Source organism: Sphingobium yanoikuyae (assembly GCF_013001025.1).
Taxonomy (GTDB): Bacteria; Pseudomonadota; Alphaproteobacteria; order Sphingomonadales; family Sphingomonadaceae; genus Sphingobium; species Sphingobium yanoikuyae_A.
In genome coordinates this window covers 3308152-3769524 of the sequence record NZ_CP053021.1, presented here as the reverse complement: position 1 = coordinate 3769524, position 461373 = coordinate 3308152, and the positions used below count along the sequence as shown (strand labels likewise).

Annotated in this window: 394 protein-coding genes, 2 tRNA genes and 1 riboswitch (2 of these 397 cut by a window edge); of the genes, 195 read left to right on the top strand and 201 right to left on the bottom strand. The window is 65.7% G+C overall.

The window, feature by feature from the left end; genetic code table 11:
• The 5 genes from HH800_RS18075 to HH800_RS18055 form a co-directional block, all read left to right on the top strand.
• A protein-coding gene (locus HH800_RS18075) for a hypothetical protein (protein WP_169861932.1) crosses the window boundary here: on the top strand, positions 1–629 show its 3' portion. It extends 118 nt beyond the left edge of the window; the window shows 629 of its 747 coding nt (coding positions 119–747); its start codon lies off the left edge, out of view; its stop codon occupies positions 627–629.
• A 152-nt stretch (positions 630–781) separates the two neighbouring features.
• Positions 782–1147 carry a hypothetical protein gene (locus HH800_RS18070; protein ID WP_169861931.1) on the top strand — a complete coding sequence of 122 codons (366 nt, stop codon included), beginning with the start codon at positions 782–784 and terminating at the stop codon, positions 1145–1147.
• The gene (locus HH800_RS18065; RefSeq protein WP_235681918.1) at positions 1137–1388 is read left to right on the top strand and encodes a hypothetical protein; all 252 of its coding nucleotides are present in this window, start codon (positions 1137–1139) and stop codon (positions 1386–1388) included. Before HH800_RS18070 ends, HH800_RS18065 begins: the two co-directional genes overlap by 11 nt.
• 86 nt (positions 1389–1474) lie before the next feature.
• Positions 1475–2383 carry a LysR substrate-binding domain-containing protein gene (locus tag HH800_RS18060; RefSeq protein ID WP_026108940.1) on the top strand — a complete coding sequence of 303 codons (909 nt, stop codon included), beginning with the start codon at positions 1475–1477 and terminating at the stop codon, positions 2381–2383.
• 259 nt (positions 2384–2642) lie between these two features.
• Complete coding sequence (locus tag HH800_RS18055) at positions 2643–3662, top strand: fatty acid desaturase family protein (protein WP_169861930.1); 1020 nt, start codon at positions 2643–2645, stop codon at positions 3660–3662.
• Positions 3663–3680: 18 nt separating this feature from the next.
• Here the strand turns inward: HH800_RS18055 and HH800_RS18050 are convergent, their stop codons facing one another.
• Entirely contained in the window at positions 3681–4259 is a 579-nt protein-coding gene (locus HH800_RS18050; RefSeq protein ID WP_169861929.1) for an Lrp/AsnC family transcriptional regulator, read from the bottom strand.
• Here HH800_RS18050 and HH800_RS18045 point away from each other — a divergent pair.
• The 7 genes from HH800_RS18045 (at position 4258) to HH800_RS18015 (ending at position 9450) form a co-directional block, all read left to right on the top strand.
• A complete protein-coding gene (locus HH800_RS18045; protein WP_010339635.1) occupies positions 4258–5220 on the top strand; it encodes a DMT family transporter in 963 nt (320 codons plus the stop codon). The two genes, HH800_RS18050 and HH800_RS18045, sit on opposite strands and share 2 nt — an antisense overlap.
• Positions 5221–5264: 44 nt before the next feature.
• The gene (crcB, locus tag HH800_RS18040) at positions 5265–5651 is read left to right on the top strand and encodes a fluoride efflux transporter CrcB (protein WP_010339636.1); all 387 of its coding nucleotides are present in this window, start codon (positions 5265–5267) and stop codon (positions 5649–5651) included.
• Positions 5648–7012 carry an RluA family pseudouridine synthase gene (locus HH800_RS18035; protein ID WP_169861928.1) on the top strand — a complete coding sequence of 455 codons (1365 nt, stop codon included), beginning with the start codon at positions 5648–5650 and terminating at the stop codon, positions 7010–7012. Before crcB ends, HH800_RS18035 begins: the two co-directional genes overlap by 4 nt.
• Before the next feature lie 11 nt (positions 7013–7023).
• A complete protein-coding gene (locus HH800_RS18030) occupies positions 7024–7683 on the top strand; it encodes an HAD-IA family hydrolase (RefSeq protein ID WP_097384575.1) in 660 nt (219 codons plus the stop codon).
• A complete protein-coding gene (locus HH800_RS18025) occupies positions 7680–7934 on the top strand; it encodes a hypothetical protein (RefSeq protein ID WP_004208582.1) in 255 nt (84 codons plus the stop codon). The genes HH800_RS18030 and HH800_RS18025 overlap by 4 nt, the downstream gene beginning before the upstream one ends.
• On the top strand, positions 7931–8626 hold the full coding sequence (locus tag HH800_RS18020) for an ATP12 family chaperone protein (RefSeq protein ID WP_004208581.1): 696 nt from the start codon (positions 7931–7933) through the stop codon (positions 8624–8626). Before HH800_RS18025 ends, HH800_RS18020 begins: the two co-directional genes overlap by 4 nt.
• A gap of 98 nt (positions 8627–8724) precedes the next feature.
• The gene (locus HH800_RS18015; RefSeq protein ID WP_010339640.1) at positions 8725–9450 is read left to right on the top strand and encodes a hypothetical protein; all 726 of its coding nucleotides are present in this window, start codon (positions 8725–8727) and stop codon (positions 9448–9450) included.
• A gap of 45 nt (positions 9451–9495) precedes the next feature.
• Here HH800_RS18015 and HH800_RS18010 read toward each other — a convergent pair whose 3' ends face one another.
• From HH800_RS18010 to HH800_RS18000, 3 genes are read right to left on the bottom strand one after another with little or no spacing between them, the layout of a single operon-like run.
• Positions 9496–10179: a murein L,D-transpeptidase catalytic domain family protein gene (locus HH800_RS18010; protein WP_010339641.1), complete on the bottom strand. Its 684-nt coding sequence runs from the start codon at positions 10177–10179 to the stop codon at positions 9496–9498.
• A 52-nt stretch (positions 10180–10231) separates the two neighbouring features.
• Positions 10232–10552 (bottom strand): hypothetical protein, encoded by a 321-nt coding sequence (locus tag HH800_RS18005; RefSeq protein ID WP_169861927.1) that lies wholly within the window; start codon positions 10550–10552, stop codon positions 10232–10234.
• Positions 10553–10557: 5 nt separating this feature from the next.
• The gene (locus HH800_RS18000) at positions 10558–12018 is read right to left on the bottom strand and encodes a L,D-transpeptidase family protein (RefSeq protein ID WP_169861926.1); all 1461 of its coding nucleotides are present in this window, start codon (positions 12016–12018) and stop codon (positions 10558–10560) included.
• A 57-nt stretch (positions 12019–12075) separates the two neighbouring features.
• On the opposite strand from HH800_RS18000, the gene HH800_RS17995 reads away from it, so the two are divergent.
• On the top strand, positions 12076–12978 hold the full coding sequence (locus HH800_RS17995) for a histone deacetylase (protein ID WP_169861925.1): 903 nt from the start codon (positions 12076–12078) through the stop codon (positions 12976–12978).
• Here the strand turns inward: HH800_RS17995 and HH800_RS17990 are convergent.
• The 8 genes from HH800_RS17990 to hisB form a co-directional block, all read right to left on the bottom strand.
• Positions 12958–13536, bottom strand: a complete 579-nt coding sequence (locus HH800_RS17990) for a hypothetical protein (protein ID WP_004208574.1) — start codon at positions 13534–13536, stop codon at positions 12958–12960. The genes HH800_RS17995 and HH800_RS17990 overlap by 21 nt on opposite strands.
• 84 nt (positions 13537–13620) lie before the next feature.
• Positions 13621–13941 carry a phosphoribosyl-ATP diphosphatase gene (locus tag HH800_RS17985; RefSeq protein ID WP_169861924.1) on the bottom strand — a complete coding sequence of 107 codons (321 nt, stop codon included), beginning with the start codon at positions 13939–13941 and terminating at the stop codon, positions 13621–13623.
• 42 nt (positions 13942–13983) lie between these two features.
• A complete protein-coding gene (locus HH800_RS17980; RefSeq protein WP_136188176.1) occupies positions 13984–14232 on the bottom strand; it encodes a PEP-CTERM sorting domain-containing protein in 249 nt (82 codons plus the stop codon).
• Positions 14233–14409: 177 nt separating this feature from the next.
• Positions 14410–15174: an imidazole glycerol phosphate synthase subunit HisF gene (hisF, locus tag HH800_RS17975; RefSeq protein WP_169861923.1), complete on the bottom strand. Its 765-nt coding sequence runs from the start codon at positions 15172–15174 to the stop codon at positions 14410–14412.
• 120 nt (positions 15175–15294) lie between these two features.
• Entirely contained in the window at positions 15295–16032 is a 738-nt protein-coding gene (hisA, locus tag HH800_RS17970; protein ID WP_004208570.1) for a 1-(5-phosphoribosyl)-5-[(5-phosphoribosylamino)methylideneamino]imidazole-4-carboxamide isomerase, read from the bottom strand.
• A gap of 27 nt (positions 16033–16059) precedes the next feature.
• Positions 16060–16674, bottom strand: a complete 615-nt coding sequence (gene hisH / locus HH800_RS17965; protein ID WP_159367178.1) for an imidazole glycerol phosphate synthase subunit HisH — start codon at positions 16672–16674, stop codon at positions 16060–16062.
• Complete coding sequence (locus tag HH800_RS17960; protein WP_004208568.1) at positions 16671–16958, bottom strand: YciI family protein; 288 nt, start codon at positions 16956–16958, stop codon at positions 16671–16673. Before HH800_RS17960 ends, hisH begins: the two co-directional genes overlap by 4 nt.
• Before the next feature lie 28 nt (positions 16959–16986).
• A complete protein-coding gene (gene hisB / locus HH800_RS17955) occupies positions 16987–17574 on the bottom strand; it encodes an imidazoleglycerol-phosphate dehydratase HisB (protein WP_004208567.1) in 588 nt (195 codons plus the stop codon).
• 98 nt (positions 17575–17672) lie between these two features.
• On the opposite strand from hisB, the gene HH800_RS17950 reads away from it, so the two are divergent.
• The gene (locus HH800_RS17950; protein WP_169861922.1) at positions 17673–18149 is read left to right on the top strand and encodes an SspB family protein; all 477 of its coding nucleotides are present in this window, start codon (positions 17673–17675) and stop codon (positions 18147–18149) included.
• Between the two features lie 27 nt (positions 18150–18176).
• Here HH800_RS17950 and HH800_RS17945 read toward each other — a convergent pair whose 3' ends face one another.
• Positions 18177–18866, bottom strand: coding sequence for a hypothetical protein (locus HH800_RS17945; RefSeq protein ID WP_169861921.1), 690 nt, complete (start codon positions 18864–18866; stop codon positions 18177–18179).
• Between the two features lie 225 nt (positions 18867–19091).
• On the opposite strand from HH800_RS17945, the gene fumC reads away from it, so the two are divergent.
• Positions 19092–20477 (top strand): class II fumarate hydratase, encoded by a 1386-nt coding sequence (gene fumC / locus HH800_RS17940; protein ID WP_169861920.1) that lies wholly within the window; start codon positions 19092–19094, stop codon positions 20475–20477.
• A gap of 48 nt (positions 20478–20525) precedes the next feature.
• On the top strand, positions 20526–20882 hold the full coding sequence (locus HH800_RS17935; RefSeq protein ID WP_004208562.1) for a hypothetical protein: 357 nt from the start codon (positions 20526–20528) through the stop codon (positions 20880–20882).
• On the opposite strand, the gene HH800_RS17930 is transcribed toward HH800_RS17935, so the two are convergent.
• On the bottom strand, positions 20879–21430 hold the full coding sequence (locus HH800_RS17930; RefSeq protein ID WP_169861919.1) for a DUF2585 domain-containing protein: 552 nt from the start codon (positions 21428–21430) through the stop codon (positions 20879–20881). The two genes, HH800_RS17935 and HH800_RS17930, sit on opposite strands and share 4 nt — an antisense overlap.
• A gap of 75 nt (positions 21431–21505) precedes the next feature.
• Here HH800_RS17930 and gmk point away from each other — a divergent pair, with 75 nt between their 5' ends.
• A complete protein-coding gene (gene gmk / locus HH800_RS17925) occupies positions 21506–22171 on the top strand; it encodes a guanylate kinase (protein WP_004208560.1) in 666 nt (221 codons plus the stop codon).
• Positions 22172–22193: 22 nt separating this feature from the next.
• Here gmk and HH800_RS17920 read toward each other — a convergent pair whose 3' ends face one another.
• The 6 genes from HH800_RS17920 to HH800_RS17895 form a co-directional block, all read right to left on the bottom strand.
• Positions 22194–23270, bottom strand: a complete 1077-nt coding sequence (locus HH800_RS17920; protein ID WP_419248212.1) for a class I SAM-dependent methyltransferase — start codon at positions 23268–23270, stop codon at positions 22194–22196.
• On the bottom strand, positions 23260–24126 hold the full coding sequence (gene lgt, locus HH800_RS17915) for a prolipoprotein diacylglyceryl transferase (protein WP_004208558.1): 867 nt from the start codon (positions 24124–24126) through the stop codon (positions 23260–23262). Before lgt ends, HH800_RS17920 begins: the two co-directional genes overlap by 11 nt.
• A gap of 123 nt (positions 24127–24249) precedes the next feature.
• On the bottom strand, positions 24250–25008 hold the full coding sequence (locus tag HH800_RS17910) for a Crp/Fnr family transcriptional regulator (RefSeq protein WP_010339652.1): 759 nt from the start codon (positions 25006–25008) through the stop codon (positions 24250–24252).
• Positions 25009–25072: 64 nt separating this feature from the next.
• Positions 25073–25690 (bottom strand): response regulator FixJ, encoded by a 618-nt coding sequence (fixJ, locus tag HH800_RS17905; protein ID WP_017500116.1) that lies wholly within the window; start codon positions 25688–25690, stop codon positions 25073–25075.
• Positions 25687–26832, bottom strand: coding sequence for a sensor histidine kinase (locus tag HH800_RS17900; RefSeq protein WP_169861918.1), 1146 nt, complete (start codon positions 26830–26832; stop codon positions 25687–25689). The genes fixJ and HH800_RS17900 overlap by 4 nt, the downstream gene beginning before the upstream one ends.
• 20 nt (positions 26833–26852) lie before the next feature.
• On the bottom strand, positions 26853–27668 hold the full coding sequence (locus tag HH800_RS17895; RefSeq protein ID WP_010339655.1) for a universal stress protein: 816 nt from the start codon (positions 27666–27668) through the stop codon (positions 26853–26855).
• 160 nt (positions 27669–27828) lie between these two features.
• Here HH800_RS17895 and HH800_RS17890 point away from each other — a divergent pair, with 160 nt between their 5' ends.
• Positions 27829–28332, top strand: coding sequence for a GNAT family N-acetyltransferase (locus HH800_RS17890; RefSeq protein ID WP_010339656.1), 504 nt, complete (start codon positions 27829–27831; stop codon positions 28330–28332).
• Between the two features lie 80 nt (positions 28333–28412).
• Here the strand turns inward: HH800_RS17890 and HH800_RS17885 are convergent, their stop codons facing one another.
• Positions 28413–29084 (bottom strand): OmpW/AlkL family protein, encoded by a 672-nt coding sequence (locus HH800_RS17885; RefSeq protein WP_169861917.1) that lies wholly within the window; start codon positions 29082–29084, stop codon positions 28413–28415.
• A gap of 136 nt (positions 29085–29220) precedes the next feature.
• Here HH800_RS17885 and hemN point away from each other — a divergent pair, with 136 nt between their 5' ends.
• Entirely contained in the window at positions 29221–30528 is a 1308-nt protein-coding gene (gene hemN / locus HH800_RS17880) for an oxygen-independent coproporphyrinogen III oxidase (RefSeq protein WP_169863368.1), read from the top strand.
• 42 nt (positions 30529–30570) lie between these two features.
• Here hemN and HH800_RS17875 read toward each other — a convergent pair whose 3' ends face one another.
• Positions 30571–32535 (bottom strand): TonB-dependent receptor domain-containing protein, encoded by a 1965-nt coding sequence (locus HH800_RS17875; protein WP_169861916.1) that lies wholly within the window; start codon positions 32533–32535, stop codon positions 30571–30573.
• 192 nt (positions 32536–32727) lie between these two features.
• Complete coding sequence (locus tag HH800_RS17870; RefSeq protein WP_235681917.1) at positions 32728–33657, bottom strand: LysR family transcriptional regulator; 930 nt, start codon at positions 33655–33657, stop codon at positions 32728–32730.
• 323 nt (positions 33658–33980) lie between these two features.
• On the opposite strand from HH800_RS17870, the gene HH800_RS17865 reads away from it, so the two are divergent.
• Both HH800_RS17865 and HH800_RS17860 read left to right on the top strand, forming a co-directional pair.
• Positions 33981–36488, top strand: a complete 2508-nt coding sequence (locus HH800_RS17865; RefSeq protein WP_169861915.1) for a TonB-dependent receptor — start codon at positions 33981–33983, stop codon at positions 36486–36488.
• A gap of 92 nt (positions 36489–36580) precedes the next feature.
• The gene (locus tag HH800_RS17860) at positions 36581–36784 is read left to right on the top strand and encodes a hypothetical protein (protein ID WP_010339662.1); all 204 of its coding nucleotides are present in this window, start codon (positions 36581–36583) and stop codon (positions 36782–36784) included.
• On the opposite strand, the gene HH800_RS17855 is transcribed toward HH800_RS17860, so the two are convergent.
• Entirely contained in the window at positions 36781–39165 is a 2385-nt protein-coding gene (locus HH800_RS17855) for a glycoside hydrolase family 2 TIM barrel-domain containing protein (RefSeq protein WP_235681916.1), read from the bottom strand. The genes HH800_RS17860 and HH800_RS17855 overlap by 4 nt on opposite strands.
• Before the next feature lie 642 nt (positions 39166–39807).
• Positions 39808–40188 carry a copper resistance protein CopC gene (locus tag HH800_RS17850; protein ID WP_169861913.1) on the bottom strand — a complete coding sequence of 127 codons (381 nt, stop codon included), beginning with the start codon at positions 40186–40188 and terminating at the stop codon, positions 39808–39810.
• A 100-nt stretch (positions 40189–40288) separates the two neighbouring features.
• Between HH800_RS17850 and HH800_RS17845 the strand changes: the two genes are divergently transcribed.
• The 8 genes from HH800_RS17845 to HH800_RS17810 all read left to right on the top strand — a co-directional run bounded on the left by HH800_RS17845 (position 40289) and on the right by HH800_RS17810 (position 49255).
• Complete coding sequence (locus HH800_RS17845; RefSeq protein WP_169861912.1) at positions 40289–40591, top strand: hypothetical protein; 303 nt, start codon at positions 40289–40291, stop codon at positions 40589–40591.
• A 2-nt stretch (positions 40592–40593) separates the two neighbouring features.
• Complete coding sequence (locus tag HH800_RS17840; RefSeq protein WP_037521141.1) at positions 40594–41028, top strand: periplasmic heavy metal sensor; 435 nt, start codon at positions 40594–40596, stop codon at positions 41026–41028.
• The gene (locus tag HH800_RS17835; protein ID WP_169861911.1) at positions 41025–41600 is read left to right on the top strand and encodes an RNA polymerase sigma factor; all 576 of its coding nucleotides are present in this window, start codon (positions 41025–41027) and stop codon (positions 41598–41600) included. Before HH800_RS17840 ends, HH800_RS17835 begins: the two co-directional genes overlap by 4 nt.
• 6 nt (positions 41601–41606) lie before the next feature.
• The gene (locus HH800_RS17830) at positions 41607–43346 is read left to right on the top strand and encodes a copper resistance system multicopper oxidase (protein WP_169861910.1); all 1740 of its coding nucleotides are present in this window, start codon (positions 41607–41609) and stop codon (positions 43344–43346) included.
• Positions 43343–44218 carry a copper resistance protein B gene (locus tag HH800_RS17825; protein ID WP_169861909.1) on the top strand — a complete coding sequence of 292 codons (876 nt, stop codon included), beginning with the start codon at positions 43343–43345 and terminating at the stop codon, positions 44216–44218. The genes HH800_RS17830 and HH800_RS17825 overlap by 4 nt, the downstream gene beginning before the upstream one ends.
• Before the next feature lie 62 nt (positions 44219–44280).
• Positions 44281–44526: riboswitch (cobalamin riboswitch) on the top strand.
• A gap of 189 nt (positions 44527–44715) precedes the next feature.
• Entirely contained in the window at positions 44716–46704 is a 1989-nt protein-coding gene (locus HH800_RS17820) for a TonB-dependent receptor plug domain-containing protein (RefSeq protein WP_169861908.1), read from the top strand.
• A gap of 2 nt (positions 46705–46706) precedes the next feature.
• Positions 46707–48206 carry a peptidase gene (locus HH800_RS17815; RefSeq protein WP_169861907.1) on the top strand — a complete coding sequence of 500 codons (1500 nt, stop codon included), beginning with the start codon at positions 46707–46709 and terminating at the stop codon, positions 48204–48206.
• On the top strand, positions 48203–49255 hold the full coding sequence (locus tag HH800_RS17810) for a HoxN/HupN/NixA family nickel/cobalt transporter (RefSeq protein WP_169861906.1): 1053 nt from the start codon (positions 48203–48205) through the stop codon (positions 49253–49255). Before HH800_RS17815 ends, HH800_RS17810 begins: the two co-directional genes overlap by 4 nt.
• Before the next feature lie 91 nt (positions 49256–49346).
• On the opposite strand, the gene HH800_RS17805 is transcribed toward HH800_RS17810, so the two are convergent.
• Genes HH800_RS17805 through HH800_RS17790 form a run of 4 tightly spaced genes read right to left on the bottom strand, consistent with a single transcriptional unit; the run spans position 49347 to position 55921 of the window.
• Entirely contained in the window at positions 49347–50093 is a 747-nt protein-coding gene (locus tag HH800_RS17805; RefSeq protein ID WP_169861905.1) for an SDR family NAD(P)-dependent oxidoreductase, read from the bottom strand.
• A gap of 39 nt (positions 50094–50132) precedes the next feature.
• Positions 50133–51539, bottom strand: a complete 1407-nt coding sequence (locus tag HH800_RS17800; protein ID WP_169861904.1) for an efflux transporter outer membrane subunit — start codon at positions 51537–51539, stop codon at positions 50133–50135.
• Complete coding sequence (locus HH800_RS17795; protein ID WP_169861903.1) at positions 51529–52734, bottom strand: efflux RND transporter periplasmic adaptor subunit; 1206 nt, start codon at positions 52732–52734, stop codon at positions 51529–51531. The genes HH800_RS17800 and HH800_RS17795 overlap by 11 nt, the downstream gene beginning before the upstream one ends.
• Positions 52727–55921 carry an efflux RND transporter permease subunit gene (locus tag HH800_RS17790; RefSeq protein WP_169861902.1) on the bottom strand — a complete coding sequence of 1065 codons (3195 nt, stop codon included), beginning with the start codon at positions 55919–55921 and terminating at the stop codon, positions 52727–52729. The genes HH800_RS17795 and HH800_RS17790 overlap by 8 nt, the downstream gene beginning before the upstream one ends.
• A gap of 329 nt (positions 55922–56250) precedes the next feature.
• Here HH800_RS17790 and HH800_RS17785 point away from each other — a divergent pair, with 329 nt between their 5' ends.
• Positions 56251–57147: a LysR substrate-binding domain-containing protein gene (locus tag HH800_RS17785; RefSeq protein WP_169861901.1), complete on the top strand. Its 897-nt coding sequence runs from the start codon at positions 56251–56253 to the stop codon at positions 57145–57147.
• Positions 57148–57153: 6 nt separating this feature from the next.
• On the opposite strand, the gene HH800_RS17780 is transcribed toward HH800_RS17785, so the two are convergent.
• The 9 genes from HH800_RS17780 to HH800_RS17740 form a co-directional block, all read right to left on the bottom strand.
• A complete protein-coding gene (locus HH800_RS17780; RefSeq protein WP_169861900.1) occupies positions 57154–60357 on the bottom strand; it encodes an amidohydrolase family protein in 3204 nt (1067 codons plus the stop codon).
• 83 nt (positions 60358–60440) lie between these two features.
• The gene (locus HH800_RS17775; RefSeq protein ID WP_169861899.1) at positions 60441–62684 is read right to left on the bottom strand and encodes a TonB-dependent receptor; all 2244 of its coding nucleotides are present in this window, start codon (positions 62682–62684) and stop codon (positions 60441–60443) included.
• A 64-nt stretch (positions 62685–62748) separates the two neighbouring features.
• Positions 62749–64434, bottom strand: a complete 1686-nt coding sequence (locus HH800_RS17770) for an amidohydrolase (protein WP_169861898.1) — start codon at positions 64432–64434, stop codon at positions 62749–62751.
• On the bottom strand, positions 64431–65063 hold the full coding sequence (locus HH800_RS17765) for an FMN-binding negative transcriptional regulator (protein WP_169861897.1): 633 nt from the start codon (positions 65061–65063) through the stop codon (positions 64431–64433). Before HH800_RS17765 ends, HH800_RS17770 begins: the two co-directional genes overlap by 4 nt.
• A gap of 68 nt (positions 65064–65131) precedes the next feature.
• A complete protein-coding gene (locus HH800_RS17760; RefSeq protein WP_169861896.1) occupies positions 65132–66604 on the bottom strand; it encodes a PLP-dependent aminotransferase family protein in 1473 nt (490 codons plus the stop codon).
• 11 nt (positions 66605–66615) lie between these two features.
• Positions 66616–67488 carry an ROK family protein gene (locus HH800_RS17755; RefSeq protein ID WP_169861895.1) on the bottom strand — a complete coding sequence of 291 codons (873 nt, stop codon included), beginning with the start codon at positions 67486–67488 and terminating at the stop codon, positions 66616–66618.
• 4 nt (positions 67489–67492) lie between these two features.
• A complete protein-coding gene (locus HH800_RS17750; protein ID WP_169861894.1) occupies positions 67493–68617 on the bottom strand; it encodes a dipeptidase in 1125 nt (374 codons plus the stop codon).
• Positions 68614–69978, bottom strand: a complete 1365-nt coding sequence (locus HH800_RS17745; protein WP_169863367.1) for an amidohydrolase family protein — start codon at positions 69976–69978, stop codon at positions 68614–68616. Before HH800_RS17745 ends, HH800_RS17750 begins: the two co-directional genes overlap by 4 nt.
• Before the next feature lie 9 nt (positions 69979–69987).
• Positions 69988–72150, bottom strand: coding sequence for a penicillin acylase family protein (locus tag HH800_RS17740; RefSeq protein WP_169861893.1), 2163 nt, complete (start codon positions 72148–72150; stop codon positions 69988–69990).
• Positions 72151–72216: 66 nt separating this feature from the next.
• On the opposite strand from HH800_RS17740, the gene HH800_RS17735 reads away from it, so the two are divergent.
• The 7 genes from HH800_RS17735 (at position 72217) to HH800_RS17705 (ending at position 79738) form a co-directional block, all read left to right on the top strand.
• On the top strand, positions 72217–73494 hold the full coding sequence (locus tag HH800_RS17735; RefSeq protein WP_169861892.1) for a metal-dependent hydrolase family protein: 1278 nt from the start codon (positions 72217–72219) through the stop codon (positions 73492–73494).
• Positions 73491–74816 carry a peptide MFS transporter gene (locus HH800_RS17730; RefSeq protein ID WP_169861891.1) on the top strand — a complete coding sequence of 442 codons (1326 nt, stop codon included), beginning with the start codon at positions 73491–73493 and terminating at the stop codon, positions 74814–74816. Before HH800_RS17735 ends, HH800_RS17730 begins: the two co-directional genes overlap by 4 nt.
• A 96-nt stretch (positions 74817–74912) precedes the next feature.
• Complete coding sequence (locus HH800_RS17725) at positions 74913–77105, top strand: hypothetical protein (protein ID WP_235681915.1); 2193 nt, start codon at positions 74913–74915, stop codon at positions 77103–77105.
• Positions 77106–77342: 237 nt separating this feature from the next.
• On the top strand, positions 77343–77480 hold the full coding sequence (locus HH800_RS29120) for a hypothetical protein (RefSeq protein WP_235681914.1): 138 nt from the start codon (positions 77343–77345) through the stop codon (positions 77478–77480).
• Positions 77481–77586: 106 nt separating this feature from the next.
• Positions 77587–77856, top strand: coding sequence for a hypothetical protein (locus tag HH800_RS17715; protein WP_004208506.1), 270 nt, complete (start codon positions 77587–77589; stop codon positions 77854–77856).
• A 14-nt stretch (positions 77857–77870) separates the two neighbouring features.
• Positions 77871–79049, top strand: a complete 1179-nt coding sequence (locus tag HH800_RS17710) for a YcaO-like family protein (RefSeq protein WP_169861890.1) — start codon at positions 77871–77873, stop codon at positions 79047–79049.
• Positions 79046–79738: a TfuA-like protein gene (locus tag HH800_RS17705; RefSeq protein WP_169861889.1), complete on the top strand. Its 693-nt coding sequence runs from the start codon at positions 79046–79048 to the stop codon at positions 79736–79738. Before HH800_RS17710 ends, HH800_RS17705 begins: the two co-directional genes overlap by 4 nt.
• On the opposite strand, the gene HH800_RS17700 is transcribed toward HH800_RS17705, so the two are convergent.
• The 8 genes from HH800_RS17700 to araD1 all read right to left on the bottom strand — a co-directional run bounded on the left by HH800_RS17700 (position 79725) and on the right by araD1 (position 93194).
• Positions 79725–81749: a trifolitoxin synthesis, TfuA gene (locus HH800_RS17700; RefSeq protein WP_169861888.1), complete on the bottom strand. Its 2025-nt coding sequence runs from the start codon at positions 81747–81749 to the stop codon at positions 79725–79727. The two genes, HH800_RS17705 and HH800_RS17700, sit on opposite strands and share 14 nt — an antisense overlap.
• 117 nt (positions 81750–81866) lie before the next feature.
• Positions 81867–83882: an MGH1-like glycoside hydrolase domain-containing protein gene (locus HH800_RS17695; RefSeq protein ID WP_235681913.1), complete on the bottom strand. Its 2016-nt coding sequence runs from the start codon at positions 83880–83882 to the stop codon at positions 81867–81869.
• A gap of 130 nt (positions 83883–84012) precedes the next feature.
• Positions 84013–86817: a TonB-dependent receptor gene (locus tag HH800_RS17690; protein WP_169861886.1), complete on the bottom strand. Its 2805-nt coding sequence runs from the start codon at positions 86815–86817 to the stop codon at positions 84013–84015.
• A gap of 259 nt (positions 86818–87076) precedes the next feature.
• The gene (locus HH800_RS17685) at positions 87077–88522 is read right to left on the bottom strand and encodes a glycoside hydrolase family 43 protein (protein WP_169861885.1); all 1446 of its coding nucleotides are present in this window, start codon (positions 88520–88522) and stop codon (positions 87077–87079) included.
• A gap of 52 nt (positions 88523–88574) precedes the next feature.
• On the bottom strand, positions 88575–89603 hold the full coding sequence (locus HH800_RS17680; RefSeq protein WP_169861884.1) for an arabinan endo-1,5-alpha-L-arabinosidase: 1029 nt from the start codon (positions 89601–89603) through the stop codon (positions 88575–88577).
• An 82-nt stretch (positions 89604–89685) separates the two neighbouring features.
• The gene (locus tag HH800_RS17675; protein ID WP_169861883.1) at positions 89686–91251 is read right to left on the bottom strand and encodes an alpha-N-arabinofuranosidase; all 1566 of its coding nucleotides are present in this window, start codon (positions 91249–91251) and stop codon (positions 89686–89688) included.
• 19 nt (positions 91252–91270) lie between these two features.
• Complete coding sequence (locus tag HH800_RS17670; protein WP_169861882.1) at positions 91271–92197, bottom strand: Gfo/Idh/MocA family protein; 927 nt, start codon at positions 92195–92197, stop codon at positions 91271–91273.
• 4 nt (positions 92198–92201) lie between these two features.
• Positions 92202–93194 (bottom strand): AraD1 family protein, encoded by a 993-nt coding sequence (gene araD1, locus HH800_RS17665; RefSeq protein ID WP_169861881.1) that lies wholly within the window; start codon positions 93192–93194, stop codon positions 92202–92204.
• A gap of 231 nt (positions 93195–93425) precedes the next feature.
• Here araD1 and HH800_RS17660 point away from each other — a divergent pair, with 231 nt between their 5' ends.
• Complete coding sequence (locus HH800_RS17660) at positions 93426–94193, top strand: FadR/GntR family transcriptional regulator (RefSeq protein ID WP_010338088.1); 768 nt, start codon at positions 93426–93428, stop codon at positions 94191–94193.
• Between the two features lie 226 nt (positions 94194–94419).
• Here HH800_RS17660 and HH800_RS17655 read toward each other — a convergent pair whose 3' ends face one another.
• Complete coding sequence (locus tag HH800_RS17655; RefSeq protein WP_004208494.1) at positions 94420–95724, bottom strand: sugar MFS transporter; 1305 nt, start codon at positions 95722–95724, stop codon at positions 94420–94422.
• A gap of 125 nt (positions 95725–95849) precedes the next feature.
• Between HH800_RS17655 and HH800_RS17650 the strand changes: the two genes are divergently transcribed.
• On the top strand, positions 95850–96998 hold the full coding sequence (locus tag HH800_RS17650; protein ID WP_169861880.1) for an aldose epimerase family protein: 1149 nt from the start codon (positions 95850–95852) through the stop codon (positions 96996–96998).
• A gap of 1 nt (position 96999) precedes the next feature.
• The gene (locus tag HH800_RS17645) at positions 97000–97860 is read left to right on the top strand and encodes an SMP-30/gluconolactonase/LRE family protein (RefSeq protein WP_169861879.1); all 861 of its coding nucleotides are present in this window, start codon (positions 97000–97002) and stop codon (positions 97858–97860) included.
• A gap of 252 nt (positions 97861–98112) precedes the next feature.
• Here HH800_RS17645 and HH800_RS17640 read toward each other — a convergent pair whose 3' ends face one another.
• From HH800_RS17640 to HH800_RS17620, 5 genes are all read right to left on the bottom strand, one after another.
• Positions 98113–99513 carry a sensor histidine kinase gene (locus tag HH800_RS17640; RefSeq protein WP_169861878.1) on the bottom strand — a complete coding sequence of 467 codons (1401 nt, stop codon included), beginning with the start codon at positions 99511–99513 and terminating at the stop codon, positions 98113–98115.
• Positions 99506–100192, bottom strand: coding sequence for a response regulator transcription factor (locus HH800_RS17635; RefSeq protein WP_169861877.1), 687 nt, complete (start codon positions 100190–100192; stop codon positions 99506–99508). Before HH800_RS17635 ends, HH800_RS17640 begins: the two co-directional genes overlap by 8 nt.
• A gap of 12 nt (positions 100193–100204) precedes the next feature.
• Positions 100205–100609, bottom strand: a complete 405-nt coding sequence (locus HH800_RS17630; RefSeq protein ID WP_010338093.1) for a PDZ domain-containing protein — start codon at positions 100607–100609, stop codon at positions 100205–100207.
• A gap of 64 nt (positions 100610–100673) precedes the next feature.
• Entirely contained in the window at positions 100674–104003 is a 3330-nt protein-coding gene (locus tag HH800_RS17625) for a glycosyltransferase (protein WP_169861876.1), read from the bottom strand.
• A gap of 104 nt (positions 104004–104107) precedes the next feature.
• Positions 104108–104359 (bottom strand): hypothetical protein, encoded by a 252-nt coding sequence (locus HH800_RS17620; protein WP_010338096.1) that lies wholly within the window; start codon positions 104357–104359, stop codon positions 104108–104110.
• A gap of 227 nt (positions 104360–104586) precedes the next feature.
• Here HH800_RS17620 and HH800_RS17615 point away from each other — a divergent pair, with 227 nt between their 5' ends.
• Complete coding sequence (locus tag HH800_RS17615; RefSeq protein ID WP_169861875.1) at positions 104587–106485, top strand: potassium transporter Kup; 1899 nt, start codon at positions 104587–104589, stop codon at positions 106483–106485.
• A 69-nt stretch (positions 106486–106554) separates the two neighbouring features.
• On the opposite strand, the gene HH800_RS17610 is transcribed toward HH800_RS17615, so the two are convergent.
• Genes HH800_RS17610 through kdpF form a run of 6 tightly spaced genes read right to left on the bottom strand, consistent with a single transcriptional unit; the run spans position 106555 to position 114375 of the window.
• Positions 106555–107250, bottom strand: coding sequence for a response regulator transcription factor (locus tag HH800_RS17610; protein ID WP_169861874.1), 696 nt, complete (start codon positions 107248–107250; stop codon positions 106555–106557).
• On the bottom strand, positions 107247–109907 hold the full coding sequence (locus tag HH800_RS17605) for a sensor histidine kinase (RefSeq protein ID WP_169861873.1): 2661 nt from the start codon (positions 109905–109907) through the stop codon (positions 107247–107249). The genes HH800_RS17610 and HH800_RS17605 overlap by 4 nt, the downstream gene beginning before the upstream one ends.
• The gene (gene kdpC / locus HH800_RS17600) at positions 109904–110494 is read right to left on the bottom strand and encodes a potassium-transporting ATPase subunit KdpC (RefSeq protein ID WP_169861872.1); all 591 of its coding nucleotides are present in this window, start codon (positions 110492–110494) and stop codon (positions 109904–109906) included. The genes HH800_RS17605 and kdpC overlap by 4 nt, the downstream gene beginning before the upstream one ends.
• A 14-nt stretch (positions 110495–110508) precedes the next feature.
• Positions 110509–112557 (bottom strand): potassium-transporting ATPase subunit KdpB, encoded by a 2049-nt coding sequence (kdpB, locus tag HH800_RS17595; protein WP_169861871.1) that lies wholly within the window; start codon positions 112555–112557, stop codon positions 110509–110511.
• 12 nt (positions 112558–112569) lie between these two features.
• Entirely contained in the window at positions 112570–114273 is a 1704-nt protein-coding gene (kdpA, locus tag HH800_RS17590) for a potassium-transporting ATPase subunit KdpA (protein ID WP_169861870.1), read from the bottom strand.
• Positions 114274–114285: 12 nt separating this feature from the next.
• Positions 114286–114375 carry a K(+)-transporting ATPase subunit F gene (gene kdpF, locus HH800_RS17585; protein WP_004208480.1) on the bottom strand — a complete coding sequence of 30 codons (90 nt, stop codon included), beginning with the start codon at positions 114373–114375 and terminating at the stop codon, positions 114286–114288.
• A gap of 340 nt (positions 114376–114715) precedes the next feature.
• On the opposite strand from kdpF, the gene HH800_RS17580 reads away from it, so the two are divergent.
• Positions 114716–114883, top strand: coding sequence for a hypothetical protein (locus HH800_RS17580; RefSeq protein ID WP_164488896.1), 168 nt, complete (start codon positions 114716–114718; stop codon positions 114881–114883).
• 123 nt (positions 114884–115006) lie between these two features.
• Complete coding sequence (locus HH800_RS17575) at positions 115007–115600, top strand: nitroreductase family protein (RefSeq protein WP_037522043.1); 594 nt, start codon at positions 115007–115009, stop codon at positions 115598–115600.
• Between the two features lie 39 nt (positions 115601–115639).
• On the opposite strand, the gene HH800_RS17570 is transcribed toward HH800_RS17575, so the two are convergent.
• From HH800_RS17570 to hflK, 16 genes are all read right to left on the bottom strand, one after another.
• Positions 115640–117046: an efflux transporter outer membrane subunit gene (locus HH800_RS17570; RefSeq protein WP_169861869.1), complete on the bottom strand. Its 1407-nt coding sequence runs from the start codon at positions 117044–117046 to the stop codon at positions 115640–115642.
• 11 nt (positions 117047–117057) lie between these two features.
• The gene (locus tag HH800_RS17565) at positions 117058–120246 is read right to left on the bottom strand and encodes an efflux RND transporter permease subunit (protein WP_169861868.1); all 3189 of its coding nucleotides are present in this window, start codon (positions 120244–120246) and stop codon (positions 117058–117060) included.
• Positions 120247–120359: 113 nt separating this feature from the next.
• Positions 120360–121622 (bottom strand): efflux RND transporter periplasmic adaptor subunit, encoded by a 1263-nt coding sequence (locus tag HH800_RS17560; RefSeq protein WP_169861867.1) that lies wholly within the window; start codon positions 121620–121622, stop codon positions 120360–120362.
• Between the two features lie 3 nt (positions 121623–121625).
• Positions 121626–122039 (bottom strand): hypothetical protein, encoded by a 414-nt coding sequence (locus HH800_RS17555; protein WP_169861866.1) that lies wholly within the window; start codon positions 122037–122039, stop codon positions 121626–121628.
• A gap of 388 nt (positions 122040–122427) precedes the next feature.
• Positions 122428–123078 (bottom strand): TetR/AcrR family transcriptional regulator, encoded by a 651-nt coding sequence (locus tag HH800_RS17550; protein ID WP_010338107.1) that lies wholly within the window; start codon positions 123076–123078, stop codon positions 122428–122430.
• Between the two features lie 51 nt (positions 123079–123129).
• Positions 123130–123203: transfer RNA gene (locus tag HH800_RS17545), tRNA-Gln, on the bottom strand.
• A 243-nt stretch (positions 123204–123446) separates the two neighbouring features.
• Entirely contained in the window at positions 123447–127703 is a 4257-nt protein-coding gene (gene rpoC, locus HH800_RS17540) for a DNA-directed RNA polymerase subunit beta' (RefSeq protein WP_004208472.1), read from the bottom strand.
• A gap of 79 nt (positions 127704–127782) precedes the next feature.
• Positions 127783–131940: a DNA-directed RNA polymerase subunit beta gene (gene rpoB, locus HH800_RS17535; protein WP_169861865.1), complete on the bottom strand. Its 4158-nt coding sequence runs from the start codon at positions 131938–131940 to the stop codon at positions 127783–127785.
• A 306-nt stretch (positions 131941–132246) separates the two neighbouring features.
• Positions 132247–133590 carry an aminotransferase class V-fold PLP-dependent enzyme gene (locus HH800_RS17530; protein ID WP_169861864.1) on the bottom strand — a complete coding sequence of 448 codons (1344 nt, stop codon included), beginning with the start codon at positions 133588–133590 and terminating at the stop codon, positions 132247–132249.
• Between the two features lie 72 nt (positions 133591–133662).
• Positions 133663–135048: a cell wall hydrolase gene (locus HH800_RS17525; protein WP_169861863.1), complete on the bottom strand. Its 1386-nt coding sequence runs from the start codon at positions 135046–135048 to the stop codon at positions 133663–133665.
• Positions 135049–135067: 19 nt separating this feature from the next.
• Complete coding sequence (gene cysK / locus HH800_RS17520; protein WP_010338110.1) at positions 135068–135985, bottom strand: cysteine synthase A; 918 nt, start codon at positions 135983–135985, stop codon at positions 135068–135070.
• Positions 135982–137286, bottom strand: coding sequence for an MFS transporter (locus HH800_RS17515; RefSeq protein ID WP_037508247.1), 1305 nt, complete (start codon positions 137284–137286; stop codon positions 135982–135984). Before HH800_RS17515 ends, cysK begins: the two co-directional genes overlap by 4 nt.
• A gap of 71 nt (positions 137287–137357) precedes the next feature.
• The gene (locus HH800_RS17510; RefSeq protein WP_169861862.1) at positions 137358–138989 is read right to left on the bottom strand and encodes a helicase HerA-like domain-containing protein; all 1632 of its coding nucleotides are present in this window, start codon (positions 138987–138989) and stop codon (positions 137358–137360) included.
• A gap of 117 nt (positions 138990–139106) precedes the next feature.
• On the bottom strand, positions 139107–140615 hold the full coding sequence (locus HH800_RS17505; RefSeq protein WP_017500403.1) for a Do family serine endopeptidase: 1509 nt from the start codon (positions 140613–140615) through the stop codon (positions 139107–139109).
• Positions 140616–140743: 128 nt separating this feature from the next.
• Positions 140744–141583, bottom strand: coding sequence for a protease modulator HflC (hflC, locus tag HH800_RS17500; protein WP_004208464.1), 840 nt, complete (start codon positions 141581–141583; stop codon positions 140744–140746).
• On the bottom strand, positions 141580–142710 hold the full coding sequence (hflK, locus tag HH800_RS17495; RefSeq protein ID WP_169861861.1) for an FtsH protease activity modulator HflK: 1131 nt from the start codon (positions 142708–142710) through the stop codon (positions 141580–141582). The genes hflC and hflK overlap by 4 nt, the downstream gene beginning before the upstream one ends.
• Positions 142711–142783: 73 nt before the next feature.
• Between hflK and HH800_RS17490 the strand changes: the two genes are divergently transcribed.
• Positions 142784–143749 (top strand): Mrp/NBP35 family ATP-binding protein, encoded by a 966-nt coding sequence (locus HH800_RS17490; RefSeq protein WP_037508243.1) that lies wholly within the window; start codon positions 142784–142786, stop codon positions 143747–143749.
• Here HH800_RS17490 and HH800_RS17485 read toward each other — a convergent pair whose 3' ends face one another.
• Together HH800_RS17485 and HH800_RS17480 are read right to left on the bottom strand one after the other, a co-directional pair.
• On the bottom strand, positions 143750–144208 hold the full coding sequence (locus HH800_RS17485; RefSeq protein WP_169861860.1) for a GNAT family N-acetyltransferase: 459 nt from the start codon (positions 144206–144208) through the stop codon (positions 143750–143752).
• Positions 144209–144257: 49 nt separating this feature from the next.
• Positions 144258–144935: a hypothetical protein gene (locus tag HH800_RS17480; protein WP_169861859.1), complete on the bottom strand. Its 678-nt coding sequence runs from the start codon at positions 144933–144935 to the stop codon at positions 144258–144260.
• 163 nt (positions 144936–145098) lie between these two features.
• Here HH800_RS17480 and HH800_RS17475 point away from each other — a divergent pair, with 163 nt between their 5' ends.
• The 15 genes from HH800_RS17475 to HH800_RS17405 all read left to right on the top strand — a co-directional run bounded on the left by HH800_RS17475 (position 145099) and on the right by HH800_RS17405 (position 162838).
• Positions 145099–145533, top strand: coding sequence for a CoA-binding protein (locus HH800_RS17475; RefSeq protein ID WP_169861858.1), 435 nt, complete (start codon positions 145099–145101; stop codon positions 145531–145533).
• A gap of 39 nt (positions 145534–145572) precedes the next feature.
• On the top strand, positions 145573–147852 hold the full coding sequence (locus tag HH800_RS17470; protein WP_169861857.1) for a molybdopterin cofactor-binding domain-containing protein: 2280 nt from the start codon (positions 145573–145575) through the stop codon (positions 147850–147852).
• The gene (gene hemH / locus HH800_RS17465) at positions 147852–148859 is read left to right on the top strand and encodes a ferrochelatase (protein WP_169861856.1); all 1008 of its coding nucleotides are present in this window, start codon (positions 147852–147854) and stop codon (positions 148857–148859) included. The genes HH800_RS17470 and hemH overlap by 1 nt, the downstream gene beginning before the upstream one ends.
• Before the next feature lie 19 nt (positions 148860–148878).
• Entirely contained in the window at positions 148879–149601 is a 723-nt protein-coding gene (gene phbB, locus HH800_RS17460) for an acetoacetyl-CoA reductase (protein WP_004208456.1), read from the top strand.
• The gene (locus tag HH800_RS17455) at positions 149601–149891 is read left to right on the top strand and encodes a ribbon-helix-helix domain-containing protein (protein ID WP_004208455.1); all 291 of its coding nucleotides are present in this window, start codon (positions 149601–149603) and stop codon (positions 149889–149891) included. Before phbB ends, HH800_RS17455 begins: the two co-directional genes overlap by 1 nt.
• Positions 149892–150038: 147 nt before the next feature.
• A complete protein-coding gene (locus HH800_RS17450) occupies positions 150039–150806 on the top strand; it encodes an energy transducer TonB (protein ID WP_169861855.1) in 768 nt (255 codons plus the stop codon).
• Between the two features lie 83 nt (positions 150807–150889).
• Positions 150890–151573, top strand: coding sequence for a Fe2+-dependent dioxygenase (locus HH800_RS17445; protein WP_010335919.1), 684 nt, complete (start codon positions 150890–150892; stop codon positions 151571–151573).
• A 282-nt stretch (positions 151574–151855) separates the two neighbouring features.
• Complete coding sequence (locus HH800_RS17440) at positions 151856–153490, top strand: TldD/PmbA family protein (protein WP_169861854.1); 1635 nt, start codon at positions 151856–151858, stop codon at positions 153488–153490.
• 20 nt (positions 153491–153510) lie between these two features.
• The gene (locus HH800_RS17435; protein ID WP_169861853.1) at positions 153511–154845 is read left to right on the top strand and encodes a TldD/PmbA family protein; all 1335 of its coding nucleotides are present in this window, start codon (positions 153511–153513) and stop codon (positions 154843–154845) included.
• 172 nt (positions 154846–155017) lie between these two features.
• On the top strand, positions 155018–155713 hold the full coding sequence (locus HH800_RS17430) for a DUF4159 domain-containing protein (RefSeq protein WP_169861852.1): 696 nt from the start codon (positions 155018–155020) through the stop codon (positions 155711–155713).
• 168 nt (positions 155714–155881) lie between these two features.
• Positions 155882–156871 (top strand): AAA family ATPase, encoded by a 990-nt coding sequence (locus HH800_RS17425; protein ID WP_169861851.1) that lies wholly within the window; start codon positions 155882–155884, stop codon positions 156869–156871.
• Positions 156872–156886: 15 nt separating this feature from the next.
• A complete protein-coding gene (locus HH800_RS17420; protein WP_169861850.1) occupies positions 156887–157780 on the top strand; it encodes a DUF58 domain-containing protein in 894 nt (297 codons plus the stop codon).
• On the top strand, positions 157777–158940 hold the full coding sequence (locus HH800_RS17415; RefSeq protein ID WP_169861849.1) for a BatA domain-containing protein: 1164 nt from the start codon (positions 157777–157779) through the stop codon (positions 158938–158940). Before HH800_RS17420 ends, HH800_RS17415 begins: the two co-directional genes overlap by 4 nt.
• Positions 158937–161036, top strand: a complete 2100-nt coding sequence (locus HH800_RS17410; RefSeq protein WP_169861848.1) for a DUF4175 family protein — start codon at positions 158937–158939, stop codon at positions 161034–161036. Before HH800_RS17415 ends, HH800_RS17410 begins: the two co-directional genes overlap by 4 nt.
• Entirely contained in the window at positions 161033–162838 is a 1806-nt protein-coding gene (locus HH800_RS17405) for a carboxypeptidase regulatory-like domain-containing protein (protein ID WP_169861847.1), read from the top strand. Before HH800_RS17410 ends, HH800_RS17405 begins: the two co-directional genes overlap by 4 nt.
• On the opposite strand, the gene HH800_RS17400 is transcribed toward HH800_RS17405, so the two are convergent.
• Positions 162835–163728, bottom strand: a complete 894-nt coding sequence (locus HH800_RS17400; protein WP_169861846.1) for a LysR family transcriptional regulator — start codon at positions 163726–163728, stop codon at positions 162835–162837. The genes HH800_RS17405 and HH800_RS17400 overlap by 4 nt on opposite strands.
• A gap of 101 nt (positions 163729–163829) precedes the next feature.
• Here HH800_RS17400 and HH800_RS17395 point away from each other — a divergent pair, with 101 nt between their 5' ends.
• The 4 genes from HH800_RS17395 to mmsB all read left to right on the top strand — a co-directional run bounded on the left by HH800_RS17395 (position 163830) and on the right by mmsB (position 168583).
• Positions 163830–165326: a CoA-acylating methylmalonate-semialdehyde dehydrogenase gene (locus HH800_RS17395; protein ID WP_169861845.1), complete on the top strand. Its 1497-nt coding sequence runs from the start codon at positions 163830–163832 to the stop codon at positions 165324–165326.
• A 127-nt stretch (positions 165327–165453) separates the two neighbouring features.
• Positions 165454–166596 (top strand): acyl-CoA dehydrogenase family protein, encoded by a 1143-nt coding sequence (locus HH800_RS17390; RefSeq protein WP_169861844.1) that lies wholly within the window; start codon positions 165454–165456, stop codon positions 166594–166596.
• Positions 166597–166607: 11 nt separating this feature from the next.
• Positions 166608–167672, top strand: coding sequence for an enoyl-CoA hydratase/isomerase family protein (locus HH800_RS17385; protein WP_169861843.1), 1065 nt, complete (start codon positions 166608–166610; stop codon positions 167670–167672).
• A 23-nt stretch (positions 167673–167695) separates the two neighbouring features.
• A complete protein-coding gene (gene mmsB, locus HH800_RS17380) occupies positions 167696–168583 on the top strand; it encodes a 3-hydroxyisobutyrate dehydrogenase (protein ID WP_169861842.1) in 888 nt (295 codons plus the stop codon).
• Between the two features lie 46 nt (positions 168584–168629).
• Here the strand turns inward: mmsB and HH800_RS17375 are convergent, their stop codons facing one another.
• The 5 genes from HH800_RS17375 to ligK all read right to left on the bottom strand — a co-directional run bounded on the left by HH800_RS17375 (position 168630) and on the right by ligK (position 174115).
• A complete protein-coding gene (locus tag HH800_RS17375) occupies positions 168630–169262 on the bottom strand; it encodes a DUF4198 domain-containing protein (protein ID WP_169861841.1) in 633 nt (210 codons plus the stop codon).
• An 11-nt stretch (positions 169263–169273) separates the two neighbouring features.
• Entirely contained in the window at positions 169274–171343 is a 2070-nt protein-coding gene (locus HH800_RS17370) for a TonB-dependent siderophore receptor (protein ID WP_169861840.1), read from the bottom strand.
• A 156-nt stretch (positions 171344–171499) separates the two neighbouring features.
• Positions 171500–172387, bottom strand: coding sequence for an amidohydrolase family protein (locus tag HH800_RS17365; RefSeq protein WP_169861839.1), 888 nt, complete (start codon positions 172385–172387; stop codon positions 171500–171502).
• Entirely contained in the window at positions 172384–173448 is a 1065-nt protein-coding gene (locus HH800_RS17360; protein ID WP_235681911.1) for a 4-oxalomesaconate tautomerase, read from the bottom strand. The genes HH800_RS17365 and HH800_RS17360 overlap by 4 nt, the downstream gene beginning before the upstream one ends.
• A complete protein-coding gene (gene ligK, locus HH800_RS17355) occupies positions 173441–174115 on the bottom strand; it encodes a 4-carboxy-4-hydroxy-2-oxoadipate aldolase/oxaloacetate decarboxylase (protein WP_169861838.1) in 675 nt (224 codons plus the stop codon). The genes HH800_RS17360 and ligK overlap by 8 nt, the downstream gene beginning before the upstream one ends.
• Before the next feature lie 104 nt (positions 174116–174219).
• Between ligK and HH800_RS17350 the strand changes: the two genes are divergently transcribed.
• From HH800_RS17350 to HH800_RS17325, 6 genes are all read left to right on the top strand, one after another.
• Positions 174220–175371 carry a LysR substrate-binding domain-containing protein gene (locus HH800_RS17350; RefSeq protein ID WP_169861837.1) on the top strand — a complete coding sequence of 384 codons (1152 nt, stop codon included), beginning with the start codon at positions 174220–174222 and terminating at the stop codon, positions 175369–175371.
• Between the two features lie 64 nt (positions 175372–175435).
• Positions 175436–176332 (top strand): NAD(P)-dependent oxidoreductase, encoded by an 897-nt coding sequence (locus tag HH800_RS17345; RefSeq protein ID WP_169861836.1) that lies wholly within the window; start codon positions 175436–175438, stop codon positions 176330–176332.
• Positions 176329–177351, top strand: coding sequence for an amidohydrolase family protein (locus tag HH800_RS17340; protein WP_169861835.1), 1023 nt, complete (start codon positions 176329–176331; stop codon positions 177349–177351). The genes HH800_RS17345 and HH800_RS17340 overlap by 4 nt, the downstream gene beginning before the upstream one ends.
• Positions 177352–177435: 84 nt before the next feature.
• Positions 177436–177840 carry a protocatechuate 4,5-dioxygenase subunit alpha gene (gene ligA, locus HH800_RS17335; protein ID WP_169861834.1) on the top strand — a complete coding sequence of 135 codons (405 nt, stop codon included), beginning with the start codon at positions 177436–177438 and terminating at the stop codon, positions 177838–177840.
• The gene (locus tag HH800_RS17330; protein WP_037509214.1) at positions 177840–178688 is read left to right on the top strand and encodes a class III extradiol dioxygenase subunit beta; all 849 of its coding nucleotides are present in this window, start codon (positions 177840–177842) and stop codon (positions 178686–178688) included. The genes ligA and HH800_RS17330 overlap by 1 nt, the downstream gene beginning before the upstream one ends.
• A 159-nt stretch (positions 178689–178847) precedes the next feature.
• On the top strand, positions 178848–179789 hold the full coding sequence (locus tag HH800_RS17325) for a Gfo/Idh/MocA family oxidoreductase (RefSeq protein ID WP_169861833.1): 942 nt from the start codon (positions 178848–178850) through the stop codon (positions 179787–179789).
• A 63-nt stretch (positions 179790–179852) separates the two neighbouring features.
• Here the strand turns inward: HH800_RS17325 and HH800_RS17320 are convergent, their stop codons facing one another.
• From HH800_RS17320 to HH800_RS17245, 16 genes are all read right to left on the bottom strand, one after another.
• Positions 179853–180080, bottom strand: a complete 228-nt coding sequence (locus HH800_RS17320; protein WP_010338905.1) for a hypothetical protein — start codon at positions 180078–180080, stop codon at positions 179853–179855.
• On the bottom strand, positions 180070–180300 hold the full coding sequence (locus HH800_RS17315; protein ID WP_004208426.1) for a hypothetical protein: 231 nt from the start codon (positions 180298–180300) through the stop codon (positions 180070–180072). The genes HH800_RS17320 and HH800_RS17315 overlap by 11 nt, the downstream gene beginning before the upstream one ends.
• A gap of 61 nt (positions 180301–180361) precedes the next feature.
• Positions 180362–183691: a glycosyl hydrolase gene (locus HH800_RS17310; RefSeq protein WP_169861832.1), complete on the bottom strand. Its 3330-nt coding sequence runs from the start codon at positions 183689–183691 to the stop codon at positions 180362–180364.
• A gap of 18 nt (positions 183692–183709) precedes the next feature.
• The gene (locus HH800_RS17305) at positions 183710–184636 is read right to left on the bottom strand and encodes an alpha/beta hydrolase (RefSeq protein ID WP_235681910.1); all 927 of its coding nucleotides are present in this window, start codon (positions 184634–184636) and stop codon (positions 183710–183712) included.
• Positions 184636–185073 carry a hypothetical protein gene (locus HH800_RS17300; RefSeq protein WP_169861831.1) on the bottom strand — a complete coding sequence of 146 codons (438 nt, stop codon included), beginning with the start codon at positions 185071–185073 and terminating at the stop codon, positions 184636–184638. Before HH800_RS17300 ends, HH800_RS17305 begins: the two co-directional genes overlap by 1 nt.
• A gap of 3 nt (positions 185074–185076) precedes the next feature.
• Positions 185077–186381: a family 1 glycosylhydrolase gene (locus tag HH800_RS17295; RefSeq protein WP_169861830.1), complete on the bottom strand. Its 1305-nt coding sequence runs from the start codon at positions 186379–186381 to the stop codon at positions 185077–185079.
• A gap of 24 nt (positions 186382–186405) precedes the next feature.
• Positions 186406–187254, bottom strand: a complete 849-nt coding sequence (locus tag HH800_RS17290) for an alpha/beta hydrolase (RefSeq protein ID WP_169861829.1) — start codon at positions 187252–187254, stop codon at positions 186406–186408.
• A gap of 70 nt (positions 187255–187324) precedes the next feature.
• Positions 187325–189610, bottom strand: coding sequence for a TonB-dependent receptor (locus HH800_RS17285; RefSeq protein WP_169861828.1), 2286 nt, complete (start codon positions 189608–189610; stop codon positions 187325–187327).
• 35 nt (positions 189611–189645) lie between these two features.
• Positions 189646–190476 carry a fumarylacetoacetate hydrolase family protein gene (locus HH800_RS17280; protein WP_136188082.1) on the bottom strand — a complete coding sequence of 277 codons (831 nt, stop codon included), beginning with the start codon at positions 190474–190476 and terminating at the stop codon, positions 189646–189648.
• A complete protein-coding gene (locus HH800_RS17275) occupies positions 190476–191396 on the bottom strand; it encodes a VOC family protein (protein WP_169861827.1) in 921 nt (306 codons plus the stop codon). The genes HH800_RS17280 and HH800_RS17275 overlap by 1 nt, the downstream gene beginning before the upstream one ends.
• Positions 191393–191821: a GlcG/HbpS family heme-binding protein gene (locus tag HH800_RS17270; protein WP_017500687.1), complete on the bottom strand. Its 429-nt coding sequence runs from the start codon at positions 191819–191821 to the stop codon at positions 191393–191395. The genes HH800_RS17275 and HH800_RS17270 overlap by 4 nt, the downstream gene beginning before the upstream one ends.
• Positions 191818–193326, bottom strand: coding sequence for a bifunctional 3-(3-hydroxy-phenyl)propionate/3-hydroxycinnamic acid hydroxylase (locus HH800_RS17265; protein ID WP_169861826.1), 1509 nt, complete (start codon positions 193324–193326; stop codon positions 191818–191820). Before HH800_RS17265 ends, HH800_RS17270 begins: the two co-directional genes overlap by 4 nt.
• 16 nt (positions 193327–193342) lie before the next feature.
• A complete protein-coding gene (locus HH800_RS17260) occupies positions 193343–194578 on the bottom strand; it encodes an amidohydrolase family protein (protein ID WP_169861825.1) in 1236 nt (411 codons plus the stop codon).
• A gap of 80 nt (positions 194579–194658) precedes the next feature.
• Positions 194659–195555, bottom strand: a complete 897-nt coding sequence (locus HH800_RS17255) for a LysR family transcriptional regulator (RefSeq protein ID WP_010338918.1) — start codon at positions 195553–195555, stop codon at positions 194659–194661.
• Between the two features lie 42 nt (positions 195556–195597).
• Positions 195598–196206, bottom strand: a complete 609-nt coding sequence (locus HH800_RS17250) for a response regulator transcription factor (RefSeq protein ID WP_037509187.1) — start codon at positions 196204–196206, stop codon at positions 195598–195600.
• Positions 196199–197809 carry a sensor histidine kinase gene (locus HH800_RS17245; protein ID WP_169861824.1) on the bottom strand — a complete coding sequence of 537 codons (1611 nt, stop codon included), beginning with the start codon at positions 197807–197809 and terminating at the stop codon, positions 196199–196201. Before HH800_RS17245 ends, HH800_RS17250 begins: the two co-directional genes overlap by 8 nt.
• 226 nt (positions 197810–198035) lie before the next feature.
• On the opposite strand from HH800_RS17245, the gene HH800_RS17240 reads away from it, so the two are divergent.
• Genes HH800_RS17240 through HH800_RS17230 form a run of 3 tightly spaced genes read left to right on the top strand, consistent with a single transcriptional unit; the run spans position 198036 to position 201714 of the window.
• On the top strand, positions 198036–199124 hold the full coding sequence (locus tag HH800_RS17240; protein ID WP_169861823.1) for a flagellin: 1089 nt from the start codon (positions 198036–198038) through the stop codon (positions 199122–199124).
• 51 nt (positions 199125–199175) lie between these two features.
• Positions 199176–200105 carry a polysaccharide deacetylase family protein gene (locus tag HH800_RS17235; RefSeq protein WP_169861822.1) on the top strand — a complete coding sequence of 310 codons (930 nt, stop codon included), beginning with the start codon at positions 199176–199178 and terminating at the stop codon, positions 200103–200105.
• 49 nt (positions 200106–200154) lie between these two features.
• Positions 200155–201714 (top strand): right-handed parallel beta-helix repeat-containing protein, encoded by a 1560-nt coding sequence (locus HH800_RS17230; RefSeq protein ID WP_235681909.1) that lies wholly within the window; start codon positions 200155–200157, stop codon positions 201712–201714.
• Positions 201715–201764: 50 nt separating this feature from the next.
• Here HH800_RS17230 and HH800_RS17225 read toward each other — a convergent pair whose 3' ends face one another.
• The 3 genes from HH800_RS17225 to HH800_RS17215 are packed head-to-tail and all read right to left on the bottom strand — an operon-like array spanning position 201765 to position 206821.
• Complete coding sequence (locus HH800_RS17225) at positions 201765–202790, bottom strand: zinc-dependent alcohol dehydrogenase (protein WP_169861820.1); 1026 nt, start codon at positions 202788–202790, stop codon at positions 201765–201767.
• Positions 202791–202835: 45 nt separating this feature from the next.
• Complete coding sequence (locus HH800_RS17220) at positions 202836–205508, bottom strand: HAD-IC family P-type ATPase (protein ID WP_169861819.1); 2673 nt, start codon at positions 205506–205508, stop codon at positions 202836–202838.
• A 50-nt stretch (positions 205509–205558) separates the two neighbouring features.
• Positions 205559–206821, bottom strand: a complete 1263-nt coding sequence (locus HH800_RS17215; protein WP_169861818.1) for a phospholipase A — start codon at positions 206819–206821, stop codon at positions 205559–205561.
• A gap of 302 nt (positions 206822–207123) precedes the next feature.
• Between HH800_RS17215 and HH800_RS17210 the strand changes: the two genes are divergently transcribed.
• Genes HH800_RS17210 through HH800_RS17195 form a run of 4 tightly spaced genes read left to right on the top strand, consistent with a single transcriptional unit; the run spans position 207124 to position 213501 of the window.
• Positions 207124–208533 carry an efflux transporter outer membrane subunit gene (locus tag HH800_RS17210; RefSeq protein WP_169863363.1) on the top strand — a complete coding sequence of 470 codons (1410 nt, stop codon included), beginning with the start codon at positions 207124–207126 and terminating at the stop codon, positions 208531–208533.
• Positions 208530–209621, top strand: coding sequence for an HlyD family secretion protein (locus HH800_RS17205; protein ID WP_069335637.1), 1092 nt, complete (start codon positions 208530–208532; stop codon positions 209619–209621). The genes HH800_RS17210 and HH800_RS17205 overlap by 4 nt, the downstream gene beginning before the upstream one ends.
• Positions 209618–212368: a ribosome-associated ATPase/putative transporter RbbA gene (gene rbbA / locus HH800_RS17200; RefSeq protein ID WP_169861817.1), complete on the top strand. Its 2751-nt coding sequence runs from the start codon at positions 209618–209620 to the stop codon at positions 212366–212368. Before HH800_RS17205 ends, rbbA begins: the two co-directional genes overlap by 4 nt.
• A 5-nt stretch (positions 212369–212373) precedes the next feature.
• The gene (locus HH800_RS17195) at positions 212374–213501 is read left to right on the top strand and encodes an ABC transporter permease (RefSeq protein ID WP_169861816.1); all 1128 of its coding nucleotides are present in this window, start codon (positions 212374–212376) and stop codon (positions 213499–213501) included.
• 15 nt (positions 213502–213516) lie between these two features.
• On the opposite strand, the gene HH800_RS17190 is transcribed toward HH800_RS17195, so the two are convergent.
• Positions 213517–215169, bottom strand: a complete 1653-nt coding sequence (locus tag HH800_RS17190) for a hypothetical protein (protein ID WP_169861815.1) — start codon at positions 215167–215169, stop codon at positions 213517–213519.
• A gap of 237 nt (positions 215170–215406) precedes the next feature.
• On the opposite strand from HH800_RS17190, the gene HH800_RS17185 reads away from it, so the two are divergent.
• Positions 215407–216156, top strand: coding sequence for a LytTR family DNA-binding domain-containing protein (locus HH800_RS17185; protein ID WP_169863362.1), 750 nt, complete (start codon positions 215407–215409; stop codon positions 216154–216156).
• A gap of 367 nt (positions 216157–216523) precedes the next feature.
• Complete coding sequence (locus HH800_RS17180; RefSeq protein ID WP_169861814.1) at positions 216524–219313, top strand: TonB-dependent receptor; 2790 nt, start codon at positions 216524–216526, stop codon at positions 219311–219313.
• Between the two features lie 163 nt (positions 219314–219476).
• Here the strand turns inward: HH800_RS17180 and HH800_RS17175 are convergent, their stop codons facing one another.
• Positions 219477–219872: an endonuclease domain-containing protein gene (locus HH800_RS17175; protein ID WP_169861813.1), complete on the bottom strand. Its 396-nt coding sequence runs from the start codon at positions 219870–219872 to the stop codon at positions 219477–219479.
• A 76-nt stretch (positions 219873–219948) separates the two neighbouring features.
• The gene (locus HH800_RS17170) at positions 219949–220971 is read right to left on the bottom strand and encodes a LacI family DNA-binding transcriptional regulator (protein WP_069337408.1); all 1023 of its coding nucleotides are present in this window, start codon (positions 220969–220971) and stop codon (positions 219949–219951) included.
• Positions 220972–221129: 158 nt separating this feature from the next.
• On the opposite strand from HH800_RS17170, the gene HH800_RS17165 reads away from it, so the two are divergent.
• The 4 genes from HH800_RS17165 to HH800_RS17150 all read left to right on the top strand — a co-directional run bounded on the left by HH800_RS17165 (position 221130) and on the right by HH800_RS17150 (position 228406).
• A complete protein-coding gene (locus HH800_RS17165; protein ID WP_169861812.1) occupies positions 221130–222953 on the top strand; it encodes an alpha-amylase family glycosyl hydrolase in 1824 nt (607 codons plus the stop codon).
• Positions 222950–224551: an alpha-amylase family glycosyl hydrolase gene (locus HH800_RS17160; protein WP_169861811.1), complete on the top strand. Its 1602-nt coding sequence runs from the start codon at positions 222950–222952 to the stop codon at positions 224549–224551. The genes HH800_RS17165 and HH800_RS17160 overlap by 4 nt, the downstream gene beginning before the upstream one ends.
• A gap of 10 nt (positions 224552–224561) precedes the next feature.
• Entirely contained in the window at positions 224562–226619 is a 2058-nt protein-coding gene (locus tag HH800_RS17155) for a glycoside hydrolase family 97 protein (protein WP_169861810.1), read from the top strand.
• A 281-nt stretch (positions 226620–226900) separates the two neighbouring features.
• Positions 226901–228406 (top strand): MFS transporter, encoded by a 1506-nt coding sequence (locus HH800_RS17150; protein ID WP_169863361.1) that lies wholly within the window; start codon positions 226901–226903, stop codon positions 228404–228406.
• Between the two features lie 27 nt (positions 228407–228433).
• Here the strand turns inward: HH800_RS17150 and HH800_RS17145 are convergent, their stop codons facing one another.
• Both HH800_RS17145 and HH800_RS17140 read right to left on the bottom strand, forming a co-directional pair.
• Positions 228434–229486, bottom strand: a complete 1053-nt coding sequence (locus HH800_RS17145) for a Leu/Phe/Val dehydrogenase (protein ID WP_037509145.1) — start codon at positions 229484–229486, stop codon at positions 228434–228436.
• On the bottom strand, positions 229431–229628 hold the full coding sequence (locus HH800_RS17140) for a hypothetical protein (RefSeq protein WP_169861809.1): 198 nt from the start codon (positions 229626–229628) through the stop codon (positions 229431–229433). Before HH800_RS17140 ends, HH800_RS17145 begins: the two co-directional genes overlap by 56 nt.
• Between HH800_RS17140 and HH800_RS17135 the strand changes: the two genes are divergently transcribed.
• The gene (locus HH800_RS17135; protein ID WP_004208390.1) at positions 229611–230072 is read left to right on the top strand and encodes an Lrp/AsnC family transcriptional regulator; all 462 of its coding nucleotides are present in this window, start codon (positions 229611–229613) and stop codon (positions 230070–230072) included. The genes HH800_RS17140 and HH800_RS17135 overlap by 18 nt on opposite strands.
• Before the next feature lie 39 nt (positions 230073–230111).
• On the opposite strand, the gene HH800_RS17130 is transcribed toward HH800_RS17135, so the two are convergent.
• From HH800_RS17130 to HH800_RS17095, 8 genes are all read right to left on the bottom strand, one after another.
• Entirely contained in the window at positions 230112–231788 is a 1677-nt protein-coding gene (locus HH800_RS17130; RefSeq protein ID WP_169861808.1) for a M28 family metallopeptidase, read from the bottom strand.
• Between the two features lie 151 nt (positions 231789–231939).
• Positions 231940–233403, bottom strand: a complete 1464-nt coding sequence (locus HH800_RS17125; protein WP_169861807.1) for a GH1 family beta-glucosidase — start codon at positions 233401–233403, stop codon at positions 231940–231942.
• Between the two features lie 13 nt (positions 233404–233416).
• Complete coding sequence (locus HH800_RS17120) at positions 233417–235753, bottom strand: TIM-barrel domain-containing protein (protein ID WP_169861806.1); 2337 nt, start codon at positions 235751–235753, stop codon at positions 233417–233419.
• A gap of 23 nt (positions 235754–235776) precedes the next feature.
• Positions 235777–237402, bottom strand: coding sequence for an alpha-L-fucosidase (locus HH800_RS17115; protein ID WP_169861805.1), 1626 nt, complete (start codon positions 237400–237402; stop codon positions 235777–235779).
• Positions 237402–238208, bottom strand: coding sequence for an SGNH/GDSL hydrolase family protein (locus HH800_RS17110; protein WP_169863360.1), 807 nt, complete (start codon positions 238206–238208; stop codon positions 237402–237404). The genes HH800_RS17115 and HH800_RS17110 overlap by 1 nt, the downstream gene beginning before the upstream one ends.
• Positions 238209–238216: 8 nt before the next feature.
• Positions 238217–239011 (bottom strand): GDSL-type esterase/lipase family protein, encoded by a 795-nt coding sequence (locus HH800_RS17105; protein ID WP_169861804.1) that lies wholly within the window; start codon positions 239009–239011, stop codon positions 238217–238219.
• A complete protein-coding gene (locus HH800_RS17100; RefSeq protein WP_169861803.1) occupies positions 239008–239976 on the bottom strand; it encodes an alpha/beta hydrolase in 969 nt (322 codons plus the stop codon). The genes HH800_RS17105 and HH800_RS17100 overlap by 4 nt, the downstream gene beginning before the upstream one ends.
• Positions 239973–240764, bottom strand: a complete 792-nt coding sequence (locus HH800_RS17095; RefSeq protein ID WP_169861802.1) for an IclR family transcriptional regulator — start codon at positions 240762–240764, stop codon at positions 239973–239975. Before HH800_RS17095 ends, HH800_RS17100 begins: the two co-directional genes overlap by 4 nt.
• 254 nt (positions 240765–241018) lie before the next feature.
• Here HH800_RS17095 and HH800_RS17090 point away from each other — a divergent pair, with 254 nt between their 5' ends.
• The 9 genes from HH800_RS17090 (at position 241019) to HH800_RS17050 (ending at position 251103) form a co-directional block, all read left to right on the top strand.
• Entirely contained in the window at positions 241019–243751 is a 2733-nt protein-coding gene (locus tag HH800_RS17090; RefSeq protein WP_169861801.1) for a TonB-dependent receptor, read from the top strand.
• Positions 243752–243843: 92 nt separating this feature from the next.
• Positions 243844–245085, top strand: coding sequence for an L-fucose:H+ symporter permease (fucP, locus tag HH800_RS17085; RefSeq protein WP_169861800.1), 1242 nt, complete (start codon positions 243844–243846; stop codon positions 245083–245085).
• Positions 245082–245906 carry an amidohydrolase family protein gene (locus HH800_RS17080; RefSeq protein ID WP_169861799.1) on the top strand — a complete coding sequence of 275 codons (825 nt, stop codon included), beginning with the start codon at positions 245082–245084 and terminating at the stop codon, positions 245904–245906. Before fucP ends, HH800_RS17080 begins: the two co-directional genes overlap by 4 nt.
• Complete coding sequence (locus HH800_RS17075; protein WP_169861798.1) at positions 245903–246886, top strand: aldo/keto reductase; 984 nt, start codon at positions 245903–245905, stop codon at positions 246884–246886. The genes HH800_RS17080 and HH800_RS17075 overlap by 4 nt, the downstream gene beginning before the upstream one ends.
• Positions 246879–247187, top strand: coding sequence for a UxaA family hydrolase (locus HH800_RS17070; protein WP_037520171.1), 309 nt, complete (start codon positions 246879–246881; stop codon positions 247185–247187). The genes HH800_RS17075 and HH800_RS17070 overlap by 8 nt, the downstream gene beginning before the upstream one ends.
• Positions 247184–248386, top strand: a complete 1203-nt coding sequence (locus HH800_RS17065) for a UxaA family hydrolase (RefSeq protein WP_169861797.1) — start codon at positions 247184–247186, stop codon at positions 248384–248386. Before HH800_RS17070 ends, HH800_RS17065 begins: the two co-directional genes overlap by 4 nt.
• Entirely contained in the window at positions 248359–249126 is a 768-nt protein-coding gene (locus HH800_RS17060; RefSeq protein ID WP_169861796.1) for an SDR family oxidoreductase, read from the top strand. The genes HH800_RS17065 and HH800_RS17060 overlap by 28 nt, the downstream gene beginning before the upstream one ends.
• Entirely contained in the window at positions 249126–249470 is a 345-nt protein-coding gene (locus tag HH800_RS17055; RefSeq protein WP_125997480.1) for an L-rhamnose mutarotase, read from the top strand. The genes HH800_RS17060 and HH800_RS17055 overlap by 1 nt, the downstream gene beginning before the upstream one ends.
• Positions 249471–249483: 13 nt before the next feature.
• Positions 249484–251103, top strand: coding sequence for a DUF5597 domain-containing protein (locus HH800_RS17050; RefSeq protein ID WP_169861795.1), 1620 nt, complete (start codon positions 249484–249486; stop codon positions 251101–251103).
• A 450-nt stretch (positions 251104–251553) separates the two neighbouring features.
• On the opposite strand, the gene HH800_RS17045 is transcribed toward HH800_RS17050, so the two are convergent.
• Complete coding sequence (locus HH800_RS17045; protein ID WP_169861794.1) at positions 251554–252135, bottom strand: gluconokinase; 582 nt, start codon at positions 252133–252135, stop codon at positions 251554–251556.
• 154 nt (positions 252136–252289) lie between these two features.
• Here HH800_RS17045 and HH800_RS17040 point away from each other — a divergent pair, with 154 nt between their 5' ends.
• The 3 genes from HH800_RS17040 to HH800_RS17030 all read left to right on the top strand — a co-directional run bounded on the left by HH800_RS17040 (position 252290) and on the right by HH800_RS17030 (position 261539).
• Entirely contained in the window at positions 252290–255313 is a 3024-nt protein-coding gene (locus tag HH800_RS17040) for a glycosyl hydrolase family 28-related protein (protein WP_169861793.1), read from the top strand.
• A gap of 136 nt (positions 255314–255449) precedes the next feature.
• The gene (locus HH800_RS17035) at positions 255450–258419 is read left to right on the top strand and encodes a TonB-dependent receptor plug domain-containing protein (protein WP_169861792.1); all 2970 of its coding nucleotides are present in this window, start codon (positions 255450–255452) and stop codon (positions 258417–258419) included.
• A gap of 78 nt (positions 258420–258497) precedes the next feature.
• Complete coding sequence (locus HH800_RS17030) at positions 258498–261539, top strand: glycosyl hydrolase family 28-related protein (protein WP_169861791.1); 3042 nt, start codon at positions 258498–258500, stop codon at positions 261537–261539.
• A 4-nt stretch (positions 261540–261543) separates the two neighbouring features.
• Here HH800_RS17030 and HH800_RS17025 read toward each other — a convergent pair whose 3' ends face one another.
• Genes HH800_RS17025 through HH800_RS16995 form a run of 7 tightly spaced genes read right to left on the bottom strand, consistent with a single transcriptional unit; the run spans position 261544 to position 268047 of the window.
• Positions 261544–262884, bottom strand: a complete 1341-nt coding sequence (locus tag HH800_RS17025; RefSeq protein ID WP_169861790.1) for a DUF1552 domain-containing protein — start codon at positions 262882–262884, stop codon at positions 261544–261546.
• The gene (locus tag HH800_RS17020) at positions 262881–264599 is read right to left on the bottom strand and encodes a DUF1592 domain-containing protein (RefSeq protein ID WP_169861789.1); all 1719 of its coding nucleotides are present in this window, start codon (positions 264597–264599) and stop codon (positions 262881–262883) included. Before HH800_RS17020 ends, HH800_RS17025 begins: the two co-directional genes overlap by 4 nt.
• Positions 264596–265783, bottom strand: coding sequence for a hypothetical protein (locus HH800_RS17015; RefSeq protein ID WP_169861788.1), 1188 nt, complete (start codon positions 265781–265783; stop codon positions 264596–264598). Before HH800_RS17015 ends, HH800_RS17020 begins: the two co-directional genes overlap by 4 nt.
• 17 nt (positions 265784–265800) lie before the next feature.
• The gene (locus HH800_RS17010; RefSeq protein WP_169861787.1) at positions 265801–266592 is read right to left on the bottom strand and encodes a hypothetical protein; all 792 of its coding nucleotides are present in this window, start codon (positions 266590–266592) and stop codon (positions 265801–265803) included.
• A complete protein-coding gene (locus HH800_RS17005) occupies positions 266592–267056 on the bottom strand; it encodes a c-type cytochrome (protein WP_169861786.1) in 465 nt (154 codons plus the stop codon). Before HH800_RS17005 ends, HH800_RS17010 begins: the two co-directional genes overlap by 1 nt.
• A gap of 26 nt (positions 267057–267082) precedes the next feature.
• Positions 267083–267739, bottom strand: a complete 657-nt coding sequence (locus tag HH800_RS17000) for a cytochrome b/b6 domain-containing protein (RefSeq protein WP_169861785.1) — start codon at positions 267737–267739, stop codon at positions 267083–267085.
• Positions 267739–268047 (bottom strand): high-potential iron-sulfur protein, encoded by a 309-nt coding sequence (locus HH800_RS16995; protein WP_169861784.1) that lies wholly within the window; start codon positions 268045–268047, stop codon positions 267739–267741. The genes HH800_RS17000 and HH800_RS16995 overlap by 1 nt, the downstream gene beginning before the upstream one ends.
• 204 nt (positions 268048–268251) lie before the next feature.
• On the opposite strand from HH800_RS16995, the gene HH800_RS16990 reads away from it, so the two are divergent.
• Both HH800_RS16990 and HH800_RS16985 read left to right on the top strand, forming a co-directional pair.
• Positions 268252–268992 (top strand): response regulator, encoded by a 741-nt coding sequence (locus tag HH800_RS16990; RefSeq protein ID WP_004208361.1) that lies wholly within the window; start codon positions 268252–268254, stop codon positions 268990–268992.
• Positions 268989–270320 (top strand): sensor histidine kinase, encoded by a 1332-nt coding sequence (locus HH800_RS16985; RefSeq protein WP_169861783.1) that lies wholly within the window; start codon positions 268989–268991, stop codon positions 270318–270320. Before HH800_RS16990 ends, HH800_RS16985 begins: the two co-directional genes overlap by 4 nt.
• A gap of 99 nt (positions 270321–270419) precedes the next feature.
• Here the strand turns inward: HH800_RS16985 and HH800_RS16980 are convergent, their stop codons facing one another.
• On the bottom strand, positions 270420–271772 hold the full coding sequence (locus HH800_RS16980; protein ID WP_169861782.1) for an FAD/NAD(P)-binding protein: 1353 nt from the start codon (positions 271770–271772) through the stop codon (positions 270420–270422).
• A 208-nt stretch (positions 271773–271980) separates the two neighbouring features.
• On the opposite strand from HH800_RS16980, the gene adh reads away from it, so the two are divergent.
• From adh to argB, 7 genes are all read left to right on the top strand, one after another.
• Positions 271981–273501, top strand: a complete 1521-nt coding sequence (gene adh / locus HH800_RS16975) for an aldehyde dehydrogenase (protein ID WP_169863359.1) — start codon at positions 271981–271983, stop codon at positions 273499–273501.
• A 138-nt stretch (positions 273502–273639) separates the two neighbouring features.
• The gene (locus HH800_RS16970) at positions 273640–274032 is read left to right on the top strand and encodes a DUF779 domain-containing protein (RefSeq protein ID WP_169861781.1); all 393 of its coding nucleotides are present in this window, start codon (positions 273640–273642) and stop codon (positions 274030–274032) included.
• Positions 274022–275323, top strand: a complete 1302-nt coding sequence (locus HH800_RS16965; protein WP_169861780.1) for a DUF3422 domain-containing protein — start codon at positions 274022–274024, stop codon at positions 275321–275323. Before HH800_RS16970 ends, HH800_RS16965 begins: the two co-directional genes overlap by 11 nt.
• 42 nt (positions 275324–275365) lie before the next feature.
• Positions 275366–276517: an FIST N-terminal domain-containing protein gene (locus HH800_RS16960; protein WP_169861779.1), complete on the top strand. Its 1152-nt coding sequence runs from the start codon at positions 275366–275368 to the stop codon at positions 276515–276517.
• Positions 276514–278763 carry a NahK/ErcS family hybrid sensor histidine kinase/response regulator gene (locus HH800_RS16955; protein ID WP_169861778.1) on the top strand — a complete coding sequence of 750 codons (2250 nt, stop codon included), beginning with the start codon at positions 276514–276516 and terminating at the stop codon, positions 278761–278763. Before HH800_RS16960 ends, HH800_RS16955 begins: the two co-directional genes overlap by 4 nt.
• 66 nt (positions 278764–278829) lie before the next feature.
• On the top strand, positions 278830–279462 hold the full coding sequence (locus HH800_RS16950; protein WP_010338459.1) for a queuosine precursor transporter: 633 nt from the start codon (positions 278830–278832) through the stop codon (positions 279460–279462).
• A gap of 25 nt (positions 279463–279487) precedes the next feature.
• Positions 279488–280405 carry an acetylglutamate kinase gene (gene argB, locus HH800_RS16945; RefSeq protein ID WP_004208351.1) on the top strand — a complete coding sequence of 306 codons (918 nt, stop codon included), beginning with the start codon at positions 279488–279490 and terminating at the stop codon, positions 280403–280405.
• 8 nt (positions 280406–280413) lie between these two features.
• Here the strand turns inward: argB and HH800_RS16940 are convergent, their stop codons facing one another.
• A complete protein-coding gene (locus HH800_RS16940; RefSeq protein WP_010338457.1) occupies positions 280414–280935 on the bottom strand; it encodes a GNAT family N-acetyltransferase in 522 nt (173 codons plus the stop codon).
• A 160-nt stretch (positions 280936–281095) separates the two neighbouring features.
• Here HH800_RS16940 and HH800_RS16935 point away from each other — a divergent pair, with 160 nt between their 5' ends.
• Genes HH800_RS16935 through HH800_RS16915 form a run of 5 tightly spaced genes read left to right on the top strand, consistent with a single transcriptional unit; the run spans position 281096 to position 283857 of the window.
• The gene (locus HH800_RS16935; RefSeq protein WP_004208349.1) at positions 281096–281389 is read left to right on the top strand and encodes a YggT family protein; all 294 of its coding nucleotides are present in this window, start codon (positions 281096–281098) and stop codon (positions 281387–281389) included.
• Entirely contained in the window at positions 281386–281709 is a 324-nt protein-coding gene (locus tag HH800_RS16930) for a DUF167 family protein (RefSeq protein WP_029547849.1), read from the top strand. Before HH800_RS16935 ends, HH800_RS16930 begins: the two co-directional genes overlap by 4 nt.
• A complete protein-coding gene (gene folD / locus HH800_RS16925) occupies positions 281706–282599 on the top strand; it encodes a bifunctional methylenetetrahydrofolate dehydrogenase/methenyltetrahydrofolate cyclohydrolase FolD (protein ID WP_069337371.1) in 894 nt (297 codons plus the stop codon). Before HH800_RS16930 ends, folD begins: the two co-directional genes overlap by 4 nt.
• Positions 282596–283243, top strand: coding sequence for a hypothetical protein (locus HH800_RS16920; protein ID WP_169861777.1), 648 nt, complete (start codon positions 282596–282598; stop codon positions 283241–283243). Before folD ends, HH800_RS16920 begins: the two co-directional genes overlap by 4 nt.
• The gene (locus tag HH800_RS16915; RefSeq protein ID WP_004208345.1) at positions 283240–283857 is read left to right on the top strand and encodes a MarC family protein; all 618 of its coding nucleotides are present in this window, start codon (positions 283240–283242) and stop codon (positions 283855–283857) included. The genes HH800_RS16920 and HH800_RS16915 overlap by 4 nt, the downstream gene beginning before the upstream one ends.
• Before the next feature lie 157 nt (positions 283858–284014).
• On the opposite strand, the gene HH800_RS16910 is transcribed toward HH800_RS16915, so the two are convergent.
• The 4 genes from HH800_RS16910 to pedF all read right to left on the bottom strand — a co-directional run bounded on the left by HH800_RS16910 (position 284015) and on the right by pedF (position 287943).
• Entirely contained in the window at positions 284015–284782 is a 768-nt protein-coding gene (locus tag HH800_RS16910) for a response regulator (RefSeq protein ID WP_169861776.1), read from the bottom strand.
• 13 nt (positions 284783–284795) lie between these two features.
• Positions 284796–286550 carry a methanol/ethanol family PQQ-dependent dehydrogenase gene (locus HH800_RS16905; RefSeq protein WP_169861775.1) on the bottom strand — a complete coding sequence of 585 codons (1755 nt, stop codon included), beginning with the start codon at positions 286548–286550 and terminating at the stop codon, positions 284796–284798.
• 95 nt (positions 286551–286645) lie between these two features.
• Positions 286646–287509 carry a substrate-binding periplasmic protein gene (locus HH800_RS16900; protein WP_169861774.1) on the bottom strand — a complete coding sequence of 288 codons (864 nt, stop codon included), beginning with the start codon at positions 287507–287509 and terminating at the stop codon, positions 286646–286648.
• A 5-nt stretch (positions 287510–287514) separates the two neighbouring features.
• A complete protein-coding gene (gene pedF / locus HH800_RS16895) occupies positions 287515–287943 on the bottom strand; it encodes a cytochrome c-550 PedF (RefSeq protein ID WP_004208341.1) in 429 nt (142 codons plus the stop codon).
• Between the two features lie 167 nt (positions 287944–288110).
• On the opposite strand from pedF, the gene HH800_RS16890 reads away from it, so the two are divergent.
• The 5 genes from HH800_RS16890 to HH800_RS16870 all read left to right on the top strand — a co-directional run bounded on the left by HH800_RS16890 (position 288111) and on the right by HH800_RS16870 (position 297106).
• Entirely contained in the window at positions 288111–289073 is a 963-nt protein-coding gene (locus HH800_RS16890; protein ID WP_169861773.1) for a PQQ-dependent catabolism-associated beta-propeller protein, read from the top strand.
• A 120-nt stretch (positions 289074–289193) separates the two neighbouring features.
• On the top strand, positions 289194–290573 hold the full coding sequence (locus tag HH800_RS16885; protein ID WP_169861772.1) for a porin: 1380 nt from the start codon (positions 289194–289196) through the stop codon (positions 290571–290573).
• Between the two features lie 105 nt (positions 290574–290678).
• On the top strand, positions 290679–292718 hold the full coding sequence (locus HH800_RS16880) for a TonB-dependent receptor (protein WP_169861771.1): 2040 nt from the start codon (positions 290679–290681) through the stop codon (positions 292716–292718).
• Positions 292719–292729: 11 nt separating this feature from the next.
• Positions 292730–294688: an acetate--CoA ligase gene (gene acs, locus HH800_RS16875; protein WP_169861770.1), complete on the top strand. Its 1959-nt coding sequence runs from the start codon at positions 292730–292732 to the stop codon at positions 294686–294688.
• A gap of 84 nt (positions 294689–294772) precedes the next feature.
• On the top strand, positions 294773–297106 hold the full coding sequence (locus HH800_RS16870) for a TonB-dependent receptor (RefSeq protein ID WP_169861769.1): 2334 nt from the start codon (positions 294773–294775) through the stop codon (positions 297104–297106).
• 296 nt (positions 297107–297402) lie between these two features.
• Here the strand turns inward: HH800_RS16870 and HH800_RS16865 are convergent, their stop codons facing one another.
• From HH800_RS16865 to HH800_RS16835, 7 genes are all read right to left on the bottom strand, one after another.
• Entirely contained in the window at positions 297403–297915 is a 513-nt protein-coding gene (locus tag HH800_RS16865; protein ID WP_169861768.1) for a c-type cytochrome, read from the bottom strand.
• A gap of 12 nt (positions 297916–297927) precedes the next feature.
• Positions 297928–298473 carry a methylamine dehydrogenase light chain gene (locus tag HH800_RS16860; protein WP_004208334.1) on the bottom strand — a complete coding sequence of 182 codons (546 nt, stop codon included), beginning with the start codon at positions 298471–298473 and terminating at the stop codon, positions 297928–297930.
• Between the two features lie 26 nt (positions 298474–298499).
• The gene (locus tag HH800_RS16855; protein WP_010338488.1) at positions 298500–299102 is read right to left on the bottom strand and encodes a methylamine utilization protein MauD; all 603 of its coding nucleotides are present in this window, start codon (positions 299100–299102) and stop codon (positions 298500–298502) included.
• A gap of 7 nt (positions 299103–299109) precedes the next feature.
• Positions 299110–299643, bottom strand: coding sequence for a MauE/DoxX family redox-associated membrane protein (locus HH800_RS16850; RefSeq protein ID WP_136188029.1), 534 nt, complete (start codon positions 299641–299643; stop codon positions 299110–299112).
• A 2-nt stretch (positions 299644–299645) separates the two neighbouring features.
• The gene (locus HH800_RS16845) at positions 299646–300824 is read right to left on the bottom strand and encodes an amine dehydrogenase large subunit (protein ID WP_169861767.1); all 1179 of its coding nucleotides are present in this window, start codon (positions 300822–300824) and stop codon (positions 299646–299648) included.
• A 145-nt stretch (positions 300825–300969) separates the two neighbouring features.
• Positions 300970–302151 (bottom strand): MFS transporter, encoded by a 1182-nt coding sequence (locus HH800_RS16840; protein WP_169861766.1) that lies wholly within the window; start codon positions 302149–302151, stop codon positions 300970–300972.
• Between the two features lie 74 nt (positions 302152–302225).
• The gene (locus tag HH800_RS16835; protein ID WP_004208329.1) at positions 302226–302879 is read right to left on the bottom strand and encodes a TetR/AcrR family transcriptional regulator; all 654 of its coding nucleotides are present in this window, start codon (positions 302877–302879) and stop codon (positions 302226–302228) included.
• A 213-nt stretch (positions 302880–303092) separates the two neighbouring features.
• Here HH800_RS16835 and HH800_RS16830 point away from each other — a divergent pair, with 213 nt between their 5' ends.
• Positions 303093–303572, top strand: a complete 480-nt coding sequence (locus HH800_RS16830) for a c-type cytochrome (protein WP_159367032.1) — start codon at positions 303093–303095, stop codon at positions 303570–303572.
• Positions 303573–303676: 104 nt separating this feature from the next.
• Positions 303677–305548, top strand: a complete 1872-nt coding sequence (locus HH800_RS16825) for a bifunctional sugar phosphate isomerase/epimerase/4-hydroxyphenylpyruvate dioxygenase family protein (RefSeq protein WP_169861765.1) — start codon at positions 303677–303679, stop codon at positions 305546–305548.
• Positions 305549–305554: 6 nt separating this feature from the next.
• Here the strand turns inward: HH800_RS16825 and HH800_RS16820 are convergent, their stop codons facing one another.
• From HH800_RS16820 to HH800_RS16795, 6 genes are all read right to left on the bottom strand, one after another.
• On the bottom strand, positions 305555–306868 hold the full coding sequence (locus HH800_RS16820; protein ID WP_169861764.1) for a carbohydrate porin: 1314 nt from the start codon (positions 306866–306868) through the stop codon (positions 305555–305557).
• Complete coding sequence (locus HH800_RS16815) at positions 306865–307761, bottom strand: shikimate dehydrogenase (RefSeq protein ID WP_169861763.1); 897 nt, start codon at positions 307759–307761, stop codon at positions 306865–306867. Before HH800_RS16815 ends, HH800_RS16820 begins: the two co-directional genes overlap by 4 nt.
• A gap of 25 nt (positions 307762–307786) precedes the next feature.
• On the bottom strand, positions 307787–309142 hold the full coding sequence (locus HH800_RS16810) for an MFS transporter (RefSeq protein ID WP_169861762.1): 1356 nt from the start codon (positions 309140–309142) through the stop codon (positions 307787–307789).
• Between the two features lie 151 nt (positions 309143–309293).
• A complete protein-coding gene (locus HH800_RS16805; protein WP_004208323.1) occupies positions 309294–310199 on the bottom strand; it encodes a LysR family transcriptional regulator in 906 nt (301 codons plus the stop codon).
• A 158-nt stretch (positions 310200–310357) separates the two neighbouring features.
• Positions 310358–313051, bottom strand: coding sequence for a TonB-dependent receptor domain-containing protein (locus HH800_RS16800; RefSeq protein ID WP_169861761.1), 2694 nt, complete (start codon positions 313049–313051; stop codon positions 310358–310360).
• Positions 313052–313123: 72 nt separating this feature from the next.
• The gene (locus HH800_RS16795; RefSeq protein ID WP_169861760.1) at positions 313124–314758 is read right to left on the bottom strand and encodes a serine hydrolase domain-containing protein; all 1635 of its coding nucleotides are present in this window, start codon (positions 314756–314758) and stop codon (positions 313124–313126) included.
• A 279-nt stretch (positions 314759–315037) separates the two neighbouring features.
• Here HH800_RS16795 and HH800_RS16790 point away from each other — a divergent pair, with 279 nt between their 5' ends.
• From HH800_RS16790 to HH800_RS16780, 3 genes are all read left to right on the top strand, one after another.
• Positions 315038–315703: a response regulator transcription factor gene (locus tag HH800_RS16790; RefSeq protein ID WP_010338501.1), complete on the top strand. Its 666-nt coding sequence runs from the start codon at positions 315038–315040 to the stop codon at positions 315701–315703.
• Positions 315704–315730: 27 nt separating this feature from the next.
• Positions 315731–317221: an ATP-binding protein gene (locus tag HH800_RS16785; protein WP_169861759.1), complete on the top strand. Its 1491-nt coding sequence runs from the start codon at positions 315731–315733 to the stop codon at positions 317219–317221.
• 92 nt (positions 317222–317313) lie between these two features.
• The gene (locus tag HH800_RS16780) at positions 317314–318738 is read left to right on the top strand and encodes a CapA family protein (RefSeq protein ID WP_169861758.1); all 1425 of its coding nucleotides are present in this window, start codon (positions 317314–317316) and stop codon (positions 318736–318738) included.
• Positions 318739–318789: 51 nt separating this feature from the next.
• Here the strand turns inward: HH800_RS16780 and HH800_RS16775 are convergent, their stop codons facing one another.
• From HH800_RS16775 to HH800_RS16765, 3 genes are read right to left on the bottom strand one after another with little or no spacing between them, the layout of a single operon-like run.
• Positions 318790–322233, bottom strand: coding sequence for an SbcC/MukB-like Walker B domain-containing protein (locus HH800_RS16775; protein WP_169861757.1), 3444 nt, complete (start codon positions 322231–322233; stop codon positions 318790–318792).
• A complete protein-coding gene (locus tag HH800_RS16770) occupies positions 322230–322898 on the bottom strand; it encodes a DUF4194 domain-containing protein (RefSeq protein ID WP_169861756.1) in 669 nt (222 codons plus the stop codon). The genes HH800_RS16775 and HH800_RS16770 overlap by 4 nt, the downstream gene beginning before the upstream one ends.
• A complete protein-coding gene (locus HH800_RS16765) occupies positions 322888–324417 on the bottom strand; it encodes a Wadjet anti-phage system protein JetA family protein (protein WP_169861755.1) in 1530 nt (509 codons plus the stop codon). The genes HH800_RS16770 and HH800_RS16765 overlap by 11 nt, the downstream gene beginning before the upstream one ends.
• 513 nt (positions 324418–324930) lie before the next feature.
• Here HH800_RS16765 and HH800_RS16760 point away from each other — a divergent pair.
• The 3 genes from HH800_RS16760 to HH800_RS16750 are packed head-to-tail and all read left to right on the top strand — an operon-like array spanning position 324931 to position 329032.
• The gene (locus tag HH800_RS16760) at positions 324931–325251 is read left to right on the top strand and encodes a hypothetical protein (RefSeq protein WP_230588499.1); all 321 of its coding nucleotides are present in this window, start codon (positions 324931–324933) and stop codon (positions 325249–325251) included.
• On the top strand, positions 325248–328091 hold the full coding sequence (locus tag HH800_RS16755) for a response regulator (RefSeq protein ID WP_169861754.1): 2844 nt from the start codon (positions 325248–325250) through the stop codon (positions 328089–328091). The genes HH800_RS16760 and HH800_RS16755 overlap by 4 nt, the downstream gene beginning before the upstream one ends.
• Entirely contained in the window at positions 328088–329032 is a 945-nt protein-coding gene (locus HH800_RS16750; protein ID WP_169861753.1) for a diguanylate cyclase, read from the top strand. The genes HH800_RS16755 and HH800_RS16750 overlap by 4 nt, the downstream gene beginning before the upstream one ends.
• Positions 329033–329053: 21 nt before the next feature.
• Here the strand turns inward: HH800_RS16750 and HH800_RS16745 are convergent, their stop codons facing one another.
• The 6 genes from HH800_RS16745 to HH800_RS16720 all read right to left on the bottom strand — a co-directional run bounded on the left by HH800_RS16745 (position 329054) and on the right by HH800_RS16720 (position 334168).
• On the bottom strand, positions 329054–329548 hold the full coding sequence (locus HH800_RS16745; protein WP_169861752.1) for a spore coat U domain-containing protein: 495 nt from the start codon (positions 329546–329548) through the stop codon (positions 329054–329056).
• Between the two features lie 11 nt (positions 329549–329559).
• Positions 329560–331869, bottom strand: a complete 2310-nt coding sequence (locus tag HH800_RS16740) for a fimbria/pilus outer membrane usher protein (protein ID WP_235681905.1) — start codon at positions 331867–331869, stop codon at positions 329560–329562.
• Positions 331856–332599 carry a molecular chaperone gene (locus tag HH800_RS16735; protein ID WP_169861751.1) on the bottom strand — a complete coding sequence of 248 codons (744 nt, stop codon included), beginning with the start codon at positions 332597–332599 and terminating at the stop codon, positions 331856–331858. The genes HH800_RS16740 and HH800_RS16735 overlap by 14 nt, the downstream gene beginning before the upstream one ends.
• A gap of 21 nt (positions 332600–332620) precedes the next feature.
• A complete protein-coding gene (locus HH800_RS16730; protein ID WP_004208307.1) occupies positions 332621–333118 on the bottom strand; it encodes a spore coat U domain-containing protein in 498 nt (165 codons plus the stop codon).
• Between the two features lie 133 nt (positions 333119–333251).
• Entirely contained in the window at positions 333252–333524 is a 273-nt protein-coding gene (locus tag HH800_RS16725) for a hypothetical protein (protein ID WP_037490479.1), read from the bottom strand.
• 155 nt (positions 333525–333679) lie between these two features.
• Positions 333680–334168 (bottom strand): MarR family winged helix-turn-helix transcriptional regulator, encoded by a 489-nt coding sequence (locus HH800_RS16720; RefSeq protein WP_169861750.1) that lies wholly within the window; start codon positions 334166–334168, stop codon positions 333680–333682.
• Between the two features lie 264 nt (positions 334169–334432).
• Between HH800_RS16720 and ectA the strand changes: the two genes are divergently transcribed.
• The 8 genes from ectA (at position 334433) to HH800_RS16680 (ending at position 343055) form a co-directional block, all read left to right on the top strand.
• Entirely contained in the window at positions 334433–334924 is a 492-nt protein-coding gene (gene ectA / locus HH800_RS16715; RefSeq protein WP_080727264.1) for a diaminobutyrate acetyltransferase, read from the top strand.
• A gap of 15 nt (positions 334925–334939) precedes the next feature.
• A complete protein-coding gene (gene ectB, locus HH800_RS16710; RefSeq protein WP_169861749.1) occupies positions 334940–336250 on the top strand; it encodes a diaminobutyrate--2-oxoglutarate transaminase in 1311 nt (436 codons plus the stop codon).
• Positions 336251–336265: 15 nt separating this feature from the next.
• Positions 336266–336679 (top strand): ectoine synthase, encoded by a 414-nt coding sequence (locus HH800_RS16705; RefSeq protein WP_007712251.1) that lies wholly within the window; start codon positions 336266–336268, stop codon positions 336677–336679.
• Between the two features lie 176 nt (positions 336680–336855).
• Positions 336856–337776 carry an ectoine hydroxylase gene (thpD, locus tag HH800_RS16700; RefSeq protein WP_169861748.1) on the top strand — a complete coding sequence of 307 codons (921 nt, stop codon included), beginning with the start codon at positions 336856–336858 and terminating at the stop codon, positions 337774–337776.
• On the top strand, positions 337773–339215 hold the full coding sequence (locus HH800_RS16695; RefSeq protein WP_169861747.1) for an aspartate kinase: 1443 nt from the start codon (positions 337773–337775) through the stop codon (positions 339213–339215). Before thpD ends, HH800_RS16695 begins: the two co-directional genes overlap by 4 nt.
• Positions 339216–339235: 20 nt before the next feature.
• The gene (locus HH800_RS16690; RefSeq protein ID WP_169861746.1) at positions 339236–340471 is read left to right on the top strand and encodes an MFS transporter; all 1236 of its coding nucleotides are present in this window, start codon (positions 339236–339238) and stop codon (positions 340469–340471) included.
• On the top strand, positions 340468–341802 hold the full coding sequence (locus HH800_RS16685; RefSeq protein WP_169861745.1) for an MFS transporter: 1335 nt from the start codon (positions 340468–340470) through the stop codon (positions 341800–341802). Before HH800_RS16690 ends, HH800_RS16685 begins: the two co-directional genes overlap by 4 nt.
• Positions 341799–343055: a mechanosensitive ion channel family protein gene (locus HH800_RS16680; protein WP_169861744.1), complete on the top strand. Its 1257-nt coding sequence runs from the start codon at positions 341799–341801 to the stop codon at positions 343053–343055. The genes HH800_RS16685 and HH800_RS16680 overlap by 4 nt, the downstream gene beginning before the upstream one ends.
• 120 nt (positions 343056–343175) lie before the next feature.
• Here the strand turns inward: HH800_RS16680 and HH800_RS16675 are convergent, their stop codons facing one another.
• The gene (locus HH800_RS16675) at positions 343176–343904 is read right to left on the bottom strand and encodes a FadR/GntR family transcriptional regulator (protein ID WP_017498927.1); all 729 of its coding nucleotides are present in this window, start codon (positions 343902–343904) and stop codon (positions 343176–343178) included.
• A gap of 183 nt (positions 343905–344087) precedes the next feature.
• Between HH800_RS16675 and HH800_RS16670 the strand changes: the two genes are divergently transcribed.
• The 14 genes from HH800_RS16670 to HH800_RS16610 all read left to right on the top strand — a co-directional run bounded on the left by HH800_RS16670 (position 344088) and on the right by HH800_RS16610 (position 361829).
• Positions 344088–346772 (top strand): TonB-dependent receptor, encoded by a 2685-nt coding sequence (locus HH800_RS16670; protein ID WP_235681904.1) that lies wholly within the window; start codon positions 344088–344090, stop codon positions 346770–346772.
• A gap of 26 nt (positions 346773–346798) precedes the next feature.
• The gene (locus HH800_RS16665) at positions 346799–348481 is read left to right on the top strand and encodes a GH39 family glycosyl hydrolase (RefSeq protein ID WP_169861743.1); all 1683 of its coding nucleotides are present in this window, start codon (positions 346799–346801) and stop codon (positions 348479–348481) included.
• 1 nt (position 348482) lies between these two features.
• Positions 348483–349751: an MFS transporter gene (locus HH800_RS16660; protein WP_169861742.1), complete on the top strand. Its 1269-nt coding sequence runs from the start codon at positions 348483–348485 to the stop codon at positions 349749–349751.
• The gene (locus tag HH800_RS16655) at positions 349748–350926 is read left to right on the top strand and encodes an L-rhamnonate dehydratase (protein ID WP_069337329.1); all 1179 of its coding nucleotides are present in this window, start codon (positions 349748–349750) and stop codon (positions 350924–350926) included. Before HH800_RS16660 ends, HH800_RS16655 begins: the two co-directional genes overlap by 4 nt.
• Positions 350923–351795 carry an NAD(P)-dependent oxidoreductase gene (locus HH800_RS16650; RefSeq protein ID WP_169861741.1) on the top strand — a complete coding sequence of 291 codons (873 nt, stop codon included), beginning with the start codon at positions 350923–350925 and terminating at the stop codon, positions 351793–351795. Before HH800_RS16655 ends, HH800_RS16650 begins: the two co-directional genes overlap by 4 nt.
• A gap of 26 nt (positions 351796–351821) precedes the next feature.
• Positions 351822–353414: an alpha-N-arabinofuranosidase gene (locus HH800_RS16645; RefSeq protein ID WP_169861740.1), complete on the top strand. Its 1593-nt coding sequence runs from the start codon at positions 351822–351824 to the stop codon at positions 353412–353414.
• A 209-nt stretch (positions 353415–353623) separates the two neighbouring features.
• Positions 353624–354235: an ArdC-like ssDNA-binding domain-containing protein gene (locus tag HH800_RS29625; protein ID WP_419248211.1), complete on the top strand. Its 612-nt coding sequence runs from the start codon at positions 353624–353626 to the stop codon at positions 354233–354235.
• Positions 354181–354348: an ArdC-like ssDNA-binding domain-containing protein gene (locus tag HH800_RS29620; protein WP_419248230.1), complete on the top strand. Its 168-nt coding sequence runs from the start codon at positions 354181–354183 to the stop codon at positions 354346–354348. Before HH800_RS29625 ends, HH800_RS29620 begins: the two co-directional genes overlap by 55 nt.
• 18 nt (positions 354349–354366) lie before the next feature.
• Positions 354367–355044 carry a response regulator transcription factor gene (locus HH800_RS16635; RefSeq protein WP_026108710.1) on the top strand — a complete coding sequence of 226 codons (678 nt, stop codon included), beginning with the start codon at positions 354367–354369 and terminating at the stop codon, positions 355042–355044.
• Positions 355041–356060, top strand: a complete 1020-nt coding sequence (locus HH800_RS16630) for a sensor histidine kinase (RefSeq protein ID WP_169861739.1) — start codon at positions 355041–355043, stop codon at positions 356058–356060. The genes HH800_RS16635 and HH800_RS16630 overlap by 4 nt, the downstream gene beginning before the upstream one ends.
• A 56-nt stretch (positions 356061–356116) precedes the next feature.
• On the top strand, positions 356117–357217 hold the full coding sequence (locus HH800_RS16625) for an efflux RND transporter periplasmic adaptor subunit (protein WP_169861738.1): 1101 nt from the start codon (positions 356117–356119) through the stop codon (positions 357215–357217).
• Between the two features lie 6 nt (positions 357218–357223).
• Positions 357224–360295, top strand: coding sequence for an efflux RND transporter permease subunit (locus HH800_RS16620; RefSeq protein WP_169861737.1), 3072 nt, complete (start codon positions 357224–357226; stop codon positions 360293–360295).
• The gene (locus HH800_RS16615) at positions 360292–360591 is read left to right on the top strand and encodes a DUF3240 family protein (protein ID WP_037517534.1); all 300 of its coding nucleotides are present in this window, start codon (positions 360292–360294) and stop codon (positions 360589–360591) included. The genes HH800_RS16620 and HH800_RS16615 overlap by 4 nt, the downstream gene beginning before the upstream one ends.
• A complete protein-coding gene (locus HH800_RS16610) occupies positions 360588–361829 on the top strand; it encodes a TolC family protein (RefSeq protein ID WP_169861736.1) in 1242 nt (413 codons plus the stop codon). Before HH800_RS16615 ends, HH800_RS16610 begins: the two co-directional genes overlap by 4 nt.
• Positions 361830–361934: 105 nt before the next feature.
• Here HH800_RS16610 and HH800_RS16605 read toward each other — a convergent pair whose 3' ends face one another.
• Together HH800_RS16605 and HH800_RS16600 are read right to left on the bottom strand one after the other, a co-directional pair.
• Positions 361935–362270 (bottom strand): hypothetical protein, encoded by a 336-nt coding sequence (locus HH800_RS16605; RefSeq protein ID WP_169861735.1) that lies wholly within the window; start codon positions 362268–362270, stop codon positions 361935–361937.
• 200 nt (positions 362271–362470) lie between these two features.
• A complete protein-coding gene (locus HH800_RS16600) occupies positions 362471–362617 on the bottom strand; it encodes a hypothetical protein (protein ID WP_169861734.1) in 147 nt (48 codons plus the stop codon).
• 101 nt (positions 362618–362718) lie between these two features.
• Here HH800_RS16600 and HH800_RS16595 point away from each other — a divergent pair, with 101 nt between their 5' ends.
• A complete protein-coding gene (locus tag HH800_RS16595) occupies positions 362719–363387 on the top strand; it encodes a response regulator transcription factor (RefSeq protein WP_017498941.1) in 669 nt (222 codons plus the stop codon).
• A gap of 23 nt (positions 363388–363410) precedes the next feature.
• On the opposite strand, the gene HH800_RS16590 is transcribed toward HH800_RS16595, so the two are convergent.
• From HH800_RS16590 to HH800_RS16565, 6 genes are all read right to left on the bottom strand, one after another.
• On the bottom strand, positions 363411–363950 hold the full coding sequence (locus HH800_RS16590; protein ID WP_169861733.1) for a hypothetical protein: 540 nt from the start codon (positions 363948–363950) through the stop codon (positions 363411–363413).
• Between the two features lie 25 nt (positions 363951–363975).
• On the bottom strand, positions 363976–364560 hold the full coding sequence (locus HH800_RS16585; protein WP_169861732.1) for a hypothetical protein: 585 nt from the start codon (positions 364558–364560) through the stop codon (positions 363976–363978).
• Complete coding sequence (locus HH800_RS16580; protein ID WP_169861731.1) at positions 364557–366593, bottom strand: hypothetical protein; 2037 nt, start codon at positions 366591–366593, stop codon at positions 364557–364559. The genes HH800_RS16585 and HH800_RS16580 overlap by 4 nt, the downstream gene beginning before the upstream one ends.
• Before the next feature lie 195 nt (positions 366594–366788).
• Positions 366789–367811, bottom strand: a complete 1023-nt coding sequence (locus tag HH800_RS16575; RefSeq protein ID WP_169861730.1) for a hypothetical protein — start codon at positions 367809–367811, stop codon at positions 366789–366791.
• A gap of 28 nt (positions 367812–367839) precedes the next feature.
• On the bottom strand, positions 367840–368661 hold the full coding sequence (locus HH800_RS16570; RefSeq protein ID WP_169861729.1) for a hypothetical protein: 822 nt from the start codon (positions 368659–368661) through the stop codon (positions 367840–367842).
• A gap of 116 nt (positions 368662–368777) precedes the next feature.
• Entirely contained in the window at positions 368778–369101 is a 324-nt protein-coding gene (locus tag HH800_RS16565; protein WP_169861728.1) for a hypothetical protein, read from the bottom strand.
• A gap of 253 nt (positions 369102–369354) precedes the next feature.
• Here HH800_RS16565 and HH800_RS29500 point away from each other — a divergent pair, with 253 nt between their 5' ends.
• Positions 369355–369654, top strand: a complete 300-nt coding sequence (locus HH800_RS29500; protein ID WP_081260945.1) for a winged helix-turn-helix domain-containing protein — start codon at positions 369355–369357, stop codon at positions 369652–369654.
• Here HH800_RS29500 and HH800_RS29615 read toward each other — a convergent pair.
• The 3 genes from HH800_RS29615 to HH800_RS16550 all read right to left on the bottom strand — a co-directional run bounded on the left by HH800_RS29615 (position 369622) and on the right by HH800_RS16550 (position 370596).
• Positions 369622–370005: a phage integrase central domain-containing protein gene (locus tag HH800_RS29615; RefSeq protein WP_419248210.1), complete on the bottom strand. Its 384-nt coding sequence runs from the start codon at positions 370003–370005 to the stop codon at positions 369622–369624. The two genes, HH800_RS29500 and HH800_RS29615, sit on opposite strands and share 33 nt — an antisense overlap.
• A complete protein-coding gene (locus HH800_RS29110) occupies positions 369954–370373 on the bottom strand; it encodes an Arm DNA-binding domain-containing protein (protein ID WP_235681903.1) in 420 nt (139 codons plus the stop codon). The genes HH800_RS29615 and HH800_RS29110 overlap by 52 nt, the downstream gene beginning before the upstream one ends.
• Before the next feature lie 132 nt (positions 370374–370505).
• Positions 370506–370596 (bottom strand) — tRNA-Ser (locus tag HH800_RS16550).
• A 138-nt stretch (positions 370597–370734) separates the two neighbouring features.
• On the opposite strand from HH800_RS16550, the gene HH800_RS16545 reads away from it, so the two are divergent.
• Complete coding sequence (locus tag HH800_RS16545) at positions 370735–371637, top strand: peptidylprolyl isomerase (protein WP_169861727.1); 903 nt, start codon at positions 370735–370737, stop codon at positions 371635–371637.
• On the opposite strand, the gene HH800_RS16540 is transcribed toward HH800_RS16545, so the two are convergent.
• The gene (locus tag HH800_RS16540) at positions 371634–372101 is read right to left on the bottom strand and encodes an Lrp/AsnC family transcriptional regulator (protein WP_069338080.1); all 468 of its coding nucleotides are present in this window, start codon (positions 372099–372101) and stop codon (positions 371634–371636) included. The two genes, HH800_RS16545 and HH800_RS16540, sit on opposite strands and share 4 nt — an antisense overlap.
• 175 nt (positions 372102–372276) lie before the next feature.
• Between HH800_RS16540 and ald the strand changes: the two genes are divergently transcribed.
• The 6 genes from ald (at position 372277) to HH800_RS16510 (ending at position 377981) form a co-directional block, all read left to right on the top strand.
• On the top strand, positions 372277–373392 hold the full coding sequence (gene ald / locus HH800_RS16535) for an alanine dehydrogenase (RefSeq protein WP_017498976.1): 1116 nt from the start codon (positions 372277–372279) through the stop codon (positions 373390–373392).
• Positions 373393–373752: 360 nt separating this feature from the next.
• On the top strand, positions 373753–374583 hold the full coding sequence (locus tag HH800_RS16530) for a sulfite exporter TauE/SafE family protein (RefSeq protein WP_004208288.1): 831 nt from the start codon (positions 373753–373755) through the stop codon (positions 374581–374583).
• 230 nt (positions 374584–374813) lie between these two features.
• Complete coding sequence (locus tag HH800_RS16525) at positions 374814–375512, top strand: response regulator transcription factor (protein ID WP_010338308.1); 699 nt, start codon at positions 374814–374816, stop codon at positions 375510–375512.
• Complete coding sequence (locus HH800_RS16520; protein ID WP_169861726.1) at positions 375505–376857, top strand: HAMP domain-containing sensor histidine kinase; 1353 nt, start codon at positions 375505–375507, stop codon at positions 376855–376857. Before HH800_RS16525 ends, HH800_RS16520 begins: the two co-directional genes overlap by 8 nt.
• Entirely contained in the window at positions 376850–377413 is a 564-nt protein-coding gene (locus tag HH800_RS16515) for a hypothetical protein (protein ID WP_169861725.1), read from the top strand. The genes HH800_RS16520 and HH800_RS16515 overlap by 8 nt, the downstream gene beginning before the upstream one ends.
• 175 nt (positions 377414–377588) lie before the next feature.
• Positions 377589–377981, top strand: a complete 393-nt coding sequence (locus tag HH800_RS16510) for a hypothetical protein (protein ID WP_004208283.1) — start codon at positions 377589–377591, stop codon at positions 377979–377981.
• A gap of 63 nt (positions 377982–378044) precedes the next feature.
• Here the strand turns inward: HH800_RS16510 and HH800_RS16505 are convergent, their stop codons facing one another.
• Positions 378045–379478, bottom strand: coding sequence for a M20/M25/M40 family metallo-hydrolase (locus HH800_RS16505; protein WP_169861724.1), 1434 nt, complete (start codon positions 379476–379478; stop codon positions 378045–378047).
• 355 nt (positions 379479–379833) lie between these two features.
• Here HH800_RS16505 and HH800_RS16500 point away from each other — a divergent pair, with 355 nt between their 5' ends.
• Positions 379834–381885 (top strand): FUSC family protein, encoded by a 2052-nt coding sequence (locus tag HH800_RS16500; RefSeq protein WP_169861723.1) that lies wholly within the window; start codon positions 379834–379836, stop codon positions 381883–381885.
• Here the strand turns inward: HH800_RS16500 and HH800_RS16495 are convergent.
• The gene (locus HH800_RS16495; protein WP_169861722.1) at positions 381845–383074 is read right to left on the bottom strand and encodes a phospholipase D-like domain-containing protein; all 1230 of its coding nucleotides are present in this window, start codon (positions 383072–383074) and stop codon (positions 381845–381847) included. The two genes, HH800_RS16500 and HH800_RS16495, sit on opposite strands and share 41 nt — an antisense overlap.
• An 87-nt stretch (positions 383075–383161) precedes the next feature.
• Between HH800_RS16495 and rpoZ the strand changes: the two genes are divergently transcribed.
• The gene (gene rpoZ / locus HH800_RS16490) at positions 383162–383506 is read left to right on the top strand and encodes a DNA-directed RNA polymerase subunit omega (RefSeq protein ID WP_004208279.1); all 345 of its coding nucleotides are present in this window, start codon (positions 383162–383164) and stop codon (positions 383504–383506) included.
• A 91-nt stretch (positions 383507–383597) separates the two neighbouring features.
• Here rpoZ and HH800_RS16485 read toward each other — a convergent pair whose 3' ends face one another.
• Together HH800_RS16485 and ung are read right to left on the bottom strand one after the other, a co-directional pair.
• Positions 383598–384674 (bottom strand): ATP-grasp domain-containing protein, encoded by a 1077-nt coding sequence (locus HH800_RS16485; RefSeq protein WP_169861721.1) that lies wholly within the window; start codon positions 384672–384674, stop codon positions 383598–383600.
• Positions 384671–385363: a uracil-DNA glycosylase gene (gene ung / locus HH800_RS16480; RefSeq protein ID WP_125999789.1), complete on the bottom strand. Its 693-nt coding sequence runs from the start codon at positions 385361–385363 to the stop codon at positions 384671–384673. Before ung ends, HH800_RS16485 begins: the two co-directional genes overlap by 4 nt.
• A 96-nt stretch (positions 385364–385459) precedes the next feature.
• On the opposite strand from ung, the gene bla reads away from it, so the two are divergent.
• From bla to HH800_RS16465, 3 genes are read left to right on the top strand one after another with little or no spacing between them, the layout of a single operon-like run.
• Positions 385460–386527: a class A beta-lactamase gene (gene bla, locus HH800_RS16475; RefSeq protein WP_069338099.1), complete on the top strand. Its 1068-nt coding sequence runs from the start codon at positions 385460–385462 to the stop codon at positions 386525–386527.
• 31 nt (positions 386528–386558) lie between these two features.
• The gene (locus HH800_RS16470) at positions 386559–386924 is read left to right on the top strand and encodes a DUF962 domain-containing protein (protein ID WP_048939352.1); all 366 of its coding nucleotides are present in this window, start codon (positions 386559–386561) and stop codon (positions 386922–386924) included.
• Positions 386925–386977: 53 nt separating this feature from the next.
• A complete protein-coding gene (locus HH800_RS16465) occupies positions 386978–388048 on the top strand; it encodes a GNAT family N-acetyltransferase (RefSeq protein WP_169861720.1) in 1071 nt (356 codons plus the stop codon).
• Here HH800_RS16465 and HH800_RS16460 read toward each other — a convergent pair.
• Together HH800_RS16460 and HH800_RS16455 are read right to left on the bottom strand one after the other, a co-directional pair.
• Positions 388026–388898, bottom strand: a complete 873-nt coding sequence (locus HH800_RS16460) for a cupin-like domain-containing protein (protein ID WP_169861719.1) — start codon at positions 388896–388898, stop codon at positions 388026–388028. The genes HH800_RS16465 and HH800_RS16460 overlap by 23 nt on opposite strands.
• Positions 388895–390046, bottom strand: a complete 1152-nt coding sequence (locus HH800_RS16455; RefSeq protein WP_169861718.1) for a GNAT family N-acetyltransferase — start codon at positions 390044–390046, stop codon at positions 388895–388897. The genes HH800_RS16460 and HH800_RS16455 overlap by 4 nt, the downstream gene beginning before the upstream one ends.
• Positions 390047–390218: 172 nt before the next feature.
• Here HH800_RS16455 and HH800_RS16450 point away from each other — a divergent pair, with 172 nt between their 5' ends.
• The 5 genes from HH800_RS16450 (at position 390219) to HH800_RS16430 (ending at position 394881) form a co-directional block, all read left to right on the top strand.
• Positions 390219–391217, top strand: coding sequence for an NAD-dependent epimerase/dehydratase family protein (locus HH800_RS16450; RefSeq protein ID WP_169863356.1), 999 nt, complete (start codon positions 390219–390221; stop codon positions 391215–391217).
• A gap of 298 nt (positions 391218–391515) precedes the next feature.
• Complete coding sequence (locus tag HH800_RS16445) at positions 391516–392523, top strand: KpsF/GutQ family sugar-phosphate isomerase (protein WP_037507643.1); 1008 nt, start codon at positions 391516–391518, stop codon at positions 392521–392523.
• An 8-nt stretch (positions 392524–392531) separates the two neighbouring features.
• Positions 392532–393332 (top strand): 3-deoxy-manno-octulosonate cytidylyltransferase, encoded by an 801-nt coding sequence (gene kdsB / locus HH800_RS16440; protein WP_169863355.1) that lies wholly within the window; start codon positions 392532–392534, stop codon positions 393330–393332.
• Complete coding sequence (locus HH800_RS16435; protein ID WP_169861717.1) at positions 393329–393922, top strand: histidine phosphatase family protein; 594 nt, start codon at positions 393329–393331, stop codon at positions 393920–393922. Before kdsB ends, HH800_RS16435 begins: the two co-directional genes overlap by 4 nt.
• A 104-nt stretch (positions 393923–394026) precedes the next feature.
• Positions 394027–394881, top strand: a complete 855-nt coding sequence (locus tag HH800_RS16430; RefSeq protein ID WP_159366978.1) for a hypothetical protein — start codon at positions 394027–394029, stop codon at positions 394879–394881.
• A gap of 414 nt (positions 394882–395295) precedes the next feature.
• Here HH800_RS16430 and HH800_RS16425 read toward each other — a convergent pair whose 3' ends face one another.
• The 4 genes from HH800_RS16425 to HH800_RS16410 form a co-directional block, all read right to left on the bottom strand.
• Positions 395296–395916 (bottom strand): DUF3885 domain-containing protein, encoded by a 621-nt coding sequence (locus HH800_RS16425; RefSeq protein WP_169861716.1) that lies wholly within the window; start codon positions 395914–395916, stop codon positions 395296–395298.
• A 154-nt stretch (positions 395917–396070) separates the two neighbouring features.
• Positions 396071–396409, bottom strand: a complete 339-nt coding sequence (locus tag HH800_RS16420) for a hypothetical protein (protein WP_169861715.1) — start codon at positions 396407–396409, stop codon at positions 396071–396073.
• A complete protein-coding gene (locus HH800_RS16415) occupies positions 396406–397599 on the bottom strand; it encodes an aromatic ring-hydroxylating oxygenase subunit alpha (protein WP_235681902.1) in 1194 nt (397 codons plus the stop codon). The genes HH800_RS16420 and HH800_RS16415 overlap by 4 nt, the downstream gene beginning before the upstream one ends.
• A 108-nt stretch (positions 397600–397707) precedes the next feature.
• The gene (locus tag HH800_RS16410) at positions 397708–398298 is read right to left on the bottom strand and encodes a TetR/AcrR family transcriptional regulator (RefSeq protein WP_010337563.1); all 591 of its coding nucleotides are present in this window, start codon (positions 398296–398298) and stop codon (positions 397708–397710) included.
• Between the two features lie 99 nt (positions 398299–398397).
• Here HH800_RS16410 and def point away from each other — a divergent pair, with 99 nt between their 5' ends.
• Positions 398398–398928 (top strand): peptide deformylase, encoded by a 531-nt coding sequence (def, locus tag HH800_RS16405; RefSeq protein ID WP_004210855.1) that lies wholly within the window; start codon positions 398398–398400, stop codon positions 398926–398928.
• Positions 398929–399009: 81 nt separating this feature from the next.
• On the opposite strand, the gene HH800_RS16400 is transcribed toward def, so the two are convergent.
• The 9 genes from HH800_RS16400 to HH800_RS16360 form a co-directional block, all read right to left on the bottom strand.
• Positions 399010–400770, bottom strand: coding sequence for a hypothetical protein (locus tag HH800_RS16400; RefSeq protein ID WP_169861714.1), 1761 nt, complete (start codon positions 400768–400770; stop codon positions 399010–399012).
• Positions 400767–402473, bottom strand: coding sequence for an Hsp70 family protein (locus HH800_RS16395; RefSeq protein WP_169861713.1), 1707 nt, complete (start codon positions 402471–402473; stop codon positions 400767–400769). The genes HH800_RS16400 and HH800_RS16395 overlap by 4 nt, the downstream gene beginning before the upstream one ends.
• A gap of 159 nt (positions 402474–402632) precedes the next feature.
• Complete coding sequence (gene phoB, locus HH800_RS16390; RefSeq protein ID WP_004210860.1) at positions 402633–403331, bottom strand: phosphate regulon transcriptional regulator PhoB; 699 nt, start codon at positions 403329–403331, stop codon at positions 402633–402635.
• Between the two features lie 3 nt (positions 403332–403334).
• Complete coding sequence (gene phoU, locus HH800_RS16385; RefSeq protein ID WP_004210862.1) at positions 403335–404030, bottom strand: phosphate signaling complex protein PhoU; 696 nt, start codon at positions 404028–404030, stop codon at positions 403335–403337.
• A 108-nt stretch (positions 404031–404138) separates the two neighbouring features.
• On the bottom strand, positions 404139–404927 hold the full coding sequence (pstB, locus tag HH800_RS16380; protein ID WP_004210863.1) for a phosphate ABC transporter ATP-binding protein PstB: 789 nt from the start codon (positions 404925–404927) through the stop codon (positions 404139–404141).
• An 8-nt stretch (positions 404928–404935) separates the two neighbouring features.
• The gene (gene pstA, locus HH800_RS16375) at positions 404936–406177 is read right to left on the bottom strand and encodes a phosphate ABC transporter permease PstA (protein WP_169861712.1); all 1242 of its coding nucleotides are present in this window, start codon (positions 406175–406177) and stop codon (positions 404936–404938) included.
• Between the two features lie 124 nt (positions 406178–406301).
• Positions 406302–407696, bottom strand: a complete 1395-nt coding sequence (gene pstC, locus HH800_RS16370; RefSeq protein WP_004210867.1) for a phosphate ABC transporter permease subunit PstC — start codon at positions 407694–407696, stop codon at positions 406302–406304.
• Between the two features lie 7 nt (positions 407697–407703).
• Positions 407704–408759: a substrate-binding domain-containing protein gene (locus HH800_RS16365; RefSeq protein ID WP_017499005.1), complete on the bottom strand. Its 1056-nt coding sequence runs from the start codon at positions 408757–408759 to the stop codon at positions 407704–407706.
• Positions 408760–408902: 143 nt separating this feature from the next.
• Complete coding sequence (locus tag HH800_RS16360; protein ID WP_159365431.1) at positions 408903–410156, bottom strand: ATP-binding protein; 1254 nt, start codon at positions 410154–410156, stop codon at positions 408903–408905.
• 99 nt (positions 410157–410255) lie between these two features.
• Between HH800_RS16360 and HH800_RS16355 the strand changes: the two genes are divergently transcribed.
• The 5 genes from HH800_RS16355 (at position 410256) to HH800_RS16335 (ending at position 414169) form a co-directional block, all read left to right on the top strand.
• Positions 410256–410696, top strand: coding sequence for a hypothetical protein (locus tag HH800_RS16355; RefSeq protein WP_169861711.1), 441 nt, complete (start codon positions 410256–410258; stop codon positions 410694–410696).
• 97 nt (positions 410697–410793) lie between these two features.
• Entirely contained in the window at positions 410794–411972 is a 1179-nt protein-coding gene (locus HH800_RS16350) for a glycosyltransferase (RefSeq protein WP_169861710.1), read from the top strand.
• Between the two features lie 66 nt (positions 411973–412038).
• Positions 412039–412323: an HPr-rel-A system PqqD family peptide chaperone gene (locus HH800_RS16345; RefSeq protein WP_004210877.1), complete on the top strand. Its 285-nt coding sequence runs from the start codon at positions 412039–412041 to the stop codon at positions 412321–412323.
• Entirely contained in the window at positions 412320–413183 is an 864-nt protein-coding gene (locus HH800_RS16340) for an HprK-related kinase A (RefSeq protein WP_169861709.1), read from the top strand. Before HH800_RS16345 ends, HH800_RS16340 begins: the two co-directional genes overlap by 4 nt.
• A complete protein-coding gene (locus HH800_RS16335; RefSeq protein WP_169861708.1) occupies positions 413180–414169 on the top strand; it encodes a nucleotidyltransferase family protein in 990 nt (329 codons plus the stop codon). The genes HH800_RS16340 and HH800_RS16335 overlap by 4 nt, the downstream gene beginning before the upstream one ends.
• A gap of 62 nt (positions 414170–414231) precedes the next feature.
• Here HH800_RS16335 and HH800_RS16330 read toward each other — a convergent pair whose 3' ends face one another.
• Complete coding sequence (locus HH800_RS16330) at positions 414232–414825, bottom strand: TetR/AcrR family transcriptional regulator (protein ID WP_169861707.1); 594 nt, start codon at positions 414823–414825, stop codon at positions 414232–414234.
• 72 nt (positions 414826–414897) lie between these two features.
• Here HH800_RS16330 and bdcA point away from each other — a divergent pair, with 72 nt between their 5' ends.
• The 3 genes from bdcA (at position 414898) to HH800_RS16315 (ending at position 418043) form a co-directional block, all read left to right on the top strand.
• The gene (gene bdcA / locus HH800_RS16325) at positions 414898–415611 is read left to right on the top strand and encodes an SDR family oxidoreductase (RefSeq protein WP_099233386.1); all 714 of its coding nucleotides are present in this window, start codon (positions 414898–414900) and stop codon (positions 415609–415611) included.
• Positions 415612–415783: 172 nt separating this feature from the next.
• A complete protein-coding gene (gene chrA, locus HH800_RS16320; RefSeq protein WP_169861706.1) occupies positions 415784–416974 on the top strand; it encodes a chromate efflux transporter in 1191 nt (396 codons plus the stop codon).
• Positions 416975–417062: 88 nt separating this feature from the next.
• A complete protein-coding gene (locus tag HH800_RS16315; protein WP_169861705.1) occupies positions 417063–418043 on the top strand; it encodes a phosphatase PAP2 family protein in 981 nt (326 codons plus the stop codon).
• A 2-nt stretch (positions 418044–418045) separates the two neighbouring features.
• Here HH800_RS16315 and HH800_RS16310 read toward each other — a convergent pair whose 3' ends face one another.
• The 6 genes from HH800_RS16310 to HH800_RS16285 all read right to left on the bottom strand — a co-directional run bounded on the left by HH800_RS16310 (position 418046) and on the right by HH800_RS16285 (position 424512).
• Complete coding sequence (locus HH800_RS16310) at positions 418046–419422, bottom strand: amidohydrolase (RefSeq protein ID WP_169861704.1); 1377 nt, start codon at positions 419420–419422, stop codon at positions 418046–418048.
• A gap of 83 nt (positions 419423–419505) precedes the next feature.
• The gene (locus HH800_RS16305; RefSeq protein WP_169861703.1) at positions 419506–419802 is read right to left on the bottom strand and encodes a type II toxin-antitoxin system RelE/ParE family toxin; all 297 of its coding nucleotides are present in this window, start codon (positions 419800–419802) and stop codon (positions 419506–419508) included.
• On the bottom strand, positions 419799–420044 hold the full coding sequence (locus tag HH800_RS16300; protein ID WP_037517932.1) for a type II toxin-antitoxin system ParD family antitoxin: 246 nt from the start codon (positions 420042–420044) through the stop codon (positions 419799–419801). Before HH800_RS16300 ends, HH800_RS16305 begins: the two co-directional genes overlap by 4 nt.
• Before the next feature lie 68 nt (positions 420045–420112).
• A complete protein-coding gene (locus HH800_RS16295) occupies positions 420113–421627 on the bottom strand; it encodes a S10 family peptidase (protein ID WP_169861702.1) in 1515 nt (504 codons plus the stop codon).
• 66 nt (positions 421628–421693) lie between these two features.
• Positions 421694–422992 (bottom strand): MFS transporter, encoded by a 1299-nt coding sequence (locus HH800_RS16290; RefSeq protein ID WP_169861701.1) that lies wholly within the window; start codon positions 422990–422992, stop codon positions 421694–421696.
• A gap of 122 nt (positions 422993–423114) precedes the next feature.
• Entirely contained in the window at positions 423115–424512 is a 1398-nt protein-coding gene (locus HH800_RS16285) for a helix-turn-helix domain-containing protein (RefSeq protein ID WP_169861700.1), read from the bottom strand.
• Positions 424513–424659: 147 nt separating this feature from the next.
• Between HH800_RS16285 and HH800_RS16280 the strand changes: the two genes are divergently transcribed.
• On the top strand, positions 424660–426252 hold the full coding sequence (locus tag HH800_RS16280; RefSeq protein ID WP_169861699.1) for an isocitrate lyase: 1593 nt from the start codon (positions 424660–424662) through the stop codon (positions 426250–426252).
• A gap of 443 nt (positions 426253–426695) precedes the next feature.
• Here the strand turns inward: HH800_RS16280 and HH800_RS16275 are convergent, their stop codons facing one another.
• The 3 genes from HH800_RS16275 to HH800_RS16265 form a co-directional block, all read right to left on the bottom strand.
• Complete coding sequence (locus tag HH800_RS16275; protein ID WP_169861698.1) at positions 426696–428504, bottom strand: DUF885 domain-containing protein; 1809 nt, start codon at positions 428502–428504, stop codon at positions 426696–426698.
• Positions 428505–428847: 343 nt separating this feature from the next.
• On the bottom strand, positions 428848–429135 hold the full coding sequence (locus HH800_RS16270) for a LysR family transcriptional regulator (protein ID WP_169863353.1): 288 nt from the start codon (positions 429133–429135) through the stop codon (positions 428848–428850).
• Between the two features lie 165 nt (positions 429136–429300).
• On the bottom strand, positions 429301–429765 hold the full coding sequence (locus tag HH800_RS16265) for a hypothetical protein (RefSeq protein WP_169861697.1): 465 nt from the start codon (positions 429763–429765) through the stop codon (positions 429301–429303).
• Between the two features lie 645 nt (positions 429766–430410).
• Between HH800_RS16265 and HH800_RS16260 the strand changes: the two genes are divergently transcribed.
• From HH800_RS16260 to HH800_RS16225, 8 genes are all read left to right on the top strand, one after another.
• Positions 430411–431097: a glutathione S-transferase family protein gene (locus tag HH800_RS16260; RefSeq protein WP_169861696.1), complete on the top strand. Its 687-nt coding sequence runs from the start codon at positions 430411–430413 to the stop codon at positions 431095–431097.
• A 99-nt stretch (positions 431098–431196) separates the two neighbouring features.
• Entirely contained in the window at positions 431197–432648 is a 1452-nt protein-coding gene (leuC, locus tag HH800_RS16255; protein WP_169861695.1) for a 3-isopropylmalate dehydratase large subunit, read from the top strand.
• A 109-nt stretch (positions 432649–432757) separates the two neighbouring features.
• Positions 432758–433351, top strand: a complete 594-nt coding sequence (gene leuD, locus HH800_RS16250; RefSeq protein WP_004210902.1) for a 3-isopropylmalate dehydratase small subunit — start codon at positions 432758–432760, stop codon at positions 433349–433351.
• A 57-nt stretch (positions 433352–433408) separates the two neighbouring features.
• The gene (locus HH800_RS16245) at positions 433409–433732 is read left to right on the top strand and encodes a DUF1476 domain-containing protein (protein WP_004210904.1); all 324 of its coding nucleotides are present in this window, start codon (positions 433409–433411) and stop codon (positions 433730–433732) included.
• A gap of 13 nt (positions 433733–433745) precedes the next feature.
• The gene (locus HH800_RS16240; RefSeq protein WP_037510601.1) at positions 433746–433979 is read left to right on the top strand and encodes a BolA/IbaG family iron-sulfur metabolism protein; all 234 of its coding nucleotides are present in this window, start codon (positions 433746–433748) and stop codon (positions 433977–433979) included.
• 65 nt (positions 433980–434044) lie between these two features.
• Entirely contained in the window at positions 434045–434377 is a 333-nt protein-coding gene (gene grxD / locus HH800_RS16235) for a Grx4 family monothiol glutaredoxin (protein ID WP_004210908.1), read from the top strand.
• A 434-nt stretch (positions 434378–434811) separates the two neighbouring features.
• A complete protein-coding gene (locus tag HH800_RS16230; protein ID WP_004210924.1) occupies positions 434812–435180 on the top strand; it encodes a BlaI/MecI/CopY family transcriptional regulator in 369 nt (122 codons plus the stop codon).
• The gene (locus HH800_RS16225; RefSeq protein WP_169861694.1) at positions 435177–436775 is read left to right on the top strand and encodes a M56 family metallopeptidase; all 1599 of its coding nucleotides are present in this window, start codon (positions 435177–435179) and stop codon (positions 436773–436775) included. Before HH800_RS16230 ends, HH800_RS16225 begins: the two co-directional genes overlap by 4 nt.
• A 6-nt stretch (positions 436776–436781) precedes the next feature.
• On the opposite strand, the gene hemW is transcribed toward HH800_RS16225, so the two are convergent.
• Positions 436782–437957 (bottom strand): radical SAM family heme chaperone HemW, encoded by a 1176-nt coding sequence (hemW, locus tag HH800_RS16220; protein WP_169861693.1) that lies wholly within the window; start codon positions 437955–437957, stop codon positions 436782–436784.
• A 52-nt stretch (positions 437958–438009) separates the two neighbouring features.
• Here hemW and HH800_RS16215 point away from each other — a divergent pair, with 52 nt between their 5' ends.
• From HH800_RS16215 to HH800_RS16205, 3 genes are all read left to right on the top strand, one after another.
• Positions 438010–438585 carry a CAP domain-containing protein gene (locus HH800_RS16215; RefSeq protein WP_010337592.1) on the top strand — a complete coding sequence of 192 codons (576 nt, stop codon included), beginning with the start codon at positions 438010–438012 and terminating at the stop codon, positions 438583–438585.
• 121 nt (positions 438586–438706) lie between these two features.
• Complete coding sequence (locus tag HH800_RS16210; protein WP_169861692.1) at positions 438707–439432, top strand: hypothetical protein; 726 nt, start codon at positions 438707–438709, stop codon at positions 439430–439432.
• 134 nt (positions 439433–439566) lie between these two features.
• Positions 439567–440187 carry a CAP domain-containing protein gene (locus HH800_RS16205; RefSeq protein ID WP_169861691.1) on the top strand — a complete coding sequence of 207 codons (621 nt, stop codon included), beginning with the start codon at positions 439567–439569 and terminating at the stop codon, positions 440185–440187.
• A 27-nt stretch (positions 440188–440214) separates the two neighbouring features.
• On the opposite strand, the gene rdgB is transcribed toward HH800_RS16205, so the two are convergent.
• The gene (rdgB, locus tag HH800_RS16200; protein WP_169861690.1) at positions 440215–440844 is read right to left on the bottom strand and encodes an RdgB/HAM1 family non-canonical purine NTP pyrophosphatase; all 630 of its coding nucleotides are present in this window, start codon (positions 440842–440844) and stop codon (positions 440215–440217) included.
• A gap of 96 nt (positions 440845–440940) precedes the next feature.
• On the bottom strand, positions 440941–441657 hold the full coding sequence (rph, locus tag HH800_RS16195; RefSeq protein ID WP_004210935.1) for a ribonuclease PH: 717 nt from the start codon (positions 441655–441657) through the stop codon (positions 440941–440943).
• A 96-nt stretch (positions 441658–441753) separates the two neighbouring features.
• On the opposite strand from rph, the gene HH800_RS16190 reads away from it, so the two are divergent.
• The gene (locus HH800_RS16190; RefSeq protein WP_206379179.1) at positions 441754–442278 is read left to right on the top strand and encodes a DUF6438 domain-containing protein; all 525 of its coding nucleotides are present in this window, start codon (positions 441754–441756) and stop codon (positions 442276–442278) included.
• A 257-nt stretch (positions 442279–442535) separates the two neighbouring features.
• Here the strand turns inward: HH800_RS16190 and HH800_RS16185 are convergent, their stop codons facing one another.
• On the bottom strand, positions 442536–443033 hold the full coding sequence (locus HH800_RS16185) for a hypothetical protein (protein WP_169861689.1): 498 nt from the start codon (positions 443031–443033) through the stop codon (positions 442536–442538).
• Positions 443034–443264: 231 nt separating this feature from the next.
• Positions 443265–444542, bottom strand: a complete 1278-nt coding sequence (locus HH800_RS16180) for an AAA family ATPase (RefSeq protein ID WP_169861688.1) — start codon at positions 444540–444542, stop codon at positions 443265–443267.
• Positions 444543–444690: 148 nt separating this feature from the next.
• On the opposite strand from HH800_RS16180, the gene hrcA reads away from it, so the two are divergent.
• The 3 genes from hrcA to HH800_RS16165 all read left to right on the top strand — a co-directional run bounded on the left by hrcA (position 444691) and on the right by HH800_RS16165 (position 447623).
• Entirely contained in the window at positions 444691–445734 is a 1044-nt protein-coding gene (gene hrcA, locus HH800_RS16175) for a heat-inducible transcriptional repressor HrcA (protein WP_037510582.1), read from the top strand.
• Positions 445731–446294, top strand: coding sequence for a nucleotide exchange factor GrpE (gene grpE, locus HH800_RS16170; protein WP_169861687.1), 564 nt, complete (start codon positions 445731–445733; stop codon positions 446292–446294). Before hrcA ends, grpE begins: the two co-directional genes overlap by 4 nt.
• An 87-nt stretch (positions 446295–446381) precedes the next feature.
• A complete protein-coding gene (locus tag HH800_RS16165) occupies positions 446382–447623 on the top strand; it encodes a threonine synthase (RefSeq protein ID WP_169861686.1) in 1242 nt (413 codons plus the stop codon).
• Positions 447624–447661: 38 nt separating this feature from the next.
• On the opposite strand, the gene HH800_RS16160 is transcribed toward HH800_RS16165, so the two are convergent.
• Entirely contained in the window at positions 447662–449866 is a 2205-nt protein-coding gene (locus tag HH800_RS16160) for a TonB-dependent receptor (protein ID WP_419248209.1), read from the bottom strand.
• 265 nt (positions 449867–450131) lie between these two features.
• On the opposite strand from HH800_RS16160, the gene HH800_RS16155 reads away from it, so the two are divergent.
• Together HH800_RS16155 and HH800_RS16150 are read left to right on the top strand one after the other, a co-directional pair.
• Positions 450132–450758 (top strand): PadR family transcriptional regulator, encoded by a 627-nt coding sequence (locus HH800_RS16155; RefSeq protein WP_169861685.1) that lies wholly within the window; start codon positions 450132–450134, stop codon positions 450756–450758.
• A 4-nt stretch (positions 450759–450762) separates the two neighbouring features.
• The gene (locus HH800_RS16150; protein ID WP_004210943.1) at positions 450763–451041 is read left to right on the top strand and encodes a DUF2218 domain-containing protein; all 279 of its coding nucleotides are present in this window, start codon (positions 450763–450765) and stop codon (positions 451039–451041) included.
• Positions 451042–451269: 228 nt separating this feature from the next.
• On the opposite strand, the gene HH800_RS16145 is transcribed toward HH800_RS16150, so the two are convergent.
• Positions 451270–451761, bottom strand: coding sequence for a hypothetical protein (locus HH800_RS16145; RefSeq protein WP_169861684.1), 492 nt, complete (start codon positions 451759–451761; stop codon positions 451270–451272).
• A 17-nt stretch (positions 451762–451778) separates the two neighbouring features.
• On the bottom strand, positions 451779–452585 hold the full coding sequence (locus HH800_RS16140; protein WP_169861683.1) for a DUF4198 domain-containing protein: 807 nt from the start codon (positions 452583–452585) through the stop codon (positions 451779–451781).
• A 133-nt stretch (positions 452586–452718) separates the two neighbouring features.
• Here HH800_RS16140 and HH800_RS16135 point away from each other — a divergent pair, with 133 nt between their 5' ends.
• From HH800_RS16135 to HH800_RS16125, 3 genes are all read left to right on the top strand, one after another.
• Positions 452719–454812, top strand: coding sequence for a TonB-dependent receptor domain-containing protein (locus HH800_RS16135; protein ID WP_235681901.1), 2094 nt, complete (start codon positions 452719–452721; stop codon positions 454810–454812).
• Between the two features lie 4 nt (positions 454813–454816).
• Entirely contained in the window at positions 454817–455584 is a 768-nt protein-coding gene (locus HH800_RS16130) for an energy transducer TonB (protein ID WP_169861681.1), read from the top strand.
• Positions 455585–455908: 324 nt separating this feature from the next.
• Positions 455909–458080, top strand: a complete 2172-nt coding sequence (locus HH800_RS16125; protein WP_169861680.1) for a TonB-dependent siderophore receptor — start codon at positions 455909–455911, stop codon at positions 458078–458080.
• Between the two features lie 69 nt (positions 458081–458149).
• Here the strand turns inward: HH800_RS16125 and HH800_RS16120 are convergent, their stop codons facing one another.
• On the bottom strand, positions 458150–459976 hold the full coding sequence (locus tag HH800_RS16120; RefSeq protein WP_169861679.1) for a DUF885 domain-containing protein: 1827 nt from the start codon (positions 459974–459976) through the stop codon (positions 458150–458152).
• Between the two features lie 188 nt (positions 459977–460164).
• On the opposite strand from HH800_RS16120, the gene HH800_RS16115 reads away from it, so the two are divergent.
• Together HH800_RS16115 and HH800_RS16110 are read left to right on the top strand one after the other, a co-directional pair.
• Positions 460165–460632 carry a (2Fe-2S)-binding protein gene (locus HH800_RS16115; protein ID WP_004210954.1) on the top strand — a complete coding sequence of 156 codons (468 nt, stop codon included), beginning with the start codon at positions 460165–460167 and terminating at the stop codon, positions 460630–460632.
• Positions 460629–461373 carry the beginning of a xanthine dehydrogenase family protein molybdopterin-binding subunit gene (locus HH800_RS16110; protein WP_169861678.1) on the top strand. The gene runs 1439 nt beyond the window's last position, so only the first 745 of its 2184 coding nucleotides appear in the window; its start codon is at positions 460629–460631; its stop codon lies off the right edge, out of view. Before HH800_RS16115 ends, HH800_RS16110 begins: the two co-directional genes overlap by 4 nt.

The following is a 461373-nucleotide window of genomic DNA, read 5'->3' as shown; positions in this document are numbered from 1 at the left end:
CGGACCCGGCGGTCAAGGGCGCGTTGGCCGATGATATCGTCGTCGATCCCAATCTGGTCGGCCAGTCGAACCGCAATGCCGTGCGCAGCGCCGATCGTGCCGCCAATGGCGCGCTGCCGGTGCTGAGCGGCGACGCCGGCAAGGCGCAGGCGGAAGCGGCCAAGCTGGTCGGTGGCAAGCTGCTGTCCGCCCCGGCGCCGGTCAGCGGGCCGATCAAGAACAGTCCGATGACGCTGGGCGGGCTGGCGCGCGAACAGGCGCAACTGGGCGGCGGCGGCAATGCCGGCTGCGCCAAGAAGCTGGTCTATGGCATGCAATGGGCCAGCCGCATGCCCGATCCCTTCACCCTCTATCCCGGCGCGCAGCTGACCGAGGCGGCGGGTGCGGAGAAGGACGGCTGCACCCTGCGCGCGGCGAGCTTCGTGACGGCGGTGCCCAAGCAGGGCGTGATCGATTATTATTATACCCAGGCGCGCCGCGCCGGCTTCGATGCGGAACATCGCATCGTCGAGGGCGACAATGTGCTGGGCGGCACGCGCAAGGCCGATGGCAGCGCCTATTTTATCGTCTTCACCAATGCGCCGGGCGGCAAGACCGGCGTCGACATCATCGCCGATCACGGTCGATAAAAGGGGGGCATAAGGGCAAGGGGACATCGCCCCCCTTTGCTGAACTGGGGCGCGTTGTTTCCAAAACGGAAACGATCTGTCGTCCTTTTGCCGGCTACAAGCCCGACCCGTGCATCGCTACATCGCCTGCAACAACAGGTGGGATCAAGGCGATGCAACACTCCGTCTTCAACCGGGCCGATACGGCCAATGACAATGTCGGCGAACCCTTTGACGCGCAGGAGCGCCAGGTGCTCTGGCTGGCCGATAGCGATCCGGCCAGTTCGGTGCCTTCGATCCGCGCGCCGCTTGGCCGCTTGCGCAGCTTCCTGCGCGGCCCGGAACCGACCTACACCCTGGCCAATCCGCGGCTGGAAACGCTGCGCCAGAGCGCGATCATCCTGCGCACCGGCCGGTCGCTGACCGGCGAGGAGCTGGACGCGTTCGATGCGGCGGGCTTCTCGCGCGAGCAGCTCGACCTGCTGCGCGTGCTCTACATGACCGGGGATGCCCGGCGGGCGGTGGTCCGTGCGGCCTGATCCTTCCGGCAGCGCGTTGCGCCAGGAGCCGATGCAGGCGCTGGAGATGCTGCGCGCATTCCATCTGGCGCATCCGCGCGTCGTCACGCGGCTGGCGCTGTTCTTCCTGATCCTGTTGGTGGAGATCGTTTTGTTCAGCGGCATCAACGGCATGGTCGATGACCTGCTGGTCTCCTTCGTGGCGACGGTGGCGGCGTCGCTCTTGTTCCTGCCGATGATGGTCAGCGGCCAGGCGCGGTGATCGTGGATGCCGCGCCCGGCTGGCGCCAGCCGGGCGGAGCGTGTAGCACCGGTCCGACGCGGCAGGAGAGCGGACGGGACGGCGCCATGGATCTGGATGATTTGCGCAGCTTTGCCCAGGTCGTGCGCCATGGCGGCTTCAGCGCGGCGGAGCGTGCCACGGGCGAACGCAAGGCGAAGCTCAGTCGCCGGGTTGCGCGGCTGGAACAGGTGTTGGGCGTTCGCCTGATCGAGCGATCGACCCGCAATCTGCGCGTGACCGATGTCGGCCGCGAAATCTATCGCCAGTGCGAGACGATCGCCGAGGGGATCGACGCCACCCAGGCGATCGCTGCGCGTGCCCGGTCACAGATCAGCGGCAATCTGCGCATCGCCTGCCCGCCGGGGCTGGCCCGCTATCTGCGCACCGATGTCTTCGCCCGGTTCCTGCTGCTCTATCCCGACGTGCATCTGGAAATGCATATCAGCAGCCAGCGCATCGACCTGATCCAGGAACGGTTCGATGCCGCCTTTCGCGTGGATATCGACACCGTGCATGATCAGGCGCTGACGATGCATCAGCTGGGGCGGCTGGACCGCATCCTGGTGGCCGCGCCGGCGGTGGCAGCGCAGGCCGCGGCAACGACTATCGTCAGCCTTGCCGGCCTGCCGACGTTGAGCGTGGGCGAGCATGTCGAACATGATGAATGGCTGTTGATGAACGGGCAGGGGCGACAGCATGTCGTCGCCCATCATCCCCGCTTCTGCAGCAATGATTCAGCGACGGTGCGCGATGCGGCGGTGGCCGGACTGGGCGTGGCGCTGCTGTCGTCAGCAGCCTGTTCGGTCGAGCTGCAACAGGGGCGGCTGGTGCATGTCCTGCCCGACTGGCGGACCAGCGAGGGCATCGTCCATGTCCTCTTCACCGCGCGCACCGGCATGTCGCCGACCCTGCGCGCGTTCATCGACTATGTCGCGGAAAGCTTTCCGTCGCTGACGGGCGGCCCGCTGGCCTGAACGGCCTTCAGCGCAAGCCGGCTTCCTTGGTCAGGCTGTATAGCCCGCCGACGATCAGCCCGAGCGCCAGCATGTGCGCCGAAAATTCGAAAACAATATCAACCATAATCGATCCCCACCGATTGGAAGCGATCCTTCTGCGACCATGCGCCTAACAAGCCGTTAATGCTGATGGGAAAGAAGGGGCGTGCTTGACGCTGTTCTGCGCCGACCATAGCATTCCGTCCCGCGCAGGCATGGTGTTGGGAGGCATGTTTCCATGGAGGATATCGCCCAGGAACGTGGCCCCGGCTATCGTTACTCGCGGCGTGCCACCCTGCCGCTGATCCGGCAATTGTCGGTGGTGCCCAACTGGCGCAACGCGCTGCTGCTGGCGCTGCAATGGGCGGTGATGATCGCCGCCTGCACGATCGCGATCAGGATGGATCGATGGCCGGCCTATCTGATCGCCGGCATCATTATCGGCACGCGTATCCAGGTTCTGGCGGTGATGATGCATGAGGCCTGTCACGGGATGCTGTTCAGCAACCGGCGCATCAATGACCTGATCGGCGACCTGTTCGTTGCCTATCCGCTGGCGCTGAGTATCGATCTCTACCGTGTCGCCCATATGGTGCATCATCGCCATACCAACACGATGCGCGACTATGATTATCGGGTGCAGCGCAAGGATGCCGACCAGCATTTCCCGAAAAGCGGGCGCGCCATGGTCGTGCTGCTGCTGCGCAGCCTGTCCGGCCTGAACTATTATCGGGCGGCGCGGGCGGCGCGAATCTGGTCGCCCTTGTCCAATTTCCACAATCCGATGCGCTTCGGCTTCGATTTCCGGCTGGCGCTGCGCGTCCGCTACATCGTCTGGGCGGTACTGGTCTATGGCGCGATCCTTTGGTCGCCTTGGCGCTGGCAGATATTGGGGCTGTTCATGATTCCCCAGTTCATCTGGGCCAATGTGTTCAACCGGTTGCGGGCGATGGCGGAGCATAATGGCGTCACGGACGAGACGGAAATACGCGGCACGCGCACCGTTATCCCGACCCTGATCGACCGGATCCTGATCGGGCCGCTCAATGTCAGCTATCATCTGGAACATCATCTGTTCCCGTCGGTGCCCTGGCATAATCTGCGCCGCTTGCACCGGCATCTGATGGCGTCCGATCCGCGCTATGCGCGCGATGCGCATGTCACGCAGGGCTATTGGGGGGTGATCCGCGAACTGATGCCGCCGCCCGCGGTCAGTGGTCCCGATCGGCAGCAGGGTCCGGTCGAGGCGAATCCGTAAGCCGAAGGGGCGCACGGATCAGGGAATGACCAGTTCCATGCCCGCCTTCACCCGGTTGAGCGCCAGATAGCTGTGATAGCTGGCGACCGATTCATTTTCCGCGAACAGGCGGCGGGTGATCGCTTCGTAACTGCGCATGTCGGGCGCGACGATCAGCATGATGAAGCTGCGGCCGCCGGTGACATAATAGCATTGCTGCACTTCGGGCGCGTCGCGGAACAATTGCTTGGCCTTGTCGACGCGCGCCGCCTTTTCATCGACCAGATTGACCTCGACGATCGATGTGACGCCCAGGCCCACCTGATCAGGATCGACGATCGCGACATTGCGCACGATCACGCCGCTGCGCTCCATCGCGGCGATGCGGCGCTGCACGGCGGCGGTCGACAGGTTGACCGCCTCGGCAATCGCGCGCTGGGGCATGCGGGTGTCGCGCTGGATCAGGCGTAGAATCGCCCGGTCGAAATGGTCGATCTTGGTGGTCTGGCTCATGAAATGAGTAATTGTTGCATTTGACCGGTCAATCAAGAGCGCCTTTCTCATGTCGATGATGATATTTCCCGTCACCTGAATTTTCGACAGGCGGAATGCGAGCATGAACCAGTCACGAGCATCCGGCGCGATCCTGGCCGGCATCTTTTGCGGCATGGGGGCCGGGGCGCTCTGGGGCCTTGTATTCCTGGCGCCGGAGATCGTGCCCGGCTTCAGTCCGCTTGAACAGGCGATCGGCCGTTATCTGGCCTATGGGCTGATGTCCGTGCTGCTGGTTGCGCCGCGCTGGCGGGCGATCCGGCCGCTGCTGACGCCGCGCATATTGTGGGCGCTGGCCTGGCTCGCACTGGCGGGGAACCTCTTTTATTATGTGCTGCTGGTGAGCGCGGTGCAGATGGGGGGCATTGCCATGACCTCACTGGTGGTCGGCTTCCTGCCGGTGGCGGTGACCATCGTTGGCAGCCGGCAGGCCGGCGCGGTGTCGCTGCGGCATCTGGCGCCGTCGCTGCTGCTTTGTGTCGCGGGTGCGCTGTGCATCGGCTGGCAGGCGATCGTCATGCCGGGCGGGGGCGCGGTGGCGACGCGGATCATCGGCTTTGCCTGCGCGGTCGGGGCGCTGATTTCCTGGACCGCCTTTGCGATCGGCAATGCCCATTGGCTGCGGCGGATGGACGGTATCACGTCGCAGGACTGGAATTTCCTGATCGGCCTTGCCACCGGCGCGCAGGCGCTGCTGTTCCTGCCGTTGGTGCCGTGGCTGGGCAGTGGCACGCATGATGCGGCCGACTGGACCCGCTTTGCGGCTGTCGTGATCGCTGTCGCTCTGTTTGCCTCGATCGTCGGCAATGCGCTGTGGAATCGCATGACCCGGCTGCTGCCGCTGACCATGGTGGGACAGATGATCCTGTTCGAAACCGGCTTTGCCCTGCTCTATGGTTTCATCTGGGAAGCGCGGCTGCCGACGCCCTTGGAGGGCACGGCATTCGTGTTGGTGATCCTCTCGGTGCTGAGTTGCATCGCCGCCCATCGCCGTCCCGTCCCGGCAGAGGCCAGCATCGCCGCCTGAATGCGTCCTTTCCCCTTTGGCGGAATCGCGATAGGGCGACAATCATGACCAATATCTTCCTTGTTATGGGCGGCGGCGCGGTTGGCGCGGCGCTGCGCTATCTGCTGGGGCGGTTCGCCGGGCAGATGGCGCCCGGCGCGGCCTGGCCCTGGGGCACTTTTGCCGCCAATCTGATCGGCGGTTTCGCCATGGGGCTGCTTGCCGGATGGCTGGCGCGTGGCAGCACGGCGTCGGGCGAACCGATGCGGTTGCTGCTCGGCGTTGGCGTGCTGGGCGGTTTCACCACCTTTTCCTCCTTCAGCCTGGAGACGATGCTGATGATCGAGCGCGGCCAGATCGGCCTGGCGCTCGGCTATGCGCTCTTCTCGCTGGTCGGCGCTGTGGCCGCGCTGGCGCTGGGTCTTACGGTTATGCGGAGTGTTGCGGCATGAAGGGGCGTCCTCCCGGCAAATCCGGCGGTCCGGCACGGGGCGGCAAGCCCGGCGGTAGCAAGCCAGCAGGGCGCAGCGGCGCGCCCGGTCGCGCCCGTGGCGGCGCCAAGGCGGCAAGCGCGCGCAAGCAGGATGGCGATCGGCCGTTCAAGCCCGGCACCAAGCCAGGGGGCAAGCCCGCTGCCAAGCCCCGCACCAAGGCCCCCGTCGCCAAGGCGGCGGCACCGGCCCCGGCGGTCGCGGCCAAGCCCAATCCGGCCAAGGGCGTCAGCCTGGACGTGCGGCAATATCGGGTGCAGGCCGATGATGACGGCATCCGCCTCGATCGCTGGTTCCAGCGGCATTTGCCCGATGTCGGCTTCAACATCGTGTCGCGCTGGTCGCGTACCGGCCAGTTGCGTGTCGATGGCGCCCGCGCCGCGCCGGGCGATCGCATCGCCGAAGGTCAGATGATCCGCGTGCCGCCGGCCGAGCCCAAGGCGGCGGCGGCCGACAAGCCCAAGCGCGTCCGCGTCATCGACCTGACCGAGGACGAGATCGCCTATGTCCAGGACATGGTGATCCACCGCGACAAGCAGGCGATCGTCATCAACAAGCCGCCGGGCCTCGCCACCCAGGGCGGGACCAAGACCGACGAGCATGTCGACCGGCTGCTCGACGGGCTGATCTTCGACGCGGAATCCCGGCCCAAGCTGGTCCATCGCCTCGACAAGGATACGTCGGGCGCACTGCTGCTCGCCCGCTCCAGCCGTTCGGCCGCGCATTTCGCCAAGGCCTTTTCCAGCCGCACCGCGCGGAAAGTCTATTGGGCGATCGTCATCGGCGTGCCCAGCATCGACGATGGCATGATCGAACTGCCGATCACCAAGCAGCCGGGCACCGGCGGCGAGAAGATGCATGTGGACGAGGAAGAGGGCCTGCCCGCTCGCACCCGCTATCGCGTGATCGAGCGCGCCGGCAATCGTGCCGCCTGGGTCGAGTTGCAGCCCTATACCGGCCGCACCCACCAGTTGCGCGTCCATATGGCGGCGATCGGCCATCCGCTGGTCGGCGACGGCAAATATGGCGGCAAGGACAGTTTCCTGTCGGGATCGATCAGCCGCAAGATGCACCTCCATGCCCGCCGCATCCGCGTCGATCATCCCGATGGCGGCCGCATCGACATGAAGGCGGAACTGCCCGAACATTTCCTCAACAGCCTGATTGCGCTGGGCTTCGACCTGTCGCTGGGCGACATGCCGCTGGATGACGAGATCGACCGGACGCCGACCCGCGAGGACGAGAAGAAAGCGGCCCGCGCCCATGCCAAGCAGATCCGCAAGGGCAGGCGCGGCGAGCGGCGCGGTCGCGGCGAGAAATAAGGGGCGGGGGCATGAGCAACCGCCTTGCCGTCTTCGATTGCGACGGCACGCTGGTCGATAGCCAGCACAGCATCTGCACCGCGATGGCCCATGCCTTCGAGGGCGAGAAGCTGGTGCCGCCCGATCGGCTGGCGATCCTGTCGATCGTCGGCCTGTCGCTGCCTCATGCGATGGCGCGGCTGCTGCCCGATGCGGAGCCCGACTATCATCAGTTGCTAACCGATCGCTACAAGGCTGCCTTCCACGCCCTGCGCAGCGCCAATGCCGTGTCCGAACCGCTCTATCCCGGCATGGCTGAGCTGGTGCGGGCGCTGGACGGTGATGGCTGGCTGCTGGGCGTGGCCACCGGCAAGTCCGATCGCGGCCTCAACCTGTGTCTGGCCCATCATGATCTGGCCCATCATTTCGTGACCCTGCAGACCGCCGATCGCCACCCGTCCAAGCCGCACCCGTCGATGCTGCTGCAGGCGATGGCGGAGGCGGGCGCGGTGCCCGAAACCACGGTGATGATCGGCGATACCCATTTCGACATCGACATGGGGCTGGCCGCCGGTACCCGCGCGATCGGCGTCGGCTGGGGCTATCATGCGCCGGCCGAACTGGTGCAGGCCGGCGCCCATGCGGTGGCGATGGACAGCGATGAGTTGCGCCGCCATATCGACGCGCCATGAACGACATGCCTCCCATTCCGCCGGTCGACCCGGAGAAGATTGCGCGCCAGCGCCATTTCGCGCTTGGCCTGTTCCGCCTGTCGGGTGCCTTCCTCGTCATGTTCGGTTTCCTGGCGATCATGCAGCGCTTTTCCTGGGTACAGGGTGACAAGGCCAAGGCGTTCGGCCTGATCATGGTCGTCGCCGGCCTGTTCCAGTTCATCATCGTGCCGCGCCTGATGCTGGCCCTGTTCAAGCGGAGCCGCCCGTGAAGCGTTTCTACAAGGATGTGACGGTCGAGCCGGTCGAAGCCGGTTTCGCGATCCGGCTGGATGGCCGCCCGGTGCGCACGCCGGCCCGCGCTGAACTGGCGCTGCCCAATGCGGTGCTGGCAGAGGCGGTGGCGCAGGAATGGCGCGACCAGGGCGAGACGGTCGATCCCGCGACGATGGCCTTCACCGGCCTCGCCAATGCCGCGATCGACCATATCGCCGGCAACCGCGCGAAATTCGCGGCCGACATCGCCGAATATGGCGGCACCGACATGCTCTGCTATCGGGCCGAGGGGCCTGAGGCGTTCGTCGCGCGTCAGGCGGCGGCCTGGGATCCGCTGCTCGACTGGGCGCGCGCCCGCTACGACGTTGCCTTCGTCACCACCCAGGGCATCATCCATGTCGCCCAGCCCGACGCGACGCTGGAACGGCTGGCGGCGGCGGTGGACGGACTGGATCCCTTCACCCTGGCCGGCTTGTCGCGGCTGGTGACCTTGAGCGGCTCGCTGGTCTGCGGCCTGGCGGTGCTGGAAGAGGCGTTCGACGCAGATTCCGTATGGGAAGCGGCCGAGATCGACGAGCGCTGGCAGGCCGAACAATGGGGCGAGGATGCCGAAGCGCTGGCCCGTTCGGCGCGCCGCGCGGGCGAGTTTGCCGTGGGTCGAGCCTTTTGCGGGATGGCACGAGCCTAGGGGGCTGGGAACGGGACCGCTCGTTCGTTCATTCTTGTGTTGGCGGATGCCCTGACTGCATCCGCCACATTGGATCAACGACCAGGGAGACCCTGACCTTGCAGTCCCGCCTTTTGGTTCCTGCCTTTCTTGCCCTTTCCACCCTCGCCGCACCGGCCCTGGCACAGGATGCCCCGGCAGCCAGCGCTGCCCCCGCCGCCGGCCAGATGACCCCCGAACAGATCAACGCCTTCAACCAGGCGGTGACCGATTTCACCGCCGGCCAGACCGCGCTGCAGGCGGGCGACAATGCCACCGCCGCAACCAAATATGAGGCGGCGATGCCCGCCATCCGCACCGCGGTGGAGGTCGACCCGACCAAGATCGACAATGTCAATTTCCTCGCCAACGCGCTTTATGCCGATGCCGCTGCCCAGGGCGCGCTCGGCAAGATGGACAAGGTGATCGCGCTTTATGGCGAATCCCTGCCGCACTGGCGCAAGGTGGTGGAGGCCAAGCCCGCCGATGCCACCAGCCGCAACATCCTGGCCGGTATCCTGATCCAGCTGGGCAACCAGAAGCTGGGCGCGCAGGACAAGGCCGGCTCCGCGCCGCTCTATCAGGAAGCGCTGGGCCTGGCCCGCAAGTCGGCGGCGGCCAATGCGGCCGATCCGGTGACGAAGAATATCCTGCTGTCGGCGCTGATCGGCGCCAGCCAGGCGACCGATGATGCCGCGCTCAAGACCGAAGCGGCGACGATGAGCAAGGCGATGCTGGCCGACGGTTCGGTCGATGCGTCGAACAAGCCTGCCGCCCAGGCGCTGAGCGGCGTCAAGGCCGGCTGAGCATGAAGAGGCCTCGCCCGGCGGTCCGGGCGGGGCCTTTGCCGGTCAGGCTTCGACCATGCCGGTAATCTTGTTGGCATAGACCATACGGCCCGGCCCCAGCATGCCCAATACCTGCGGCACCATGTGGCGGGCGAGCGCGAAACAGCCCTCGCTACGGCCGCACTTGCCCCAGGCGGCGACATGGTCCTCGCTGACATAGTCGGCGCCATGGATGACGATGGCGCGCATTTCGGCATTGTTGTTCTGCGGATCGAGCCCAGCCAGCCGCATCGAACGGCCATGCTGGCCATCATAGACGGTCAGCGTCTTGTAGGCGCCCGACGAACTGGCGAGCGAATTGGGCTCGTTGGAAAAACTCTGCAGCCAGCCCGAATGGCCCGGATCGGACCCGCGGCCGTGCGATACCAGATAGCTGTTGGCCTGGCCACCGATCAGGTCGACGATATGGAAGCGAAATTCCTTCGACGGCGCATTGAAGTCGGCAATGGCGATGCGGTCGCGCAGGGTGAAGTCGCGCGCATGCTGGTCGAGCGCGGCCTTGGCCTCTTCCAGCAGCAGCGCATAGGGCTTGCGCGAAAAAATCGGTGCGGCCGATGGAGTCGCGGGAACCGGAGGACGGTTCGCGGGTTCAGGCGCTACCGGCAGTGCGGCCTTGCCAACACTATCGGTCAAAAACGAGAAGGCGAGTCCGCTTAAAGCGAACTTCGTGAATTTGCGGCGATCCATGTGCCGTCTATAACAAATCAACGCCCCCGCTCCAAGACGGGGGCGCCCTTCGTCACAGGCTGCTATTGCCCGCTTCGTCCGCTCCGTGGCTCCCCTCGCCGTTTTCGCGCAGGCGCGAGGTCATGCCACTGGCTTCGGCATCATCCAGAATCTGTTGCTGTTCCGACACGGACGGCGGCGGTGCCGGAGTCGGGGTAACGACATTTTCCGGCTCGGGCGGCAGCGCTTCCGGCTCGTTCACGATGACATTCTCGACCGGCGGTTCGACCAGATTATTGGTCGCCGGGGCTTCCTCTTCCTTCTTGCCGCAGGCGGCAAGCAGCAGCGCGCCCGACAGGGCGGCGAAGGTCAGGGGGCGGGCAAAATGGCGCATGGGGATCAGTCCTTGGCTGCGGGGGCGGTCGAATTGACCGCAGTGGGGTCGACGCGGCGGCTGGAGGCCTCGATCTTCTGGGCCAGCAGCTTGTCCCAATCATAGGGATCGGCGCGGAAGTTCATGGTGCCGTTGCTGCTGGCAAAGGCGGTCCAGTAGAGCAGATAGACCGCGACCTGCGAGGGCAGCGACACGCGCTGGGTCTTGTTGGTGTCGATCAGGCTCTGGATCTGGCCCGACAGGCTGGGATCGCTCGCCACCATGAGTTCGGCCAGCGATACCGGCTTTTCCAGGCGGATGCAGCCATGGCTGGCAAGCCGGTCATAGCTGGAGAATTTCCCGCGCGAAGGCGTGTCGTGCAGATAGACGGCGAAGGGATTGTTGAAATCGAACTTCAGCCGGCCGAGCGCGCTGTTGGGGCCGGCGGGCTGGACGATGCGCTCGCCGCCCTCGGGCGTCTTCACGATCTTGTAGCCCTGCTTGGCCAGGGTTGCGCGGCCCTTGGGGAACAGTTCCTTCCTGGCGATCGACATCGGCACGTTCCAGGGCGGATTGACCACGATGGAATGGATGTTCGACGACAGCATCGGTGTCTGGTTAGTCGGGCTGCCGGTGACGGCGCGCATCGATGTGACGGGTTCGTCGCCCTGGAACACGGTCAGCACGGCGGCGGCGATGTTCACCTGGACGCGGTTGACCGGCAATTCGCGCGGCATCCAGCGCCAGCGTTCCATATTGGCCATGATCGCGGCGATGCGATCATCCACCGACACGTTGAGCGCGGTCAGGGTGCGCGCGTCGAGCAGGCCGGTGGGGTTGAGGCCATAGCGGCGCTGCGCGCGTTGCAGCGCGGCGGTCAGCGGCTCGGTGCCGGTGACGCTCTTGTCCTCCAGTGCCAGGCGGGCGCGCACGACATCGGCCGAGGCGCCGGCCGACAGGCTGGGCCAGCCGCCGGTGTCACGGATCTTCTCATAGGTGGCGAGGCCCTTGCGCAGCCCGTCATAGCCCGAATAGGGCGGGGTCAGGCTGGCCGCCCATTGCGGCAACCGATCCTCGGCAATCGCCTTGGCGAGCGAGGGGCGCGGATCGAAGGCGGCGGGACGCAGCGCCCAGACCTCCAGGAAATCGGCGGTATCGACCCGGCCGGTGCTGAGCGCGCGGCCGCGATCCAGCAATGCGTTCAGCAATTGCTGGCCGTGCATCGGCGCGGTCGGCTTGCTGCGCGCCATCAGCCCTTCGGCCATGCCGCTCTTGAGCCATTCATTCGCCCAATCATCCTGCGCCTGCGACAGGGCGGGCAACGGCACGGGCGGGGGCATCACCGCCATCGGTGGGGGCAGCACGACCTGGCCGGCCGGCGGCGCGCTCTGGGTCGGTGTCACGGCCGGGGGCTGCGCGACGGCCGGGATGGCGGCGGTGGCCAGCAGGGGCAGGGCGAGGAAACGGATCAAATCGGGACGGTTCATGCTGGACCAGATAGCGCAAAGCGGCCATCTATCAAATCGCGATAGCGGGAAAAGATCATGCTGCACGTCGTTCACCATCCCGCCTATGTCTCCCCGGCCACAGACGGCCAGCAGGCGCGCTTCGACAAATATGGCCTGATGATGGACGTACTGGCCGACAGTGGCGCGCCGATGACCGTTCATGCGCCCGATCCGATGCCCGCGTTCTGGATCTCGGCGGTGCATGATCCCGCCTATGTCGAAGAGGTGCTGGCGCTCGCTGTGCCGCCCGAAAAGGAACGGCGGATCGGCTTTCCGGTAACCGAGCGGGTGATGCGCCGGGCGCTGCTGTCCCCCGGCGGCACCTGGCTGGCGGCGAAGCTGGCGCTGGTCCATGGCTATGCCGCCAATGCCGCCGGGGGCAGCCATCATGCGCTGGCCGACAGCGGCGCGGGCTATTGCGTGTTCAACGATCTGGCGATCGCGGCCAATCGGCTGATCGCGGAGGGGGATGCGAACCGCATCCTGATCCTCGACCTCGATGTGCATCAGGGCGATGGCACGGCGTCGCTGATGGCGGGGCGGGGCGATGTCTTCACCATGTCGATTCATGCGGAGAAGAATTTCCCGGTGCGCAAGGCGCGCTCGAGCCTGGATCTGGGCCTGGCCGACGATACCGGCGATGCGGACTATCTGGCGGCGCTGGGCGAGATGCTGCCGCGGGTGCTGGATGATTTCGCGCCGGACCTGATCCTGTATCAGGCCGGGGTGGACGGTCATGCGGATGATCGGCTGGGCCGGCTGGCGCTCAGCGACGAGGGGCTGGCCGCGCGTGACGGGCTGGTGATGCGCCAGGCGCTGGCGCGCGCCATTCCGGTCGCCAGTTGCATGGGTGGCGGCTATGGCCCGGACCGGATGGCGGTCGCGCGGCGCCATGCCGCCTGCATGCTGCGGATGGCGTCAGTGGAGCGTGCTGTCTGACGCGCTGGGCTTCGCGGCGCGCCCTTCCATCAGCTTCGCGGCGATCAGCCCGGCCACGCTCAGCGCGACCAGATCGCTCAGCGCCAGATAGAGGCTGTAGCCCCAGGGCGCATGGTTGAACACGGCCTGGCCGATATGCAGCCACAGCACCGTGGCGAGCGCGAACAGGATCGACACCCGCGCCCGGCTGTTGAAGTCGCCGGTGACGAAGCGCAGCGCCAGCGCGATCAGCACGCCGGTGGCCAGCGCCAGCAGCAGCCCGCCGATCAGGCTGGAGCCGTCCATCACCGGGAAGCCGCCATTATTGTAGAAGAGCATTGCCACCGGCCCCTTGCCATAAAGGATGGTGCCCTGCGCCGTGGCGGGATCGGGGATGACATAGACGCCGGTGCCGCTGCGGGCCAGCGCCTGCGCCATCGCGGCCTGCAGATTGGCGCTCGCCTGCGGATCGGCACGACTGAGCGCCAGCGCGCTCAGGGGCGTGCCCCAGAAAAGGAAGCCGATGATGAACATGGCGAAACCGCCAAGCAGTCCGCCCAGGATGGTCCGCAGCATCATGCCTTCACTCCCCGTTCCAACGCGCTCCGACAATGGAGGCTGATCTACAAACGCCGGGAAGGCAATGTCTTTCCGTGGAGCGGATCAATCCTTTGGACGGGCGCCCTTTTCGACCAGACCCGACAGGCCTTCACGCCGGTCCAGTTCGTTCAGCACATCGTCAAAGGGAATTCCGCAATCGGCCAGCAGCACCAGCAGGTGGAAGAGGAGGTCCGCGCTTTCGCCGACCAGTTCGGCCCGATTGTCGGCCATGGCGGCGATCACCGCCTCGACCGCTTCCTCGCCGACCTTCTGGGCGATCTTGCCCCGGCCGCGGGCGGTCAGCTTCGCCACATAGGATGCCGATGGATCGGCCTTCCGTCGCTCGGCGATGGTCTGTTCGAGGGTTTGAAGGGTCGCGCGCATGGGCTGCATCAAGCGTCCCGCGCGCGACCCGTCAAATGAATTTTACTTCTGCTTGCGGCGCGCGAAGAAGACGCGGCCGGCCAGGACGGCGGCGCCCATGCCGAACAGCGCCATCTGTTCGGGCTCAGGCACCGGGGTCGGCGTGCCGCCGCTGCTGCCACCCGACGAGGTGCCGCCGCCGCTGGAGCCGCCGCACTTGAACCAGCACCAGGTGGCGTTGGCCGGGGAAGGGATGGCGAGGCCCATCAGGCTGGCCGAACCCGCTACGAGAAGAAGTTTGCTGATCTGCATAAAAGTCACCCTGTTTCAAAATGGACAAATCGCTTCGAAACGACCCTGCGCCCTGTCTACGCAGTAACCGTGCCAATTTTGCCAAGTGACGTTTTTCTGCGGTTGGCGACCGATGGCCGCCAAAGGCCCCATATGGTTAATGTCAATTAACCCGACATTTTGGCGCTTTTCCGCGCTTTAATGGCCCCGAACGGGGATGCCGGCGCGGGCCAGGGCCTGATGCGCTTCAGCAATATTATGTTGACCGAAGTGAAATATCGAAGCGGCCAGCACCGCGCTGGCATGGCCTTCGACCACGCCCGCGACCAGATGGTCGAGCGTGCCGACGCCGCCGCTGGCGATCACCGGGATCGACACGGCATCGGCGATCATGCGGGTCAGCGCCAGGTCATAGCCCTGCTTGGTGCCATCGCCGTCCATCGAGGTGACGAGCAGTTCGCCTGCACCGAGTTCGGCCAGACGCAGCGCATGCTCCAGCGCGTCGATGCCGGTCGGCTTGCGGCCGCCATGGGTGAAGATTTCCCAGCGGCCCTCGCCCACCTTGCGGGCATCGACCGATCCGACGATGCACTGCGCGCCGAAGCGATCGGCGATGTCGGCCACCAGCTCGGGCCGGGCGACGGCGGCGCTGTTGACCGCCACCTTGTCCGCGCCCGCCAGCAGCAGGGCGCGGGCATCCTCCGCGCTGCGCACGCCGCCGCCGACGGTAACGGGCATGAAGCAGACTTCGGCGGTACGGCGCACTACGTCCAATATGGTGCCGCGCGCCTCATGGGTGGCGGTGATGTCGAGGAAGCAGAGTTCGTCGGCGGCGGCCGCGTCATAGAGCTTGGCCTGCTCCACCGGATCGCCGGCATCCTTGAGGTCGACGAAATTGACGCCCTTCACCACGCGGCCATTGGCAACGTCGAGGCAGGGAATGACGCGGGTGCGGACGGTCATGACAATTTTCCTTTTTCCGTTCGCCCTGAGCGAAGTCGAAGGGCTCGCCCGAACATAGTGAGGGCCTTCGCTCCGCTCAGGCCTGGGCTTCGACTTCGCTCAGCCCGAACGGTAATATGTTCAAGCTGCCGCCTGCGCGACCGCGAGCGCGGTCTTGAGGTCGAGACGGCCGTCATAGATGGCGCGGCCGGTGATGACGCCCTCGATCCCGTCATCGGCATGGAGGCTGAGGACGCGGATATCCGCGATCCCCGCAACGCCGCCGCTGGCGATCACCGGCATGTCGGTGGCGCGGGCGAGATCGACGGTCGCATCGATATTCACGCCCTTGAGCAGTCCGTCGCGGCCGACATCGGTGAAGAGCAGGCTGGCAACGCCGGCATCCTCGAACCGGCGGGCGAGGTCGATCACCGGCATGTCGCTCTTTTCCGCCCAGCCGTCGGTGGCGACGAAGCCGTCGCGCGCGTCGACCGCGACGACGATGCCGCCGGGGAAGTCGCGCGCCGCCGCCTTGACGAAGGCGGGGTCTTTCAGCGCAGCGGTGCCGATCACGATGCGCGATACGCCCAGGTCAAACCAGCGTTCGACCGATTCCCGATTGCGGATGCCACCGCCCAGCTGGACATGGCCGGGAAAGGCCTCGACGATGCGTTCGACCGCTTCGGCATTGACCGCATGGCCGGCAAAGCTGCCATCCAGATCGACGACATGGATATGCTGGGCGCCGGCTGCGGCAAAGATCAACGCCTGCGCGGCGGGATCGTCGCCATAGACGGTGGCGCGGTCCATGTCGCCCTCGGCCAGGCGGACGACCTGGCCGCCTTTGAGGTCGATGGCGGGGAAGACGATCAGGGACATGGGATCAACCTTTGCGCGAACGGGGCCTCAGGGCCGCCAGTCGAGAAAACGGGACAGGAAGGACAGGCCGTAGCGCTGGCTCTTTTCCGGGTGGAACTGGCAGCCGATGATGGTGTCGCGCGCGACGGCGGCGACCAGCGGCCCGCCATGGTCGGTGACGGCGGCGACATGGGCCGGGTCGGCGGCTTCATAATGATAGCTGTGCAGGAAATAGGCCTCGCCAGCCTCGATCAGGGGCGGCTGGCCGTTCAGCACCACATCATTCCAGCCCATATGCGGCACCTTGATCGAGGCATCGGTCGGTTCGATCAGGCGCACCGTGCCGGGAATCCAGCCCAGCCCCTCATGCCGGCCGAACTCCTCGCCGGCGTCGGCGAGCAACTGCATGCCGACGCAGACGCCAAGAAAGGGGATGCCGCGGCTGTTCACCGCCTCGTTCATCGCGTCGACCATGCCGGGGATCGCGACCAAGGCATCGCGGCAGGCGCGGAAGGCGCCGACGCCGGGCAGGACGATGCGGTCGGCCTTCGCCACGACATCGGCATCGGCGGTGATGGTCACATCATCGGCGCCCGCCTTGCGCAGGGCATTGTGGACCGAGTGGAGATTGCCCGCGCCATAGTCGATCAAGGCAATGGTCATGGCAGCAGCGTGTCCAGATTGACGCTGGCGGCACGCGCCGGGAGGAACTCGATCAGGTCGAAGGATGCCGCGCCGTTGACGACGAAGGGATCGGTCGCGGCCTTTGCCGCGATCTCGTCACGCTCGCCGCGCGCCAGCAGGATGCCGCCGGTGCGCGGTTCGCGCCGGCCGGCGAGCAGCAGCCAGCCATCGGCAATGCCCTGGTCCAGCCAGGCCCGATGATCAGCCAGATGGCCGTCCAGCACATCGATCGGCGCCGTATAGGTCAGCGAAATGATGAACATGGGGTCGGCCTTTCTATGGAAGTGATGCTTAGAGCATGCCCTTGGTCGAGGGGATGGCGTCGGCCTTGCGCGGGTCGATCTCCACCGCCTGGCGCAGCGCGCGGGCCAGGCCCTTGAATGCGCTTTCGACGATATGATGGTTGTTGCTGCCATAGAGCAGTTCGATGTGCAGCGTGATGCCGGCGGCCTGGGCCAGGCTGTGGAAGAAATGCTCCACCATCTCCGTGTCCCATTCGCCGATCTTGGTGACGGTGAAGGGCAGCTTGCACACCAGCCAGGGGCGGCCGGAAATGTCGAGCGCGACGCGGCTCAGCGTTTCGTCCATCGGCGAATAGACGCTGCCGTACCGGCTGATGCCGCGCTTGTCGCCCAGCGCCTTGGCCAGCGCCTCGCCGATCGCGATCGCCGTATCCTCGGTGGTGTGATGCTGGTCGACATGCAGGTCGCCGACGGTCTTGACGGTCATGTCGATCAGCGAGTGACGCGACAGCTGCTCGATCATATGGTCGAGGAAACCGATCCCGGTGGAGACGGTGTAAAGACCGGTGCCGTCGAGGTTGACGGTCACGTCGATCTGCGTTTCCGCAGTGTTGCGGTGAATCTCGGCCGTGCGCATGCGCGCCCTATAGCGCGTCGCGCGCGCCATGCAATCTGATGATGTACCTCTCGGGCGGGGGTTGACCGCCGCTTTCGCGTCGTTAGGACATATGCCCCATGAGTGAAGACCTGCCCGACAGCCTGATTCCCTATGACGAAATCGTGCAGGAGGCCCTGCGCGCGGTCGTCGGCCGCGTGCTGGGCGAAGTGCAGCAGACCGGCGGCCTGCCGGGCGCGCATCATTTCTACATCACGTTCAAGACCCATGCCGCCGGGGTGGATATCCCCAAGCATCTGTCGGAACGTTTCCCGGACGAGATGACCATCGTCCTCCAGAACAAGTTCTGGGATCTCAAGGTCAGCGACCGCCATTTCGAGGTCAGCCTGACCTTCAACCAGGTCGCGGCCCATCTGGTCATTCCCTTCAGCGCGATCACCGCCTTCGTCGATCCGGCTGTCAATTTCGCGCTGCAGTTCCAGGTTCAGGCCGACGAAGAGCCCGAGCCCCATGACATGGCCGAAAATGACGCGCCGCTGGTCACGAGCGAGGATGGCTCCAACGTCGTTACGGTGGATTTCGGCAAGAAGAAGTGAGCCCGGCGGCCGGGATCGGCCGCAGGCTCAAAATTCGTGGCGATAGGAGAAGCGCAGCTTCTGGCTCGTCCCGAAACTATTGTCGACATAGCTGATATTGGCGCCGACCGTGTCGCGACGCGTAAGATGGTAGGACAGGCCACCACCCAGTGCCACGCCCGAAAAATCATGGGTGCCTTTGGTCACATTGCCGCCCGCCATCGCGGTCAGCTTTGGCCCCAGCGGCCGCAGCAGAAACAGCCCGGCATAGCCGCTGTTGCTGCTGAGCGCGATCGGCAGGCCATCGCTCTGGTCGATATCGCTGACCGGGCCATGCCCATTGGTATAGGTATAGCCGAAGGGCACGAATATCTGCAATTTGCCGGTCTTCAGCCCGATTTGCGACAGGGGCACGAAGCCGCCGAGCGAATAGCGCGTCTGTTCCACCCCCGAATCGAAATGACTCTTGCCGGCTGAGAAGGTCAGGATCGCGACCGGGAGCAGATAGGATGCGCCGACCGACCAGAGGCCCGATTCCGACACGCGGGCATTGAATTTCAACTTGGGGCCGACCGCGACCGATCCGGACAGCGAAAATTCGTCGGAGGCGCGGGTGATGCCGACCTTGGTCGCGATCTTGGTGGGATCGTCGGATGATTTTTCTTCTTCTGCTGCGTGGACCGGAGCGGTCGTGGCGGCAAGGCAGAGGAGGAGGGCAAGGACGGGACGATCGGACATGCGGCTTTCCTCCTGTATGCCGCGCAGGATATCGGGGCGCGCGCGCCGATCAATTGCGGTAAACCCCGGTAAAGGCGCAGATCCTGCCGCTGCATGACGGCCTGCGGCCTGTCATGGGGATGGGCTGCGGGGATATGCGATATTCGCAAGTTTCGCCTTGGAATTTCCCGCCCCGGCCCTACATCGGAACCAGTTTTGCGATTGATTCTTAACTGGGAGTTCTGAATGTCCGCTACCCGCACCGAAACCGACAGCATTGGCGCCATCGAGGTGCCGGCCGACGCCTATTGGGGCGCCCAGACCCAGCGCAGCATCGAGAATTTCCCCTTCGGCGCGACCGAGCGGATGCCGATCGGCATCGTCCATGCGCAGGCGATCGTGAAGCAGGCGGCGGCGCGGGTGAATGCGAAACATGGCCTGGACGCGACGATCGTCGCGGGCATCGAGAATGCCGCGCAGCAGATCGTCTCCGGCGCGCTCGACGACCAGTTTCCGCTCGTCATCTGGCAGACCGGCAGCGGCACCCAGACCAACATGAACGTCAATGAGGTGATTGCCGGCTATGCCAATGAGCAGCTGGCCGGCACGCGCGGCGGCAAGAGCCCGGTCCATCCCAACGACCATGTCAACATGAGCCAGTCGTCGAACGACAGCTTCCCGACCGCGCTGCATGTCGCGACCGTGCTGGCGACCCGCGACAAGCTGATCCCGGCGCTGGAGAAGCTGACAGGCGCGCTGACCGCCAAGGCGGAAGGCTGGGGTCATATCGTCAAGATCGGCCGCACCCATACGCAGGATGCGACGCCGCTGACGCTGGGCCAGGAATTTTCCGGCTATGCCGCGCAGCTGGTCAGCAGCAAGGCGCGGATCGAAGGCGCATTGAACGGCAATATCCGCAAGCTGGCGATCGGCGGTACGGCGGTCGGCACCGGTCTCAACGCGCCCGATGGCTGGGCGGACGACATGACGGCGGCGATCAGCGACATTGCCGGCACCCCGTTCGAAAGCGCGCCCAACAAGTTCGAGCAGCTGGCCGCCAAGGATGGCCTCGTCTTCTTCTCCGGCGCGCTCAACACGCTGGCGGTGGCGCTGACCAAGATCGCCAACGACATCCGCTTCCTGGGCTCCGGCCCGCGCTCGGGCCTGGGCGAGCTGGACCTGCCCGCCAATGAGCCCGGCAGCTCGATCATGCCGGGCAAGGTCAACCCGACCCAGTGCGAATCGCTGACGATGGTGGCGGCGCAGGTGATCGGCAATCATCAGGCGGTGACCGTCGGCGGCATGCAGGGCCATTTCGAACTCAATGTCTTCATGCCGCTGATCGGCGCCAATGTGCTGCGCTCGATCCATCTGCTCAGCGTCGGCATGGAAAGCTTCGCCGACCGCTGCGTCGAAGGGATGCAGGCCAATGAGGGGCGGATCGCCGAACTGGTCGAGCGCTCGCTGATGCTGGTGACCGCGCTGGCACCTGAGATCGGCTATGACAATGCCGCGACCATCGCCAAGCATGCGCACAAGAAGGGGCTGACACTCAAGCAGGCCGGCCTCGAACTGGGGCTGGTCGATGAGCCGACCTTCGACCGGCTGGTGCGGCCGGAAAATATGGTCTGATCCAGATCAACTGGCGGAACCGGGGCGGGTGCGATACATTAATCCCCTATGAAGAAAACGCCCGCCCCGACCGCCGCAAAGCTTCCGTCCACCGCGACGCGCGTTCGCAAGTCGAGCCTGTTTCGCAAGGCGGCACGGCTCGGCGCGACGGTGGTGGCCGCACGGGTCGCCGCCGACACGGGCAAGAAGGGCGTGATCGGCCTGATCGCCGGAGCCGGGGCCAAGCGCCTCATCATGCGCTATCCGGTCGGCGCCATGGTCCTCACCGGCGCCTATCTAGCGGGCAAGCTCTATGAGGCCAAGCGCGAGGCGGACCGCAAGATGGCGACCAAGCTGCTGACCGATGCCAGCGCCAAGCCGATCCTGATCGACGAGGCACGGGCCGCCCGCAAGAAGGCGGGCTAGAGCGCAGCCTGCCAGGCCTTGATCGCGTCGATCGGCCAGGCGAGCATCAGGACATTGAGTATCAGATTGTCGCGGATCACCGCCAGTGCGAGCAATTCGAAACCGATCGCGACGATAATTGTCAGCCAGACGGGCGCGCGCGACGCGAACAGGAATCCCAAGGCCATCATGCCGATGTCGCTCATCGAATTGAGGATGGAATCGCCCGAATAGCCGAGCGCGATCGTCGCCGTGCGGTAACGGTCGATGATGATCGGCGAATTTTCAAGGATCTCCCACGCCGCCTCGATCGCCACCGCCACCGAAAGGCGGATGCCGAGCGGCCTGCGGCGCATCAGCAAATGGGTCGCGCCATAGAAGAGGAAGCCGTGGATGATGTGGCTGAGACTGTACCAGTCGGACAGATGCTGGCTGTTGCCGCTGTCGATCGGCCCATGCCATAGCGCGATCGTGCCGCAGGTGCAGATCGGTGGACGCCCCATCAGATAGAGGATCGCCGCTGCCCCCAGCGCGATCAGCAGGGCGAGGATAAAGCCCTGCTGTTTCATACCTTCACGCGATCGCGCCAAGCCTCTTCTCCCCCAACCTCTTGCAAAATGCCGTCCACGACGCCACTAGCGGCCATGGCCGACAACATTCCCACCGACACCCCCGATTTCAAGCGCCGCGGCGTTCTCTTTGTCCTGTCCTCGCCCTCGGGCGCCGGCAAGTCGACGATTGCACGCAAATTGCTGGCCTGCGAACCGGATCTGTCGATGTCGGTGTCGGCGACGACGCGGACGATCCGACCGGGCGAAGTCGATGGCAAGGATTATCATTTCGTCGACCTGGAAGAGTTTCGCCGCATGGCGAACGACCATGAATTCCTGGAATGGGCGCATGTCTTCGGCCAGCGCTATGGCACGCCGCGCGCGCCGGTCGAGGCGATGCTCAAGAGCGGCAAGGATGTGCTGTTCGACATCGACTGGCAGGGCGCGCAGCAGCTGCACCAGATTGCCGGTGGCGACGTGGTCCGCATCTTCATCCTGCCGCCCTCGATGGAGGAACTGGAAAAGCGTCTGCGTGGCCGCGCGACCGACAGCAATGAAGTGATCGAGGGCCGCATGGCGCGTGCCGCGGGCGAGATCGCCCACTGGGACGGCTATGACTATGTGCTGTGCAATGTCGACGTCGAGGAATGTTTCGAGCGCGTGCGCACCATCCTGCATGCCGAACGGATGAAGCGCAGCCGCCAGACCGGCCTCATTGGCTTCATCCGCCGCCTCAGCCGCTATCATCAGGAAGATTGAGATCTAGCGGTCAACTGGGCCGCTATTTCTCGAATCCTGCCGGGTCGGCCCAATCGGGGTGGACCCAGGCCATCACCTTGAACAATGTCCCCATCTCTGCCTCGTCAGTGAGGCGGTGGCGCTGCGCCTCCAGTTCGGCGGCGCGCTGCGGGCTGCCCTTGGCCAGCACGGACGCGCGCACGTCGATGCCCAGATGCTGGAGGAAATGACCCTGCGTCACCGCGCCATGGACGCGCAGCCCGGCCTGGCGCGCGACATTGGCCAGCATCGTGAAATCGACATGGGTGGTGAGGTCGCTCTCGCCCGGATCGGTGAAGGGATCGGTGAACTGGTGGTTCTTCACCGCCTGCAGCGTGTCGCCCAGGGCCGGGCCTTCATAGCCATAGTCGATGATGATCGCGACGCCGCCCTGGCGCGCGATCCGGCTGGCAAGAGCATAGCCCGCGGTGGCGCCGGCCTGCGCCACTTCGATGATCGCGCCTTCGGGCGCCTGCGCGGCGATCGGCGGCAGGCCCGATTCGATCCGGCGATAGCCCGGCACCGCCATGAAACGGCCCTCTTCCTCGCGCCGGATCACCACCCGCTCGCGCCATTCGTCGCCAACGCGGATCATCTGCCGCACGGGTAGGGCGTCGAAAAATTCATTGGCGACCACCAGCAGCGGCGACTGGTCGGGCAGGCTTTCCACGCTGTCATGATGGATAACATGGGGAATCTGGGCGCGCTGCCGCTCGCGCAGGGTCGGGCTGGTCTCGACGAAATGGATGCGCGAGGTGACGTCGGCCCCCTCCATCGCGCGCAGCGCATCGCCCGCCAGCGTGCCGCGACCCGGCCCCAGCTCGACATAGAGCGGATCGGCGCGCCGGCCCGATCGCAGCCAGACATCGGCCAGGCACAGGCCGATCAGTTCGCCGAACATCTGGCTGATTTCCGGGGCGGTGGTGAAGTCCCCCTCCAGCCCCAGCGGATCGCGCGTGCCATAATAATGCTGGTTCGCCTCGCCCATATAATGAGCGACGGAGATCGGCCCGCCGGCATCGATCTGGCGGGCCAGGCGCTCGGGCAGGCCCATCGCGCCGGGCAGGGCGTCAGCTGACACTGGCGCTGCCCGCGATCGGTTCCACGCGCACGCGCCGGCCCTTGGCGGTGACGATCAGGTAGAGGCCGCCCAGGATCATCGGCACGCACAGCCACTGGCCCATGTGCAGGCCGGTGCGGGCGGCGAATTCCATCAGCTGGGCATCGGCCTCGCGGAAATATTCGACGCCGAAGCGGAACACGCCATAGAAGAAGACGAACAGGCCGACCAGCATGCCCGGCTTGTAGCGTGCCTTGGTCTTCCAGAAGGCGAAGGCAAGGATGCAGAACAGGATGATGCCTTCGAAAAAGGCTTCGTAAAGCTGGCTCGGATGACGGGCGAAGGGGCCGCCGGTCGGGAAGATCATCGCCCAGGGCACGTCGGTTTCCTTGCCCCACAGTTCGCCATTCACGAAATTGGCGAGGCGGCCGAAGAACAGGCCGAAGGGCACCACGCAGGCGACATAGTCATGGATGCGCAGCCAGCTCAGCTTCTCCTTGCGCGCCATGTAGAGGATACCGAGCGATACGCCCGCCGCGCCGCCATGGAAGGACATGCCGCCATTCCACAGCTTGAAGATGTCCAGCGGATGCTGGAGGATTTCGGGCTGGTAGAAGAAGACATAGGCGAGCCGGCCGCCGATGATGATGCCCAGCGTCGCATAGAAGATCATGTCGTCGGCATGGCGCCGCGCCATCGGCGAACCGGGCTGGGCAATGAGCTTCAACAGATACCAGTAGCCGATCAGGATGCCGGCCAGATAGGCCAGGCTATACCATTTGAGCGTGAAGAAGCCCAGGTCCAGGGCGACGGGGCTGAGCCCCAGCTGGTCGAAGCGGATGGCGCTCGAAGCGGCGGCGACAAGGTCCAGGATCAAAATGGCATTCCCTCGGCAATCAGGCCTGCGGCCATAGAACAAGCGGCCGGCAAGATGAAGAGGGGCGATCCCGATTGCAGGATGATCGGGGCAAATAGGCCGGGCATGCCCGGAGCGGCGGGCTCAGGCCGCTTCGCTACAGTCCAGCAGCGCCGCGCGATCCCGGATTTCCACCATGCGGCGGCCGGGCAGGGCGATGATGCCGATGCGCTTGAGGTCGGTCAGTTGCCGGCTCACCGTCTCGATCGTCAGGCCCAGCACGTCGGCGATCTGCTGGCGCGACAGCGGCAGGTCGAACCGGTCGAGCGGGGGCTGGCCTTCGCGGGCCAGCCGGCGCGACATGTCGAGCAGGAAGGTCGCGATCTTCTCGCGCGCATTCTTGCGGCCGAGCAGCAGCATCCAGCTGCGCGCCCGGTCGAGATCGTCGAGCGTGCGTTGCAGCAGCCGATGCTCCAGCTCGGGATGCTCGCGGGCAAAGCCGTCAAAGGCGCCGCGGGTGAAGAGGCACAGGCGGGCGTCGGTGAGCGCCGTGACGCTGTGCGGCGTGCTGCGGCCGAAGGGGCGGCCGATGAAGTCGGACGGATAGACCACGCCGACAATCTGCTCGCGCCCGTCGCCGGTCGAGGCCGACAATTTGAGCGTGCCGTCGATCACATTGGCGACGATGGTGGCGTCGTCGCCTTCCCACATCACCGTCTGCCCCGCCGCGATCGTGACGCGCCGGCCCAGGCGATTGAGCGCGCCGCGCTCATCCTCTTCCAGCGTGGCGCAGATGGCGCGGTCGCGCACCTCGCAGCGCTGGCAGAAGCTGGCGTCGGAGCAGGGGGCAGGAACGGGCATGCCGCCGGGCAGGGTTTGCGCGAGATCAAAATGCATGTTCATGACCGCTGCTTGGCGCGGCGGCGGGGCGGGCACTATCCGTAAATCCCCTATAGGACTTTCTGTCCTATTCGAGCCCCGCCTGGAAGGCGATGCGCAGCGTTTCCGACAGGCTGTGGACCTGCAGCTTCTGCATCAGATTGGCGCGATGAATCTCCACCGTGCGCGGGCTGATGCCCAGGTCATAGGCGATCGTCTTGTTGGGCAGGCCGTCGACCAGGCCCTTGAGCACTTCGCGTTCCCGATCGGTCAGGATGTTGAGCCGGGCGCGGGCAGTCTCGCGCTGGCTGTTGCGGCCCTGGTCGGCGCTTGCCTGCGCGCAGGCGGCTTCGATCGCGGCGAGCAATGCCGCCTTCTCGAACGGCTTTTCGATGAAATCGGTGGCGCCGGCCTTCATCGCGGCGACCGCCATGCCGACATCGCCATGGCCGGTCATGATGATGACCGGCAGCATCATGCCGCGCGCGCGCAGTTCGCGCTGCACTTCCAGTCCATCAATGTCGGGCATGCGCACGTCCAGCAGCACGCAGCCGCCCTCCAGCGTCCCGACTTCCTTCAGGAATTCGGTGCCGCCCGAGAAGAGCCGCACTGAAAAGCCGCTGGTCTTGAGCATGAAGGAGAGCGACCGGCGGATCGCCTCGTCATCATCGACGACATGGATGGGCTGGTCGGTGGGCAGGCTCATGGCAGGCGGTCCGCAGAATCGAGAGTGAAGTGGAAGGCGACGCCGCCCCAGTGCGAGGTATCGGCCCAGATCCGTCCGCCATGCCCCTCGACGATGGTGCGGCTGATCGACAGGCCCACGCCCATGCCGGCGGGTTTGGTCGTGCTGAACGGGGTGAAGAGCGATCGCGCGACCGCCGGATCGAGGCCGGGGCCACTATCGGCGATGATGAGCTCGACCTGTCCGTCCTCGGCCGGCACCGCCGACAGGCGCAGGATGCGGCGGTTGCGGCCGTCCATCGCCTCGACCGCGTTGCGCACCAGGTTGATGATGACCTGCTGCACCTGCACGCGATTGGCGATCACCCGGCCGACGCGCGGGTCGACGACGATGTCCATGTCGATGCCCCGGCTGTCGATGCCGATGAAGGCCAGCGCGACCCCCTCGGCCAGCAGCGTGGCCGCCGGTTCGGCCTGGCGATCGGCTTCGCCGCGACGGATGAACTCCCGCAGCGACCGGATGATCTGGCCCGCGCGCATCGCCTGGCGCGCGGCTTCGTCCATCGCCTCTCCCAGCAAGTCGCGGTCGACCGGCGCATCGGTGCGCAGCAGGTCGCGGCCTGCCTCCATATAATTGGCGATCGCGGTCAGCGGCTGGTTCAGTTCATGCGCCAGCGCCGCAGCCAGCGTGCCCATCGCCGTGACGCGGGCGGCATGGCTCAGTTCAGCCTGCAGATCCTGCAGGCGGCGCTCGGCCTTCTGCCGATCGGTCAGGTCGCGCACGAAGCCGGTAAACAGCTTTTCGCCATGGTCCTGCACTTCGCCGACCGCCAGCTCGATCGGAAAGGTGGAACCATCGCGCCGGCGCGCGGTGGTCAGTCGGCCGATGCCGATGATCCGCTTCTCGCCGGTGTCATGATAATGTTGCAGGTAGGAATCATGGCGCTCGCGATCGGGCGAGGGCATCAGCATCGCGACATTGCGGCCCAGCACATCGGCCTCGGCATATTGGAACATGCGCTGGGCGGCCGGGCTGAACGAGACGATATGCCCGGTCGCGTCGATCACGATCAGCGCATCGGGCACCGTTGCCAGGATCGATCCCAGCAGAGCCTGTTCCCGGCTGGTCGCATTATCCTGCGGATCGCCATCGTTGAACGCCATGTCCGATCACTGACCGTAAATCAGTGCGCCAGCAAGAGCGGAACCCGTGTTTCGGCCAGAATATAGCGGGTTACGCCGCCAAAAATGGTTTCCCGCAGCCGGCTGTGGCCAAAGGCACCCATCACCATCCAGTCGATCGACAGTTCCTGGCAGGCATGGGACAGCGCTTCTTCCACGCTGCGATCCTTGCGCGGCCATTCGTGAATCTCGACCGCGATGCCGTGGCGCGAGAGATATTCGGCCGCGTCGGTCGGCGGGAAGTCGCGCTTCGACCGCTCGTCCACGGTGACGACATGGACCTCGCTCGCCACCCGCAACAGGGTGCGGCTCGCGGTCAGCGCCGACGCCGCCTCATGCGATCCGTCCCAGGCGACCATGGCCCGGCCGGTGCAGCGAAAGCCCTTGGCCATGCTCGGGATCGCCAGCACCGGGGCGCGGCTGTTGACCGCCAGGTCGGCGACGATCGGCGCCGGATCATCGGCCTGCCGGCGGCCCGGCGGCGGCAGGGAAACGAGCATCGCGTCGGCCAGGCGGCCGGTTTCCAGCAGGCCCTGGACCAGGTCGCCGCTGCGATAATGCCAGTCCCACGCCATGCCCTCGCGCCGCAGCCTTTCCTCCAGGGCGCGCCGCATTTCCTCGTCCTGACGGCGCACCGCATCGATCGCCTCGGGCACCAGATAGCCGCTGCCATAAAGATCGGCGGCGACCAGTTCGGGCAGCGGCGCGATCTGCAGACAACTGATATGGGCGCCGGTCGCGCGCGACAGGTCGAACGCGGCCTGCAGCCGGCTTTCCATGCCGTTGTCCGCGCGGATGTGCAGCAATATGGTCTTCATCGAACATGTCCCGACAAGAGGGCGCCGATGCAGCGCCGCATGATCGTCATCCTGACTAGTAGCCCGCTCGGCTCGTCTCTATCCGCAAATTTCCCTATTTCGATCGCCGATCCGATGGCACATTCGGGGGGCAACGATCATAGCAAGGGATGCCTTCTTCATGACCGACAAGGATATTCTGGAAACCCGCACCGGTATTCGCGTCCAGGTGCGTCCGGCGCAGGATGGCGATGCCAAGGCGCTGGCCCATTTCTTTTCGGCCGTGTCCGATGATGATCGCCGCTTCCGCTTCCTCAGCAGCGCGCCGGGCGTCAGCGCCGGGCAGATTCATGATCTGATCCATGGCGACCCCGACAATTGCGAGACCTTCCTGGCGACCGACGAGAAGGGGGCCATACTGGCCGCCGCGACCCTGGCCGCCGATCCCGACCGGACCCGCGCCGAAGTCGCGATTTCGGTGCGCGCCGACCATCGCGGCAAGGGCGTGGGCTGGAGCATGCTGCGCCACGCCACCGACCGCGCGCAGGAAATGGGCGTCGGTCTGCTCCAGGCGATCGAGAGCCGCGCCAATCATGCCGCGATCGAACTGGAGCGCGAACAGGGCTTTGTTGCGCGCAGCGTCGATGACGAGCCGTCGCTGCTGATCCTGGAAAAGCGTTTCTGATCGCATCGCTGGTGAAATGATGAAGGGGCCGGAGCGGCGATCCGCTCCGGCCCCTTCCTTCTGGTCCACCCCCCGGAGGATCAGAAGCGCATGCCGACGCCCACGCCGAACACGAAGGGATCGAGCGATACCTTGACGTTCTGGGTGCCGGCCGCGGCCGTGGTCAGCCGCACCTTGGTGTCGATGTCGATATATTTGACGTCGAGGTTGAGGAAGATCTTGTCGTTGAGGTCGATGTCGACGCCGACCTGGCCGGCCCAGCCGAAGCTGTCGGACATATGAACCTTGGTCTTGCCGACCGCATCCTCCAGCCCGCTCGACGCATCCTCGTTGTAGAACAGCGTATAATTGACGCCGGCACCGATATAGGGGCGGACATGGCCCTCGACGATCGGGTGATATTGCATCGTCAGCGTCGGCGGCAGCACCCAGGTGGAGGCCAGCTTGCCGATCCCGCCGGTGGTGCCGCTGCGGCCACTGGCGCTATGCTTGGTGGTCGCGGCGATCAGTTCGAAACCGATATGGTCGGTCGCCATGTAGGTGACGTCGACTTCGGGCGCGATGCCGTTGTTCACCGACACCTTCTCGCCAGGGAAGCCGGGCAGGATGCTGCCGCTCTTTTCGGTGGGGGCGACCATGATGCCGCGCACGCGCACCAGCACGTCGCCCTGCTTGGCCTGGGCCGGGGCAGCGACCAGCGCCGTGCCCATGGCGCCCATCGCGGCGACAATCATCATCTTTTTCAAGTGCATGTCTTTTCTCCATCCCTGATCGTGGGTCAGTGATGGCGCTCTGCTCCCGATCGGAGCGGCCTTCCTTGATGCGGCGCAATCGGCGATTTGATCCTGCGCAATGTTCGGCATCGGGCACCATGGCAGGCGGGACGCCATGTTCCGCTATCATCCCGACCTGCTCGCCGCGCCGGTGCCGCGCTACACCAGCTATCCGACCGCTGCCCAGTTCGGCGAGGATGTCGGCGCGGCCGACATGGCGCAGCGGCTGGACGCGATGTCGGCGGACGCGCGCCTGTCGCTCTATGTCCATATCCCCTATTGCCATGACATTTGCTGGTATTGCGGGTGTAATACCGGGGCGGCGACCCGGCCCCGCCGCCTGTCCGCCTATGTCGATGCGCTGGAGCGGGAAATGGCGCTGGTCTCGGCGCGGCTGGGCGGGCGTGGCCGCGTCACCCATGTCGCCTTTGGCGGCGGCAGTCCCAATTCCCTGCCGCTGATCGACTGGGTCCGGCTCAATCATCAGTTGCTGCTCTGCTTCGACGCCAGCGCGGCGGCGATGTCGGTGGAGCTGGACCCGCGCCGGATCGACCGGGCCTGGATCGACGCCATGGCCAAGGTTGGGGTGACCCGCGTCAATCTGGGGGTGCAGACCTTTGCCACCCATGTGCAGCAGCGGATCGGCCGGGTGCAGCCGGCCGAGACGGTGGCGATGGCCGTCGGCGCGCTGGCCCGTGCGCGCATCCAGGTGGGTTTCGACCTGATGTATGGCCTGCCGGGGCAGAGCGAGGCGGATCTGGCGCAGACCCTGGAGGACAGCATTCGCCTGTCCCCCTCGCGCATTGCGCTGTTCGGCTATGCCCATATGCCGCGCCTGCTGCCGCGCCAGCGGCGGATCGACGCGACCGAATTGCCGGGCGTCGAACAGCGCTTTGCGATGGCGAAGCTGGGCCATGCGATGCTGACGACGGCCGGCTATCAGGCGATCGGCTTTGATCATTTCGCGCTGCCCGACGATCCGCTCGCCGTGGCCGCCGCTGCCGGACGGCTGCGCCGCAATTTCCAGGGCTTTACCGAGGATGACAGCGATGCGCTGATCGGCATGGGCGCGAGCGCGATCAGCCAGTTTCCCGACCTGATCGTCCAGAATGAGAAGAATGCCGGCGCCTATCGTGAAGCGCTGTCGAATCATCGGCTGCCCGCCGCCCGTGGGGTGCGGCGCAGTGCCGACGACCAGCGGCGGGGCGCGTTGATCGAACGGCTGCTGTGCGACGGTCGGGCGGCCTGTGGCGACCTTGCCGAACCGGCGCTGCTCGACCGGTTCGAGCGGATCGGCCTGCTCCGGCGGGAGGGGGACGAGTTGCTGCTGCAACCCGGCGCGGCACCCTATGCCCGGTCCATCGCCGCCTGTTTCGATGCCTATCTGCGCCCGGCCGAAACGCGCTTCAGCGTCGCGGTCTGATCGCCGGCCCGGACCTCACCAGGCCGGCGATCGCACGTCGGATCAGAAGCGCACGCCCACGCCCATCCAGACACGGGCCGGGTCGATCAGATAGCCCGCCATGTCATAGTCGAGCCGCTTGTCGAGCAGGTTCTGCACCCCGGCATGGACGGTGAAGGCGGGCGTGATCTTGTAGGATGCGCCCATGTCCACCACCGTATAGTCGGGCGAGACGATATTATTGCCGCTGATCTGCGCCTCGGTCACGGCTTCCTCGCCGCGATAGACGGCGCGCACGAAGGCGGAGAAGCGCTTGTCCGGGCGCCAGTTGAGCGAGGCGCTGGCCTGCTGCTTGGGCGTGTCGTTGAGCGCCGCGCCGATATTGGCGCCGCTCAACTGTTCCGAATCCGTCAGCGTGCCGGTGGCGTTGAGCCGCAGCGTGTGGGTCAGCGGCACGTCGACCGAGACTTCGACGCCGCGTACCCGCGCTTTGTCGACATTGACATAGGTCGTGGGAGGACGGCCGATCGAGCTGAGCGGTTCATCGACACACCAGGCCCCCGCCACTTCGCAGGTCACGCGCGTGATCTTGTCGTTGAAGCGGGTGTCATAGGCAGTGACGCTGGCGTTGAAGCCATTCCGCGAGAAGAGCAGGGCAGCCTCGATCGTGCGGGAGGTTTCGGCTTCTAGGTCGGGATTGCCATAGATGGTGCCGCCACGGCTGGTCTGGCCCCAGTCGGGAATCGTCTGGCGCAGGCTCGGCGCGCGGAAGCCCTGCGAATAACCGCCCTTCAGCGTCAGGGACGGGGTGATGTTCCACACCGCATAGACGCGCGGGGTCCAGTGGACGCCATATTGTTCGTCATGGTCCATGCGGATGCCGCCGGTCAGCGCCAGCCCGTCGAGCAGCTTCAGCTCATTTTCGGCAAACAGCGCCCAGCTGGTACGGGTGGTGCCGGTGGTGGTCGATCCCGACAAGAGGTTGCCGGTCAGGTCGGACAGATCCTCATAGCGATAGAAACCGCCGACGGTCAGCGTGTTGGACGGCAGCGGGATGACCCACAGGCTCTGGCCGACGGTGTTCTTGATCCGCTTCTGCGCCTCGACATGTTCGGCATCCTCATATTGCAGATAGGATTCGGAACTGGCGAAGCCCCACTGGCCGCTATGGCTGATCGATGCGACCTTGCGCTTCTGGGTCTGGGTGGTTTCGGTGCCGAGCGGCGCGGTCGCCGACGTCTCGGTCGTCTCGCCGGTAACCTCGATCACCTTCTGCCGATAATAGCCGCCCTCCAGCAGGATCTGGTGGTTGGCGCTGAGGTTGAAGCCCAGCTTGCCGGCCAGGCTGTCATCATGCCGCTCGGGCGTGCCGCCGATTTCCGTGTCGCCCTCGCGCCGGTTCATAGATCCCTGCAGTTGCAGGCCGATGCCGTTGGTCACCGGGCCGGACAGATAGAAATTGCCGTCGGTATAATTGCCGAAATTGTCCGCCAGCTGCATCGTGCCGTTGACGCGCGCGCTGCCGCGCCAATGGTCGCTGATCCGGCGGGTGATGATGTTGACGACGCCGCCCATCGCGTCCGATCCGTAGAGCGAGGACATGGGGCCACGCACCACCTCGATCCGCTCGATCGCTTCGAGCGGCGGCAGCAGGCCACCTTCGCTGACATTGCCGCCATTGGTGCGGGATTCGCGCGACGACAGCCGCTTACCGTCGACCAGGATCAGCGTATATTGCGGCGCCATGCCGCGGATCGAGATGTCGCGGCTATTGCCTTCGCCCGGCGTGACGGTGACGCCGGGGATTTCCATCAGCGCATCGGTCACTTCGCGATAGGGCATGGCGTCCAGCGTCTCGCGGGTGATGACGCTGATCGAGGCCGGCGCGTCGCGGACCTCCTGTTCGCGGCCGGCGGCGGTGACGACGATCTGGTTGGAATCCTGGTCGGCCTCGGCCGCCAGCGCCTGCTGTGCGCTGGTCAGCGCGACAAGGGCCGCGGTCGCCCGCAGCAAATGGATGGATGGCATGGAAATCCCCTGTTCTGGCTAGACGGGCACCCGCCAGCCACCCGGCCGGACGGGTGCCGGAAATCAGTGGTGCGGGCCGGGCCCGATCGGTGGAACGAATATCATGGCGGGTTCATTTGCGATCGATTGTCAATTGCAAGTGGCCGTTGCCAGAAGCGCGGGGCGGCGCCAAATATCGATATCGGATAAGGCTTATGCGGCCTTGCTATGGGGCAGGGCTGCGTCGCTGCCGCAATGGTCGGCGAACATGTCGCACAGCCAGGCGATGGCCGGATCGCGATGCGACCGTTCGTTCCATAGCAGCCGATAGCCGAAGGTGCCGACCAGGTCCGGCGCGGGCAGGCAGGCCAGGTCATGGGTCCGGGCGATTGCCTCGGCCGCGCGCGTCGGCAGCGTCATCAGCGCGTCCGATCCCCGGATCATGTGCGGTGCCGCCTGGAAATAGGGCAGGCGGGCGATCACCCGCCGGCGCGGCGCCAGATCGCCCAGGCGCAGTTCGATCCGGTCGAAGCCGCTGTCGCTGACGACGAAGCTGATATGCGGGCAGGACAGGAAATCCTCGACCGACAGGGACCGGTCGGTCGGATGCGCCGCCAGCTTGTGATGGCGATCGACGACGCAGCTGAACGTTTCGGTGAACAGGAAACGCTCATAGGTCTGAGCCGGATCGGGATCGAGTCCGCTGATGATGAGGTCGATCTCGCCCGCGGTCAGCCGCGCCACCATGTCGCCGGTCAAAGGCACGATGTCGATCGCCGCCAATGGTGCCGCGCGGCCGATATGCGGCAGGGTCGGCGCGACCACGGCGGCGACGCCGAAATCGGTTGATGCGACGCGGAATCGGCGATCGAGCGTCGCTGGATCGAAACGGGGCGGCTCCAGCAGGCCGGCGGTTGTCGCCAGCCAGTCCTGCAAGGACGGCGCCAGTTCCTCGGCCCGCCGGGTCAGTTCCATGCCGCCGGCGGTCCGCACCAGCAGCGGATCGCCAAGCAGGCTGCGCAACTGCGCCAGCGACCGGCTGACCGATGGTTGGCTGACGCCCAGTTGCTGGGCGGTGCGCGTGACGCTTTTCGTGCGCAGCAACAGGCCCAGTATCACCAGGCTGTTGAGATCGAAATGCACGCCGCCAAGCAAGAGAGACCGGTCCGTTCCTTAAGGATAATGCGGACCATTCTTAACTTCAGGGGTGATCAGGGTCCAGTCCCGTTGCATTTCCGGACTGTTGCGCGGCGCGATCGGTGCCGATTGACAGGCCCCTTCCTCCGGATTTATGAAATAACCTGTATCACATCTTCGTCGATCAAAAGCCTGTGCGCCTGCAATCATTGTGTCCGGGACAACAGCTGCGACGATGATGAAAGGGATGGGCGCCGTCTGTGCGGCGCTCGACGCCGTGACGGTCGATCCAGCATATAAGGGCCGCGCGGTCTGGATGGGAGGATGCCATGACACGCCGTTTCCGGACGTTGCTTTTCTGCGCCTGCGCGACTCTGCCCACCCTGCCGATCGAGGCCCAGGCGCAGGATAAGGCTCAGGACAGGGCCAGCGTGACCCAGGACATCATCGTCACCGCTCGCCGGACCGAGGAACGGCTGCAGGACGTGCCGATCTCGATCACCGTGTTCAATCAGGAAGAACTGGCCAACCGCAATGTCGTCAATGCGCAGGATCTGGCCGCCTATACCCCCTCGCTGTCCGCCAATGGCAATTTCGGCAGCGAGAATAGCAGTTTCGCCATCCGCGGCTTTGCCCAGGATATCGGCACCGCGCCCTCGGTCGGCGTCTATTTCGCTGATGTGGTCGCGCCGCGCGGCGCCTCCAACGGCCTGCCTTCGGGCGATGGTGCCGGGCCGGGCGCCTTTTTCGACCTTCAGAATGTCCAGATATTGAAAGGACCGCAGGGCACCCTGTTCGGTCGCAACACCACCGGTGGCGCGATCCTGCTGGTGCCGCAGAAGCCGACCGACGAATTTTCCGGCTATGTCGAAGGATCGGTCGGCAATTATGACATGTGGCGCGGCCAGGCGGTGGTCAACGCGCCGCTCGGCGATCGCGCGCGGATGCGCATCGGCGTCGACCGGCAGAAGCGCGACGGCTATATGCGCAACGGCAGCGGCATCGGCCCCGATCGGTTCGGCGATGTCGATTATATCGCGCTGCGCGCCAGCCTGGTCGTCGATCTGACCCCCGATCTCGAAAACTACACCATCCTCTCTTACAGCGATTCCAGCAATAATGGCCCGATCCAGAAGCTGGTCGCGGCCGCGCCGGAGGGGCTGGGTCAGCTCGCCTATGGCCAGTTGCTGCGCCAGGGTAGCGGTTTCTATGACGTCATGCAGTCACTGGAGGATCCCTATTCCAGGACCGAGCAGTGGCAACTGATCAACACCACCAGCTGGCAGGCGAGCGACACGCTGACGGTCAAGAATATCGTCAGCTACGCCCAGTTGAAGCAGCGCATGAATGCGCCGCTGTTCGGCACCGATTTCGTCGTCGATTTCGCCGCGATCAATCCCTTCCTCGCCGCGCTGGGCAGCTATCATCTGCCCTTCACCACGGTGATGTCGATACCGGGCGGCTATACCGCCAACCAGTCGACCTTTACCGAGGAACTGCAAGTGCAGGGGCGCTCGGGCGATGGCCGGCTCAATTGGCAGGCGGGCGCCTATCTGGAGGTCAGCGAACCGCTGGGCATGAGCGGCAGCCAGTCGCCCTTCCTGGCGTCCTGCACCGATTCCGCCACCCTGCAATGCACCGATCCGATGGGCTTCCTGTCCAATCTTGATCCGACCATCCCGGATATCGCCAAGCCGATTCATGCCGGCACCGTCAATTACACGGCGGGGCGCACCAATTTCCACAATGTCGGCCTTTATGCGCAGGCGACCTATGCGCTGACCGATCAGCTGAAACTGACCGGTGGTTTCCGCTACACCTGGGATCATTCGCGCAATGTCAGCGACCAGCGCACCTATATCGTCGCCTATCCGCCGCAATATGGCGCCTTCAATCCGGCCGCACCCTATCGCTGCACCAATCCGCAGGCGGCGGCGACCAATTGCGTGTCGCATTATTACCAGTCGTCGGAAAAGCCGACCTGGCTGGTCGACCTGGATTACAACCCGACCCAGGACATATTGCTCTACGCCAAATATGCGCGCGGCTATCGCGCCGGCACGATCGTCCCCAATATCACCGCGCCGCTCAACATCGTCGAGCCGGAAAAGGTGGACAGCTATGAGCTGGGCCTCAAGACCAGCTTTGGCGGGGCGCTGCGCGGCACCTTCAACCTGGCCGGTTTCTATAATGATTTTTCCAACCAGCAATTGCAGGTCGGCTTCAATGCGCGGCCGCTGTCGGGGCAGGCGTCCACCGCCGCGCCGGTCAATGCCGGCAAGTCGGAGATATGGGGGCTGGAGGCCGATGCCTCGCTCACCCCGTTCCAGGGACTGGTGCTGACCGGCGGCTACAGCTATTTGCGCACCAAGATCAAATCGGTGCCCGATTTCTCCAGCTTCAACGACCCCAATTATATCCTGGCCGCGCCGTTCCAGCCCGGCGATCCCGAAGTGCTGTCGCCGCGCCACAAGGTCACGGTCAGCGGCACCTACACCCTGCCGCTGGACGAGGAGAAGATCGGCCGCATCTCCTTCGGCGCGACCTTCACCCATCGGTCATCGATGCTGGTCAACTATACCGACCGCACCAATCCCGATCCGTCGATCGCCGCGCTCAGCACGCTGGCGCCGCTCGATCTGCTGAACCTCAACGCCAGCTGGAACAATATCGCCGGCGCCCCCATCGACCTCAGCCTGTTCATGACCAATGTGACCAAGGAAAAATATTACAGCTTCATCGCCGGGCTGGGCTCGCCCAGCGTCAATTTCGAGACGGCGACGCTGGGCGAGCCGCAAATGTATGGCGCGCGCCTGCGCTTCCGCTTCGGCGGATAAACGGGCGCCGACGACCGCGAAAATTGATCCATGTCTAGGACGGCGCTTCCGGCGGCTGATAGGTTGCATGGCAATCAAGCGGAGTCGGTTCGATGGACGTGATCACGGATGCTGCCTATCTGTTTCGCCGGTCGCGCGACGAGACGCGCAAAGCCGACGAAGCCCGTGCGCGCGGCGACGCGGTGTGCGTGATTGCTGCGCACAATGAACTGGCGCTGCGCTACAAGGTTCGCGCCCTGTCGCTGTCCAGCGGCGCGGTCCCCTGCATCGACGCGACCGGGCGACGATCGGCCTAATCCTTCTCGCCCTGCAGGCTGATGCGGCCGGTTTTCAGCCCCGGCGCGCTGACCTGTAGCGTGATTGCGCCCGGCTTGCCGGTGCCGCGCAGGAAGGCGACCGCCTTGCCGCCCACCGCCGCCCGCTGTGGTGAGGAAAAGGCGGTATGGTCGGTGACGCTGCCATTGTCGAAGGCGACGACGCGGCCCGGCCCCGATACCGTCGCGCTCAGCAGCGGCGTGGCGCCGGGCACCAGCACGCCCTTCGCGTCCACCACCTCGGCCCGCACCGCGACGACATCGTCGAAACCGCCGCCGACCTCCTTGGCCTCCGGCACCAGCCGGATCGCGGCGGGGGCGCCAGCGCTGCGCAGCATGTCCTCCGCCACCTTTGCGCCGCCGCGATAGCCGACCGCGCGCAACTCGCCCGGCGCATAGTCGACGTCCCATGTGATCGCGCTGTCGTCCGCGTTGCGCGGCTTGCGCCCCAGCGACCGGCCGTTGAGGAACAGCTCGACCGCGTCGCTATTGCTATAGACCTCGACCTTTTCCTTGTGCGCGGCGCGATTGTCGGGCGACCAGTCGGCCAGCGCGCCCGGCCCCTTGGGCTGGGGCAGGGCGATGCCGACCATGGTCGGCATCTCGCTGATGTCGATCACTTCGGTCACGCGCCGGGCCAGCTTCACGACCGGTTTTTCCGACCACCAGCTCGCCCGTTCCCAGCCGATCGGCTTCACCCCGTCGACCCGGTCGACCAGACCGGACGGGTTGCTGATCGCCGGCCAGCCGGCCCGGTCCGCCTCGCCCAGATAGTCGACGCCGGTCCACAGGAACATGCCGGCATAGGCCGGGTCGTCCCGCACCACGAGCCAGCTTGACCGGTTCTTGCTGTTCTCCGTGCCGATGATCTTGCGGCTGGGCTTGTCGGCATGCGCCTTGGCCAGTTCATTCTCGCGATAATTCTGGCCCACCACGTCCAGCAGGTCGGCGGTGCCATTGTCATAATCATGGGTGGTGTTGGGGCGGAACAGCGCCATCGTCATCGGCCGGGTCGGATCCTCGGCATGGAAGATGTCCTGCAACCGGGTGATGATCGACTGCGCCACCAGCGGATAGGGCGTATCGTGAATCTCGTTGCCGATCGACCAGATGACGATGCTGGGATGGTTGCGATCGCGCCGCACGAAATCGCGCGCGTCGATCGACGACCAGTCGGTGAAATAGAGATGATAATCCTGCGGATTCTTCGCCACCGTCCACATGTCGAAGCCCTCGTTCATGACGATCAGGCCAAGCCGGTCGCACAGGTCGAGAAATTCGGGCGAGAAGGGATGATGGGCGGTGCGCACCGCATTGACGCCCAGCGCCATCAGCCCCTTGAGCCGGCGTTCATAGACGGCGAGCGGCACCGCCATGCCGAACGGCCCGCCATCGGCATGGATCGCCACGCCCTTCAGCTTGATGTTGCGGCCATTCAGCCAGAAACCGCTCGCCGCCTCGAATCTGGCATCACGAATGCCGAAGGGGACGCGTTCCTCATAGAGCAGCCGCCCGTCGGTCGCGCGGACGCGCAGCAGCGCCTGATGCATCGCCGGGTCGCCAATGTCCCAGCGGCGCGGATCGGCCAGGGTGCCGCTGACATCCATCTGGGTCGCGCGCCCGGCGGGCAGGCTGATGCTCTGGCCGGTGAAGGTCGCGAGGCTGCGGCCGTCCGGCCCCTCGATCACCGCCTCCAGCCGCGCCTCGACCGGGGCGCTGCCCTGGTTCATCACGCTGCTGCCGATGGCAAGGTCCGCGCTTTTCGCGTCCAGCTTTGCTACCCGCACCGTGCTGCCCCATGTTTCGGCATGGACGTCGCCCAGGGTGAGGATGCGGACATGGCGATAGATGCCGCCGCCCGCATACCAGCGCGAGGCGGGCTGGGCGGAGGTGTCGGCGCGTACCGCCAGCACATTCTCCTGCCCGGCGGGTTTCAGATGCTGGGTGACCTCGTAGCGGAAGCTGGCATAGCCGCTCGGCCGATGGCCGACATGCTGGCCGTTGATCCACACGCCCGACCGTTCCATCACCCCGTCGAATTCGACGAAGACGCGCTGGCCGGCGCTGGCGGGCGGCAGGGTGAAATGCTTGCGATACCAGGCGACGCCGGTGGGCAGGAATCCGCCCGATCCGGTCGCGGGCGCATGTTCGTCGAACGGTCCGGCGATCGCCCAGTCATGCGGCAGGTCGACCGGCTGCCAGCTTGCATCGGCAAAGCCGGGCTGCTCGGCGGTCGCGACATCGCCCTGATGGAAGCGCCAGCCCGCATCGAAATTCTGCGCGCCGGTCGGCTGGGCAAAGGTGGGGGCGGGCAGGGCGATCAATAGCGCCAGCGCCAGGCCGGCGGCACTCCGCCCGATCATCCTGCGCATCCGTGCGTTCCGTCCCGTCGCCATATCGGCCCCCTCTCCAGAATATGTCCACTATGTGGCGCTATGGCGCCCTATGTGGGTATATGGCTACAGGAGTGGCGGGCCGATGCCAAGCGGCTTTGCGGCTCCTGCGGGGGCGGCGGCGACGCGACAGTCAAATCTCCTACGAAGTTCACAGTGTCGTGCGCGGATTCGGACGAAATGCACCGCAAACGCCCCCATGCCGCGCCTGCCACGCGACGGCGACGCGTCGGTTGGGTCATGATGCGGGTCATCCCGACGCGTCGCCGAAGCGACAGTCGGGCGACAGCGAAGCGACAGATTTGCACCGCTGATGCGCGTGAACGCCGGGAGGCATGGAGGGGGCGGGGCCATCCCACAGGATAGATCAGAGAAGGGCCGAGTAGGAAAGCGGGTGACCGGAAGCGACCAGAAGCTGACGTTTCCTACTCCCCTCCCTTCCAGGGAGGGGCCGGGGGTGGGTGCGCCGCGTAGCGGCGGTCTACGGTCGATAGGGCAGAAGCTCGCTGCGCTCGCAACCCACCCCAACCCCTCCCTGGAAGGGAGGGGCTATGTCTTGTTTCCACCCATTTCGGACCTGAAGGGGCTGGTTGAGCCGGGTACTTGTCCTCCTCAGCGCACCTTGAAGCTATATGTGCCGCTGACCGGCTGATGATCGTTGCCCATCACTGTCCATTGAAGATCATAGCTGCCGGTCGGCAGGGCGCGGGGCAGGGTGATGACCAGGCCCTTGCCATCGGCGGCCACGGCGGTGGTGAAGCCCTTGATCGGCATCGGCGGATGATCGGCCATGCCCGGCATGCCGGTCATGGTGAGCGTGATGCTGCTATGATCGGCCTGGAGCGCCTCGGAAAAGCCCAGGGTCAGCCGGGTCGGCTTGGCGACGCTGGCATTGGCGGCGGGACTGGCCGCAACGAGCTGCGGCCTGGCGAAGGCGGCGCCGGGCAGGGCGGTGAGGGCAAAGGCTGCGGCGATCAGGGGCAGGCGGGGCATGGATGTCTCCGGAAAAATGCGCGTCTTGCAGGGGAATACGCATTGTCCTGTCGCATCCCTCACGCGCCGCGCTATTTTGTTCGAGGGATGGGTCGGCCGGATGCGTATCGTCAGGCAGGACATGAAGGACGGAACGATGGACGATCTGGATGACATGCTGGCCGGGCTGCGCGACGCGCCGGCGGCGGCGCGCTTCGACGGGCTGGAGGAGGCGGTGATGCAGGGGCTGGATCGCCGCCGCGAACGCAGCGTCGCGCGGCGCAGCCTGATGCTGGCCGGCGTGATGGCGATCGGCATCGGCTGGATCGGCAGCGCCGTGCCCGCGCAGCCGGCGCAGGCCGCGCCCGGCCCGCTGCTGATCGGCATGTCCGACTATGCGCCCTTCCGCCTGCTGGAGCGATAAGGATGGGCAAACGCTATTGGCTGGTGGCGCTGGTCGCCTTTGCCGCGGCGCTGGCCGCCGTGCTGGTTGCGCGCACCTGGCTCGCACCCGCGCCGCCGGTGGAGAATGAGGTTCATGCCCTGCTCCACGATCGGCTGACCCTGGATGCCGGCCAGAAGCAGCGCATCGCCGATCTGGAAGCCGCCTTCGCGCAGCGCAAGGCCGCGCTCGACGCGGAAATGCGCGCCGACAATCAGCGGCTGGCCGCCGCGATCGCCGCCGAACATGGCTATGGGCCGCGCGTCGCCCAGGCGGTCGACCGGTCGCACCAGGCGATGGGGGAATTGCAGAAGGAAACATTGAAGCACATCTTCGCGATGCGCGGCGTGCTGCGCCCCGATCAGGCCGCGCTGTTCGACGCGGCGGTGGTCAAGGCGCTGACCCAGCCTGTCGGGTGATAGCCGACGATCCTGATGATGCCACGCTGGCGGCGCAGGCGCTGGCCGGGCGGCAGGCCGCCTATGGCGCGCTGATGCGGCGGCACCGCGATGCCGTCTATCGGCTGGCGCGTGGCCATGTCGGCGATGCGGATGCGGCAATGGACATCGTGCAGGAAAGCTTCATCGCCGCCTTTACCTCGCTCGCCCGCTATGATGGGCGCCGGCCCTTTCGCGGCTGGATCGCGCGGATCACGATCAACAAATGCCATGACTGGGCGCGCCGCCGTGCCGTCCGTCGCTTCTTCAGCTTCGCCCGGCCGATCGAGGACGCCGCCCATGTCGCCGACGCGGGGCCCGATCCCGAGCAGGCGGCCCAGTCCCGCGCTGGCGTTGCCCGGATCGAGGCAGCGGTGGCGGCATTGCCGGTGGCGCTGCGCGAGGTGGTTTTGCTGCGCGGGATCGAGGGCATGAGCCAGGCCGAGGTCGCGCAGATATTGGGGGTGAGCGAAAAGGCGGTGGAAACCCGCCTTTACCGTGCCCGCCGGCAATTGCAGGAGATGTTGAGGGAAAGCGACGGCGCGCGCGTATAAGCCCGTATGACCGATCTGCCTTCCCTTCCTCTCGACCGCCGCAGCCTGATCCGGGGCGGCGCGGCGCTTGCACTGGCACAGGCCTTGCCCGGCTGGGCGGCCACCGGCACGCATGGCGCGGCGCAGGGCGCGCTGTCGGGCGAGACGATCGCGCTCAGCATCGGCGATGGGCATTTTGCGACCGGCGGCCGATCGGCCCATGCGATCAGCGTCAATGGCGGCACGCCGGCGCCGCTCATCCGCCTGCGCGAGGGGCAGAGTGTCAACATCGCCGTCACCAACCGGTTGAAGGAGGATAGCTCGATCCACTGGCATGGGCTGATCCTGCCCTTCCAGATGGACGGCGTGCCGGGCATCAGCTTCCCCGGCATCATGCTCGGCGAGACCTTCACCTATCGCTTTCCGGTGCGGCAGGCAGGCACCTACTGGTATCACAGCCATTCGGGCATGCAGGAGGCGATGGGCCTTTACGGGCCGATCATCATCGATCCCGCCGGCGTCGATCCGGTGGCCTATGACCGGGAGCATGTGATCCTGCTCGCCGACTGGAGCCCGGTTCATCCGCACAGGCTGCTGCAAAGGCTGAAGCAGATGGGCGGCTATTACAACATGCAGCGCCAGACGCTGGCCGGGCTGCTGGCGGGGAAGGATCAGGGGCTCAAGGACCGCATCGACTGGGGCGCGATGCGCATGGACCCGACCGATATTTCCGACGTCACCGGCGCCACCTACAGCTATCTGGTGAACGGCATGGGCACGGCCGAAAACTGGACCGGCCTGTTCGCGCCGGGCGAGAGGGTGCGGCTGCGCATCATCAACGCGTCGGCGATGACCAATTTCAATGTTCGCCTGCCCGGCCTGCCGATGACCGTCGTCCAGTGCGACGGGCAGGATGTCCAGCCGGTCGAGACCGACGAGTTCCAGATCGGCATTGCCGAAACCTATGATGTGATCGTCCAGCCCGGCGAGGCGAAGCCCTATGCCCTGATTGCCGAGGCGATCGACCGGTCGGGCCTGGTCCGCGCCACGCTGGCGCCGCAGGTCGGCATGGTCGCCCCCGTGCCGGCCCGGCGCGCCCGGCCGCTGCTGGGCATGAAGGACATGGGCATGGACATGGGCGGCATGGATATGGGCCATGGCGGCGTGATCGACCTCAGCCAGCCGGCCAATGACGCCATGAGCGGGCATAGCATGAAGATGCGCGACAAGTCGGTCGCGCCGGGCGTGAAAATGGGGCCGGGCGTCGCCACCCTGTCGCCGATGCCGGCCGATCGCACCGCTGACCGGCCGACGGGGCTGGAGGATGTCGACCATCGGGTGCTGACCTATGCCGATCTGCGGTCGCTGACGCCGAACACGGACCTGCGCACCCCGACCCGGTCGCTCGACATTCATCTGACCGCGAACATGGAACGATACATGTGGTCGTTCGACGGGGTGAAGCTGTCGGAAGGGGCGGAGCCGATCGCCTTCCGCCATATGGAACGGGTGCGCGTGACCCTGATCAACGACACGATGATGCCGCATCCCATCCATCTGCACGGCCATTTCTTCGAACTGGTGACCGGCGAGGCGGCGCATAATCCGCGCAAGCATACGGTGAATGTGCTGCCGGGCGGCAAGGTCAGCTTCGACCTTACCGCCGATGCGCTGGGTGACTGGGCGTTCCACTGCCATATGCTGATGCACATGCATGCCGGGATGATGCGGGTCGTGACGGTCCGCCATGGGGAGGACGCGGCATGAGGAGGGTCGCGCTTCTGATGCTCGCCGCCGCCGCGCCGGTGCAGGCCCAGACGATGGACCATAGCCAGATGGACCATAGCCAGATGGATCATGGGGCAATGGGTCATGAGATGCCGGCTGCCGACGCCGCCATCCCGCAAGGCACGCCGCCGACAGTGCCGACCGATCATGCCGCCGACGCGCTCTATGACCCCGCTGCCATGGCCCGCGCCCGCGCGGCGATGATCGCGGAAGGGGGCGGCATGACCTATTCGCAATGGATGCTCGATCGGCTGGAATATCGCGCCGGCAAGGGCGCTGATGGCTATGCCTGGGAGGGCGAAGGCTGGATCGGCGGCGACATCAACCGCTTCGCGGTCAAGAGCGAGGGTGAGGGGACGGTCGGCGGATCGCTCGAACGGGCCGAGGTGCAGGCGCTCTACAGCCGGGCGATCGACCCCTGGTTCAACCTGCAGGCGGGCGTGCGGCAGGATTTCGGCGAAGGGCCGGACCGCAGCTATGCGGTGATCGGCATCGACGGCCTGGCGCCTTACTGGTTCGAGGTCGGGGCCGAAGCCTTCCTGTCGACCAGGGGCGACGCCCATCTGCGGCTGGAGGCGAGCTATGACCAGCGCATCACCCAGCGGCTGATCCTGCAGCCCGCTGCCGAGTTCAATCTGGCGGCGCAGGCCGTGCCCGAACTGGGGATCGGCGCCGGCCCGTCCGATATCGAGCTGGGGCTGCGGCTGCGCTACGAGATCGCCCGCGAATTTGCGCCCTATGTCGGCGTCAATTGGGAACGCAAGCTGGGCGATACGGCCGATTATGCCCGTGCCGCCGGCGATAAGCCGTCGGCCACCAGCCTGGTGATCGGCCTGCGCGCCTGGTTCTGAGAGGCGCTTGCAGCCCGCCCGATATTCGATTATCGATCCCGCCGATCCCGCGCCGCACGGCATGGGATCATGATCGCGCCGGTGTCCCGAAAGGGGCTTAATAGGGAATGCGGTGCGGACGGGTGACTGTCCAAATCCGCAGCTGTCCCTGCAACTGTAAGCGGTGAGCGCGATGTACATGTGCGGACGGCAGAATGACCGATCCGCCAGCCACTGGGCCGGACGCTAAATCCTGCGAGGCCTGGGAAGGCCGTGCATCAAGCGATGACCCGTGAGCCAGGAGACCTGCCGGCGTCTGGTCGCTCTTGCCTTGGTCCAGGGGATGGCCGCGGCACGGTAACTTCCGTCTGAGCGACGAACGAGCGGCTGGGGCCGCTGCGACGACGCGCGTCGGTTGCCCTTGGGCGCCCGGCCGGCGCGTGTGTCGGACGTTCGCGCGCGTGCCGCTCGTGAAGGTTGCCCCCGCCCGTCGAACGCGGCGCCGGATGGGGGAATAAATGAAGTCCAATATCGTTTCACGGGCCGCGCTGGCCCTTTCGCTTGCCATCGCATCGCCGGCTCTGGCCGACGAAGGGGAAGGCGACAGCATCGTCGTCACCGGCACCAGCCTGGAAGAGACGCTGCCGCAGCAGCTGTCGCGCTATGGCCATGCCATCGAGATCGTCACCGACACGCAGATCCGCGATGCCGCCGCGATCGACACCGCCCGCGCGCTCGAAGCGGTGCCGGGCCTGTTCATCCGGTCGCAGTCCGGGCCGTTCAGCTATGTCGACATCGCGCTGCAGGGTTCGCGCACCAAGGATGTGCTGTGGACGATGGACGGCATCCGCCTCAACAACCGCCTCTATGGCGGCACGTCGCCCAACGACACCATGGCCGCCAGCATGATCGAGCGGATCGAGGTGCTGAAAGGGGGCGAAAGCCTGTTCTACGGCACCCAGGCCGCGGCCGGCGTGATCAATGTCGTCACCCGCGATTTCAGCGACGATCTGGGCGGCCAGGTCAATGCCAGCCTCGACAGCTTTGCCGGGACCAGCCTGGACGGCTATGTTCGCGGCGCGATCGGCCAGCATCGCTTCGTGGTCTGGGCCAATCGCAGCCAGTCGGACGGCTATCGTCCCTATGACGTGATGCAGCCCAGCGCGACCGATCGCGCGCGCGGCTATGATCTCTGGTCGGCGGGCATCAAATATCAATATGATATCGCGTCGGACCTGCGCCTGAACGCCCTCTACCAGCATACCAAGGCCGATCTCGACAATATCAGCGCGACGCGGACCAAGGAAAGCCGCAACGACCGCAATGAGGAAGTGGCCAGCCTGCGGCTCGACTATACCGGCGAGGATGGGGTGCAATTCTTCCTCAAGGGCTATTTCCACGACTGGAAGACCGCCTATGTCCAGATCCGAAACCCCGTGCCCGCCGGCCCGCCGCAGGTCATCTATCCGGCCGGCACCTTCTGGGGCTATCAGGATTATGGCGGCAGCGCGGTGGTGCAGCTCAACATGCTGCGCGGCATCGACACGCTGATCGGCTATGATTTCCAGAGCTTCAACGGCCGCGACGACGTCCTGCTGATCGCGCCGACCGATGAACAGGTCCATGCCGGCATCTTCCAGCTGCGCACCAATGACGAATTGTCGAGCAAGGCGCGGATCGCCGCGGGCCTGCGCTACAACAAGGCGAAGGGATCGGAAAAGACGATCTGGAACGTGTCGGGCCGCTATGATGTCAGCGACGCGCTGTTCGTGGAGGCCAATGGCGGCACCTCCTTCGTGCTGCCCGACGCCTCGCAGCTTTATGGCAATGATCCCTGTTGCGAGGTCGGCAACCCGAACCTGAAGCCCGAGGAGAGCCTGAACCTCAACGCCGCGCTGGGCGGCGCGCTGGCCGGCGGAGCGATCCGGTGGAAAGCGACCTATTTCAACCGGCGCATCACCGACCTGATCGACACGACCTATGATGATCCGGCCTTTCCCGACGGCACCTATATCAACGTTCGCGACAAGGTGCGGGCCAGGGGTGCCGAGCTGGAGCTGAACGCCGACCTGAGCGGCGGTTGGGGTCTGTCTGCCAGCTACACATATTCGCGTGTTCGCAATCAGGGCAGTTCGGTGCAGCGCGATCGCAACCCGGAACAATATGGCCGCGCCGCGATCGTCTATGCGCCGCAGACCGGCCGCTTCGGCGCCAATCTGTCGGCCAATTGGGTGGGCGATGTCTGGTCGACCGCATCGGGCTTTGGCCGGATGAACTATGGCAATTATGCCGTGGTCGATGCGGGCGCCCATCTGTGGCTGGACCAGGCGCGGCGCAACCGGTTCGGCATCAATGTCGAAAATCTGTTCGACCGGGATTATGCCACGACCGGCTACCGCTCGGCGGTCAGCGATGCGGGCGTATTGGACGGCAGCAACAGCCGCTTCCTCTATTTCTACCGGGGCGTGCCGCGCACGCTGCGGGTCAGCTATGGCCTGAGCTTCTGACCATGTTGCGGCCGGTCCTGCTGCTGCATCGCTGGCTGGGCATCCTCATCGGCGCCGTCATGACGCTGTGGTGCCTGTCCGGCTTCGTGATGCTTTATGTCGACTATCCGCGCCTGACACCGGCCGCGCAGCTTGGGGGGCTCACGCCCCTCACCCTGTCGGCCGGGCAAGCGGGCACACTGCCCGACACCATGATGCTGTCCGCCGCCCGGATCGAGATGATGGCGGGGCGGCCTGTATTGCGCGTGACGCCCGCGCTCGATCCGACGCGGACCATCCCGCAGATGCGGGTATCCGCCGGCACCCATGACTGGGCGTCGGGGAAACCGGTCGAGCAGGTCGATCCGCAAAATATCCACAGGATCGCGACCGAGTTCGGCCGCAACAGCGCCATTGCCGGCCCGCCGGAGCGGGTCGCCCGGACCGAGATGGACCAGTGGACGGTCCAGACCTTTCGCCGCAACGCGCCGCTCTATCGTGTCGATTATGCCGATGCGGCGGGCACGCAGGCCTATGTCTCGGGCAAGAGTGGGGAGGTGGTGCAGCTGACTACCCGCTTCCAGCGCTTCTGGGGCTGGCTCGGCGCGGTGCCGCACTGGCTCTATCCCACGATCCTGCGGCAGGATGGCGCGCTGTGGAGCCAGGTCGTCATCTGGACCTCGCTGATCGGCTGCTTCCTGACGATCACCGGCCTGTGGGTCGGCATCGCCCGGCTGCGCCGTCGCCGCGACGGCAGCATCGGATCGCCCTATCGCGGCCTGTGGTGGTGGCATCATATGGCCGGGCTGTTCTTCGGCATAGTGACGCTGACCTGGGTGGCGAGTGGGCTGCTGTCGATGAACCCCTGGGGCCTGCTGGACAGCGAGGCGATGATGATCCAGCGCCAGCGGCTGAACGGTGACTTCGCCTGGGGCGATGCGCGCCGGGCGATCGCGGCGCTGCCGGCCTTGCCGCAGGGAAGCGTCCGGCTGGAGGTGGTGCCCGTTGCCGGTGCCGTTCATCTGGTGGCGATCGATCGGGCGGGCAAGGCGCAGCGCTTCGACGCTGCCGGACGATCCGCTGCTTTGTCCGAAGCGGGCCTGCGCGCGGCGCTCCAGGATGGACCGTCGATCGGCTCGATCGTCCTGCTGCGGCAGGAAGACGCCTATTATTATGGCCATAAGGCCAGCGTCGCCCTGCCGGTGTGGCGCGTCATCCTGGCCGATGACCAGGCGACCCGCCTCTATGTCGATCCCGCGTCGGGCCGCCTGATCCGCGCCTTCGACCGCAATGGCCGCGCCTTCCGCTGGCTGCAGGACGGGCTGCACCGGCTCGACTTCCCGCTGCTGCGCACCCGTCCCTGGTGGGATCTGATCGTCCTGCCGCTGCTCGCCATGGTCACGCTCGTTTGCGGGACGGGGACATGGATGGGCCTTTCCAAGCTGCGGCGCGACCTGCGCCGTGTCCGCAATCGCCGGCGGCGCGCCTGCGCCGTGCGGCCCCTGATCGGAGAAACCGCATGACCGCCACCCCTTTGCAGGCGTCGCTTCGGCGACGCAGCGTGCCGCTGATCGCGGCGCTCGTCCTTGCCAATCTGGCCGTCTGGGGCTGGGCCTTCGCCCTGTTCGGCGACCGACCGGTGATGATGGGCACGGCCCTGCTCGCCTGGGGCCTTGGCCTGCGCCATGCGGTCGATGCCGATCATATCGCCGCGATCGACAATGTGACGCGCAAGCTGATGCAGGACGGGCAGCGGCCGCTGACCGTGGGCCTGTGGTTCGCGATCGGCCATAGCGCGATCGTGCTGATCGCCGCGCTGGGCCTCGCCTATGCGGTCAGTGCGCTGGCCGGGCTGGAGCGGTTCCGCGCTGCCGGCGGCGTGGTGGCGACGCTGATTTCCGCCACCTTCCTGTTCGCCATCGCGATCATGAACCTCGTGATCCTGCGCCAGGTCTGGGCGACCTTCCGCCGGGTGCAGGCGGGCGGCAGCTATGTCGAGGCGGATCTCGACATGTTGACCGGCGGGCGCGGGCCGCTATCGCGCCTGTTCCGTCCGGTCTTCCGCCTGATCTCGCGCCCCTGGCAGATGGCGCCGCTCGGCTTCCTCTTTGGCCTGGGCTTCGACACCGCGACCGAAGTGGCGATATTGGGCCTGTCCGCCGCGCAGGCGAGCGACGGTTTCGCGCTCGGCCCGGTGCTGGTCCTGCCCCTGCTGTTCGCGGCCGGCATGGCGCTGGTCGATACGGTCGACGGCATGCTGATGATGGGCGCCTATCAATGGGCGTTCGTGAAGCCGCTGCGCAAGCTCTACTATAATATCGTCATCACCGCTTTGTCGGCGGCGGTGGCGATCGGCATCGGCACGATCGAGACGCTGGCGCTGCTCGGCGACAAGCTGGGCCTCTCCGGCGGCATCTGGGATGTCGCCGCCACGCTGGGCGAGCATTTCAACGATCTGGGCTTCGCGATCATCGGCCTGTTCATCGCCTGCTGGATCGCCAGCGCGCTCTTCTATCGCTGGAAGGGCTATGACGCGATCGAACTGACCCCGGCGGGCGAGGTGCGGGCTTAACTCAAACCGTTCGCTTCGAGCCTGTCGAGAAGCCTATGCGCAGCGTTTCTCGACAAGCTCGAAACGAACGGGGGAGGAGTAGTGGTCCGGCTCAGCCTTCGCGCGCGACCTGGAAGCCGGCGAAGGACTGGCTCACCGGCATCAGTTCCAGCGTGTTGATGTTGAGATGCGCGGGCTGGTTCGCGACCCAGAGCAGGGTGGCGGCGATGTCATCCGCGGTCATCGGATTGGCATTGCCGTAAAGCGTGTCGGACGCCTGCTGGCTGCCGGTGCGGACCAGGGTGAATTCGGTCTCGACCATGCCCGGTTCGATCGAGGTGACGCGCACGCCGGTGCCGTGCAGGTCCGACCGCAGGCCGAGCGAAAATTGGCGCACGAACGCCTTGGTGCCGCCATAGACATTGCCGCCGGTGTAGGGATAGGTCGCCGCCACCGAGCTCAGATTGATGATCCCGCCCTTGCGCGCGACCAGACCGGGCAACAGCTTGTGGGTGACGGTGACGAGGCCGGTGATGTTGGTCTCGATCATCTGCTGCCACTGGGCGAGGTCGGCCGACTGGGCTGGCGCGGTGCCGAGCGCCAGGCCGGCATTGTTGACCAGCATGTCGATGCCACGAAAGCCTTCGGGCAGGCTGGCCAGCGCCGCGTCGATCGCGGCTTCGTCGCGCATGTCGAATATCAGCGGGCAGAAGGCGTCGCCGATTTCGGCGGCCAGCTTTTCCAGCCGATCGGCGCGGCGGCCGGTGCCGATCACCTGCCAGCCATCGGCGGCAAAGGCGCGGACGGCGGCTTCGCCAATGCCGGCGGTGGCGCCGGTGATGAGGACGGTCTTGGTCATGGGGCGCTCCTGTCTTTTGTCGTCAGCCCAATAGCGAGGTCAGGCTGCCCCGCCCAGCGCCTTCACCAGCGCGACGCTGGCGCGCATCCGCTGGGTCTGCGCGATCAGCACCGCGCGCTGGGCGTCGAGCGCATCGGTCTGGGCGGTCACCACCTCCAGATAGTCCGACGCGCCATCGCGATAGCGGGTCAGTGCCAGATCGCTGGTGCGCTGGGCGGCGTCGGCGGCGCTGCGCTGATGGCCGATCTGGTCGGACAGGTGATGATTGGCGGCAACCGCATCCTCGACCTGGCGGAAAGCGGTCAGCACCGTGTCGCGATAGCCGGCGGCCAGTTCCTCATATTCGGCGCGCGACATCTTCACCTGTGCGCGGCGCTTGCCGCCGTCGAACAGGTTGAGCAGCGCCGATGCCGGACCCAGGCCCCAGAAGCTGTTGGGCGCGCTGAACAGGTCGCCATGGGTGGTTTCCCAGCCGCCGGTCAGGCCCAGCGTCAGCGTCGGGAAGAATGCCGCCTTGGCGACGCCGATGCGCGCATTGGCGGCGAACATGCGCCGTTCGGCCGCCGCGATGTCGGGGCGACGCTCCAGCAGTTGCGAGGGGGCGCCGGTCGGCACGTCCGGCGCGGCAAGCGGCTGGGTGCGGGCGGCGATGCTGAAGTCCGACGCGATCGCGCCGACCAGTGCGGCGATCTCATGCTCGGTCGCGGCGCGTTCATTGGCGATGGCGGAGATGTCCGCCTTCGCATTGTCCAGCACCGTCTTGGCGCGATTGACGTCGATGCCCGACGACACGCCCCCCTTGTGGCGCCGGTCGGTCAGGTCATAGGCCTTGCCGAAGGCTTCGACCGTCTGGTGCAGCAACTCCGCCTGCGCATCCAGCCCGCGCAGCCGCGCATAGGCATCGGCGACGGCGGCCTGCAGGCTGAGCCGGGCGGAGGCGAGGTCGGCATTGCTGGCGTCGGCGTCGGCCCGCGCCGCCTTCACGCTGTTGCGGATGCGGCCCCACAGGTCGAGTTCATAGTCGAGGCTACCGCCCACCACATAGTCATTATAGGTGACGGCGCTGCCATTGCCCTGGAATCGGTTGCCCGACACGCGGCGGCGGCTGGCATCGGCGCCGGCACTGATCTGCGGGAACAGGTCGGCATTTTCCACCCGCGCGGCGGCGCGCGCCTGGTCATAGCGGGCCAGCGCGGCGGCCAGCGTGGGGCTGGCCTGCTCGGCGCGGGATTCCAGGTCATTGAGGACGGGATCGTTGAACGCCTCCCACCAGTTGCCGCGCGGCGTGGCGTCGGCCGGCTGGGCGGCGGTCCAGCCCGCCACTTCCTTATATTCGGCGGGGGCGCTGGTCTGGGGCGGCTGATAGGCCGGCGCCATCGAGCAACCGGCCAGCAAGACCGCCGCCAATGTCACGCCCGCGCCGCCGATCCGGCGGTCAGCGCGCATGCGTCGCGCCCTTTCCGCCGGCGGGCGCCGACGCCTGCACCTTCACCATGTCGCCGGTGCGGATCGCGTCCGGCGGGGTGTCGACGATCCGGTCATTGGGGCTGAGGCCACTGGCGATCTGCACCGTGGCGCCCTCGTCACGGGCGATGGCGACCGGCTTCATGGTGATGCGATTGTCAGCACCCACCACGGCGACGCTCGGGCCGTTGTTGCTGTAGAGGATCGCGCTGCCCGGCAGGGTCATGCCATTGCCCTGGCCGGCACCGACCTTGAAGCTGACCTGGGCGAAGGCGCCGGGCTTCAGCGCGCCGTCGGGATTTTCCGCCTGCAACTGCACCAGCACCGCGCCGGACTGCGCATCGACCGCGCCCGAGCTGCTGGTCAGCGTCGCGTTGAAGCTGCGGCCGGGATATTCGGGCAGGGTCAGGGTCGCGCCCATGCCCGGACGGACCGAAGCCGAATAGCCCTGTGGCACGCGGACATAGATGCGCATGCGATGGATGTCGGACACGGTGAACAAAGGCTGGGCGGCGGCATTGCCGGACACCACCAGCGCGCCGATTTGGGCCGATCGGCTGGTGACGACGCCGTCGAACGGCGCGGCGAGGCGGGTGAAGCCCTGCTGGGCCTTCAGCCGCTTGACGTTGGCGAGTGCCGCGTTGGAAAAGGCGGTGCGGGCGGCAAGATCGCCGGCCTTCTCATCGGCTTCCTGACGCGAGACGGCGTCCTGCGCTAGCATCGCGCTCCAGCGCTTCGAGGTGGTTTCGGCGAGGCGCTGGTTGGCGAGCGCGGTCTGATAATCGGCCTGCGCGGCGGCGACCTGCTGGTCGAGATCGGGCGCGTCGAGGATCGCGAGCGGCTGGCCTGCGCGCACCCGGTCGCCGATATCGGCCAGCCAGCGGCGGACATAGCCATTGGTGCGGGCATAGATGGCGGCGCTGTTATAGGCCTGCACATTGCCGGGCAGGACCAGGTCGTTGCCCTCGCCATTCATCGTTGGCTTCACGACCGCGACGGTCGGCACCGATGCGTCGGCGGCGGTTTCGCGCAGTTCGTTGGTGGCGCTGATGCGCGAAGCGACGCCCACGCCGACCACGGCGAGCGCGACCACCGCCGCGCCGATGCCGATCTTCTTCAGCGTGCCGCTGTCGGGGCCGGCCTGCTCGGGATTTTCGATGCTGTTATGGTCAGACATGGCTCGGCTGCATTTCCATGTTGTTGGCCTTCGCAGCCTTGCGGCTATGGACGAAGGCGAAGACGGTGGGGACGAAGAAGAGGGTGGCGATGGTGGCGCAGATCAGGCCGCCGACGACGGCGCGGCCCAGCGGGGCATTCTGTTCGCCGCCTTCGCCCAGGCCCAGGGCCATCGGGCCCATGCCGATGATCATGGCAAGCGCGGTCATCAACACCGGGCGGAAGCGGACCATGCCGGCTTCCAGCGCGGCCTTGGTCGCGTCCCCCAATTCGGCGAGCCGTTCGCGGGCGAAGCTGACGACCAGGATCGAGTTGGCCGTCGCCACGCCCATGCACATGATCGCGCCGGTCAGCGCCGGCACCGACAGGGTGGTGCCGGTCATGAACAGCATCCAGATGATGCCGGCCAGCGCCGCGGGCAGGGCGGTGATGATGACGAACGGATCGACCCAGCTCTGGAAGTTGACGACGATCAGCAGGTAGATGAGCACGATCGCGCCGGCGAGGCCGAAGCCAAGGCCCGAGAAGGCGGTGTTCATCGTCGCATATTGGCCGCGAATGGTGATGGTGGCGCCCTTGGGCTCCTCCGCCTTCAGCGACTTGATCGCCCGATCGATATCGCCCGCCACCGCGCCCAGGTCACGGCCCTGCGTGGTGGCGAAGATGTCGAGCACCGGCGCGATATTATAGTGCGACACGACCGGCACGGTGTTGGAGCGGACGATGGTGGCCAGGCCGCCCAGCGGCTGCACCGCACTGGCGCCCGCACCCGACACCGGGACGTTGGACAGGTCGCTCATCGACCCGACCAGATATTCAGGGGCCTGCGCGACGACCGGATATTGGACGCCATTCTGCGGGTTCACGAAGAAGACCGGCGCGGTCTGCGAGGTGCCGGCCAGCGAGCTGGCAAGGCTGGTGGTCACGTCACGTTCGGTCAGGCCATATTGGCCGACGCGCGAGCGATCGACATCGACGTCCAGCTGCGGCGCACGGCCGGGCTGCTGGATGCGGGCGTCGGCCAGGCCCGGAATGGTCGTGATCTTCGCGAGCAGCTTCTGCGCATAGGCGCGGTTCGCCTCCGCATCCTTGCCCGCGATCTGGATGTCGATCGGCGCGGGCGCGCCGAAGTTCAGGATCTGGCTGGTGATGTCGGCGGGCAGGAAGGCGAAGGTCGTGCCGGGGAAGCGGCGCGGCAGTTCACGGCGCAGCTGCGAGACGAACTCGTCGGTCGGACGATGCCCCTTGTTGAGCGCGATCAGCATGTCGCCGTCCTGCGGACCGATGGTGCCACTATTGTTGTAGACGGTGTTGATGGAGCTGACCGGCAGGCCGATATTGTCGGTGATCGATCCCAGCTGGTCGGCCGGGATGATCTTGCGCACTTCGCGTCCGATCTGGTCGAAGCGGGCGGCCGTATCCTCGATCCGGGCGCCGACCGGCACGCGGATATGCATGGCGATCTGGCCGGAATCGACCGAGGGGAAGAAGTTGCTGCCCAGGAACGGCAGCAGGCCGAAGGACAGCACCACCACGGCCATGAAGCCGATCAGGAAGGGCTTGCGGGCGCCCAGCGCGCGGTAAAGCATCCCGACATAGGAGGTGCGGACCTTCTCGAACCGATATTCAAAACCGCGCTGGAAACGGACGAGCGGGTTCCTGGACGTCGCGGTGCCGGCCAGATGCTCGTCCTCGTCACCGACATGGTGCGGTTTCAGCAGATACATCGCCATGGTCGGCACCAGCGTGCGCGACAGGATGAAGGACGCGATCATCGCGAACACCACCGACAGCGCCATCGGCACGAACAGGAAGCCGGCGACGCCGGGCAGGAAGAACATCGGCACGAACACGATGCAGATGCAGAGCAGCGAGACGAAGGCGGGCGTCACGATCTGTGCAGCGCCGTCCAGGATCGCCTCGATCACGCCCTTGCCCTGTTCCAGGTGCCAGTTGATATTCTCGATCGTTACCGTCGCGTCGTCGACCAGGATGCCGACCGCCAGCGCGAGGCCGCCCAGCGTCATGACGTTGAGGGTCTGGCCGAACATCGCCAGCGCCGCGATCGCCGCCAGGATGGCGAGCGGGATCGAGAGCGCGATGATGACGGTCGAGCGCCAGCTGCCCAGGAACAGCAGGATCATCAGCGAGGTGAGCGCGGCGGCGATCGCGCCTTCATGGATGACGCCCTCGACCGCGGCCTTCACGAACAGCGACTGGTCGCCGATCGGCAGGATCTTGAGTGTGTCGGGCAGGGTGGCCGAAATCTTCGGCAGCGCCTGCTTAACCCCGTCGACGATGGCGAGGGTGGAGGTGCTGCCATTTTTCAGCACGGTCAGCAGCGCCGAACGGCTGCCTTCCACATGGACGATATTCTGCTGCGGACCGGCGCCATCGCGGACATAGGCGACATCGCGCATATAGATGGTCGCGCCGTTCACCACCTTGACCGGCAGGTCGTTGAGCGCGGCGATCGATTCCGGCGCATTGTTCAGGCGGACGCTATATTGGGTCGCGCCGATCTTGACGAAGCCGGCCGGGTTGATCTGGTTCTGCGCGGCGATGGCGTTGCCGACATCCTGTGCCGACAGCCCCTTGGACTGGAGCGCCAGCGGGTTGAGGTCGATCTGCACCTGACGCTGCTTGCCGCCCGAGGGGAAAGGCATGGCGAGGCCGGGGATGGTCACCAGCTGCGGCCGGATCTGGTTCTGGCCCAGATCGAACAATTGCTGTTCCGACAGGCCCTTGCCGGACAAAGCGAGCTGCAGGATCGGCACCGTCGACGCGCTATAGTTCAGGATCAGCGGCGGGGTGACGCCCGGCGGCATCTGGCGTAGCACGGTTTGCGAGATCGACGTCACCTGCGCGGTGGCGGTGCGGATGTCGGCGCCGGGCTGGAAATAGATCTTGATGACGCCAATGCCCTGCAGCGACTGGCTTTCAATATGTTCGATGTCGTTGACCGTGGTGGTCAGCACGCGCTCATAAGGGCCGACGATGCGGCCCGACATGTCCTCGGGCGACAGGCCGGCATATTGGAAGGCGACCGCGATCACCGGGATGCGGATATTGGGGAACATGTCGACCGGGGTGCGTGCGGCGGACAGGATGCCCACGATCGCGATCAGGATCGCCATGACAATGAAGGTCAGCGGGCGATGCAGGGCAACCTTGACGATACCGATCATTCACGACTCCCGGCGCATCTCCCGGCGGAACGATGCCGGGGTGCGAAAATTTGGCGCCTCTCCAGAAGGAATGCCCTTATTTTACGGGTTCTGCGGCCGGGTTGCCAGAGCGGCATGGCGGCATGAGCCTATGAACGGCATTCATGAATGTGACGGCAATCCGCTGGTCGGCCGCGATATGACACGCGCAGCGGGATCGGGGGCGAATCCGCGCACAATGCCATGGGACGATGAGGACCACCGCCACATCCGCGATGGGCCATGCGCCCTTGGACATTCTGCGTCTAATATATAATATGGCATAATCGATATTTCTAACGAATGGATCAATGGATCTCCGCCATCTCCGCTATTTCCTGACTGTTGCCGAGGAAATGCATTTCGGCCGCGCCGCGCTGCGCCTGGGCATATCGCAACCGCCACTCAGCCAGCAGATCCGGGCGCTGGAGGAGGAACTGGGCGTGCGCCTGTTCGACCGCACCAGCCGCCGTGTCCGCCTGACCGAAGCGGGGCGGTTGTTCGAGCCGGAGGCGCGGGCGACATTGGTGCAGGCGGATCGCGCCAGCCAGACCGCGCGCCGGGCGCAGCGTGGCGAGATCGGCCATCTGGGGCTGGGCTTCACCGCGTCCGGCCCGTTCGTGCCGCAGATCGCCAGCGCCCTCTATCGCTTTCGCCAGACTTATCCGCAGGTCGAACTGATCCTGCGCGAACAGGGGCGCGACGAGCAGATCGAGAATGTGCGCAACCATCAGCTCGACATCGGCCTGGTGCGCGATTTCCTGCCGCCGGTGCTGCCCGAGGACATGGTGTCGCACTGCCTGTTGACCGAGGATATGCTGCTCGCATTGCGCGACGATCATCCGCTGGCACTGCGCAAAGAAGATCCCAGCATCACCGACCTCGCCGGCGAGCCGCTGGTCCTTTATGGCGCGCCCAATGGCGCGGGCTTTACCGAGCATTTCTTCGCCCAGTGCGAGGCGGCGGGCTTCGTGCCGCGGATCGCGCATGAGGCGCGCAGCCTGGCGACCTTGCTGGGCCTCGTCTCCGCCGGGTTCGGCCCGACCGTGATCGCGCGGTCGATGGCGCGGCTGCATGTGGACAATGTCGTCAACCGCCGCTTCACCTCGCCCGTCACCAGTTCGCTATGGATGATCCATCATCGCACTTTGTCGCCCCCGGCCGAGGCGTTCCGTACGACCGTGCTGGAGGACAGCCCGGCGCGCTGACATGACTCAGGGCGTCGGGGTGGCACCATCCTGCGCGAACCAGGGTCCGGCCAGCCTCGCGGGCGTCGGCCAGATTTCGTCCAGCGTCGCTGGATCATAGATCCGGCCATTTTTCATAACGGCGCCGATCTTCTGCGCATTGGCGATATCGGCCAGCGGATCGGCGTCCAGGATCAGCAGGTCGGCAAACTTGCCCGGCGCCAGGCTGCCGACATCATCGCTATGGCCGATCACCTCGGCCGACCCGATCGTCGCGGCCTTCAGCGCTTCCATCGGTGTCGCGCCGCCAGCGGCAAAGGCCTGCAACTCCCACTGATAGCCCAGCCCCTGAATCTCGCCATGGCTGCCAAGGCCAACCAGGCCGCCGGCGCGCTGGATCTGCACCGCGTCTGCCGCGATTTGCTGCCAGCTCTGCGCCTCGGGCGGCATCCAGTGGCGGTTGCGCAACTTGTCGCTGACGATCCCCGCCGGCACGAAATGGGTCCATTTCGCGTCGTCCTGCGGCCGCTTGTTGATGATGAAGTCGAACAGCGCCGGGGTGGTGCCATAGGCGACCAGGATGGTCGGCGTGTAGCTGGTGCGGCTCTGCGCGAACAGGCGGACGATATCCTCGCGCAGCGGCGACACCGGGATGCTGTGCTCATTGCCGGACAAGCCATCGATCGCGTGGGTCAGGTTCAGCACCATGTCGCTCGCGCCTTCGGTCGTGGGCATCATGCCCAGTTCCGCCGCTGCCTCGACCATGAACTGGCGCTGGGCCCGGTCGCCGATCATGTAGCTCTTGATGTTCCGGGTGCGATAATGGTCGCGATAACGGGTGAGGACGTCGACCGCATCCTGCTTGCTGTGGATTTCCGCATTCACGAACACGCCCGGCCCTGTCGACCAGGCGCGCGGCCCCCGCATCATGCCGGCATCGATCATGTCCTGATAGGCGAAGATGTCGGTGGTGAAGGGCTGCGGGTCGAGCGCCGACGTGACACCGAAGGCGAGATTGGCAGCAAAGTCCCAATGGCCGCGTTCCTGGATGCCGCGCCGTATCTCGAACCAATGGGCATGGGTGTCGACGAAGCCGGGGACGATATATTTGCCGCCGACATCGCGGATCGTCGCGCCCTGCGGCACGGCGACCGATCCGCTGGCGCCGACCGCGACGATACGATTGTCGGTGATGACGATGTCGGCATTGCGGATCACATCCTGCCCGCCCGCCATCGGCATGACGGTCGCGCCGCGCAGCACGACGCTGCCGCGGGGCACATCGCGCGGCAACTCGACCGGCAATGCGAAGCTCTGCGCCACCGCCTCGGCCGTGCCCGGCGCAGCAGACAGCGCCTGATCGGTCGGCAACCGGCGGAAGGTCGATCCGACCGACCAGGTGACGGTCGCGCCCCTGTCGGCCCAGTCGATGAAGTCGGCGCCGACCCGTGTCAGCTTGCGTCGCGCCACCGCCGGCGTGTCGAGATTGACGGTCGCCGGCTCGCCGCCATTGGCCGGCGGGATATCCACCAGATAGGCTTGGCTGAACGACTTGATGAGCGCGCGGCTGCCGTCCGGGCTGATCCGCACGTCCTCGACCGGCGCCGGGCCGGGGAAATATTGGCCCAGCCCATGGGCCAGCACGCGCAGCAGCGGCTGCGGATCGCCCCCCGCCAGCGGCACCGACGACAAGCCGCCGGCGCCATAGAAATAGAGGGTGTCACTTTCGCTGCCGAACTGCGGCTGGCGCGCGCCCATGGCATGGGTGATCAGCCGCGCCGCGCCGCCGCCGACGGGCATGTGGATGATGTCGGTCGGGCGCGCGGGATCGATCTCCGACGCGGTGCGCAGCCGGTCATATTGGTTCGCGCGCAACGCCACCACGCCCTTGCCGTCGGGGGTGAAGACCGGCTGGCTGTAAAAGGCCGGGATCTGCGTCAGCCGGCGCGGCGTGCCGCCCGTAGCCGGGATCGTCCAGACATGGCCGCCCTCCTTGGCGGTCCAGCTGACATAGGCGATGCTCTTGCCGTCGGGCGACCAGCTCGGCTGGAAGGCATCGGCCGCGACCAGCTGTCTGGGTGTCATGTTCGCTGTCAGCTTCTGGACATAGAGGCCGCCCAAAGCGGTGAAGGCGACGCTGCCGCCGTCGGGCGACTGGCGCGGCGCCTGCACCACGCGGACGCGAACCGGGCCGGTCTCTTCCGTCTGCCGCACACGAGTCAGCGGGCCGAGGCCCAGTTGCACCGGCGCGGTGAAGGGGATGTCGCTGATCTTGCCCGATGCAATGTCGAGCCGCCTGATCCCGCCGCCGACGCTCATCAACATCGCCTTGTCACCCGGCATGAAGCTGAAGCGCGGCAGCAGGTCGGCATAATAGCCGCCATCCTGGCCGTCCCGGTCGATCGGGAAGGCGATCCACCTGTCCTCGCCGGTCTCCAGATTGCGCAGGCGCAGTCCGTCCTTCTGACCCTGCCGGCTGGCATAGGCGAGCAGCTTGCCGTCATGCGACAGCGCCGGGCGCATCGCGCCCCCGGCCGACTGGATGATCGTCTCGTCCTGCCCGCTCTTGAGGTCGCGGCGCGCGATCGACCAGTTGGGCAGGTCATTCTCGGTCCAGGTATGGCCGCGCTTGGTCGCATAATAGAGATAGCGGCCATCGGGCGTCGCGACCGCGCCCATGGCGTTCATCTTCGCGTCCCAATTGTCGGGCGATCCCGCCTTGGTGATCTGGATGCCGCTGCCGCCATCGCGGTCATACATGAACAGCTCGAACGCCAGGATCGAATGGACCGTGCGCGAGACATAGACAGAGCGGCCATCGGGCGACCAGGCGGGCGAGGAATAGATGGCGAGCGACTGGTCCTGCGACAGCTGTTTGAGGCCGGTGCCATCGACATTGGCGATCCAGAGATTGGTGACGCCCGACCGGTCGGAGAGGAAAGCGAACTGCTTGCCGTCGGGCGAGAAGACCGGATTGCGCTCGAACGCCATGCCGGTCAGCAGCGGCCGCGCCGCGCCCCCGCCGGCGTCCAGCGCATAGATGTCGCCCAATAGGTCGAACAGGATCGTCTTGCCGTCCGGCGACATGTCGGGCTGCATCCAGGTCGCCTGATGCGCGTCATAGCGCAGCGTCCGGGTGGGCGTCAGGCTCAGCCCCTTGCTGTCCTGCGCCAGCGTGGGATGGGCACAAAGCAGGGACGCACCCAGCAGCAGGGAGGCAAGAGAACGCATTGCGGCCTTTCGGTCAGGGATTTGGGATGCAGATAAGGAACGGGGCCGCAACCTTGCGGATGCGGCCCCGTTCTTCAAGGCGTTTAGAGGCTCCAGTCGGCGCGCAGGCCGATGGTGCGTGGCCGGATGATCGAGCCCTGCGGCGTCGCGGCGTCGTTCGCGAACGGCGCGTTCAGCACGCCATATTTGTCGAACACATTGTTGGCGAAGGCCATCAGCCGGACCTTCTCGCCCAGGCTGACCGAGGCGCGCAGGTCGAACACGTTGAAGGCGCCACGGCGCGAGACATCGTCGAAGCTGGTCGGCGCCGACGACAGATAGCGATGCGCGATGTCGAAGCTGGGCGCGCCGGTCATATCGGCGAAGCTGAGCGTCAGATTATTGGCGATCGACCATTTGGACGAACCCGGCAGCGTCGTGCCCTTGGCATAGCCGCCCAGGCCGGCGACGTCGAACGGATAGGGCAGGAATTCGGTCAGCTCCGCATCCTGCCAGGTGACGTTGGTGGTGAAGTGGACGATCTTGTTGACATTCACCGTGCCGGAAAATTCCACACCGTTGACCCGCGCGCCACCGGCATTGACGACATAGGAATAATAGGAGGGCGCCGGGCCGAAGAGACGCGCCTGGATATTGTTCCAGTCGAGATGGAAGCCGGTCAGGTCGATGGCGAAGCGGCCGTCGGGTGTCTGCGCCTTCACGCCGATTTCGTAATTCTTGACCTTGTCGCTCTCATAGGCCTCCGGAATGCTGGGTAGCAGGCCGGCATTGGGGTTGATGCCGCCGACGCGATAGCCCTGCGAATAGGTGGCATAGACCATGACATCCTTCGAGGGACGCCAGGCGATCGTCGCCTTGGGCAGGAAGCCGTCTTCCTTCTGGTTGACGCTGCCGCTGCTGTCGGTCGGCGTATAGCCGCCTTCATAGCCGCCCAGCGCACCGGCCTGGTTCAACACGTCGGCCTTGGCGGTGGTGTCATAATAGCGACCGCCCAGCGTGATCTCGATCTGCTCCACCGGCTTGTAGGACAGTTCGCCGAACACGCCGAAATCCTCGTTCGTGCTCTTGGTGAAATAGCCATAGAGGCGGTCGCCCGGCGTCAGCTGCGCACCGGAATAGCCACCGAACAGGTCGGGATTGGCGTCGATATAGTCGGCGGCACCGGCCTGGAAGATCTGGTCATAGCTGTTCTTCTTGGCCTGCAAATAGCTGACGCCGACCAGCCATTTGAACGGACCGTCGCCGGCCGAGGCGAGGCGGGCCTCGACCGTCTTGATGAGCGCATCGGCCTCGCCCAGCGAATAGGCCGCACCATCGCCGGTGGTGACGCCGGTCACATAGGCATAGGGGTAGGAGAAGATGGTGGTGTTGGTCTTCTTGGTGATCGACCCCAGCACCGTCAGATTGGCGATGTCGCTGACTTCCTGGTCCAGCCGCAGGCTGTTCATCCAGAATTTCGTCTTCTGGGTTTCGGCGCGCGGCAGGTTGCGGACATAGGGGTTTGGCAGGTCGAGATAGGTCTGGTCGTCCAGCTTGCTGTCCTGCCAGCTCGACAGATAGGTGACCTTGGTCGTCTCGCCCAGATTGGCGACGATCGATCCGCGCAGGCCGCGGGTGCGATAATCGTTGGAGCCGTTCACGCCGATGCCGGGATTGTCGAGATAGCCCGCGTCCGACCGCTGCAGCGCGACCAGGCGCAGCGCCAGCTGATCGGCGACCAGCGGGATGTTGATCATCGCCTTGGCGGCATAGTTGAGTTCGCCCGAGGCATTCTTGGTGGTGCCGACCAGGCCCGATGCGGCGGCGTCGACCTTGGACGGATCGGCGACATTGGCGACATAGTTGACGAGGCCGCCCAGAGTGGACGAACCGAACAGCGTGCCCTGCGGACCGCGCAGCACTTCGACGCGCTGTAGGTCGAACGTGTCGACGTCGGGGATGCCGATCGGGAAGCCCGGCTCCACCACCGGCACTTCGTTGAGATAATAGCCGACCGTGGTCTGGCCCTGCTCATGATAGGTGGTGGCGGCAACGCCGCGGATCACGACTTCCGAAATGCCGGGCTGATAATCGTTGAACACCACGCCGGGCAGGCGGACGATATAGTCCGACAGGCTGTTGGCGTTCATCTTCTTGAGCTGCTCGCCGGTGACGGCGCTGATCGGCAGGGCGACCTGGCGAATATCCTCGTCGCGCTTGCCGGCGGTGACGATGATCGTCTCGCTGTCGCTGGCGGCCGGGGCCTGGGCAAGGGCGGTGCCGGACAGGATGGTCGCGGCCGCCATGGCGGTGAAACTCACAGTCTTGAGATGCGTCAGTCTGTTCATTGTCATTCCCCTTATGATGTGAGAACCGGCCTTGTTCCGGCCGGCTTTCTCCCTTGCTCTGTTGTTAGATGTCGCTCCCTTCGCCAAAGCGCTGGCGACCGCCGACGATCGTGCGCAACACCTTGGTCGCGCCGATCTTCGCCGGATCGATCGCGAACAGATCGGCGTCCAGCACCGCAAAATCGGCCAGCATGCCGGGCTTCAGCAGGCCCATCCGGTCATCGCTGAAACCGGCAAAGGCGTTGGTCGCGGTATAGGCGTGCAGCGCCTGGAGCATGCTGATCTTCTGTTCAGGCAACCAGCCGCCTGGGTTCGCGCCGTCGATCGTCTGGCGCAGCACGGCGGCGGCGACCCCGGTCAGCGGATCGAGCGGCGCCACCGGCCAGTCCGATCCGAAGGCGACCTTCGCCCCGGCATCGAGCAGCGACTTGAACGCATAGGTGCCCTTCAGCCGCTCGGCGCCGACGCGCTGGATCGCCCAGCGTCCGTCGTCGATCGCATGATAGGGCTGGACCGATGCGATGACCTGCTGCTGGGCGAAGCGCGGGATCGCGGCCGGCGCCAGATGCTGGGCATGTTCGATGCGGAAACGGCGGTCGCGCTTGCCATTTTTCGCGGCGGCGGCGGCAAAGATGTCCAGCGCCTCGTCATTCGCCTTGTCGCCGATGCCGTGGATGGTGATCTGCAGGCCCGCCGCGTCGGCATCATTGGTCCATTGCTGGACATCGGCGCGCTTGTGGATCGGGAAGCCGCTATTGTCGGGCGCGTCGTCATAGGGCTTGTAGAACATCGCCGTGCGCGACCCCAGCGACCCGTCATATTGCAGCTTGAGGCCACCCCAGCGCACCCAGTCGTCGCCGCGCCCTTCGGCCTCTATCAGCGCCTTGAGCTTCGCCCAGTCCTGCAACGGCACGAAGGAATAGAAGCGCATGTCGGTCTCGCCCCTGGCACGCAGGCGGCGCAGCGTGTCATGGGTGATCCAGTCCAGTTCGGTGGTGTGGACCTGCACCACGCCTTTGGACAGGCCATGGGCGATGCCCTGGCGCGCGGCATCCTCCTTGTCGGCGTCGGTCGGCGCGGGGATGGCGCGCTTGACCAGGTCCATCGCCGCATCCTTCAGGATGCCGGTCGGGTTGCCATCCTTGTCGCGCACGATCATGCCGCCGGCCACGTCGGGCGTGTTGCGATCGATCCCGGCCAGTTTCAGCGCCAGCGAATTGAGCGCCAGCATGTGCAGGTCCAGCCGCTGCACCGCGACCGGGGTATTGGGCGTCACCGGGTCCATCCAGCTGCGGTCGGGCAGTTCGCCGCCCCATAGTTCTGCGTCCCAGCTGCCGCCCTGCAACCATTGGCCGGGCTTCAGGCTCTTGGCCGCCTCGCCGACGATGCGGGCAAATTCCTGCGGGCTCTTCGCCTCGCGCAGATTGGGCTGGCTCAACAGATAGGAGCCGGTGAGGAAATGGGTGTGCGCGTCGGTGAAGCCGGGCATGACGAAGGCGCCGCCCAGATCGATGATGCGGGTTGTCTTGCCCGACTGCGCCTTGACCGCCGCCGCGCCGATCGCGGCGATGCGTCCACCGGCGATGCCGATCGCCGATCGCACCATCGGCATGCCTTCGCCGGTCCAGACCGTCGCGTTGACATAGGCGGTGTCGAGCACCTGTCCCTTCGCCCACAGGCTGCTGCTCAATGCCAGTCCGGCCAGGCCGGTTGCGCCCCCGGCCAGCATTTCGCGTCGGCTGAACATCATTGCTCTGCTCCCTCGCGGCTGGTTTCGTCCAGCCGGTCCTCATTGTAGATCTGCATCCAGTCGCGCAGCCCGCCGGGGGCCAGGCTGCCAACAATCTCGTTGATGCCCTGGCGGCTTTCGTCGCGGCCCAGCTTGAATCGGCCGTCGATCGCGCGGACATGGGCGCGAAAGCCGATGATATGCTTCATCATCGGTTCCAGCCGTGCGCCGGCATTATCGATATGCCAGGGGGCGACGCGGCCCGCCTCCATCCGGTCGGTCAGCGTCTCGATCGATTCGCGGGTGGCTTCCGGCAGAAGCTCGACATCGACGGTCAGCACCGCCATCGCATAGTTCCAGGTCGGCACCCATGTCGGGTTCGACTGCATCTCGGGCGAGATATAGGCTTGTGGCCCGTTCACCAGAACGGTGGCGCGGGGCGCCGTGCGCAGTTGCGCCACCTGCGGGTTGGACAGGGCAAAATGGCCCAGCAGCGACACCAGCGCACCGTCCGCGTCGCATTCGGCCAGCAGCGGCAGCGGCGTCGAGCCGAAGCCGGCCTCGCTATGGGAGACGATCCAGCAGAGCGGATGGTCGCCGATCAGGGTGACGATGTCGTCCGGGGAGCGGGGCGCATATTTCATATGCATGACACTGCGCCGGCATTGGACCCGCCCGAAACATCCAATTCAGGAAAGTGAAGGGGTCCAAGTAAGGATCAGGGTTCGGCGCAGCGGCGCAGCGCCTGCAACACCTCTTTTGCCTCTTCCTCGGTCAGGCTGGCAAAGCCGATGCGCAGCCCCCGCTCGGTCCCTTCCTCGGCCGCATAGCTGTGCGAGGAAGCAAAGCTGAGGCCGATCTCGGGTGCCCGCGCTTCCAGCCGGTCGAGCGCGGCCATGTCCTTGAACTGCAACCAGAAGGCGAGGCCGCCATCGGGCAGGCGATAGTCGATCAACCTGTCCATTTCGCTGTCAAGATTGCGGGCGAAGGCATCGCGCCGCCGGGCGTAGATCTGCGCCGTCTTGCGCACATGGCGGCGCACCTCGCCGCTCTCCAGCAGTTCGGCGGCGGACTCCTCCGTCACGGTATTGCCCATGCCGTCGATCAGCGAGATCTGATAGGCCAGCGCGTCGACGACCTTGGGCGCGGCAGCGATATAGCCGATGCGCAAAGCCGGCACGAGCAGCTTGGACATCGACCCGGCATAGATCACCCGCGCCGGGGCGTAGCTCGCCATCGGCAGCAGCGGCTGTGCGCCGAAGTGGAACTCATGGTCATAATCATCCTCGATGATCGCGAAGGCGAATTGCCGCGCCAGTTCCAGCAGGCGCAGCCGCCGTTCGGGCCGCATCGACACGGTGGTCGGAAACTGGTGATGCGGCGTCACGAAGATGGCGCGGACGCGATGCTTGCGGCAGGCGCGCTCGACATCGGCGACATCGACGCCATCCTCGTCCAGCCCGACCGTGACGATCTTGGCACCGCAGGCGCGGAAGGCGGCGACCGCCGGCTCATAGGTCAGCCGTTCGACCAGCACCGCGTCGCCCGGCCGGATCAGGATGCGCGCGGTCAGGAACACGCCCATCTGGCTGCCGCGGGTGATGCAGATATTTTCCGCGCCGACCATCAGCCCGCGCTGGCGCCGCAACATGCTGGCGATCTCCTGCCGCAGCCGTGGCGACCCGCGCGGATCGCGATAGTGGAGCGCATTGGCGCGCGAGGCCCCCTCCGCCGCCTTGCGATAGGCGCGGGCGAGGAGGTCAGCGGGAAACAGGCGTCCGTCGGCGACGCCCTCGTCCAGCTTGCGCCATTTGCCCGCCGGGATGGCGATCAGCCGGTCGGGTGCGGCCAGGAAGGGATATTCGGTTTCGTCCGGCTGGCGGGTGTCGGGGGCGATCGGCGGGGCAGGGGCATCGTCGCTGCTGGGCAGGGAGGTCGACACGATCGTGCCGCGCGTGCCTGCGCTCACCAGCCAGCCTTGCGCGATCAGTTCCTCATAGGCGGTGACAATGGTCTTGCGATTGACCTCCAGCGCGGCGGCCAGTTCTCGGCTGCTTGGCAGGAACTCGCCGGGCAACAGCCGGCCGCGCTCGATCTCGTGGATCAGCCCATGGGCGATCTGCATGTAGCGCGGACTGTCCGGCGCGATCCGCACCCGTTCCTTGAGCGGCAGGGTCCAGGGGCGCAGCATCCGCGTGGCGATCAGCGCCGCGATGCCGCCAGGGCCATGTCGGCAAGGGCGATCGTCCCGAGCGGCCCGGCGCGGTCGCCCAGTGCCGGGTGGGCGACATAGTCGTCCATCGATGCAATCGTCGCAGCCGCGCCATAGGCCGCCAGGCTGGCGGTCAGTCCATCGCGGATCATCGGCATCAACTGGGGCTGGCCCATGGCGACGCCACCACCGATCAGGATACGCTGGGGCAGGCTGGTCAGCGCGAGGTTATGGCACATCGCCGCCAGGGCATGGGCGACGAACGACCATTGCGGATCATCAGCGGACACGTCGCGCCCGCGCTGGCCGGTCCGGGCCTCGATCGCGGGACCATCGGCCAGTCCCTCCAGGCAATCGCGATGGAAGGGGCAATTGCCTGCAAAATCGTCGCCGGCGGCGCGCGGCACGCGCATATGCCCGGCCTCGCTATGGCCCAGTCCGCGCACCGGCATGCCGGACACGATGCTGCCCACGCCGATGCCGGTGCCGACCGTGACATAGGCCCAGCTGGTCAACCCCTGCGCCGCGCCCCATCGGCCCTCGGCCAGCGCCGCGCCATTGACATCGGTATCGACCATGAAGGGGCGTCCGGCCGCGAGGTGGGTGATGTCCGTCCCGCTCCAGCCCGGCTTGGGCGTGCTGACGATCGAGCCGAAACTGGCCGACGCCGGATCAAGATCAAGCGGTCCGAAGCTGCCAAGGCCCAGCGCGGCGAAATCCCATCCGGCCAAGGTCGCGGCCACCGCCGACAGGGTCTCGGCAGGCGTGGTGGTCGGAATTTCCACCTGCGCCCGGATATCGTCCGGCCCGGTGCCCAGGATGCAGATGCATTTGGTGCCGCCCAGTTCTACGCCTGCCAGCATCGGTTCATGCTCCCCAGATCGTCTCGGCATAGGTCAGGAAATTGCCGCCCAATATCTTCTCGATCCGGGCCGTCGAATAGCCTTTGACGCGCAGCAGGCCGACGAGCTTACGGAACTGGTCCGGGCCGCGCAGGTCGACGACGAAGGGATAGGTGTCGGGCCGTTCGCCCTTGGCGCTGATGCCAGCGGCCTGGCGCGCGGCGATTTCCTTGGCCAGCACCGCCTCATAGGCGTTGAGGTCGTCGATCTGCGTCACCGTGCCGTCGGTGCCGATGCCGACATGATCCTCGCCGCAGAGGTTCACCGCATGGTCGATATGGGCGACGACATGCTCGGCGCGGGCATGGCCGGACAGATCAAGGAAGGGCATGAAATAGATGCCGATGAAGCCGCCGCGATCGGCGACCAGCTTCAATTCCGCGTCGGTCTTGTTGCGGGGCAGGTTGGTGACCGCGCGGCAGCCGGTGTGATTGATCGAGATCGGCTGTTTGGAAATGCGTGCCGCCTCCAGGCAGGTCTGCTCTCCGCTATGCGACAGGTCGACCATCACCCGCTGCGCATTGCAGCGCGCCACCACCTCGCGGCCGAACGCGGTCAGGCCGCGATTGCCCGGCGCCATCGACCCGTCGCCCAGCTGGTTGGCGGGATTGTAGGTCAGCTGGAAGATGCGCACGCCCAGGTTTGCGAAAATGTCGACCCGGCTGGCATCCTGGCCCATCATCGCGCCATTCTGGAATCCGTAGATCAGGCCCACTTTCCCCTCCGTCTTGGCGCGGCTTATGTCGGCGGCGGTCAGGATCTTCATCAGGTCGCGGCTGTTGGCGCGCACCTGCGCATCGGTCTCGGCCACTTCGCGCACGCTCTGCTCGAACGGGTCTGCCGACCCGGAGACATAGCCGATGGTGATGTTGACGGCGGTGAGGCCCGACGCATGGGCTTCGGCCAGCACGCGCGGGCCGAACTGCGGAACGAGGGAATCTGCCGGCTGGTTGGGATCGCCGAGGCCACCGAGCGCATTGACGACGATCATGTCCTTGATCGGATCGGCGTCTACGCCCGCCGCGCGGGCACTGCCGGCGGCCAGCATAGCGGCCGATACCCCCATGAAATTGCGCCGATCCAGCCTCATTCGTCGTCCCCCATTTCTTCCTTCGTCACCGGCACATAGGCGTTGCGGGCATAGGCTTGGCCGCGCTTCACCACCGTCTCGATCGTCTGGATATTGGCGATGTCGGCGATTGGATCGCTTTTCAGCACCACGAAATTGGCGAGCTTGCCCGGTTCGATCGAGCCCATTTCCTTGCCCTGCCCGGCCGCCTGCGCGCCGACCAGCGTGGCCGACCGGATCACCTCGACCGGCGGCATGCCGACATTGCGGGCGAGGAAGAGCAGTTCTTCATGGACGGCGGGCCACTGGTCCTCGACCTCACCGACGAAATCGGTGCCGGTGGAGATGGGGACGCCCATCTTCCACGCCTGGCGGGTGAGGCGGGTGGTGAGGTCGCCAGTGCAGCGCAGCGGCTTCGCCTTGGGATCGGCCTTGCGCTTGGCCTCATATTTCACGAACAGCGCGCCGGTCGCGTCGAGGATCGTGCCCTGCTTCAACATTGCGCGGAACAGGTCGGCCATCACCGGGTCATCGTCGCCCGGCGCCAGCAGATTTTCATGCACCGGCGTCCGGTCCTCATACGCCGCCAGCATTACCGGCTCGCGCTGATAGGCGAGATAGCAGACATGGCTGATCGCGTCCGGCCCGGCGGCGATCACGTCAGCCGGGCGGGTAGGGAAGACCGAACTATGCGCCCAGACCAGCATATGCTGGCGATGGGCGGCGGCGGTCACGGCTTTGACCTGGCGCGGAGTGAGGTCGGCATAGACCTTGATCGCGCTGGCCGATGTGCCACGCGCCAGGGTGATGGCTTCCTTGAGATCGGTCTTGTCGTCGATCGCCTGCATCCAGGGCGCGGTGCCCGGCGTCACCCCCTGGCTGGCGGCGGCGACGCGCGGATCGGCAAAAAAGGGCCGGCCGGCCATGATCGCGGCATAATAGATGTCGGGCGCCGGAATTTCCGCCATCCGCGCCTCGCGCGCCAGTTCGCCGACCGAGCGCAGATCGTCGGCCATGTCGCGCACCGCCGTCACCCCGCCATAAAGATTGCGGCGCAGCATCGCCTTGGCCTGCACGGCATTGGGCGGGGTCGCCATATGGACATGGCTATCGATCAGGCCGGGGATGACATAGCGGCCGGCCAGATCGACCTGCTTCGCGCCGGCGACATCGGCGGCGGGCAGGCTGCCATGCGGTGCCAGCGCGATGATCCGGTCGCCGCGCACCAGCATGTCCTGATTGCCGCGCGGCGCGGCGCCGGTGCCGTCGATGATGGTGGCACCGCTATAGAGTATCGCCTCCTCGGCCGGCTTGGGCGGCTGGGCAAAGGCGGCGAAGGGCAGGGCGCAGGCGATCAGGGCGGCAAGGCGGGCGGTGTGCATCATCTATCCTTATTCGCCGGGCCGATAGGTGCGCACGGCATGGGCCTTGATGTCTTCGGGGTAGAAATAGACCGGGCGCAGATCGCCCTTGGCATAGAGGTCGACCTGATCGGCGAAATGGGCCGAGTGGGGATCGCCGCTCTCGCCGCCGGCGCTGACTGCGCGGGCGACGACCTTCGGCCCGAACTCGACCGCCGCGACGAAGCTGTTGCCCTTCGTGCCATAATAGCGCTTCGTCCCCGGATAGCGCGCCGCGCCGAAGGCGGCGAGCGATCCCCATTGCGACGAGGCAAACGGGATGGGCGTGCTGGGCTTGGCGTCGTCGAACGTCTGGACGATCGCGCCGTCATTGCGCTGGTAGCGGTTGATCTCGCCCCAGGGCACGGCGATGCTGCCGAAATCGGCGGTCAGCCGCTCGACCGCCTCGCGCAGCGCCGCCAGCTTCTGCGCGTCGGTCGCGCGGGTGGCCATATAGTCGATGGTGGACAGGCCCGCTTCCTTGGCGGCCGGGGCCACCGCCTTCCACAGCGCCTCGCCCCAGAAGACCGCGAGCGAGGTTTGGGTCGAGGTCAGGCTCCATTTATAGTCCCAGCCGCGCAGGCTCTGCACCGCATCGGCCAGCGCCGGATCAGGGGTCTTGTCCTGGGCCGCGATCAGGCCGGGCATTAGCCGGGCGAAGCCGGTCAGATAGGGATCATAGGCCGCGCCGATCAGGCTATCGAGGGTGAAATGCTCATTGGCCGACAGCACGATCTGCGCATGGGGGCCGCGCGGATTTTCGCCGGCCTGGTCCATGTAGCGGGGAAAGGCCTCGCGCTGGGGGCTGTCCGCGCCCGCCGCCGTCCAGGGCCAGTTATTGGTGTTCATCGCCCAGCCGCCCTTGGGGTTCACCGCCTGGGGCAGGCTGGACAGGTCATGCAGGCCGCGCCAGTCGGTCGCCGGATCGCTGCCGTCCACCGGTTTCGTATAGTCGAAGCGATCGTCGCGGATCGGCACGAATTGCGGGTGGAGATAGGCGATCTCGCCCTTGTCGTCGGCCAGCAGCGTGTTGTTGCTGCTGTTCGCCTTATTCTCCGCGACTTTGAGGAAGCTCGCATAATCGCTGGTCTTGGTGCGCAGATAGCTTTGTTCCAGCGCCGGCACCGGCTTGTTCATCAGCGCGAAGGCGATCCACTTGTCGCCTTCGGTCCGCACGATCGGGCCATGATGGGTGGAGTAGCCGGTGAAGGCGCGCTGGGCGAGCTTGCCGTCCGGCGTGCGGTAGGAAATGGCGATGGTCTTTTCGGTGACCGGCCGCAATTCCTTGCCATAGCGGTAGAAGAGGCGATCGCCTTGCGGCACGATCGTCTCGGCAAATTCGTCGACATTGTCGATGCCGCTCGACGTGTGCATCCAGCCGATATGGCGGTTGAAGCCCTGATAGATGAAGAACTGGCCCCAGGTGACCGCGCCATAGGCGTCCAGCCCCTCGTCGCTGCTCATCTGCAGTTCGGATCGGAAGAAGAAGCTGGTGTGCGGGTTGATCATCAACAGCGCATGGCCGCCTTCCGTCCGCGACGGCGCGATGGCAAAGCCGTTCGATCCCTGCGGCTCGCGATAGGCAAGGCCCTGTTCCAGCATGGTCAGCGCCACCGGCTTCTTCTCGTAAAAGGCCTGTAGCTGGGTCAGCGGCACCCGCTCGATATCGCCGCCGATGCTGCCTTCGGTGAAGCTCAGCGCCATCCAGGGTTCGAACCGGGTGATGACCCGCGGCTTCACCATCGGATGGGTCGAAAGATAATAATTCAGGCCATCGGCCCAGGCCTGCATCAGCTTCTTGAGCCAGGCCGGGCTGCGGGCATAGTCGGCCTGCAACCGGGCAGGATCGATGAACAGGCGCTGGCGCAGATCCTGCCAGATCGCCTTCTCGCCCTCGGCTTCGGCAAGGCGGCCCAAGTTGACCAGATAATTGGTCTCGATCCGATTGAAGTCGTCTTCCGCCTGGGCATAGACCATGCCGAACACGGCATCGGCGTCGGTCGCGCCATGGACATGGGCGATGCCCCACTGGTCGCGGGTGATGGTGACCTTGGCCGGCGAGAGCGCGGTCGGCGATTGGGCAAGGGCAGGGCAGGCGGCAAGAGCGACCAATGCCCCCGCAAGGGAGGTGGCGCGCGGCAGGAATTTCGTCATAGAGAGGGGGAGTAATGAAGGGGGCGGGGCGGCGCAAGCAGCCTCCCGTCAAGGGGGATGATATCGATGCACAGGCTTTTGATCCTGCTGGCCTTTCTGTTCGTCGCGCCGATGCCGGCGGGGGCGCAGGAGGCCGCGCCGGCGCTCTATCTGCTGCGCCCCGATGCCGTGTTCGACGGCGCGACGTCGCATCGCGGATGGGCGGTGCTGGTGCGCGGCAACCGGATCGAGGCGGCCGGACCGGGGATCGCGGTGCCGGCTGGGGCAAGGGTGATCGGCCTGCCCGGCAAGACCCTGCTCCCCGGCCTGATCGAGGGTCATTCGCACCTGTTCCTGCACCCCTATAACGAGACGAGCTGGGACGATCAGGTGCTGCACGAGCCGCTGGCGCTGCGCACGGTGCGAGCCACGGTGTCGGCGCGGGCGACGCTGATGGCGGGTTTCACCACCGTTCGCGATCTGGGCACCGAAGGGGCTGGCTATGCCGATGTCGGCCTCAAGCAGGCGATCGAGCAGGGTATCGTCGCCGGGCCGCGCATGCTGGTCGCGACCCGCGCGCTGGTGGCACCGGGCGCCTATGGCCCGCGCGGGTTCGAGCCGGGCGTCGTCGTGCCGCTGGGCGCGGAGGAAGCCGGCGGTCCCGATCTGGTGACGGCGGTGCGGCGACAGATCGCGGCCGGCGCCGATGTCGTGAAACTCTATGCCGACTATCGCTGGGGCAAGGGTGAGCCGAGCCGGCCGACCTTCACCCAGGCGGAAATGGCCGCAGCGGTGGAGGCGGCCCACAGCGCCGGGCGCAAGGTCGCGGCCCATGCCGCCACTGATGAGGGGATGCGCCGGGCGATCCTGGCCGGGGTCGACACGATCGAGCATGGCTATGAGGGCAGCGCCGCGACCTTCGCGTTGATGAAGGCGCATGGTGTCGGCTATTGCCCGACCCTGGCGGCGTCCGATGCCACCGCCCGCTATCGTGGCTGGACCGGGGCGGAACCGGCGCCGGCGGCGGTGACGCAGGCGCGCCAGGCGCTGGATCGCGCGCGGGCGGCGGGTGTCGCCATCTGCCTGGGCGGCGATGTCGGCGTGTTTGCCCATGGCGACAATGCCCGCGAGGCGGAACTGATGGCCGCCGCCGGCATGGCGCCCCGCGACGTGCTGGTCGCGGCGACCAGCGGCAATGCGGCACTGTTCGGTATCGCCGACCGGCTGGGCGCGGTGAAGCCGGGCCTGCTCGCCGATCTGGTCGCGGTCGAGGGCGATCCGACCCGCAGCATCGGCGCGCTGCGCCAGGTCGGCTTCGTGATGAAGGACGGCGTCATCTACAAGGGGCCGGGCGCGCAGCCATGAACCAGGGCGATCGCGCTTTTCTGGGCCATCCGCGGGGCCTCGCCTATCTGCTGTTCACCGAAGCGTGGGAGCGTTTCTCCTATTATGGCATGCAGTCGCTGCTGGCCCTCTATCTGGTCAAGCATCTGCTGCAGCCGGGACAGGCCGACGGCCTGCTTTTCTTCGATGCCTTTCGCCAGCTCTATGGCGGGCTCGACGGCCAGCCGCTCGCCTCCGCCATTGTCGGCACCTATTTTGCCAGCGTCTATGTGACGCCGATCCTGGGTGGGCTGGTCGCGGACCGGCTGCTGGGCCGGCATCACACGGTGCTGCTGGGCGCGTTGACGATGATGGCGGGCCATTTTCTGATGGCGGTCCAGGCCGCCTTCCTGCCCGCGCTGGCCTTGCTGGTGCTGGGCAGCGGCCTGTTCAAGGGCAATCTCGCCAGCCAGATCGGCACGCTCTATGGTCGTGACGATCCGCGCCGCGACGGCGCGTTCCAGCTTTATTATCTGGGCATCAATATCGGCCTGATCGCCGCGCCGCTGGTGATCGGCACGCTGGCTGAAACGCGCGGCTGGCATGTCGGCTTTGCCGTCGCCGGGGTTGGTATGGGGATCGCCACGATCATCTATCTCGCCGGACGCAGGCATCTGCCGGTTGACGATTATCGCCCCAGATCGAACGGGCGCGGGCGCATGACCGGGCAGGATCTGCGTGGCCTGCTGGGCATCGTCCTGCTGATCCCGCTGCTGGCGGTGACGCTGTTGCCCAACAATCAGATATTCAACGCCTATCTGATCTGGGGCGACGCGCATCTGGAACTGACGTTGGGCGGGCTGCGCGTGCCGACGAGCTGGCTCATCACCCTCGATGCAGGGCTGGGCCTGGCCATCCTTGCGGGCCTGCCTTTCGTCTATCGCCGCTATGCGCGCCACCGGCCCGAGCCCGGCGATTTTGCCAAGCTGACGATCGGGTCGCTCTTTGCGACCGGGGGCATGCTCTGCTTGGCACTCGGATCGGCGCTGGCGGGTGCGGACGGCAGAACGGGGCTTGGCTGGGCGATTGCCTTCCATCTGCTCAACGGCATCGGTTTTGCGCATATATTGCCGGTCAGCCTGGCGCTGTTCACCCGCGCCGCGCCGCCGCGTCAGGCCGGGCTGGCGATCGGCCTTTATTATCTCGTCTTCTTCCTGGGCAATATTCTGGTCGGCTGGGTGGGGGGCTTCTACGCCCGCATGCCAGCCACCACCTTCTGGCTGCTGCATGCCGGGATTGCGGCGGGATGTGGTGCGGTTTTCCTGATATTGACGTTACGGAAAGCGATTTTTCGGTCGGATTGACGCTTTTTTCACGTTCGACCGACGCCTGGCCTCACACTGGCCATGCCATTCCCGATCCTGCGAGCGCGGGCATCCGACGCGCGCCGACAGGAGGGCATGATGACTGCCGATTTCGATCCCGCCGATTTTGACGGCGACAGCGCGCTCGATACCGACATGGCCGGTTTCGATATCGATCCCAAGCTGCGGCCGGTGCGGCACCTGCCGCTGCTGGTGCAGGCCAGCGGCCGCTACAATTTCGTGCGCTCGCCGCGCTTCCCGATGCCGCGCGCGCTGCCCGGTGCGGTCGATCGCTTCGACGACGATATCAATGCGCTGACGCTCTATACGCGCGAGGAATTGCGGCTGGACGTCGATGGCCGCTATCCGCAGATGACGGTCAGCGGCACGCGCGCCGGCCCGCTGGGGCCGGTGGTCAGCTGGGTCGCGGCGCTGACCCGGACCGGGGCCAATCATTATAGCGGCCAGATCTGGTTCAAGGATGGCCAGGTCGGCGCCATCCCCCATACCCAGATCAGCCTGAAGGTGACGAAGAGCCTGCTCGCCGCCCAGCGCAAGGTGGAGGCGACCTTCAGCGGCGGCGGCGCAGCGAGCTTCGTGCGCACCTATATTTTCAGCTCTTCGAGCTTTCGTCCGGCCGAGTTCGAATATGACACGGTGGCCGGCGCGACCCGCGTGACGGAAATCGGCACGCACGATCACCCCAATCATCCCGCGACCATGGCCAGCGAGACGCTGAGCCTGGACAGTGTCTATCGGCGGGCGGGGTTCAACGTCAGCGACGCGCCCGGCAATGGCGCCATCCCGCTCGGTGCGGCTGGCGCCGACCAGCGCTGGACCGACCAGGAAATGCATGACGCGATGCAGATCTACTGGTCGCGCTTTGCCGACAAGCCGCAATGGTCGCTGTGGGTGCTGTTCGCCTCGCTCCATGTGCAGGGCAGCAGCCTGGGCGGTATCATGTTCGACGATATCGGGTCGAACCATCGCCAGGGGACGGCGATCTTCACCGACGCCTTCATCGCCCATCCGCCGGCAGGCGATGCCGATCCCGACGCCTGGGTGCGGCGAATGCGCTTCTGGACCGCCGCGCATGAGGTCGGCCATGCCTTCAACCTGGCGCATAGCTGGCAGAAGTCGCTGGGCACGCCCTGGATTCCGCTGGCCGATGATCCCGAAGCGCGCAGCTTCATGAACTATCCCTATGCGGTGGCGGGCGGCCAGGCGGCCTTCTTTGCCGATTTCGACTTCCGCTTTTCCGATTCCGAACTGCTGTTCATGCGCCATGGCCCCGAACGCTTTGTGCAGTTGGGCAATGCCGACTGGTTCGACCAGCATGGCTTCTCGCAGGTGGCGTTGGACCCCAATGAGGAGTTCGGCCTGACCCTGTCGGTCAATGCTCGTGACAATCGCCTGCCCTATCTGTTGCCGCCGGTGGTCGAGATGGCACTGGTCAACCGCAGCGGCCGGCCCAAGCTGGCATCGGCGGCGCGCCTGTCGGAACGGGCCGGCCTGACCCTGATCATCAGCAAGGATGGCCGGCCCGCGCGCCAATGGTCGCCCTATTCGCGCCATTGCGGCGAGAGCCTGGAAATCATTCTGGGTCAGGGTGAGGCGCTCTATGACAGCGTGCTGGTCGGCGCCGGCCGTAATGGCTGGGACATGGCCGAACCGGGCCGCTACACCATCCAGGCGATGCTGGTCGTCGATGGCCGGGCCGTCATTTCCAACCCGCTGGAGGTGAAGGTGGAGCCGCCCGAAAGCCGCGAGGAAGAGCGGTTGGCGCAGGATATCTTCACCCCGGAAGTCGGCCAGGTGCTGGCCGTCAACGGCACGCGCGGCGTCCAATCGGCAGTCGATGCGCTGCGAGCGGCCACGCGGATGCGTCAGCATCCGCTCGCACGCCAGGCGGCGATCGCGCTCGCCGGCCCGCTGGCCGACGAATATAAGCTGTTGCAGGTGGATGAGCGGGCACGGCCCGGTGAGACCCCTGCTGCGGCCGCCCGCCGCATCGAGGTTTATGACGCCGATCTCAAGGAAGCTCGCCACCTGCTGGCGATCGCGACCGAGGGCAGCGCTGATGCCGCCGTCAATGCCGTCGGCCATACCCGTTTCCTGCGCGAGGCGGGCAAGCTCGCTCGCGCGCTGGATGGCGGGGTTGCCCCGGCGCTGCGCCAGACGGGGCTGGGCTTCGACGCGGTGCGGGCGGGCGATGTCATCGGTGGCTTTAACCTCGGCCAGGACATGCAGCGCATGCTGGCCCTCAAGGCGAACGGCCTCAGTATCTGATCCATACAGGCGCGTCGCCTGTCCTGGCGGTGCGCCCCATCATTCCGAAAGGGGACCAACAATGTCGGAATTTCGCAAAATCACCATCGCACTCGAACAGGGATTCAAGGATGACAGCGTCCGTATCTCGATCGGCGACCGGCTGGTGCATTGGCTCGACCATGTGAAGACCCGCGCCAAGATCGGCGTCGCCCACACGCTGGAGCTCAGCTGCCGGCCGGCAATGATCCGGTGCAGGTGGAATTGCCGAGCAAGGATGTGCGCATCTCGATTGAGCCGGGGATGGGCGAGGCATGCTATTGGGGCGTGTCGGTCAGCCCGAACGGCAAGGCCATGTATGTGAAGCGCTCAGTCGAGCCCTTCGCTTATGTCTGATATGCTCCGTGCGGCGTTGATAGGGTTTTCCCTCATTGTCCTCGCCCTGCTTGTCATTACGGTCCCGCAACCTACTTTTGATCCATCACGAACTATGGGGGTATATATGGCTGAATCCTACGACACCGACGCCAATTATGTCATCAAGCTGACCGACCCGGCCGACCCGGCCAAGGTCGTTGGCTATGCCTTTGTCGAGCAGGTCCATTATCTGGCCGCCGACGATGACAGCGATGATGCCAAGGCGGCGATCGCCGGCGTGGCCGGCCTGTTCACCGACGGTCCGGTTCTGGACGCGGTCGCCCTGCCGGGACAGCAGCGCGCCACCCGCGCCTATTTTGCCGAGATTGGGTCGGGCAAGGCCGACTTCGCCTGAGGCCGATCGCGCCCATGAAGATGTTCCGGCGCGGGGCGCATCGCTCCCGCCGTCCTGCCGACACCCTCGCACGGATCGCGCCTGTGGCCCGTGCGCTGGGTGTCACGCGGCTTGCCGATGTGACCGGTCTGGATCGCATCGGCATCCCCGTATTCCAGGCGTTCCGTCCCCTGTCACTGTCGCTGTCCGTGTCGCAGGGCAAGGGCGCCACGCCTGATGCCGCGCGTGTCTCCGCGCTGATGGAAGCGATCGAACTGCATCATGCCGAAACCTGTCCCGCCAGCAGCTACAGTTGTGCCGATGCCGGCGAAGCCCGGCTCTGGAGCCAGATGGCGCGGGCTGACAAGCAGGGCGCATCCTTCGATCCGGCCCGACCGCGCGGCTGGGTCGAGGCGATCGACCTGCTGAGCGGCCGACCCATGCGGATACCCCATGGGCTGGTGACGATGGATTTCACCGTGCCGGCCGAACCCGATCTGTGGCCCAACAGCAATGGGCTGGCATCCGGCAACACCCCGGCCGAGGCGCGCTGTTCGGCGCTGTGCGAGCTGATCGAGCGCGAGGATCATGCACGCTGGCTGGAACAGGGGCTGCGCGCGCGCCGGGCAAGTGCGATCGATCTGAATAGCGTGACCGACCGGTTGGGTCGCAGCCTGATCGCACGGGTGCGGCGCGCGGGGCTGTCGCTGTCCTTGTGGGACATGACCGGTCCGATCGGCGCAGCGGTGATCGGCTGCGCGATCACTGAACGCGGTGCGGCCCGCAGCGTGCAATTGCCGCCGGCAATGGGGGCGGGATGCCATCCCGATGCCGGCGTCGCACTCGCTCGCGCCATTTGCGAGGCGGCGCAGACCCGTGCCGCGCTGATCGCCGGTGCGCGCGACGATATCGATCCGGCGCGCTATCGCGATGCCGGGCAGCAGCGGCAGGGCTTCCTGTTGGCGATGCTCGATTTCGCGCCGGCAACCCGACCCTGGTCGGCGGTGCCCTCCGTAGCCCATGACGGGGCGGAGGATGATCTGGCCTGGCTGCTCGATCGCTGTGCGAGGGTGGGGGCAGGGCCGGTCGCCTGTCATGACCTGACCCGGCCCGACCTCGGCATCGATGTGGTGAAGCTGCTGGTGCCGGCCTTTGGCGATCATGACCGGCCATCGCGCACAGGCACGATGCAAGCGGCGATGGAGCCGGCATGAGCCTGCATGCGATCGTCTTTGCCGGGCCGAGCCTGGGCGGTTCCACGATGGCCTTGCCCGATGGTGTCGCGTTGCGCGGGCCGGCGCGGCGCGGCGACATGCTGCGCGCCGCGATCGAACGACCGGCCGCGATTGGCTTGGTCGACGGACTGTTCGAAACCACGCCGTCGGTCTGGCACAAGGAAATCATCCAGGTGATGGCCGAGGGGATCGCCGTATATGGTGCGGCCAGCCTGGGCGCATTGCGTGCGGCGGAACTGGCGCCGTTCGGCATGGTGGGCATCGGCGCGATCGCGCAGGCTTACGGGACGGGGCAGATCGAGCGGGACGATGCGGTGATGGTCAGTCATGCGCCGGCAGAATTGGGCCATCGCGCGATGACGCTGGCGCTGGTCGATGCCGAACATGCGATCGCGCAAGTGGAGATGGCGGCAGGCGACCGTGCGCTGCTGCTGCGGCTGGCGCGGCGGATGAATTTCCGGGATCGCAGCTGGGCGCTGATCGGCGAGGCCTTCCGCCAGGCGACCGGGCGCGACCTGCCACCGATCGATCAGGGGCTTAGCCTCAAGCGCAAGGATGCGGAGCTGTTGCTGCGGACGATAGCGGGACCGGTGGTGGCGCCGCGTGTCGCGCCGCCGCCGCAAAGCTTTTTCCTGCGCAGCCTGCGCGCGGAGATCAGCGCGGCGTGATGCGCAATCCGGCCTGTTCCAGCCCGGTCAGGAACAGGCTGCGTTCGGCCGGACCCTGCAGCGGCAGGAACTGGATCATGGTGTCGACCAGATCGGCATCGCGGGCCGGGGTGTCGCCCTGCCACAGGCTGGCGAAACGCTGGCGCAGCTCGTCGATCACCGGCGCGGCCCGCTTTGCGCCGCCCAGCATGCCCAGATTGGCGCCCCGCACCGCCAGATAGTGGATCGATCGATTGCGGCCGATCTCGAACTGGGTTTCCGCCGCCTCATGCTCGCCAGACAGGGCGTAGAGCACCGCGAGATCGGAAAAATATTCGTCCGACGGGAAGGGATTCAGCTCGAAGGCGCGGGCGATCAGGCGCTGCGCTTCCTTCATCTCGCCCAGATGGACGAGGCCGAAGCCGATCTCGTTGATGCCATCGGCGTGAAAGGGCGTCAGGTTGAGCGCGGTCATGAAGCCCTGCATCGCCTGTTTCATGTCGCCGCGGCGCAAATAGCACCAGGCAAGGCGCGACTGCACGCCGCCATGGGTGGGTTCCAGCGCGACCGCACGGGTGCAGAGGTCGAAGGCGCGGGCGCGCAGCGGCGCAGCATCATGGCCCGCCATCAACTGCATGAAATCGGTGTTGTAGAGGCGCGCCAGTTGCAGATAGGCATTGGTCAGGCGCGGCTCCAGCAGGATCGCTCGCTCCAGCAGGTCGGCCCCTTCCTGCACCTCGACCAGGCTGGCGGCGGCCAATATCTTGGCGCGGGCGGTGAAATAGAGCGGATAGGCGTCCGACCCGCTGGGCACGCGTCCTTCCATCAGCTTGCCGACATCGCGTTCGACCACCGGCAGGATGGCGCCGGCGATCCGGGCGACCAGATCGTCGATCGCGGCGAGCAATTCGCCCTGGCGCACGGTCAACTGGCGCGTCCAGACCAGGAAGCCGCTGTCGATCCGGGTCATGCGCAGGTTGATGCGCCAGCCATCGCCGTCGGCGCGGACCGACCCGTCCAGCGCATAGCTGGCGATCGAGGCGGGCGCGGCCGCCTTCATCCGCTCGGCCGATGGCGCGTCGACCGACAGGATGCGCAGGTCGCGCATGCCGCCCAGGGCGGTCTGCAGATCGTCATGGCAGATGCTGGTGAGCAGGGCGCCGTCCGGGCCGCCATCGCCGATCAGGCTGAATGGGGCGATCACCAGGATCGGCGGCTCGGCATTGGCCTGCGGGATTGTGGCGATGGCGGGCGCGGCGGTCGCGCGCGGGGCGGCGGCGATGACCGATCCGACCGTCGTCAGTTCGCGCAGCAGCCTTTCGGTGTCGGGCGACACGCGGGCATCCAGATCGCGTTGCAGCCCGGTCTCCAACTGGCGGTAGCGGCGGTGGAGCGCGACATGGTCGCCGGCCTTCTGGTCAAGCGCCATGCCGAGCCGGGCGATCCGTTCATCGCCGGTGTCGAGCCGCTGCAACTGGGTCAGGATCGCACGGCGCAGGTCGAGCAGATCGTTTTGGCCATTGCGCTCGACGGCGTGCAGCACATCCTGGACGATGCGCTCGCGCCAGCGTTGCCGTTCGATCATCAGCCAGTCGTCGAAGCTGCGGTCCAGTCCCTCCAGCCCGTCCAGTATCGCGCTGCCCGCGCCATCCAGGATACGGGCCAGTCCGGCCAGGTCGTTGGCGGCGGCGCAGGCGAGTAACTCGCCGAGATCGCTGGAAAAGCCACCCTCTGCCAGATGCAGGTCACGCCGTTCGATATGGATGAGCGGGGCGGCCGGATGCGCACGCAGGTCGGTCAGCGCCTGGCGCAGGCTGGCGCGCGCCTGCACCTCGCCCCGGTCGCTCCACAACAGGCCGACCAGCCGGTCGCGGCTGGCGCGGCGGTCGGATTCCAGCGCGAGATGGGCGAGCAGGGCACAGGCCTTGCGGCTGCGCGGGCTGTGGTCGCGTCCGTCCGCCTCGTCGATCAGGCGGAAATCGCCGAGCAATCGAAAGCGAAACCGAAGCTCGCCAGCCGCTGTCACCATCATGCCCTTTATTGCTGGCGGCCTGCAGTGCCAGGCCGCCGATCGATCCGCCCTAACACAGCTTGCTGAACAGGGCGACGGTCCGTTTAGGCTGCGTCACGATCCAGGGCCATAGCCAATTCAGCGGTCGAACAGCTTGATCTCCGCCAGCCGGATCGCCTTGCCCTGGGGCTGGCGCATCAGCACCCGCCACTGGCGCGCGGCGCGGCCAGTAAAGCGCAGGTCGGTCACGCCGTTGGCGAGCGGCGCGCCCTTGGGCGTCGCGACATCGCGCCATTGGCCATCGACCATGGCCTGCAGGCGATAGGATTGCGGTACGGCAAACTGCTTGCCGTCGGCGAAGAAGGCGAGTTCGGCGCGGCCGATGGACACGGGTTTGCCCAGGTCAATGGCATACCATTGGTTGGCTTCTCCCGGCGCGGAGGACCAGCCATTGGGCAGTTCGGGGAAGAACCAGGTGCGGCCGTCGATCGCGTCATGGACATTTTCGGGGTCGCTGTTGCTCGACGCGCTGCCCATCGGGAACTGGCTGCGCACCAGTTGCACGGCGCGGTTGATCGGCCGGGCGACGGGCGCATTGGCGACGCGCGCCACCGGCAGCTCGATCCGGCCCAATGTTTCGCGCCGGGCGACTTCCTTGCCATCGATCTCGACCGAAAGCCCCTTGCCCCGGCCATAATGGTTGCCGTCCGCGTCCCAGGTCACGGCGATGCGATGGCCATGATAGGGTATGTCCTGCGCGCGGAACCAGGCCAGCGCCTGCGGATCGCCGGCATCGGGCAGCAGCGGGTTCACCTCCAGCACATCGTCGGCGCGCGGACGGATGCCGACCAGACCACCCAGGATCAGGTCATTATAGCCCGAATGGAAATAATGATGGCTGCGATCGAGGCCGACGATCGGCTTGCCGGTTTCGGGATGATAATCCTCTTCCAGGTCGAGCCGGTCGCCCTGATAATGGAGCGCGGTATATTGGCGCAGCAGGCGCATATAGTCGCTGCGGGTCACAGGGCCCTGCTGGGCATGATGATCGAGCAGATTGGCCATGGCGATCAGCACCTGGGTCGTCTGATAGGGCCAGATCGGGCCGTTCCACTGGCATTCGGGCGCGTCGCCCAGATAGCGATATTGCCGCATATGATATTCGTAATTCGCTTCGACCGTGCGCATGCCCGCCTTGCCGGCGAGCGAGGCGGGGTCGAGCAGATGCGCCCAGGCGCCGGCATATTTGGCGTCGTCCGGGACCAGATCGAACATCCAGGGGAGGTAGCCGACCAGCTCGCGATTGCGGATCGGATCCCAATATTGGACGTGCGGGTTCTTGCGGCTCTGATGCCGGTCGATGAAATGGCCGAGCTTTTCGCTCCACAGGTCGGCGAGGACATGGTCCTTCAGCGCCTGTGCCCGCGCCTCATATTCCTGCGCCATTTCGCTGTCGCCGGCCATGGTCGCCATCTTCGCCAGCGCGCGGGCATTGGCATACATGTAGCTGTTGACCGATGGGCGGAAGGCGTCGCCGCCGCGGAAGCCGTCCTTGCCGCCCGAGGCGTCGATCGAGGAGACGGTATATTCGGTCGCGTCGAGCAGCGGCTCGACGAAATAGAGCCCCTTGTCGAAGTCGAACTTCTCGTCCCACAGGCGGTAGATGTGGCGCATCACCGGCAGATGTTCGAGCACGCCCGCCTTGTCGCCGTCGATCAGGTACCGGCCCCAGACCGAGTCCGCCATATAGTCGGTGAAGTGGCGGTCATTGCCGCCGCGATACATGAAGCGGATATAATCGTCGGCAAAGCGCCGGTCGTTCAGCCAGCGCCCTTCGGCCAGGTGAAAACCGGTCGCGTCGTTGAGGCTGGCATAGGGATGGCGCTGCCAGTCGACATCGTCGAAAAATTCGGTGGTGATATACCCTTCTTCGCCCAGGTCGCGCTGATGCCCACGATAGAGCTGCCAGCGATAATAATAGACGGCGTCGATCTTCGGGTCGGCGGATTCGAAGAAGGGGATGCGATCCTGATACCAGGGCGCGTCATTGCCGAAGCGCTGCACCGCGATGGCATGGGTATCGAGGCCGACGAAGCGGGGAGAGGCGGCACCCATGCCGATCATGGCAGCCCCTGCCAGCAGAAGCATCCTCATCGCGTGCATCGTCCGTCTCCCTGTATCCTGAAACAAATATGGCGGCCGTTCCGGGGAGTTGGAGAGGGTTCCCGGAACGACCGCCATGAAAATGGGGCGCAGCGAGGAGACGCCGCGCCCCATCGGGCACTTATTTGAAGGTGTAGCGGACACCCAGCGCGAAGGTGCGCGACAACAGGGTGGTGCCCAGGTTGAACTGATCCGGGCCGCCGACATCTTCGAACTTATAGTAGGTCTGCTGCTTCGACTTGGTGAGGTTCACCGCGTCGAAGGTCACACCCAGGCGATCATTGACGTTCCAGGTGAGCTGGAGGTCCAGGCTTTCCTCGGGGTTGCGCCACACGCCGATCGGGTTGGCGAACAGGCGTGCCTCGTTGTTGGCGAGGAATTCCTTGCGCCAGATATAGGACAGGCGCGCGCCGATCGGGCCATTATCATAGGCCAGGGTGGCGTTGTAGCTGAGGTCAGACACGCCGAAGAAGGACGAGCTTGCTTGACCGGTCACTTCGCCGGCCGAATTGGTGAGCGGAATATTCTGCTTGGAGTCGAGGACCGTGACGCTGCCCACGAAGCCCAGACCCTTGAGCGGACCCGGCAGATAGCTGGGGAAGTAAGTCAGGCCCAGTTCCAGCCCCTTGAGCACGCCGTCCGACGCATTGACCGGGCGGGTGATGGCGAAATAGTCCGTCGCGCCGGCTTCGATGCCGTTGTTCGGGATATATTCCATGACCGTCAGCGGAACGACCAGGCCGCTGATCTCGCGGCGGAAGCCCGTCAGCGTGATCGCGCTGTTGCGTTCGAAATACCATTCCAGCGCCACGTCGAAATTCTTCGAATGGGTCGGCGCCAGATTGGCCGTGCCGGCGCTGCCGCTGCCATAGCCGACATTGGTGAGGTCACCGGTCAGGTTATAGTTCGGATTGATATCGCCGAAGTTGGGACGACGCAGCGTTTCGCCATAGTTGAAGCGCAGGCGCAGATTGTCGAAGATTTCGTAGCGGGCGGTGAAGCTGGGCAGCCACTTGTCCGAACCCGACGAAACGCCGGTATGGGCGCCACCATTATAGCGGTCGAAGAAGTTGTAGTCGGTATCGACCGTCACGTAGCGGACGCCTGCCTGCAGCTTGAGCGGACGGCCGAAGATCGAGACCTCGCCATCGGCCTGCACATACATGGCGATGGTGCTTTCATCGATGTCGAAGGTCTTCTGCAGCGACAGCTGGTCGGAGGTCGGCAGGCCATAGAGGCCACGCACCAGATCCGCATTGTCATGCAGCCAATAACCGTTGGCCAGCGTCCAGCTGGACGGCACGTCGGCGCGGCCCTGGTAGAAGTCCTTGTTGGTGAAGGCGGCGCCTTCGCCCAGGCCGGCCAGGGTGGTCGCCACCAGCGGTGCGCCACGATCCTGAGTGCGCACGGCGTTCGATGCCTTGCGCTGGTCGATGCGAATGCCGGCCTTCAGCTGGCGGATGAAGCCTTCGTCCCAGGTGTAATAGCCATCGAGCGTGCCGGTGATGGCGCTGCCCTTGTCGCGATTGGCATTGTCGTACATCTGCACGACGTTCCAGATGCTGGGATCGTTCAGCAGGCTGTCGTCGCTGAAGTGGTAGGACGGGATGCCACCACCGGCGTTGAAATCGACGTCGATCGAGCTGGCGACGCGGTCGGTGCGCATCGCGATGAAGGACGATTTTACCTTGCTGGTCTGGTAGGCGAGGTCGCCGACGATCTTGCCGCGATCGCCCAGATCCCACTTGCCGTTTAGGGCATAGACGAAGCTGTCGGTCTTCGACTTGTTGAAGTCGCCGCTGTTGAAGCCATAGACGTCGGCCACGCCGGTGCGCGACTTGACGATGTTGGTGCCTTCATAGGTTTCGACCGTGCCGGGGTTGCCCCACCAGTCGACGAAGCTGAACTGCAGGCTGTTGAAGGTTTCGCCGCGATAGCCGGCATAGAAGACTTCAGCGGTGTAGACCGAGCTGCTGTTCGGTGCCCACTGCAGGGCGACGTTGAAGGACGGGCGCTCGCGCTTGCCATAGAGGTCAGAGCTGAACACGGCGTCGCGCGACAGGAGATAGGGAACCTGCGCGCCGTTGATGTCGAGCGTCGAGCCGGTGGCGGTGGGCAGACCGCGGTCTAGGCCGGGCTGCCAGTTCACATTGTCCGGGCCGGGGAAGATGCGTTCCAGACGCGAGAAGCCGTTGCCGGCTTCGGCGGCGAACGGCACCAGCGCGCCGGCCGTGACGGTCTGGTCGCGATATTTGGTGCGGGTGTAGCTGCCGTTCACCAGAATGCCGATGTCGCCGATGCCGGTTTCCCAGCGATCGCTGACCAGCAGTGCGACGTTCGGATTATAGGTGTCGGCCTGCTCATTATAGATGCCGCGGGCCAGGCCCGAAATGGCGAAGCCGTCGAAATCGAACGGGCGACGGGTCTGGACGTCGACCTGGCCGGCAAGGCCGGTTTCGATCTGGTCAGCCGAGCGGGTCTTGTAGACGTCGACGCGGTTGACGAGGTTGGCGGAGATATCCTGCAGCGAGAAGGACTGGCCGGCGGCGGTGAAGATGTTGCGACCGTTGAGGGTGGTCAGCGCGTCGGGCAGGCCACGGATCGAGATGCCGGCCGCTTCGCCGCCGGCGCGGTTGGTGACCTGGATGCCGGTCACGCGCTGCAGCGCTTCAATGACGTTATTGTCCGGCAACTTGCCGACATCTTCCGAGACGATCGAGTCGACGATCTGGGTCGAGTTCTTGCGGACGTTCAGGGCACCGACGATCGATGCGCGCACGCCGGTGACGACGATGTCGGCGGATTCATCTGCCGGCGCGTCCTGCGCGATGGTCTGCGGAGCGGCGTCGGTCTGCGCGAAGGCGGCGCCCGACAGGGTCAGCGCGACAAGCGACGCAGAACAGAGTGCGATCGGCCGGATAGCCATTTTCAAGTCCTCCCCAAGGGGCTGGCCCGTTGCCATGCCCACGAATTACTCGGACTAATTATTTCCACATGCTGAGAAGCGCAAGTGAAATATTGGGTCGGGGTTGCGCTACGTGGCACCCATGTTGCAAATTTGCCGCAGCGATTCTGGCCCGGTTTTTCGGGTGTTTCAGGCCATAAAAGGCCGAAAGGCCATGGGCTTGCGCGGCTTTTGGCGGCGCGAGCCCATGGCCCTATTTGTCAGACTCGGCGAGTCGCGGTCAGTCGGCGTACCATTGCGTGCGCGGATCCTTGCTGCGCGCAAGGCCGATGCGGCCGTCGATCGCGGCGAGATGCTTGCCGGCGACGGCGATGGTCGCGAAGCGGACCGTTCCCTGGGCCGCATCCTCGAACCGGACGAACTGGCTGCGCAGCGCGAAATCGGCACTGCGATCATCCTTCATCAGGCTGACCGTGCCGTCCTTCGCCGCGACCAGATAATGGTCGGGCAGCAGGATGGGGGAGAGCATCACGCTCTTGGCGCCGGCGCGGCCGGGCGATTGGCGGAACTGGGTCTGGGCGAGCGCGGGATTGCCCGCGATCAGCTCCGTGCCCTGATGGGCCAGCAGCGCCTTGGGATCGGCAGCCGAGACGAACCGTTCGGGCATGGCGCCATTGCCCACGGGCACGCCGAAGTCCGGGGTGCCGTCGGCCTGGAAATAGAGGCGCTGGACGCGGGTATGGCGGTCCGGGTTGAACAGCGGGTCGCCCTGGATCGCCTCATAGTCGCGACCATGATAGACGAGGATGTCGCGGCCCTTCTCGTCCACGGTGAAGCTGTTGTGGCCGGGGCCATAGACGCTGGTTTCGGTGCAGGTCTTGAACACCGGCTGGGGTGACTTGGTCCAGCTCTTGGGATCAAGCAGGTCGGCATTCTCGTCCGCGGTCAGCATGCCCAGGCAATAGCGCGCGTCGGTGGCGCTGGCCGAATAGGTCATGAACAGGCGGCCATTGCGATGCAGGACGGCGGGGGCTTCGGCCACCTTGTAACCGCGCACTTCCCAGTCGAGGGTCGGCACCGTCAGGCGGGTCGCCTTGCCGGCCAGCTTCAGTGGCGATTCCAGCTTGGCGATGTAAAGGTTGCTGTTGGTGTTGATGCCCGGTTCCTTTTGGGCCCAGGCAAAATAGCGCACGCCCTTGTGGACGAAGCTGGTGGAATCGAGGTTGAAACTGTCCCAGGGGGCCTGGAATTCGCCCAGTACGCTCCATTTGCCGGTCATCGGATCGGCGCCGTCGCACACCACGGCATAGGTGCGGATGCGGAACACGTCGTCGCCACCGCCGCTCGGGCCGGCAGCGAAATACATATACCATTTGCCGTCGATCTGGTGGAGTTCGGGCGCCCAGATGAAGCCGGAGCGCGGGCCGCTTGCCTCATGGCGCCACAGCACCGCCTCCTCGGCGGTGGCAAGGCCGGCCAGCGTCTTGGAGCGGCGCAGCACCAGACGGTCATATTCGGGCACCGATCCGGTCATGTAATAATAGCCGTCATCGTGCAGGAAGACCTGCGCGTCGGCGCGCTGCTTGACCAGCGGATTGACCGGCACCGGGGCCGCAACTGCCGGAGCGGCGGCACCGGCGCGGGCGGCGATCGGCGCGGCCGACAAGGCGGCAGTGCTGGCGAGGAAGCCACGGCGGGACAGACGACGGGACAGGGCGAAATTCATTCTTCTCTCTCCTGATGCCGCGGCGGGACGCGGCGATAGTCAGACAATTGGATCAATAATCGGCAACGGGCCAGCCGTCAGCCCCCCAGCGCACCGGCGCAATGCGCAAGGTGGGGGCGCCGTTCGCCTGTTTGTCATAGGCATGGTAGACGACATAGTCCTTGCCATCGCGATCATGCAGCCAGCCGGCATGGCCGGGGCCGCGGAAACGCTGCTGTTCCTGCAGGTCGGCGCGCAGGAAGATGCTGCCGCCGCCTTCCATCAGTGGGCTGCCGTCCTTGCCCAGATAGGGGCCAGTGATCGCCTTCGAACGGCCGATCACGGTGTAATAAGTGCTGTTCACGCCCTTGCAGCAATAGTCATAGCTGACCATCAGCCAATAATAGCCGCCATGGTCGACGATGAAGGGCGCTTCCACCGGCGCCGGGCCGCCGGCGGGGGCGGGGCGACGTGCGATCGAATAGGGCTTGGCCTTGGGATCCTTGGGCTTGCCGGTCCTGGGATCCAGCTCGAACAGCTTGATGCCGGTCCAGAAGCTGCCGAGGCTCAGCCAGTGGCGACCATTGCGGTCGATGATGAAATTGGGATCGATGGCGTTATAATCATCCTCCCTGGTCGACATGACGACCAGCCCCTCGTCGCGCCAGCCGAAATTCTTCGCCTTGGGGTCCAGTGTCGGGCTGGTGGCAAGGCCGATGGCCGAGCGGTTCGAACCGAAGGTCGAAACCGAATAATAGAGGCGATAGCGGCCGTTCACATAGGAAATGTCGGGCGCCCACATGCCGTTGCTGCCGGGGATTGCCTGCTTGGCCCAGTCGGGCAGGGCGGTGAAGACAGGCTCGCCGGCGGTCCAGTGGACAAGGTCGGGCGAGGTTCGCGTCTCGATCAGCCGGTCGCCATGGCCGGTGCTGAAGACATGATAGGTGCTGCCTTCGCGGATGATGACCGGATCATGGGTGGGGACGAGGTCGCCGGTCAGGCGATCGTTGAGCGTGGTCGCGGGCTGCTCGGTCGGTGCCTGCGCGATCGCACTGCCGGCCAGCAGGGCGAGGCTTGCCAAGGTGATGATGGTCTGCCGCATCTGCCGGCCTCTCCCCAAATTATCGGAAACGAAAAATGGGCGGGCAGCCCCGAGGAGCCGCCCACCCAGTTGGCGAAAAGCCTTATTGCAGTTCGAGCACGACCACCGACTTGGGCGGCAGCGCGACGGTCAGCGTGCCGCCGCTGACCTGTGCGCCGGTGAAGGCGACGGGTTTGACGGTTTCGGGCGCGTCGAAACTGTTGTGCGAATTGATCGCCGACGCCGTCAGGATACGACCGGTGACGCTGCTGGCGCTCAGGCCATCGAGCTTCACGGTGACGGTGTTGGTCTGGTTCGGGTCGAGGTTCGACAGGCCGACATGGACCTTGCCGTCCTTGCCCTTGACCGCCGAGCCGCTGACCGCCGGCATCGTGTACTGATCCTTCGCATACCAGGGCGTCTGGATGTCGATCGGCAGCACGGTGGCGTCCTGCCAGGGCTTGTACATCTCGAAGACATGATAGGTGGGCGTCAGCACCATCTTCTTGCCGTCGGTCAGGATCATCGCCTGCAGCACGTTCACCATCTGCGCGATCGCGGTCATGCGGACGCGGTCGGCATGCTTGGCGAAGATGTCGAGATGGATCGAGGCGATCAGCGCGTCGCGCAGCGTGTTCTGCTGGCGCAGGAAGCCGGGATGCGTGCCCGGATCCTGGGCATACCAGCTGCCCCATTCGTCGACCGCCAGGAAGACGCGCTTCTTGGGATCATATTTGTCCATGATCGCGCTGTGCTTGGTGATCAGCTCGTCCATGTGCATCGCGCCGTTGAGCGCATCGGCCCAGCCATTTTCGTCGAAGTCGACGGCGGGGGCGCGCGGCGGCCAGCCACCGGCGGGATGGACATAATAATGGAGCGAGACGCCATCGAGCTTGTCGCCCGCGACGCGCATCATGGTTTCGGTCCAGTTATAGTCGTCGACATTGGCGCCGGCGGCGACCTTCATGATCTTGGTGCCGGCAGGCGCCTTGACGAAGGTGGCGTAGCGACGGGTTTCGTCGGCGGCGAATTCGGGGCGCATGTTGCCACCGCAACCCCACAGCTCGTTGCCGATGCCGAAATAGGGAACGGCCCAGGGTTCCTTATGGCCGTTCTTGGCGCGCAGTTCGGCAAGGCTGCCGGCGGGCGCGGTCATATATTCGACCCATTCGGCCATTTCCTGCGGCGTGCCATTGCCGACATTGCCGGCGATATAGGCTTCGGCGCCGACCTGGCGCAGCAGCTCGAAAAATTCGTGCGTGCCGACGGTGTTCGGTTCGGTCACGCCGCCCCAATGGGTGTTGACCTTGACCGGGCGGTCCTTCTTCGGGCCGATGCCTTCACGCCAGTGATATTCGTCGGCGAAGCAGCCGCCGGGCCAGCGGATCACCGGCACCGCCAGGTTGCGCAGTGCGGCGACGACGTCGTTGCGGAAACCGTTGGTGTTGGGGATGGACTTGTCGTTGCCGACCCACAGGCCGCCATAGATGCCATTGCCCAGATGCTCGGCAAACTGGGTGAAGACGCGCTTGTCATAGACGGCGCCGGGCTGGTCGGCGTGGATCGTCGCCGTGGTCGGCTTGCCGCCGGTCTGGGCGTGCGCGGCCGGGGCGAGCGCGGTGGCGCACAGCAGCAGCGCGGCCGTGGTACGGCGCAGGGCTTTCAACATTCCTCTCTCCTCTCGAATGTCAGTCGTGAAATGCGTCGGTGGTTTCCCGCTTGCCGCGCAGGAAGGCGTCGGCGACCAGGCGCAGCGGGTCGGTGTCGACATCGCTGCGGCCGCCGCGGATCAATGTGGCGAAGCGGCTGTAGAGGCCAGCATATTCGATGTCCTCGCCATGCTCGGTGCCGCTGGGCAGCGACAGCACGGCGCCGCCATGGCTGAGCTTCAAGGGGCCGGCATCTGTCTCGACGATGATGTCCCAGCTTTGCGGGCCGGTCTGGCGCCAGTCGAGATCCATGTGGATTTCGGCGCCGGCGGTGTCGCGGAACAGCATGTCGGCGGCGATCGGCGCTGCGCGGTTTTCCGGCAGCACCAGGGTCGCGTCCTTCAGGAAGAAGGGGCGCGGCAGGATATGGGTGGCGATCGACAGGGCGTTGATGCCGGGATCGAACACGCCCAAGCCGCCGGGCTGCCAGATCCAGGCCTGGCCCGGATGCCAGACGCGGACATCCTCACGCCAGATGATCGAAACCTTGTCGATCCGCCGTTCGGCGAGCCAGGCGCGGGCCGGAGCGACGCCGGCGGCAAAGCGCGAATGCCAGGCCGCGAACAGGCTGGCCCCGACCTTGTCGGCACGGGCGCTGAGCGCGGCCACTTCGGCCAGGGTCGCGCCGGGCGGCTTTTCCAGGAAGACATGGATGCCCTTGGCCAGGGCCTGCGCCGCCAGGTCGTAACGGACCTGGGGCGGGGTGCAGAGCGCGACCGCATCGACGGCCGGGCCCTGTTCCAGCAATTCGTCCAGGCTGGCATGGTGCGGCACGCCGTCCAGCCCGGCATCATGCGGGCTGACCGTCGCGGCAAGACTGAACGCGCTGTTCTCACGGATGGCGGGAACATGCTGGTCGCGTGCAATCTTGCCGATGCCGATGATCGCGATGCGGATCGGGTCCATCGCTTCAGAGCGCCTGTACGGTCACTTCGACAGGTTCGGCGCGCTTGAGCGCATTGCGCACCGGCAGGGTGAACGGCGCGGCGATGATTTCGAACACGTCGCCTTCCTGCGTCTGCACGCCGTCGCTGAAGGACAGGGTGGCGGTGCCGAAGAAATGGACATGGACGTCGCCGGGGCGGCGGAACAGGTCATATTTGAAATGATGATGTTCCAGATTGGCGAAGCTGTGCGACATATTGCCTTCGCCCGACAGGAACGGCTTTTCCCAGATGGTCTGGCCGTCGCGCAGGATGCGGCTGGTGCCCTCGATATGCTCGGGCGGGGTGCCGACCAGCAGTTCCGGGCCAAGCGAAGCCTGGCGGAGCTTGGAGTGGGCGAGCCACAGATAATTGTGGCGCTCGGTCACATGGTCGCTGAACTCGTTGGCGAGCGCGATGCCGAGGCGATAGGGCATGCCGTCGGGGCCGATGATGTAGATGCCGGCGATTTCCGGTTCCTCGCCGCCATCCTTGGCAAAGGCGGGCATGGTCAGCGGATCGGTCGGGCCGACGAGCTGCGAGCCGTCACCCTTGTAGAACCATTCGGGCTGCTGGCCGGTCTGGCCGGCGGCGGGCTTGCCGCCCTCCAGCCCTTCCAGGAACATGCGCATCGAATCGGTCTGCTTTTCGACGGCGGCCGCCTCGCGGTGCATCTTGTCGCGACCCTCGGCCGAGCCGAGATGGGTGAGGCCGGTGCCGGTCAGCTGGATATGGGCGCCATCCTCATGGTCGATCGGGGCGAGCAGTTCGCCGGCCTCGAAAGCGACACCGATGTTGACAGCATCACCCTTGCCCGCGGCGGCGACCGCTTCGGCCAGGCTGATCTTGCGGTCGATGGCATGCAGCGCGAGCGCGCGGATGCTGTCGAAACCGGGAACGAAATGGGCGGTGTCACCTTCGGCCGCGATCACGGACCGGACGCCGTTTTCGGCGCGGTGCTGCAACAGACGCAATGTCATGAAAAACTCTCCTCCCGCGCGCCGATCCGTGGCGCTGGTATTGGCTAGACAATCCCGCTTTGCGCCAAGCTGGCGCGCTGCCTGGAAAGGTCGGGCAATCAGCCGAATGGTGGCCGCCTTTTCCCTTTCCATCCCTTAATTACTCCGACATATTACAGGAAGATGGTAATGGCAATGATTGTCTTTTAAGAAGAGCCATGCCTGATGAGGGGCAGGCCGAGAGGAGCGTGAATGGAACAGGGGAAGCCGCCCGGAAATGGGGCAGGGGCGGACAATGGCGGAGGGGCGGCCAAGCCGACGCGCGGCCCCGGCCGCCGGCTGCATGGCGCGATCGCGCACAAGCTGGGCATGGCGATCTTGTCCGGCCAATATCAGCCCGGCGACACGCTGTCGGGCGAAGTCGCCTTTGCCGAGGAACTGGAAGTATCGCGCAGCGCCTATCGCGAGGCGATCCAGGTGCTGACCGCCAAGGGGCTGGTGGAAAGCCGGCCTAAGGCGGGCACCCGCGTGCTGCCGCGCAACCGCTGGAACCTGCTGGACCCCGAAGTGCTGGCCTGGGCCTTTGCCGGCGAACCCGACATCCAGTTCGTGCGCGACCTGTTCGAGCTGCGTGCCATCGTCGAGCCGGCAGCGGCGCGGCTGGCGGCGATGCGGCGCGACAAGGAGGATCTGCGCATCATGAAGGATGCGCTGACCGCGATGCGCCGCCATACGCTGGCGACCGAGGCAGGGCGCGCGGCCGACCGCGATTTCCACAATGCGATCCTGAACGCGACGCGCAATGATGCCTTGCTGACGCTGACTGCCAGTATCGGCGCTGCGGTCAACTGGACCACCCAGTTCAAGCAGCGCGCCCGTGCCCTGCCGCGCAACCCGATTCCCGACCATGTCCGCGTCTATGATGCGATCGCGGCCGGCGATCCGGTCGCGGCGGCTGAGGCGATGGGCGTGCTGGTCGACCTGGCGCTGGAGGACACGGCGAGCACGATGGGGCGCTGAGGCGTCTGACGAAAAATGCGCGGAAGAGCGCATTTTTAAGAGCGGTACCAGCCTTCAAACGAGGCGCGTGACTCGTTTGAACCCCACCCGGCCTCCCATCAGGATACCATGTCTGGGTGGCCGGGTGGGGGTGCGGGCCGGTGCGGTAGCTAACAAAACAACCTAAAGAAAAAGGCCGGGGTGGCGATCCACCCCGGCCTTTTCTGTTTGGGTCCAAGCCTGACGCTTAGTGCAGTTCCGGCTCTGGCAGCGCCTGCGTCGTCTTCGATCCCCACAGGGCGTAGAAGAGGACATAGAGTTCGCAGGCGGCGGTCAGCAGGAAGCTGGTCTGCAGGCCATAATGGTCGGCCATCCAGCCCTGCACCACGACCAGTGCGCCACCGGCAATCGCCATCACCAGCAGGCCCGAACCTTCTTCGGTCAGCGGGCCAAGGCCCTTGATGCCGAGGGTGAAGATGGTCGGGAACATGATCGAGTGGAACAGGCCGACCAGGATCAGCGACCACATGGCGACCGGGCCGGTGGTGAAGACGGTGACCATCATCACGATGAAGGCACCGACCGAGAAGGCGGCGAGGACATGGCCCGCGTCGAACTTCTGCATGATCGCCGAGCCGGCGAAGCGGCCGACCATCATGCCGCCCCACAGGAGCGACAGATAATTGCCGGCCTGTTCATGGGTCAGGTTGGCGATGGTGGGCTGGCTGACGAAATTGACGAACAGGTTGGCGACGCCGATTTCCGCGATCAGATAGATGAAGATCGCCGGGATGCCGAACACCAGGTTGCGGTGCGACCAGAGCGAATGCTTCTTGCGCTCTTCCTTGGCGAGGCGCGAGGTCGCGCTGCCCATGGCGGGCAGGGGGAAGCGGGCGATGACGAAGGCCAGCACCACCAGCACGATCGCGACCAGCACATAGGGCAGGATCACCGACTGGGCGTCGGCCAGGCGTTCGGCCTGGGTCAGGACGACTTCGCCCTGCGCCGTGCCGGCCTTCGACCGGCCGAGGATCAGATAGGCGCCGAACATCGGGGCCAGCATCGTGCCGGCCGAGTTCATCGCCTGCACCAGGTTAAGGCGCGACGAGGCGGTTTCCGGCTTGCCGACGACCGCGACATAGGGGTTGGCGGCGACCTGCAGCAGGGTGATGCCGCTGGCGATCACGAACAGCATGACCAGGGTCACGCCATAGGAGGGGATGGATGCGGCGACCGTCATACCCAGCGCGCCGGCGGCCATGATCAGCAGGCCGATCACCAGCGACTTCTGATAGCCGACCCGTTCGATCAGCTTGGCCGAGGGAATCGAGGCGACGAAATAGGCGATGAACCAGACCGATTCGATCAAGGTCGTCTGGGTATAGCTCAGCTCGAACACGCTGCGCAGATGCGGCAGCAGCGTGTTGTTGATGACGGTGATGAAGCCCCACATGAAGAAGAGGCTGGCCAGCAGCGCGAGCGCGGGCCCATAACGCGTGCCGGGGTTATGCGTTGCGACCGGCGCAGCGCCTGAGGAAATCGGTCCTGCCATTCATCCTTCTCCAGTGCAGTTCCACTAGCTGACGAGACCGATCTAGGGTTGCGTCCGCTTATTTTGTCGGAGTATATCCCCCGTAACCGCCCGTCAATGGGCGTAGGTTTCACGAGAGGAAGTCCATGCGAAAGGTCGTCGATTTGAAAACAGCGCTGTCATACGCACTGGCCCTGTCGCTCGCAAGCGGCACGGCGATGGCGGCGGATGCCAGCCGCGCCCCGGCCGGCAAGCTGGCCGACGGCACCGCGATCGAGACGATCACGCTGAGCAACAGCCATGGCGTGTCGGCCAAGATCCTGAGCTATGGCGCGACGCTCCAGTCGCTGTCCGGCCCGGACAAGGACGGCAAGAGCGCCGACGTGCTGCTGGGCTATGACGATCTGGGCGGCTATGTCGACCATCCCAACTTCTTCGGCGTGACCGTGGGCCGCTATGCCAACCGCATCGCCGGCGGCAAGTTCAGCCTTGATGGCAAGGCCTATCAGCTGCCGCTCAACGACAAGGTCAATTCGCTGCATGGCGGCGGCAAGGGCTTCGACAAGCAGGTGTGGAAGGTCGTGTCGGTCAAGAGCGGGCCGGTCGCGACGCTGGTGCTGTCGCTGGTCAGCCCCGATGGCGATTCGGGCTATCCCGGCAAGCTGGACGTCACCGTCACCTATACGCTGGACGAGAGCGGCAATCTGGGCATCGCGTTCGACGCGAAGACCGACAAGCCGACCATCGTCAACATGACCAACCATGCGATCTTCGACCTGGGCGGCGAAGGCTCGACCGACGGCGCGCTGGGCCATGTGCTGACGATTCCGGCCAAGGCCTATACCCCGGTCGATGCCAATCTGATCCCGACCGGCGAACTGAAGCCGGTGGACGGCGGCGTGTTCGACTTCCGCAATGGCCGCCGCGTCGCTGACGGCATCCGCGACGGCCATGATGCGCAGATCATCGCAGGCCGTGGCTATGACCATAATTTCGCGCTCGACAAGGGACTGACCAAGGCACCGGGCCTGGCCGCGCGTCTGGAAGATCCGGCATCGGGCCGCGTCCTCGAAGTGCTGACCACGGAACCGGGCGTGCAATTCTATACCGGCAATTTCCTGGACGGCACCTTCATCGGCAAGAACCAGCATGTGTATCGCATGGGTGACGGCATCGCGCTGGAGCCGCAGAAGTTCCCCGACTCGCCCAACCAGCCGAGCTTCGTTTCGGCGCGGGTCGATCCGGGCAAGCCCTATCATCATCAGATGGTCTATCGCCTGTCGGTGAAGCGCTGACATGACCGCCTGGCGCAAGATCGAACGCGGCGACATCCGCGACACGCTGGGGGAGGGGACGCTCTGGTCCGCCCGTGAAAATGCGGTCTATTGGGTCGATATCCTGGCCCCGGCGCTCAACCGGCTGTCGCTCGACGATGGCCAGGTGTCGCGCTGGGCCATGCCCGAACCGCTTGGCTGGGTGGCCGAGCGGGCGCAGGGCGGCTTCATCGGTGGTTTCCAGAGCGGCTTTGCCAGCTTCACGCTGGACCCGCTGGCGATCACGCCGATCCATGATCCCGAACCGCATCTGCCTGGCAATCGCATGAACGATGGCAAGGCGGACAAGGATGGCCGCATCTGGTGCGGCACGATGGACATGGCCGAAGGGCAGGATGTCGGCGCGCTCTATCGCCTTGATCGCGATGGTTCGGTCACGGAGATGGACGATGGCTATCGCGTGCCCAATGGCCCGGCCTTCTCGGCCTGTGGCGAATATCTCTATCATAGCGATACCGGCCGCCGGATCATGTATCGCTTCCGCCGCGGCCCGGACGGAACGATTCACGATCGCCAGCCCTTCATCACCTTCACCGAAGCCGATGGCCATCCTGACGGCATGACGGTGGATGCCGAAGGCTATTTGTGGGTGGCCCATTGGGGCGGTTCGCGGATCAGCCGCTTCTCGCCCGAGGGCAAGCTCGATCGGGCGATCGAACTGCCGGCGAAGCAAGTGACCAACATCACCTTCGCCGGTCCCGACCTCGACCGCATGTTCGTCAGCTCGGCCGCGATCGGCCTGCCCGAATTCGACTATGACGGCGCCTTTTTCGAGGTGGAATGCGGTGTGAAGGGCCTGCCGACCAATCTCTACGGCGGCTGATACAAGCCACCGACAGAAAATAAGCCGCCGGCCTGCAAGGGCTTGGCGGCTTTTTTCATGTCCTGCGACGAGCCGTGGCAAATCGCTGTTGCAACCCCTGCGGCTACGCGCTAATGCGCAGGACAACGTTGTCACTCCCCTCTCCAAAAGGGTGGCAATGCTTCATCCCGGTCGATGGCCGGCGACTGCACGCGCTACGCTGTCGGCCGGGATGTGCCTTTTCCTTGAAATCGCTGGAAAATCGGGCGCCGCTCAGGTGGGGCGACGCAGGCGCAATGTCGCGCGCAGGCCTGGGGCGGCATCGCCCAGCAGCAGCGCGCCATGATGCAGCCGCGCCACCGCTTCGACCAGCGACAGGCCCAGCCCCGATCCGGGCTTGGTGCGCGACGGGTCGAGTCGGCCGAAGCGTTTCATTGCCGCTTCATGCTGGTCGGCGGGAATGCCCGGCCCATTGTCGCTGACGCTGATGGTGAGCGCGTCGCCATCCATCGCGGCTTCAAGCGCGATACGATCGCCGCCCTCGGCATATTTCAGCGCATTCTCGATCAGATTGGCGATCGCCTGGCTCACCAGTTCGCGGTGGAGCGGGAAGGCGAGGCCGGCGGGCGCCGCGACATGGAGGGTGAAACCGCTATCCTCGATCAGCGGGCCATAGACTTCGGCCAGATCCTCCAGCAGTTCGGCGATCGCCGTGTCGCGCATCCGGTCGCTGCCGAAACCGGCCTCGGTGCGGCTGATGAGCAGGGCGGTGGAGAGCATCCCCTGCAGCGTCTGCGCCTCGCGATGGACCTTTTCCAGCGCGTCGAGCGCCTGGTCGTCGCGGGTCTGGGTGCTGGCCTGCTCCACCACCGAGAGCAGGCGGGTGACGGGGGATTTCAGATCATGGGCCAGGCCGTCGGTCATCATCCGCAACTGGCTGACCAGCGCGTCGATCCGCTCCAGCATGGCGTTGATCGACAGGCCCAGGCGATCGAAGGCGTCGCCGCTGCCGTCGGTGGCGACCCGGCGATGGAAGGCGCCGACCGCGACCGCATTGGCGGTGTCGGCGATCGCCGAAATCTGGCGTGTCAGCACCCGGCCGAGCAGGATGGCGATGATGAGGGTGAGCAGCAGGCTCATCAGGAAGGCGATGGTCAGCGCCTCCTCATAGATGCGGGTCAGTTGCAGGCTGTGGGACGTGACGATGCCGGCGAGCAGGCGGCCGCCATCGGGCAGGCGGGATGTGCTGACGCCGATCGGCTCGGGCTGTTCGCCGCCGATGCGATACAGCTCGATCGTGCGCCAGGGGGTATTGTCGGGAATCGTCGTCGGCCAGGCGCCCAGATTGCCCGCGACGATCCGGCCCTGCGCATCGGTCAGCAACAGCACGATGCGCTCGCTGCGCACCGTGGGCAGGCGTCGTTCGATATCCTGCCGCAGTCCGGCCGCCCCGCGCTCCCGCGCGACCCGCAGCAATTCGTCGCGCAGGTCATGGACGGCATCGCGGTCGGCGGCGACGACGGTGCGCTGGCTTGCCTGCTGCACGAACAACAGCACGCCGCCGGTGACCAGGAACTGGCAGAGGAAGGCGAGCCCGACGAAACGGCCGATGGTCGACCGGGCAAAGCCGCGCCAGCCGTCCGCAGCCCCGGCCCGCGCCTCCACCTCAGCCATCGAGGCCCAGGCGATAGCCCATGCCGCGTACCGTATGCAGCAGCGGCCGGTCCGATACGTCGTCCAGCTTGCGGCGCAGGCGGCTGATATGCACGTCGATAACATTGGTACCGGGGTCGAAATGATAGTCCCACACGCCTTCCAGCAACATGGTGCGGGTGACGACCTGGTCGGGGTGGCGCAGGAAGAATTCGAGCAGGCGAAATTCGCGCGGTTGCAGGTCAATCGCCTTGCCGGCGCGCTTCACCCGGCGGGCGAGCAGGTCCATGTCGAGATCGTCATAGCGCAGGCTGGTGACGACCGCGGCATTGCCGCCGGCCTTGCGCAACAGCAACTGTACCCGCGCCAGCAGTTCGGCAAAGGCGAAGGGCTTGGTCAGATAATCGTCGGAGCCGCTGGTCAGCCCCTCGACCCGATCCTCGGGCGTGCCGAGCGCGGACAGGAAGATGACCGGGGTTTCGATGCTGGCGGCACGCAGCGCCTTCAGCATCGCCATGCCGTCCATCGCCGGCATCATCCGGTCGAGGATGATCACGCCATAGCTGCCGTCGCTGGCGAGGAACAGGCCGTCGCGGCCATTATCGGCCTGATCGACGGTAAAGCCCGCCTCGGTCATGCCCTTGACGATATAGGCGGCGGTGGCGGCATCATCCTCCACCACCAGGATCTTGTGGCTCATGCGCGCGGCCCCCTAATCTGGCGAACGGTCGAGCGCTACCATGCGGACGGCATCCTGATGCCGCAAGCCCAATATGAGATGGGCGTTGCCATGCTGGCTGAGATAGGCATTGGCCTGGTCCAGCGAGGCGATCGGCGTGCCGTCGATACGGATGAGGTCGTCGCCCACGGCGATGCCGGCGCGGGCTGCCGGGCCGCTCGATTCCATGCTGGTGACGACCAGGCCCGTGCCGGCCGGCTCTGCATTTTCCAGCGTCAATCCGGGCAGCAATTGGGCGCTGGCGCCCGACACGCTGCCATGATCCTCCGCATCGCGGCGGACATGCAGGAAGAAGGCGCCGCTCATCAACGCCGCACACAGCGCCAGGCCGATCAGCAGGCGGCTGGTTGCGGTCTTGTCTATGCGCGGGGCCTCCATGTTCCTGGCCATGTCCTGAGCTGTCTTTGCGGGTAGAATGGGCGAGGCGGGGGTGCGTGTCATGTTACACTTTGTTCATGCCGGGGACCGCTGCAGCGGGTGTGACCGAGACGCGGCCCGACCGCTCCAGCTTGCCCCATCCCACGACCCAGCCGCCAATGGCCGATACGATCGCGCGGACCACCACCCAATACATGATCTGGCGATAAACGAAGCGCTGGGCGACCAGCAGATGGGCGGGGTAGCGCACCTTGTTGCCGTCGAGCCGATAGGCCATCCAGCCACAGGCGATGTCGATGCCGGTAAAGACCAGCCAGTAGAGCGCCATGGTCGCGACGTCGCCGCTGGTCTGGGCCCAGCCATGCTGCTGCACGCGCAGGATCGTCCCGGCGATCGACAGCAGCAGCGCCAGATCGATCAGCGGCGAGATGGCGGCGAAGACGATCTGGAACAGCCAGGCCTGCGGCATGCCCACCAGGGCAAGGCCTGTCGGCTTGCGGCTGCGCAGGATGGCGGCGTGCTTCCACAGGCATTGCAGCGTGCCGAAGGCCCAGCGATAGCGCTGCTTCGACAGCGCCTTGAAGCTTTCGGGCGCCTCGGTCCAGGCGATCGCCTCGGGATCGAAGGTGACGCGCCAGCCGGCGCGCTGGATTGCGATGGTCAGATCCTGATCCTCGGCCAGCGTGTCTTCGGGATAGCCGCCCACGGCGTCCAGTGCCGTCCGGCGCCAGGCACCGACGGCGCCGGGCACCACGGTCATGGCGTCGAAGCCGGCGAGCGCGCGCCGCTCCAGATTCTGCGCAGTAATGTATTCCAGCGCCTGCCAGCGGGTGACGAGATTGACCCGGTTGCCGACACGGGCGTCACCGGCCACCGCGCCGATCGCCGGATCGGCGAACCAGCGCGCCAGCCGCGCGATCGTCAGCGGCTCGAACTGGGTGTCGGCGTCGAGCGCGATCAATATCTCGCCGGTCGCCTCGGTGAGGGCGCGGTTGAGCGCCGCCGCCTTGCCGCCATTTTGCAGCGTGAGCAGCGTGACGCGCGGATCGTCGGCAAAGGCGCGGGCGACGATGGCGCTGGTTTCGTCCTTCGATCCGTCATCGGCGACGATCAGCTGTAGCGCGGGATAGTCGCTGGCCAGCACGCGGCGCACCGATGCTTCGATCACCCGCGCCTCATTATAGGCGGGGATAATGACCGAGACGGTCGGCTGATAGACGGGCGGGGCCGGGCGATCACGCCGGGTCTGAAACCAGGCGAGGAAGGTCATCAGCAGCGCGCGGGCAATGCCGAGCGAGATGGCGACATAGAAGATCCAACCGAGCAGGGCGGAGATGACGGCGAGCGTGATGAACATGCCGACATCGACGCGCACGGCGGTCAGGTCGCCGGCACGGACCGGCGGCATCGCCGCTTCGCGCGACAGACCGGCAAGGCGGGACACCGGTACGAAGCGATAGCCTTCCTTCTGCAGGGTGGTGATGATCTGCGGCAGGGCCGCGACCGTCTGTGACCGTTCGCCACCGCCATCATGCAGCAGGATGATATTCCCGGACCGGTCGGCATCGGCGGCATGGACCTGGTCGATCACCTGGCGGACGATCGTATCGGTGCCCGGCCGCTGCCAGTCATTGGGATCGACGTGCAGGCCGACGACGGTATAGCCGGCCTTCTGCGCGGCCAGCGCCGGCCCCAGTTCGTCCGCCGTGGTCGGTTCGGCGTCGCCGAAATAGGGTGCGCGGAACAGCTTCATGCTGCGCCCGGTATAGGCCTGGACCAGCCGCTGGGTGGCGTTGAGTTCCAGCCGGGTGCTCTCGTCCGACCAGGTGGCAAGGTTGGGATGGCTGTAGCTATGGTTGCCGATTTCGTCGCCGTCGGCGACGATCCGCTGCAACAGGCCGGGATGCTCCAGCGCATTCTCGCCGATGACGAAGAAGGTGCCGGGCACATGATGCTGTTCCAGCACCGACAGGATTTTCGGCGTCCAGGTCGCGTCCGGGCCATCGTCGAAGGTCAGCGCCAGCATCTTGGCCTGGGCGCCGCCGGTCCGCCGCACCTGATAGGGGGTGGGCAGGACATGATAGGTTTCGCGCAAGATCGTCCCCTGCGGGCCGAAGGCGATCGAGCGGCTGCCATCGGTTGGCGTCGCGGTGATGCGCAATATCTCGCCCGATCCCTCGACATCGGTGTCGAGCTTGCTCGCGACCTGGCGCAGGTCGGGCCGGCTGCCGTTGCGGAAGGCGGTGAGATCGGACCAGATGCCCGGATCCTCGCTGCCCAGCCGCCACAGCGCCACGCCCTGGATGCCCAGACGGCGCAGCGCCTGCAACTCGTTCCAGCTGGCGGCGGCATCAAGCATCCAGACCTGATGGCGATGGCCGTCATCATCATAGGCGAAGCCGGCATTGCCGCTGGCGGGATCGAAGCTGACCGGAGCGTCGCTGTCATGGGCGGCGAGCCAGGCCTCGTCGAGCGACAGGGCGTCGGCGCCGCCATCATGCCAGTCATAGCCATAGCTGCCGAGCGCAACGATGATGCGATCGCGGCCGATGCGGCGGCTGGCATCCTCGACCGCGCGGGCGAACCAGTCCTGCGCCGCGATCGGGCCGGGCGTGCCGCCCTGCCAGTGCTGGTCATAGGCCATGAAGATGACATGGTCGGCGATCTGGCCGAGGCGGGCGAGCGGCCATTCCTCGCCGGCGGGGGCGGTCACCGCCAGCTTGGCGCGGGCGGGCAGGTCGCTGCGCAACTGACGCAGGAAGTGGAGATAGGCGGGCAGCGCGCCGGACGGCAGCGATTCAAAGTCCATCACCAGCCCGGCATCATGATGCGCCGCGACCGAGGCGGCGAGCCGCTGGGCGAGCTGGCGGCTGGCGGCCGGATTGGCGAGCAGGCGGGCGGTGCCGGCGCCGTTCCAGCCATGGGCATCCAGATTCTGGACCATCGGCAGCAGCTTGGGCGGTCGGCCCATACTGGCGATCATCTGGTCGAGGCGCGGGTCGGCATGGAATCGGGGCGTGGGATCGTCGCCCGGCACGGTTACGAGGGCGGGCACGACCCAGTCGAGCTGGCCGACATGACGGCGCAGCGAGGCGATGCTGCTTTCGTCATCGGGGACATAGAAGCCGACATTGAGCGGACGGGCCTGTGCGACATGGCCGGGCCAGCGCGGCAGCCATTTGGACAGGTCATGGCGCAGCCGCGACATGCCGGTCAGATGCGCGGCGCGTGGCTGGGGCAAAGGCAGCGCCAGATCGCCTTCCGACGGGACGGCGATCAGCGTCGTCGCAAAGGCGATGGTGGCGGCGATGATGGCGCACAGCAGGGCGGCGAGGGCACGCCGCGCCCAGATGCCGCGCCGGCCGGTGGGATCGAAGAAAATGGGTCTGGTCATGGCCTGTGGTCCGCGCGTCGCTACTCCTCTGCGACGATGACGCGGCAATAGGCCGGCCCGGCTTCCCGCCGGATGATCCCATCATGAAATCTTGGTCATGAACCTTATCGCGCGGTCCAGCGATCGGCCAGGCGCACCGGCTTCCACAGGTCGGGCCCCATCAACAGCAGCGCCATCCCGCCGCTGGCACAAAGAAAGGCCAGCGCGGCGAGCGACAATTGGCCGATGGTGACCGCTGGATGGCCATGGGCGAGCGCAGCCAGGGCGCGCCCTTCGGGCCAGAGCGTGGCCAGCAAGGCGAGGCCGAGCAGGCGCAGGCCGATCTTCAAGGTCCAGCGGGGACGCCAATTATGCATCACGTGCCGCCTCCGTTGCGGCGGCATCGCAATTAAGCGGACGGGCATAGGGATGCGAGACAGGGAACCGGCAGATTGCGTAGGGATTTCATAGCATTTGAAGCAGCTGCGGGCCGCCTGGGCCGGAATCATATGCGAATCCTATGCCGGGGAGGGCAGACCCCTATGGTTTTCAAATGGCCTTTCATGGCATGGCGGCCCGATAGAAAGACGAAGGGCACTCATAGATGACTGAACAGGGGGATCCGGCCGCAGGCCAGGATCGCACGCCGCACGGCCGACCGGCTGCGCTTGCGCTCGGTGCGCTGGGCGTGGTGTTCGGCGACATCGGCACCTCGCCGCTCTATGCGCTCAAGGAAAGCTTCGTCGGCCATCACCCGCTGGCGGTCGATCCGCTGCATATCTATGGCGTCCTATCGCTGATCTTCTGGACGATGACGCTGATCGTCACCGTCAAATATGTGTTCATCGTTATGCGCGCCGACAATGATGGCGAAGGCGGCAGCATGGCGCTGCTGGCGCTGATCGGCCGGCGGCTGGGCGAGACACGCTGGACCCCGGCGATCGCGATGCTGGGGGTGCTGGCGACCGCGCTCTTCTATGGTGACGCGATCATCACGCCGGCCATTTCGGTGCTGTCGGCGGTCGAGGGCCTGACCATTGTGCAGGCGAGCCTGGCGGATATGGTGCTGCCGATCGCGATCGTCATCCTGATTGCGCTGTTCCTGATCCAGCGCTTCGGCACGGCGATGGTCGGCATGGCCTTTGGCCCGATCATGGCGATCTATTTCATCACGCTCGCCGCGCTCGGCATTGCCAATATCGTGCAGCACCCCGAAATCATCGGCATCGTCAATCCGCTCTGGGCGATTCGCTTCTTCGCGATCGACCCCAAGCTCGCCTTCCTGGCGCTCGGCTCGGTGGTGCTGGCGGTGACGGGGGCGGAGGCGCTCTATGCCGACATGGGCCATTTCGGGCGCAAGGCGATCAGCATCGCCTGGCTCTATGCCGCCTTTCCCTGCCTGATGCTCAACTATCTGGGGCAGGGGGCGCTGCTGCTCGACAATCCGGCGGCGGCGCAAAATCCCTTCTTCCTGATGGCGCCGGACTGGGCACGTCTGCCGCTGGTGATCCTAGCCACCATGGCGACGATCATCGCCAGCCAGGCGGTGATCTCGGGCGCCTTCTCCGTCACACAGCAGGCGGTGCAGCTGGGCTTCCTGCCGCGCCTGCGCATCCTGCACACCAGCGCCTCGGCGGCAGGACAGATCTATGTGCCGCTCATCAACTGGCTGCTGCTGATCTTCGTCATCCTGCTGGTGCTGGGCTTTGGCAACAGCAGCAATTTGGCGGCCGCCTATGGCATCGCAGTGACCGGCACGATGGTCATCACCGCCTGCATGCTGGGCGTGCTGACCTTCAGCGTATGGCGCTGGCCGCTGCCGGCGGCGGCGGGCGTCACCGGCCTGTTCCTGGTCATCGACGGCGCCTATTTCGCGTCGAACGTGACCAAGATCCCCGATGGCGGATGGTTCCCGCTGCTGGTTGCGGCAGTGGTGTTCACCGTGCTGACCACCTGGGCGACCGGGCGGCGGATCATGCGCCATTATCTGCGCGAAGGGGCGATGGAGCTGGACCTGTTCGTGCGATCGACGCTGGCCTCGCTCAAGCGCGTGCCGGGAACGGCGATCTTCCTCTCCTCCACCACCGACGGCGTGCCGCCGGCACTGCTGCACAATGTGAAGCATAACAAGGTGCTGCACGAACGGGTCATCATCCTGACCGTGCGCACCCAGGGCGTGCCGCATCTGCCGCTGCAGGGGCGCACGACGGTGGAGGATCATGGATCGGGCTTCTACCGGCTGATCCTGCGCCATGGCTTCATGGAGGATGTGGATATACCGGCGGCGATGAAGTCGGTCCACGACTGTGGCGGGCCGATCAGCGTCAAGGACACGAGCTATTTCCTCAGCCGCCAGACGCTGATTCCGTCGGAACGGCCGGGCATGGCGATGTGGCGCGAAAAGCTGTTCGCCTGGATGATCCGCAATGCCGAAAGCCCGATGGCCTTCTTCAACCTGCCGACCAACCGCGTGGTCGAGCTGGGGTCGCAGATCGAGATCTAGAGCCTGATCGTCTGAGGCGAAAGCGTTCCGCGCTTTCACCGATGGCGTGAATCAGGCTCTATTTTGATGTCAGTCCGCGCCCTGTTTCAGGCGGTAGCCGATCCCCAGTTCGTTGCTGATGATCTGGGGGCGCTGCGGGTCGGCCTCCAGCTTCTGGCGCAGGCCGCGCACCAGCACACGCAGATATTCGACATGATGGGCATGTTCGTTGGGCCAGACATGGTCCATGATCTGCTTGTGGGTGATGACCCGGCCGGGGAAGCGTGCCAGCTGCTCCAGTACGCCATATTCCTTGGGCGTCAGATGCACTTCGACCCCGCCCTTCGTGACGATATGGGCGACCAGATCGATGGTCAGGTCGCCGGCCGTCACCTTGGTCGATCCGCCGTCGCGCGTCATCCGGTTGCGCAGCGCCACCCGCACGCGGGCAAGCAGTTCGTCGGTGTCGAACGGCTTGGTCAGATAATCGTCGGCGCCCAGGTCCAGCGCGGCGACCTTCTCATCGGTGGCGTCGCGCGCCGACACGATGATGAGGGTCGTGTCGCTTTCCTTCTTGATGATCGGCACCAGTTCCAGCCCGTCGCGATCGGGCAGGCCCAGGTCCAGCAGGGTGATGTCGGGCCGCTCGCTGCGCAGCTTGTCCAGTGCCTCGCGCGCACTCTGCGCCTCGATCGTGGCATAGTCTGCGCGGGCGAGAGCGGCCTGGATCAGCCGGCGGATCTGCGGTTCGTCGTCGACGATCAGCAGGCTGTGGCGCGGCTTCATGCGATGTCCTTTTCCATGATGTCGGTGAGGATGAGGGATTGGGGAATATGCAGGGTGAAACAGGCGCCGGGCGGGTCGGTAACGGTGCGCGCCGATACGGTAAGCCCCATCGCCTCGGCAAAGGCCTTGACGATGGCGAGGCCAAGGCCGGTGCCGGTCTTTGACCGGTCGGAGCCTTCCAGCCGGGTGAAGGTGTCGAACACCCGCGCTTCCATGCCGGCGGGGATGCCCGGCCCCTGATCGATCACCGACAGGCTGATGGCGTCGGGTTCGCGCAGGCTACGCACGGTCACGGGCGTGCCGGGATCGCCATAGCGGCCGGCATTGTCGAGCAGGTTGATGAGGATGTGGTGCAGCAGCACCGGGTCGACCCGGACCAGCGGGATGTCGGGCGGGATCTGCACGTCGAGCTGGCGATCGGCCAGCGCGCTGCGGCTGTCATGGGCGGCGCTGGCGACCGCATCGAACAGGTCGGTCGCCTCCGCCCGCATCGGCAGTGCGCCGGCCTCCACCCGCGCCATGTCGAGCAGATTGGCGACGAAGCGGGACAGGCGCTGGGCCTCGCCATCCAGCGTATCGATCAGCTCGGGCGAGGGATGGGTGCGCAGCTCGCGCGTGGCCGAGATGATGGTGGTGAGCGGCGTCCGCAAATCATGGCTGACCGAGGAGAGCAGGGCGGAGCGCAGCCGGTCGCGCTCGCGAATCTGCCCGGCTTCGAGCATCGCTTCCTCCAGCGCCATGCGGTCGAGCGCGATCGCGGCCTGGTCGATCAGGCTCATCAGCAGCGGGAACTGATCGGATCGGACCGGTTCGCCAGCATCCTCGCGGGCCAGACCGATCACGGCCAGCACCGCGTCCTTGGCGGTCACCGGCAGGAACAGCCAGTCCGACGCGGTGAGGGTGGAGGAGCCGCGCCCGGCCGGCTCGCCATGTTCCATCGCCCAACGTGCGGCGGCGCGCTCGATCTCGTCCAGCCGGTCCTCGGGCGGATAGGCGGCGCGCAATTGCGGCCCTTCGTCCGACGGAATCATCAGTACGGTGCGGACGTCGAACAGCCGGGCGATCTCGGCGCAGATGGCGTGGCGGATTTCCTCCAGGCTGGGCGAGGCGGTGAGTTGGCGCGAGAAGCCGGCCAGCGTCGCATTCTGCCGGGCGCTGGATTGGGCCAGCACCGACTGGGCGTGCATCCGCGCGGCAAACTGGCTGGTCACCACCGCCACCCCCAGGAAGACGAGGATCGAAATGACATTTTCCGGATTGCTGACGGTCAGCGTTCCGGTCGGCGGCAGGAAGAAGAAATTATAGGCAAGGCTGGAGGCCAGGCCGGTGGCAAGGCCGGTGCGCAGGCCATGGCTGGCTGCGGCGAACATCACCGGCACCAGATAGAGAAGGGCGATATTGCCGAGGTCGATCACCTCCAGCACCAGCCGGCCGAGCAGGGTCATGCCGATCACCGCCAGCATCGACCAGACATAGCCGATCGGGTCGCCCCAATGGCCGCTGCTGGCGGTGCGCGGGCGCGGCGCGCTTTCCTCGCCGGGCATGACATGGACGGCGACCGGGCCGATGTCGCGCACCAGCCGGTCGACCACCGACCCATGGCGCAATTCGAACCACCAGCTGCGCGCCGACTTGCCGATCACGATCTGGGTCGCGCGCGCGTCGGCGGCGAAACTGCGCAGCCCGTCGGCGACGCTGGGGGCCGGGATGGACGCGGTTTCGGCGCCCAGGCGCGAGGCAAGGGCAAGCGTATCGGCCAGACGCTGCCGGTCCTCGTCGGACAGCTGCGGCCCGCGCGGCGTTTCGATATGGATGGCGGTCCAGGGCGCGCGGAGCGCATCGGCCAGCCGCTTGGCGGAGCGGACCAGGCCGGCGGCGCTGGGCTGTTCGCTCACCGCCACGATCACCCGTTCGCCGGCGGCGAAGCTGCCCGCCAGCGCATGGGCGCGGACATAGTCGAGCATCTGGGCATCGACCGCCTGGGCGGCGCGGCGCAGCGCCAGTTCGCGCAGTGCGGTCAGGTTCGACTTGGAAAAGAAATGGTTGAGGGCGCGGCTGGCTTCCTGCGGGATATAGACCTTGCCGTCCTTCAGCCGCTCGATCAGCTCGTCGGGCGGAATGTCCACCACTTCGATCTCGGCATGTTCCAGGATCGAATCGGGCACCGTTTCCCGCACGCGGACGCGGGTGAAGGAGGCGACGACGTCGTTGAGGCTTTCGACATGCTGGATGTTGATCGTCGAATAGACGTCGATGCCGGCGGCCAGCAGTTCCTCGACATCCTGATAGCGTTTGGGGTGGCGACTGCCCGGCGCATTGCTGTGCGCCAACTCGTCGACCAGCGCCAGCTGCGGATGGCGCGCCAGGATCGCGTCGATGTCCATCTCGCCCAGGCTGTGGCCCTGATGGTCGACGGTGCGGCGGGGGATGATCTCATGGCCATGGACCAGCGCTTCGGTCTCGCGCCGGCCATGGGTCTCCACCACGCCGACGACGACATCGACGCCTGCCTCGCGCCGCTGCCGTCCTTCGGTCAGCATCTCCCATGTCTTGCCCACCCCCGGCGCGGCGCCGAGAAAGACCTTCAGGCGGCCACGGCCTTCCTGCGCAGCTGCGCGCAGGAAGGCTTCTGGATCAGGGCGATGCTGTTCGTTCACTTGGTCCGTTTAGCGTCAATTGCATCCAGCCGTCGATTGAGATCGAACAGATTGACGCGGGGTTCGCCGATGAAGCCCAGCAGGGGCTGCTCGACGCTCTTTTCCACCAGGCTGCGGACGCGCGCCGCATCGATCCCGCGCGCGGCGGCGACGCGATCGACCTGATAAAAAGCTGCCTCGGGGCTGATATGGGGGTCAAGCCCCGAGGCAGAGGTGGTCACCAGATCGGACGGAACAAAACGACCAGGTGTAGCAGCTTGAAGAGTCTCGACGTCGGTCTTGACGCGGTCGGCCAGCGCCTGGCTGGTCGGACCATAGTTGGAGCCGGAGGAGGCAAGGCCGTCATAGCCCTTGCCCGCCGCCGACGGACGGCTGTGGAAATAGATGTCCGAGGTGAAGGCCTGACCGATGATGGTCGAGCCGACGACCTTGCCCTGGTCCTCGACCAGGCTGCCATTGGCCTGGGACGGGAACACCGCCTGGCCGATGCCGGTCAGCGCCAGCGGATAGGCAATGCCCAGCAGCAGGGCGAAGAGCAGCGTCATGGTCAGGGCCGGACGCAAAGCGGATTTGAAATCGGTAAACATGACTTTGTCCTTCCTCAGGCGAGGCCGAGGCCGTTGACGGCAAGGTCGATCAGCTTGATCCCGGCAAACGGCGCGATCAGGCCACCCAGGCCATAGATTGCGAGGTTGCGGGCCAGCAGCGGACCGGCGCCGATCGGGCGATAGGTCACGCCCTTGAGCGCCAGCGGCACCAGACAGGGAATGATCAGCGCGTTGAAGATGATCGCCGACAGGATCGCGCTTTCCGGCGTGGCCAGCCCCATGACGTTGAGGATGCCAAGGCCCGGATAGAGCGCCACGAACATGGCCGGGATGATCGCGAAATATTTGGCCACGTCATTGGCGACCGAGAAGGTCGTGAGCGCGCCGCGCGTCATCAGCAGCTGCTTGCCCAGACCCACCACCTCGATCAGCTTGGTCGGATCGCTGTCCAGGTCGACCATGTTGCCGGCTTCGCGGGCAGCCTGGGTCCCGGTGTTCATGGCGACGCCGACATCGGCCTGCGCCAGGGCAGGGGCGTCGTTGGTGCCGTCGCCGCACATCGCGACCAGGCGACCGCCTTGCTGTTCCTTGCGGATCAGGGCCAGCTTGTCTTCCGGCGTTGCCTGCGCCAGGAAGTCGTCGACCCCGGCCTCGGCCGCGATGCTGGCGGCGGTCAGCGGGTTGTCGCCGGTGATCATCACAGTGCGGATGCCCATCTGGCGCAGTTCGCCGAACCGTTCCCGGATGCCGGCCTTGACGATGTCCTTGAGGAAGATCGCGCCCAGCAGCTTGCCGTCCTTGGCCACCGCCAGCGGGGTGCCGCCGGCACGGGCGATCTCGTCGGTGATGCGGCGCAGTTCGTTGGCGACCGGGGTGGAACCCAGGCCCGGATTGGCCTTCAGCACCGAATCCACCGCCCCCTTCTGGATCGTCGATCCGTCGAGGATGACGCCGGAAATCCGGGTCTGGGCGGTGAAGGGAATGATCTCCGCATTGGCGGGCAGGGCGTCTACCGACTGGTTGAAGCCTTCGCGGGCCAGCAGCACGATCGAACGGCCCTCGGGCGTCTCGTCGGCCAGGCTGGCGAGCAGCGCGGCTTGTGCGAGCTGGGCCGGGGTGGCACCGCCAACCGGACGGAATTCGGTCGCCTGGCGATCACCCACGGTGATGGTGCCGGTCTTGTCCAGCAGCAGCACGTCGATGTCGCCCGCCGCCTCGACCGCGCGGCCCGACTTGGCGAGCACATTGAAGCGCACCAGACGGTCCATGCCGGCAATGCCGATCGCCGACAGAAGGGCGGCGATGGTGGTCGGGATCAGGGTAATCAGCAGCGCCGCCAGGATCGCCACCGGAATGGCGCCGCCGGCATAGCTGGCGAAGCTGGGGATGGTGCCGACCGCGATCAGGAAGATGATGGTCAGGCCGACCAGCAACAGGGTGAGGGCGATCTCGTTCGGCGTCTTCTGCCGCTCCGCACCCTCGACCAGCGCGATCATGCGATCGAGAAAGCCTTGGCCGGGATTGACGGTGACGCGGACGCGGATCTCGTCGGAAATGACGCGGGTGCCCGCCGTCACGGCCGAACGGTCGCCGCCCGCCTCGCGGATCACCGGCGCGGATTCGCCGGTAATGGCCGCTTCGTTGACGGAGGCGACGCCGGAGACGACTTCGCCATCGGACGGGATCAGATCGCCGGTCTGGACCAGCACTACGTCGCCCAGCTTCAGCGCGCTGGCGGCGACATTTTCATAGCTTTCGCCATGGCCCTTCAGCCGCTTGGCGGTCAGGTCCGCCTTGGTCGCGCGCAGCGAGGCGGCCTGCGCCTTGCCGCGGCCTTCTGCCAGCGCCTCGGCAAAGGTGCCGAAGAGGACCGTGAGCCAGAGCCAGATCACCAGTTGCAGCTTGAAGCCGACGGCCAGGCTGTCCTGCCCGACAAGGAGCAGGACGGTCAGCAGGACCGCGACGATCGCGGTGGTGAACATCACCGGGTTGCGGATCAGTTCCTTGGGATTGAGTTTGCGGAAGGCGTCTCGACAAGCCGGGACGATCAGGTCCGCCGTGAAGAGCGATTTTTGTTCGGATTTGTCAGAGGACCGGGCCATGGCATGGGATCCTTAGAAAAGCTGGCCACGGATCATCGCGAGATGATCGGCGATGGGGCCAAGGGCGAGGCTGGGCAGGAAGGTCAGGCCGCCCACGATCAGCACGATGCCGACCAGCAGACCGGTCCACAGCGCTCCGGTGGTGGGGAAGCTGCCGGCGGTTTCGGGCGTATATTTCTTCGCGGCCAGGCTGCCCGCGATGGCCAGCATGGGAATGATGATGAAGAAGCGGCCGATCCACATCGCGACGCCCAGCATCCCGTTATAGAAGGGGCTGTTGGCCGACAGGCCGGCAAAGGCCGAGCCATTGTTGCCGACGGCGCTGGTGAAGGCGTAGAGGATCTCGCTGAAGCCATGCGGTCCCTTGTTGAGCGGACCGGCCAGGCCCGCGTCGGTGACGCTGGCGATGGCGGTGAAGCCCAGGATGATCAAAGGCAGCACGGCAATGGCGAGCACGGCCAGCTTGACTTCGCGGCTCTCGATCTTCTTGCCGACATATTCCGGCGTGCGGCCGACCATCAGGCCCGCGACGAACACGGCCAGGATGGCAAACAGCAGGAAGCCGTAGATGCCTGCGCCGACGCCGCCGATCACGACTTCGCCCAGCTGGATGTTGAACAGCGGGATCATGCCACCCAGCGCGGTGAAGCTGTCATGCATGGCGTTGACCGCGCCGCAGCTTGCCGCCGTGGTGACGACCGAGAAAAGGGCGGAAGCGGCGATGCCGAAGCGGACTTCCTTGCCCTCCATATTGCCACCGGCAACGCCCAGATTGTGGAGCACCGGGTTGCCGGCTGCTTCCTGCCAATAGGTGACGGTGACGCCGGCGAGGAAGATCACCAGCATGGCGGCGAGGATCGCCCAGCCCTGGCGCGGATTGCCGACAGCCTTGCCGAAGGTCCAGGTCAGGCCAAAGCCGATCACGAAGATCGACAGCATCTGCACCAGATTGGTGAGCGCGGTCGGATTCTCGAAGGGATGGGCGCTGTTGGCGTTGAAGAAGCCGCCGCCATTGGTGCCCAGCATCTTGATCGCTTCCTGGCTGGCGACGGGGCCGAGCGCCAGGGTCTGCTTCACGCCTTCCAGCGTGGTCACGTCGACCGACCCGGCCAGCGTCTGCGGCACGCCGCTCGCGATCAGGAACAGGGCATAGACGATGCAGATCGGCAGCAGCAGATAGAGGGTCACGCGGGTGACGTCGGCCCAGAAATTGCCGATCGTCGATGCGCTGCGCCGGGCAAAGCCACGGAACAGGGCGAAAGCGAGGGCAATGCCGGTGGCGGCCGACAGGAAATTGTGGATGGTGAGGCCTAGCATTTGGGCCAGGTTCGACATGGTCGACTCGCCCGAATAGCTTTGCCAGTTGGTGTTGGTGGTGAAGCTGACCGCCGTGTTGAAGGCGAGGTCGCTGCTGGTGCCGGCAAAGCCTTGCGGGTTGAGCGGCAGCAGCCCCTGCAGGCGCAGCACCGCATAGGTGAAGAGCAGCAGCGCGACGTTGAAGATCAGCATGTGAACCGCGTAGCGGCGCCAGCTCTGCTCAGCGTCGGGATCAATCCCCGACAGTTTGTAGAAGCCCCGCTCGACCGGGCCGAACACAGCATGGAGCGGCGTGCGGCGGCCCTCATAAAGGGCGAACAGCCACAGGCCCATCGGCTTGGTGAGCGCCAGCAAGATGCCGACAAAGGCCGCGATCAGCAGCCATCCCTGGAAGGTCATGTGCGGCCCCCCTTAAAAGCGTTCAGGCCGTGCGAGCACGGCAACGAGATAGACGAGAAGCCCGGCGGCGGTGATCGCCGCGAGCCAGAGGTCGATGGTCATGGCATCCCTCCTTCAGGCGTCGCCGCACAGCCGGACATAGCCGAGGCTAGCCGCCGTGAGCGCCAGGATGATGCCGATCCACAAGAGATCCTGCATGGGGGTAACTCCCGCATCACGCCCGCCGCGGGAGGCGGACCGGGTCGTTAGCGAGCGCCCGATTAGGCCCCTCTTCCGTTTGAATGCGAGACGCGGGCCGGGGCGGCTGCATAGTATTTGCGTATGATTTTCCGAAGGGGCCGGGACGGATAGCTTTTCTACCGCGACGGCCAGCATTGCTTGGGGGACGATTCTCTATACCATCGGTAGATAAGCCGCCCGAGTCGGCAGAGAGGACGCACATATGGCCTATCAGGATCAGGACGGACCGTTGACGCGCCTGCGCGATCGGCTGGCGCAGGCCCTTTTCAGGGAGCCTGCCGTCGTGCTGTTCGAGCGCGATGCCGATGACCGTAGCGCGCCCATGTCGCGTAGCGATCGCGAACGCCAGCCGCAGGATGCCTGCGCCTGATCGGGGAAACCCTGTGTTTCCAGGGCGAAAGTCCAACGCCTCTTCGCAGCGGCGGAACATCCGCTAGATAGATTTCCAACAGCATGGCGCGCCGATCGCGTCATCGCCTTGAAGGAGATCCAGATGGCCACCAGCCCGCGCGAAGTTACCCGTCCCGTCGATCCGCTGATCCTGGAGCGCTGGTCGCCCCGCGCCTTTGACGGCTCCGCGATCCCCCAGGCAGATATCGATACGCTGTTCGATGCCGCCCGCTGGGCGCCCTCAGCGTTCAATTACCAGCCCTGGCGCTTCCTCTATGCCCATCGCGACAGCGCCGACTGGGCGCGCTTCCTCGACCTGCTCTTTCCGTTCAATCAGGGCTGGGTGCAGCATGCCGGCGCGCTGGTCTTCGTCATTTCCGACACGCTGATGGCCGCGCCGGGATCGGAAGATTACAAGCCCTCGCACAGCCACAGCTTCGATGCGGGTGCGGCCTGGGCGACGCTGGCGCTCCAAGCGACGCGGCTTGGCTATCATACCCATGCGATGACCGGCGTCGATTTCGACAAGGCGCGCGCCGAACTGGCGGTGCCGGAGCGTTTCCGGATCGAGGCGGCGATCGCGATCGGGCGGCAGGGTGACAAGGCCAGCCTGCCCGAAGCGCTGCAGGCGCGCGAGGCGCCGAGCGGCCGGCATGAGATCGAGACATTCGCCCATCAGGGCAACTTCATCGTCTGAAAAAAAGGGCGGCGTTTTGAAACGCCGCCCTTTTCTGTATCAGGTGGTAGTCCAGCCGCCGCCCAGGGCGCGGAACAGGTCCACCTGAGCAAAGGCGACGGCGCGATTGGCGGTTGCCAGGTCCGCGTCGGCCGATGCCTGGGTGCGCAGCGCGTCGAGCACGGTCAGGAAGTCGATCTGCCCCTCGCGCTGGCGCGCCAGGCTGATCCGCGCAGCACGTGCTGCCTCGTCCCGCGCCGACTGCAGCGTCGCGCGCCGTTCCAGCGCATTGGCGTAAGTGGACAGCGCCGTCTCGGTTTCCTCCAGCGCCTGCAGCACCGTGCCGTCAAAGGCGGCGAGCGAGGCGTCGCCATCCGCCTTGGCTGCCGCGATCTTCGCGCGATTGGCTTCCTGATTGGGGAAGGCCCAGCTGATCAACGGCCCCAGCAGGAAGTTGAGCGGCCCGGCGCCAAACAGATTGCCGCCGCCGACCGCCGTGGTGCCGATCGATCCGCCCAGCGTGATGCGCGGATAGAGATCGGCGGTGGCCACGCCGACCCGCGCCGTGTCGGCCGCCAGCCGCCGTTCGGCCGCGCGCACGTCCGGCCGCCGGGCGAGCAACGCCTGGCCATCGCCGACCGGGATCGGCTGTGTCACATTCGGTGTCACGGTCGCGTTCTGGACGGATGCGGGTAGCTCCTGCGGCGTGCGTCCGGTCAGCGTCGCCAACCGGAACAGCGCGGCATTGCGATCCGCGACCAGATTGGGGATCAGCGCCTGCTGCTGTTCGCGCAGGGTCGTCACGCGGATCACGTCCAGCCGGTCGGACCGGCCGGCGTCGAAGCGGGCGCTGGTGATGTGGATCGACTTGTCGAGCAGGTCGACCGTTTCCTTCGCGACGGCAAGCCGCTGGGCCGAGGCGGTGGCGTCGACATAGGCGCGCACCGTATCGGCGACCACGGCAACGCGGACCGCATCGGCATCGGCCTCAGCCGCGCCGACATCGCCGCGCGCGGCCTCTATGCTGCGCTTCACCCGGCCGAACAGGTCGACCTCATAGGCGACGTCCAGCCCCATATCGACGGTCCAGTTTTCCCGGTCCATGCCGGGCAGGGTCTGGGCCTGCGACACCCGGCCATAGGTCGGGGAGCCGCTGATATTGGTGCTGGGCAGCCGGTCGGAGCGGGCGCCGCGCAACTGGGCGCGGGCGCGTTCCAGCCGGGCGACGGCGACGCGGATGTCGGTATTGGCCTTCAGCGCATCGCCGACCAGTCCGTCGAGCAGCGGGTCATTATAGAGCCGCCACCAATGGTCGTCGGCGGCGCTCTGGGCGACCGCCGGGCTTGCCGCCCCGATGAAGGGGGCGGCGGCTGTCGTCGGGGTGGCGGGCGCCTTGTAATCCGGCCCGGCGGCGCAGGCCGTCAGCGCACTGGCGCCGAGCAACAGGGCAATCAGGTTCCTTGTCATGGCTTTTGTCCTCATTCGGCCGGCTGCAATGCCGCAGCATCGTCAGCCTCCGGGCGCCGGCGGCGGGCGAAACGATCGCCCAGCGCGCGGCACACGACATAGAAGGTGGGGGTGAAGAGCAGGCCGAAGGCCGTCACGCCGGTCATGCCGAAGAAGACTGCCGTGCCCAGCGCCTGGCGCAGTTCCGCACCGGCCCCGCTGGCGATCACCAGCGGCACTGCCCCCAGGATGAAGGCGAAGCTGGTCATCAGGATCGGGCGCAGACGGGTTTGCGCCGCCTGAACCGCGGCCTCGACCGGGCTCAGCCCCTGTTCCTCTTCCGCCTGCTTGGCGAATTCGACCACCAGGATGGCGTTCTTCGCGGCAAGGGCGATCAGCACGACCAGACCGATCTGCGTCAGGATATTATTATCCATCCCGCGCAGGTTCACGCCCAGCATGGCCGCGAACAGGCACATTGGCACGATCAGGATGATCGACAGCGGCAAGGTCAGGCTTTCATATTGCGCCGCCAGCACCAGGAAGACGAAGAAGACCGCCATGCCGAAGACGATGCCTGCGGTGTTGCCGGCACTGATCTGCTGATAGGCAACGCCGGTCCATTCGCTGGCATAGCCGGCAGGGGCGGCGTCGGCGAGCTTCTCCATCGTGCTCAGTGACTGGCCCGACGAATAGCCCGGCGCCGTGTCGCCATCGATTTCCACCGCGGGCAGCAAATTATAGCGAACCACGCGATAGGGGCCGGTCTTGTCGCGGAAGGTGGAGACCGAACCGATCGGCACCATCTGGCCGCTGTTCGACCGGGTCTTCAGGTTGGCGATGTCGGCCACGGTGCCGCGATGTTCGGCATCGGCCTGTGCGGTCACGCGATAGGTGCGGCCGAGCAGGTTGAAGTCGTTGACGAAGGCAGAGCCGAGATAGACCTGCATCGCTTCGAACACGCGTTCTGGCGGCACGCCCAGCAGATCGGCCTTGCGGCGATCGACATCCGCGAAGATGCGCGGGGTGCCGACGTCGAACAGGGTGTAGACCTGCGCCAGGCTGGGGCTCTGATTGGCCTTGCCGATCAGTTCGCCGGCGACCTTGTTGAGTTCCGCATAGCCGCGATCCTCCCGGTCCTCCAGCATCAGGCGATAGCCACCGGCCGAGCCGATGCCCTGGATCAGCGGCGGCGGCACCAGCAGGATGCGCGCCTTGTCATAGCCCGCAACCGCCTTGTTCGCCTGATCCATGATTCCGGCATAGGTGGCGCCTTCCGCCTTGCGTTCGGCAAAGCTCTTGAACGGGAAGTAGATCGCCGCGCTGTTGGGCGCCTGCGTCTGCGACGGGCCGTGGAAGCCGGCGAACATCACCGCGCCGCGCAGGCCCTTGATCGGCAGGATCTTCGCCGCGACCTCGCGCGTCACCTTGTCGGTGCGCTCCAGCGACGCGCCCGAAGGCAGCTGGACGACGGCCAGGAAATAACCCTGGTCCTGCGCCGGGATGAAGCCGCCGGGCGTTACCCAGAACAGGGCGATGGTGGCGGCGATCAGGCCGGCATAGGTCAGCAGCATCTTCTTGGGCCGGGCGACAAGGAAGCGGGTGAGGCGCGCATAGCCCGCGCTCATCCGATCAAAGCCCTGGTTGAAGCGATCCGCCGCCTTGGCCGCGACCTGGCGCCAGCGCGGCGCATTGTCGAGGTCATGGGCTCCATGTTTGGGCTTCAGCAGCAGGGCGGCTGCAGCCGGCGACAGGGTGAGCGAAAGGATCAGCGAGATGACCGTCGCGGTCGAGATGGTGACCGCGAACTGCTGGTAGAAGGCACCGGAAATGCCGGTGATGAACAAAGTCGGCACGAACACGGCGCACAGCACCAGCACGATCGCGATCAGCGCGGTCGACACTTCGTCCATCGACACGCGCGCCGCCTGCAGCGGGCTCATGCCATTTTCGATATTGCGTTCGACATTCTCGACCACGACGATCGCGTCATCGACGACGATGCCGATCGCCAGCACCAGGCCGAACAGCGACAGGTTATTGAGCGAGTATCCGACCGCAGCCAGCATCGTTGCCGTGCCGATCAGCGAGACCGGGATCGCGATGATCGGGATGACCGCCGCGCGCCAGTTCTGCAGGAAGATGAGGATGACGATGACGACGAGGATCACCGCTTCGAACAGCGTGTGATAGACGGCGTCGATCGACTGGCTGATGAATTCGGTGGGGTTGTAGATGATGCTATATTCCAGGCCCTTGGGGAAGCGCTTGGACAGTTGCTCCATCTCCGCCTTGACCTTCTCCGCCGCGTCGAGCGCGTTGGAGCCGGGGCGCTGCATCGTCGCGATGACGACCGTCGGCTTGTTGCTGAGATAGGTGTTGGTGCCATAATCCTGCGCGCCCAGCTCGACGCGGGCGACATCGCGCACGAGCACCTGGTGGCCATCGGCGTCGGAACGGATGACGATGTCGGAAAACTGATCGGGCGTGGTCAGGCGGCCCTGCATCTCGACGCCAAGCTGGAAGGCCTCGCCCCGGTCATAGGGTGGCTGGCCGATCGAACCGGCCGATACCTGGACATTCTGTGCGCGGAGCGCCGAGACGATCTCGCCGGCAGTCAGGTCCAGCGCGGCGGCACGATCGGGATCGATCCAGATGCGCATCGCATAATCGCGCGAACCGAACAGCTGCACGTCGCCCACGCCATCCAGACGAGCCAGTCTGTCGCGTACCTGGGTCAGGGCATAGTTGGAGATATAGTCGCGATCATAAGTGCCGTCGGGCGACTGCAAATTCACGACCATCAGGAATTCGGGCGTGGTCTTGCGCGTCACGACGCCCAGCCGCTGTACCTCTTCGGGCAGGCGGGGGATGGCGACGGCGACGCGGTTCTGCACCAGCACCTGCGCGGCATCCAGGTCGGTGCCGATCTTGAAGGTGACGGTGATGACGACCTTGCCGTCGCCCGTCGACTGGCTGCTCTGATAGAGCATGTCGTCGACGCCGTTGATTTCCTGTTCGATCGGCGCGGCCACGGTCGACGCGACCGTTTCGGCCGATGCGCCGGGATATTGGGCGGACACGGTGACCGTGGGCGGCACGATGTCGGGATATTGGGACACCGGCAGGCCGACGAAGGCGAGCGCACCGACCACGGTGATGACCACCGCGATGACGGCGGCAAAGATCGGCCGGTCGATGAAGAAACGGGAGAAACGCATCGGATAGTCCTTTGCGAAAGGCGAAAGGGATACCGCGCGATCCGGCTAGGCCGGATCACGGGCTTGGGATTTCGTTTGATCGACCCCACCCGTGTGAAGGGTGGGGTCTGTGCTTACCGGGCGAAGGTGGCCTGAGCGGCGACCGGGGCAGCGCTGTCGACCGGGGTGACCGGCGCCGGGGTCGGAGTGATCCGGGCCGGCTTCACCGCAACCTTGGCACCGGGCATCGCTGCCTGGAGATTGGTCACGACTACCCGGTCCCTGGGATCGAGGCCGCTGCGGATGATGCGCAGCCCGTCGACGATCGGGCCAAGCTCGACCGGCTTCACCGCGACGCTGTCATCCTTGTCCACCACCAGCACGGTCTTGCGTGCCTGGTCGGACTGGATCGCCTCGTCCGGGACCAGCAGGGCATTGGCCTTGCCGCCATTGGCCAGGCGCATATTGCCGAACAGGCCGGGGGTCAGGAAATTGCCCGGATTGTCGAAGACTGCGCGGATGCGGATCGTGCCCGACCGGGGATCGAGCCCATTGTCGGTGAAGTCGAGCCGGCCCTTGTGGTTATAGTCCGCCTCATCCTGCAATCGCACTTCCACCGCGCCGCCATTCTCCTTGTCGCGCTGCGACTTGAGGTAGAGCGCTTCGGACGCATCGAAGTTGAAGTAGATGGGGTCGAGCTTGTTGACAGTGGTCAGCAGCGACGCGGTGCTGCCTTCGCCGCCCGAAACCAGATTGCCGATGTCGACGCGGCGATCCGACACGCGGCCGGAAATCGGCGCACGCACCTGGGTGAACTCGACGTCCAGCGCCCGGCTGCGTTCGCGCGCCTGCGCGCCAGCCAATGCGGCCTGCGCCGCCTGCAGACGCGAGCGAAGCGAGTCCACTTCGCTGGCCGACACGGCTTCGTCGCCGGTCAGCCGCTGAACGCGACCATAGTCATTCTGGGCCAGCAGCAGCGCGCTTCGGGCCGAGGCGACGCTGGCCCGCGCTTCGGCCAGAGCGGCCTGGAACGGGCGCTGATCGATGGTGAAGAGCAACTGCCCCTGACGGACGAAGTCGCCGTCACGGAAGTGGATGGCGGTCACCGCGCCCGATACGCGGGGGCGGATCTCGACCGTCTGGCTGGGGGCGAAGCGGCCGACATAGTCATCCCACTGCGTCACGCCGCGGGCGAGCGGCGCGGAAACGCCGACCGCCGCCAGCGGGGCGGCCGCGGCCTGGGCCGACGGGCGGTCGACCAGCTTCCAGCCGATGCCGAACAAGGCGATGAGCGCGACGGCGGCGATGCCGCCATGCTTGCGCGACCATCGGCTTCCTGGTGGCGCGTGAATGTCCGACGCGGTGCCGTCGGCTGTGATCTTGGTGAACTGGTTCATGGATTAGCTCCGGGGGACGCGGGCGGTGCGACCCGCGCTGATGGTGGCGAGCAGCAATTCGAGCTGCGCGGTGGAAAATCCGGCCGCGCGGAAGGCGGCGAGGGCGGAAAGCGACACGGCATAGCCCTTGTGCCAGGCCTCGACGGCCAGGCGGCGCAGCGCTTCCAGCCGTTCGCTGGCCAGGGTTGGGCTATGTTCCTCGCCCCAGATCCACTTGCGCAGACGGGCGAAAGAACCGGGGCCGCGCAGCGAGCGCAAGCCGTCGGTGCGGGCGAGGTCGACGATCTGCCATTCCTGGGCGGAAAAGCTGGTCGCCTGGGCCTCGACACTGATGGCGGGCGCGGCTGGGGCGGGGCGGGCGGCGCCGACCGCCATCTGCGGACCGGCAAGTGCCTGGGCGAAATCAAGGAAAGCCATGGCCTGTTCCTTCCTGCTGTCTGAAGCGGGCACACGTCCGCGCGCGGAAAAGCGCGGATCGCGTCCCGAAATAAGCGCCCGAAGATGCGGGCATGCGTCCTTGCGGCGCGAACGGCACAAACCGTCGCGAAGAGGGCGCAAAGATGGTGAATCAGGAGGAACCCGTTACCGGGAAACCGCCCCTTTAGGTGACGCTATCGTCGACAGCGCCGATGGTGGAATTGCTGCATGATGACCTCCCTGGGCTACACACCCAGCATCATTGTGTACCGCATGGTATATATTAACGGGAGCTGTCCCGTCAACCGTCTTTTTGTACCGGGAGGTATTTTATTTGCAGTGCGGCAATTTCAAGGGGTGGGCGCGCGCAAAAGGGAAATAAATTCCGTTATTTGCTGGGCCACATGGTGAGGGTGGTGTCGATCAGCTGTTCCAGCCGATCGCGCGGCACACCGGCACCGGCCTGCACGGCCATGCCCTGGATCACGGTCGAGAGGTAACAGGCGAGCGCCTGGGGCTCGACTCCGGCGGGCAGGTCGCCCTCTGCCTGGGCGCGTTCGAACCGGTCGAGCAGGGCGCGGTCGGACGAGGCGCGACGGGCCAATACCTCATCGCGGATACATTCGGAATGGGCGGTGCCGCCGACCGAACTGATGACGCCCATGCATCCCTGGGGATCTTTGTTGCCGGTCTGGATCGCCAGCGATCCGCGCAGCATGCGCTCGGCCACGGCCTTAGCGGTCGGTGCCTCCAGCGACGACTTCACATAACAGAGCTTGTCGCGCTCATAGAGGTCGAGCGCCTTGCGGAACAGGGCCTCCTTGTTGCCGAAACAGGCATAGAGGCTGGGCTTGGTGATGCCCATCGCTTCGGTCAGTTCCGCCAGCGACGCGCCTTCATAGCCGCGCCGCCAGAAGACCTGAAGCGCAGCCGCCAGGGCTTCCTCGGGATCGAACTCCCGCGGGCGGCCCCTGCCACTCTGTGTTGCCGTGATTTCCATACCGACCGGTATATAGGGATGATGGCCGCCGACGTCCATAGGGCGCGCGACATCATTGCTGGTCAGCTCTTATCTGATGGGGGGAAGTGTTGGATGCCCGACAAGGATTCGAACCTTGATTGACGGAGTCAGAGTCCGCTCTCTTACCATTAGAGGATCGGGCATCATCAGCAGGGCTTGCCCCGCTTGGGAGGCCGCAGATAGGCGGGGATTCAGAGTCGGTCAAGCGCTTTATGCAGCCTTTCCGCAGTTTTTTGTCGATCATTCCGATCGCCGACCGGCTGCCTTCGCCGGACAAAGAAAAGCCCGCCGGATCATCGCTGATCCGGCGGGCAATATGTCGGTCTCTCTCAAAACCGGGCTGGGAGCCACTTCCGATGTAGGAAGCGGCTCCCGTCTTTTCAAAGTCAGTCCATGTCCTGCGTGGTGAAATCATCACCCTGCACGGCACCCAGCGGATCGTCGCCGATCGCTGCTTCCGGACCCTGGGCCAGTTCGGCCGCATGTTCCTCGGCCGCGCTCTTCGGCGCGATCAGGTCGACCTGGGCCGAAGCGCGCAGCGCGGCCCGCATCGCCGCGTCACGCGACGAGGCGGCAACGCGCAGGCGGTTCATGCCGGCACCGGTGCCCGCCGGGATGAGGCGGCCGACGATGACGTTTTCCTTCAGGCCAACCAGCGTGTCCTTCTTGCCCTGGACCGCCGCTTCGGTGAGGACGCGGGTGGTTTCCTGGAAGGATGCCGCCGAGATGAACGAACGGGTCTGCAGCGAGGCCTTGGTGATGCCGAGCAGCACCGGCTTGCCGGCAGCGGGGGCGAAGCCCGGCTGCAGCTTGCTGTTGATCTCGTCCATTTCCTCGCGGTCGACCTGCTCGCCTACCAGCAGGGTGGTGTCGCCGGACTCGATGATCTCGACCTTCTGCAGCATCTGACGAACGATCGTCTCGATGTGCTTGTCGTTGATCTTCACGCCCTGCAAGCGATAGACTTCCTGGATTTCGGCGACCAGATATTCGGCCAGCGGCTCGATGCCGAGCACTTCCAGAATGTCGTGCGGATCGGGCGAACCACCGATCAGGTTGTCGCCACGCTTCACATAGTCGCCTTCCTGAACGTCGATCACCTTGCTCTTGGGGATCAGATATTCGACCGGCTCGCCGCCATCCTCGGGATTGATGGCGATCTTGCGCTTCGCCTTATAGTCCTTGAGGAACTGCACGCGGCCCGAGACCTTGGCAATGATCGCATTGTCCTTGGGCTTGCGGGCTTCGAACAGCTCGGCAACGCGCGGCAGACCACCGGTGATGTCGCGGGTCTTGGCCGCTTCACGGCTGACACGCGCCAGCACGTCACCGGCCTGAACTTCCGCACCATCGTCGACCGACAGGGTCGCACCGACCGCCAGCATATAGCGGGCGGCTTCACCGCTATTGTCGTCCATCAGGGTCAGACGCGGACGCAGATCTTCCTTCGTCCGGGCGGCACCACGATGCTCGATGACAACGCGCTGTGCGATGCCGGTGGCTTCGTCGGTCTGTTCGGTCAGCGTCTTGTTGTCGATCAGGTCGACATACTTAACGATACCCGGCTTTTCCGTGATCACCGGCATGGTGAACGGATCCCACTCGGCGAAGCGATCGCCCTTCTTCACGGCATCGCCATCTGCGAACAGGATGGTGGCGCCATAAGGCAGGCGGTGCGTTTCGCGTTCGCGACCTTCGCTGTCGATGATCGCGACTTCGCCGTTACGGGCCAGCGACAGGCGGCGACCATTCTTGTCGGTGATGGTCGGCATGTCGCGCAGCTCGATCGTGCCGTCCGACAGGGCTTCCAGGTTCGACGTTTCGTTGAAGTTCGCCGCGCCGCCGATGTGGAAGGTACGCATGGTCAGCTGCGTGCCCGGTTCACCGATGGACTGCGCCGCGATGACGCCGACGGCTTCACCGATGTTCACCGGCGTACCACGGGCGAGGTCACGGCCGTAGCACTTGCCGCAAACGCCCATCCGGCTTTCGCAGATCAGCGGGCTGCGGATCTTCACGGCCTGCGTGCCGATCGCCTCGATCTGGGTGATCATGGCTTCGTCCAGCAGGGTGCCGATCGGGATGATGACGGTGCCATCCTTGCTGTCGACGATATCCTGCGCCGTGGTACGGCCCAGAATGCGTTCGCCCAGCGAGGCGATGACCGAACCACCCTGTACGATGGCCTTCATCTCCAGCGCCTTTTCGGTGCCGCAATCGTCCTCGACGATGGTGCAGTCCTGCGACACGTCGACCAGACGGCGGGTCAGGTAACCCGAGTTCGCCGTCTTGAGCGCGGTGTCGGCCAGACCCTTACGGGCACCGTGGGTCGAGTTGAAATATTCAAGAACGGTCAGGCCTTCCTTGAAGTTCGAGATGATCGGCGTTTCGATGATCTCGCCCGACGGCTTGGCCATCAGGCCGCGCATGCCGGCCAGCTGCTTCATCTGGGCCTGCGAACCACGGGCACCCGAATGCGCCATCATGTAGATCGAGTTGATCGGCGCCAGACGGCCGGTCTTGGGATCCTTGGGCTGGGCACGGATCTCGTCCATCATGGCGTTCGCGACTTGGTCGCCGCAACGGCTCCAGGCGTCGATCACCTTGTTGTACTTTTCCTGCTGCGTGATCAGACCGTCCTGATACTGCTGCTCATAATCCGCCACCAGTGCCTTGGTCTCGTCGACCATCGTCACCTTGCTGTCGGGGATGACCATGTCGTCCTTGCCGAAGCTGATGCCGGCCTGGAAAGCGTGGCGGAAGCCCAGCGACATGATGGCGTCGGCGAACAGCACCGTGTCCTTCTGGCCGGTGTGACGATAGACCTGGTCGATGACGTCACCGATTTCCTTCTTGGTCAGAAGGCGGTTGACGACGTCGAAGGGCACCTTGTGCGACTTGGGCAGGCATTCGCCCAGCAGCATGCGACCCGGCGTGGTCTCGAAGCGCTTCATATACTGCTGACCATTTTCGTCGGTCTGCGGCACGCGGCTGATGATCTTCGAGTGCAGGGTGACCGCCTTGGCATAGAGGGCCTGATGGACCTCCTGCATGTCGGACAGCAGCATGCCTTCGCCCGGCTCGCCTTCGCGTTCCATCGACAGGTAATAGATACCCAGGACCATGTCCTGCGAGGGAACGATGATCGGCTTGCCGTTGGCGGGCGACAGGATGTTGTTGGTCGACATCATCAGCACGCGCGCTTCCAGCTGGGCTTCCAGCGAGAGCGGAACGTGGACGGCCATCTGGTCACCGTCGAAGTCGGCGTTGAAGGCCGAGCAGACGAGCGGGTGCAGCTGGATCGCCTTGCCTTCGATCAGCACGGGCTCGAACGCCTGGATGCCGAGGCGGTGGAGCGTCGGCGCGCGGTTCAGCATGACCGGGTGCTCGCGAATGACTTCGTCGAGGATGTCCCAGACTTCCTTGCGCTCCTTTTCGACCCACTTCTTGGCCTGCTTCAGGGTCATGGACAGACCCTTGGCGTCGAGGCGGGCGTAGATGAAGGGCTTGAACAGTTCGAGCGCCATCTTCTTGGGCAGGCCGCACTGATGCAGCTTGAGTTCCGGACCGGTCACGATGACCGAACGGCCCGAATAGTCGACGCGCTTGCCGAGCAGGTTCTGACGGAAGCGGCCCTGCTTGCCCTTGAGCATGTCGGACAGCGACTTGAGCGGACGCTTGTTGGCACCGGTGATGACGCGACCGCGGCGGCCGTTATCGAACAGGGCGTCGACGGCTTCCTGCAGCATGCGCTTTTCGTTGCGGACGATGATGTCCGGCGCACGCAGCTCCATCAGGCGCTTCAGGCGGTTGTTGCGGTTGATGACGCGGCGATACAGATCGTTGAGATCCGAGGTCGCGAAGCGGCCACCGTCCAGCGGCACCAGCGGGCGCAGTTCCGGCGGGATGACCGGCACGACGTCCAGGATCATCCATTCGGGGCGGTTGCCCGATTCCAGGAAGCTCTCGACGACCTTCAGGCGCTTGATGATCTTCTTGGGCTTCAGTTCCGACTTGGTGACGGCCAGTTCGTCCAGCAGCGCCTGCTTCTCGCCTTCCAGGTCGAGATCCATCAGCATCTGCTTGACGGCTTCGGCGCCGATGCCGGCCGAGAAGGCGTCCTCGCCATATTCGTCCTGCGCGTCGAGCAGTTCGTCCTCGGTCAGAAGCTGATATTTCTCCAGCGGGGTCAGGCCCGGCTCGGTGACGATATAGCTTTCGAAATAGAGGACGCGCTCAAGCTGCTTGAGCTGCATGTCGAGCAGCAGGCCGATGCGCGAGGGCAGCGACTTCAGGAACCAGATGTGGGCAACCGGCGCGGCCAGTTCGATATGGCCCATGCGCTCGCGGCGGACCTTCGACACGGTCACTTCCACGCCGCACTTTTCGCAGACGATGCCCTTATACTTCATGCGCTTGTACTTGCCGCACAGGCACTCATAGTCCTTGATCGGACCAAAGATGCGGGCGCAGAACAGGCCGTCACGCTCGGGCTTGAACGTGCGATAGTTGATGGTTTCCGGCTTCTTGATTTCGCCAAAGGACCAGCTGCGGATGCGCTCCGGGGAGGCGAGGCCAATCTGGATCTGGTCGAAGGTTTCCGGCTTCTGGATCGGATTGGCGAAGTTCGTCAGTTCGTTCATATCTCAAGTCCCTCTAGAGGGTGTAATTTTCGGGCGAAGAAGGGGAGGGGGCGCTGCCGAAGCAGCGCCCGCGCATCCCTTATTCCGCCGCAGCCGCCATGCCGTCGTCGTCAATCTCGTCCATCGCGGCGAGTTCGACGTTGAGGCCCAGCGAACGCATTTCCTTGACCAGCACGTTGAAGCTTTCGGGAATGCCGGCCTCGAACGTGTCGTCGCCCTTGACGATCGCCTCATAGACCTTGGTGCGGCCGACCACGTCGTCCGACTTCACCGTCAGCATTTCCTGCAGCGTGTAGGCGGCGCCATAGGCCTGGAGCGCCCACACTTCCATTTCACCGAAGCGCTGGCCACCGAACTGCGCCTTACCGCCCAGCGGCTGCTGGGTGACGAGCGAGTAGGGGCCGATGGAACGCGCGTGGATCTTGTCGTCGACAAGGTGATGCAGCTTCAGGACATACTTGTAGCCAACGGTCACCTTGCGGTCGAACACGTCGCCGGTACGGCCATCGAACAGCGAAACCTGGCCGGATTCGTCCAGGCCCGCCAGCTTCAGCATCGCCGACACGTCGGATTCGACGGCACCGTCGAACACCGGCGTTGCCATCGGCACGCCTGCACGGACATTCTGCGCCAGCTCGACGATCTGCTCGGGGCTGCGCGCCTCGATTTCGGCGACATAATTGTCGCCATAGATCGTCTTGAGCAGTTCCTTCACCGCCTCGGGGGGGTGGCCCGCCTCGGGGTTCGGATTGGCTTCGCGCCATGCGTCCAGAGCCTGGCCGATCTGGGCGCCCAGGCCGCGTGCGGCCCAGCCCAGATGGGTTTCGAAGATCTGACCGACGTTCATGCGCGACGGCACGCCCAGCGGGTTCAGCACGAAGTCGACGGGGGTGCCGTCTTCCAGGAAGGGCATGTCTTCGGCCGGCAGGATGCGGCTGATGATACCCTTGTTACCGTGACGGCCGGCCATCTTGTCGCCCGGCTGCAGCTTGCGCTTCACCGCGACGAACACCTTGACCATCTTCAGCACGCCCGGGGGCAGTTCGTCGCCGCGCTGCAGCTTGTCGACGCGATCCTCGAACTTCTCGACGATCAGCTTCACCGCTTCGTCATACTGCGCCTTGACGGCTTCGATGCCGGTCTGACGGACATCGTCCTCGACCGCGAACTTCCACCATTCGTGACGCTCGACTTCGCCCAGCAGAGCCTCGTCGATCACAATGCCCTTCTTGACGCCCTTGGGGGCGGCAGTGGCGGTCTGGCCGATCAGCATTTCCTGCAGACGGTTGAAGGTCGCACGGTTGAGGATGCCGCGTTCGTCTTCACGGTCCTTGGCGAGACGGTCGATTTCCTCCCGCTCGATCGCCATGGCGCGTTCGTCCTTGTCGATGCCGTGACGGTTGAACACGCGGACTTCCACGACGGTACCGGCAACGCCCGGCGGCAGACGCAGCGAGGTGTCGCGCACGTCGCTTGCCTTCTCACCGAAGATCGCGCGGAGCAGCTTTTCTTCCGGGGTCATCGGCGATTCACCCTTGGGGGTGATCTTGCCGACCAGGATGTCGCCCGGCTCCACTTCGGCGCCGATGTAGACGATGCCTGCCTCGTCGAGGTTGCGCAGCGCTTCTTCACCGACGTTCGGGATGTCGCGGGTGATGTCTTCCGGACCCAGCTTGGTGTCGCGGGCCATGACCTCGAACTCCTCGATATGGATCGAGGTGAAGACGTCATCCTTCACGATCCGCTCGGAGATCAGGATGGAGTCTTCGTAGTTGTAGCCGTTCCAGGGCATGAACGCGACGAGCACGTTGCGGCCCAGCGCCAGCTCGCCGAACTCGGTCGACGGGCCGTCGGCGATGACGTCGCCGGCCTGCACCAGTTCGCCCACCTTCACCAGCGGACGCTGGTTAATGCAGGTGTCCTGGTTGGAGCGCTGGAACTTCTGCAGCGTATAGATGTCGACGCCCGACTGGCCGGGTTCGACATCGCCGGTGGCGCGGATCACGATACGGGTCGCGTCGACCTGGTCGATGATGCCGGCGCGCTTGGCGGCGATCGCCGCGCCCGAGTCACGGGCCACGGTGCCTTCCATGCCGGTGCCGACGAACGGCGCCTCGGCGCGGACCAGCGGCACCGCCTGACGCTGCATGTTCGATCCCATGAGCGCGCGGTTGGCGTCGTCATTTTCCAGGAACGGAATGAGCGAGGCCGCGACCGACACCAGCTGCTTGGGGCTGACGTCCATCAGGGTGATGTTGTCGCGCGGCGCCATCAGGAATTCGCCGGCTTCACGGGCGGAGATCAGGTCTTCCGCCAGCGTGCCATCGGCATTGGTTTCGGCGTTGGCCTGCGCGATCGTGTGCTTGGCTTCTTCCATCGCCGACAGATAGACGACGTCGTTGGTCACCTTGCCGTCGATCACCTTGCGGTACGGGGTTTCGATGAAGCCATATTTGTTGACGCGGCTGAAGGTGGCCAGCGAGTTGATCAGACCGATGTTCGGGCCTTCGGGCGTTTCAATCGGGCAGATACGGCCATAATGGGTCGGGTGAACGTCGCGAACTTCGAAGCCGGCGCGCTCACGGGTCAGACCACCCGGCCCAAGGGCCGACACGCGGCGCTTGTGGGTGACTTCCGACAGCGGGTTGGTCTGGTCCATGAACTGCGACAGCTGCGAGCTGCCGAAGAATTCACGCACCGCGGCCACGGCGGGCTTCGCGTTGATCAGGTCGTTCGGCATCACGGTCGACACGTCGACCGAGCTCATGCGCTCCTTGACCGCACGTTCCATGCGCAGCAGGCCGACGCGATACTGGTTCTCCAGCAGTTCGCCGACCGAGCGGACGCGACGGTTGCCGAGATTGTCGATATCGTCGATCTCGCCCTTGCCGTCCTTCAGGTTCACCAGTTCCTTGACGACCGCCAGGATGTCCTCGACGCGCAGGGTGGTGACGGTGTCCTCGGCATCCAGGTCGAGGCGCATGTTCATCTTCACGCGGCCGACCGCGGACAGGTCATAGCGTTCCGGATCGAAGAACAGGCCGGCGAACAGCGCTTCGGCGGTTTCCTTCGTCGGCGGCTCGCCGGGGCGCATGACGCGATAGATGTCGCTCAGGGCCTGGTCGCGCTCTTCGGCCTTGTCGGCCTTGAGCGTATTGCGGATCCAGGGGCCGGTGGTGACATGGTCGATGTCCAGCAGTTCCAGGCGGTCGATGCCCGCCTTGTCCAGCTTTTCGAGGTTTTCAGGCGACACTTCGTCGCCGGCCTCGATGTAGATTTCGCCGGTCTTCTCGTTGATCAGGTCATAGGCGCTGTAGCGGCCATAGACTTCCTCGGTCGGGATCAGCAGGGTGGCCAGGCCATCCTTCTCCGCCTTGTTGGCAGCGCGCGGGCTGATCTTGTGGCCGGCGGCGAACACGACTTCGCCCGACTTGGCGTCGACGATGTCGAACGCGGGCTTCAGGCCGCGCCAGGCTTCGGCGGTGTAGGGGATCTGCCAGCCGCCTTCGCCACGGACGAAGGTCACCTTGTTGTAGAACTGGCCCAGGATTTCCTCGGCGGTAAGGCCGAGCGCGTACAGCAGCGCGGTGACCGGCAGCTTGCGCTTGCGGTCGATACGCACGTTAACGATGTCCTTGGCGTCGAACTCGAAGTCGAGCCACGAACCACGGTACGGAATGACGCGGGCAGCGAACAGATACTTGCCCGACGAGTGGGTCTTGCCACGGTCATGGTCGAACAGGACGCCCGGCGAACGGTGCATCTGCGACACGATGACGCGCTCGGTGCCGTTGACGATGAAGGTGCCGTTCTGCGTCATGAGCGGCATGTCGCCCATGTACACGTCCTGCTCCTTGATATCGAGGACCGAACGGGTTTCGGTGTCGGCATCGACCTCGAACACGATCAGGCGCAGGGTGACGCGCATCGGCGCCGCATAGGTGATGCCACGCTGGCGGCATTCCTCGACGTCGAACTTCGGGTCTTCCAACTCATAATGGACGAAGTCCATTTCGGCGGTGCCGGCGAAGTCGCGGATCGGGAAGACGCTGCGCAGGGTCTTTTCCAGGCCCGAGACATAGCCGATCGCGGGGTTGGAACGGAGGAACTGTTCGTAGCTCTCCCTTTGAACTTCGATCAGGTTCGGCATCTGCACCACTTCGTGGATGTCGCCGAACACCTTGCGGATGCGCTTCTTAGCGCCGGTGTTGATCGTTGGGAGAGCCTTGGTCGCCATGCGGTTCCTGCCTGTCGTCTGTTCGTCGTGTTTTTCCGCATTGCAACGGAAATTCAGTCCGGATGCTCTGGAATCCGGGGTGATTCGCACCCCATATTCCACGCAAAAAAGTGCGGGCCGGGACTGTCCGATCCGCACTGTCAGCGTCTTGTTGCCCGCCAAACTCGCCCAATTCCGCCGGTTTCGTGCGCCATGCGAACCGGACCCCGAGCGATGAGGGGGACGGACCGTCCCATCCGGGGAGGACGGGAACGGACCGATTTCGAACCGCCCATATAGGAAAAGGGGGCGGCTTTGTGAAGGGGGTCAGGTGAAGAGATGCCGCTCCGCCCTGATCGCCGCGACCAATCGGTCCAGCTCGGCGCTGCTGTTGAACAGGGCGGGCGTCACGCGAAGCACTGGCCCGGATGCGAGCCCGGCCTTGGCCACCACCAGCAGGCGATATTTGTCGAGGAACAGCTTGGCCGCCTGTTTGGCGCCATCCGGGCCTTTCATGCCGGGCAGGCGGAAACCGGTGACGGCGCCGAAGCGGCCGGCCTCCTGTGGCACCAATATCTCCAATCCGGCGATGTCGCGGACCCGCTCGACCCAATAGTCGCGCAGCCGGACGAGATGACGATATTTCGCTTCCAGTCCGATCGCATCCTGCACCGCGATGGCGCGCGGGATGGTCAGGCGGGCGGCGAAGTCGACCGTGCCGGTCGGGATGCGCGCGCGAATATCCTCCGGCCCATGGATGCGGTTGCCGAGCCAGGGGGAAATGTCCTGCAGCCGGTCCTTGCGGATATAGATGCCGCCGGTGCCGAGCGGCGCGGCCAGCCATTTGTGCAGCGAGAAGCCGATGAAGTCGGCGCCGGTGTCCTCGACCGTGAAGGGCAGGTGGCCGACGGCCTGGGCGCTGTCCAGGATCACGTCGACGCCCCGTGCCTTGGCCATGGCGACGATCGCCTTGACCGGCGGCACCAGCCCGTTGCGGTTGGACAAATGGGTGAGCAGCAGCAGCTTCGCGCGCGGCGTTTCCTTCAATATCCTGTCATAGGCGGCCAGGATATTCGCTTCCGTATGCGGCTCGGGCAGGCTGAAGCGGACGATGCGGGCGCCCCGGCTCTGCTCCAGATAGTCGCAGGCAAATTGCATCTCGTCATAGTCGACATCGGCATAGATCACCGCGTCGCCGGCCTTGAGCAGCGCATAATTGGCGATCAGCGCATAGAGCGCCTCGGTGCCGCCGCCCGACAGCGCGATCTCCTCGGTCTGCGCGCCGAGCAGCTTTGCCACGGCCGCGCGCGACCGGTCCAGTTCGGCGTCGCGCGGATGACCGGGCGCGGCATTGCGCAGGAACAGCGAATTGTTGCGGTTCACCCATTGCGAATAGGCGCGATAGCTGGCCGCCACCGGCCGGGTCATCGCGCCATAATAGGCCGCGTCGAAGGTCGCGAAATCCCGCTCCACGTCATAGAGGGGCAGCAGTGCGCGCTGTGCCGCCTCGAAATCCGCCATGTCGCCGGTGAAGCGGAAGGGCGCCTCGTCGGGCCAGCCATCTGACGGTCCGGTCGTGGCCGCAACCGCGCCATCCAGCCCCAGGCTGACACCGAAAGTGACACCCAGCGCGCCGCCTGCCCGTCCGATAAAGCCCCGCCGCGTAACCATCTTGCCCCCGAAGAATGTCGTGATTTTATACCATAACGTAATCGCGCACGAAATCCGCCAGCAGCATCCGCATCAGGAGCCGGATGGCGTTGCGGGTGTCACCTTCGGTGTCACGATCGGCGGCGCGGTGGGTGGGGCCGGTGCAATCTTGACCGTCTCGAACCGCTCCTTTCGCCGCACCCCGTCCAGCGAAGGCAGGATCACGGCGGCTGGCGGCGGTGCTGGCGTGACAGTCGGCACGCGCTGCCGCATGCATTCGGCCTTGGTCGGGCGGGGGAACTGGCTGCAGTTCCACAGCGCGCGTTGCAATCCGTTGCCGACATAATGGATATAGGCGAAGCTCATCGCCTCAAGCTGGGCGTCGTTGAGCGGAAGGCCGGTCGGGACGGCGCCGCCGCGCCAGCCCATGATCCGGCATTCGGGCCGGCCGGCACAGAAGGTCTCGGCCAGCGCGGGCCAGCTTTCCGGCGGGCTGCTGCGATTGAGTTCGACCAGGAAGCTGCGCCCGCCCGGTGCGATCGCGATCAGCCGGACGCCGCCGATCGTCTTGCCCAGTGAGTCCGATCCGATGGCGCGTTCCGGCCTGGCGGCCAGCGCGGCGGCGGCTTCGGTCGCCAGGACCGGCGGCATGCCCGGCAGGCCGCTGCCCGGCAGGCCCTGATGCGCGGCGGACAGGCGGGCGATGCGGGCGATCAGCGGCTCGCCACCGGCTTCACCCAGGCGGAAGGCAGGCGGCGTGCCCCACCAGCCGCGCCACCGAAAGAACAGATGCGTGCCGACCGCTGTGATCTTGTCCAGACTGCCGCTCCAATAGGGCACGACCCAGTCGGTATGATAATGGGTGGCATAGCCGACCGCCTTGAACACCTTGCCGGCCAGCGCGCCGCGGGCAATCTCCCGCGCCCGTGCCCAGGCGCCGATGGATGGCGTGCGGGCCAGTGCGCCGTCGCAGGTGAAGGTGAACTGGCAACCGGTGGTCCGTTCCTGCCCCTGGAACACCACGCCGCAGACAGTCTTGGGGAAGGCCGGGTGGCGCACGCGGTTGAGCACGACCTGTGCCACCGCCTGCTCGCCGACAGCATCGTCGCCCGCTTCGTAAAGCTGGGCCGCCGCCAGGCAGTCCGTGGCGCGGGCAAGGTCTGTTTCCGATCCACGGAACAGGAACGGCCGGGCCGACGGATTGGGATCGCGGGAAAAGGGGATCTGGGCGTTGAGGTCGCGGGCCTGTTCGGGGCCGAGCGCGAAAATCGCGACGGGTTCGACGGCGGGCGGCGGCGTTGCCGGTCGGCGCTGGCGGGCGGCTGCAACAGCCGCCAGCCGGCGGCCCTGCGCCACCTCATCGCCAGCGCGCGGCCGGCTTTCCCAGCCGGCCACCGCCATGGGCAGACCGACGAACAGCAACAGCCATATCAGCCACATCGCGCGATGCGGCTGGTCAGGGAAAGTGTCGCCGGTCATGCCCTAGGCTTTGTGCCGTTTATTCGGGCAGGAAGTCGGGCACCGAGAGATAACGTTCGCCGGTGTCATAATTGAAGCCCAGAACGCGGCTGCCCGCGGGCAGTTCCTTCAGCTTCTGCGCGATCGCGGCGAGCGTGGCGCCCGACGAGATGCCGACCAGCATGCCTTCCTGGCTGGCGGCGCGACGGGCATAGTCCTTCGCATCGGCCGGATCGACCTGGATCACGCCGTCCAGGATCTGGGTGTGCAGGTTCGCCGGGATGAAACCGGCGCCAATGCCCTGGATCGGGTGCGGGCCGGGCTGGCCGCCGCTGATGACCGGCGACAGGGTCGGCTCAACCGCATAGACCTTAAGGTTCGGCCACTGCTTCTTCAGCACCTCGGCAGTGCCGGTGATATGGCCGCCCGTGCCCACGCCGCTGATCAGCACGTCGATCGGCGCGTCGGCGAAATCGGCGATGATTTCCTGCGCAGTGGTGCGGACATGGACGTCGATATTGGCGGGATTCTCGAACTGCTGCGGCATCCAGCTATCGGGCGTCTGCGACACCAGTTCCAGCGCCCGTTCGATCGCGCCCTTCATGCCCTTTTCACGCGGGGTCAGGTCGAAACTGGCACCATAGGCCAGCATCAGCCGGCGGCGTTCGATCGACATGCTTTCGGGCATGACCAGGATCAGCTTGTAACCCTTGACCGCGGCGACCATGGCCAGGCCCACGCCGGTATTGCCCGACGTCGGCTCGATGATCGTGCCGCCCGGCTTCAGGTCGCCCGATGCTTCGGCCGCCTCGATCATGGCCAGCGCGATGCGGTCCTTGATCGACCCGCCGGGGTTCGACCGTTCCGACTTGATCCACACTTCAGCGTCCCCGAACAGCCGGTTGACCCGGACATGGGGGGTATTGCCGATGGTATCGAGAATAGTGGCAGCTTTCATTGGGCCGTCTCCTGGCTGATGTCCGCCTCCCTTAAGTCGGGTGGGTCGAAAGTGCGTGCAAGGCGCAGTTCGGGAAAGAGCCGCGCCCAGAATATCGTGACGAGAATGGCGCCGACGCCACCCCCGATGACCGCAGCGATAGGCCCAACGAGCGCCGCAAGGAAGCCCGATTCCGCTTCGCCCAGTTCATTGGACGCGGATATGGTCAGTTGCGACAGGCTGGAAACGCGGCCGCGCATCGCATCGGGCGTGTGCAGCTGCACCAGCGACTGGCGCACGAACACCGACACCATGTCGGCGCCGCCCAGCACGATCAGCGCGGCGATCCCAGCCTCCACCGCAATGTCGCGCGGCAGGAAGGCGGTGCAGCCGAAGGCGATCGTGGCCAGGCCGAACAGGATGACCGCCGCCAGCATCTTGAGGCCGACCTGCGTCTTCATCGGCCGGAAGGAGAACCAGAGCGCTGTCAGCGCCGCGCCGATCCCCGGCGCGATCGCCAGATGGCCATAGCCGGTCGACCCGACATGCAGGATGTCGCGGGCATAGACGGGCAGCAGCGCGGTCGCACCGGCCAGCAATACCGCGAACAGGTCCAGCGTGATCGTCGCCAGCACCAGCCGGTTGCTCTTGAGGTAGGTGAAGCCGTCGATCATCTGGCGGATCGGATGGCGGCCCTGCTGGCGCGGCGGCTGGGGCACCGGCCCGATCATCATCATCGATATCAGGCCGACGCCGAACAAGGCCGCCGACAGCGCATAGGCGGCCCAGGGCTCGATCGCATAGGCATAGCCGCCCACCGCCTTGCCGAGGATGTCGCCGGTCTGCCAGGCGACCGACGACAGGGCGATGGCGGTCGGCAGCACGGCAGGCGGCACCAGATTGGGCGCCAATGCGCCATAGGCCGGCCCGTTGAAGGCGCGGGCGATGCCGACGATGACCGCGATGCCGAAGATCAGCGGCAGGCTGACCCAACCCTCATAGGTGGCGAAGGCCAGCACGGCTGCGGCGAGCATCAGCAGCGCCAGCGTCAGCCGGGTGATGATCCGCCGGTCAAAATGATCGGCCACCCAGCCAGTCACCGGCGTCAGGAAGAAGAGCGGTAGGAACTGCGCCAGGCCGATGAGGCCAAGCTGCGCCGATGCCGCGCCCGTGCTCATCGTCTCCCGCGCGACATTATAGGCCTGCCAGGCGAGCAGGATCATCATGCTGTACTGCGCCAGCGTGGCGCAGAAACGGCCGACCAGATAGGCGCGGAAATTGCCGAAATGGAGCGGGTGGGGTGCAGCAGCCGAGGAAGACATGGCCGCGCTCTAGCCTTATCCCGTGGCGGATAGCAACGGGCCGGACATAATCGACCGGCCCCTTTCCATCCTTATTTGAACAGACTGCCCAATATGCCGCGCACCAGCTGGCCGGCGATGCCACCGCCCGAGGATTTGCGGCTTGATCCGCCGAACACGGCACGGCCCAGTTCGTTGGCAACCTGGCGGCCGACCGAGGAGGCGGCGGAGCGGGTCGCCGACTGGACCGCCTTGTCGAAGCCGCTGGGCTTGGCTGCCTCGCGCGCGGCGGCGGCATCGCGCCGGGCCTGCTCCTTCAACTCCTGTTCGCGCTGCTTGGCCTCGACCTTGGCCTGGGCGGCAGCGGCCTTGTCGGCTTCGGCCTTGGCCTTGGCGGCCTGCGCGGCGGCAGCGGCGGCCTCGCCGCGCGCGGCCAGGATTTCCTCGGCGGATTCGCGGTCGACGGCGGTGTCATATTTGCCCTCGCAGGGCGAGATCGACTGGATGATCGCCCGCTCCTTGGCATCGACCGGGCCGAGGCGCGAGCGGGGCGGGGCGATCAGCGTGCGCTGGACCACGCCCGGCGCACCATCTTCCTGCAACAGCGATACCAAAGCTTCACCGGTCTTGAGTTCGGTGATCGCGGTTTCGATGTCGAGATCGGGGTTGATGCGGAAGGTGTCGGCCGCGGCCTTGATCGCCTTCTGGTCGCGCGGGGTGAAGGCGCGCAGCGCATGCTGGACCCGGTTGCCGAGCTGGCTGGCAATGGCTTCGGGAATGTCGATCGGGTTCTGGGTAACGAAATAAACGCCGACGCCTTTGGAACGGATCAGGCGCACGACCTGCTCGATCTTGTCCTGCAATGCCGCCGGCGCGTCGTCGAACAGCAGATGGGCCTCGTCGAAGAAGAAGACCAGCACCGGCTTTTCCGGATCGCCCACTTCGGGCAGCGTCTCGAACAATTCGCTCAGCAACCAGAGCAGGAAGGTGGCGTAGAGCTTCGGGCTCTGCATCAGCTTGTCGGCGGCGAGGATGTTCACATAACCGCGCCCCTTGTCGTCCACCTTCAGGAAGTCGTGGATGTCGAGCGCGGGCTCTCCGAAGAAATGGTCGCCGCCCTGGGTTTCGAGCTGGAGCAACTGGCGCTGGATCGCGCCGACGCTGGCCTTGGTCACATTGCCGAAACGGGCCGACAGCGTATCGGCATTTTCCGCGCAATAGGCGAGCATGGCCTGCAGATCGCCCAGGTCGAGCAGCAGCAGCCCTTCCTCATCGGCATATTTGAAGGCGATGTTGAGCACGCCTTCCTGCGTGTCGTTAAGGCCCATCAGCCGGGCCAGCAGCAGTGGCCCCATCTCGCTGACCGTGGTGCGGATCGCATGGCCCTGTTCGCCATAGAGGTCCCAGAAGATCGCGGGATTGTCGGCATAGCTGTAATCGGCGATGCCGATTTCCTTGGCGCGCGACACCAGCTTGTCGGCATTCTTGGCGGTCGGCGAACCGGCCATCGAAATGCCCGACAGGTCGCCCTTCACATCGGCCACGAACACCGGGACGCCGAGCGCCGAGAAGCTTTCGGCGATGCCCTGCAACGTCACCGTCTTGCCGGTGCCGGTGGCGCCGGCGATCAGGCCGTGGCGATTGGCCCGGCGCAGGTTCAGATATTGGGGGATGCCGCCGTCCTTTTCGGGCGCGCCCAGACCAAGGAAGATGCCGTCGCTCATGGGCTTATGCTCCTCAAAAACGGGTCGGGCCGCGCCCGCCGGACTGTCTGCTCCTTCTTAGAAGGGAGGCAGGCAATCCGGCAAGCGCGGCCCGTAACGATTGTCGCTTTCGCTGACTTACTTGTCGCGCAGGCGGATTGGCAGGAACAACGGCGCCTGGCCGCGACGCAGCACCTGCAGCAGGATGGCGTTGCGACCCTGGGCCGACACCGCCTTCACCTGTGCATCCAGATCCGCCTGGGTCAGCACCGGCCGGTTGTTGGCCGACAGGATCACGTCGCCGCGACGCAGGCCCTTGGCACCGGCATCGGTCGACCCGTCAACGGCAGTGATGACGATGCCGCGGGTGTCGCCGGCAACGCCCAGCTGGCGGGTGATGCTGGGGGTCAGCGGGATGGCGGAGATGCCCAGCGACTTCTGCGCTGCCTGGGTATCGCTGCCCTGGTCGCCCTGCTGGCTGAAATCATCATCCTGCTGCTGGGCGAAGTTATTGAGTTCGTCTTCGCTCGGGCGCTCGCCCACGACCGCGTTCAGGGTCATGCGCTGGCCGTTGCGCAGCAGCACGATCGGCACGCTCGACCCGATCTTGCTGTTGGCGACGATCGACGACAGATTCTGGTCCGGCGTCACTTCCTGACCGGCGACGCTGACGATCACGTCGCCCGCCTTGATGCCGGCCTTTTCGGCGCCTTTGCCAGGCTCGACGCCCTGCACGAACTCGCCGCGATTCTTCGCGAGGCCGAGCGAGTCCGCCATATCCTCGCCCAGCGGGCTGATCTGCACGCCCAGATAGCCGCGCTTGATGCTTTGGCCCTGGCGCAGCGTGTCGACAATCGGCGCTGCCTGTTCCGAGGGGATGGCGAAGCCGATGCCGACATTGCCGCCCGAAGGCGACAGGATCTGGCTGTTGATGCCGATCACGTTGCCGCGCATGTCGAACATCGGACCGCCGCTATTGCCCTGATTGATCGAGGCGTCGGTCTGGATGAACTTGTCATAGGTGCCGCCGGTGCCGCGATGCACGGCGGAGATGATGCCGGCGGTCACGGTGCCCGACAGGGCGAAGGGATTGCCGATCGCGACGACCCAGTCACCGACGCGCGCCTTGGTGCTGTCGCCGAACTTGACGAAGGGCAGGGGCTTCTTCGCGTCGATCTTCAGCACGGCAAGGTCGGTTGCGGGATCGCGGCCGACCAGCTTGGCGGGATATTCTTCCTTGTTGGTCATGGTGACCGTGATGCTGTCGACGCTAGCGCCTTCCGCACCGGCCGACACGACGTGATTGTTGGTCACGATATAGCCATCGGCCGAGATCAGGAAGCCCGAGCCAAGCGACTGGGCCTGACGGGTCTGCGGCTTGCCGCCGCCACCCTGGCCGAACAGGTCGCCAAAGGGCGTGCCGGCGAAGGGATTCTGCACGGTGACGCGCTGCTTGGTCGAGATGTTGACCACGGCCGGCTGCAGCTTTTCGACCATGTCGGCCAGGCTGGCGGGCGCGCCGGCGGGGGCAGCGGCCTGCAGGCCTTCATTCTGGGCGGTCTGCGCGCCGACATTGGAACTGGTCGTGACGGCGATGGCGGTGCCGCCGAGCAGCAGGGCGCCGGTGATGGCATAAGCGTAACGCACTCGTGACGGTCCTCTTCAGAAATTCGGGAGCGGGAAGGGCGGGACTCTCGGGGAGCCTTATCGATGCGCCGCCCTGCCTTAACCGATATTGAATGACACTGGTTCCGTAATGATCCTGAAACCTGCTGTTAGCGGCCCTGGAACTGCTTCAGGAACTCATTGTCCTTCGACAGCACCATCGTCGTGCCGCCCGCCCGATCCGGGGCGAAGGTATAACGATAGGCCTGCATGGCGCGATAAAAGTCATAGAAATTCGCGTCCTTGCCAAAGCTTTCCGCATAGATGCGGGCGGCATTGGCGTCGGCTTCGGCGCGAATGATCTGTGCCTGCTTCAGGCCCTGGGCGCGGATCGTCAGCGCTTCCTGCTGGCGCGCGGTGCGCATGCGGGTGAAGGCGCTTTCCAGCGGCGTGCCGTCGGGCAGGTCGGCGCGCTTGATCCGCACGTCGACGATCTCGGCGCCATATTGGCGCGCGACCCGGTCAAGCCCGGCCTCGATATTCTGCATCACCTGGCCGCGCTCGGGGCTGAGCAGCGCGGCGAAAGGCCGCTTGCCCAGTTCGTTGCGCAGTGCCGAGCCCAGGATCGGGCGCAGCGCGTCCGACACCTTTTCCTCGCTGCCGGCGGAAATATACATGCGCAGCGGATCGACGATGCGATAGCGGGCAAAGGCATCGACCTGCAGGCGCAGTTGGTCGGTCGAGAGCACCTGCTGGCGCTCCATCTCGACCGAGAGCACGCGCTTGTCGATCCAGACGATCTGGTCGAAGAAGGGCACGCGCAGGATGACGCCGGCGCCGGTCTTGCCGAAATCCTCGTTCGGGCGATAGCGGTTGATGATCTGCTTGGGCTCGCCGAAGCGGACGATCACGCCCTGTCGGGTTTCCGGCACGATGGTGACGGTGCTGCCGACCAGGATCAGCAGGATGATCGCGCCGATGGCGAGGGCGATGGGATTGCGCAAGCTCACTGGCCTTCCTCCGTCGCATTGGCAGCCGACTGGGGTGTGCCCTGGGCGCGCCGCTTGAGTTCGGGAAGGGGCAGGAAGGGGGTGACGTTGCCGCTTTCGACGATCGTCTTGTCGACGGTGGACAGGACACCCTCCATGGTTTCGTAATACATGCGCCGGCGGGTCACGTCGGGTGCCAGCCGATATTGTTCATAGACCTTGTCGAAGGCTGCGGCTTCGCCCTGCGCCTTGGCCGTGACCTGCTGTGCGGCGGCACGGGCCTCGTTCAGATAGGTCTGGGCGGTCTGCTGCGCGGCCGACACTTCCTTGAAGGCGTCGTTGACGGCAGCCGGCGGATCGGCCTGCTTGATCGCCACGCCCTGGACACGGATGCCCGACTTGTAGCCGTCGAGAATCTCCTGCATCCGCTGTTCGACCTGCTGCTCGATCTCGGTGCGACCCGCACCCAGCGCATCGTCCAGGCTGACGCTGGCGACCACCGAGCGCATCGCGCTTTCGGCGACTTCGCGGATCGATGCATCCGGGTCGGCCAGCTGGAACAGATAGAGTTCCGGATTGCGGATGTTCCAGCGCACCGAATAGGCCAGGTCGACGATATTCTGGTCGCCGGTCAGCACCAGATTTTCGCTCTCCGCGCTGGCCGAGCCGATGTCGATCGTGCGGATTTCCTCGACATCGACCGTGCGCACCGCCTCGAACGGGGCGGGCAGGGTCAGGCTGATGCCGGGCGAGAGGGTGCGGCTATATTTGCCGAGCAGGGTGACGACGCCGCGTTCCTGCGGGCCGACCCGGTGGAAACTGGTCAGCACCAGCCACAGGACGACGACAATGCCGACGGCAATCGGCCACAGCGCCCGGCCGTTCGCGCGCGGCGGCAGGCCACCGAAGCCGCCGCCCTGGCCAAAGCTTTCGCGGCTCTTGCGCAGCAATTCCTCGATCGCGGAAGGGGATTTTGCGCCGGCCGGCTTGCCGGGCTGGGTCCAGGGATTGCGCGGGCCATCACTGCCCCCGCCGGACCCGTTCTTGCCCGGTCCGTCATTGCCCTCAGGCCCGTCACCCTTGCCGCCCCAGGGACCCTGGGCCATGGCGCTCGCGATGCCGGGCATCCACCCGAATAATCTTCTCATGTCATCTCTATAGGAATGGCTGCACGCGAAAAACAGTGCCCTTAACGACGATTATTGCCTAGAGGCCCCAGTCATGACCGATATCGATGATTTTGCCGCCCGCCTGAAGACGCTGACCGATGGCCGTGCCAGCGCGCCGCGGGTGAAGGATGGCGTCATGACCCTGGCGCTCGACGTGGGCGGTCTGGCGCCCGAACGGCGCGATGCCGTGGCGGCCGCCATCCGCGAGGGCGGCCTGATGCTGCCGGGCGTCACCGACGTGCGCATTGCCATGACCGCCGAACGCCGCGCACCGCGCATCATCGCCGTGGCGTCGGGCAAGGGGGGGGTGGGCAAGTCGACCCTGTCGGCCAATCTCGCCATCGCTTTGTCGCGGTTGGGGCACAAGGTCGGTCTGGTTGATGCCGATATCTATGGCCCGTCGCAGGCGCGTCTGCTCGCCAGCGAGGACCAGAAGCCGCAGGCGCGCGAAAAGCGCCTGTTCCCGGTCGAAAGCCCGCTCGGCATTCCGATGCTGTCGATGGCGCATCTGGTCGATCCGGGCAAGGCGCTGGCCTGGCGCGGGCCGATGGTCGGCAATGCGCTGGGGCAGTTGATCGACGCCGACTGGGGCGACACCGACCTGCTGGTCATCGACCTGCCGCCGGGCACTGGCGACATCCAGCTGACCATGCTCCAGAAGCACAAGCCGGCCGGTGCCGTCATCGTCTCGACGCCGCAGGATCTGGCGCTGATGGATGCGACCCGCGCGATCAGCCTGTTCGAACAGGCGCAGGTGCCGATGATCGGCCTGGTCGAGAATATGGCCGGCTATGCCTGCCCGCATTGTGGCGAAGTGTCCGACCCGTTCGGCTGTGGTGGCGCGGAAGCAGCGGCGGGAGAGCTTGGCCTGTCCTTCATCGGCCGCATTCCGCTGGCGATCGACATTCGCAAGCGCTCCGACGCGGGTGATCCGCCGGCGGCTGGCGAAGGGCCGCATGCCGATGCCTTCCGCGCCGTCGCCGAAAAGGTCGCGGCCTGGCTGGCGAAGGCCGCCTGATCAGAGGCTGAGGTGCAGAAACTGGTTGAAGGCGCTCGCGCGATAATCGCCGAACGCCTCGCCATTGCCGAAGCCGTGCCGGCGATACAGCGTCAGCGCCGGATCGAAGGCGGGGCCGCTGCCGGTTTCCAGGCTGAGCCGGGTCATGCCGCGCTGCCGTGCCTGCCCGATGATATGGCGCAGCAGCGCTGCGGCCACGCCCCGGCGCAGATGATCGGGATGGGTGCGCATCGATTTGAGTTCGCCCTGGCCGCCGCCCAGATCGCGCAGCGCGGCGACGCCGGCGATGCTGTCGCCATCCCAGGCGGTCCAGACGCAAATGTCGGGCTGCTGCAATCCTGACAGGTCGAGCGCGAAGACGCTTTCTGGCGGCGATTCCGCCTGCATGCCGGCCAGATGGATGGCCAATAGCGCGCGGGTCGGTGCGCCGCTCAGATCGTCTTCGCGAATATCGAACATGGGCAGGGTCTAGCCGTGGCGCGTGCGGTGCGCCACGGCCAAGTCCGGCTTATTTGACGTTGATCTCCAGCGACGGGTCGACCATCGACCGACGCGGTGCTGGCCGGGCGGCCGGCAGCGGCGCAGCGCGGGGTGCGGGCGTATAGCTGGCGGGGATCGGTGCCGGCTGGCCCGGCATGGGCGCGGGGCGGCGCGGCGGCGCCAGCGCGATCTCATTCTGGGTGAAGGCCTGCAGTTCCCGGCCCGCCGGGATGATAGCCGTCTTGCCGGTGATGAAGCCCGCGAACACGCCGGCCGCGATCACGCCACCGATGGTTGCGGCGGTATTGCCTTCGCCCTCCTGGCGGAAGCTGCCCTTGATCGGGATGCGGCGCCCGGCGACTTCGATATAGCGCAGCTCGATATTCATCTTGCCCGACTTGCCGAAGGCGCCCTTGCCGGTCAGCCAGGTCACTTCGCCCACGGCGCGGGCGTTCATCGGGATGACGACATAGCCATCGACCATCACCGGGTCGGCGACCGACAGGTCGAACATCGACCCTTCCTTGGCGGTCTTGCTCGACAATTCGCTGTTCATGCGCAGCATGACGGCGGTGTTGGCGGGCAGGACCATGGCCGGACTGGCCTCGGGCGGCTGCATGACGGGCAGCGGCGCATCGGCCTGTGCCAGCAGCGGCTGGGCAGTCGCGGACATGATGGCAAGCGCGGTAATGACGACAGACTTCATCTCAGACCCCCTGAATGCGGCCCGTCCCCACCGGCCGGCGCGAATCGCGCATTGCCCGGCCTAGCTGGACGCTGCTTAGGAATTGGTTAGGAGCGGGGCGCGCCAGGCCCCTTGTTCGCGCCTTCGCCCTGCCCATATCGGGGATTAGAACAGGAGGACCGCCATGCCGCTCACCGCCGCGCAGGATATTGCCGATCTGCTCAACGAAACCCGGACGATCGCGCTGGTCGGTATTTCCGATCGCCCCGACCGGCCGAGCTATAGTGTGATGAAGACGCTGCAGGATCATGGCTATCGGGTGCTGCCGGTCAATCCGCAGATCGCCGGCGAACATGTCCATGGCGAATTTGTCTGGGATCGGCTGTCGGACATTGGCGTGCGGATCGACATGGTCGATATCTTCCGACGCAGCGAGGTCGCGGGCGAGGTGGTGGACCAGGCGATCGCCGCTGGCGCCAAGTCGGTCTGGATGCAATTGGGGGTGATCGATGCCGATGCCGCGGCGCGGGCCGAAGCGGCGGGCCTCAAGGTCGTGATGGACTATTGCCCGGCGATCGAGATCCGGCGGCTTGGCCTTGCGCCGATCGCGGCGGATTAGCCCTAGGCAGCACGGCCCCGCGCCTCTATCAGCAAGGCCATGGCGCGGGCACCGTTGAAACGACGCAAAGACAGAGGTTTGAGCGATAGAGGTGTGAGCCGTCGCACGCTGCTGATCGGTGGCGGTGCGGCAGCGGGACTGGTTCTGGCCTGGGCGGCCTGGCCGCGCAGCTATCGGCCCAATCTCAATGTCGGGCCGGGCGAACAGGTATTCGACGCCTTCCTCAAGATCGACCGGGCGGGGCAGGTGATCGCCATCGTGCCGCAGACCGAAATGGGGCAGGGGGTGTCCACCATCCTGCCGCAGATATTGGCGGACGAACTGGGCGCCGACTGGCGCACCGTCGCGGTGCAGAGCGCGCCGATCAGCCCGCTCTATGCCAACGGCCTGCTGGCGCGTGACTGGCTGGCGAGCGACTGGACCCGCGTGGCGGGCGATGCCGGCACCTGGGCAATCGACCAATATGCGACGCGCAGCGCGCTGATGCTGACCGGGGCGGGCACGTCGGTGCCGATGTTCCATGATGCCTATCGTAGGGCCGGTGCGGCGGCGCGCGTGCTGCTGTGCAAGGCGGCGGCGGCGCGCTGGGGCGTGCCCTGGGAAAGCTGCGACATCCAGAATGGCATCATCACCGACGGCGCGGAGCGCAAGCTGCGGCTGGGCGATGTGGTGGAGGATGCCGCCGGTTTCACCTTGCCCGACATCCTGCCCTATCGACAGGGCAATGACGGCCGGCTGACCGGGCAGGATCTGCCGCGGCTCGACACCCCGTCCAAGATCGACGGCAGCCATAATTTCGCCGCCGACATCCGCCTGCCCGACATGGTCTTCGCCTCGATCCGGCAGGGGCCGATCGGCGACGCCGTGCTGAAGGATGCGCGCGATGCCGAGGCGCAGAAGGTCACCGGCTTCCTGAAACTGGTCCGCACCGAGCGCTGGATCGCGGCGGTCGGCACCAACTGGTGGGCGGCGAACCGGGCGCTCGACCTGATCGATCCCAGCTTCACCCTGCGCGGCACGCCGGTCGACAGCGGCCGCATCGATGCTGCGCTGGAGGATGCCTTTTCCGGGGATGCCGGCCGGCGTCTCTATGTACAGGGCGACCTGCTGCCGGTGTTCGAGAAGGCGACGATCCTGGCCAGCGAATATCAGGTCGATCCCGGCCTGCATCTGGCGCTGGAGCCGATGTGCGCGACGGCGCGGGTGACGGAGGAGGGCGCCGAAGTCTGGATGGCGACGCAGGCGCCCGCGCTGGCCCGCGCCGCGATCGCCGATGCGCTCGGCCTGTCGGACAGCGCGGTGACGCTCTACCCGCTCCATGCCGGCGGCGCGACCGGACGGCATATGGATTGGGAGGCGGGCGTGCAGGCGGCGCTGATCGCGCGTGATGTTAGCCGCCCGGTGCAACTGCTCTGGTCGCGGCTGGAGGATGTGATCCAGGATCGGCCCGGCGCGCCGGCCCATGCCCGCATGGCGGCCAAGCTGGGCCGTGGTGGGATGGTCGAGGGGTGGCTGGCCAAGGTGGCGGCCCCCTGTGCCATGACCCAGACCTGGTCGCGCATCGCCCATGGCAAGCTGCCGCATGAGGCGGCCGCCGAAGCGGGCGACAAGGCGACCCGGCTGGCGGTGGCCGGCATGGTGCCGCCCTATGCCATTCCGAACTGGGCGGTGGATCATTATCCCGCTGACGTTGGCCTGCCGCTCGGCTTCATGCGCGGCAATGCGCATCTCCATGGCGCCTTTTTCACCGAATGCTTCCTGGATGAACTCGCCCATCTGGCGGGGATCGAGGCGATGTCCTTCCGCATCCAGATGCTGGGCGGCAATCCGCGCTTGGCGCATTGCCTGTCCACCGCCGCAGCCATGGGCGGCTGGCAGGGTGGCATTGCCGGCAGCGGTCAGGGGATCGCCGCGCATATGATGAACGGCGCCTATGCCGCCGTGATGGTCGAGGCGGGGATCGAGGGCAGCAAGCTCAGCGTCCGGCGGATGGTTGCGGCGGTGGATTGCGGCGATCAGGTCAATCCCGATATCGCGCGGCAGCAGATAGAAAGCGGGCTGATCCATGGCCTCGCGCTCGCCATGGGGGCGTCGGTGCCCTATGCCGGTGGCATGCCGACGCGCGCGATGCTGGGGCGGATGAACCTGCCGCGGCTGGGCGACATCGGAGAGATCAGCGTGGAACTGATCCGCAGCACGGCCGATCCGGCCGGCGTCACCGACCTTGGCGCGCCGCTCGCCGCGCCGGCGATCGCCAATGCGCTCTTCACCGTCACCGGGCAGCGATTCCGCAGTCTGCCAATCATGGGAAATGGCTGATGCCTGACAGCGAAATTGACACTCGAACGCCATCGCGCGTCGGCGTGTTGCTGATCAATCTCGGCACGCCCGACGCGCCCGATGCCAAATCGGTGCGCCGTTATCTGGCGGAATTCCTGTCCGACCCGCGCGTGGTGGAAATTCCGCAGATTATCTGGCAGCCGATCCTGCGCGGCGCGGTGCTGACGACGCGGCCGAAAAAGTCGGCCCATGCCTATCAGCAGGTGTGGATGCCCGGCGGATCGCCGCTGGCGGTCTATACCCGCGAGACGGCGGAGGCGTTGCAGCAGGCGATGGGGCCGGACCTGATCGTCGACTGGGCGATGCGCTATGGCAATCCGTCGATCGCCAGCCGGCTCCAGGCGATGATGGCGCAGGGTTGCGAGCGCATCCTTCTGGCGCCGCTCTATCCGCAATATTCCGGCGCGACCACCGCGACCGCGCTGGACAAGGCCTTTGCCGCGCTGGCCGACATGCGGCTGCAACCGGCGATCCGCACCCTGCCGCCTTATTATGCCGATCCCGACTATATCGCCGCGTTGAAGGCGTCGATCGACGGCCATCTGGCGCAGCTCGACTTCAGGCCCGACGCGCTGCTCGCCAGTTTCCATGGCATGCCGGAACGGACGCTGAAGCTGGGCGACCCCTATTATCACCAGTCGGTGGAGACGGTCCGGCTGCTCGATGCGGCGATGGACCTGCCCGTCCATATGAGCTTCCAGTCGCGTTTCGGCCGGGCCAAATGGCTGGAACCGGAGACAGAGGCGACGCTCACCAGATTGGTGAAGGAAGGTGTCCGGAACATTGCTGTCGTGACACCCGGATTTTCGGCAGATTGTCTGGAAACCCTAGAGGAAATCGGACTTCGCGCGAAAGAAGTTTTTTTAGCGGAAGGTGGCGAAAAATTTGCCTTTTTGCCCTGTCTAAACGCATCCCCCGAAGCTATCACCCTCTACCAGCGGCTGGTCGGCCGCGAGCTTTCAGGATGGGTGGACCAGAGGGTCTAGCACAGGAGAGGACAGGCGCATGTCGAGAGTAGCGATCGTGACCGGCGGAACCCGCGGTATCGGGGAAGCCATCAGCCTGGCACTCAAGGAAATGGGATATACGGTTGCCGCCAACTATGCCGGCAACGAGGAAAAGGCCAAGGCCTTCACCGACGCCACCGGCATTGCCAGCTTCAAATGGGACGTCGGCGATCATCAGGCCTGCCTGGATGGCTGCGCTGCGGTGGCGGAAGCGCTCGGCCCGGTCGACATCGTCGTCAACAATGCGGGCATCACCCGTGACGGCGTGCTCGCCAAGATGAGCTTCGACGACTGGAACGAAGTCATGCGCATCAACCTTGGCGGTTGCTTCAACATGGCCAAGGCGACCTTTGGCGGCATGCGCGAGCGCGGCTGGGGCCGGATCGTTAATATCGGTTCGATCAACGGCCAGGCCGGCCAATATGGCCAGGTCAACTATGCCGCCGCCAAGTCGGGCATCCACGGCTTCACCAAGGCGCTGGCGCAGGAAGGCGCCAAATATGGCGTCACCGTCAATGCGATCGCGCCCGGCTATATCGACACCGACATGGTCGCCGCCGTGCCGGCACCGGTGCTGGAAAAGATCGTCGCCAAGATCCCGGTCGGCCGTCTGGGCCAGGCGCATGAGATCGCGCGCGGCGTCGCCTTCTTCTGCAGCGACGAAGGCGGCTTCGTGACCGGCAGCACGCTGTCGATCAACGGCGGCCAGCACATGTATTGATGGCCAAGGGCGACGCTTCCGATGGCGCAGCCGCGTCCGGGGCGTCGCCCTTTGCCCCTCCGGTCAAGCGCAGCGTGACCATTGCCGGGCACCAGACCGCGATCAGCCTGGAGCCGATTTTCTGGCAGGCGCTGCGCGATGCCGCGGCCGAGGCCGAATTGCCGATCAATGCGCTGATCGCCCGCATCGACGTGACGCGGATGGCGGCCGACGATCCCCCCAATCTGGCCAGCGCGATCCGCTGCTGGCTCTTTGCCCGCGTCCGGACACAGGATTCGCCGCCGGGCTGAGCGTCTCCCGCCGCTTTCCCTTATTGCTATAGCGTTTCTTCCGCACTTCTGCGCCGGGGCGAAATAGGCTAGGGCGCTGCGAATGAAATTGATTCGCATTATGGTCCGCTGTATCGCGGACCGGGGCTGACGGACGGAGGACGGGCAATGCTGCAGGCGGCACAGGGCAGGGCGGAGGTCTATGCGACCGATTTCGCCGATGTCGGTGACGATCGTCCGATGCCCGTTGCCAGCGGGCGTGCCATCGCTGTTCCGGCCGAACGCTATGGCGCCCGGCGCGGTCCGAACCTGCCCGCCATTGCCGCCATCCTGGTCGTGCATGCGCTGCTGATCGGCGCGCTGATCCAGGTGCGCAATCATGTCGTCCGGGCCGAAGAGGCGAAGCTGACGGTGGTGAACCTGTCGCCACCCCCGCCACCGCCCGCCGCCGAAGCGCCCCCGCCGCCGCCATCCCAGCCGCAGGTCGTGGCGCCGCCGCCGATCGTCCAGACGCCGGTGCCGCCGGTGCAGATCGCCACCACGCCCGATCCGATCCCCGCGCCATCGCCGGTCGCCGTGTCGGCCCCGCCATCGCCGCCGGCCCCTGCCGCGCCGGTCATGGCTGCCGCGGCCCCTTCGGTCGTCCAGGCGGGCGATATCGGCGCGCAGATGGTGTCGGGCAAGCCGCCCCGCTATCCGATCGACAGCCGGCGCAAGCGCGAGCAGGGCACCGTCGTCCTGGTGCTGGTGGTCGGCACCGACGGCGGTGTCGAGAGCATCGGCATCGCCCGCAGCAGTGGTTTTGCGCGACTGGATGATGCCGCGCGCGATGCGGTGAAGCATTGGCGCTGGCGCCCGATCATCCGTGACGGTCAGGCCGTGCGGGTGAAGGGCGTGGTCGAAATCCCCTTCGTCATCCGCACCGACAAGGTCTGACAGACAGGGCCTGACAGACAGCGCCTCACCGGCGCGCCTCGCCCGACCGCAGGCCCAGGCCATCCCGCCCCGGAGTATCCTTCATGCTGATCGTCATTCCCGACCTGATCGATGCCGCCGGCGTCGCCCACATCCGCGCGCTGATCGATGCCGCGCAATGGGTCGATGGCAATGTCACCTCCGGCCATCAGTCGGCGCTGGCCAAGCGCAACCTGCAACTGCCCGAAAGCGCGCCGGAAGCGCGCCAGGCGGGACAGATGATCCTCGATGCGCTTGGGCGATCGCCCCTGTTCATCGCCGCCGCGCTGCCGCTCAAGATCTTTCCGCCTTTGTTCAACAGCTATGCCGGCGGGCAGGCGTTCGGCACCCATGTCGACAATGCCGTGCGCATCCAGGCCGGCACCGGCTTTCGCGTGCGATCCGACCTGTCGATCACCGTCTTCCTGGAGGAGCCGGAAAGCTATGAGGGCGGCGAACTGACGATCGAGACCAATTTCGGCGTGCAGCAGGTGAAGCTGCCGGCGGGGCAGGCGGTGCTCTATCCCTCCTCCTCGCTGCATCGGGTCGAACCGGTGACGCAGGGCCGGCGCGTCGCCAGCTTCTTCTGGATGCAGTCGATGATCCGCGACGATGCCGCGCGCCAGATGCTGTTCGATCTCGACAGTTCGATCCAGCAACTGGCGCTCGATCGCGGCCATGACGATGCGCAGGTGATCCGCCTGACCGGCGTCTATCATAATCTGCTGCGCCGCTGGGCCGACGCCTGAGCCTGCTGCCCGTTTTGACTATAGCTAACTGACTGGCAATTATAGCGAATCTATAGCCGTCACGCCGCGCGTACGGACGCTGGCTCGCCGCACATGTCGTTCGTCGGCGCTGGTTGCCCTTTGGTCGAAAGCCCGCATGTCACGCCCTGCCGTCCGGAAAAGCCGTTTGACCTCATCTGTCCGGCTCGCAATGATCCGCGCCATCCACGCGGGGGGTGCCAAGGGGGTGGCCTTCGCGACAAGACAGACCCGCGATCTGCGGGCATTCCAGTGGAGGCTATCTTGCATAGACGCGACTTCCTGGCCTTTGGCACCATGGGTGTCGGCGGGCTCGTCCTGCCGTCCTTTTTCGGCAAGGTCATTGCAGCAGAGGATCTCAGCAGCGCGCTCGACGTCGGCTTCAAGAAGGGGCTGGCCGACGCCGCGATGAACGCGGCCAAGAGCGCCGGTGCCAGCTATTGCGACGTGCGCGTTGGCCGCTATCTGCGCCAGTTCGTCATCACCCGCGAAAAGAATGTCGAGAATATCGTCAACACCGAATCCACCGGTGTCGGCATCCGCGTTCTGGCCAATGGCGCCTGGGGCTTTGCCGCCACCAATGAGCTGAGCAAGGAAGCGGTGGCCAAGGCCGCGCAGCAGGCGGTCGCCATCGCCAAGGCCAATGCGCCGCAGCAGAGCGCCCCGGTCCAGCTCGCCCCGGTCAAGGGCGCGGGCGAGGTCAGCTGGAAGACGCCGATCGTCAAGAACAGCATGGCCGTGCCGATCAAGGACAAGGTCGAGCTGCTGATGGGCGTGAACGCTGCCGCGATGGAGGCGGGCGCCGACTTCGTCAATTCGATCCTGTTCCTGGTCAATGAGCAGAAATATTTCGCCAGCACCGATGGCAGCTATATCGACCAGGATGTCCACCGCATCTGGGCGCCGATGACGGTCACCGCGGTCGACAAGACCAGCGGCAAGTTCCGCACGCGCGAGGGGCTATCCTCGCCGATGGGCCTGGGCTTTGAATATCTCGACGGCGCCGCCAGCGGCAAGACCGTGCTGCCCAATGGCGTCACCGTCTATGGCAACAGCTATGACATGAAGGAAGACGCGATCGCCGCCGCCAAGCAGGCGCGTGCGAAGCTCAAGGCGCCGTCGGTCAAGCCGGGCAAATATGACCTGGTGCTCGACCCGTCGCACACCTGGCTGACCATCCACGAGTCCGTCGGCCATCCGCTCGAGCTGGACCGCGTGCTGGGCTATGAAGCCAATTATGCTGGCACCAGCTTCGCCACCATGGACAAGCTGCAGGCCCATTTCCAATATGGCAGCGACAAGGTGAACATCGTCGCCGACAAGGTTCAGCCCGGCAGCCTGGGCGCCGTCGCCTATGATGACGAGGGCGTGAAGACCAAGAAATGGGATCTGATCCGCGACGGCAAGCTGGTCGGTTACCAGGCGATCCGTGACCAGGCCCATATCGAGGGCAAGAAGGAATCGGACGGCTGCGCCTATGCCGACAGCTGGTCCAATGTGCAGTTCCAGCGCATGGCCAATGTCAGCCTGGAACCGGGCAAGACCAAGCAGAGTGTCGCGGACATGATTTCCGGTGTCGAGGACGGCATCTACATCATTGGCGACGGCAGCTTCTCGATCGACCAGCAGCGCTACAACGCCCAGTTTGGCGGCCAGCTCTTCTACGAGATCAAGAACGGCAAGATCGGTCAGCAGATCGAGGATGTCGCTTACCAGATTCGCACCCCGGAATTCTGGAATGCCTGCGTCGGCGTCTGCGACCAGAGCGACTATCGCCTGGGTGGCTCCTTCTTCGACGGCAAGGGCCAGCCGGCCCAGGTCTCCGCCGTGTCGCACGGGTCTTCGACCGCGCGCTTCAACGGTATCAACGTCATCAACACCGCGCGTTCGCTCGGCTGATCGCTTAGGGAGACAAGAAAATGAGCATCCTTACCGAAGCGCAGGCCAAGGCCATCCTGACCAAGGTCGTCGCCCTGTCGAAGGCCGACGAGTGCACCGCGCAATTGACCGGCAAGATCCAGGGCAATATCCGTTTCGCCCGCAACGACGTGTCGACCGCGGGCCTCACCGACGATATCGAACTGGCGGTCCAGGTCGCCTATGGCAAGAAGGTCGGCACCGCCACCATCAACCAGTTCGACGACGCCTCGCTGGAACGCGTGGTGCGCCGGGCGGAAACGCTGGCCAATCTGGCCCCGGACAATCCGGAGTTCATGCCGGCGGTGGACAGCCAGGCCTATAAGGCCAGCCCGACCTTCGCCCAGTCGACCGCCGACATCACGCCCGAATATCGCGCCCAGGTGGCGTCGACCTCGATCACCGCCTGCAAGTCGCAGAAGCTGATCGCGGCCGGCTATCTGGAGGATAATCAGAGCTTCGTCGCAATCGCCAACAGCAAAGGCAATTTCGGCTATCAGCGCTCGACCATGCTGGATTATACCTGCACCGTCCGTACCGAGGATGGCCGGGGTTCCGGCTGGGTCGGCACCGACACGCAGGACGCCACCCGTTTCAAGGCGGACAGCGATATCCAGATCGCGATGCGCAAGGCATCGGCCTCCTCCGAGGCCAAGGCGCTGGAGCCGGGCAAATATACCGTGATCCTGGAACCGATGGCGGCCGCGGGCCTGATCGGCTTCATGTTCTACTTCTTCGGCGCGCGCGAGGCGGACGAGGGCCGCAGCTTCCTGTCGAAGAAGGGCGGCGGCAACAAGCTGGGCGAACAGGTGTTCGGGCCGCAGGTCAATTTCTACACCGACCCGTGGGATCCGGTCGCGCCCTGTCTGCCCTGGGACGATGATGGCCTCGCCCGCCAGCGCGTCGACATGGTCAAGGACGGTAAGGTCACGAACCTCAATTACAGCCGTTACTGGGCGAGCAAGCAGGGCAAGCCTGCGATCGGCCAGATGGGCAATATCCTGATGACCGGTGGCACCAAGACTACCGCCGATCTGGTCCGTTCGACCGAGCGCGGCGTGCTCGTCACCCGCACCTGGTATATCCGCATGGTCGATCCGCAGACCGTGCTGCTGACCGGCCTGACCCGCGACGGCACCTTCTATGTCGAAAACGGCCAGATCAAATATCCGATCAAGAATTTCCGGTTCAACGAGAGCCCGGTGATCATGCTCAACAATGTCGAAGAGCTGGGTCGCCCGGTCCGCGTGCCGCCGGACGAAGTGTCGATGAACATCGTCGTGCCGCCGATGAAGCTGCGCGACTTCACCTTCACCTCGCTCTCGGACGCGGTGTAAGATAGGAAGCAACCCATAATCCTCCCCTGTGAAGGGGAGGTGGCTGGCCGTAGGCCAGACGGAGGGGTGTCACCCCATCGATGGCGGGACACCCCTCCACCATTTGCTGCGCAAATGGTCCCCCTCCCCCAATGGGGGAGGATTATGCAGATTGGGCGTTCGATTAGCTTTGATGACACGCGGCGAGTTTCTTCGGTTGATGGCGGGCGGTCTGGCTGGCGCAATGCTGGCCCGTCCCCTTGCCGCCGCGGGAGGCTATGATTTCTGGTTCACGCGGCTGCGCTATGACTCGGGCGACTGGGATGTCGACCAGCGCATGCCGTCCAACCTCATCACCTCGCTGATCGATTATACGACGCTGCGGGTCGACCCGAAGGAGCATGTCATCGCCCTTTCGGACCCGAAGATGCTGACCGCGCCCTTCTGCTACATGGCGGGGCACAAGCTGGTCGAATTTTCGGAGGCCGAGCGGCGCAATTTCGAGCGCTATGTCCGCAATGGCGGCTTCGTCCTGGTGGATGATTGCAACCATGACATAGACGGGCTGTTCGCCCGCTCGTTCGAGGCGCAGATGGCCAAGATTTTTGGCCCCAAGGGCTTGAAGACGCTGCCCAAGACCCATCCGGTCTATCGCAGCTTCTTCAAGTTCGACGGGCCGCCCAATACCGCGCTGGAGCTGAACGGCTGGGGCGACGATCTGGTCCATGATTATCTCAAGGGCATAGAGGTCAATGGCCGCCTGGGCGTTCTCTACAGCAACAAGGATTATGGCTGCGAGTGGGACTATGACTGGCGCAACAAGCGCTTCCTGGCCGAGGATAATACCAAGTTCGCGGTCAATATCGTGATGTATGCGCTGTCATCTTGACGGCGGCGTCATCATTCCTCCCCTGTGAAGGGGAGGGGGACCGGCGAAGCCGGTGGAGGGGTGTGAAGCTATCGTGAGGGGGACACCCCTCCGTCAGGCCTGCGGCCTGCCACCTCCCCTTGCAGGGGAGGAATTTGGTGGCCGAAAGCCGACAATAAGGAAACAGGAATGACCGATATCAGCGAAGCGGAAATCCAGCAGAAACTGGCGCGCCTGGGCGAATTGCGCGCGGCGATCGGCCAGGCGATCGTGGGGCAGGGGGCAGTGGTCGAACAGTTGCTGATCGGCCTGCTCGCTGGCGGCCATTGCCTGCTCGAAGGGGTGCCGGGCCTCGGCAAGACGTTGCTGGTCCGCTCGCTCGGCGAAGCGCTCAAGCTCGACTTCCGCCGGGTACAGTTCACGCCTGATCTGATGCCCAGCGACATTCTCGGCACCGAATTGCTGGAGGAGGATCATGGCACCGGCCATCGCAGCTTCCGCTTCCAGAAGGGGCCGGTCTTCACCAACCTGCTGCTGGCCGACGAACTCAACCGCACCCCGCCCAAGACGCAGGCGGCGCTGCTGGAGGCGATGCAGGAGCGGACCGTCAGCTATGGCGGCACCACCTATCAGCTGCCATCGCCCTTCTTCGTGCTGGCGACGCAAAATCCGCTGGAACAGGCCGGCACCTATCCGTTGCCTGAGGCGCAGCTCGATCGTTTCCTCCTCCATATCCGGGTCGATTATCCGACCGAGCAGGAAGAGCATGACATTCTCGCCCAGACCACCGGGGCCAAGCCGGGCGCGGTGCCGGCGGTGATGCAGGGCGAGGAGGTTCTGGCGCTGCAGAAACTGGTGCGCGACGTGCATTTTGGCGAGGATCTGCTGCGCTGGGTGACGCGGATCGTGCGGGCGAGCCGTCCGGGCGAGGGTGCGCCGGAGGAAATCCGCAAATATGTGAAATGGGGCGCCGGCCCGCGCGCCGGCCAGTCGCTGATCCTGGCGGCCAAGGCGCGGGCGCTGCTGCAGGGCCGTCTGGCGGCGACGCGCGAGGATATCGTTGCGCTGGCCGGGCCAGTGATGCGCCACCGCCTGCTGCTGTCCTTCGCCGCCGAGGCGGAGGGGAAGAGTGCCGACGATGTCGTCGCCGCGCTCGTCCGCGCCGTGCCGCTCGGCTGATCCGGACACGACGCCATGGCCGATTTCATCCCCCCAGATGTGCGCAGCCGGCTGAAAAGCCTGCGCCTGCTCACGCGCCGGGCGGTGGGATCGCATGGCCTCGGCCTCCATCACAGCCACAGCCGGGGGGCGGGCCTCGAATTTGCGCAATATCGCGCCTATGAGCCGGGCGACGAACTGCGCCAGATCGACTGGAAGCTCTATGCCCGGTCGGACAAATTCTTCGTCCGCGAGGCGGAACGGGAAAGCCCGGTCGCGGTCTGGATCGTGATGGATGCCAGCGCGTCGATGGCGCAGACCGATGCGATCCGGCCCGATTATAGCCGGCTCGACGCGGCCAAGGGGATCGCCGCCAGTATCGCCGAATTGGCGATGCAGCAGGGCGATCGCTTCGGCTGGATGGCGCTGTCCGACACCGGGCTGCGGCTGTTGCCGCCCGCGACCGGCCTGCGCCAGCGCGACCGGCTGCTGCTCGACATGCTGCCGCTGCAGGCGGAAGGAGGCTTTGCCGCCGAAGCGCAATTGGGACCGCTCTGGGAGCGGATCGGCGCGCATGATCTGGTGATTTTGCTCAGCGATTGTTTTGAGCCGGGCGCGATCGATCTGGTCGAGAAGCTGTCAGCCGCCGGGCGCGAGGTTCTGGTGATCGAGATGCTGACCGTGGGTGAACGGGATTTCCCGTTCGACGGCGGCTATCGCTTCCGCGACCCGGAAACCGGCGAGGAACTGCTGGGCGACGGCGCCGCGCTGCGCGCCGAATTTCTGCGCCGTTTCGGCGAGGCGCGCGCGGAGTTGCATGCCCGGCTGGATGCGGTCGGCATCCGCCGCGCGACCCATGTGCTGGACGAGCCGATCGACCTGCCGCTGCGCCGCCTGTTCGGCGCCCATGACGCGGCCGAATATTCATGACGCCCGCCTTGCTGCTCCCCGCCGCGCTGGCCGGCCTGCTGGCGCTGCTGATCCCGCTCGCGATCCATATCGCGCGGCGCAGCGAGCAGTTGCCGACTGATTTCGCCGCGCTGCGCTGGCTGCGGCAGAAGCCCAAGCCCCGGTCCCGCCTGCGTTTCGACGAATGGCTGTTGCTCGCCCTGCGCCTCGCTTTGCTGGCGCTGGTCGTGCTGTGGCTCGCCCATCCGGTGCTGTTCGGCGCGGCGAGCAAGCTGCCCTATGTCGCGCTGACGCCCGGCGTCGATCCGGCGGCGGTGGATGACAAGGCGCTGGCCGAGGGCAGGGCACATTGGCTGGCGCCCCGCTATCCCCGTGTCGAACCGGGCAAGCCGCTTGCTACCGACGCCATCCCGCTCGCCAGTCTGGTGCGCCAGCTGGACGCGGAACTGCCATCGGGTGCGCCGCTCACCATCATCGTGCCGCAGACCATCCAGGGCGCCGATGCGGAGCGGCCCCGCCTGTCGCGCAAGGTCGACTGGCGCATCGTCCCCGGCGCGATGCCGGCGGGCAAGCCGGTGCCAGTGAAGCTGCCGTCGATCGCCATCCGCGCCGACGCGGGCCATGCTGCCGGGCTGCGGTACCTCAATGCTGCTGCACTTGCCTGGCAACCCGCAGGCAAGTCGGCCGATGTCGACAGCGGCGCGCTCAACGCCCCACTGCCGCCGTCGGACAAGATCTTGTTCTGGATGAGCGCGGGCAGTCTGCCCGAAGCGCTGCAACGCTGGATCACGCAGGGCGGGCAGGCGATCGTCGCGTCGGACGCCTTGTTGCCACAGGGCGCGGCTCCCGCGCCCCTATGGCAGGATGATCTTGCCCGGCCGCTGGTGGAGGTCATGCCGATCGGCAAGGGCCGGTTGCTCCATTTCACCCGCCCGTTGCAGCCCGCGCAGATGCCACAATTGCTGGAGGCGGATTTCCCCGCCCACCTGCGCGCGCTGATCCAGCCGCCGAGCGTTGCACCACAGCGTGCCGAGGCCGCCGCCTATGCGCCGCTCACCGGTGGACGTGCCTACCCGCAGCCGCCAGCCGAGCTGCGCCCCTGGCTGGCTCTGCTGATCGCGGCGCTGCTGCTGGTTGAACGCTGGTTCGCCACCCGCCGCAAGCGGGCGATCGCGCCATGAGTGCCGACGCCTTGCTCTCCACCTGGCTGACGCCCAGTCGCCGGCGCGCGCGGTTCGACACGCTGCTGCTCGGTCTGCCGGTTCTGCTGCTGGCGAGCGCGCTGGTCTGGCGCTTCGCCGGACTGGTGCCGGCCGCAATCCTGTTGCTGCTCGGCGCTGGCCTGCTTGGCGCCCTCATCGTCCGTCGCGCCCAGCGCTTCGATCAGCGCTGGCTGGTCTGCCGCCTCGACGCCAGCCGCGCCGATCTGGAGGATAGCAGCGGGCTGCTCTTCGCCGATCCGCAGGGCTTGGGGCCGCTGCAACGGCTGCAGCGCAGCCGGCTCGATCAGCGGTTGGGGCAGGGCATGCCGGACGAACTAGCGCCGGACTGGTCGCGCCGCATGATTATCGCACTCTGGGCCGTGGCTTTGCTCGGCATCGCCGCTCTCCTGCTCTGGCCCCGTGGCAGCGACAAACCCGTCGTGCTGGCGCCCGCCGCCGAGGGCATAGCCGCAAGGCCCGGCATTCCGCGCCTTGTCGCCCAGAATCTGCGCATCATCCCGCCCGCCTACACCGGCCTGCCGCTGCGCGACGAGGCGAAGCTCGATGCGCGCGCGCCGCTCGGGTCACGGCTCGAATGGACCTTCCGCTTCGATCCGCAGGCAAGCGCGCCGGCGCTGCTGCCGCTGGGCGGGGCGGGCATTGCGCTGCGCCGCGATGGCGATCACTGGATTGCCAGCCGCACGCTCGATGCCTCCTTCCTCTACCGCGTCGATCCGGCATCCGGGCGCGGGCCGCTGCCGCCGCTGCACCGGATCGACGGCGTGGCCGATGCGCCGCCGCAGGTGAAGCTGATCGCGCCGGTCGCCAGCCTCAATATGGTGGCGCCGGGCCAGCGTAGCTGGACGCCCGTCTTCGCCGCGACCGACGATTATGGCGTCGCCGCCACCGCCCGGCTGCGCATCACCCTGGCGATCGGCGAGGGCGAGAATATCCGCTTCACCGAGCGCGAGATCGCCGTGTCCGGCACCGGCCCGGCGCGCGACCGGCGCTTCGCCCCGCGCCTCGATTTCGGTGCGCTCGGCTTTTCGGCTGGTGGCGACATGGTGGTGCAGATCATCGTGCGCGACAATCGCGCACCGTCGCCGCAGGAGGTGCGCGGCCCCAGCGTCATCCTGCGCTGGCCCGCAGCCAAGGCACCCGAAAGCGGCGGCCTGCAGGGCATGGTCAACACCACCTTGCCGGCCTATTTCCGCAGCCAGCGCCAGATCATCATCGATGCCGAGGCGCTGCTGAAGCGCAAGCGCAGCCTGCCGGCCGACAAATATCTCTCGCAATCCAACGGTATCGGCAACGACCAGAAAATCCTGCGCGGCCGCTACAGCCAGTTTCTGGGTGGCGAGAGCGAAGGCGAGCCCAAATTGCCGACGGCCGATGCGGATGGCCATAGCGAGGGTGACGGCCATGATCATGGTCCGCCGGTCGCGACCCCCAATGTCTTTGGCGAGAAGGAGGATGTGCTCGCCGAGTTCGGTCATCCGCACGATGAATCGCCCGCCTCCAGCCTGGATCCGGAAACCCGCGCGATCCTGAAACAGGCGGTCGATGAAATGTGGCAGTCGGAAATGCAGTTGAAGCAGGGGCGACCCGACCTGGCCTTGCCCTTCGCCTACAAGGCGCTGCGCTTCATCAAGGAAGTGCAGCAGGCGACCCGCATCTTCCTGTCGCGCGTCGGCCCGGAATTGCCGCCGATCGATCCTGCCCGCCGCATGACCGGCAAGCGCGAGGGGATTGCCGGTCATTTCGAGCCGCTGGTTGCGGTCGAGGGTGATGATGGCCCGGCCGCCGCCGCCTGGCGCGGGTTGGCCCAGGGACTGGTGTCGCTCGGCGCGCTGGAGGGCTGGGCGCGGGCCAATGCCACGCGCCTGCCCGATCCGCTGGCATTGAGCGGCGCGATCGACGCCGTGCGGCGCGATCCGGGCTGCGCTTCCTGTCGCGACAAGCTGCGCGCGCAATTGTGGATGGCGATGGAGCGGCCGCAGGGCGGCGTGGCGCGGTGGCGCCCGGCCGACGCTGCCGGCGCCCGCTATCTTGGCGCGATCGGGGGACGGCCATGAGCGCGCAGATCATCACCGCGCTGCTCCTCGGCGTCGCCGTGCTGGTCGGCTGGGCAAGGCTCCTGCTGTGGCAGCGTTCAGCCGGCGATCTGGGCGCACGGCCCTTGCGCCTCGCGGCCCTGCTGTTGCTCCAGCCGCTTGTCGCGCTACTCCTCTATTTCGGCCTGTTCCCGCCCGCGTTGCCGGTTGCGGGCGGCACGTTGACCGTCGCGACCCAGGGCAGTGCGCGCTTCGCCTCCGCCGGCAAGGGCGCGCATCTGGTCGCGCTGCCCGAAGCGCCGGACATGGCGGGCGCGCAGGCAGTGCCGGATCTGGCGACCGCGCTGCGCCGCTATCCCGACACGCGCCGCCTCGTCATCCTGGGGCAGGGCCTCGTCGCCCGCGACCGCGATGCGGCTAAGGGGCTCGCGATCGATTATACGCCGCCGGCCGCCGCCGCAGGACTGATCGCGCTAGCCCGGCCTGACCGGATCGCGCCGGGCGCAACCTTCGCCGTCGGCGGACAGGTGGCCGGCCTGCCCAAGGCGCAGGTCGAACTGCTCGATCCCGCCGGGCGGGTCACCGATGCCGCTCCGGTGGATGCCGATGGCCGCTTCAACCTGACCGGCACCGCGCGCGCCGCCGGCACCGCCGAATTCACCCTGCGCCTGCGCCACGCCGATGGCGGGCTGGTCGAACAGGCCGTGGTGCCATTGCTGGTCGAGGGCGATGCCGCGCCGCGCCTTCTGATCCTCGCCGGGGCGCCGGGGCCGGAGGTCAAATATCTGCGCCGTTGGGCGACCGATGCCGGCTATGCCGTCACCGTCAACATGAGCGCGGGCGGCGGCATTGCGCTGGGCGACGCACCGGTGACGATCAACGCCGCCAGCCTGCGCCGCTATGACCTGCTGGTCGCCGACGATCGCGCCTGGTCCGGCCTGGGTGGCGGACGCGGCGCGGTGCTGGAAGCGGTGCGCGGCGGCATGGGCCTGCTGCTACGCGGCAGCGGCCCGGCCGACGGCGCGCTGCGCGGCCAGTGGCGCGCGCTGGGTTTCGATCTGTCTGGTGGCAATGGCGTCGCGCCGATCGCCCTGCCTGCGCCGCTGGCCGCCGATCGCGCCCGCACCCGTGCCGGCATTGGCAGCGCCGACCTCCCCGCCGACCTCAATATCGGCGACGATATTTTGCCCGAAGCGACCCGCATGGATGGCGTCCCGGCCGGCGGCGACGCGGTTCCGCTGGTGCAGGACGCTGCCGGCACGTCGCTGGCCGCCTGGCGCGCGCTGGGCGCGGGCCGGGTCGCGGTCTGGACCGGGCTCGACAGTTTCGGCCTGGTGCTGAGCGGCCGGGGCGATCTTTATGGCGACTGGTGGGGGCGGATGATGGCCGCCATCGTGCGCCCGACACCGGGGGCTGGTCCCGCCTTCACCGGCCTGGCCTGGGTGGGCGAACGGATCAGCCTGTGCGGCCTGAAGCCCGGTGCGCGTGTCGATGGCGCGCCCTTGGCGATCGATCCCTCGACCGGCGATTGCGCCGCCTGGTGGCCTGATCGCGCAGGTTGGCACCAATTGCGCTGGACGGATGGCGCATCCGCAGCCTTCTACATCTATCCCGCCAATGCCCTGCCAGCCCTGCGCATCGCGCAGATGCATCAGGCCATGACACTGCTACAGGGCGCCGATCAGAAGAGCGATTTTGCCACTGCCGGGCGCGCCGTTCCCGGCCCGTCCTGGCCCTGGTTCATCGGCTGGCTGATCGCCAGCGCCCTGCTCTGGTGGTTCGAGCGGTCCCGGATCGGCCGCACGGCGATCCCGCAGTCCTAACCCACGCCCAGCATCACCGGTCGCAGGCGCTCGCTGGTCGCCACCAGCCAGCCGACAAACTGATCGATCCGGGCAATGCCGCGCAGGTCGCGGGGCACCACCAGCCAGAAGCTGCGCTGGATATCGACCGCCTCGGGCAGCACGCGGACCAGCCCCGGCATGGCGTCGCCAATGAAGCAGGGCAATATGCCGCAGCCCGCGCCGCTGGCGATGATCTCCGCCTGGGCATTGATGCTGCTCGACCGGATCGCCGGTTCCAGCCGGGCATCGACCTCCGCCAGATAGCGCAGTTCGGGCGCGTAGATCTGGTCGGGGACATAGCCGACCAGCACATGGCGCAGCAGGTCGCCTTTGGCCTTCAACGGCGGTGCACCCTCCAGATAAGCGGGTGTGGCATAGAGGCCGAGATGATAGTCGGTCAGCTTGCGGGTGATCAGCGGGCCGGTCTTGGGCCGGGCCAGCATCACCGCAATATCCGCCTCGCGCCGCGAGGGGTTGAGGAAGCCGCTCGACGCCACCAGGTCGATCTCGATCCGGGGATGATCTGCGGTGAAGCTGCGCAGATGCGGCGCGATCACCCGGCTGCCAAAGCCCTCCGATGCGCTCAGGCGGATCGTCCCGGCCATCTGCGTGCCCGCCGCGCTGCCGCTCCGCTGCACGCCGAGCGCCGCCGCCTCCATCCGCTCGGCCTGTTCCAGCAGGCGGGTGCCATGGTCGGTCAGCACATGGCCGGCCGGCGTATGCTCGAACAGGCGTTGCTCCAGCGCCTGCTCCAGCCGCTTGATCCGCCGCGATATGGTGGTGGCGTCCATCCTGGTCATCGCCGCCGCCGCGCTCAGCCGCTCGGTGCGCGCCACCGCCAGGAACAGGCGCAGATCGTCCCAGTTCATCGGTGCGGCATTTTTGCAGGGGTGATATGCATATCCGTCAGCTTGCCTGCATTTCTGATATCCTGCAAGGCGGGGTGAAACTATATTGGAGAGGATGGGCCATGCGTATCATCGATCATGTCATCAGCGGTCATTCGGCAGGTGGCGGCGGCCGCACCAGCGACGTCTTCGACCCCAATAACGGCGGCGTGCAGGCGCAGCTGCGCCTCGGCACCCAGGCCGACCTGGACGCCGCCATGGCTGCCGCGCTTGCCGCCCAGCCGGCCTGGGCCGCGACCAACCCGCAACGCCGCGCCCGTGTCATGTTCGCGTTCAAGACGCTGGTCGAACAGAATATGGACGAACTCGCCCATCTGCTCAGTTCCGAACATGGCAAGGTGATTGCCGACTCAAAGGGGGACATCCAGCGCGGGCTGGAGGTGATCGAGTTCGCCTGCGGCATTCCCCATCTGCTCAAGGGCGAATATACCCAGGGCGCCGGTCCCGGCATCGACGTATACTCGATGCGCCAACCGCTCGGCGTGGTCGCCGGCATCACCCCGTTCAATTTCCCGGCGATGATCCCGATGTGGATGTTCGGCGTCGCCATCGCCTGCGGCAATGCCTTCATCCTCAAGCCCAGCGAGCGCGACCCCAGCGTGCCTGTGCGCCTGGCCGAACTGATGCGTGAGGCGGGCTTGCCCGACGGCGTGCTGCAGGTCGTCCATGGCGACAAGGAAATGGTCGATGCGATCCTCGACCATCCCGAGATCAGGGCGGTCAGCTTCGTCGGCTCGTCCGACATTGCCCATTATGTCTATCGCCGCGGCGTCGAGGCGGGCAAGCGCGTCCAGGCGATGGGCGGCGCCAAGAATCATGGCATCGTCATGCCCGACGCCGATCTCGACCAGGTGGTGAATGACCTGGCCGGCGCGGCCTTCGGCTCGGCCGGCGAGCGCTGCATGGCGCTGCCGGTGGTGGTGCCGGTGGGCGAGGCGACGGCGATCGCGTTGCGCGAGAAGCTGATCCCGGCGATCGACGCGCTGCGGGTCGGCGTCTCGACCGATGCCGCCGCCCATTATGGCCCGGTCGTCACCGCCGCGCACAAGGCGAAGATCGAGAGCTATATCCAGATGGGCGTCGATGAAGGCGCCGAACTGGTCGTCGACGGCCGCGGCTTCGCGCTGCAGGGCCATGAACAGGGCTTCTTCGTCGGCCCGACCCTGTTCGACCGGGTGACGCCGCAGATGCGTAGCTATCAGGAGGAGATTTTTGGCCCTGTGCTCCAGATGGTGCGCGCCGACAGCTTCGAGGACGCGCTGCGCCTGCCGAGCGACCACCAATATGGCAATGGCGTCGCCATCTTCACCCGCAACGGCCATGCCGCGCGCGAATTTGCCGCGCGGGTCAATGTCGGCATGGTCGGCATCAACGTGCCGATCCCGGTGCCGGTCGCCTATCACACGTTCGGCGGCTGGAAGCGCAGCGCCTTTGGCGACACCAACCAGCATGGCATGGAAGGCGTGAAATTCTTCACCAAGGTCAAGACCGTCACCCAGCGCTGGCCCGATGGCGGCGCGACCGGCGACAGCGCCTTCGTCATCCCGACCATGGGGTGAGGGGAAGCGGGGAGGCGATGATGCCTCCCCGGACAGGACGCGGCAGGTTGACGCTGCATATCCCCGTCGCGCTAATGGGTGTCGGATCAAGTCCGGCATGACAAGTTGAAAGAATGAGACAAGCCCCATGACCCAGTTTGACCTCACCGACGAGCAGCGCGCCGTGCAGGAACTGGCGCAGCGCTTCACCGCCGATGCGATCACGCCCCATGCGGCCAAGTGGGACGAGGAGCATCATTTCCCCCGCGACACCATCCGCCAGGCCGCCGAACTGGGCTTTGGCGCCATCTATGTCTCGGAAGAGAGCGGCGGCATCGGTCTTGGCCGGCTTGAATCCGCGCTCATCATGGAAGCGATGGCCTATGGCTGCCCCTCCACCTCGGCCTTCATCTCGATCCACAATATGGCCGCCTGGATGATCGACCGCTTCGGCGACGATGCGGTGAAGCAGCGCTATCTCCCGTCGCTCGTCAGCTGCGAGACGATCGCTTCCTATTGCCTCACCGAACCGTCCGCCGGCTCCGATGCGGCGTCACTGCGCACCCGCGCGGTGCGGGATGGCGACCATTATGTCGTCACCGGTTCCAAGGCGTTCATTTCGGGCGGCGGCGAAAATGACATCTATGTCGTGATGGTCCGCACCGGCGAGGATGGCCCCAAGGGCATCAGCTGCCTGGTGATCGAAAAGGACATGGAAGGCGTCAGCTTCGGCGCGCAGGAACGCAAGCTTGGCTGGCATTCGCAGCCCACCGCTCAGGTCAATTTCGACGGCGTCCGCGTGCCGGTCGCCAACCGGGTCGGTGCGGAAGGTCAGGGCTTCGCCATCGCCATGGCCGGGCTTGACGGCGGCCGGCTCAATATCGGCGCCTGCTCGCTCGGTGGCGCCCAGCGCGCGCTGGACGAGGCGGTTGGTTATACCCGCGAGCGGCGCCAGTTCGATCGCGCGATCGCCGATTTCCAGAATACCCAATTCACCCTGGCAGACATGGAGACCGAGCTTCAGGCTGCCCGCGCGCTGCTCTATCTCGCCGCCGCCAAGGTAAGCGAGGGCGCACCCGACAAGACCAAATTCGCCGCCATGGCCAAGCGCTTTGCGACCGATACCGGATCGGCCGTGGCCGACCGTGCGCTGCAGCTGCATGGCGGCTATGGCTATTTGATGGATTATCCGGTCGAACGCATCTGGCGCGACCTGCGGGTCCACCGCATCCTGGAGGGCACGAACGAGATCATGCGCATGATCACCGCCCGCGAACTGCTCAAGGCCTGAAGGGGATGACCATGACCGACGATGTGCTGATTGCGGTGGAAGGCGGCGTCGGTCGCCTGCGGCTGAACCGGCCCAAGGCGATCCATGCGCTGACCCGCGCCATGTGCGCAACCATGACCGACGCGCTGCTCGCCTGGCAGGATGATGTGGCGATCCGCGCGGTGATGATCGATCATGCCGAAGGACGCGGCTTCTGCGCCGGCGGCGACATCCGCCTGATCGCGGAGAGCGCTGCGGGTGACAATCTCGCCGCGCGTGATTTCTTCGCGACCGAATATCGCCTGAACCATCTGCTCTTCACCTATGGGAAACCGGTGATCGCCTTCATGGACGGCATCACCATGGGCGGCGGCGTCGGCATCGCCCAGCCGGCGCGCTATCGCGTCGCGACCGAACGCACCGTCTATGCCATGCCGGAAACCGGCATCGGCCTGTTCCCCGATGTCGGCGGCGGCTGGTATCTTTCCCGCCTGCCGGGCCGGTCGGGCCGCTATCTCGCCGTCACCGGCGCGCGCATCGACGGCGCGGACGCGATCGCGCTCGGCCTTGCCACCGACTATCTGCCCAGCGACCGGCTGGAGGAGGCGAAGGCGGCGATCATCGCCGACCCGTCCGATATCGGCGCGGTGCTGGCGCGCTTCGCCGTCACCCCGCCCGACAGCCATTTCGCCGCCCGCCTGCCGGACATCGACCGGCTGTTCGCCAGCGACCGGCTGGAGGATATCTATGCCGCGCTGCGCGCCGACGGATCGGACTGGGCGCAGGCGCAACTTGCCGCGCTCGACACCAAATCGCCCCAGACGATGAAGGTCGCGCTGCGGCAACTGGCGCAGGCCAGCCGCCTGACCCGCTTCGTCGACAATATGGCGATGGAATATGATCTCGCCTGCCGCATCATCGCCCGGCCCGACATTGTCGAAGGCGTGCGCGCGCTGATCGTCGACAAGGACAACCAGCCGCGCTGGAACCCGCCGGCGGTGGAGGCGGTCACCGACCAGCTGGTCGACGCGATCTTCGCGCCCCTGCCCGAAGGCGAGCGCTGGACCCCGCTGCCCCAGGCGGCGGTCGACGCCTGATAGAATAAAAGGAGAGGATGGACATGAGCAGCATCGGCTTCATCGGCCTGGGCAATATGGGCGGCGGCATGGCCGCCAATCTGGTGAAGGCGGGCCACGCTGTCACCGCCTTCGACCTGTCCGAAGCCGCGCTGGCCCGCGCCGAGGCGGCCGGTTGCACCCGCGCGGCGTCTGCCGCGGGAGCGGTGAAAGGTGTCAACATCGTTGTCACCATGCTGCCCGCCGGCAAGCATGTCCGCGCCGTCTATGGCGAGCAATTGCTGGGCGCGGTCGCGCCGGACACGCTGCTGATCGACTGCTCGACCATCGACGTCGCTTCGGCCCGCGCCGTCATCGAACAGGCGGCCGAGCGCGGTCTTGCCATGGTCGATGCGCCGGTGTCGGGCGGCATCGCCGCGGCCAATGGCGGCACGCTCACCTTCATGGTCGGTGGCGAGGGTGCCGCCTTCGCCCGCGCCGAACCGATCTTGCAGGCGATGGGCAAGGCGGTGATCCATGCCGGCGCGGCGGGCGCGGGGCAGGCGGCGAAGATCGTCAACAACATGCTGCTCGGCGCAACCATGGTCGCCACCTGCGAGGCCTTCGCCCTCGCCGAAAAACTGGGTCTCGATCTCCAGACCTTCTTCGACATTTCGTCCAAGGCATCGGGGCAGAGCTGGTCGATGACCAGCTATTGCCCGGTGCCCGGCGTCGGCCCGGAAACGCCGGCCGACCGCGACTATGAGGGCGGCTTTGCCAATGCGCTGATGCTCAAGGATCTGAAGCTCGCGGTGGAGGCCGCCCATGGCGTCGACGCCAGCGTGCCGATGGGCGCGGCGGCGGAATCGCTCTATCAGGCGCTCGTCAACACCGGCGCCGGGGCCAAGGATTTCTCGTCCATGATCCGCTTCCTCAAGGGGGCGGCGGCCTGACCTTGAAGGTCGGGACGGCGCGGGCCATCGGCCCGCGCCATCGCGCTCAATTATTGACGAAGGTCAGCGTGGCGATGTTGTAGAGTGTCGCCACCTTGGCGCCGCGCAGGCTGAGGTCGCCCTTTTCCTCCTGCGTCGCGGTCAGGATATAGCAGCCCTTTTCCTTGATCGGCAGGGTCACGCGGCCCTGGGCGTCGGTGACGAAGCCCTTCGACCATTTGTCGGGCGAGATCGCGGTCACCTTGACCCCGGCGAGCGGCTTGCCGTCGCGGACCAGCGTGAAGCTGTTGGCGCCCGCAGCGGTCGGCACGATTTCCAGCGGCATCCCGGCCTTGGCCTCGCTGCGGCCGGCGCGCGCATAATAGATCACGCCTTCCTTCTTGCCTTCCTCGCCCCAGGGCTCGAACACGCTGTCGTCGATCACGCGCACGTCGCCGGCGGGCACGGCGACTTCGATATAGCCGGCCTTGCGCACCTGCGCGGCGGAGGATGCGGGCACCAGCTTGGGCGCCTTCAGCTTCTCGAACTCGGGATCGCCACCCTCGGGCAGCGGGTCGCCCGGTTCGCCCAGATAGATGCGCGCCGGGCCGGCGCCGTCACGCTCGACCCACACTTCATGCGCCTGCGCCATTGCGGGCAGGCAGGCGATCGCCAGCAGCGCACTAGTCCATTTCAGCATAGTCTCTCTCCTCAGAAACGGAAGCCGACCGTGCCCATGACGTTGCGCGGCGCGCCCATGAAGCAGTCGCCACGCGCCAGGCAGGACGCGTAATATTTCTTGTTGAGCAGGTTGGTCGCATTGAGCGCGAAGCGCCAGTCCTGCCAGGTGATTTCCGCCAGCGCGTCGACGGTGGTGCGCGACGGCGTGACGATCGACCAGATCGCGCTGGTCGACACGCTCTTGCCGCTATAGACGACGCCGCCGCCCAGGCGCAGCTGCGCCTCGTCGGCCAGGCCGAAGGTCTTGGTGGACCAGAGCGACGCAGTGTGGCGCGGCATATAGTCGAGGCTGGTGTTGGTTTCCGACTTCAGCTTCGAATAGCCATAATTGGCCAGCAGTTCGAAATTGCCGGGCAGGGTATGGCTCGCCTCGATCTCGAAGCCCTTGGTGTTGAGCACGCCCGATTGTTCGGTGCCGCCCGCTGCGAGATAGAGGACGCGGTTGCGCTCCTTGATCTTGAACACGGTGGCGGTGACCAGGGTGCTGGGGGCGGGCTGCCACTTCACGCCGGCTTCATATTGGGTGCCGGTCTGCGGCTTGTAGGCATCGCCATAGCTGCCATCGCCATTGTCGATCCGGCCGGCGACCGGCAGGAAGCTTTCGGTGTAGCTGAAGAAGGGCGAGATGCCGGCGCCGATTTCGCCGATGATGCCGGCGCGGAAGGTGGTGGCATTGTCCTTCTGGCCCGAAGAACCGGTCACGCGATCGCGGCGGGCGCCCAGCACGACCGATACCCGGTCATAGAAGCGGATCTGGTCCTGGACGTAGACGCCCAGCTGCTTCTGGCTGTCGCTGGTGAAGGGGCCAGTCGGATCATAGGTCGCCAGCGCATCATAATCGATGTCGTAAAGGTCGACCAGTTCATAGCCGCCGGCATAACGCTTGGACACCTTGTTCCAGCTATAGTCGATGCCGACCAGCAGCTTGTGCTCGATATTGGCGCCGGTGTTGAAATTGAACTGGACGTTGTTGTCGGTCGAAAAGACGTTCATCCGCGCGTCGCTGGCATCGGCCGTCAGCGCGATGGTGCGCCCGTCGGTGCCATAGACCGAGAAGGGATCCTGCGGGTTGGTATAGCTGTCGGCATAATGGGTGTTATATTCCAGGTCGCTGTCGATATAGCGCGCCTTGAGGCTCAGCTTCACATTGTCGGAGAAGCGGTGGGTGATCGAGCCGCCACCCTGCAGCGACCGGCCATCATAGCGATCCCAGCCGGCCTTGCCGACGAAGGTGTAGCGATCCAGCTGCTCGCCCGCGACATTGTTGGGCATGAAGGTGCCGACGATCGGCAGGAACTGCGATGTCGAACCGGTGTCATCCTCCTGATAGAGGCCGGTCAGCACGATGTCGGTATCGGGCGTCGGCTGCCAGCGGATCGAGGGCGCGAACATCACGCGGTCGTCGGGGACATGGTCGACATAGGTGTCGGCGTTGCGGACGCGGCCGACGAAGCGCACTGCCAGATTGTCGGCCAGCGCGACATTGACGTCGCCCATCGCCTCCTTGCGGTCATAGCTGCCATAGACGAGGTTGAGCTCGCCGCGCGTGGTGAAATCGGGCGTCTTGCTGACCAGGTTGACCAGGCCGCCGATCGACCCTTGGCCGAACAGCACCGATGCCGGGCCGCGCAGGATTTCCACGCGCGAGAAATTATAGGGGTCCGACGTGATCGACGCATAATAGCTGAAGATGTCGCGCATGCCGTCGCGGAACTGCAGCGCGTCCAGGCCACGCACGTTGAAGCCGTCGACACGGGTATCGCGGCCATAGGGGTTGGCCAGCACGCCGGCGGCATATTTCACCGTGTCGCTGATGCTGATCGCACCCTGCGACAGATATTGTTCGGACGTGATGACCTTGATCGGCTGGGGCAGTTCGACCAGCGCGGTGTCGGTCTTGGACCCGGTGGTTGCGGCGGTGACAACGATGCTGTCTTCGTCAGTGCGGGGGGCGTCCGCAGCGGCCGCCTCTGCCGACCAGGCGGTGCCATGGCACAGCGCGATCAGGGCCGCGCCGCTCAATGCGATGAACTTCTTCATATGGGATCCCCCGTGACTCGTTTATGGGGCGCCCATAGCGATATTGATATTCGTTCGCAATTCTGTTGACTTGCATTTGCGAAAGGCATGTTGCGCAAATGCAACCGGCCGCCCCAGCCGGAGCGGCCGTGTGCTGATTGGAAACCGGCTGTGCCCTTATAATTCCTCGGGCCAGTAGAGCCGCATGGGGTTGTCGATCAGCAGCTTGCGCTGCAATTCCACCGTCGGGGCGATGCGCGGGATCATGTCGACCAGATGGCCGTCGTCGGGGACCGCATCCTGCATGTTCGGGTGCGGCCAGTCGGTGCCCCACAGCACGCGGTCCTGATAGTCGGCGACCAGCGGCGCGACCGCATCGGCAAAGGCGTTCCACGGATCGCCTGTCGGATCGAGCCGGTCGGGGCAGGTCGCCTTGAACCAGATGTCGTCGCGGCTGTCGAGGAAGGCGCGGAACGCCTTCAGGTCGGCGCCATCCGGCCCCTGGGTCACGTCCGGGCGGCCCATATGGTCGATCACCAGCGGCACCGGGATCGCGTCCATGAAGGGGCGCAGTTCCTCGAGGATGTCGGCCTCGAAATAGATGACGACATGCCAGCCCTTGGGCAGGCGCTTGGCCACTTCGAGGAACTTGTCCTTGGGCGCGTCATCGACCAGGCGCTTGAGGAAATTGAAGCGGATGCCACGCATCCCGCCCTCATGCAGGGCGGCGAGATCGGCCTCCGAAATGGCCGGATCGACCACGGCGACGCCGCGCGCCTTGCCGTTCGATTTGGCGATGGCGTCCAGCGTCGCGGCATTGTCGGTGCCGTGGCAGCTTGCCTGGACGATAACATTGCGGGCGAACCCCAGATGATCGCGCAGCGCGAACAGCATGTCCGGGCCGGCATCCTCCGGCAGATATTTCGCCTTCGCGCTGAACGGGAACTCCGCCATCGGACCGAACACATGGCAATGGGCGTCGATCGCGCCGGCCGGCGGGGTGTAGCGCGGTTTGGACGGATTGCCGTGCCAGCTGATGATGCGGCCAAGTTCAGGGGCGGTCATGCGAAAATCTCTCCATCCATCAGCTTGCGCGCGGTGCGCAGCATGGCGGCGCTGGTGACCGCGCCACTCTCGTCCAGTTCCATGACACAGGTCGTCTCGCCGGTGGGATGCTCGACCGACAGTGTCTTGCGATTGCCGTCGGGGATCGACGCGACTTCGGCCGCGGGCGATCCGTCGATCAGGCAGGCGGTGGCGACGCTGACCGCGCCGAGCACGCCGATCGAGGCATGGGCGCGGTGCGGGATGAAGCTGCGCACCGTGACCGCGCCGCCATCGCGCGGCGGGGCGACCAGCATCATCTTGGGGACCGACTTTTCCTTGACGTCGCCCAGGTTCATCCGTTCGCCGACAGCCAATCGGATCGCCTCGATCCGGGCCTTGAGCGCTACGTCCTTGTCCAGCGTGTCGCGGTCTTCATAACCGGTGATGCCGACATCCTGCGCCTTCATGACGACGCAGGGCATGCCATTGTCGATCAGGGTGACGCGCACGCCCTCGACCTCGTCAAAGGCATTGCCGGTCGGCAGCAGCGCGCCGCAGGAGGAGCCGGCGGTATCGCGAAACTCCAGCGGGATCGGCGCGGCGCTGCCGGGCACGCCATCGATCCTGGCCTCGCCATCATAGCGGACCGTGCCGCCGGGCGTCTGCACCGTGGCGATTGCGATCTGTCCGGTATTTTCCATGAAGATGGCGACGCGGGTCTCGCCGTCCTGCGCGGCGACAAGGGCACGCTCGATCGCGAAGGGGCCGATGCCAGCGAGGATATTGCCGCAATTCTGCGCGTCGCTGACGATCGCCTGATCGACGAAGACCTGGAGGAAGAGATAGTCGACATCGACGCCCTCCCGATCGGATTTCTTCACCACCGCGACCTTGCTGGTCAGCGGATCGGCGCCGCCCATGCCATCGATCTGGCGCGGATCGGGCGATCCCATGGCCCGCAGCAGGAAGGCGTCGCGCGCGGCGCTGTCGGCGGGCAGGTCTTCCGAAAGGAAATAGCCGCCCTTGGACGTGCCGCCGCGCATCCACATGACGCGGGCGCTGGTCGGGACGTCACACATATTTGAGGCCCATTTCCTGCAGGCGCGGGCGCATATTGTAGATGTCGAGGCCCAGTTCCCCGGCGGCCAGGCGGACGCGCTTGGCTTCCTCGACGGCTTCGCGGGCCTGCGCCTTTTCCAGCACGGCGGCGGCGTCGGCGCGCGGCACAATGCACACGCCATCATCGTCGGCGATGATCACGTCGCCCGGATTGACCAGCGCATTGGCGCACACGACCGGGATATTGACCGATCCCAGCGTGCCCTTGATCGTGCCCTGGGCGTGGACCGCCTTGGACCAGACCGGGAAGTTCATTTGGCTAAGGTCGCGCACGTCGCGGACGCCCGCGTCGATGATGAGGCCACGGCAGCCGCGTGCCTGGGCGGAGGTGGCGAGCAGGTCGCCGAAATAGCCGTCGGTGCAGGGGCTGGTCGGGGCGAGCAGCAATATGTCGCCTTCCTTCAACTGTTCGATCGCGACATGGACCATCCAGTTGTCGCCCGGCGGCGCGGAGATCGTCACCGCGCTGCCGGCGATGCGGGCGCCCGGATAGATGGGGCGCATATAGGGGGCGAGCAGGCCCTTGCGGCCCTGGGCTTCATGGACGGTGGCGACGCCCGCCTTGGCGAGGCCATCGATGACGGCGAGGTCCGCCCGTTCGATATTCTGGACGACAATGCCGGACATCAAGCCTTCTCCTAGCGCATAAGTTGACAGCGATGTGGACAGGTGCAGCGCGATGCTCAAATCCGAACTGGAACCAGTGCATAAATTTTTGCTAAGTGTTGGACATGAACCCCGACCAGTTCAATATCCGACATCTGGCCGCGATGGCGGCCGTGGTGGAGCTTGGCAGCGTCAGCCTGGCGGCGCGCGCGGTCAATCTGACCCAGCCGGCGGTGACCCAGGGGATTGCCAAGCTGGAGGCGCAACTGGGCCTGCCGCTGTTCGCGCGCCAGCCCGGCGGCATGGTCGCGCTGGAGCCGGCGGAGCGGCTGAAGCCCCGGATCGATGCGGCGCTGCGGCTGATCGGCAGCAACCGCGTGACGGCGGCGCAGGTGCGCGCCTTCGTCGCCCTGGCGCGCGGCGGCAGCTATGCCTCGGCGGCGGTGGCGACCGGCGTGGCCGAACCCTCGCTGCACCGGGCGGTCGGCGATCTGGGGCTGGCGCTGGGGCAAAGGCTGGTCGACCGGCGCGGGCGCGGCGTGATGCTCACCAGGGCCGGGACGGTGCTGGCGCAGCGGCTGCGGCTGGCGCTGGCGGAATTGCGGCAGGGGCTGGAGGATCTGGCCGACCTGCGCGGGCAGGAGGGCGGGCGCATCCTGGTCGGCGCCATGCCGCTGTCGCGCGCGCGCCTGATCCCCGATGCGATCGCCCGGTTCCGCGCCGATTTTCCGCTGGTCGACATCAGCGTGCATGAAGGATCGCATGCTGAACTGGTCGGCCCGCTGCGCGATGGCGAAATCGACATGATGGTCGGCGCGCTGCGCGATCCGGCGATGGCGCTGGACCTGACGCAACGGCCCCTGTTCGAGGATCGGCCGACCATCCTGGCGCGGCGCGGCCATGCGCTGGCGGTGGGCTGGGACGCTGATGCGCTGCGCCGCTATCCCTGGATATTGCCGCCGGAGGGCACGCCGCTGCGGCAATTGTGGCAGGCGATGTTCGCGGCGCTGGGCGGCGATCTGCCGGCGGTGCCGATCGAATGCGGATCGGTGATGACGATCCGGCAATTGCTGGTCGGCGGCGAGTATCTGACCTTGCTGTCGCACGATCAGCTGGCGCTGGAGCTGGAGGCGGGGCTGCTGATCGATATCGGCCCGGCACCCGGCGCGATCAGCCGGACCATCGGCCTCACCACGCGGGCCGACTGGCGCCCGACCCGGTTGCAGCAGCAGTTCATGGCCGCGATCGATCAGGCTGCGGCACATATGAATTCGTAAAATCTTATACTGGTCCAGCGGATTCGATTGGCGGCATCTGACATGATCCGTCATCCAACCCGACATGGAGCAGGAAATCGGTCTGATCGGATTTGGCGAGGCAGGGTCCACCTTTGCGATGGCGGGGGACTGGATCGACGCGGCCCGCGTCTATGATATCCAGACGGATGCCGGCGCCACCCGCGATGCGATGCTGGCACGCTGTGCCAGGGCCGGTGTCCGGGCCGTGCCGACGCTGGCCGATGCCGTCGCGCCCGTCACCTTCATCCTGTCGCTCGTCACCGCCGACCAGGCGCTCGCCGTGGCGCAGGCCGCCGCCGCCCATATCGCGCCCGGCGCGCTCTATTGCGATCTCAACAGCGTCGCGCCGCAGACCAAGCAGGCGGCGGCCCGCGCGATCGAGGCGGCCGGTGGCCATTATGTCGATGTCGCCGTCATGGCGCCGGTCGATCCGGCCCGGCTGAACGTGCCGCTGCTGGTCAGCGGTGGCCATGCCGATGCGGCGCGGGCAGGGCTGGCCCGGCTGGGCTTCACCAATATCCGCGTCGTCGGCGAAGCCGTCGGTCGGGCGTCGGCGATCAAGATGATCCGGTCGGTGATGGTCAAGGGGCTGGAGGCGCTGACCGCCGAATGCATGCTGGCGGCCGATGCGGCGGGCGTGCTGGACGAGGTGATCGGATCGCTCGACGCCAGCGAGAAACCGCGTCCCTGGGACATCCGCGCCGACTATAATCTCGACCGCATGATGGTCCACGGGCTGCGCCGCGCAGCCGAGATGGAGGAGGTGGTCAAGACGCTCGATGGCCTTGGCACCGGTTCCGCGATGACGCGCGGCACGGTCGAGCGCCAGCAGACGATCGGCACGCTGGGCCTCAAGACGCCGCCCGAAGGGCTGGGCGCCAAGATCGACAGCATCATCCAAGCAAAAGCAGAACAGACAGGAAAGGCCGACGCGGCATGACCATGATTATCGACTGCCACGGCCATTATACCGTGCTGCCCAAGGGGCATGACGCCTGGCGCGAGGAGCAGAAGGCGGCGTTCAAGGCGGGCGTGCCTGCCCCCGCCTATCCCGACATCAGCGATGCCGAAATCCGCGAGACGATCGAGGCGAACCAGCTGCGCCTGATCAAGGAACGCGGCGCGGACCTCACCATCTTCTCGCCGCGCGCGTCGGCCATGGCCCCCCATGTCGGCGACGCGGCGGTGGCGAAGGAATGGGCGATGCGCTGCAACGACCTGATCGCGCGCGTCGTCGGCCTGTTCCCCGAAACCTTCGTCGGCGTGTGCATGCTGCCCCAGTCGCCCAAGGCGGACATGGCGAACAGCATTGCCGAGCTGGAACGCTGCGTCGACATGGGCTTCATCGGCTGCAACCTCAATCCCGATCCGGGCGGCGGCCATTTCCAGCATCCGCCGCTGACCGACAAATATTGGTATCCCTTCTACGAGAAGATGGTCGAGCTGGACGTGCCGGCGATGATCCATGTGTCGGGCAGCTGCAATCCGGCGATGCACGCGACCGGCGGCTATTATATCGCCGCCGATACCATCGCCTTCATGCAGTTGCTGGAGGGCGACCTGTTCAGGGACTTCCCGACCCTCAAGTTCATCATCCCGCATGGCGGCGGCGCGGTGCCCTATCATTGGGGCCGCTATCGCGGTCTGGCCGACATGTTGAAGAAGCCCGACCTGTCGACCCATCTGATGAACAACATCTTCTTCGACACCTGCGTCTATCATCAGCCGGGCGTCGACCTGCTGGCCGACGTGATCGACAACAAGAATATCCTGTTCGGGTCGGAAATGGTCGGCGCGGTGCGCGGCATCGATCCCACCACCGGCCATTATTTCGACGATACCAAGCGCTATGTCGATGCGCTGGACATCAGCGAGGGCGCGCGTGCCGCGATCTTCGAGGGCAATGCCCGCCGGGTCTTCCCCCGGCTCGACGCGCAATTGAAGGCGCGCGGCCTGTAACCCTATCCCCGCGGAGGGGCGCGTTCATCCCCCGGTCCTTTGTTGGAAGGAAGGGCCGGGGGATGGATGCCAAGAGAGGATGAGATGAGCATCGATATCCACGAATATCTCGCCGAGTTCAACGATATCCCCGGCACCCGCGTCTATACGGCGGCGCGGGCGCGTCAGGGCTATTGGATGAACCAGTTCGCGATGAGCCTGATGAAGGCGGAAAACCGCGTCCGCTGGCTGGCCGGCGAGCGCGCCTATATCGACGAATGGCCGATGACCGAGGCGCAGAAACAGGCGATCCTGGACCGCGACTATAATCGCTGCCTGGACCTGGGCGGGAACATCTATTTCCTCGCCAAGGTGTTCTCGACCGACGGCCTCAGCTTCCTGCAGGCGGTCGGCACCATGACCGGAATGAGCCCGGAAGACTATCAGGCGATGATGATCGCCGGCGGCCGCTCGCCTCAGGGCGTCCGCTCCATCAAGGAGAAACGCTGATGGCCCGCATCACTGCCGGCGTCGCCACCAGCCATGTGCCCGCCATCGGCGCTGCCATGGACCTCAAGAAGACCGCCGAGCCTTATTGGCAGCCTTTGTTCGCCGGCTATGACTGGTCGCGGCAATGGATCGCGCAGGAAAAGCCCGATGTCGTGATCCTGGTCTATAATGACCATGCCTCCGCCTTCGACATGAAGATCATCCCGACCTTCGCGATCGGCTGTGGCGAACGCTACAAGCCGGCCGACGAGGGCTGGGGGCCGCGCCCGGTGCCCGACGTGATCGGCGAGCCGGACCTGGCCTGGCACATCGCCCAGAGCCTGATCCTCGACGAATTCGACATGACCATCATCAACGAGATGGATGTCGACCATGGCCTGACCGTGCCGTTGAGCCTGATGTTCGGCCAGCCCGACGCCTGGCCATGCCGGGTGATCCCGGTGGCGGTCAATGTCGTCACCTATCCGCCGCCGTCGGGCAATCGCTGCTGGCGGCTGGGCGAGGCGATCGCCCGCGCGGTCGACAGCTTCCCCGAGGATCTCAACGTGCAGATCTGGGGCACGGGCGGCATGAGCCACCAGCTTCAGGGCCCGCGCGCCGGCCTCATCAATGCCGAGTGGGATAATCGCTTCCTCGACCTGATGAGCCAGAGCGACGATGGCGAGGCGCTGCGTGCGATCGAGCATATCGAATATCTGCGCGAGACCGGGTCCGAAGGGATCGAGATGGTCATGTGGCTGATCATGCGCGGGGCGCTGGGCGACAAGGTCCGGCCGCTGCACCGCCATTATCATGTTCCCGCTTCCAACACCGCGGTCGGGCACCTGGTGCTCGAACCGACGGACTGAATTTCGGTTCGCACTGCTGCCTCCCCTCCCTTCCAGGGAGGGGCCGGGGGTGGGTGCGAGCGTAGCGAGCCTCCTTCGGAGGCACCCACCCTTGAATAGAGACAGGTGTCTCTATTCAACCCTCCCTTCCAGGGAGGGGCTTTAGATGGAGAAAATTCCATGCGTATTGCCCTCGCCGGTGCCGGCGCCTTTGGCGAAAAGCATCTTGATGGCCTCAAGAATGTCGACGGCGTCACCGTCACCTCGATCATCGGCCGCGAACTGGAGACGACGAAGAAGGTCGCCGAGAAATATGGCATCGGCCATGTGACCACCGACCTCAACGAGACGCTGGCGCGTGACGATGTCGACGCGGTGATCCTGTGTACGCCGACCCAGATGCACGCGGAACAGGCGATCGCCTGCATGAATGCGGGCAAGCATGTCGAGGTGGAAATCCCGCTCGCCGACAGCTGGGCCGATGCGCAGGCGGTGCTGGCCAAGCAGAAGGAAACCGGCCTTGTCTGCATGGTCGGCCATACCCGCCGCTTCAACCCGTCGCACCAGTTCGTCCACAACCGCATCCAGGCGGGCGAGTTCAACGTCCAGCAGATGGACGTGCAGACCTATTTCTTCCGCCGTAAGAACATCAATGCCAAGGGCGAGCCGCGGTCGTGGACCGACCATCTTCTGTGGCATCACGCCGCGCATACGGTCGACCTGTTCGCCTATCAGGCGGGCAGGATCGTCGCCGCCCATGCGATGCAGGGGCCGATCCATCCGGAACTGGGCATCGCCATGGACATGTCGATCCAATTGAAGAGCGAGACTGGCGCCATCTGCACCCTGTCGCTGAGCTTCAACAATGACGGGCCGCTTGGCACCTTCTTCCGCTATATCGGCGACACCGACACCTATATCGCTCGCTACGACGATCTGGTGAACGGCAAGGAAGAGCCGATCGACCTGGCCGGCGTCGCCATCTCGAACAATGGCATCGAGTTGCAGGACCGCGAGTTCATCAGCGCCATCCGCGAGGGCCGCGAGCCCAACAGCTCGGTCGCCAAGGTGTTCGACTGCTATCGCGTGCTGGGCGAACTGGAAACGCAGCTCGCCGGCTGATCGAAATCCCTTCGGGGTCGCAAGGGGGCGTGGATGGCGATAAGCCGTCCGCGCCCCTTTTTGTTAGCGATCAATCAGCGGATGGCGCAGATGCAGATCGTCGAGCAGTGTCTCGATCACCGATATCTCGCCCGCCGTGCCGCTCGGCGTGAAGGCCCAGTTGCAATGGGGATGGGTGGCGCGGCTGTAGATTCGGACCGGACCGATCGCCTTGCGCCAATGATGCTTGCTCTTGCCATGGGCGATCACCAGCCGCGCGATCATCATGTCGATCAGCCGGTCAGACGTCATCGTCCCACCCTTCGATCCCGTCCGCATCGCGATTGCCCGACCAGCTGACCGGGCTGTCCAGATAGGCTTCCAGCTCGCGCCAGTGCCGGTCCCAGCCGGGGCCGCGCCGCGCTTCGGGCACCTGCCGCTCGACCAGCCAGCGGGCGCGGGCCACGGGATTGCCCGCCGGGGCGCGCAGCCGGTCGAGGATGGCGCGGATGCTCTGCTGATCGTCGGTCATGATGACCGCCTGATAGGCGGCGACTTTCCCGCGTTCAAGCGAGCATCCGCGCGGCCCCTGCTTATTGTTCCGCCGACAGCGTGACCGGCCCGATCAGGCTCGACGGACGCAGCGGCGCATCGGGGCGATAAGTGGGGGCGGCGGTGAAGGTGATCTTGTCCGCGCCGGGCTGCTGGTCGCCGATCAGGCGGTTGACCCACAGGTTCGCGACCTTCACCTCGATCGCGTTGCGGCCCGGCTTCACCAGCCTGCCGACGTCCAGCCGATAGGGGGCGAACCAGCTTGTGCCCGCGACCTGGCCATTGACCCGCACCTCCGCGACATCGCCGACGCTGCCCAGATCAAGCCACAGCGGCGCACCGGGCCTGGCGCCCTTGGGCAGCGTAAAGCTGCTGGCATAGGTCGCCTCGCCGGAGAAATAGCGCACGCCCGGATCGCTGCTCTTGTCGAGCGCCGTCAGCGTCGGCATCGCAATCTCGGCTGGCGCGCCGCGACCCGGCTGGAAGCGCACGGTCCAGGGCTGCGCCAGGGTGGCGACCTGCTTTACGGCCGCCGGCGCGATCGTCCGGCTGGGGGTCTGCGCCGGCTTGCGGAACAGGATGAAGAAGGCATCCTCCGGCCCGACATCGAGCGGGACGACCGTGTCACTGCCCTCGGTCCGGTAGGATAGCGGCGCGGCGCTGCCGTCGATCGCGCGCCAGATTTCCGGCTGGCGGCCGGTGACACGGAAGCGCGCTTCGACATGTTCGGCCTGGGCCTTGCCATTGGTCACATAATAGAGGTCGCCATCGGGCAAAGCGCGGTGGAGAAAGCGATAGGCGCCGGCATCGCCGCTGCCGGTCACGCGGAAATCGGCGCCGACGCCCGTGCCGGCGAGCGCGGCGTCGACATCGGTGCTGGCGATCACCTTGCCCTTGCCGACCGGCTGGCCGCTCCACAGTTTCGCCACCAGCGCGCGGAAGGCGGCGGGATCATCCTGCAGGCCGGGCGCGCGGTCGGGTGCCGTGCCGATCAGGGTGGCGCCAGCCTCGACCAGCGCGGCGATGCGCTGCAGCGTGGCGAGGGTCATCACCTTGCTCGATCCGCCCAGATACAGTGCCTCGTAGCGGGCCTTGCCGGCGATCAGGTCGCCATTCTGCACTGACGCCTTGGTCGCCAAAATCTCGGCATTGACGAAGTCATAGGCATAATCGCTGGGCAGGTCGGCCGGCACGCCATGCTCGAACAGCGCGGTGATCGGCGCATCCTCGCCATAGAAATAGGCGATGTCGGCATGGTCGCGGCCCTGCTGCAACAGGAAGCCGGTGCGCGCCATATAGTCGACCCAGGGCTTGGCCATATTGGCCCAGCTTTCGTGGCGGTTGAAATATTGGCCGAAGATCATGAGGCTGAGGCCCGGCACCTTGTCATCCACCGGCTGGTGGACGGAGGTGTGGACGATCGGCCGGTTGACGCCGGACACGAATTCCAGGTCGATCACGCGCTTGAGGTCCGCCGGGGCAAAGGCCCAGGGCGCGAAGGCCGAGGTCATGCTTTCGGCCGACACGATATTCTGGCCATAGATATGGGCGACCGACGCCGCGCCCTTCATGTCGCCGATCAGCGTCGGGCGCGGCGCGCTGCCGCGGTTGAAGGTCCACATCGCCGCCATCGGCACGTCGGTATGCGCGCGCATGGCAAGGTCGTCGCCCAGCACCGGCCGGCCATTTTCCAGCGCCTCGCCATAGACGGTCAGGCCATGCTCATGCGCGACCTTGGCCACCGTGCCATAATGGGCGTCGGCCAGCAGGTCGGCCAGGGTCTGGCGATAATCATGCAGGAAGGCGTCGCTGCGCGCCGCCGATCCCACCACCGCGCCGGTCAGCGTCGGCAGGAAGGGGACCGGATCATATCCGCGCCGCGCCTTGAACTCCTCCACCATGCGCGGCGTCCAGTTGGACGCGCCCACCTCGATACTGTCGGTCAGCAGCGCGCTGATGCCCTTCTTGCCGATCCAGTCGGCGCCGACCGCATCGCGATACATGGCGAGATAGGTTTCGAGATAGCGGCGCACGGCGGCCGCATCATATTTGTCGACCTCCAGCCCGGTGGCTTCGGGCGTGGCGGGGTGGTTGGTCTTGCCGGTCAGCGACCAGCCCATGCGGACGATGCGCCAGCGCGTTCCCCTGGGCGCGGTCCAGTCGAGCGTGCCGTCGGGGCGCAGCCGGTCGGTCAGGTCGATAACCCTGGCCGGATCGATCGCCGGCGCATCGGCCGGACCCATATCCAAACGGTTATAATCGGGGGCGATGGCATAGCCGGCCTTCGCTTCAAACTGGTCGATCCGCGCCTCGGCCGACAGGCGCAGGTCGCCAATGCCCAGGGTCGGGCTGGCCGGGCGGCCGAACACGTCGATCATCACCGCGCCGGGTGCGCCATCGCCCAGGCCCGGCGACTTGGCGGCATCATTGGGCGACAGGACCAGCCGGAAGCGCTGCGCCGTGACGGGCGCAAAGCTGGTGGTGGAGGCGACTTCGGTCAGCGAGAAGCGGCCGAGCGGCTGCCAGCCCTGCGCCGTTTCCGCCTCGATCGTCGGGCGATAGGCGGGATCACCGAAGGGCGGCCGGGCATGGGGCACGAACAGGCTGGCCGATCGCACCGTGACGGGCTTGCCATAGTCGAGGATCAGTGTGCCGGGATGCGCCGCACCGCCCTTGGCCATCTGGGCCACGGTTTCCAGATCGCTATCGCCCAGCGCGGCGGCGCCCGCGATCGGCTGGCCATTGGCGTCAAGGATGCGGGGCGTCGGCAAGGGTGCCGCTGCAATCGGATAGGCCAGCACCCGCGCCTCGCCATAGGCGCGCGGCTGGTCCGTTATCTCCGCGTCGCCCGCCAGCGGATCGCTGAACTTCGCGCTCTGGAAGGCGCCGGTCACATTGGACGGGGTGGGCAGGGCGCCCTTGACCCGCTGGCCGCCCTCGACCTCGGTCAGCGCCCAGACCAGCTTCTTCATCGCATCCTGCGGCTTGACCCAGGGGCCGCCGGTCTCGCTCCAGCCCGGCGACGCCGCGATGGCGAATTCCAGCCCCTTGGCATCGGCGGTCTGGACGGCGTGGCGGAAGGCGTCCTTCCAGCCGTCGGTCATGTAGACCAGCCGTTCCTTGACGATCTGCGGCGTCTGCAGATTGGCGTCGAAATTCTGCACCCCGCCAATGCCGATGCGCGCCAGCCAGTCGAGATCCTTTTCGATCCCGTCCTTGGTCACATTGCCGTTCAGCCAGTGCCACCACACGCGCGGCCGGGCCGACTGGGGCGGATTGTTGAAGCCGTCGGCCAGGTCGTCGGCCTGGGCGGGCATGGCGAGCGAGGCGCAGGTGAGCAGGGCGGCGAGGCGCAGGGCTTTACGGGTCATGGGCTATCCTTGAGACAATCAGCGGGCGGCGAGCAGGCCGCGCATATCCATCCAGGCGAGGAATTCGGGCAGCAGCAGCGCGGTTGTGGTGCCGGGGCGACCGGCGCCAAAGCCATGATCGCCCCGCTCATAGGCGTGCAGCTCGACCGGCCGCTTTGCTTGGCGCCAGGCTTCGACGATGGCGAAGCCCTGACCCTTGAACAGGCCGTCATCCATGGCGATGGCGTTGAACATCGGCGGCGCATCGGCCGGGACGGCGGGCGCCAGCATCGGGCCGTAAATATAGCCGATGAAGGCGGGGCGCTGGGCGGGCTTTCCCTCCAGCACGGCGTTCAGGGTGGTCATCGCGCCAGCGGAAAAGCCGATCATGCCGACCCGGGCGGGATCGACATGGAAGCGGGCTGCATCGGCGCGGACCATGTCCAATGCCTTGAGCGCATCCTGGGTGGCGCGCGGTTCCTTCACCTCGGCCTGTGCGCCGGGCTTTGCGGCATCGGCGAAACGCTGGCCCATGACACCCAGAAAGGTCCGGTCGTCGCGGGGCGTTTCATTCAGCCGATATTTGAGGACGAAGGCGGCCACGCCATGATCGGCCAGCCAGCGCGCGACGTCGCTGCCCTCACCGGTCATCGACAGCGAGAGGAAGGCGCCACCCGGAGCGACGATCACCGCCGCGCCGGTCGCCTTGGCCGGATCGGGCAGATAGGGGGTGATGGTCGGCCGCACGACATTGCGGACCATGATATTGTCGATGCTGTTGGCGCCGATCTGGACATGCATGGTCGACCATTGTTCGTCAGCGCCCTTGGCCGGGGCGGGCTGATCAGGCCAGAGCGGGATGGCATCGGCCTGATCGACCGGGGCGACCGGCGCCATCCGGACATCCTGCGCGGCGGCGGACGTGGCCGCCAGCAGCGCCAGCAGCGCGATCGTCGATCGGATCATCAGGCCATCCTTCTCATTATCTTTTTCAGTACCAGGGTCGTGATCGCGGCGCCGAGCAGGCCGCCATAGAGCAGCTTGAGCACGAGCGCCGCGCCCCAGGCGATCGACGCATCGCCCCCGGCCTGTGCCAGCGCCGCGAGCGCGCCGCCGAGCACCGCCCCGACGAGGGCGCAGCCCAGCGCCCGCAAGATAATCGTCCGGACCGGAACGGCCAGCGCCAACCGCTTGCGGACGAGCAGGGCGGGCACCAGCGCGCTCATCAAAGCGACGGCGATGCTCTGCGGCACGAAGTCGATCGCCAGCGCGTCGGGCGCTGCCCAGCTGAGCGGCCGGACGGCCAGGCCGAAGATCCCCAGGAAGAAGGCGATGCTGAGCACGGCATTGATGGCGAAGCCGATGGCGGCTTCGCGCCCGAGCGACAGGGACGGCGTGGCCATCGATCAGAGCGCGTTGCGGCGAGCGATTGCGCCATAGACGGCGGCGCTGGGCTTGGCCGTGCGGGCGAAGGTCACCGGATCGACGCTGTGCAGGCCGAATTTGGGCTTGTAGCCGAAGATCCATTCGAAATTGTCGAGCAGCGACCAGTGGCAATAGCCCAGCACCGGCACGCCATCGTCGATCGCGGCCTTGAGCCCCGCCAGCGCTTCGGGAATGAACTTCGCGCGAACCGCATCATCGTCGCTGCCCACGCCATGTTCGGACACCAGGATCGGCACGCCGGTCGCTTCATGGGCAAAGCGGACCGCGCCGCCAAGCGAGGGCGCCCAGACTTCGGTGCCGGACCAGTTGACGGCCGATCCCTTGGGCGCGTGCAGGCGGCCCTTGTCGCCCCACAGGGCGCGCTCATAATTCTGGACGCCGATGAAATCGTCGCCCTTCGCGATCTCCAGCCAGTTGCCGTAAAGCTGCTTGCGCATGGCGTCGCGCACCGAATGGGCGCCGACCGCCTGATCGTCCATCAGCGCCAGCGAGAAGCCGACCGGCAGATCGCCGCGCACCGCCTTGATCGCCGCCTTGCCGGCCTTGTGCGCCGCTTCGAGGCCGGTCTGGAGCGCGGGCAGATCGTCGAAGCCAGCGACATTGACACAGACATATTTGGGCACGCCCAGCCGCTTGGCGGCGGTTTCCAGCGTCAGTTTCTGGATGTCCCACACCTGCGGCGGCAGCATGGGCTTCAGGAGCAGCAGGATATTGGGTTCGTTGAGGGTGATGGCGCTGGCGATGCCCTGGCCCAGCGCGCGCATCGCCTTGTCGCAATAGCGGGCGAAAAGCTGCGCGCTTTCCGGGTTGGTCCAGCCGCCCTGCGCGCTGAACCAGCGCGGCGCGGTGAAATGGCTGAAGGTGACGATCGGGGCCAGGCCGCGGGCATGGCAGCCGTCGATCACCGCCTTGTAATGATCGAGCATCGCCTGGGAGAAGAGGCCCTTTTCCGGCTCGATCCGTGCCCATTCGATGCCGAAGCGATAGGCGTTGAGGCCCATATTCTTGACCAGATCAAGGTCGGTTTCCCACAGCGCGAAGCTGTTGCAGGCGTCGCCCGAAGGCTGGGCAAAGACGGTCGGCTGCTGATTCTCCACGAACCACAAGTCGCTGGCGATATTATTGCCCTCGACCTGATGCGGTGCGGTGGCAGCGCCCCAGTAGAAGCTCTTGGGGAAATTGGGGTTGGCGCTCTTGCGCGCGGCGATGGCAGGGGCGGCCATCAGCGCGGCGCCGGTAGCCAGAAGGGTGCGGCGATCCAGCATGTTCCGTCTCTCCTATTATAATTGTCAGGCAGTGGTTTCGCGCACGAAGGCGCAGATTTCTTGCAACAGCCGCCGATCGGCGGTGCCCAGATGCATGGCCATGGAATAATGATTATGGCCCGATTGGATGAAGGCGCGCGGCATGGCGCCATGGCGCACCAGCCGGTCCTGCAACAGGCTCAGGAACTCGGCCTGGAAGCGGGGCGGGTCGAACTCGGCGCAGGCGATCAGCAGCGGCAGGTCGGTCGAAGCAATGGCTTCCAGCGGCATGCGGTTCGGGTAGAGCGAAGCCTCGCCATAATAGAGCATGTCGCGTTGATCGAGCGGGGTATAGCCATAGAGACCCGACAGCAGCACGGCGGCGCGAACGGCGTCCGATCCGGCCAGTTTCAGATAGCCCGCAACATGGACGGCGCCGGCCGACGTGCCCATCAGGACGATGCGATCGGCATCTCCACCATGTTCGGCGGCATGATCCTTGAGCCAGGCGACGACGGCCGCGACATCTTCCGCCCCGGCCGGCCAGCCATGGTCGGGGGCGAGGCGATAATTGATGACGACGCCCAGGAAACCGGCCTCCGCCGCCATCCGTCCGACATTGGCATTGGGCCAGGCGTCGGCGCTGCCCTTGTCGCCTTTCAGGAAACCGCCGCCATGGACGAAGACCAGAATGGGGGCAGGGGCATCACCCTTGGGGGCATAGAGGTCGAGCCGGTGGCGGGTGTCCGGGCCATAGGCGATGTCCGCCTGCGTCATTGGCACCGCCGCCGCCAGCGCCGCCTGCTCGGCATCGAACAGCGCCCGGCACTGGCCGAGTATGTCCGGTCCCAGATCGGTGCCCAGTGCGGCGATGGCGTCCCTGATCGGCTTCATATGTCCCCTCTGGCCAGAAGGATTAGGAAAAAAGACGGGACGCCACCAGCGGCGCCCCGCCCCAGGAGGATCAGAATTTCGCGTCCAGGCTGATGCCGATCTGGCGGAAGGACTGCGGACCATAGATGGCGCCGATATTCTGCTCGCCCTGGTCGGTGGTGTAGGGGAAGTCGCTCTGCATCAGCGAAGGCTCATGCACGTTGAACAGGTTGCGACCGAAGATCGCGACGCTGTAGCGATCATCATCGGTGCGCAGGCCGATGCGGCCGCCGACCAGCCAGTGCGAACGGAAGGTGGTTTCGTCGTTCGAATTGGCTTCGTAGCGCACCTTTGACTTCCACACCGTGTCCGCAGCCAGGAAGCCCTTCAGGCGGCTCGTGACCGGCGCTTCATATTCGCCCGACAAAGTGAACTTGTACTTGGGCGCATAGGCGAGCTGGCTGCCGCCGATATTGGTGCCATCGGTGCCGATGAAGCCGCCCGGATAGGTCGCCTTGGCATAGATGAAGCCGGTGTTGAGCGACAGGCCATCGAAGACCTTGCCGAAGAAGTTGATTTCCGCGCCGCGCGACTGCACGCCGTTGATGTTGGTCTGGACGCAGGAAATGACCGCGGTGCTGTCCACCGTGCACTGCTGCGCCTGGAAATTCTTGATCTTGCTGTAGAAGACATTGAGGTCTGCGACCCAGCCGCCGAACAACGTGCTCTTGAGGCCCAGTTCATAGGCGGTCGGGATTTCCGGCTGCACGACGAAGGGCTTGGCCGGCGCCGAGGGGATGGCGATCTGCCCGCCCTTGAACCCGCGCGAGGCAGTCGCATAGACCATGGTGTCATTGGCCAGGTCATATTGTGCGCCCAGGCGCCAGGAGAATTTCTGGACGTCCAGCACCGTGCGGCTGAACGGATCGGCCGGGGTGAAATAGTCGTAGCGGTCCATCGACAGCCGGTCGGTGGTGTAGCGGCCGCCGGCGATCAGCCGCAGCGCCGGAGACAGGTGGAAGGTGCCCTGGCCGAATACGGCGAGCGATTCATCCTGGATGTCGATGTCGGCGCCGGGGTTGCGCACGATAGGAATGACGAGGCCGGGGAAGGGTACGACCGACACGGCCAGCGTTTCGGGATCGCGGGTCTGCTTCTGGTTCGAATAGAAGACGCCAGCGGTATATTCGAGGAACTGGTCGGCAGGCGAGCTGACCCGCAACTCCTGGGTGAAGAGGCTCAGGCGCCGGTTGGTCGGGCCATTGGCGACCTGCAATTCCAGCGGATCGCCACGGAACACGTTGGTCGCCGCACCATAGCCGGTCTCGTTCGACTTGCGATAGGCGGTGATGGAGGTGAGGGTGAAGGGATCGGCCTCATAATCGACCTGCAGCGATCCGCCATAATTTTCGGTATGGCCCACATAGCTGTCGTCGCTGCAATAGTCGCGATTGCCCTCGCCCGGCGTCACGCCGCAGCTGGCAAGCCGGGCGGTGATGCCGGTGGTGTCGGCCAGCAGGCCACCCAGCGCCGTGCCCGGACCGCTGGTCTTGACGAAGGTGAAGAAGTCGCCGCCATTCTCGATCCGGCTCTTGGTGTAGTCGCCGATGACATTGACGGTCAGGCGATCGGTCGGCTCCCACAGGAAGCGGCCGCGAATGCCGTAGCGATCGGTATCATTATAGTCGCCGGTGCTGGCATTGCGGTTCGGCCCCTGGCGGAAATTGGCGACGCCCGACAGGCGGATCGCGGCGTTGGTGGCCAGCGGGATGTTGACCATGCCCTGCACGATCTGGTTGCCGAACTTCGACCCCAGCGTGCCGGCGTCGGACAATTCGGTGCGGACGCGGGCGGCAAAGCCGGTCGGATCGGGCGCATTGGTGGTGATGTTGATGACGCCGGCCGATGTGGTGAGGCCGAACAACGTGCCCTGTGGTCCCTTCAGCACTTCGATCCGGCTGACGTCGAACAGGTCGGAGATATTGGCATTGCCCTGGCTCACCTGGTCGACGACCACGCCGACCGATGCGACGGCGCCGGCCGAGAAGGTCTGGGTGCCGATGCCGCGGATCGACCCGCCGCCGCCGGTATTCTGGCCCGGCGCCTGCTGGATTTCCAGGCTTGGCGCGATGCGGTTGAGGTCGTTCATCGTGTTGACCTGCTGCCGTTCCAGCTGGGCGGCATTGGCCACGGTGATGGAGATCGGCACCTCGGTCACCTTTTCCGCCTTGCGCTGGGCGGTGACGATGATGTCCGAATTGTCCGCCGGCTGTGCCGCCTGTTCGGGCGCGGGCGCGTCCTGTGCAAAGGCCGGCGCGGCGATCGCGATGGCGCTCGCGCTGGCGAGGGCCGCAATGGTGATGTGGATGTTACGCATGGTCTGTCCTCCCCCGGTATGCGGGTTGATGATTGTTATTGTTCGTCGATGATGCGGTTGCTGAGCGTGCCGATGGTGCCGATGGTCACTTCGACCTTGTCACCGGCCTTCATGTAGAGCGGCGGGGTGCGCTTATCGCCGACGCCGCCGGGCGTGCCGGTGGCGATCACGTCGCCGGGGCTCAACGGCGTGAAGGCGGTGACATATTCGATGACCGTGGGAATATCCCAGATCATGTCGCTGACCGGCTGGTCCTGCACCAGTTCGCCATTGAGGCGGGTCTGGACGCGCAGCGCGGCAAGATCGTCAATCTCTTCGGGCGTCACCAGCGCCGGGCCGAAGCCGCCGGTGCCGGGAAAGGTCTTGCCCGGCGTGAACTGGATATTGTGGCGCTGCCAGTCGCGCGCGCTGCCATCGTTGAAGGCGGCGTAGCCGGCGACATAGTCCCAGGCGTCGGCGGCCGCGACCTTGTGCGCGGGCTTGCCGATCACCAGCGCCAGTTCGCCTTCATAGTCGAAGCGTTCGGTCACGGCCGGCTTCACCATCGGCTGGCCGTCGGCGATCAGGCTGTCGGCATAGCGCACGAAGATCGCTGGATGCGCCTTCTGCTCGCGGCCGGTTTCCTTGACATGCTCGGCATAGTTGAGGCCGACGCACAGGATCTTGGCGGGGTCGGGGATCACCGGCAGCAGCACGACATCGGCGGCGGCATAGGATGCGCCATCGGCCAGGCCCGACAGGCTGCCGTCGGTCAGCGCGGCCTTCAGGCTGGGCGCCGCATCGGTCGCCAGCTCGACGATCGTCTCGCCCTCGATCCGGCCGAAGCTGGGGGTGCCGTCGGGACGGCGGAAACTGACATAGCGCATCAGGCTTGTTCCTCGTTGATCAGGTCTTGCGGTTGGATCAGGGGCTGGGCGTCCCAGTCGCGGCGATGGCGGAATTTCTCCTCGGCGGCGCGCAGGCCGGCGAAGTCCTTGTCGGACATGCCCCACTGGTCGATCCGGCCCTCGGGCCAGGTCCAGTCCTCCGGCGCGCCGGCCTGATAATCCTCGGCCACCTTTTCCACGGCGGTCGAAAATTCGATCACCGGGCCAAAGGGGGCGATGAAATAGGCAAAGACATTGGCGCCCGGACCATGGCGACCCGGCCCCCAGGCGGGGACCATGTCATGGTCGCGCAACCGGCCGATGCCGCGCATCACTGCGTCCATGTCCGCCATTTCGAAGGCGATATGGTTGAGCGAGGGGAAGCCGGCGCGGGCGAAGGCGGTCGAATGATGCGAGTCATTGCAGCGCACGAACACCATGCCCTTGGTCCGGTCCGAGACGCGAAAGCCCAGCGCCTGCTCGACCAGATGGCCGGTTGCCTCCGCGTCGGCGCTGTTGAAGACGACATGGGTCAGCTTCACCGGCAGGTCGGCGCCCGCGATCGGTGCGACTTCCTCGGAATCGACCAGGAAGCGCAGCAATTCGCCCTCGGCCAGTTCGACGATGATGCCATGGCCGCCGCCCAAATCTTCCGACACAGTCGGCGTCGCGGGCAGGCCGGCGGCGGTGACGCTGCGCTTCAGCTGCTCCAACCGGTCGGCGGTGCAGACGAAGGTCGTCGAGCGGACATAGGCGTCCGCCGATTCCGTCAGCGCCACGAGATAGGGATAGCTGCCCGATCCGCGCAGATAATGGGTCTCGCCCTCTTGCGCCGCCGGGGCCATGCCCCAGATGTCGGTCAGGAAGGCGGCGGCCTCACCCGCATGGGGCAGCGCCAGTTCGATGCTGCGCAGCTTCATTTTCTGTCTCCGTGGAAAAGTCCGGCGGCGTCAATGCCGGCGATGGCGCAGGCCTCGTCGCACTCGCCGGTATCGCCGCTGATGCCGACCGCGCCGACCAGCGCGCCGTCCGCATCGCGGATCAGTACGCCGCCCGGCGAAAAGGCCATCTGGCCGGTGGCGGCGGCTATGCTCTGGAAAAAGACAGGGTTGGACGCGGCGCGGGTGGCCAGCACCCGCGTATCCGCGCCCATCCCCAGCGCACCCGAGGCTTTGGCCTTCGCGATGTCGAAACGGAACAGGCTGGCGCCATCTTCGCGGGCGAAGGCGACCGGATGGGCGCCGGCATCCAATATGATGACGGCCAGCGGCTGGGCGCCATCGGCGCGCGCCTTGGCGAGCGCGGCGTCGATGATGGCACGGGCCTGCGCGAGCGAGAGGGTCATGCGGCAATCTCCTGCCGGGCGGTGCCGGCGATCAGCGCGTCGCGCCGGGCGATCAGCTCTGCGGGCGCGCCAGTGCCGAAGACATAATGGTCGGGGCGGACCAGCACCGCCTCGGCGCCGCGCGCGTCGAGCCAGTCGGCGACATGACCGTCATCGCCCAGGTCCGCCACATCGACGACGGCTACGTCACCGCCGACAACCGGCTGGCGGGTGAACAGGCGCCAGCCATCGCCGGTCACATCGTCCAGCAGCCGGTCGCCGACGCGCGGCTGGATGAAGCGTTCGCCCGCGCCCGGCGTTCCGGTGGCGATGATGCCGGTGGCGATGGCGGGGATCAGGTCGGCGGCCGTGCCGCTCTGGGCGCCCTTGGCCGCTTCGCGCAGCTGATGGTCGCGCGCGGTGGCGGCGTCGGGGTCGAGCACGCAGATATAGCGACCCGCGCCCACGGCGGCGGAGATGACGGCGCGGACATGGGGATCGCGCTCTGGCTGATAGCTGTCGAGCAGCGTTTCGGGCGCCTTGCCCGCCAGCACCAGCTCCAGCTTCCAGGCCAGGTTCGCGGCATCGCGCAGGCCATGGCACATGCCCTGGCCGAAAAAGGGCGGCGTCTGGTGCGCGGCATCGCCGGCCAGGAAGACGCCGCCCTGCCGCCACCGCTCGGCGATCAGGCCATGGAAACGATAGGTGGCGGCGCGCACCACCTGGTGCGGCACGCCGTCGAGATAAGGGGCTACCAGCGCGGCCACGGCGTCTGGCTGCATCATCGCCTGGTCGTCTTCGCCGGGCAGCAGCATGAATTCCCAGCGGCGATGATTGCCGCGCCCCGGCACGATGGTGGCCGGGCGCTTGGGATCGCACATCATCACCGACAATTTCTGCAGGTCGGCCGCTTGCGGCACGCCCCACAGGTCGGGGAAGCGGACCGGGCCATCGACCTCGGCATCGACCACCAGCCAGGGTTCCTCGAAATCGAGATCATCCAGGCCGATGTCGAGCGCCTTGCGCACCGCGCTGCGGGCGCCGTCGCAGGCGACGACATAGCGGGCGCGGACCTGCTCCTCGCCGGCGTCCGACCGCAGCGTCAGCGTGACGCCGTCCTCGTCCTGCGCCAGCGCCTCGAACGCGGTGCCCAGCGACAGCTCGACATTGGGATAGACGTCCAGCGCATCGCGCAGATGGTCTTCCAGTTCGGGCTGGTAGAAGAAATAATCGTTGGACCAGCTGAAGGGGCGGGGGCGGCCGACCGTGCCCATATAGCGGATCACGCCATGATCGGCGCCGACGTGCAGATGGCCTTCGGTATCGCGCATGTCCGGGGCGACCCGGTCGATGACGCCGGCCGACTGGAACAGGCGCATCATCTCATGGTCCAGATGGACCGCGCGGGGCAGGGGATAGGGGTTGGCCTCGCGCTCGATCACCAGGACCGAGACGCCCGCCTTCCCAAGTAAATTGGCCGCAAAGGCCCCCACCGGCCCGCAGCCGATGATCGCAACATCGAACATGAAAGCGTCTTTCCGGTCAGACCGTCAGGGGCTCGGGCACGGGGGATTTGTGCATCCGCCCACCCAGCATGATCATCTTGATATTGGCCGCATCCTGCAGCAGGCGGACGTCCGTGGTCGGATCACCCTCGACCAGCAGCAGGTCGGCGAGATAGCCCGGCTTCACCTGGCCGACGGGCTGATCCATCAGCTCGCCGCCCAGCATGGTGGCGGCATGCAGCGCCTCGGCCGGGGTGAAGCCATAATAGGTGACGAAATGTTCCAGGTCGCGGGCGTTGCGGCCATGGGGGTTGAAGGGGAAGCCATAGTCGCCGCCGGGCAGGACGCGCACGCCGCGCGCCTTCAATTTGGGCACCAATGTCTTTTCCAGTTCCAGCCGCTCGGCCGCGCTCGCCTTCATCGACGCCATATTGATATGGGGCGGCGGATTGGCCTCCAGCGCGGCGACCGATACGCCGGGACCGGGGGCGTAGAAGATGGCGTCCTTCTTCGCCGCCATGGCATCGACCGCCGCGTCATCGGCGAAGGAGCAATGATAGAGGATGCGGGCGCCGGCTTCGAGCGCCAGGTTGATAGCGCGCGGGCTATAGGCATGGGTGGCGATCCACAGGCCCGCGTCCTTCGCCGCCTCGCCGGCCGCGATCATCTCTTCGTCGGTATAGAGAATGTCCTGCGACGATCCGGGCTTGAGCGCATCTTCGCCCGAAATCACCAGCTTGAGCGACTTGACGCCCTCCGCCGCGCAATAGGCGACGAAGGCGCGCATCGCTTCGGGCCCCCGCCCGTTGAACACATCGCCGGTTTCGACCCCTTCCTCGCCTTCCGGGCTGCGCTCCAGCGTGGAGGGCACCAGGCGCGGGCCGGGGGTTTCGCCGGCCGCGATGGCGCGGGCCAGTTCCGGTTCGATCTGGTCGCCCAGCGCGCCGGCCGAATAGAGGCTGGTATAGCCATGGTCGAGCAGCACGCGGGCATTGCGCCAGGCGGCGACCTTCAGCTCCTCGGGCGGCAGGATGAACTGATGATAGATTTTCTCGACCGAGCTGCCCCAGGTCAGATGGGTATGGGCGTCGACCATGCCGGGCATCAGCGTCGCGCCCTGGCCGTCGATCACCATGTCGGCCTGCGCCACGTCGATCGCGGCTTCGTCGCGCAGAATGTCTGCGATGCGATCGCCCTCGATCATGACCGCGCCGGGGAAGGGCGCACTGCCGGTCCCGTCGAAAATCGCAATATTGCGGATCAGCTGCCGCACGAGGGCTCTCCCGAAGTCTCTTGTTGAATGCCCTTATGCGCCGAATTTATACGCAAGAATAATAATGATTTTTGGGAACGTCATAGCTTGGAGCTATGGATCATGATGTCCAGCAGCGCCTCGCCCAGCCGCGACAGGCGCGCGTCCTTCAGCTTTCGGATGCCGATGCTGCGCTGGAATGTCGCTTCGCGGATCGCGATCGCGCGCAGCACGCCGATCGACAGTTCGGCCGCCGCCACCTTCATCGGCAGGATGGTCAGCCGGCTGCTGTTCCGCACCATCGCTTTGGTCGTCAGCAGGGAGTCGCAGCGGATCACATCCTGTGGCACCGGCACGCCGGCCGCCATGAACAGCGCGTCGATCTGCCGGCGAAAGGCGCCGCGCGCCTCCGGCAGCACCCAGCGCTTGGCCATCATGTCGCGCAGCGAGACCTCGGCGGGCAGATGATCGTTGCGACGGCCCACGACTAGCGCGAACGGATCCTGCGCGAAGGTGATTTCCTCGATCCCCTCGGGCGGCTCCTCCAGCCCCGTGGTGACGAAGGCCAGCTCGATCTCGCCCCGGTGCAGCATGTCGGCCAGGTCATGGTCGGGCCGCTCTACCGCATGCAGCGCGAAATGGCCCATCTTGTCCTCCAGCCGGCGTACTGCGTCGGGCAGCAGGCTGACCAGCGCACCCGGCGTGCCGCCGACGCGCAGCGGGCCGGTCACGCCCGCGCGCGCCAGCCGCAATTCCTCTTCCGCGCCGCTGATCAGGCTGTCGACCGCCTCCGCCCGGCGCAGCAGCACTTCGCCCTCCGGCGTCAGGCTGATGCCGCTGCGCGACCGGGCGAACAGGGCCGCGCCGACCGACTGTTCCAGTTGCGCGATCGCATTGGACACCGATGGCTGGGAGATGTTGAGCAGCCGCGCGCCGCCGCTGATCGAGTTGGCACGGCAGACGGCGAGGAAGGTGCGAAGCGCGCGGGGATCGATCATCGGCCTAGATAGCCCGACCATCGCCGCGCACAACAAGACAATCTAGCCGTCGGTGCCGCTCGCCTCCCGCACCAGGGCGATCAGGGCGGCGGGACTGCTGGCCCCGGTCTTGGCGACGATCGCGGCGCGATGATCCTCGATCGTCTTGGGGCTCAGCGACAGGGCGGCGGCGACCATCTTGTTGCTCATCCCCTGGGCCAGGCAGTGCAGCACCTCGCGCTCGCGCGGGGTCAGCGGCGCCAGCCGGGCCAGCGCCCCGCGCCGCTGCCGGCTCCAGCGTGCGCCCTCCGCCACGGCGGCCAGCAGCCGGCCTTCGTCGATCGGCTTTTCCAGATAGTCGAGGCCGCCATAGCGGCGTACCGAATCCACCGCGCTGCTGGTGGTCGGCCAGGCGGTCATGAAGATGATCGCCACCGCCGGATCCTGCGCCCGCATCCGCTCGGCAAAGGCAAAGCCGTCCATGTCCGCCATCATCACGTCGGTGACCAGGCAATGGGCCGGCTCGTCGGCCTGGGCGCGCAGCATCGCGCGGGGCGTGTCGAACGCCTGGGTGCGATAGCCGTGCCGGCCCAGCAGCCGCGCTACCGCCCGGCCCAGATCATGATCGTCATCGACAACATGGATGATGGCGGGATCGGCCGGGTCAGTCATGGCTGGGCTCCGTGCGGGGCAGGGACAGGCTGGCGCGCGCCCGGCCCTGCGCGATGTCGCGGGTCAGCGTGCCGCCATGGGCGTCGGCGATGGCGCGCGCCACCGGCAGGCCGATGCCCATGCCGCCATAGTCGGGGGTGGGGGAAGGGACCGGGTTGGCGACATGGATCGTCACCTGATCGGCCCGGCTTTCCACGGCGATCTCGATGGTCGATCCGGGCGCCGCCAGCATCGCGTTGCGCAGTAGGTTGAGCAATATCTGGGTCAGTTCGATCTCATGCCCGGTGACCAGCAACCGCGCATCCATCGGCGGCAGGCTGATGGTGCAGCCCAGGCTGCGCGCCTCGCCGCCGACCATGCCGGCACAGTCGCGCAGCATCTGGCCGACGATGATCGGCGATGGTTCGTCGACCGCGCGCCCGCCAAAGCTGCGCAGCCGTCGCACCATGTCGGCCAGCAAAGCCGCCTTGCGATCGACCAGCTCGATGCTCTCGCGCATCTCCGCCAGGTCGGGCTGCGGATCGCGCGACAGGGCGGACAGATGCCGGGTCTCGATCGCCAGCGTCGACAGCGGCTGGCTGATCTCGTGAATGATCGCCACCGACATGGCGCGCAGCGTCTTCAGCCGTTCGGCCTGGAACAGGATGCGGTCGCGCCGGGCGATATCCTCGCGGGCGCGGATCTGCGCCTCGGCAAAGCTGCCGGCCAGATAGGTGGCGATCGCCATCGCGGCGAGGCCCATGTGCAGCGCGAAGCGGGTGGCGCTAGCCGACAATGGTGCCGACCAGGGCAGGATGATCGCGGCCGACAGGATGATCGCGATCCACGCGCCCAGCCGGCCGCAGCGCAGCCCCACCCAGATCGCGCCGATCAGCACCGGCGTGACCGCGATCTGCGGCTCGACCCGCGCCAGCCCCCAGGCGAGCAGCCAGGCAAAGACGAAGACGGCGGCCGCCTCGACCGCGCGGCCGCGCCCGATCTGCATCAGCCGCCGCGCCTCCTCATTGCGCGTGCCGATCCACAGCAGGGGCGGCGCGACCAGCAGCACGCCCAGCAGGTCGCCGACCAGGAAGGCGGCGATGGTGGTGGCGACCGGCTGGCTGGGCAGGGTGCCCGACACGCCAGGCCACAGCCATTCCCAGAAGCCGGCGGTGAAGGACACCAGCGTCGGCGCCAGCACCGCGGCCAGGCCGAAGGGCATCGGCGCGATCGCCAGTTCCGACCGGCTGCGCCGCTCGATGAAGCGCACCAGCGCGATCATCAGGCCATAGGCGGCGGGCGCGCGCGCCACCCCGCCCAGCTGGTTGAGAAATTCGGGACCGCCCCACACGATCGTGCCGGTCAGCAACTGGATCACGCATTCCTCGACGATCAGGACCGGCGTGAAGCGCGCGCCGATCCGCCACAGCAGCGCCAGCCGCACGCCGGCGGCGGGATACCAGAGGCTGAAGAAATGGGCGCCGCCCCACGGGCTGGCCGCCATATGCGCCAGCTTGAACGCGAAGGGATAGGCCAGCAGCAGCGCCACCAGCCGCCAGTCGATGGCGCGTGCCTCCAGGCGAAAAGGGCGCGGCCGGGCGCTCAGGGGGGACAGGGTGGCCATGGCCCTGTCCTAGCCCGGATCACCCGCCTGCCAAGCCGGGAAATTCCCTGCCGTTTCAATCTTATCCGGGAATTAACCGGATAGGCCGGGCGCTGTGACGCGGCCATCACGGGGACGACCGTTTGGGGGCAACGCCTTTCGGTTGCCGGGCGGCGCATTGCGACCCGTGTCGCCCGGCCCCACAGACGCCGGCATCTTCCTGCCTGGCATGGATGGAGGACATCCCATGAGCGTGATCGGAACCAACAGCGCGGCGCTGCGCGCGCAGCGGGCGATCGAGGCGGCCACCAAGGCCCAGGGCCAGGCAAGCGAGAAATTGTCGACCGGCAAGCGGATCAATTCGGCCAAGGATGATGCGGCCGGCATGGCCATCGCCCAGACCATGACCAGCCAGTTGCGCGGCATGGAAGTGGCCAAGCGCAACGCCGCCGACGCCATATCGCTGACCCAGACCGCCGAAGGCATATTGGGCGAGGTCCAGAACAGCCTGCAGCGGATGCGCGAATTGACGCTCCAGGCGGCCAATGGCGTCAACCGGCCGGAGGATCGCGCCGCGCTCCAGACCGAAATGGACCAGACTGTCGCCCATATCAACGCGCTGCTGCAGAACAGCGAGTTCAACGGCGTGAACCTGTTTTCCAACACCGCGCAGGGTGTCGCAGCCCGCGATTATAATGCGGATGGCGATCTGCTCGATATCCACGGCCCCTACAATTATCGCAACGAACTCGACCACAGTGCCGGCAGCACCGTCATCAATGTCCAGGCGGGCGCCAATGCGACGGACAATGTCGCCATCACCCTGCCGACCCTGCGCAGCAACAGCGACGATTTCACCCTGCTGGGCACCGACCTGTCGGTTGGTGGCACGATGCGCTTCGTGGGAATCAGCAATATCGACCTGACCCTGGACTATGATGTCGGTGTGGCTGCTGTGGAGCGCACCAATGATCTTGGTGGATTTGGCTGGATGGACCCGGAAGGCTATGTCGCCTTCACCGATTCCGACTATAAATCCTACGCCCAGATCGGCGTGACCGCGCAGCAAGGGCTGGCGGTGATCGATGCGGCGCTGGCGCAGATTTCGACCGCCCGCGTCAATCTGGGCGCGGCGCAGAGCCGGCTGGAATCTATCTCCAGCCAGCTCGACACCAATATCGTCAACCTCACCGACGCCCGCTCGCGGATCGAGGATGCGGACTTCTCCACCGAATCCACCGCCCTCGCCAAGAGCCAGATCCTGTCGCAGGCGGCGACGGCGATGCTGGCCCAGGCCAATGCCCGGCAACAGGATGTGCTGAAACTGCTCGAATGATCCGCGCGGCCCGGCTAGGACCGCTGCGGACATTCAGCGGGAGAGGCCGAGATGATCAAGCGGGCCATGGCCCTTTGCCTGCTGCTGGGCAGCGCAGCGGCGGCACAGGCGGGCGATCCGCCCCGGTTCGATGTCGCGATCACGGTCGATGATCTGCCTGCCCATGGCCAGCTGCCGCCCGGCACGACCCGCGCCGATATCGCCCGCCGCTTCCTGGCGACGTTGAAGGCGCATCATGTCACGGAGGCCTATGGTTTCGTCAACGCGCGCGGCCTGGCGGACGATCCGGCGTCGGACGCGGTGCTGACGCTCTGGCGCCAGGCGGGCTATCCGCTCGCCAACCACAGCTACAGCCATTTGAATCTCGACGGCGCGCCCTCGCTCGACGCCTGGCAGGCGGATGTGATCGCGGGCGAGCCGGCGCTGGAACGGCATATGGGGAAAGGGGACTGGCACTGGCTGCGTTTCCCCAACCTGTCGAGCGGCAAGGATGCGACCCGCCATGACGGCGCCGCCGCCTTTCTGAAACAGCGCGGCTATCGCATCGCCAGCGTCAGCCTGGCTTTCGAGGACTGGGATTATAGCGACGCCTATGCCCGCTGCCGCGCGCAGGGCGACGATCGCATGATCGCGGCGATGAAGCGCCATTATCTGGCCGTGGTCGATCAGGCGATCGCGCGGGCAAAGGCCAATGCGCAGCGCGTCCATGGCCGCCCGATCCCGCATGTGCTGCTGCTCCATGTCGGCGCCTGGACCGCCGACACCCTGCCCGATGTCATGGCCCGGCTCGACGCCGCCGGCGCGCGCTATATTCCGCTGGCACAGGCGGAGGCCGACCCGGCCTATGCCCAGGCCGAAGCCCTGCCGGGCGGCGGCGGCATCATCGAACGGGTGGCGCAGGCGCAGGGCATCGCTCTCCCCGCCGATAGCGCGCCGGCACCCGGAATCGACCTGCGCCAGGCCTGCCGTACCCCCGGCTGAGGCGACTTCACCTTGCATTCAGCGCGCGACCGATAGAATGGCGCGCAATATGATCATGGGTAAAAGCCGGCATGGCCGGGCGCTGACAATCTTCCTGCCTTTCCTGGTCCTGACCGCGGGTGCGACATCCGCGGCGCAGGCGACGACCTATTATGTCAACAGCGCCACCGGCAATGATCGCGCCGCCGGCACCACCGCCGACCAGCCCTGGCGCAGTCTGGCGCGGGTGCGCGACTATCCGCTGATGCCGGGCGATCAGGTGCTGCTGATGGCCGGATCGCGCTGGCAGGAGCCGCTCACCATCACCCGATCGGGCCGCTCCGGCGCGCCGATCAGCGTCGCCGCCTTCGGCGCCGGCGCACGGCCGCGCATCGACGCCGGCGGTGTCTCGCCCCATGGCGTGGGCGTCATCAACGCCGAATATGTCAGCGTCAGCGGGCTGGAAGTCACGAACGACAATCCCGCCCCGGCCCAGCGTTTCGGCGTGCTGGTCTCGGCGGTCGACCGGGGCGTGACGCGCGGCATCCGCATCAGCGACATGTATATCCACGACGTGCGCGGCGTGAATGATCGCAAGGATAATGGCGGCATCGTCTTCAGCGCGACCGGCAAGAAGCTGCCGACCCGCTTTCAGGATCTGGTGATCGAACGCAATATCGTCTGGAAGGTCGACCGGTCCGGCATTGCCGGCATCGCCGACCGGATCAGCGCCAAGGACTGGTTCCCCAGCGAAAAGATCGTGATCCGCGACAATCTGGTCGAGGATATTGGCGGCGACGGCATCGTCCCGCGCGGCACCGACGGCGCCCTGATCGAACATAATATCGTGCGCTATGCCGGTGCCCGAGCACCCGGCTATAATGCCGGCATCTGGCAGTGGAGCACCGACAACAGTCTGATCCAGCTCAACGAGGCCGCCTATACCCGCACCCGCTATGACGGGCAGGGCTTTGACAGCGACTTCAATTCGCGTCGCACGACATTGCTCTACAATTACAGCCACGACAATGCCGGCGGCTTCCTGCTGATCTGTTCGCCCGGCCGCAACGACAAGGATAATCTGGGCAATCGCGGCACCGTCGCGCGCTACAATGTCAGCCGCAACGACGCGCTGCGCATCTTCCAGCTCGCCGGCAATGTCTCCGACGTGCTGGTGGAAAAGAATGTGATCCATGTCGGCAAGGGCATGGATGTGCAGATGGTGGTGGCGACCAACTGGGATGGCTGGGCGCAGGATGTCCGCATCGTCGAAAATGACTTCAAGGTCGCCGGCACCGCCCGCTATGGCAGCGAAAGCGGCCGGTCAGGCCCCGATTACCTGATCAAGGCGGGCTTCGCCCCGGCCCAATTTATCCGCTTCCGCGACAATCGCTACTGGGGCAGCCATGTCGACCTGCCGGCCGAGGCGGCGGGCGACGTGATCCCGCCCTATCTCGATCAGCCCGCCGACTGGCAGGTGCCGGTGTTCGACCCGGCCAGGGCAGAGGGCTTTCCCGAATTCATGGCCCGGCACCGCGCCTGGATGCTGGCCATGCTGCAACGCGAACTGGGCCAGGCGGTGCAGCCGCGCCAGCCGCGCCGCATCTCCATCTTCGAAGCGCGCCGATGACCGGCGGCGCGGGCGGCATGCACCGCCCGCGCCCGGCCATCACCCGCCCGTTACAGGGTGAGCGAGATGCGCCCGTCCACCTTGCCGGCGCGCAATTCGTCCAGCACGGCGTTCACATCATCGAACGGCCGGGGCGTCACATGCGCCTTCACCTTGCCCTCGACCGCGAAGGCGATCGCTTCGGCCAGGTCGCGCCGGGTGCCGACGATCGACCCGCGCACGGTCACGCGCTTGAGCACCACGTCGAAGATCGGCGTCGGGAAATCGCCCGGCGGCAGGCCGACCAGGCTCACGGTTGCGCGCCGGCGGGTACAGGCGATCGCCTGGGCAAAGGCGGGGGGCGACACCGCCGTCACCAGCACGCCATGGGCGCCGCCGCCGGTCGCATTCTGCACTTCCGCCACGACATTGTCGGCCCGCGCATCCAGCGCCAGGTCCGCGCCCAGCGACCGGGCCAGCTCCAGCTTGCTCTCGCCAATGTCCAGCGCCACGACATGCAGGCCCATCGCCTTGGCATATTGCACGGCGACATGACCCAGCCCGCCGACGCCGGAAATGGTCACCCATTCGCCCGGCTTCGCCTCGGTTTCCTTCAGCCCCTTGTAAACGGTGACGCCCGCGCACAGGATCGGCGCCATCGTCACGAAATCGACAGTGTCGGGCAGGCGGCCGGCAAAGGGCGCGCTGGCGATCGCATATTCGGCATAGGTGCCGTTGACGCTATAGCCGGTATTATGCTGCCGCTCGCACAGCGTTTCCCAGCCGGTCTCGCAATATTCGCAGGCGCGGCAGGCATCGTGCAGCCAGGGGATGCCGACGGCGTCGCCTTCCTTCAGGTCGGTGACACCCGCACCCAGCGCCACGACATGGCCCACGCCTTCATGGCCGGGGATCAGCGGCAGGGTCGGCTTCACCGGCCAGTCGCCATCGATTGCGTGCAGATCGGTATGGCATACGCCACTGGCGACGATCTTCACCAGCACCTCGCCAGGCCCCGGCTCGGGTATCGCTATCTCCTCGATCGTCAGCGGCGCCTTGAACGTCCTGGCAATCGCGGCTCGCATGGTCGTCGGCATGATTTCCTCCTTCTTCTGCGGCTGTTGGACTGTGGATAATGGCGGTCAGATATCCTCGAACCAGGCGAGCCGATGGGCGGCCAGCTTTTCGAGTTCCAATACGGCGAACATCGCCGCGCCCAGACCGATGATCATCAGCCCGTCGGTCAGCGACAGCGGCCGGCTGTCGAAAATATCGTGCATGAACGGCGCATAGGTGAAGAGCAGCTGGGCGATCACCACCGCCACGATCGCCGCCAGCACGATCGGCGTGCCCATCGCGCCGCGCAGCGTCAGCGATCGCATGTGCAGGAAGCGCACATTGAACAGATAGAATATCTCGCCCACGATCAGCATGTTGACCACCATGGTCCGGGCGGTGTCGATGTCGTGGCCGACATGCTGGGCATAGAAGAATATCCCCAGCGCCATCGCCCCCATCAGCACCGATACCAGCATGATGCGCCACAGCAGGAAGGGGGAAAGCAGCGGCGCACCGGCGGCACGCGGCCGCCGCTCCATCGTCCCCGGTTCGGTCGGCTCGAACGCCAGCACCAGCCCCAGCGTCACCGTCAGCACCAGATTGATCCACAATATCTGCGTCGCCGTCATCGGCAGGGCAAAGCCGGCGATGATCGCGATCACCACCGCCAGCGTCTCGCCGCCATTGGTCGGCAAGGTCCAGCTGATGACCTTGCGGATATTGTCATAGACGGTGCGCCCTTCGCGCACGGCCGCCACGATCGACGCGAAATTATCGTCCAGCAGCACCATCTCGGCCGCCTCCTTGGCGGCCTCCGTGCCCTTGATCCCCATCGCCGTGCCGACATCGGCCTGTTTGAGCGACGGCGCGTCGTTGACGCCGTCGCCGGTCATGGCGACGACCAGCCCGTGCGACTGGAGCGCGCGGACGATGCGCAGCTTGTGCTCGGGGGAGGAGCGGGCGAACACATCGACATCGCGCACCCGCGCCGCCAGCGCAGCATCGTCCAGCGCCTCGACCTCGGCGCCGCTCATCGCCTGGGGATCATCGTCCAGCGCCAGTTGGCGTGCGATGGCGATGGCGGTGCCGACATGGTCGCCGGTGATCATCTTGACCGCGATGCCGGCCGACCGGCACTGGGCGATCGCCTGCCGCGCCTCGTCGCGTGGCGGATCGATGAAGCCCATCAGCCCCAGCAGCTCGACCCCGCTCTTCAGATCGTCGAAGCCGATCCGGTCGGGCGCTCCGGCGATCCGCTTGACGGCAAAGCCCAGCAGGCGTTCGCCCCGGTCGGCGGCGGCCGACAGCCGCGCGTCCCAGGCGGCGGCATCCGCGCCGGTCATCGCCAGCACCGCTTCGGGCGCGCCCTTGATGAAGATGGCGCTGCTGCCATCGAGCGCGCGATGCAGCGTCGCCATGAAGCGATAGGCGGCGTCGAACGGGATTTCGTCGATCCGCGGCCATTCGCCGCGCACATGGTCGGCGCTCAGCCCCGCCTTCATCGCCAGCGCGACCAATGCCCCCTCCATCGGGTCGCCCTGCACGGTCCAGCCGTCATCCGCTTGGCGTAGCAGGGCATCGTTACACAACAGGCCGCAGCGCAGGATTGGCGCGGCATCGGCCAGCCCCTCCGCATCGTCGCCGCCGCCAGCGACGCTGATGGCGCCCGTCGGCGCATAGCCCGATCCGCTGACATGCAGGTCGCCGCCCGGCAGCAGCAGATGGCGCACGGTCATCTCGTTGCGGGTCAGCGTGCCGGTCTTGTCGGTGCAGATCACCGACGTGGCACCCAGCGTCTCGACCGCCGGCAGGCGCCGGATCACCGCCTGGCGCGCGGCCATGCGCTGCACGCCGATCGCCAGCGTGATGGTGATGACGGCGGGCAGTCCTTCCGGCACCACGCCGACCGACAGGGCGACGATCGCGATCAGCGCATCGATCCAGTGGAAGCCGCGCGCCAGCACCGCGAACAGGAACAGGACGACCGCGCCGGCCAGCACCGACCAGGTCATCAGCCGGGCGAAATCATCGATCTGCCGCACCAGCGGCGTCTTGCTGACCTCGACCGCCTTCAGCATGCCGCTGATCCGGCCGATCTGGGTGTGGCTGCCGGTCTCGACCACCAGCCCGGTCGCCTGACCGGCGGCGACCAGAGTGCCGGAAAAGGCCATGTTGCTCTGGTCGGCGATGCCGGCGTCGGCGGCAATCAGCGTCTGATGCTTTTCCGCCGCGACCGATTCGCCGGTCAGCGCCGCCTCGTCGATCAGCAGGCCGCGGGCGCGCAGCAGCCGGATGTCGGCCGGCACCCGGTCACCTGCTTCCAGCAGCACGATGTCACCCGGCACCAGTTCCGGCACCGCCACGACGCGCCGTTCGCCGCTGCGCAGCACCATGGCATGCGGCGCGATCATGTCCTGGATCGCACCCAGCGCCTCTTCGGCCTTGCCCTCCTGGATGAAGCCGACGACCGCGTTCACCAGCACCACGGCCAGGATCACGGCGGCATCGATGCCGTGATTCAGCAGCAGCGCGATCAGCGCCGCACCCAGCAGGAAATAGATCAGCACGCTGTTGAAATGCGCCAGGAATCGCAGCAGCGGATGCTGGCGCGGCGCTTCGGGCAGGGCATTGGGGCCATAGCGCCGCAGCCGGGCCTCGGCATCGCGCTGGTCCAGCCCGGTCGCTTCGACGGACAGCGTTGCCAGCGCCTCTTCGGGCGGCAGCGCATGCCAGGCAACGGGCGGGGCAGAGGACATCGGCTTCCCTTTCAGTCGCGTCGAGCGGCCGGGGGCAAGCCACCCGGCGGTCAGCGCACCAGCGCGAAGCCGATCCGCAATCTTGTTATGGAACGATTATAGTCCAACAGGTTCTCGCCATATCCGGCAAATCCCTGAGCGAACAAATAGAGATCGGGGCCACCGCCCAGCAGGCGCGGCAGCGGATAGGACAGGTCGGCGTTGATTGCGCCCTTGCCCGATCCGAAATTGAACCGGCTGTTGGTCGACAGGCGCAGCCCATCATCATCGCCGACCTGCAGGAACAGGCCGGCATGGCCGCGATAGCGGACGATATCGGGATTGTCGGACTTGTCGCCGACATAGAAGGTCAGGCGCGGTGCCACCAGCAGCCGCCGTTCCTCGCCCAGCGAGAAGGCCGCCATCGGCGCGACATAGACGCTGTTGATGCTGCGCGACGCATCGCCGTCCCGGCCGTTGGATTCGTGCCGAAGCCCGCCCTGCAGCGCCAGCGACATGCCGTTCTTCAGCATCCGGGTCGGCGTCACATAGATGATCTCTGGCTGATAATCGATGTTGCGGAAGGGCATGGAATTGGCGCCCAGATCCCAGAACATGCGCTGGGTATAGGCGAAATGCAGGCCGTCCCGCCAGGAACTGGGCAAATGCGCGGCATCGCGCGATCCGAACAACCGATATTCGAAGCTCAACTGCAACCGGGCATCGGTATTGGTGCCGGGGCCATAGACCGCATAGATCGGCTCATAGGGCGCCAGATTGCCGATGAAGGCATTGCCGGCGCTGCGATCGGCCGGCGGCGCGACCGGCGGCGGCACCGGGGTTCCGGGCGGCGGCGGCGGCGGTGGGACAGGCACCGGCGAAGCGGCCGCCATCCGCGAGGCAGCCGCGCCATGCAGCGCAACCTGCGGCGAATTCCAGGCCGGGATCGACAGCAACGCGCCCTCGGCCATGTCGCTTGCGGCCAGTTGATAGCGCGCCTGGGCAAAGCCGCCCGGCGCAATCTCCACCGTCTCCGGCACGCCCGGCGCCCGGCGCAGCCACAGCCGGCGCGCGGCGCCATCCTGTTCCACCCGCGCCTCGACCCGGTCGGGCAGCGGCATGGCGGCGGGTGCCGTGCCCATGTTGAGGAAGCGCAGTTCCACGCTCGCCATATTCTGGTCATCGGGCAGGGCGATCCGCCCTATCAGGGTTTCTACGGGTTCCCCGGCCAGGGCGCTTGTCGCAAAAGAAGGCGACAGGACAGCCAGCAGCCATGCCAGGCTCGACCAGGGGGCGGGCAAGTGTCGTGGTTGCGCGCGGCGGTTGCGGATCATCCTGCGTCCCTTGTCGCGTTGCGCCCCTCGCAACGGCGCGAGCGGTCAGGTCAGGTGCGATTGACGATACTGGTTGTGGTAGATAAACACAAATATATTAAAGGCATAAGTTATTAGTGAGTCCTTGTGATGTTCTGAAGCATCATGTCTCACAAAATCGAGAATAGATGAAGTCGGTCGATGCTATATCGATTGAATAGGGGTCCATGTTGCTCGAAAAGGGGTGCTTGGTGTCGCTTGGCAATTCCGATTTTGCGATAGGTCATGGCGTGAAGGGGAGGGTTATCCCTGAGGCCTTGACGATGCTTCTGGCTCTTTCCCTGACCGGTTGTTCCTTTGCGCCCGATTATGTTCAGCCATCCCTGCCGGTGCCCGACAGCTATGCCGTGGCGACGCCGGCCGGGGCTTCGCTGGCCGGGCGCGACTGGGAGCAGGTTTTTCCCGATCCCGAATTGCGCAGGCTGGTCGCCCAGGCGCTGGCCAATAATCGCGACATTCGCATCGCCGCCGCCCGCGTGGCGCAGGCGCGCGGCGCCTGGCGGATCGAGGGTGCCTCGCTCTATCCTCAGCTCGATGCGGTGGCGACGGGCACGCGCGGTCAGGCCTTCTACAGCCTGCCGGTGATCGGCGACCAGATCGTCGACGTGAAATCGATCACCGCCCAACTCAGCGCCAGCTGGGAAATCGATTTCTGGGGCCGGCTGCGCAATCTGAAGGAGGCCGCCCGCGAACAGTTTCTGGCGTCGGAGGAATCTCGCCGCGCGGTCGCGACCGACCTGATCGCGCAGGTTGCGCTCGGCTATCTGCTGGAGCGCGAATATGAGGAGCGCGCCGCCCTTACCCAGCAGTCGATCACCACCCGGCAGGAAACGCTGCGCATCATGCGCCGCCGCTATGAGGTGGGGTCGGGGTCGAAGCTGGACCTGGCCCAGTCCCAGGTGCTGCTGGCGCAGGCGGACACCACCATGCATGTGCTGAACCTCGACCGCGCGGTCAATCGCAATGCGCTGGCGCTGCTGGTCGGCCAGCCGGTGGAGATTGCGCCCGGATCGCTGCGGCTGGCCGGGCCGGGCGGCGATTATCAGGTGCCCGCCGGCCTGCCGGCCGAACTGCTCACCAACCGGCCGGACATCGTTGCCGCCGAGCATCAGCTGCGCGCGGCCAATGCTAATATCGGTGCCGCCCGCGCCGCCTTCTTCCCCAATATCAGCCTGACCGGCGCCTATGGCACGACCAGCCCGGATCTGGACGGGCTGTTCGGCGGCAATAGCGAGGTGTGGAGCTTTTCGCCGATGATCCGTCTGCCCCTGTTCAACGCCGGCCGGCTGAAGGGCAATTTGGACGTGGCGCAGGCGCGCCGGGATGAGGCCGTCGCTACCTATGAAAAGACGATCCAGTCCGCCTTTCGCGATGTGTCTGACGCGCTGGTCCGGCGGCGCCAGATCGCCCTGCAGATCGGCACCACGCGCCAACTGGTCGATGCCCAGCGGGAACGGGCGCGCCTCGCCCAACTACGCTTCGACAATGGCCGCTCCACCTATCTCGAAGTGCTCGATGCCCAGCGCGACCTGTTCGATGCGGAACAGGCGCTGGTCCAGCTTCGCCGGGGGGAACTCTCCAGCATCGTCAGCCTCTATGCTGCCCTCGGTGGTGGCTTTGTTGTCAATCGCGGCATCGCGGCCGCCCCGTCCGGGAACCAGGGGGAACCATGAGCATGAACAAGCGCTGGATCGTCAGGGGCCTGATCATCGCGGCGGTGGCCGGCATTGCCTTCCTGCTCTGGACGTTGCTGAAGCCGGCCGGCCTGCCCGAAGGCATTGTCGGCGGCAACGGCCGGCTGGAAGCGACAGAAATCGACGTCGCCTCCAAATCCGCCGGGCGGATCAAGGATATCGTCGCGGATGAGGGGCAACTGGTGAAGGCCGGCGAGATCGTCGCCCATATGGATGTCGATGTACTGGACGCACAGCGGACCGAGGCCGTCGCGCAACTGGCAGAGGCGCAGAATGCCGTCCTCGTCGCCCAGACCCAGGTCGCCCAGCGCGAGAGCGAGAAGGCCGCGGCCCAGGCCGTGGTGCGCCAGCGCATCGCCGAACTCAACGCCTCGCGCAAGCGCCTCGCCCGGTCCGAAACCCTGGCCCGCGAAGGCGCGACCGCAGTGCAGGAACGCGATGACGACGCCGCCCAGACCGAAGGCGCCGCCGCCGCCGTAGAGGCGGCCCGTGCCCAGCTTGCCTCGGCCGAGGTCGCCATCACCAATGCCCGCAACCAGGTGATCGGATCGCGATCCCGCGTGGAGGCCGGCCGTGCCACCATCCAGCGGATCGAGGCGGACATCAACGACAGCAGCCTGCGCGCGCCACGCGACGGCCGCGTCCAGTATCGCGTCGCCCAGCCCGGCGAGGTGGTGACGGCCGGTGGCCGGGTGCTGAGCCTGGTCGACCTGTCCGACGTGACGATCAGCTTCTTCCTGCCCGCTACCGCCGCCGGCCGTGTCGCCATCGGCAGCGAGGCGCGGATCGTGCTCGATGCCATTCCCGACTATCCGATCCCGGCGCGGATCAGCTTCGTCGCCGACGTCGCCCAGTTCACGCCCAAGACGGTCGAAACCCAGAGCGAGCGCGAGAAAATGATGTTCCGGGTCAAGGCCCGGATCGATCCGGCGCTGCTGCGCAAGCATATCGCCCAGGTGAAGACCGGCCTGCCCGGCATGGCCTATGTCCGGATCAATCCGGGCGTTGCCTGGCCCGCCTCGCTCGCGGTCCGCGCCCTTCCCGAAGGATCGCGGGCGGTCCAGTGAACCAGCCCGCCCCCATCGGCGCGCCAACGGTCGATCCGGTCGTCCGCCTGTCCGGCGTCCGCCTCCATTATGGCAAGACGCAGGCGCTGCGCGGCATCGATCTCGACATACCGGGTGGGCGGATGATCGGCCTGATCGGCCCCGATGGCGTGGGCAAGTCCAGCCTGCTCTCCCTCGTCGCCGGCGCCCATGTCATCCGGGATGGCGATGTCCATGTGCTGGGCGGGGACATGCGCGACAAGCGCCATCGCAGCGATGTCTGCCCGCGCATCGCCTATATGCCGCAGGGGCTGGGCAAGAATCTCTATCCCACCCTGTCGGTCGAGGAGAATCTGCAGTTTTTCGGCCGCCTGTTCGGCCATGACGGGGCGGAGCGGCGAAGGCGGATCGATGCGCTCACCCGCGCCACCGGCCTCGACCCATTCCTTGCCAGGCCGGCGGGCAAGCTGTCGGGCGGCATGAAGCAGAAGCTCGGCCTGTGCTGTGCGCTGATCCATGATCCCGACCTGTTGATCCTGGACGAGCCGACCACCGGCGTCGATCCGCTGGCCCGCGCCCAATTCTGGGATCTCATCAACGACATCCGCCAGACCCAGGCGCAGATGAGCGTCATCGTCGCCACCGCTTACATGGATGAGGCGCAGCGTTTCGACTGGCTGGTGGCGATGGATGACGGGCAGATCCTCGACACCGGCACCCCGGCTGAGATTTTCGCGCGCACCGGCACCAGTTCGCTGGAGGAGGCCTTCATCGCGCTGCTGCCCGAGGAGAAGAAGCGCGGCCATGAGCCGGTCATCATCCCGCCGCTCGAAGCCAGCGAGGATGACATCGCGATCGAGGCGCAGGGCCTGACCATGCGCTTTGGCGATTTCACCGCGGTCGATCATGTCAGCTTCCGCATTCGCCGGGGCGAGATATTCGGTTTCCTGGGGTCCAATGGCTGCGGCAAGTCGACCACCATGAAGATGCTGACCGGCCTCTTGCCCGCGACCGAGGGCAAGGCCTGGCTGTTCGGCAATGCAGTGGACCCGGACGACATGTCTACGCGCAAGCGGGTCGGCTATATGAGCCAGGCCTTCTCGCTCTACACCGAACTCACCGTCCGCCAGAATCTGGAATTTCACGCCCATCTCTTCCATGTCGCGCGCGAGGATATTCCCGCCCGCGTCGCGGAAATGGCCGATCGGTTCGATCTTGGTCCGGTGATGGAGGAACTGCCCGACAGCCTGCCGCTCGGCATCCGCCAGCGCCTCAGCCTTGCGGTGGCGATGGTCCACAAGCCGGAACTGCTGATCCTGGACGAGCCGACCTCCGGCGTCGATCCGGTGGCGCGCGACGGCTTCTGGCGATTGCTGGCGGAGCTGTCGCGCCGCGACAAGGTGACGATCTTCATCTCCACCCATTTCATGAACGAAGCGATGCGCTGCGATCGCATGTCGATGATGCATGCGGGCCATGTGCTGGACAGCGATGCGCCCGCGCGCCTGATCGAGAAGCGCGGCGCGCCCGATCTGGAACAGGCCTTCATCGGCTATCTGGTCGATGCCGGCGGCGACACCCGCCCGCCCGACGAGGAAAGCGCGCTCAAGGACATGGCGCAGGCGGAACATGGCACGATAAGGCGCGGCTTCAGCCCGCAACGCGCGCTCACCTATGCCTGGCGCGAGATGCTGGAACTGCAGCGCGATCCGGTCCGTGCGACGCTCGCGCTGATCGGTTCGCTGATCCTGATGCTGGTGATCGGCTTCGGCATGACCACCGACATCAACGAGCTGAACTATGCCGTGCTGGACCGCGACAACAGCATCCTCAGCCAGAATTATGCGCTCGACATTTCCGGCTCCTCCTATTTCGTCGAACATGCGCCGATCCGCGATTATGATGATCTCGACCGGCGCATGAAGGATGGCGAACTGGCGCTGGTGATCGAGATTCCGCCGGGCTTCGGCCGGGATATCACGGCCGGGCGGCAGGTCACGGTCGGCGCCTGGTTCGACGGCGCCAATCCACAGCGCGCCGAAACGGTGCAGGGCTATATCCAGGGGCTGCACCAGCATTGGCTGAGCCAGCAGGCGGCCGCGCGCGGCAGCGCGGTCGGCAGCAGCTTCTCGATCGAGAACCGCTATCGCTACAATCCCGATGTGCAGAGCCTGCCGGCGATGGTGCCGATCGTCATCCCGCTGCTGCTGCTCATGCTGCCGGCGATGCTGACCGCGCTGGCGGTGGTGCGCGAAAAGGAGATCGGATCGATCATCAACCTTTATGTGACGCCGGTCAGCCGCAGCGAATTCCTGCTCGGCAAGCAGCTTCCCTATGTCGTGCTGGCGCTTGTCAACTTCCTGCTGATGGTGCTGATGGCGATCTTCATCTTCGGCGTGCCGGTGAAGGGCAGCTTCCCGACCCTGCTGCTGGCCGCCGCCATCTATTGCGTCACCGCGACCGGCATGGGCCTGCTCGCCTCGGCCGTGACGCGCAGCCAGATCGCCGCGATGTTCCTGGCGATGATCGGCACGATGATCCCGGCCACCACCTATGGCGGTATGACCGACCCCGTCTCCTCGATGGAGGGCAGCGCGCGGATCATCGGCGACATCTATCCCGGCAGCCACATGTTCACCATCAGCCGCGGCGTCTTTGCCAAGGCGCTGGGCTTTTCGGACCTGGCCGGCTCCTTCCTGCCGCTCGCCATTTCCGCGCCGCTGATCGTCGGCATCGCGATCATGCTGCTCAAGAAGCAGGAGGCCTGACGCCCATGCTTGCGACGATTTCCAACATCTACCGGCTGGGCGTGAAGGAGCTGTGGAGCCTGTGGCGCGACCCGATCATGCTGGTGCTAATCCTGTTCGTCTTCACCGTCTCCATCTATACCTCGGCCAATTCCAAGCCGGAAACGCTGCACAATGCAGCCATCGCAATCGTCGATGAGGATGAATCGCCCCTGTCGCAGCGGATCGTCGCCGCTTTCTATCCGCCGCAATTCACGCTGCCCCGGATGATTGCGCCGGCGCAGATCGATCCGGGCATGGACGCGGGCGACTTCACCTTCGTCCTCCACATACCCCATGGCTTCCAGCGCGACGTGCTGGCCGGCCGGACGGCGGAAATCCAGCTCAACACCGACGCCACGCGCATGAGCCAGGCATTTTCGGGCAGCAGCTATGTGCAGCAGATCGCGACCGCCGAAGTGAATGAATTCGTCAACCGCTATCGCGCCAATAGCGTGCCAAAGGTCGACCTGGCGGTGCGGGGGCGCTTCAACCCGACGCTCAACCATACATGGTTCGGTGCGCTGGCGCAGATCATCAACCAGATCGCGATGCTGTCGATCATCCTCACCGGCGCGGCGCTGATCCGCGAGCGGGAACATGGCACGATCGAGCATCTGCTGGTGATGCCGGTCACCCCGTTCGAGATCATGCTGTCAAAGGTTTGGTCGATGGGGCTGGTCGTGCTACTCGCCTCGTCCCTGTCGATCAACCTGGTGGTGCAGGGGCTGATGCACGTGCCCGTCGCCGGATCGCTGGCGCTCTTCTTCGCGGGCGCTGCGCTGGTGCTGTTTTCCACAACCTCGATGGGCATTTTCCTCGCGACGCTGGCGCGCAACATGCCGCAATTCGGCATGCTGATGATCCTTGTCCTGCTGCCGCTGCAGATGCTGTCGGGCGGCACCACCCCGCGCGAATCCATGCCCAAGCTGGTGCAGGATGTGATGCTGTTCGCGCCGACCACCCATTTCGTCGAACTGGGTCAGGCGATCCTGTTCCGGGGCGCCGGCATTGGCGTCGTCTGGCCGCAATTCGCCGCCACCGCCGCGATCGGCATCGCCTTCTTCCTGATCGCACTCACTCGCTTCCGCCGGACGATCAGCGCCATGGCCTGATCGTCCGGCGGCTCTTCATGGCGCCAGCCGGTCCACGCTCAGGCGCCGGCCGCCATATTCGGCAAAGCCCCGGCTGCGCGGCTGGCCATCGGCTTGGGGCGTGAAGTCGATCGCGGCGGGCTTGGGGCCGCCCAGCGGTCCGAACGCCATCTGCAGCTTCATGATGCCGGGGCGGGGACCGGTCAGGCGGATGTCCGCTTCGTAGCTGGACTGGCCGCGCATGTTGATCTGCGTCGTCTCGCGCCCGCTATAGACCTGCTTTCCGTCGTCGCTGAAATCGACATAGATTTTCTCGATGGCGCCGCTCGTGCGCCGATATTGGATATGGCCTGACCGCCGGCCATAGACCTTCACGTCGATATTCTGGCTCTTGCCCGCCAGCGCCGGCAGGGTGGACAGGTCGGTATCGCCATAGGGCAAGCTGTCGGGCACGGCGCGTGGGGCGACCGCCGGCCCGGCCTTGTATCCGGGCAGGGTGACGATCTGGACCCGCTTGGTCTCGCTGCCGCGCAGCCCCTCGATCCAGGTCGCCCGGCGGCTGTCGGGATGCCAGGACATGGGCGAATGAAATACCCAGTCGACCTGGCTGCTGAGGTTCGCGCCCTGATACCCCACCTCGCGCTGCGACCGGGCGATGTCGATCAGCGCCGGCCCGACATTGCCCGGCCGCGCCGTGCGCACGCCGGTGACGGCATAGGTATAGGCGAACATGCTCAGCCCCATGTTCAGGCTGTCGGGATAGGGGCGGGGCATCAGCCCCAATATCGCCGGGTCGGTCTGCGAAAAGCGGGTGGTCATCACCATGCCCAGCCGCTCGTCGGGCGAGAAGATCGTCGTTTCGGTATAGCCCGGCGTGTCGGTGATCGGCGTCACCTTGCCGCTCGCCAGGTCCATCACCACCGAATCGGGCAGGTCGCGCTTCACCGCGCCGACCAGCGACAGGGCGCTGCCGCCATGGACGAATTGCTTCACCTCGCCGCCACGGATCGGCGACGGGATGACGCCATCGGCATGGGCGGGATCGGGGCGGAAGGGATCGCTGCTGCTGATGATCTGCGGCCGGGTGACGACATAGCCGTCCGGGCCGCGCGTCAGTTCGCCGGTCAGCACCGCGGCGGAGTAATTGGCGAGCAAGGTCGTCCAGGCGATATGGCGATTGTCCGGCGCCACCACCATTTCCGACCAGCGATGCCAGATATGCGCGCCATCGGCCACCTGCGGCGGATAGGTGACGGGCACCAGTTGCGCCTGCGTGCAATCGTCCAGGCTGGTCGGGCATTCGATCACGAAATCGCCCAGGAAGATGCGCTTATTGTCGGCAAACACCATGTAGCGGATGCCATTATCCTTCGGCCGGGCGGGAATCGTCCCGCTGAAGATCGGGCGGATATGGCTGCCATCATCGTCCATGATCGCGAGGTTGATCTGCCGCGGATCGCTCTCGCCCGGCTTGGCATAGGTCAGCAATATCCGGCCCGACGGCGTGTAGGTGGCGCTTTGCGGCCGCATGTCGGCGGGCAATGGCAGGGTGCGGATCACCGGCTGGCCGAACAGCGCGCCTTGCGCCCCAGGCCGGGCCAGGGTCGGCCCGCCATCCAGCGCCAGTCCGCCGATCAGGATGGGCAGCATCGCCAAGATGGGCAGCCGGCGGGAAGGGGGCTTGGTCACCAAATTCTCTCCTCGTTTCGGCCTTGGCCCAGGGGCACGGGGCGGCCGTCCGCTCTGCTGATGGCACCTGCCCGCCGGCCGGCAAGCGCCAATCCGTTACGCGGAAAGAGGGCTTGCCAATGCCCCGCAAAACCGGGCATTTTCCAGTCGGCGCTTCGCGAACGGGCAGGGCGAAAAGCGGGGCGGAGAGGGGAATAGCCGATTTTCAACCGACGCATCTTGCTGGAGCTGTGGGCGATGCTGCTGCTGGCCGGCATCATCGGCTTCATGGGGCCGTTCGGCACCTATATGCGCGACGGGCTGCCGGGGCGGATCGGCCATTGGTGGCTGCTGCTGATGGGGGCCTATATCCTTGTCCGGCCGGCGATCTGGCTGCTGCGCGGCTTGGCGCGGCGGATCGACCTTTCGGTGTCGATCACCGTCTTTTCCGGCGTGTCGCTCTGCGTCGTGCCGCTGGCCTTCCTCTGGCGCAATGTCGGCCGCACCGCCTTTCGCGACCTAGACGGCTTTACCGGCCTGCTGCCCTTTTCCTTCCTCTGCGCGCTCACCGTGCTGGTCGTCACCCACTGGGCCGAACAGACCGACCGGCGGCTGGCTCGGCGCCACGCTGCGCCGTCGCCCGCCGATGCCCCACTTCCCGAATACGCCGCCACAACATCCCCCACCGAACCCGCCCTGCGCCATCGCCTATCGGCCGGCTTTGCCGGGCCGATCCTGGCGCTGCAGAGCGAGGATCATTATGTCCGCGTCCATGGCGCGGGCGGCAGCGAATTGCTGCTGATGCGGCTGCGCGACGCGATTGCGGAGATGGAGGGGGTGGCCGGCGCGCAGGTGCATCGCAGCTGGTGGATCGCCCATCGCGCCATCCTGCGCTGTGATCCCGCCGGGCGCAGCTGGCTCATCACCCTGGATGGCGGGCTCAGCGTCCCCGTCGCGCGCGATTCGGTCGCCCGGCTGCAACGCGCCGGCTTCCTGCCCGCGTCCTGACCCGCATCCTGCCCCGCTCTGGCGGGCAAAAGAAAACCCCGCCGGAGCAAGCTCGACGACGGGGCCAGGTTCAGGGAGGTGTCACTCCAAAGGGGGGAAGAGTGACAGGACCAATCTAGGAAAGTGCGCGTCCCTTTCAAGCATCGGCCGCATATTTTTGTCGGCGGCCGCGCCCATGCCATCGGCCCTATCGCACGGCTGAACCCGCTATTTCGGCCATTTCCGCTACGGTAACCGGGCATGTCGTGAATATGGCTGAATACGTATGCTGGAATCTGTGCAGAGGGTCGGGGGCGGCGCTATTTGAACCAGACCGACACATGTCGGCAAGAAACGCTCAAGATGCGTCCTGGGGAGGATCACTGTCATGCATCAATTCCGTCATACCGTCCTGCGCGCTGCGCTGCTGGCAGGGGCTTCCTTCTCGTTCGCCGCGGTCGCCCATGCGCAGACCGACGCCGAAACCGCGACGCCCGCCGCACCCGCCGCCGGCGAATCCGAAGGCATCGTCGTCACCGGCATCCGCGCCTCGCTCGCCTCCGCCGCCAAGGTGAAGCGCGATTCCGTGCTGATCGTCGATTCCATCTCGGCCGAAGATGTCGGCAAGCTGCCCGACGTGTCGATCGCGGACTCGCTCGCCCGCCTGCCCGGCGTCACCGCCCAGCGCCTCGAAGGCCGCGACCAGCGCCTGTCGATCCGCGGCCTTGGCCCGGACTTCTCGACCACCCTGCTCAATGGCCGCGAACAGGTCACCGTCGGCGACAATCGCGGCGTCGAATATGATCAGTATCCCTCGGAATTCTTCCAGAACGTCAATGTCTACAAGAGCGCCGACGCCGCGCTGATCGCCGCCGGCATCTCCGGTACGGTCGACCTGCGCATGCTGCGTCCGCTCGACAAGAATGACCGCATCCTCGCCGTGTCGCTGCGCGGCCAGATGAATGGCATGGACAAGCTCAATCCCGATGGCGAACGCTATGGCTATCGCGCCTCGGCCACCTATGTCGATCAGTTTGCCGACGACACGCTGGGCCTGTCGCTGGGCTTCGCCGCCTCGCAGACCCCGTCGCAGAATGAGCGTTTCAACGCCTGGGGTTATCCCACCGATGCCGACGGCAATCTGATCATCGGCGGCGCCAAGCCCTATGTGCAGTCGAACCTGCTCAAGCGCTATGGCATGGTCGGCACGCTGGAATGGCAGCCGAGCGACAATTTCCACTCGACCTTCGACGTGCTCGCCTCGCATTTCGAGGAAGAACAGCGCCTGCGCGGCATCGAATTCCCGCTCGTCTGGGGCACGGACGTCGGCGTCAGCGACGTGACCGTCGAAAATGGCTTCGTCACCGGCGCCACCTTCTCCAACGTCTATGGCGTCCAGCGCAACGACTATAACAAGCGCAAGGCCGACACCATTTCGCTCGGCTGGAACAACGACATCCGCCTGAACGATCGACTCAAGCTCAATGTCGATGCCAGCTGGTCGCGCGCCAAGCGCACCGACTTCCTGCTCGAAACCTATTCGGGCACCGGCTATCTGCGGTCGGGCGTGTCCGACACGGTGCGCGTCGAGCGCCAGTCGAACGGCCTGTTCAGCATCGTGCCGACGCTCGACTATACCGACACCAACGTCATCAGCCTGACCGACCCCAATGGCTGGGGCTATAACGGCACCACCGCCGTCGTGCAGGCGGGCTTCCTCAACCGGCCCAAGTTCATCGACGACATGAAGTCGTTCCGCGCCAACCTGGTCGGCGACATTTCGGGCAGCATCTTCAGCAATTGGGAAGTCGGCGGCAATTACAGCCGGCGCAAGAAGACCAGCGCCTATACCAGCTATTTCCTCTGCCCCACCGGCGGCACGGATTGCACCATCGCCAACGGCACGCCCGGCTCGGCCCCGGTGCCGCAGGAGGCACTGCTCGGCAAGAATGTCTCGCTCGACTATCTGGGCGTGCCGGCGATGCTGACGCTCGATCCGCTCTATCTCTACAACAACACGCTCGACGCCGTGTTCGACAATCGCCCCTCGTCGCTGGTGCGCGACAATGTCGTGAAGGAAGATGTCTTCACCGGCTATGCCAAGATGACGCTGGACGGCGATCTGGGCGGCAAGCCGCTCAAGGGCGCGATCGGCGTGCAGGTGATCCACACCCGCCAGGCGTCGACCGGCACCATCTCCAACTTCTCCAACGGCGTCGTCACCGTCGTCCCGGCCTCGGGCAGGGAAAGTTTCACCAATTTCCTGCCCAGCGCGCAGTTCTCGGTCGAGCTGGAACCCGGCTTCTTTGTGAAGATGGGCGCGGCTCAGACCATGGTGCGTCCGCGCATGGACCAGGAACGGATCAACCAGGAATATAATTTCAACCTGGCCAATGTCGGCCTCGGCTCCGACCCGCAGTACAGCCCGTTCAGCTCGAACGGCGGCAACATCGCGCTGCGTCCCTATCAGTCGACCAATATCGACCTGTCGATCGAGAAATATTTTCCGGGCGGCGGCTATGTCTCGCTCGCGGGCTATTTCAAGAATCTGACCGACTTCGTCGATCCCAACAACAATATCGCCTATGATTTCTCGGACGTGCTGGCCTCGCTGCCTGCCGACATCCGCAACCAGATCATCGCCGACGGCAGCTATATCGGCCTGCTGAAGGCCCCGGCCAACACCGGCAAGGGCACGATCATGGGTGCGGAAGGCACCGTCTCGCTGCCGTTCAAGGTGTTCAGCGAAACGCTTGATGGCTTCGGCATCTTCGCCAGCGGTTCCTACACCCACAGCGAAGTCAAATATGGCAGCAACCCGACCGATGTCGTCACCCTGCCGGGCCTGTCCAAATGGGTCGCCAGCGGCACCGCTTATTATGAAAAGAGCGGTTTCCAGGCGCGCGTCTCCTATCGCTATCGCTCCTCCTTCCTGGGCGAAGTCGCCGGCCTCTCGGCCGCGCCGACCTTCCGCACCGCCAAGGCAGAGGGCATTCTCGACGCGCAGATCGGCTATGAATTCCAGTCGGGGCCGCTCACCGGCCTGTCGATCCTGCTCCAGGGCAAGAACCTCACCGACCAGCCCTTCGTCACCTATCAGAATGGCGATAAGCGCCAGGTCATCGACTATCAGCGCTACGGCCGCGATTATTATCTGGGCCTGACCTATAAGTTCTGATCGGCCTGCGGCCGATCGGGCAAATTCTGACCGGCCTTTGCGCCGGTCGGGCAAGTTCTGAAATTCCTCCCCGGATTGCCCGACTGCACGCGGGTAATTCCCCTCCCCGGACCGCCACCCCTTAGAGGGGAGGGCGGTCCGTTTTTCTTTGGGGGGAGGGAGATCAAGTCTTTCGTCTCCCCTCCCTTCCAGGGAGGGGTTGGGGGTGGGTGCCGCCGAGGCACTCGGCGGCCCTGTTCAAGATAGCCTCCACCACACCATCCGGATTCTCGATCACGTCGCCATTCCAGAAGCGCAACACCGTCCAGCCCTGTTCCCTTAGAAACAGGGAGCGACGTTCGTCATAGGCCTGCGCATCCAGATGCTGGCTCCCGTCGAACTCGATCGCCAGTTTCGCCGAACGGCATGCCAGATCGACAATATAGGGGCCGATGACCAACTGCCTCGTGAAGCGCGGGCGATAGCGGGATATGCGCAACCGGATCATCCGCTCCGCATCGGTCTGGCCGTTGCGCAGCGCGCGGGCATTGGCCGTCAGATGTTCAGGAACGCGGCGCATGAGGCCAAGCTAGCAAGGCTCGCTCCGCTCGCCTACCCACCCCCAACCCCTCCCTGAGAGGGAGGGGAGGAAAATTCTAAGCCGTCATCCGCGTGATCAGCCGGGGCGCCAGCAAGGTCGGCGTGACCGGCTTGCGGTCGATCTGGCCGATCAGCGCGTCGACCAGCACTTCGCCCGCGTGCAGATAATCCTGCGCCACGGTGGTCAGCGGCTGCCGTGTCAGGCTGGCGGCCGGGATATCGTCGAAGCCGATCAGGGCGACGTCGCCGGGCACCGACAGCCCATGTTCGTCCAGCGCCCGCATCGCGCCGATCGCGATCAGGTCGGACCCGGCAAAGATCGCGTCGAACGTCACGCCGCGCGCGATCAGGCGGCTCGCCGCCTCATAACCCGACTGCTCGGTCGACAGCGCGTCGACATGCAGGCCGGGGTCGACCGCATGGCCGGCCTCGCGCAGCACGTCGGACAGGCCGGCATAGCGGTCGCGAAATTCGGGATAATGGCTCGAGGCGTCACCCAGAAAGGCGATCCGGCTGCATCCGCGCGCGATCAGATGGGCGCCCGCGTCGCGCCCGCCGCGCCGATTGTCGCAGCCGATCGTCATCCCCAGCGCATGCTGGTCGACCGACCCCCAGCGCACGAAATGCGTGCCCTGCGCCACCAGCTGCTCCAGCCGGGTGCGATAGATTTCATAGTCGCCATAGCCCAGCAGGATGATGCCGTCGGCCTTGCGGCTATCCTCATAATCGACATGCCAGTCGGTCGACAGCTGCTGGAAACTGGTCAGCAAATCATAGCCGCGCTTGGCGCAGGTCTGCAGGATCGGCCCCAGCATCGACAGGAAGAAGGGATTGATCCAGCTTTCGTCGGGCAGCAGATCCTCGAAGAACAAAAGCGCCAGCGTATTGCTCTTGCCCCGCCGCAGCGAGGATGCATTCTTGTCCACCGTATAGTTGAGCTGCCGGGCGATCGCCTCGACCCGCAGCCGCGTCGCCTCGCTCACCGTCTTGTCGCCGCGCAGCGCGCGCGACACGGTCGGCTGGGACACGCCGGCCAGCGTGGCGATGTCGAAGGATGTCACTTTGTCGTTGGCGGCCATGGCGCGACCCTACGCCAGCGAGTCTCCATTGGGAATAGAAGGGTTTGAAACCGGTCTGAATACGTATGCCGCTCCCTTGGCCCGCCCTGTCCCCGCCGACTAAGAAGGGGCCAAGCCGCGGCAATCGGGCACAAGCGGCAATGGGAGGGATGAAGGCCATGCGCGGACGAACGGCAATGCTGCTGGCTGCGCTCTGCGCGCTTCCCGCTCCGGCGATGGCACAGGATGACGGCTTTCGCGCCCGCCTGCCCGAAGATGAAGTCATTTATTTCGTCCTGCCCGACCGGTTCGACAATGCCGACCCCGCCAATGACAAGGGCGGCCTCAAGGGCGACCGGCTCCAGACCGGCTATGATCCCGCGTCCAAGGGCTTCTACCATGGCGGCGACATCCAGGGGCTGATCCGCCGGCTCGACTATATTCAGGGGCTGGGCGCCACCGCCATCTGGGTCGGCCCGATCTTCCGCAACAAGCCGGTGCAGGGCCCCAAGGGCCAGGAAAGCGCCGGCTATCACGGCTACTGGATCACCGATTTCGAGCATGTCGATCCGCATTTCGGCACCGACGCGGATTTCGCTGCGCTGGTGAAGGCCGCCCATGGCCGGGGGATGAAAGTCTATATGGACATCATCGCCAACCATACGGCTGACGTGATCCAATATCGCGAATGCGCCGACAGCCTCTGCACCTATCGGTCGCGCGCGGACTATCCCTATCAGCGGCGCGGCGGCGTGGCCGGCGCGGCGATCAATCCCGGCTTCACCGGCGATGCCGATCACAGCGACGCCAATTTCGCGAAACTTACCGATCCCGCCTACGCCTACACCCCCTTCGTGCCCAAGGGCGAGCAGGCGGTGAAGAACCCGGCCTGGCTCAACGATGTGCGCTATTATCATAATCGCGGCGAGACGACCTATTCGGGCGAGAGCGCGACCATGGGTGATTTTGCCGGGCTCGACGACCTGATGACCGAACATCCGCGCGTGATCGCCGGCATGATCGACATTTTCGGCGGCTGGATCGACCGCTTCGGCATTGACGGCTTCCGCATCGACACCGCCCGGCATGTCGATCCGCATTTCTGGCAGCAGTTCGTCCCCGCCATGCAGGCGCGGGCCAAGGCGCGTGGCATCCCCAATTTCCATGTCTTTGGCGAAGTCTATGTCGAGACGGTCGATGCCGGCCCGCTCGCCTGGCACACCCGCGAAGGTGGCTTCCCCGCCGTGCTCGACTTCGCCTTTCGCCAGGCCGCACTGGAAACCGTCGCGGGCAAGGCGGCGACCGCCACTTGGGAACGCATGCTGACCGGCGACGCCCTCTATCAGGGGGGCGCTGCCACCGCGCGCCAGTTGCCGACCTTCGTCAGCAATCATGACGCCGGCCGTTTCGCCACCTTCGTCCGCCGCGCCTTCCCGCAGGCCGGCGAGGATGAGGTGCTGCGCCGGGTGATGCTCGCCAACGCCATGCTGCTGACGCTGCGCGGCGTGCCGACCATCTATTATGGTGATGAACAGGGTTTTGTCGGCGATGGCGGCGATCAGGACGCGCGCGAGGATATGTTCGGCAGCCAGGTGGCGAGCTATAACGATAATCGCCTGCTCGGCAGCACTGCCACCACCGCCACCGCGCGCTTCGACCCCGCCCATCCGCTCTATCGCGAGATTGCGGCGCTCGCCCGCCTGCGCACCGGCCATGCCGCGCTGCGCCGGGGCAGCGAGACGATCCGGGCGCGCGGCGACGAGCCGGGCCTGTTCGCTGTCTCCCGCTTCGATCCCGACACGGGCGCTGAATATCTGATCGCCTTCAACACATCGACCGCGCCGATCAGGGCGCAGGTCCAGGTGGATACCGCCTCCACCGCCTTCGATACCCTTGCCGGCGCGGCCTGTGCCCCGCGCGCGTCCGCGCCCGGCAGCCTCGCCCTCGACCTTCCTCCCCTTGGCTACAGCGTCTGCGCTGTACGGAGCGCTAATCCGCAATGACCGACGCACTGACTCCCTGGTGGCGCGGCGCCACCATCTACCAGATCTACCCGCGCAGCTTCGCCGACTCCAATGGCGACGGCATCGGCGATCTGGCCGGCATCACCGCCCATCTTCCCTATGTCGCCTCGCTCGGCGTCGACGCCATCTGGCTCTCGCCCTTCTTCAAGAGCCCGATGCGCGACTTCGGCTATGACGTGTCCGATTATTGCGATGTCGATCCGATCTTCGGCACGCTCGCCGATTTCGACGCGCTGATCGCCCGCGCCCATGATCTGGGCCTGCGCATCATCGTCGATCAGGTCTGGGCCCATACCTCCGACGAACATCCCTGGTTCATCGAAAGCCGCTCCAGCCGCCAGAACGACCATGCCGACTGGTATGTCTGGGCCGATGCCAAGCCCGACGGCACGCCGCCCAACAACTGGCAGTCGGTATTTGGCGGCCCGGCCTGGACCTGGGACGCGCGCCGCGGCCAGTACTATATGCACAATTTCCTGAAGGAGCAGCCGCAGATCAACCTGCACAATGGAAAGGTGCAGGCGGCGGTGCTGGATATCGTGCGCTTCTGGCTCGACCGCGGCGTCGACGGCTTCCGCATCGATGCGATCAACCATTCGATGCCCGACCCGCAACTGCGCGACAATCCGCCCGCGCCCGAAGACGGCCGTATCCGCACGCGTCCCTATGATTTCCAGATCAAGCGCTACAGCCAGAGCCACCCGGACATTCCGCTGTTCCTGGAAAAGGTGCGGTCGGTGTTCGACGAATATCCCGATCGCTTCACCGTCGCCGAAGTCGGCGGGGATGACAGCGATGCGGAGATGAAGGCCTTCACCCAGGGCGATCATCGCCTCAACACCGCCTATGGCTTCGACTTCCTCTACGCCCCCAAATTGACCGCGCCGTTCCTGAAAGACGCGCTGTCGCGCTGGCCGGCGGAGCAGGGGATTGGCTGGCCCAGCTGGGCGTTCGAGAATCATGATGCGCCGCGCGCCGTCTCGCGCTGGGCCGGCGACATCGACGCCCATGCCTATTGCCGGATGAAGATGCTGCTGCTCGCCTGCCTGCGCGGCAATATCTTCCTCTATTATGGCGAGGAACTGGGCCTGCCGCAGGTCGATATCGCGTTCGAGGATCTACAGGATCCCGAAGCGATCGCCAACTGGCCGCTGACCCTGTCGCGCGACGGCGCCCGCACGCCCATGCCCTGGACCGGCGCGGCCCCGTGGCTCGGCTTCTCCGATGCTAGGCCCTGGCTGCCGGTGGGGGAGGCGCATCGCCCGCTCGCCGTCGATGCGCAGGAAGCCGACCCCGCCTCACTGCTCCACTGGACGCGCGAGGTGCTGGCCCTGCGCAACGCCACCCCGGCGCTGCGCAGCGGCACGATCACCTTTCTCGATACGCCGGACGATCTGCTCGCTTTCGAACGGATGCAGGACGGGCAGCAGCGCCTCTGCGTCTTCAACCTCGGCACCAGCCCCGTCGCCTGGCGCCCGGCCGATGCGGACCGCTGGCAGGTCGAACTGTCGACCGGCCGCATCGCCGACTGGAATTTCGCCCCCGCATCCGGCCTCGTCGCCGCCTTCCAAGTTTAAGGACGTTCCCATGACGCGACTGACCGCGCTCACCTTGCCTCTCATCGCCCTGGCGCTCGCGCCTACCGCCGCGCGCGCCGATGTGGTGGCCAGGGCATCCTCACCCGACGGCCATATCACCCTCACCATCAGCCTCGATGGCGAGGGGCGCCCCAGCTATGCCGTGCAGCGCAACGGCAAGCCGCTGATCGCCGATTCCCGCCTCGGCTTCCTGTTCACCGACGCCCCCAAGATCGAACGCAACCTGACGCTGGCCGATGCCAAGCAGACCAGCAGCGACACCAGCTGGACCCAGCCCTGGGGTGAATGGACCACCATCCGCGACCATCATAATGAGCTGAAGCTCAGTTTCCGCGAGAAGGGCGATCTCCAGCGCGAAATGGACGTGACCTTCCGCCTGTTCGATGACGGCGTCGCCTTCCGCTACAGCCTGCCCGACCAGGCCAATCTCCATCACGCCAACATTGCCGAGGAACTGACCCAGTTCGCCTTCGCGCAGGGCGGCACGGCCTGGTGGAAGCCCGCTTATGAGTGGAATCGCGAGGAATATCTCTACAACCGCACCCCGCTCGACGCGGTCGGCACCGCTCAGACGGTGATGACGGTCAAGCTCGCCGACGGCACCCATGTCGCCCTGCATGAGGCCGCGCTGGTCGATTATGCCGGCATGAATCTCGCCCGTGCCGAGGGCAACACGTTCCGCGCCGATCTGACACCGGGGGCGGGCGCGCCCAAGGTGTCGCGCGACGCCGGCTTCTCCACCCCCTGGCGCACCATCGCCGTCGCCGACGATGCCGCCGGCCTCTACATGAACCACATGATCCTGAACTTGAACGAGCCGAACAAGCTCGGCGACGTTTCAAGCTGGATCAAGCCGGGCAAGTTCGTCGGCGTCTGGTGGAACATGATCAAGGGCGAATGGAGCTGGGCGCGCGGTCCCAAACATGGCGCCACCACCGCCAATGTCCGCCGCTATATCGATTTCGCCGCTGCCAGCGGCATCCCCGCCGTGCTGGTCGAGGGCTGGAATGTCGGCTGGGACGGCAACTGGTTCGGCAACGGCAATGAAATGAACTTCTCGCAGCCGACCGAGGATTTCGACGCTGACGGCCTTGCCGCCTATGCGAAATCCAAGGGCGTCACCCTGATCGGCCATCATGAAACCGGCGGTTCGGCCAGCCATTATGACGGCCAGCTCGACAGCGCCTTCAAATGGGCGGCCGACCATGGCGAGCAGGTGGTGAAGACCGGCTATGTCACCGACGCCGGCCAGATCGAGCGGGTCGACGCCGATGGCGCGAAGCATCGCGAATGGCATGAAGGCCAGTGGATGGTGAACCATTATCTGCGCGTCGTGCAGACCGCCGCCAAATATCATGTCAGCATCGACAGCCATGAACCGGTCAAGGACACGGGCCTCCGCCGCACCTATCCCAACTGGGTCGCGCGCGAAGGCGGCCGGGGCATGGAATATAATGCCTGGGTCGGCGGCAAGAACCCGCCCGAGCATGAGGCGAACCTGGTCTTCACCCAGTTGCTGGGCGGCCCGATGGACTTCACCCCCGGCGTGCTCAGCCTGTCGGGTTCGGAAGGCAGCACCATCCACTCGACCATCGCCAAGCAGCTCGCCCTCTATGTCGTCCTCTATTCGCCGGTGGTGATGGCGGCCGACACGCCGGAAAATTACGCCAAATATCCCGGCCCCTTCCAGTTCATCAAGGATGTGCCGACCGACTGGTCCGACACCCGCGCCCTGAATGGCGAGGTTGGCGACTATGTCACCATCGCGCGCAAGGGGAAGGGCAGCGACGACTGGTATCTGGGCGCGGTCGGCGATGAACAGGCGCGCTCGTCCAAGGTCACGCTCGACTTCCTCGATGCCGGCCGCAGCTACACCGCCGAAATCTACCGCGACGGCCCCGGCGCCGACTATCGCACCGAGGCACGCCACGCGATCGTGATCGAAAAGAAGCAGGTGAAGAAGGGCGATGTCCTCAGCCTCGACCTGGCGCCGGGTGGCGGCCAGGCGATCCGCTTCGTCGCCAGCGGCGGCAAGCGCAAGCGGTGAAGGCTGACGCCTCTTCTGTTCCTACCGTCATCCCGGACTTGATCCGGGATCCATTCAGCGCTCGCTCGCAGGTGTCGCGCCGAATGGATCCTGACTTTCGTCAGGATGACGCAGGATCGAAGGGGGCGATCAACAGCCCCCGGCTGTCCTATTCCGCCTGCGCTTGATAGGCTGCGTGACCGCATGCACGCAGACTTTCCGATAGGATCAGGCGCTCGCAACTTAATGTCAAAATGTGCGGGAAATGTGCGAAGTTAAGGCGAAGGATGGGGATGGCCGGGATGAATGAGATGGGGCTGGAAACGGGCGCGACGACGTCCGATGGCCGGCCGCGCCAGGGCTTCTGGGGGCTGTGGAATATCAGCTTCGGCTTCTTCGGCATCCAGATCGGCTTCGCGCTGCAGAACGCCAACATGTCGCGCATCTTCCAGTCGCTGGGGGAAAATCTCGACAATCTCGCCTTGCTGTGGATCGCTGCGCCGCTGACCGGCCTGCTGGTCCAGCCGGTGATCGGCCATTATAGCGATCGCACCTGGTGCCGCCTCGGCCGCCGTCGGCCCTATTTCTTCGCCGGTGCGCTGTTCGCGGCACTCGCTTTGTTCGGCATGCCCAATGCGCCCGGCCTGATGGCCGCCGCGCTGATGCTCTGGATTCTCGACGCCTCGCTCAACGTCTCGATGGAGCCGTTCCGCGCCTTTGTCGGCGACATGCTGGCGAAGGAACAGCATATGGCCGGCTATGCGATCCAGACCGCCTTCATCGGCACCGGCGCGGTGATCGGCTCCTCCACCCCCTGGCTGCTCGACCAGATGGGCGTCTCCAATGTCGCGCCCGCCGGCATGATCCCCGACACGGTGCGCATCAGCTTCTATATCGGTGGCGCTGCGCTGTTCCTCGCCGTGCTCTGGACCGTGCTCACCACCCGCGAATATTCGCCCGAGCAGATGGCCCGCTTTGCCCAGGCCAGCGAAGCGGCAAACCGGGAGGAGGCGCCGCCGGTCCCCGCCGGTGGTCCGCTCTGGATCGTCGCTGGCCTTGCCATCATCGCCGCCGTTTGGGGCTGGGCGCTGGAAAAGGAGCTGTATCTGCTGGGCGGGCTGCTTGCGGCCTATGGCATCGCCCGCATCGTCGCGCGTGGCCTCCATGCGCAGGGGCGGACCGACAATCTGCTCAGCCATGTGGTCGGCAATTTCGCGACCATGCCGGCGATGATGAAGAAGCTGGCGCTGGTCCAGTTCTTCACCTGGTCGGCGCTGTTCATCATGTGGATCTATACCACGCCGGTGGTCGCCCAATATGTCTTCGGATCGGCCGACCCGACCAGCGCGGCCTATAATGAAGGGGGCAATTGGGTCGGCATTCTGTTTGCCACCTATAATGGCGTCGCTGCCTTCGCCGCGCCCTTCCTGCTCCAGCCGCTCGCCCGCCGCATCGGCCAGGCCCGGACCCATGCGCTGGCGCTCACGCTTGGCGCGCTCGGCTTCCTGTCCTTCCTGGTCCTGCGCGATGCACAGGCGCTGCTACTGTCGGAAGTGGCGATCGGCATCGCCTGGGCCTCGACCCTTGCCATGCCCTATGCGATGCTCGCCTCCAGCGTGCCGCAGACCAAGCTCGGCATCTATATGGGGCTGTTCAACGCCTTCGTTGTCATCCCGCAATTGCTGGTGGCGACGGTGATGGGCACGATCATGCGCCATTTCTTCCCGACCGAACCGATCTGGACCATGGCCTTTGCCGGCGCCGTCATGCTGCTGGCGGCGCTTGCCACCCTGCGCTGCCGGGACTGACCGACAGCGCAGAGGGGGAGTTTGCAATCACGCCGCCTGGCGTTCGGCCTCGCCGATGATGGCCTCGGCCATTTCGTCGGCGACCAGTGCGGGGGAGCGCTCCTCGCGCTTGGCCTGGTCAAGTATCTGGGCGACCCGGCCGCCGATCTGGTCGACGCGGGCAGCAACGCTGGCGCGGTCCTCGCCCAGATATTCGGCCGACACGCTGATGATGCCGCCGGCATTGGCGACATAGTCGGGCACATAGACGATGCCGCGCGACCGCAGCAGCTCCGCCACATCGGGCGTCGCCAGCTGGTTGTTGGCTGCGCCGCAGACCAGGCGCGCCTGCATCGCCGCCACACTCTGCGGATCCAGAGCGCCGCCCAGGGCGCAGGGGGCAAAGATGTCCGCCTCGACCGCGGCGATGTCGGCCACGTCCACCACATTCGCGTTCAGCACGGCGGCCAGCGTGTTGCGGCGGCGCGGATCGATGTCGGCGATCACCAGTCGGGCGCCGGCATCGGCCAGGCGACGGCACAGCGCCGCGCCGACATTGCCGGTGCCCTGCACCGCGACCGTCAGGTCGGACAGTTCTGCGCCCAGAGACTGGCGCGCGGCCGCCTGCATCGCCTCGAACACGCCCAGCGCGGTCCAGGGCGACGGATCGCCACCGGCCGCGCCCTCGGCTACGTCCAGCCCGGCAACATGACGGGTCTGGCTGGCGACCGCCTGCATGTCGGCGACGCTGGTGCCGACATCCTCGGCCGTGACATAGGTGCCACCCAGTTCCTCGACCGCGCGGCCGAACGCCTGGAACAGCGCGACCCGGTCGAACTCGCCTTCGGGCCGGCGCAGCACCGCCTTGGCGCCGCCGAAGGGCAGGCCGGCCATGGCATTCTTGTAGCTCATGCCCTCGGCCAGGCGGCAGGCATCGTCCAGCGCCGCGCCGATGTCGGCATAATGCCAGAAGCGGCAGCCACCGGCGCCCGGCCCGATCGCGGTGCTGTGGATGGCAATCACGCCGTCCAGCCCGCTGGCGGGATCAAGCAGCCGCACCGACTGCATCGGCGGGTTCAGGCGGGCAGGACGGGAAACCATATTCTTCTCCTCGGGATGATGCCGCCTTATCGCCGGTCGCCAGAGAAGAATCTTGCCTGATTTGAAGCCCGATACCGCCAATATGAGGATGAATTATCCCGTCATCGACGATATGTAGGAAAATATGATCGAACTCGACCATTTCGAGCGGAAGATTCTCCGCGAATTGCAGCGCGATGCCAGCCAGACCACGGCGGAGATCGCGGACAAGGTCGGGCTGACCCCGTCGCCCTGCTGGCGCCGCATCGACCGGCTGGAAAAGGAAGGGCTGATCCGCAAGCGGGTGGCCTTGCTCGACCGGCGCAAGGTCGGCCTCAATGCCCAGGTCTTCGCCCAGGTAAAGCTCAACGCCCATGGCCGCGCCAATCTGGACGAATTCAGCGCCGCGATCGGCGGCTTTCCCGAAGTGCTGGAGGCGTTCGTGCTGCTCGGCACGATGGATTTCATGCTGCGCATCGTGGCCAAGGATATCGAGGCCTATGAACGCTTCTTCTTCGAACGGCTGAGCAAGCTGCCCGGCGTCCAGGAAATCAACTCGACGGTCGCCCTGTCGGAAATCAAGTCGACCCACGAACTGCCGATATGACATGGCGGCCGGTAGGCACCGGCCGCCACGCCTCACATCTTACTTGCGCTGCGCCTGGCTGGCGTCGCGGGCCGCACGGAATTCGCTGTCGCTCGACCAGTTGGGCCAGTCATGGCCGTCGGCCACGCGGCGACCGACATTGTAGAGCAGGGTCATGTCGCCTTCCCAGCTGCTGGTGTTCCAGCTGTCGTCATACTGGTCGGCCGGCTGGTGATAGCGATCGCGGGTATAGATATCGCCCAGTTCCTTGCCGCGCGCCGCGCCGCCATTCACCAGTTCGCGGCCCGGATTGAACGAGATGGCAGGCACGCCGCGCTTGGCCATCGGGAAATGATCGGACCGGTAGAAGCTGCCCGCTTCGGGGCGCGCATCCGGCGTGTAATGGCGGCCCAGCTTCTCGCCTTCCTGCGTCAGTAGGGTCAGCAGGTCCAGTTTCGCCGCGCCGGAGATGGAGAAGTTGACCGTCTTCTCGGCGGCGAAGGGGCCGTCCATGTTGATGACGCCGGCCGTGGTCGCCAGCGGGCGCAACGGATTGTCGGCATAATATTCCGACCCCAGCAGGCCCTTCTCCTCGGCCGTCACCGCCAGGAACAGCACGCTGCGCTCGGGCTTGGGGCCCTTGGCATAGGCGCGGGCCAGTTCCAGCAGGGCGGCGGTGCCCGACGCATTGTCGCGCGCGCCATTATAGATGGTGTCGCCCTTCGCGTCCGGCGCGCCGATACCCAGATGGTCCCAGTGCGCCGAATAGATGACGGTCTCGTCGGGATATTTGCTGCCCGGTAGGATGCCCGCGACATTGTGCGAGGTGATGATTTCCGACTTCACCGCATAGTCGGCGCTCATCGTTGCCTTCAGCGCTATGGGCTTGAAGTCCTTCTTGCGCGCGGCCGCCTTGGCTGCCTCGAAATCGACGCCCGACGCGGCCAGCAGCTTGGCCGCCAGATCCTTCTGGATCCAGCCTTCCATCTGGGTGTGCGCGCTCTTGGGATCGGCGCGGACGATGTCGAACATGGTGTTGGTGTTGCTGTTCTTGACCGTCGCCCAGCCATAGGAGGCCGGCTCGCTTTCATGCACCACCAGCACGCCGGCCGCGCCCTGGCGCGCGGCTTCTTCGTACTTGTAGGTCCAGCGGCCATAATAGGTCATCAGCTTGCCGCCGAAATCGCCTTCGCCGCCCTCGAAATCGGGGTCGTTGACCAGCACGACCATGATCTTGCCTTTAAGGTCCACGCCCTTGAAATCGTCCCAGCCGCGTTCGGGCGCTTTCACGCCATAGCCGACGAAGACCAGCGGCAGGTTGGCGAACTTGACCGCCGACTGGCCGGTCTCGGCCGCGCGCACGGCGATTTCCGTGCCCTGGGTCAGCGGCTGGGCCGCGCCGCCCACGGTCATCGACAGGCTGGGCGTGCCGGTGATGTTCGACATGCGCAGCGGCACGTCCTGGAACCATGTGCCCTTGTCGCCGGCGGGCTTCAGCCCGGCCGCCGCCATCTGCTTGGCGATATAGTCGATCGTCTTGGTTTCGGCGCGGGTCGCCGGGCCACGGCCTTCAAACTCGTCGCTGGCCAGGATCTTGATGTCGTTGACGATGCGCGCGACGTCGAACTGCGGCGCGGTCGTGGCCGCCACGGCCAGGGCGGAAGCGGACAGCAGCCCGGCACAGGCCAGCGTCCGCCAGGCGGCGCGGGAGGCACGGGACAGCGGCGACATCGTCATGGGTAACTCCTTATCTCTCTTGAACATTACGCGGCGCGAGTCAGCGGCCGGCAATGCGAGGGGATAATGCCCATGCGACGCCATATGTCGATATGGCGTGGAATTTTAGGTCGCCGCCGCCATCCGCAAGGGGATGGCGGCGGCGCTAGGGTCACACCAGCTTGTTGGTGCGCACCAGTTCGCGATACCAGTCGGCGCTGAGCTTGGGCGTGCGCTTCTGGGTCTTGAAGTCGACATGGTGGATGCCGAACAGCTTGGTATAGCCGTCTTCCCACTCGAAATTGTCCATCAGGCTCCAGACGAAATAGCCCTTCACCGGAATGCCCTCGCGGGTCGCGCGCTGCAGGTGGGTGAGGTAATTGCGCAGATACATGACGCGGTCGGTGTCATAGACCTTGCCGTCTTCGGCCACCTTGTCGTCCGCCGAGCAGCCATTTTCGGAAATGTAGAGGCCCTTGGGCTTCCAGTTCTCGCTGATCGCGCGCATCCCCCAATAGATGACCTCGGGCGTGACATAGAGCCAGGGGGAGGGCATGCGCGGCGCCTGGCCCGGATGGGGCAGGATCTTGTAGCCCGACGGCGCACTGTCGTCGGCGCGGACGGTGTTGCCGGTATAGACATTGACCGACAGGAAATCGATCGGCGCGCCGATCAGCTTCATGTCGCCTTCCTTGACCACCGGCGCATCCTTGCCCTGCGCAGTCAGGTAGCTGTCGATATAGCGACCTTCCATGATCGCGGTCAGGAACATGGCGTTCTCTTCGCGCACGGCCTTCTTCACCGCCTCGATATGCTCGGGCGTCTCAATCGCGGGGACATAGATGTTGGGATTGTCGGCAATGCCGACCTGCGTGCCCGACTTGGTCGCGGCGCGGATCGCCTGTACGCCCAGGCCATGGGCCAGCACGCCATGGTGGCGCACCTGATTGACTTCCTTCATCGGCAGCTTCAGGCCCGGCGCCTTGCCGCCGGTCATGTAGCTGAGATCGGTGAAGCAGCGCAGTTCGTTGACCGTCATGAAGTGATTGACGCGGTCGCCCAGCTTGCCGGCGGTATAGCCGGCATAGTCGGCGAAAGCATAGCTGGTGTCGCGATTCTGCCAGCCGCCCGGCAGGGCATGGGGCAGATCCCAGTGGAACATGGTGACATGCGGGGTGATGCCCGCCGCCAGCAGCCCGTCGACCAGACGGTTATAATAGTCCAGCCCCTTGGCATTGGGCTTGCCCCGGCCATTGGGGAAGATGCGCGACCAGGCGATCGAGAAGCGATAGGCCTTGACGCCCAGCGCCTTCAGCAGAGCGATATCGTCCTGATAGCGGTTATAGCTGTCGCAGGCGACGTCGCCGGTGTCGCCATTGGCGACCTTGCCGGGCGTGTGGGAAAACACGTCCCAGTTGGTCTGGCCGCGGCCATCGGCGTTCACGGCGCCCTCGATCTGATAGGATGCGGTGGCACAGCCCCACAGGAAGTCGGAGGGGAAGGCGAGGCTGCCCTGCGGCGCGCCGGCGGCCGCGGCTGCGGCCTGCGCGTTCGCACTGCTGCTGCCGGCCAGGCCCGCGCCCAGCGCGGCGGCACCCAGGCCCAGGCCCAGTTCGCGGCGATTGATACCCGTCATCTTCTTTGTCTCCTTATTGACCGACGATCTGCACCAGGCCGCTGATGGCCTGGCCGGTGGGCAGCTTCGTTTTGCTCGTCAGCGTCTTTGCCTTGTCGTCCCAGACCAGCTCGGCCTTCATGCCGCCCTTGCGATAGGCATTGGTCGTGCCGTCATCGTCATAAAGGGTGAAGCGCGCGTCGGCACCCGGATAAACCCGGATGCTTTCCAAGGCCTGCTTCTCGGCCGTGCTCTTCACCTGCACGCCCATCGGCACGATAGAACCGGCCTTCACGAACAGCGGCATGCGGTTGATCGGCGCATCCACCTCGATCGTCTGGCCGCCCTCATATTTCTGGTTGGTCCAATAATCATACCAGGCGGTGCCGGCGGGCAGATAGACCGACCGCTTGGTCTGGCCCTGCTTGGTCACCGGGGCGACCAGGAAGGCGGGGCCGAACATATATTGGTCGCCGATGTCCGACACCTTGGGATCGTTTGGGAAGTCCATGAACAGGCCGCGCATGAACGGCGCGCCGGTGTCATAGGTGTGGCGGCCCAGCGCATAGATATAGGGGATCAGCGTGTAGCGCAGGCGCAGCCAGTCGGCCAGGATCGGCTCGGCCGCCTTGCCATAGGTCCACAATTCCGTGTCCGGGCGCTGGCCATGGATGCGCAGCGTCGGCGTGAACACGCTATATTGGAACCAGCGCACGAACAGTTCGGGATAATCGGTATAGTCCGCACCCGCCGCCGTCATGCCGGCCGGATCGAGCAGCACCGGATGCTGCGCCTTCGGGCCGCTCGGCCACTGCCAGCCGCCAATGTCGCTACCCCAATAGGCCAGGCCCGACGCAGTGAAGTTGAGGCCGGCGGGCACCTGCCGGTCGAGCGCTTCCCAGGTCGACTTGATGTCCGACGACCAGAACAGGCCGCCATTGCGCTGCGAGCCCAGATAGGCGGCGCGCGCCAGGATCATGTTGCGGAAATTGGGGCGGTCGCGCTCCGAGCCTTCGGCCACGCCCGACGTATGCACCAGCGGGAACAGGTTATGATAGCGGTCGCCCGAACCGATCGAGTAGAAATAGCCGTCCGGCACCAGATCCGGCTCGGTCTCGTCCAGCCAGAACCAGTCGAAGCCCTGGCTCGCGATATTGTCGCGCAGCTTGCCCCAGAACCATTCCCGCGCTTGCGGATTGGTGCTGTCGATCAGCGCGCCGGCCCGGTCGGACCGCATCGGCAGGCCGTCGACCGGATTGCCGTCCTTGTCCTTCAGGAACCAGCCCTTGGACTTGAGGAACTCGAAATAGCGGCCTTCGCGCTCGAACCGCGGCCACACGCTGATAATCGACCGCATGCCCATGGCATTGAGCTGGTCGTTCATCCCCTTGGGGTCGGGATAATAGGTGCGGTCGATGTCGAGCTGGCCCATGCGGGTCCAGTAGAACCAGTCGAGCACCATGATATCGAGCGGCAGATTGCGCTGGCGATAGCCATTGGCGACGTCGAGCAGTTCCTTCTGGCTTTCGTAGCGCGCCTTGCTCTGGATCAGGCCGAAACCGGCCTTGGGCGGCAGCGGCGTCGCGCCGGTCAGCTTGGCATAGCCGGCATAGAGGTCATCGGTCGTCTTGCCGGTGATGACGAAGAAGGAGACGCGCTCGCCGACCTGGCTCTGGAAGCGGGTCGAATTGTGCAGGCCCGGCCACACCAAAGTGCGCGCCGGATTGTCCCAGACGATGCCATAGCCCTTGTTGGTGACCAGGAAGGGGACGCAGACGGTCTCGCCGGCCGGCGCGTCATAGCTGTGCGAACAGTCGATCTGCTTGCCGCGCAGATTCATATAGCCTTCCTGGTTCTGGCCCAGGCCGTAATAATGCTCGTCCAGCGGCGCGTCGAAGCTGGCGCCGACCTTGAAGGTCTTCTCGCCATTGACGGTCACGGGCGCCATTTCCCAGCCGGTCATCTTGGTGAGGACGGTGCCGCTGGCATCCTTCACCGACAGGCTGACCGGCGGCAGGGCCGGGGCGAAATAGCGCTGCATCTGGGTCGGCGCGCCGGGCCAGGGCTGGGCATCGATCGTCAGCGAAATCGCCGAGGAGGTGAAGATGTCGCCGCTCGCGTCGCTGCTATGGGTCCAGCCGCTGGCATCGGCCTTGGCATTGGGGCCTTCGCCCGGTGCCGCCTGCGCCAGGTCGGGGTCCATCGCGATGGTGACGCGCACGATATTGGGGGCATAGGGTTCGATCGCGACCCGGCTGCCATTGCGGTCCAGCAGCGCCATCGGCGCGGCCAGCGCCGGTGCGGCGATGGCGATGCAGGATGCACCCAATGCGATCCCCGCCAGTCTTGCCTTGAAGCCCTTTGCGATCATCCCAGTCATTCCCTGTACTTGCATTAAACCAGACCCCGGCCGTCGATGCGGACGGCGGGGACGAAATCGATGCCGTGCGGCATGGTGAAGTGGAGGCCCGCGCCATCCTGACGGAAGGCAAGCTGGCCGCCACCGAGCAGCGTCACCCGCTCGATTGTGCCAGTCCCTTGGCCGCGCGCCAGTGAGCGGATGGTCGTAGATCCGGCGGGCTTGCCCAGGAACAGCGCATAGAGCGCGCCCTTGTTGGTGGTGAAGCGGATGTCCTGCGCGGTGAAGGGCTTGGCCTTCTCCTCATTCTGCATACCCACGATCGCCTGGGTCGGCCCTTCGCCATAGCGCTTCCACGGCCGTGAACCGAAGATCGCCTCGCCGCCATGCACCATCCATCCGGCCATCGCGTCCAGGATCTTCTCCGCCTCGCTGTCGATGGAGCCGTCGCCGGGCTGCGGGATGGACAGCATCAGATTGCCGTTCTTCGACACGACATCGGCCAGCCGCTGGATTACCTGCTCGGCGCTCTTGTAGCTTTTGTCGGTCAGCCGGGCGATATTGTAGAACCAGTCGCCGATGCAGGTATCGGTCTGCCAGGGCTCGTCCCAGATATGGTCGGTATAGCCACGCTCGACATCCTGGACGATGCCGAACCGGGCATAGGGCTTCAACTGCTTGCCGGTCATGACCACGTCGATCTTGCCGTGCCATTCGATCGAGCGGTTATAATAGTCCGCCGCCGCTTCCAGCCCCACGGGGCCGAAGGGCAGTTCATGATCGTCCATATAGACCATGTCGGGCTTGTATTTCGCCACCAGGTCGGTCTGGCGCAGCAGCCAGCGGGTGACATAGGCCGGATCATCCTTCGGCCCGGTCTCGATCCACTGGCCGTTATTGGCGTCGTGCCACTTGTCCATCGCCTCGATCGTGTCGATGCCGTCGGGCAGCACGGCATGGCCGCCGGTGTAAAGTTCGCGCGGGTCGAGCCCATCCCACCATTGGCCCTTGCCGTCTTCCTTGCGCAGCCGGAACGCGTCATAGCGCACGCCCTTCTGCGGGCCGACCGGATCATAGCCATAAGCGGGCTGATACCAGTGCCAGGCATGGGCGGCATGGTTCGACACGCCGAATTTCAGGCCGGCCTTGCGCGCGGCCTGTTCCCAGATGCCGACAATATCCTTCTTCGGCCCGACGCGCAGGCTGTTCCAGGCATGATAGCGGCTGTCATAACAATCGAGATTGTCGTGATGGCAGGCCAGCGCCATGAAATATTTGGCGCCGGCCTTCTGATATTTGGCCATCAGCGCATCGGGATCCCACTTGTCGGCGGTCCACAGATTCTGGATGTCCTTCATCCCCGCGACCGACGGATGGCCGTAGGTCTTGAGGTGATGTTCGTACATCGGGTGGCCCTGCATATACATGAAGCGGCCATACCAGTCGCCCTGCGCCGGCACCGATTGCGGCCCCCAGTGCGACCACATGCCCAGCTTCGCATCGCGGAACCAGTCGGGATAGCGGTAATTGCTGACCAGCGAGGGCCAGCTTGCCTGCACCGGGCCCTTGGCGGTGCCCATCGGGCTGGCGGCGCGGGCAGCATTGGCAAGGCCCAGCGCGGCGGCGCCCGCCAAAAAGGATCGGCGTCCGAAATCCTGCATCACTTGGCTCCTAATGTCTTGGCGATCGCGGCCTCGGCCAGCGGGCGCATGATGGCATAGCCCTCCCTGGTCGGATGGACGCCGTCGCTCGACAGGCCCGGCTTCATCGCGCCATCGGGCTGCGCCATCGCCTTGTGATAGTCGACGAAGGTGAAGCCATTGGCGCGGGCATAGTCGGCCAGCCACTTGTTGATCGCGGCGACCTGCGGCGCGGGCGTCATGCCGGGGCTCCAGGGAAAGGCGGCGGCGGGTGGGACGGAGGCGATGATGACCTTGATGCCGTGCGCGCGGGCGAGATCGGCCATGGTCTGGATATTGCCCAGCACCGTCTCCATCGTCGCCGCGCCGGTATTGCCGGCGATGTCGTTGGTCATCGCCATGATGTGGACCGCCTGCGGCTTCAGCGCGATCACGTCATTGCGGAAGCGCACCAGCATTTGCTGCGTCGTCTGGCCGCTGATGCCGCGATCGACCAGCCCGTTCTGGAACATGGTCGGGTCCAGGTTGATCCAGTTGTCGGTGATGGAATCGCCCATGAAGACGACCCGCACTTTCTGGCCCTCGATCGCCTTGTTGGCGGCGGCATAGCGGCACAGCTGCCCGAAATCGCGGGTCAGCATGTGCAGGTTCCACAGTTTCCAGCCGGCCTCGTCGCTCGGCTTCTCGTGGGTGGGGCAGGGATCGGCGACGATGCCGACCGGATCATTGGCATGCGGATCGCCCGGCACCTTGGTTTCGGCGAGGGCCGGCATGGCCAGCGCCATCGCGCAGGCGGCGGCGAGAAGGGGGGCGGTGAAACGCAGCATCGTCGTCCTCATTTCCTTGTTCCTAGCGCCTGCGCGATCGCCCTGGCGGCGATTGGCGCCATCACGGCATAGCCATTGTTCAGCGGATGGACGCCGTCCTGGGTATAGGCGGCGGCTATCAGGCCATTCTGGTCGACCATCGCGGCATGATAATCGGCAAAGACATGGCCATGCTGCGCGCAATAGGCACGCAGCCACTGGTTGAGCGCGACCAGTTCGGCCGGCTTGCGCTCCGCCACGACATCCTTCGCCGCATCCGTGTAGTTGTTGACCGGCAGGATCGATCCGAACACGACCTTGATATGATGGGCGGTGGCGATGTCGGCCATCGCTTCCCAGTTGGCCTCGATCTGTTTGGGTGTTTCCTGTTGCAGGAAGCCCTGGACATCATTGATGCCGGACAGGATCACCACGACCTTCGGCTTCAGCGCCACGACATCCTGATGGAAGCGCAGCAGCATCTGCGCCGTCACCTGGCTGCCGATGCCGCGATTGACATAGGGCTCGCCGGGGAAGCTGGCCGCCAGGTTCCAGCGATCGGTGATGGAATCGCCCAGAAACACGACGCGCTGCTCGCCAGGTTTCGGCGCGGGCAGCGCGGCATTGGCCGGGGCGTAAAGATAGCGTTCGCCAAAATCCTGCATCAGGCTGGGCACCAGTTTCGCGCGGAACGGGCCAAGCCATGGCCCCCAATCCTTGTCCGCGACGGTGCGGCGTTCGGGCGAGCTTTGATAGGAGTCCGGTGCCGCGGACGCAGCGCTTGCGACAAGCGCGAGCAGGCCTATCGACAGCGCTGTCTTCATTGCGCCAGCAATCCCTGCTTGGCGGCGAATGTCATGAACAGGCCGGGCCAGGCCGACGCCTGCATCGTCCTGGGCAGGCGCGTGCCGAAACCATGGCCGCCATCCTCGAAAATATGGAGCGCGACCGGACGCCTGGCGGCTTCCATCGCCTGGAACAGGGCGATGCTGTTGGCCGGCGGCACCAGCCCGTCGTCGCTGGCATGGACCAGGAAGATGGGCGACGTACCGCCGTCCACCCGCATCTCCACCGACCGGGCGCGGCGCATGTCGGCGCTGGCGCCCTCACCCAGCAGCATGTCGCGCGACCCGCCATGGGTGAAGGGCGCGTCGAGGCTGACCACCGGATAGATGAGGCCGGCGACATCGGGGCGCGCGCTTTCGCGATCGGCGGCATCGACCGGGGCATAGACGCGCTCGCTATGGCGCGTCGCCAGCGATCCCGCCAGATGGCCGCCGGCCGAGAAGCCGAGCACGCCGACACGGCTCTTGTCGACAGCGAAATTGACAGCCAGCGCGCGGATCAGCCGCATCGCGCGCTGGGCATCCTGCAACGGCACATCCTGCCGCTGCGCCCAGCCTTCGCCGGGCAGGCGATAGAGCAGGATGAAGGCGGTGATGCCCCGTTCGTTGAGCCAGGCGGCCTGGCTTGTCCCCTCATTGTCGTAGGACAGGAAGCCATAGCCGCCGCCCGGCACTACCAGCATCGCCGCGCCATTGGGGCGGGCAGGGCGGCGCACGACCAGCACCGGCCGGGCGATCCCCGTCACCCAGCGATCGGGCTTGGCCGGGTCTTTCGACTGGTCGTCGATCTTGCGGACGATCTGCGCGCCCGTGTCGCCGGGCGGCGGTCCGGACCATAGTTCGATCACCTCGTCGGCCGTCGTCGTCTGCGCGGCGGCAAGGCCGGGCAGGGCGGCAAGGCCGGCGGCGGCGATCAGCGCGCTGCGGCGATCCAGCAGGGTCATTGCTCTTCCTCCATGGCGGTGGCGCGGGACGGCGCATCCTTGATCGGCGACATGGCTGCGCCGATCGCCTGCGCGGCGCCGCGCACCAGATCATTGCACTGCTCGATGCTCGCCCGGTTGGCGGCGCCGTCGACGAAGGGCATGGTCAGCGATGCGCGGGCGATCCCGCCGACCAGGATCGGTGCGGACAGGTCGGTGATGCCGGTCAGCATCGGGCTGGGAGACACCGCGCCGCCCGCCGCGACGGCGGCGTCCAGCCGCGCGACCAGGTCGCCTTCCTCGAACTGCGGATCGCTGGCCCGGATGTCCTTCAGCATCGCCTCGCGATTTTCGGGCGACTGGAAGGCGAGCAGGATGCGGCCGGAATTGGAACGGTGCAGCGGCCGGCGATAGCCCACGCGCACGGCAAAGCCCGACAGGCCCGGCGCCTCGATCGCGATGATGACGACCATTTCCGCGCCCGACACCACCGCCATATGACAGCTTTGCCCGGCCTGCCGCGCCAGTTCCTGCATCACCGGCAGGGCGGTGGAGGCAAGGTCGCGAATCGGCGGCTGGCTCATGCCCAGGGTGAACAGCCGGTTGGTCAGGCGATAGCCATCCTCGGCGCGGGCGATATAGCCATGTTCCTCCAGCACCTGGAGCATGCGGAAAATCTCGCTGACCGACCGGCCAAGCGCGGCAGATATGTCGGACATGATCAGCGGCTCGCTGGAACCGGCCAGAAGCTCCAGAATTTCCAGCCCTTTCTTCAGGGCCGGCGCTTGGTAGCGCGCCTTGCCTTCCATCCCGATCCCCTCACCAATCGGGCGCTATCTCGCCTTTGGTAGCGCCATCATCTGTTGGTCCTTCCCTACACACCATCTACAGGTGAAATCAATTTTTATATTTCACAAATTGGAAACGGAGAGTAATAGGGCGCCGCGTTGGTATCGCTCCCAATAGGGAAATATCACGGCAGGGGAATATGTTTTTGCCGCGGCATCGCGGCGCCGAATCGATCAGTGCTCCGACCAGGGGCCAGGGGAGAGGAAGGGACCAAATGTTCAAGAATTTTAACGTGCCGTCGCGTGCGGAATTGCTCGCCGGTATCTCGCTCGCCAGCGTCATGCTGGGGTGCAGCGTGCAGGCGCACGCCCAGGATGTGGCTGCGGAACAGTCGAGCGATGCTCCTGCGTCCGAAGATGGCATCGTTGTCACCGGTGTCCGCGCCAGCCTTTCCAGCGCCCAGTCGATCAAGCGCAACAGCGACGTGATCGTCGACTCGATCGTCGCCGAAGACATTGGCAAGCTGCCCGACCGGAACGTCGCCGAAGCGCTGCAGCGCATCCCCGGTATCCAGGTGCAGCGCCAATATGGCGAAGGCAGCTCGGTCGCGATCCGCGGCCTGACCCAGGTCCGCACCGAACTCAACGGCCGCGACATCTTCACCGCCTCGGGCGCCAACCAACTGAGCCTGGAAGACATTCCGTCCGAACTGCTGGCCGGCATCGACGTCTACAAGAACCCGTCGGCCGACCTGATCGAGGACCAGCTGTCGGGCACGATCAACTTCCGCACCCGCAAGCCGTTCGACTTTGACGGTCTGAAGGTCGCCGCCACCGCGACCCAGAGCTATTTCGACCTGACCGACAAGTTCAAGCCTTCGGCCTCGTTGATGGTCAGCGACCGCTGGGACACCGGCATCGGTGAAATCGGTATCCTCGCCAGCGTCTCGTTCCAGAAGACCGCCTTCCGTCAGGACACCATCTCGACTGAGCCCTTCTACACGCTTGATCAGTCGGTTGATGCGAACGGTAATCCCGTTTCGCCGGTCGATTATGCGACCGCCGTCCAACTCGGTCGTCTTGGCCAGACCACGACCCTGCCGCACGGCACTGGTATCGGCGAAGTCTATGGCGATCGTCGTCGCCTCGGCACCGATGTCGCGCTGCAGTGGCGTCCCAGCGACACGCTGGAACTGACCGCCGAAGTCTTCCGTTCGGATTACAAGTTCCGTTACGACGATTACAGCTTCTTCGCCTATAGCGGCGACGTCGCGATTACGCCTCAGCCGGGCGCGGCCTTCACCTATGCCGACAATGGCGATTTCCAGAGCGGCACCTTCATCAACGTGCCGATCGGCAACAACACCAGCTCCCAGACCCGTCATTCGATCACGACGGACTATTCGCTGAACCTGAAGTGGAAGCCGGTCGACAATCTGACGATCACCGCCGACGGCCAATATGTCGATGCCAAGACCAAGAATCTGCGCTCGATCTTCGGCCTCAATGGCACCGCCGATACGCTGTATCAGGATATTTCGGGCTCGGTCCCGGTCGTGAACATCGGTTCGGAAACCGGCCTCACCAACCCGGCGACCTACACCAGCGCCTTCTATCTCGATAACCTCAATGAATCGAAGGCGTCGGACAAGACCGCGCGCCTCGACGCCGAATATCGCTTCGATGCCGGCATCCTGTCGTCGATCAAGGCCGGCTTCCGCTATGCCGACCGCAAGAACCGCACGATCGACACCGGCTATCGCTATACCGGCCTGTCGGGCATCCCCAGCGAACTGGAAACGGTTGACCTGGGCGACTTCTTCCGCGGCGACGCCGACCTGTTCGGCAACATCATCGCCTTCAACCGCGGCATCATCCGCAACTATCAGAACACGCTCGACACGCTGGGCATTGCCAGCGCGCCGGCCTATACCCAGAGCGGCACCAACCAGCAGCGGCAGAAGACCTTCACCGGCTATGCCACCGCCTTCTTCAAGGCCGATCCGGTCGACGGCAATATCGGCGTCCGCGTGATCCGCACCAATCTCGACGTGTCGGGCTTTTATCAGCAGACCACGATCATCCAGAATCCGGATGGCACCGAAACCAACGGCCCGACCGTGTTCAACCCGATTGCGGTGTCGGATGACTATACCTCGGTCCTGCCGAGCCTGAACCTGCGCGTCCACCTGACCGATAATCTGCAGCTGCGTTTCGCGGCCGCGAAGAATATTTCGCGCCCCAGCTTCACCCAGCTTGCTCCCAGCCTGACAATCACCGAGCCGGGTAGTGCGCAGCAAAATCAGATTCACACGGCCAGCGGCGGCAACCCGTATCTGAAGCCGATGAAGTCGGACAATCTGGACGCGACGCTGGAATGGTATTTCTCGCGGACCGGCTCGCTGACCGCGGCGGCCTTCTACAAGAATATCAAGAACTACATCCAGACTGCGGTCGCCAACCGTGAAGTGACTTTCGACAACGGCAACACCTACACTTACGAAGTGACGTCCTATGGCAATGTCGCCAAGGGCAAGGTGAAGGGCTTTGAACTGGCCTATCAGCAGTTCTTCGACTTCCTGCCCGGTCCGTTCGACGGCCTCGGCATGCAGGCGAACTTCACCTATGTGGACTCGCAGGCACCGTCGCCCGCCACCAGCGGCCCCGTCACCAACGTTCCGCTCGAACTGCTGTCGAAATATAATTACAATATCGTCGGCATCTACGAGAAGGGCGGCCTGTCGGCCCGCGTCGCCTATAACTGGCGCAGCAAATATGTCGTGACCACGGCGGGCAACGGCACCGGCAGCCTGCCGGTGTTCAACAAGCCCTTCGGTCAGCTCGACGCGTCGATCAGCTATAATGTGACGCCGCAGTTCGCGGTGGCGCTGGACGGCACCAACCTGACCAACACCCGTCGTGCGACCTATTTCGGCATCGACAGCCGTCCGCGTGACGTGGTGGTCAATGACCGTCGCATCAGCCTGACGGCCCGGATCACCTACTGATCCGCATGGGAGGCGTATAACCTCCCCCGACTGCGCAGGCCCGATCCCAACAGGGACGGGCCTGCCATGTTCGCCAATAGAGAGGATGGGTGATGCAGGCAGATGCCAGGGTAGACAGACAGGAAGATAGCGGCGCCACAAAGATGGCGGTCATGCTGACGATCGGCCTCTTCTTCCTCTGGGGCCTTGCCAATAATCTCAACGACGTGCTGATCGCCCATTTCCGGCACGCCTTCGCCCTTTCGGACTTTGCCTCGGGCCTGGTCCAGTCGGCCTTCTATCTGGGCTATTTCTGCTTCGCCATTCCCGCCGCGCTGACGGCGCAGCGTTTCGGCTACAAGGCGACGGTGATCCTGGGCCTGCTGCTGTTCGCGCTTGGCGCATTGCTGTTCCTGCCGGCCTCCGCCGCGGTCAGCTATCCCTTCTTCCTGTTCGCCCTGTTCGTGATCGCCAGTGGCCTCGCTTTCCTCGAAACCGCCGCCAATCCGATGGTCGCGGTGCTGGGAGATGCCGCCGGCGCCGCCCGCCGCCTCAACCTTGCCCAGGCGTTCAATCCGCTCGGCTCGATCACCGGCGTGGCGCTGGGCGCGACGCTGATCCTGTCCGATGCGCCGGCACAGGGCGCCGCTGCTGCCGCGGCCGTGCGCCTGCCCTATCTGCTGATCGCGCTGGTCGTGCTGGCCTGGGCGGCTCTGCTCGCGCGCACATCCTTCCCGAAGGCGGCAGTGGAGGGCCATGCCGGCGCTACCTCGCCGCTGGCCGGCTATCGCCAGTTGCTGCGTCGCCCCCGCTATCTGGCCGGGGTCGCCGCCCAATTCTTCTATGTCGGTGCGCAGGTCGGCATCTGGAGCTATCTCATCCGCTATGCGCAGGCCGCGCTGCCGGGCATCACCGCCCAGCATGCCGCCTGGCTGCTGACCCTGTCGCTCGGCCTGTTCATGGCCGGCCGCTTTGCCGGTGCGGCGCTGCTCTCCCGCTTCGATGGCGCGCGGCTGATGCGGCTGTTCGCGCTCGTCAATCTCGGCCTCGCATTGGTCGGGTGCGTCTGGCTCGGCCTGCCCGGCGTCGTCGCGCTGGTGGCCGCCAGCTTCTTCATGTCGATCATGTATCCGACCATCTTCGTCCTCTCGCTCGACGGGCTCGGCCCGCTGACCAAGCCGGGCGCGTCGATGATCGTCATGGCCATCATTGGTGGCGCTGTGCTGACCGCGCTCATGGGCCTGATTTCCGACATGGCCGGCACGATCAACGCCGCAATGCTGGTGCCCGCGCTCTGCTTCCTGCTGGTCGCGGCCTATGCCCATCGCATGCGCGGCAAGGGCGGGGCGGCATGATCGACGCCCATGTCCATCTCTGGCAGCTTGGCTGCAACGATTGCAGCTGGCCCGGCGAAGACCTGCCGGCGATCCATCGCGACTATGGGCTGGATGATCTGCTCGTGCAGCTCGATGCCAACAAGGTCGATGCCGCGATCCTGGTGCAGAGCCAGGAATCGGATGCCGACACCCATTGGCTGCTGTCACTCGCCGCCGAAACCGATCGCATCGCCGGCGTCATCGGCTGGGTTGACCTCACCGGCGATGTCGCCGCCCGCGTCGCCGCGCTGCAGGTCGCCGGGCCACTGGTCGGCATCCGCCCGATGATGCAGGGCCGCGCGTCCGACTGTTTCGACGATCCGGCACTGGCGCCTGGCTTCGCGGCGCTGGCCCGCGAAGGGCTGGTGCTCGACGCACTGGTGCGGCCGCAGCATCTCGCCTCGCTCGCCCGGCTGGCCCGGCGCCAGCCCGACCTCAGCATCATAATCGATCACGCTGCCAAGCCGCTTGTCGGCGACGCGATCCCGGCGGACTGGCGCGCCGCCATGGCCGATCTCGCCGCCTGCCCCAATGTCGCCTGCAAGCTGTCGGGCCTGCTGACAGAGCTGGCGCCGGGGGTAGGGGAGGGCGCCGCCGCTCCCTTCATCGCCGAACTGGTTGCCCTGTTCGGCCCGGATCGCCTGCTCTGGGGCAGCGACTGGCCGGTGCTGACCCTCGCGTCCGATTATGCCGACTGGCTCGACCTCGCCCGCGCCTCGGTGCCGGTGGCGGCCCATCGCGCCGTCTTCGCCGACAATGCCGCCCGCCTCTATCGCGTCACGCAGGGAGCCGCCGCATGATCGATTTCCCCAACCTGGGCATGGGCACTGCGCCCATCAGCAATCTCTATCGCGTGGTCAGCGATGCGGAAGCGTGCGCGACCCTCGACGCCGCCTTCGCCGCCGGCATAAGCTATTTCGACACCGCCCCCCATTATGGCTTTGGCCTTGCCGAACGGCGGCTGGGCGCGGCGCTCGCCGACCATGACCCGCAGGGCAGCGCGCGGGTCTCGACCAAGGTCGGCCGTCTGCTGCGGCCCACCGACGCGCAAGGCGAACGCCATGGCTTCGTCGACGCCGACCCGTTCGAGCCGCATTTCGACTATGGCCATGACGCCGTGCTGCGCTCCTTCGAAAGCAGCCAGAAGCGCCTGCGCCGCGATCGCATCGACCTGCTGCTCGCCCATGATATCGGCCGCCTGACCCATGGCGACGCGCATGATGATCATCTTGCCGCCTTTCTCGACGGCGGCTATCGGGCGATGCGCGACCTCAAAGACGCCGGCGCGATCGGCGCGATCGGCATCGGCGTGAACGAGGTCGCGATCTGCCACGAACTGCTCGACCGGGTGGAACTGGACGCCATCCTGATCGCCGGCCGCTACACATTGCTCGATCGCGGCGCGGAGGAACTGCTCGACCGCTGCGCCAGCGCCGATGTGCGGGTCATCGTCGGCGGCCCCTATAATAGCGGCATCCTCGCCCGCGATCTCAGTGGCCCGCTCCATTTCGACTATGCCGCCCCGGACCCGGCGATCCTCGCCCGCGCCCAGGCCATGGCGGCGCTCTGCCGCGATGCCGGCGTCGCGCTGCCCGCCGCTGCGCTGCAATTTCCGCTGCGCCACCCGCAGGTCATGGCCGTGATCCCCGGCCTGGTCGGCGCGGATCAGGTCCATGACACGATCGCCCGCCTGGGCGCCTCCATCCCCGACACGCTCTGGCCGGCGCTCGACGCCGCCGCCCGTGCCCATCCTCTTGCCAAGGCCCACAGCCATGCTTGAACATGACAGCCGCCTCATCCTGCTGCACCCCGACGACAATGTGCTGATCTGCGTCAGCGCGATCGAGGCGGGCGATATCCTGCCCGTCGCCGGCGGCACCATCCCCGCGCGCGAGGGCATCGCGATCGGCCACAAGATCGCCCGTGTGGCGCTGGCGCAGGGGGACAAGGTCATCAAATATGGCGCGCCGATCGGCTCGATGACTGCGCCGGTCGCGGCTGGCCAATGGGTCCATATGCACAATATGAAGAGCGATTATATCAGCAGCCACACCCGCACCGCGCTGGAGCAGGGCGCATGATCCAGGGCTGGCTCCGATCCGACGGGCGCAAGGGCATTCGCAATGTCGTCGCCGTCGCCTATCTGGTCGAATGTGCGCATCATGTCGCGCGCCGCATCGTCGACAAGGCGGATGATCCCGATGTCCAACTGATCGGCTTCCCCGGCTGCTATCCCAATGCCTATGCCGCCAAGGTGATGGAGGCGATCGCCACCCATCCCAATGTCGGCGGCCTCGTCATCGTTTCGCTCGGCTGCGAAAGCTTCAACCGCGAGAAGCTGCGCGCCGTCGTGGAAGCGAGCGGCCGCCCGGCCGAACTGCTGGTGATCCAGGAAAAGGGCGGCACCGCCGCCACCATCGCCGCCGGTCTGGAAGCGGTTGATCGGGTGCGGGCGCAGATCGCATCTGTCGAGCGCGTGCCGATGGGCGTCGAGGAACTGGTCGTCGCCACCATCTGCGGCGGGTCGGACGGCACCAGCGGCATCACCGCCAATCCGGCGGTTGGCCGCGCTTTCGACCGGCTGGTGACGGAAGGGGCGGCCTGCATCTTCGAGGAGACCGGCGAACTGGTCGGCTGCGAGAAGATCATGGCCGACCGCGCCGCCACGCCCGAACTCGCCGCCGCGATCGAGGCCTGCGTGCAGAAGGCGGAGGCCTATTATACCGTCATGGGCTTTGGCAGCTTCGCGCCGGGCAATGCCGAAGGCGGCCTCACCACCCAGGAGGAAAAATCCATGGGCGCCTACAGCAAGTCGGGCAGCTCGCGGATCGACGGCATATTGAAGCCGGGCGATATCCCCCCGATGGGCGGCCTCTATCTGCTCGACGTCGTGCCCGATGGCGAGCCGCGCTTCGGCTTCCCCAACATCTCCGACAATGCCGAGATCGTGGAGCTGATCGCCTGTGGCGCGCATGTCACCCTGTTCACCACCGGGCGCGGATCGGTGGTCGGATCGGCGATCTCGCCGGTCATCAAGATCTGCGCCAATCCCGAAACCGGCCGCCGCTTGGCCGCCGACATGGACGTCAATGCCGGCCGCATCCTGGAGGGGGAAGCGACCCTCGATCAGGTCGGCCAGGAAATCTATGATGCCATCCTCGCCGTCGCGGCGGGCGAGCGCAGCCTTTCCGAACAACTGGGCCATCAGGAGTTTATTTTGACCTACAAGGCTTTCGATCCCATCGGTCCCGAATGTCTGCCGATGGTGGCGCGCGCATGAGCGCCTCGCGCAACGGCCGCCTCGCCGGCAAGACCGCGCTCATCACCGCCGCTGCCCGCGGCATCGGCCGTGCCTCGGTCGAGCGTTTCGTGGCGGAGGGCGCCCGCGTCTTCGCCACCGACCGCGATCTCGATGCGCTTGACGGGCTGGAGGGCTGCGAGCGCCTTGCCCTCGACGTCACTGACGGCGCCGCCGTGCGCGCGCTGGCCGCTGACATCGGCCCGATCGACATCCTCGCTAACATTGCCGGCGTCGTCCATGCCGGCAATATCCTCGAATGCAGCCAGTCCGACTGGGACTTTGCCGTCGCGCTCAACATGACCGCCCAATATCACACCATTTCGGCCTTCCTGCCGGGCATGGTGGAAAAGGGCGCGGGCGCGATCGTCAACATGTCCTCCATCGCCAGCTCGGTGAAGGGCATCCCCAACCGCTTCGCCTATGGCGCGACCAAGGCGGGCGTGATCGGCCTGACCAAGGCGGTCGCCGCCGATTTCGTCGGGCAGGGCATTCGCTGCAACTGCATCTGCCCCGGCACCGTGGACACGCCTTCGCTGCAACAGCGGCTGCACGACACCGGCGATTATGAAGCCGCCCAGACCGCCTTCGTCGCGCGCCAGCCGATGGGACGCCTCGGCAAGGCGGAGGAGATTGCCGGCCTGGTCCTCTATCTCGCCAGCGACGATGCCGCCTTCACCACCGGCGCGGTCCATGTGATCGACGGCGGCTGGGTGATGTGATGCGTCATGTGTTGCTGATCGACCTGGCCGACGATGCGGCCGCCATCGCCCAATATGAGGCTTGGCATGCGTCCGGCGCACTGCCGCCGGACATCGGCGCCAGCATCCGTGCCGCCGATGTCCGGGCGATGGATATCTATCGCAGCGGCAACCGGCTGGTCATGCTGATGGAGACCGGCCCGGATTTCGACCCGGCGGCCAAGGCGGCGGCCGACGCCGCCGATCCGGCGGTGCAGGCCTGGGAAGCGCAGATGGACGGCGTCCAGCGGCCGTTGCCCTGGTCCGTCCCCGGCGCCAAATGGACCGCCGCCACCCGCATATTTTCCCTAGACGAACAGCCCTGAGAGACCCGATCTGATGCGCAATCTTCTTCCCCTGCTCACGGGCGCCATGCTGCTCGCCACCCCCGCGCTCGCCCAGAATGGCAGCCAAGTGCCGCATATCGAGAGCAAGAATGGCCGCCACGCCCTGATCGTCGATGGCGCGCCCTTCCTGATGCTGGGTGGCCAGGTCAATAACAGCAGCAATTATGCCGCCCCCCTGAAGCAGGTCTGGGACCGGCTCGACAGCATCCATGCCAATACGGTGGAAGTGCCGGTCGCCTGGGAGCAGCTTGAGCCCAAGGAAGGCGAGTTCGACTATAGCTTCGTCCAGACCCTGCTCGACGAGGCGCGCGCCCATGACAAGCGCATCGTCCTCCTCTGGTTCGGCGCCTGGAAGAATACCGGCCTTGCCTATACCCCCGACTGGGTGAAGCTCGACAATCGCCGCTTCCCGCGCATGAAGACCGCCGATGGCAAGGATCATGGCGTGCTTTCGCCCCATGGCGCGGCCACGCTGGCGGCGGACAAGCGCGCCTTTTTGAAGCTCATGACCTATGTGCGCGATCATGATGCGCAGAATACGGTCATCATGGTGCAGCCCGAAAATGAGGTCGGCAGCTACCAGAATCCCCGCGACTTCAGCGCCACCGCGCAGAAACTGTTCGACGGCCCGGTCCCGGCCGAACTGACCCGTGCGCTCAAGAAGCCTGCGGGCAGCTGGAAGAGCGTGTTCGGCGACACCGCCGACCGCACTTTCAACAGCTGGTACACCGCCCGCTATATCGAGGAACTGGCCAAGGCCGGCAAGGCGATCAAGCCGCTGCCCATGTATGTGAACGCCTCGCTGACCGATCCCTATAAGCCGGTCGATCCGATGACCGTGTCGAGCGGCGGTCCGCAGGGCGACGTGATCGACATCTGGAAGGCTGCGGCCCCCTCGCTCGATCTCGCCGCGCCCGACATTTATGACCGGGGCAGCCGCAACGTCTTCAAGCATCTCGACCTCTATACCCGGCCCGACAACGCGCTGATGGTGCCGGAAATCGGCAATGCCGCCGAATATGCCCGCTATTTCTGGTCGGCGCTGGGGCGCGGCGCGATCGGCTTCGCGCCCTTCGGCATGGATGATGCCGACTATTTCAACTATCCGCTCGGCGCCAAGAGCTTCGACGATGCGACCATCCACGCCTTCGCCTCGAAATTCGGCGTACTCGGCGCGGCCATGCGTCCCTGGGCGAAGATTGCCTTCGCCCACCCGACCTGGGGCGCGGCGCGGCCGGACGACGGCACGCCGCTCAGCACCACCATGGGCGACTGGACGGTGACGGCCAGCTTTGGCCAGTGGCAGTTCGGCCAGCGCGAATGGTTCCCCAATGCCGACACCCCGGCCTGGGACAAGGCGATGGTCGGCGGCATGGTCGTGGCGCAGCTTTCGGCCAATGAATTTCTCTTCACCGGCGATCATGTCCGCGTTCAGTTCGGCGCGCGCGAAGGCGCCCCGGCCAACGGCATGATCGTCAAGGTCGAGGAAGGCCATTTCGAGGGCGACAACTGGGTCTTCGACCGCGTCTGGAACGGCGACCAGACTGATTATGGCCTCAACATCATCGACAAGCCGGTCTGGCTCAAGGTGACGATGGGCCGCTATCGCTAAGCCGCACGCGACCCAATTCCTCCCCAAGCTTGCTTGGGGAGGGGGACCGCCGCAGGCGGTGGAGGGGCACAAGCCCAATAGCGCAGCACTAATAGGCTCCTGCCCCTCCGTCAGCGCTTCGCGCTGCCACCTCCCCGTTCCGGGGAGGAATGTCCGACATTGGTCGCCTGCGCTCGTCTGGCGGCGCTTTCCTATTCGGTCTTTCTCTGATCTATCCTGCCGGATGGAACAGGCCATTCTTCCGCCATCACGCCTTTCGCCGGTTCGTTATTCGGCGTCGCGCGCGCCGCCCGGCGCCGGTCCGACTGTCGCCTTGCTGTCGCTTCACTGTCGCCTGACTGTCGCGTCAAAGGAGCGTCAGTGTCGCGTCCCTGTCGCTTCGTCGGCGCGTGACAGGCGCATTACGCCCATTTTCGGCCCGCCATTGCTGGCTATCGACACTATGAACTTTCAACTGTCGCGTCGGTGTGACCCTATCCCAGCCAGGCCAGATCCCAGCCAGGTCAGGGCCCGGTCGCGCAGCTCGGTCGCCGGGACATTGGTGGTCAGGATCATCGCCCCTTCCTCGGGCAGCGGCGGTTCCAGCGTGGCGAGCTGGCTGTCGAGCAGGCTGGCGGGCATATAATGGCCCGGCCGGTTGCCCAGCCGCGCCAGCAGTTCGTCGCGGTCATTGTCGAGCAGGATGAAATGCACCGGCACGCCGATCGCCGCGCGCAGCCGGTCGCGATAGGTGCGCTTCAATGCGGAGCAGGCCGCCACCGCCACGCCCTGCGCCGCCACCGTGCCCGCGATCGCCGCGCCCAGCCGGTCGAGCCAGGGCCAGCGATCATCGTCGGTCAGCGCCTGCCCGCCGCGCATCTTCTCCACCGCCGCCGCCGAATGATAGATGTCGCCCTCCAGGAACGGGCAGTCCAGCGCCTGCGCCAGCATCGCGCCCAGCGTCGACTTGCCACAGCCGCTCACCCCCATGACGATGACGGCGCGTCCCACGGCTTTGGGCGAAATGGGGGCAGGGTCGGCGAAAATCGGCAAGCGGGCGTCCTTGGTCGCTGGGGCAGGGGGATCGGTCTTCCCGCTATAAGGCCGCGTCACCCCACAGGAAAACTACGACCTTTGTCGCAAGTGCCAAGCCGCGACCGCTCCCCTAGCCATGCACCATCTATAAAAATGAGGATGGGAGGCGGACATGATCGGACGCAGCATGATCGCGGCTTTGCTGGCGGCAACAAGCATCGGGGTACCGGCCTTTGCCGCGACGACCTCGGTCTTCCCGGTCGCGCCGGCCGAGCCCCATGCGGTGACGGTGAAGGCGGTCGGCGATGGCCGTGCCGATGACAGCGCCGCGATCCAGCAGGCGCTCGACCAGGCCCGCGACGCGACCGGCCATGGCATCGTCTTCCTGCCGTCGGGCACCTATCGCATCACCCGCTCGCTGATCGTGCCGGCGGGCGTGCGCGTCTATGGCGTCGGCCCGACCCGGCCGGTGCTGTTGCTCGGTGCCAACACGCCGGGCTTTCAGCAGGGCGTGTCGACCATGGTGATCTTCGCTGGCGGCGATCAATATCAGGTTGGCAAGGTGCCGGTCCCGGTGCCGACGGTCGTGCCCCGCGACAAGATCGTTCGCGACGCCAATTCGGGCACCTTCTATTCGTCGATGAGCAATGTCGATATCGAGATCGGCGCGGGCAATCCGGCCGCCGCTGGCGTGCGCTTCCGCATGGCCCAGCATGCCTTCCTCAGCCATATGGAATTCCGCCTCGGCACCGCCTTCGCCGGCGTCTATCAGGCCGGCAACGTGATCGAGAATGTCCATTTTCAGGGCGGTCGCTATGGCATCGTCACCGAAAAGACCTCGCCCGCCTGGCAGTTCACCCTGCTGGACTCCAGCTTCGACGGCCAGCGCGACGCCGCCATCCGCGAGCATGAGGTCGACCTTACCCTCGTCAATGTCGCGATCAAGAACACGCCGGTCGGGATCGAGATCGACCGGGGCTACAGCGACAGCCTCTGGGGCAAGGATGTCCGGTTCGAAAATGTGTCCAGGGCCGGGGTCGTCATCTCGAACGAGAAGAATGTCTTCACCCAGGTCGGCTTCGATAATGCGCTGGCGGTCAACAGCCCGGTCTTCGCCCGCTTCCGCGACAGCGGCAGGACGATCGACGGCAAGGGCAAGACCTATAAGGTCGCCAATTTCTCCTATGGCCTCGCCGTCCCGGCACTCGGCCACACGGGCGATTATGCCACCACCGCCGACATCCAGCCGCTCTCCGCCATGCCGGCGCCCCGCGCGTCCGCGATCCGCGACCTGCCGCCGATGGAGCAGTGGGTCAATGTCCGCACCCTGGGCGCAGTCGGCGACGGCAAGGCGGACGACACCGCCGCCCTGCAAAAGGCGATCGACGCCAACCGCATCCTCTATTTCCCGACCGGCTTCTACAAGGTGACGGACAGGCTGACCCTGCGCCCGGACAGTATCCTGATCGGCCTGCACCCGGCTATCACCCAGCTCTTCATTCCCGACAATAACCCCAAACATGCCGGCCTCGGCGCCGTCCTGCCGATCCTCGAAAGCCGCAAGGGCGGCGACAATATCCTCTCCGGCCTCGGCCTCTTCACCGGCCGGGTGAACCCGCGCGCCTCCGCCCTGCTCTGGCGATCGGGCGAACAGAGCCTGGTCGAGGACGTCAAGATAATGGGCGGTGGCGGCACGCCCACTGCCGATGGCAAGATGCTCGGCACGCTGCGCGTCAACACCGGCGATCCGGTCACCGACAGCCGGCTCGACGCCCAATATCCCAGCATCTGGGTGACGGACGGCGGCGGCGGCACCTTCGCTGACGTGTGGAGCCCCAACAGCTTTGCCCAGGCGGGCTTCTACATCACCGACACCGATACGCCCGGCCATGTCTATGAAATGTCGGTCGAACATCATGCCCGCAACGAGATTGTGCTCGACAATGTGCGCAACTGGGAGTTCCTGGCGCCCCAGACCGAGCAGGAAGTGGATGACGGCCCCGACGCCATCTCGCTCGATATCCGCAACTCCAGCAACCTGCTGTTCGCCAACTATCATGGCTATCGCGTCACCCGGACCTATGCGCCGGAAAAGAGCGCGGTGAAGATCACCAACTCCGGCAATATCCGCTTCCGCAACGTCCATGTGAATGGCGAGAGCGGCTATGCCACCTGCGACGATGAAGGCTGCGGCACCTTCCTGCGCGCCAGCAAATATCCGTTCGACAATGCGATCGAGGATGTCAGCCGCAAGCTGCTGGTGCGCGAGCGCGAGTTTGCCGCGCTGGATATCGGCCCGGCCGGCAGCGCGGTCCCTGCGGTCGCGCCTTCGGGCACGAAGGTCGAGAAGCTGGAGGATGGCTTCTGGTCGATCTCCGGCGCGGCTGTGGACGCGCAAGGGCAGCTCTATTTCATCGACCGCCGCTTCCAGCGCATCCACCGCTGGAGCGAGGGCAAGGGGCTGGAGATCGTTCGCGACCATGCGCTCGATCCGGTCAATCTGGCCATCGACGCTTCGGGTCATGTCATGGTCCTGTCCTCGCTCGGCGCGAAGGGGGGCGCCTATTCGTTCGACCCCGCCGGTCCAAAGGACGCGCTGACGCTGATCCAGCCGACCCCGGTGCGCAGCTCTGGCGCGGCCAAGACGCTGCTGCCGGTCAACTGGTGGAATAATGGCGAGTTTCGCGACCAGCTCGACCCCAAGACCTACGAGTTCACGACGCTGGCCGAAATGTTCGCCCGTGACGTCGGCACGCCCAAGGCCAAGGAATATGTCTCACCCGACGGCAGCCTGTCCCTGCCGGCCTTCCGCGTCTGGCAGCAGGGGCCGATCGATCATACCGGCTGGCGCTGGTCCGATGGCCTCAACGCCAATGGCTTCGTCTCCGGCAAGATCGGGGATCGGCTGTTCGTCACCAACGGGTCGGAGAATATCACCTATAGCGGCACGGTGGGGCCGGGCGGCACGCTGACCGGCCTCAAACCCTTCGCCAATCGCGGTGGCGAGAGCGTCGCGGTGGACGGGCAGGGCAGGGTATTCGTCGCCAATGGCCAGATCTTCGTCTACGGCCCCGACGGCAAGGAATCTGGCCGCATCGACGTGCCCGACCGGCCGCTCCAGATCCTGTTCGGCGGCCCCGACAAGCGCACGCTTTTCATCCTGACGCACCACGCGCTTTACGCCGCAAAGCCCTGAAAAAGCGACGGTTCACCGCCGCCTACGACCTATGTCGTAAGTGCGGTGGCGACCGCTCGGGATTAATACTCACACAATAGCCCGCCATGGGCGCGCCGACGCCGGGAGGGCGCCTGGTGACAAGAGGGGAAGAGGAATGAACGTGCAGATCGCAATCCATCGGCATATGGCGGGCGTCAGCCTGGCCGCCGTCGCCATCATGGCGCTGGCCGGCACCGCCCAGGCGCAGACCGAACCGGCGGCCGAACCCGCGCCGCAGGCCCAGACGAGCGATGCGCCGGCCGCACAGAGCGCCGACATCATCGTCACCGGATCGCGCATCACCACCAGCGGCTTCAATGCGCCGACGCCCACCACCGTCATCGGTGAGGAGCAGATCGCCAACAACGCCCAGCCCAACATCTTCAACACCATCGCCCAGCTGCCCTCGCTCCAGGGCTCGACCGGCGCCGCCACCGGCACCTTCTCCACGTCCAGCGGCCAGCAGGGCCTCAGCTCCTTCTCGCTGCGTGGCCTGGGCGCGATCCGCACCCTGACCCTGCTCGACGGCCAGCGCGTCGTTGGCGCCAATGTCACCGGCGTGCCCGACATTTCCATGTTCCCGCAGCTGCTGGTGAAGCGCGTCGACGTCGTCACCGGCGGTGCCTCGGCCTCCTACGGCTCGGACGCGGTCGGCGGCGTGGTCAACTTCATCACCGACACTCATTTCGAAGGCTTCAAGGGCAATATCCTGGGCAGCATCACCAAATATGGCGATGACGAAACCGCGCTGGTCCAGGCCGCCTATGGCAAATCCTTCATGGACGATCGTCTGCATGTCGTGGTCAGCGGCGAATATGACCATGAAGGCGGCGTGGGCGCCGGCGACTTCGGCACCGATCTCGCGGGCAGCCGCAACTGGTATCGCGCCACCACGCTGATGAACACCGGCCAGACCAACAATGGCCTGCCGCAATATAATTACCGCGATTATGCCCAGCCCTATCAATATGCCCGCTACGGCCTGATCAACAATGGCCCGCTGCAGGGCATCGCCTTCGACCAGAATGGCAATCCCTATCAGTTCAACTATGGCTCGAACGGCACGCCGACCGGCACCGGCGCGGTCACCAACTGCTATCGCGGCAACAGCTTCTGCGAGGGCGGCGACCTGTCGGGCGCACCCGGCTCGGGCGCCTCGCTCAAATCCTCGCTGGAACGCATCAACGGCTATGGCCGGATCGGCTATGATTTCGCCGACAACAACGAAGCCTATGTCACGGTCAATGTCGCGCAGGTGAAGACCAACAACCAGCCTAGCCCCGGCTATGGCCGCGCCAACCTGACCGTCCAATGTTCCAACCCCTATCTGCCCCAGTCGGTGCGTGACCAGTGCGCCACCGCCGGCATCACCTCCTTCGGCTTCGGTTCGTCCAACGCCGCCTTCCCCGATCCGCAGGTCTATACCGATCGCAAGCAATATCGCTTCGTCGCCGGTGCCAAGGGCAAGTTCGGCGCGGCCGGCACCGACTGGAATTATGACGCCTATTATGAGCATGGCATCACCATCTCGGACATCCGGGTGAAGGATATCGTGCTGCAGAACCGCTATGCTGCGGCGGCCAATGCGATCACCCTCAACGGCGCGATCGTCTGCGCCGATCCGGCCGCCCGCGCGCTCGGTTGCCAGCCGATCAACATCTTCGGTGGCTTCACCCCCTCGGCCGCCGCGCTCGCCTATGTCGCGCCGCATGACAATGGCCCGTTCCAGCACACCAAGCTGACCCAGGACGTCGCGAGCCTCAACTTCTCGGGCAATCCGGTGGAATTGTGGGCAGGCCCGCTCTCGGTCGCCTTCGGCGCCGAATATCGCCGCGAATTCTACCGTGTGAATGCCGATCCCTATGGCGCGGGCGTGTCCGATCTCAGCCCGAACAGCGCCGATTATCCCGCCGACCCGCTGCTCAATGGCGCACAGGGCAGCAACTGGGCAGCCGGCAACTACAAGAACGGTCGCGGCAAATATGAAGTCTATGAAGGCTTCGTGGAAATCGACATGCCGCTGTTCGACAGCGAAGCGGTCGGCCGCGCCAACCTGAACGCAGCGGGCCGTGGCACCCATTACAGCACATCGGGCACGGTCTGGGCTTGGAAGGTCGGCGGTACCTGGGACACGCCACTCGACGGCATCCGCCTGCGCGCCGTCACCTCGCGCGACGTCCGGGCACCCAACCTGTCGGAACTGTTCGCTGCGCCGACCGTCACGACCCTGCCGAACTTCAGCGATCCCTTCCAGGGCGCAGCGGTTCAGGCATTCCAGAACACCATCGGCAACCCCAATCTGAAGCCCGAAATCGCCCGCAACACCGAAATCGGTATCGTGCTGGCGCGCCCCTCCTGGCTGCCGGGCCTCAGCCTGTCATTCGACTATTATGACATCAAGCTGAAGGGCGTCGTCTCCAGCCTGTCGGCGCAGCAGATCGTCCAGTTCTGCTATGATGGCAATCAGGCCTTCTGTGGCGGCTTCAGCCTCGACAATGCCAATCCCAGCCTCAACTATATCAATGTCCAGCCGTTCAACCTTGCCTCCTGGCGGACCAGCGGCTTCGATATCGAGGCGAGCTATCAGTGGCAGCAACCGCTCGGCCTGCCGGGCAACTTCACCGTCCGCGCGCTCGGCACCCATATCCGCAAGTTCATTGTGGAGGCGGGCATTGCCGGTGTCGATCCGGTCGATCAGGCCGGCGCCAACAACGGCAACACCCCCGACTGGAAATGGCTGGCGGTGCAGACCTATGACAGCGGCAAATTCAGCCTGACGGTGCAGGAACGCTGGATCAGCGACGGCACCTTCGGCAACCAATATGTCGTCTGCCAGTCGTCCTGCCCGACCTCGACCGCGAACCACCCGACCATCGACTATAACAAGATGAAGGGGGCCTTCTATGTCGACATCGGCGCCACCTTCAAGTTCAGCGACCGTGTGTCCCTCTATGGCAAGGTCGACAATCTGTTCGACAAGGATCCGGTTGCCTCGCCCCAGACCAACACCGGTCTCGATATCAACCCGGCGCTCTACGACACGCTGGGCCGCATCTATCGCGCCGGTGTCCGCTTCAATTTCTGATAAAACATAACATCTCTCCCCCCAAACTTGTCCCGGTCCTGCACGGCCGGGACATCTTCTTTTTACGGAGCCTGGCTGATGTATCGTGGCGGATTGAGCGGAGCTTGTGTGTCGATGCTGCTATGTCTGATGGCGGCGCAGCCGGCTTTCGCGTCTCCGTCCGTCTACACCGCCATGCCCGACGATGCGCGCGCCGTGACGGTGAAGGGCGTGGGCGATGGCCGCGCCGATGATAGCGCCGCGATCCAGCAGGCGCTCGACGCAGCCGCCGCGACGCCCGGCGGCGGCATCGTCTTCCTGCCCCAGGGCACCTACCGCATCAGCCGTACCCTGTTCCTGTGGCCCGGCGTGCGCATCTTCGGCATCGGCGCGCAGCGCCCGGTGATCCTGCTCGGCGCCAACACGCCCGGTTTCCAGCGCGGCGTCGCCCATATGCTGATCTTCACCGGCGGCAAGCGTCAGACGGACAAGGAAAGCTGGCCCGCCGCCTTCCCCCCGGCCGGCAGCGTGCCGTTCGACAAGACAATTGCCGACGCCAATCCGGGCACCTTCTATTCCGCGCTCGGCAATATCGATTTCCGCATCATGGACGGTAATCCGGCGGCGACCGCGATCCGCTTCCATTCCGCCCAGCACAGCTTCGTCAGCCATGTCGATTTCGACATCGGTTCGGGCCTCGCCGGCCTCTACCATGTCGCCAACGAGGCGGAGGATCTGCACTTCAAGGGCGGCCGCTATGGCATCCTGGCGGAAAAGACCTCGCCTGCCTGGCCCTTCGCCCTGGTCGATGCGACGTTCGAGGGACAGCGCGACGCCGCCATTCGCGAGCATGAGGCCGGGCTGACCCTGCTCAATGTCGCCTTCCGCAATGTGCCGGTCGGGATCGAGATTGACCGGGGCTATGGCGACTGGCTCTGGGGCCAGGATGTCCGCTTCGAAAATGTTTCGAAGGCTGGCGTCATCATCTCCAACGAGAAGAATGTCTATACCCAGGTCGGCTTCCAGAATGTGCTGGCCGCCAACACCCCGACCTTCGCCCGCTTCCGCGAAAGCGGCCGGACGGTGGCGGGGCAGGGGAAGGCTTACAAGGTCTCCTCCTTCACCCATGGCCTGACTCTGCCGGGCCTTGGCCGGATCGGCGACTATAAGACCGACATGCAGGCGCAGCCGATCGCCAGCCTGCCCGCACCCGGCGCGCCCGCCATTCGCCCGCTGCCGCCCGTCGCCGAATGGGTGAATGTCCGCACATTGGGGGCGAAGGGCGACAATAGCACGGACGACACCGCCGCGCTGCAGAAGGCGATCGACAGCCACCGCGTCGTCTACTTCCCCGCCGGTTTCTACAAGGTGAGCGACACGCTGCGGCTGCGCGCCGACACGGTGCTGATCGGCCTGCACCCCAGCCTGACCCAGATCGTCCTGCCCGATGGCACGCCTGCCTTCCAGGGCGTCGGTGCGCCCAAGGCGCTCATTGAAAGCGCGCAGGGCGGCGACGCGATCGTCGCCGGTCTGGCGCTCGACACCAATGGCGCCAATCCGCGCGCGACCGGCTTGCTATGGAAGGCCGGCGCCAACTCCATGGTCAACGACGTCAAGTTCCAGGGCGGCCATGGCACCGATGCCTTCGATGGCAGCCGGCGCAATCCCTATAACAACAACGCCACCGCCGATCCCGACGCATCGCGCCGCTGGGCCGGCCAATATGCCAGCCTCTGGGTGACGCAGGGGGGCGGGGGCACCTTCGCTAATATCTGGAGCCCCAGCACCTTCGGCCATCCGGGCATTTTGATCTCCGATACGGACACGCCGGGCCGGTTGATCCAGGCCTCGGTCGAACATCATGTCCGCACCGAAATCGGCCTCAACCGCGTCGCCAACTGGGAATTGCTGGCGCCCCAGACCGAGGGGGAGGCGGGTGAGAGCGGCGATGCCGTCGCGCTCGAAATCCGCGACTCCCGCAACATTCTGGTCGCCAATTTCCACGGCTATCGCGTCACCCGCACGCGCAAGCCTGCGCCGACCGCCGTGTCTCTCTACAATTCGCACGACATCCGCTTCCGCAATGTCCATGTGAACGCGGAAAGCGGGGTCGGCACCTGCGACGAAAATGGCTGCGGCACCTTCCTGCGCCTCACCAAATATCCGTTCGAAAACGCCATTCAGGATATCACCCATGGCCTGGAAGTGCGCGAACGCGAGTTCGCCGTGCTGGACGTGCCGGCGAAGCCCGACCCGGTCGCCCCCTCGACCTTCGGCGGCGCCAGCGTGGAGAAACTCGCTGACGGTTTCTACGGGTTGGGCGGTGGCGCGGTGGACGCACAGGGCCGGCTCTATTTCGTCGACCGCTTCTTCCAGCGCATCTGGCGCTGGTCCGACGCGGGCCGGCTGGAGATGATCCGCGACGCCGCGCTCGATCCGGTGAACCTGACCATCGACAAGTCGGGCAATCTGCTCGTCCTTTCCTCCTATGGCCGCAACGGCACCGTCTATAGCGTCACCCCCGGCGCGCCGGACGCGCAGGTCAGCGTCATCCCGGCGACGCCTGCGGGGCAGGGCAGCGCATCCACGATCTTCCCGGTCAACTGGTGGGTGAATGGCGAGTTCAGGGACCAGATCGATCCCAAGACCTATCAGTTCACCGCGCTTGCCGACATGTTCGCCCGCGACGCCGCGCAGTCCAATGCCCAAGCCTATGTCTCACCCGATGGCAGCATCGCCCTGCCAGCCTGGCGCGTCTTTGCCCAGGGACCGGTCGACCATCGCGGCCTGCGCTTTTCCCACACGCTCGACAGCTATGGCTTCGTTCAGGGCAAGCCGAGCCAGCGCATCTATGTCACCAACGGATCGGAAAACCGCACCTACAGCGCACTAGTCTCCGGCAACGGCACGCTGACCGACCTCAAGCCCTTCGCCGATCGTGGCGGGGAGGGCGTGGTCAGCGACGCGCAGGGCCGGGTCTATGTCGCCAATGGCCAGGTCTTCGTTTATGCGCCCGACGGTAAGCCGATCGGTCGGATCGATGTGCCCGAACGGCCGCTACAGCTGCTGTTCGGCGGCCCGGACGGCAAGACCCTGTTCATGCTGTCGCACCACGGCCTTTACGCGGCGCGGGTGGAATAGGGGATCAAACTATCAGTCCGGGGATGATCTTGTTCGTCTCCAGACTGCCCGTGCCCCAACGGTCGACCGGCACGCCCATCGCCTGTTGCAGGGTCAGGCCGACCCGGCTGACCGGCGATCCGTCGCCGGTGATATATTGGCCGGTATGGATGCGTCCGCCGGCCGATCCGGCCGTCATCATCGGGATATTGTCGATGGTGTGGAATTTGGCGAACTCGGTCTCGCTATGGGCAAAGACCAGGCTGTTATCCAGCAGGGTGCGGTCGCCCTCCTTCACCGCGTCCATCGCCTTGATGAAATAGGTCCAGGCCTCCATGCACTTGTCGACATAGAAGGTGACTTCGGGTTGATAGCCCAGCCGGTTATCCAGCACCTCCTCATGGGTCAGCTGATGATGGGTGATAGTGCTGCCCACCCGCGTCAGCGACGACGCGCCATTGTTGAAGTTCATGTTGAACAGGCGGACATTGTCGCAGGCCATCGCCATCACCAGCAGATCGGTCATGATCTCGTGATTGCGCATGACATTCTCGATCTCGGCATTGACGGGCAGGTCGGGCACCTTGGGCGGGACGATACAGGCCTGCATCGGCGCCGGCTTGGTCAGTTGCACGTCGAGCTGGTTTTCCAGCTGCCGCAGCGAGGTGAAATATTGGTCGAGCCGCTGCCTGTCGGCCGCGCCCAGCCGCGCCTCCAGCGCCTGGCGCTGGTCGGACACGCCGGACAGGACGCTGCGCCGCGCCATCACTGCCGGATCGGGGGTGAAGGTCGCGCTGTTGGGATCATGGAAGCCGGCGCCGAACAGCCTTGTATAAAGGGCGGCGGGTGATACTTCCGCCGGGTTGAGATTGCCATTGCCGCGCCCCGACAGCGAATTGCGCGGATCGCCGGTCGCCGACAGCTCGATCGAGCGGAAGCGGGTGCGGGTGCCGATCACATCGCCGATCGACACGTCGAAGGATGGCCCCGGCAGGCCTCGGTCTGAATCGATCGCCATGCCGGTGCGGATACCGATGCCGCCGCTGATGTGCGGCAGGTTGGGCTTGCCGTCGAGCGGCAGGGTGAAATCGCCCAGGATATTGACCTTGTGCTTGAGCGCCTCGATCGAGGCGAGTTCGACCTTCAGCTCATAATCCTTGCCGGCGGCGCTGGGGAACCAGCGCGGCGGATTGACGCCCAGCCCCCAGAACCAGGTGCCGAAACGGATCGGCATCGGCGCGCCGGTCGCCGCCATGGCGGTGCCGTTGCCGTCGAGGAAGATGTCGAGCAGCGGCAGGCCGACGGCCACGGCCATGCCGTTGACCATGCCGCGCAGGGCGGTGCGACGATCGAGGGTGAAGCTCATGGGCGGTCTCCTTCACGGATATGCGGGCTGGTCATCATCGCGACCTGCGGCTTGGCCAGCGGCGGGGTGCTGACGCGATAGGCATCGGCCATGGTCGCGACCCGCAGGAACAGCGCCTGGATGCGATAGCCGTCGGCGGCGAAGCCCTGTTCCAGTGCCATCGCGGTCGCCTCCTCATCCTCCGGCATGCGCCCGGTCGCATATTGGAAGGCGCGGCCGGCGACGCACTCGGTGGTCGACTTGCTCGCCGCCAGCGCCTGGCCCAGGCCGACATTGCCCTGGAAGGCGGTGCCCTCGAACACGCCCGCCGTGTCGATCGGCGCGTCATTCTCGGTCCGGCGGAAGGCGCCGATGCCGTCGAACCGCTCCAGCGGCAGGCCCAGCGGGTCGGTGATCTTGTGGCAGGCGGCACAGACCGGATCGCTATTATGGGCGTTCAGGCGAATGCGCGCGGTCGGCATCGCCTTGTTGCCGACATCCTGAACGGCGGTGAAATTGACGTTGCCCGGCGGATTGGGCACCGGCTGACACAGCAGCAGTTCGCGGATCGCCCGGCCGCGCAGGGTCGGCGAACTGCGCCCCGAATGGGAATAGAGCGCCAGGAAACCGGCCTGGCCCAGCAGCCCGGCGCGATCGTCGCCATCGGCAAATTCATAGGGCACCCAGCCCTGCATGCTGGACACCTTGGCCTGATAGAGCGGCCCCAGCGCCCGGTTGATGAAGGTTCGCCGGGTGGTGAACAGGTCGCGATAGTCGCCCTGCCGCGTCACCAGCTGGTCGACGATCATGCGCAGCATCTGTTCGGACAGGGCCGACGCAACATCGGGGTTGAAGCGGGGATAGACGATCTGGTCCTTGGCCATTTCGTCGAACTTCTCGAACAGCAGCATGTCGGCGAAGAAGGCGCGCACGCCATCCTCCAGCCGGGGCGAACGCACCATCTTCTGCGCGATCGCCGCGAGCTGGGCCGGATCGGTCAGCTTGCCCTCGTCGGCCGCGCGCAGCAGTGCTTCATTGGGCGTCGTGTTCCACAGCAGATAGCTCAGCCGCGCGGCGCGGGCATGATTATCAAGCCGCAGGCTGCCGGGCGCCTCCGGGTCGGGCTCCGCGCTCTCGATGATGTAGAGGAACTGCGGCGACACCAGCATGGCGGCGAGCGCCAGCTGCATCCCGTCATAGAAGCCCTGGCCATCGCCAGCGCCCTTGCCCGCCATCATGACGAAGGCGCCGATCTCTTCCTGCGTCATCGGCCGGCGAAACAGGTAGCGGCCGATCGGCATCAGCGTCCGTGCGGCGCAATCGGCGTCGGGCGCGGCCGCGTCGCGCGGGGCGCAGGGCATGAACTGGGCGCGGCGATCCGGCGCGAAGACCTGCGCGGCGATATTGCGCGCCATCGCGTCGAACTGTTCCAGCCCGGCGGGCGAGATGGTCGATGCGCTGGCGCCGGTCGCGATCAACTCATGCACCGGCCGCACGATCGGCTCGAACCGGCCGGCGACCTTGATGTCGGGGCCGAAGATATCGGCGATGCTGTTGCGATATTGCGCTTCGGTCAGGCGGCGCATTCCCGCCACCTGGCCCAGCGGCGTCTTCAAGGGCGCGAAGCTAGCGTCGGGCGTGGCGGCGGTCTGCGGCGCCTTCTCCACCGTGCAGGCGCTCAGCAGCAACCCGGCGAGCAGCGCCCAGCGCGCCCTGTGGCGAAACGGCCGGCTCATCGCTGCGCCACCTTGGCCTGGGGCAGGCGGTCGGTGACGAAGGCGGGCACGGCCCAGGCCTCCATGCCGCTCGAAATACGGCGACACTGGCCGGTCGCCGGATCGCGATTGCCATCGGCCATCGCCTTCAACGCCGCATACATGGCGGCGCAGTCATAGCCCGCCGTGGTCGCCGCGCCCTCGCCACCGACCGAGGCGCTGGCCATCACGTTCCAGATCGGCTGATAGCCGCCGACAATGCCCCTGATCGATCCGTCCGGCTGGAAGGTGAAGCGCAGCCGCGCCTTGGTGAAATCATATTCGTTGCGCCGGCCACGAATGTCCCGCTCCGATCCCTGGCCCCAATTCTGCTTCAGGCGGATGTGGGCCGGTTCGGTCGTCAGTACGCCGTTGACGATCCGCCCTTTCAGCACATTGCGATGGGCGGCATTGGCGGTGACGCTGTAGCTGGCGCCGGGGATGAAATTCTGGCGCGAATCCACCACCGCCCGATCTTCGGTATTGGCGTAGATCACCGTCACCTCGGGATCATTTTCCAGACTGTCGACGCCGGTCAGCAGCAGCACCTGGCTATGTTCGCCGCTCACCAGAAACTGGGTCAGGCCCTTGACGATATCGCCGCCCGTGCCGTCGACCCCGCGCCAGGTCCGCACGCAGCCCATTGCCCGCCACATCTGGTTGTCGACGCCCGGTTCGCCCGCAGGCCCGGTAAAATTGGCATGGCCGCAGCTGTCGCCCGCCGCCGCGCCACCCGCATCATCGTCCAGGTTCAGCCCCTGCGCGACCTTGCCCTGCACCATGCGCTGGGGCGGCCGGTCGAACTTGTCGGGATGGGTGCAGATGTTGATATTGTCGGGACCAAAGGCATAGCCGGTCCAGCGCGCGGTCAGTTCCTTCTCGTTCGCCTTTTCCAGCAGTCGCGTCTGCTCGCCCGCCGGCTGGGTCTGGAGATAATTTTCGCGCAGAGTGGCGGCCAGGCCCTGCGGGCAATCCTCCTTGCCCTGATAGATGGCGGGCGCGAAATGGCTGACGACGAAGCCCATCTCGCCATTGGCCGGCGGCGCGGGCAGTGCTGCGGGTTTCGCGGGGGCATCGCCCTGCGCTGACACAGATGCCGAAACCGACGCCGCGAGTGGCAGCGCGCCCAGCAGCAGGATCAGTTTGCGATGATTCTGCACGATCATCCTCTCCTTGCGAAATGTCATGGGATCAGCGGTTCGGCCTCGGCGGGAATGTCCGCCGGGGCGTCGCCCGCGATGGTGAAGACCGGCCGGTCGCGATAGGCCCATTGGGCGCGGTCGCCATCGGGCCGCACGGTCCAGGCGCCCATGCCCCGTCGCGCCATGCCCGCCGGAAAGACGCGCCAGTCGGCGCAGGCCGTGCCACAAGCCTTGCCCTTATGCGTCACCAGCAAATTGCCCTGGCCATCGACCAGCAGATAGCGCCCGTCCACCAGCCGCGCCGTCACATCGGCCGGCGCGTCGATTTTGGGCGCGGCGGGCACATATTTCAGGCTGTTCCAGACCAGCCCATCCTCGCCCTCATGCCCGATCGTGCCGGGCCGTTCGCCGGCACGGGTGAAGACCAGATTGACCCGCTTATAGACCCATTGCGGCCCGCTCGGTCCCTGCATCGCGATCCAGTCGGCGCCGTCCTGCTTCAGCCGGGGCGCCTTGCGATCGCCGCCGAACTCGGGCGGTGCGGGCACGATCTCCGCCTTGGCGGGCGCGGCCAGCGGCGTCCATTGCGTCAGACAATCGCCCGAACACCAGAGCGGCTGATGCCCGGTCCGCCCGGTCACGGCGCGCATGTCCATGCCATAGAGGGTGCGGCCATGGGCATCGACATAGACGCTTTGGTCACCGATCTTGCGGACGCTGACCCCCGCCGGCAGCGACTCGCCGCTCGCGGCCTCGGGTGGCAGGTCGGCGGCTTGTGCCCAGAGCGCGGCCGGCTGCACCAGCCACAGGATCGCGGCCGCCCGGCGCCACATCAGCGCTTCTCCTCGACGCGGAAGCTGCGATGGCAGGTGCCACAGCTTTGCCCCAGCGTCTTGGCCGCAACCCGCATCTTCGCCACGTCGCCGCTCGCCGCCACGGTGGCGAAGCTGTTGGCCTGTGCGGTAAAGCCGTCCTGCGCCGCCTTGAATGCGGCCGGCTGGCTCCAGATTTCCGGCTTGGCCGCCGTCTTGACGCCGGGCTTCGGGCCGCTGCCGGCCGGGAACCAGCCCTGCTGCTGGCGCGCATAGTCGCGGATCTGCCGCGCCGAAATCTGTATCACATAGGTTTGCGGCGTGGGCGATTTCAGCTCGTCATTGATGTTCTTGAACGCCGCGCCGACCTCGCGGAAACCCGCGATCCGGGTGGCGACGATATCGCCGGGCGCGGCCGCCAGCGGTGCCGCGCAGAGCAGTGCCAGCATCGCGATCGACCGCTTCATACGGGCTGTATCGTGCATCCTCATCCTCGTCCCTTTCATGTCTGTCACAGCATCGGATCGGCAAAGACCCACCAGGCGAGGCTGCCCGCCAGCAGGATCGCGACGGCGAAGGCGACAGGCGACGCGCGCCGCACCGCCACCGGCTCACCGGTCACTTTCGCCCGGCCGCTGACCATCGGCCCGATCAGGTTGCGCCGTCGCACCAGCAGGTAGAACAGCACCGCCAGGACATGCAGGCCGATCAGCATCTGCAGGATGGTGAAGCTGATGCCGTGAATCTCGGAGGCGAGCCGGCCCTGATCGAAATCGACCAGATGCGACAGCGGCCCGGATTCGATGCCGTCGATATCGACCGCGAACAGGCCGGTGCCGACCTGCACCGACAGCGCCAGCAGCATCGCCACCACGCTCCAGCCGCCCAGCGGATTATGGCCCGGCGCCGCGGGCGCACGGCCGGTCAGATAGGTGAAGATCGCGCGCGGCCCGCGCAGGAACTGGGCAAAGCGCGCCGGCCCGGACCCGATCAGGCCCCAGATCAGGCGAAAGGCGATCAGGAACAGCACGGCCTGACCCGACAGGCGATGCCAGTCCATGTGATAGGTTTCCGCGCTCCACCAGGAAAAGCCGATCAGGCCGACCAGCGCCCAGTGAAACAGGCGGATCGGCAGATCCCAGACATATTGGCGCGCGGGGTTCGCCATCAGCTCTTCTTCGCCCAGCTGTCGCACACGCCTTCGACCGGTACGATGCCACCGCTCAGCAGCGCGCATTTGCCGCAGCCCGGCTGGGCGGCGGTGAAGAAGGCGCACAGGCCGCAGCGCTTAGTCGCATCGCTCGACGTGCGAAAGCCCAGCGACTTGCGCATGCTCTTCTGCGCGGCGGACAGGCTGGCGGGATCGACGCACTCGGCGGCATTGGCCATGCTCGCAATCCCCAGCGGCACGCAGGCGATCAGGCCCAGCGCCGATCGGCGGCTCCAGTGACGGACATGATGATGGCTTGCCGCCATGCGGCCCACTCCTCTTCCCTGCCGGCCCGGTTGCTCCGGTCCTCTTGTGCGATCCTTCTAGCAGGGGGGCGGCGGATTAATTTGTCAGCGCCGACAAAATCGGCGCAGAATGCAGGCGCTTATTCCGCCCTTTGTGTCGAGCCTGACAAAATCCGGCGCGGGCCGGCGGCTAGAAGGGGCGGAATGGGAAGAGGAGAGGTAAGGGTGACAGCGAAGCTGACAGGCGACAGCGCGCCGGGCGACACGCATATCCTGATCGTCGATGACGATCCGTCGCTGCGCGCGCTCGTCCGCGCTTTCCTGATGCAGGAAGGTTATGTCGTCAGCGAAGCGGCCGATGGCCCGGCGATGCGCGCCATCCTCGCCCATCAGCCGGTCGACATCATCGTCCTCGACGTCATGATGCCGGGCGAGGACGGGCTGTCGATCGCCCGTTCGCTGGCGGGACAGCAGGATGCCGGCATCATCATGGTGTCGGCGCTGGGGACGGAGGGCGACCGGATCACCGGCCTGGAAATGGGCGCCGACGATTATCTGCCAAAGCCGCTGTCGCCGCGCGAACTGCTCGCCCGCATCCGTGCGCTGCAGCGCCGCCGTCGCCCGGTCGCCGACACCCGCCAGCCGGTGCTGGCCCATTATCATTTCGAAGGGTGGCAGCTCGATCCGGTGCGCCGGGTGCTGCGTGATCCCGCCGGCATCATCATCAGCCTGTCGGAGGGGGAGTTCGCCCTGCTGCTCGCCTTCATCGAGCATCCCCAACAGATATTGAACCGGGACGCGCTGGTCGAACTGGCGCGGGGCGAGGATGCCGATGTGTTCGACCGGGCGATCGACACCCAGGTCAGCCGCTTGCGCCGCAAGCTCGGCACCCGCGCGCGTGGCGAACTGATCCACACGGTGCGATCCGAAGGCTATATCTTCCAGGCGCCGGTGCAGCGCGGATGAAGGCGGGTTTCCTGCGCTGGGCCAATTCGATCCACGCCCATCTGCTGGCGCTGGCCCTGGTCGTGATCCTGACGCTGACCGCCTTCAGCCTCACCCTGCTGCTCTATTTCATTCCGCCCGAACGGGTGCCGCTGTCGGTCTATGAGATTGCCCGCATCGTCCATGGCCAGCCCCTGCTGCGCGACGAGCCGGTGGTGCATGAGGTGCGGCAGGCCGCCGCGCCGCCGGCATCGATCGACCCGGCCGATCGGCTGATCGCCGCGCTGCTGGCCCGACGCCTTGCTCTGCCTGCGGCCGATGCGCGCATCCGCCTCGACCCCGGCGATCGCGAGCGCATCGGCCAGTTCGTGGCGGAGATGCAGCTTTATGGCCCCGATGGGGTCGCCGACCCCTTCATCCTGGGCACCTTCACCGCCGCGATCCGCCAGCCCGACGGTGAGTGGCGGATGATCACGCGGGAAGCGCGGGGCGGGCGGTCGCTCTGGCGGCTGCTCGGCCAATATGCCTTCCTCGTCGGCATCCTGCTGGTGGTGCCGCTCAGCCTCTGGTTCAGCGCGCGACTGACCCGCCCGATCCGCGCTTTCGCGGCCTCGGCCGAGCGGATGGGCGCAGGGCAGGAGGAGCAGCCGATCCCGCTGGACGGGCCGAGCGAGATCCGGCTGGCGGCGCAATCGATCAACGAGATGCAGGCGCGCATCGCCCGCTATGTGCGCGAACGCACCTCGGTCGTCGGGGCGATCGCCCATGATCTGCGCACGCCGCTGTCGCGCCTCCATTTCCACCTCACCGCCGCGCCCGCGCCGGTGCGGATCGCGGCCGAGGAGGAAATCCGCCAGATGGAGGCGCTGATCGGCACGACGCTGGATTTCGTCGACAATGAAAACCGCCCCCGCCTCAAGGAGCCGCTCGACCTTGGCCTGCTGGTCGAGGGGCTGGTCGACGATTTCGCCGACATGGGCCGCGACGTGACCCTGACGGGCGCGGAGCCTGTCATCATCGCGGGTGACATGATCCTGCTCAAGCGGCTGTTCACCAACCTGATCGACAATGCGATCAAATATGGCGATCGCGCGCGGGTGCGGGTGATGCGCGAAGAGGGGCGGGCGATCGTCACGATCGAGGATGACGGGCCGGGCATGGAACAGGCCGATATCGCCCGCGCCTTCGAGCCATTTTATCGCGGCGAACCCTCGCGCAATCGCAGCACCGGCGGCGTCGGCCTCGGCCTGTCGATCGTCCAGTCGGCGGCGCAGGCGCATCAGGGCCAGGTGTCGCTGGCGCGCGCGCCCGATGGCGGGCTGCGCGCGCAGGTTGAGCTGCCGGTTTAGAGCGTTTTCTAATCAGGTGGAATCACCTGATGACTCGGAAAACGCGTTAAACCAAAAACTTAGAGCAACCGATCTGACGCAGTCGGATCGGAATTTGCTCTAAAGCCCTTCCGCCTCCACCCATTGCGCGCCGGTCAGCGCGCGCGCCATGTCCCAGCTATGGCGGCGGATATCGGGCACGGCGACGATTTCCCAATGGGCGCCGCGCGTCATCGGCCCGACCACCAGCAGCCGTTCCTGCGCGCTGCCGTCGCGTGCGATGGCATGGCCCTGCCGGTTGGTGTCGATACCGATCGCCAGCGCATCCGGTCGGATCGCGCCGCGATCCGCCAGCCGGCGCAGCAGCACGTCGTCGGCCCGGCCAAGGTCGGCCAGCGGGCCGGTGCAATTGACCACCCGCGCCACCCGGATCTCCTGCACCTGTTCGCCGCCGCGCGGCCGCCATTGCACGATCAGTCCCTGGTCGGCGTCCTGCGCGCCGATGATCCGGCCCGCCGCGATCCGCAGCCGCCCGCTTGCCTGCATCGCGGCGATTCGTTCGGCCACCTGCGGCGCGATGCGGTGGCGATGCACGTCCCAATAGGGCCGGGCGTGGCGCAGGAAGCGCGCCCGTTCGACCGGGGAGGCCGCCCGCCATATATCCTGGGTGAAGGGGCGCAGCTCATCGACCGCGCGGCGCCAGCCGACCGCATCGGCCCGCTGGCGGATGGTGCGGACCAGCCCGGCGCAATGGGCGGCCGGCCGTTCGCGCAGGGCGGGGAAGGGCATGGCCGGCGCATGGCTGTGCGGCACCAGCCCGCGCCGCGACAGCGCCAGGATCGATCCGCGAAAACCCGCGCTGTCCAGCGTCTGCGCGCAATCCACCGCGGTCAGGCCCGTGCCCAATAGCAGTATCTTGTCGCTCGGCGTCAGCCCCTCGGCAATGTCCGCGCCCCAGGGTTCGGACACATAGAGCGGGGGCGCCTTGTCTCGAAATGGCGGCAGGTCATGCGGCGGCAGATTGCCCGGCGCCAGCGCCACCGCATCGGCCGCCAGCGTCTTGCCCGACGCCAGTTCGACGACACAGCCATCGCCGGTCATGCGGATGTCGACCGCCGCGTCATCGATCACGTCCAGCCGGTCGCCCGCCTCGGCGCGGGTCTTGTCCAGCAGCGCGGAAAGATAGCGGCCATAGGTCGCCCGTGTCGCGAAGCTGGCGTCCGATCCGCCACTCGTCTCCGCCAGCCATTGCGCGAAATGGCCCGGCTGGTCGGGAAAGGCGCTCATGTTGCCGGCGCGGACATTGAGGATATGGTCGGGCAAGGCGCTGCCGAACGCGACACCCTTGCCCAGCCGTTCGGGCCGCCGCTCGACCAATGTCACCCGCATCGTCCCGTAGCGCAGCAGGTTGATCGCCAGCAGCGTGCCGCTGAACCCGCCACCGACGATGACCAGGTGGGAAACTTGGAACATGGGGGAAATCTCTCCGGGCAGGGAAGGGGCCTGCCAGATAGAGCAGCCCGTCGGGGCGCTGTCGAGGGGGCGGCACAGGTCGCGTCTCATGCCCGCCTCGTCCCGCAGACGGGGCGATCCGACCGAAGGTCCAATTGCACCGGCGGCCTGCTTTGCCATCTTCTGAAGGCTGAAAGACGATCACAAAATCGACCCAGGAGACAAGATGATGCTGCAACAGGCGCTGGATAAATTCGCCGGCCAGACCCTGATCCGCGACCGCTACGACAATTATATCGGCGGCCAGTGGACGGCACCGGCCAAGGGCCAGTATTTCGACAATATCTCGCCGGTCACCGGTCAGGTCGTGTGCCAGGTCGCGCGCGGCACGGCGGAGGATATCGAGGCCGCGCTCGACGCCGCCCATGCCGCCAAGGACGCCTGGGGCAAGATGTCGTCGACCGAGCGGTCGAACATCCTGCTCAAGATGGCCGATCGCATGGAGGCCAATCTCGACCTCATCGCGCTGGCCGAGACGATCGACAATGGCAAGCCGATCCGCGAAACCACCCATGCCGACATTCCGCTCGCCATCGATCATTTCCGCTATTTCGCCGGCTGCGCCCGCGCCCAGGAAGGATCGATCAGCGAGATCGACCATGACACCATCGCCTATCATTTCCACGAGCCGTTGGGCGTCGTCGGCCAGATCATTCCCTGGAACTTCCCGATCCTGATGGCGGTGTGGAAGCTGGCGCCCGCGCTCGCCGCCGGCAACTGCATCGTGCTCAAGCCCGCCGAGCAGACGCCGATGTCGGTGCTGGTCCTGGCCGAGATCATCGGCGACCTGCTGCCGCCCGGCGTGCTCAACATCGTCAACGGCTTCGGCGTGGAAGCGGGCAAGCCGCTGGCGTCGAACAAGCGGATCAGCAAGATCGCCTTCACCGGCGAGACCACGACCGGCCGCCTGATCATGCAATATGCCTCGGAAAACCTGATCCCCGTCACGCTGGAACTGGGCGGCAAGTCGCCCAACATCTTCTTCGAGGATGTGATGGATGCGGACGATGATTATTTCGACAAATGCCTCGAAGGCTTCGCCATGTTCGCGCTCAACCAGGGCGAGGTCTGCACCTGTCCCAGCCGCGCGCTGATCCAGGAATCGATCTACGAAAAGTTCATCGAGCGGGCGATCGCGCGGGTAAAGGCGATCAAGCAGGGCAGCCCGCTCGATCCCTCGACGATGATCGGCGCCCAGGCGTCGAACGACCAGCTCGAAAAGATCCTCTCCTACATCGCGATCGGCAAGGAAGAGGGCGCACAAGTGCTGACCGGCGGCGATCGCGCCACCCATGACGGCGAACTGGCCGATGGCTTCTATGTGACGCCCACCGTGCTCAAGGGCCATAACAGGATGCGCATTTTCCAGGAGGAGATTTTCGGCCCGGTGCTGGCCGTCACCACCTTCAAGGACGAGGCGGAGGCGCTCGCCATCGCCAATGACACGCTCTACGGCCTGGGCGCGGGCGTGTGGACCCGCGACGGCGCCCGTGCCTATCGCATGGGTCGGGGCATCCAGGCCGGTCGCGTCTGGACCAACTGCTATCATGCCTATCCGGCCCATGCGGCCTTTGGCGGCTACAAGCAGTCGGGCATCGGCCGCGAAAATCACAAGATGATGCTCGACCATTATCAGCAGACCAAGAATCTGCTGGTCAGCTACAGCCCCAAGGCGCTGGGCTTCTTCTGACGGATCCACAGCGGAGCGCCCCTTCTCTCTCCTTTCTTGGCGCTCCGCACCTTTGGCGGGCATCCTCCCCCGGATGCCCGCCAGCTTTGGTTCTGCCAGTTTTGCCAATGGCGGTTTTGGTTCTGAAGGATCGGATCGATGGCCGATTGTCCTGCCCGCATTCTCGCCACGCCAGCGGCCGACGCGTTGATCGCGCGCCTGACCGACCAGCATGGCCCACTGATGTTCCACCAGTCGGGCGGCTGCTGCGACGGTTCCGCGCCGATGTGCTTCCCGCGCGGTGAGTTCAAAGTCGGCCCGCAGGATGTGCTGCTGGGCCATGTCGCGGGTGATGTGCCGGTGTGGATCGGCGCGGCCCAGTTCGAATATTGGCGCCATACCCAGGTGACGATCGACGTGGTGCCGGGGCGGGGCGCCGGCATGTCGCTCGAAAGCCCGGAGGGGCAGCGCTTCATCGTTCGCTCGCGCGTCTTCACCGATGCGGAGGCGGATTTGCTGGAAGCCGCTGGAGAGCTGGCGCGTGGTGGCTGAGCGGCGCTTCACCGAACATGCGCTACGCCCGCAGGTGGTGGGCGAGATGCAGTTGCGCCGCGAGCCTGCGCTGACGGTCCCGGCGCGGATGATCCAGCTTGTCCGCCTGCTCGACGCAGACGCGCGCACGGCGGAACTGGCGGCCGTGCCCGCCATGCCGGGCGATCTGCGTCCGGGGCATGACAGCCGCCATCGCGAAACCCGGCTGGGCGCCGATATCCATCTCCACTGGGAACAGCATAGCGAGGCCAGCACGGTCACCCTGGTGCGCGGCGGCAGCGACCCGGTCGGCTGGGATTTTCCCGACGCGGCCGACGCGCGTGCCGCTATCGCCTGGGCCGAATATCTGCCGGGTGCGGTGATCCGCGCCGTGCGGCTGGCGATCGTGGCGGATGAGGGCGCCGCCGCGGAACTGGTGGCCAGTGCCGGGTTCCCGGCGGGCCAGCTCGTCACCTGTCATGTCGGCGGCGGCGCGCGCATCTGGACCGATTTCCGCATCCATGATGATGGCTATGGCCGGATGGTGGTGGCCGCCAATGGCCTGCTGCCCGGCGATCTTGCCCGCTGCGTCCAGCGGCTGCAGGAGCTGGGCAATTATCGCAATCTGGCGCTGCTTGGCCTGCCGCCCGCGCGCACGGCCTGGGCCGATCTCGACTGGCTGGAACAGGCGCTGGAGCAGGTCGGCCGGGCGCTGGCCGCCGGCGAGGTGCGCGACGATGTGCTGCTGGGGCGACTGATCCAGTTGTCCGCCGACATATTGTCGATCGACAGCGGCTGCGCCTATCGGATGAGCGCGACCGCCGCCTATGGCCGGATCGTCGCCAGTCGCCTCGCCGAACTGGACGTCGTGCCGATCGCCGGTCATCGCTCGCTCGCCGACTTCACCGAAAGGCGGCTCTGGCCCGCCGTGCGTACCTGCGGGGCGCTGACCGATCGGCTGGCGCTGCTCAACGGCCGCGCGGCGCAGTTCACCGCCCTGCTGCGCACCCGGATCGAAACCCATATCGAGAACCAGAATGGCCGCCTGCTCGCCTCGATGGACCGCAGCGCGCGGATGCAACTCCAGCTCCAGCAACTGGTCGAGGGGCTGTCGACGGTTGCCGTCAGCTATTATGCGCTCGGCCTGCTCTCCTATCCGCTCAAGGCGGTGGAAAAACACTGGCCGCGCCTGTCCGCGACGCTGCTGCTGGGCCTTGCCATGCCATTCGTCGCATTGCTGGTCTTCCGCCTGATCCACGGCGCCAAAAGCCGGCTTGTTTCGCGTGACAGGCCAGCGGAACCCGCTACATGATAATGCCCCAAAGCATAAGAAAATGGGCGATGGGGAGAGACAATGGCGACAGGCGCAGGGGTAAGGGCAGGGATAGGATTTGCGTCCTCCCATGCCGACGATCCGTTCGAGGCGATGACGGATCTGGTGAATCAACTGGGAACGGAGCCGCTCGCCGGTGCCGTGATCTTCTGTTCCCAGCATTATGACCGGGACAGCCTGGCGCGGGCGATCAATCTGCATAGCGAATGCACCACCGTGATCGGCTGCACCAGCTCGGGCGAACTGACCGATGCGGGCTATGATCATGACAGCCTGACCGTGATCGGCTTTCCCGCTGCCGATTTCTGCATGACCTCCCATTGCTTCGACGACATCGACAATTTCGATCCCGTCGCCGCGCGCGAAATCGTGCGGACGCTGGCGGCGCAGGCGGAACGGGACAGCCGCCGGCTGGGCGGGCTGGTCAACCATGTCGCGCTGTTCCTGGTCGACGGCCTTTCGCACCGGGAGGAATTGCTGACCATGACGATCCAGGATGCGCTGGGCGACATTCCGCTGATCGGCGGATCGTCCGGCGACGATCTCGCCTTCCGCCAGACCGCGATCTTCGATGGCGGCCGCTTCCATGCCCGCGCCGCCGTGGTGGCGATTCTCTCCTCGACCCGGCCGATGCACGTCTTCAAGGCGCAGCATTATCAGCCCGGCGCCGCCAAGATGGTGATTACCGGCGCGATCCCGCACGAACGTATCGTGACGGAGATCAATGCAGAGCCGGCCGCGGCCGAATATCTGCGCTTGGCCGGCCATGCCGGCGAGGAACTGGGCATGGAATTTTTCGCGGCGCATCCGCCGATGGTCCGGGCCGGCGGCGAATATCATGTCCGCTCGATCCAGAGCGCCAATGCAGATGGCAGCCTGACCTTCTATTGCGCGATCGACGAGGGGATCGTCCTCAACATCGGTGAGCCGGTCGATCGGATCGCCGGCATGCGCCAGCTCTTCTCCGACCTGCACGCCCGCGTGGGCGAGGTGGACCGGATCATCGCCTTCGACTGCGTGCTCAACCGCATCGATGCCGAGCAGCGCCAGATTTCGCGCGATGTCTCTGCCCTCTATGCCGGTAACCGGGTCATTGGCTTCAACACCTATGGCGAGCAATATCATGCGTTGCACGTCAACCAGACCTTCAGCGGATTGGCGATCGGCCGATGAGCGAGCTGCGCACCGCCCTTGAAACCGACGCGGAGCTGGATGCCCTGCGCGAGGAGGTGCGCAAGCTGCGCAAGATCAACGGCGCGCTGATGGACCGGGTGGAACGCTCGACCGACATGTCGGCCAACGCCTTCTCCATGTTCGAAACCGCCATCTCGCTCGAAGCCAAGGTGCGCGACCGGACGCTCCAGCTGGAGGATGCGCTGGGCCGCCTCGCCAAGGCCAATGCCGATCTGGCCGAGGCCCATGCCGATGCGGACGCGGCGCAGGTGCGCCTGCGCGATGCGATCGAATCGATCAACGAAGGCTTCGTGCTGTTCGATGCCGAAGACCGGCTGATCCTCTACAATGAAGCCTATCTCGGCTTCTGGCCGCAGGTCGCCGAGCGGCTGGACCAGAATCTGACCTTCCACGACATCGCCCGCATCGCCGCCCATAGTCAGGGGCCGGCCGGGGCACAGGTCGCGCCCGATCGTTGGGTGTCGGATCGCCTGGCCAAGCACGGCATTGCCGATGGCGGCCAGGTGCAGCGGCTGGCCGATGGCCGCTGGATACAGATCAACGAACTGCGCACCAGCGAAGGCGGCATCGTCGGCATCTATACCGACATTACCGAGGCGAAGGCGGAGGATGCCCGCGCCCGTGCCCGCGAACTGGCCGAACGCAACGTCGTGCTGCAATCCACGCTCGACAATCTGTCGGAGGGGGTCTGCGTGTTCGACGGCAGTGGACAGCTGGCCGCCTGGAACGACGCGCTGCGCCGGTTGCTCGCTTTGCCGGAAAATTTCGCTGGCGCGCTTGGCAGCCATGCCGAATTGCAGCGCTGGTGCCGCGAGACGCTGGCGATGGACGATCAGGGCTGTCTCGACTGGCGCGGCGGCGGCGCGGACCAGCAGGCGATGGTCTGCCTCTGCACCGCCGGGGAACGGCATTTCGAATTGCGCAGCAACGCCATGGCCGATGGCGGCCAGGTGTTCGGCTTCACCGACGTCACCGACATGCTGCGCGCCCAGGCCAGCCTTCAGGAAACGGCCGAGACGCTGGAACGGCGCGTGTCGGAACGCACCGGCGAACTGGTCGACCTCAACCGCAAGCTGGAAGGGGAAGTGGCCGAGCGCCGCGCGATCGAGGCGGCGCTGATCGATGCCAAGATCGTTGCGGAAAAGGCGAACCTGTCCAAGACCCGCTTCCTCGCCGCCGCCAGCCATGATCTGCTCCAGCCGCTTAATGCCGCGCGGCTGTTCGTCGCGGCGCTGGGCGATCGGCGGCTGGCGCTGCCGACCCGCGCACTGGTCAACCAGACCTCGACCGCGCTCGACTCGGTCGAGGATCTGCTGGAGGCGCTGCTGGAAATCTCGCGCCTGGATGCCGGCGCGATCCAGCCGGAAATCGGCCCGTTCCGTATCGACCGGCTGCTCCAGACGCTGAATGTCGAATTCGCCCCCATGGCCCGATCGGCCGGCCTGGCCTTCCGGATCGAGGCGCAGCCGCTCTGGGTCGAAACCGACCTGCGCCTGCTGCGCCGCATCCTCCAGAATTTCATCTCCAACGCCATCCGCTACACGCCGCGCGGCACGGTTTCGGTCGCCTGCATCCAGCATGACGACCGGGTGGAGATCAGCGTGACCGACAGTGGCCCCGGCATCGCGCCCGAGCAACAGGCGCTGATCTTCGAGGAATTTCGCCGGCTCGACACCCGCAGCCAGGGCAAGGGGCTGGGCCTCGCCATCGTCAAGCGGGCCAGCGACATGCTCGGCCACCCCATCAGCCTGCGCTCGCAGCCGGGGCAGGGGGCGACCTTCGCCATCGCCCTCCCCATCGGCCAGCCCCAGCGGGAGGAGGATGGCGACACTGGCCAGCCGACCCGCGACCGGTCGATGCGCGACCTGTCGGTGCTGGTGGTCGACAATGAAAAGCAGATCCAGTCGGGCATGCGCACCCTGCTAACCGGCTGGGGATGCAGCGTCGTCACCGCCGACGGCTATGACCAGGCGGCTGCCCTGTTCGCCGATGGCCGCCGGCCCGACATCATCCTGGTCGACTATCATCTCAAGGACGGGGAGACTGGCGACACGGTCATCACCCGCCTGCACGATCATTTCGCCGTCCGCATCCCCGCCGTCATGATCTCGGCCGATCGCGGCGAACCGCTCAAGACCCAGCTCGCCGCCGCCAACATTCCCCTGCTCAACAAGCCGGTAAAGCCCGCCCAGCTGCGCGCGCTGCTGCGGACCATGCTGGCCTGAAAGGGGATGGGGCAGGGCATGCCGCGCCATCTTCCCCCGCAGGCCGAATCCCGGTAAGGGCTGGCGATGACTTCATCGCCCGCGCCGCTGACCCGCTCCCTCTTCGTCTTTTCCATCCTTTATGGCGGCATGGTCTGCATGGCCGGCGTGCTGGGGGTGAAACAGGTCGCCCTGGGGCCGCTCGCGGTGGAGGCCGGCATCTTCGCCTTCCTGCTGCTGGTCATCATTTCCAGCGCCGTGTCGGAACTGCACGGGCAAAAGACCGCGACCGCGCTGGTGCGCCTGGGCTTCGTGCCGCTGCTGGTGTCGGCCGCGTTGATCCATATCGTCATTGCCCTGCCGCATGATCCGGGCATGTATCCGCCTGCCGTCGATGCCTTCCCGATCGTCGTGGGACAGGGATCGCGCATGATGCTGGCGGGCCTCATTTCCTATGGCACGTCGCAGACGCTCAACGTCTTCATCTTCTCGCGACTGGCCGGCGGCGAGGGCCGTCTGGTCTGGCTGCGCGGCATGGTGGCCAGCGTCGTGTCGCAGATCGTCGATACCCTGCTGTTCATCACCATCTCCTTCTATGGCGAGCGGCCGATCATGGACCTGATGGTCGGGCAGATGATTACCAAGGTGCTGCTGTCGATCATCCTGGTGCCGCCGCTCATCTCGGCCGCGGTCGCATTGGGCCGTCGCCTCGATCGATAACTTGCCGTAGCGCGCATATGGGCTTATGCGCGCGCGCATGACCAGCAACTACGCCCCCGATCCCGCGCTCCTCGCGAAGGCCGAAACCCTTGTCGAGGCGCTGCCCTATATGCAGCGCTATGCGGGCAAGACCTTCGTCGTGAAATATGGCGGCCACGCCATGGGCGATCCGGAGGCGGCACGCGACTTCGCCGAGGACGTCGTCCTGATGAAGGCGGTCGGCATCAATGTCGTCGTCGTCCATGGCGGCGGGCCGCAGATCGGCGCGATGCTCAAGAAGCTGGGCGTCGAATCGCAGTTCGTGAACGGCCTGCGCGTCACCGACAAGGAAACCGCCCAGATCGCCGAAATGGTGCTGGCCGGCTCCATCAACAAGGAAATCGTCGGCTGGATCAGCGGCGCGGGTGGCCGTGCGGTCGGCATCTCGGGCAAGGATGGCGGCCTCGTCCTGTGCGAGAAGGTCGGCCACAGCCGCGCGCCCGATCCCAATTCGGGCATTGAGCGCCATGTCGACCTGGGCTTTGTCGGCGATCCGGTCTCGGTCGATCGTCGCATCCTCGACACGCTGACCCAGGACGGCATCATTCCGGTGGTCGCGCCCGTGGGCATCGGCGCCGATGGCCATACCTATAATGTCAATGCCGACACCATGGCCGGCGCGATCGCCGCCGAGCTGCAGGCGTCGCGCTTCTTCCTGCTGACCGACGTGCCGGGCGTGCTCAACAAGGACAAGGAATTGCTGACCGATCTCGATCCGGCGGCGATCCATGCGTTGCAGGTCGACGGCACCATCACCGGCGGCATGATCCCGAAGCTGGAAACCTGCGTCAAGGCGGTCGAGAGCGGCGTCGATGCCGCCGTCATCCTGGACGGCCGGGTGCCGCATGCGATGCTGCTGGAAATCTTCACCGATCGCGGTGCGGGCACGCTGATCCGCAAATAAGCGCCGATTTATCGGATCAGGATTGCCGGATCAGCCCAGTAGATGCGCTTTTCCGGCAGGGTCCGGCCGTCCGGGCCGGGCTTGTCCCAATCCTCGACCTCGACCCCGCCGCGCGAGGCGTAGAAGCCGCGCGCGGCCTGGTTGTCGCTGTAGCACCACAGAAACAGGCCGGTCTGCGGCCAGCCCTCGATCGCCCATTCCGCCCCGCGCGCCAGCAATGCCGTGCCAAGGCCCGTGCCGCGCGCGGCGGGCAGGGCGTGGAGATTGTCGACCAGCGTGCCCCAGCGATCATCGGCCCCGCCGATGATGCAGGTGAAGCCCATCGGCTGCCCGTCCCGTTCGGCGATGATGATGCGCTGGCCCGGCGCCGGATGTTCGAGCCGCTGCGTCCAGGTGGCCAGCCGTTCCGCCTCGATCCCGCCGGCCAGATAGGCCGGGTCCATGATATGGGCATAGGCGATGCGCCAGCTGTCCACATGCATGGCGGCGATCAGCGGGGCGTCGGCGGGGGAAGCGTCACGAAAATCCATGGCTCCGCTATAGCGCGACAGGCTGGTCCTGCTACCCCTTCCTGCTGAGCAGGCTTTTGCAGAACTATGGCGTCCTTTGGTGGAATAAGGGACTGTCTCGACTTGTGGCCGGCCCCATGCCTCGGCTAGAGCGAGCGCCAACCGCTCTTTCGGAGACCGCATGGCCTACGCCCTCTATCAGACCATCGTCATCCTGCTCGACGTGCTGTGGTGGATCATCATCATCCAGGCCGTCATGAGCTGGCTGATCGCCTTCAACGTCGTCAACATGGGCAGCGATTTCGTGCGCACCGTGATGGTCGCGCTCGATCGGATGACGGCGCCCATCTATAATCCGATCCGCCGGGTCATGCCCGACCTCGGCGCGCTCGACCTGACGCCGATGGTCGTCCTGCTGGGCATTCTCATTATCCGCCAGGCGATCCTGCCGCCGCTCTTCTCCAGCCTGATGTGACCGGGTGGCGCCGGGACGGGGATGACCTCATTCTGGCGGTCCGCCTGACGCCCGGCGCCACGCGCGAGGATGTCGGCGGGCGCTGGACCGACGAACATGGCGCGCACTGGCTGTCCGCCCGCGTGCGCGCCGTGCCGGAAAAGGGAAAGGCCAATGCGGCGCTGATCGCGCTGCTGGCCAAGCGGCTGGATTGGCCCAGGGGCGCGATTTTGCTGGAATCGGGTGATACCAACCGGCTAAAGCGATTGCGGATACAGGGCGGGGCGCAGGCGTTGGACCGGCTGACCGCCATCATCGAGACATGGATAGACGCGACATGACGATCGGCAAGATTATCGACGGCAAGGCTTTTGCGGCCGGACTGCGGGACAAGGTGGCCGATGGCGTCGCCGCCTTCGTGGAACAGACGGGCCGCAAGCCGGGCCTGGCCGTGGTGCTGGTGGGCGAAGATCCCGCGAGCAGCGTCTATGTCCGCAACAAGGGCAAGATGACGGTCGCCGCCGGCATGGAAAGCCTGGAGTTCAAGCGCCCCGACAGCATCGGCGAAGATGATCTGCTCGACCTGATCGAGGAACTGAACCATGACGACCGGGTCGACGGCATCCTGGTCCAGCTGCCGCTGCCCAAGCATATCGACGAGGCGGCGGTGATCGCCGCGATCGACCCGGCCAAGGATGTCGACGGCTTCCATGTCGTAAATACGGGGCGCCTCGCCACGGGACAGGACGCGCTGGTGCCCTGCACGCCGCTGGGCTGTATCATGCTGCTGAAGGATGAACTGGGCGACCTGTCGGGCATGGAGGCGGTCGTGGTCGGTCGTTCCAACATCGTCGGCAAGCCGATGGCGGCGCTGCTGCTGGCCGAAAATTGCACCGTCACCATCGCCCATAGCCGCACCCGCGACATCGCCAGCATCGTTCACCGCGCCGACATCGTGGTTGCCGCTGTCGGCCGCGCCGAAATGGTGAAGGGCGAATGGATCAAGCCGGGCGCGACGGTGATCGACGTCGGCATCAACCGCGTGGTCGATACCGAAGATGGCAAGGGCCGGATCGTCGGCGACGTCGCCACGGCCGAAGCGCTGTCGCATGTCCGTGCCATCACCCCGGTCCCCGGCGGCGTCGGGCCGATGACGATCGCGGTGCTGCTGCGCAACACGCTGGTCGCCGCCCATGCGCGCGCGGGCCTCGCCAAGCCGGAGGGGCTGTGAAGGGGCGCGGCGCGCTCCTCGCCCTCAGCCTGGTGATGCTGATCGCGGCCAAGCCGCCGATGCGTTACCAGCCCGATCCCAGCTCGGTGATCGCGGCCGAAATCGCCTTCAACCGGCTTGCCCAGCAAAAGGGACAATGGACCGCCTTTCGCGAGACGGCGGCGGACGACGCCGTGATGTTCGTGCCGCAGCGGGTGGTGGCGAAGGACTGGCTGAAAAAGCAGGCGGACCCGCCGGCCTCGGTCAGCTGGTCTCCCTCGATCGTCTATGTCTCCTGCGACGGCCTGCTCGCCGCCAGCACCGGCAACTGGAAACGGCCGGACGGATCGGTCGGCTATTTCACCACCCTGTGGCGGCGCGACAAGAAGGGCCGCTGGCAGTGGATCCTCGATCATGGCGATCGTCTGGCGACCGAACGGGACGCGCCGGAATTTCTGACCGGCAAGGTTGCGACCTGCAAGCGCGGTGCGCGGCCCGAAGGTCCGCCCCCGGCAAAGGGGGAGGCGCCGCCGGTGCCGCAGGATGACAGCCTGATCTGGTCCGCCGATGTCGCGGCCGACGGCAGCCGCCGGGTCACCGTCCGCATGTGGAACGGGACCGGCTATGATGTGGTGATCGACGACAAGGTGGGGGCGCCGTCATGATGGAATTGTTCATATCCGCTTTCGTCACCCTGTTCGTGGTGATCGATCCGCCGGGCTGCGCCCCCATCTATGCCAGCCTGACCAGCGGGGCGAGCATCGCCCAGCGCCGGTCGATGGCGATCCGCGCGGTCGGCATTGCCGCCGCCATTCTGCTGGTCTTCGCCCTGTGGGGCAAGCAGCTGCTGGGCGTGCTCGGCATCGAACTGGACAGTTTCCGCATTGCCGGCGGCATCATGCTGTTCATGATCGCGATGGACATGGTGTTCGAAAAGCGCACCCAGCGGCGCGAGGATCGGGCGCAGAAGATCGCCGAGACGCCGGAGGTGGAGGATGTCTCCGTCTTCCCGATGGCGATGCCGATGATCGCCGGGCCGGGCTCGATCGCCACCGTCATGCTGCTGATGTCGCGTGCCGATGGCATGGTCGACCGGCTGGTCGTGCTGGTGGCGGTGGCGGTGACTCTGGTGCTGATGCTGGGTGCCTTGCTGGCGGCCGGGCCGTTGATGGCGATCTTGGGCACCAAGATCGAGGCGGTGATTACCCGCCTGCTCGGCGTGCTGCTCGCCGCGCTCGCGGCGCAGTTCGTGATCGACGGGCTGAAGGCCAGCTTCTGACCCGTCCCTTCCTGTCCTACAGCCCCTGTTCCATGCTAGTCGGGAACAGGGGACGATAGGGATGGGGAGCGCAACATGATTTCCAACATCGGCATCAAAATGTCGAAATGTGCGGGAAATATGCGAAGTTAAGCGCGGGATTTCCTATTTTCCGTGGTCAGTTGTCGCCGTCGAAATGGACCCGGTTGGCCAGGATCACCGCCTGCGTCCGGCTGAAGACGTTGAGCTTCTGCAGGATCGCGGACACATGCGCCTTGACCGTGGTCATCGACACGCTGAGGTCATGGGCGATCTGCTTGTTCAGCCGGCCATGGACCAGATGCGTCAGCACGATCCGCTGCTGCGGCGTCAGGCTGCCGATCCGGGTCAGGATATCCGCCTCCTCGGCACTTTCCTGCGGCGCCTCGTCGATCGCGTCGGGCATGTAGATTTCGCCGGACACCACCCGGTGCAGCGCATCGACGATCGCGCTGCGCTTCATCGACTTGGGGATGAAGCCGGCGGCGCCGGCGCCCAGCGCCTCGCGCACGATCGCCCGGTCGAACGCGCCCGACACCATCACCACCGGCAGGATCGGGTGGCGGCTGCGCAGCAGTTTCAGGCCATCGAGCCGCTTCACGTCGGGAATATTGAGGTCGAGCAGCACCAGGTCGAAATTGGACTGTTTCTCCAGCGTCGCCAGCGCTTCCTCCAGGCTGGCCGCCTCGAAAATCTCGCACCCGTCGAAACTGACGGCGATCACGCTGCGCAGCCCGTCGCGCACCAGCGGGTGGTCGTCGACGATCAGCACCCTTTCCATCATCGCGTCATTATCTTCGACCTGCATGTCCGCCCCCTGGCCATGATGATGGATCATAGGCGGGGGCGCGGAAAATTGCCCGCGATTTCCGCCGTGCATATGCTGTCCGCGCCCCATGACGATCATCGTCCTCGCCTCCTTATTTGGCCAGCTTGAACACCCAGAGCGAACCGCCCTGATTGATGTCCTTGAAGGACTTGGCCACTTCGCCGCCCCACAGCGGCACCGCGCCGCCCCAGCCGGACATGACGGCGACATATTGTTCGCCATCCTGTTCCCAGGTGACCGGCGATCCGACCACGCCCGACCCGGTCTGGAACTTCCACAATTCCTTGCCGGTCTTGGCGTCGAAGGCCTTCAGATAGCCTTCGGGCGTGCCGGTGAAGACCAGGTTGCCGGCGGTCGACAGCACGCCGCCCCACAGCGGCGCCTTGTTCTTATATTCCCAGACGATCTTGCCGGTCTTGGGGTCCATCGCCCGCAGTGCGCCGATATGATCCTCGGCGATCGGCTTGATGGTGAAGCCCGCGCCCAGATAGGCGGCGCCCTTCTTGTAGGCGATCGGCTCGTTCCAGATGTCCATGCCCCAGTCGTTGGACGGGATGTAGAACAGGCCGGTGTCCTTGCTATAGGCCATCGGCATCCAGTTCTTGCCGCCCAGGAAGCTGGGTGAGGAGAAGACGGTGCTGCCCTTCTCGGTCGCGCTCGGCGCACCGGGGCGACCGGCCGGGATCACGATCGGCTTGCCATTCTTGTCATAGCCGCTGGCCCAGGTCGTCTGCATGACGAAGCGGTTGGCGCTGACGAACTTGCCGTTGGTCCGGTCGAGCACGAAGAAATAGCCGTTGCGGTCCGCCTTGGCGCCCAGCTTCATCGGCTTGCCGTTGATCGTCGCGTCGAACGGGATGAACTCGTTGACCCCGTCGAAATCCCAGCCGTCATGCGGGGTGGTCTGGAAATGCCATTTGATCACGCCGGTTTCGGGATCGATCGCCAGCGTGGACGCGGTGTAGAGATTGTCGCCGGGCCGCAAATGGCTGTTCCAGGGGGCCGGGTTGCCGGTGCCGAAATAGAGAAGATTGGTTTCCGGATCATAGGTGCCACCCAGCCAGGTCGCGCCGCCGCCGGTCTTGTAGAGATCGCCCTGCCAGGTCGCGTTGAGCTTGCCGGTGATGCCATTATCCTTGCCGCGCAAGGTGCCCATGTTTCCTTCGATCACCGGGCGGTGCCAGATCAGCTCGCCGGTATCCACGTCGCGGGCCTCGACCGCGCCGACGATGCCGAACTCGCCGCCCGAATTGCCGGTGATGACCATGCCCTTGACGATCAGCGGCGCGGCGGTCGCGCTGTAGCCGGCCTTGTAGTCGGCAATCTGCTTGTTCCACACCACCTTGCCGGTATGGCGATTGAGCGCCACCAGCCGCGCGTCGAGCGTGGCGAAGATGATCTTGTCGCCATGGATCGCCGCGCCGCGATTGACGACGTCGCAGCAGGGCATGATGTCGTCGGGCAGGCGGGCATTATATTCCCATTTCTCCTCGCCGGTGCGGGAGTCGAAGGCATAGAGCCGCGAATAGGAACCGGTGACATAGATGGTGCCATCATAGACTAGAGGCTGAGCCTCCTGGCCACGCTGCTTCTCGCCACCCAGTGACGAAGCGAAGGCGGGCACCAGCTTGCTGACGGTGTCGGTGTTGATCTGGTTGAGCGTGCTGAAACGCTGCGCCTGCGGTCCCATGCCATAGGTCAGCACGTCGCCGGTCGATGCGGCATCGTTCATCAGGTCGGCATCGGTCGGCCCGCCTGCCGCATCGGCCGCCAGCAGTGGCGCGGCCCCGGCCACCAGCGCGATCGCGGCTGCCCCCAGGAACGAACGCGTGAAACGTCCCGTCATAGTCATCCTCCCTTGTTTTCCGGCGTGATCAACGCCGTCGATGCAGCACCTTATGGGGCACGGCGGCCGTGCCAATTGGACCTTGGGTCGCCCGGTCAGCCCGCCGCGACGGCCGGCGCATAGGCGACGCCATGGCGTTCGAAGATCGCCTTGAGCGCACCCGATTGCGTCATGTCGGCCAGGATGGTCTCGACCGCATCGCCCAGGTTCCGGCTATTCTCCTTCACCGCCATGCCGATGTCCCATCCGGCCGAGGTGAAGGCGGGCAGGGGGCTGGTGCGGCGGACGATGTTGGTGGCGCCGCTGTCGTGTAGCACCGCCTCGATCTGCGCCCGGCTGGCGAGCGCGCCATCGGCACGGCCATCGGTCAGCGCGGTGACGGCTTCCGTCCCGCCGGGGAAATGGACGACATCCTTGGCCAATATGCCGCCGAATGTGCCGATCAGGTAGAAATCGGGAATGGAGTCGATCTCGACCGCCAGCCGCTTGCCGCGATATTGGGTCGGCGGCGCGTTGACGTCGATCTCGCCCTTCACCGCCGCAAACTGGAAGCTCTCGCGATAATAAGGCGCGATGATCGCGACCTGATCATTGCGTGCGGCGAAAGTCCGGTCGAACGGCACGTGCAGCATGATGTCGGCCGGCTGGAAGCCCAAAAGGCCGCCCTTCCACACCCCGTTGCGCAGGTCGTCGTCGGCGCTTTCGTCCGCGACCAGTTCGGCAATGTCGGCGCGCACGCCCAGCCCCTTGGCCAGCGCCTGGGCCAGATCGACGTCGATCCCGGTCAGCTTGCCGTCCTTGCGCCAGGACCAGGGGCGGTTGTCCTTATAGACTGCGACCCGAAGGACACCCAATTCCCTGACCTTGCCGAGCGGCGCGGCCTTTGCCGCCTGACCGCCCGAAATATAGCCAACCAGCGCGGCGGCCGCCGCGCTGCTCAAGAAGGCGCGGCGATCCATCGCGATCACTCCTGATGCTTGGTTTCGAGCCAGGCGCGGATCGCCCATCCAGCCTTCTGTCCCAGCACGTCGCCGAAGGGCGGCATATAGACCTTGCCGTCATGGCTGGAGCCATGCTGGTAACGCTGGATGAACCATTCATCGCCGCTGTCGCCGACTTCCAGATAGCGCAGGTCCGGCGCGATGCCGCCGCTTTCCGCGTCCAGCCCGTGGCAGCGTGCGCAATTCTGGCCATAGGCGGATTCGCCGATCTTCGCCGCCGTGGCATTGCCGCGATAAGGATTGTGCTGAACCCAGTCGGCGCCGATTTCCGGCAGGGCCGATGTGTCGACCGCCTGCGGCGTGACATTGCCATGCGCCATCAGTGCCGATGTGATCGATGCGCCCGCCAGGCAGGCCGCGCCGAACAATGCGATCCGTCCGTAATTCCTCATCCCAAACCCTCGTCTGTGCCGCGTGCCTGTGCTGGCCGCATGTCGTCCCTGTCGCTGACGACTGTAGGGGAGGGCGGGGACGGCCCCCATTGGCCATTGGTACAATCCCGCCGCGACGGACCGGGGGCTAATCGGCTATTGAGCCAAAAGAACGAGAGGATGCGGGCATGATGAAGGGCGTGATTGCGGGGCTTGCGCTGGCGGTGGCGATCCCGTCCGTCCGGGCCGAGACGCTCTATGTCTCCAACGAACGCGGCAACAGCATCAGCGTCATCGATGCCGCCACGATGCAGACGGTCGCGACCTGGCCGGTGGGCGGCCGGCCGCGCGGCATCACCGTGACGAAGGACGGCAAATATATCCTGCTCTGCGCCAGCAACGACCATGCGGTGCAGATGATCGACCGCGCGACCGGCAAGGTCATCGCCGACCTACCTTCGGGGCAGGATCCCGAGCAATTCTTCCTGTCGCGCGATGGCCGGACCTTGTTCGTCGCCAATGAGGATAATGCCGCGCTGACCGCGATCGACCTCGACAGCCGCAAGGTCGCCTTCCAGGTCGATGTCGGCAAGGAGCCCGAGGGCGTGGCGCAAAGCCCCGACGGCAAATGGGTGGTGGTGACATCGGAGGATGACGGTGTCGTCAACTGGATCGACCTGTCGACCAAGACGATGGTCGATGCGACCGAGACGGATCAGCGCCCGCGCCATGTGGAATTTACCGCCGATGGCAAGGAGCTGTGGATCGCGGCGGAGATGGGCGGCACGGTGCAGATTGCCGATCCGGCCACGCGCAAGATCGTCGATACGCTGCATTTCGCCATTCCCGGCGTGCAGGATTATCAGCTATTGCCCTGCGGCATACGCTTCACGCCGGACGGCAAGACGGCGGTCGTGGCGCTCGGCCGCGCCAACCATGTCGCGCTGGTCGATGTCGCCACCCGCAAGGTCCGCGCCTATGTGCCGGTCGGCAAGCGGGTCTGGCATGTCGCGGTCAGCGCGGACGGCGCGCGCGCTTTTGCGGCCAATGGCCTTTCGGACAATGTCTCGGTGATCGATCTGGCCGCCGGCAAGGTCGTCGGCACGATCGCGGTCGGCGCCGGGCCGTGGGGCATCGCCGTCGCGCCCTGACCAAAAGTATAGCGAGGTGCGCGGGGGGAGGACGAGAACCAAAGTCCAATTTCGGCCGCCATCGCCGCCGCCCACTCTTCCCGACAGCCGGCACGACCGGCGCACAAGAGGGAGGATGAGATGGCACGGGGAACATTCCTCGGCAGCGCCGCCATGGCGTTGCTGTTCGTCGCAGGGGCAACGCCGGCGAGCGCCGGCACGACGAGCGAACTGCTGAAAAGGCTGCATGAAAAGGGGATCCTCACCGACGAGGAATATGCCCAGCTGGCAAAGGAAGACGCCGCCGCGCCGGCTGCTGCCGCTGCGCCCGCCGCGTCGGACGGGAAGCCCGTGGTGCGCGTCGCCGACAGCGGCGTCGGGTTTGAGGTGGGCGATGTCACGGTCAAGATTTCCGGATCGGTCAATGGTTTCTACACCCATGAAAATGGCCAAGCGGCGGGGCCGAATACCGATGTCGTCGGCGGCGTGGTGCCGGTGGGCGGCAATAGTTCGGCGATCCGCAACGGCCTGCTGCCCGGCTATCTCAAGTTCGACGTCACGACCAACCAGGGCGGCTGGGACGTCGGCGCCCATTTCGGCATGTATCCCGGCATCAACAGCGCGGATTATTCGGTCGGTGGTGGCGCCAATGCCGGCGGCCGGCCGGTGGCGCTGCAGACCGCCGGCATCGATTTCCGCCAGACCTACATGACCATCGGCCGATCGGGGCTGGGCGAGTTCAAGCTGGGTCGCGACATCGGCCTGTTCGGCTCGGAAGGCATATTGAACGACATCACTTTGCTGTCGGTCGGGGCGAGCGGCGGCAATGTCGCGCCGTCCAACACTTCGCTCGGCCGCATCGGTATCGGCTATATCTACACGGACTTCCAGCCGCAGATCACGTATACCTCGCCCAGCCTGTCGGGCTTCCAGGTCTCGGTCGGTGTCTTCCAGCCGCTCGAATCGCTGACGGGACCGGGCGAAAGCAACAAGTCGCCCGGTTTCCAAGGCAAGATCGTCTATGATGGCAAGTTCGGCGACTTCTCGGCCCGCGCCTGGCTGTCGGGGATTACCCAACGGCATAATCGCGTCGACGGCATTTCCTATACCGGCAGCGGTTTCGATACCGGTGCCAAGATCGGCTACGGCCCAATCGTCCTCACTGGCTATTATTATAATGGCTCGGGGCTGGGCACGACGGCGCTCAACCTGTTCGACACCGATGCCGCCGGCAACAAGCGCGACAGCGACGGCTTCTATCTTCAGGGGCTGGCGACCTTCGGCAAATTCTCGGTCGGCGGCAGCTATGGCGAGAGCAATCTCCATTATGCCAATGCCGCCGATGCGCTCGCCAACCCGACGCTTATCCGCAAGAATAGCAGCTGGGTGGGGCAGGGCCGTTATGGCCTGACCAGCTGGGTGACGCTGATCGGCGAATATATCCACAGCACGTCCAAGGCGCATAATGGCAATGAAGCGGAGGGCGACACGATCGCCGCCGGCGCCATCCTCTTCTTCTGAGCGGAAGGCAGGAGCATCGGCCCAAAGGCCAATGTCCCGGCAAGGGGCGGCATCCTATCGAAGGGATGCCGCCCCTTCGCATGACGGGACGGCAGGGGAGGATATATGCGCAGAACAAAATGGCTCGCGCTTGGCATGGCAATGGCGCCTTTCGCGGCGCAGGCGGAAGCACCCGATGACGCTGGCGAAGCGATGGCCGCCGCGTCGATCGTGGTGACGGGCACGGGGCTGAGTCTGCCGCCGGGGACGCCGGCCTATCGGTCGGTGGTGATCGACCGGGATCGGCTTGAGGATGCGGCGTCGGGGCGGATCGAGAGCGTGCTGGCCGATGTCGCGGGCTTCCAGCAGTTCCGCCGCTCCGACAGCCGCGCGTCCAATCCCTCGAACCAGGGCGCCACCCTGCGCGCGCTGGGCGGCAATGCGTCGAGCCGGACCCTGGTGCTGCTCGATGGCGTGCCGGTCGCCGATCCCTTCTTTGGCTATATACCCTTCTCGGCTTTGGTGCCCGATCGGCTGGCGCTGGTCCGGGTGACGCGCGGCGGGGGCAGCGGCGCCTTCGGCGCGGGCGCGGTCGCCGGCACGATCGAACTGGCCAGCGCCACCCGCGACCAGATGCCGGTGTTTGGCGCCAGCGCCTTCTATGGCAGCAGGGACGCGACCGAGCTGTCCGCCAGCATCGCGCCCGACATGGGCAGCGGCTATGTCTCGCTCTCGGGCCGCTGGGACCGGGGTGACGGCTTCCAGACCACGCCCCGTGACCAGCGCGTCGCCGCCACCGTGCCAGCCGCCTATGACAGCTGGTCGACCAATTTGCGCGCGGTAGCGCCGATCGACGCGACATCGGAACTCCAGTTTCGTGGCACCCTGTTCCAGGATAATCGCACGCTGCGCTTTGCCGGCGCCGACAGCATGAGCCAGGGCCAGGATGCCAGCATCCGCTATATCAGCCGCGGCCGCTGGCAGGTCGATGCGCTCGCCTATCTCCAGGCGCGCAATTTCTCGAACATCGTCATCTCTTCCACCAGCTTCCGCAAGTCGCTCGACCAGCGCAACACCCCCTCGACCGGGATCGGCGGCAAGATCGAGCTGCGCCCGCCGGTCGGCGAGGATCATGTGCTGCGCATCGGTATGGACACCCGCTTTGCCACCGGCGACATGTATGAGGACGCCTATAATGCGGGCCTCGCCACCAACCCGCTGACAGCGCGCCGCCATGCCGGTGGCGACCAGATCACCAGCGGCATCTTTGCCGAGGATGACTGGAGCCCCGATGTCTTTGGCGGCAAGCTTGTCCTGACCGGGGGCGTGCGCGCCGATCGCTGGTCGATCCGCAACGGCTTCTACAGGGCGGTCAGTGCGGCCGGCCTGGTGACGCAGGACAGTAGCTATGCCAATCGCTCCGACTGGGAATTTTCCGGCCGGGCCGGCGCGCTCTACCATCTCAGCGATGCGGTGGCGCTGCGCGGGGCGGCCTATAGCGGCTTCCGCCTGCCCACGCTCAATGAGCTGTATCGCCCCTTCGTCGTCTTCCCGATCACCACCCAGGCCAATGCGGCCTTGAAGCCCGAGAAGCTCAAGGGCGTGGAAGGGGGCATCGACCTCAACCCAGCATCGGGCGTGCAGCTGTCCGCCACCCTCTTCTACAACCGGCTCGACGATGCGATCGCGAACGTCACCATCGATAGTGTCACCCGCAAGCGCCAGAATGTGAACGCGATCGTGGCCAAGGGCGTGGAACTGACCGCCAGCGCGCAACTGCCGGCCAATTTCTCGCTGCTCGCTTCCTATGCCTATAGTCACAGCAAGGTCGATGCGCCGGGCATGGCGTTCGATGGCTTCGCGCCGGCGCAGGTGCCGCGCCACTCGGCCAGCGCGACGCTGGCCTGGGCGCCCAAGGCCGGACCGGAGCTTTCGGCGACGCTGCGCTACACGGCCAAGCAATATGAGGATGATCTGCAGAGCGATGTGCTGCCCGATGCGCTGACGCTCGACGCCATCGCCCGGCTGCCGATCGGCCATGGCATCAGCCTGGTCGCGCGCGGCGAGAATCTGTTCGACGAGGATGTCGTCACCCGCAATGCCGGCGGATCCATCGACCTGGGTACGCCCAGGACGCTCTGGATCGGCGTGCGGTTCGGCCAATGAAGGGAGCCATCATGTCCGAAGACCTGTTTCCGATACCTGCCGACTGGGCGGCCCATGCCCGCATGAATCAGACGGCGCGCGCCGCCGATTATCGCCGGTCGCTTGATGACGGTGATGCCTATTGGCTGGAGCAGGCGCAGCGGCTGGACTGGATCACGCCGCCGACCCGCGCGTCGGAAAGCAGCTTCGACGAAGCGGATTTCGGCATCCAGTGGTTCGCCGACGGCACGCTCAACGTGTCGGCCAATTGTCTCGACCGGCATTTGGCCGAGCGGGGCGCCGTTACCGCGATCCTCTGGGAACCCGATGATCCGTCTGAAGCGCCGCGCAGCCTGACCTATCGCGAACTCCATGCCGAGGTCTGCCGCTTCGCCAATGTGCTCAAGGACGCTGGCGCGCGGCGGGGCGACCGCATCACCATCTATATGCCTATGATCCCGGAGGCGGCGGTTGCGCTGCTCGCCTGCGCCCGGATCGGCGCGATCCACAGCGTCGTGTTTGGCGGCTTTTCGCCCGAGGCGCTGGCAGGCCGCATCACCGATTGCGATTCCAGCATCGTCGTCACCGCCGACGAGGGACGACGCGGCGGCAAGCGCGTGCCGCTCAAGGCGAATGTCGACGCGGCGCTGGCACTCGACCATTGCACCAGCGTGCGCCGCGTATTGGTGGTTCGCGCGACCGGCGGGGCGGTAGCGATGCAGCCGGGCCGCGACAGCTGGTATGACGAGGCGATGGCCGGCGTCGCGCCCGATTGCCTGGCCGAGGTGATGAAGGCGGAAGACCCGCTGTTCCTGCTCTACACCTCCGGCTCCACCGGCAAGCCCAAGGGCGTGGTCCATTCGAGCGGCGGTTATCTGCTCTGGGCGAGCCTCACCCATGCGCTTTGCTTCGATTATCGGCCCGGCGACGTCTGGTGGTGCGCGGCCGATGTCGGCTGGGTCACGGGGCACAGCTATATCGTCTATGGCCCGCTGGCCAATGGCGCGACGACGCTGATGTATGAAGGGCTACCGAGCTGGCCGACGCCCAGCCGCATCTGGGAGGTAGTCGACCGGCATCAGGTCCACACCCTCTTCACCGCGCCGACCGTACTGCGCGCGCTGATGAAGGAGGGCGACCATCATGTCGCGAAGACCAGCCGCGCGTCGCTCAAATTGCTGGGCAGCGTCGGCGAGCCGATCAATCCGGAGGCCTGGCGCTGGTATCATGGCGTTGCGGGCGAGGGGCGCTGCCCGATCATCGACACCTGGTGGCAGACCGAGACCGGCGGTGCGATGATCGCGCCGATGCCGGGCGCCACGGAACTGAAGCCCGGCAGTGCGACCTTCCCCATGCCCGGCGTCGAGGCGCAGATCGTCGATGGCGACGGCGTGGTGCAGGATGGCGCGAGCGAGGGCAATCTGGTGATCGCCCGGTCCTGGCCCGGCCAGATGCGCACCGTCTGGAACGATCATGAGCGCTTCTTCCAGACCTATTTCACCACTTTTTCCGGGAAATATACCACCGGCGACGGCGCACGGCGGGACGAGGACGGCTATTACTGGATCACGGGCCGGGTCGACGATGTCATCAACGTGTCGGGCCATCGCATGGGCACGGCCGAGGTCGAGAGCGCGCTGGTGCTGCATGCGACCGTGGCGGAGGCGGCGGTGGTCGGCATGCCGCACGACATCAAGGGGCAGGGCATCTATGCCTATGTCACGCTGAATGTCGGCGAGGAGCCGAGCGAGGATTTGCGCCGGACCCTCACCCAATGGGTGCGCAGCGAGATCGGCCCGATCGCCACGCCCGACGTGATCCAGTTCGCGCCGGGCCTGCCCAAGACTCGATCGGGCAAGATCATGCGCCGCATCTTGCGCAAGATCGCCGAGGGGGAGGTGTCGGCACAGGCGCTGGGCGATGTCAGCACGCTGGCCGATCCCAGCGTGGTCGCGGACCTGGTGCGCAGCCGCGCCGGGGTTGCCGCCTGATTTTCGCATGCGACCCAAGGTATAATGGAGGCGATGGCCAGCCCTCCCTAGCGTCCTTTTCATAAACAGAGATGGGAGAGGAATATGCGGGGCAGGGGCTGGCTTTACGCGGGTCTGGCAGGCGCGGCGCTGATACCGGCGCTGGCATGGGCGGAAGAGCCCGATGCTGGCCCGGCCCAGACGATCATCGTCACCGCGCCGGGCGGGGCGATCGATGTCGATGATGCGCTGTCCATTTCCCGCCGGGATATCGGCATCGGCGGCACGCCCGACCTGCTCGGCGCACTGACCCGCAATGTCGCCGGCATCACCCTGCAGGACGCGCAGAATAACCCCTGGCAGCCCAATCTTCTCTATCGCGGCTTCGTCGCCTCGCCGCTGCAGGGGCAGGCGCAGGGGCTGGCCGTCTATATGGATGGTGCCCGCTTCAACCAGCCGTTCGGCGATACCGTCCAGTTCGACCTGATCCCCGAGGCAGCGATCCGCAAGCTGAGCCTGCTCGATGCCAGCCCGGTCTATGGCCTCAATGCGCTGGGCGGTGCGATCCTGCTGGAGACGAAAGACGGACGCAGCGATCCGGGGCTGGAGGCGAGCGCGACCGGCGGCCGTTTCGGCTATGCGGAGGCGAGCATCGCCGGCGGCTTTGCGCGCGGCAATTTCATTGCCTTCGGGGCGTTTCAATATAGCCATGACGATGGCTGGCGCGATCATAGCCCGTCGCATCTCTATAATGGCTATGCCGACCTGGGCTTCGATACCGAGAAGGGCGGGCTGCACATGAAGCTGGTCGGGGCAAAGACCGACCTGACCGGCAATGGCGTGTCGCCGGTCGAACTGCTGGCAGCGGACCGGCGCGCCGTCTTCACCTGGCCCGACAATAGCCGCAGCAGCTATGGCCGGATCAGCTTGCACCCCTGGGTCGCGCTGTCCGATACCACCCGGATCGAAGGGACGCTCTATGCCCAGCGGCTGACCCTGCGTACCGTCAATGGCGATGCCGCCGATATCGAGGGGTGCGAGGATGAGGATGACGCCGGGCTGCTCTGCCTGGAGACGGTGGGTGGCGATGATGACGGAGACGAGGCGCAGGCGGTCCTGACCGACGCGAACGGCAACGCCATTGCCGACAGCCTCGGCGGCGAAAGCTATGGCGTGCTCAACCGGGGGCGGACGCGGACCAATGCGATGGGCGCGCTGGTGCAGTTGATCGATGATCGCGCGCTGATGGGCGGCACCAATCATTTTGCGATCGGCATGAGTTACGACACGAGCCGCACCCGGTTCGACACATCGACCGAACTGGGCGCGATGACGGACGAGCGCAGCGTCGAGGGGCTGGGGTCGATCATCGTCCAGCCGGACGGCGCGATCGCGCCGGTCGGGCTGGTCGCACACACCGATTATTGGGGTGTCTTCGTGCAGGACCGGCTGCCGCTGGCGCCGGGGCTGACGGCGGAACTGGGGCTGCGCTGGAACCATGCGCGGATCGAACTGGTCGACCAGATCGGCACGGCGCTGAACGGGCGGCACAATTTCCAGCGGCTCAATCCCGGCGCGGAACTGGACTATCGGGTTTCGGACGGGCTGTCGCTGCGCGCCGGCTATGCCGAGACCAACCGCGCGCCGACCCCGGCCGAACTGTCCTGCGCCGACGAGAATGCGCCGTGCAGCCTGACCAATTTCTTCATCGCCGATCCGCCGCTCAAGCAGGTGGTGGCGAAAAGCTGGGAGGCGGGTGGTTCGGGCCGCTTCGCCGTCGGGGGATGGACCGCCGACTGGCTGGTTTCCGCCTATCGCACCGGCAATCATGACGACATCCAATATATCGCGTCGGACATTCGCGGTCGGGCCTATTTCCAGAATATCGGCAAGACCCGGCGCCAGGGTGTCGAGGCGTCGGTCAAGGCGGCGCGGGGCGGTTTCAGTGCGGGCCTCAGCTATGCCTTCACCGATGCGACCTATCGCAGCGCGCTGACACTGAGCAGCCCGGCCAATCCGGAGGTGAATGACGACGGCACGATCGACGTTCGTGAGGGCGATCGCCTGCCCGGTATCCCGCGCCATAGTGCGACTTTGAGCCTGGACTATGCCGGCACCTTGGGCGGTCAGCGCCGTTGGTCGATCGGCGGCGACCTGATCGCACGGTCGGGCCAATATCTGGTCGGTGACGAGGCCAACCAGAATGCAGAAGTGCCCGGCTATCTGATCGCCAATATCCGCGCCGGCATCGACATCATCCCCGGCGTCACCCTGTTCGGCGAGGTTCGCAACCTGTTCGATCGCCATTATGCGACCTTCGGCACCTTTACCGAGGTGGATGAGATCGAACTGGACGAGGCGCCGGGGGCGAGCGACCCTAGGGCCTATGGCGCGGGTGCGCCGCGCCGCTGGTATGCCGGGGTGAAAGCAAAATTCTGAAGCATGGCGGCGCCCGCGATCGGGCGCGCGTCTGCCGAAGTTCACAGTGTAAACGGCCTATTGGGGCCATTTGCACCTGTCGCGCACCTGCGACGCGTCGGTAACGCGCCTGTGCCGCGCCGGGGGTGGCGGGGGGAGGGGCATTGACGCGCGTCGCCCTCGCCCCTGTCGCGCGCCTGTGACGCGACAGCCGCGCGCCACATAGGCGCCTGCCACGCGCCGGGCGGCCGGGTTGGGCGAGGGGGAGCAGCCTCTGTCGCATCGCGAGGGATAGATCAGAAAAGCGGCGCGTTACGTCACTGGTTGGTCGACGGAAACATTTGCCGCAGGGACGCGGGCGCATGGCATTTGCGGATCGCGGTTTCGACATGGCGGGCGCGTTCGGCGGTCAGCGAGGCGGCGGACAAGGCGAAGCGTCGTTCATGCGCGACCTCTTCTGCGGTGAAGGGCGTGCTGCCCTGCGGCACGCTGCTGCCGCCCAGGCCGAAGACGACGAAGTTCATCATGTCGGCGAGCTGCTGATTATCCTTGATCCGGCTGAGCGCGACATTGGGCAGGCGGATGAGATAGGCGCGGGTTTCCGGCGTGCAGAGGAACCAGCCGACCCGGCCGCGCAGTTCGGGCAAGGCCGCAGGCGCGGCGCTGCCCTGCACCCCGTGGCAGCCGCCGCAATTTTCGACATAATCGGACCGGGCGAGATCGGGATCGGTGATCGCGCTGGGCAACAGCCCCATCGGCGGCAGGGCGGCGCGGCCGATGCCGACCGCGCCGAGCAGCGCCAGCGATCCGATCAGCAGCGCGTGCCGCATGCCCTGCCGGCCTCAGCTGGCCGCGCCGACCAGCACGGCGGTCGAACAATGATATTCCATGCTGCTGGTGCCGAAGCACCAGATCACGTCATTGTTGAGCTGGGGCATGTAGAGCTGGGTCTCGCGGTCGGTATTGTCGCAGCCGCACTGGCCGCAGGCGGGCTTGCCGCAACAGTCGCGATAGGCGATCAGATAGGCCTTGCCGTCGTCCGGGTTGATGCAGGTGCCGACCCAGGAGACGGGCGAGGGCTCCGAACCCGCCGGGCAGCTATGGATGCCGCCGCCGCAGCAGGTGCAGAGTGCGCCGTCGATCGCGCAATAGCGCCAATAGTCGCACTTGGTCTCGTCCTTGCTCTGCGCAGTGCGGGCGAAGGCGGTCTTGGCCTCGGGCGAGCGGTCGGGCTTGGCCGCTTCGGCGCGGCTGACCGGCAGCAGCGGGAAGGCGGGCGCAGCGACCAGGGCGGCCCCCAGGCGCGAGAGCATCGAGCGGCGGGATGTCCCCCCGGCGAGGCGTCGCAGCAGCTTTTCCCCCATGGCGTCGGCGTCGAACTTCTTCATGTCACGGACCCCCTTTGAACTTGCGATCAGGCCGCCTGCGCTTTGAGCGAGCCGATATAATCCTGCACCGTGGCGATCCCCATTTCATGGGCGACGACCAGGCTTTCGAGATGCTCGCGGCTGTTGACCAGTCCCTTGGACAGGATGGTGCCCTCGGCATCGAGCAGCACGGCGAAGGGCAGCTTGGCGACGCCATAGGCCTGGCCCGCTTCCGGCCCGTTGACGAAGGCATAGGCCTCCAGCCCGTGCTGGGCGATCATCGCGCGCTGGGCGGCGACATCATCGTCGCCCACGAAGGTCAGCGCGACCCGCTCGTCCCGCGCGAAGGACTTGGCCATCGGGATGATATTCTTGCACAGCGGGCATTGGGCGGAGACGAACATCAAGAGGCGCAGCGCCGTGCCATGGGCATGGCCGCCGATCGTGACGGGCGCGCCGTCGATGGTGCGGGTATCGATCTTGACGATGGCGTCGCCCACCGCTGGGCCGCCGCTGGTGGCGAGCGCGCCGGCGGGCGCGACGCGGATATGCAGCACGCCGACCTGCCGCGCGACCGCCAGCAGGGCGATACCGAGCGCGAAGATTGCGACCCAGGACAGGATCTGCGCGATGATGAGCGAGGTCAGCATAGGTCTTCTATCTCCGGTAGGCGGCGGCGGGCGTGGCGATCAGCGCCAGGATGGCGCCGAGCAGATGGAAGGCGAGGAACAGGGCGATGCCGCCAGCGGCCGCGGTGGCAATGTCCAGCGCGGACAGCGGCGGGGCGGGCAGCAGGCGCGGCGCGACCAGCGCGACCAGCAGCAGGTTGCGGATCACCAGTGGCCAGCCGATCGGATGGCGCAGTTGGGAACGTCCGCAACCGCAATCGATATGGCTGCGCCCGCGCGCGATGTTGATCGCCATCGCCCCGGCAAAGAGGCTAAGCAGCAGCATGGCGAGCAGCACCGGCACCGGGGCAAGACCGGCGATCAGCGTGGCGCCGATGGCGATCTCCGCCAGCGGCAGCAGGATCGCGGCGGGCGCGACCAGCGCGGGCGGCAGCAGCCGGTAATTGGCGATCACGCCGGGCAGCAGGATGCGGTGGCGCAGCTTCGATACGCCCGCCTGCAACAGGATGAGGCCGATCCCGATGGCAGCCGCCAGCGCGGCGATCGCCAAGCCCTGTGCCATGGTCAGGACGGGTCCGCGACCGTGATGGTGCTGCCGCCGGCCTTCTCTATCTTGTGCTTTTCTTCCCAGGTGGCGAGGTCGATGACAAGGGCGGTGCCCTTTTCGCCGTCCATGATGAGCAGCGGCTTGTCGGACTGGGTGACCTCGATATTGTTCATCGGCTCTTCCAGCGGGCGGCGCTTCACCACCTTCTGCGTGGCGAGATCGACTTCCCACACTTCCGTGCCGGACGCCTTGTGCGACCAATATTCGCCCATGTGCATCAGCACGAACAGATGGCCGGTGGCGCGGTGCAGCGCCATCGGCTGGCGCCCGCCGGGATACCAGTTCAGCTCCAGCGGCTTGGTTTCGCCGGGACGAATACCGGCGGCGGCCTGGATCGAGAAGGGGGCGGAGATGGTCGGCGCCGGGCCGAGCTTCGCGGTCCAGATCTGGCCGGTGTAGCTGAGGAACGTCGTTTCCTTCTTCTTCCGGTCATAGGTGAAATTGTCGAAGATCGGATCGTCGGTGGCCGAAAAGAAGGGGGTGCTATGGGTGATATCGGCCTTGCTGCCGGTCAGCTTCACGGTGGCGAGCGACCCGTCGGCGCACAGCGCGGAAAAGCCGACGCCCGGATTGGGCATCATGCTGGCGCAGCCGGGCACTTCGACATTGGCGACGAACTTGCGCTTCACCAGATCGACGATGTTCACCGAGGAGGCGGGGCTGAGATTATAGACGAAGCCGGTCTTGCCATCGTCGCTGATGATGAAGTTGTTCTTGCGCGATCCGATCAGGATGCGGTCGGGAATGGTGATTTCGGTGACCAGCTTCAGCTCGCGCGTGTCATAGACCGACACCATGTCCTGCCGCGTGCCGCGATCGCCCTTCGACCAGATGGTTTCGGCGACATAATAATATTGGCCGGCCGGATCGATCGCCATGTCTGCGAGGCGCCGGGTTTCAACCATGCCCACCATCTTGCCGCTGTCGCCGTCGAAGATGCTGGTGCCCGGCATGTCCCATCCGCCGTCGACGAAGAACCAGTTGGGCTTGGGCGGTTCCATCGTCACGACATCGGACGTTTCCGGTTCCAGCGCGGCCGTGGTGTCGGCGGGCGCGGCTTGCGCGGTGATGGCTGCGCACAGGGCGAAACCCATGGCGGTAGCGGCGAAAAATCCCCTGACGGCGGCGCTCGACATCTGGCGTGATCCCCCTTGATCGGTGCGGCGGCGCTGGACTCATTTGGTCCGCGTTTCGCCGCTGGAATGAAGGCTGGACAAGTGTCAAGGATTGGTCAAGAGGGTGGAGAGGCTTCCCGCAAAATATTTTTGCGCCGCAGCAAAGCTAAGCGATAATCTCGTGCACGCCCTCGATCCGGGGCAGGCGCAGCCTGTCGGGTGCGGTTGCCACCAGCAACGCGAAACAGCCGCCGGTAAGGGCGACCAGCGCGCCATCGACCAGCCCCTGCTGCCCCAACCCGTCGGACAGCAGCGATCCCGCCACCGGCCCGGCGATCATGCCCAGGCTGTGAACGCAGGCGACGAAGCGGCGGAACAGCGGGCTGCCGCCACCCGCTGCCGTGGCAAGGCCGGAAAAGCGGATGATGGTGGCGGTCGACCCGATATTGAGCAGGCCGATCGCCAGGATGAACAGGGTCGGTGCGCCGGGGCGGGTGAGGGCGAGCGGGGCGAGCAGGCAGAAGGCGCACATCAGGCCGGTCAGCGGCAGCGGCACGATGCTCTGTTCGCGCATCAGCGCGATCGCAGTCAGCGCGCCGATCACCGACCCGATCGCCACGGCTTCGCCGATCACGCTGTCGTCGATGCCAGCGGCCAGCGCCAGCGCGCCGGAAAAGCTCCAGATCATCATGGTGGCGGCGATGAAGCAGAACAGGGCGACGGCCAGTGCCCAGGCGCGCGGCGGGGTAGGGGCGCGTTCATTGGCGTCGCCGGTGGGCGTCTGCGCCGGATCGGCGGCCGGCATCAGCAGGCTGAGCAGCAGCACGCCGATCGGCGCGAGCGCCAGCAGGCGCAGCGCAGCGGCCGGCCCGGCGCTGTCGCCGATCGCCGGGAGCACCAGCGCGACCAGGGTGGACAGCAGCAACTGGACCAGGAAGACGGCGGCATAGGCGCCGGTCGGGCGCTGCGAGGCGGCGGCGCTCATCGCATGGGTATAGGCGACGCCCATGCCGACGCCGAACAGACCGCGCGCGACGACCAGCGTTGCCAGCTCGTCGAGCGCCGGGGTTATGAGGCTGGCTGCCAGCGCTATCAGCGCGGCGAAGGCCGGCGCGCCGGCCGGCAGATGCGCACCGCCGCGCCAGACCAGGATCGCGCCGATCGCCATGCCGCCCTGGGTCGCGCCGACGATCCAGCCATGGTCGGACGGATCAAGGCCGGTGGCGGCGGTCAGCAGGGTCAGGAAGACGGGATCGATGCCGGGTTGCAGCAGCGCGAGCGCGGCGGCGGCGATGCAGGCGATGGTCCGGTCCGGTGCCCATCCGGGCAATATACGGCTTTGCGTCATGATGGCCCCCACAGCATGAACAGGCGCCGGTGGCGCCCCTGCCGTTCAGACCATCTCTCCCCCTTGGGGCGGCGTCAGGCCGCTTCTGTCATCAGCCCTGCAAGATCGCGCGAAGTCACCGTCTTGGCAAGATGCACGAACGACATTGCCGCCAGTGCGGTAAAGACCGGCATCTTGGCCGCCCAGGGCTTCTGATGCCCCAGGAACGGCGTCGATCCTTCCATCGATGCGCTGATGAACAGGGCGACGCTATGCACCTCGTCCGGGGACAGGGCCGGATTGATCTGCGCCACATATTCGCCGATCACCTCATGCACCTTGCTGTAGAACAGGCGCACCCGGTCGGCGACGAACTCGCTCTGGTTGGCGAGCGCCCAGAGTTCGGTGAACAAATGGGTGGTGCGCTTGGTCTGGATATCCTCCAGGCACAGGATGATGACCAGCTTCAGCCGTTCCTCGGCGGTGAGGCCGGGCTTGCGCACCATCTCCTCCAGCAGCTTATCATAGGATTCCAGCATCTCGTCCAGCATCACCTGGATCAGCATTTCCTTGCGCGGGAAATGATAGCTGACATTGCCGACCTTCATGTCGCAGCGTGCGGCGATGCGGCGCAGCGTGAAGGCATCGGCACCCTCGTCGATCAGCACGTCCAGCGCTGCCTTGAGGATCTGGTCCACCGTTTCGGACCCACGGGCATAGATGCCGGGCCGTGAGGGAGCGAGTATCATATCACATCTGCCTTGGCGGCCCTCCTACCACGGCGCGGCGCGGTTCGCCACCCTTTGCGCATCGCTCGCAACAGCGGGCTTGACGAATATTTGAAGACTGTCCAGTATTCGCTCATCCACATAATCTTGGGAAGAGGCGTGAAATCCGGTGCGGCACCCTGGCGGGGGCGGCTTCCGGGGCAAACGTCCATATGTGCGGGGACATTTCAGGCGATGATTCAGGGTATCAAGCGCGTCACTTTCTCTCTGCTGGCGGTTGCGGCGGCTGGTTTGCCGGGGGCGGCACAGGCGACCGGTCCGCAGACCTTCGCCAACCGCTGCTCCATGTGCCATCAGCCCTCGGGCGCTGGCCTGCCGGGCCAGTTCCCGCGCCTCAATGGCCGGGTGGCGCAGATCGCGACCAGTCCGGAAGGGCGGCGTTATCTCGCCATGGTGCTGCTCTATGGCATCTATGGCCCGATCACCGTGGACGACAAGAAAATCACCGGCCTGATGCCCGGCATGGGCACCATGTCCGATCAGGATATTGCCGATGTGCTGAATCATGCCGTGTCGCTCAAGAAGGCGGCCAAGCCCGCCGCGCCCTTCACCGCGGCGGAGGTCGCCAAGGTGCGCGCCGGCGGCAAGCAGACCGCGGCGCAGGTCGCGGCCGAACGCGGCCGTCTGGCGGGCAAGGGACTGATCCCGTCCTGATCCCGGCGGCCATCCTATAACTCGATGCTATGGGATAGTCGGTCTTGAGCGGTTAAATGGCGGTGCCGGGCTGTGGGATAAGGGGGCTTCAAGGAGATCCCCCAATGTCCAACGCCATCGCCACCGTCTCGCTGCGCGGCACGCTTGAAGAGAAATTGCGCGCCGCTGCCGCGGCCGGCTTTGCCGGGGTCGAGATATTCGAGAATGACCTGATCGGGTCGGAACTGGCGCCGCGGGACGTGCGGCGCATGCTGGACGATCTGGGCCTTGCCTGCATGCTCTACCAGCCCTTCCGCGATTTCGAGGGGATGCCGGGCGCGCTGCGCCAGCGCGCCTTCGACCGGGCCGAGCGCAAGTTCGACTTGATGGGCGAACTTAGCACCGATCGCATCCTTGTCTGTTCCAACTGTTCGCCCGCCTCGCTGGGTGAGCGGGAACGGATCGTCGACGATTTCCGGGACCTTGGCGAGCGGGCGGCCAGGCGCGGCATATTGGTGGGCTATGAGGCGCTGGCCTGGGGCCGGCATGTGTTCGATCATCGCGATGTCTGGTCGATCGTCGAGCAGGTCGACCATCCCCATATCGGCATCATCCTCGACAGCTTCCATTCGCTGTCGCGCAAGATTCCGAGCGAGAGCATCCGCGATATCCGTGGCGACAAGATCGTCTTCGTCCAACTCGCCGATGCGCCGCTGCTCGACATGGACCTGCTCTATTGGAGCCGCCATTTCCGCAACCTGCCGGGTCAGGGCGGGCTGGATGTCGCCGGCTTCGTCGCGGAGATATTGGCCACCGGCTATGACGGGCCGTTGTCGCTGGAAATCTTCAACGACCGGTTCCGATCCAATGCGGCGACGCTGGTGGCGGAGGACGGGCATCGTTCGCTCGACTATGTGCGCGACGCGGCGCTGCGGCAGTTGGGGCGCCCGTCGACCATGCCCGCGCCGGAGCCGGTGCTGGGCGCCGAATTCGTGGAATTCACCGCCGCCAGCGCCGATTCCGCGCGGCTGGGTCGCACGCTGGCGACACTGGGCTTCAGTCTTGCCGGCGAGCATCGCCAGAAGAAGGTGACGCGATGGCGCCAGGACGGCGTCAATCTGGTCGTCAATGCCGAGCCCAAGGGCTTTGCCAGCGCCTATCGTGCGGCGCATGGATCGTCCATCTGCGCGATCGGCGTGCGGGTGAAGGACAAGGTGGCAGTGCAGGCGCGCGCGGCGGGGCTGGGGATCAAGGCCTATAGCGCGGAAGGCCGCCCCGGCCGGATGGCGATGCCGGCGCTGCGCGGGGTCGGCGGCAGCCTGGTCTATCTGATCGACGATAATGAGGTCGAAGGGCTGTGGGCGCGCGAGTTCCAGGCGATCGAGGCAGCGCCCGATGCGCCGGTCCATGCCCATGGCTTCGATCATCTCGCCGCCGTCGTTCATAATGACGAGTTCCTGTCCTGGCAGCTGTACTGGCGTGCCCTGTTCGGGCTGGAGGCCAAGGCGGCGCAGGATGTGATCGATCCGTCGGGACTGGTGCATAGCCAGGCCTTGCAGGCGCCCGACGGTGCCTTCCGCGTGACGCTCAATGCGTCGGACGCGCGCGAGACGCTGTCGTCCCGCTTCCTCGACCAGGGGATTGGCGGCGGCTATCAGCATGTGGCGCTGGCGACCGACGATATTTTCGCGACCGCGCAGGCATTGTGGGATGAGGGCGCGGCGGTGCTGACCATCCCGGCCAATTATTATGCCGACATCGCCGCCCGCTTCGGCTTTGACGATGTGCTGGTGGCGCGGATGCAGGCGCTGGGCATCCTCTATGACGAGGACGCCGATGGGCACGGCTTCTGGCAGCTCTACAGCCGCGCCTTCGACAAGCTGTTCTTCTTCGAGTTCGTCCAGCGCGATAGTGGCTATACGGGCTATGGCGCACCCAATGCCGGCGTGCGGCTGGCCGCACAGAACCGGTTCCGCGACGAGAATCCGGTCGATTGAGCGGGATCAGAGGATCAGCTTGATTGTCATGCCGGCCACCACCGCATCGGGATAGCGGCTCGTCGCCCCGACGCGGTGGATATATTGGAGGTTGGGGCGCAGCAGCAATGCGCGGGTCGCCTGCCAGCCATAGAAGATTTCGCCGCTCGCTTCCCAGCGCTGCGGATCGACATCCTGTCCCAGCATCTGCTGGTCGCGCTGCCGATCGGCGATGCGCGGATTGACCCTGGCATAGACGAGGCCGAGGCCGAAATTGTCCCTGGGCCGATTGTCCCACAGGCCGCGCGCGACGAAGCCGCCGCTCAGGAACAGGGGCACGCGCGCGGTCGCCCGGTCGGACAGGGTCATGGTGCCGAACAGCGACAGGCCGCGTTCGCCGGGGCCGAAGCGGACGATCATCTTTGCCGCCATGGCCCAGGCGCTCCACCGTTCGCGCCGGGTGGCCGGGGCGAGGGCGGACAGGGCGTAGGAATCGCCATTGGCGTCGGCATAGACATCGGGCTTGTCGGTCGTGTCGATCAGGCCGCCGAGCCGGACCAGGCCGGGCAATTGCCCCCCGCCCTGGCCCGACTTCCAGCCCAGTTCGACCGGCAGGACGACACTGTCGAAGCGTGGCGCCAGTTGCCAGCCATTACCGGTCTGGGCACGGATGCTGTTCACTTCGAAGGCGGCGACGCTGATGCTCAGCCCATGGCCGATGTCCTGTTGGGCGCGGATGCCCCAGCGCGGGATCGGGAAGCCGGAAAAGCCGCTATTGTAGAAGAGCGTGGTCGGGCGCGGGCAGAAGGCGAAATTCTGGAACTGGCAGCCCGAGGGCAAGGTCGCGAAATCGTCGCCCGTATGATAGAGGCCGATCTTGAGCGCGGTCCTGCCGCCGTTCAACTGCTGCTCATAGCTGAGTTCCGCCGGTCGCAGATCCTGCCCGCCGCCGAACAGTTCCTGCACCTCGAACAGATTGCCGATGCGGGTGGCGGTCAGATCCTGCCCCTTGCGATGGATGATCGTCGCGATGATCTTCCCGCCGGCAAGGCCGAATGCCTTGCCGGTATCGACGACCGCCGATGCCAGCAATTGCTGGGTATAGGCCGCGCCCTGGTCGCGCCCGCCGCTGATCGAGGCGGCGCTTTCGGAGACATAAGAGAAGGTGAGGTTGACGCCGCTGTCCTTGAGCCGCGTGCGCCAGCCGGCCTGGGGCGCGGCCGGCGGCGGGGGTGGGGGTGTCTGCGGTCCGGCGGGCGGCCCCTGCAATTGCGGGGCGGGTTTCACCACTTCGGCGACCGCAACCGGCAGGACGATGGCGGGCGGGCTGTCGGCGATCATTGGGCGACAGCCGCATCGGTCGCGTGGGCGAAGTCCGCCAGCATGCGCTCGCTGTCCGGCGCGACGCCTGTGAACAGGGCGAAGGCATGGGCCGCCTGCATCACCGCCATGCCGCCGCCGGTCAATATGGCGCAGCCCTTCGCCTGCGCCGCAACCAGCAACGGGGTGTGCAGCGGGAAATAGATGATGTCCGACACCCATTGATCGGGCGTCAGCAGATCGGGATCGAAGGGCAGGCCGGGATGGCTGAGCATGCCGATCGGGGAGGTCTGGACCACGCCATCGGCGTCCGCGATGGCATCGGCCGCATGGGCCATGGCCTGCACCCGCGCCGCCGGGAAGAGCGCGCCAAGCCGATCGGCCAGCGCCGCCGCGCGCTCCTGTACCGGATCGACGATCGCAAGATGCGTCGCGCCAAGGTCGAGATGGGCATAGCCGACCGCTGCCGCCGCGCCGCCCGCACCGATCATCGCGATCCGGCCGCGCGGGCGATCGGCAAGGCCGGCGAGGAAATGGGCGCGATAGCCCGACCAGTCCGTATTGTCGCCATGGGCCTGGCCGTTGCGGAACAATATGGTGTTGACCGCGCCCAATGCCCGAGCCGCGTCGGACAGGCCGTCGAGCAAGGGGATGACCGCCTGCTTGAAGGGATGGGTGACGTTGATCCCGTCAAAGCCCATCGCGCCCAGCATCGGCAGCAGGCGGGGCAGGTCGTCCGCGCCATAGCCCATCCGATCGGCATCGAGGATGCGGTAGACGAGGGTGAGGCCGAGCGCCTTTGCCTCCGTCTCGTGCATCTGCGGGCTGCGCGATCCGGCGATCCCCTGGCCGATCAGGCCGCAGAGAATGGACGCGCGGGGGCGATCCGCGACGGGCGCGGGGGACTGGAACATGGCATTATCCTTGGAAGAGGGGCGGTCAGTCGGCCTTGGGCAGGCGGATCATCGCGGCGCAGATGCCCGCGATGACGGCCGGCACCGCGAAGACACCGAAGATGACAGGCAGCGAGACTTTCGCCGCGAGCAGGAAGCCGCCCAGCATCGGCCCGATCACCGCGCCGATCCGGCCGACGCCCATGGCCCAGCCGATGCCGGTGCCGCGTGCTTCGGGCGGATAGAGGCTGGCGGCGAGCGGGTAGCAGCCGTTGAAGCCGCCCTGGACGAAGACGCCGATCAGGAAGGCGGTGGCGAGCGTCGCGACCAGCGGCATGGCGACCGATCCGAACAGGACCAGCGTGACGGCGGCGGCCGACATATAGCTCAGGATCAGGCGGCGCAGGTCGAAATGGGTGCCGGCGATGCCGATCAGGGTCACGCCGACAAAGGCGCCGATATTGTAGATGGCGCCGGCATAGATGGCGTCCTTGGCCGGCAGGCCGGCCTCGACCGCCAGCTTGGGAATCCAGCTGATGACGAAATAGAGCGTCATGAAGCCCGAGATGGTGGCCATCCACAGCAGGATGGTGCCGGTCGCGCGGCCGTCGGTCAGCAGGCCGCGCACGCCGGCCTTGTTGGCTTCATGCACCTTCCTGGCGGGCAGCGTATCGACCGCCGGCTGGCCCATCGAGCGGAGCAGGCGGTTGGCCTTTTCCAGCGCGCCCTTGGGCTGGCGGGTCAGCAGAAAGTCGATGCTTTCGGGCAGCAGCAGCCAGACGAAGGGCAGGGACAGGGTGCAGAGGATTGCCGCGCCCAGCAGCATCGCCTGCCAGCCGTAAATGGGCAGCAGGTTGGCGACGACGAAGCCGGTGATGGTGGCGCCGACCGGATAACCGGCCTGGAGGAAGCCGACCGCGAAGGTGCGATGCCGGGGCGGGGCATATTCGGCGGTCAGCGCCGCCATGCTGGCCAGCACCGTGCCGATGCCGATGCCGACGATGAAGCGGCTGACGATCAGTTCGCCGATATTGGCGGCCATGGCCGAGCCGAACATGGCGCCGGCCATCATCACCAGCGACGCGAGGATCAGCTTGCGGCGGCCGAACCTGTCGGCCATCGGCGCGATCAGCAGGCCGCCGGCGGCCATGCCGGCCAGCCCGGCGCTGAACACCACGCCCAGCCGTTCGGGCGTCACCTGCCAGTCGGTCGACAGGGCGGGGGCGATATAGGACAGGATCAGCACGTCCATGCCGTCGAGCATGTTGAGGATGAAGCAGATGGCGACGACCAGTATCTGGCGCGCCGTCCATAGGCTGTCCGACGCGACAGGCGCAGCCTGGCCGTCAACGGTCACATAGGGCCGCACGGACACGCTGCCGGTGGCGGAATAGCTGGCCATTTCGAATAATGCCTTTCATCCTCTCGCGGCGCCCTGCGCCCTTGCCTTGCTTGTCCGGTGGCCTGTCGGCTTCTATTCTGCGGATGGCTATGCCTCATCCATTCAATAGGTAATTTCCACCGCTCCAGATGCGCTTCGCTATATCGCTATGTTATGGCTTTGGCGGGCGCGGCAGGGCGAGCATCGCACTGCGGGCAATCTCCTCGAAGGTTTCGCCGATGATGGCGCGCGGCGATTCCATATTGCGGTTGATATAGACCGGAAGCACGCCGGGGTCTTCAAATTCCAGGAAGCGGACGGTGTCGGCATGGGGCTGCATCGCGGTGAAGCTGTCGACCAGCGCCACGCCCATGCCGTTCGCGACGAAGGCGACCGCGGTTTCGGCGAAGCGTATATAGGTGGAAACGTCCGGCTCCTGCCCGGCGCGGGCGAACATGTCGGCGATGATCCGGCCATGGGGCGTGTCGGGGCGGAAGGATTGCAGTTGCGCGCCGGCAAGGTCGGCCACGCCGATCCGGCCGCGATCCGCCAGCGGATGATGGCTGGGCACGGCGCAGACCATGCGCCCGGCGCCGATCCGGCTTGACAGGATGTTGGGATGGTCGATCGGAAAGACGGTCAGCGCATATTCGCCGCGCTGGAGCGCGAGATAATCGATCGCCTGCTCGACCGAGAGAATGTCGAACTGGATGGTGAGGCCGGGATAATTGGCGCTGAGGCGGGCCAGCATCTGGGGCAGGATCGAATGGCCGAGCGAGGGCGATGCGCCGACGCGAAAGGTCTTGTCCTCCCCCTTGGCCAGGCGGCGGATGACATGGGCGAGGTCGTCGAAGCCCTTGTAGATGCGTTCGATCTCCTCGAACAGCACGCCCGCTTCCTGGGTCGGCACCAGTCGGCCGCGGGTGCGGTCGAACAGGCGGAACTGCAGCCGGTCTTCCATATGGCCGAGCATCCGGCTGAGGCCGGGCTGGGACGTGCCGAGCATCCGCGCGGCGCCGCTGACCGTCTTGGTAATCATGACGGCGCGGAAAATTTCTATCTGTCGAACCGTGAGCATCGAACGTTCATGATCCTGCACCGGATGGATAGCGCGTGCTAGCCCAGCGGGGCGGCGCATGAAAGCCTGCCGCGTGCGTGCCGGTCGTTCGAAGGCGGGTTTTCAATGTGCGCGGGCAGAGGGCAAGGGGTTGCCCGCGCACATCGATCAGCCAGGGATCAGAAGCGAACCTTGGCACCGACCGTCATGTAACGGCCGATCGTGTCATAGTGGATCGCGCCATAGGTGGTCAGCGGCGGATCGCGGTCGAACAGGTTGTTGACGTTGGCGAACAGGGTGAACTTGTCGACATTCACCTGGGCACCGAGGTCGACATAGACGCGGGCGGCGATGTCGTTATTGGCGATGTCCAGCGCATGGTTGAACTTGCCGCCGCCGACATAGCGGACGCGGGCGTCGACCGAGACGTCCTGGCTGCTGTAGTTGATCGACCCGGTGGCGCGCCAGTGCGGCGTGCCGAAGCTGACATTGTCGCCCACGTCACCGGCACGGTCGACGCTGGTCATGCCGTCGTTGATCAGCACCTTGTCGACATAGGTGGCAAGGCCGCGGAAGCGCATCGTGCCGCCCAGGCCGCCGCTCACCTTGCTCAGCGGCAGGGTGTAGCTGGCCTCGATATCCACGCCGGCGGTTTTGTATTCGGCCAGGTTGATATAGGTGGTGTAGATGGTGGTCGGGGCACCGGCAGTGTCACGCACGATCTGGCTGCACAGGTCGGTATTGCCGTTGGCGCAACCGCTGATGACGTCCTGCGCGCCCAGCGAGGTGATCGCGTCCTTGAGCTTGATGTTGTAATAGTCGACCGACAGGTTGAAGCCCGGCAGGAAGGTCGGCGTGAACACCGCGCCGGCGGTCAGCGTGCTGCCGATTTCGGGCTTCAGATTCGCATTGCCGCCGCCATAGCGGGTGATCGAGTAGGTGCTGCCATTTTCCGCGACCGTGGTGAAGCTGGTCGTGGTGGTGGTGTAGAGTTCCGCCAGGCTGCCCGAGCGGATGTCACGCGAACGCGACACGCGCAGCAGCAGATTGTCGAAGATACGATCGGTCACGCCCAGCTTCCACGACCAGATGCCGCCGCTGGTGCTGTAGCGGCTGTAGCGGGCCGCGCCGTTGACATCGAGCTTGCTGAACGGCTGGTCGAGTAGCGGGATGGCGACTTCGCCGAACGCTTCCTGGACGTTGAACCCGCCGTCGAGCGGCGAGAAGTTGAAGCGGCTGAAGCCCTTGGCGGCCGAGGTGGCATCGAGGCTGTTGGTGACCTGCTCTTCCCAGCGGGCTTCCGCACCGAAGGCGACCGAAACCGGGCCGGCCCAGGTGGAGAAGGGGTCGCCGCGCAGGCTGGCGCCGGCGCTGTCGAGCTTGGTGGTGTAGACGACGCGGGCGACATTGCCGAACACATAGTCGATCGCGTCCTGGCTGGCGGCGCCGGTGCCCAGGATGTTGAGCGGGCGGCAGGCGGTCGTCGGATCGGTGAGCGCCGTGCGGCAGACGATATTGCCGCTGCTGTCGGTCACGGCATCCAGCGCGGCGGTCAGGTTCGCGCCGGTGATCTGGTTGTCATAGCTCTGCATGTTGCGGTTTTCGCCATGGCTGTAATAGGCCGAATAGCGCCATTTGCCGTCCGCGAAGCTGCCATCGACGCCGATCGCGCCTTCCACATTCTGGCGATAATAGCCGAAGGTGCGATAGCCATAATCCTCGAAGAAGCGGCCGACCTTGATGCTGGTCTCGCCGGCGGCGGCGAGCTGATCGCGGATCGACTGCGACAGATAGGGATTGCTGGCCGACAGGGTGTAGGTGCCGTTTTCCGCGTAGAAGGGATATTTGGCCCAGATGCGGCTGTAGCTGCCGTCCGCCCAGAAGGTGGCGTCGCCAACCTCGAAGCTGGCGCGGGCATAGCTGTTGACGCGCTGATAGGGGTTGGTCAGCGCATATTCGTCATTGGTGGCCACGCCTTCGCCGCCGACCATGGTCGAGCCGCTGATCTGGCTGCCGTACTGGAAGGCGCGCAGCGTGCCGTCCGAATTGAAGGTCTGGCCCTTGAGCGTGCCCGAGGTGATCAGGCCGCCCAGGCTGGTGGTCGAGCTGTTGACGTCGCGCACCAGGATATAGTCATGGTCGCCCGTGGTCGGCGAGAAGAGGTTGGCGCTGCCGACATTCTTGCGCGAATTGCGGTCGAGAATACCCTCGTCATTCTGATATTCGGCGCCGATCATGAAGTGGCCGCGACCGTCGGCGAAATGGGTGCCGAAGGTGCCGTCGAAGCTGTAGCGATAGCCGTCGCCACGCGACGACACGCCGTTCTGCGCGCCGATGGTCAGGCCTTCCAGATCATTGTCCAGCATGATGTTGACGACGCCGCCGATCGCGCCCGAGCCCCAGGCTGCGCTGGCGCCGCCGGTGACGATCTCGACCCGCTTCACCAGGCCCTGCGGCACGGTGTTGAGGTCCGACGAGCCGGTGAAGCGGCGGTTGTTGAGCAGGGTCAGGGTGCGGGTGACGCCGAGGCCACGAAGGTCCATCGCCGAGGAGGAGGAGTTGGTGTTGGCTACGGTGCTGGCCGGCGACTGGGTCGCGCGGAACTGCGGCAGGTCGTTCAGCACCTGCGCGATGCTGGGGCGGGCGCCCTGGCGCAGTTCGCTCTCGCCCACGACGGTGGTCGGGGTCGGCGCGTCGAAGCCCTTGCGGTCGATGCGCGAACCGGTGACGACGATCGAACCGGCGTCATCGTCGGCGGCGGGCGTGCTGTCCTGTGCCATGGCGACCTGCGCCGTGGCGAGCGACAGGACCAGGGCGGCCCCGGCGCTGCCCGCCATCAGCAGGCGGCGAAATCCAGTGTCTTCAATACGCATTTCCAATAGTCCCCTTTTGCTCTTGCTTTGTTGTGGCCGCGACCCGAGCGGCTCTTGTGTGATGGCTGAAAATCAGTCGGCGACGCGGCGGAAGGCGACGTCGTAGGCACGCCCTTCGCCAAAGCGCAGCGCGGTGACCGCGCCCGATGCGTCGCGTTCGAACTTGACGGTGATGCGGCCGGCGCCCGGCGCGGCCTCGCCGGTGAAGACGTCGGCATAGGCGGGGCTGAGCGGCGTGTTGTACCAGCGCGGGCCGCTATAGGTCAGCGTGTCGCCCTGCTGCTTGAAGCTGAGGCAGGCGAAGGTGTCGACGCCGCAGAAGCGGCCGACATAGGGCTTGGCGTCGAAGGCGGTGACGGCATCGACCTTGCGATAGGCGATCTTCTCGCCCTCGCGATGTTCCAGCGTCAGACCAGTCTTGCTAAAGGCGAAGATATCCTCGCGCTGCGCCCAGCGGCCCGGACCCACCGGCGTCAGCACCCGGCCGTCGGCGCGCAGATTGCCCTTGTCGTCGCTGTCGAAGCGGACCGGGAAGCCGGTCATGCCGTCGGCATAGGTGCCCGACGGCAGCGGCCCCTTGGGGGTATAGGTCTTGGCCTTGTAGGCGGGCAGGAAGATGTCGGCGACATCGCGGCCCAGCATCGGCGTGTCGGCATTGCCGGTATTGCAGAGCAGCGATACGGCGAGCTTCTGCTGCGGATAGCGGGCCATCCAGGCGCGATATCCGCCGGTCGAACCGCTGTGGCTGACTTCCTGCTGGCCATGATGGTCGAGATTCACGAGCGCCAGCGCATAGGCGATCGGCGTGCCGTCATTGAGCTTGGTCGGCGTCTGCATTTCGGCGGTGAAGCCGGTGCCGAACGTGTCGGCGTCGAGCGCCGCCTGCCACTTCACCAGGTCGCCGACCGTGGTCAGCAGGCCGCCATTGCCATAGGCGTCCTCGATCACCTGGTCGTTGCGATAGACGCCATCGTCAAATTCATAGGCGCCGGTGCGGCCCGGCACGACATCGCCATGGTCGTCGCGCCAGCGTGTGTGGGTCATGCCTAGCGGCTTGAAGATATGATCCTGGGTGAAGTCGGCGAGCGACTGGCCGCTGACCCGCGCGACGATGATGGCGAGCAGGTTATAGTTGCTGTTGCTGTAGAGATAATGGCTGCCGGGCGCGAAGTTCAGTTCCTTCTGGCGCGCGACGATGTTCAGCATGTCCTGATTGTCGGCGGTGCGGCTGTTGCGCGGCCAGCCCTCGATCGCGGCGACCGAACCCCAGTCGCGCAGGCCGCTGGTGTGGTGCAGCAGGTGGCGGATCGTAACCGGGGTGCCGTAATCGGGCATTTCCGGCACGACCTTGCGGATATCATCGTCCAGAGACAGCTTGCCATCGTGTGCAAGCATCAGGGTCGCGGCGGCGGTGAACTGCTTGGAGTCCGATCCGGCCTCGAAGATGCTGTCCGGGGTGAGGGCGACGCCCAGTTCCAGGCTGGCCATGCCATAGGCGCGGGTGGCGATCGCCTGGCCATCGCGCGAGACGGCGACGGCGCAGCCGGGGGCGGTCTTGCTGTTCCAGCGCGCAAACAGCGCGTCGAGGCGGGCGAGCGACGCGGCATCAGCCGGGGCCGGGCTGGCCGATTGCGCCATGGCGGCAGCGGGCAGTGCCGCAGCCATGCAGATGAGCGCCCCCGCGAGCGAGGACCGAACGGTCGTCATATCTATTTTTCCCTTGTGCGCCCGAAGCGCTCTTGCCGCGCTGCGATCTGTTTTTTCCGGCGGCGCGTACGGCGGAAAATCCGTCGTCGTCCGTCTTTCCTGGCGAGTCCTAACCGGAGTCGCTGTCACGAACCTGACACAGAGAGGGGTGAGGCGGCCGATCTTGCAATCAACGGCAAGATAAGGGCTTTTTATTTGGTATTTGCATTCCTGCTGCGGATGCGTATCGCAATTTAATGTCGATCGAGGGTGCCTGCCGGGATCGGTAGGAGTGCTGTAATGCGTTTGTTGCTGGTGGAAGATGATGAGCGTCTGGCGCGGGGGATCATGGCCTCGCTGGAAGGCGCGGGCTTTGCCGTCGACATATTGACCAGCGGCGAGGATGCGCTGCGGCTGGCCGATCAGGAACCCTATAGCGCAATCATCCTGGACCTGGGCCTGCCCGATCTGGACGGCCTGGAAGTGCTCAGCCGGCTGCGCGCGCGCGGCGCGCGGACGCCGATCATCATCCTGACCGCACGCGACATGATCGACGACCGGATCAATGGTCTGGATCGCGGGGCCGACGATTATATGGCCAAGCCGTTCGACCCGCGCGAACTGGAATCGCGGGTTCGCGCGCTGGTGCGGCGCAGCCAGGGCACGCTCGATCCGGTGCTGCGCATCGGCACGCTGACCTTCGACCGGTCCAGCCGCACCGTCTATCTGGAAGGCAGCATGATCGACCTGCGCCGACGCGAACTGGCGGTGCTGGAAACGCTGATGGGCCGGCCGGGCAAGGTGGTGGCCAAGGAAAGGCTGTCGGCCGAAGTGTTCAACTTCGACGATGCCGTCACGCCCAATGCTCTGGAGGTCTATGTCGGCCGCCTGCGCCGCAAGTTGCAGCCGTCAGGCCCGTCGATCCGCACGATCCGCGGTCTGGGCTATATGATCGAAGCGGCCTGAGCGCCGGACTGATCGACAGCCACACATATGCGCAGATTGTCTTCCTCGCTGCGGCTGCGCCTGACCGGCGCGGTGATGATGCCGCTGACGGCGCTGGTGCTGGTCTTTTCCGTCATCACCGCATTGGTCAATCACAATACCGAGGCGGACACGGTCGACCGCGTGCTGGTTGGGTCGGTCCGCACGCTCAGCCTGGCCTATAACAGCCCGCCGGCCGACCAGAAGCGGCTGGTGCCGCTGGTCATCCACCTGCTCCAGCGTCGCGCCCGGCCGGTGGTCCATTACAGCGTCTATCGTGGCGACAGGCTGGTCGCCGGCGATCCCAGCCTGAAGCCGCCTGCCGACTATCGCGCGGACTGGGACGGCGTGACCGATCGCCATCCGCCCGCGACCTTCAAGAATGCCTATCGCAAGACGCCGCTGGTGCGCGGCTATCTCGATCCGGCGGACGCCCATTATGTCACCCAGGCGGCCTATCTGCGCAGCGGCACGCTGCACGGCAAGCCGGTGCGGATCGCGACCGAGATGCGCCGCGCCTATGGCGATGACAGGCTGATCGCGATCCAGATTGCCGACTATCTGGATGATCGGTCCGCCTATGAACGACTGTTCCTGCGCCAGGTACTGCTGGTCGGCGTCGCGGTGCTGCTGGTCACCGGGCTGCTCTTCTGGTGGGCGATCCGCTGGGGGCTGCGGCCGCTGTCGGACCTGACGGGGCAGGTGGAGGCCGCCCGGCGCGAGGCGTCGCCGGCTTTCCGCATGGAAATGGCGGACGCCACGCCGGTCGAGATCAAGCCGTTCGTCGCGGCCTTCAACGGGCTGATGGCGCGGCTGGAGCGGGCGACCAATTCGCTGCGGCAGTTCACCTCCAACGCCTCGCACCAGATGCGCACGCCACTCGCCGTGGCGCGGGTCCATCTCGACGTGCTCGATCGCTATGGCGCGGCCTCGCCACAGGGCAAGGCAGCGTTGCAGGACATTCCCCACGCCATCGACAGCCTGGAGCAATTGCTGCGCCAGCTGATCGCGCTCGCCCGCAGCGAGGAGGATGGCGACATGCGCATGGGGCCGTTCGATCTGTCCGAGGTTGCCGCGGACGTGATTGCCGATCGCGCTGCCCAGGCGCCGGCCGATATCGAGATCGGCTATGACAAGGCGATGGTCGGTCCGGCCATGGCAGTCGGCCAGCCGGGGCTGGCGGCGGAGCTGATCGGCAATCTGCTCGACAATGCGATCCGCTACAACCGGCCGGGCGGTACAGTGACCGTCCATCTCTATCGCCGCGAGGGGCAGGCGATGGTCGATATCGACGATGATGGTCCGGGCATTCCCGAGGCGCAGCGCGAAAAGGTGTGGGACCGTTTCTACCGCATGCCGGGCAACAGCGCGACGCCGGGCACTGGCCTTGGCCTGCCGATCGCCCGCGCGCTCGCCGACCGGATGGGCGCGCAGATCAGCCTGGCCGACGGACGGACCGGCCGAGGGTTGTGCGTCACCATCGCGTTTCGCGCCGAATAGGCTCGCCGAACAGAAAAGCCTGTCCCGGCGACAGGTTCATGTCAGCCCGACCGGCTATCCCCGACACAAAGTTACAAAGGGGAAGTCCGTTGATGCTGTCCAAGATTCTTCGCCGCCGCGCGGTGCGCAGCCTGTCGCTGGCCGGCGCCGCGCTGATGCTGACCGCGCCGATCGCGGCCCATGCCGAGGAAGAGGAAAGCGGCGGCCAGCTGTCGACTAGCCGCGTGCCGACCAGCCCGATCGCCGGCGATTTCAGCTTCGCGGCGGTGGGCGACCTCATCTATCTGCGTCCAATGCTGGCGACGATCGAGCAGCAGTCGCCCGACATGCTGCGCATCCTGCGCGGCGCGGACGTGACCTTCGGCAATTTCGAGACGACCGCGCTCGACCTCAAGACCTTCAAGGGCTCGCCGCAGGCGGAGTCGGGCGGCACCTGGATGCTGGCCGATCCCGCCGTCCCGGCCGATGTGGCGAAGATGGGCATCGACATTGTTGGCCATGCCAACAACCACGCCACCGACTGGGGCGTGGAGGGGCTGTATGATACGCTGGCGCTGCTCGACGGCGCGCATATCGTCCATGCCGGCACCGGCCGTTCGATGACCGCGGCCCGCGCGCCGGCCTATTATGACGGGCCGCATGGCCGCGTCGGGCTGGTGTCGGCCACCACCAGCTTCACGCCGATGTCGCCGGCCTCCGATCCACTGGGCCAGGTGCCCGGCCGTGGCGGCGCCAACACCATCCGCAGCGTCGAGGTCGGCCTGGTGTCCGATACCGACCTGGCGACGATCGCCCGGCTGGCGGGCACCAAGGCGGGGGCGCCGGTCAAGATGAAGGGCCGCGAATATCGGGCGACGACAACCCCGACCGCGCCGATGACGATCGAATATGATCTCAATGCCAGGGATATCGCCGCCAACATGCTGGCCGTGCGCCAGGCTAAGCAGAATGGCAATTTCGCCGTCTTCTCGCTGCACAATCACGAGCCTGGCAATGCCAGCCAGACGCCCGCCAATTTCGCCCAGGGTCTGGCCCATCAGGCGATCGATGCCGGCGCGGACGCCTATGTCGGCCATGGCCCGCACCAGCTGCGCGGGATCGAGATCTACAAGGGCAAGCCGATCTTCTATTCGCTCGGCAACTTCGCGATGATGAACAACAGCCTGGATGACCTGCCGGCCGACATGTACGACCAGTTCGGCATCACGCCGGGCAGCGTGACCGCGCCCGAACTGCTGCAGGCGCGCGGCGCGAAGGAATTTGGCGATCCCAACCTCTATGAAACGGTGATCGCGGTGAGCCATTACAAGGATGGCCAGCTGAGTGAAATCCGCCTCTATCCCGTCGACCTGGGCGTCAACGCGACGGGCGCGGGCAAGGGCGTGCCGCACCTGGCCGATGCCACCGTGGGCGCGCGCATCCTGGAACGGCTGCAGCGCCTGTCCGCGCCCTTCGGCACGAAGATCGAGACGGTCAAGGGCGTGGGCGTGATCCGCGTGGCAGCTTCGCGCCCCTGATCTAATGGCGGCTTCAGGGGCGCGGGACGGTGCCCCTGAAGCCGGCCTTTCCTATTCCGCGCTGTCCAGCGCGAAGAGGTCGAGCCGTTCGGCCAGCGCGGCATCGTCGAGATGCTGCGGGTTGGCGGCGCGCATCTGGGTGCGGGCGTGGGGCTTGATGCGGACGGCTTCGGCGCTGGCATTGTCGCCATGGCGGAACACGTCGATCACGCTGTCGAGATTTTCATAGACGACCGCGCGCTTTTCCGATGGCGCAGCGATCACCACCTGCAGCCCGATATCGTCGTAAAATTCGAGCAGGGTGCGCTGGTTGGGGCCGTCCATCTTGCTGAACGCCTCGTCGAACACGGCAAGGCCCAGGCCCAGCTCCGCCCGCTCATATTGCCGGCGCGCGCCATGATAGATGCTGGCCAGCGCCGCGCCGATCACCACATAATAGGGCACCTGCCGCTCTGCGCCGCTCGCCGTGCCCTTGCGCTTGTCATAGCTGGTGGTGCGCCCCTTGTTCACATCCTCCATGCGCAGGTCGAAGGTGAAATAGTTGCGGTAATCCTGATAGGCTGAGAAATCGAGGGACTCGTCGCTCAGCAGGCGTTCGACCTCCGCCAGTGCCTGGGCATGTTCGGCGTCGCGCGGGGCGGCCCGGCCAAAGAGGGCGTCGAAGGTCAGTTCGTCATGCTCGCTCTCACGCGCCAGCCGGTGGAGCGCGGCAAACTCCTCCTTGGGACGGGCATGGAGCGTGTAGATCTCGCCATGGAGCGGCCGCATCCGCAGCGCGCGGGTGAGGTTGTCCAGCTCCGAACGCAGATCGTTGAAGCGGGCGTTCAGCTCATGGATGAAGGCGGTGCGGAACAGCTGGCCGATCTGCTCGGCGGCTTCGTCGGCCTGGCGCCGATACTGGATCAGCTCATTTTCCTCCAGCGCCGCGATATTGGCGGCGAGCCAGGGCTTCACCTCGGCCGCGATCGCGCCGGGCAGGGCAATGGGGGCGCTATTGTCGAAATCGGCGCGGTAATGGCCCAGCGTCTCGCGAATTTCGCCCTGCAACGCCTGATAGGCGTCGCGGGCCTCGTCCGCGCGCTTCATCATCTCCTGCACCAGTCGGGGCAGGGGGCGTCCGCGCTGCTGGCGATAGGCCTCGCGCAGGATCGAGAGGCTGGCCGATGAGCGCACTCGATCCTTGAACAGGGCGCGCCGCGAGCGCAGGCAGAGCCAGGAGCCGGGCTGGGCATCGCCCGCATCCAGCCGCCGCTGGATTTCGATCCTGGCCTGGCCAAGCTGGCCGCGCCGGCCGATCAGTTCTTCCTTTTCCTCGGTAGCGCTGCGCAGTTGCAGCTTCACCTTGTCCAGATTGTGCTGGATCGCCGGATCGACCGTCATCGCGATCTTGTCGATCCGGTGCTGCAATTCGGTGCGGCTTTCCTCATGCTCGTCGATCGCGGCGACCAGCAGGTCGAGCCGGTCGGCCGGATCGACATCGGCCATCAGCGGCAGCAGCTTGCGATGAATATCATCGTGGAACCGCTCGGTTTCGGCATGGACGGTGATCAGCGCCTGCCGATCCTCGATCCGGGCAAGCAGTTCGGCCTCCATCAGCGGGGCTGCGGCCCGGCCGATCTTGAGATCACGGGTGCGCAGCACCTCGACCACGATGCCGCTATTATAGGCGCCATCGCGCATGATTGCGCGGCCGCCCGTCAGCAATTCCGCCTGGGTACCGGCGAGCCGCACCTGGCCGGTGCGGAAGCGCAGGAAGGCGATCGCCAGCGGATCGTCGCTGGCAAAGACGGTGGCGAGGGAATCAGTGTCGAAGCCGGGCGGCTGTTCGGCGAGGCGACGGCTGTTGATGACCCGGCATCCGCGGAAGCCGTCGCGGTTGGCGCGCACGATCTCGACCGCGCGGGACGCATGTTCGGGATCGACCAGAATCGCCTCTCGGTCGCGCCCAAGCAGGGCCTCGGCCGCTTCGCGCCATTGTGGATCGACGATTTCGGCCACCTGGCAGAGCGTGCGCGGACGCATATTCTCTCGCTCCAGCGCGGCCATCAGGCGGATGGTGCGATCGTCCAGGCTCACCTGGCCGGCGCGCGCCTTGTCGCGGCGCGCGACCAGATCGGCCAGCTCGTCCTGCAGGCCGCGCCGCTGGGCGATCGCCTGGTCGCGCCGTTCCTGGATCTTGGCGACGCTATCGATGGCGCTGCGGCGGGCGGTGGCGATCAGTTCCTCCATCGCCAACGGATCGCGCGGCCATGTCGGCGGCTCCAGCCCGTCGCTCTGCTGCCGCAGGGCCTCCAGCGCCTGGAACAGGGCGCCGAGCTTCAGGGGCGCGAGCCGCTCGCGATGGTCGAGCAGGCTGGCGCCGAGCGCGGCCGCGCGGAAGCGGGCTTCGAGCCGTTGCACCACGCCGGTGCGGGCCAGGTCCACGGCCTTGAGTTCGCTGGCGACCACGGCCCGCTTGCCGGCGGCGCCTTCCGCGACGGACTGGGCGAGCAGGCTGTCCTGCCGATCGCCCAGTGCCGCAATCTCCGCATCGCAGCGGCCGATATCCTGCTGGATGTCGTCCAGTTCCGCCAGCGTGTCGCGCCGTTCGCGTAGATTGGCGATCAGCGCGGCACCCGCCTCGATCATGGCGGCGAGGCGGGCGGTGCCACGGGCGACATCCTCCCGTTCCAGCAAGGTGACGAAGCGCGACACGAGTTCGGCCAGCGCCCGCAGCGCGTCGAGCCGCCGTTCCAGCTCATGCACATCCTTCTGGATGTCGCGATAGCGCTGGATGCCCTCGCGCAGTTCGCCGATGTCGATGTCGTTCCGGGCGAGCAGGAAATTATGCACGAAGCCCTCGACCGAGCGCATATCCTCGAACGACAGGGCCATGACGAAGGCGCGGATGAAGCGATCCGGATCGCTGTGGCGCCGGCCAGTGAACAGCTGGCGCATATATTCGCGGATATGGTTGCGCGGGCCGTCGGGGCGAATGAGCTGGGTGCCGGCCGCTGCGCAGGCCTGCTCCAGCCGTTCGCGCACCAGGCTCCAGGGCGCCGAGCGCTGCTGCCCGCCATCCAGATGCTCGATCAGCAGGTCGGTATCCACTCGCACGCCGGGCGCGATATAGCGGCCGACCACCTGTGCATCCTCGATCGCGGACGCCTCGACGCACAGGCCCACGCTCACCGGTGGGCGCATGCCGTCGGGGTCGTCGAACGTCAGCACGATGTGGGTGACGGATTCCTGGCGCAGAAATTCATGTTCGTTGAGCTGGCCGAGGCAATAGCCGCGCAGCGTGCGTTCCGACTTGCGGCTGCCGGTTTCGCCGGCGGAACGATTGAACTGATACCAGCGCCGCGAACCGCCGGTCATCACCGCCTGGATGAGGTCGATCAGCGTCGATTTGCCGGATCGGTTCTGGCCCAGCACGGCGGTGTCGCCGCCGACGGCCAGGTCCTCGCGACCGAACAGATGCCATTGCACCAGTGCGATATGGGCAAGCTGCATCATGCGACCTCCTCCTCGTCGGCGTCATCCAGGTCGATGACGGGCTCCTCCGTCTCGCTTTCATGATAGTCGCCGCCGGCCAGTAACTGTTCGAGATGGGCCATGAACTCCTCGCCCGCGACGGTGGCGATCAGCGCGCGGATGGTGATCGGCATGTCCTCCAGCTCTTCGTCGATGTCGCCCATATGGATGATCGCCCGGCGGTCGAGCGCGGTGACCAGTGCCTTGAACTCGTTGATGCCCAGCGTCGCGCGGCGGGCACGGGCGACCATGTCCTGATAGGCGTCATAGGCGGCGTTGAGCGTCACCATCACGCTGCCATAGCGTTCGACATCGCCTTCCTGGATGCCTTCTTCCCACAATCGGCGGAACAGCAGCAGCACCAGCGTCTCGTCGATCCGCATGCGCGGATGGCCGATCTGTTCGGTGTCGGGCAGGATGCCGGCCCAGCCCTCGCTTTCGCGCACCACCAGCCGGTAGCCGGCGACTTCGAAATAATCCGCCACCAGTCGCTCGACATCGGGGCGGAGCAGGACTTCGAGCAGCGCCGATGAGCCGCGATCCTGCACATGCAGGAACTGATGGCGCAGCAGTTGGCTGATCGCCTGGGTCACGCGGTGCATCCGGCGCGGATCGCGCGCCTCCAGGGTCTGAAATTCACTGAGCATCTTGTATCTCTGGGGTCACGGCATCGCCGATGCGCGAGACGGTGAAGCCCGCGCAGTGCAGCCAGTCATTGTCGATGGTCGATCCGGTATCGACCGAGAAGCGGAAATGGGGCGCCAGATGGTTGGCGATGGCATTGCCCCGGCCGTCGGCATCGGCGGCCAGCACGGACAGGCGCAGGGCTTCGAGCGTGAGGAAATCATCGACCGTCTCGATCGCGAAGCTGCTGGCCTCGCCCGATCCGAAGGGCGCCACGCGCCGTTCGAGGAAGCGGCTGACCTGTTCGGGCGTGACGGCAAGGCGGGCCAGATAGTCCCGGTCCAGCCGCTTGCGCCATTCGCGCAGGGGATCGGGCGGCGGCAGGACCAGCAGGCCGCCCGAAACCGTCGAACGATAGGTGCGCGGCCGGGCGAGCAGGGCGGGGGACCAGTAGGACCGGCGCGGCTCCAGCAGGCCGGACATGGACGGCGCCATATCCTGCCCATCCGTGCGCGCGAGCAGCCTGTCGAGTTGCAGCAGCATCGGCTCGCTGCGCTGGAGTAAGCTGTTGCCGCGGCGTCCGGCATAGCGAACGGTGTTGCGCAGCCGCGTCTCCAGCCGGCTGCGATGCTGCTGGATGCGCTCGAAAGCCTCCTCTATCTGGTCGAACACGCGCCGCACCTTGTGCAGGTCGTCATAGACCAGATCGCGGGCGGCGGACGGATCGGGCGCCAGCCGGGCCTCATGATAGGCTTCGGCGATGGCGGCGACGTCGGCGATCGAATCCTCGATCGCGTCGAGCGCGGTGAAGATGCGATGGCGGAAGCGATAGGGGTGGGAGGTGGTCGAGATGGCCGCATAATCCTGCAGCAACAGCTTCTCGACGAAATCCTCGAAATAATGGCGCAGCCGGCGGCCGACGCTGTCGCTTTCCACCACCCGCTTGTCGATGTCGCGCAGCGCGCTCAGCACGCTGCGCAGATAGCGGCCGAAGCTGGCGGCATCGCGCGCCGCCTTGTGCAGGCCGGGCGCATTTTCCCGTGCATTGCGCTGCAGCGCTTCCAGCTCGTTCTTCACCTGGATGACAAGGCCGCCAAGCTGGTCGGACAGGCCTTCGCGCAGGCTGCAGAGAAATTCGGCCAGGCGCATGGCGCCGGCGGGCATGTCGACCGTGACCTTCAGGCCATAGCGGCTTTCCTCGATCCAGCCGGTAGCCTGAAGCCGGTTGTAGATATGCCGGGCGCGCATCATCGCCGCGCTGGTCGCCTGCGCGTCGGCGGCTTCCAGCTTGCGCCGGCGCACGCGGCGGCCCGGCCGCGCGGCCAGCTTGTCCAGCACCACCGGGCTTTCATCCTCGCGCCACAGCTCCGCATTGTCGCCCAGCAGCGTATAGATCAGCTGGACGACCTCACCCTGGGTCGGGAAATGCAGGTCGGAACGGTAGAAGCCCTCATAGAGGCCGATCAGCACGCGCTCGTAGAGAAAGCGGTTCGACCCGGCGAACAGCGCGAAGATATCGGAATGGAGCTGGCCGAACAGCATCAGGCGACACCATGCGCCGCCAGGCGGGACGCGCGATCGGGTGCGGTCGCGGCGATGGAGTCATCGCCGGTGCGCTGATGGTCGGACAGGGACGGATGACGGGCAGGCTGGCGCATTGTCCTCGACGATGCCGGAGAAGCGCCTCCAAGGGCCGGGCGCAGCGTTGCGCACGACCATAGACAGGGGCTCGTCCGGCAAAAATATGGGTTCGGCCGGCGCAGATGCCATGTTCGGGCGAGCCGGGCAAGCCGATGCCGGAATTGCAGAAAAGAGCGCGCGATTGACGTATAACTTGTAAATTGCGCCGCCAATCCAAGCCCGTTTTCTGTAATTTCATATGTAAATATTGGCCATGTCGAGAAAGGCAGGCGATCATTTTGCGAACAGAACAGGCAAAGGCCTCTTAACCATTGTAAAATGCTTCCATGGCCTAATAATGCGATGGATGAGGCAGGGTTGCTCAAGGGTTTGAACCGTCCCGCGCGCGCGGGCAGCATGGACGCGTCCTGCGCCATGTCCGCCTATTTGCCTGCGGCTTTGCTGTTGCTGGCGGGGCTGGTCGGGCTGGCCGCCGCCTGGATCATGAGCGGCAGCGGCTCGGGACGCTATCTGGTGATCGCGCCCTGGGGCGCGTCGCGGGCCGAGGCGATCAACCTGGTGCGGGCGGCCGACGGGGGGCTGGTTGGCATGGGACGCCTGTCCAACATCATCATTGCCGGGTCGAACCGGCCGGATTTCGCGGCGGCGTTGCGCAGGGCGGGGGCCTGGGGCGTGATCGCGACGCCGTCGCGGATCGAATGCGGCGAACCATTGCCGGGGGGGCAGGCATCATGATTATCGAGCTGGACAAGCTGCGTTTCCATTTCGGTCGCTTCCTCGTGCCGCTCTTCTGGGCGCATGTGCCGTTGCTGGCGACGGTGGCCCTGCTCACGGGCCATTCGCCGATCGCGGCGGCGCTGGGCGGCACATTGCTGGCGGGGGCCTATCATCTGACCTGGTGGCGCCAGGGGATCGCCCCTGCAACCCGTTATCTGTCCGCCGTCGCACTGATGGGCGAGCCGGCGATCCTGCTGTTCCTGCTGCGCGGCCATGCCTGGCAGATGGACATGCACATGTATTTCTTCGCCATGCTGGCGCTGACCATCGCCTGGTGCGACAAGCGCGCCATCCTGGCGGCGGCGACGGCGACGGCGCTGCATCATCTGCTGCTGCTCTATCTTCTGCCCTATGCGGTGTTTCCGGGGCAGGGCAATCTGGAACGGGTGCTGCTGCATGCCGGCATCGTCGCCTTCCAGACGGCGGTGCTGGTCTGGCTGAGCGACAAGCTGGTCGAGAGTTTCCAGCGCAACCAGAAGATGGGCGAGGAGATATTGGCCAAGAACCAGGCGCTGGAGGCGCGGACCCGCGAGGCGGAGGAGGCCAATCGCGCGAAGAGCCTGTTCCTGGCCAATATGAGCCATGAAATCCGCACGCCGATGAACGCCATATTGGGTTTCTGCCATCTGGTCGCCCGGACCGACCTCGACCCCAAGCAGCAGGATTATATCGGCAAGATCAACCAGGCCGGCGTATCGTTGCTGCGGCTGATCAACGACATCCTCGATTTCTCGAAGAATGAAGCGGGCAAGCTGACGTTGGAGGCGCATCCCTTCACCCTGCGCAGCGCGATCGAGAACCAGATCCAGCTGGTCGCGGCCAATGCCGAGGCGAAGCAGGTCAGGGTCGTCTCGCGGGTCGATGCCGATGTGCCCGAGCGGCTGATCGGCGACGAAATGCGCTTCTGCCAGGTGGTGCTCAACCTGATGAGCAATGCCGTCAAATTTTCCGAGGAAGGCACCGTCACCATCGGCCTGTCGGCGACCGAGCAGAATGGCCGGGTGCGGCTGAAGCTGACGGTGCGCGACACCGGCATCGGCATGACGCCCGAGCAGCAGAAATCGCTGTTCCATTCCTTCACCCAGGCGGACAGTTCGACCACGCGGCGGTTCGGTGGCACCGGCCTTGGCCTTGCCATCTGTCGCCAGATCGTCGAGCAGATGGGCGGCGACATCGCGGTCGAGAGCGCACCCGGCGAAGGTAGCAGCTTCATCTGCCACATGCTGATGGATGCGGACGACCGGGCGATGGGGCTGGAAATGCCGATGTCGGCGCATGTCCGCCGGCTGCGCGTGCTGGCCGCCGACGACAATCCGGCGTCGCGCCAGATCATCCATGACGTCTTTGCCGGCTGGGGCATGGCGGTGGATCTGGTGGCGTCGGGTGGCGAGGCGATCGCCGCGATCGAACATGCCGACGAACGGGGCGAGCCCTATGACCTGGCCCTGCTCGACTGGAAGATGCCCGGCCTGGACGGGATGGAGACGGTCGATGCGCTGCGCGCCAGGGCGCTGCGCCATCCCCAGCCTAAGGCGCTCATCATCACCGCCTATGGCGCCGACGATCTGTTGCAGGGCGTCGATACCGACAAGGTTGCCGCCTTCCTGACCAAGCCGGTCGTGCCCAAGATATTGCTGGATACGATCACCGAGATTTTCGCCGAGGAACATGCGCCCGTCGTCCATGTCGCCGCGCCGGCCACGCCCGCTTTGCCGATGGTGGCCGAAGCGCTGCGCGGGCTGCGCGTGCTGCTGGTCGAGGATAATGAGATCAACCGCGAGATTGCGGCCGAACTGCTGGACGATGCCGGGTTGAAGGTGGATTTCGCGGAAAATGGCCGCATCGCCTGCGACATGGTGCGCGAGAAGGGGGCGGGTTATGCCGCCGTGCTGATGGACGTGCAGATGCCCGAAATGGATGGCATCAGCGCGACCCGGATCATCCGCGAACAGTGGAGCGCCGAGGATCTGCCGATCATCGCCATGACGGCCCATGCCTATGAGGAGGAAAAGCAGCGCTGCAAGGCCGCGGGCATGAACGATCATATCGCCAAGCCGGTCGAGCCGCCGGTGCTGGTCAGGGTGCTGGATCGCTGGCTGAAGGCGGGGCGAGTGACCACACAAGTGGCGCCGGCAGTGGCACCGCCGGTCGCCAGTTCGTCGCTGCCCGATCGGCTGCCGCCCTTCGACCTGCCCGCCGCACTGGCGCGGGTCAATGGCAAGACCGGACTGCTGCGCAAGCTGATCGTCACCTTCGGTGACAGCTATGACCATGTCGGCCGGGATTTGCGGGCGCATTTGGCGGCAGGGTTGCTGCCCGATGCACGCCGCCTGGCCCATAGCCTGAAGGGAGTCGCGGGTTCGCTCGAACTGGCTGATGTCCAGCAGATCGCGTCGGACATCGAACGGATGCTGGCGGCGGGCGAAACCGGGCCGGCGCTGGCCGCGATCGTTGATCTGGAGGTAGCGATAGCACCGGCCATTACCGCCGCGCGCAGCCTGACGGGGGGCGCAGAGGCATCGGACGTCGCGATCGTCACCGTCCAGGATGATGGCGCGATCGAACAGGCGCGCACCGAATTGCGCGGGCTGCTCGCGCGCCGGAGCCTGAGCGCCCGCGCCGGGTTCGAGCGGCTGGCCCAGGCGATGGGGCTGACGGCCGATCAGCGCGCGGGCCATCCGGTTCAGCGGGCGCTGGAGCAACTGGATTATGAAACCGCCCTCGCGCTGATCGATGCCGATGCGCCGGGCGCGGGCACAGCAGGCCGGTCGATCGATCCGGCAGGAGCGACATCATGAGCAAGGCCACCATCCTGATCGTCGATGACGAGATTTCGAACATCGAAATCATGAACGCCGTGCTGGAGGATGATTATGAGATCTGCTTCGCCACGTCGGGCCGGCAGGCGCTGGACATTGCGCGCACGGTGCAGCCCGACCTGATCCTGCTGGATGTGCTGATGCCGGGCATCGACGGGTTCGAAGTCTGTCGCCAGATCAAGGCGGACATCATGCTGGTCGACATACCGATCATCTTCACCACCGGGCTTGGCGATACGGAGGATGAGATGCGCGGCCTGTCGCTGGGCGCGATCGACTATGTGACCAAGCCCATCCAGCCGGCGATATTGCGCGCGCGGGTGGGCAACCATGTCGAACTCAAGCGCCTGCGCGATCAGCTCGCGACGCTGGCCGTCACCGATGCGCTGACGGGCTTGAGCAATCGTCGCCACATGGAACGGTCGCTGCAGGCGGAAAGCGCGCGCCTGACCCGGACCGGGGAATGGATGTCGGTCATCATGCTCGACATCGATTTCTTCAAGCAGTTCAACGACACCTATGGACATCCCGCCGGGGATCGCTGCATCGCGATGGTCGGTGCCGCACTGACCCGCGCGGTCAAGCGCGCGACCGACCTGCCGGCGCGCTATGGCGGCGAGGAGTTTGCCTGCATCCTGCCCGGCGCGGACCCCCAGGGGGCTGAACTGGTCGCGCAGGAAATCCGGCTGCAGATCCAGTCGCTCAACATTCCCCATGCCCAGTCGCAGGTCAGCCCCTTCATCACCGTCAGCATCGGCGTCGCCAGTGCCCGCTGCCATGCCGACCTGCCCGCCGAACTGTGGATGGCGGAAGCCGATCGCCAGCTTTACGCCAGCAAGCAGCGCGGCCGCGATTGCATCACGACCATCCAGTTCGACGCGCAGACCTGCCATGGTTATTCCCTGGCAGCCAATGAATAGGCGCTGTTCAGAGACGCCTGATCAGAAGATGACCGTGACCAGTATCGTGTCCGAATAGCTGCCCGGCGGGACATTCTGCCCGGCCGGGATACGGCCATAGACGGTCGTGGTCTGGTCTAGGTTCAGCAGTGCGATGAAATTGCTGGTCACCGTCTGCGATCCGCCGGTCCCATCGCCCCAGACCTGGTTGCGCGCATTGCTGGTGTAGAGATTATAGGCGAGCGTCGAGCCGCCGCTGGTCAGGACGCGCGGCGCATAGGTGGACGATGTCCCCTTGCTCAGCTGGATCGTGTAGCTGCCGCCCAGCGCGACCACCAGCGAGCAGCGCACGCGCACCGTTCCCGATGAATCATTATCCCCGCTGGCGATCGGGTTGTAATTGCCGAAGCTCAGGCCGCTTGCCGATACGGTGCAGGTGCAAAGGGCCAGGGGATCACACGCCGCCTGCGCGGGGGCCGCCATGAACAGGGCGGTCAGCGCGACCGCAACGGCGTAGAGGGCATGGCCAGTGCGCATCCTCATCCTCCTTATTGCACGCATGTCAGCGGCCCGATCACTGGTAGCATTTCGTCCGGCACGGCGTCGACCCGAACATGGCAGAGGCCGTGTGCCGTATCGACGGTCAGCATCATGCCGGGGTGAAGGCTACGGATGAAGACGGCACCATCATTGCCGACAAAGGATTTTTCATCTTCCGCGGTGACGCTGGCGCCGATTTCGGCCGGCGCGCCGTCCGGCATGACGATGCGCAATGTCGCCGGATGCTCCCGGACCGCGACGAAACGCGCGCTGACGGCACCCCGGTAGCGCGGCACCACCCTGATCTGGTCATTGGGCATCCGGATGTCGATCGGCACGTCCGCCGCCGCGATGCTGAGGCGATTGACTTCATAGGGGCGCAGGTCGGGAATGACGGCCATGCCACGGGCGTCGGTCCGCGCGACCAGTCGGTTTTCCTGATAGATGCGCACATCGGCCTGGCCGGGCACGCGCACCACGGCAAAGCCGCTTTCCACCCGGCGGGTCGGGAACAGCGCGCCATCGGCCAGTAACAGCCCGCCCTGGCCGGTGACACGCCAGCCGGTTTGTCCGCCGGCACGGTCCACCTGCGCGGCCATCTCCGCCGCATTGCCGCGCCACAGAATCTCGCCCTGTTGCTGCGCATTGCTGCCGGTCGAAATCGCCGCCCGATAGCCCCAGCCGCCGCTTTGCGGCGGGGTGCTGCGCATTTCCGCCCGCACGCCACCCCGGTCTGCCTGGAGATAGGCGCTGCTGCGCGGGCCGAAGGGGATGGTCAGGTTGAAGCCGATGCTGTTTTCATGGCCGCTTTCCGAAAAATGGCTGCGGATCACGTAGGCGCTGACAAAGGCCTTGTCGCGCAGGGACAGGCTGTAATTGCCCGACAGGACGCGGGCGGACTGGCTGTCGGCATAGGTCAGGCTGGTATAGGATGCGCCGATCGTGCCCATAGTGCCCAGGCTCCATCCGGCAGAGCCCTGCACCTGTTCCACGATCCGTTCGCTGTCGCGCTCCACGCCGATTTCGCGATAGCGGTTCGACGCCCGCTGGTAACTGAGAGCGACGTTCCAGGTCGGCGCGTTGCGGGCGAAGGCCGCCCGATACAACAGGCCCTCACCGGCCTGGCTCGTCGATCCCGCTGCGGCCAGGCTGATCTCGCCGATCGGAACGATGATCATGTTGACGCCGCCGCCGGCCATGGTGACGTCGGCGCTGGCTTCGGCCCGTCCCTCGATCGTCAGCCGGTCGGTCAGGCCGCGGCGATAGGTGCCGGCCAGGAAGGGATTGTCATAGCCGAAGCTGCGCAGCCCATAGCCGCGCCGTTCGGCTCCTGCCTCCATAGACCAGGACGCCAGGCCCGCGCGGAGCAGGCGGGAACTCACATAATAGCTCGACGTGACGCGCCGCTCCACGCCCAGCGGATCGCGGATGACCAGCGTCACCTGGCCGGCGCCCGTGACCAGCGGCACCTGATTGATGGAAAATGGCCCCTGACCGACGTCGGTCTGGAAGCGTTGGGTGCCGTTCACCAGCAGCTCCACGTTCGACGGCACGGCGGCGCTGCCGGCAAGGGACGGGGTCGGAAAGGTCAGGAGGCTTGACTGCAGGGCGAACTCGGTGCCGAAGCGCACGCCGCCAAAGCGGATCTGCCGCGTCCAGTCGCGCGCGTCCGTCACGCCATCGCCGATGACGAGGCGCGTCAGGTTGATCGGATCGTCACGCAGATAATAGCTGTCCAGCCGGGTCGCCCGGCCATAGACCGTGCCGTTGCCCAGCAGCATGCTGTTCGACACCACGCCCCAGTCATCGGACAGCCCGGCCTCTACAAAGGCGCCCAGGCGCGCCTTGCCGGCATATTCGGCAGAAATGTCATAGTTGAGGAAGGCGGCGAGCATATTGTCGCTGGGCGCGGCGACGGTGCTGGCGGGCGCAACGCTGGTCGCTTCGAAGGCTTCGGGCGACACCGTCAGCAACAGGGCCTGGTTGGGCTCGTCGAAGGCGGCCGCGACGCCGCCGAGCGCGGATAGCGCGACAAAGGCGTCGCCATCGATCATCATTGCCGTGCCGGTCGGCGGGCGCATCCGCCAGGCGGCCAGATCCTTCACGCGCACCAGGAATGTGCCGGCGCGCTGCGCAAGCAGATAGTCGCCTGGCAACAGCCGGCCGTTGAGCGTGACCGAGGCCAGCATCATTGTGGGCGCCGTCGCGTCTGCCGTCGTCGCAACCGCGCCTGTCGTCGGCGCGCTGTCCTGCGCGCTGGCAATGCCGCAACTGGCCACGACGCAGGGCAGGACAAGAAGGGTGCTAGCGCGTCCCACCGGCATGGGATGCCGACTGGAGGACGAGCTCCGCGGTCAGGCTGCGCTGGCCGGTGGCCGCCTCCAGCGTCAGCTTCTCTCCGCCGCCCACCGGTCGTTGCATGTCGAACAGGAAGCTGCGTGTCGCGCCGGGAAGGATGTAGATCGATTCCTGCCTCGTCGCCAATGCGGTGCCGTCGGCCCGCTTCAGGTCAAGGCGATTGAGGTGAACATGCGCGCTGCCTTCATTGCGTGCGGTCAGCGTGAGCTGCCGGTCACTGGTGGCGGTTAGCTGCCACGCCAGGGATGCCTGCGCACCGGGCGCGGTCACGAAGATGGGGATGCTGACGCGCAGCAATGTGCGGATCTCGCCAGCGGCGGTCGGGCGATCGGTCGGGATCTCCTCGAGGAAGACGCGATAGCTTTTCTCGGTCGGTGAGGCGGCCGTGCGCAGGCCGAAGCGCGCAATCTGCTGCCCGCCTGCGGCTATTTCGAACAGCGGCGGATTGGCCAGGATGTCGCGTGTTTCCTCGAACAGATCCTGCCCATTATCCTGCCGCCATGACACGACCCGCACCTGCATGCGGGCCGGCGCATCGCCGCTATTTTCGATCGTCATCGTCTCGACCGGGGTCTTGTCGTCAAGCGCGACCAGGACCGGATATATTTTCAGCGTCGCGGCCCAGGCGGTGGTTGGCTGTGCCAGGGCGAGCAGGGCCGCTGCCGCGCATCGTGCGAACATCTTGGGCATGGCCGCCTCGCTCCGGATCGATCAATAGACGACGTTGACGGTGATGGTGTCGCTATAGGAACCGATCGGGACATTCTGGCCGGCCGTGATCCGGCCATAGACGGTCAGGGCATTGGTGCCGACCGGCGCCGTCGCGGCGGCGGTGTCGGTAGCAGGCGTGTTGCCCCAGTTGGTCGTGTGCGCCGAATCCTGATACAGCGCATAGCTCAGCAGATTGCTTCCGCTCGACATCTTGCGCGTGGTCACGGTCGCCCCCGATGCCGTGCCCGCGGTCAGGCCGACCGTGTAGGTGGTGCCGACCGTGCAGAGAACCGACAGGGTGGAGGTGGCGTCGGTCGGCCCGGTTGCGGTCGGGTCATAATTGCCGAACGCCAGCGCCGTGGCCGACACGACGCAGGCCTTGATCACGGTTGCGGTAACCGGGAAGGTCGTGGTGGTGGTGGCTGCCTGGGCCGTGCCTGCAAGACCCGTCAGCAGGGCCGCGGCTGCGAGGGATGCGGCCAGTTTGAAACGAAACATGTGTCCTCCAACACCTCAAGCTTTGATGGAGGGAGTATCGTCAATGTCGGTTAATAACGCGCTTTTGGGCAAAAGACGGCTTTACCAATATTTTGCGTAAATCGCGTTCGTCGCAAGATAACGGAGCGGTCCGTCAGAATTCATAGGACAGGATGTCGTCCTGCCGGCTGTGATCCATATTGCCGCTGCGAAGGGAGGCGACTGTTCCGTTGTCGCTGGACGATTTCACCATGCGATAATGATATTGTCCGCAATTTCCAGCAGCCTGGTCGCTGGAAATGCGGCAGGGCTGCACGACCACCGCGCCGACCAGCAGCGAGCCATGCGCGGCCTGCTGCGCAGGCGCAGCAGTGCCGATGGCCATCGATCCTGCAATCAGGAGGGTGCGGCCGGAATGGCGCAACATGCAAATAACTCCGTTCATCGCGCCCTCCTAACGGATCGAAGCGGCAACTGACAGCGATTCCTGACTGGCGGCCGAAGGGCAGACGATGCGTGGAATAGGGAATCTATGCATAGTCCATGAAGGGGGAGACGCTGACGGCGGAGCGCAGTGGGGCGTCAAAGCGGCTCGGACCGGTCGATCCGGCCGCTGTCGAGCAGCGGTGCGGCGTCGATCGAATCTGCGTCCATCAGCATCGCCAGCCTTTCCGTCGCGGCAAGGATCATGGCCTGTTCCCAAGTGGGAAGGGCGTCGAAGCGATCGGTAAAGCGCTTCTGCAGCGGGTCGGGGGCGTCGGCCAGGGCATCACGGCCGGCGGGCAGCAGGGTCAGGTGAATCTGGCGCTTGTCGCGTTCGCCGCGCTGGCGCTGGACGAAGCCGAGCGCGACCAGTCGGTCGACGATCGCGGTGATCGTCGCCTGGCTGAATTGCAGCGCCTGCGCCACGGCGGACGGGGTGACGGACAGGCGCGTGTCGATTTCCCGCAGCACCAGCAATTGCGAAGGCGTGAGCCCGGTCGTCGTCGCCAGCTGACGGCTGCCGATTTCGGTCGCGCGCAGGACGCGGCGCAGCGCGCGCAGGGTCAGGGAGGCAATTTCGGAATCCATGGGAAGGCGCATAGCGCGAAGTCCCGCAAAGCGCCAACGGGGCCAAAAGTTCCTCATCATATACTTCATCATATGAAATATAATTTCGGCTTTGGGGTTGAAGATGACGCCGATGATCGGCATATAACCGCCCGTCTCGCCGGAGAATCTGCTTCTCCGAGTAAAATATAATTCGGGAGATGAACAATCTTCGATTCCCAAGCTACAGCGGCTGCTTCGCCGCCACGGGCTTCTGCGCGCTCTCGATCGGGCGAGGGGCAGGACATCGTCTTACGCAAGCCCGTAGCCACGGACGGGCCGGCCATCAGCGGATTGATCGCGGCCTGTCCGCCGCTTGATCCCAATTCGGCCTATTGCAACCTGCTGCAATGCACGGACTTTGCCGACAGCTGTATCGTCGCCGAGCGCGGCGGTGGGGTGGTCGGCTGGGTATCGGGCTATCGCCCGCCGGCAGCGCCCGACAATTTCTTCGTCTGGCAGGTCGCGGTTTCCTCCGCCGCGCGCGGCCAGCGCCTTGCCGGGCGCATGATCGAGGCGCTGCTGGCCCGGCCCGAGCAGGCCGGCGTCACCCATCTGACGACGACCATCACCGACGATAATCGCGCCTCCTGGGCCCTGTTCCAGGGGCTGGCGCGGCGGTGGGGCGTTCGGATCGAAAAGACCGCCCGCTTTGAAGAACAGGCCCATTTTGCCGGCGCCCACGCCACCGAATGGCAGGCGCGCATCGGCCCGCTGCCGACCCTGGCACAGATTTGAGAGAGATTGAAAACCATGACCGTCACGACCCAGCCCAAACCCACCAGTGCCATGCCCGACACGGCCATTTATGAGCGGCGCGAGTCCGCCGTGCGCAGCTATGCCCGCGCCATGCCGCGCCAGTTCAACCGCGCGGAAGGCGTGTGGATGCACGACAATCAGGGCGGCCGCTATCTCGACTTCCTGTCGGGCTGCTCCACGCTCAACTATGGCCACAATCACCCGGTCCTGAAGGCCGCGCTGGTCGACTATATCGCCGGCGACGGCATCACCCATGGCCTCGACCTGCACACCGATGCCAAGGCCGACTTCCTTGCCACGCTGGAGGATGTGATCCTGCGTCCCCGCGGGCTTGATTATCGCGCCATGTTCACCGGGCCGACCGGCACCAATGCAGTCGAGGCCGCGATCAAGCTGGCGCGCAAGATCACCGGTCGCGAACTGGTGATCGCCTTCACCAACGGCTTTCACGGCATGACGCTGGGCGCGCTCGCCTGCACCGGCAATGCCGCCAAGCGCGGCGGCGCGGGCGTGCCGCTGAGCCATGTCGCCCATGAACCCTATGACGGCTATCATGGTCCCAATGTCGATACCGCCGACCTGCTGGAACGGCGCCTGTCCGATCCGTCGAGCGGCCTCGACGCGCCGGCCGCCATCCTGGTGGAAACGGTGCAGGGGGAAGGCGGCCTCAATGCCGCCTCGCCGCAATGGCTGCGCCGGATCGCCGAGATCGCCAGGCGCCATGGCGCGCTGATGATCGTCGACGACATCCAGGCCGGCTGTGGCCGTACCGGCAATTTTTTCAGCTTCGAAGGCATGGGCTTCACCCCCGACATCGTCACCATGGCGAAGTCGCTGTCGGGCATGGGCCTGCCCTTCGCGCTCACCCTGTTCCGTCCGGAACTGGATCAATGGGCGCCGGGCGAACATAATGGCACCTTCCGGGGCAATAACCATGCCTTCGTCACCGCCACCGCCGCGCTGCGCCATTTCTGGGGCGATGCGCAGTTCGAACAGGATATCGCCCGTCGCGGCGCGCTGCTGGAACGGCGGCTGGACGCGATGGCGGCCGAACATGGCCTGTCGACGCGCGGCCGCGGCATGATGCGCGGCATCGACGTCGGATCGGGCGAAGTCGCTCAGACCATCACCGCCGCCTGCTTTGCGCAGGGGCTCATCATCGAAACCAGCGGCGCGCATGACGAGATCGTCAAGATACTGGCGCCCCTCGTGATCGAGGACGCCGTGCTGTCGGCCGGGCTCGACATTCTCGAGGAGAACATCCGGTCCGCGCTGACCGTCACCTATGGCGTCGCCGCAGAATAAGAGGAGATTTCAGACATGATCGTTCGCAAGCTTCAGGACATCCGCAAGTCCGACCGCAATGTGAAGTCCAAGGGCTGGGAAAGTGCCCGCCTTCTGCTGAAGGACGACAATATGGGTTTTTCCTTCCACGTCACCACCATGTACGCGGGCGAGGAATTGCACATGCACTACCAGAACCATCTGGAGGCGGTGCTGGTGCTCAAGGGCACGGGCACGATCGAGGATCTGGGCACCGGCATCACCCATCAACTGGCGCCCGGCGTCATGTATGCGCTCAATGCCCATGACCAGCATATCGTGCGGCCGGAAACCGATATATTGTGCGCCTGCACCTTCAATCCGCCGGTCACCGGCAAGGAAGTGCATGACGAGAATGGCGCCTATCCCGCCGATACCAGCGCCGCGCGCGAACCTGCGCTGGCCGACTGATGCGTGACGCTCCAGCATTTTCAAAGCAGATGGCCAGATCTGCTGACTCGGAAAATGCGGACAACAACAAAAATTGGAGCTTGATCCGATTCAGTATGAACGGATCAAGCTCTGGCTTGGGGCCTGCCCGAGCCAGCCACGCCTTTATTACCTTAGATTGAAAAAGGGGGAGTCCCATGAAAGACCTCTACCCGTCCCGCCATGCCGACATGGCGGAATTCCTGCCGCGCCACGATCCGGTCGTCCATGCCGACTGGAGCGCCGGCGCGCCGATCAGCCGCGACCAGGCGGATGCCTTCGAGCGCGACGGCTATCTGGTGCTGGAAGACATTTTCTCCGACGCGGAAGTCGCCTTCCTCCAGCACGAGGCCCGCAAGCTGCTGGCTGATCCTGATGCGCTGGAAGCCGAAACGGTCATCACTGAACCGGGCGGCAAGGAAGTCCGTTCTATCTTCCGCATCCATGCCCAGAGCCGGGTGATCGAGCGGCTGGCGGCGGACAGCCGCCTGGCCGGCGTGGCCCGCTTCCTGCTGGGTGACGATGTCTATATCCACCAGTCGCGGCTCAATTATAAGCCCGGTTTCCAGGGCAAGGAATTCTACTGGCACAGCGATTTCGAGACCTGGCATGTGGAGGATGGCATGCCGCGCATGCGCGCGCTGTCCATGTCGGTGCTGCTGGCCGAAAACACGCCGCATAACGGCCCGCTGATGCTGATCCCCGGATCGCATCGCCAGTATCTGACCTGCGTCGGCGAGACGCCGGAAGACCATTATCGCCAGTCGCTCAAGCGCCAGGAATATGGCGTCCCCGACGAGGATAGCCTGGCCGAACTGGCGCACCATCATGGCATTGTCGCGCCGACCGGCAAGCCCGGATCGGTGGTGATCTTCGACTGCAACATCATGCACGGGTCGAATGGCAACATCACGCCTTTCCCGCGCGCCAATGCCTTCCTGGTCTATAATGCGGTGTCCAACCGGCTGGAGGCGCCCTTTGGTGTCGACCGGCCGCGCCCTGCGTTCATCGCCGCGCGCGGCGAACCGCCGGTTATCACGCCGATCAGCGGCCCCCTGATGCAGGAGGCGCTGGCATGAGCAGCCTGCATAGCGTCGAGAAGATCGGCGGCACGTCCATGGCCGCGACCGCGACATTGTTCGACAATGTGCTGATCGCCGGCCGCAAGGGCGCAGACCTCTATCATCGCATCTTCGTCGTGTCGGCCTATGCCGGCATGACCGACCTGCTGCTGGAGCACAAGAAAAGCGGCGAACCGGGTGTCTATGCCCGCTTCGTGGCGGACGAGGATGCGGACGGCTGGCGCCAGGCGATGGAGGCGGTGCGCCGCGCCATGCAGGAGCGCAATGCGACGATGTTCGTCCGCGCCGACCGGCTGGCGGAGGCCAATGCCTTTGTCGACATGCGGATCGATGCGGTCGCCGCCTGCCTTGACGATCTGGCGCGGCTGCGCAGCCATGGTCGCTTCTGCGTCAAGGAACAGCTGGTGACGGTGCGCGAACTGCTGGCGGGTCTCGGCGAAGCGCATAGCGCGCATTCGACCGCGCTGCTGCTGCGCGACCGGGGCGTCAATGCGCAGTTTGTCGACCTGACCCTGTGGGACCAGCAGGACATGCGCGAGCTGGACGACCGGATCGGCCAGGCGTTCGCGCCGATCGACCTTTCCACCACCCTGCCGATCGTCACCGGCTATGCCGGATGCAGCGAGGGCATGGTGCGCCTCTATGCCCGTGGCTATTCGGAAATGACCTTTTCGCGCATTGCCGTACTGACCAAGGCGCGCGAGGCGATCATCCACAAGGAGTTCCATCTGTCGAGTGCGGACCCGCGCCTGGTCGGCACGGACAAGGCGCGCAAGATCGGCCGGACCAATTATGACGTGGCGGACCAGCTTGCCAATCTGGGGATGGAGGCGATCCATCCCGGCGCGGGCAGGGGGCTGCGCCAGACCGACATTCCGCTGCGGGTGCGCAACACGTTCGATCGGGAAGATGGCGGGACGCTGATCTGCGGCGCCTATGTGTCCGACACGCCGCGCGTCGAGATCGTCACCGGCGTGCGCCAAGCGCAGGCGCTCCAGTTCTTCGAGCAGGATATGGTCGGCGTGAAGGGCTATGACGCGGCGATATTGGACGCGCTGGCCCGCCATGGCGCCTGGATCGTCAGCAAGGCGTCGAACGCCAACACCATCACCCATTATCTGTCCGCCGATGCGGCGACGGTGAAGCGGGTGATCGCGGATTTGCAGGCGCGCTATCCTGACGCTGCCATATCGGCCCAGCCGGTGGCGATCGTGTCGGTCATCGGCAGCGACATCGCGCGGCCGGGGCTGGTGCCCGATGCCCTTCGGGCGCTGGCCGATGCCCATGTGCCGATCGTCGCGATGCAGCACCAGATCCGCAATGTCGACGTCCAGTTCATCGTCGATGTCGATCATTATGAAACCGCCGTGGGCGCGCTGCACCGTGCCCTGGTGGAGGACGGGGAGGAACCGGCGGAGGATCGGCGCGCGGCCTGATCCGCCCCCGGTCATCCCCCATGTTCGCCGCGATCCACCCCGTCCGTAGCCTGCTGCTCGCCATCTTCATGCTGATGGCGGGCAGCGGCTTCCTGTCCACGCTGATCGGCCTGCGGCTGGAGCGGGCAGGGGCCGGCACGATGGCGATCGGTGCGGTCGCCACCGCCTATTTCGGTGGGCTTGTGGTGGGTGCGTTGCGGGCCGGGGCGATCGTGCGACAGGTGGGGCATATCCGCGCCTTTGCCGCCTTCGTCTCGCTGCTGTCGGCCAGCACATTGGCCTATGCGCTGGTCCAATATCCGCTCTTCTGGGCCTGCCTGCGCCTGATCGACGGCATCTGCGTCGCGGGCGTGTTCATCTGCCTCGAAAGCTGGCTCAACGACCGGGCGGAGGCGGAAACGCGCGGCAGCGTGCTCGCCGCCTATATGGTCGCCCTCTATTCGGGGCAGGCGGTCGGGCAATTGCTGCTGGGCGCCAGCGGCGCCTTGCCGGCGGTGCCATTCCAGATCGCCTCCATCCTCATTTCCCTGGCCATCATCCCGCTGTGCCTGACGCGCAGCTGCGCACCCGCGCCGGTCGATGCGCAGGCCTTCACCATCCGCGCGCTTTATGCCGCGTCACCGCTCGGCACGGTCGGCTCGGTCGCGACCGGGCTGATGCTGGGCGCCTTCTATGGCATGGCGGCGGTGCATGTGCGCCGGCTGGGGCTGGATCTTGGCGCGACCGCCAGCTTCATGATGATCGTCATCCTGGGCGGCGTCGCGCTGCAATGGCCGCTGGGGCGCCTGTCGGACCGGCTCGACCGGCGTCGGGTGATCGTCGGCTGCTTTGCCGCGACGCTGGCGGTCTGCACGGCGCTGGCGATGCTGGTGTCGGGCGGCCCGCTGCTGCTGGCGCTTGGCGGCCTGTTCGGCGGCCTCAGTTTCGCCCTCTATCCGCTCTGCGTCGCCCATTGCAACGACCGGCTGCTGGCGACCGAGCGGGTTGCGGCGAGCGGGCGGCTGGTGCTGCTCTATTCGGTCGGCGCGGCGATCGGCCCGCTCGGCGCTGCCCTGCTGATGAGCCTGGCGCCGACGAGCGGCCTCTTTCTCTTCATTGCCCTGTGTGCCGGCGCGACGCTGGCCTTCGGCCTCTGGCGCCAGACGGCGACCCCGCCCGTGCCGGTGCCCGACCAGCAGGACTTCCAGATCGTGCCGCGGACCACGCCGGTGGCTTCGCTGCTCGATCCCAATACCGTAGACGGACTGACCGAATGACCGCTTCCGCCGTTCCTGCCAGCCCTGCTGCCCCGGTGCAGGCCGACAAGGCCACCTTGCGCCGGGCCATCGCCGCGTCGGCGCTGGGCAATGCCACCGAATGGTTCGACTATGGCATCTATGCCTATGGCGTGACCTATATTTCTGCCGCGCTCTTTCCCGGCGAGGTGGACGATGCCATTCTGTTCGCGCTGGCGACCTTCGCCATTTCCTTCCTCGTCCGGCCATTGGGTGGCCTGTTCTGGGGACCGCTGGGTGACCGGCTGGGGCGCAAGTCGGTGCTGGCGCTGACCATCCTGCTGATGTCGGGCGCGACGCTGGCCGTCGGCCTCATCCCTTCCTATGCGCAGATTGGCTGGGCCGCGCCCGCGCTGCTCATCATCCTGCGCATGGTGCAGGGCTTTTCCACTGGCGGCGAATATGGCGGGGCCGCGACCTTCATGGCCGAATATGCGCCGGACGACCGACGCGGCTTCTATGGTAGCTTCCTGGAGTTCGGCACGCTCGCCGGCTTCTCCTTCGGTGCGGCGCTGATGCTGGGCTTTTCGCTGCTGCTGGGGGACGCGGTCATGCATGCCTGGGGCTGGCGCATTCCCTTCCTGGTGGCCGCGCCCATGGGCCTCATCGGCATGTATCTGCGATCGAGGATGGAGGACACGCCGGTCTTCCGCGAGCAGGCGGCCGAAGGCAGCGGATCGCCGTCCCTTTCCCGGCTGCTGCGTGATCATAAGCGGCCGATGCTGGTCGTGGGCGGGCTGGTCGTGGCGCTCAACGTCGTCAATTACACGCTGCTCAGCTACATGCCGACCTATTTGCAGCGCCGCATCGGCCTGTCCCCGGACGAGGCTCTGGTGGTGCCGATCATCGGCATGCTCTTCATGATGCTCTTCCTGCCGATCGCCGGCCATATGTCCGATCGGGTGGGCCGGCGGCCGATGTGGCGGCTGTCGCTCATTGGCCTGCTGGTCGCGGTGGTCCCGCTCTACATGCTGATGGCGACGGGCCTGGCCGGCGCGATCATCGGCTTTGTCCTGCTCGGCCTGCTCTATGTGCCACAACTGGCGACGATTTCGGCGACCTTCCCGGCGCTGTTCCCCACCATCGCACGCTTCGCCGGCTTCGCGATCGCCTATAATCTGTCGACCTCGCTGTTCGGCGGCACGGCGCCGGCGATCGGCAGCGCGCTGATCGGCGCGACCGGCAATGAACTCATGCCCGCCTTCTACATGATGGCGGCCTGCATCATCGGCCTGATTGCGCTCCGCTTCATGCCGGAAACGGCAGGCCGGTCGCTCCACGACGATCCGTTCGGACGGGAGCGCGCCGCATGATCAGTCAGCTCTATATCGCGTCGGACAGCCTCCAGATCCTGACCCGCGGCTATGTCGAGAACGTCTGGTTGCAGGCCGTGACGGGATTGCTGCTGCTCGGCGCATTCGCCTGGGCAGCCAACTGGGTGGCCAAGCGCATCGTCCTGACGCTGTTGCTGCGGCTGATCGATCATCTGCCGTTCCGGGTCGAGGCCGCGCATATTGGTGCCGTCGTCGCGCGCCTGTCGAACATCGTGCCGGCGCTTATCATCCAGTCGGGCGTCGCCGCCGTCCCGCATCTGCCGGTCAGGCTCGCCGGATTCATCGCCAGCCTGAGCACCGCCTTCATCATCCTGACGCTGGCCATCGCCTTGAGCGGCCTGCTGACGCTCGGCAACGACCTGTATCAGCGCCGCCCCGATGCCGCGAACCGGCCGATCAAGGGCTATGTGCAGGTAGCCAAGCTGCTGGTCTATGGCGCGGCGAGCATCCTGATGATCGCGGCGCTGATGGACCAGTCGCCCTTGCTGCTATTGTCGGGGCTGGGGGCGATGGCGGCCGTGCTGATGCTGGTGTTCAAGGACACGATCCTGTCGCTGGTCGCATCCGTCCAGATCGGCTCCAACGACATGATCCGGGTGGGCGACTGGATCGAGATGCCGCAGCTCGACGCCAATGGCGACGTGATCGACATCGCGCTGCACACGGTGAAGGTCCAGAATTTCGATCGCACCATCACCACCATCCCGACGCACAGGCTGATCAGCGAGAGTTTTCGCAACTGGCGCGGGATGCAGGAATCGGGCGGCCGCCGGATCATGCGGGCGCTGGTGATCGACCAGAACAGCGTCGGGTTTCTCGATGAGGCAGGGTTGGCGGCGGTCGCGCGCTTCGGCCTGCTCCGGACCTATCTGCACGACAAGCAGGATGATCTCTCGCGCTGGAATGGGGATCATGCGGCGGGCAACAGGCTGGATGGCCGGCGGCTGACCAACATCGGCACCTTTCGCGCCTATGTGCTGGCCTATCTGCGCGTGCATCCGAATATCCGCCCCGACCAGACCCTGCTGGTGCGCCAACTGGCGCCCAGCGAACATGGACTGCCGCTGGAAATCTACGCCTTCGCCAACAGCATCGTCTGGGCCGAATATGAAGGCATACAGGCCGATATTTTCGACCATCTGATCGCGATCCTGCCCGAATTCGGGCTGCGCCTGTTCCAGCGGCCCGCGGGAAGCGATCTGGGCCAGCTCATGTCGGGCACCCGGATATAGAAGGGGCTGGGCGCACTCGAAGCGCAAGCGTTGTGTCAGGTGGGGTGAACGGCGCGGGTTTTTCCGTTCGGTCTGCTGCCGGATACTGCAGTATCTGGTATGAGAAATAGTTTTTCTCGTTCACAGCATGCCGGCATCGCTCGATGCATTGCCGATCAGCAGCAGCATTTTCGAACGTGCATCCTCACCGTCTCCTCGCATGATCGCGTCGAAAACGGCGTCATGGTCGGGCATCGGATCGCGCGACTCCTGGCGCTCATCGCGAGCAAAGCGCGTGGTCCAGGCAACTACCGCCGTGACCGATGTCGCGAGCGTGATGAGGGACTCATTGCGGGTTGCGAGCAGGATCTGGCGGTGAAAATTCTGGTCGGCTGCGCGTCCCTCCATCGTCTGGAGTCCGCAGCGCCGCATTTCCTCGAGCGCATGCCCCATGCGTGAAATGTCCTGCGTATCACGGCGCAGCGCTGCAAACTGGGCCGCGGCCGGCTCCACCACGATACGCAATTCGAAGATGTCGCGGAGAAACTCGGGCGTGGGGCCGGCTTCGAACATCCATGCAAGAACGTCCAGGTCCAGCATGTTCCAGCGAAGCCGGTCGTTGATGCGCGTGCCGCTCTTCGTCCGGCTATGGACCAGCCCCTTGGCTGACAGGACGCGGACCGCCTCACGATAGGCGGTCCGCGAGATGCCCTGTTCGGCGCTATAGCGCTCCTCGCCTGGCAATATGTCTCCCGGCTGATAGCGGCCGCCCACGATGGCGATGCCCAGGTCATGCGCGATCCTGTCGTGCACGGCGCGCTGGGGCTGGCTGGCGGGGCGGGACAGTGGGTGCTCATCTGCTTGCGTCATAGGTTCTCGTCCGATTTGCGGCTGCGATCGTCAAGCCTGATCCGACATTTGCCAGAACTGGTATGAGGAAAAATGGAGAATTTTCGACATATCCCTACTACTCCGTCAAAATATCGCTTGAAACCACCTTTAATTCGCATAATCTAGTATGAGAAATAAAAATGACTCGGAGGGATTGCTGTGATGAAAGGCGCTATGAAGCTGTCCATCTCATTGGTCGCGTTGCTGGCGGCGCAAGGGGCCATGGCACAGGTTGGTGCGGAGGCGAGCGGGACGGGCGTGAGCGATGTCGACATCATCGTCACCGGCATGCGAGCCAGCCTTTCGTCGGCGCAAAACATCAAGCGCAATGCGCAGCAGTTGGTGGATTCTGTCGTTGCCGAGGATATCGGCAAGCTACCCGACAACAATGTGGTCGAGGCGCTTCAGCGCGTGCCCGGCATCCAGGTTTCGCCCCGCGCGCGCGGCGAATCCGCGACCGTGCTGATCCGTGGCCTTCCCGACGTCGTGACATTGGTCAACGGCCGCAACATCTTCAGTACCACCGGCCGTTCCCTGTCGCTGGCCGATGTGCCGGCAGACCTGGTTGCCGGCGTCGACGTCTACAAATCGCGTTCCGCCGATCAACTGGAAGGCGGCATTGCCGGGCTCATCAACGTGCGCACCCGCCGGCCCTTCGACTTCAAGGGGCTGGAAGTCGCGCTGGCCGGACGCGAAGTCTATAGCGAGCAGCCCGATACGATCGATCCCTATGCCAGCGCGCTCATCAGCAATCGCTGGTCGACCGGCATCGGCGAGATTGGCGCATTGGTGAGCGTCTCCTACCACAAGACCCGCTATCGCGACTTCACGGTCTATAGCGGCGGATATTTCGGCTATAATCTCGACAATAGCCGCGCGCCCTACACCCCGGGCGTCCCGCTCGACCCGCGCGGTAACGGCGCAAATGACCCTGCCGTGTTTCGGACCGACGTTATCGGTGCCTTCGACCGGATCGGCACCCGGACCCGCCCGGCCGTCAATGCCACGCTGCAATGGGCGCCGGATGATCGCCTGACCATTCATGCCGACGGCCTTTTCTACGGCTATCGCGAACGCGGCAACGGCAATCAGAATTTCACGTCGATGAATGGCACATTGCGCTCGCCGCTCGCATTCGTGGGCGATACCAAGCTGGTAGAATCGCTCAGCATCAGCGGCGGGCGTGTCGCCAATTTCGGCACGGCCTACCGAAACAAGGCGGATCGCTGGCAAGGGGCGATCGGTGCGGATTGGGAGGTCAACGACTGGAAGGCCGCGACGGAACTGTCCTACACAAGGTCTAAGGCCACCGACGTCGGCAATAATCTGGACGTCGACTTCATCGCGTCCCGCACCGATGCCGTCTTCAATGATGGATCGGGCACCCCCTATTTCTCCCTACCCAATGACGACATTGCCGATCCGGACCGCTATTATCTGTCTCGCCTGTCCACCACGCGCACGATCGGCGACGGCAGGGAATGGGCCTGGCGGGGCGATCTCTCCTACCGCGCACCTTTCCTGATCTTTTCCGGGCTGGATACGGGCCTTCGGCTCAGCCAGCGCGATGCGCAGTCGGACAGTTTCACCCAGACCGTGAATTGTGGTCCGGCGGTTGCGGTCAAATGCTATGCTGTCAAGGCGGCCAGCCTGCCGGGGCTGATGACGGTGACACCTGGCGGATTCGATACGGGAACCGGCAAGTTCGTGGAGCAATGGGCAACGCCGGGCACCGACTATCTGCTGAACAATATCGGATCGCTACGGCAATTATTCGGTCTCGCGCCCGGTGATCCGGCTTTCCAGGATACCCAGCACTTCGACATCAAGGAGAAAAACCAGGCCGGCTATGGCCAGGCCAATATCGAGGTCGGGCAACTGGACGGGCAGGTCGGCGTGCGCGTGATCCGCACCGACATCACATCCAATGCCTTCTTGGTTCTGCGCGGCGCCACCTCACCCGTCACGATCCGGAACAAGAGCACGGATGTGTTGCCCAGCCTGGCGCTGCGCTACAAGCTGAAGGACAATCTCTTCCTGCGCTTCGCTGCCAGCAAGACGATCACGCGCCCGAGCTTCGCACAGCTCAATCCGGCGCTCACTTTGACGCCACCGGTACCCGGTCAGCAACCGTTCGGCCGGGGAACGAGCGGCAACGCCGATCTGAAACCGATCCGCTCCGACAATTACGACCTGTCGCTCGAATGGTATATCGACCGTTCCAACTCGATCACCGCCACGATCTTCCGTCGCGACGTCAAGGGCTTCATCCAGTCGGTTACCAGCAATTTCGACATCGATTATCTGGGCGACGACAATGGCGTCTATCAGATCACCCGCCCGGAAAATTCCGGTTCGGGACGCCTGCAGGGAATCGAGGGCGGCTTCACCTTCTTCCCCAAGGGACTGCCGCAATGGCTGGACGGCATCGGCATCAGTGCCAACGGCACCTATATCGATGGCAACAACAAGGCGCTCTCGCCGCTGCCTGGCGTTACCGGCTATATGGACATCCCCTTCCAGAATGTGTCCAAATATTCCGGTACCGCCACGCTCATCTATGAGAAGGGAGGCTTTTCCGGTCGCGCCTCCTATGTCTGGCGCGACAAATATAATGCTGGCCTGCATTTTACTGGGGTCAATCCCAATTTCATTACCAACGGTGCGATCAGCAATCTGGACCTGTCTTTGTCCTACGAGATCAATCCCCAGTTCACGGTCGTATTCGACGCGACCAACATTCTGAAAAATCTCTATCAAACCTCTTTCAACGACCCCAGTCTCTATCCGCGCGACACGGTTCTTTACACGCGCACCTTTGCCCTTGGTTTCCGGGCAAAGCTTTGAACAAGCCCATATCGAGAGGATGTTCCATGACCATTTCCCGAGTGATCGCCTCCCTGTCGGTGCTGCTGGCGCTGCCGCAACTGGCCCATGGCCAGACAGTGCCGGCGCGGCAGGTCGCGATCAGCGTGGACGCGGCCAAGCCAGCAGGCAAGCTGCCGCCCATCTGGCGCTTCTTCGGCGCGGACGAGCCCAATTATGCGACCATGAAGGACGGCCGGAAATTGCTGGTCGAACTGGGCGAACTGAAGAAGGGCGAGGTCTATTTCCGTGCCCATAACCTGTTGAGCAGCGGCGATGGTACCGCCGCCTTCAAATGGGGCAGCAGCAACGCCTATACCGAAACCAGGGACGGCAAACCCGTCTATGACTGGAAAGTTGTCGACGGCATCATCGACACCTATCTGGCTCGCGGCGTCCGACCTTATCTCCAGATCGGCTTCATGCCCGAAGCCATGTCATCTGCGCCGGCCGGCACACCCTATCAGCATAGCTGGCGGCCCGGGTTCGACTACAAGCTGATCGCGACCGGCTGGACCTATCCCCCCAAGGATTACGAAAAATGGGGGGAACTGGTCTACCAGTGGACGCTCCACAATATCGAGAAATACGGCAAGGCCGAGGTCGAGAAATGGTATTTCGAGGTCTGGAACGAGCCGAACTCGCCCTTCTACTGGACCGCTTCGCCGGAGGAATTCTACAAGCTTCATGACTATGCGATCGGCGCGGTGCGTCGGGCGCTGCCGACCGCGCGGGTCGGCGGTCCGGACGTCGCGGGCGCTGGCGGCGCTTTCATGGACGGCTTCCTGATGCATGTGTCGTCCGGCAAGAATTATGTGACCGGCCAGACCGGGACGCCCACCGATTTCCTGTCCTTCCATGCCAAGGGCCGACCGGAATTTGTCGACGGGCATGTCCGCATGGGGATCGCGACCCATTTGCGGGAAACGGATCGCGGCTTTACCAAGGTACTGTCGATCCCGTCGCTGGCCGGGAAGCCGGTGGTAATCGGCGAAAGCGATCCTGAAGGTTGCGCTGCCTGTCCAGGACCGCAGAACGACTATCGCAACGGCACCATGTATTCGAGCTATACCGCCGCCAGCTTTGCGCGCATCTGGGAATTGGCGGAACGGAGAAAGGTCAATCTGGAAGGCGTCCTGTCCTGGTCGTTCGAGTTCGAGGATCAGCCCTGGTTTGCGGGCTATCGGCAGCTTTCCACTAACGGCGTTGATCTGCCGGTTCTCAATGTCTTCCGCATGTTCGCCCAACTCGGGGAGACCAGGCTGACGACCGTCAACAGCGCACAGATCCCGCTCGATCAGGCGATGACGAAGGGGATTCAGGGCGACGCCGACATCGGATCGATCGCCACCCGCACAGCGGACGGCAAGGTCGCCTTGCTACTCTGGCATTATCATGACGATGATGTCGCCGGGCCGGATGCGCAGCTGAAGATCGGCTTGAAGGGACTGAAGGCTGCGCCGTCCTCGGCGACGCTGTGGCGAGTGGATGGCGATCATGCCAATGCCTTTGCCGCCTGGAAGAAGATGGGCTCGCCCCAGTCGCCCGATCAGGATCAATATGCGCAGTTGGAGGCCGCGTCGGTCATGAAGGCGGAGACGGTCGCTGTCGCCGGCCCGCGTGGCGCGGCCAGCATCGCTCTTGCGCTTCCGCGCCAGGGCGTCGCCTTGCTGATCCTGGACGCGCAATAGGATGGCCGTTGTGGCCGCATCGGGGCCGTACCGGGAACGCTGGGCGATTGCGGCGATGATCACCGTCGCCATCGCCATCTCCTACCTTGATCGCCAGACGCTTCCCTGGGCGATCAAATATATCGAAGCCGACATTTCCATTGGAAACCAGACCAAGGCCTTTCTCGATTCCGCCTTCCTCGCCACCTACGGCCTCATGTATCTGGGTGGCGGCTGGCTGCTGGATCGGGTGGGAACGCGGTGTGGCTTTCTGGCGATCATGATCTTCTGGTCGCTTGCCTGCGCCAGCCATGGCGTGGCCGGTGGCATCGCTGCGCTGGTCGTCAGCCGCCTGCTACTGGGCATAGGGGAGGGCGGCGGCTTCCCCGCCGCCACCCGCGCCATTGCCGAATGGTTTCCGCCTGAACGCCGCGCGGCCGCCATGGGCCTCGTCAATGCCGGGACGGCAGTGGGCGCCGTCGTCGCACCGCCCTTGATCGCGGGCATTCTGGCCTACGGGCACTGGTTCGATCTGGCGAGCTGGCGGTGGGTTTTCTTCATTACCGGCGGGTTCGGCCTCGCCTGGGCGCTCTGGTGGTTCCTGACCTATCGCACGCCCGCCGGGGACGTCGTCTCCGCAGGCGAGAACGCCGGACTGGCGCCGACCGTGGCCATGCTCCTTGCCCGCCGTGAAGTGCGTGGCCTTGTCGGCGCCAAGTTCCTGAGCGACGGCGCCTGGTATTTCTACCTCTTCTGGCTGCCCAAATATCTCTTCGAGGCGCATGGCTTCGACCTGAAACAGGCGGCGACCATCGGCTGGATTCCCTATGCGGCATCGGGTGTCGGCAGTCTGTGCGGTGGCTGGCTCTCCAGCCGCCTTCTTTCCGCCGGCCGTTCGGTCGATGCCGCCCGCAAGATCGCCCTGGGCCTGAGCGCCGCCTGCATGCCCTGGGTCATGCTGGCGCCCGCGACTGCCTCGGTGGCAGCGGTCATTGGCATCTTCAGCCTCGCGTTCTTCGGGCAGCAAAGCTGGTCGACCCTCGTCATGACCCTGCCGACCGACCTTGCGCCGCGCAGCGCCCTGGGACGTCTTGCCGGGCTGGTCGGCCTTGGTGGCGCCTTTGGTGGCATCGTGATGGGGCAGGCGGCTGGCTGGGCACTCGACGCCGGGCTTGGCTACGCGCCGGTGCTGACCGTTGCTGCCACCCTGCACCTGATCGCCTTCGCGCTGATCTGCCGCTCCATCCCCCGCATTTCGCCTCTCAGCTTTACTCGAAAGGTCGTCCCTTGAAAATCACCGAAATCCGCACCCGCGTCGTCCAGTGGGAAGGCGAAACCGTCCCGCTGCCGCCGCACTTCTGCACCAATCCCATGGATATGGTGTCGCCAATGCTGTCGCCCGAAACCATGGGTACCTTCACCTTCCATGGCTGGCTGATTGTCGAAATCTTCACCGACCAGGGGCTGGTCGGGATCGGCAATGCCGCGCTCGCGCCGCTTGTGACCAAGCAACTGATCGACCAGTATCTTGCCCCCTTGTTGATCGGCCAGGATCCGTGGGACAGCGAGTTTCTGTGGCAGCATATGTATCGCAAGACCATGGCATTCGGGCGCAAGGGCGTAGCGCTGGTTGCGATTTCCGCGCTCGACATCGCGATCTGGGATCTGATGGGCAAGGCTGCGAAACAGCCCGTCTTCCGCCTGCTGGGCGGCCGGACCAAGGCGAAGATCCCGGTCTATGCCAGCCGCCTCTACTCGATCCCGCTCGACGAGCTGGCGCAGGAAGCCGCCAATTACAAGGCGCAGGGCTACAAGGCGATGAAGCTGCGTTTCGGCTGGGGGCCGATCGACGGGGCGGAGGGCATGGCACGCAATGTCGAACTGATCCGCACCGTGCGCGAAACGGTGGGTGACGAAATCGACATCATGGCGGACGCCTATATGGGCTGGAGCCTCGACTATGCGAAGCGCATGATGCGCCTCATCGAACCCTTCAACCTGCGCTGGCTGGAGGAGGCGATCATTCCCGACGATATCAACGGCTATCATGAACTGCGCCGGTTCGGCACGACGCCGATCGCGGCGGGCGAGCATGAATTTACCAGCTATGGCTTCCGCCAGATGATCGAGGCGAAATCGCTCGACTATTTCCAGTTCGACACCAACCGCGTCGGCGGCATCACCGCCGCGCGAAAGATACAGGCGCTCGCCGAAGCCTATTCCATCCCCGTCGTCCCTCATGCCGGCCAGATGCACAATTATCATGTGGTGATGGCGAGCCTCAACAGCCCCATCGCCGAATATTTCCCGATGGTCGATGTGGAGGTGGGCAACGAGCTCTTCTGGTACATCTTCAAGGGCGAGCCCCAGGCAGTCGATGGCCATATCGATCTTGACGATAATCTTCCGGGCCTGGGACTCGAAATTGACGAGGCCGCGCTCGCGCGTTTCAAGGTGATCGGATGATGAAGATGAAAGTGGCGGTACTTGGTCTGGGCATCATGGGATCGGGCATGGCGCGCCAGTTGCTGTCGGCCGGTTTCGACGTGACGGTGTGGAACCGTAGTGCCGATAAGGCGGCAATATTGGGGGAGGCTGGCGCCCATATCGCCGCCTCGCCGGCGGAGGCGGCGACAGATGCCGACATCGTCATCGCCATGCTGGCGAATGACGACGGGTCTAAGATGGTCTGGACCGGAGCGGATGGCGCGCTCGCCGCGATGAAGGCGGGCGCGATCGCGATCGAATCCAGCACGCTGACCGGCGATTGGGTATTCGGTCTGGCGCGCGAAGCCGTCGCCCGGGGCATAGGTTTCCTGGAAGCGCCCGTTACCGGCAGTCGCGATCAGGCGGCGCAGGGTACGCTCCGCTTCCTCGTCGGCGGCGACGCGGATGCGATCGAAGCCGCTCGCCCAGCCTTTGATGCCATGGGCGGGGCGCTTGTCCATCTCGGCCCCGTCGGCAGCGCCGCTACGGTCAAGCTTGCCAATAATTACCTGTGCGGCGTGCAGGCGGCCAGCTTGGCAGAAGCCATCGCCTTGTTCGAGAAGCATGGACTGGACGTCGAGCAGGCGATGTCCATTCTCTTCGACGGTGCCCCCGCCAGTCCGATGGTGAAGGGCGTGGGCCGACGGATGCTCGATCGCGATTATGCCCCGCATTTCCTGGTGCCGCTGATGGCAAAGGATCTGGGATATGCTGCGCAGGCGTTGGCCGATGTCGGCATCACCTCTGCTATCGCCCAGGCCGCACGGCAGCGCTTCGTCGAGGCCGACTCTGCCGGGGAAGGACATCGCGACATCGCCGCGATCGTGGAGCCGCTCAGAAACGCGTGAAACGTGCCGGATTGGGAGAGGACGGAATGATCAAGCGCTCCATATTGTCCATCGGGTTGCTGGCGACGGCGATCATGACGCCGCATGCATCAGTAATGGCGCAGGAAAGTCCGGCAGCCGCCACGATCCTGAACGTGTCGGCGACGCTTCATGCCGACCAGCCCGGTGCGACAATAGATCGTAGGATATTCAGTCAATTTGCCGAACATCTGGGTTATGGCATTTATGGTGGCATCTGGGTCGGTCCGGAAGCGAAAATCCCGAACACGCGGGGCTATCGCAATGATGTGGTCGCCGCCCTGAAGCATTTGAACGTGCCGCTGGTGCGTTGGCCGGGCGGCTGCTTTGCCGATGAATATCATTGGCGCGAGGGGATCGGCCCGCGTGGCAAGCGTCCGGTCAAGATCAACACCCATTGGGGCGGCGTCGCGGAACCCAATAGCTTTGGCACGCATGAGTTCATGGATTTCGCCGAACTGATCGGCGCGGAAGCCTATGTGTCGGGCAATGTCGGCAATGGATCACCGGCGGAAATGGCGGAGTGGGTCGAATATATGACCGCGCCGGCCGGTACGCTGGCGCAGGAACGCGCGAAGAACGGCCGCAAGGAGCCCTGGAAACTTCCGATGTTCGGTATCGGCAACGAACTGTGGGGATGCGGCGGTAACATGCGCGCCGAATATGCGGCTGACGTCACACGCCGTTACGCGACCTTCGTGAAAGCACCGCGTGGCACGAAGATCCTCAAGATCGCGAGCGGGGCGAACAGCCGCGATTATGATTGGACCGACGTGATGATGCGCGTCGCCGGCAAGTCGATCGACGGTATCGGCCTGCATTATTACACGCACCCCACGCGCGGCAAGGTGAAGGGATCGGCGACCCAGTTCACCGAAACGGACTATGCCCGCACGCTTGCTAGCACCCTGGTCATGGAGGAACTGCTGGAAAAGCATGGCGCGATCATGGACAGATATGATCCCGAAAAGCGCGTCAACCTGGCGGTGGACGAATGGGGCATCTGGACCGATGTTGAACCCGGCACCAATCCCGGATTCCTCTATCAGCAGAATAGTATGCGGGATGCGATCATCGCCGCGCTCAACATCAACCTGTTCGCCCGCCATGCCGACCGGGTGCGCATGACCAACATCGCCCAGATGGTGAATGTGCTCCAGGCCATGATCCTGACCCGCGACGACAAGATGGTGCTGACGCCCACCTATCATGTGTTCGACATGTACAAGCCCTTCCAGGATGCGACCTTCCTGCCCTTGGAATTGGCATCCCCCTGGTACAGCAGGGATCAATGGGCGATGCCTGCGCTCAGCGCAGCGGCGGTGCGCGACAGCGCAGGCATTGTGCATATCGCCCTTACCAACACCGACCCCAATCGACCGATGACAGTGACCGCGAAACTGGAGGGGGTAACCGCCTCTATGGTCGAGGGGCGTATCCTGACCGCGCCGAGTGTCCAGTCGCACAATGATTTCGGATCGCCCGATGTGGTGAGGCCTGTCCCGTTCAGTGGCGCGACCCTCTCGCAAGGCGCTCTGACCGTGACATTGCCCGAGCACAGTGTGGTGATGCTCACGCTGGGGCAGGTCACGCGCAATTGATGTCGCCATGTCCTTTACGGTTATTGCATATTTATCAAAAATTCACTGATTGTATTGGTGGAGTGGTGGAATTAATAGCCGAGAAAAAATCGGTTAAAATCAAATATAATATTTCAGATATATTCAACTGCAGTCACGACAATTTACACGTACATCTCTGACAATCATAAAATTAAAATGTTTTAAAACTCTGAATTTATCTTTCTGTAATGTTCATGAGGTGCGTGAAAATATTTGAAGCCTGTCATATTTTTCTGTCGATGGGATCTTTATTTTTGGCGTCTCCGCCTCTGGCGGACCACGCCCTATGGCGCCCTGGCGCCTTCGAGACGGCTTTGCCTAACTCGTCCCATATAGGTCGGTCGCTGACGCATTGCAGCCTTTTGGGCTGCTGGCTGCTGGCTGCTGCCAGCGCGGCTGCACCGGCTCCTTCTCTTGCGTTGCGGCCCTGCGGGTGCAGCCCGCCTTATGGGCACGGGCCTGCCGTGCGGCTCCTTGCCGCCCATCCCCGCCATTCCGGCGGCCGGTGCTGGAGAGGCAGGAGAAAGGACATGGGTACGGGTAATGGATCGCTCTATGACGATGTGACGCAGCATATCATCGCACAGCTGGAAGAGGGACGGCTGCCATGGGTGCAGCCCTGGGACACGAGCCTCACTGTCATAGGGCTTCTCCGCAATGCGGCAACGGGCCGCTGCTATTCAGGCATCAATATCCTGATCCTGTTGGACCGTCTGTCGAGCGGGGCTATGGCGCGCAGAGCTGGATCGCCTATCGGCAGGCGCAGGCGCTGGGCGGCAATGTCCGCAAGGGCGAGGTAGGGACCAGCGTCTGCTATGCCGACCGTTTCACGCCGAAGGATGAGCAGGAGAAGGCGGCGAGGGCCAAGAAACTTGGCGACTTCCAGAGAAATCTGTTGATCCACCATGGATGAAACGGGATGAGACTCATCATGCGTCTCTTGCTGATTGAGGACAATAGTCGACTGGCCGGATTGCTGATTGCCGGCCTCGAGCGGCGGGGGTTCCATTGCGACCATGCCGAAACGCTGATCATTGCGACAGAGGCCGTCGCAGCGGAAGTTCATGATGTACTGATCGTCGATCGCGGCCTGCCTGATGGCGACGGCATTGCCTGGCTGCGCGACATCAGGCGGCAGGGGCATATGCAGCCGGCCCTGATCCTGACGGCGCGCGACGCGCTGGAGGATCGGATCACCGGCCTCGATGCCGGCGCCGACGATTATGTGGTGAAGCCCGCCGAGGTGGACGAGATCGCCGCCCGCATCCGCGCGCTGATGCGCCGGCCGGGGCCACGTGCGCAGACCGAATTGCGCTTCGGTCCGCTGCTGGTCGATTCGGCGCGGCGCATGACGCTGTGCGCGGGGCAGGCGATCGACCTGTCCCGCCGCGAGACCGATCTGCTGGAACTGCTGCTGCGCCAGGCCGGCGCCGTGGTCCGGCGCGAAAGCATCGAAAGCGCGCTCTATTCCTTTGCCGAGCCGGTCACCCCCAATGCGGTCGAGGCCACGGTGTCGCGCCTGCGCCGCAAGCTGGAGGAGGCTGGCGCGCGCGGCATGCTCCATACCGTGCGCGGCGTCGGCTATATGCTGCGGGAGCCGGCGGCATGAGCCAGCGTCGCTCGATCGCCCGTCGGCTCTTCATCGGCCTCTCGATCGTCGGCTTCATCGGCACCACGCTGCTGCTCGTCTTCATCATCAACGAGCATCGGCAAAGCTTCACCGCGCTGGGCGACCCGGCGGCCGCCCGCCATGCCTTTCGCGAATTGTTCGAGCATGTGATCCTGCCGATCCTGGTGCTGATCATCCCGATGGGCATGGCCAGCCTGATGGTGATCCGAAAGGCGCTGGCGCCGCTGGGGGAGGCGGTCGCCCAGTTGCAGGTGGCCGAACGTCATCAGCGCGGCGTGCTGATCGATCATGCCGCCTTTCCGACCGAGGCCGTGCCCTTCGCCCAGGCGGTCAATCGCCTGCTCGGCCAGCTTGACCAGGCGGCGCGCGATCATGAGGCGTTCGCCGCCGATGTCGCGCATGAACTGCGCACGCCGCTCGCTGTGCTGGCGTTGGAACTGGACGGGCTCGACCATCCCGACGCCCCCCGCCTGCGGGCCGAGGTGATCGCGATGCGCCGGCTGATCGACCAGTTGATGCTGCTCGCGCGGGTCGAGGCGCAGAGCGTGGCCCAGTCGATCCGCGACAGCGTCCGGCTGGAGGATGTGAGTGCCGACATCGTCAGCCTGATGGCGCCCGGCGCGATTGCGGCCGACAAGAGCCTGTCGCTGACCCGCGTCGGCGATGTCACGCCGATCATAGGGCAGCGTGAGACGGTCGCGGCGGCGCTGCGCAACCTTGTCGAAAATGCGCTGCGGGTGACGCCGCCCGGTGGCGCCGTCACCGTGATCGCCGGTCCGGGGTCCCGGCTGCGGGTGAAGGATGGCGGCGCTGGGCTGACACCCGAGCGGCTGGCCGAACTGGTCCAGCGCCATCGCCGCGCGGATCATGCCAGCAGCGAAGGCGCCGGGCTGGGGCTGGCGATCGTCGCCCGCATCATGGCCGCGCATGGCGGCACCCTTTCCAGCACGGCCGATGCACAGGAACTGGTGCTGGATTTCGCGCCACCGCGTTGATCGTCCGAAACCCCCTCGTCAGGGTCTCGTCAGTTTGATCCCATAGGGCTGGGGCCATGGTCCCGCTATTCCGATTCGTGCGCTTGCCCGGTGCTCTCGCCCTCCTGACGCTTGCCGCCTGTTCGGGGGAGCAGGCCGCGCCCGCCAATGACAGTGCTGCGGCGCAACCGGCGGACGGATCGATCCCGCTGACCGCGGACAATATCGCCCGGCTCGGTCTGAAATTCGGCGCGGCCGTCGCTGCCACCGAAGCGCCGATCGCGGTCGTGCCCGCCCTGATCGCGCCGCCGCCCAACGCCCGTGTCGCGGTCGCTGCCACCTTCCCCGGCGTCGTCACCCGCATCCTGGTGGTCGAGGGTGAGGAGGTGCGGCGCGGCCAGCCGCTGGCGATCGTCTCCAGTCGCGATGTCCTGTCCATGGGCGCGGACCTCAATCGCGCGAGCGCAAGGCTGGGCGTCGCGCAATCGAGCGCCAGCCGCCTGTCGCAACTGGAGCGCGAAGGCATCATCGCCGGCGCTCGCGCGGACGAGGCCCGCGCCGTGCTGGGTGAAGCTCGTGCCGACGTGTCGGAAAAGAGCCGCATCCTGACGATGGTGAACGGATCGGGCGCCAGCGGCACCTACACGCTGACCGCGCCGATCGCCGGCCGCGTGACCAGCGCCGCGATCCATGCCGGCAGCGTCGTCGATGGCACCACCGCCCCCTATGTGATCGATGCGGCCGGCCAATATGAAGCACAGGCGCAATTGCCCGAGCGGCTGGCGGGGCAGGTGAAGCCCGGCATGGCCGTGGCGCTGGGCGATGATCTGCGCGGCACGGTGACCGCTGTCGGATCGACCATCGATCCCGCCACCCGGTCGGTGACGTTGAAGGCCAGGCTGCCGGCTGGCCCCGGTGCCATGGCCGGCCGCGCCACCAGCCTGTCGATCTTCGGACCGGCGCCGGCCGGAGCCGCCATGGTGCCCGCCGCCGCCGTCACGACACTACCCGGCGGTGACACGCTGTTCGTGCGCACCCGCGCCGGTGTCATTGCGCGCGCGGTCAAGGCTGGCGGCAAGGATGGCAATCATGTCCTTATCCTGTCCGGCGTGAAGCCGGGCGAGCAGGTCGTCGTCGCCGGCACCAGCGCGCTCAAGCCGCTGGCGATGGACGAGTAAGGCCGGATGCTCAAATCGCTCGCCGCCTGGGCGCTGTCCTATCGCCTGATCGTCATCGCGCTCGCCCTGCTGACCGCCGGGCTGGGCGCCTGGGCCTTCGTCAACCTGCCTGTCGATGCCTATCCCAACATCGCCCAGACCCAGGTGAAGGTGATCCTCAAGGCCCCCGGCATGACACCGGAGGAGGTGGAAAGCCGCGTCATCACCCCGATCGAGATGGAGATGCTGGGCATTCCGGGGCAGGCGATCCTGCGTTCCTCGGCCAAATATGCGATCGCCGACATCACCATCGATTTCGTCGATGGCACCGACATCTACTGGGCGCGCCAACAGGTCGCCGAACGCCTGTCGGGCGTGATGGGCGATCTGCCGCCAGCGGTATCGGGCGGCATGGCGCCGATCTCGACCCCCTTGTCCGATATCTTCATGTTCACGATCGAAGGGCCTTTGAGCCTGGAGGAAAAGCGCACCCTGCTCGACTGGACGATCCGACCGGCGCTGCGCACCGTGCCGGGCGTCGCCGACGTCAATGCGCTGGGCGGCTATGTCCGCACCTTCGAAGTGCGCCCCGATCCGATCGCGCTCGCCAGCGCGGGCCTCGGCATCGCCGATCTTCAGGAAGCGATCGAGCGCGGCAACCGCAATGACGGCGCCGGTCGCCTGTCGCAGGGTGAGGAATCGCTGATCGTCCGGGCCGTCGGCGCGATCCGGTCGGAGGCGGACCTCCAGTCGATGGTGATCGCCACCCGCAATGGCCGCATCGTCCGCATGGGCGATGTCGCGACCGTCGGCACCGGCAGCCTGACCCGCTATGGCGCCGTTACCGCCAACGGCAAGGGCGAAGCGGTGCAGGGGCTGGTGATCGCGCTGCGCGGTGCCGATGCCCGCGCCGTGGTCGATGGCGTCAAGGCGCGCGTCGCCGAACTGGAAAAGACCCTGCCACAGGGCACGAAGATCGCCGTCTTCTATGACCGATCCGACCTGATCGGCCGCGCCGTCGGCACGGTCGAAAAGGCGCTGATCGAGGCGACCATATTGGTCATCATCCTGCTGATCCTGTTCCTGGGCGACTGGCGCGCGGCGGCGATCGTGGCCGCCACTTTGCCGATGTCGGCACTCGTCACCTTCCTCATGATGCGCGGCATGGGCCTGTCGGCCAACCTCATGAGCCTTGGCGGTCTGGCCATCGCCATCGGCATGCTGGTCGACGGCGCGGTCGTGGTGGTCGAAAATATCGTCGAACGGCTCAATCATGCGAAGGATGACGGCCCGCCGCGACTGCACCATGTCTATCGCGCCACCAGCGAAGTCGTGGTGCCGGTGTCGGCCGGCATCGTCATCATCGCGCTCGTCTTCCTGCCCCTGCTCTCGCTCGAAGGGCTGGAGGGCAAGCTGTTCGCCCCGGTCGCGCTCACCATCATCTTCGCGCTGGCGGGATCGCTGCTGATCGCGCTCACGCTGGTCCCGGTGCTCGCCTCGCTCGGCCTCAAGGCCGGTCATCATGGCGAACCCTGGATCATGCGCAAGCTGACGCCGCGCTATCGGGCGCTGCTCGACGGTGCCTTTGGCCGCAAACGGCTGGTCTATGGCCTGGCCTCGCTCGGCCTGGCGCTGGCGGGCCTGGCCTATGGGGCGGTCGGCAAGACCTTCATGCCGTCGATGGATGAAGGCTCGGTGATCGTCCAGACCGCCAAGCTGCCGACCATCAATCTCGACCAGTCGGTGCTGGGCGACACGGCGGTGCAGCGGTCGCTGATGAAGGATGTGCCCGAAATCGCTCAGATCATCGCCCGCGTCGGCACCGACGAGATCGGTCTCGATCCGATGAGCCCGAACGAGACCGACAGTTTCGTGGTGCTGAAACCCCAGCAAGAATGGCGCGGCGACAAGGCATTCGTCGTCGATGAAATCCGCAAGTCGCTCGATCGGCTGCCCGGTATCGAGCCGACCTTCACTCAGCCGATCGAGATGCGCGTGTCGGAAATGCTGACCGGATCGCGCGGCGACCTTGCCGTCAAGATTTTCGGCCCGGACCTCGCCACCCTGTCGAACCTTGCCGGACAGGTGCAGAAGATATTGTCGAAGACGCGCGGCGCTTCGGAGGTGATGACCGTCGCCAACGATCATGTCGACTATCTCCAGCTCGATATCGATCGCGCCGCCGCCGGCCGTTTCGGCATGCCGATCGACCAGATGCAGGACACGCTGCGTGCCCAGATCGAGGGCGTGCATGCCGGCGTCGTCGCCGACGGGCAAAAGCGCGTACCGATCCTGGTCAAGGGCGACGAGACGATCCGCAGCGACGCGACCCGCTTTGCCGACCTGCCGCTGCGCACGCCCGACGGCACCGTCGCGCGGGTCAGCGACATGGCGCGGGTCGAACGCACCGAGGGGCCGGTCAAGCTCGACCATGAAAATGGCTCGCGCTACGCGCTGGTCCAGGCCTTCGTCTCGGGCCGCGATCTGGTCGGCTATGTCGATGAGGCGCGCGCCACCGTCGATCGCGAGATCAAGATGCCGGCCGGCTATCGCATGGTCTGGGGCGGCCAGTTCGAAAATCAGCAGCGCGCCTCCGCCCGGCTGATGCTGGTCATCCCGGCCGCGCTGCTGCTGATCCTGCTGGTGCTGCTCATGACCCTGCGCTCGATGCGCGCGTCGCTGCTGATCCTCGCCAACATTCCCTTCGCCATGGTCGGCGGCATCATCTCGCTCTGGGTATCGGGCCAATATCTCTCCGTGCCCGCGTCGGTCGGTTTCATCGCGCTGCTCGGCATCGCGGTGCTGAACGGCCTCGTTCTCGTCGCCTATTTCCGCCAGTTGCGCGAAGAAGGGCAGAGCATGGCCCAGGCCGTGCGACTCGGCGCCGAACGCCGGCTGCGCCCGGTGCTGATGACCGCCAGCATCACGGCCTTCGGCCTTGTCCCGCTGATGTTCGCGACCGGGCCAGGGTCGGAAATCCAGAAGCCGCTCGCCATCGTGGTGATCGGCGGACTGGTCAGTTCGACCCTGCTCACCCTCATCCTCCTGCCCATCCTGTTCGAGCGCTTCGGTGAAGGCGCCACGGAAGCCCGATCATGACCGACATGTTGCTGACCTTCTATTGCGCCGCGATCGACCGCGACGGCGTGGCCGACGCGCTGCGCGGCCACACCCAGGCGCCGCTCCATCTGCGCGACGAGCAGGTGCTGGGCCGCGATTTCGCCGATGCCGGCGCGGGCGAGCAGGTGCGCGGCACACTGCGCCGGGCGGCGATCGACCTGATCGTGGCGGCGGACGATGTCGCCCCGCTGGTCGCCGCCGTCACCGATGCGCGGCGGGGCCATCCGGTCCGCTGGCACGCCTGCCCGGTCGCGGCACGGGGGCGCATCGCATGATCCGTGCGCTTCTCCTGTCGGCCACCGCCCTCATTACCACGCCGGCTTTCGCCCAGCGCACCGACCTGCCGCCCGAACCCTTGGTGGTCGAAGCGCTTGATAGCCATCCCGCCGTGGCTGCGGCACAAGCGCGCGTGCGCTCGGCCGAGGCCGGCGCCGCCATGCTCCGCCGGGGTGCCCATGAATTTACCTTCCAGGGCACGGTCTCCCGCCGCTCGGCCGAGGGGGAGGGCGATTATGGCGAATATGACGTCAACCTCACCCGCCCGTTCCGCCTGCCCGGCAAGGCGTCGCTGGATCGCAAGGCCGGCGAACTCGGCGTCGAGGTGGCGCATAACCTGATGGAGGATGTGCGGCATCAGACCGCGCTCGCCTTTTCCGATCTCTGGCATGACTGGCTGGTCGCCAGTGCCCAGCATCGCACCGACCTCGATTCCGCTGCCAGCCTGACGCAGGACATGGCGGCCGTGCGCCGCCGTGCCCAGTTGCGTGACGCGTCGCTACTGGACGTCGACCAGGCTGAAGCCGCGCTGGCTCAGGCGCAAGCGCAGGCCGCGACCTCCCGCGCGGCGCGGGATGAGGCGCGGGTTAAGCTCGCCGCCGGCTTCCCCGGCCTCGCTCTGCCTGAAGAGGCGCCCTTGCTTGCCGATCCGGCCATGCCCGCCACGGCGCTGGAGGATCTGCGCAATCTGGTGATCGAGCGCAGCCATGAAATTCGCGCGTCGGAGCGGGAGGCGCAGCGGCTGGCCATGGTCGCCCGCCGCGCCTCGGCCGATCGCATCGCCGATCCTTCATTCGGCGTGCGCGTCTTCAGCGAACGGGGCGGGCTGGAGAAGGGCGTCGGTCTGGTCGGCTCGATTCCGCTGGGCGGTGGCTATCGCCGCGCCGCTCATGACCAGGCGACCGCAGACGCCAGCGCGGCCGAACTGGAACTGACCCGCGTGCGGCGGGAGATAGAGGCGACCGCCGCCGCCGACCTCAGCAATGTCCGCGCCCGCGAAGCGGTCTGGCGCAGCATGGAAAGCGCTGCCGCCAGCGCCGCCGCCGCCGCGACCCGGACGAAGCGGGGCTATGAACTGGGCCAGATCGACCTCGCCGATACGCTGCTCGCCCGCCGTCAGGCGAACGAGGCGCGCCGCCAGGAAATCGATGCCCGCGCCACCCTGCTGCGCGCCATCCTGCGCATCCAGATCGACGCGCATGAGGTCTGGACCTCGCAGGAAGGGCATGAGGACTAAAGTCTACAATGGGCGCGAATCTGCCATCGACGACTGGTTGCGCAATCCCATGTTCTGGACGGTCTAGGATTTCGGCAAGAGGCAGAAGGCATCGTCATCATAACGTCATCGCTGCGCACCGTAGCCGGCCCGCCGCTCCTCCCCTGTGGAGCGGCCCTCCCTGAATTCTGGTCCCGCCGCGGAGATCTTTCCGGTGGGGTCACTTTTATCTGCATCTGATAGGTTTTGGACCAGCGAATAATGGCGAACGATGGGACATTCTGCTCGGTCTGGTTCTGAGTGCAAAAATAGAAAACCGGACATTTGGATCGCATGTATGTGCTCACCACATCCGCCAACATTCCAGACATTTCGGGCCGGAATTGAGCCACCTGTTAGCTGCCTTCTGTTCATGATAACCTGATGCCGCTGGGACGAGCCTTCGATGGCTTCGTCGAGCATGCCGAGCGGGTCTCACCGACCTGCCTGGTACCGGCAAGAACCACATCGCTACGGCTCTACTCCCATAGCTGCCAACGGGAGCAGACGGACAATCGCTCCCATGGGAACCACTCGCGCCAACAGCCCTTATCGCCCAATCAACCCATTTATGAGCTCACGGCCCAATCTGCATGACGAGCGGGCTTGTTGATCGCCGGTGTTCAGAAACGCTCGGGGACTTTGCCGATCGTCGGCGAATTGACCCGGAATTTTTCCCCGATTTCTGCTTCTCGCGACGGATTGAGTTGATTTCGCGCCCGAACAGAGCGGTCGATATCGCGGAACCGGCGCTGAAGGTGTAGCTTCATGGCAAGCGACGAGGGCAATCGGTCGCAAAATTCATACAGCCCTGCGCAAATGCGACGACCACTGACGGGTGAGTTTGAGTTTGCTTATGCGTGGGGTGTATATGCGGGTGGTGATTGCCAGCGAAATTCGACTGCTTGGCGAATGCGTCGCTCATTCCTTGATGACGCGCGATTCGGCGCTCGATGTCTTGCTGACGGGTACGATTGCGGATCTGAGCGACCTCATGGCGCGCGGCCTGCGGTTCGATGTTGCCATTCTGGATCTGACGCAGGGCGTGGATCTCGACGCCGTGCGCGCCTTTCATCGTCGCTATCCCGATCTGGCGTTGCTCGCGCTCGGTCTGGAGGAGCAGGAGCAGGCCGTAGTGGCGCATGGCAGTGCCGGCTTTGGCTGCTACGTGCGCCGGGAGGACGGGATCGAGCGGCTGTACGCCACGGTGCGCGATGCGATTGCAGGACGAATGACCTGCTCGCCGGAAATTGCCGGCTCGATCATGCGCGCCCTGTTTCGCGCTCCCGGATCGGCTAGCGCGGACCCGGGCCATGGCAGGAACGCGACGCTGACCACCCGCGAGGAGGAGGTCGCAAGGCATGTCGCCGATGCGCTGTCTAACAAGGAGATCGCGCTGCTGCTCGACCTGAGCGAGTCCACCGTCAAGCATCACGTTCATTCTATCCTTAGCAAGCTGGAATTGCCCACGCGCCGGCAGTTGATGCGGCGGACGCGGATGTTCGACATGGTGACCGAGCCGACCCGTGCGTCGAGCTGAGGCCGACTTCGCAATCCACTGACTTAGCTTTTCTCGCCGCTCTTGCTCGCCCGCCGCCGAAAATCCTCGCGCAGTGCCGCCAGGCGATCGGGGAAGGCGGCGAGCTTGTCTTCCACGTCGACCCCAGCGGCGTTCAGCCGCTTCTGAACGTCAGACAGATTGCTTTGCGCGGTCCGGAGCTTCTCCGGGTCGCCGGACAGCGAGCCGAGAATTGCGCCGGGCAGCGCTTTGGCGAGGGCCAGAAGTGCAGGCAGGGCGTCGGCCGTGACGGCACTGCCCGGGGCGATCGGCGTATCGCGGGCCGCCTTGAGCGCGGCGCGAGTGCGGCCGATCTTGCGGTCGATGCGCTGGCGGATGTCGGAGAGCGCGGCCCCGAATTCCTGTTTCGCCCATTCATGGGCCTGGGCTTCGGTGACTTCGAAGCGGGCGAGGCACGATTCGCTGCAGTGCGCCTCGCCTCCGTCAAAGCGCGTGATGCGGTAGCATCCATTGCGCAAGGGCGCATCGGTGGGGATGATGAAGTGACGCTGGTCCTCCTCGTTGCGCCAGAGAATGTCGTTCATCTCTCCTACCACAGCGCATCTCCCTTCACTCTCGCGCCGCGAGGTTGCGGACGATCTGTTCCTGTTTGTCGGTGTCGCTAGTCTGCCAGCCAATGACGCCCAAATGATCGGCGGCTGCGATGACATAGTCACGGGGCGTGAGGTTCATCCGGATCGGCTGGCGGTTCTTGAAATGCACGCATTTCAGGCCAGCTACACCGTCATCCAGTCGGATCGCAGTGTAGCTGTCGGGCGTGACGCTGTCCAAGCGGCGCCATTCGGTCAGGCACTGGCCCATGCTCCTGTCCTGTTCGTCGTCGCGCTGGAATAGTTCCGGCAAGGAGGCGAGGGCGATCACGCCCTCGACAACGCCCGCGTCCGCGTCGCAACTCCAACGAAAGTCGAACCCGCCTGTGGCCGTATAGAGTTCGATCAGATCGGCCGGCAACATGTAGCCGCTGTCGTCAGTTTCCTCCCGAACGATGTCCTGCCAGTCGCGTATCTCATCCGATGGCATCACGCGGAAATCCTCGAATGTGACATGGAAGGAGGAACGCTGCGCCATTTCTTCGGCCATCGTCCGGATGTCGGTCAGCGCCTCATGCAGGCGTTTGTCAGCAGCTTTCGTCATTTTGGCCACTTCGCCTTTTTCTCGGTGATCAGCAGCAGAACGGCGGCGACTCCTTCGCTCAGCTTGTCATCCGGATTGCCGCCTTTCGTTTTGTAGAATGCGGTCATCCTTGCGGTGAACGTTCCGAGGTCGGTGAAGGCTCCGCGTAGGTCGCGTTCCTCGTCCATCGCCATTGCGAACCGGATTGGCATCCGTGTATTGTCCCCAGTGCGCATGGGTGTGGTGTTCCATGGGTCGCCCGGGCCGTGCAGCTTTTCAGATAGGAGGTGCGCGGCGACCCATTGCGGGTTTCTCCCCGCAACGAGCGGCCAGCCACGTAGCTTGCCTCTCGGTTTGCTGCCGCTGCTGCCGTCTTTGCTGAGCGGTCGCGCCGTGACGGTCGTGGCCTGCCCTGATCCGCCATGAATCTTGGTTTCGGGCATTGGGATATCGTCAATCGCGATCTCGATGATCTGGAGTTCCGGCCAGAGCTTCTCCTGCCAGTCCTCGGTCTGCTGGTCCTTGGCCTTCACATCGTCGGGCTTGGCGTCGTTCTTCGCGATCGCCGCCTTGGTGGCCTTGGTGGCCTTGGTGGCCTTGGCGGCCTGCTCGGTCGCGTCGAGCTTCTGGCGCGCGCTTTTGATCGCATCGGACGCCCGCTTCTGGCGGTCTTCGATATCCTCCTTCGATCCCGGCCCCTTCGAGAGGTTGATCGCCTTGTTCTCATATTTTGTGAGCTTCGCGCGCACCGGCCCCTTTTGTCCGCTCGCCATCATCACTTCGACGCCGCCAGTTGTCTCGGCTATCCACATTTCGTGGTTTTCGTGCGGGCCGGCCCAGTGGGCGACCTCGCCAATCTTGCCGTCAAAGTCTTTTTTGTCGTCGTCCTTCTTATCCTTGTCCTTCTTCCCCCCGATCCCGAGGGCCGCCAGCAGCGCCTTGCCCTTCTCGATCAGCCAGTCGAACGCCTTCTCGATGATGCCGAGTATCCATTTCTGGAAGCTCTTGATCTGCTTGGCGACCGCCTTGGGCAGGTCGCCAAAGCCGAGATAGTCCGCGATGAAGCCTAACACCGGCGCGACCAGCATCGCCAGTCCCTTCTCCACGGCATTGGCGAAGCCCGCGACATTGCCCGCGATGATGTCCGCCAGACCGTTCACGATCGTCTCGATAAGCGTGAAGATGCGCGCGGCGTTCTCGAAAAGACGATGCAACGCCAGACCGCGATGGTCGGCACCGAAGCGCAGATGCGCGAACAGGCGGGGACGCAGGCCCGCGCCGCCTTCACCAGCGCCAAGGAGGATGTGCAAGGCCTTCTCAAAGACCTTGTTCCCAACGCCATGAACAAGTGGGAGGCGGCGAAGACCGACCTCACCACTACTTTCAAAGCGGACCTCAAGGGCGTCGCCGATCAGGTCAAGAAGCGCCATGAAAGCACGCTCGCCGCGATCGCGGACTATTTCACCGGCCTGCCCGACTGGGCGACCGAGGGCTATGACCGGGCGGAGAAGAACTTCGCCGACGGCGTCATCAAGAAACTGCGCGAAATCTCGACCGAAGTCGACGCGATCATCAAGGCGTGCGAGGCGCGCATCAAGCAGGCGCGCGACGAGATCGCGGTCATCTTCAACTCCCTGCCCGCCTCGCTCAAGGAGTGGGCGACCAAGGAACAGGCCGGCTTCGACACCCAGCTCGACAAGCTGGGGCAGGAAGTCCACCAGACCCGCGACGCATTCAACAAGGATCTGGGCCAGCGCGCGGCGCAGGCAGTGGACGAGGTGCGCGCCGAGATCGCTGAACTGCGCAAGAAGGCGGGCGGCCTCGTCGGGCGCATCGTGGACGCCGTCAAACGCTTCGTCGACGATCCCGTCAAGTTCATCATCGAGGGGCTGCTGGAACTGCTCGGCATTTCCCCGCCCGCCTTCTGGGCGGTGGTCGCGAAGATCAAGAAGGTGGCGCGCGACATCATCGACGACCCGGTGAACTTCGCCAACAACCTCCTGAAGGGCATCGGCCAGGGCTTCAGCCAGTTCTTCGACAATTTCCCCACTCACATGATCAAGGGCTTCCTCGGCTGGCTGCTGGGCGACCTCAAGGACGTGCAGGTTCCCAAGGACTTCTCGCTTAAGAGCGTCATCACCTTCTTCCTCCAGATCATGGGCATCACCTGGCCCAATATCCGCAAGATCATCGCCAAGAAGATCGGCGAAAAGAATGTCGCGCTGATCGAGCAGGTCTGGTCGCTCGTCTCAATGCTCATCGACAAGGGGCCGGAAGGCATTTTCGAGATGATCCGGGAGAAACTCGACCCGCAGTCGATCCTCGATCAGGTGATCCAGATGGCGGTCGACTATATGGTGACGGCCATCGTGAAGGCGGTGGCCGCGCGCCTGATCCTGCTGTTCAACCCGGCGGGCGCGATCCTTCAGGCGATCGAAGCGATCTACAAGGTGCTGAAATGGGTTGCCGACCGTGCCGGCGCGATGCGCGGTGAGGGCGGCCAGCGCCCGCATCTGAAGCGCGCCCATATCCTCATTGGCCTTGGCGAGCGCTTCCTTCTGCTGCGCGACGATCTTGGCGGGATCTTCCTTCGCTGTCTGGTCCAGCTCGCCCTGCGCCTCGCGCGCCTCTGCGACCGGGCCGGACTGGACGAGCGCGGCCGCTGGCTTGTTCATGCCGGCGTCGTCGACCTTTTTGCGCGCTTCCTCTGCGTCCTTGTCGAGCGAAAGCTTGTCGGCGCCCACTGCATCGGGAACGGCTGCTTTTGCGGCGGGCGCGGCTGCGGGGGCGGCGGCGGGCTGTGGGGCGAGGGGCGGCGCGGGCGTGCCCGGCGCCGGCTCGGGCGGCTTGTCCAGCGGGCTGTAATTGTCGGTGACCTTCTTGCTTTGCGTCTCGACCGTGGAGTTGAGCGTCGCGCCCGCCGCCATTGCCTCCTTGGCGGGTTCGGCCTTGTCCAGCGCGTCCTCGTCGGGCGGGCGGGCCTCCCGCGCCTTGCCGGATGCGCCGTCGGCGTCCTTCTTTGTCTTTGCGGCATGCGACCCTTTGCCTTGCGGAGCTTGATCATTGGATGCGTGGCGAGAGGGGGCGCCGGGCGTGGCGGCCGGCGCCTTGCCGCTACCCGAGCGCGATGCGATCAGCTTGCCGACGGCTGCGGCGCCGATCCGACTTTGCAACAGGGCCGCCTGCGACAGCGGAACCTGCGCGGCCTTTGGCGGCGCCTTCGCCGGCGTCGGCGGAGGCAGCGTCTTGGCGGGCTTGCGGACTGGCTCCACGCCGCGTCTCCCCTGTCGCCCGTGGACGTCAGGACGAGATGGGGTCGGGGATCAGCGCCGGGCGGACGAAGCGGCGCACGCCCTTGTGGCGCACCTGCCAGCCATTCTGGCCGTCATTTTCCACCCAGCGTACCTCCGCGAGCAGGACGCAGCAACCGCAGGAACAGGAGGAGCCGCAGCCGCAATCCTTCGGACAGGCGGGATCATAATTGTGCTTGTCGTAACAGTCTGTCACGCGGTCGGGCAGGGTGTCGATCTCGATATCGCCGCTGCCGAACTCCTCTTCGCTCCCGCCTTCCTCGTCGCCATGCTGATTGCTGAAATCCATGCAGCCGCAGGCGCAGGTCGGCGGATCGAAAGTCACCGAGATTTCGGTGTTGAGGCGCGCCCGCGTCGCCTGCGTGCGGTCGTCCAGGGAGTCGTCGCAGACGGTGGGGCGGGGGCGGCACTTGCCGTCCTTCGCGCAGGCCAGCACCCAGAATTGGGTGAACCGCGGCGCGCCATTGGTTCCGGCGGGTGAGAGGACGCCGTCGCGCTCCTCCAGCTTGATCACAGCCGAACCGGGCAGATGCAGCGGATCGCCGCAGCCGTCAAGCGCAAGGCCGGGGTTGACGGTGACGATGAGGCCGCAATTCTCCCTGATCGACACTGTAAGGCCGCACAGCACGCCGCAGCCGAACAGGGTGCGGAACAGCAGCCGGTTCAACTCGCGGGTATAGTCCACCGCGGCCGTCAGGTCGCTGTCCTGCAGGATGAGGCCGGGAGCGTAGAGCGGTCGTTCGAGGCTGCCGGGAACGATGGTCGCCAGCCGGTGGTCGCCGCCGCCGTGGCAGTTGCAGTCATGGGTCATTTCAAGCCTCCTGCGCTGGCGGCGTGGCCGCTCGCTGCGATGGGTCGTCCTGCTTCTTCACGTCCGGCGGACCTGCCGGCACATTGTCCTTGTCTCCGCCATCGGCCTCTCCGCCGTCAGGCTCCTCCGGCGACGGTTCGACGACGAAGCTGCTGAGGAAACGGCCGCCGGGCGCGCAGTCGTCGCTGGGGACGTAGCATGTGAACGTCGCTACGGGCCGCACGGATGGCCGACGCGATCGCCGGAATGGCGGTTTCCTGCCCGATGATGAGGATTACGGCGATCTCGGGCTGCTCCCAGATCATGACGACGGCCTGCTCCACGCTGACGGGGGCCTCGCTCGCCAGGGTGACATTGGGATCGAGCGCAAGTCGTTGCCCGATAGCGTCGAACGGATCTTGCGGCCCATCTTTCACGAGAAGAATGTTGCAGGTCTCCAAGAGCGCGGCCTCCCTGGTCAAGGCTGTCAGGGTAGCGCTCCGGTGCCCAGACGATATGGCTCACGACGGATCAGACCATTCCGGCCCATCCTGCATGGCTGGGCCTCCATCGAAAGGATCAGGACGTAGGCTTGAGGGATGGATCGAAGACAGACCTTTTGGTTCAGAAAAGGTCTGTCCACTGCCTTGCGAGGATCAGCTTGCAGACCGTCAAGACGCTGCTCGCCCGGCTCGTTAACAAGGGCGTTCGCCCATGAGGTGGAGGGGCGGCGCTATCTCTATCGGTCCCTGGTGGCGCGAGGCCTATGTCGCGGGAGAATCCCGGCTGGTCGAAACCCATATGAGCCGACTGCGCACCAAGTTGAACGAGGGTGGACGTGGGGATGCGATCCGCACGGTCCGGGGATCGGGCTATATGGTGTTGAGTAGCGGCACGGCGCAGGGGATCATCGAAGGCGACTATGTCCGCCGGATGCCGGTCGTTGAACGGGCAGCGAGTTCGACCGGATATCGACCATCCTCAACCAGATGCTCGGCCGGCCTTCGACGATGATGGTCGCGGTCTGACAGTGGACCTGCAGGCGGTAGAGGTGCGGGGCGATGCGCAATCGCTCAAGCACCCAGTCGCCAATCTGCTGGAAAACATCCTGGCCCATGCCGGTAAAGGCATGGCTGCGAAATGCCCTTCTTGCTTGGGTTGTCGCGGCAGCCCCTTGGTGATCGCGCGCATGGGTGCTTTAGTCTGGCGATAGTCCGACGCATATGTCCAATGGAGAACAGTGCCGATCCGTTGCCGGACCCGTCGCGCCGTCTCGGGCTTGGCGAGCCTGATATCCGCCAGCGCGTTGCGGATCATGGGCCCTGTAATCTCATTGGCCCGCACATGGCCGATGTGCGGGAACACATAGGCCTCGAGCGTCTGGAGCCACAGTTTCTCGTGCTTCTGGTTCCGCCTGTCTTGCTGTGCGCCGCGATCACCTTGGCAGCCGCCTGGCGAAATGTGGGGATGCCCTGTGCCTTGCGCCGCTCGAAGATTGGATCCAGCCCTAGCTCCACCCAGGTTCGGATTTCTCGCGCCCGCTCCCGAGCGGTTGCCAGCGAGACTTTCGACGCGCTCCCCAAACCAAAATCGCCTCGATTCCCATCCTTCTGCGCCCGGCACATCCAGCTTTTCCCGCCGCCGGGCTTGATGAAGAGGAACAGGCCATCGCCGTCGCCGAGCCGCCCAGACCGTGTTGCTGCTTTCACAGCGGTTGCTGAAAGCTTTCCCATGCCACCAAATCTCCCACATTTCCAATCGGCCACCGGTGGACTGGCAGGGATGGACGTGGACGAGAATCGGACTGAAAGCCGCAGAAAGCTGGGCTTTTCTGATTCGGACCGGATATGAAAGGACAAGGATGATGGCGGAGCGGGAGGGATTCGAACCCTCGATACGCTTTTGACGTATACTCACTTTCCAGGCGAGCGCCTTCGACCACTCGGCCACCGCTCCGCAGGAACCCCATCGTCGCTGTAAGCGGCGTGAATCGGGTTCATATTCCATCGCACTGGAGGCGGCTCCCTATCGCGCGACAACGCACTAGGCAAGGGGATGCTTTACTTTCTTGCGCAGCAATTGTTTGATCGCGCCATGACCCTTCGCCGCCGTGCCGCGCTGCTCGCGCCCTTCATCGCCATCCTGCCCCTTGCCGCTGCCGATGCGGCCGATCCGCCGGCCACGCCCAGCGCAGTCGTGGCGCAGGCGCCGGCCAGTGCCTGGCGCACCGTCCCGGCGCAGGATCTGCTGGTGATGACGATCGAGGGCGGCAAGCGCGTGCTGATCCAGCTGGCGCCGCAATTCGGTCCGCGCCATGTCGCCAATATCCGCGCGCTCGCCACCGCCCATTGGTGGGACGGCACGAGCATCAACCGGGTGCAGGACAATTATGTCGTCCAATGGGGCGACGCGACCGAGAAGAAGCCGCTGCCCGCCGGTCTCGCGCCGACCAGTCCGGCCGACTATGTCCAGCCGCTTGGAGGCATGAAGGCGAAGCTGACGCCGCTGCCCTATCCCGATCCCTATGCGCGCGCGACAGGCTTCATCGATGGCTGGCCGGTGGCGATCGACGGGGACACCGCCTGGCTGCCGCACTGCTATGGCATGATCGGCGTCGGCCGCAACATGTCGCCCGACGCCGGCACGGGCGCGGAACTCTATACCGTGATCGGCCAGGCGCCGCGCCAGCTCGATCGCAACATCGCCGTCGTCGGCCGCGTCGTCGAGGGGATGACGGCGCTCACCAGCCTGCCGCGCGGCAGTGGTGAGTTGGGCTTCTATACCGATGCCGAGCGCAAGCTGCCGATCGTCTCGGTGCGGCTGGCAAGCGATCTGCCGCAAGCGGAGCAACCGCATGTCCAGGTGATGGATACCGGCTCGGCTAGCTTCGCCGACTATCTGCGGCTGCGCGCCAACCGGAAGGATGATTTCTACGACCGGCCGGCGGGTGGCGTCGATCTGTGCAATGCGCCGGTGCCGGTGCGATTGGCGCCTTAAAGAGGAAGATCGCGCAGCCGATAGCCGCGCCAGTCGCGGATGCGGCGGATGGCGAAGCTGGTGCGGATCGCCGACACGCCGGGCAGACGGGCGAGGCAGTCGCGATGGACCGCGTCGAAGCCCTTGAGGTCGGCGGCGGCGACCCGCAGAAGATAGTCGGCCTGGCCCGCCATCAGATGGCATTCCAATATTTCCGGGAAGCCGGCGACCGCGGTCTCGAACCGTTCCATCGCCTCGCGGCTCTGGCTGGTCAGCGAAATCTCGACAAAGGCCTGGAGCGTCAGGCCCAGCGCCGCCGGATCGAGCCGGGCGGCATAGCCCTCGATCATGCCGGCATCTTCCAGCGCGCGGATGCGGCGATGGCAGGCGGAGGAGGAGAGGCCGATCTGCTCGCCCAGCTCGTTCATCGACCGGCGGGAATCGCTCTGCAGCGCCTCCAGCAACGCGATGTCGAACCGATCCATGCAATGTCATCCCGATGAAATAAGATTTCGCGATATATCATCCTGCATGCGGGCGATCGCAAGCGCAAATCAGGGAACAATCGTCACCCGCTTGGCGATATGATGGGGCCACAACCGGCGGGGCTGCGTTGTCCTTTCAGGATGGGCCATCCCGCCGCAAAATGGAGAGCGTCTCATGATCGTCGGCACCGTCAAGGAAATCAAGAATCACGAATATCGCGTCGGCCTGACCCCCGAGAGCGTCCATGAACTGACGGCCCATGGCCATGAGGTTCTGGTCGAGACCGGTGCGGGCGAAGGCATCGGCGCGCATGACGCGCTCTATGAGCGGGCCGGCGCCACCATCATCGCGACGGCCGCCGAAGTGTTCGCGCGCGCCGAGATGATCGTCAAGGTGAAGGAGCCCCAGGCCGTCGAGCGCGCGATGCTGCGCCCCGGCCAGATCCTCTACACCTATCTCCACCTCGCGCCCGATCCGGAGCAGACCCGCGACCTGATCGCCTCGGGTGCGACCTGCATCGCCTATGAAACCGTGACCGACGCCAGCGGCGGCCTGCCGCTGCTGAAGCCCATGAGCCAGGTCGCTGGCCGCATGTCGATCCAGGCCGGTGCCACAGCCCTTGAAAAGGCGCATGGCGGCCGCGGCGTGCTGCTGGGCGGCGTGCCGGGCGTGCTGCCGGCCAAGGTCGTCGTGATCGGCGGCGGCGTCGTCGGCTTCAATGCGGCGCAGATGGCGGCCGGCCTTGGCGCCGACGTCACCATTCTCGACCGCAATCCCGAAGTGCTCGAAAAGCTGGGCATGTATTTCGAGGCGCGCGCCAAGACCCGTTTCTCGAACCGCGCGAACCTGGCCGAATGCGTGGCCGAGGCGGATCTCGTGATCGGCGCAGTGCTGATTCCGGGCGCCGCCGCGCCCAAGCTGGTCAGCGCCGACATGCTCAAGACCATGAAGAAGGGCGCGGTGCTGGTCGACGTCGCAATCGACCAGGGCGGCTGCTTCGAAACCAGCCATGCCACCACCCATGCCGACCCGACCTACATCATCGACGGCATCGTCCATTATTGCGTCGCCAACATGCCCGGCGCGGTCGCCCGCACCAGCACCTATGCGCTCAATAACGTGACCCTGCCGCATGCGCTGCGCATCGCCGAACTGGGCTGGAAGGACGCGCTGCGCCGCGATCCGCACCTGCTCGCGGGCCTCAATGTCTGGGACGGCAAGGTTACCTACAAGGCCGTCGCCGACGATCTGGGCCTGCCCTACACCCCGGCGGAAGACGCGATCGCCTGATCGCGCCGCCCCCTGTTTCCCGGCGTCCCCGACAGGCGCCGGGCAAAAGGACGCCAGCCCTCCCTTGCGGGGCTGGCGTCCTTTTATTTTGCGCCGTTTTTCGTCTGGCCCGACGTCGCGTCGCCGGGCTTTGTTTCCCGATTGTCAAATAAACGCCATGGATTCTCTTGCGGGTTCCAAGATCTCGTTCGTCTAGTCGGGCAGGGGGACATGACCACATGCCCCCCATGCATCCTGGTTCCGCCGAAGAGAGGCATGGTTTAACATCATGGTCGATTTCCCCACATTCGCCGCCTTGATCCAAAAAGGCGATCGCTCCATCATGCGCGCAGGTCGCGCACTGCAGAAAGGGGCGTGCTGATGTCCGGTGATATCATGACCTGGCTCGTGCCGCTGGTTGCCATGCTGGCCGCCGGCCTGCTCGCCGGCTTTGCCGCCGGCATCTTCGGCATCGGCGGTGGCTTCGTCGTTGTGCCGGCGCTGCTGGTCGTGCTGCCGCTGCTGGGCGGGACGAAGGACGGCATCGCCCATGTCGCGATCGGTACGTCGGCGGCGACGATCATCCTGACCTCCATCCGATCGCTGCTGGCGCATTCCAAGCGCGGCGCGGTGGAGTTCGACGTCCTCAAGACATGGGCGCCCTGGATCATACTGGGCTGCGGCGCGGGCGTCGTGCTGGCGGGCCATGTCGATGGCCGCACGCTCAAGATGATCTTTGGCGCAGGCGTTATCCTGATGTCGCTCAACTTCCTGATCCCGGTGCTGAACGGCAAGGTGATCAGCGACCAGATGCCGTCGGGGCTGGCGCGCATCGGCATTGCAGGCGGGCTGGGCACCTTTTCCTCGCTGCTGGGCATCGGCGGCGGCACCATTGCCATCATGACGATGACGCTGTGCGGCCGCACCATCCACCGCGCCATCGCCACCGCATCGGGCATCGGCACGCTGATCGCCATCCCGACCACCATCGGCTTCGCCATCATCGGCTTTCGCGAAGGCGGCCTGCCCTGGGGTTCGCTGGGCTATATCAACATCCCCGCGACGATAGCGATCGCATCGATGTCGATGCTGACCGCGCCGCTGGGCGTGGCCGCCGCCCATAGCCTGCCCGCCGGGCCGCTGAAGAAGATTTTCGGCGTCTATCTGCTGATCATCGGTGCGCTGATGCTGCGCGCGGGGCTCAAGATCTGATAATGATCTGATAATCTGGCTGTTTGAGAAAGTCAGTACCAGCCCGCTCCCCCGCCCAACCACCCGACAGGATGACACTGGATCGGGTGGTTGGGCGGGGGGGCGGGCTGGTACCGTACCGAAAAATCGCTCTTTCGCGATTTTTCAAACAGGCTCTTAACGGCCGCCAGTGACCGCCTTAACAGGCTTTGTCACTGGCGGCCGTTCGCGCTATCTGACAGGCGGTGAAGATGGCGCAAACCGACCCGATTTCCGTGCTGCTGGTGGAAGATGACCCGGCGGCCCGCGCCAATATTGCCGAAATCCTCGTCCGCGCCGGCATGGTCGTCGATCTGGCGGAGGATGGCGCGGAGGGGCTCAAGCGCGCGGCATCGGGCCGCTATCATGTCATCATCCTCGATCGCACCCTGCCGCATCTTTCGGGCATCGATGTGGTGACGCGCATGCGCGTCGCCGGGATCGAGGCGCCGGTGCTGATGCTGTCCGCGCTCGGCCGCAGCGAGCATCGGGTCGAGGGGCTGGAAAGCGGCGTCGATGACTATATGGCCAAGCCCTTCGAGCCGGACGAACTGGTCGCCCGCGTGCGCGCTTTGTGGCGCCGGGCCGGGCGGTTGCAGCAGGATTCGGTGCTGCTGTTCGGCGATCTGGAATGCCATGTGAAGGCGCGCACGGCCCATCGCGGCGGCCGTCATGTGCCGCTGTCGCCCAAGGAATTTGCGCTGTTCCGCTACCTCATGGAACATGCCGGCGAAGTGGTCACGCGCGAGATGCTGCTGCGCCATGTGTGGAAACTCAGCTTCGATCCCCAGACCAATGTCGTCGACGTCAATGTCGGCCGCCTGCGCCGCAAGCTGGAGGAAGGGTTCGATAGCGCCGTGCTGGAGACGGTCTGGGGCACCGGCTATCGGTTGATCGCTGCCCATGGCTAGGTTCGGCCTGCTGCGCTCGGTCTTCGGCCGGGTCACGCTGTCGGCCCTGCTGGTCAGCCTGGCGTCCACGCTGGTGCTGTTCCTGGTGGTCGAACGGATCGTCGAGACTGACGGGCGCGTGATGCTGGGGCGAGAGGTCGATACCGATCTGGCGGGCCTGGCGGACATCTATGTCAGCAGCGGCGAGGCGGAACTGAGGGCGCGCATCGCCGATCGGCTGGCGATGGAGCGCGGCGACAGCGAAAAGGCCTATTATCTGCTCGCCGATGCGGCCGGGCGCCGGGTGGCGGGCAATATCGATCACTGGCCCGCCCTGGCGTCCGAAGTGTCCGAGGCCCGGCTGATCCGCCTGCCGGGCGGCGACCGCATGTTTGCGCGGGCGACGCTGCTTGGTCCCGACACCCGGCTGATCGTCGGGCGCAGCAATGTTCGGGCGCGGGCGCTGCAGACCCGGCTCGCCATCGCCTTTGCCATTGCCGGGGCCATCGTCGCCCTGCTCAGCCTTGCCGCCGGCCATTTCGCGGCACGCCGTCTGCGCCGCCGGGTCGAACGGATCAACCATGTCTTCGACGCGGTGCGCGCCGGCGATATCGGTGCGCGCGCACGCGCCACCGGGGCGAGCGACGAACTGGCCGAACTGGCCGCCAACACCAATGCGATGCTGGATCAGGTGCAGCGGTTGATGGAGGCCCAGCGCTCCGTGTCGGATCAGACCGCGCACGAGATCCGCACCCCGCTGATGCATCTCGACACGCGTATCCTGAAAGCGATGGAGCGGACCGATGATGAGGGGCTGTTGCGCACCCTCGGCCGGTCGCGCGACGAGATACGCAGCGTCGTGCGCTTGCTCGATTCCCTGCTCGACATTGCCGGCACCCAGGCGCTGCGCGGCGATCGCCGGGGCCTGGCCGATGTCGACCTCAGCGAGATCGCCGACAATCTGGCGGACCTTTATGGCGCCAGTGCGGAGGATCTGGGCATCGCCTTCCATGCGATGGTGGCGCCGGGCATATCCTTCCGCGCCGATCCGATGCAGATCACCCGGCTCTTGTCCAACCTGCTCGACAATGCCTTCAAATATGTGCCGCGCGGCGGCAGCGTGCTGCTCAGCCTGGCGCCGGGGCCGCTGATCATTGTCCAGGATAATGGCCGGGGCATCCCGGCCGACGCGCGCGAACTGGTCTTCGACCGCTATGTCCGGCTCGATCCCTCACCCGGCAGCGGCCATGGTCTGGGGCTGGCGCTCGCCCGCGCGATCGCCGAACGCCATGGCCTGACCATCCATGTCGAGGATGCCGCGCCCGGCGCCCGCTTCGTGGTGCAGCCGGAGATGGCGGATGATTAGGCTCTTCCTGCCCCTGCTGATGCTGGGCGTCGGCCCGGTCGCGGTGGTCGAGGAGCCGATGCCGACCGATGCGCTGATGCGCACCCTGGCGGAGGGGGATCTGGCGCAGGCGCGCGGCGATCAAGCCGCACTCGCGGCGGCGGCCGACACTCTCAAGCTGCTCGGCGCGCGCCCGGCCGAGGGGCAGGATGACCTGTCCACCCTCTGGTCGCAGCAGGCGCAGGCCGGCGGCGCGGTCCATGCCGGACCGGTCTATCGCGGCCGGGCGCTCGGCCCAGCCTATCGCCGCGGGTCTCTGGCGGCCGGCGGGCGGGTGACGCTGCGCCAGCTGTTCCTTGCCGGCCAGCGCGCGCAGATTTCGGTGGCACGCGCCACCGGCATCGCCGCCTCCCTGTCGATCCGGGTGCGCAATGCCGATGGCGGCACGCTCTGCGCCAAGCCGGTGGCCGCGCCGCAGGCCGATTGCGCCTGGCTGCCGCTGTTCACCGAACGCTATGCGATCGAGATAGAAAATGGCGGCAGCGCGCCGGCGACCTTCTATCTGGTGATCCGCTGATCTGATCCCAATCACCTGAAAACAGGGCGGAAAAGCCAGATATTAGGCCTTTTTGGGCGCTGCGGCCCACCGCCGCCGCGCCTCGCTTCGTCCATTCTGCACATCCGTTCAGGCGCAAAATGCCGGTCCCGGTGCGTTATTGCCGCAGGTTCGATGAGGAAAGAGGAGAAACGTCATGAACCGTTCGATGCTTCTGACCGCCATCGCCATGGTCGGCATGACCCCGATCGCCGCCATGGCCCAGCCCCAGGCGCGCGGCCCGGCTCCGGGTGAAGGCCCGGTGAGCTATGAGGAACAACTGGCGTCGGTCGAGGACCAGCTTGTCTATGAAGCGCCGATCGCCGGCGTGGAGAATAATTACTGGTTCAATTACCAGACCGACCTGGCCGAGGCGCGCAAGGAACTGACCAAGGATCTGCGCCATTCCAGCGATGCGGAGGATAATCGCGACGCCTGGGAGGAATATCGCACCGAACTGGCCGATGCCCGTGGCGACTATGCCAAGGAAATGGCCGAGAAGGGCTATCCGGTCGGCGAAGTCCGGGTGTTGGGCAGCAGCGGCCGCTGATCCGCGCGGCGCTGGCCCAAGTAAAAAGGGCTGGTCCGGTCATCCGGGCCAGCCCTTTGCGCATTACTGCGTATAGGCCTTGGTCAGGCGGTAGAGGAAGGCGCGGCCGTCGAGCAGCGACTTCACCCGGATGCGCTCATTGAGGCCATGGACCCCCTGGCCATCGGGATCGGCGAACATGCCCGACACGCCATAGGTGGGGATGCCCGCTGCATTGGTGAAGCGCCCGTCGGTCGCCCCGGTGGCAAGCCGCGGGATCACCGGCACGCCCGGCCACATCTCCTTGGTCAGCGTCTCGATCGGCGCCATGATCTGCGGCGTCAGCTGCGGCGCCGACGATTTGGGCTGCGGCGGATCGGCCAGCGTCACCTTGACCTTCTCGTCGCCGCCGACCTGCGCCAGCTTCGCGCGCACGGCCTCGACATCCTCGCCCGGAATGATGCGGCAATTGACGTTCGCGGTCACTGACTGGGGCTGGGCATTGGGGGCATGGCCGCCATTGATCAGCGTCGGGATGCAGGTGGTGCGCAGGGTCGCGTTCCAGCTTGGATTGGCGGCCGAGATCGCGGCATAGTCCGCCTCGGTCGCCTTGCCCGCGCCGACCGCCGCCATCGGCTGCGACAGCTTGGGATAGAGCGGCGCCGACGCGCCGAAATAGGCCTTGGCCGCCGGGGTCAGGTTCACCGGGAAATCATAGGCGTTCACATTGGCCAGCGCCTGCGCCATCCAGCCGATCGCGTTGAAATGCGGTTCCTGGCGCGAACTGTGGCCGCCCGGCGCGGTCGCGGTGAAGGTGAAGTCCTGATAGACCTTCTCGCCCGCCTGCACGCCATGGCTGACCGGCTTGCCATTTTCGTCCAGCGACCCGCCGCCGCCTTCATTGAGCGCCCATCCGGCCGCCATCGCATCGGGCTTGTTCTTCAGCAGATATTCGACGCCGTTCAGCGCCTTCTCCGTCTCCTCGCCACAGGTCAGCGCCATCTTGATCGTGCGCTTGGGCTTGTAGCCTTCCTGCTTGAAGCGGATCATGGCGTCGGCGAAGCTCGCCGCCATCGCCTTGTCGTCCGACGTGCCCCGGCCATAGAAATAGCCGCCTTCCTCGATCAGGGTGAAGGGATCGCGGGTCCAGTCGGCGCGCTTGGCCGCGACCACGTCGATATGGGCGAGCAGCAGCAGCGCGGGCAGCTTGGCATCGGAACCGCGCAGCACGGCGGTCAGATTGCCTTCCTTGGGATGAGCGGGATCGACCACGACATTGAGGTCGCCATCGGCATAGCCCGCCGCCTTCAGCCGCGTCGCAATCTGTTCGGCGGCGAGCGTGCAGCTGCCATTGGGCCAGCTCGAATCGGTCTCCACCAGTTCCTTGTAGAGGGTGCGGAAGGCGGCCTCGCCGGCGCGGGCCTGCGTATCGGCCGCGGTGGCGGCGTGCAGCGGGCTCAGGCTGGCGGCCAGCAGCGCGGCGGCGGGCAAGGCGGCAACTAAGCGACGGGATGGCATGGGGCGATGTCCTTGTTCTGATTGTGCGACGCTTGGAAATGCGTCTCCCTGGCTCGGCTGGGCGGCGCGACTGTGCAGAAAGCCGGGGGCGGCGGCAAGGGGATGATTGATGCCCGCTGGCCCTGTTTGGTTGTGCATATCATGCACAATGACTGTGCCTTGGGATCATATTGTTTCGCCGCATGGACAGGCGCATAGAGGGTTTGCCTGAAGCTCCAGCAATGCGCGCCCGATCCGGCGTGGCGGGCCGACGCGTCCGGCTTTCATTCCCCCGACCGGCGTCGCCGCCCTGCCTGGCCCCGCCCGATGATGCTGGATGTGCCGCGTGACGCCTGCCTTGCCTCAAGCGCGCTGGATGGCCGATCGCTACGGCGGCCATGACGCGCTGTTCACGCTCAAGGCCTTTCTCGCGGCGATGCTGGCCTATTATATCGCGCTGCGGATCGGGCTGGACCGGCCCTATTGGGCGATCATTACCGCCTATATCGTTGCCCAGCCGCTCGCCGGCGCGGTGTCGTCGAAGGCGATGTTCCGCCTGCTCGGCACCGTCATCGGCGCGGGCGTGGCAATCCTGCTGGTGCCATTGCTCGGCAATGCCCCCGAACTTCTCTCGCTCGCGCTGGCGCTGTGGCTCGGGCTCTGCACCTTTGTCGCGCTGCTCGACCGGACGCCGCGCGCCTATACCTTCCTGCTGGCGGGCTATACCGCCGGCATCGTCGCCTTCCCGGCGGTCGAGGCGCAGGCGACGATCTTCACGGCGGCCAGCCTGCGCGCCCAGGAAATCGGCATCGGCATCGCCTCGGCCACGCTGGTCCACAGCCTCGTCTTCCCGCGCACCGTGTCGGCTCGCCTCCAGGCGCGGATCGACGCGATCATGATCGACGCCGAACGCTGGTCGCGCGATTCCCTGAGGGTCGACCATGGCGATGCGATCGTGACCCGCGACCGCCGGCAATTGGCGACCGACATCCACGAACTGCACCAGCTTGCCACCCATTTGCCATTCGAAAGCAGCGCGCTGCGGCTGAAGGCCGGGGTGCTGCGCGCGCTGGAGACGCAGCTTTGCCTGCTGCTGCCGCTGGCCAGCGCGGTCGAGGATCGCTGTCGCCAGTTGCAGCGGGCCGATGCCTTGCCACCGGCCGTCCATGTCCTGCTGGACGATGTCGTCGCCTGGCTGGGCGCGCCGGACGGGAAGGGGGGCTCGCCTGAAGCGCTGCGCGCCCGCGCCCGTGCCTGCGAGCCCGATTGCCGCTTGCCCTTCGCCTGGCACGCGGCATTGCAGCTCAGCATGCTCGACCGGCTGGCCGAATTGGTCGCCGTCCATGCCATCTGCCGCGAGTTGCAGGCGGCGATGGGGGGCGATCGCATCCCTCTGTCACCGCCTGCGCGGGAAGCGATCCGCAACGCCCGCCGCCGCGTCCTGCACCGCGATTATGGCCTGGCGCTGCGCGGCGCGCTGGCGACCAGCCTCACCGTGCTGATCGGCTGCCTGCTCTGGATCCTGTCGGCCTGGCCGGCCGGGGCAGGGGCGGTCGTCATTGCCAGCATCATCTGCGCCCTGTTCAGCAATATGGACGATCCCGCGCCCGCCGCCTGGAAAGTGTGGCAGGGCACCTGCTGCGCGGTGCTGGTGGCCGCGCCCTATGCCTTTGCCATCCTGCCGCGCGTGTCCGACTTCCCGGTGCTGGTCGCGGTGCTGGCGCCGGCCTTCCTGCTGGTCGGTGCGATGATGGTGCGGCGGCGGCTGGCGGCGATGGCGATCGGCATGATCCTCTCGCTGCCCGGCCTGATGGGCCTCGACGGCTATTATACCGGGCAGTTCGACAGTTTCGCCAATGCCGCCATCGCCCAGATGCTGGGCGCCTTGCTCGCGGTCTGGGCGCTCAAGATGGTCCGCACCGTGGGCGCCGAACAATCCGCGCTGCGCCTGCTCCGGGCGGGCTGGCGCGATCTTGCCCTGCGCACCGATCCGCGCCAGCAGCCCGACACGGTCAAATGGATCAACACCATGCTCGACCGTATCGGCCTGCTGACCCCGCGCCTTGCCGAACTGGGCAGCGACACCACCGCGCCTTTGCTCGATATCCTGCGCGACACGCGCGTCGGCATGTCGCTCGACGATCTCCACCGCTTCCGGGTGCGCGCCCATGCCCGCGACGACCGGCTGCTCGACGTCGTGCTGGGGCGGGTGCGCCAGCATTTCGATAGGCTTGGCGCCAGGGGGCAGGGCGACCCCGATCCTGCGCTGGTGCGGGCCATCGACACGGCGCTCGCCACCATCGGCCGGCACGGCGCGGTCGATGATCGGCGGCTGGCGCTGCTGGCGCTCACCAGCCTGCGCCGCAACATCGCGCCCGATGTTCCGCTCAGTCTGCGTCGGGATCGCGAAAATTCAGCCGCCGTGTGACGGTATAGTCCAGCACGCCGACCAGCAGATAGCTGATCCACTGCTTGATCAGCGTCAGGCCGGTGCGGCTGGCGCGATAGGTCTCCAACGAAATCTGCCGGCTCTCGCGTGTCCGCTGGGTGATGAAGCCGCGCATCGCCTCGGCGAAGCCGGCATCCTCCACCCGCAGCATCAGCTCCAGGTTGAGGAACAGGCTGCGCATGTCGAAATTGGCCGATCCGATATAGACCGCATCGTCGATCACGATCAGCTTCATGTGCAGCTTGCAGGGCTGATATTCATATATCTCGACCCCGCGTCGCAGCAGCGGACCATAGAGCAGCCGTGCCGCCGCGATCGTCGCGCCATTGTCCGACAGGGCCGGCAGGATCAGGCGCGCGCCCTTGCGCCGGGCGGCGCGGGCGATCCGCTTCATCATGCCCCGGCCGGGCGAGAAATAGGCCTCGACCATGTCCAGTCGCTGCGCCCGGTCCATGTCATGCTTCACCACCTGCGCCCAGGGGCTCAGCCGCCGGGTCGGCCCGCCGATCAGCCAGCGGAACGGATCGGCCGGATCATGGTGCAGCGATGGGTGCCAGTGCCGCACCATCGCCCGCAGGGTGCGGAACCTTTGCCCCTTGCTCGTGACCCAGCGCCATAGCTGGCCATACCAGCGCGCCATCGCCTCGGCCTGCGGCCCTTCCAGCAGCAGGCCCAGGTCGCGCCAGCAATCGTCGGCGGGAATGCCGAAATAGCCATCCTCGACATTGAAGCCGCCGATCATCAACCTTTTGTCGTCGGCCAGGGCGATCTTCTGATGATTGCGGATCAGGTAGCGGGTCGACCGGCGCGTCCCGAACCGGCCGAAATGGGCGCCCGCCGCGATCAGCGGGGCGAACAGGCTGTCGGGCGTATCGGACGATCCGAAGCCGTCGATCATCAGCGTCACGGCCACGCCGCGTGCCCGCGCCGCCACCAGCCGCTCGCAGATCAGCCGGCCGCTGCCATCGTCGGCGAAGATATAATAATAGAGTTTCAGGCTCGTGCGCGCGCCGTCGATCAGTCTGACCAGCGCATCGCGCAGCGCCGCGCCTTCTTCGATGACGGTCAGTCGGTTGCCGTTCAGCGTGACGCTGATCGGGCTGGTCGGGGCTTGCTGTTGTCGCGACGCCATGGCCCCTTCATGCGCCGCTTTGCCGCGGCGCGCCATGGCTTTATGGGCTTTTCATTGACTCGACAGGCCGCCACTGCTAGGCGCCAAGTTCAAGATTCCCTATTGATTTTTCAGGAGGCCCGATTGGCCCGCGTCACCGTCGAAGATTGCGTCGACAAGGTTACCAACCGTTTCGATCTCGTCCTGCTCGCCGCCCAGCGCGCGCGTGAAATTTCCGGTGGCGCCGAGCTGACGCTTGAGCGTGACCGCGACAAGAATCCGGTCGTCGCCCTGCGCGAAATCGCCGAGGAAACCATTCTGCCCGCCGACCTGCATGATTCGGTCGTTGCGTCGCTGCAGAAGGTCCAGATTGACGACGACGATACGCCCGATGAAATCGGTTCGATCGCCCAGTCGGCGGAGGCCCTGCGCCTGACCGCTGCGGCTCCGCCGCGCAACCAGAATATCGGCGGCGATTACGACGGCTGATTTTTCCACTTTCCGGTTTGGAGAGGGAAGGGGTCCGGCCCGCGCAAGTGGGACCGGGCCTCAATGATTCTGGGCACTGGATTTAGGGGCGTTATTTCCAGGCCGTCGCCAGCATCGCGTCGAGCATCTGGGCATAGGACCAGCCATCGGCCCGCGCGGCGATCGCCGACAGGCAATCCTGGTCCGCGCGGCCCGGCCGGCCCGCACCGGTCATGTTCGGCTTCATGTTGAGGTCGAACAGCTTGAACTGGCCGCTGGCATCGGCGCGGCAGTCGATGCGGATCACCGCGCGCGATTCCACCAGCCCCGCTGCCTTCACACAGGCTTCCAGCATCGCCAGCACCGGGGCTTCTTCCATCCGCTCCGGGCCGATCGCGACGCTGTTCTGCGTCACCGCGACATCGCCATTATAGGGGGCGACACCGTCCTTCTGGTCGAAACGCAGCACCGGGCGCAGGGCGCAATGGCCGCTCCCCGTGGTGCCGGGCGGGCGCGGCGCAGCGGGCAGCAGGACGGTGATGGTCATTTCCTCGCCGTCCAGAAATTCCTCGACCATCAGCAGCGTGCCGAACTTGCCTTCGTCGATCAGGCTGCGGGCCGCGGCGTTCAGCGCGTCACCATCGCGCACCAGCGTCACGCCCTGGCTGCCGCGCCCACGCACCGGCTTCACGATCAGCGGGAAGGGGATGGCCAGATCGGCCAGCACCTGCCCGACATCGGCCAGTGCATGCACGCCTTCGCTCGGCCGATCAGCCAGCAAAAAGCCGCGCGCCACCGGCAAGCCGGCCTGTTCCAGCATCCGATTGGTGGCGAACTTGTCGTCATATTTCTGCGTGGCGGCCGGGGTCTGGCCGACGATCGCGACCTGGCCCATCACGGCCTCGATCGGATGCCCCTCGAACAGCACGCTATTGGCCCAGATCGTGTCGGCGCCTGCCGCGATCGCGGCTGCTATGCCGTCGGCCGTGTCGGGGAACACCCATTGCATCGCCTGCGCCGGATCGGGCGTGGGCACCGGCGTTACCACCGTGCGGCCTAGGCCCTTCAATGCAAAGCCGATATCGGCCCCACCGTCGGAATAGCCGCCGGGCTTGGCATCCTTGCGCAGCCCGTCGATCACCGGCGGCGGCAGCGCCTGGTAGAGCAGGGCGACCGCCGGGCCGCTCATGCCACCGGCTCCGGCAGGCGCCAGTCGATCGCGCCGCGCCCCTTGGCCTCCAGAAAGTCATTGGCCTGCGAGAAATGGCGGCAGCCCAGAAAGCCGTTATGCGCAGACAGCGGCGATGGATGGGCGGCCTTCAGCACCAGATGGCGCCCGGAATCGACGAAGCCGGCCTTGCGCTGGGCATAGGCGCCCCACAGCAGGAACACGACCGGCTCCTCCTTCTGCGCCACCAGCCGGACGATCGCGTCGGTGAACGTCTCCCAGCCCTTGCCCTGGTGCGACGCTGCGCGGCCCATCTCGACCGTCAGCACGCTGTTGAGCAACAGCACGCCCTGCCGCGCCCAATGCTCCAGAAAGCCGTGCCGCGCGCGGGGCAGGCCAAGGTCGCTCTCCAGCTCCTTGTAGATATTGACCAGCGATGGCGGCGTCCGCACGCCGGGCTGGACCGAAAAGCACAGGCCATGCGCCTGGCCCTCGCCATGATAGGGGTCTTGCCCCAGCACCACCACCTTCACCTGGTCCAGCGGCGTCAGGTCCAGCGCCCGGAAATATTCATTCCCCTTGGGGAAGATGCGCTTGCCCGCCGCCTTTTCCGCTTCGATGAACTGTTTCAGGCCCTGCATATGGGGGCTGGCGAACTGGTCGCGCAGCGGCGCGCGCCAGCTTTCGTGCAGCTTGATGGTGTCGTTCATGGCCGGCGTGATGAACCCCCGGCATGCCTGCGTCAACCGCGGGAAAAGCCGATCAAATATCTTGCCACCCGACCCATGATGGGCGACAGACGGGCCATGCCGTCTCTCCGTCAAATTGGCGCCAGCTGCGCCGCCCTTGGCCTGTTCTTTGCGCCCTTGCCGAGCGCCGATGCCTTCGGTCCGCCGCCCCGGCCACAGGTGCTGCTGACGGCGGAGGCGCATCTTCTGGCCGAATTTGATCGCTTCGCCGCTTTGTCGGACGGCACGGTCGGCGTCGCGGTGCAGGATCTGCAGACCGGTGAGGTCCAGTCGCGCAATGGCGACACGCTGTTCCCCATGGCCAGCGCCTACAAGGTCGCGGTCGCGGGCCGTATCCTCTCGCTGGTCGATGCCGGCAGCCTCAAGCTCGACGACCGGCTCGCGCTCGATCCCGCGCTGGCGAGCGAGGGCGGCATCGCCTGGATGTTCTCGCGCCCCGGCGCGACCCTGCCGGTCAGCCAGTTGCTCGACCTCATGCTGACGCGCAGCGACAATAATGCGACCGACGTGCTGGTCGCCCGCGCCGGCGGGCCGAAGGCGGTCAGCGATTTCGTCGCCGGCCTCGGCATCCATGGCCTGCGCGTCGACAGCGATACCGCGCATCTTCTCTACCGCGCCATGGGTATCAATCCCCAGTCCGGCACCTTCCAGCAGAATGCCGGCGCCGCCCGCCGCGCCGATCCGATGATCCAGCGGCGCGACGTGCGCGACCTGCCGAACATGGACTTCATGCTCGATCCGCGCGACACGGCGACACCGCTGGCGATGAACCAGCTTCTGGTCGCCTATGAATCGGGCAAGGCATTGAAGCCGGAAAGCACGCAACTGCTCTTCACCATCATGGGCCATTGCCAGACCGGCAAACTGCGCCTGTCGGGCATGTTGCCGCCCGGCACCCCGGTCGCGCACAAGACCGGGTCGCTCAACGGCGTCGGCAATGATGTCGGCATCATCGGCCTGCCCGATGGCCGCCGCTTCGCCATCACCGTCTTCGTGATGAAGGACAGCCGGGGCCATGTCTCGCGCGACCAGATCATGGCCCAGGCGGCCCGCGCGGCCTATGATTATTTCCTCTTTGCGCCCAAGCGGCGCGTGGCGCTTAACAAGTTGAACGTCCACGTATAAAAGATGGGGCATAACAGAGAGGATGCCCCTTATGACCCAGATCACCCGGTTCCGGGACTTCTGGCCCTATTATCTGCAGGAACATGCCCGGCCCGCGACGCGCGCCATGCATTATGCCGGGACCAGCCTGGTGGTTGGCATCGCGGCCACGGCGGCCATTACGGGTCGATGGTGGCTGGCCGCAGCCCTGCCGGTCGCCGGCTATGGCTTCGCCTGGGTCAGCCATATGCTGATCGAGCGCAATCGCCCGGCCACCTTCCGCTATCCACTCTGGTCGCTGCGCGCCGATTTCGTGATGCTTCAGCGCTTTCTGACCGGCCATATGCGCCGCGATCTGGTCCGTGCCGGCATCCGCGCCGACGGCACGGTCGATCCGCAGCGCCGCATTCGAGTGTGATCCACAGCACACCCGCTTGATTCCCGCCGCCGCTCTGTCACAAGAGGGGCGCGATGGGGCTCACCGCGACATTCTCCCTGCCGACCGACCGGTCGGCGCTGGCCGCCCGCTGGCAGGCGCTGGAGGCGCGCAGCGATGCGTCCTTCTTCCTGCGCTGGACCTGGGTGGGGGCCTGGCTCGACAGCTATGGCGTGCGGCCCGAACTGCTCGCCGTTACCGACGATGCTGGACAGGATGTCGCGCTGGCGCTGGTCGGCCATGCGATGCGCCCGCGCCTGCTCGGCCCGGTGGCGACGCTCAGCCTCAACCAGTCGGGCGATCCGGTGATCGACCGGCCCTATGTCGAATATAATGGCCTGCTCGCCGCGCGCGGGCAGGAGGTGGCGGCCGTCGCTGCGGCGATCGACGCCATCGCCCGGCGCCGTGACTGGCGTGTGTTGCGGCTGAGCGGCATCGTCCCGGATTCGCCGCTGCTTGGCCTGCCGTCCCGGCGAAAATTGCGGGTCGATTCCTCGCCCGTCTATCAGGTCGATCTCGACGCCGTGCGTGCCGCCGACGGCGACTATCTTTCGCTGCTCAGCAGCAATACGCGCAGCCAGATTCGCCGCGCGATGAAGGATCATGGCGGGCCGTTGCCCGATGTCGCGGTCGGCACGCTGGATGACATCGCCCCCTGGCTGGACGAGATGGCCGCGCTCAACATGGGGCGCCATGCCGACAATGCCTGGGACGATCAGGGCTTTCGCCAGTTCGTCGCCACCATCGCGGCGCGGGGCCTGCCCTCGGGCGCGGTCGAAATGCTGCGCTTTGCCGATGCCGGCGGCGTGGTCGGCCTGCTGGTCAATTTCGTGCAGGACGGGCAGGCGATGAACTATCAGTCCGCCTTTGCCCAGCCGCGCACCGCCAAGGACAAGCCGGGCCTGCTCTGTCACGCCGCTGCCGTCGGCCATTATGCCACGCAGGATTTCCGGCTCTATTCGCTGCTCGCCGGCAAGGATCGCTACAAGCAGAGCCTCTCGACCCGCGAGGAGGCGCTGGAATGGTGGCATGTCGAGCGTTTCAGTCCCCGGCTGGAGGCCGAGGCACTGGCGCGCAGAATCCTTAAACGCCCAGCTTCCGCATGACGCGATAGACGAAGCGGCGAATGCCCTGTTGCTCGGGGCGTTCGCTCACCGCGCCGGTCGGCAAGCCACGCTTGCGCAGCAGGGCGTTGAAACTGTGCAGTTCGCCTTCCGCCACGCTGCGGTCGGACCGCCAGGTGATCGACAGGCTGATCGACACGGCCGGGCCATTTTCCACGAAATGCGGTGCCTTGACCGGCACATGCACGGCCTCGCCGGGGGCAAGCGGGAAGGGGGTGCCGCGCGCCTTGAACCCGTCCTGCCAGATCAGGTTGCGATGGCCGCCATTGTGAAATTCCTCGCTCTTGCGCGCCGGCACCAGTTCCTCGTCGCGCGCCGGGAACACGGTCATCACCTTGGTCCCCATGATCTGCAGCAGGATATTATGCTCCGGGTCCATGTGGAACGGGGTGACGCTGCCGGGGGAGGTCAGGAAGATGAACGCCTCGCGGTGCAGCATCGGCCCGGTGCTGCGCGCGACGATTGGCTCCAGCTCCGCCAGCGCCGCGTCCAGCAACGCGCCATAGGCCGGGTCGCGCTCGACATTCTTGAGCACCGCCCAGCTGCCATTGCTCTCGATCGTGCGGATCGTCTCGCCCAGGCTCAGCCCGTTGGACGGCGTATCCTCCGGCCGCACGCCCAGCGGCAGCTTGCCCAGATTATATTCGACCGCGCTCGCCGGCATCCGCTCGGCCAGCGCCGCCAGCGCATCCAGCGTCAGCAGCGCATGCCCGACCAATTGATGCGTCAGCTTCGTCGGCTGGTCGGGATAGGCGGCGGCAAAGGTGGCGCGCGCGCTGTCCGAAAAATGCGGCGCGTCGGTGGCCGGCGCCATCGGGCTATGCACGGTCATTCCTGTCCTTTCATGCGGCTGGCGATCCGTTCGACCCCGCCGGCCAATGCAAAGGCCGCTGCCCGGCGCAGGCGCGTCGCGCCCTTGCCCTGCAGGGCGATACGATATTGGACGATGCTGCGGCGCTCGGCCCACAGGCTGTCGATCATCGGATGATCGGCGGCGGCGCAACTGTCCATCCAGCCGATCGCCGAGTCATCCTGCACCGCGTGCAGATTGGCGATCTCGATCAGCACGCCGGGCGAAAAGCGCCCCATCTCCTCGTCAAAGGCGATCTTGAAGGAAAAGGCGCCGTCGCCATGGCGGAAATTGACCAGCATCGCGATCGCCCGGCCATCCAGGTCGATGCGCAGGAAATGCAGCCGTCCCGCCGCAAAGGCCGCGGCGCAGGCGGCGCGAAAGAAGGCGATGTCATCGGGCCTGCTCGCCAGTGCGCTGCCCTCGCGGCCCTTCCACCCGGACGCCTCCAGCGCCAGGAAGTCGCCACACCAGCGCGGCAGGTCGGCGCCATCGTCCAGCAATCGCTGCTCGACCGTCCCCAATTCCGCCAGTCGCTTCTGCAGACGGCGGATTTCCTTGCGCTTCTTGGCGCGGACATGGGTTTCCCAATAGGCGTCGGCCGACAGGTCGGATCGCAGCATCGCCCGGTCATGGCGATGCACCTCGCGCCGGCCGCGCCCTTGTTCGACGCACAGTGCTTCCAGCGCGGCGGCATTGGCGCCGGCCGCATCCAGTGCGCGCAGATGCAGGAAATGGGGCGCCCATTCCGCCGCGTCCAGCTGCGCCAGCAGGCTGCGCCACGCTGCCATCTCCTGGCCGCGCCGGATCAGCGGCGCGCCGAAGAAACAATGGTCGTGCATCCAGTTGGCGACGCAGCCGATCGGCAAGCGGCCATGGCGCGCCTGCACCGTCACCGGCAACAGGCCGATCAGTTCGCCATCCGCCTGCGCCTCGATCAGGCGCACGTCTCCATGGCCGGTCGGGCCATTGCCGGCCAGATGGTCGATCGCCGCTGCCAGCAGGTCGGGCGCGTAGAAGGCATTGGGTTCGGCCGCACCCTCCGCCAGCGCCGCCCAGCGCGCGCGCGGGTCCGTCAGCGCCAGGCTGTCGGATGCAAAGGGGGGAGATGGGTGCGCTGCCATGTCCATCGCCTCGCCTTAGCCGGGAAAGATTAGGGAATGCCTAAGTATTCCGCCGCATGGAAGCCTGTATCGAACGGCTTATGAGGGAAAGGGCTTTACATCGCGCGTCGGATTGTCTGTGAACCGCCATGGCTCTGGCGGCGACGCGCCTGTCGGCCCGATCAAGGAGGATGACGCTTTGACGATCCTGGTAACCGGCGCGGCCGGCTTCATCGGCATGGCGGTGGCCGACCGGCTGCTGGCCGACGGGCGCGCCGTGATCGGCATCGACAATCTCAACGACTATTATCAGGTCTCGCTCAAGCGCGATCGGATCGCGGCGCTCGAACAGCGCCATGGCAAGCTGTTCACCTTCGCCGAACTGGACTTTGCCGACATGCCGGCACTTCAGGCGCTGCTCGCCGATCATCCGATCGAGGCGATCGTCCATCTCGGCGCACAGGCCGGCGTGCGCTATTCGCTGATCAATCCCCATGCCTATGTCCAGTCCAACCTGGCCGGCCATGTGAACATGCTCGAACTGGCGCGGGAACGGCGGGTGCGTCATCTGGTCTATGCCTCTTCCTCGTCCGTCTATGGCGGCAACGAGAGCTTGCCCTTCCGGGTGGAGGATCGCACCGATCATCCGGTCTCCCTCTATGCCGCGACCAAGCGGGCGGACGAGCTGATGAGCGAGACCTATGCCCATCTGTTCCGCGTGCCGATGACGGGGCTGCGCTTCTTCACCGTCTATGGTCCCTGGGGCCGGCCCGACATGGCGATGTGGATCTTCACCCAGAAGATCCTCGCCGGCGAACCGATCCCGGTCTTCAACCATGGCCGGATGCAGCGCGACTTCACCTATATCGACGATATCGTCGCCGGGGTGATCGGCTGCCTTGATTCCCCGCCGGGCGATGACGGCGCGCTCAAGGCGGGCGGCAGCCGGGCGCCGCATCGGCTCTACAATATCGGCAATAATCGGCCCGAGGAACTGATGCACCTGATCGCCGTGCTGGAGGAGGCTGTGGGGCGCAAGGCGCAGCTGGACTTCCAGCCGATGCAGCCGGGCGACGTGCCGGCGACCTTCGCCGACATCAGTGCGATTGCCCAGGATATCGGCTTTGCGCCCACCACCGGGATCGAGTCGGGCGTGCCCCGATTCGTCAACTGGTATCGCGACTATCATCGACTGTGAGTGTTGGAACATATGTCGAGTTGTCGAAAAGTTCCTCGGCTTGTCGATGATTTAGCTCATTTCGTCTTGTATTTCTGCCCCATTTCCCCTGCCTTCCGACTTCAGTGCCCCTTGCCGCACTTGCGAAATGGATTGCCATAAGTGCCTGAAACGGCGTAGACAGTTGCAGGGTGCTGATTGCGAAATCGGCCTGGGGTCGCGGAACAAGGGATGGACGCTGCGCTGGCAAGGCGCATCGACACCGCGGGCGTCAGCCGGAGCATGTCGGCGGCGATACGCGGAAAAAAGGGCAAGAAGCGTGTCGACAGTTTCGAAGATCGTTCCTTTCGGCTCGGGTGCGCATATTGTGGAGACGGCGTGCAGCAGTCTCGCCCTGGCAGCCAGGGGGCTCAATACACTCGAAGCCAAATTTTCCGACCGGGAATTTTCCGCCGCCTTCCTGCGGCTCGTCGGTATCATCATCAATGTCCGGGGACGGGTGATCGTCACCGGCATCGGCAAGAGCGGCATCGTCGCGCGCAAGATGACGGCGACGCTCACCTCCACTGGCACGCCGGCGCTGTTCCTGCATCCGGCCGATGCCGGCCATGGCGATCTGGGCATGGTGACGCCGGACGATGTCGTGCTGATGCTGTCCCATTCGGGTGAATCCACCGAACTCGGGCCGATCATCCATTATTGCAAGCGCTTCGGCGTCCCGCTGCTGGCGATGACGGCGCAGGCGCAGAGCACCGTGGCCGAGGCTGCCGATGTCTGCATGCTGATGCCGGCGGTGCGCGAAGCCTGCCCCAATATGCTGGCGCCCACCACATCGACCACCTTGCAGATGGCCTTTGGTGACGCACTGGCGATGTCGCTGATGGAAATGCGCGGCTTTTCGGCCGACGATTTCTACAAATTCCACCCCAATGGCCGTCTTGGGGCGCAGCTCGTCAAGGTGCGCGAACTGATGTCGGCGGGCAGCGACGTGCCGCGGGTGTGCGAGGATTCCTCGCTGCTCGACGCCACGATCGAGATGACCCGTGCGCGCCTTGGCGGCACGGCCATCGTCGACCAGCGTGGCCAGCTGATCGGCGCCTTCACCGATGGCGATCTGCGCCGGGCCGTGACCGGCAAGCAGAATCTGACCGATGCGGTCGGCCGTTTCATGACCGTGACGCCGCAGTCGATCGGTCCTGACGAACTGGCGTCGGAAGCGCTGCGCATCATGCACGATCGCAACATCACCCTGCTGTTCGTGTGCGAGGATGGCGATCTGGTCGGCGCGCTTCACATGCATGATCTGCTGCACGCCGGGGTCGCCTGACCATATTGGTGGTCATTCCGGCGCGGGCGGGGTCGTCCCGCCTGCCGCGCAAGCCGCTACGCCTCATTGCGGGGCGCAGCCTGCTGCATCGCACGATCGCCATGGCGCGCGCGGCGATCGGCGCGCGCGCCGGCGTCGCTCTGGTCGTCGCCACCGATGATGACGAGATTGCGGCCCATGCGCAGGCCGCCGGCTGCGACGCGGTGATGACCGACAGCGCGATCGCCACCGGCTCCGGCCGCGCTCTCGCCGCCGCCCGCGCGCAGGCCACCCAGCCCGACTTCGTCGTCAATCTCCAGGGGGATTCGCCCTTCCAGCCCAAGGGAGCGCTGGGCGCGGTGATCGAGGCGCTGGATGCCGGCGCGCAGGTCGCGACCCCGGTGATCGGGCTCGACTGGGCCGCGCTCGATGCGCTGCGCGAGCATAAGCAACGCTCGCCCTTCAGCGGCACGACCTGCGCCCGCGGTGCGGATGGCCGGGCGCTCTGGTTTTCCAAGACGATCATTCCCGCCATCCGCGATGAGGACAGGCTGCGTGCCGCCGGTCCCATATCCCCCGTCTGGCGCCATGTCGGCCTTTATGGCTATGCCTATGATGCGCTCGCCCGGTTTGAGGCATCGCCGCCCACGGCGCTCGAAAATCTGGAAGGGCTGGAGCAGTTGCGGCTGCTGGAACTGGGCATCGATATCATGACCGTCCCGGTCGATCCGCCTGTTTTCGACAGCAGCGGCATCGATACCGAGGCCGACATCCAGCGGGTCGAGGCGCTGATTGCCGCCCATGGAGATCCGACGCCGGCCCTGTCATGAGCCGGCGCATCTTCGTCATCCGCCACGGCAACACCTTCGCCTCCAGCGCCGATGCGCGCCGGGTCGGGGCCGGCACCGACATTCCACTGGTCGACAGCGGCATGGCCCAGGCCCAGCGTCTCGCCAGCTATTTCGCGGCCCGGTCGCTCGGCGCCGTGCGTCTCTACAGCGGCCCGTTGCTGCGCGCGCGCCAGACCGCGGCGCCGATCGCGGCCGCGCTCGACCATCCGGTCGACGCCATCCTGCCCTGGCTCGACGAGATCGACCATGGCCCGGACGAGGGGCAGCCGGAGGCGACCGTCGTGGCGCGTCTAGGCGAAGCGGTGATCGCCGCCTGGGACCGGGACGGGATCGTGCCCGATGGCTGGACCGTCGACGCCCCCGCGCGCATCGCTGCCTGGCGCACCTGGTTCGCCGCAGAAGGGGAGGGGGCGGAATTGCTGGTCACCAGCAACGGCGCCGCCCGCTTCGCCCTGCTGGCGCTGAGCCTCGCCCATGGCCAGCTCAAGCTGCGCACCGGGGCCTTTGGCGAACTGGTCGTCGATGCGCCGGGCCAGGTGCGGCTGCTGCGCTGGGACGAGCGCCCCTAGGGATTATTCCCGGCCGATCTCCGCAAAGCCCGCGATTGGCCCCCGCTCTCGTTCGGGCCATTCTGTCCCCGCGCAGAATGTTCGAAAGGGGAAGGCGCTTGGCCATGCAGACCGGATATCATCGCAAGATCGCCTGGCTCGCAGGCCTGGTCGCCATGGCGCCGCTGCCGGCGATCGCGCAGGATGCGGGATCGTCGGCAGCGCCTGCCATCACCTCCGGGCCACCGCCGGCGGGCGGCAGCGACCAGGATCTGGCGCTGCAATTGTCCAACCCGGTCGCCTCGCTGATCAGCGTGCCGTTCCAGGAAAATCTCGACTTCGGTGCCGGGGATGATGGCATCAAGTCGACGCTCAACATCCAGCCGGTGGTGCCGATCAGCGTGGGCAAGGACTGGAACATGATCGTGCGCACCATCGTGCCGGTCGTCGCGCAGAATAGCTATCAGGGACCTGGCACGGATGCCTTCGGCCTTGGCGATATCACCCAGAGCTTCTTCTTCTCGCCCAAGGAGAATAAGGGCATCATCTGGGGCGTGGGGCCCGCCATCCTTTATCCCTCGGCAACCGATCGCTATCTGGGCGGGGACAAATGGGGCGCCGGCCCGACCGTCGTGCTGCTCAAGCAGATGGGCCAGAACACGGTCGGTTTCCTCGGCAACCATATCTGGTCGATCGCCGGCAAGGATGACCGTTCCGACGTCAGCGCCAGCTTCATGCAGCCCTTCTTCAGCCACACCACGTCCCACGCCACCACCTATGGCATCAACGCCGAAGCGGCCTATGACTGGAAGGGCAAGGACTGGCTGGTGCCGGTGAACCTTACCGTCACGCAACTGACCAAGGTCGGCGACCAGGCGGTGCAGGTGGGCCTTGGCGGCAAATATTATGCCGTCTCGCCCGACGGCGGCCCCGAATGGGGCATCCGCATGATCTTCACCCTGCTGTTCCCGAAGAAATAGCGGTTTCGCAGTCACGCAGCCGAAGGTCAGCGTCCCTGAAGCGGAGCAACCAACATCCGGAGCCATGGGGCGACAGCCCCGGATATCGGGCGGCTGCGACGCGATGCCAGCTAAATGGCCAGGATGGGTGGTTTCCCGCCATTCCCCTCCCGCAAGCGGGAGGGGCAGCGAGACTTGCGCGCGCAGCGCGTTAGTCGCAGCGGGGTGGGCTTTCGCGATGTCCAGCCCACCCCCTACCCCCCTCCCACCTGCGGGAGGGGGAACAGGCCCGCTTCTGGTCGAGCAACTTTCCTACCCAAGAGCGGACCGACCGCTATCGGGCAGGCCCGGTGGCGATCGACGGGATGAGCGACGCTCAAGGGTGGTTTGCGGACTGTCAGCTTTGGAGGGGCGCGGCGTCAAAAGCAGGCATGATTAAAACAAAATGCCCATTCGCTCCCGATCATAGTCGAGAAGCCATCCATCGAAGGCCGAATACGTATCGCGCAGTTTTGCCGCATCGTCAGCCATTACGTCCATTCCCCGATCATCATAGGCATGGAGCATGATCGAATTAACGGGATCGATCAAAAAAGTCACAACGGGGGCGTTTGGATAGATCGGCATTTCACTAGCAATCGCGTGCCAGAGAATGGTATCACGAGCAGTCTTATTATCGCTCATTTCGTAGCTGCGAACTGTCCACAAATCCACTTCATTGCTATCGGAATCTAGATAAAGTGGGGTGCTCCACTCGTCAATTTGAGCGGCGTTAAAACCAGTATATTTTAGCGCCTCAAAGCCATTCTCTATTTCGGCATTCCCGAGAGCGTTCGGCTCTTGTCCGTTCCAAGCAACCAGACCAACGCAACTCTGACGGAATAGCTTGTCGGCTATTGTTGAAGATCGATGAAGTGCTTGGAGAAAACGAGGAACTGGCTGGCTGATGTTATCGAACTCCTCGCCGCCAAGCTCAAAACGCAACCGCACATCATCCGGGCCTAACCGAGGTGCCCAAAGTCTTGACCATATATTTTCTATGCCAGAATTTGCCATGACGCTCGTTATCAGGATCGACCCGGATGGCGCAATGTCAGCTTACGGGTTCGCCAAACGCCGAACTAACCGGCAACAACGGTCGTCAGCGGTCAAAACCCGATCCTCGTAATTGCTTTGCTGCGCTTGGAATGACGGGGCGGGCCTGCGTCTCTCAGGCGCCTGCCGGGGTCCGGGTAATGTGCATATGCTGGCGCTGGCGGGCGTGGGCGGGTTCCTGGTCGCCCAATATCTCTTCGGTCAGCGAGACATGGGCGAGGGTCAGCATCATGTCCATCAGCCTTTGCTCGGCCGGCGGCAGGGCGTCGATCGGGTAGCGGTCGAGATGGGCGAGGGCGGCGTCGAGCAGGGGCGCGGCCGCCGCGAAGAAGGCGGTGCGGTCGGCGGGGGCGGCATCGCCGCGCCGGGCGGCGCGGGCGATCGATCCGTCGATCGCCCAGCGATCGGCAAAGGGGGCGAGCGCATCGAAACCAGTGGGGAGGAGCGTGGTCATGCCATTGCCTCCGCCCGCGAGACGGGCCGGGGCGCAGTGCCGGCCAGGTCGGCACGATAGGCCTGCACCCGTTCGTCGACGGCGGTGAAGAGGTGGCGGCACAGCGCCTCCTGCGCCTGGAAATGGATATGTTTGAGCGCGCCGCTGTTGAGGCCGCGCTGCCCCGCCTCGATCACGTCGCGATCCTCGGCATGGATGTCGCGCGCGCTGGCCATCGCATATTCGCGGGCATAGCGGCGGCTGGCGCAGTCATCCTCGCCCTTCCAATAGAGGCGGATCACGCCGCGCGAGCGGCGGGCGTCGATCGGCCAGACGGTGTGAGAGAAGGGCTGGGCCGGCGATCCGAGGATGAAGAAATTGGGAAAGAGCGCGAGATAGTCGCGGCTGTGCGGGCCGGCGGTGCCGTCGGCCATGGCGAAGCGGGCGGCGCGGCCGAAGGATTGCGCCTGCACCGGCTGGGGCGCGGGATCGGGATTGGTCCAGATCGTCTGGGTGCGGTGGGGGCCATGAAAGCCCATCTTCACCGGATAGCCGAACGGATTATCCTCCCCCACTGCCGGTGCGCCGGAGCGGGGATGGATGAAACGGAGATGGTAATTTTCCTGGAAATTGTCGTAGGTCAGCTTCCAGTTGGCGTCGATCTCATAGACATATTCGGAGAAGGTGGTGGCCTGCGCCGCCGGGAAGCCGTCGAGCATGGTCGCATAGGGGCCAAGATCATCGCGCAGGCCTTTGTCCGGCGTGCCGAGATGGACGAAGATCAGCCCGCCGCAGATGTCGAGCGCGACGCGGGGCAGGGCGCAGTCGGCCTTGTCGACGAAGAAACGATCGAAATCGGGGGCGGCGAGCAGCGCGCCATCGGTGCCGAACGACCAGCGATGATAGGGGCAGGAGAAAGTCCCGCGCCTGCCGCTTTCCTCCTCGACCAGCTGGGTGCCGCGATGGGTGCAGACATTGTGGAAGGCGCGAATCTCGCCATCGCGGCCGCGCACGATCAGCAGCGACACATTGAGTGCCTCGATCTCGCGGCGGATGAAGCTGCCGCTGTCGGGCAGTTCGCAGACATGGCCGATCTGCAACCAGGCGCGGCGGAACACCGCTTCCCGTTCCAGCTCGAACCAGGCCGGATCATGATAGGGGGCGGCGGGGATCGGCGCGGTGCCGAGCCAGGCCAGACTGTCGTCGCTCATGCCCTGAAAGCCGGGCCGTTCGCCGTGCATCATCGCTCTCCGCTGTCTATCTTTTCGACAGCATGAGCGGGTCAATCTAAATTTGCAACATGATTGTTGTAAATTCCGTCAGTCGTCGGCGATGCCATCCCGGCGCAGCACCCGCTGCTGTTCCTGGCGGAAGCGGGCGATGGTGGCTTCGGTGTCGAGATCGGGGGCGACGCGATGGCGAAAGACGCGCGGGCCGATCAGCGCGCTGGTGAGCAGCATCACGCAATAGACTTCGGCGTCGATCGGCTCGTCGGGGAAGGCGGCGGCAAGGCTGGTGCCGATGCCCGATACCAGGGCGTCCCAATGCGGATAGCTGGCGCGGATGTCGCCGGGTGCGATGAAATCCTCGATCCACAGCGACATGATGGCGGGATTGTCGAGCACGAAGCGGGTGACATAGTCGATCCGCGCCTGGCGCGGCAGTTCCGGGCGGAAGGCGGCGACGATCTGCTGCGAGGACCAGAGCTTCACCGCCGCGACTAGGGCGTCACGATCGGTGAAATGATAATAGATGGTGGTGCGGTTGACCCCGGCGGCGCGGGCGAGGGCGGACAGGGACAGCGCATCGATGCCGCGATCGGCGATCAGCCCGACCGCCAGCTCGATCAGCATCTGGTGGGTATCCTCGAAGGATTTATAGCGGCGCTGCTGTGCGGTTTCGTCGGTCACGCCCCTTCGCCTAGACCCCGCCGGGCGGGGCGGCAAGCGGTGCGTGGGCCAGCGCCCGTCTCGCTTGAAATTTTCCCCCGTTCCGCCTATGTTTTCGCCATGGCCATTCTTCCGATCCTTGAGGCGCCCGATCCGCGCCTGCGTACCATTTCGACCCCCGTAGAGGCGATCGACGACGATCTGCAGCGTCTGATCGACGACATGTTCGAAACCATGTATGACGCGCCGGGCATCGGCCTGGCCGCGATCCAGGTGGGTGTGCCCAAGCGCATCCTGGTGATGGATCTGCAGGAACCGGAATCGGATGAGGAAGGCGCGCCGCCGGTCAAGAAGCCGATGGTGTTCATCAATCCGGAAATCCTGAAGGAATCGGACGAGCAGTCGGTCTATAATGAAGGCTGTCTGTCGGTGCCCGACCAGTTTGCCGAGGTGGAGCGCCCGGCGGTGATCCGCGCGAGCTGGATGGACCGCGATGGCCGCATTCATGAGGAGCAGCTGGAAGGGCTGCTCGCCACCTGCCTGCAGCATGAGATGGACCATCTCGAAGGCGTGCTGTTCATCGACCATCTGTCGCGCCTGAAGCGCGACATGCTGCTCAAGAAGCTGAACAAGGCCCGCCGCGCGGCCTGATCGCGGCTTGACCGCTGGCTGATGGACAAGAAGCGTCCTGCCGCAAGGCGGGGCGCTTCTTTCCTATGTGCGATCGCTGGTTCAAATGTGCGGCAACAGGGCGGCGCGGGTGGCCTTGTTTGCATCCAGCGCGGCATCCAGCAGGGCGATGTGGGTCAGGCACTGTTCCCGATCCTTGCCCTTGTTCTGGAAGGCGGCGCTGACCTGATCGAGCGACAGGCCGGACTGGTCGATCACGCGCTGCACGATCTGGCCGGGGATGGAGAAGCTGCCGCCCGGCGGCGGAAGCACCGGATTGTCGGGCATGGCGATGACCAGATCGGCGACCTGCGCCCGCGCGGGATCCCGCAGATCGGCCGGGATCAGCTCGGGATCGGCAAAGGCGCCATGCTTGGCCGCCTCGGCGCAGGCGTGCCAATGATCGCCCTTGAGCGCGCGTTCTTCCTTCAGCCGCTGGCGCTGCATCGCGATCAGGCTGTCGCCGCCCTTCTGCCGCGCGAGCAGGGCATAGCGATTGCGGATGATGCCGGTCATCGCCTCGACATAGCGGGCGCGGGTCCACCCCATGCCCATGCCGGCGCGCCAGTTGCTGGCGAAGAGCGCATGGACGAGCGGCGCCTGGGCATTGAGCAGGTCGAGCGGGATATCCTTGCCGAAGGCGGCGCGTACCGCCGCCTGCATGTCGGCCGCGACATCGCCCAGACCGCCGGGTACGCGCGGGGCGGTGGCGACGGGGATGTCGCTGGCGCTCGGCAGGCTGGGCATGGGCGATCCATTGTCCTGACAGCGCGCCATGGCACCGAGTAACTGCAGCAGGACGACGCCGAACAGGATGCGACCGCCGAAGGATGCGATCGCTCGGCCCGTGCGTTCCTCGCGCAGGGCAATGCGATGCCAATCCAGCCGTTGCTCCAGTTCGGGATAGTCACGGCGGATCGTCGTTATCAGTTCGTCGACCTTGGCGCCCTGCCACCATAGGGCCCAGCTCTGCCCCGGCCGGGTCGGCTTGGCCAATTGCTGCCAGGCGCGATGGAGCGGGTGGCCTTTCTGCTGCACCTGCTGGGCGAAGCGGTCGGAGGCGAGGCGCCGGTTGATGAAATCGACTGCCGGTGGCGCGTCGATCTGGCCGTCCAGCGCCTCCCAGCCGAACAGGCGCGCGGCCGGGGCGAGCAGCGGCTGGGCGCGGGGCCAGGAGCCGGCCAATATGTTGGCAAGCCAGTCGTCGACGCGGGCATGCAGGTCGATCGCGCCCTGCTGCGCTTCGGCATGGATCCGCTTGATCAGGGTGGTGCCGTTGACGATGTCCGCCGGATGCATCGGTCGATCCTGCGACTCCGCGTCCGGATCGGGATAGAGCAGGGCATGGAGCGCATGGTCGGCGCGGCTTAGATCCTGGATCTCTGCGCGCGTCACCGTCGGCACGATCAGCGCGTCGGCCCCGTCGGGCAGGGGCAGGGCGATCGCATCGCCTGCATCCGCGGCGATCCGGCAATCCGGCGCGATGGGTGGCATGCGCCAATCCGGGGGCGGCGTTGCGGGCACGATCGACAAAGGGGCGGATGCGGTATCGCATGTGGCCGGAAGGGAGCCACTGAAGGCCACGTCCGGCGACGGGACGATGACTTCCATCCCGTCGATCATGATGCCGGGGGGCGGCGCATCGGCCACCTCGCCCGATGCCAGCATCAGGGCCTGGTCGCGAGCGTCGCGCAGCGCGGCAAAGCCATCCCGGTCCTGGTCCGGATCGATGGCGCGCAGCCGGGCGGCATAGGCACGGCGGATCGCCTTGCTGTCCGCCGTCGCCTCTATCCCCAGCAATTGCCAGGCGGTCGAAGGGCTCACAGCCCATAATCCTTTTCGACCAGGTCCAGATTCTGGAGCAGGAGCCTGCGCTCCTCGGTGATCAGCCGGCTGTCCTGGGTTTCCAGCACCGACTGGAACTGGGTGATCCAGCGACCAATGGCTTCGCGCCGCTCGCCGATGAAGGATTCGTATCCTTTGCGCGCGCGGGCGAGCGCCGCGACATTTTCCATCGCCTCGCGCGGGTGGAATTTGAGTGCGGCGAGGCGCGCCCGGCTTTCGGCCAGGTCGCGTTCGGCGCGCTGCTCGCTTTCGTCGACGATCACCAGATTGCGGCTCTGGCCCGTTTCCGGCACCACGACGTCGACCTCCAGCAGGCCGCTGCTGTCATAGCTGAATCGACAATCGACCAGTATCTCGCCGGCCGGGCGTGGCGGCACCGGGATGCTGATCGACCCCAGCAGCACGTTGGAGGAGACTTCGCGCGCCTCACCCTGATAGATGCCGAATTCGATGTAGCGCTGATTGTCGGACACGGTGCGATAGGTTTCGACGCGGCTGACCGGGATGGCGGTGTTGCGTTCGATGATCGGCGAGAAGAGGCCATGATGGAAATGGCCGCGCGCGTCGCGCTCCGAATGGTTGACGCCTAGGGTGAAGGGGCAGACGTCGGTCAGCCGGATCTCGTCGAGGGCGGCATCCCTGGCCAGCAACCCGGCCTGCACCGCTGCGCCGAGCGCCACGGCATGATCGGGATGGACCGTGCTGTTGGGGAAGCGGCCGAACATGCGGGTGATGGCACGGCGGACGATGGGCATGCGCGTTGCCCCGCCGACCAGCACCACTTCGCTGAGGGCGCGGACGTCGATGTTGGAATCCCGCAAGGAGCGCAGCACCGGATCGCGCAGCCGGGTAAGGAGGCCCTGGGCCTGTTCCTCCAGCGCGCGGGTGGTGATGCGGGTGCTGCGCTGGTCGTCGCCGATGACCAGCGTGAAGTCAGCTTCATCGGCGAGGGACAGGGCCTGTTTCGTGGCTTCGGCCGCGACCTGCAGGCGGGCCTCCAGTCGCTGCGGATCCTTGTCGTCCAGCGGCGTTTCGGCCTCCAGCGCGGCGCGGGCCAGTGCGATGATCGCGCTGTTGAAATCGTCGCCACCCAGATGATTGTCGCCCGATGAGGCGCGCACTTCGATGATGCCGTCGAACATCTCGACGATCGACACGTCGAAGGTTCCACCGCCCAGATCGAAGACCAGAAAGGGTTCATGCTCGTCGCGATCGTGGACGCCAAAGGCCAGCGCCGCCGCCGTCGGTTCGTTGATCAGGCGCCGCACGGTCAGGCCCGCCAGTTCGCCCGCGCGCCGCGTGGCCTTGCGCTGACGATCGTTGAAATAGGCCGGCACCGTGATCACCGCTTCGGTGATGGGTTCGCCGCAAAATGCCTCCGCATCGGCCTTGAGCGAGCGCAGGATGCAGGCGGACAATTCTTCGGGTGAGTAGCTGTGACCACTCATCGTGGCGCGGCGTTCCGTGCCCATATAGCGTTTGAAGCTGGCGACGGTCCCGTCCGGGTCGGTGGTCAGCCGATCGCGTCCGGCGCGGCCGACATGGATCATGCCCATATTGTCCACGCTGACGATCGACGGTGTCAGCAGGTCGCCCAGCGCATTGGGCACAAGCTGTGCTGCGCCATCCTTCCAGATAGCGGCGGCGCTATTGGTCGTTCCAAGATCGATACCGAGAATCATGATTTCCCCCCGGCCGGCACCTTATGCAAGGCGGTGGCGAAATCCACAGGGCTTTGTTCCGGGAAGATAAAATGCCGTCCACGAGCATGCGCCAAAGAAAAACCTCCCCAGGCAATGTGCCGGGGAGGTTTTTTCTTGTCCGCATGTGCGGGGCGACGATCAGTTCAGGCCGTCGGTGTCCAACGCATAGCCGGCCGAGCGGACGGTGCGGATGATGTCGTGGCGGCCATCGACATTGATCGCCTTGCGCAGGCGGCGGATATGGACGTCGACGGTACGCAGTTCGATGTCGCTGTCCTGGCCCCAGACGCTGTCGAGCAGGCGTTCGCGCGAGAAGACCCAGCCGGGATGCTCCAGGAAATGCTTCAGGAGACGGAATTCGGTGGGGCCGAGCGGGATGACCTGGCCGCCGCGCCGGACCTTGTGGCCAACCGTGTCCATCTCGACATCGGCGAAGGTCAGCGTCTCGCCGGCCAGCGCCGGGCGGACGCGGCGCAGCACCGCGCCGACGCGGGCGACCAGCTCGCGGGGCGAGAAGGGCTTGGTGACATAATCGTCGGCGCCGGTTTCCAGGCCGCGGACGCGATCCTCTTCCTCGCCGCGCGCGGTCAGCATGATGATCGGCACATTGGCGGTGCCGTTCATGCGGCGCAGGCGACGGCAGACCTCGATCCCCGACAGGCTTTCGACCATCCAGTCGAGCAGGACGATGTCGGGCGTGTTTTCCTGCGCCATCAGCAGCGCTTCCTCGCCATCGACGGTATGGGCGACCTCGAAATCCTCACGCTTGAAATGCCAGATGAGCAGTTCGGCGAGCGCCGCGTCATCCTCCACCAACAGCATCTTCGCCCGCGCCATGCCTCAATTCTCCTGCTGCTGGGTGCCGCCGCGTTCGCGTTCGGGCAGGGTCTGGCCCGTTGCGGCATAATAGACCATTTCCGCGACATTGGTCGCATGGTCGCCGATGCGTTCGATATTCTTGGCGATGAACAGCAGGTGCGCGCACTCGCTGATCGTCTTGGGATTTTCGACCATATAGGTCACCAGGGTGCGGAACACGCTGTCGTAGAAATCGTCGACCACCTGGTCGCGCTCCACCACCGCCAGCGCCAGTTCGGCGTCGCGCGCGGCGAAGGCGTTGAGCACGTCATGCACCATCTCGGCCGCGACCTGGCCCATGGAGGGCAGCAGCGACACCGGTTCCAGCTTATGCTGGTTGGCGGCGATCAGCGGCACGCGCTTGGCGATATTCTTGGCATAGTCGCCGATCCGCTCGACCACGCTGACGATCTTCAAGGCGGCGATCACGTCGCGCAGGTCGTTGGCCATGGGCGCGCGCAGGGCGATGATCTGCACCACCAGCTTCTCGACTTCCGCTTCCAGCGCGTCGATGCGCTTGTCGTCGGCGACGACTTCGGCGGCGAGGCGCTGGTCCTGGCGCTGGAGCGCCAGCATCGCATTCTCGATCGCCGCTTCGGCGCGACCGCCCATTTCGGCGATCAGGCCGCGCAGCCGGTCGATTTCCTCATCAAATGCCTTGATCGTATGTTCAGCCATGTTTCTTCTCTCCGCAGGCATCGATCCTGCAGGGATCGATGCCGGAATCTCAAGTGGCGCGCTTTCCAAGCCGCCAGATGCAAGCATCTGGCTCGAAAGCGCGCGGGATCAGCCGTAGCGCCCGGTGATATAGTCCTTGGTCCGCTCCTGGCGCGGGTTGGTGAAGATGTCGCTCGTCACGCCATATTCGACCAGTTCGCCCAGGTGGAAGAAGGCGGTGCGCTGCGACACGCGCGCGGCCTGCTGCATGTTGTGGGTGACGATGACGATGCCATAGCGGCCGCGCAGTTCGTGGATCAGTTCCTCGATCTTGGCGGTGGCGATCGGGTCGAGCGCCGAGCAGGGTTCGTCCATCAGGATGACTTCGGGTTCGACCGCGATGGCGCGGCCGATGCACAGACGCTGCTGCTGACCGCCCGACAAAGCGGTGCCGCTGTCATTGAGGCGATCCTTGACCTCGTCCCACAGGCCGGCGCGACGCAGCGACTTTTCGACGATCACGTCCATGTCCGCCTTGCCCGCGGCGAGGCCGTGGATGCGGGGGCCATAGGCGATATTTTCGTAGATCGACTTGGGGAAGGGGTTGGGCTTCTGGAACACCATGCCGACCCGCGCGCGCAACTGCACCACGTCCATCGAGGGGGCGTAGATATCTTCGCCGTCGAGCGTGATCGTGCCTTCGACCCGCGCCGAGGCGACGGTGTCGTTCATGCGGTTCAAGGTCCGCAGGAAGGTCGACTTGCCGCAGCCCGACGGGCCGATGAAGGCGGTGACATGGTCCATGTCGACATCGATCGACACGCCCTTGATCGCCTGTTTCTCGCCATAGAAGACCTTGACGTCACGGGCCGTCATCTTCGGATTGGCCACGGCCAGGCTTTGCTGTTCTTCGGTCATGGGTGTGATTACCACCGTTTTTCAAACTTGTTGCGCAGGTAGATGGCGAGGCCGTTCATCGCGAGCAGGAAGGCCAGCAGGACGATGATGGCGGCCGAGGTCTTTTCGACGAAGCCCTTCGAGACTTCATCGGACCAGAGGAAGATCTGCACCGGCAGGACGGTGGCCGGATCGACAATGCCGCCGGGCGGCGTGGCGATGAAGGCCCGCATGCCGATCATCAGCAGCGGCGCGGTTTCGCCGAGCGCGCGGGCCATGCCGATGATCGTGCCGGTGAGGATGCCGGGCAGGGCCAGCGGCAGAACATGCTGGAACACGACCTGGACCGGCGAGGCGCCGATGCCGAGCGCGGCGTCGCGGATGCTGGGCGGCACCGACTTGATCGCGTTGCGGCCGGCGATGACGATGACCGGCATGGTCATCAGCGCCAGGGTCATGCCGCCGACCAGCGCGGCCGAACGGGGGAGGTGCAGCAGATTGAGGAAGATCGACAGGCCGAGCAGGCCGAAGATGATCGAGGGCACGGCCGCCAGATTGTTGATCGACACCTCGATGATGTCGGTCCACCAGCTCTTGCGGGCATATTCCTCCAGATAGAGCGCCGTGGCGACGCCGATCGGGAAGCTGAGCACCAGCGTCACCAACATGGTCAGCAGCGACCCCTTGAACGCGCCCCAGATGCCGACTTGGGTCGGATCGGTGCCGTCGCTGGCGGTCAGGAAGCCCCAGTTGATGCCGGTGGCGAGCAGGCCGGCCTGACGCAGGCGCGCGACCTGCGCCTCGGCTTCGGGCGATCCCTTGCTCTTGGCGGCGAGGTCGATCGCGGTTGCGGCGGGCACGTCGATCGTTTCGGTACGGCCCAGGATCTTGGGATCGGCCTTGATCGCGTCGCGGATGGCAATCCAGGCGCTGGGCGAGATCATCGCGTCGGCATCCTTGCCCAATGCCTTCTGCGCGACGGCGCTGGTCACCATCGGCAGATTGGCGTTGGCCAGTGCCTCGTCGGTGATGTTGGCCGGATCGAGCAGCAGCGGCGAGGCCAGGAAATCGACCTTGAGGGCGATTTCCGTGCGGGTGAAACCGCGCATGCCATTGCCGACCATGGTGAAGAGCAGGAAGGCGAGGAAGGCGGCGCTGAGCAGCACGGCGGCCATGCCGGCGGCCTTGAAGCGGCGCTCGGCGGCATAGCGCCGGGCGATCCGTTTGCGCATGGCGTCCGACTTCCAGTCGGTGGGGTTCTTGGCACTCATCGTTTCATTCCCCGTTCGCCCTGAGCGAAGTCGAAGGGCAGGGCTGAGCGTAGCGAAGCCACTTCGCTTCGCTCAGTGATGGGCTTCGACAGGCTCAGCCCGAACGGATTTTGGATAGCCGGGCTCATTCGTAAGCCTCGCGATATTTCTTCACGACCCGCAGGGCCACGATGTTGAGCAGCAGGGTGACGATGAACAGCACCAGGCCGAGCGCGAAGGCGGCAAGCGTCTTGGCGCTGTCAAATTCCTGGTCGCCGGTCAGCAACTGGACGATCTGGGTCGTCACCGTGGTCACGCTGGCGAAGGGGTTGAGGGTGAGGTTGGCAGCCAGACCGGCGGCCATCACCACGATCATCGTCTCGCCGATGGCGCGGCTGACGGCGAGCAGCACGCCGCCGACGACGCCGGGCAGGGCGGCGGGAATCAGCACGCGGCTGATCGTCTCGCTGGTGGTGGCGCCCATCGCCAGGCTGCCGTCGCGCATCGACTGCGGCACGGCGGCGATGCTGTCATCGGCCATGGAGGAGACGAACGGGATGATCATCACGCCCATGACGAGGCCGGCGGCCAGCGCGCTTTCCGAAGAGGCACCATGGATGCCGATCATCACCGCAAAATCGCGCAGGGCGGGGGCGATGGTGAGCGCGGCGAAATAGCCATAGACGACCGTGGGCACGCCCGCGAGCATCTCCAGCGTCGGCTTCATCCACTTGCGCACCGTGGGGCTGGCATATTGGGTGAGGTAGATGGCGCTCATCAGGCCGAGCGGGATGGCGACGATCATGGCGATGATCGCGCCGATGAAGATCGTGCCCCAGAAGAGCGGCACCGCGCCGAACGCGTCCTCATTGCCATAACCCATGGCGGCCGACTGCGGGCTCCATTTGGTGCCGAACAGGAAGTCGATCGGGTTCACCATCGAGAAGAAGCGGAAGCTTTCCCACAAGAGCGAGGCGACGATGCCGAGCGTGGTGATGATCGCGATCAGCGAGGCGATCAGCAGCGTTGCCATGACCAGTCGCTCGACCCGTGTGCGGGCGCGGAAGTCCGGACGGACGCGGGTGAAGGCATAGGCGCCGCCGGCAAAGGCGAGCACCAGCGCCAGCACCGCGCCGGCAATGCCATAATGGCTGAGCGCGGTGCGATAGGGTTCGACCAGCGCGTTGGCGGCCGGGTTGAAGGCGCCGGCCTGCGCGCCGGTGGCGATCGCCCGTGCCTCGCCCAGGATGGCGGAGCGGGAGAAGCCGTCCATCGGCAGGCTCTGCGCCGCCGGGTCGGCCAGGACCGACTGGGTGACGAGGCCGGGCGAGACATTGGCCCATACCGCCAGGAAGATGCCGGCGGGGATCAGCGTCCACAGCGCGACATACCAGCCATGATAGCCGGGCAGGCTGTGTACCGCGTCGCGGCGGCCGCTGGCGCGCGCCACGCCGGCAAGGCGCAGCGCACGGGCGCGGGCGCTGACCCAGGCGATCGCGCCTAGGCCCGCCAGCAGCAGGAGGATTGCAGGACCGGTCATGATGCCCTTACTTCAGCTGCGAACCGTCGAGAACGCTGAGCGACTTGACGACTTCCGCGCTCTTCTTGCGCACGTCTTCCGGCGCCGCGACCATGCCACGCTTGGTCAGCGCGCCGTCGGGGTTCCAGTTGGCGGCGAAGGTGTCGAGGAAGCCCTGCAGGCCACGGATCGCCTGCATATGCGCCTTCTTCACATAGATGTAGAGCGGGCGGGCGCCGGGATATTGGCCGGTCGAGACGGTCTCGTAGCTGGCTTCGATGCCGTTGATCGGCACGTCCTTCAGCGTGTCCTTATTCTCTTCCAGAAAGCTGTAGCCAAAGACGCCGACGGCGTTCGGGTTGGCACCCAGCTTCTGGACGATCAGATTGTCATTCTCGCCCGAGTCCACATATTTGCCATCCTCGCGCACGCGGGTGCAGGTGGCCTTGAACTCGTCCTCGCTCTTCTTCTTGAGTTCTTCCATCGCCGGGTCGGTCTCGCAACCCTTGGTCAGGATCAGTTCGGCGAGCGAGTCGCGCGTGCCGCTGGTCGAGGGCGGACCGAAGACGGAGATGGCGATCGCGGGCAGGCTGGGGTCGACATCCTTCCAGGTCTGGGCCTTGTTCGGACCCTTGCCATAGGGATTGGCGGCCAGCGCCTCATAGACGATCTTGGGGGTGAGCTTGAGGCCGGGGCCCTGCTTGCTCTCAGCGAAGGCAAGGCCGTCGACGCCGACCTGAATCTCGATGATGTCCTTCACGCCATTGCTCTGGCACTGATCGAACTCGGCCTTCTTCATGCGGCGCGAGGCGTCGGCAATGTCGGGATGCTGGGCGCCGACGCCGGCGCAGAACAGCTTCATGCCGCCGCCGGTGCCGGTCGATTCGATGATCGGCGACTTCATGCCGGGATTGCCCTGCACGAACAGTTCGGCGACCGCGGTGGCAAAGGGATAGACGGTGGAGGAACCGACCGCGCGGATCTGGTCACGGGTCGCGCCAGCGCCGCCGCCCGACTGGTCGCCGCAGCCGGCAAGCGAAAGAGCGGCCACAGCGGTCGCGGCGAAAAGGGCGAATTGCTTCACGGAAACCTCCAACTAACAGGCCGCGATTCGCAATGTCGCGCCCCTCAGGGAGGCGCCTAGCCGCGGACCATCGCGCCTTTGTGACAGTCAGATTGCATTTTCATGACATAGGGGCCGGATCGCGTCTTCGGCGTGAAATTTTCTTACGCCCTCGTCTTGGTCGCCGTGTCGTCGGCCGGGGCGCCGGGTAGCAAGATGCTGACATTGGTGCCTTTTCCAAGGACGCTGGAAATATCCAGCCGGCCACGATGCCGTTCGACAATATGTTTGACGATGGCCAGGCCCAGACCCGTGCCGCCCATTGCCCGGCTGCGGCCCGAATCGACGCGATAGAATCGTTCGGTCAGGCGAGGGAGGTGATCGGGGCCGATGCCTTCGCCTTCGTCCGCGACCGACAGGCGCACCATGCCGCTGGGCCCTTCGCCCAGGGTGACATGGATCGGCGTGCCGGGGCGGCCATATTTGACCGAATTGCCGACGAGATTGTGGATGAGCTGCGACAGCTGGGCGCGGTCGCCCTGGATCGCGGGCAGGCCGGGGGTGATCTCCATCTCCACCTCGCGGCCGCGATCGCCATTGCTGGTGCGGAACACGCCGACCACTTCGGCGGTCAGTTCCGACAGGTCGACGGCGGCTTCGGGCAGGCGATATTTCTCCGCCTCGATCCGGCTCAATGAGATGAGATCGTCGATCAGCCGCTGCATCCGGCGCGCTTCGCCGTCCATGATCTTGAGGAAGCGCTTGCGGGTTTCGACATCCTTGCCCAGTTCCGGGTCGGCCAGCGTCTCGATGAAGCCCAATATGCCGGCCAGCGGGGTGCGCAGTTCATGGCTGGCATTGGCGACGAAATCGACGCGCATCCGCTCGGCCGCATAGGTGCCGCTATGGTCGACCAGATGGACGAGCCGGCGCATGTCGCCGACCGCCCCGACCGAAGCGATGCGCATCTGCCAGCGCTGTTCGCGCGTGCCCAGGCCCACCAGTTCGATCATCACCGGTTCGGCGAGTGGGGCAACGCTGGCCAGTCGCTCGGCGGCGGCGGGGTGGCGGATCGCGATGCGCGCATCCTCCCCCTCGATATGGCTGCCGAGCAGGCGTTTGGCGGCCTGGTTGGCATGGACGATGCGGCCCCGCTCGACCAGCATCAGCGGATCGGAAATGGCTTCCAGCAGGCCGGGAAAATCGGGATGGGCGAACAGGTCGGGCGCATCGAGCGCGATCGTCGGCACGTCGCGGCCGACCGGCACGCCTTCGGCCGTGATGACCAGCACGATCAGGCCGGCGAGCACCGGCAGGGCGATGGCGAGCGGCGATCCGCCGAGAATCAGGGCACCGCCCGTGCCCAGCAAAAGCACGGCCAGCGAGGCCGTAATCTGAGAAATTGTCAGTCGATTCATGGTTACCGCGCTGGATTCTTCGCGCATTTGCTGCGATGGCTGTGATCAATAGCGCCCAATATTTACGCTTTGGCAAGCGCGATAGCGGAACATTGTGACATGAGCGAGCCCATCCCCGGACCGGAAAGCGTGGAGCCTGAAAAGGCGACGAACGAAGCCGTTGCGCCCGATCTGGCCGTCCCTTCGCGGCGCCAGTTGCTGATGGGCGGCGCGGTCGCGGCATCGGCGATCGTGTCGATCCGCCCGGCGCTGGCCAATACGGCGGCGTCTGTTCTCAACTGCACCATTCCGGTGCCCGATCCGTCGCGGTCGGGCAATTATATCGCCCCCAATGGCCAGATGGTGCCGGCGGGAACGCCGGGCGCCTATCCGGCGAGCGGGCGCACCTATACCGGCGAGCAGGTCAAGCAGGCATTGCGCGGCCGGCCGCTGCCGGGCACCAGCTATGAACAGAACCAGGCCTATCTGAACTATATTCGCCGCCTCCAGTCGGGACAGAGCGGCTTTACCTGTTTCGCATCGCTGCAAATGCCGCGTTAAGCCCCAAAGCCGGGTTGAACTGAAAGAACCGATTACGGGTCGCCCGCGTTGACGGCGTCGAAGCATCGACATTTCCGTCGAGCGCAAGGGCGACACCATGTTCCATGCACGCCAGGTGGCGGCACATTCTCCATTCGCGGTCGTCTATCTCTATCGCCCCGGTGACGGGGGGCTTGACCGGGTCGCGATCCAGCTTGCCAATCATCTCCACCGGCGCGGGCTGCGGGTCGAACTGTGGCTGGCGCATCTGGACGGGCCGCTGGCCGGGATGATCGACCCGGCGCTGACGGTGCGCCGTGTCTGTGCGCCGCGCTGGGCCCGGCGGCTGTCGATGATCGCGCAATTCCTGCCGCTGGCGGCGATGGTGCGTCGCCATCGGCCCGATGTCGTCTATTCGGCCGGCAACCAGAGCAACATGCTGGTTGCCGCCGCGACGCTGGGCACGCAGACCCGTGCGGTCGGCCGCATTTCCAACCCGATCGTCCGGCCGGGACAGCAGGGCCTGTCCGCCTGGGCGCGCAAGACCCGGTTTCGCGCAATTGCCAGGGCCTGCAGCATGACCATCGTCATGGGTGAGACCGATCGGCAATTGCTGGCCGAGGAGGGGCCGCTTGGCGGTCGCGACGTGCGGCTGATGCCGCGTCCCACCGTCACCCGGCTGATGGAACAGGCGTGCAACGATCGCGGCACCGCTTGTTGCCCGCAGCGCCCGGCGCAATTGCTGATGGTCGGGCGGCTGGCGCCGCAGAAGGACCAGGCGACCGCGCTGGCCGCGCTGGCGCAATTGCGGAATCGCGACTGGCGGCTGCGCATCGTCGGGCAGGGGCCGCTGCGCGCCCAGTTGGAGGCGCAATGCACGCGGTTGGGCCTGTCGGACCGGGTCGAGTTTCTGGGCTTCGTCGATTGTCCGCACCGCATGGCCAGCCTGTTTGCCGAGGCGGACCTGCTGTTGCAGCCGTCCTGCTGGGAAGGGCTGGCCGGCACGATGATCGAGGCGCTGGGCTGTGGCGCGGGCGTGGTGGCGACCGATTGCACCCGCAATATCCATCCGCTGCTGGCTGCCGCCGGCCAGCATCCGCCGGTGCCGATCGGCCATGTCGATGGCTTTGCCCGTGCGATCGAATGGGCGCTAGCCCATCCCGCGCCGCCCGAGCAGCTGGCGCAGGCGGTGCGCGAACATGGGCTGGACCGGGCGCTCGACACCTATATGCGCGCGCTGATGACGGTCGGCGCGCGCGAGCTGCCGGTCGGCGTGGCGCTGCAGGCCTTTCCCTGATGCGTTAGGCACTTGGCTACCCTTTTGGCTTTAGGGCAAGAGGGGAGCCATGGAGGTGCCGGACGCGTGGTCAGGGAAGAAGTTTATCGTCGAGAAGGGGCGGAGGCGATCATCGTCCGGCCGCTGGATGATATCGTCCTGCTCTATCATCGCCCGTCGGGCCAGACCCATATGGTGATCAGCCCGGTGCCCGAGATATTGGACGCCATGGCCGACGGCCTGCCGGCGAGCGCGGCGATGCTGCGCGATCGGCTGGCCCTGCTCTATGATCTGGGCGAGGGCGATGTGGTGGGCGAGATCGGCCAGCATCTCGCCTATCTCGACCGGATCGGGCTGGTGCGCCCGGCATGAGGCACAGCCTGACCCTGCGCATCGGCCCGGCGACCTTCCGCATCGGTTCCGCCTGGGCACAGCCGATCGACCAGCTGAAGCGGCTCTATGCCGATTATCCCGACGTCGGTGGCGCGATCGCCGATTTCACCGTGCGGTTGCAGCCGACCAGCGCGGTCCGGCGCTGGGTACGCCCGTCCATCTTCATCACCGGCGACCATGGGCTGGCCGACGCGGCGCCGATGAGCCTGGCGCATGGGTTGCTGGCAGCGGAAATGGGGATGAACCTGCAGATGGCGCTGGGCTGGCGCCGACATCTGCTGCTCCATGCGTCGAGTGTCGAGAAGGACGGGCGGGTGCTGGTGATGACCGGCGAGTCCGGATCGGGCAAGTCGACGCTGGCGGCGCAGCTGGGCGAACGCGGCTGGCGGCTGATGGGCGACGAGTTTGCGCTGCTGGATCTCGACAGCGGGGCGATATTGCCCTTTCCCCGGCTGGTGTCGCTCAAGAACAAGGCGATCGAGGTGATCGCGGGCGAGGTGCCGGGTGCGCGCATGGGGCCGCTGCTGGGCGCGACGGCCAAGGGCGACATCCGCCATATGGTGCCGCGCGCCGACGCGGTGGCGCGGATGGGTGAGGGCGGGATGCCGGCGCTGCTGCTGTTCCCGCGCTTTGGCTCCGGGCCGGCGGAACGGCCGGTGGGGCGGGGGGAAGTGTTCATGCGCCTGACCCAGGCGTCGACCAATTATGTCGCGCTGGGCGAACCGGCCTTTGCTGCGCTGACGCGCTTCGTGGCGCAGGTGCCGGCGCGGGCGATCGACTTCCCCTCGGGCGAGGCGGCGATCGCCATGGTCGACCGGCTGTGGAGCGAGATCGCATGAGCGCGGCACTGCTGGTCGGGGCGCTGCGCGATCCGGCGACGACGGCCGGGCTGGACGCGGCCGGCTGGAACAGCCTGATCGCGATGGCACGGGCGGAGCGACTGATCGGGACATTGGCCTTCCGGTTGGAGGGGCAGGCCGTGCCCGATGCGGTGCGGCCGATCCTGGCGGACGCGAAGGAAGATGCCGCGCGCGAGGCGCAGCAGGCGGTGTGGGAGGCGGACCGGGCCCGGGCGGCACTGGCGCCGATCGGCCTGCCGGTGATCCTGCTCAAAGGCACGGCCTATGCGGCGGCGGGCCTGCCGGCGGGGTGGGGGCGCTTCATCGGCGATCTCGACATATTGGTGCCGCGCGACCGGATCGATGCGGCGGCCGATGCGCTGATCGCGGCCGGCTGGGAATGGGTCAAGGAAGACCCCTATGACGACGCCTATTATCGGCGGTGGATGCATGAACTGCCGCCGATGATCCACACCGAGCGCGACCGGATGATCGATGTGCATCATACCGTGTTGCCGTTGACCGCGCGGCCGACGCCGGATGCGGCAGCGATGATGGCGGATGCGGTTTTGATAACTGATGGATTATATATGCTGTCGGCAGAGGACCGGGTCTGTCATGCGGTCGCCCATCTGCTGGCGGACGGCGACTTGCAGGGCGGTCTACGCAACCTGTGGGACATTCACTGTCTGCTGGCTGATGTCGATCCCGAGGCGTTGAAAGTGCGGGCGGCGCGGCACGGCATCACTCCCCATGTGCGGCAGGCGCAGCGACTGGCAGCGGCGATCTATGGCACAGGCGGACGCCTGACCCTGTGGGACCGGCTGGTGCGGGCGCGGTTGCTGGCGCGCAACGGCTGGGGGCAGGAGACGCGCAAAGCGCTGGTCTTCGCCTTCTTCGTGCGGTCGCACTGGCTGCGCATGCCGCCGCTGATGCTGGCGCGCCATCTGCTGACCAAATGGCGCAAGGGGCATCGGCCGCAATAGAGCCTTTTCGAGCTGACCGTTATGCGGTCAGCGGCTCGGAAAAGGCCGCATTCAAAAATAGGTCAGTTGGTGCCTAACGTGGCTTCCAGCGCGAGCCCGGCCATGTTGGCGGTGGCGAGCAGCCGTTCGATCGGCTTGCCGTCGCGGGCATCGGACGACAGGCCGGACATGACCGCCACCATATAATCGGCGACCGGCAGTGCCTGGTCGGGATGGCCGGGGGCCAGATAGTCGCGGACCCGATCGACGCTCCTGTCCTTCCAGCAGCGCGCCTGGGCGGCGGCGGTGGCGTCGGCGCCGCGTGCTGCCTCCAGCACCATGCAGCCCGGCGCGGCCGGGTCGGCGGCATAGATGCGCGCGGCGGTGCGCAGCAATTCGGTAAGTGCGGCGGCCGGCGGCGTGCCGGGCACAAGGATATCGTCCACCGGCAGGGCATTGCGGGCGTAGCGCGCCAGCACCCGGTCGAACAGGGCTGCCTTGTCACCGAAAGCGGCATAGAGGCTGGGCGGATTGATCCCCATCGCCTGCGCCAGCGCGGCGACGCCGACGCCATCATAGCCAAGTTGATGAAACAGCGCCTGCGCCGCAGAAAGGGCGGCATCCTCGTCGAAGGAACGCGGGCGGCCCCGGCTCTTGGCTTTTTCTTTAATGGTCATTACAAAAATCCTTGACGGGCGCGATCGGTGATTTATATAGCGATCATTACAAATTTAGCAAGGAATTGTCCCATGACCGATTTCACTGCCAAGAAAGTCCTCGTCCTCGGCGGCAGCCGGGGTATCGGTGCCGCGATCGTGCGGCGCTTCGCCGGTGACGGCGCCGATGTCGCCTTCACCTATGCCGGGTCGCAGGATGCCGCCACCGCGCTTGCTGCCGATGTCGGCGCCCGTGCCATCCGCTCCGATGCGGCCGATCGCCAGGCGGTGATCGACGTGGTGGCGGGCGAGGGCGCGCTCGACATACTGGTCGTCAATGCCGGCACGCTGGTGCTGGGCGATCCGCTGACGCTGGACGCCGATGCGGTCGACCGGATGATCGATATCAATGTCCGCGCGCCCTATCATGCGGCGGTCGAGGCGGCCCGGCAGATGAACGATGGCGGCCGCATCATCGTCATCGGTTCGGTCAATGGCGACCGCATGCCGTTCGAGGGCGGCGCGGCCTATGCGCTGACCAAGTCGGCGCTGCAGGGCATGGCCCGAGGTCTCGCCCGCGACTTCGGCGCGCGCGGCATCACCGTCAACATCATCCAGCCCGGCCCGACCAATACCGACATGAACCCGGCCGATGGCCCGATGAGCGCCACCATGCACGGCTTCATGGCGATCAAGCGCCATGCCACGGGCGAGGAAATCGCCGGGCTGGCCGCCTATCTGGCGGGGCCGGAAGCCGGCATCATCACCGGCGCCATGCACACGATCGACGGCGGTTTCGGCGCCTGATCGGCCATTCGAGAGGGGCGGCTGAACGGCCGCCCCATCCTGTTGCGCCGCCTCTTTTCTTCGCGGCGCGCGATGCTATGATGCGCGCCAACGGGCCGTGCGGGCGCCCGTTCAGGCGATGATCGTCCAAGTTCCGCTCCATGAGCCGCGCCTGCGGCAGGAGCCGATGACGATGACGACACTGGATGATGGTCCACCGCCGATCCGCCTTTTCCCGCTGTTCCTGAAATTCCTGCGCTTTGGCTGCCTGGCCTTTGGCGGGCCGGTCGCGCAGATCGCGATGTTGCGCCAGACCTTGGTCGAGGAGGAGCGCTGGCTGTCCGGGCCGCGCTTCAACCGCTTGCTGGCGGTGATGCAGATATTGCCGGGGCCGGAGGCGCATGAATTGTGCGTCCATATGGGGATGATGGCGCGCGGGCGGATCGGCGGGCTGCTGGCGGGGCTGGGCTTCATGCTGCCCGGTCTGCTGCTGATGCTGGTCGCCGCCTGGCTCTATCGCGACTGGATTGCCGGCGCGGGCTGGGCGCTGCCGGTACTGTTCGGCATCCAGCTGGTGGTGCTGGCGATCATCGCGCGCGCGGTGCAGCGGATCGGCGGCCATGTGCTGGAGGACCGGCTGCTCTGGGCACTGGCGATCGGCGCCTTTGCCGCGACTTTGCTGGGCACGCCTTTCTGGATTCCGCTGCTGGCGGCGGGGCTGGTCTATGGCTTTCGCGCGCGGCCGATGGTCATTGGCGTGGTGCTGGTCGGGGCGGTCATGCTGGCGCTGTTGCTGCACAAAGGAACAGTGGCGGTCGCGCCGATCCCGATGGCGGCTGGCGCCGCGCGTCCCGACATGCTGCTGTTGTTCATTGCCGGGCTGAAGGGCGGGCTGCTGACCTTTGGCGGCGCCTATACCGCCATTCCCTATGTGCGCGGGGATACGGTCGGGCGTGGCTGGCTGTCGGACGGGCTGTTCCTCGACGGGGTGGCGCTGGCGGGGATATTGCCCGCGCCGCTGGTGATCTTCGCGACCTTTGCCGGCTATATGGCCGGCGGCCTGGGCGGCGCGCTGGCGATCACGGCGGGCATGTTCCTGCCGGCCTTCGCCTTTTCCCTGATCTTCTATGAGCGACTGGAGGCGCTGGTCGAAAATCCGGCGCTCCATCATTTGCTCGCCGGGGTCGCGGCAGCGGTGGTCGGGGTGATCGCGGCGACACTGGTGCAACTGGGCTGGGCTGCGGCGATACGGGCGGAGCGGCTCTGGGCCGCCGGCCTGATCCTGCTGGTCGGCGCGCTCTGCGCCTGGCGGATCAAGGGGCGGTGGAGCATGCCGGCGATCATAATGCTGGGCGGCGGCGCGGGCTGGCTGTTGCAGCCCTGACAGGGGGCGCTCCGCAACGGTTCATCGCAGCTTAAGCACGGGAGGCGGATGGGCGGCATTTCGGCCTTTCTTCCCGGACATAAGCGTGATGCCGTCGATCGAAACCTCCTGGCCCCTGGCTGAGCCTGTTGCCGCGCAGACGGTGCGTCTGGTGCCGATCGTCACGCGACCATTGGCGATCCGGCGGCATTTTCTGGCGGCGCTGGGCGGGAGCATGCTGCTGCTCGCCCTGCTGTTGGACATGGCTGACCTGCGCATCGATTTCTGGCAGCCGAGCAGCATCGCCTATGGCGCGGCGGCGGCGCTGTTGCTGGTGCTGCGCTTCGGTCTGCCGCGCAGCGGCTGGCGCCATGCCGGGGTAGTGGCGCCATTTGCCACCTATGTCGGCCTGTTCACGCTGATCTCGGTCATGGGCGCGGCGGCCAGCTATCCCGTGGCGGCGCTCACCCATGGCTATGCCGACGCGACCTTGCAGCGCATCGACGAAGCACTGGGGTTCGACTGGCTCCATTGGTATCGGCTGACGGCGTCGCACCGGACACTCCAATTCCTGGAAACGGCCGCCTATCGCAGCATCTATGTGACGCCGGCGCTGCTGCTATGGTGCATGGCGCGGGCGGGCGAGCAGGAACGGGCCTGGCGTTTCATCGCCACTTTCTGGCTGGCGGCGGTCATCACCCTGATCCTGTTCAGCCTGATGCCGGCGGTTGGGCCATTCTCCTATCTGTGGCACGAACCGATCCGCTACATGCCCGAAAGCGAGCTGTGGCAGCAGGGGCTGATCCCGGCGCTGCGGACGCATGCGGTCCATGCCATCGACCTGGGGCAGTTGCGCGGCATCGTGTCGGCGCCCAGCTTCCATACCGCGGCGGCGGTGCTGTATATCGCGGCGGGCTGGCGGATCGCAGCGCTACGCTGGCCGATTGTCGCGCTCAACGCGGCGATGCTGCTATCGACCCCGGTCGAGGGCACCCATTATCTGGTCGACATGATCCTGGGGCTGGGCGTGGCGCTGACCGCGCTGGCGCTGATGGAGGTTCATCGGCGCCGCTGCGCGGTCAGCGTATAAGCTCAATCCTTCTTCAGGATATCCATGGCGAGGACGGTCATCGCCTCGCTGGCGGTGGCGATGACCTTGTCGGCCTCCGGCGCCCAGAACGGACTGTGCAGCGAGGGCAGGGTGATCTGGCCGGCCTCGGCTGCCGCTATCTTGTCCGCCGGCACGCCGCCGACCCAGAAGATGAAGCTGTTGATCGACTTGTCGGCGCGGTAGAAGCGGCCGAAATCCTCGCCGCCCATCACCGCCGGGGTCTTGACCACGCGGCCCTCGGCGAAATGCCCCTTGAGCAGCGCGCCCATCTGTTCTGCAAATTCGGGCGGGTTGTAGGTGGACGGGGTAAACTCGTCCTTGACGCTGACGACCGGCATCTTGTCGTCGGGCACGCCCGCCGCAATCGCCTCGCCACGGGCGATCCGCTCGATCCCCTTGATCAGCTTGGCGCGGGTCTCGTCCGAATAGCTGCGCACGGTCAACAGCAGCAGCGCCTGGTCGGGGATGATATTGTGCTTGGCGCCAGCCTGGAAGCTGCCGACGGTCACCACGGCGGGATCCTGCGGATCCTGTTCGCGGCTGACCAGGGTCTGCAGCGAGGTGACGATGCGCGAACCCAGCACGATCGGGTCGCGGGTCGTCTGCGGATAGGCGCCATGGCCGCCCAGCCCCTTCACCACGATATCGACGCTGTCGACATTGGCGAGAGCATAGCCCGGCGTATAGCCGACGACGCCGGCCTGGAGATTGGCGGCGTCATGGAAGGCGATGGCATGGGTCGGGCGCGGGAAGCGGGTGTAGAGCCCGTCCTCCAGCATGTCGCGCGCGCCCTTGCCCACTTCCTCGGCCGGCTGGAGGATCATCACCAGCGTGCCCTTCCACTTGTCCTTCTGGCTGGACAGCAGCTTGGCGGTCTCGATGAAGGCGGTCATGTGGGTGTCATGGCCGCAGGCGTGCATCACGCCGGTCTCGACCCCCTCGGGCGTCTTGGTGCGGACCTTGGACGCGAAGTCGAGGCCGGTCTGCTCGACCACCGGCAGGCCGTCCATGTCGGCGCGGATGAGGAGGACAGGGCCCGAGCCATTCTTCATCACCGCGACGACGCCGGTGCCGCCGACCTTCTCGGTCACGTCAAACTTCATCGCTTTCAGGCGCTTGGCCAGCTTGGCGGCGGTGTTCACCTCCTGCAGCGAAAGTTCGGGATTGGCGTGCAGGTCGCGATAGAGGGTCATCAGCCCCTCCATGTCCCTGGCGATCAGGCCAGGCAGTTCGCTCTGCGGCGTGGGCGTGGGCTGCACCATGGCCGGCTGAGCCAGCGGCGGTGCAGTCGGGGTTTGGGCGACGGCGATGGACGAAAAGCTGACAGCGGCCAGAAAGGCCGTGAGCGCGTGGCGCATATGATTGAATCTCCCTTGCTGGGCAGGAGCATAAGGGGATTTTACGGGCGTTAAAGGGGGATTGTTACGGCTTTGCGCGGAACTTAGTCCGGGTCGAGCAGGGGGAGGTAATCGCTGGCACCATGACGGACATGCAGCACAATGACGCGATCAGGTTCGACCCGATAGAAGATCAGATAGCGGCCATGGACGCGCCGCCTTATGCCCAGATCGGCATAGCGTTCGACCAAAGGAAAGGCCTCCGGGAAGGAAGCGAGGCCAAGGCAATTGTCGCGCAGTTCGCGCAGGAAAGTCAGGGCGCGGGGCGGATTATCCCGTGCGATATGATCGGCGATCGCCACTAGGTCACATTCCGCTTCCGCGGACAGTTCGACCTTCATGGAACGGCGCGGTATTTCGCCTCAAGGCGATCGAACACCGAAGCGGCGTCGCTGGTGCGGCCGGCATCCGCATCGGCCAGTCCTCGGCCGATAGAGGCATCCAGCGCGGCGAGCTTCGTCTCGCGTTCCTGGATCAGGCGCACGCCTTCGCGCAACACCTCGCTCTTGCTGTTGTAGCGGCCGGTTTCGACCAGGCCGGCCACGAAGGCTTCCAGTTGCTTGCCCAGATCCGCGCTAATCATCCGATATCCTTTCGGAGTGGCAATCTAGGCGCTTTATCAACTGTTATCAATCGTGGCCGGCGCTATGGTCAGCGCGCGTTGATGAACGCCCGGATGTCCGCGCTCAGCTTGCGCAGGTCGTCGGGGCGGACATACATCATGTGGCCGGCATCATAATAATGATACTCGATCCGCGCGGGATCGAAGCCGGTTCGGCTCATCGCATATTCGGCGCCGAAGAAGGGGGTGGCGAAATCATACCAGCCCTGGCCGACGAACACCTTGAGCCCGCTATTCTCGCGCAGCGCCTTGCTGAGATAGGGGGCGACGCTGGCGTAAACTTCGCTGTCGCGGCCGCGCTGGCCCTGCAGCTTCCAGTCCCAGCCGCTGACCCCGCCGATCGTCACATAGCTGCGGTCGGTCTTGTACTTCAGCTCGTCGCGGGCATAGCTGTTCATCGCCGCGGTATAGGCGCCGTCGATCGCGTAGAAGCTGGGATCATTGTCCGGCTCTTCGCCGGCCGCATCATAATCCTTGCCGGTATAGCGCGTGTCGAGGCGGCCGATGCTCACCCCGCGATCGCGCAGCAATTCCTTGTAGAAACGGCCGGGCGAAATGCGCAGTTCGGCATGGTCGACAAACTGCTCCGACAGGCCGGTGAGGCGGGCCAGTTCGGTGCGGACGCTGGCGCGTTCCTGGTCCGACAGCTGGTTGCCCTTGAGCAGCGCGGCGGCATAGGGGCCGATCGCGAAGGCGCGTGCCTGCTGGGCGGCTTCGGCGACGGTCGCGGGCGGATTGCCCATCTTCTTGTGATACCAGGCGGTCGTCGCCATCGAGGGGAGGTTGAGGATATAGGGCATTTCATTGCCCTGCACCTCGGCCGATGCGCCGAAGTCGAGGATCGACGAGATCAGGATGATGCCGTTGACCGCGACGTCATTATAGCTGCCCTCCAGCTCGTTGATGAGCGCGACCGAACGGGTGGTGCCATAGCTTTCGCCGCCGATGAACTTCGGCGAGGACCAGCGGCCATTCTCATTGAGCCACAGGCGGATATAGTCGGCGATCGACTTGGCGTCGGCCGACACCCCCCAATAATCCTTGGGATCCTTCTTGCCGATGGCGTGGGAAAAGCCGGTGCCGACCGGATCGATGAAGACGAGGTCGGTGACGTCGAGCAGCGATTCCGCATTGTCGATCAGCGGATAGGGCGGCGCGCCGTCATCCTGTGCGTCGGGGAGCACCACGCGCTTGGGGCCGAAGGCGCCCATGTGCAGCCAGAGCGAGCCCGAGCCGGGGCCGCCATTATAGAGGAAGGTGATCGGCCGCTTCTTGTCGCCGCCATCCTTGACATAGGCGGTGGCATAGATCGCCGCGAGCGGCTTGCCGTCCTTGTCCTTCAGATAGGTTTCGCCGGTGGTCGCGGTGTAGCTGATCGCCTTGCCGCCAAACACGCCTTTATGATGGGTGACCGAGACATTGGGGGCGGGCACGCCGGCCTCAACGGCCGGTGCCTCATCCTTCTTCTTGTCCCCGTCCTGGGCCTGGACGGCCATGGGCATGATGGCCAGCGCGAGCGCGGCCAGCGAAATCGTCAAACGCATTAAGGATGCTCCCCTTTCTTTTGTGGCGCATGCGCTAGCGGAGAGAGGGACGTGCGGGAAGGGGGCTCAGCAGGGCTGTTGTCGCTTTGGCGCGCTTTCGGGCAGGCGCCATAGCACCGGCAATACGCCGAGCGCCACGATCGCGATCAGCCATCCGGGCGCGGACGCCCATCCGCTTGCCTGTGTCAGCTGGTGCGACAAATAGGGGGTGAGGCCGCCGAACAGCGCCGTCGCGCCGGTGGCGCCAAAGGCCAGGCCGCTCAGCCGCCCTTCGCCGGGAAATTGCTCGGCCGTGGTCACGGCGCCGACCGCGCTCACCGCCCCGCCCAGCGCAGCCAGTAGGATCGCGCCGACCAGCGCGCCGCCCAATGCGCTGCCCTGCGCCATCAGGGCAAAGAGTAGGGCCGGCAGCGCCACGCCGGCGAGCGCCAGCGCGACCAGCACCGGCCGCCGCCCGATCCGGTCGGACAAGGCCCCGACCAGCGGCGTCACCAATATCACCACCAGTGCCGCCAGCGTCGAGAGTGTCAGCGCATCGGCCTCGCCCATGCGGCCAGTCCCGATCAGGAAGCTCGGCACATAGACGATGCCGACATAATAGGTGATCGACCCCAGCGCCGAAATGGCAAAGCCGCGGCCGATCGCCGGTCGATAGGCGCGCAGGCTGAGGCGCAGGGGCTGGGCCGGGATGCTGCCCCTCGCCCGCTGCGCCAGGAAATCGGGCGATTCCTCGATCCGCGACCGTGCCAGCAGGATGAGCGCCGCCAACCCTGCGCCGACCAGAAAGGGAATGCGCCAGCCCCAGTCGGCCAGCGTCGCCTCGTCCAGCAGCGCCACGGTCAGGGCGGACAGCGCCACTGCCAGCAGCCCGCCGACCTCGCTCGCCGCCGATGCCAGGGATGTGATGAGGCCCCGCCGGCCGGGCGGCGCGCCTTCCAGCAGATAGGCGACGACGCCGGTATATTCGCCCCCGACCGAGAAGGCCATGACACAGCGCAGCGCCAGCAGCAGCCAGCCCGCCGTCGCCCCGGCCTGCGCCTGCGTCGGCAGCAGCGCGGTCGCCAGCATCGCTGCGCTCATCAGCGCCATCGACAGCAACATGGTCGGCCGCCGGCCATGGCGATCGCCGATATGGCCGAAGATGATCGCGCCCAGCGGCCGCATCAGATAGGCGACCGCAAAGCCCGCCAGCACATGCCCCACGCCTGCCGCGCCGCCACCATAGAAGATGCGCGACAACAAGGTGGCGAGATAGAGATAGAGGGTGAAGTCATACCATTCGACGATGGTCGACAGCCCGGCAATCACCAGCGATCGCTTCGAGAGGCTCGGCGATGGCTCCATCGGTGGCATTTCCTCATCCATCAGGGCCTATCCCCATCCGTTCGCTTCGAGCCTGTCGAGAAGCGGTAAGCGCCGACCTAGCCGTTCCGCTTTGTTTCTCGACAAGCTCGAAACGAACGGAGACAGGTAAGCGCCTCATCTGCCTAACCATCGGCAAAGCCGAACGGCGCCCGCGTCCGCCGATAGTCGTCGGGCAGCATGTCGCGGCCGATCGGCGGGGCGGACCGGGCCATGCACTGGCTGCGGTGGCACAGGCGACAGGTGACGCCGATCGGCGTCGGTGCGGGCGGCGGCGCATCCTGGCTATAGACAAGCCGATGGGCATGGTCGGCCGCGCAGCACAGTGCGATCGCCCGCTCCACCTTGGCCGCGCCCCAGCTGCCGCCGCCGGCGGTCACGGTGCGCGCGATCGAGAAGAAACGCTGGCCGTCGGGCAGTTCCAGCCATTGCGTCACCACCTCGCGCGGCGTCTCGAATACGCGATGCACCGACCAGAGCGGGCAGGAACCGCCATGGCGGGCAAAGGGAAAGCCCGCCCCGTCCAGCCGCTTGGAGACATTGCCGGCCGGATCGACCCGCAGGAAGAAGAAGGGGACGCGCTCCTGTCCCGGCTTCTGCAGCGTGGTCAGCCGATGCGCCGCCTGCTCGAAGCTGACGCCGAACTGCCGGGCCAGCGCCTCGACATCATAGCGCCTGGCCTCCACCGCCTTGGCGAAGGCGGTATAGGGCATCAGGATCGCCGCCGCGCCATAGCCGGCCAGCGCCCGCCGGGCGAGCCGCCGCCCGCTCTCGCTGGCGAACTGTCCGTCCTTCAGTAGCGTATCGAAGCCCTTGCGCATCTCCAGATAGGCGATCTGCAACGCCAGTTGAAAGGCCGAGCTGGCGCCGTCCAGCGCATCGTCCAGCAGCACTGCGTCGCGATGCCGGTCGAGCCGCCGCATCGATCCTGCCATTACGTCCGACGGCAATCGCCGCACCCGTAAATTGTGCCGCGCCTTGAGCCAGCCCGACAAGCCACCCTCTGCCTCCGCTTCCGCCGCCAGCTTCTCGGCCGCATCGTCGAGCAGCGGAAAGCTGTTGCGCCGCGCAGCGATGAAGCGCCGCGCCTCCGCCACCGGATCGGCGCCATCCTCCTGCGGCTCCGCCTCCGCCCCCCGGTCCGCCAGCGCCAGATGCTCCTCGCGATAGCTGGTATAGAGCCGCAGCAAAGCCTCTGTAATGCCCGGATAATTGACCGCGACATCGCCGGTCGCCAGTTGCGGCAGGTCGATATCGGCGAACATCGGGTCTTTCAGCACCGCCTGCAGCCGCGCCGTCTGTTCCGCGCCGCCGTCGCCCGCCACCTCCGCCATGTCCAGCTTGTAGGTGCGGGCGAGGCGCAGCAGCATGTCGGCGGTCAGCGGTCGCTGATTGCGTTCCAGCAGCGCGACATAGGAGGCGCTGATCTCCAGATCATTGGCCATGTCCGCCTGGGTCAGGCCCAGCTCGCGCCGCAGCCGCCGCAATCGCGGCCCCATATAGACGGGACGATCCTTGGCCATGACACCGACTCCTGTACGCTCTTTACAACTTTACAGCAGATTTTTGTAAAGATCGACAACTGGACTTTGGCAGGGGTGCCGCACCCCATTTCCTGTGTCTACTTCGCTGTCATTCTTTCTTGCAGCTCACCCCAAGGGAATGACGACATGACCTATCAAAGTGAAATCGCGAAGGCCGACACGCTGATCGGCGGCCAGGGCCATTGGGACGGCATCGCGCCCGAATCCGTCGCCCGCATGCGCCTGCAGAACCGGTTCCAGAGCGGCCTCGACATCGCCCGCTATACCGCGAAGATCATGCGTGCCGACATGGCCGCCTATGATGCCGATCCGGCCAACTATACCCAGTCGCTGGGCTGCTGGCACGGCTTTATCGGCCAGCAGAAGATGATCTCCATCAAGAAGCATTTCGGCACCACCAAGGGCCGCTACCTCTATCTCTCGGGCTGGATGGTCGCGGCGCTGCGCAGCGAGTTCGGCCCGCTGCCCGACCAGTCGATGCATGAAAAGACCAGCGTCCCCGCGCTGATCGAGGAGCTCTACACCTTCCTGCGCCAGGCCGACGCCCGCGAGCTGGGCGGCCTGTTCCGCGATCTCGACAAGGCCCGCGCGGAAGGCGACGAGGTCAAGGCCGCCAAGCTCCAGCAGCAGATCGACAATTACGAAACCCATATCGTCCCGATCGTTGCCGACATCGACGCCGGCTTCGGCAATGCGGAGGCGACCTATCTGCTCGCCAAGAAGTTCATCGAGGCCGGCGCCTGCTGCATCCAGATCGAAAATCAGGTCTCGGACGAAAAACAGTGCGGCCATCAGGACGGCAAGGTCACGGTCCCGCATGAGGACTTCCTCGCGAAGATCCGGGCGGTCCGCTACGCCTTCCTGGAACTCGGGATCGACGATGGCGTGATCGTCGCGCGCACCGACTCGCTGGGCGCGGGCCTGACCAAGCAAATCGCCTTCACCCGGCAAGCGGGCGACATCGGCGACCTGTATAATGGCTTCCTCGATTGCGATCCGGTCGATGCAGGCGCGATCGGCCATGGTGACGTCCTCATCAGCCGCGATGGGCAGTTGATGAAGCCCAAGCGCCTGCCGTCGAACCTGTACCAGTTCCGCGCCGGCACCGGCGAGGATCGCTGTGTCCTCGACTGCATTACCGCGCTCCAGAACGGCGCCGACCTGCTGTGGATCGAGACCGAAAAGCCGCATATCGGCCAGATCGGCGGCATGGTCAGCCGCATCCGCGAGGTGATCCCCAATGCCAAGCTGGTCTATAATAACTCGCCCAGCTTCAACTGGACGCTGAACTTCCGCCAGCAGGTGTTCGACGCCTGGGAAGCGGCCGGCAAGGATGTCAGCGCCTATGACCGGGCGAGGCTGATGAGCGCGGACTATGACGCCACCGACCTCGGCATCGAAGCGGACGAACGCATCCGCACCTTCCAGAAGGACGCGGCGCGCGAGGCGGGTATTTTCCACCATCTCATCACCCTGCCGACCTATCACACGGCGGCGCTCAGCACCGACAATCTCGCGAAGGAATATTTCGGCGAGGCCGGCATGCTGGGTTACGTCAAGGGCGTGCAGCGGCAGGAAATCCGTCAGGGCATCGCCTGCGTGAAGCACCAGAATATGGCCGGCTCCGACATTGGCGACGACCATAAGGAATATTTCGCCGGCGAAGCCGCGCTCAAGGCCGGAGGCACCCACAACACGATGAATCAGTTTGCGGCCTAAAGGCCGCAGGGGGAACCAGTTCGCGGCCTAAGCCCTATCCCGTCATCCCCGCGAAAGCGGGGATCCATCTCCCGACCCCGCGTCAGGAACCAGCGTTGGGAGATGGGTTCCCGCTTTCGCGGGAATGACGAGTTGGACTTGACCGCAGGCGCCCCATCTTCCCGGCGATATCCCGATGCTCGCCGGGAAGATGGGTTCCGCAAGCGTAACAAGCATGGAAGATTGGAGTTTCGCGGCCGGGGCCGTGAAGACAGCCAGTTCGCGGGGAATTCGACACTCCCTTCGCGATTTGGGTGGAAGGACCCTCGACGGCCCGGTGGCGCACCACCGGGCCGTTTTTTTTTAATTTCGCCCACTCTGCTCCGTTCGCTTCGAGCGAAGTCGAGAAGTGCGTAGCGCAGTGCCCTCGTTTCTCGACAGGCTCGAAACGAACGGCGGTTGTGTCAGGCGATCCCCGCCCGCTGGCGCACGGCCTGCTTCAAGATGTCGAGCGGCATCGCGCCCAGCGTCAGCACTTCGTGGAACTGCTTGAGGTCGAACTTGTCCCCCTGCGCCGTCTTCACTTGCTCGCGCAGGTCGTTCCACACCGTATGGCCGATCTTGTAGCTGCATGCCTGGCCCGGCCAGACGGTGTAGCGGTCGATCTCGCCCTGGCTGCGGCCGCGCGCGATGCCGGTGGTGGCGATGAGGTAATCGGTCGCCTTCTCGCGGCTCCAGCGCTTGGCGTGCATGCCGCTGTCAACCACCAGCCGGGTGGCGCGGAACAGCAGCGACTGGAGATAGCCGACCTGGCCCAGCGGATCGCCCTTGTACATGCCCATCTCGTCGGCGAGCTGCTCGGAATAGAGCGCCCAGCCTTCGGAATAGCCGCTGTAGAAGCCGCGGCGGCGGATCATGGGAATCGAATCCGATTCCAGTGCTACCGTCACCTGCAGATGGTGGCCCGGCACCGCCTCATGATGGGTCAGCGTGGCGAGGCCGAACTTGGGCCGGTCGAACGTGTCGCGCAGGTTGATGAAATAGATGGCCGGCCGCGACCCGTCGAGCGAGGCGTTCTGATAATAGCCGCCCGGCGCGCCCGCCTGGATCGTGACCGGCACGCGGCGCACCTCGACCGGCGCCTTGGGCACGGTGTTGAACGCCTCGCCCAGCCGCGCCTGCATCGCCTTGATCTGGCTGTTGAGCTGCGCCAGCAGCGCCTCGCGGCCCGGATCGGTATTGGGGTAGAGCTGGTCGGGGCGCTTGTTGAGCGCGACCAGACGGTCGCCGACGCTGCCCTGGCTCATCCCTTCGCCCTTCAGGATCGCGTCGATCCGCGACGAGATGCTGGCGACCTGATCCAGGCCCATCTGGTGGATCTCGTCGCCGGTCAGCCGGGTCGTGGTCGCGGCTTCGGCGGCGGCGGCATAGAAGGCCTCGCCATCGGGCAGGCGCCAGCAGCCGGCGTCATGCACCGCCTTGGCGCGCAGCTGCTGCACCAGCGCACGCTGGCGATCGACCGCGGGGAAGACCTTCTCCGCGACGATCCTTTCCGCCTGCGCCGCGCGTTCGGGTGACAGGCCGGCGGCGGCCAGCTTCTTGGCGAAGCTCGCCACCAGCACGGTCTGCGCGGCGGGCTGGTCGCGCAGCGCCGCCTGCATCTTCATGGTGGTGTCGAGGATATAGTCGGGCGCGAACACGCCCTTGGCCGCGTCCGCCTTCTGTCGCTCCAGCTCGCCATCCATGCTGACGGGGAAGGCCTCCAAACGCGCCAGATAGGCGTCGGCATCGGCCGCGTCCTTCACCCGGTGCTGGCTGTCGAGGAAGTCGGGCGTCTCGCGATAGGAGCCGGTCAATTGGCTCAGGATATAGGGCGCATAGCGGCCCGCCGTCTCGCCATAGGCGAAACGCTCGCCACCCACGGCGCGGTCGAGCTGATAGGCGACGACATCATAGTCGAGCTGGCTGGCCGGGCTGAGCGCCGCGCGGTCCAGGCCTGCCAGTTGCTTCGCCTGCGTCTTGGTCCGGGCGAGGTCGCGCGCCGCGCCGGCGGCGCTGGTGTCGCTGAGCTTGCCGCGCAGCGCCGCGCGGGCACCGGTATCGAGGCCGAGGCGGGTCGCCTGTTCCGGGCTGTCGTCCAGCCGCTCATAGAAGAAGCCGTCCAGCATGGCGCGCAGGCGGGCATCCTGCGATCCCGGCTGCGCAAAGGCGCGCGGGGCGGATGCGGCCAGCGCCGTGGCGCCGCTGGTGGTGAGAAATTGGCGTCGGTTCACGAAATGCTCCCTGTTCTGGCCCTGGCACGAACGGTCGCCCGCCCGTCGGGGTCGCCTTAGTGCCGCGCCTGCAAGGGCTTGGCTATTATTTGTTTTACCGCGATTTCTTAATCGGCAATCGATGCCGATTGCTTGGAAATCGCTCTAGGGGCGAGGAGGAAATGACGCGACAGTTGAAAGTTCACACCGTCATGCGTCGTGATTTCGGGGCGATTTTGGCGACAACGCGCCTGTCGCGCGCCGGTGAAGCGACAGTGGAGCGACAGTGGAGCGACACTGAAGCGACACTGGGGTCACACCGAAGCGACAGCGACGCGACAGTCAGGCGACAGCCGGGCGACATTTACCGACCGATCGGCCCCTTATGTCGGCGGATCGGCGCGAGCGGATCAGCCCGGCGGGCGGCGTGGAGCGCCAGCGCATTGGCCCAGCAGCGGTCGAAGCCGGTGCCCGCGAGCCGATCGCGCAGCCGGTGCGCGCTGGAGCGGGACATGCCGACCATCTGCGCGGCATGGCTGATATTGCCGGTTTCGAGCCGCGCGGCGAGGAAGCGGCGCTGACGATCGGGCGTCCATTGGCGGCGAGAGCGCCGGGCAGTCGCGGCGGGCGAAGAGGTTGGTCCATCCGGCAGGATAGAACAGAAAATGCCCTGTGTAGGAAAGAGCAGGGGCGGAAGGGAGGGATAGCTGTCGGTCTGGAAGCGACCATTGTTCGTCATTCCCAGAATGATCCGCATCCCTGAAACCAGCCATTCATTCAGATGTCATTTGGAGGGCTGAATCACGAAATCTGATAGTTAGCCGCCGTTTGCAGGCGTGTCCTTAAGCCCACTCGGAGCAAATCGAGCTTCTCCGATATCCGAAGCGTGCTTGGTTGCAAAACGCCATACAAGCCCCGCCACGATGACGGTTGCGCCTGCCGTTACGCCCGCAAGCACAAGACTACCTTCACCCGACGATCGCCAGAAGAGAAACGCCGACGCTAACCCGACGGCCAGAACCACAAAAACGCCACTCAAACGTGGAGGTAAGTTTTCAGGCGCATCCGATCCATTTCGACTGCTACTGTTAAGGTAGTTTTGGAATATCAACAGAATCCAGAACACAGGACCTATGGCGCGGCCCAGATGCTTGACGTGGGGAGCAAGCGTCGGTTCCATCAGGTCAATATACCAGATCAAGAACCAAGCGCCCGCGACCATAAAAAACAGCACTTCAACGGCTTTCGCGAGGACGCTGCGCGCTCGTTCCATTTTTGTCATTCGGGAACTCTAAACCGAACGCTGAATCAGTCAACGTCCGCTAATGGGGCGATTGCTACCGGTCGATTTTTCTTCGCGGAGCGCCAGCTATCGCCGGTAATGTCTCCAAAAGCTGACTGACTAAAATCCACCCTTATTCGTCATTCCCGCGTAGGCGGGAATCCATCTCCTGACCTTGCATCTGGTCCCACGCTGGTGAGATGGATCCCGGCCTCCGCGGGGATGACGGCATAAAAATGGCCGTCCCCTGATCCACCCGTTCGTGTTGCCCAGCAGATCGAAATCAGGGTGCCGAAAGCCGTCCAGCCGCAACCGATCAGAAGCGCTCATTCCTTCTCCCGCTGGCGGGAGAAGGATAGAAGGATAGAAAGCCTTGCCGGTAAAGCCGGCTAGGCGAAGTTGGATGAGGGGCGCTTGTTTCAGAAGGCCCTCACCCTCCCACGCCTATGGCGCGGGGCCCTCCCTCTCCCGCGAACGGGAGAGGGTAAGCAACCGGTCCGCTTCCCACTCGCTCGTCAGGGGCATGCCGAGCTTCTTAATCCTGCCTGATAAGCTGAGCTTGTCAGACCCGTGGATCGTTCCGCCTGTCGGGCGGTTCCCCGTTGCGCTAAGGGGACGCGCACCACGCACAGGGGAGATTGATCGATGGCCTATACGCTCATCACCGCCAACCGGAATTATTCGAGCTGGTCGCTGCGGCCCTGGCTGCTGATGAAGGGGCTGGGGATCGATTTCGTCGATCGCATCGAGCCCTTTGCCGCGCCGGTCAATTACAGCGCCTTTCGCAGCTTTTCGCCGACGGGACAGGTGCCGGCGTTGATCGATGGTGATCGCACGGTTTGGGATTCGCTCGGCATCCTTCTCTATCTGACCGACCGGCATGCGGGCGTCTGGCCTGCCGATGCCGATGCGCGGGCCTTTGCCCAGTGTGCGGTGGCGGAAATGCACAGCGGCTTTTCCGCGCTGCGATCGACCTGCACCATGAATGTCGGGGTGCGGGTGGAGCTGAACCTGATCGAGCCGGCGCTGAACAAGGATATCGCCCGGCTGCGCGAACTCTGGGAGCAGGGACTGGCGCGCTTTGGCGGGCCCTATCTGGTCGGCGCGGAGTTCAGCGCGCTCGACGCCTTCTATGCGCCGGTCGCCTTCCGGGTGCGCAGCTATGGCCTGGACGTTGGGCCGATCGCGCGCGGCTGGGTCGAAACCATGCTGGCCCATCCCGCGATGCGCGAATGGGAACAGGCGGCGCTGGCCGAAACCTGGCGCGAGGAGGGCCATGAGGCGGAGCTGGCGGCGGTCGGCCGCGTGGTCGAGGATTATCGCGCGGCGTAACATTATTGCTTCAGCCTTGCGAAAAACGCACATTTTCTATCGCAAGGCCTGTTTCTCCCCCTTTCCCCTGGCGTCTTACGGGTCTAGGGGGAGGGGACCATGGTTAAGCCACGCACCCTCTATGAGAAGATCTGGGACGCGCATGTCGTTGAACGGCGTCCCGATGGAACCTGCCTGATCTATATCGATCGTCACCTCGTGCATGAAGTGACGAGCCCGCAGGCGTTTGAAGGCCTACGCCTTGCCGGGCGCAAGGTGCGCCGGCCCGACCTGACCCTTGCTGTCCCCGACCATAATCTGCCGACCACGCCGCGCCGCGACGCCGAGGGGCATCGCATCCCGATCGCCGACCCGGAAAGCGCGCAGCAGCTTGCCGCGCTGGAACGCAATGCGCCGGAGTTCGGCGTGCGCCTGATCGGTGACGCGGACCCGGAACAGGGCATCGTCCATGTCGTCGGCCCGGAACAGGGCTTCACCCTGCCGGGCACCACTCTGGTCTGTGGCGACAGCCATACCAGCTCGCACGGCGCGCTGGGCGCGCTGGCCTTCGGCATCGGCACGTCCGAGGTCGAGCATGTGCTGGCGACCCAGACGCTGCTGCTGAAGCAGTCGAAGACCATGCAGGTCGTGGTCGAGGGTGAGCTGGGCTATGGCGTCACCCCCAAGGATGTGGCGCTGGCAATCTGCGGCACGATCGGCACCGCCGGCGGCACCGGCTATGTCATGGAATATCGCGGGTCGGTGTTCCGCGACATGTCGATCGAGGGCCGCCTGACCGTCGCCAACATGTCGATCGAGGCGGGCGCCCGGTCCGGCCTGTTCGCGCCGGACGACAAGACCTTCGCCTATATCGAGGGCCGTCCGATGGCGCCCAAGGGCGCCGACTGGGATGCGGCCGTCGCCTGGTGGAAGACGCTGCACACGGATGAAGGCGCGGTGTTCGACAAGACCGTCGTTATCGACGCGGCCGACATCGTCCCCAACGTCACCTGGGGCACCAGCCCCGAGGATGTCGTGCCGGTGACCGGCGTGGTGCCGGATCCGGAAAGCTTCGCCGATGCGTCGAAGCGCGCCGCCGCGCAGAAGTCGCTCGACTATATGGGCCTGTCCGCAGGGCAGAAGATGGAAGATGTCGCGATCGAGCATGTCTTCATCGGCAGCTGCACCAACAGCCGGATCGAGGATCTGCGCGCCGCCGCCGGCCTGCTGAAAGGGCGGCATATCGCCGCCGGCATCAAGCATGCGATGGTCGTGCCGGGATCGGGCCTGGTCAAGCGCATGGCCGAGGCCGAGGGGCTGGACCGCATCTTCCTCGACGCCGGTTTCGAATGGCGCGAGCCGGGCTGTTCGGCATGCCTGGGCATGAATCCGGACAAGGTGCCGGCCGGCGAACGCTGCGCATCGACCAGCAACCGCAATTTCATGGGCCGCCAGGGTCCGGGATCGCGCACGCATCTGGTCTCGCCGGAAATGGCGGCGGCTGCGGCGCTGACCGGCCGGCTGACCGATGTGCGCGCATTGATGGGTGAAAAAGAGGGGATGGTCGCATGAAGAAGGTATTCTGGGTGCTGGCGCTGGGCGCGCTGGCCAGTGCGGCGATGGCCGCGACGCTGGGCCGCGCTGAGGACGGTCCCGCGGTGGAGGCGAAGCGGGCGCACTGATGGACAAGCTGACTACCGTTGACGGCCGAGCCTATCCGTTCGGGATGAAGAATGTCGACACCGACATCGTCATCCCGGCGCATTGGCTCAAGACGATTTCGCGCGCCGGCCTTGGCAAGGGCGCGTTCGAGGTGCTGCGCAAGGAACCGGGCAATGTCTTTGACGATCCCGAATATGCCGGCAGCCCGATTCTGATCGCGGGCGACAATTTCGGCTGCGGCTCCAGCCGTGAACATGCCGCCTGGGCGCTGGGCGATCTGGGCATCAAGGTGGTGATCGCGCCGAGCTTTTCCGACATTTTCTCGGGCAATGCGTTCAAGAACGGCATATTGACCGTGGTGCTGCCGCAGGAGGCGATCGACCGGCTGATGGAAGTCGCCAAGACTGACCCGATCCATGTCGATCTGGAGCAGCAGAGCGTTACCACCCAATATCAGGATCGCTTCAGCTTCGAGATCGACCCGTTCCGCAAGCATTGCCTGCTGGGCGGCCTGGATGAGATCGGCCTGACCCTGGACGAGGCGGATGTGATCGACGCGTTCGAGGCGAAGGATGCCGCTTTGCGCCCCTGGCTGGTGCCGGCCGTTGCCTAAAGGCGCGGTTCCGCCTATCTCTGAACGCGACAGACGCATTTCAACAGGGCTTCACGCATGACCACTTTCGACGACCGCGAGCGCGCATTTGAAAATATGTTCGCGCACGACCAGGAGATGCAGTTCCGCATCCAGGCGCGCCGCAACCGCCTGCTGGGCGAATGGGCGGCCGCGAAGATGGGCCTGACCCCTGAGGAAACCGACGCCTATGCCAAGGCCGTCGTGCAGGCCGATTTCGAGGAAGCGGGCGACGAGGATGTCATCCGCAAGCTGTTGGGCGACATGACCCAGGCCGGCCTCGACATCGACGAAGCCGGCGTGCGCACCGCGCTCGACGAGCAGGCGGTGATCGCCCGCCGCATGTTCATCGAAGCGCAGTAAGGCAGGTATCGCCATGCCGATGGCAGCAGACGATATTGCCGAGATGATCAAGACCGCGATCCCGGATGCGCAGGTCGAGATCACCGACCTTGCCGGCGACGGCGATCATTATGCGGCGAAGGTCGTGTCCGAGAGCTTTCGTGGGATGACTCGGGTGGCGCAGCAGCGCGCAGTCTATGCGGCGCTGGGCGGACGCATGGGCGGGGTGCTTCACGCCTTGCAACTGACCACCGCCGTTCCCAACTAACCGCCATAGCGACATATGCGTGCCGCCGCGCGGCGACGCCAGACAAGAGAATTGGACCCAGTGAAATGACCGACGCCGTGCAGCAGCGGATCGCCGACATCGTCAACGGTAATGACGTGGTGCTCTTCATGAAGGGCACGCCGCTCTTCCCCCAGTGCGGCTTTTCCAGCCGCGCGATCGCGATCCTGGAGCATCTGGGCGTGAATTACGAGACGGTGGACGTGCTCCAGGACCAGGCGGTTCGCCAGGGCATCAAGACCTTCTCCGACTGGCCGACCATTCCCCAGCTCTATGTGAAGGGTGAATTTGTCGGCGGCAGCGACATCATGATGGAAATGTACGAGGCCGGCGAGCTTCAGCAGCTGATGACCGACAACGGCGTCGCTGCGGCGAACTGATCGTTGGCTCAGGGCGAAAGATCATGGGGCGGTCCGCTGGTCGGGCCGCCCTTTTTCTTGTCTGCAGTGCGTGCATATGAAGCCGGCCAGGGACGGTTCAATGTGCTGCAAGTCCGGCTGGCGATAAGGTCTGTGAAAGCTTTGGGAGCGGCCACCGGGTGGGGGATGCCTGCGGAGACCGTGCCGGCATCCCCCGGGTAGTTGAACGGTGGGTATGTGGGAAGAGAAGCATCCAGCGTGCCAGAAGTGGAAAGCCACGCGTTCGTGCATGGTTCAAGGGTTAACGCCGCCAGTCGTCCGCTGTCGTTTGTAAGGTCGCCCGACACTTTCGTCGAAAAGCCATTTGGGCCGAGCCGCTTTCCTGATTGACTACATCCGTAATCGATGCGACTACATCTGTAGTTGGAGAGTCGGAACAGGGTCGGGATCAGGCAGTGAGCGAGAAGATCAGCGAAGCGGAACTGGTGGTGATGGAAGCGCTGTGGGAACAGGCGCCGGCAACCGCCAATGACGTCGCCGATCGCGTCACCGCCGAACGCGACTGGAGCCTGCAGACGGTCAAGACCTTGCTGTCGCGGCTGATGGCCAAGGAGGTGATCGCCGCCGACCAGGATGGCCGCCGCTTCCTCTATCGCCCGTTGGTGGCGCGCGAGGATTATGTGGCGAGCGAGTCCGGCCGGCTGGTCAATCGCCTGTTCGGCGGTCGCATCTCTCCCCTGGTCGCCCAGCTGGCGAGCCAGGACCAGTTGAGCGCGGATGATATCGCGGAGCTTGAGGAAATCCTGAAGGGGTTGAAATCATGAGCGTCTGGATGGCCGAAACGCTGATCGCCACGACCCTGCTGATGGCGATGGTGATGATGTTGCGACGCCCGGTGGCGCGCTGGCTGGGGGCGGGGGCGGCCTATTGGCTGTGGCTGCTGCCGCTGGCCCGCATGCTGTTGCCAACGCTTCCGCGCGAGGTTGCCGCGCCTTCGCCGCTGCATAATGTCGTGGACCAGGCGGGCCTGCCGGCGCTGCTGGAGATCGCGCCATCGCCCGCGGCACAGGCGGCCGCGACAAACATCCCCTGGCTGGAAATGGCGATCGGCCTGTGGGCGCTGGGCGTCGTCCTGTTCCTGGTCGTGCAGGCGATCGGCTATGCCCGGTTTCGCCGCGACATATTGGCCGGATCGACGCCGCTCGGCGAGGAAGGGCGCATCCGCCTGATCACCAGTCCGCAGGCATCGGGGCCGCTCGCCTTCGGTATTTTCCGGCCCTATATTGTCCTGCCGGCCGATTTCGGGCTGCGCTATGATGCGCAGGAGCAGGATATGGCGATCGCCCATGAACGCGCCCATCATGAGCGCGGCGATCTGGCCGCCAACATGGTCGCGCTGCTGCTGCTGGCGCTGCACTGGTGCAATCCGGTCGCCTGGATCGCCTATCGCGCCTATCGCGCCGATCAGGAAACCGCCTGCGACGCGCGCGTCCTCTCGCTCTACGGCCAGGATCAGGCCCATGCCTATGGCCGCGCCATATTGAAGGCCGCCGGTGGTCGCCAATTTGCCGGCGCCTGCCATCTCACCCGCATCACCACGCTCAAGGGGAGGCTGAAAATGCTTTCGAGCCATGAAACATCGTTGAAGCGCATCAGTTGGGGCATGGCCGCCGTCGCCATGGTCGTTGCCACGGGCCTGGCCCTTACCGCGTCGGGCAGCCGCGCCGCGCAGCAGATGGCGGCGATCACCGACAAGGTCGATCAGGCCGATTTCGCCAAGCTGACCAACCTGGTGTCGCAGCCCGTATCGGCGCGGGAGGCCCTGCCGCAGGCCGCGCCGGTTCCCGCCGCCGCGCCCGTGCCGGCGGCAGCGCCCGCGCCGGTCGCCCATGCCGATCGCGTGCCGCCTGCACCGCCCGTGCCGCCGGTTCCGGCCGCCGACATCGTGCCCCCGGTTCCGCCGGTCCCGCCCGTGCCGCCGGTGACGGTGCGCAGCGAGCCGGGACGGGTGATCGTCACCCATGCCAATGGCCGGGTTGAAACCCATCGCATCCCGACCGAGGCGGAGATTGCCCGCATGGTGCCGGTGGTCGACGTGCGCGAAGGCTGCGAGGGTGACAAGGTCACCAGCCATCGCGAATTTGTCGATGCCAATGGCCGCCGCAACATCCGGGTGCGCATCTGCGAGCGGGCGATCGAGGCGCAGGCCCGCAAGGCGGAGCGGATCGCCATGCTGAACGCCCGCGATGCCGAGCGCATGTCCCGCAATGCCGAACGGGCAGGGCGCAATGCCGCGCGCGCCGGGCTGACCGCCGCCCGTGCCCAGATCGCCGCCAGCCGCATGCCGGAAAGCGATCGGGCCGAGGCACTGCGCGACATTGACCAGGAACTGGCCGACCTCGATCGCAATCCGGACTGAGGCTTTTTAGACCGCCACCACTTCGGGCAGGATGGCGTCGAGCAGCAACATGCCCGCCGGGCTGACCTGAAGCCGGTTGCCGGTTCGCCAGACCAGCCCCAGATCATTCATCCGGTCGATCGCCCGATCATCCACCAGCGCGCCGATCGGCAGGCCCGAGAGGCCGGCGATCCGGGCCAGATCGACCCCTTCGCCCAGACGCAATCCCATCAGCAGCGCCTCGCGCGCCTTGTCCTCGGCCTGCAGCGGCACTTCCTGTTGCAGGCCGTTGCCGTTGCGATCGACCGCGCTCATCCAGTTTTCCGGCTTCTTGTGGCGCAATGTCGCCATGCCGCCGCGGCGGCCATGGGCGCCGGGGCCAATGCCGACATAGTCGCCATAGCGCCAGTAGATGAGGTTGTGGCGGCTTTCCTGTTCCGGTCGGGCATGGTTGCTGATCTCGTAGGAAGGGATGCCGGCCTCCGCCGTCATCGCCTGGGTCAGCTCATAAAGGGTGGCGCCATGATCCGGGTCGACCGGTGTCAGCTTGCCCTGCGCGGCGAGCGTGGCGAAGCGCGTGCCCGGCTCGATCGTTAACTGATAGAGCGACAAATGGCCGGTGCCGAAGGAGAGGGCGCGTGCCAGCTCCGCTTCCCAGTCCGATTCGCTCTGGCCGGGGCGCGCGTAGATGAGATCGAAGCTCACCCGGTCAAAAATGCGACGAGCCGTGTCGAGTGCGCCCAGCCCTTCATCGACGTCATGGGCCCGCCCCAGGAAGGCCAGGGCATCATTGTCGAGCGCCTGCAGGCCGAGCGACACGCGGTTGATCCCGGCGGCCGCCAGATCGCCGAAACGCGCGGCTTCCACCGAGTTCGGGTTGGCCTCAAGCGTGATCTCTATGTCGTTGGAAAAGCCCCAATGTCTTTCCGCCGCCTCGATCAGGGAAGCGGCGATGCGGGGCGGCATCAGCGACGGCGTGCCACCGCCAAAGAAGATCGAACGGAGCGGTCGCCGGCCGGTTTTTTTCGCCTCATGGGCAAGGTCGGCGAGCAGCGCAGCCTGCCACGCATCGGCGTCGATCCGGTCGCGCACATGACTGTTAAAATCGCAGTAAGGACACTTCGAAACACAAAATGGCCAATGAACATATAGGCCAAGAGCCTCGGTGAAAGCCGGTGGGGCGAGAAGGACTTCGGGTGACATGAGTGGACATATCTTTAGACGCGTTCAGCGCGGCCCGCTAGCGGCTGCACTGATGCTTTTCGGCGGGATGATCGCAGGGGCGGTCGCACCGGCATCGGCTTCGGTCAATCGCGACGTGTGGAATTATTATAATATCCAGCCGGCGCCGCGTTCCGACGCGATGCTGCGCCAGGTGGTGATGGATGTGCATAATCGCGAGCGCCAGTCGCTGGGCGTGCCTGCGCTGGCCTGGGATGATCGCCTGGCCGCCGATGCGGCCGGCTATGCGCGCCAGATGGTGCATACCAACCAGTTCCGCCATTCGCACGGCGGTGAACGCGACGAGGAAATTGGCGAAAATCTGTGGATGGGGACGCACCGGGCCTATGGCTATACCGCCATGCTCGACGCCTTCATGGACGAACGCCGCGCCTTCGTGTTCAAGGCCCGCTTCCCCGATGTCAGCACGACCGGCAATTGGGAAGATGTCGGCCACTATACCCAGATGATCTGGCGCGGCACCCGTCGGGTCGGTTGCGCGCTGGGCGAAGGCGCCCAATATGATTATCTGGTCTGCCGCTATTATCCGGCCGGCAATGTGTATGGCATGAGCCCGTTCGATCGCGACTTTGGCGGCTGGCAGGGCTGAAGACCTTATCCCAGGCGGATCATTTTTCCTCTCTGTCGATTATGCCTTGAAGCGCAGTCGGCAAAAGGGGGGAGGAAAAATGCAGCCCGTTTCAAGAACAAGGCCATGGGCCTGCATCAGCATGACGATCGCGCTGCTGGCTCTGGCCGCGTGCGGTTCACCCTCCCCGACGCCCGATAATCAGGGCGCTGCGCCTACCACGCCCGAAAATACCTCCACCACCGCCGCCCAGCTAGACAAGGCACCGGCCCCCCGATCCAGCCAGGCCGACCTGACGCCCCTGTCCTGCGCCGCCGAGATCGGCGCGGCAGCGGCCGAGCGCCGCGTGAAGCTGTGCATCAGCGTGTCGCCCGCCACTCATCCGCCCTGCAATGCCGCCAATAGCTGTGCGATGATCGAGGATGAGATTGCGCGCAGTTGCGCGCTGTTCGACGGCCAGGGCGAGCCGATGGCGGGATGCACGCCCGAACCCAGGAGCATGGCAGCCGCGGCGGCCGTGGTGCAGCGTTATTATGCGGCGATCAACGCGCGCGACTATGGCACCGCCTGGAGCCAGTGGGGCGAAGATGGGCCGGCAGGGCAGACGATGGAGAGATTCCAGGCCGGCTTTGCCGCCACTCGGGCGACCCATGTGACGATCGGCCGGATGACGCCGGGCGATGCGGGTGCGGGCTCCGTCTACCAGCCGGTGCCGGTGACGATCGACGCGGAGCTGACGGATGGCACGCGCCAGCATTTTGCCGGCACCTATGTCGTGCGGCGCGTCAATGATGTCGACGGGGCATCGGCCGCGCAGCGGCGCTGGCATATCGATTCGGCGAAGCTGCGACCCGTTTCGTCGGAGTGACGTGGACAGGCGATCGCCTGTGCCGGACTATTCATCCCTGCTTCACACGATCGGGCGTTTAGCCGCAGCATCGCGTTCCGAACCGGCCGGGCCGGGGGAGAGGCGCGGGTTATCGGGTCGAAAGAATAAAGACGATGCGCGGGTGGAAATGGGGGCTGGCCGTTGCGACGGCCGCCATGATGCTGGGGATTTTCGGTGGAAAGGGGCAGGCAGCGCCTGAGCGGCGTGCGCCAAGCCCGGCCGAACAATATGGCATGGAAGAGGCCGATCGCGACGATGGGCTGCTGCAGGACGTGGTCCTGGGCATGCATAATGACGAGCGCAGTCGCTGGGGCCTGACCCCGCTTGCCTGGGACCGGACGCTGGCGGCGGATGCGGCGCGTTATGCGCGGCAGATGGCGCGGACCAACATCTTTGCCCATAGCCCGCGCGCGACCCGCGCGGTGCCGAGTGGCGAAAATCTGTGGATGGGAAGTCGCGGCCTCTATGATTATGAGGTGATGGTCGGCGCCTTCCTCAATGAACGGCGCTATTTCCGTCGGGCGGGCAAGATGCCCAATTTCAGCACCACCGGCCGCTGGCAGGATGTCGCCCATTATACCCAGATCATCTGGCGCGGCACCCGGTCGGTTGGCTGCGCGCTGGCCGAGGGCCGCAGCTTCGACTATCTCGTCTGCCGCTATTATCCCGCCGGCAACATGTTCGGCATGGGGCCGCTGGATGCGGCGCCGGTGCTGGCGGGCGGCGAGGAATAGGGGCGGCCGGGACCGCCCCCCATCCGATCAGATCACCGCTTTCACCAACTGGGCGAAGGCGTCGGCGCGGTGGCTCATTGCGTGCTTGGCGTCCGGGGCCATCTCGCCGAAGCTGATGTCGTGGCCAAGCGGCTGGAACATCGCGTCATAGCCAAAGCCATTTGCCCCGCGCGGCGGCCAGACCAGCAGGCCGTCGACCCGGCCCTCGAACGCCTCGACATGGCCGTCGGGCCAGGCGAGGGCGAGGGCGCAGATGAAATGGGCGCCATGGCCGGCGTCCGGCCCCTTGGCCTGCACCCCGTCCCACACCTTCTGCATCGCCATGCCGAAATCCTTGTCCGGCCCGGCCCAGCGGGCGGAGAAGAGGCCCGGATCGCCGTTCAGCGCCTCGACGCACAGGCCACTGTCGTCGGCTAAGGCGGGCAGGCCGGAGAGGTCGGCGGCCTGCATCGCCTTCAGCTCGGCGTTCGCGATGAAGGTGGTGCCGGTCTCCTCCGGCTCGGGTAGGTCGAGCGACGCGGCGGAGATCGGCTCGATCCCGTAGGGGCCGAGCAGGGCGGCGATTTCCCGCACCTTGCCGGCATTGTGGCTGGCGATCACCAGCTTGCCGGGCTTCAGCTTGCGGATCGCCTGTTCCTGTCCATAGTCGTCGCTCATCTGGCTCTACCCTGTGTCGTTCGTTTCGAGCGTAGTCGAGAAACGCACGAATGCGCTATCTGCTTCTCGACTTCGCTCGAAGCGAACGGATTTCAATTACCGACCCGTCGCCACATCCTGCGCGGCGAAGATCTTGGCGCAGCCGATGCGGGCGAGGCGGAGCAGGCGGAGCAGCTCTTCCTCGTCATAGGCCGCACCCTCGGCCGTGGCCTGCACTTCGGCGAACTTGCCGTCGCCGGTCAGGATCAGGTTGGCGTCGGTCTCGGCATTGCTGTCCTCGGCATAGTCGAGGTCGAGCACCGGCGTGCCTTCATAGATGCCGCAGCTGATCGCCGCGACCTTCTGGATGATCGGGTCTTCGCTGAGCGCGCCCGAGGCGAGCAGCTTGTCGACGGCGATGCGCAGCGCAACCCAGCTGCCCGAGATAGCGGCGGTGCGGGTGCCGCCATCGGCCTGGATCACGTCGCAGTCGATCACGATCTGGCGCTCGCCAAGCTTCTTGAGGTCGACGACGGTGCGCAGCGAGCGGCCGATCAGCCGCTGGATTTCCTGGGTGCGGCCCGACTGCTTGCCCTTGGCCGCCTCACGGCTGCCGCGGGTGTGGGTGGCGCGGGGCAGCATGCCATATTCGGCCGTGACCCAGCCCGAACCCTTGCCGCGCAGGAAGGGAGGCACCTTTTCCTCGATCGAGGCGGTGCAGAGGACACGGGTGTCACCAAAGCTGACGAGGCACGAGCCCTCGGCATGGATGGTGAAGCCGGGTTCCATGGTGATGTCGCGCATCTGGTCGGGCGCGCGGCCGGAAGGACGCATAATATTCTACTCCGAAGCGGTCAGGTGGCGGGGGATAGCGCCGGGATGCGCGTCATGCCAGTGCCATCCGCCAAAAGTTGCGATAAGAGGGGCGCCATGAAGAGAGCGATGATGATGGGGCCGGTTGCGATGTTGGCGCTGGCGGGATGCGTGACCGACCGGGAGAAGGTGGAGCTGGAGCCGCCGACAGCCGCCGGCGACACGATCCGCTTTACCGCCGGTCGCTGCTTTGGCGCCTGTCCCGCCTATACGCTCACGGTGACGCCCGATGGCTCGGGCCTGCTGGAGCCCGAGCGCTTCACCTCCGTCCCCGGTCCGACCCGCTTCACCGTCAGCGCCGCGCAATATCGCCAACTGCGCACCGGCCTTGCCCCGTGGAAGCCGGCGACCGGCACGGCAAAGCGCATCGCCCAGGGCGAAAATTGCACCCGCTTCGCCACCGACATGCCCAGCTACACGATCGAATGGACGCGCGGTTGGGGAAAGGGGGCGAAACCGACCCGGCTCGATTTCCAGTCGGGCTGCATGGACAGCCGTTATGCCAAGCTGCGCACGACCATCGGCACCATCCCCAAGACGCTGGGCATCGAACCGATGCTGAAGCCCAAGCCGGCAAGCTGAATCGCCGCCCCGCGACGCGACAGACCGAAGTTCACAGTGTCGCAGGGCTAAATTGCGTCGATTCCGGCGAATTGCGCCTGCCACGCGCCAGTGAAGCGACAGGCACGCGACACGAGGGTCACGCCAACGCGACAGGTTCGCGCGTGGGGCCGGGGTGCGAAAGAGAGTGCGGGGAGGGCGGTTTCATCACGTAGGTTAGATCAGAAGAGTGGCGAGTAGGAATGGAATAGGAAAATAGCTAAGCGGTAGAATTTTATCTATTTCCTGTTCAATGTCATTGCTTGCTGCAAAGCGGACAAGAATTGTGGAGAATCTCGTGATATTCGGTTGTGCCCATCTTTGTGTTTAAGGCAGAATTTTTCGCGACGACTGGATGATTTGTCGCAGTTTTTATAAGTTTCGTTAGGAATTTTGCTTTCAGATACTTCTAGTGCTTTCATGAAGGCGTTCGTTAAAGCTATCCCTGATAGCCGGTTGCTCTCTATGGGCTGTGCTGAAAATGCTGAAACGCACCATGATTCTGTAGATTCAACGGCTGGTAGTAAAATGTGCCGCTCTACATCGATATTAGCCATTTCTCTGATTCGTGCAGCAGACAAAAGGACAACCTTTATTTGATCTGCTCTATCATTTGGCTCGGACATTTTCAGAAGAGTGATATTGAAATGTTCTTCAATGTAATTTTTAAAGGATGAATCGTCCAAAACATCTGCGTCCAGCTGTATGATGATGGCATCAAGAAGTTCAGATTTCAAATCGCCACCAAATAACCCGCCGGAAAAAAAAGCGCTGTATCCGTGCTTCAGGCGGATATTTTTTTAGCCATGAAAATACGTTAGCCCACCCGCCGATCGGCCTCGTGTTGTCCATGTCTGGAAATAGGGGCCTGAAGGATGACTTAATTCCTTCGGCTTGCAAGGCTGCGCCCAGAAAATGAACAATGGCTGGATAGTCAGTTGGTCCTTCGCATATTACTCCTATGTTTATCATATGTTACCTAACGCGCCAGGAATATCGCCGTCCAGCCAGAGTTGTGACAAATTGCGCCCGCCTCTAACAATTTCCCAATTATCTTTAGTCATTCCCTCCGGTGGGATTAGTCTTTTTGCGGTTGTGTGTCCTTTTGCATTTCTTTTGACAACAAATATTCTATTGTTGTCATCAAATAAGTCGAAAGCATCAAGCGCAGTTGGGTTGTGACTTGTCAAGAAAACTTGTTGTGCGCCAAGGCTTGAATTGTTCTCATTGGTGATTTCGCAAATTTTAATAACTCGTTCCACTAAACTTTTTGTCAGTCTAGGGTTTAATGCATTATCTACATTGTCAAGTGCAAAAATTCGCGGCGCATCTGGATGGCCAAGTACTATGGCTGAAAATAATAAAAATAAAGTTCCTTCGCTGCTGTCGTATCCTGACAATCTATTGCGACTTGCATGCATAAACTTATCTCTGAAATAGAGAATTTTACTTGCTCTGTCTGCAATATCTCGCGATGTTAGAGAGGCTGGGGCGTAATGGCTTCCAAATTGCGATGCCCATCCTGGAAGCCATACAAGGTCAACCAAAGAATTTATAATTTCCTTTTCATGTTCAATAGTATGAAGTGGATTTCCCGGTAAGTACCGGCGCCAGCAATCCAAAAACGTCGATGCTGCTTCGGGAAGGCCTTCTCCGTGAAGGCCGATGGGAGGTGTGTCAATTCTTCCACTCCACCTACCGCGTAGAAAATCGGTTTGCGGCGTGTAAATTACATAGCGGGAGAAGCGCTGGAACTCATCCGCGATTTGCGATTCAATTTCATAGGTGGCTTTGATCTGGTCCCAGATTCCTCGATGTTGCTCGAGGCGATCGACATGGGAGACGCCCGTGGCACTGGCGCCTCTGTTGCTGCGGCCAAATATCCGCCGATTGCCGACAGTGGCTGATTCAGAAAAAAACCTCAGGAGAGGATCGCCTTCCCGGCTTTGCAACGTGCATTTGTACGTCACCCCGCTTGAGAATTCCCCTTCAAGCGCAAAAGTTTTTGGCAGATCCTCATTTTTGAACGACGATTTCATTAGCTCCGGCGGCGTTATCCGAAGACCCTTAAGCCCGATATCAGTGTCACCCAAGCCCCGGCCAAGGCATGCGGAGGCAATCCCAATTGCCTCAAGGATATTCGATTTTCCAGTGCCGTTGCCGCCGATAAACAGATTGACGCGGCCAAACTCGAGCGCCTCTTCGCGTAGGGTTTTGAATCGGGTGACGTTCAGTTTTTCAAGCATGGCAAACGCTTTCCCTAATCCTTGTATATATGCAAGCTCAACTATCTGGCATCTGCTTGGGCAGAGGGAGGGGGGGGCTTGCCGTGCTTGTCATACCTTTACCCAATCCCCCGTTGAGCCGGCGCCCAAAGCCGCCTACATCATCGCCATGGCCGCCACTGCCTCCATCGCCGAACTGAATGACCGCGCGCGCGACGTGTTTCGCATGGTGGTGGATAGCTATCTGGGCACCGGGTTGCCGGTGGGGTCGCGCACGATCAGCAAGATGGGGCTGAGCCTCTCGGCCGCCTCGATCCGCAATGTGATGCAGGATCTGGAGGAACTGGGCCTGCTCGCCGCGCCGCACACCTCGGCCGGGCGGATGCCGACCGAGACCGGGCTGAGGCTGTTCGTCGACGGGATGATGCAGGCGGCCGAGCCGTCGGTCGAGGAGCGCCGCGCGATCGAGGCGGGGCTGGCCGAGGGCGGGCCGATCGAGGAGGCGCTGTCGGCGGCAACGGCGACGCTGTCGGGGCTTTCGGCCTGCGCCGGCATCGTCATGGTGCCCCGGCGCGAGCCGGTGTTGCGCCAGTTCGGCTTCGTGCCGCTCAATGACCGTCAGGCGCTGGCGGTGCTGGTGGGGCAGGACGGGTCGATCGAGAATCGCGTGCTCGACCTGCCGCGCGGGGTGACGCCATCGATGCTGAACGAGGCGGCCAATTTCATGTCGGCGCGCTTTGGCGGGTTGACCCTGCGCCAGGCCGGCGACCTGCTGGCCCGCGAGATGGAGCAGGAGCGCTCTACGCTGGAGGGCGCGGCGCGCGAACTGGTGACGCGCGGCATCGCGATCTGGAGCCATGACGCCGATGACCGTCCCGTGCTGATCGTGCGGGGGCAGGCGCATCTGATCGACGATGGCACCGCCGCCGACCTCGACCGGGTGCGGCAATTGCTGGAGCAGCTGGAGGGCAAGCAGGAGATTTCGCGCCTGCTGGAGAGCGCGCTGGCCGGCAGCGCGACCAAAATCTTCATCGGTTCGGAAAACAAGCTCTTTTCCCTTTCGGGTTCATCGGTCATAGCCGCCCCCTATCGCGGCGGGGACGGCCGGGTCGTCGGCGTGGTCGGCGTGATCGGCCCCACGCGCTTGAACTATGCCCGAGTGATCCCCATGGTGGATTTCACCGCACAGACGCTGTCGAGATTGATGAGATGAGCGAAGACAAGCAGACTATCGAAAATACCGAAACCCTGGACCAGCTGCCCGAGGAGGAGACCCCCGTGGACGCCCCTGAAAACGCCAATGCCGAGCGTATCGCAGCGCTGGAAGCCGAGCTGGAAACGGCCAAGCAGGACATTCTCTACGCCCATGCCGATACGCAGAATGTGCGGCGCCGGCTGGAGAAGGAACTGGCCGACGCGCGTGCCTATGCCGCGACCAGCTTTGCCCGCGACATGCTGTCGGTGGCCGACAATCTGGGCCGGGCACTGGCCGCCATTCCCGCCGATCTGCGCGAGGACGACAAGTTCAAGGGACTGGTCACCGGCCTGGAAGCCACCGGCCGCGAGCTGGAGGCGGTGTTCGGCCGCAACGGCATCACCAAGATCGAATCGGTCGGCCAGCCGCTCGACCCGAACAAGCATCAGGCGGTGATGGAACTGCCGTCGGCGGACGCCGAGCCGGGCACCGTGCTGGTGGAAATGCAGGCCGGCTACAGCATCAAGGACCGCTTGCTGCGCCCCGCCATGGTCAGCGTGGCGAAGAAGCCGGAGTGACAAATATCCGCCCCGTTCGGGCTGGATCGGTCAGGGTCCCCCGTGGGGCCGCGAATGCACCGAATCCTTGCCCGAACGGAGGCCCTTTTGCTGCACGACCTGAACCTCACCACCGACCGTCCGACCTTTGTCACCCATCTGGAATGTTCGCTGACCGGCGAGCGTTATGAGGCGGATCGGCTGCATGGGCTGTCGGCGGCGGGCAAGCCGCTGCTGGTGCGCTATGATCTGGACGGCGTGCGGGCCACGCTGACCAAGGAGGCACTGGCCGCGCGGCCGATGGACCTGTGGCGCTGGCGCGAATTGCTGTCGGTGCGGCAGACCAGCAACATCGTGAGCCTGGGCGAGAATGCGACGCCGCTGATCTCGCTGCCGCGCACGGCCAAGCGGCTGGGCGGGGCGCAGTTGCTGGCCAAGGATGAGGGGCGGTTGCCGACCGCGTCGTTCAAGGCGCGCGGCCTCGTCATGGCCGTCTCCATGGCCAAGGAACTGGGCGTGACCCAGGTGGCGATGCCGACCAATGGCAATGCTGGCGCGGCGCTGGCCGCCTATGCCGCGGTCGCCGGCATGGAATCGGTGATCTTCTGCCCGGCCGATACGCCCGAAGTGAATGTGCGCGAGATCGCGGCGCAGGGCGCGCGGGTCTATCGCGTCAACGGCTATATCGACGATTGCGGCGCGATCGTCGGCCAGGGCGTCAAGGAGCGCGGCTGGTTCGATTTCTCGACGCTCAAGGAGCCCTATCGGATCGAGGGCAAGAAGACGATGGGGCTGGAACTGGCCGAGCAGCTCGGCTGGGAACTGCCCGACGCGATCTTCTATCCCACCGGCGGCGGCACCGGCCTGATCGGCATGTGGAAGGCGTTCGATGAGCTGGAGAAGATCGGCTTCATCGGCTCCAAGCGCCCCAAGATGTTCGCGGTGCAGGCCGAGGGCTGCGCGCCGATGGTTCGCGCGTTCGAGCAGGGCGTGGAATTTGCCGAACGCTGGGAGGATGCCCAGACCATCGCAATGGGCATTCGCGTGCCCAGGGCGGTGGGCGACTTCCTGATCCTGCGCGCCGTGCGGGAAAGCGGCGGCGCGGCGCTGGCGGTGTCGGACGCGGCGATCGCGGCGGCGGTGCGCGACGTGGCGCGCGACGACGGGTTGCTGCTCTGTCCCGAGGGTGGGGCGACGCTGGCGGCCTACAGCCGAGCGCTGGACGAGGGGGTGATCGGGCGGGATGAACGCGCGGTGCTGTTCAATTGCGCCAGCGGCCTCAAATATCCGCTGGAGGACCAGAGCCGCACGCTCGACCGGCATGCGCCGATCGATTTCGCGTCGCTCTGATGGCCTTAACGGGCGGGCCGTGGCCCGCCCGCTTATCATCAGAAGCGATAATCCCAGCCCAGGGTGAAGAGCCGCCCGCGACCGGCGAAGAAGGCCAGATTGTCGTTGGGCAGGCGCGTGTCGCTATTATAGTCGATATAGAATTTATCGAACAGATTCTGGACGCTGAGATAGACGCCGCCCAGTGATGCGGTGTCGTAGCGGAGATAGGCGTCGGTGACCGCATAGCCGCCGAAATTGTTGCGCCGGTCCGGGTTCGCCTTGCCATGGAAATTGCGCGACAGATAATATTGGGTCTGCAGCCGCGCCGAGATGGCGCCATGGCGATAGTCGGCGGCGACGTTCAGGCGATCGGGCGAGATGTTGGTGCCGTCCAGATCGGTATCGACGATGCCGTCGGGATTGGCGCTGTCGCTGTCATAGCGGCCCTTGAGATGGGCATAGCCGGTGGAGAGCTTGAGGCCCGGCAGCGGCGTCTGCACGCCGAGGTTGATTTCGAGCCCTTCGATCTCGACCCGCTGGCGCTGCACGGTGAAGATGCCGTCGCCCTGCGCGATCAATATCTGGCCCTTGTCGCTGGACGACCAGAAATAGGTGGCGCTGGCGTCGATCGGGCCGCGCTTCACCTCCAGCCCGATTTCGCGGTTGTTGGAGACGATCGGGCTGATGTCGAGATAATCGTCGAGGTCGACGCCCGCGACGCCGATCGACCGGGTGACGCGGCCGACATCGGGCATGGTGAAGCCCTCGGCATAGCTGGCATAGGCACGAATGCCGTCAAGCGGTTCGAAGATGAGGCCGCCGTTCAGCAGCGCGTCGGAGAATTTGGGCTTGCCGCCCGCGACATCGACGCCGCCATAATTGGGCGCGGTGGTGGAGGCGAGGGTGTGGAAATCGTCGATCTTCACCTGCACATTTTCCCAGCGCACGCCGCCGGCGACGCGGACCAGCCCGTCGGCGATCTTGAGATTGGCCTGGGCGAAGGGGGCGATGGAACGGAAGTCGCTGGGCGGCACCCAGGTGCGGCCGGTGACCATCAAGCGCTGTTCCGTCTTGTCGAACAGGACGTCGAGGCCGACCGTGGTGGTCAGCGCCTCGAAACCGGGCAGGGCGCGTTCATAGCTGATCTTGCCGCCGATCTTGCGCGAGCGGTTCTGCGACTGGTCGAACAATGTACCGACCGGCGCGATGCTGGGATCCTGGAAGGTCGCGATCGCGGCGAACTCGCCGCCGAAAATGTCGCGGCTGCGGTTGAAGAAAAGCTGGGTGACGAGGTTGCCGCCGGCGACATCGCTGTCGGTATAGGAGAGGGATGCGCTTTCGGTGCGGTTCGATCCCGGCGTGCCGGGGGCGTCGCCCTTGACCGCGGTGGTGGGGAGGCCGTTGGCGCGGCTGCCGGCGAGCGGGACATAGTCGCCATCGCCCTTCAACTCATAGCGATTGAGGATGAGGTCGAGCCGGCCGGTATCGCCGACCGCATAGCCCAGCCGCGCGAAGACATCGGTGGTCTGCGACGCCTGGGTCTCGCCCTGGGTCAGGTTGATGCCGATGCGGCGGTTGCGCGCGTCATAGAAGGCGCCGCGCTTTTCATAGGAGGCGCCGACCGTGGCATCGAAAGCGCCGGCCTTATATTGGACCAGCCCGGCTGCCTTGCCGCCGAAGCCGTCGCCGTCGAAATCGTCACTGGCCGATCCCTGCAGCAGCACCCGGCCGCTGATGCCCTCTTCCTTCGGCGCGCCGACCGTCACCTGGTTGACGATGCCGCCGGTGCCGCCAATCCCCTGCAGCGCGTTGGAGCCATAGATGAGTTCGACCCGGTCGATGAAGAAGCCGTCGATGGTGAAGCCGTCGCGGCTGCCGTCGCGCAGCGGGGTCGATTGCGGGATGCCGTTGATGGCGTAGAGCGGCGAGCGGCCGCGCAGCGTTTCGCCTGCGCCCGACAGTTTGCCGCGCGTGGGGGAGAAGCTGGGGGTGAGGGTGGAGATGGCATCGGTGACCGAGCCGGAAATCGCGATCTGCTGGTCGAGCATCTGCTTGTCGATCAGGTCGATCGTCAGCGGCAGCGCATTGGGCGGCAGGATCGAGCGGGCCGCGGTGACGACGATCGATTTGCTGCTCTTGTCAGCGTCGGCCTCGGCCTGCTGCGCCATGGCTGGCGATGCGAGGGCGATGGTCAGCGCCGCCAGCGCGATTGCAGAGTGACGAATTTCGATATGATGCAGCATCGCGATCCCCTGATCCATGTTGGGCAGGGCTGCTAACGACAATCGATCGCAAGAACAATCACATTCTGCATAATGCTTATACCCTGAGGCGATAAGCCTGATTTTCCGGCGTTTCGGGTGGGAGTCCCTGTAATAAGATGCATAAAGATATATCTCACATATTGACGCTGATGAATTTTAAGATATATCACAATGCATCATGAAGCATTTTGAAAGAGAGAATATGCATTTTTCCCATTCCGATCGCGGCGCTGGGCGCCGGGGTTGCCGGCCGGGCCGGCACATGGATGACGCCATGGTCGATCGCGGTTTCGACCCGCGCGGCTTGGGCCATCGCGGTGAATGCGGCCATGGCCGCTTCTTCGGACCGGGCGGCTTTGGCCCCGAGGGTTTCGGGCGCGGTTTCGGCGGTGGTCGGGCCGGGGGCCGGGGCGGGCGTGGCGGCGGGCGCCGGCGGCTGTTCGGCAATGATGCGCTGAAGCTCATCCTGCTCAAGCTGATCGCCGATGCGCCGCGTCACGGCTATGACCTGATCCGCGAGATCGAGAGCCTGTCGGGGTCTGTCTATGCGCCCAGTCCGGGTGTCGTCTATCCGACCCTGACCCTGCTGGCCGACATGGACCTGATCGCCGAGCAGCCCGGCGAAGGCAGCCGCAAGCTGTTCGCCATTACCGAGGCGGGCACGGCCCATCTGGCCGAGCATGAGGCCGGCGTTGCCGAGGTGATGGAGAAGCTGGCGCATCTGGCCAGCAAGGCGCAGCGTAATGATGCCGCGCCGGTGCGCCGCGCGCTGCAGAATATGCGCGTGGCGATCCAGCATCGGCTTGAAAAGGAAGGCGCCGATTCCCAAACCATGTTCGACGTCGCGGCCCTGATCGACGAGGCCGCCAGCAAGATCGAAAGGCTCTGACCCCATGACGCTGACCGCCACCGTGCCGACCACCCATGGCAGCCGTTACCTGCAGCAGCTTTGCAAGCATTGGAGCCACAAGTTCGAGACCAGCTTCGATGCGGACAAGGGCGAGATCGCCTTTCCGATGGGGCCGATCCACCTGAGTGCCGATGCCGAGCTGCTGACCGTGGTGCTGGAACCCAATGCGGACGCCGATGTCGAGAAGTTCAAGCAGGTCGTCGCCGACCATCTCGACCGCTTCGCCTTCCGCGAGGCGCCCTTGCCCTTCAACTGGGCCTGAGTGCCTGTTTGAAAAATCGCGAAAGAGCGATTTTTCAGCGCGGTTCCAGCCCGCTCCCCCGCCCAACCGCCCGACAGGATGACACTGGATCGGGTGGTTGGGCGGGGGAGCGGGCTGGAACCGGCTTTCTCAAACAGTCTCTGACACGCGAAAGGGGCCGGGTCTGCACGGCCCGGCCCCTTCCCTGGTAAGCTCGATGAGGACCGGCAACCCCGGTCCTTCTTTGTGTCAGCTGTCGGTCTTGGCGCGCATCGCGGCCATGCGGGCGTTGGTCGCCTGCACGTCGGCGGCGGTGACGATGCCGTCCTTGTCGGCGTCCTGCTCGGCAAAGGCGCGCGCGCCTGACGCGTCATATTCGGCCTGGGCCATCTTGCCGTCCTTGTCCTTGTCGAGGACGTTGAAGCGGACATGGGCCTGGCGGATCTGGCGCTGGCGCTCCTCGGTCTTCTTCTCTTCGGTCAGGCTCGATTCCGCGAGCTGCTTTTCGAGGCGGGCGGCATATTCGCCGACATATTCATCCTCCGACACCCAACCGTCGCCATTGGCATCGGTCGCCTTGAAGCGGGTGACGCGCACCGCGTCGAACTCGGCGCGGTCGACCTTGCCGTCATGGTTGCTGTCATAGTCGTGGACGAAGGCGCCGCCTTCATGCGGGGCGGCGAAGGCGGGCGTGCCGGCGGCGGCAACGACGGCGGCGATCAGGATGGAACGGGTTTTCATGGTGCGTCTCCGGAATATCAGGCGGCGTCGAACGCCAGCGTGTAGGTGTAGCTGCGATAGGGTGTTTCCGACCCGGCCGGGGCGGCGCCGCGATGGCGGACCAGGATCAGATAGGTGCCGGCGTCGTCGGGCTTCAGGCTGAAGCGGCCCTGCGCGTCGCTCTTGGTCTCGGTCGCGACCTTGCGGCCGTCATGCACGCCGGCGCTGCGGAACAGGGTGACCTGCGTGGCGGGCAGGGGCTTGCCGTCGAACAGCAGCACGAAGCTGGCATCGCTGCCCGACACGATGGCGTTGGGATGGGTGACCGGCTGGATTTCGAGGCCCGTGCCGACCGGCTTGAGCGCGGCCTGCGTCGTCTGGCCGCGGGTGACATAGGCGTCGGCGAGCGTCATGCTCTGCACCTCGACCTCCTGCGTGCCGGGCTTGGGATCGCCGCCTTCGCCGCGCATCTGCCAGCTGTCGCCGACGCGGAACATCTTGCCCTTGCGTCCGGCGCGCTGGCCGGTGGTGATGCGATAGGTGCCGTCCGCCTTCAGATCAGCCTCGAACACCGACAGGTCACGCAGATAGGTGACCGGGCCGGTGGTCGCCTGGCTGCCATCTGGCGCGACCAGGTGAAAGGGCGCGTCGCGCATCGCGACTTCGGGGACGAAGGCATCCTCGGCAAAGGCCGAGGTGACGGTGACATGGTCGGCCTTTCCGGCATCGAACAGGGTCGGCAGTACATAGGGCATATGCGCCTGGGCAGCGGTGGCGCCGGCCAATAGCAGCACAGGCAAGGCGGCGGCGAACAGGGCGTTCACCGGGCGGCGATGGTTGGACAATGGGGTTCCCCTTGGTTTCGTTACGCTCCTCTATAATATATAGTGAGAATCACTTGCAATAGCATTTAATGCCGGTAGAGAGCGGCCAACCCGGCGCGTGATGCGCCGCAACAATGATACGGGGGCATTTCTCATGACCAAGTCCAAGACCCTGCTTCTGCTGGGCACCGCGCTGATCGCACTGCCTTTGCCGGCAATGGCCCAGGACCAGAGTGACGACATTGCGGTCGCGAGCGATTCGCAGTTCGCGCTCGACCGGATGATCATCTCCGCAGGCGTCGAGAAGGTCGCGCTGGACACGCCGCAGGCGGTGACCGCGCTGGACCAGGAGGATATCGACCAGTTGCAGGCGACGACGATCGGCGACCTGCTGGAAGGCATGCCGGGCGTCAATGTGCAGGGCGGCGTCGGCCAGCTGGGCCAGGGCTTCAACATTCGCGGCATGGGCACGGCGATCGGCGACAGCGACAACCGCATCCTGATGACGGTCGATGGCGTCACCAAATTCTACGAACAATATCGCATGGGCGCCTTCTTCAGCGAGCCCGAACTCTACAAGCGGGTCGAGGTGCTGCGCGGCCCGGCATCTTCCACCCTCTATGGCGCGGGCGCGCTGGCGGGCGTGATCAACTTCACCACCAAGGATGCGTCGGACTTCCTGCGCGACGGCGACAAGCTGGCCGTGCGGTTGAAGGGCGCGACCGAAACCAATGCGCAGGGCCATACGCTGTCGGGCATTGTCGCGACCGAGCCGGTCGATGGCGTCGAGCTGCTGGGCAGCTATAATTATCGCCGCACCGACGATTACAAGAGCGGCAATGGCGACACCGTCGCTGCCTCCGCCACCGAATCCGACAGCTGGCTGGTCAAGGGCCGGGTCGCGATCGGCGGCAACAAGAAGCATGCGATCTGGGCGTCCTACCAGGACTGGATCAGCGACGCGCCGCAGGTCTATGACCAGATTTCGGCCGCCACCGGCAGCTCGCTGATGCGCCGCCGGGTTCATGACAAGACCGCCGTGCTGGGCTATGTCAACGACTTCGACGGCAGCAAATTTTTCAATGTCGAGGCGCAGGTCGCCTATTCGCTGTCCAAGGTCCACCAGACCGAGACGACCTTCCTGGGCGCGAACCTGGAATATTCCGATTTCTCCTATGAAAGCTGGCAGGCCAAGGTCCAGAACACCAGCGAGTTCGCCATGGGCGGCGACTGTACGACCTTCTTGATCCTGGGCGGCCAGTGGAGCACGCAGGAACGGCACAACCCGCGCGTCAATTTCGACGGCACGGTGACGCCGGGCGCGGGCACCCATCCCGAAGGCGACATGGACCGTTACGGCCTGTTCGGTCAGCTGGAGATCGTCTGGTCCGACAAGCTGACCATCATGCCGGGCGTGCGCGTCGATTGGACCCGCCTGACGCCGGGCGACACGGTGGTCGGCGGCACTGTCCTGACCGACAAGGTGAAGGATAGCGGCGTGTCGCCCAAGCTCGCGGCGCTCTACAATATCACGCCCTGGTTCGGCCTGTTCGGGTCGGTCGCGCGGACCGTGCGCATGCCCAATATCGACGAAATCTTCACCCGCAGCGCGACCCGGCCGAACAATCCCGATCTGAAGCCCGAGAAATCGGACAATTATGAAGCCGGCTTCACTTTGTCCTTCGACGATATGCTGGGCAAGAATGACCGCTTCCGCGCGAAGACCACCCTGTTCCAGAACGACGTAAAGGATCTGATCGTCAACGTCTCGGCCGCGGCGGGCACGCCCTATTTCCAGAATATCAACCGGTCGCGTTTCAAGGGCATCGAGCTGGAAGCCGAATATGGCATGGGCGGCTTCTATGCGCGCGGTAATGCCAGCTTCATCGATGGCAAGAACCGGCTGACCGGCGATTATCTCAACACCATCCCGGCGAACGACTATCGCCTGACGCTGGGCTATAATGATGTGGCGAGCGGCCTGTCGGGCGGCTGGACCGGCGAATTTGCCGAGCGGCAGGACAAGGTGACGCCGGGCAGCTTCGCCTCGGCCGGGTCGGGCCTGGCGACGCCGGGCTACAGCGTCCACAACCTGTTCTTCGCCTTCAAGCCGCAGGGTGGCGTGGCCAAGGGCTTCGAATTCCGCATCGCCATGGATAATATCTTCGACAAGCAATATCGCCGCCATCTGTCGTCGCTCGCCGCCGAGGGACAGAGCTTCCGCTTCACCGTGGCGAACACCTTCTGACGCCATGACGGGCGTGCGGCGTCCCTTTCGCGTCACGGGGCCGGCGGCGGCCTCGCTCGGGATAAACGCGCTGCTGATCGCGGCGCTACTGAACCTGGGCATGGGCCGCGCGCCGAAGCGCGAGGAGGGGGCTGCACTGACCGTCATGTCGCTGGCGGCGCTGAAGGGCGTGGAGCAGGGGGCGGAACAGGCCGAGGCGGCGGAGGCGACGACGCAGCCCGAAGCCCCGGTGCCGACGCAGGCGCCGCCTCCCACGCCCGTCAGCCCGCCGCAGCCGGTGCCGCCGCCGATGGTGGCGATCCCTTCCGCATTGTCGCTGCCCGTTGCGGTGGCGCCGGCTGCTCCGTCCACGCCGGCGGCCGCAGCGGCGCCATCGTCGCAGCCTGCGGCCAGGGCGACGCCGGTCATGGCCGCCAGCGCCGGCGCGCCGCCGGCCCGGCGCGGCATTGCCGACGGGCTGGACGCCAACGCCCCGGCCGGCAACAGCCGCGCCTATGCCGCGCGGGTGCGTTCCTGGCTCTATGCCCACAAAATTTATCCCCGCCGCGCCAAGATGCGGCATGAGGAAGGGGTGGTGAAGGTCCGCTTCGTGATCGACCGTGCCGGCATGCTGATCGAAGGGCGGGTGATCAGCAGTTCCGGCCGCGCCTCGCTTGACGAGGAAGCCGCCGCCATGCTGCACCGCGCCTCACCCTATCCCAAGGCTCCGTCCGACATATCCGGCGACCGCATCGAATTCACCGCGCCGGTGGAGTTCGTGCTGCCGGTATAGCGGGGGGATGGTCTGGTAACGACCAGAAGCGGAGCTTGCCTTTTCCCATCCTTACTATTCTTGTCTGCGGCTCCGCGCGAAACGATCCCGTGCAGCGATGCGAAGAGGCAGACGAAAGTAACGACCGGAGCTGTCCCGGCATCAATCGCCCACTCATCCCGGCAGCCAACGTGGCTGATCGATAGCGCCATATTGCGCCTCGGCGCATATTTTGCATCAGCTTGTTTCCGAATCGTTGCATTTGCAAATCAATCTCATTAAAGCGCCGCCCCAACATCCAGGGCGCCATGTTCAGGGCATGGCGAAATATGGGGGAAGTGCCTTATGTCCTTTGCATCGAAGAAGAATTTCGTCCGCTACGGCGCGGCGTCGATCGCTGCCTGCTTGCTGCTGGCTAACACCAGCGCCCAGGCCCAGGCGCCCGCGGACGAGCCTGATGCAAACGCGCCCGCTCCGGACTCCATCGTCGTTACCGGCCAGAATGAGACCAACGGCCTCAACCTCACCGCCCGCGAAACGCCCCAGTCGGTCACCAGCCTCGACAGTCTACGCATGCAGGAACAGGGGCTGACCGACATTTCCGAAGTGATGCAGCAGATCGTCGGCATCCAGACCAACCGCTCCAGCGCGCTCGGCACCGACGGCACCAACTATACCGCGCGCGGCTTTGCGGTGCAGAATTATCTGGTCGACGGCGTTGCCCGCCCGTCGAATGTCTATGGCTTCACCGAAGATACCGCCGACATGATCGCCTATGACCGGATCGAGGTGATCCGCGGTTCGGCCGGCATGATGACCGGCACCGGCGAGCCGTCGGCGGCGATCAACATGATCCGCAAGCGGCCCGGCGCGGACCTGAGCGCGACGGTCGCGGCGACCATCGGTTCCTGGGACAAATACCGGCTGGAAGGCGACATCGGCGGCGCGCTGACCGCCAGCGGCCATATCCGCGCGCGCGTCGCCGGGGCCTGGCAGGATAACGACACTTTCATCGACCGCGAACATGCCAAGCGCCAGGCGCTCTATGGCGTGATCGAGGCCGATCTTGGCCCGAATACCCTGCTGACCGCTGGCGTCGAATATCAGAATTTCCGCAACGAAGGCGCCTCGCGCGGCGGCGTGCCGCTCTTCTTCACCGACGGCACGAAGACCGATTTCGCCCGCTCCACCAATGGCGGTGCCGACTGGTCCGACTTCCGCCGCAAGAGCGTCAACATCTTCGCCTCGATCGCCCATGATTTCGACGCCAACTGGCATCTGCAGGTCGATGCCGAGCACAAGTCCGGCTCCTATGACGAGACGATCGGCTATTATTTCGGCACCGCGATCGACAAGGAAACCGGCGATGGCGGCACCTTCTACGCCACCCGCTGGGCGTCGGACCTGACGCTCGACGCGGTCTATGCCAATCTGCGCGGCGCGTTCGAGGCACTGGGCCAGGAACAGCATGTCGCCCTGACCCTGAGCCACACCCGTTTCGACGATGACCAGACGCCCTATCCCGGCTGGTGGGGCGGCAGCGACTATATGTATCCGATCAATGCCTATAGCTATTTCCCGACCGGTGACGTCGCCAAGCCCGACCTGACGCCTTCGGGCGGCACCGCCGGCAACCGGATCGAGACCAGTTCGATTGCCGGCGTCGCCCGGCTGAAGCCGATCGCCCCGCTCTCGATCATCGCCGGCGGCCGCCTCACCTGGTGGAAGCAGGACAGCTATGCGCAGGACGTGACCGGCCCCAAGGTCTGGACCCCGGTGGTCGATGAAAAGGCGGTCTTCACCCCCTATGCCGGCCTGGTGCTGGACTTTACCAAGACCCTCTCGGCCTATGTCAGCTATGCCAGCGTGTTCACGCCGCAAACATCGCGCACCGTCGATGGCGATGTCATCGCCCCGCTCGAAGGCAATACCTATGAAGCCGGGCTCAAGGCCGACTTCCTCGACGGCCGCCTCAGCGCCACCGCCGCTGTGTTCAAGATGAAGCAGGACAATTATGCCCTGGCCGACGGCCCCGGCATTTTTGCGCCCGATGGCAGTTCGGCCTATCATGCGGTGTCGGGCATGAAGTCGTCGGGCTTCGAACTGGAGGTGAAGGGCGAAATCCTGCCCGGCTGGCGCATCGCCGGCGGCTTTGCCAACGCCCGAGCGGAAGATCGCGACGGCGTGCGCCAGATGCCGCAGATCGCCAAGAACAGCTTCAAGATGTTCAGTGCCTATACGCTGCCCGGCCAGTTCAGCGCGTTGACGATCGGCGGCAATGTCGAGTGGCAGGGCAAGACCACGGCCGACGGCGAAGGGCCGAATGGCGAAACCTACAGCCAGGGCAGCCTAGCGGTGGTCGACCTGCTCGCCAATTATCGCTTCACCGACCATCTCTCGCTGTCAGTCCATGTCGAGAATATCTTCGACAAGACCTATTATTCCGGCCTCTATCTCGGCAGCGCCCGCTACGGCGAACCCCGCGCGGTGAAGTTCACTCTGCGCGGCACGCTGTAAGGGGCAGGGAGTGCCGCCTTCACCCGGCTTGTCCCCTGCTGGCGGGACAAGCCGGGTGCGTAGGGCGGTTCAGCCCTTGGCCTTGGTGACCGCGATATAGGCCTGGACCTGTTCGCCCAGCACGTCGAGTGGCAGGGCGCCATTGGCCAGCACCACTTCATGGAAGTCGCGAATGTCGAACTTCGCGCCCAGCGCCTGCTCGGCTTCCTTGCGCAACTGCGTGATGCGAATCTGGCCGATCATGTAGCTGGTCGCCTGGCCCGGATTGTTGATGTAGCGATCGACTTCCTTGACGATGTCGCGTTCCGACAGGGGCGCATTGTCGCGGAAATACTGGATCGCCTGTTCGCGCGTCCAGCGCTTGGCATGCAGGCCGGTGTCGGTGACCAGCCGGATCGCGCGCCACATCTGCAGCGAGAGCATGCCGAATTCCGAATAGGGATCGCGATAGGCGCCCATTTCCTTGGCCAGGCGCTCGCTATAGAGGCCCCAGCCTTCGGTATAGGCGCCATAATAGCCGAAGCGGCGGAATTTGGGCAGGTCGGGCAGTTCCTGCGCGCGGGCGATCTGGAAATGATGGCCCGGCGCGCCTTCATGATGGGCGATCGCTGCGACCTGCGGCTTCTGCACCTGATTCATGTCGGCGAGGTTGACGTAGAAGATGCCGGGGCGCGATCCGTCCGGCGCGGGCTGGTTGTAGAAGGCGACCGAGGCGGTTTCCTGCCGCCAGGCCTCGACCGCGCGCACTTCCAGCTTCGCCTTGGGCAGGACGCGGAAGAAGCGCGGCGCGGCGTCCATGGTCTGGGCGATGGCGGCGCGGGCGTCCGCCAGATAGGCTTCGCGGCCGGCGGCATCATTGGGATATTTGAACTTGGGATCGGTGCGCAGCGCCTGGAAGAAATCGGTCAGCGATCCGGCAAAGCCGATCCGCGCCTTTACCGCCTCCATCTCCGCCCGGATCGCCTTCACCTGGTCCAGGCCGATCTGGTGGATCTGGTCAGCGTTGAGGCTGGTGGTGGTGTAGAAGGCGAGGCGGGCATCATAATAGGCCTCGCCACCCGGCAGGCTCCAGGCGCCGTCATTGCCCTTGGCCCTGGGTTCGATCGCATCGAGCGCGGCGAATAGGGTCTGGAAACCCTTGGCGAAGGGGCCGGTCAGCGCGGCCTGTGCGTCCGCGATCAGCTTGGCCTTTTCCGTATCCGATGCCTTGAGCGCGCCGACCTTCTTCTTGAAATCGGCGAACAGGGTGGAGTCCGGTCCCTGATCGAAGGGCGCGCCGCTGATCACCTTCTTCGCGTCGGCGCGGGCGGGGGCGAACACCATCTTGGGCGGGACGATGCCCTGTGCCGCCTGGTCGCGCATCTTGGTCGCGACCTCGTTCATCACCCGCTCGCTGTCGCGCAGGCGGGCAATATAGGCCTGGGCATCGGCGACGCTGTCGACGCGATGTTCGTTAATCAGGAAGACCGGGATGTTGCCCGCCGGGCTGCCATTGGTGGACACTGGGAAGGCATATTTGGCAAAGGGCGCCTGCTGCTTCGATGTCGCCACCTGCGCTTCGAACAGACGATAGCTGAGCCGCGCCGAGGGGCCGAGCCGTTCGGGCGAGAAGCGGCGATGCAGTTCGGCGAGCTGCTGTTCCTGCAGCGCCAGGCTGCGGGCGTCGGCCCGTTCGCTATAATCGTCCAGCTTGCCATAGTCGGTCTTGAGGCCAAGGCTGGTCATCGATTCCGGGCTGAGCGCCAGTTGCTGGTCGAACGCCTGGTCGAGGAAGGCGAGCAGCGCCTTGTCTTCCTGAGCGGTGGCCGAGGCGGGCGTCGTGGTTGGGGCTTGGGCCAGGATCGGGGCGGAGGCGCCGAGGGCAAGGAGCAGCGCGAGCGAGATACGGACGGTCATGGCAATTCCTGTCGCGAATAGGGATGGACAGGGAGAGACAGGCGCGCGGGCGCCAAGTCAAGCCGGGCCTTGCGAAAGCGATCGCTTTTCCGGGGCTTGGACGACTGTCCTCGAAGCCTCTGGACAGGCCGTGCCTTTCTGCCATCTATTTTGCGCGCGACAATCAAAGGTTGAGCGGGGGTAGGGCGATGGCGATCAGTCTCAAGGTCAATGGACAGACGCGCACGGTGGAGGCCGATCCGGCCAAGCCGCTGCTGTGGGCACTGCGCGAGGATCTGGACATGGTCGGCACCAAGTTCGGTTGTGGCGCGGGGCTGTGCGGCGCCTGCACCGTGCATATCGACGGCAGCCCGGCGCGCGCCTGCCAGACGCCGATCGGCGAGGCGCAGGGCATGGCGATCACCACGATCGAGGCGGTGGCGCAGAGCGATGCGGGCAAGCGGATATCGGATGCCTGGGTCAAGCTGGACGTGCCGCAATGCGGCTATTGCCAGGCCGGGCAGATCATGAGCGCGAGCGCGCTGCTGGCGACTACGCCCGATCCCAGTGACGAGGATATTGATGCGGCGATGATGGGCAATCTGTGCCGCTGCTCCACCTATGTCCGCATCCGCGCCGCGATCAAGGATGCGGCCAGGGCGGGAGCGAAGGCATGAACGCGCCGATCCTGTCGCGCCGCCGCTTCCTGAGCGCCTCGCTGGTCGCGGGCGGCGGCCTGTTGTTCGACCTCAACATCCCGCTGGCCGGCGCGGCCGAGGGCACGCCGCAGATATTGACCGCCTTCGTGCGCATCCTGCCCGACAATCGCGTCATCATCGGCGCGAAAAATGCCGAGATCGGGCAGGGCGCCAAGACGATGCTGCCGATGCTGATTGCCGAGGAGATGGACGTCGACTGGGCGCAGGTGACGATCGAGCAGACCCATGCCGACCAGAAGATATTCGGCGGGCAGACGGCCGGGGGCAGTCGCACGACGCCGCGCGAATGGTTGCCGACGCGCAAGGCCGGGGCGGCAGCGCGCGCGATGCTGGTCGCGGCGGCGGCGCAACAATGGGGCGTAGCGCCCGCGACGCTGAAGACCGGCAGCGGCAAGGTGAGCGATCCGGCGTCGGGCAGGAGCATCAGCTATGCCGCGCTGGCCGCCGCCGCGGCACAGCAGCCCCCGCCCGATCCGGCGACATTGACGCTGAAAGACCCGAAGGATTTCCGCATCATCGGCCAGTCGATCGGCGGCGTGGATACGCCGGCTATCGTGGCGGGCAAGCCGTTGTTCGGGATCGATTTCAAGCTGCCGGGCATGCTCTATGCCGTGCTGGAGACCTGCCCGGCCTTTGGCGGGACGTTCAAGACGGCCAATCTGGACGCGGTGAAGGCGCTGCCGGGCGTGGCCCATGTGC

Coding starts and splice junctions, on each gene's coding strand:
- HH800_RS18070 (WP_169861931.1), top strand. CDS start 782: ATGCAACACTCCGTCTTCAACCGGGCCGATACGGCCAATGACAATGTC.
- HH800_RS18060 (WP_026108940.1), top strand. CDS start 1,475: ATGGATCTGGATGATTTGCGCAGCTTTGCCCAGGTCGTGCGCCATGGC.
- HH800_RS18055 (WP_169861930.1), top strand. CDS start 2,643: ATGGAGGATATCGCCCAGGAACGTGGCCCCGGCTATCGTTACTCGCGG.
- HH800_RS18045 (WP_010339635.1), top strand. CDS start 4,258: ATGAACCAGTCACGAGCATCCGGCGCGATCCTGGCCGGCATCTTTTGC.
- HH800_RS18050 (WP_169861929.1), bottom strand. CDS start 4,259: ATGCTCGCATTCCGCCTGTCGAAAATTCAGGTGACGGGAAATATCATC.
- crcB (WP_010339636.1), top strand. CDS start 5,265: ATGACCAATATCTTCCTTGTTATGGGCGGCGGCGCGGTTGGCGCGGCG.
- HH800_RS18035 (WP_169861928.1), top strand. CDS start 5,648: ATGAAGGGGCGTCCTCCCGGCAAATCCGGCGGTCCGGCACGGGGCGGC.
- HH800_RS18030 (WP_097384575.1), top strand. CDS start 7,024: ATGAGCAACCGCCTTGCCGTCTTCGATTGCGACGGCACGCTGGTCGAT.
- HH800_RS18025 (WP_004208582.1), top strand. CDS start 7,680: ATGAACGACATGCCTCCCATTCCGCCGGTCGACCCGGAGAAGATTGCG.
- HH800_RS18010 (WP_010339641.1), bottom strand. CDS start 10,179: ATGGATCGCCGCAAATTCACGAAGTTCGCTTTAAGCGGACTCGCCTTC.
- HH800_RS18005 (WP_169861927.1), bottom strand. CDS start 10,552: ATGCGCCATTTTGCCCGCCCCCTGACCTTCGCCGCCCTGTCGGGCGCG.
- HH800_RS18000 (WP_169861926.1), bottom strand. CDS start 12,018: ATGAACCGTCCCGATTTGATCCGTTTCCTCGCCCTGCCCCTGCTGGCC.
- HH800_RS17995 (WP_169861925.1), top strand. CDS start 12,076: ATGCTGCACGTCGTTCACCATCCCGCCTATGTCTCCCCGGCCACAGAC.
- HH800_RS17990 (WP_004208574.1), bottom strand. CDS start 13,536: ATGATGCTGCGGACCATCCTGGGCGGACTGCTTGGCGGTTTCGCCATG.
- HH800_RS17985 (WP_169861924.1), bottom strand. CDS start 13,941: ATGCGCGCGACCCTTCAAACCCTCGAACAGACCATCGCCGAGCGACGG.
- HH800_RS17980 (WP_136188176.1), bottom strand. CDS start 14,232: ATGCAGATCAGCAAACTTCTTCTCGTAGCGGGTTCGGCCAGCCTGATG.
- hisF (WP_169861923.1), bottom strand. CDS start 15,174: ATGACCGTCCGCACCCGCGTCATTCCCTGCCTCGACGTTGCCAATGGC.
- hisA (WP_004208570.1), bottom strand. CDS start 16,032: ATGTCCCTGATCGTCTTCCCCGCCATCGACCTCAAAGGCGGCCAGGTC.
- hisH (WP_159367178.1), bottom strand. CDS start 16,674: ATGACCATTGCCTTGATCGACTATGGCGCGGGCAATCTCCACTCGGTC.
- HH800_RS17960 (WP_004208568.1), bottom strand. CDS start 16,958: ATGTTCATCATTTCGCTGACCTATACGGCGCCGATCGATGTGCTGGAC.
- hisB (WP_004208567.1), bottom strand. CDS start 17,574: ATGCGCACGGCCGAGATTCACCGCAACACTGCGGAAACGCAGATCGAC.
- HH800_RS17950 (WP_169861922.1), top strand. CDS start 17,673: ATGAGTGAAGACCTGCCCGACAGCCTGATTCCCTATGACGAAATCGTG.
- HH800_RS17945 (WP_169861921.1), bottom strand. CDS start 18,866: ATGTCCGATCGTCCCGTCCTTGCCCTCCTCCTCTGCCTTGCCGCCACG.
- fumC (WP_169861920.1), top strand. CDS start 19,092: ATGTCCGCTACCCGCACCGAAACCGACAGCATTGGCGCCATCGAGGTG.
- HH800_RS17935 (WP_004208562.1), top strand. CDS start 20,526: ATGAAGAAAACGCCCGCCCCGACCGCCGCAAAGCTTCCGTCCACCGCG.
- HH800_RS17930 (WP_169861919.1), bottom strand. CDS start 21,430: ATGAAACAGCAGGGCTTTATCCTCGCCCTGCTGATCGCGCTGGGGGCA.
- gmk (WP_004208560.1), top strand. CDS start 21,506: ATGGCCGACAACATTCCCACCGACACCCCCGATTTCAAGCGCCGCGGC.
- HH800_RS17910 (WP_010339652.1), bottom strand. CDS start 25,008: ATGAACATGCATTTTGATCTCGCGCAAACCCTGCCCGGCGGCATGCCC.
- fixJ (WP_017500116.1), bottom strand. CDS start 25,690: ATGAGCCTGCCCACCGACCAGCCCATCCATGTCGTCGATGATGACGAG.
- HH800_RS17900 (WP_169861918.1), bottom strand. CDS start 26,832: ATGGCGTTCAACGATGGCGATCCGCAGGATAATGCGACCAGCCGGGAA.
- HH800_RS17895 (WP_010339655.1), bottom strand. CDS start 27,668: ATGAAGACCATATTGCTGCACATCCGCGCGGACAACGGCATGGAAAGC.
- HH800_RS17890 (WP_010339656.1), top strand. CDS start 27,829: ATGACCGACAAGGATATTCTGGAAACCCGCACCGGTATTCGCGTCCAG.
- HH800_RS17885 (WP_169861917.1), bottom strand. CDS start 29,084: ATGCACTTGAAAAAGATGATGATTGTCGCCGCGATGGGCGCCATGGGC.
- hemN (WP_169863368.1), top strand. CDS start 29,221: ATGTTCCGCTATCATCCCGACCTGCTCGCCGCGCCGGTGCCGCGCTAC.
- HH800_RS17875 (WP_169861916.1), bottom strand. CDS start 32,535: ATGCCATCCATCCATTTGCTGCGGGCGACCGCGGCCCTTGTCGCGCTG.
- HH800_RS17865 (WP_169861915.1), top strand. CDS start 33,981: ATGACACGCCGTTTCCGGACGTTGCTTTTCTGCGCCTGCGCGACTCTG.
- HH800_RS17860 (WP_010339662.1), top strand. CDS start 36,581: ATGGACGTGATCACGGATGCTGCCTATCTGTTTCGCCGGTCGCGCGAC.
- HH800_RS17855 (WP_235681916.1), bottom strand. CDS start 39,165: ATGATCGGGCGGAGTGCCGCCGGCCTGGCGCTGGCGCTATTGATCGCC.
- HH800_RS17850 (WP_169861913.1), bottom strand. CDS start 40,188: ATGCCCCGCCTGCCCCTGATCGCCGCAGCCTTTGCCCTCACCGCCCTG.
- HH800_RS17845 (WP_169861912.1), top strand. CDS start 40,289: ATGCGTATCGTCAGGCAGGACATGAAGGACGGAACGATGGACGATCTG.
- HH800_RS17840 (WP_037521141.1), top strand. CDS start 40,594: ATGGGCAAACGCTATTGGCTGGTGGCGCTGGTCGCCTTTGCCGCGGCG.
- HH800_RS17830 (WP_169861910.1), top strand. CDS start 41,607: ATGACCGATCTGCCTTCCCTTCCTCTCGACCGCCGCAGCCTGATCCGG.
- HH800_RS17825 (WP_169861909.1), top strand. CDS start 43,343: ATGAGGAGGGTCGCGCTTCTGATGCTCGCCGCCGCCGCGCCGGTGCAG.
- HH800_RS17820 (WP_169861908.1), top strand. CDS start 44,716: ATGAAGTCCAATATCGTTTCACGGGCCGCGCTGGCCCTTTCGCTTGCC.
- HH800_RS17815 (WP_169861907.1), top strand. CDS start 46,707: ATGTTGCGGCCGGTCCTGCTGCTGCATCGCTGGCTGGGCATCCTCATC.
- HH800_RS17810 (WP_169861906.1), top strand. CDS start 48,203: ATGACCGCCACCCCTTTGCAGGCGTCGCTTCGGCGACGCAGCGTGCCG.
- HH800_RS17805 (WP_169861905.1), bottom strand. CDS start 50,093: ATGACCAAGACCGTCCTCATCACCGGCGCCACCGCCGGCATTGGCGAA.
- HH800_RS17800 (WP_169861904.1), bottom strand. CDS start 51,539: ATGCGCGCTGACCGCCGGATCGGCGGCGCGGGCGTGACATTGGCGGCG.
- HH800_RS17795 (WP_169861903.1), bottom strand. CDS start 52,734: ATGTCTGACCATAACAGCATCGAAAATCCCGAGCAGGCCGGCCCCGAC.
- HH800_RS17790 (WP_169861902.1), bottom strand. CDS start 55,921: ATGATCGGTATCGTCAAGGTTGCCCTGCATCGCCCGCTGACCTTCATT.
- HH800_RS17785 (WP_169861901.1), top strand. CDS start 56,251: ATGGATCTCCGCCATCTCCGCTATTTCCTGACTGTTGCCGAGGAAATG.
- HH800_RS17780 (WP_169861900.1), bottom strand. CDS start 60,357: ATGCGTTCTCTTGCCTCCCTGCTGCTGGGTGCGTCCCTGCTTTGTGCC.
- HH800_RS17775 (WP_169861899.1), bottom strand. CDS start 62,684: ATGAACAGACTGACGCATCTCAAGACTGTGAGTTTCACCGCCATGGCG.
- HH800_RS17770 (WP_169861898.1), bottom strand. CDS start 64,434: ATGATGTTCAGCCGACGCGAAATGCTGGCCGGGGGCGCAACCGGCCTG.
- HH800_RS17765 (WP_169861897.1), bottom strand. CDS start 65,063: ATGCATATGAAATATGCGCCCCGCTCCCCGGACGACATCGTCACCCTG.
- HH800_RS17760 (WP_169861896.1), bottom strand. CDS start 66,604: ATGCTGCGCCCCTGGACCCTGCCGCTCAAGGAACGGGTGCGGATCGCG.
- HH800_RS17755 (WP_169861895.1), bottom strand. CDS start 67,488: ATGCTGGCAGGCGTAGAACTGGGCGGCACCAAATGCATCTGCATCCTG.
- HH800_RS17750 (WP_169861894.1), bottom strand. CDS start 68,617: ATGAGGCTGGATCGGCGCAATTTCATGGGGGTATCGGCCGCTATGCTG.
- HH800_RS17745 (WP_169863367.1), bottom strand. CDS start 69,978: ATGCACACCGCCCGCCTTGCCGCCCTGATCGCCTGCGCCCTGCCCTTC.
- HH800_RS17740 (WP_169861893.1), bottom strand. CDS start 72,150: ATGACGAAATTCCTGCCGCGCGCCACCTCCCTTGCGGGGGCATTGGTC.
- HH800_RS17735 (WP_169861892.1), top strand. CDS start 72,217: ATGCACAGGCTTTTGATCCTGCTGGCCTTTCTGTTCGTCGCGCCGATG.
- HH800_RS17730 (WP_169861891.1), top strand. CDS start 73,491: ATGAACCAGGGCGATCGCGCTTTTCTGGGCCATCCGCGGGGCCTCGCC.
- HH800_RS17725 (WP_235681915.1), top strand. CDS start 74,913: ATGATGACTGCCGATTTCGATCCCGCCGATTTTGACGGCGACAGCGCG.
- HH800_RS17715 (WP_004208506.1), top strand. CDS start 77,587: ATGGCTGAATCCTACGACACCGACGCCAATTATGTCATCAAGCTGACC.
- HH800_RS17710 (WP_169861890.1), top strand. CDS start 77,871: ATGAAGATGTTCCGGCGCGGGGCGCATCGCTCCCGCCGTCCTGCCGAC.
- HH800_RS17705 (WP_169861889.1), top strand. CDS start 79,046: ATGAGCCTGCATGCGATCGTCTTTGCCGGGCCGAGCCTGGGCGGTTCC.
- HH800_RS17700 (WP_169861888.1), bottom strand. CDS start 81,749: ATGATGGTGACAGCGGCTGGCGAGCTTCGGTTTCGCTTTCGATTGCTC.
- HH800_RS17695 (WP_235681913.1), bottom strand. CDS start 83,882: ATGAGGATGCTTCTGCTGGCAGGGGCTGCCATGATCGGCATGGGTGCC.
- HH800_RS17690 (WP_169861886.1), bottom strand. CDS start 86,817: ATGGCTATCCGGCCGATCGCACTCTGTTCTGCGTCGCTTGTCGCGCTG.
- HH800_RS17685 (WP_169861885.1), bottom strand. CDS start 88,522: ATGAATTTCGCCCTGTCCCGTCGTCTGTCCCGCCGTGGCTTCCTCGCC.
- HH800_RS17680 (WP_169861884.1), bottom strand. CDS start 89,603: ATGCGGCAGACCATCATCACCTTGGCAAGCCTCGCCCTGCTGGCCGGC.
- HH800_RS17675 (WP_169861883.1), bottom strand. CDS start 91,251: ATGTTGAAAGCCCTGCGCCGTACCACGGCCGCGCTGCTGCTGTGCGCC.
- HH800_RS17670 (WP_169861882.1), bottom strand. CDS start 92,197: ATGGACCCGATCCGCATCGCGATCATCGGCATCGGCAAGATTGCACGC.
- araD1 (WP_169861881.1), bottom strand. CDS start 93,194: ATGACATTGCGTCTGTTGCAGCACCGCGCCGAAAACGGCGTCCGGTCC.
- HH800_RS17660 (WP_010338088.1), top strand. CDS start 93,426: ATGGAACAGGGGAAGCCGCCCGGAAATGGGGCAGGGGCGGACAATGGC.
- HH800_RS17655 (WP_004208494.1), bottom strand. CDS start 95,724: ATGGCAGGACCGATTTCCTCAGGCGCTGCGCCGGTCGCAACGCATAAC.
- HH800_RS17650 (WP_169861880.1), top strand. CDS start 95,850: ATGCGAAAGGTCGTCGATTTGAAAACAGCGCTGTCATACGCACTGGCC.
- HH800_RS17645 (WP_169861879.1), top strand. CDS start 97,000: ATGACCGCCTGGCGCAAGATCGAACGCGGCGACATCCGCGACACGCTG.
- HH800_RS17640 (WP_169861878.1), bottom strand. CDS start 99,513: ATGGCTGAGGTGGAGGCGCGGGCCGGGGCTGCGGACGGCTGGCGCGGC.
- HH800_RS17635 (WP_169861877.1), bottom strand. CDS start 100,192: ATGAGCCACAAGATCCTGGTGGTGGAGGATGATGCCGCCACCGCCGCC.
- HH800_RS17630 (WP_010338093.1), bottom strand. CDS start 100,609: ATGGAGGCCCCGCGCATAGACAAGACCGCAACCAGCCGCCTGCTGATC.
- HH800_RS17625 (WP_169861876.1), bottom strand. CDS start 104,003: ATGACCAGACCCATTTTCTTCGATCCCACCGGCCGGCGCGGCATCTGG.
- HH800_RS17620 (WP_010338096.1), bottom strand. CDS start 104,359: ATGCATAATTGGCGTCCCCGCTGGACCTTGAAGATCGGCCTGCGCCTG.
- HH800_RS17615 (WP_169861875.1), top strand. CDS start 104,587: ATGACTGAACAGGGGGATCCGGCCGCAGGCCAGGATCGCACGCCGCAC.
- HH800_RS17610 (WP_169861874.1), bottom strand. CDS start 107,250: ATGAAGCCGCGCCACAGCCTGCTGATCGTCGACGACGAACCGCAGATC.
- kdpC (WP_169861872.1), bottom strand. CDS start 110,494: ATGTTTACCGATTTCAAATCCGCTTTGCGTCCGGCCCTGACCATGACG.
- kdpB (WP_169861871.1), bottom strand. CDS start 112,557: ATGGCCCGGTCCTCTGACAAATCCGAACAAAAATCGCTCTTCACGGCG.
- kdpA (WP_169861870.1), bottom strand. CDS start 114,273: ATGACCTTCCAGGGATGGCTGCTGATCGCGGCCTTTGTCGGCATCTTG.
- kdpF (WP_004208480.1), bottom strand. CDS start 114,375: ATGACCATCGACCTCTGGCTCGCGGCGATCACCGCCGCCGGGCTTCTC.
- HH800_RS17580 (WP_164488896.1), top strand. CDS start 114,716: ATGGCCTATCAGGATCAGGACGGACCGTTGACGCGCCTGCGCGATCGG.
- HH800_RS17575 (WP_037522043.1), top strand. CDS start 115,007: ATGGCCACCAGCCCGCGCGAAGTTACCCGTCCCGTCGATCCGCTGATC.
- HH800_RS17570 (WP_169861869.1), bottom strand. CDS start 117,046: ATGACAAGGAACCTGATTGCCCTGTTGCTCGGCGCCAGTGCGCTGACG.
- HH800_RS17565 (WP_169861868.1), bottom strand. CDS start 120,246: ATGCGTTTCTCCCGTTTCTTCATCGACCGGCCGATCTTTGCCGCCGTC.
- HH800_RS17560 (WP_169861867.1), bottom strand. CDS start 121,622: ATGAACCAGTTCACCAAGATCACAGCCGACGGCACCGCGTCGGACATT.
- HH800_RS17555 (WP_169861866.1), bottom strand. CDS start 122,039: ATGGCTTTCCTTGATTTCGCCCAGGCACTTGCCGGTCCGCAGATGGCG.
- HH800_RS17550 (WP_010338107.1), bottom strand. CDS start 123,078: ATGGACGTCGGCGGCCATCATCCCTATATACCGGTCGGTATGGAAATC.
- rpoC (WP_004208472.1), bottom strand. CDS start 127,703: ATGAACGAACTGACGAACTTCGCCAATCCGATCCAGAAGCCGGAAACC.
- rpoB (WP_169861865.1), bottom strand. CDS start 131,940: ATGGCGACCAAGGCTCTCCCAACGATCAACACCGGCGCTAAGAAGCGC.
- HH800_RS17530 (WP_169861864.1), bottom strand. CDS start 133,590: ATGGTTACGCGGCGGGGCTTTATCGGACGGGCAGGCGGCGCGCTGGGT.
- HH800_RS17525 (WP_169861863.1), bottom strand. CDS start 135,048: ATGACCGGCGACACTTTCCCTGACCAGCCGCATCGCGCGATGTGGCTG.
- cysK (WP_010338110.1), bottom strand. CDS start 135,985: ATGAAAGCTGCCACTATTCTCGATACCATCGGCAATACCCCCCATGTC.
- HH800_RS17515 (WP_037508247.1), bottom strand. CDS start 137,286: ATGTCTTCCTCGGCTGCTGCACCCCACCCGCTCCATTTCGGCAATTTC.
- HH800_RS17510 (WP_169861862.1), bottom strand. CDS start 138,989: ATGAGCGACGGCATCTTCCTTGGTCTGGGCGCGCCCGAAAAGGACGGC.
- hflK (WP_169861861.1), bottom strand. CDS start 142,710: ATGAGAAGATTATTCGGGTGGATGCCCGGCATCGCGAGCGCCATGGCC.
- HH800_RS17490 (WP_037508243.1), top strand. CDS start 142,784: ATGACCGATATCGATGATTTTGCCGCCCGCCTGAAGACGCTGACCGAT.
- HH800_RS17485 (WP_169861860.1), bottom strand. CDS start 144,208: ATGTTCGATATTCGCGAAGACGATCTGAGCGGCGCACCGACCCGCGCG.
- HH800_RS17480 (WP_169861859.1), bottom strand. CDS start 144,935: ATGAAGTCTGTCGTCATTACCGCGCTTGCCATCATGTCCGCGACTGCC.
- HH800_RS17475 (WP_169861858.1), top strand. CDS start 145,099: ATGCCGCTCACCGCCGCGCAGGATATTGCCGATCTGCTCAACGAAACC.
- HH800_RS17470 (WP_169861857.1), top strand. CDS start 145,573: ATGGCGCGGGCACCGTTGAAACGACGCAAAGACAGAGGTTTGAGCGAT.
- hemH (WP_169861856.1), top strand. CDS start 147,852: ATGCCTGACAGCGAAATTGACACTCGAACGCCATCGCGCGTCGGCGTG.
- phbB (WP_004208456.1), top strand. CDS start 148,879: ATGTCGAGAGTAGCGATCGTGACCGGCGGAACCCGCGGTATCGGGGAA.
- HH800_RS17455 (WP_004208455.1), top strand. CDS start 149,601: ATGGCCAAGGGCGACGCTTCCGATGGCGCAGCCGCGTCCGGGGCGTCG.
- HH800_RS17450 (WP_169861855.1), top strand. CDS start 150,039: ATGCTGCAGGCGGCACAGGGCAGGGCGGAGGTCTATGCGACCGATTTC.
- HH800_RS17445 (WP_010335919.1), top strand. CDS start 150,890: ATGCTGATCGTCATTCCCGACCTGATCGATGCCGCCGGCGTCGCCCAC.
- HH800_RS17435 (WP_169861853.1), top strand. CDS start 153,511: ATGAGCATCCTTACCGAAGCGCAGGCCAAGGCCATCCTGACCAAGGTC.
- HH800_RS17430 (WP_169861852.1), top strand. CDS start 155,018: ATGACACGCGGCGAGTTTCTTCGGTTGATGGCGGGCGGTCTGGCTGGC.
- HH800_RS17425 (WP_169861851.1), top strand. CDS start 155,882: ATGACCGATATCAGCGAAGCGGAAATCCAGCAGAAACTGGCGCGCCTG.
- HH800_RS17420 (WP_169861850.1), top strand. CDS start 156,887: ATGGCCGATTTCATCCCCCCAGATGTGCGCAGCCGGCTGAAAAGCCTG.
- HH800_RS17415 (WP_169861849.1), top strand. CDS start 157,777: ATGACGCCCGCCTTGCTGCTCCCCGCCGCGCTGGCCGGCCTGCTGGCG.
- HH800_RS17410 (WP_169861848.1), top strand. CDS start 158,937: ATGAGTGCCGACGCCTTGCTCTCCACCTGGCTGACGCCCAGTCGCCGG.
- HH800_RS17405 (WP_169861847.1), top strand. CDS start 161,033: ATGAGCGCGCAGATCATCACCGCGCTGCTCCTCGGCGTCGCCGTGCTG.
- HH800_RS17400 (WP_169861846.1), bottom strand. CDS start 163,728: ATGAACTGGGACGATCTGCGCCTGTTCCTGGCGGTGGCGCGCACCGAG.
- HH800_RS17395 (WP_169861845.1), top strand. CDS start 163,830: ATGCGTATCATCGATCATGTCATCAGCGGTCATTCGGCAGGTGGCGGC.
- HH800_RS17390 (WP_169861844.1), top strand. CDS start 165,454: ATGACCCAGTTTGACCTCACCGACGAGCAGCGCGCCGTGCAGGAACTG.
- HH800_RS17385 (WP_169861843.1), top strand. CDS start 166,608: ATGACCGACGATGTGCTGATTGCGGTGGAAGGCGGCGTCGGTCGCCTG.
- mmsB (WP_169861842.1), top strand. CDS start 167,696: ATGAGCAGCATCGGCTTCATCGGCCTGGGCAATATGGGCGGCGGCATG.
- HH800_RS17375 (WP_169861841.1), bottom strand. CDS start 169,262: ATGCTGAAATGGACTAGTGCGCTGCTGGCGATCGCCTGCCTGCCCGCA.
- HH800_RS17370 (WP_169861840.1), bottom strand. CDS start 171,343: ATGAAGAAGTTCATCGCATTGAGCGGCGCGGCCCTGATCGCGCTGTGC.
- HH800_RS17365 (WP_169861839.1), bottom strand. CDS start 172,387: ATGACCGCCCCTGAACTTGGCCGCATCATCAGCTGGCACGGCAATCCG.
- HH800_RS17360 (WP_235681911.1), bottom strand. CDS start 173,448: ATGTGTGACGTCCCGACCAGCGCCCGCGTCATGTGGATGCGCGGCGGC.
- ligK (WP_169861838.1), bottom strand. CDS start 174,115: ATGTCCGGCATTGTCGTCCAGAATATCGAACGGGCGGACCTCGCCGTC.
- HH800_RS17350 (WP_169861837.1), top strand. CDS start 174,220: ATGAACCCCGACCAGTTCAATATCCGACATCTGGCCGCGATGGCGGCC.
- HH800_RS17345 (WP_169861836.1), top strand. CDS start 175,436: ATGGAGCAGGAAATCGGTCTGATCGGATTTGGCGAGGCAGGGTCCACC.
- HH800_RS17340 (WP_169861835.1), top strand. CDS start 176,329: ATGACCATGATTATCGACTGCCACGGCCATTATACCGTGCTGCCCAAG.
- ligA (WP_169861834.1), top strand. CDS start 177,436: ATGAGCATCGATATCCACGAATATCTCGCCGAGTTCAACGATATCCCC.
- HH800_RS17330 (WP_037509214.1), top strand. CDS start 177,840: ATGGCCCGCATCACTGCCGGCGTCGCCACCAGCCATGTGCCCGCCATC.
- HH800_RS17325 (WP_169861833.1), top strand. CDS start 178,848: ATGCGTATTGCCCTCGCCGGTGCCGGCGCCTTTGGCGAAAAGCATCTT.
- HH800_RS17320 (WP_010338905.1), bottom strand. CDS start 180,080: ATGACGTCTGACCGGCTGATCGACATGATGATCGCGCGGCTGGTGATC.
- HH800_RS17315 (WP_004208426.1), bottom strand. CDS start 180,300: ATGACCGACGATCAGCAGAGCATCCGCGCCATCCTCGACCGGCTGCGC.
- HH800_RS17310 (WP_169861832.1), bottom strand. CDS start 183,691: ATGACCCGTAAAGCCCTGCGCCTCGCCGCCCTGCTCACCTGCGCCTCG.
- HH800_RS17305 (WP_235681910.1), bottom strand. CDS start 184,636: ATGATCCGATCGACGATCGCGCTGCTGGCGCTGCTGGCGGCCACGTCC.
- HH800_RS17300 (WP_169861831.1), bottom strand. CDS start 185,073: ATGGCCACGCCGTCCCTGTCGCTCGGGCGCGAAGCCGCCATCGGCTTC.
- HH800_RS17295 (WP_169861830.1), bottom strand. CDS start 186,381: ATGCTGGATCGCCGCACCCTTCTGGCTACCGGCGCCGCGCTGATGGCC.
- HH800_RS17290 (WP_169861829.1), bottom strand. CDS start 187,254: ATGAAGCCGATCAGGGACGCCATCGCCGCACTGGGCACCGATCTGGGA.
- HH800_RS17285 (WP_169861828.1), bottom strand. CDS start 189,610: ATGCGTAACATCCACATCACCATTGCGGCCCTCGCCAGCGCGAGCGCC.
- HH800_RS17280 (WP_136188082.1), bottom strand. CDS start 190,476: ATGCGCTATGTCAGTTTCCGCCGTCCCGACGGCACCCCCAGCTTCGGC.
- HH800_RS17275 (WP_169861827.1), bottom strand. CDS start 191,396: ATGAAGCTGCGCAGCATCGAACTGGCGCTGCCCCATGCGGGTGAGGCC.
- HH800_RS17270 (WP_017500687.1), bottom strand. CDS start 191,821: ATGACCCTCTCGCTCGCGCAGGCCCGTGCCATCATCGACGCCGCGCTC.
- HH800_RS17265 (WP_169861826.1), bottom strand. CDS start 193,326: ATGTTCGATGTTGCGATCATCGGCTGCGGGCCGGTGGGGGCCTTTGCG.
- HH800_RS17255 (WP_010338918.1), bottom strand. CDS start 195,555: ATGATCGATCCCCGCGCGCTTCGCACCTTCCTCGCCGTCTGCCGTGCC.
- HH800_RS17250 (WP_037509187.1), bottom strand. CDS start 196,206: ATGACTGACCCGGCCGATCCCGCCATCATCCATGTTGTCGATGACGAT.
- HH800_RS17245 (WP_169861824.1), bottom strand. CDS start 197,809: ATGGCCACCCTGTCCCCCCTGAGCGCCCGGCCGCGCCCTTTTCGCCTG.
- HH800_RS17240 (WP_169861823.1), top strand. CDS start 198,036: ATGAGCGTGATCGGAACCAACAGCGCGGCGCTGCGCGCGCAGCGGGCG.
- HH800_RS17235 (WP_169861822.1), top strand. CDS start 199,176: ATGATCAAGCGGGCCATGGCCCTTTGCCTGCTGCTGGGCAGCGCAGCG.
- HH800_RS17230 (WP_235681909.1), top strand. CDS start 200,155: ATGATCATGGGTAAAAGCCGGCATGGCCGGGCGCTGACAATCTTCCTG.
- HH800_RS17225 (WP_169861820.1), bottom strand. CDS start 202,790: ATGCCGACGACCATGCGAGCCGCGATTGCCAGGACGTTCAAGGCGCCG.
- HH800_RS17220 (WP_169861819.1), bottom strand. CDS start 205,508: ATGTCCTCTGCCCCGCCCGTTGCCTGGCATGCGCTGCCGCCCGAAGAG.
- HH800_RS17215 (WP_169861818.1), bottom strand. CDS start 206,821: ATGATCCGCAACCGCCGCGCGCAACCACGACACTTGCCCGCCCCCTGG.
- HH800_RS17210 (WP_169863363.1), top strand. CDS start 207,124: ATGCTTCTGGCTCTTTCCCTGACCGGTTGTTCCTTTGCGCCCGATTAT.
- HH800_RS17205 (WP_069335637.1), top strand. CDS start 208,530: ATGAGCATGAACAAGCGCTGGATCGTCAGGGGCCTGATCATCGCGGCG.
- HH800_RS17195 (WP_169861816.1), top strand. CDS start 212,374: ATGCTTGCGACGATTTCCAACATCTACCGGCTGGGCGTGAAGGAGCTG.
- HH800_RS17185 (WP_169863362.1), top strand. CDS start 215,407: ATGCTGCTGCTGGCCGGCATCATCGGCTTCATGGGGCCGTTCGGCACC.
- HH800_RS17180 (WP_169861814.1), top strand. CDS start 216,524: ATGCATCAATTCCGTCATACCGTCCTGCGCGCTGCGCTGCTGGCAGGG.
- HH800_RS17175 (WP_169861813.1), bottom strand. CDS start 219,872: ATGCGCCGCGTTCCTGAACATCTGACGGCCAATGCCCGCGCGCTGCGC.
- HH800_RS17170 (WP_069337408.1), bottom strand. CDS start 220,971: ATGGCCGCCAACGACAAAGTGACATCCTTCGACATCGCCACGCTGGCC.
- HH800_RS17165 (WP_169861812.1), top strand. CDS start 221,130: ATGCGCGGACGAACGGCAATGCTGCTGGCTGCGCTCTGCGCGCTTCCC.
- HH800_RS17160 (WP_169861811.1), top strand. CDS start 222,950: ATGACCGACGCACTGACTCCCTGGTGGCGCGGCGCCACCATCTACCAG.
- HH800_RS17155 (WP_169861810.1), top strand. CDS start 224,562: ATGACGCGACTGACCGCGCTCACCTTGCCTCTCATCGCCCTGGCGCTC.
- HH800_RS17150 (WP_169863361.1), top strand. CDS start 226,901: ATGAATGAGATGGGGCTGGAAACGGGCGCGACGACGTCCGATGGCCGG.
- HH800_RS17145 (WP_037509145.1), bottom strand. CDS start 229,486: ATGGTTTCCCGTCCTGCCCGCCTGAACCCGCCGATGCAGTCGGTGCGG.
- HH800_RS17135 (WP_004208390.1), top strand. CDS start 229,611: ATGATCGAACTCGACCATTTCGAGCGGAAGATTCTCCGCGAATTGCAG.
- HH800_RS17140 (WP_169861809.1), bottom strand. CDS start 229,628: ATGGTCGAGTTCGATCATATTTTCCTACATATCGTCGATGACGGGATA.
- HH800_RS17130 (WP_169861808.1), bottom strand. CDS start 231,788: ATGACGATGTCGCCGCTGTCCCGTGCCTCCCGCGCCGCCTGGCGGACG.
- HH800_RS17125 (WP_169861807.1), bottom strand. CDS start 233,403: ATGACGGGTATCAATCGCCGCGAACTGGGCCTGGGCCTGGGTGCCGCC.
- HH800_RS17120 (WP_169861806.1), bottom strand. CDS start 235,753: ATGATCGCAAAGGGCTTCAAGGCAAGACTGGCGGGGATCGCATTGGGT.
- HH800_RS17115 (WP_169861805.1), bottom strand. CDS start 237,402: ATGCAGGATTTCGGACGCCGATCCTTTTTGGCGGGCGCCGCCGCGCTG.
- HH800_RS17110 (WP_169863360.1), bottom strand. CDS start 238,208: ATGCTGCGTTTCACCGCCCCCCTTCTCGCCGCCGCCTGCGCGATGGCG.
- HH800_RS17105 (WP_169861804.1), bottom strand. CDS start 239,011: ATGAAGACAGCGCTGTCGATAGGCCTGCTCGCGCTTGTCGCAAGCGCT.
- HH800_RS17100 (WP_169861803.1), bottom strand. CDS start 239,976: ATGACCCTGCTGGATCGCCGCAGCGCGCTGATCGCCGCCGCCGGCCTT.
- HH800_RS17095 (WP_169861802.1), bottom strand. CDS start 240,764: ATGGAAGGCAAGGCGCGCTACCAAGCGCCGGCCCTGAAGAAAGGGCTG.
- HH800_RS17090 (WP_169861801.1), top strand. CDS start 241,019: ATGTTCAAGAATTTTAACGTGCCGTCGCGTGCGGAATTGCTCGCCGGT.
- fucP (WP_169861800.1), top strand. CDS start 243,844: ATGCAGGCAGATGCCAGGGTAGACAGACAGGAAGATAGCGGCGCCACA.
- HH800_RS17080 (WP_169861799.1), top strand. CDS start 245,082: ATGATCGACGCCCATGTCCATCTCTGGCAGCTTGGCTGCAACGATTGC.
- HH800_RS17075 (WP_169861798.1), top strand. CDS start 245,903: ATGATCGATTTCCCCAACCTGGGCATGGGCACTGCGCCCATCAGCAAT.
- HH800_RS17070 (WP_037520171.1), top strand. CDS start 246,879: ATGCTTGAACATGACAGCCGCCTCATCCTGCTGCACCCCGACGACAAT.
- HH800_RS17065 (WP_169861797.1), top strand. CDS start 247,184: ATGATCCAGGGCTGGCTCCGATCCGACGGGCGCAAGGGCATTCGCAAT.
- HH800_RS17060 (WP_169861796.1), top strand. CDS start 248,359: ATGTCTGCCGATGGTGGCGCGCGCATGAGCGCCTCGCGCAACGGCCGC.
- HH800_RS17055 (WP_125997480.1), top strand. CDS start 249,126: ATGCGTCATGTGTTGCTGATCGACCTGGCCGACGATGCGGCCGCCATC.
- HH800_RS17050 (WP_169861795.1), top strand. CDS start 249,484: ATGCGCAATCTTCTTCCCCTGCTCACGGGCGCCATGCTGCTCGCCACC.
- HH800_RS17040 (WP_169861793.1), top strand. CDS start 252,290: ATGATCGGACGCAGCATGATCGCGGCTTTGCTGGCGGCAACAAGCATC.
- HH800_RS17035 (WP_169861792.1), top strand. CDS start 255,450: ATGAACGTGCAGATCGCAATCCATCGGCATATGGCGGGCGTCAGCCTG.
- HH800_RS17030 (WP_169861791.1), top strand. CDS start 258,498: ATGTATCGTGGCGGATTGAGCGGAGCTTGTGTGTCGATGCTGCTATGT.
- HH800_RS17025 (WP_169861790.1), bottom strand. CDS start 262,884: ATGAGCTTCACCCTCGATCGTCGCACCGCCCTGCGCGGCATGGTCAAC.
- HH800_RS17020 (WP_169861789.1), bottom strand. CDS start 264,599: ATGAGCCGGCCGTTTCGCCACAGGGCGCGCTGGGCGCTGCTCGCCGGG.
- HH800_RS17015 (WP_169861788.1), bottom strand. CDS start 265,783: ATGATCGTGCAGAATCATCGCAAACTGATCCTGCTGCTGGGCGCGCTG.
- HH800_RS17010 (WP_169861787.1), bottom strand. CDS start 266,592: ATGTGGCGCCGGGCGGCCGCGATCCTGTGGCTGGTGCAGCCGGCCGCG.
- HH800_RS17005 (WP_169861786.1), bottom strand. CDS start 267,056: ATGCACGATACAGCCCGTATGAAGCGGTCGATCGCGATGCTGGCACTG.
- HH800_RS17000 (WP_169861785.1), bottom strand. CDS start 267,739: ATGGCGAACCCCGCGCGCCAATATGTCTGGGATCTGCCGATCCGCCTG.
- HH800_RS16995 (WP_169861784.1), bottom strand. CDS start 268,047: ATGGCGGCAAGCCATCATCATGTCCGTCACTGGAGCCGCCGATCGGCG.
- HH800_RS16985 (WP_169861783.1), top strand. CDS start 268,989: ATGAAGGCGGGTTTCCTGCGCTGGGCCAATTCGATCCACGCCCATCTG.
- HH800_RS16980 (WP_169861782.1), bottom strand. CDS start 271,772: ATGTTCCAAGTTTCCCACCTGGTCATCGTCGGTGGCGGGTTCAGCGGC.
- adh (WP_169863359.1), top strand. CDS start 271,981: ATGCTGCAACAGGCGCTGGATAAATTCGCCGGCCAGACCCTGATCCGC.
- HH800_RS16970 (WP_169861781.1), top strand. CDS start 273,640: ATGGCCGATTGTCCTGCCCGCATTCTCGCCACGCCAGCGGCCGACGCG.
- HH800_RS16960 (WP_169861779.1), top strand. CDS start 275,366: ATGGCGACAGGCGCAGGGGTAAGGGCAGGGATAGGATTTGCGTCCTCC.
- HH800_RS16955 (WP_169861778.1), top strand. CDS start 276,514: ATGAGCGAGCTGCGCACCGCCCTTGAAACCGACGCGGAGCTGGATGCC.
- HH800_RS16950 (WP_010338459.1), top strand. CDS start 278,830: ATGACTTCATCGCCCGCGCCGCTGACCCGCTCCCTCTTCGTCTTTTCC.
- argB (WP_004208351.1), top strand. CDS start 279,488: ATGCGCGCGCGCATGACCAGCAACTACGCCCCCGATCCCGCGCTCCTC.
- HH800_RS16940 (WP_010338457.1), bottom strand. CDS start 280,935: ATGGATTTTCGTGACGCTTCCCCCGCCGACGCCCCGCTGATCGCCGCC.
- HH800_RS16935 (WP_004208349.1), top strand. CDS start 281,096: ATGGCCTACGCCCTCTATCAGACCATCGTCATCCTGCTCGACGTGCTG.
- folD (WP_069337371.1), top strand. CDS start 281,706: ATGACGATCGGCAAGATTATCGACGGCAAGGCTTTTGCGGCCGGACTG.
- HH800_RS16915 (WP_004208345.1), top strand. CDS start 283,240: ATGATGGAATTGTTCATATCCGCTTTCGTCACCCTGTTCGTGGTGATC.
- HH800_RS16910 (WP_169861776.1), bottom strand. CDS start 284,782: ATGATCGTCATGGGGCGCGGACAGCATATGCACGGCGGAAATCGCGGG.
- HH800_RS16905 (WP_169861775.1), bottom strand. CDS start 286,550: ATGACGGGACGTTTCACGCGTTCGTTCCTGGGGGCAGCCGCGATCGCG.
- HH800_RS16900 (WP_169861774.1), bottom strand. CDS start 287,509: ATGGATCGCCGCGCCTTCTTGAGCAGCGCGGCGGCCGCCGCGCTGGTT.
- pedF (WP_004208341.1), bottom strand. CDS start 287,943: ATGAGGAATTACGGACGGATCGCATTGTTCGGCGCGGCCTGCCTGGCG.
- HH800_RS16890 (WP_169861773.1), top strand. CDS start 288,111: ATGATGAAGGGCGTGATTGCGGGGCTTGCGCTGGCGGTGGCGATCCCG.
- HH800_RS16885 (WP_169861772.1), top strand. CDS start 289,194: ATGGCACGGGGAACATTCCTCGGCAGCGCCGCCATGGCGTTGCTGTTC.
- HH800_RS16880 (WP_169861771.1), top strand. CDS start 290,679: ATGCGCAGAACAAAATGGCTCGCGCTTGGCATGGCAATGGCGCCTTTC.
- acs (WP_169861770.1), top strand. CDS start 292,730: ATGTCCGAAGACCTGTTTCCGATACCTGCCGACTGGGCGGCCCATGCC.
- HH800_RS16870 (WP_169861769.1), top strand. CDS start 294,773: ATGCGGGGCAGGGGCTGGCTTTACGCGGGTCTGGCAGGCGCGGCGCTG.
- HH800_RS16865 (WP_169861768.1), bottom strand. CDS start 297,915: ATGCGGCACGCGCTGCTGATCGGATCGCTGGCGCTGCTCGGCGCGGTC.
- HH800_RS16860 (WP_004208334.1), bottom strand. CDS start 298,473: ATGAAGAAGTTCGACGCCGACGCCATGGGGGAAAAGCTGCTGCGACGC.
- HH800_RS16855 (WP_010338488.1), bottom strand. CDS start 299,102: ATGCTGACCTCGCTCATCATCGCGCAGATCCTGTCCTGGGTCGCAATC.
- HH800_RS16850 (WP_136188029.1), bottom strand. CDS start 299,643: ATGGCACAGGGCTTGGCGATCGCCGCGCTGGCGGCTGCCATCGGGATC.
- HH800_RS16845 (WP_169861767.1), bottom strand. CDS start 300,824: ATGTCGAGCGCCGCCGTCAGGGGATTTTTCGCCGCTACCGCCATGGGT.
- HH800_RS16840 (WP_169861766.1), bottom strand. CDS start 302,151: ATGACGCAAAGCCGTATATTGCCCGGATGGGCACCGGACCGGACCATC.
- HH800_RS16835 (WP_004208329.1), bottom strand. CDS start 302,879: ATGATACTCGCTCCCTCACGGCCCGGCATCTATGCCCGTGGGTCCGAA.
- HH800_RS16830 (WP_159367032.1), top strand. CDS start 303,093: ATGATTCAGGGTATCAAGCGCGTCACTTTCTCTCTGCTGGCGGTTGCG.
- HH800_RS16825 (WP_169861765.1), top strand. CDS start 303,677: ATGTCCAACGCCATCGCCACCGTCTCGCTGCGCGGCACGCTTGAAGAG.
- HH800_RS16820 (WP_169861764.1), bottom strand. CDS start 306,868: ATGATCGCCGACAGCCCGCCCGCCATCGTCCTGCCGGTTGCGGTCGCC.
- HH800_RS16815 (WP_169861763.1), bottom strand. CDS start 307,761: ATGTTCCAGTCCCCCGCGCCCGTCGCGGATCGCCCCCGCGCGTCCATT.
- HH800_RS16810 (WP_169861762.1), bottom strand. CDS start 309,142: ATGGCCAGCTATTCCGCCACCGGCAGCGTGTCCGTGCGGCCCTATGTG.
- HH800_RS16805 (WP_004208323.1), bottom strand. CDS start 310,199: ATGCTCACGGTTCGACAGATAGAAATTTTCCGCGCCGTCATGATTACC.
- HH800_RS16800 (WP_169861761.1), bottom strand. CDS start 313,051: ATGCGTATTGAAGACACTGGATTTCGCCGCCTGCTGATGGCGGGCAGC.
- HH800_RS16795 (WP_169861760.1), bottom strand. CDS start 314,758: ATGACGACCGTTCGGTCCTCGCTCGCGGGGGCGCTCATCTGCATGGCT.
- HH800_RS16790 (WP_010338501.1), top strand. CDS start 315,038: ATGCGTTTGTTGCTGGTGGAAGATGATGAGCGTCTGGCGCGGGGGATC.
- HH800_RS16785 (WP_169861759.1), top strand. CDS start 315,731: ATGCGCAGATTGTCTTCCTCGCTGCGGCTGCGCCTGACCGGCGCGGTG.
- HH800_RS16780 (WP_169861758.1), top strand. CDS start 317,314: ATGCTGTCCAAGATTCTTCGCCGCCGCGCGGTGCGCAGCCTGTCGCTG.
- HH800_RS16775 (WP_169861757.1), bottom strand. CDS start 322,233: ATGATGCAGCTTGCCCATATCGCACTGGTGCAATGGCATCTGTTCGGT.
- HH800_RS16770 (WP_169861756.1), bottom strand. CDS start 322,898: ATGCTCAGTGAATTTCAGACCCTGGAGGCGCGCGATCCGCGCCGGATG.
- HH800_RS16765 (WP_169861755.1), bottom strand. CDS start 324,417: ATGCTGTTCGGCCAGCTCCATTCCGATATCTTCGCGCTGTTCGCCGGG.
- HH800_RS16760 (WP_230588499.1), top strand. CDS start 324,931: ATGTCCGCCTATTTGCCTGCGGCTTTGCTGTTGCTGGCGGGGCTGGTC.
- HH800_RS16755 (WP_169861754.1), top strand. CDS start 325,248: ATGATTATCGAGCTGGACAAGCTGCGTTTCCATTTCGGTCGCTTCCTC.
- HH800_RS16750 (WP_169861753.1), top strand. CDS start 328,088: ATGAGCAAGGCCACCATCCTGATCGTCGATGACGAGATTTCGAACATC.
- HH800_RS16745 (WP_169861752.1), bottom strand. CDS start 329,548: ATGCGCACTGGCCATGCCCTCTACGCCGTTGCGGTCGCGCTGACCGCC.
- HH800_RS16735 (WP_169861751.1), bottom strand. CDS start 332,599: ATGCCCAAGATGTTCGCACGATGCGCGGCAGCGGCCCTGCTCGCCCTG.
- HH800_RS16730 (WP_004208307.1), bottom strand. CDS start 333,118: ATGTTTCGTTTCAAACTGGCCGCATCCCTCGCAGCCGCGGCCCTGCTG.
- HH800_RS16725 (WP_037490479.1), bottom strand. CDS start 333,524: ATGTTGCGCCATTCCGGCCGCACCCTCCTGATTGCAGGATCGATGGCC.
- HH800_RS16720 (WP_169861750.1), bottom strand. CDS start 334,168: ATGGATTCCGAAATTGCCTCCCTGACCCTGCGCGCGCTGCGCCGCGTC.
- ectB (WP_169861749.1), top strand. CDS start 334,940: ATGACCGTCACGACCCAGCCCAAACCCACCAGTGCCATGCCCGACACG.
- HH800_RS16705 (WP_007712251.1), top strand. CDS start 336,266: ATGATCGTTCGCAAGCTTCAGGACATCCGCAAGTCCGACCGCAATGTG.
- thpD (WP_169861748.1), top strand. CDS start 336,856: ATGAAAGACCTCTACCCGTCCCGCCATGCCGACATGGCGGAATTCCTG.
- HH800_RS16695 (WP_169861747.1), top strand. CDS start 337,773: ATGAGCAGCCTGCATAGCGTCGAGAAGATCGGCGGCACGTCCATGGCC.
- HH800_RS16690 (WP_169861746.1), top strand. CDS start 339,236: ATGTTCGCCGCGATCCACCCCGTCCGTAGCCTGCTGCTCGCCATCTTC.
- HH800_RS16685 (WP_169861745.1), top strand. CDS start 340,468: ATGACCGCTTCCGCCGTTCCTGCCAGCCCTGCTGCCCCGGTGCAGGCC.
- HH800_RS16680 (WP_169861744.1), top strand. CDS start 341,799: ATGATCAGTCAGCTCTATATCGCGTCGGACAGCCTCCAGATCCTGACC.
- HH800_RS16675 (WP_017498927.1), bottom strand. CDS start 343,904: ATGACGCAAGCAGATGAGCACCCACTGTCCCGCCCCGCCAGCCAGCCC.
- HH800_RS16670 (WP_235681904.1), top strand. CDS start 344,088: ATGAAAGGCGCTATGAAGCTGTCCATCTCATTGGTCGCGTTGCTGGCG.
- HH800_RS16665 (WP_169861743.1), top strand. CDS start 346,799: ATGACCATTTCCCGAGTGATCGCCTCCCTGTCGGTGCTGCTGGCGCTG.
- HH800_RS16660 (WP_169861742.1), top strand. CDS start 348,483: ATGGCCGTTGTGGCCGCATCGGGGCCGTACCGGGAACGCTGGGCGATT.
- HH800_RS16650 (WP_169861741.1), top strand. CDS start 350,923: ATGATGAAGATGAAAGTGGCGGTACTTGGTCTGGGCATCATGGGATCG.
- HH800_RS16645 (WP_169861740.1), top strand. CDS start 351,822: ATGATCAAGCGCTCCATATTGTCCATCGGGTTGCTGGCGACGGCGATC.
- HH800_RS29625 (WP_419248211.1), top strand. CDS start 353,624: ATGTTCATGAGGTGCGTGAAAATATTTGAAGCCTGTCATATTTTTCTG.
- HH800_RS16635 (WP_026108710.1), top strand. CDS start 354,367: ATGCGTCTCTTGCTGATTGAGGACAATAGTCGACTGGCCGGATTGCTG.
- HH800_RS16630 (WP_169861739.1), top strand. CDS start 355,041: ATGAGCCAGCGTCGCTCGATCGCCCGTCGGCTCTTCATCGGCCTCTCG.
- HH800_RS16625 (WP_169861738.1), top strand. CDS start 356,117: ATGGTCCCGCTATTCCGATTCGTGCGCTTGCCCGGTGCTCTCGCCCTC.
- HH800_RS16620 (WP_169861737.1), top strand. CDS start 357,224: ATGCTCAAATCGCTCGCCGCCTGGGCGCTGTCCTATCGCCTGATCGTC.
- HH800_RS16615 (WP_037517534.1), top strand. CDS start 360,292: ATGACCGACATGTTGCTGACCTTCTATTGCGCCGCGATCGACCGCGAC.
- HH800_RS16610 (WP_169861736.1), top strand. CDS start 360,588: ATGATCCGTGCGCTTCTCCTGTCGGCCACCGCCCTCATTACCACGCCG.
- HH800_RS16605 (WP_169861735.1), bottom strand. CDS start 362,270: ATGCTCGACGAAGCCATCGAAGGCTCGTCCCAGCGGCATCAGGTTATC.
- HH800_RS16600 (WP_169861734.1), bottom strand. CDS start 362,617: ATGAAGCTACACCTTCAGCGCCGGTTCCGCGATATCGACCGCTCTGTT.
- HH800_RS16595 (WP_017498941.1), top strand. CDS start 362,719: ATGCGGGTGGTGATTGCCAGCGAAATTCGACTGCTTGGCGAATGCGTC.
- HH800_RS16590 (WP_169861733.1), bottom strand. CDS start 363,950: ATGAACGACATTCTCTGGCGCAACGAGGAGGACCAGCGTCACTTCATC.
- HH800_RS16585 (WP_169861732.1), bottom strand. CDS start 364,560: ATGACGAAAGCTGCTGACAAACGCCTGCATGAGGCGCTGACCGACATC.
- HH800_RS16570 (WP_169861729.1), bottom strand. CDS start 368,661: ATGACCCATGACTGCAACTGCCACGGCGGCGGCGACCACCGGCTGGCG.
- HH800_RS29500 (WP_081260945.1), top strand. CDS start 369,355: ATGAGGTGGAGGGGCGGCGCTATCTCTATCGGTCCCTGGTGGCGCGAG.
- HH800_RS29110 (WP_235681903.1), bottom strand. CDS start 370,373: ATGGGAAAGCTTTCAGCAACCGCTGTGAAAGCAGCAACACGGTCTGGG.
- HH800_RS16545 (WP_169861727.1), top strand. CDS start 370,735: ATGACCCTTCGCCGCCGTGCCGCGCTGCTCGCGCCCTTCATCGCCATC.
- HH800_RS16540 (WP_069338080.1), bottom strand. CDS start 372,101: ATGGATCGGTTCGACATCGCGTTGCTGGAGGCGCTGCAGAGCGATTCC.
- ald (WP_017498976.1), top strand. CDS start 372,277: ATGATCGTCGGCACCGTCAAGGAAATCAAGAATCACGAATATCGCGTC.
- HH800_RS16530 (WP_004208288.1), top strand. CDS start 373,753: ATGTCCGGTGATATCATGACCTGGCTCGTGCCGCTGGTTGCCATGCTG.
- HH800_RS16525 (WP_010338308.1), top strand. CDS start 374,814: ATGGCGCAAACCGACCCGATTTCCGTGCTGCTGGTGGAAGATGACCCG.
- HH800_RS16520 (WP_169861726.1), top strand. CDS start 375,505: ATGGCTAGGTTCGGCCTGCTGCGCTCGGTCTTCGGCCGGGTCACGCTG.
- HH800_RS16515 (WP_169861725.1), top strand. CDS start 376,850: ATGATTAGGCTCTTCCTGCCCCTGCTGATGCTGGGCGTCGGCCCGGTC.
- HH800_RS16510 (WP_004208283.1), top strand. CDS start 377,589: ATGAACCGTTCGATGCTTCTGACCGCCATCGCCATGGTCGGCATGACC.
- HH800_RS16505 (WP_169861724.1), bottom strand. CDS start 379,478: ATGCCATCCCGTCGCTTAGTTGCCGCCTTGCCCGCCGCCGCGCTGCTG.
- HH800_RS16500 (WP_169861723.1), top strand. CDS start 379,834: ATGGCCGATCGCTACGGCGGCCATGACGCGCTGTTCACGCTCAAGGCC.
- HH800_RS16495 (WP_169861722.1), bottom strand. CDS start 383,074: ATGGCGCGCCGCGGCAAAGCGGCGCATGAAGGGGCCATGGCGTCGCGA.
- HH800_RS16485 (WP_169861721.1), bottom strand. CDS start 384,674: ATGAGCGGCCCGGCGGTCGCCCTGCTCTACCAGGCGCTGCCGCCGCCG.
- ung (WP_125999789.1), bottom strand. CDS start 385,363: ATGAACGACACCATCAAGCTGCACGAAAGCTGGCGCGCGCCGCTGCGC.
- bla (WP_069338099.1), top strand. CDS start 385,460: ATGCCGTCTCTCCGTCAAATTGGCGCCAGCTGCGCCGCCCTTGGCCTG.
- HH800_RS16470 (WP_048939352.1), top strand. CDS start 386,559: ATGACCCAGATCACCCGGTTCCGGGACTTCTGGCCCTATTATCTGCAG.
- HH800_RS16465 (WP_169861720.1), top strand. CDS start 386,978: ATGGGGCTCACCGCGACATTCTCCCTGCCGACCGACCGGTCGGCGCTG.
- HH800_RS16460 (WP_169861719.1), bottom strand. CDS start 388,898: ATGACCGTGCATAGCCCGATGGCGCCGGCCACCGACGCGCCGCATTTT.
- HH800_RS16455 (WP_169861718.1), bottom strand. CDS start 390,046: ATGGACATGGCAGCGCACCCATCTCCCCCCTTTGCATCCGACAGCCTG.
- HH800_RS16435 (WP_169861717.1), top strand. CDS start 393,329: ATGAGCCGGCGCATCTTCGTCATCCGCCACGGCAACACCTTCGCCTCC.
- HH800_RS16430 (WP_159366978.1), top strand. CDS start 394,027: ATGCAGACCGGATATCATCGCAAGATCGCCTGGCTCGCAGGCCTGGTC.
- HH800_RS16425 (WP_169861716.1), bottom strand. CDS start 395,916: ATGGCAAATTCTGGCATAGAAAATATATGGTCAAGACTTTGGGCACCT.
- HH800_RS16420 (WP_169861715.1), bottom strand. CDS start 396,409: ATGACCACGCTCCTCCCCACTGGTTTCGATGCGCTCGCCCCCTTTGCC.
- HH800_RS16415 (WP_235681902.1), bottom strand. CDS start 397,599: ATGAGCGACGACAGTCTGGCCTGGCTCGGCACCGCGCCGATCCCCGCC.
- def (WP_004210855.1), top strand. CDS start 398,398: ATGGCCATTCTTCCGATCCTTGAGGCGCCCGATCCGCGCCTGCGTACC.
- HH800_RS16395 (WP_169861713.1), bottom strand. CDS start 402,473: ATGATTCTCGGTATCGATCTTGGAACGACCAATAGCGCCGCCGCTATC.
- phoB (WP_004210860.1), bottom strand. CDS start 403,331: ATGGCGCGGGCGAAGATGCTGTTGGTGGAGGATGACGCGGCGCTCGCC.
- phoU (WP_004210862.1), bottom strand. CDS start 404,030: ATGGCTGAACATACGATCAAGGCATTTGATGAGGAAATCGACCGGCTG.
- pstB (WP_004210863.1), bottom strand. CDS start 404,927: ATGACCGAAGAACAGCAAAGCCTGGCCGTGGCCAATCCGAAGATGACG.
- pstA (WP_169861712.1), bottom strand. CDS start 406,177: ATGAGTGCCAAGAACCCCACCGACTGGAAGTCGGACGCCATGCGCAAA.
- pstC (WP_004210867.1), bottom strand. CDS start 407,696: ATGACCGGTCCTGCAATCCTCCTGCTGCTGGCGGGCCTAGGCGCGATC.
- HH800_RS16360 (WP_159365431.1), bottom strand. CDS start 410,156: ATGAATCGACTGACAATTTCTCAGATTACGGCCTCGCTGGCCGTGCTT.
- HH800_RS16355 (WP_169861711.1), top strand. CDS start 410,256: ATGAGCGAGCCCATCCCCGGACCGGAAAGCGTGGAGCCTGAAAAGGCG.
- HH800_RS16350 (WP_169861710.1), top strand. CDS start 410,794: ATGTTCCATGCACGCCAGGTGGCGGCACATTCTCCATTCGCGGTCGTC.
- HH800_RS16340 (WP_169861709.1), top strand. CDS start 412,320: ATGAGGCACAGCCTGACCCTGCGCATCGGCCCGGCGACCTTCCGCATC.
- HH800_RS16335 (WP_169861708.1), top strand. CDS start 413,180: ATGAGCGCGGCACTGCTGGTCGGGGCGCTGCGCGATCCGGCGACGACG.
- HH800_RS16330 (WP_169861707.1), bottom strand. CDS start 414,825: ATGACCATTAAAGAAAAAGCCAAGAGCCGGGGCCGCCCGCGTTCCTTC.
- bdcA (WP_099233386.1), top strand. CDS start 414,898: ATGACCGATTTCACTGCCAAGAAAGTCCTCGTCCTCGGCGGCAGCCGG.
- chrA (WP_169861706.1), top strand. CDS start 415,784: ATGACGACACTGGATGATGGTCCACCGCCGATCCGCCTTTTCCCGCTG.
- HH800_RS16315 (WP_169861705.1), top strand. CDS start 417,063: ATGCCGTCGATCGAAACCTCCTGGCCCCTGGCTGAGCCTGTTGCCGCG.
- HH800_RS16310 (WP_169861704.1), bottom strand. CDS start 419,422: ATGCGCCACGCGCTCACGGCCTTTCTGGCCGCTGTCAGCTTTTCGTCC.
- HH800_RS16305 (WP_169861703.1), bottom strand. CDS start 419,802: ATGAAGGTCGAACTGTCCGCGGAAGCGGAATGTGACCTAGTGGCGATC.
- HH800_RS16300 (WP_037517932.1), bottom strand. CDS start 420,044: ATGATTAGCGCGGATCTGGGCAAGCAACTGGAAGCCTTCGTGGCCGGC.
- HH800_RS16295 (WP_169861702.1), bottom strand. CDS start 421,627: ATGCGTTTGACGATTTCGCTGGCCGCGCTCGCGCTGGCCATCATGCCC.
- HH800_RS16290 (WP_169861701.1), bottom strand. CDS start 422,992: ATGGATGAGGAAATGCCACCGATGGAGCCATCGCCGAGCCTCTCGAAG.
- HH800_RS16285 (WP_169861700.1), bottom strand. CDS start 424,512: ATGGCCAAGGATCGTCCCGTCTATATGGGGCCGCGATTGCGGCGGCTG.
- HH800_RS16280 (WP_169861699.1), top strand. CDS start 424,660: ATGACCTATCAAAGTGAAATCGCGAAGGCCGACACGCTGATCGGCGGC.
- HH800_RS16265 (WP_169861697.1), bottom strand. CDS start 429,765: ATGACAAAAATGGAACGAGCGCGCAGCGTCCTCGCGAAAGCCGTTGAA.
- HH800_RS16260 (WP_169861696.1), top strand. CDS start 430,411: ATGGCCTATACGCTCATCACCGCCAACCGGAATTATTCGAGCTGGTCG.
- leuC (WP_169861695.1), top strand. CDS start 431,197: ATGGTTAAGCCACGCACCCTCTATGAGAAGATCTGGGACGCGCATGTC.
- leuD (WP_004210902.1), top strand. CDS start 432,758: ATGGACAAGCTGACTACCGTTGACGGCCGAGCCTATCCGTTCGGGATG.
- HH800_RS16245 (WP_004210904.1), top strand. CDS start 433,409: ATGACCACTTTCGACGACCGCGAGCGCGCATTTGAAAATATGTTCGCG.
- HH800_RS16240 (WP_037510601.1), top strand. CDS start 433,746: ATGCCGATGGCAGCAGACGATATTGCCGAGATGATCAAGACCGCGATC.
- grxD (WP_004210908.1), top strand. CDS start 434,045: ATGACCGACGCCGTGCAGCAGCGGATCGCCGACATCGTCAACGGTAAT.
- HH800_RS16225 (WP_169861694.1), top strand. CDS start 435,177: ATGAGCGTCTGGATGGCCGAAACGCTGATCGCCACGACCCTGCTGATG.
- hemW (WP_169861693.1), bottom strand. CDS start 437,957: ATGTCACCCGAAGTCCTTCTCGCCCCACCGGCTTTCACCGAGGCTCTT.
- HH800_RS16215 (WP_010337592.1), top strand. CDS start 438,010: ATGCTTTTCGGCGGGATGATCGCAGGGGCGGTCGCACCGGCATCGGCT.
- HH800_RS16210 (WP_169861692.1), top strand. CDS start 438,707: ATGACGATCGCGCTGCTGGCTCTGGCCGCGTGCGGTTCACCCTCCCCG.
- HH800_RS16205 (WP_169861691.1), top strand. CDS start 439,567: ATGCGCGGGTGGAAATGGGGGCTGGCCGTTGCGACGGCCGCCATGATG.
- rdgB (WP_169861690.1), bottom strand. CDS start 440,844: ATGAGCGACGACTATGGACAGGAACAGGCGATCCGCAAGCTGAAGCCC.
- rph (WP_004210935.1), bottom strand. CDS start 441,657: ATGCGTCCTTCCGGCCGCGCGCCCGACCAGATGCGCGACATCACCATG.
- HH800_RS16190 (WP_206379179.1), top strand. CDS start 441,754: ATGAAGAGAGCGATGATGATGGGGCCGGTTGCGATGTTGGCGCTGGCG.
- HH800_RS16180 (WP_169861688.1), bottom strand. CDS start 444,542: ATGCTTGAAAAACTGAACGTCACCCGATTCAAAACCCTACGCGAAGAG.
- hrcA (WP_037510582.1), top strand. CDS start 444,691: ATGGCCGCCACTGCCTCCATCGCCGAACTGAATGACCGCGCGCGCGAC.
- grpE (WP_169861687.1), top strand. CDS start 445,731: ATGAGCGAAGACAAGCAGACTATCGAAAATACCGAAACCCTGGACCAG.
- HH800_RS16160 (WP_419248209.1), bottom strand. CDS start 449,866: ATGGATCAGGGGATCGCGATGCTGCATCATATCGAAATTCGTCACTCT.
- HH800_RS16155 (WP_169861685.1), top strand. CDS start 450,132: ATGGATGACGCCATGGTCGATCGCGGTTTCGACCCGCGCGGCTTGGGC.
- HH800_RS16150 (WP_004210943.1), top strand. CDS start 450,763: ATGACGCTGACCGCCACCGTGCCGACCACCCATGGCAGCCGTTACCTG.
- HH800_RS16145 (WP_169861684.1), bottom strand. CDS start 451,761: ATGAAAACCCGTTCCATCCTGATCGCCGCCGTCGTTGCCGCCGCCGGC.
- HH800_RS16135 (WP_235681901.1), top strand. CDS start 452,719: ATGACCAAGTCCAAGACCCTGCTTCTGCTGGGCACCGCGCTGATCGCA.
- HH800_RS16130 (WP_169861681.1), top strand. CDS start 454,817: ATGACGGGCGTGCGGCGTCCCTTTCGCGTCACGGGGCCGGCGGCGGCC.
- HH800_RS16125 (WP_169861680.1), top strand. CDS start 455,909: ATGTCCTTTGCATCGAAGAAGAATTTCGTCCGCTACGGCGCGGCGTCG.
- HH800_RS16120 (WP_169861679.1), bottom strand. CDS start 459,976: ATGACCGTCCGTATCTCGCTCGCGCTGCTCCTTGCCCTCGGCGCCTCC.
- HH800_RS16115 (WP_004210954.1), top strand. CDS start 460,165: ATGGCGATCAGTCTCAAGGTCAATGGACAGACGCGCACGGTGGAGGCC.